Origin of the sequence: Brevundimonas sp. (genome assembly GCF_044336875.1) — a bacterium.
GTDB lineage: Bacteria > Pseudomonadota > Alphaproteobacteria > Caulobacterales > Caulobacteraceae > Brevundimonas.
In genome coordinates this window covers 331436-676149 of the sequence record NZ_JBIIOP010000001.1, presented here as the reverse complement: position 1 = coordinate 676149, position 344714 = coordinate 331436, and the positions used below count along the sequence as shown (strand labels likewise).

Below are 344714 nucleotides of genomic sequence, written 5' to 3'. Positions count from 1 at the left end.
GTTGCGGATGATCCAGTCGCGGATGTTGTGGATGTTGCGGCCGGTCGACAGGTCCATGACGTTGTCGGCGCCCCAGCGGGTGGCCCAGACCAGTTTGTCCACTTCATCGTCCACGGAGGAGAGGACGGCGGAATTGCCGATGTTGGCGTTGATCTTCACCAGGAAGTTGCGGCCGATGATCATCGGCTCGACCTCGGGGTGGTTGATGTTGTGCGGGATGATGGCGCGGCCGCGCGCGATCTCCTGACGGACGAACTCGGGGGTGACGAAGTCGGGGATGCTGGCGCCGAAGGATTCGCCGTCGCGCTCGGGGGCGTGGGGATTGGGGTTCGGGGTGTGGGGGAGGGGGACCGTGGAGCCGTCGGCGAAAGTGACGTGCTGAGCGACGCCCCACGCCCCATCCCCCACGCCCCCATTCCCCTGCGACCGCCGCAGGTTCTCGCGGATGGCGACATATTCCATCTCGGGCGTGATGATCCCGGCCCGGGCGTATTCGTACTGGGTGACCGGGCGGCCGGGGACGCCCTTGAACACCTGGTGGTTCGAGGTGTCGAAGCGCGGGGCCAGGTGTTTGCCGCTGGCGTGGCCGTTGTCCTCGGGCTTGACCTCGCGGGGCTCGGCGACGGGGGCGATGTCGCCGCGGTCCCGCTGCCAGGCGGATTTGACCTTGGGCAGGCCCTTGTGGATGTCGATGGTCACCGTCGGGTCGGTGTAGGGGCCGGAGCTGTCGTACATCGTCACCGGCGGCTCGTTGGCGCTGGGGTGGACGGCGACCTCGCGGAAGGGGACGCGGATCTCGGGATAGAGTTCGCCCTGGACATAGACCTTCACGCCGCCGGCGCGCGGGCCGGTGGGGATGCGGCCGGTTTCCGCCTCGACCTGCTTGCGCGCATCGGCGAGGGGGAGCTCGATATTGGGCTCTTCCGGCAGGGCGGGGGGCGTGACTTGGATGTTCATTTGGCGGCCTCAAGACGTTTGAGGTCCGCCGACGTCGGGCGTGTCGGTCCCGTGGCGTGAAGCGCGGGCCTAAAGCGTACTCATCCCTTCGCCGGCATGACCCGGATCAGGTTCGACGGGTCAGGCGGCTACGCCAATCTCAGCCGCTCGATCGCGACCCCCCGGAGAACAGGATCAGGGTGACGCCGGCCGGGGCCGGCGTCAAGCGGCGGCGTCAGTCGTCGGCCGCCGTCACCTGGTCGTTGACGATGATCGGATCGCCATAGCCCAGGGCGGTCAGGCGCGGGGCCTGGGTCGCGGCGTCGCCGACGACGACATAGATCATGGCGTCGGTGTCGATCCAGCGGGCGGCCAGGGCCTGGATCTGTTCGACCGTCAGATGGTCGATGACCTGGGCCTCGGCGGTCAGATAGTCGGCGGGCAGGCCGAAGTCGCCGATGGCCTCCAGCACGCCCAGCTTGGCCTGTGCCGTCTCGAAGGCGCGGGCGCGGCTCTTGCCCAGGGCCGAACGGGTGACGTCCAGATCCTCGGCGGTGAAGGTGGCGCCATAGTCGCGCAGGATGTCGCGGGCCAGGGTCGCGGCCTCAAGCGTCACGTTCGACCGGACCGGGCTGTAGAGGTTGAAGTCGCCGATCTGACGCCCGCCGGTGAAGTCGGTGCCGACGCCGTAGGTGTAGCCCTTGCCCTCGCGCAGCTCCTGGGTCAGGCGCGAGGCGAAGCCGCCGCCGCCGAGGCGATAGTTCAGGGTCTCGGCCGGATAGAAGTCGGCGTCGGCGCGGCGCAGGGCCGGATAGCCGAAGCTGAGCACCGACTGTTTGGCGCCGGGCACGTCGTAGAAATAGACCGTCGAACGGGTCGGGCGGGCCGGCATCGGATAGGACGGGACGGGCGTCGACGGGGTGGTCCAGCGGGCGGCGAGATCGGCGACGGCGGCCTGGGCCTGGGCCTGATCGACGTCGCCGACGATGCGCAGCCGGGCGTGGTCGGGCGACAGGCGGGCCAGATAGGCTTTCAGGTCGTCCATGGTCAGGGCGGCGACCGAGGACTGCGACCCCTGGGCGTTGCGCGACAGCACATGATCGGGGCCGTAGAGGATCAGGTCCATGGTCCGCTGGGCGATCCGGTTCGGGTCGGAGCGGGCGTCCTGCAGGTCCGACAGGGTCGCGGCGCGGGCCAGGGTCAGTTCCTCGGCGTCCCAGCGCGGGGCGACCAGCATTTCGGTGACCAGGTCCAGGGTCGGCTTCAGATTGCGGGCCAGGGTCTGGCCCGTGATGACGAAGCGTTCGGGGCCGGCGCTGACGCTGACCGTGGCGCCCAGGGCCTTGAAGGCGTTCTCAAGCTCGGCCGGGGTGCGGGTCGCCGTGCCGCGATCCAGCAGGCGCGCGGTCAGGGCGGCGGCGCCGGGTTTGGCCGGGTCGTCCAGCAGGCGGCCGCCGTCGATCGACAGCTGGAAACTGGCCAGGGGCAGTTCGGCGTTTTCGATGCCCGACACCTTCAGGCCGTTGGGCTGGGATGCGGTCCAGAGGGTCGGCGGGGTCACGACCGGGGCGGGGCCGGACGGGGGCTCGACCGTGCGGTCGAAGCTGGACGGGGTGCGGGCGACTTCGGTGCGGCCGGCGTTCTGATCGACCGGGGCCTCGGCCCCCTCGACGATCGGCTCCTCGACCACGGCGGCGACGGTGGAGCCTTCCAGCGCCAGTTCGGGATGGCCCTTGGGCACGAAACTGGTGGCGACATGGGGGCGGCCGGCGACATACTGGCGATAGACGCGCATGACGTCCTCGGCCGTGACGGCGCGCAGACGGGCCAGATTGGTTTCGAGGAAGACCGGATCGCCCGAGGTGGCGTCGCTGCGGGCCAGCATCCGGCCCTTGCCCAGAACGCTGCCGAGCGAGCGGTAGAAGCCGGCCTCCTGCATGGTCTTGACCCGCTGCAGGGCCTCGGGATCGACGCCGTCGGCCTCGAATTTGGCGAAGGCCTCGTCCAGGGCGGCCTGGACCTGATCCAGATCCTTGCCGTCGAAGGCGCGGACCGACAGCATGAAGGCGCCGGCGATCTGTTCGGCGTCCAGATAGGCGGAGACGCCGGACGTCAGCTGCTTCTGGTCGATCAGGACGGCGTTCAGCGGGGCTTCCTTGCCGTCGGTCAGATACTGGGCCAGGACCTGAAGCGCGGCGGCGTCGGGATGGGCCTGGTCCACGGCCGGGAAGGCCAGGGTCAGTTCGGGCAGGGTGGCGAAATTGTCCTCGTGCACCAGGCGCACGTCGGCGGTCAGGGGCGCGGGACGGGGAAGGGCGCGTTCGGCCTCGGGGCCGCGCGGGATCTCGCCGAAATATTTCTCGATCCAGGCGCGGGCCTGGACCGGATCGAAGTCGCCGGCGATGACCAGGGTGGCGTTGTTGGGCGTGTACCAGCGGCGATAGAAGGCGCGCACATCATCCAGGGTGGCGGCGTCCAGATCGGCCAGGGAGCCGATGACCGACCAGTTGTAGGGGTGATCCTTCGGATACAGGGCGTTCAGGATGACGCTGTCGGTGTGACCATAGGGGCGGTTGTCGTTGGACTGGCGCTTCTCGTTCTTGACGACCTCCTTCTCCTTGGCGAGCACGGGGTCGGTGACGGTGTTGATGAAATAGCCCAGCTTGTCCGCCTCGGCCCAGATCATCTTCTCCAGGGCGTCGTTGGGGACGGTCTGCAGATAGTCGGTGGCGTCGTGGCTGGTCGAGCCGTTGGCGCCGTTGCCGCCGACGCGGGCGCTGAGCCGGTCCAGACCGCCGGGGCCGAGGTTCTCCGAATTCAGGAAGAACAGGTGTTCGAACATATGGGCGAAGCCGGTGCGGCCCGGGGTCTCGCGCGCCGAGCCGACATGGGCGGCCAGGACGACGGCGGTGACGGGATCGGACCGGTCGATGTGGAAGACGACGCGCAGGCCGTTCGCCAAGGTGAAGGTCTGGACCGGGATCAGGTCGCCGCGCGTCTGGACGTCCGGGGCGAAGGCGGCAGCCGGGGCGACGCCGGTCTGGGCCAGGGCCGGAGCGGCGGTCGTCAGGGCGCCGACGGCGACGCCGGCCAGAAGTAGGCGGCCGAAGCCCCGCGATTTCCGTGTCATGGCGTATCCCCCCTGTCAGCCTTGCCGCACGACGATACGTGATCTGTCCCGACGAGGCAAAGGCCGGTCCTCGCCGCTCCGCTTCACGGCGGCGTGAGCGATCGTGAACGGCTCAGGTTTGCCCTCGGTCCATATTATGACTAAACGGTGTTCATGTTCGTGACGCGCCCGTTCCTGCGGGCGACCCTGCCGGGGGTCAGCGAGACGGACCTTTTTCCCAGGCGCGCGGTTTCCGGCCGGTCGATCGCGCGGCGCAACAAAACGAATGAATGACTGAAGTCGCGAGCGCTCCCCCGCCCGCGCGCGAAGCCTTTTTGCGCGATCCCTCCCTCCCTATCGCCCCGGACGCCGTCCTGCCCGGCGGCGCCCCCAACACCCCGATCATCCCCGAAGCCGCCAAAAGCCAGCACGGCTGGAAGCATTTCGCCGGGATGTTCGGCGGCGAACATATCGCCGCCACCGAATTCGTCATCGGCGCGGCCTTCGTGGCCATGGGCGTCTCGACCCGCGACCTGCTGCTGGGCCTGGTCATCGGCAACGGCATGGCCGTGCTGGCCTGGGCCCTGCTGACCGCCCCGATCGCGGTCAAGACCCGGCTGTCGCTGTACGCCTATCTTGAAAAGATCGCCGGACCCGGCATCACCAAACTGTTCAACCTGGCCAATATGGTCGTCTATGGCGCCATCGCGGCGGCCATGATCAATGTCTCGGCGACCGCCGTGCGCTTCCTGCTGGATATTCCGGTGCAGCTGCAGTGGTATCCCGAAAGCCTGGCCTTCGTGGCCGTGGTGATCGTTCTGGGCGTCGTGGTGGTGGCGGTTGCGGCCTTCGGCTTCGACATACTGGCGCGGTTCTCGGGCGCCTGCGCGCCCTGGATGCTGGCCGCCTTCGTCTGCGGCGGCCTGACCCTGATGCCGGCCCTGGCCCAGTCCGTGACGGGATCGCCCCATATCGGCGCCCTGTCCGAATTGGGAACCATCGCCAACGGCGCGATCTGGACCGGGCGGACGCCCGACGGCGATCCCGGCGTGGGCATGTGGGCCGTGGCGGGTTACGCCTTCGGCGCCATCGCCGCCCTGAACCTGGGTCTGGTCGACATGGCCCTGTTCCGCTTCGCCAAGAAGGCCTCGTACGGCTATCTGTCGTCGGTGGGGATGTTCCTGGGCCATGTGATCGGCTGGCTGGCCGCCGGCGTCATGGGGGCGGGCGCGGCCCTGCTGGCCGGCGAGAGCCTGGCGCGTCTGGACACGGGCGACGTCGCCCACGCCGCCCTGGGCCTGACCGGCATACTGGTGGTCATCGCCGCCGGCTGGACTACGGCCAACGCCAGCCTGTACCGGGCCGGTCTGGCCGCCTCGAACCTGGCGCCGAAGCTGAGCCGCAAGGCGGCGACCCTGGGACTGGGCGTCTTCATCGTCGCCCTGGCCTGTTTCCCGGCCGTCTATCGCGCCGCCCTGCCGATCCTGGTCTATTCGGGCGTGGTGCTGTCGCCGGTCGGGGCCATCGTCATGGCCGAACACTATCTGTTCCCGCGCATGGGCCTGACCCGTTACTGGGTGCAGCACCGGGGGCTGAGCCTGAGCTGGCCGGCGGTGGCGACCTGGGGCGCGACCCTGGCCCTGGCGGCCGGCCTGATCGTGAGCGGCTGGGTCAGCTACTACTGGGTGTTCGCCGTCGACTATGTCTTCGCCCTGGTCCTCTATACGGTCCTGGCCGCCGTCGCCGGCGCCCGCGAGCGGTTCCCGCGCCGCGAAGCCCGCGAGGTCGCCCGCGAGGAGGCCCTGGCCGAGTTCGAACAGGAGCGGGCCGAGGTCGAGGCGAAGACGGTGCAGACGTCGCGTCTCGGCGGGATTCTGGGCTGGCTGGCCTGGGCGCCGCTGCTGGTCATGGTCTTCGCCGCCTGGCGCGTGGCCGACGCCGACACCTCGACGCTCTACGAGACCATGAGGGGCGTGTTCGGGGTGACGGCCCTGGTCGCCACAGGGGTCTATTTCGCCCTGGCGATTTCGGCCCAGGTGCTGACCGAAAGGGCGGCCCTGGCCTCCAGGCCGGCCTGACCGGAAAAGACGTCTCGCGTGCGGGGCGGGGTTTGCGACCCCGCCCCGTCGCATTATGGACGGGGCGTGAGTATCCAGTCCCTACCCCCCGTTTCGTCCCTGATCATCGATTGCGACCCCGGCGTCGATGACGCCGTCGCCCTGATGCTGGCCTTCGCCGCGCCAGAGCTGGAGCTGCTGGCCGTCACCACGGTCGGGGGCAATGTCCCGGCCCACACGACCCAGCGCAATGCGCGGATCCTGCGCCAGATCGCCGGACGCGAGGACGTGCCGGTCCACGGCGGGGCGGAACGGCCGCTGAAACGGCCGCCGGCGGGGGCGGGCGAGTTCCACGGGCCGGAAGGCCTGGGCGATCTGGAGCCGTTCGAGCCGACCGGGATCATCGGCGACGGGCCGGCGGTCAACGCCATCGTCGATCTGGTGATGAAACGCCCGGCGGGATCGACGGCGATCGCCGTCCTGGGGCCGATGACCAATCTGGCCCTGGCGATGAAGCGCGAGCGGCGCCTGGCCGAACATCTGGGCCCGGTCGTGGTCATGGGCGGGGCGCGCAGCGAGGGCGGCAATATCACCGCCTCGGCCGAGTTCAACATCTGGGCCGACCCGGATGCGGCGGCGGTGGTGCTGGGATCGGGGTGCGAGGTGATCGCCTTCAGCCTGGACGTCACCCATCAGGTGCGGGCGACCGAGGAGCGGATCCGCGCCGTCGAGAAGATCAAGACCCCGTCGGCCAAGACGGTCGCCTCGATGCTGCGGTTCTCGCAGCGGATCGAACGGCGGATCGTGGGCTGGCCCACGCCTGACTGGGGGGCGCCCCTGCATGATCCCTGTCCGGTGGCCTGGCTGATCCAGCCGGCCCTGTTCGAACTGCGGCCCTGCCGGATCGAGGTGGAGACCGTGTCCGACCTGACGCGCGGCCATACGGCGGTGGAGTTCCGGGTCGATCCGACGACGGCGCGGCACCGCTGGGCGGTTGCGGCGGACGCGCAAGGGGTGTTCGATCTGATCGTGGACAAGCTGAAGGCGCCCGAATGAGAATCACCGTCGTCGGCTCGATCAACCTGGACCTGACAGCCACGGCGCCCAGCCTGCCGGCGGCGGGCGAGACGGTGACGGGGGCGAGCCTGGCCCGCCATCCCGGCGGCAAGGGCGCCAACCAGGCGCTGGCGGCGGAGAAGCTGGGGGCGGAAGTCTGTCTGATCGGCCGGGTCGGGGACGACGCCATGGCCGGCGAGGCCCTGGCCCTGATGGAGGATCTGGGCGTGGATCTGGCCGGGGTCGAGGTGGATCTGGCGGCGCCGACCGGCGTGGCCCTGATCGCCGTCGATCCGTCGGGCGAGAACCAGATCGTGGTCGCGGCGGGGGCCAATCACATGGTCACGCCGGAGCAGTTGCCGCAGCGGATCGAGGGGGCGCTGATCGTCCAGCTGGAGCTGCCGCTGGATACGGTCGAGGCGGCGGTGGGCCGGGCGACCGGCTTCGTCTGCGCCAATCTGGCCCCGGCGGCGCCGGTGTCGGAGCGCTTGTTGCGCCGCGCCGACCTGATCGTCGTCAACGAGACCGAGGCCGCCTATTACGGCGACGGCCTGCACCGGGGCGGCGGCCGGGTGGTGGTGACCAAGGGCGCCCGGGGCGCCGCCATGTACCAGCGCGGGGTCGAAATGGCCTGGGCGACCCCGCCCCAGGTCGAGGCGGTCGATGCGACCGGGGCGGGCGACGTCTTCGTGGGAGCCATCGTCGTGGCCCTGCTGGAAGGGATGGAGCCGGCCGAGGCGTTACGCTTCGCCTGCGCCGCCGGAGCCGTGGCCGCGACCCGGCCGGGGGCGCAGCCGTCAGCGCCGGAACGGCATGAGGTCGAGGCCCTGCTGGCGGGGTGACGGCTTCGCCATACTTCCGCCGGATCGCGCCTGTGGGTTGTGCGTGAGCGGAGGGGAAGATGCTGACGAGACGGTTTATGGGCCTGTCGCTGATGGCGACGGCGGCTATGGCGGGGCGGCGGGCCGAGGCTCAAGAGGCCCTGACGGAGGAAGACCGGTTCTACGTCGAGGGACGGTACCTGCCGCGGTATCTGGACCTGAAGGCGAAGGTCGAGGCCGGTGACGAGAGCGCAAGATATCATCTGCCCTGGTTCGCGGCCTTCGTCGGTGACGAAGCGACCGCCGTCGGGTTCGAGGAAAGAGCGCGCCGCGCCGACGCGCCCATGCCCGATCTGGCCGGGGCCGAGGCCGAGGATGCGCTGGAGGCCATCGTCCGGGCGGCGGCGGACAAACAGGTCGTCATCCTGAGCGAGGCGCACAATATCTCGGGCCATCGCGGTTTCGCGGCCCAGGTAATGCGGGCGCTGAGGCCGCTGGGTTTCGACACCTTTGCGGCCGAGACCTTCGAAGGAGTGAGCGGTTATAGCGCCGGGACGCCCTTCCACCGGGGTCTGGGCTATTACACCGCCGATCCCGTCTACGCCGAGACGGTGCGCGAGGCGGCGAGCCTCGGCTATGTCTTCGCCGACTATGAGCAGAGGGCGGATCAGAGGGCGCCGGCCGACGCCGACATGGACGCGCAGACGACGGCGCGGGAGATCGCCCAAGCGCAGAACCTGATCGACAACGTGCTGAAGTCGCGTCCCGACGCGCGGATTTTCGTCCAGTGCGGCTATATGCACGCCACCGAGGCGGACGGCCTCGGCGGGCTGTGGTTCGCCGGGCAGTTGAAGGCGGCGACGGGGATCGACCCTCTGACCATCGACCAGTCGAGCAATTGGCCGGCCACCCGAGCCGAAGCCGATACGCCGGAGGTGGCGGCCGTGCTGGACCGGTTCGCCCCGACGCGACCGATCGCGGTATCGCGGGACGGGCGGGCCTTGGCCAATCGCTTCTTCGACGGCCGGGTCGACCTGAGCGTCTTTCATCCGCGCCTGCCCAAGGTGTCGGGCCGTCCCGGCTGGCTGGCGGCCGATCCGGCGCGCAAGCCGGTCGAGGTGGCGGTCCCGGCCTTCGAGGGACCGGCTCTGTTGCAGGCTCTGCATATGGGCGAGGGAATGGTGATCCCGGCCGATCATCTGTTGCTGGAGCCGGGGCAGGCGTGGGCGACCCTGATGCTTAGGCCCGGCCCCTATTTCCTGCGGCTGGAGACGGTTCGGGGAATCGAGCCGGCCTTCGGGACGGTGACGGCCTGAGATCGAGGGCAGGGTTTCATCCCCTCCGCTCATCCCCGCGAAAGCGGGGACCCAGTTCTGTTGCTGGGCAGTGCGCTGGATCGGCGTCGCATCATCTTCCGCCAGAGTGTTCGCCCAAAGCTCTGGGTCCCCGCTTTCGCGGGGATGAGCGGGAAAAATGAGTTCAGCGAGTTTCGAGTCGCTGAGGCCTGACCACCAGCCGCACCACCTCGCCCGCGTGGAGGCGGTCGAAGCCGGCGTTGATGTCGTCGAGCGGGATGACGCCGCTCATCAGCCGGTCCACCGGCAGGCGGCCCTGGCGGTAGAGGGCGACGTAGCGGGGGATGTCGCGGCTGGGGACGCAGGTGCCGATATAAGAGCCCTTCAGGGTGCGCTCCTCACCGACCAGGGAGACCACGTTGACCGCCAGGGCGGCCTCGGGCGGGGGCAGGCCGGCGGTGACGGTGGTTCCGCCGCGCCGGGTCATCTTCCAGGCGTTGTCGAGGGCGCGGACCGAGCCGGCCATCTCGAAGGCGAAGTCGGCGCCGCCGTTCGTCAGGGCGCGGACCTGATCGACCGCATCGGGATCGGCGCCGTTGACGGTGACGACCGGACCGAGGGTGCGGGCGAGGGCCAGTTTTTCCTCAGACAGGTCGACGGCGATGACGGGGGAGGCGCCGGAGGCCAGGGCGCCGAGGACGCTGGACAGACCGACGCCGCCCAGGCCGATGACGACGACGCTCTGGCCCGCGCGGACCTGGGCGGTGTTCACCACGGCGCCGACGCCGGTCAGGACGGCGCAGCCGAACAGGGCCGCCTCCTCGAACGACAGGGCCGGGTCGATCTTCACCAGGGAGCGGCGCGAGACCACGGCGTGGCCGGCGAAGGCGGAACAGCCGAGGTGGTGGTTGACCGGTTCGCCCTCGCGGAAGATGCGGCGGGCGCCGGTCAGCAGCTCGCCCCGGCCGTTGGCGGCGGCGCCGGGCTCGCACAGGGCGGGACGGCCCCCGGCGCAGGGGGCGCAATGGCCGCACGAGGGCATGAAGACCATGACGACATGGTCGCCTATGGCCAGGTCGGTGACGCCTTCTCCGAGGGCCTCGACGACGCCGGCGGCCTCGTGGCCCAGGGCCATGGGCAGGGGGCGGGGGCGGTCGCCGTTGATGACCGACAGGTCCGAGTGGCACAGGCCGGCGGCCTTGATCGCGACCAGGACCTCGCCAGGGCCGGGCGGGTCGAGGGTGACGGTCTCGACCGACAGGGGGCGGCTGTCGGCATAGGGGTGGGATGCGCCCATGGTCGAAAGAACGGCGGCGCGAGTCTGGGTGCTCATCGGTCAAGCTCATCCTTGCGCTATCGCCGCCGACGCGGTCGTCGGCGGCTTGAGCGCCTTGTGATCTGTGGCCACCGATAGGCGCTTGACGCAACGTCGTCCAAGCTAGAGCGTCGTTACCAGAGCGACGCGGACTGTCGCCGAGGAGGAAGACGACAATGCCCAAGCGGGATCTGGGGCCTCTGGCCGAACGCGCGACCTACAAGGCCTTTCACATGGTCTCGACGCGCTGGGCCGACAATGATCAGTACGGCCATATCAACAACGCCAAATTCTACGAGTTCGTGGACTCGGCGGTGAATGCGCACCTGATGATCGCCAACGCCCTGGACGAGTCCATCGGCCTGGTGGTGGACAGCGGCTGCCAATACACATCGGCGCTGAAATTCCCCGACGTGATCGAGGTCGGGATCAAGGTGGACCGGGTCGGGACGTCCAGCGTCAGCTATGGGTTCGCGGTGTTCAAGCGCGGCGTCGACACGCCCGCCGCCATCGGCCATTTCGTCCACGTCTATGTCGACGCCGAGACCCGCCGGCCCAAGCCCCTGCCGGCGAAGCTGAAGGCGGTGGTGGATAATCTGAAGGCGGGGTGAGGGGGAGCGGCTTGGCGTCATGGCCATGCGCTTCTCCAAAAAGCGAGACAGGAAGCGTGCGGCCCTCGGCGTCGGCGGCGCGGTCATCGCCGGTCTGTTTTTGCTGGGATTGACGACGACGGCGCCGCCCAGTTCCGTCCTGGCGGACGAGGTTGATCGGGCGCTTCAGCAAGACCCCTGCGTCGGCCCGGTGGATCGATGGTCTGCGCGATACTACGGCTGGAAAAGAGCCGCGTGGGTCAACTCCACCGGGACGTATCTGCTGTGGTTTGCGGTCGGGCCATGGGTGGGGTCGGACACGTCCAAGGTCGAGGTTCAGTTCTATCAGGGCGCTTCGGAATTGGACTACCCGCCGGGCCGCCATAGGCTGCGCGCCGATCAGGTTGAGGCGTTTCTGGACAGCTCGAATTTTCGCTACGCCAGCGGGACTTACGATGTCGGCAGTAGAAAACTGATCGATGGCGTGTGCGGTTCGAGTGCAGGCGCAGAACCGCTTTCGATCCTGGGCCGATAGAGATGGGGCGCGCCGCCGCGATTGAGGTGATGGACAGTCTGAAGGTGGGGTGAGGGTTCAAAGACCCTCTCCCGCGAAGCGGGGGAGGTGTCGCGTCGATCGCGAAGCGATCCAGCGACGGAGGGGGAGGTTTCGCGAGACTTCCCCCATCGTCAGGCGTGTCGCTGCGCGCCACGGCCTGACACTTCCCCCGCAAGCGGGGGAAGGTCTTGATCGCTCGCCCTAGCCATTCCGCGGTTCTCGTGAGAACGTTCCCAAAAGAGAGCGTGGAGGAACGCCATGAGGACGGGTCTGATCGCGGCGCTGGCCGCGACGGCGATGCTGTGCGCGCCGGGAGCGAGCGCGGCCCAGAGCGCGGCGCAGAGCGGGGGCTTCCTGCGGGCCGAGGGGACGCGGATCGTCGACGAGACGGGGCGACCGGTCATATTGCGCGGCATGGGGCTGGGCGGCTGGGTGCTGCAGGAAGGCTATATGCTGCAGCTGGGCGCGCTGGGGCAGCAGCACGTCATCCGGGCGCGGATCACGGACCTGATCGGGCCGGAGAAGACGGAAGGCTTCTACGCCGCCTGGCGGGCCAATCACACGACCAAGGCCGATATCGACGCCATGGGGCGGTGGGGCTTCAACTCGGTGCGGCTGCCGATGCATTACGACCGGCTGACCCTGCCGGTGGAGCAGGAGCCGATACCAGGGCGCGACACCTGGAACGAGGCGGGGTTCGCCGAGATCGACGCCCTGCTGGCCTGGGTCAAGGCCAACGGAATGTATCTGATCCTGGACCTGCACGCGGCGCCGGGCGGGCAGGGGAGCGACCTGGCCATATCGGACCGGGATCCGTCGAAGCCGTCGCTGTGGGACAGCGCCGAGAACCGCAGGAAGACGGTCGCCCTGTGGCGGCGGCTGGCCGAACGCTATGCCGACGAGCCGGCGATCGGCGCCTATGACCTGATCAACGAGCCCAACTGGGACTTCGAGAAGCCCGGCGGCGGGCATGGCTGCGAGGAGACGACCAACGCGCCGCTGCGGTCGCTGATGATGGAGATCACGGCGGCGATCCGCGAGGTCGACCGGCGGCACATGATCGTCATCGAGGGCAATTGCTGGGGCAATAATTATCGCGGGGTCACGCCCCTGTGGGACGACAATACGACGATCAGTTTCCACAAATACTGGAACGCCACGGACCGGGCCTCGATCGCCGAGGTGCTGAGGCTGAGGGAGGAGACGGGGGCGCCGGTCTGGCTGGGGGAGTCGGGCGAGAATTCCAACACCTGGTTCACCGAGACCGTGGCCCTGGTCGAGGGCGAGGGGATCGGCTGGGCCTTCTGGCCGCTGAAGAAGATCGGCTTCAACCAGCCGCTGGAGATCAGGCCCAATCCCGGCTGGGCGCGGCTGGTCGCCTATCTGACGGGGAAGGGGGAGCGGCCGTCGGCCGAGGCGGCGGAGGCGACCCTGATGCGGCTGGCGACCCACGACATCCGGTTCGAGAACGTCGTCCAGCATCGCGACGTGGTGGACGCCCTGCTGCGCCAGCCGCATTCGGATGCGGCGGTTCCCTTCGTCCCGCACCGGATCGGGGCGGCGGGGCTGACCATCCGGGCGGCGGACTATGACCTGGGCCGGTCGGGCGTAGCCTGGAAGGACGTCTATGATGCCGACACCGACGGGCCGGGCGAGCGCGTGCCCTGGTGGAATACGGGGCGGACCTGGCGCAACGACGGGGTGGACATCGGTCTGGAGGACGGCCCGAACGGAGGGGCGCCCGTGGTGGTCGAGTTCGAGACGGGGGAGTGGCTGCGCTACACCGTCGAGGCGGAGACGGCCGGGACGCGGACGGCGACGGTGGTCGGGAGCGGAGGGCGGGTGTCGGTCGCGCTGAACGGCGGGGCGGCGGCGGTCGTGGATCTGACGGCGGGCGAGGCGGTGGCTCTGCCCCTTATGGCGGGGACCAACACCCTGATCCTGAAGGCCGAGGACTGCGTCGCCTGCAGGATAAAGGCGCTTCGAGTCGCGCCGGGCCTATGATAGCCAAGCCTTGATCGACGACGCGATCCGAAGGGGATGTGATGCTTCTTGCGCTGCTGATGGCGACGGCTTTGCAGGCCGACGCCGCCGATGATTTCCCTAAGAAGGCTTATGTCGTGCTGCAATGTATCGCCGGACCGAACGAGACGGTCAGCGACTGTCGCGTGGTGGAAGTGAGCCACCCTGGCCAAGGTCTGGAAGGCGCAGCCATTTCCAGGATGCGGCTTGGACACATCGGCCAGCGCAACGGCGTGGGCGAAGGCCAGACTTTCCGGATCAGGGTCGCCTTCCGCCTGGCTGACGAAAACGATGACCTGACTCGGCCCCAATCGACCGAAGGCGTCGCGCCCGCCAATCCGAACTGATCGGGTGACTGCACCGGACCTGCCCATCGAAAGCGGTCCACCGGTTGCGATGTGGTCCTCGCCGGATCTCAGTCGTCCAGCCGGCCCAGCAGGAAGAGGGCGCCGACGGCGGTCAGGGCGCCCAGGGTGAAGGCGGTCAGGATCGAGCCGGTGGCGACGGCGGTGGAGACGGTGACGGGGCGGGCCTCGTACCATTCGACGATGTCGGCCTCGTGCAGGTCGTCGTCGGCGTGGCCCTCGGCTTGGTAGATGTCGGCGGTGTTCATCGGGGGCTCCATAATGGCTTGCGGGATCAATACGCCCAAACGGTCGAGGTTCCACCCTTCAGTCAGTCGTGACAGGATGCCGCTCATCGGCTAGGAGGCGCGGCTCAAGGTTTCAGACTCTCGAAGACGATCTCATGGCCGGCCACTCGAAATTCAAGAACATCATGCACCGCAAGGGGCGCGCGGATGCGCAGCGCTCCAAGCTGTTCTCCAAACTGTCGCGCGACATCACGGTGGCGGCCAAGTCGGGCCTGCCCGATCCGGCGGCCAATCCGCGCCTGCGTCTGGCGGTCAACAACGCCAAGGCCGAAAGCCTGCCCAAGGACGTGATCCAGCGGGCCATCAACAAGGCCGCCGGCGGCGACGTCGATACGATGGAAGAGGTCCGCTACGAGGGCCGGGGCCCGGGCGGCGTGGGCATCATCGTCGAGGCCCTGACCGACAACCGCAACCGCGCGGCGTCGAACATCGGCGCGGCCTTCAAGAAGAACGGCGGCGCCCTGAGCGAGATGAACTCGGTCGCCTTCATGTGGGATAAGGTCGGCCAGATCATCTACAAGGCCGAGGCCGGCACGGAAGACGAAGTGATGGAGGCCGCCATCGAGGCCGGCGCCTCGGACGTCGAGAGCGATCTGGTCAAGCCGGACATCTACGAGGACGCGCCGGGCCACACCATCTGGACCGCCTTCGAGGACCTGAACGAGGTGGCGGAAGCCATGTCCAAGGTGCTGGGCGATCCCAAGTCCACCGCCATCGTCTGGAAGCCCCAGTCGGAAGTGCCGGTCACCGGCGAGGCCGTCGGCACGCTGATGAAGCTGCTGGACGCCCTGGACGCCGAGGACGACGTGTCGTCGGTCTATTCGAACGAGGACATCTCGGACGAGGACGCGGCCAAGTACGCGGGCTGATTTCGGGCCTCTGATTTCCGGCGTGCGGGGGCTGTGATACGGTCCCCGCATGACCGTGCACGTGACCATCGCCCTGGATGAGGCCGTGAAGGCCAGGCTGGACGCCCTGGCGGAGGCGCGGCAGGCGCCGATCGACGACATCGTCGCCATGGCGGTGTGGGACATGGCGGTCGAGGAGGAGGCTTTTTTCAGGCGTAGCGCCGAGAAAGAAGCGGCCTTTCTGGCGGCTGTGGACGAGGGCGTCAGGTCGCTGGAAGCCGAAGGCGGGATTCCTCACGAGACGGTGGTCGCGGAGTTGCGCGCGCAGCAGGCGGCGCGCGCGCGTCGATGAAAATCCTCTGGTCGCCGGCAGCCCGGGCGGACCTTGCGGATATCTGGCGGTATGTCGCCGCCGACAGCATCGGAATGGCGACCGTGGTCGAAAACCGACTCATCGACGCCGTGGAGGGCTTGAGCGTCTTTCCTGAAAAAGGACGGCCTTGCCGAGGTGGGTGCAGGGAACTTGTCGTCGCCAAGACGAGCCACATGATCGTTTACCGGGTGAAGCCCGATCGCATCGAAATCTTGCGGCTGTGGCACGGCGCGCGGGGAGAGTTCGGCTGAGGACCAGGCGTCCGGTGCGATCGGCGACAAGGTCGCGGGTCGCGGTTCGGCGAGCGCGGGTCTCGACAGCGTCCTAACGCCTCGTTAACCTTCTTTGCAGTGAGCGGGGGCTGCTCGATTCGCCTTGGGGCGGGGTCGGAACGGTTCGTCGCAGGCTGAGAGCGGATGCGGGGGCGTGACCATGAAACTGACCAGAATCGACAGGGTCCTGTCGCGGACCGGCAAGGGCGAGCAGGCGGCCGAGGTCGCCCTGAAACCGGATCGCGCCTCCGAACACGAGGTCGCCGGCCTGATCGGCGAGCGGTTCGAGACGATCCAGGACAGTCTGGACCAGCTGACCGAAATGGCCGAGCGGTTCGGCACGTTCGAGGCCCTGCTGGGCCAGCTGCGCGATCCGCTGGAGGCCGAGTTCCGGTCGCGGCGCGACAATCACGTCGAACTGGTCAATCTGCGCAACGCCAACGGCGAGGCGATGAAACAGGTCAGCCTGCTGACCGCCGAGACGCGCAAGCTATCGGACGCTCTGGCCGAGGCCGAGGCCAAGGCCGACGACCTGGCGGCGCGCGGCGGCGAGACCTCGGTCAATCTGCAGGAGGCGCGGGTCGAGATCGGCCGGCTGCGCAGCGAGATCGCCCAGGCCGCCACGCGGATCGAGGGTTTCGAGACGGTCGACCGGGCGTCGGCCCAACGCATCCGGGAACTGGAGCAGGACCACGAGTCGCTGCGCAACCAGATGCGGCAGGCCGAGGCCGGCCGGTCCGAGGCGGAAACGACCCGCGGCCAGATCCAGCGCGACCACGCCCTGGTGCTGGAGGAGAATACGGTCCTGCGTCGTCGCGTCGACGAGGTCGGGACCGAGGTGGCGGGCCTGGCCCGCGCCGCCGCGGCCGGCGAGGGCCATCTGGCGACCGAGCGCGCCCGCGCCGCCTCCGAACAGGCCGAGGCCGCCCGCGCCATCCGCACCCTGGAGAGCCAGGTCGAATCGACCCGGGCCGAGATCGCCGCCCTGACCGCCCGGCTGGACACGGCCACGGCGCGCGCCAACGGGCTGGAGGTGCTGAACACCGAACTGGCCTCGCGCCTGCACGAGCTGCAGAGCGGCGGCCACGCCGTCGAACGCCGCGCCGACACCCTGCAGATCAATCTGGACCGGGCGCTGGAACGGGTGCGCGCCCTGGAGATCGACGCCGAGGAATCGCGTCAGCGCCAGGCGGCCATGGAGGTGGCGCGCGTCGCCGCCGTCGACCGCGCCGAGGCCCTGACCAAGGCGGCCACGGCCCACGACAAGGCCATCGCCCGCGCCGAGGAGCGGATGACCAAGATCCAGGCCAAGATGGCGGCGGCCCAGGACGAGCACGAGGCGCGGGTCAAGGCCCTGGGCCAGCAGGTCAGCGCCCTGCGCGAGGATCTGGAGACGGCCCGCGCCGAGGGGGCCATGTCGGCCGCGGCGCTGGACGCCGCGCGGCGCGGCCGGGGCGGGCGTCCGACCATAGCCGAGGCGGCGGCGCAGCTGCAGGCCATCGTCGGCTGATCACCGGCGAGTCGTTCGCAGGGAACCGAGGCGGTCGGCGGGCGTAACGGGGCTTCACCGTTACGCCTGGAGGCCCCCATGGACATCACCCAGCTGATCCTCGACGACCATGCCGAGCAGCGCCGGCTGTTCGCCATCATCGAACAGATCGATCCCAAGGATAAGGCGGCGCTGACGGCGGTCTGGGGGCGGCTGTCGGCCTTTCTGGACGTTCACGCCGAGGCCGAGGAGCGGTTCTTCTATCCCGACCTGATGAAGGTGGGGGAGGCCGCCAACGACGCCGAGGGCGACGACGCCGGCCCCGAGACCGAGGACGCCATCGAGGACCACAACAAGCTGCGCGACGCCGTGAAGGCGGTCGAGAAGCACACCGTCGGGACCAAGGCCTGGTTCGCGGCCGTGGGCGAGGCCAATGTGGTCAACTCCAAACATATGGGCGAGGAGGAGCGGCAGGGTCTGACCGATTTCCGCCTGAACGCCGACGTCGAGACGCGCCACGCCCTGGCGGTCAAGTTCGCCGCCTTCGAGGCCGCGCACATCACCGGGATAAAGCCGGTGAACAAGGATCCCGAGGCCTATGTGGAGAAGCACGCCTGACGGGGTGACGCTCCCTTTAATCCGTCACCCTCGGGCTTGTCCCGAGGGCCTAAGGCGAGGGCCGCATTGGTGTGGACGGGGCGCACGGCGCTTGTCCGAGGGACATGAGACCGAACGCTGGAAAAGTGAGCCCTCGCGACAAGCCCTGAAACGACGAGGATAGACCGTAGCGGGAGAAGTTCGGGACCAGCACCGACAGCGGACGTGCCGAATGTCTGTTGGGGGTGGGAAGCGGACCTTAGGATGCTGATCGACTAGCTTGGAGAGCGATAATGATTCCGTAGAACGCTGCGAATGCCAAGTTGAACGCTCCACCCACGAAGGACGCCCCGAACGGAGCGGGCAAGTATGATGCGGTGGACAATAAGAGGTAGATTGCTCCGGGATTCACTGCTGCAAACCAAATTGGCCAATCAGTCCGACCAAGCGCGATGGATCCAGCCAGCAGGAAAGACACTGGGATACCGACGACGACGCCGATGGCAAAGTGCAGAGCAAGATAATTGGCTATCAACGTGGGGGCAGGCGCACCGCTGACTACCGTGAGGGCAAAGCTCCCCCAAACCGCATGAGTAGCCGTAGCGATTACAGCGGTGGCCAAAAGGCCAGCCGTGACGCTCAGCCGCAACCATGATGGTCGTTCAGCCAGCCGTCCGTAAACGTGAAGTGCGCCCAAAGAATATCCAAGGCCACCGATGATCGACATCAGTCCGCCAACGACAAGCTGTTGAGGGTCTCTCCTCTCGACTGCGTCGTACGTCCCGGACAGCGCGTCCGCCCCGCTCCCCCACTGGCCATAGAACAGCATGTCACCCGCGAACATGGCGCACGCTCCCAAAAGCCCCGCGTAGCCGCAAAGTCGCATCAGTGATGGGTTCATTCGGGCCTCCGCCGACAGTTTAGCTGCTTACCTCAGCAGGACAATCGGACAACCGAGCTCAACGTCCGCAACGGGTCGATTTGCGAAATAGACTCTTGGCTTGAAAGCGGGCTCCACACCCGTCGATCATCGGAACCCCCTAAGCGGATGCTGGGAATGTCTGAGAGGGGTGGGAAGCGGACATTATCGCTGGCCCGGCAGGCCGGAAAACTTCGCATCCATGGTGGGACGGTCGTAATCGAGCAGCCACGCGCTGAACTGATTGTAGAGCGACGCCAGTGCTGGGCCGTCTGGTCCCACCACATCCATGCCTCGGTCATCATACGCGGTCAGAGCAAGCCGGTTTCTGAAGTCTACGATATGTATCGTATCGATCCATCGCGGCGAGGGGTGGATGTCCATTTCGCGTGACACGCTTGCCCACAACAACGCGGATACCGACGCATTGTCGTTCTTGAATGGTGCGGCATACCAATAGCGAAAGAGGTCGCTCCCGAACTCCCCGATATATTCTTGGTCATTCTGAGCAATCTTTTCCGCAACTCCAAATGAGTGATCGAATCCAATACCCCGAAGTTTCTGAAAGGCGTAGTAATGGCGGCTGGTGTTGCGCTGCTCGCCATACATAGTGACGACGGCGTGAAGCGTTTCTGAGGTAGAAAACAACACTTTTGATATGGCACGCGCTCGATCTAGCGCCTGCATGAACCGCAGTGGGCCCATTCCAATCTCGCCGCCCAAATCGAACCTCAGGCTATAATCTGCCTCGTAGAACATGGCGTGCGGAAAGCCTCGCCAGCCGAACGCTGCTTTTATTTGGGGGAGCACATTCGCCGTCATAACCTTAGAGTATCGGACACTTTGAACGGATGCTACGGGTGGAAAGCAGACCCTGACGGACGGTGATTACAACTCCCAGAGCGCGGTGCTATCTCTCACGACCTAAAATGGGGTGCGAAGAATGCGGCAATTGGTGAAGGTCGCTTGTTTGGCGATCGTAGTGTTTGGGATCGTGGTCTTCACGCTGATAATGAGCAACCTAATAGAGCTAGCACCTTGGACGGGCGCGGCGGTTACCGCTGTTTTACCTGCATTAATTTTGGCCGGAATACTTATGGGAAATGACATGCTGCGTCGTCATGGATTCTCAGAAGCTCAAATCCCAACGACCAAAGAAAACCTTGCTCGTTCCATGGTCAAAACCTTCGTATTTGGGTTGGCTGCGGGCAGTTTAGGGATCGTCGCTATCTACTTTCTATGGAAGTGAGTGCCTGACTAGGGGCGATTTGCGAAATAGACTCTTGGCCTGAAAGCGGGCTCCACACCCGTCGATCATCGGAGCCCCCTAAGCGGATGCTGGGAATGTCTGAGAGGGGTGGGAAGCGGACATCAATTCCAAACGACTATAGTCTCGGGCCCCGTAAGCAGCATTGCTTCCGGTTCTCGGTAAGCGTCATCCCTCATATCAACCGTGACGATTATGCCATTGTCGAAGGCGAGGAATTCGGTCGTTCCTCGCTCTTCAAATGTTAGCAGCGCAGCACCGACCAGCGTGTCTGCACTTTCCGAAATAAGGCTGAAAGGATTGAGCACAACGATGTGCCAATCGTCCCCCAAGCCCAGATGCAATTCATCATTTTGGATCGAGGCGACCTTTACAGTCTTTCCGATCACGAGGTGTCGTTGGTTGCCCGAGGTCATGCCTGATTATCGCAGTCAGTGGCTAATGTCCGCAACGGGTCGGGTTGCGAAATAGGCGACCGACCGGAAAGCGGTCCCCACACCCTCAAATGCCTGTGGGGTGTCGTGCGCTGACCCTGCCTACATCGAGGCGATTGCCCTGCCGCGCTTCATGAGGAACTCTTCTGAGTTGACCAGCAGTTCGTAAACCTCACGGATGGTCGTCGTCTTGTCCTGCTCTTCGAACAGCGCCCATTCAGTGTCATTTGGCTGCCTGCCCAGAACCGCCCGTGTCGCGCCTCTGTAGATGCTGGCGTCGCAGGGCTTGTCCAGCAGGTGGTCGGCGATCTTGTCGGTATAGGCGGCCACGATCACGTCGTTGCTGACCGCCTTCAAAGCGCAGATCAATCTGTGCGACAGACCGATCGCCCAACGATGCTCGGGATGTACCGAGTTGGACAGCGGCGATCCGATCTGATCGTAGCGTCTGAAGTTATCGACCGCGCTGACCGGCGGCCGCAAAAGTTCGGCATAGTCGTTACGGCTATCGCAGCAGTACCAGCGATTGACTCCATCGTGCACGACATAGCGATAGCTCTGGTCCGTAATCAGCTTCTCCCATTTCGGCACCGCTGCCTGCCCTTCTACGACGATGACGGACGGCCTGAATTGCGAGAAGTCCGCGCCGCGCAGGACTCCTTCTTCCGCGCCTTCGACGTCAATCTTGAGCAGGGGGTAGGTCCGCAGCTCGGGGGCGAACTGTCGAGACACGTTGGTAAGGGTATCGACCGGCGTCGGAAACATCCAGACGTCCGGAGAGGCCTCACGCATCGACTCCCCGACTGCTTGGACGATGGTCGACGTGCCGCCTCGTCCCAGAGAGCGGTACAGGTTCGTGACGCCGGGCTCGTCGGACAGCGCTATGTTCAGATTGACGTCCCCGGGCCGCAACTGGTCCAGTTCCTGGCATCGGTCCGGCAGGGGGTCGATCGAGATTCCTCGCCAGCCCTGGAGATAGAGGGCGTAGGTGACCGAATGCCGGGTGGGCTCGGACGCTCCCACATCAATGAAGAACCCCTCGGACTGGCCGGCGAAACACCGGTTAAGCCGAACATCCTCGGCGTTCTGCGCATAGCTCTCGAACATGGCTTCACCCTACAGCGCTTAGGCAGGCCCAAGCCAGACCAACCGGATATGACACCGCCTCCGTCAGGACCAACCCCGCGCCTGAGCCATCGCTAGGAAGTCCATCCAAGACAGAAGGCCCAGAAGCGCGAAGCCGTAATCAGAGCGGTCAGAGCTGCGTCCACATCGGAAATGAATGTCTTGGCGGGACAAGGTCTGCAATGGGTCGATTTGCGAAATAGACTCTTGGCTTGAAAGCGGGCTCCACACCCGTCGATCATCGGAATCCCCTAAGCGGATGCTGGGAATGTCTGAGAGGGGCGGGGAGCGGACATAGCTTCTAGAGGAAGGAGATGCCGCCCGGCCCGTCCTTCCATCGTTCCGCTCGTTCCGCCGCTGCTTCAGCATCTTCTGCGGGAACGCGTCGCATCAGTGGCCCGACGTAGGGATCCAGAGGATCGCCTCTCGTAGAAAAGTGCCAATCAACTCGGCAGGCACGACAACTTCTCTTGTCTACTAAGACCGAGGGTGCGTGGTTGAGGCTTGGTTCGCCTGGTGGAGTGAACTGCTGAACAAGAACCGCAGACCCTTGGTCGAAAATTTCAAAGCCGAGGTCGGTTTGGAAGCGGTGGTGCCCTGAGCCGGCAACCGCAACCCTTGCGCTCGCCACATAGTCGCATCGCTCAACCACTGGGCCGGTGCAGCCGGGCGAGGCAAGATTTGCCCCGGCGAGCAGTGCCAGTCCTGCAAGCATGGCAAAAATCGAAAACGCTCCAAAACCCCACGGGAGCATGTCGCCAGTTTTCAGCATCGAGGATCTCCGATCCGCCCGACCATGAAGCGGCAAGGCAAGGTCCGCAATGGGTCGCAACCGGAATTTGGCGACCTGTCCGAAATCGGGCCTTCGGATCGTAACCGCTCGCCTTTGCCGGTCTCGGGCCGCATCCGCCTGAGGGTGGCGGGAGTTTGGAACCAAATCTCTAGCTGCAGAAGGCGACGGCGGCGTCCAGCCAGACGGCGAGGCCGACGCGGGACCACAGCCAGATCCCGAGGCCGACCAGGACCAGGACGGCGCTGACGAATGCGAGGGGGAGCGGGCGGAGCCTCATTCGGCGGGCAGGGCGCTGCGGACCAGGGGCGCCTCCTTGATCGGCAGATTGGCGACGGCGGCGGTCAGGGCCAGGGCGATGGAGACGATCCACATCAGCATGTAGGAGCCGGTGGCGTCGAAGGTCAGGCCCGCCAGCCAGGCGCCGAGGAAGGCGCCGACCTGGTGGCTGAGGAAGACGATCCCCGCCAGGGCCGACAGGTGACGCAGACCGTAGATCTGGGCCACCAGGCCGTTGGTCAGGGGCAGGGTGCCCAGCCACAGGAAGCCGGAGACGGCGGCGAAGACCAAGGCGCTGGCCGGCGACAGCGGAACCAGGATGAAGACGATCATGCTGAGGCCGCGCAGGGCGTAGAGCAGAGCCAGCAGGCCCTTCTTCGAACGTTTCGAACCCCAGGCGCCCCACAGCCAGGATCCGGCGATGTTGAACAGGCCGATCAGGGCCAGGGCCGTGGCGCCGACCGAGGGGGACAGGCCGCCGTCGCGCAGATAGGCGGGCAGGTGGAAGCCGACGAAGGCCAGCTGGAAGCCGCAGACGAAGAAGCCGAAGTTGAGCATCCAGAAGCTGGGATGGGCGAAGGCCTCGGCCAGGGCGGGTTTCAGGGCCGGGCCGTCCGTGTGGTTCGCAGCCGGCGGCTTGCCGGCGACGCCCAGGGCCAGAGGGATGACCAGGGCGACCAGGGCGGCGAGGACGAACAGGGTGACGCGCCAGTCGAAGGCGTCGATCAGGCCCTGGGCCAGGGGCACGATCAGGAACTGGCCCAGGGAGCCGCCGGCCGTGACCAGGCCGAAGGCCAGGGTGCGCTTGTGCGCGGGGACCACCTTGCCGACCGCGCCCAGCACCACGACGAAGGCGGCGCCCGACATGGCCGCCCCGGTCAGGACGCCGAGGCCGAGCCCCAGGCCCAGGGCGTTGGACGCCAGGCCCGCGACAACGAGGCCGAGGGCGTAGATCAGGGCGCCGGCGACGGCGATGGTCCCGGCGCCGCGCCGGTCCGCCAGGGCGCCGACGAAGGGCTGGGCCAGGCCGAACAGCAGGTTCTGTATGGCGACGACCAGGCCGAAGGTCTGGCGGTCTATGCCCATGTCCAGGGCCAGGGGGGCGAGGAACAGGCCGAAGGCCTGACGGATGCCCATCGACAGGGTGACGATGGCGGCGGCCGCCCCGATCATGATCCAGACGCGGCGGGACAGGTGTGGGGCGGAGGGGGCGTCAGACATGGGTCTCGACCTCGTGCAACAGGGCGATCAGGGCGGCCTCGCGCGGGCCGAGGGTCTGGCTGACGGTGGCCTGGGCGGCCTGCCACAGGGGGCGGGCCAGTTCGAGCCGTTCGCGGCCGAGGCCGGTCAGGACGAATTTCTGGACGCGGCCGGGCTCGGCGGCGACCCAGGCCTGGCGGATCAGGGGCTGGAGGGTGCGCCACAGGGCGCTCTTCTCGTGGGCGGTGCGGTCGGACAGTTCGACCAGGGTCGGGCGGTCCATCTGGGACAGGGTCCGCAGCACCGAGAACTGGGTGATGGTCAGGCCGACCGGCGCCAGGGCCTCGTCATAGTGACGGGTCAGGGCGCGCGAGGCGCGGCGCAGGCGGCCGCAGATACAGGGGGTCTGATCGCTCTCGGTCTGGCTCATTGCATATGCAAAGCATGGACTGGTTGCATATGCAATGGCGATTGGGGGCCGGCTGGTCATTGTCTGCTAACCCTCTTTGCGGCATGAGGGGAACGGATGGCGAACGAACCTGTCAGAATCCTCGGGCTGGACCCGGGTCTTAGACGCACCGGCTGGGGGGTGATCGTCTCGGACGGCGCGCGCCTGAGGTGGGTGGCGCACGGGGTCGTGGCCCCGCCGGAGGCCGCGCCGTTCAGCGAGCGGCTGCTGCACCTGTTCGAGGCCCTGGGCGTGATCTGCGCCGACCACGGCTGCGAGGAGGCGGCGGTGGAGGAGGTGTTCGTCAATGTGAACCCGTCCTCGACCCTGAAGCTGGGCCATGCGCGGGCGGCGGTCATGCTGGCGCCGGCCAAATGCGGCCTGCCGGTCGCGGAATATTCGCCGAACCTGATCAAGAAGGCGGTGGTGGGGGCGGGCCATGCGGACAAGAGCCAGATCGCCTTCATGGTGAAACGGCTGCTGCCGACTGCGGGGGATGTGAAGGCGGATGCGGCGGATGCGCTGGCCGTGGCCATCACCCATGCGCAGTTGAGGAAGCGGTCGCTGCTGGAAGCCATGACGCGGGGCGCGGCGTGAGGGCGGCGACGAAAATCCTCCCCCGTGGGGGGGGGGGCACGGCGCTTCGCGTGGTGGGGGGCGCCGGACCGGGCGCGGTCGCTCGATGCTCCACATCGCGCGCGCCCTTGCCCCCTGCACCGCTTCGCGGTCCCCCTCCCCCTGTGGTGGAGGATTGGTCATGATCGGACGTTTGCGGGGCGTGCTGGCCGAGGTCGGGGAGGCGGAATGCCTGATCGACTGCGCCGGGGTGGGCTATGTGGCGGCGTGCGGGGCGCGGACGCTCGGCCGGTTGCCGGCGCCGGGCGACGAGGCCACCCTGCATATTCATTCGCAATGGAGCGAGGACGCGGGGCCGCGTCTGTACGGGTTTCTGACGCGGGACGAACGGCGGGCCTTTACGACCCTGCTGGCCATTCAGGGGGTCGGGCCGAAGGCGGCTCTGGCCGTTCTGGACGTGCTGCCGCCGGGCGAGCTGGCGGGGGCCGTGGCGCGCGAGGACAAGGCGGCGGTGGCGCGGGCCAATGGCGTCGGGCCGAAATTGGCGCTGCGGATCGTCACCGAACTGAAGGGCAAGGCGCTAAGCAGTTTTGGGGGCGAGGTCAGTTTCGCCCCGACCGCGCCGGGCGTCCATGTCGAGATCGCGCCGCCGCCGCCGTCGACCACGGGCGAGGCGGTGTCGGCCCTGCTGAGCCTGGGCGTGGTCGAGGTGAATGCGCGCCGCGCCGTGGATCAGGCCCTGATCCGGCTGGGCGAGGACGCGGATCTGTCGGCGGTCATCCGCGCGGCCCTGCAGGAGCTGGGGCGGTGAGGTGTGAGGTTCGCCGGGTGAAGAGTGCTAGTACTGGTGAAGAGAAAAGGGACTTGGCGTGGGCCAAAGCCGCCCGTCACCACTCACCAGCACTAGCACTCTTCACCTCCTCCAAGACCGCGTCATGACCCGCATCATCTCCCCCGAGGCCGAAACCGGCGAGGCCTATGACCGCGCGCTGCGGCCGCAGACCCTGTCGGAATTCGTCGGCCAGTCGCAGGCCAAGGGCAATCTGAAGGTCTTCATCGACGCGGCGCGTGGGCGTGGCGAGGCGCTGGACCATGTGCTGCTGTTCGGCCCGCCCGGCCTGGGCAAGACGACCCTGGCCCAGATCGTGTCGCGCGAACTGGGGGTGGGGTTCCGGGCGACCTCGGGGCCGATCCTGGCCAAGGCGGGGGATCTGGCGGCCATCCTGACCAATCTGGAGCCGCGCGACGTCCTGTTCATCGACGAGATCCACCGGCTGAGCCCGAATGTCGAGGAGATCCTGTATCCGGCCATGGAGGACCATGTGCTGGACCTGATCATCGGCGAGGGGCCGTCGGCGCGGTCGGTGCGGATCGATCTGGCGCCCTTTACCCTGGTGGGGGCGACGACGCGGGCGGGCCTGCTGGCCACGCCGTTGCGCGACCGGTTCGGCATTCCGCTGCGGCTGGAGTTCTATACGCCCGACGAACTGACGGCGGTGGTGCGGGGCACGGCGCGCAAGATGGGCGCGGGCATCGACGAAGAGGGGGCGCGCGAGATCGCCTCGCGGGCGCGGGGCACGCCCCGGATCGCCGGGCGTCTGCTGCGCCGGGTGCGGGACTTCGCCTCGGCCGAGGGGGCGGAGACGATCACCAGACTGGTGGCGGCGCGGGCCCTGGCGCGGCTGGAGGTGGACGAGTCCGGGCTGGACAGTCTGGACCGGCGCTTCCTGAAGGCCCTGATCGAGAACTACGGCGGCGGGCCGGTGGGGATGGACACCCTGGCCGCCGCGATCGCCGAGGCGCGCGACGCGGTCGAGGACGTGATCGAACCCTATCTGCTGCAGCAGGGCTTCATCATGCGCACGCCGCGCGGGCGGATGGCCTGCGCCAAGGCCTATGCCCATCTGGGGCTGAGCGAGCCGCCGAAGCCGGCGGGCGGGCCATTGCCGGGCGACCTGTTCGAGTGAGGATCGCCTTCGATCCGGGCAAGGATGCGAGCAATCGCGCCAAGCACGGATTGTCGTTGGGTGATGCGGATCAGGGCGACTGGTCGGCGGCCTTTTCCGCCCTGGACGACCGTCGCGACTACGGCGAGCTTCGGTGGTATGCTTATGTCCCGATCCGTGGTCGGGTTCATGTCGCCATATATACCGAGAGAGGCGACGTGGTCTGGATGATCAGTCTCAGGCGGGCCAACCCCCGCGAGGTCAGGAAGTATGACGAACTCCGCGCCGGTTGATCCGGTGGACGACGACAATCCCGAACTGACCGACGCCGACATCGCGCGGATGCGTCCGGCGCGCGAGGTGATGTCGCCGGCCGTCTATGCAAGGCTGACGGGGGCAAGCGAGGTGGCGCTGGTCTTGTCTGCCGAGACGATCCAGGCCTTCGCCGACGAGGGCGAGGACTGGCGCGAGCGGATGGCCGAGACCCTGACCGAGGCGGCGCGCAAGAAGCACGCGGCCTGATCCCCTTCGAATAGACGTTGCCAAGGCGCGGCGGATCGGCGTTTCTGACGGCTTGTCGGAGCGCCCCATGATCACCCGTTCTCTCGCCGCATTGTTTCTGGGCCTCGGCCTGTGGGGCGGCGGGGCCGCCGTCGCGCCCGCCCGCGCGGCCGAGCCGGTCTTTGCCGACAGCCCGTGCCCGACGGACTGGCCGAGCGGCGTGCGCGAGGTGCGGTGCGGCCGTCTGGTGGTGGATGAGGCGCGGGGCGGGGCCAGCGACCGACGCATCCAGGTCGCCGTGGTCGTCCTGAAGGCCAGCCAACCGTTCAAGGACGCCTCGGGACAGGCTCTGCCGCCGGTCTTCATGTTCCATGGCGGGCCGGGCGGGGCGCTGACCCCGGCGGCGGGCGGGATATTGAACGCCCTGAAGCAGCGGCCCGACCTGATGGCGGTGGATCAGGACCTGGTCCTGTTCGACCAGAGGGGCGGGGGGCAGGGCGAGCCGTCGCTGGACTGTCCGGGCGTGCAGCTGACCGATGCGGGGCCGCCGTCCGATGCGGATCGCGACGGGCTGATCGCCTGTCTGAAAACCTATCAGGCCCAGGGCGTGGACCTGAACCAGTACAACGCCGCCGTCATCGCCGACGATGTGAAGGACCTGGCCCAGGTGCTGGGCTATGCGAAGATCGACCTGTGGGGCGGATCCTACGGGCCGCGCATCGAGGCGGCGGTCATCACCCATCAGCCGCAGATCGTGCGCGCGGCGGTGATGGACAGCCCCTGGCCGCCCGAGGGCAACTGGGCCGTGGGCACGCCGGAACAGGTGTCGGCGGCGGTGAAGCTCATCCTGGGCAAGTGCGCCGCCCAGGCCGACTGCAGGGCGCGCCACCCGGACCTGCAGACGCGGTTCGAGGCCGAGGCGCGCAAATGGCTGGCGGGGCCGGTGGTCGGCCAGGTCGGGGGCAAGGACGGGGCGCGGTTCACCGTGGACGACCTGTCGGCCTTCCTGATGGAGACGACCTATGATCATGACGGGGTGCGGCGCCTGCCCGCAGACATCGAGAAGATCATCGCCGGCGATCTGTCGCCCATAGCCGAGGTGGCGGCGGAGCGGACCTATTACACCGAGGGCCAGCACATGGCCCATCTGTGCAAGGAGGAACTGCCGTTCGAGTCGAAGGCGCGTCTGGTCGCGGGGGCGGCGGGGGATCCGGTGGCCGAGGTGCTGGTTCCGTCGCTGTCGCGCCTGTTCGACGTCTGCGACGCCGTGGGCGAGAGCCCGGCCGATCCGATCGAGAACGCCCCGGTCACGACGAACGTCCCGACCCTGTTCGTCGCCGCCGAGATCGATCCCGGCTGCCCGCCGCCCCTGACCGAGGCGGCGGCCAAGGGCTATGCGAACAGCCAGGTGGTGATCGTGACCAACGCCACCCACGGCGTCATCAACGGCAGCCTCTGCACCCGGCGGATGGCGAGGGAGTTCCTGCGCGATCCGTCGAAGCCGGTGGACCGCAGCTGTCTGCCGTCGGCCGATACGCCGCTGGACTTCATCGAGGACGAGGCGGCGGGCTGACGCATGGGGCGGCGGATGGTCTTGCAGGATCGGCGGCTGGCGGCGGGGGTGGTGTTCGCCCTGGTCCTGGCCGCCCTGGGCCTCTGGGCCATGACGCACGGGTCGCGCATCGCCGCCCCCGAGCCGCCGTCGCAGCGGGCGACGCGCCAGATCCGCGAGCAGCTGGGGAGCGGCGCCGAGCTGCGCTATTCGGAGGCGGGGCAGAAGCGGGCCGTGTGCGGCTATGTCGGTCGGGCGCGGGGCGGCCAGGCCGTGGGCTTCATCTCCGTGCCCAATCGCATCCTGTTCAGCGACGATCCGCTGCCGACCGAGTTCCGCGAGATGCGTGAACGCTATTGCCCCGGCTTCCTGACCACGCCGCCGACGCGCTAGACTGTCCGCATGAGCGATCTTCCCACCGCCGGCCGTTTCGACGGACGCGACCACCTGTTGCCGGTGCGCGTCTATTACGAGGACACCGATTTCACGGGCCTGGTCTATCACGCCAACTATGTCCGCTATTTCGAGCGGGGGCGGTCGGACTTCCTGCGCGCCATCGGGGTGGGCCACGCCGACCTGCTGGAGGAGGCCGAGCCCCTGGCCTTCGTCGTGTCCGAACTGAACATCCGGTATGTGAAGCCCGCGCGGATCGACGACGCCCTGGTGGTGCGGACGATCTACGAGGCGGTGAAGGGGGTGCGGCTGATCATCCGCCAGACGGTGGAGCGGGCAGGCGAAGTGCTGTGCCGGGCCGAGGTGACGGCGGTCTGCATCCATCTGGACGGCCGCCCGCGCCGCCCGACCAAGGCCCTGGTCGAGAAGGTTACGCCCTGGCTGGCGGGCGCCGAGTAAGGCTTCCTTAACCACAATGACGCGCCTGTCAGATGACGGGGGCGAGCGGTCGAGCTAGAGCCCTCGCCACACAATGGTCACCTCGCCTCGGTGGAAGGGGGTGTGCCCAATCCCGATTCCTGCCGGAGCGCCTGAATGACCACGCCCGTCGACGCCTCGATGCTCAATCCCGTCGAGCTGTTCATGACCGCCGACTGGGTGGTGAAGACGGTCATGATCGGCCTGGCGGCGGCGTCGCTGTGGTCGTGGACCATCATCATCGACAAGGCCTTCCGCTTCACCGCCCTGAACCGTCAGGCCGACGCCTTCGAGAAGGCGGTCCAGTCGGGCCGGTCGCTGGAGGATGTGGCGGCCCAGGCCGGGCCCCAGCCGGACCACGCCCTGCCGCGGATGCTGGTCATCGCCCTGTCCGACTGGCGCGAGGCGCGTCAGCGCGGGGCGCTGAACGAACACCAGGGCGACCTGCTGATGACCCGGATCGACCGGGCGCTGAACAGCCTGATCGCGCGCGAGGGGCAGAGGGTCGAGAACGGTCTGGGCGTGCTGTCGGTGGTGGCCACCGCCTCGCCCTTCATCGGCCTGTTCGGCACCGTCTGGGGCATCATGAACGCCTTCGGCCGCATCGCCGCGGCGGGCAACACCAATCTGACCACGGTGGCGCCGGCCATCGCCGAGGCCCTGTTCGCCACGGCCATCGGCCTGGCGGCGGCCATCCCGGCCTATATCGCTTACAACAAGTTCTCGATCGACGCGGGCAAGTTCTCGGGCCGGCTGGAGGCTTTCGCCGACGATCTGCAGGCCGCCGTGGCGCGCCGTCTGGGCAGCCCCTCGACGCCGCCGGCGCCTGCGCCGGCCCCCTCGTCGGGCATCAGCCTGAACCGGGGCGTCTGAGCCATGGCCCTGGGCGGTGGTGCGAGCGGCGGCGGCGGGCGTCGCGGACGCAGGGGGCGCAAGGGCCCCCTGACCGAGATCAATGTCACGCCCCTGGTGGACGTGATGCTGGTGCTGCTGATCATCTTCATGATCTCGGCGCCCCTGTTGACCGTGGGGGTTCCGGTCGAACTGCCCAAGACCGAGGCCAGCGCGGTCGAAACCAACAACGAACCCCTGTCGGTCAGTATCGACCAGCAGGGCGCCATCTATATCGGCGAGAGCGAGACGGCGTTCGACGACCTGTCGGTGCGTCTGCTGACCGAGGCGGGCGGATCGGACAAGGCGGGCGAGCGGCCCATCTTCGTCAAGGCGGACGGCCGGGCGCCCTATCAGGCGGTGGCGCGGGTGATGGCGCGGCTGTCGGCCTCGGGCTTCACCAAGCTGAACCTGATCACCGACACGGCGCCGGAGGCCTGAGCCCTTGGCCCTGATCCGGATCTCCAGACCTGTGAAGCTGCTGCTGATCGGCGCGGCCGGCGTGGTGCTGGTCGCCGGTCTGGCGTTCGGTCTGATGATCGCGGCCCCCTTGGCGACGGCGACCGTGGCGGTCGACCTGCCCCAAACGGAGGCTGCGCCGCAGCGCGCGGCGCTGGGCGTCCATGTCCGGGCCGACGGAACGGTCTCGGTCGAGGGACAGACGGTGGAGCTGAGCGGTCTGGTCGAACGGCTGGTCGCCGTGGGCGGCGAGGATGCGCGCGAGAGGATAGTCCAGGTCTCGGCCGACAGCGGCGTGGCCTATGAGGCGGTGATGCGGGTGATGCGGACCCTGGGCGAGGCGGGCTTCCGCAAGGTCGGCCTGAGCGCCGAGACGGGGGCCTGACGCCATGCGCCGTCCCAATTCTCAGGGGCCAAGCCCCGCCATCGTCGGTTCGATCCTGTTGCACGCGGGCGTGGTCGCGCTCGCCTTCGTGTCGTGGCCGGACAAGACCGAGGAGCCCAAGCCGCTGGTGAACTCGGTGCCGGTCTCCATCGTCTCGGAAGAGACGATCGCCGCCGCGCCCGCCGACAATCCGCAGCCGGAACCCTCGCCCGACGATGCGGCGACGGCGCCGGTCAGCGCGCCGCCAGAGCCGACCCCGCCGGTCCCCGAACCGACCCCGCCGCGTCCGGCGCCCACGCCTCCGCCGCCGCGTCCGACCCCGACCCCGCGCCCCACCCCGCCGCGTCCGCAGCCCACGCCGCCCCGGCCCACGCCCCCGACGCCGCCCAAGACCCAGCCCACGCCGCCGCGTCCGACCCCGCCGGTCACGCCGCGCCCGGCGCCGAAGCGCGACGAGCCGAGCCTGGATCTGGACGCCCTGGCCGGGCCGACCCGCAACACCAACCAGCGCGGCCGTCCGGCGACGGGCCAGCAGGGCGCGGGGACGGCGTCACAGGCGACGGGGCCGCAGATCACGGCCATCTTCAATCAGGTCTACAACAACTGGAGCCTGTCGGTGGCCTGCAACATGCCGGGTGGCGACGCCCTGCGGATCCAGGTGGACCTGACCCTGTCGGCAGACGGACGGATCACGCGCGGCCCGACCCTGGTCAATCCGCAGTCCAGTTCGGTCTATCGCGCCGCAGCCGACGACGCCCTGCGCGCCCTGCGCCAGACCGCGCCCTTCAATGTGCCGGATGGTTTCCCCGGCGGGGCCTATCGCCCGACCTTCAACACCGAACGGGCGTGCCGGAACCGGTAGGGCTCAGCCGGTGATGAGGTGGAGGGCGGCGCGACCGCCCTGGACCGCATCGGTGGACAGGCGTCGGTCGAAGGTGGCCAGTCGACCGCCATTGGCGACGGCCAAGGCCAGCAAGTAGGCATCCGTGATTTGTTCGGGCGTGGTTAGGGCGTTGGCGTCGAACAGGTCTGTGTCCGACAGGCTTATGGCATCAGGCCAGAAGACGTGCCCGGACATGTTGCGCAACAGGTCGAGGATTCTGACGATTTCGGACGGCGGGCCTACGGGGTTGGGGTAACGGTTGCTGCCGACAATGCGGACGAGACCGTTTTCGGTGATCGGACACGTGGCCCAAGCCTTGATCGCGTCAGTCTGAAACCAGTCGTTGGCGGCGTCGTGGAAGACATGGCGCGGATCAACAAGGGCGATCAACGCATTGACGTCCAGCAAATAGGTCAAGGCAGCTCGTCGCGAAGCGCATTGATGAGTTCAGTCGTGACCACCGCTCCGGGGCGATCGGGCAGCAAGGGTACGCCGTTACGAAAACGCACTGTGGTCGGGCGCTTCTCCAGCGACTGTCGCGCCAGATCGGACATGACCTGGCCCACCGTGCGGTCCTGATGAACCGCAATGGCCCGCGCCGCGTTCAGCACGTCGTCGTCGATGGCGAGGGTAGTGCGCATGGCTTCAAGATAGTGCATCACGCATCACGCATCAACGTTAACCCCTCTGTCCTGAAAGTCGCCCCATTCGCCGTGAAGCTGGCGAATGTCATACGACCCGGCGATAAGGGTCGGCGATCCTTTGACTTGCGGGAGCCCCTGATGCGTCTGAAACCCCTTCTGGCCTCCGTCGCCGCCCTGGCGATGGCCGTTCCGCTGATGGGACAGGCGCAGGCGCCGCAGCAGCAAGGCCAACCGGTCGAGGTCGAGATCGACCAGGGCGTGCTGAAGCCGCTGCAGATCGCCGTCGTGCCCTTCACCGGCGATCACGGATCGGACATCGCCAGCGTGGTCAGCGGCAATCTGCGCCGCTCCGGCTTCTTCGAGCCGCTGAACCCGGCCAGTTTCATCGAGACCGGCCTGACCCTGGCCAACGCCCCCAATTTCCCGCAGTGGACCCAGATCGGCGCCCAGGCTGTGCTGTACGGATCGGTGACGCCGCGCGCCGACAACCGGGTGGACGTGGGCTTCCGCCTGTATGATCCCTACCGCCAGTGTCAGCTGGTCAGCTATCAGTTCACCGCGACCTCGGAACAGTGGCGCCGGATCGCGCACAAGATCTCGGACGTCATCTATCAGCGCATGACCGGCGAGGCCGGCTTCTTCGATTCCCGCGTGATCTTCGTGTCCGAAGAGGGCACGCAGCTGAACCGGATCAACCGTCTGACCATCGCCGACCAGGACGGGTTCAACCCCGTCTATCTGACGCAGGGCGACGAGGTGATCATGTCGCCGCGCTTCTCGACCTCGCAGCCGGACGAGATCACCTATGTGGCCTTGGGCAAGGACTACAGCCGGATCTACCTGTATAATCTGACCACCGGCCGGCGCGAGAGCCTGGGCGAGTTCGACGGTCAGGTGCTGGCGCCGCGCTTCTCGAACGACGGCAACAAGATCGCCTTCTCGATCATCCGCAACGGCAATACCGACGTCTATGTGATGGATCTGCGCAGCCGGCAGCTGTCGCGCCTGACCTCGGATCCCGGCATCGACACCTCGCCGTCGTTCAGCCCGGACGGCAGCCAGATCGTGTTCAACTCGGACCGGTCGGGCTCGGCGCGCCTGTATGTGATGCGGGCCGACGGCTCGGGCCAGCGGCCGATCTCGCGCGGCGGCGGCAGCTATACCGCCCCGGCCTGGAGCCCGACCGGCAATCTGATCGCCTTCACCAAGTCGGGCGGCGGGCGGTTCTCGACCGGGGTGATGAACGCCGACGGCTCGGGCGAGCGGATCCTGTCGTCCAGCTATTTCGAGGAAGGCCCCAACTGGGCGCCGAACGGCCGCTACGTCATGTTCGCGCGCCAGACGCGCGGCGGCGACACTCGTCTGTGGACCGTGGACCTGTCGGGGCGGGTTGTGTCCCAGGCGGGCTATAACGGACGGGGCACGGACCCGGCCTGGTCGCCGCTGCTGGACAAGCCGCCGGTGAATCTGGGCTTCGGCCAGGGCGCGGACAGCTGCCCAGCCTAATGCCGTTCGATCACGGACGGAGCCATCGGCCTCAACAGTGCGTTACCCGGTCTGGCGCCTAAAAACCGCCCCGGGCAGAACCTAAGGCCAAGCTTGAGGCCGCCGTCCTCAAAAAAAGAGAGTGTCAGGAGACGACCCCATGAAGAAATCCCGCATCATCACCGTCGCCATGGTCGGCTGCGCCGTCGCCGCCATGGCCGCCTGCGCCCGCAAGCCGGTCGAGGGCGCCGTCCCGACCGGTCCGGACACGACCGCCCCCACCGGCCCCGCCTATCCGACCGCCCCGACCGGCCCCGTGACCGGCGGCAATATGGGCGCCGCCATGCCCGGCTCGGAACAGGACTTCGTCGTCAATGTCGGCGACCGCATCTATTTCGACCTGGACAGCATCGAGGTTCGCCCCGAGGCCATGCCGCGCCTGGACGCCCAGGCCCAGTGGCTGCAGCGCTATCCGCAGGTCACCATCCGCATCGAAGGCAACGCCGACGAACGCGGCACCCGCGAATACAACCTGGCCCTGGGCGCCCGCCGCGCCGAGGCCGTGCGCAACTATCTGATCAACCGCGGCATCCCGGCCGGCCGGATCGACACCATCAGCTTCGGCAAGGAACGTCCGATCGCCGAGGGTTCGAGCGAGGACAGCTGGGCCCGCAACCGCAACGCCCACACGGCCATCGTCTCGGGCGCGCCGCGCTGAAGCGAACGGTCCGCGGACTGAAATGACGAGAGGCGTCGGCGAGGGCCGGCGCCTCTTTTCTTTTGCCGTTTGTATCCTGTAGGTGGAGGCCAGTGCAGCCGGGGGGATCAGCGCGTGGATATCGAAGGGGCCGGTGGCGTCATCACCGGGGGACTGATCGCGGGGGCGGTCGAGAGGCCGACGGGCAAGGCCGGCGATGATCATCAGGGCGCCTGCAGCGACTGCGGCGCGCCGACCAGCGGAAACTTCTGCTCGAACTGCGGCCAGCCGACCCATTCGCACCGGACCCTGCTGCATCTGGGCGAGGAGCTGCTGCACGGCGTCATGCATTTCGACGGCCGCATCTGGCGCACCCTGCCGCTGCTGATCCTCAATCCGGGACGGCTGACCCGCGACTGGGTCGGAGGCAAGCGGACCCGCTATGTCTCGCCCCTGGCCATCTTCCTGTTCACCCTGTTCGTCATGTTCTTCGCCCTGAGCTTCATGCCCCATCCGGGTGGGCACGAGGACGAGGAAGGGCGGCTGCGCCATCTGCGGGAAGAGGTGGTCGAACAGCGCGCGGCCGTGGCCGAGGCCGAGAAGACGGTGGCCGAGCTGCGCGTCGAACTGGCGGCGCAGAACAATCCGATCACCCAGCGCGCCCTGACCAGCGCACAGCAGATGGTCGACAATCGCCGCGACAATCTGGCCCAGCTGGAGACCGACCTGCGCGACGGCCGCAGCGATGGCCTGGGCGTCGGCACCTGGCAGGCCCAGCTGAAGGACATGGCCGCCGACGGCGACATCAAGGGCAAGGGGATGGGCGGGGTTCTGGTCAAGAAGCTGCAGAACCCGGACCTGGCGCTCTACAAGCTGCAGCAGACGATGTACAAGTTCGCCTTCCTGCTGGTGCCCTTCTCGATCCCGTTCGTGGCCCTGCTGTTCCTGTGGAAGCGGGGCTTCACCCTGTACGACCACGGGGTCTTCGTCCTCTACAGCCTGACCTTCATGGCCCTGCTGCTGATGCTGATGGTGATGGCGGGGACGATCAACGGAGCGCTGGGCGGGATCGTGGCCACGGTCGGCCTGCTGGCCATACCGGTGCATATGTTCGCCCAGCTGAAGGGGGCCTACAGTCTGTCGATCTTCTCGGCCCTGTGGCGGACGGTCTTCCTGCTGTTCTTCTGCAACATCGTGATCGGCCTGTTCGTCACGGCCATCGTCTATCTGGGGCTGGGGCACTGAGCGCAGCCACGGCGCCTTGCGGCGGCCCCAAATCGGTGGAACCTAGAAACCCATGACGCTCAAGCTCTCCTTCACGCGCAGCCGCGCCTTCGCCGCAACCGCCATCGGGGTCGTCCTGGTCGCCGGGGCCGCCGTCGCCCAGCAGGCGCCCCAGATCATGGAGCGGACCGAATGGGACAACCGCCGTCTGGAGCAGCTGGACCGCAATGTCCGGCGTCTGGAGCGCGCCCTGACCCAGAGGAACGCGGCCGGTCAGCCGGTGCTGGTCGAACCGGATCCCGAGGTGGTGACCCTGCAGAGCCAGTTCGGCCTGATGAACCAGCGGCTGGGCGATCTGGAATCCACGGTGCGCCGGATCAACGCCGACAACGAGCGGCTGACCTTCCAGCTGGACGAGGCCCAGCGCGACAACGCCGCCCTGCGCACCCGTCTGGTCGACGCCGAGGGCCGGATCGAGAAACAGGAGACGGCGGCCGAGCTGAACGCCCCCATCGTCGCCAATTCGCCGACCGGCGGCGCGGTCCAGGATTTAGCCGCCGCCGTGCGGCTGATGGGCAGCGACCGGCCGCGCGGCGAGCGGGCGCTGGAAACCGTGGCCGTCACCTGGCCCGACACCCCCCAGGCGCGCGAGGCCAATTCGCGCCTGGGCGACATTCGCGTCGCCGCCAACGACAAGGGCGGGGCCGTGCCCTTCTACGCCGCCGCCCTGAAGGACTGGCCGCGCATCGGCTGGGCCGCCGACACCACGCTGAAACTGGCCGACGCCCTGTTCGCCACCGAGCGCAAGACGCAGGGCTGCGGCGCCCTGGGCGAGTTCACGCGCCGCTATGCGCCCACCGCCACCGACGCCCAGAAGGCGCGCGCGACCCAGTTGCGCACCACGGGCGGGTGCAGCTGACGCCCGACAGCGGGGGGGCGCTTCAGGCCCGGCTGTTCGGCCGGTTGAACCGGCGGCTGACGCCCGGCGACGCCCGGCCCGTTGTCTTGGCCCTGTCCGGCGGAGGGGATTCCATCGCCCTGCTGCGGCTGGCGGCCGAGTGGGCGCAGGCGCAGGGGCGGCCCCTGCTGGCCCTGACGGTCGATCATCGCCTCAATCCCGACAGTGTGGACTGGACCCGGTTCGCGGGCGAGGCGGCGCGGGCGGCGGGCGCCGACTGGCGCGCCCTGGCCTGGGGCGGCGACAAGCCGACGACCGGGCTGACGGCGGCGGCGCGGACGGCGCGGCACCGGCTGATCGCCGGGGCGGCGCGGGCGGCGGGGGCGCGGGTCGTCCTGTTCGCCCATACGGCCGACGATGTGGCCGAGGCCGACCTGATGCGGGCCGGAGGCTCGACCCTGGGGCGGGTGCGGGAATGGTCGCCGTCGCCGGTCTGGCCCGAGGGACGGGGGCTGATGCTGCTGCGGCCCCTGCTGGACGAGCGGCGCGAGACCCTGCGGATCTGGCTGACCGGGCAGGGGGCGGACTGGATCGAGGATCCGGCCAACGCCGACCCCCGGTTCGGCCGCAGCCGGGCGCGGCAGGCTCTGGCCGGGGCGGCCGGGGCGGCGGCGACGCGGCCGGTCGAGGCGGCCGTGGCCGGGGTCGAGGCCTTTGAAGACGGTCTGGTCGCGGTCCCGCGCGATGTGCGGTCACGGGTTCTGGCGGCGGCTCTGGTCTGCAGCGGGGGCGGGGAGACGCCGCCGCGCGGGGACCGGCTGGCGCGGCTGGTCGAGCGGCTGCGGGCGGGCGAGGATTTCGCCGCCACCCTGTGCGGGGCGCGGCTGGAGGCGGCGGGCGAGGCCGTCACCCTCATGCGCGAGGCAGGCGAGCTGGCGCGACGGCCGCCGGCGCCGCTGATGCTGGGGCCCGGCGTGGAGGCGGTCTGGGACGGGCGTTTCGCCTTTCGGGCCGACGAGGCCGGATGGACCCTGGTGGCGGCGAGGGGGCGGCTGTCGAGCCTGTCGGCGCGGGATCGGGCGGCGATCGCCCGGCTGCCGGCGGCGACGCGGGGCGCGTTTCCCGTCCTTGTCCGGGACGGCGAAATGGCGCCGGTTCTTGCAGCGCAGGGCGTCGAACGGCGCGGGCTTGTCGCGGAACGGCTCAGGCTGGCGCTGGACGAAACGACGCATGAAGACGATCTGATTCATCCGCCCAATGGCGCAAAGCCACGGAAGCTCCTATTTTCCGTGACAGACAATCCAGACCGTGGGCTCAATCCGGGCGAACGGACGACCGAGGACCTCAATGAACCTGCGTAATATGGCGATCATCGGCGTTATCATCCTGGCCCTTCTGGCCGGCTACGCCGCCGTGTCGCAAGGCGGAGCCATGACAGGCATGGCCGCCCAGGGGGCCGGGGCCGGCCGCCCCGAGCAAATCACCTATTCCCAGCTGGTGCAGCGGGTAGAGGCCGGAGACATCAAGGACGCCACCGTGCGCGGCGACCAGGTGACCGGCGTCTACAAGAACAACGGCCGCTTCACCGCCACCACCCCCTATCCGAACGAACAGCTGGTCAATTCCATGCTGGCGGCCAACGTCAACGTCGACGCCAAGACGACGCGCCAATCGATCTGGATGAGCCTGCTGATGGGGATTCTGCCCATCGCGCTTCTGGTCGGGGTGTGGATCTTCTTCATGCGCCAGATGCAGGGCGGGGCGCGCGGGGCCATGGGCTTCGGCAAGTCCAAGGCCAAGCTGCTGACCGAGCACAAGGGCCGCAAGACCTTCGACGACGTCGCCGGGGTGGACGAGGCCAAGGACGAACTTCAGGAGGTCGTCGACTTCCTGAAGGATCCGGGCAAGTTCCAGCGTCTGGGCGGCAAGATCCCCAAGGGCGCCCTGCTGGTCGGCCCTCCCGGCACCGGCAAGACCCTGCTGGCCCGCGCCGTCGCGGGTGAGGCGGGCGTGCCCTTCTTCTCGATCTCGGGTTCGGACTTCGTCGAGATGTTCGTCGGCGTCGGCGCCAGCCGCGTGCGCGACATGTTCGAACAGGCCAAGAAGAACGCCCCCTGCATCATCTTCATCGATGAAATCGACGCCGTCGGTCGCCATCGCGGCGCCGGCCTGGGCGGCGGCAATGACGAGCGCGAACAGACGCTGAACCAGTTGCTGGTCGAGATGGACGGCTTTGAGGCGTCCGAGAACATCATCCTGATCGCCGCCACCAACCGTCCCGACGTGCTGGACCCGGCCCTGCTGCGTCCCGGCCGGTTCGACCGTCAGGTGGTGGTGCCCAACCCCGACGTCTCGGGCCGCGAGCGCATCCTGCGCGTCCACATGAAGGACGTGCCCCTGGCCGCCGACGTGAATGTGAAGACCATCGCGCGAGGCACGCCCGGCTTCTCGGGCGCCGATCTGGCCAATCTGGTCAATGAGGCGGCCCTGACGGCGGCCCGCAAGGACCGTCGCATGGTCACCCATCGCGACTTCGAGGACGCCAAGGACAAGGTGCTGATGGGCTCGGAACGTCGCTCGATGGCGATGAACGAGGAAGAGAAGCGCCTGACCGCCTATCACGAGGCCGGCCACGCCATCGTCGCCATGAACGTCAAGATGGCCGACCCCGTCCACAAGGCGACCATCGTGCCGCGCGGTCGTGCGCTGGGCATGGTGATGCAGCTGCCGGAAGGCGACCGCTATTCGATGAAGTATCAGCAGATGATCGACCGGATCGCCATCATGGCCGGCGGTCGGGTCGCCGAGGAGCTGGTGTTCGGCAAGGAGAACATCACCTCGGGCGCCTCGTCCGACATCGAACAGGCGACCAAGCTGGCCCGCGCCATGGTCACCCGCTGGGGCTTCTCCGAGAAGCTGGGCACGGTGGCCTATGGCGAGAACCAGGAAGAGGTCTTCCTGGGTCACTCGGTGGCGCGCAGCCAGAACACCTCGGAAGAGACGGCCCGCGTCATCGACGCCGAGGTCCGCCGCCTGGTCACCGAAGGCTGGGACGAGGCGCGCAAGATCCTGACCACCAAGGCCGACGACCACGAGAAACTGTCCCAGGCCCTGCTGGAGTACGAGACCCTGTCGGGCGAGGAGATCAAGGACATGCTGGAGAAGGGCGTCGCGCCGAACCGCGACGAGAACAACTTCCCCAACGCCGGGCCTTCGGTCTCGGTGCCGGTGACGCCGGTGTCCGACGGGACCACGGTCGAGGTTCCGGCCGCGCCTGCCGCGACCAGCGTGCCGACGGTGCATTGAGTTAAGACCTTCCCCCGCTTGCGGGGGAAGTGTCAGCTCGGCGAGCGTAGCGAGGCGGCTGACGATGGGGGGAGTTTCAAGGAGACTTCCCTCTCCGACCCTGGTCCGGCTGCGCCGGACGCCGGGCCACCTCTCCCGCAAGCGGGAGAGGGTCTGAACACGAAGCCCGCCGGGGAAACCCCGGCGGGCTTTTTCGTGGGTGGTCGATTCTGATGAACTAGTTTGCAATTCAAACAAGTCTGTGAGATATCGCCGTCATCGCGATTTGGGAGGGTTCAATGACGACGACCGATATCGAGCGGAGCGAGCGGCTGCACGGGCTGGACGCCCTGCGGGGCGGGGCTCTGCTGCTGGGGGTGGTGCTGCACGGCGCCATGTCCTTCTTTCCGACCCAGATCTGGATCGTCGCCGACGACCAGAGGTCGGCCTGGGCCAGCGGCCTGTTCTTCGCCATCCATCTGTTTCGGATGGCCAGTTTCTTCCTGATCGCCGGCCTGTTCGCGCACATGATGCTGGGGCGGCGGGGCGTGTGGGGTTTCGTGAAGAACCGCCTGGTCCGCATCGCGACGCCGCTGAGCGTCTTCTGGGGGCTGGTCATGGCGGCCATCGTCGCCGTGTTGATCTGGAACGCGAGCCTGCAGGGGCTGACGGCCGCCGATGCGCCGCCGCCGCCGACCTATGACTGGACCAATGTGCCGCTGACCCATCTGTGGTTCCTGTGGGTGCTGTCGATCTTCTATGCGGGCCTGCTGATCCTGCGCGCGCCCTTCGCCGCCCTGGACCGGAGCGGCGCCTGGGGGCGGACCGTGGATCGGGCGACGGCGAGGCTGATCGGGCCATGGGGGCCGTTCGTGCTGGGTGCGCCCCTGGCCCTGGCCCTGTGGCTGCATCCGAACTGGATCGCCTTCTTCGGCGTGCCGACGCCGGATGCGGGCCTGATCCCCAATACGCCGGCCCTGGTCGGCTTCGGTCTGGCCTTCGGTTTGGGCGCCCTGCTGGACCGCCGCCGCGACCTGCTGGGGCGGATCGAGGCCGGGTGGGCGATCTATCTGGGTCTGGCGGTCGGGGCGGGGACGACGGCCCTGATGCTGGCGGGCGGGCCGGATCCGGTGCTGGTTCCGATGACCGATCCGGCGACCAAGGCGATGACGGCGGCGGCCTTCGGGGTGGGCACCTTCGCCTCGGTCTTCGCGGCCGTGGGCCTGGCCCTGCGCTTCTGCTCGGGCCACAGCGCCGTGCGCCGCTATGTCGCCGACGCCGCCTACTGGATCTATATCGTCCATCTGCCGCTGGTCATGGCCGCCCAGGTTCTGGTGCAGGACTGGCCCCTGTTCTGGGGGCTGAAACTGGCCGTGGCGGTCGGGGGCGTGCTGGCGGTTTCCTTCGCCAGCTACGAACTGCTGGTCCGCCACAGCTTCATGGGGCGGTGGCTGAACGGGCGGCGCACGCCGTGGCGCCGGCCGACGACGCCCGCTCTGGTCCCCGCCGAATAGCTTGCCAACCCCGGCCGGGGCGTCCACTCGGAGAGACGCCCCGGCCGCAAAGGAATCACCGATGCCCGATCCGTCCAAAAGCTCGCCGGAAGCCGATCTGGCCTTTCTGCGCTCCATCGTCCGGGGCGAGAACACCGGCCGGGCCACCCTGACCCTGGGCGTCGCCTATCTGGCGGGCGGCGGCTTCTACGGGCTTCAGTGCCTGTTCCATATCGGCCAGATGGTCGGGCTGATCCGCTGGCCGGACCTGGCCAATATGGCCTTCCTGATCGGGGTGTCGGTCGGCTTCCTGATCGTCCTGACCTGGGCCATTCTGGAGGACCGCAAGGTCGGAAGCGCGGGGCCGATCATGACCCGCACCCTGAATGCGGCCTTCAGCGGATCGGGCATGGCCAATCTGGCCATCATCATCGTCTTCGGCGTCGGCGCGGCGCGGGACGGGGATTTCGCCATCTGGCTCTATTATCCGGCCATGATCTTCGCCCTGCAGGCGGCGGCCTGGTATGTGGCCTGGAGCCTGCGCCGCAAGGCCTGGATGCTGGCGACCTCGATCGGCGGCTGGCTGACGGCGGTGGCCCTGGGCGTGCTGGTGCGCGATCCGCCCGTCTATCTGCTGGTCTGCACCGTGGCCCTGTTCGCCCTGTTCGCCGCCCCCGGCTGGATCATGACCCGCGCCGCCCTGAAGGCGCGCGACGCCGTTCTGGACGCCGACTGATCGCGATGGCGCTGCACGATCTCGGCAAGATCGACGAGGTGATCCACGGCCGGCTGCGGCTGGGGATCATGGTCTATCTGGCGGACGCCGAGGCCGCCGACTTCACCGAGCTGAAGACGGTGCTGGAGGCGACGCAAGGGAACCTGTCGGTCCATCTGAAGAAGCTGGAAGAGGCGGGCTATGTCGCCATCGCCAAGAGTTTCGTCAACAACAAGCCCCTGACCCGCGTCTCCATCACGCCTGCGGGGCGCAAGGCCTTCGCCGCCTATCTGGAGGCCCTGGGCGGGTTGATCGGGAGGCCCGGCTGATGGCGCCGATGACGGTTGATCCGGACAAGGTCCGGTCCTTCGAGACCAAGGACGACTTCTACGCCTGGCTGGGCGCGAACCACGACCGGGAGACCGAACTGTGGATCCGGGTCTTCAAGGTGAAGTCGGGCGTGGCCTCGGTGACGGTGCCAGAGACCATAGACGTGGTCCTGTGCTGGGGCTGGATCGACGGGATCAAGAAGTCGCTGGACGAGGTCAGCTTCCTGCAGCGCTACACCCCGCGCGGCAAGAAGAGCGTCTGGAGCCAGATCAATGTCGCCAATGTCGCCCGGCTGATCGACGAGGGGCGGATGACCGAGCACGGTCTGAAGCACGTCGAAGCCGCCAAGAGCGACGGCCGCTGGGACGCCGCCTATCGGATCAAGGGGGCGACCGTGCCGGACGACCTGATGGCGGCGATCGACGCGGAGCCGCAGGCGCGGGCCCTGTTCGACGTGTTGAGCGCGCAGAACCGGTTCGCCCTGATCTATCGCACCGAGGGGCCGAAGACCCCGAAGGGACGGGCGAGCGCCATCGCGCGCCTGGTCGAGATGCTGAAGCGCGGCGAGACCCCGCACCCGCAGAAGAGAGGCTGAACGTGCCGTCCATTCCTCTCGTCATGGGCATCGTCAATGTGACGCCCGACAGTTTCTCGGACGGCGGGCGCTGGGTCTCGACCGAGGGGGCGGTCGATCAGGCGATGCGGCTGGTCGCGGACGGGGCGGAAGTGCTGGACATCGGCGGCGAGAGCACAAGGCCGGGTGCGGATCCGGTCGGCGAGGCCGAGGAGATCGATCGGGTCGCCCCGGTCATCGCCGCGATCCGGGCGCGCTGGGACGGGGCGATCAGCGTCGACACGATGAAGCCCGCCGTGGCCCGCGCCGCCGTCGCCGCCGGGGCGACCATGTGGAACGATGTGGCGGCCCTGACCCATGAGGCGGGGGCCGAGGCGGTCGCCGCCGAACTGGGCTGCGACGTCGTGCTGATGCACATGAAGGGCGAGCCGCGCACCATGCAGGCGGCGCCGCACTATGACGACGTGGTGGGCGAGGTCGTGGGGTATTTAGCCGCGCGGGCCGAGGCGGCGATGGCGGCGGGGGTGGCGCGCGAGAAGATCTGGCTGGATCCCGGCATAGGCTTCGGCAAGGCGCTGGCGCACAATCTGGCCCTGACGGCGCGGCTGGACGCCCTGGTCGAGCTGGGCTTTCCGGTCCTCTATGCGGCCAGCCGGAAACGGACGATCCAGGCGGTCGATCCGACGGCGGTCGCGGCGACCGACCGGCTGGGCGGGTCGCTGGCCCTGGCGCTGGAGGGGGCGCGGCGCGGCGCCCGGATGGTGCGGGTCCACGACGTGCGTGAGACGGTCCAGGCGCTGAAGGTGCAGGCGGCGGTGACGAACGCCTAGATCCCACCCTCCGTCACCCTCGGGCTTGTCCCGAGGGCCTGCTTTTCCGCGAGACGCCGCCGGATGATGCGGGCGGCGGTGTGAAGGCGGGGGCGGATCGTCGCGACCCCGCCGTGGGCCCTCGGGACAAGCCCGAGGGTGACGGGGTTTATGGTTGGGCCTAGGCCGCGTTGATCTGCCACGACACGCCGAACCGGTCCTGCACCCAGGCGAACCGGGGCGAGAAGCCGTAGTCGCCGGGCGGCATCATCGTCTTGCCGCCCTCGCCCAGGGCCGAGGCCAGGGCGTCGACTTCCTCGACCGTGTCGACGGTCAGGAAGGTGGATGTGGACGGGGTGAAGTCGAAATCGTGCACCGGCGGGGAGTCGTTGGCCAGGATCTCCAGCCCGGCGATCGCCAGCCGCGCCATGGCCACCGTGCCGTCCGGCTTCTTCTCCAGAGACACGATCCGGGCGCCGGGTATGACCTGGACGTAGAGGGTCAGGGCGGCCTCGCAGGCGCCCTGGAACATCAGGAAGGGGGCGGCGGTCACGATCATGGCTCAGGCCTTTCGGCGGTGGTCGGTGAGGGTGAAGTCGCGCTCAGGCGCGCCGGCGTAGAGCGCCGGGGGGACTCCGTCATGCGGCCTCCCTCGCCTCGATCTGGGCGGCGTAGGCGTCGCGCAGGGCGAACCAGCGCTCCCAGTCCCACGGATGGGGGATCCCCTGGGCCGCGTCGTCCAGTCCCTCCATATGGTGATGCCAGCCGCTGAGGACATTGCGACGCGAGTCCTTCCACGAGGCGGGCACGCGGTGGACCAGGGTCAGGTGCGTGCCGTCGCCGTCGGGCGCCAGACGCCAGGAGACGACCGACGCGGGATTGCTCCCGAAGGTGTGGTCGAACCGGGTGAAGGGTTGGACCAGCAGGACTTCGTTGGCCTGGGTGCGGACCTCGGGGCGGTCGGGCATGAAGTCGTGATCGGGCTGGCGAAAATTCAGATTCATCCGCCCGCCGGGCGCCAGGTCGATCACGGCCTCGGCCAGCCAGCATTTCAGGCCTTCCGGCGTGGTCAGGGCCTTCCAGACCCGCTCGGGCGAATGGCGCAGTCGGCGTTCGAAACTCAGCTCCCAGCCGCCGTCGATCTCGGTCAGTTCGCCCCGGTCGGCGCGGTCCATCAGGTCGGTCATTGAGGAAACTCCTTGTCGAGGTGGGCCTCGAGTGCGTCGAGGCGGTCGGTCCAGAAACGGCGATAAGGGGTCAGCCAGGCGTCGATCTCGGCCAGAGGCGCCGGGTTCAGCGCATAGAGGCGGCGATTGGCGTCCTTGCGCACCGAGACAAGGCCGGCCTCGCGCAGGATCGACAGGTGTTTGGACACGGTCGGCTGACTGATCGGCAGGGCGTCGACGAAGTCGCCGGCCGGGCGTTCGCCGGACGCCAGCATGGAGACGATGGACATCCGGTGCGGCTCGGACAGGGCTTGAAGGGCGGCGTGCATATGCATCGTGTAATGGCTATATAGTCATATGGCAATATTAAATCTGGACGGGGGCGTGGCGGGACACCGCGCGCTAGGCTGGGGCGCACACCGAGTCGGACCCATGATCCTGAACCCCTATCTGACGCCGATCCTGCTGCTGGTGGGGTCGAACCTGTTCATGACCTATGCCTGGTACGGGCATCTGAAGGGGGATCCGAAGCCGCTGTGGTTCGCGGTCCTGGCCAGCTGGGGCGTGGCCTTCTTCGAATACTGGCTGGCGGTGCCGGCCAACCGGATCGGGCATCAGGTCTATTCCGCGGCCGAGCTGAAGACGATGCAGGAGGTGATCACCCTGGCGGTCTTCGCCGGTTTCTCGGTCCTGTATCTGGGCGAGAAGCTGACGCTGAACCACGGGGTGGGGTTCGCCTTCATCGCCCTGGGCGCCTTCTTCATCTTCAAGGGGCCGATCCCCTGAACTTGCTCAAACCGGCGGCTTGGCCCATCTGGCGGGCCAGACTGTTATCGGGAGCTCGGACATGAGCGCGCTTCATCGGGGCCGGGTGCTGATCCTGGCCGGTTCGGATTCCGGCGGCGGGGCGGGGATCCAGGCCGACATCAAGGCCGTGACCATGATGGGCGGGTTCGCCGCGACGGCCATCACCGCCATCACCGTGCAGAACACCCTGGGGGTCCATGGCGTCCACCCCCTGCCGCTGGACCTGATCGCGGCCCAGGCGCGAGCGGTGCTGGAGGATATTGGAACCGACGCGGTCAAGACGGGGATGCTGGGCTCGGTCGAGGTGGTCGAGACCGTCGCCGCCCTGCTGGACGAGGCGAACGCCCCCGCCGTGGTCGATCCGGTCATGGTGGCCAAGGGCGGCCATCCCCTGCTGCCCGATGCGGCGGTCGAGGCGGTCAAGCGGCTGATGATCCCGCGCGCCGCGCTTCTGACCCCCAATGCGCCTGAGGCCGAGGCCCTGACCGGGCTGACGGTGACGGACCCGGACGGTCAGCGCCGCGCCGGCGAGGCCCTGCTGGCCATGGGGGCGAAGGCGGTGCTGATGAAGGGCGGCCATGTCGCCGGGCCGACGGTGATCGATCTGCTGATGACGCCGGACGGCGAGACGGTGCTGGAGGCCGAACGGGTCGACACCCGACACACCCACGGCACCGGCTGCACCCTGGCCAGCGCCTGCGCCGCCGGTCTGGCCCAGGGGCGGCCGCTGGAGGTCGCGGTGGCCGAGGCCTGGGCCTATGTCGGCGAGGCCATTCGCCGGGCGCCGGGTCTGGGCGGCGGGCATGGGCCGCTGGATCATGGCTGGCCGGTGCGGGGGTAGGCTAAACGCGCGCAATGCGGTTACGTACCGACAATCCGTGGCTTCAGGCGGTGCTGCTCGGCGTCGGCCTGTTCGTCGTGTCTTTGTTGCTCAGGGCTGTGGCGAATACGGTCGTCGGCGTGACGACGGCCGGTCCCGGCGTGCCCGATCAGGTCGCCGAAGCGCGCGACGCCCTGTCCCGGTTCGGCTATGGCCTTCTCTGGGGTGTTGTTTTGCCCGCCGTCGTTGAGACCCCGTTTGTCGTCTGGTGTGTCCGGCGGGTCCGGAGGGATGAGCGCAGCATTGCGCTGTGGGTGATGATCGGGAGCCTGTCAGCCCTGGTCTGGCTGCTGCACGGGGCCAGCCCCGGATCTCTCGGCCAGGCCGCCGCCTTCGCGCTGATGAGCTACGCGGCCTGGGGCTGGGCGCGGAGGCTGGACCGGTTGCACGCCTATGTCCTGCCGACCCTGTCCCATGCCGTCTGGAACGGCATAGGTCTGGCCCTCTTCATGATCCGGGATTGAAGCCGTCCCTGCTAAGGGCGTCATCCTCGCCCTTGTGGCGAGGATCCATACGCCCGCTGTTTCTGCAGAGCGCGCCGTTGTCGAAACCGGGAGTATGGATCCTAGGGACAAGCCCTAGGATGACGGAAAAGAGGAGGGGGGCTATTCCGCGTCCGCCGCCTTCTCCAGCGCCGCGATATCCAGCTTCTTCATCTCCATCATGGCCGCCATGGCCCGCGCGGCCTTCGCCCGGTCCGGATCGGCCAGCAGCTCGGTCATCCGTTTCGGCACGATCTGCCAGGACAGGCCGTAGCGGTCCTTGACCCAGCCGCATTGTTCCGCCTCGGGATGGGCCGACAGGGCGTCCCAGTAGCGGTCGACCTCGGCCTGGTCGGCGCATTCGATCTGGAGGGATATGGCCTCGTTATAGGTGAAGTGCGGACCGCCGTTCAGGCCGACGAAGGTGCGGCCGGCCAGTTCGAACTCGACCGTCAGGACGTCGCCGGACTTTCCGGCCGGATAGTCGCCCGGCGCGCGCACGATCTCGACGATGCGGCTGTCGGGGATCAGGCCGGTGTAGAATTCGGCCATCTCTTCGGCCGTGCCGTCGCACCACAGCCAGGTGGAAACCTTGTCCATCGTCGTCTCCCTGTCTGCGCCGCATCTGGGGATGAAGGCGGGCGGCGTCTCCCGCTGAACGGTCGGGGCGGCTAAGGGATGCGGATGAGCGAAGACCTGACCCTGAAACTGATCGAGATCGTTCGCGCCGATCCGGCGCTGATGCATGTGCTGCGGACCGTGCGGGGGCTGGACCTGCCCGACTGGCGGCTGGTGTCGGGCGCCGTCTATCAGGCGGTGTGGAACGCCCGGACAGGGCGGTCGGCGGGGTATGGGATCAAGGACTACGACCTGGCCTATTTCGACGGTTCGGACCTGTCCTACGAGGCCGAGGACGTCGTCATCAAACGGGTCGCCGCCGCCTTCGACGAGCCGGTCCGCAGCCAGGTCGAGGTGCGCAATCAGGCGCGGGTGCACCTGTGGTTCCAGAACCGGTTCGGCGAACCCTATGAGCCGCTGCACTCGACCGACGAGGCCCTGGGCCGGTTCGTGGCGCCGACCTTCGCCGTCGGGGTGCGGCTGGAGGCGGACGATGGTATCAGCGTCGCCGCGCCGTTCGGGCTGGAGGATGTGTTCGCGATGACCATCCGCCCCAATCCGAACCGGCCGCTGGCCAGGGGCTGGGCCAAGACCATCGACAATGCGCGCGGGCGGTGGCCGGAACTGACCGTCGTTCAGGTCTGATTGCGGACAGCCAGATAGGCGTCCTGCTCGGCGAGTTGGGTCTCTGTGAAGGGGCGGTCCGTAACGCCTGGAACCGGCGTGTAGGGCCCCCAGCCGTTGCGCTGATAGCGATAGTTCATCGCCTCCTCGTGAGTGGAGGCATAGAAGGCTTCGACGAACCGAGCCTCCGTTTCGCGAAGACGGTCGTGGTTCTCGCTGGCGACGCTGCACTCCTGCGAGAGAGGCGTTTCCCAGATTTCAAATCTCAGCCGGACCATCGTTCAGTCGCCCCTGCGAACACACGGCTTGAGTATAGCGAGCGAAGTAAAGCGGATACATCAGGAAGACAGCGCCGACCTAACGCCGGGATCCGTCGGGCGAGGCCGGGCGTATCTGTGGCATGACTGAGATCGCCGTCCTGCTGGGGCTGAACCTGGCCCTGATCCTCGCCGTGATGCTGGGGCTCTGGCTACTGGCGCTGAAGCTGGGCGACGTCAGTTTCGTCGACGCGGTCTGGCCGATGGGGATGCTGCTGCTGGCCCTGGCCAGCCTGCCGCGCACCGAGGGGGATGGGACGCGCAAGGCGCTGCTGGTCGGACTGTGCGCTGTCTGGGCGGTGCGGCTGGGGCTGCATCTGTTCCGGCGCTGGCGGGCCAGCGGGGCGGACGGGCGCTATGTGCAGATCGTCGAGGATCAGGAGAAGTCGCACGGCTGGAGCTTCGGCAAGACGGCCCTGTTGTTCGTCTTCCTGCCCCAGGCGGCGCTGGCCTGGCTGACGTCCCTGCCCGTGCAGTTGGGCCAGGTCGCAGCCCAGCCGGGCGTCGGGGTTCTGGCGGGGGTCGGGGCGGTGCTGGCGGTGGTCGGGATCGTGTTCGAAAGCGTCGGCGACGCCCAGTTGAAGGCGTTCAAGGCTGATCCGACCAACAAGGGGCGGGTGCTGGACACCGGCCTGTGGCGCTATACGCGGCACCCGAACTATTTCGGCGACGCCTGCGTCTGGTGGGGGCTGTGGCTGATCGCGGCCGAGACGGGGCCGGGCCTGTGGTCGGCGGCGGGGCCGATCTTCCTGACCTTCACCCTGACGCGCTGGTCCGGCATCGGCATCACCGAAAAGGCGATCAACAGGTCCCGGCCAGGCTATGCGGACTATGTGAAGCGGACCAGCGCCTTTATTCCCTGGCCGCCCAAACGGGTCTGAGGCGCGAAAAAGCCCCCGCCGCGAAGACGGGGGCCAGTTCTCCGCCTGTCCGTCCTCCTCGGGCTCCCGAGGAGGACGGCGGGGGCGTGGGTCAGTGGGTCGAAGGCGTGTTGCTGGTGGTCATGCCGCCGTCGGCGTTGCCGCCATGCTGCTCGATCTGATCGGCGCGGCGGTCGGCGTTTTCCTCGACCTGGTCGGCCTGGTTGTTGAGGGCCTTCTCCTGGGCCTCGTTCGGAGTCGCGGCGGCCTGGGCTTCCAGCTGGTCGGCGCGGGCTTCGCCCGTGGCCTCTACGGCGTCGGCCTGTTTCTCGGCGGCCTTGTCGGCGGCGCTTTCACCGCAGGCGGCGACGCCCGACAGGACGAACAGCGAGGCGGCGGCGATGGCGAACTTTTTCATTGTTGTTTCCTCTCCTTGTTGGAGAGGGACAAACGTCACGGCGGCGGATCGGTTCACGCCGCCGTGAGATTTGCGTGAACCGTCAGTTCCCGGATTCGGCGAAGGCGACCCGCGCGGCGCCCAGAAGGGCGGCGTGTTTGTGCATGATCACCTTGGTCGGAATCTCGGACATATAGTCCTTGAACCGGCCCTTGCGCTCGAACCTCTGGCGGAAGGGGCTGGCCTTGATGAAGGGCAGGATGCGCGGGACGATGCCGCCGGCGATATAGACGCCGCCGCGCGCCCCGGTGGTCAGGGCGATGTCGCCGGCCACCGCGCCCAGGACGGCGCAGAACCGGGCCAGGGTGGCGCCGCACGGGCTGTTCGGATCGGCCAGGGCCGTCTCGGTGATCTGGGCCGGATCCTCGATATGGGTTTCGCGGCCGTCGATCTCGGCCAGGGCGCGGTGCATGTTCAGCAGGCCGGGGCCGCAGATCAGGCGCTCGATCGAGACGCGGTCATAGCGGCGGCGCAGTATGCGGAGGATTTCGTCCTCGACCGGATCGCCGGGGGGGAAACAGGCATGGCCGCCTTCCGACGGCATGGCCATTTCCTTGCCGTGGGCGTCGCGCACCAGGGCCGATACGCCGAAGCCGGTGCCGGGGCCGAGCACGGCGACCGTGGCGTGCGGATCGCCGTCGACCGGGCCGCCCAGGCTTTCCAGCTGGTCTTCCGGCACCACGGGGGCGCCCCAGGCCAGGGCCTCGAAATCATTGATCAGCTTGACCGGCTTCAGGCCCAGGGTCTGCAGCTCGGCCTCGGACACGCGCCAGGGCGAGTTGGTCAGGTCGATCTCGCCGTCCGTGACCGGACCGGCCACGGCGATGACGCCGCCGGTCGGCTTGACCTCGCAGCCGTCGAGAAAGGCGGCGACGCCTTCCAGGAAGGTCGGATAGGTCTCGGCCGGGAAGCTCTCGTGGTGGTCCAGAACGGGCTTTCCGTCGACCATGCGGGCCACGGCGAAACGGGCGTTGGTGCCGCCGACATCGCCGACGAGGAGGGTCTTGTCAGTCATCTATGGTTCCTCAGGCGTCCACGGTCCGGTCGACGAAATTGGGATCGGGCACGATGTCGTCCTGGCCGCCCGCCCCATTGGGTAGGGCGAAACAGACGGTGGCGCCATTCTCGGCGGTGGTGACAACATGGCGGAAGGCGCCGAACAGCTCGCGGCCATAGCCCCAGGAGGCGGCGTCGGCGTGGGCCTTGGAGCGGATCGCGGCGGGGCGGGCGGTCAGGGCCTCGACGCCGACCGTGGTCAGCACCCCGGCCTCGGCGTCCAGGCGGATGACATCCCCGTCCTTCACATGGGCCAGGGGGCCGCCGGCCAGGGCCTCGGGGCTGACGTGGATGGCGGCGGGGGTCTTGCCGCTGGCGCCCGACATGCGGCCGTCGGTGACGAAGGCGACCTTGAACCCCTTGTCCTGGATGACCGACAGGGCCGGCGACAGGCTGTGCAGTTCCGGCATGCCGTTGGCCTTGGGCCCCTGGAAGCGCAGGACCACGACCACGTCGCGGAACAGTTTGCCGTCCTTGAAGGCCTGGAGGGCGTCTTCCTGGGTTTCGAAGACGGCGGCGGGGGCCTCGACGATGCGGTTCTCGGGCTTGACCGCCGAGACCTTGATGACGGCGCGGCCCAGGTCGCCCTGGACCAGGCGCAGACCGCCCTCCTTGTCGAACGGGTTGGAGGCGGGGCGCAGGATGTCGAGGTCCAGGCTTTCCTTGACCCCGTCGCGCCAGACCAGCTGGCCGTCCACCATCGACGGCTCCTGGAAATAGGGTTCGATCCCCTTGCCCATGATGGTCGTGACGTCGGTGTGGATATGGCCCGCCATCGCCAGTTCGCGGGCGATGAAGGCCACGCCGCCGGCGGCCTGGAAGGCGTTCACATCGGCCGAACCGTTGGGATAGACGCGGGCCAGCAGCGGCGTGACCGAGGACAGCTCGTCCATGTCGGTCCAGTCGATCAGCACGCCCGCCGCCCGCGCCATGGCGACCAGGTGGATGGCGTGGTTGGTCGAGCCGCCGGTGGCCAGCAGGGCGACGATGGCGTTGACGATGGACTTCTCGTCGATGACGTCGGCCATGCGGCTCTCGCCGGTCCGGGCCAGTTCGACGGCGCGCTTGGCGGCGGCCTCGGTCAGGGCGTCGCGCAGGCCGGTGTCCGGATGGACGAAGGCGGTCGAGGGCATGTGCAGCCCCGCCAGCTCCATCATCATCTGGTTGGAGTTGGCCGTGCCGTAGAAGGTGCAGGTGCCCGGCGAGTGGTAGGAGCCGATCTCGCTTTCCAGCAGGGTCTGACGGTCGACCTTGTTCTGGGCGTATTCGGCGCGGACGCGGGCTTTCTCCGCGTTCGGAATGCCGGACGGCATGGGGCCGGCGGGGGCGAAGACGACGGGCAGGTGGCCGAAGGCCAGGGCGCCCATGAACAGGCCGGGCACGATCTTGTCGCAGACGCCCAGCATCAGGGCGGCGTCGAAAGCGTCGTGGGTCAGGGCCACGCCGGTCGACATGGCGATGACGTCGCGGCTGAACAGCGACAGCTCCATGCCGGGACGGCCCTGGGTGACGCCGTCGCACATGGCGGGGGTGCCGCCGGCGACCTGGGCCGTGGCGCCGACCTCGCGCACGGCCTTGCGGACCACGTCGGGGAAGCGTTCGAACGGCTGGTGGGCCGACAGCATGTCGTTATAGGCGGTGACGATGCCCAGGTTGGGCTTGGACCCGTCCATCGAGGTCAGTTTGTCGGCGATGGTCTGGCCGGCGAAGGCGTGGGCCCAGTTGGCGCAGCTCAGCTTGGCGCGGCCGGTCCCGCTGTCGCGGGCGGCGTCCATGCGGCGGATATAGTCGGCGCGCGTGGCCCGGCTCTTTTCGACGATGCGGGCGGTGACCGCGGCGACCGTGGGATGAAGCGCCATCAGCCTTCCTCCGTCCACAGAACTTCAAGGGGAACATCGGCGGCGATCAGGGCGGCGATGGGCTGGATCTTCGGATCGCCCTGGGCCTGTTCCTCGAAGACGCGGCGTTTGGCGGCGCCCTTCAGGCCCAGGATCACCCGGCCGGCGGACATGATGTAGGGCAGGTTGATCGACAGCCGCTCGAGGGTCGGGGCCATGCCGTCGCGGCCGTGGGGCACGCCCAGGACGGTCGGTTTCAGCGTCGGGGTCAGCAGGGTCTTCAGCGTCGGGCTTTCAGGGAACATGGAGCAGATATGGCCATCCTCCCCCATGCCGAGAAGGACCGCGTCGAAACGTCCGCCGACTTCCGCCAGCGCCTTGGCGGCGACGATGGCGGCGCGGTCGACGGTGACCTCGGGGGTGTAGAGGGGGATGAAACGTCCGGCGGCGGCCTTGTCCTGCAGCAGGACGTCGCGGATCAGCCGGGCGTTGGATTCCGGCGAGGTCTCGGGGACGTAGCGTTCGTCCACCAGGGTCACGGCGATGTCCGACCAGCCCAGGTCCATGGCCGCCAGCTGGCGATAGACGGGAGCCGGGGTCGAGCCGCCGGGACCGGCGAAGACGGCGCTGCCGTTGTCGCGGACGGCGGCGGCCAGGGTCTCGCCCAGCCGGGCGGCGATGGCCTCGGCCCAGGTCGAGACGGTGGGGAAGGATTCGATCACGGGCGCCTCAGACATTCGTCGTGTTCCAGTCGCGGCCGGTGCGCATCATCAGCATGTCGGCGCTGTCGGGGCCCCAGGTTCCGGCGACATATTCGTCGGGCTTCTGACCGGATTCGGCCCAGGCCTCGGCGACCTCGTCGACCCATTTCCAGGCCTGTTCCGCCTCGTCGCGACGGACGAACAGGGTCGAGTCCCCGGCCATGGCGTCCAGCAACAGACGCTCGTAGGCGATGCGGCGGCGCGGCGGGGCGGCGGACTTGCCGTCGACACCCCACGACAGGCTCATGGTGATGGGCTGGAGCTGCATCCGCTTGTCCAGGCCGGGGCGCTTGTTCATCACCGTCAGCGAGATGTCTTCCTCGGGCTGCAGTTCGATGATCATGCGGTTGGCCGGCGCCTCGCCCTCGTCATTGTCGAAGATCGAGTGGGGGACGGGCTTGAACTGGATGACGATCTCGGTGCGCTTCTCGGGCAGGCGTTTGCCGGTGCGCATGAAGAAGGGCACCCCGGCCCAGCGCCAGTTGTCGATGTCGGCGCGGATGGCGACGAAGGTCTCGGTGTCCGAATCCTCGCCGCGCTCCTCGTCATAGCCCTTGGCCGGCTTGCCCTCGGAAACCCCCGCGACGTACTGGCCGCGCACGGTGACGCGTTCGGCCTCTTCCGGGGTGATGGGGCGGAGCGACCGGAGAACCTTGACCTTCTCGTTGCGCAGGGACTCCGGATCCAGGTCCGACGGCGGCTCCATGGCCACCAGGCAGAGCAGCTGGAGCATGTGGTTCTGGAGCATGTCGCGCAATGCGCCGTACTCGTCGTAATAGGGCCAGCGGTCGCCGACCCCGACCGTCTCGCCGATGGTGATCTGGACGTGGTCGATCGTCAGATTGTTCCACAGCGGCTCGAAGATGGTGTTGCCGAAGCGCAGGGCCGTCAGGTTCTGGACCGTCTCCTTGCCCAGATAGTGGTCGATGCGGAACACCTGGTCCTCGCGGAAGGCGTGGGCCACGGCGTCGTCGATCTCGAGGAAGGACTTCAGATCGCGGCCGACTGGCTTCTCCAGCACGATGCGGCAGTTGCGCTCGGCGAGGCCCGCCGTCTTCATCGCCGTGACGATCCGGCCGTAGAGGGAGGGGGAGACGGCCAGGAAGGAGGTGACCTCGCCGTCGCCGACGCGGTCCTTCAGCCCCTTCAGGCTGGCGGGATCGGTGGCGTCCACGGGCAGATAGTCCAAGCGGGCCTTCATCCGCGCCCAGGAGTGGTCGTCCCAGGCCTTGTCGGCCTCGGCCTTGGCCTTCACGGCGTCATGGACCTTGGCGATATATTCTTCGGCGGTTTCCTCGGAGCGGGCGGCGCCGATGATCTTCAGGTCTTCGGGCAGAAGACCGTCGTGCTCGAGGAAATAGAGCGAGGGCAGCAGCATCCGCATCGCCAGATCGCCGCCGCCGCCGAACAGAATGAGAGCCGCCATCGAATTTCCCTCGATTATCCCATTTGTCGGGACGCACGCCTTTACGGTCTAGCCGCCGCCTTTGCCCGCTTCCGCGCGCGAGGCCAACACGTCCAGCACGTCCTGAAACACCATGTTACGGGCATGGAGAAGAACAAGCAGGTGATACACCAAATCCGCGGCCTCGCTGGCGAGTTCCTCGTCCGGGCCCGCGACGCCGGCCAGGGCGGTCTCCACGCCCTCCTCGCCGACCTTCTGGGCGATGCGTTTCGGACCCTGGGCGATCAGTTTGGCGGTCCAGCTCTCGGACGGATCGGCGGCGGCGCGTTCGTGGATCGTCTTCTCCAGCCGGGCGATCCGGCCCAGGCCGGGCGCGTCGGCCTCGCCGAAACAGCTGGTGCGGTTCAGGTGGCAGGCGTTGCCGACCGGCTTGACCGACAGGACCAGGGCGTCGTTGTCGCAGTCGGGGGTGATGCCGACGACGTGCAGCCGGTCGCCGGAGGTCTCGCCCTTCCTCCAGCGTCCGCCGCGCGAGCGGGAGAAGAAGGTGGCTTCGCCGGAGCCGATGGTCTCGTCCAGGGCGGCGCGGTCCATATAGGCCAGGGTCAGAACCTGCAGGGTGGCGGCGTCCTGCACCACCACGGGGACCAGGCCGCCGCCTTTTGCGAAGTCGATGGTGTTGGGGTCGATCATGTCATCCTCCCCAATCGGGGGAGGGGGACCGCCCGAAGGGTGGTGGAGGGGGCGAACGTCCCTCCGGTGTTGAATGTCTGGCGGCGGGGGCGCGGCTGGCCCCCTCCACCGCTGCGCGGTCCCCCTCCCCCAAGGGGGGAGGATTTCCGGTTCGAGGTCACAACCGCATCTCCAGGCCCTGGTCGGACAGGTATCGCTTGAGGTCGGGAATGGCGATGGCGCCGGTGTGGAAGACGCTGGCGGCCAGGGCGCCGGAGACGTCGGCCTGTGTGAACACATCCCTGAAATGTTCGGGCGCGCCGGCGCCGCCCGAGGCGATCAAGGGGATGGTCAGGCGCGCGCGGGCGGCGGACAACTGTTCGATGTCGTAGCCGCGCCGGACCCCGTCCTGATCGATGCAGTTCAGCACGATCTCGCCGGCGCCCAGGGCCTGGGCCTGGTCCAGCCAGTCCAGGGTGCGCTTGCCGGCGAGACGGCGGGCGGATGCGTCGCCGGTGTATTTGTGGACCACCCAGTCGCCATCCTCGAACCGGCTGTCGACGCCGACGACGACGCACTGGCTGCCCAGGCGCTCGGCCATTTCGGCGATCAGTTCGGGCCGTTCCAGGGCGGGGGAGTTGATCGACACCTTGTCCGCCCCGTGGTCGAGGCAGCGGGCCGCCTGTTCGACGCTGCGGATGCCGCCGGCGACGCAGAAGGGAATGTCCAGCAGACGGGCGATGTCCCGGATCCAGCCATAGTCCAGCGTCCGGCCCTCGGGGCTGGCGGTGATGTCGTAGAAGACCAGTTCGTCGGCGCCCGCGTCGCGATAGCGGGCGGCGAGTTCGGAGGCGTCGCCCATGTCGGTGTGGCCGACGAATTTCACGCCCTTGACCACCCGGCCGTCCTTGACGTCCAGACAGGGGACGATGCGTCGGGCGGTCAATTCACCGCCCTCTTGCCTGAAGAAACGGCGGTCATGTGCGGGCGGCCGCGGCGATGGCCTCGGGCAGGGTGAAGCGGTTCTCGTACAGGGCGCGGCCGACGATGGCGCCGTTGCAGCCCAGGGCCTTGACCGCCGCGATGTCGTCCAGCGACGAGACGCCGCCGGAGGCCTGCAGCACCAGGTCGGGGCGGCGCAGGCGGATCTCGGACAGCAGTTCCAGATTGGGGCCGGTCAGGGCGCCGTCGCGGCCCACGTCGGTGACCAGCAGGTGTTTGGCCACGCCCTTGGGATAGTGGTCCAGCGCCTGCCACAGGGTCACGCCCGACGACTGGGTCCAGCCCTTCAGGGCGGGTACGGGCACGCCGTCCTCGATCTTGACGTCCAGGGCCAGGGTGATGCGTTCGGCGCCGAAGTCCTTCAGCCAGGCGACCACATCGTCCGGCTGGGTCACCGCCAGCGAGCCGACCACCACGCGCGAGACGCCGGCGTCCAGCAGGGCGGCGACATCATTGGCGCCGCGCACCCCGCCGCCGGACTGGATCTTCACGTCTATGGCCTTGGTCAGTTCGCCGATCAGACCGTGCTGCATGGCCCGGCCGGCCTCGGCGCCGTCCAGATCGACGACGTGGATCCATTCGGCGCCCTCGGCCGCGAAGGCGGTCAGGCGGGCGGCGGGCTGTTCGTCGTACCGGGTCACCTGGTCGAACTTGCCGTGCATCAGGCGCACGCAGACGCCGTCCTTCAGGTCGATGGCGGGGTAGATCAGCATGACAGGCCCAGGAAGTTCTTGAGGATGGTGGCCCCGGCCTCGGCCGAGCGTTCGGGGTGGAACTGGCAGCCCCAGCGGTTGGCGGAGCGGACCATGGCCGGGACGACGCCGCCATAGTCGGCGCGGGCCAGGGTGGCGGGGCCGTCGGGGCAGACGAAGCCGTGGACGAAATAGGCGTAGGCGCCGTCGGCCACCCCCTCCAGCAACGGGTCGTCGTGGTCGCGGGTCAGGCGGCTCCAGCCCATGTGCGGCACGGGCAAAGGTTCGGTCGGCTCCAGCCGTGTCACCGTGCCGGGGATCAGGCCCAGCAGATCGACGCCCTCGCCCTCCTCGCTGGCGCCGAACAGCAGCTGCTGACCCAGGCAGACGCCTAGCAGGGGGCGGGGGAAGGCGCGGATCGGCTCGACCAGACCCAGTTCGGACAGGCGGCTCATGGCGTAGCCGGCGGCGCCGACGCCGGGCAGGACGACCCGTTCGGCCTCGGCGATCACGGCTGGATCGTCGGTCAGGCGCACGGTCGCGCCCAGACGCTCCAGCGCGAACTGGACCGAGGCGATATTGCCCGCGCCATAGGCGATGACGGCGACTTCGGTCATTTGGGTGTGGCCGGGGTGAAGAGCGCCAGTGCCAGTGAGGTAGAGCAGCATCGAGCGAGCCGTCGCTCACTAGCACCAGCACTTTTCACTGAACCGCTCACGACGTCGAGAACGCTCCCCATCACAACACCCCTTTGGTCGACGGCACCGCGTCGCCCTCGATGCGGATGGCCTGACGCAGGGCGCGGCCGAAGGCCTTGTAGACGGCCTCGGTCTTGTGGTGGTCGTCCTGGCCGGTGACCGAGATATGGACGGCGGCGCCCATGGCCTCGGCCAGCGAGCGGAAGACGTGGGCGGTCAGGTCGGTGCGATAGTCGCCGATGAAGGGGGTTTCGAACGTGCCTTCGAACAGGGGATAGGGGCGGCCGGACAGGTCGATGGAGACGGTCGCATTGGCTTCGTCCATCGGCAGGACGAAGCCGTAGCGGGCGATGCCCTTCCTCTCGCCCAGGGCCTGTTTCAGCGCCTGGCCCAGGGCGATGGCGCTGTCCTCGATCGTGTGGTGCGGATCGGTGTGCAGGTCGCCTTCGCACTGGAGCCGCAGGGAGAAGCCGCCGTGGGCCGCGATCTGCTCCAGCATGTGGTCGAAGAAGCCGACGCCGGTCTCGATCTTCACCGGACCGGGGGCGTCCAGATCGACGGCGCAGACGATGCGGGTCTCTTTCGTGTCGCGCACGGCCTGGCCGACGCGGGGGGCGCGGCGCTTGGCGGGCGTCAGGCCGAAGCCGGCCAGCAGCCGGTCGTTGACCTCGGGCTTCAGCGAGATCGGCAGACGCAGCCGCTCGCCGGACAGGTCGGCCTCGACGCCATAGGCCTTGAGACCGGCGAGGGCGGCGGCGGGGTCTTCGGGGCGGGCCATCAGGATCGGGCCGACGCCGGGTTCGACCGGCATCTGGCGGCCCAGTTCGCGGGCGATCCGCTCGCGCTCGCGCCGGACCGAGGCGATCCGTTCGGCGGTCTCGATCATCCGCGACGGATCCAGCGCCTGTTGCGCCAGACGCACCAGGGGCTCGGGCAGGGCGTAGGGTTCGAGGACGGAGGCCAGGCGGGCCAGGGTCTGGCCTTGCGCGACCGCGGCGCCGACGCGGGCGCCGGCCAGGCCATAGGCCAGGGACAGGCTGCGCAGGACGACCAGGTTGGGCTGGTCGGCGACGACGGTGACGGCCGAGGCGGCGTCGGAGAACTCGATCAGGCCCTCGTCCACCACCAGCAGGGCGGGGGCGACGCGGGCGGCCATTTCGGCGACGGCCTCGGGCGAGCCGAGGGCGCGGATGACGACGACCGCAGGTTCGCCCTTCGCCGGATAGATGGCGGCGAGACTGTCATAGGGTTCGGCCTTCGGCGCCTCGACCGAACCGCCGTCGCGGGCGGCGAGGCGATACGCCAGCTCCAGCCCGTGGGTCAGGCCGCGCACCGGCAGGACCTGTTCGGCGGGGACGCCGTAGATCGCGGCCATGCGGGCGGCCAGGGCCGGGGCGTCGCCGGGATAGCGGTCCAGGCCCTCGCCGCCGGAGACCAGCGGGGGATAGGGGGCGGGCAGGGTCATCGGCGACCTCTGGTGCGGAGGGCGGGGGTGATGAGTGCTCGTGCTAGTGAGCTGGGACCGGCTCGATCCCGCATCCGCTCACCAGCACTAGCACTTTTCACTGGAACACCTTGGGTGAACCTCATGCGTCTGCCCTCAGATCCGCTGCGCGGGCGTGGGCTTCGAGGCCCTCCATCCGGGCCAGGCGGGCGGCGATGGGGGCAAGCGCGCGGGCGCCGGCCTCGGTCACCAGCTGCACCGACATGGTGGTCATGAAGCTGGCGGTGGTGACGCCGCCCAGGGTGCGGGCGCCGCCGTCGGTCGGCAGGACGTGGCTGGGGCCGGCGGCGTAGTCGCCCAGGGTCTCGGCGGCGAACCGGCCGACGAAGACGGCGCCGGCGGCCCTGATCGAATCGACCAGGGGCTCGGGGTCGTCGACCTGAAGCGCCAGGTGTTCGGGGCCGTAGAGGTTGGCCACCTCGCAGGCGGCGTCCAGATCGCGGACCAGGATGGCGCGGGCTTCCTGCAACGAGGCGCGGGCGATGGCTTCGCGGGGCAGGGTCGCGACCTGAACCTCCACCTCCGACAGGATGTAGTCGATGGTGGCGCGGCTGGTGGAGACCAGGATGACCTGGGCGTCCGCATCGTGTTCGGCCTGGCTCAGCAGGTCGGCGGCGGCGATCTCGGGGGCGGCGTCGCGGTCGACGATGACCATCAGTTCGGACGGGCCGGCGGGCATGTCGACGGCGGGGCCGCCGGGCAGGGCGGAGGCCTGTTTCTTGGCCTCGGCCACATAGGCGTTGCCGGGGCCGAACAGCTTGTCGCAGGCGGGAATGGTCCCGTCCTCCAGCTCGACGCCGAAGGTCAGGGCGGCGATGGCCTGGGCCCCGCCCATCAGCCAGATCGCGTCCAGCCCCGCCTCGGCGGCGGCCAGGATCATGGCGGGGTGGACGCCGCCCTCCTTGTTCGGCGGGGTGACGGCGATCCGTTCGCCCACGCCCGCGACCTCGGCCGGAATGGCCAGCATCAGCAGGGAGGAGAACAGGGGCGCGGTGCCGCCGGGGATGTAGAGGCCGGCCGAGGCGATCGGACGCCAGGCCAGTTTCGAGCGGACGCCGGGCGTGGTCTCGACGAAGGGGCTGTCTTCCGGCCGGGTGGCCTGGTGGAAGACGCGGACGTTCTCGGCGGCCATGCGCAGGGCGCGGGCGTCGCCGGGGGGCAGGGCGTTGCGGGCCTCGGCGACCGCGCCGGGGGTGATGGCGATGCGGCGGGGGGGCGCCTTGTCCAGCTTCAGGCACCAGTCGGTCACGGCCGCGCCGCCACGTGCGCGCACGTCGTCGAGGATGGTGCGGACCACCTCGGTCACGTCGCCGGCCGTGCGCTGGGCCGGGCGGGCCAGGGCGGCCCTTTTCCCGGCGGCGTCGAGGGACGACCAGTCGATGCGTTTGAAGGCGGTGGTCATCACATCATCTTCTCGATGGGCAGGACCAGGATGGCCGAGGCGCCGGCGGCCTTCAGCTTCTCCAGGGTCTCCCAGAAGACGGCCTCCTGGCAGACGGCGTGGACGGCGACCGCGTCGTCGCGACCCATCAGGGGCATGACGGTCGGCGAGCCGGCGCCGGGCAGGATGGCGGTGATCTGGTCCAGGGCCGAACGCGGGGCGTTCAGCATGACGTATTTGGCGCCCTGCGAGGAGACCACGCCGGACATGCGCTCGATGATGCTGTCCAGCAGGTGTTGCAGGCCGGGTTCGGGCGCGACCGGGGACTGGATCAGGACGGCCTGGCTTTCCAGCACCGTGTCCTTGGCGCCCAGGCCGTTGGCCTCCAGCGTCGCGCCGGTCGAGACCAGGTCGCAGATGGCGGCGGCCAGCTTCAGCCGGGGGGCGACCTCGACGGCGCCGCGCATGACGACGATGTCGGCCTTGACCCCGTTGTCGTCGAGGAAGCGGCGCAGGATCTTGGGATAGGAGGTGGCGATCCGCAGACCGTCCAGCGAGGCCGGGCCCTCATAGGCCAGGGTCGGGGGGGTGGCGATCTTCAGGGTGCAGCGGCCGAAGCCCAGGGGCATGATCACCGAGGCGTTGGGACCGCCGTTGCGGCCCTCCTCCAGCACGTTCTCGCCGACGATGCCCAGGTCGCAGACGCCGTCCGCGACGAAGGTCGGGATGTCGTCGTCGCGGACGCGCAGCAGGTCGATCGGATAGTTTTCGACCCGGTACAGCAGGTCGTTGTGGCCCTTGACCCATTTCAGACCCGCGTCGCGGATCAGGTCGAGGCTGCGGTCGGCCAGACGGCCGGATTTCTGGACGGCGATGCGAAGCCGGCCCTGGACGGTGCTCATGTTCGGATACTCAGTTCTTGTTCTTCAGGCGGTCCAGCACGAGCCGGTAGCCGTTGTTGTCCATGTCTTTCAGGAACCGCGCGACGCGGACGACGGTGGTCGGGCTGGCCCCGGCCTCCTGCGCGATCTCGCGATAGGACTGCAGGCGTTGATCCAGCAGCCGGGCGACGGCCCAACGCTCGGCGAAGGCGCGTAGTTCGGCGGGAGTGCAGAGATCGGCCAGAAAGGCGTCGACCTCCTCGCGCGTCTCCAGCGCCAGCACCGCGTCATACAGCGCGAGCCGGTCGTCGGCGGCCTTGTTCACGGCCTTGCGGGAGATGGGGTCGGTCATGGCGCGTTCCACTATGCTGTAACGATGGAACGGTCAAGGGGCAGTTCAGTGGCGAGTGATGAGTGGCGAGGGAATTTGAGCATCCGTCTCGTGCTCGCCACTCGCCACTCGCCACTCGCCGCTCGCCGCTCTAAATCACCCCCATGACCAAGGTTCTCATCATCGGCGCCGGCCACGCCGGCGGCTCCGTCGCGGCCTTTCTGCGGCAGTATGGGCATGAAGGCCCTGTCGTGCTGGCGGGCGAGGAGGATGCGCCGCCCTATCAGCGGCCGCCCCTGTCCAAGGCTTGGTTGAAGGGCGAGGCGGATCTGGACGGGCTGCTGCTGCGGCCGTTGAGCTTCTATCAGGAACAGGGGATCGACTTCCGGCCGTCGACCGTCGCCGTGTCGGTGGACCCGGAGGCGAAGACGGTCGCCTTCCACGACGGATCGTCCGAAACCTATGACGTTCTGGTGCTGGCGACCGGATCGACGGCGCGGAAACTGCCCGTGCCGGGCGGCGATCATCCCGACCTGCTGGAACTGCGGACGCTGAAGGACGCCGAGCGGTTGAAGGCCGTATTGGGGCCCGGCAAGCGGCTGGCGGTTGTCGGCGGCGGCTATGTGGGGCTGGAGGCGGCGGCGTCCGCGCGGGCCCTGGGCGCAGAGGCGGTGGTGATCGAACGGGCGCCGCGCGTGCTGGCGCGGGTGGCGTCGGAGACCTTGTCGGCCTTCTTCACGGCCCAGCACAGGGCGCGCGGGGTCGAGATCCTGACCGGGGCCGAGGTGGTCGCGGTCGCGCCGGACGGCGTGACCCTGGCGGACGGATCGGTGGTCCGTGCCGATGCGGTTCTGGTCGGGGTCGGCGCCCTGGCCTGCGAGGGGCTGGCGCGGTCGGCGGGCCTGCGCTGCGACGACGGGGTGGTGGTGGACGATCAGGCGCGGACCAGCGATCCGGCCATCTTCGCCGTCGGCGACATGACGCGGCGGCCGATACCGGTCCACGGCGGCGTGCATCACCGGCTGGAGAGCGTGCCCAATGCGCTGGAACAGGCGAAACAGGCCGCCGCCGCCATCGTCGGTCGGGCGGGGCCGGCGCCCGAGGCGCCGTGGTTCTGGTCGGACCAGTACGAGTACAAGCTGCAGATCGCGGGCCTGCCGTTCGGCGCCGACCGTCAGGTGGTGCGCGGCGATCCGGAGACCGGGGGCTTTGCGGTCTTCCATCTGAACGGCGACCGGGTGGTCTGTGTCGAGGCGGTCAATGCACCGCCGGAGTTCATGGGCGGCAAACAGCTGATCGCCAGGGCGACGCCGGTGGATGCGGCCAAGCTGGCGGATACCACCGTGTCGATGAAGGCTGTCGCGGCGGGGTGATGCCTGCCTTTTCCCTCCCCGTTCGGGGAGGGTGGTCGCGCAGCGACCGGGTGGGGGCGGCCGGCAAGGCCGCATCTGCCTGACGTGAGACATATCGCCTTGCCGCCCCCACCCGGCTTCGCCTGCGGCTCAGCCACCCTCCCCCCACAGGGGGAGGGAGAAGCGTCGCGCGAACCTTGTCGCCGCAGTGCAACAAAACTGTTGCGCTTTCCGTTGTGACGACCTCACTCTGTGGTTTCTCTTCGCGGCGGGGGCGGATGACGAAGGCTTTCGATGAAATGTCGGGCGGCGGGTCAGGAACGATCCGCGACAGCTACAGGACGCTGGCGGCGTGGCTGGAAAACGCCCCGCCCGACCTGTTGCAGGCGCGGTCGCGTCAGGCCGAGCTGTTCTTCCGCCGCATGGGGGTGACCTTCGCCGTCTATGGCGACGAGGAATCCAACGAACGCCTGATCCCCTTCGACGTGGTGCCGCGCATCATCGGCGCGAACGAATGGTCCGGACTGGAGCGGGGACTGAAGCAGCGGGTCACCGCCATCAACGCCTTCCTGAAGGACATCTACGGCCCGCAGCACTGTATCAAGGCCGGGATCGTGCCGGCCGACCTGATCCTGACCAATCCGCACTATCGGCCCGAGATGCAGGGGCGTCGGCCGCCGGGCGACGTCTGGTGCCATATCGCCGGGGTCGACCTGGTCCGCACGGGCGAGGACGGCTTCTATGTGCTGGAGGACAATGTCCGCACCCCGTCGGGGGTCTCCTATATGCTGGAGAACCGCGAGATGATGATGCGGCTGTTCCCCGACCTGTTCGCGGAACATGCCGTGCGGCCGGTCGAGATCTATACCGACATGCTGCTGCGCTCGCTGCAGGCCTCGGCGCCCTCGGGGGCGGGCGAAGACCCGACCATCGTGGTGCTGACGCCCGGTCCGTTCAACTCGGCCTATTACGAGCACAGTTTCCTGGCCGACAAGCTGGGGGTCGAACTGGTCGAGGGGGGCGATCTCTTCGTCAATGACGACACCGTCTATATGCGCACGACTGAGGGGCCGAAGCGCGTCGACGTCATCTATCGCCGCATCGACGACGACTTCATCGACCCCCTGACCTTCATGCCGGATTCGGCGGTCGGGGTGCCGGGGCTGATGTCGGCCTATTTCGCCGGGCGGGTGACCCTGGCCAATGCGGTCGGGACGGGGGTGGCCGACGACAAGGCCGTCTATACCTATATGCCCGAGATCATCCGCTTCTTCACCGGCGAGGACGCCATTCTGAAGAATGTGCCTACCTGGCGCTGTCGCGAGGCCGACGCCCTGAAGGAGGTTCTGGACAAGCTGCCGGAACTGGTCGTCAAGGAGGTCGGGGGATCCGGCGGCTATGGGATGCTGGTCGGGCCGACCTCGACCAAGGCCGAGATCGAGGCCTTCCGCGCCAAGCTGATCGCCGATCCCGACGACTTCATCGCCCAGCCGACGCTGAGCCTGTCGACCGCCCCGACCCTGAACGCCGGCGACCTGTCGCCGCGTCACGTCGATCTGCGGCCCTTCGTCCTGTCCAGTCCGGCGGGAGTGCGGGTCGCGCCCGGCGGCCTGACGCGGGTGGCGCTGAAGGAGGGCTCGCTGGTGGTCAACTCCAGCCAGGGCGGCGGAACCAAGGATACCTGGGTGCTGGATGTTTGATCTGACGAAAATCCTCCCCCGTCGGGGGAGGGGGGCCGCGAAGCGGTGGAGGGGGCTGGCCCCGGACACCCTGTGTGCGTTCAGCCCCCTCCACCCTGCGGGCGGTCCCCCTCCCCCGATGGGGGAGGAATAATGCTCTCGCGCACAGCAGACAGCCTCTACTGGACCGGCCGCTACATGGAGCGGGCGGACTTCCTCGCGCGGATTCTCGAGGCGGCCATCCGTCTCGCCGCCTTGCCGGCCAAGGACCAAGCCGCCGTCACCGCCTGGGCGGGGGCCATCGCCTCGTCGGGGGTCAAGGGCGCCTTCGACGCCTCGGGCCGGACCCCGTCCGAGAAGTCGGTGCGCGAGTATCTGGCCTTCGGGCCGGACAATTCGACCTCGATCAAGGCCTGTATCACCAAGGCGCGGACCAACGCCCGCTCGGTGCGGACCGCCCTGACCATCGAGTTGTGGGAGGCGATCAACGGCGCCTGGAACGGCTTGAACGAACTGGGCGAGCCGACCAGGCGGGATGATTTCACCAACTTCCTCGACTTCGTGAAATCGACGTCCCTGGCGGTGGAGGGCGCCTCGTCGCGGACCATGCTACGTAACGACGCCTACTGGTTCCTGCGGCTGGGGATGGCGATCGAACGGGCCGACAACACCGCCCGCCTGCTGGACGTCAAATATCACCTGCTGCTGCCGCCCGGTGAACGGGTGGGGGGGCAGCTGGACTATTTCCAGTGGACGACCCTGTTGCGCGAGGTCTCGGCCCTGACCGCCTATCGCTGGGTCTATCGCGAGTCCGTGCGGCCCTGGCTGGTGGCGGACCTGCTGGTGCTGAACCGGCAGATGCCGCGCTCCCTGGCCTCGTGCCAGGGGATGATCGTCTCCTATCTGGAGAAGCTGGCCGCCGACTATGGCCGGCGCGGTCCGGCCCAGCGGCTGGCGTCCAATCGCCTGACCCAGTTCAACGCGGCCAAGATCGAGGACATCTTCCAGTCCGGCCTGCATGAATACATCCAGGGCTTCCTGAACGAGAACAACGCCCTGGCCGGCGCCATCCACGAACAGTATCTGGTCTGAACCATGCGGATCCGGATCGACCACTCCACCCGTTACGCCTACGCCCGCCCGGCGCGCTTCATCGTGCAGATGCTGCGGCTGACGCCCCAGTCGTGCGAGAGCCAGCAGGTGCGCGAATGGCGGATCGAGACCGATGTCGACGCGCGGCTGCGGCGCGGCGAGGACGCCTTCGGCAATATCGTCCACAGCCTCTATACCGAACGGCCGACCGACGCCCTGACCATCCGGGTGACCGGCGAGGTCACGACGGTCGACACCGGCGGGGTGATCCGGGGACAGGCTGAGCGGCTGCAGCCCGGCGTCTATCTGCGCGAGACGCGGCTGACCCAGGCCGATCCGGCCCTGGTCGCGTTCGCCGGCCGGGCGGGCGAGGGCGGCGACCTGGAGCGGATGCACCGGCTGATGGGGGCGATCCACGGCGACGTGGCCTTCGAGGTCGGGGCCACCTCCGCCACCCATACGGCGGCCGAGGCCTTCGCCATCCGGCGCGGCGTCTGTCAGGACCACGCCCAGATCTTCATCGCCTGCGCGCGCAAGGCGGGCGTGCCGGCCCGCTACGTCTCGGGCCATCTGAGCCGGTCGGACGGCCAGCACGACCAGGACGCCGCCCACGCCTGGGCCGAGGCCTGGATCGAGGGGCTGGGCTGGGTCGGGTTCGATGCGGCCAACGGCATCTCCCCGACCGAGAACTATGTGCGGGTGGCGGTGGGTCTGGACGCCCTGGGCGCCACGCCGATCCGGGGCACAAGCTATGGTGGCGGTATGGAGAGCCTGACGGTCTCCCTGCATGTGCGGCCGGTGCAACAGAGCCAGCAGCAACACCAAACCAAGGGATGGTCCTGATCGCCATGACGCAGGAATCTGCTAGCGTCAGTCGATTCGCAACGCGAGGAGCGGTTAGAGCGACGTGACCTATTGCGTAGGCATGCTGGTGGACGAGGGGTTGGCGATGATCGCCGACACCCGCACCAATGCGGGCGTGGACAACATCTCGTCCTACCGCAAGCTGCACATCTTCAAGACGGCGGGCGAGCGGGTCCTGGCGGTGGCGACGGCGGGGAACCTGTCGGTGACCCAGACGGCCCTGGCCATGGTGGCCGAAGGGGTCAAGCTGCCGGACTCGACCGGGCCCGAGACGCTGGAGACCGCGCCGACCCTGTTCCGCGCCGCCCAGATCCTGGGTCACGCCATGGCCATGGTGCGGGCGACCATCAACACCCCGGCCTCGCCGACCGCAGACGCCCTGAACGTCAACGCCTCCATGCTGCTGGGCGGCCAGATCGGCGGCGGGAAACTGGGCCTGTACCTGGTCTACGGTCAGGGCAATTTCATCGAATGCGGGCCGGACACCCCCTATCTGCAGATCGGCGAGCTGAAATACGGCAAACCGATCCTGGACCGGGCGCTGCACACCTCGACGCCCCTGTCCGAGGCGGTGAAGCTGGGGCTGATCTCGTTCGACTCGACCATTCGATCGAATATCGCGGTCGGGCCGCCGCTGGACCTGATCGTCATTCCGCGTGACGGGTTGACCGGGATGGAGCGCCGCATCGACGCCGACGATCCCTATTTCCGCGACCTGGGTCGTCAATGGTCCGAGGCCCTGGCCGCCGCACACAAGGCCATGCCCGATCCGACCTGGCTGGACCTGAACCCGGCGCCGGCTGCGCGGACGATGAGCGTCGTGGGCTGACGACGTCGGCGGTTGCGCCGCCAAGCCTTCAATCCCGCGTCCGTTCGTCGCGCCCGCCGCGACGGGCGTCCCTTCAGGGCTGGATTTAGGCAATTGTTGCGACTTGGTCGCAATTTCGCTTGTGCGACAAAGTGAAGCTGTTTATTGCGAGCGCATCGCAAAATCAGGCCAAAAGGTCGCATTAAAATGTCCGAATCCCGCGCCGCCGCGCTCCGTTCGCTTCTGTTCGCCTCCAGCGCCGCCGGTATGCTGGTCGCCGCCCCGGCCTTCGCCGCCGATGACGGTGTGATCGCCACCGCGCCGCAGGATTCGCAGGCGGCCAACCTGGGCACGATCGACGTCAACGGGCAGGTTCGAAAAGCCCAGCCGGCCAGTCCCGAGTTCGTCGCGCCGCTGGTCGACACGCCGCGCGCGGTTACGGTTATTCCGCAACGGATCATCGAACAGACCTCGGCCTCGTCGCTGCAGGATCTGCTGATGAATTCGCCGGGCATCACCTTCGGCGCCGGCGAGGGCGGCCAGCCCCTGGCCGACCGTCCGTTCATTCGCGGTCAGTCGTCGGGCAACAACGTCTTCGTCGACGGCGTGCGCGACACCGGCGGCCAGCAGCGCGAGGTCTTCAACCTGGAACAGGTCGAGGTCATCAAGGGACCGGACGCCGTCTATTCCGGCCGCGGCTCGGGCGGCGGCAGCATCAATCTGGGCTCCAAACAGCCGCAACTGCGCCAGTTCACCAATGTCGGCGCCGGCGTCGGCACCGACGGCTATCTGCGCGGCACGATCGACTCGAACATGCCGCTGGGCGGCACGGCCGGTCTGCGGATCAACCTGATGGGCGCCCAGGGCGACGTGCCGGGTCGCGACGCGGTGGATTACGACAAATGGGGCGCGGCGATCAGCCTGGGCGCCGGTCTGGGAACGCCCTCGTCGATGGTATTCAGCTACTACCATCTGACCAGCGACCAGATGCCGGATTACGGCATTCCGCTGTTCACCAAGCTGGTCCCGGCGACCACCTCGACCGCTCCGGTCCGTCCGCGCACGGAGAGCGGGATTCTGGACGTGCCCTACGACAGCTTCTACGGGCTGAAGGATCGCGACTATCTGACCAACGAGGTGGACGCCTTCACCTTCAAGGCCGAGCACCGGCTCAGCGCCGCCGCGACCATCCGCAACGTCAGCCGCTACTCCGAGACGCTGAACGACTATATCGTCACCAATCCTGGCGACGGCGGCTATGTCGGTCTGGCGGCCGACGGAACCTACTGGATGAAGCGCGGCACCAAGACGCGCTGGAACCCGGTCACGACCCTGGCGAACGTCACCGACCTGTACGGTCAGTTCGCCACGGGATCGATCAAGCACAGCTATGACGTCGGCGTGGAATTGACGCGAGAGCGGAACCGCAACGCGACCTATTCGACCTACACCACGTCCGGCTCGGAGTGCCCCACGGGCCTGACGACCGTGAACGGATCTCGCCCGACGGCGACGGGCGCGCTCGGCGCCGGCGACTGCACCCAAGTGTTCAATCCGGATCCGGACGACGCCTGGACCGGGGTGATCAATCGCGGCCCCGCCAGCTCGAACACGACCGAGACCATCGGCGTCTACGCCAACGACAGCATCACCCTGACCGAACGTCTGATCCTGAATCTGGGCGTGCGCTGGGACCAGTATTCGGTCGAAGGCCTGAACGTGACCGCCACTCAGTTGAACGGCGTGTGGACGATCAATCCGCAGACGGCCACGACGCCGGGTTATGTCGTCGTGCCGAAGCGGACCTGGGAGTTCACCAACTATCAGGTCGGTCTGGTGTTCAAGCCGACGGCGAACAGCAGCATCTACGCCTCATGGGCCACGTCCTCGACGCCGCCGACCATCGCGGCGGGCGACCAGAACGCCTCGGGCGGAACGGGTACCGGCTCGCTGAATGGCCAGGTTCTGGAGCCGGAAGACACCGAGAGCTTCGAACTGGGCGCCAAGGCCAACGTCTTCCACGACAGACTGGCTCTTTCGGCGGCCCTGTTCCAGACCACGCGCAAGAATGCGGCGGTCCTGGTCGCGGCGCCGGATGTGTATGAGCAGGTCGGCGAAGTCGAAGTGAAGGGGCTCGAACTGGGCGTCTCAGGCAATATCACTCCGGCCTGGACGATTTTCGGCGGCTACACCTACATGGACTCCGAACTGGTCAAGGGCGCCTACAACAGCGTCAATGTCGGCGACCCTCTGGCCAATACGCCGGAAAACACCGTCAGCCTGTTCAGCACCTATCGGGTCACGCGCAAACTGACCCTGGGCGGCGGCGTCTATTATGTCTCCGACAGCTTCGGCGGAAACCAGGGCGGCGCCGGCGGCGGCGGCAACCGAGTTTATTCGCCGGAATGGACTCGTGTGGACGCCTTCGCCTCTTACGAGCTGACCGACCGCGCCAGCCTGCAGCTGAATGTGAAGAACCTGGCGGACGAGGAATACATCATCCGCACCAACGGGGTTCACCACGCCGACGTCGCTCCGGCGCGTCAGGCCATCCTGGCGCTGAACATGCGCTTCTAAAGGCCCCTGATCCCGGCCTATTCTGGCGGCCCCGTCCTTCCGGCGGGGCCGTCTTTGTTTTGAGCGAGTCCCGCCGTGCTGCTGCAGATCCCCGAAGTCTTCTCCAAGGCCGAAGTGAAGGCCCTGCGCGAACGGCTGGACGCCGGTCCCTGGACCGACGGCAATGTCACCTCGGGCCACCAGTCGGCGACCGCCAAGCGGAACCTGCAACTGCCCGAGGACTCGGACGTGGCGAAGGAGGTCTCGGCCCTGGTGGTCCAGGCGCTGAACGCCAACCCGATGTTCGTCGCCGCCGCCCTGCCGCACACGATCTTTCCGCCTCTTTTCAACCGCTACGAGGGAGGAGGGGAGTTCGGTCTGCACGTCGATAACGCCATACGCCAACAGCGTGGGGGTGGATCGATCCGTATACGGAGCGACCTCTCCGCGACTCTGTTCCTGGCGGAGCCGGACGAATACGACGGCGGCGAACTGATCATTGAGGAGATGTACGGCCCCCAGTCGGTCAAGCTGCCGGCCGGGGATCTCGTCCTGTACCCGTCCAAGAGCCTGCACAGCGTGACCCCGGTGACACGCGGGGCGCGGGTGTCGTCCTTCATGTGGATGCAGAGCCTGATCCGCGACGACGGCGACCGCGAGATGCTGTTCCGCCTCGACGTGGCGACGCAGCGGGTAGCGCGCGAGAAGGGGGCGAAGGATCAGGCGGTGATCGAACTGACCGGCGTCTATCACAACCTGCTGCGGCGCTGGTCGGAAGTGTGACCTGGGGATCACCATCGGTCTTTTAACGCCCAGGGGGTGAACCCGACGGCTTCGCTTCCTATTGTAACGCTCGATGTTGCAAGACGCCCTTCCCCCCGCTCCGCCCGCTCAGTTGTCCGACGTCGTGGTCACGGCCGCCCGTCTGCCGCCCGCCGCTGCGGACGCCGCCTTCTCGGTGGTGCGGCTCGACCAGCAGGTGCTGGAGCGGTCCACCCGCCTGGACGAGGCCCTGCGGACCGTGCCGGCTGTGTCCCTGTTCCGGCGCACCTCCAGTCTGGCGGCCAATCCGACGACCCAGGGCATCTCGCTGCGGGCCATCGCGCCGTCGGGCGCGGGGCGGGCCCTGGTGACCTTGGACGGCGTGCCGCTGAACGATCCGTTCGGGGGCTGGGTGATCTGGTCCCAGGCGACGACCGAGAGCCTGGAAGGCGTCGACATCATTCGCGGCGCCGGGGCGGGGCCTTACGGCGCCGGCGCCCTGACCGGGACGATCCAGCTGCGCGAGCGGGCGTCGGGCGGGGTGCTGGACGCCTCGGTCGCTGAACGGGGCGGGGCGCGGATCGCCGGTTCGGCCTCGACCCTGGTCGGGCCGGTGCGGCTGACCGCCTCGGGCCTGTACGAGGTCAGCGACGGCTATACGCCGGTGCGCGGCGCCGCAGCCGGTGCGGCCGATACGCCGCTGGACCTGGATACGCGCGCCGCCGCCCTGCGGGCCGATGCGCCGATCGGGGATGCGACCCTGTCGCTGCGCGCCTCGACCTGGGAAGAGGATCGAGGGTCGGGCCTGGCCCAGACCCGCGCCAACGCCAGCGGCCATGCGCTGAGCGCCACCCTGGCCAAGGCGCCGGTCGACGGCGGTTACGGCTGGCGGCTGCAGGCCTGGCGGATCGACAGCAATCTGGCCAATAGTTCGGCCTCGGTCCAGGACGGGCGGGTCGGCACGACCCTGGTCAATAACCAGTACCGCACCCCGGCGACGGGCTGGGGTCTGAACGCGGCCCTGCGGCGGGGCGCCCAGGACATCGGCGGCGGCCGCCTGCAGTGGGAGATCGGCGCCGACGGCCGCTTCAACGAGGGCGAGACCAACGAATTCTTCGGCCTGGCCTTCACGCCGCGCGGTCGCGAGGCCGGCGGCGAGACGGCGGTCTATGGCGCCTATGTCGACGCCTCCTGGACCCAGGGGCCGTGGCTGGTCGCGGGCGGCCTGCGCACCGACCACTGGAGCAACGAGGCGGGCTTCCGTCGTGAACATACGCTGGCGACCGGCGTGGTGACGCTGGACGAGACCGATCCCGACCGGTCGGGCGACGTGGTCAGCGCGCGCCTGGCGGTCCGTCGCGACCTGGGGTCGCTGCTGGGCGAGGGCTACGCCTGGCGGGCCGCGGCCTATTCCGGCTTCCGGCCGGCGACCCTGAACGAACTGCACCGGCCCTTCCGGGTCGGGGACGACATCACCGAGGCCAATGCGGCCCTGGAGCCCGAGACCCTGCGCGGGATCGAGACCGGCCTGGCCTTCGACCGGGACGGGATCGCCTGGGGCGCGACCGTCTTCTGGAACGAGATCGAGGACGCCATCGTCAATGTCACGATCGGCGAGGGGCCGGCGACCTTCCCCCGCGCGGGCTTCGTGCCGGCCGGGGGCGTGCTGCGCCAGCGCCAGAACGCCGGGACCATCGAGGCCTGGGGCGTGGAGCTGAACGGCTCGGTCCAGGCGACCGAGGCCCTGTCGCTGAACGCCGCCCTGTCCTGGACCGACGCCGAGGTGGACGGCGGCACGGCCGCGCCGCAACTGACCGGCCTGCGTCCGGCCCAGGCGCCGGAATGGAGCGCGACGGCCGGCGTGGACTGGCGGGCGACCGACCGGCTGACCCTGGGCGTGGCGGCGCGCTATGAATCGGCGCGGTTCGACGATGATCTGAACAGCCGCTCGCTGGACGCCGCCGTGACCCTGGACGCCCGCGCCGAATGGGCGGCGCGTCAGGGGGTGATGCTGTACGCCGCAGTGGACAACGCCTTCGACGAAGAGGTCGAGGTGTCCGAGACCGGACTGGGCGTCGCCGGCTACGGCCCGCCGCGCACCCTGCGCGCCGGCCTGCGATTCAGCTACTGAGGCCCGGCCCGCCGGCGTCTGGGCGAGGGCGGCGGTCGCGGGATCGTGACCGCCGTTCGGTGATGCGGCGATTTCGTCGCACAGGCTGCTATTGAAAACGGTTCGCAACAGTGGCACAGCCACGCCGTGACCGAACTCGCCGCACAGCGCCAGGCCGAAACCGCCGCCAAGGGAGCGAAGAAGCCCAAGGCGGCGCTGAACGGCGCGCGCTCCTTCTGGCTGAAACAACTCCACTCGTGGCACTGGATCTCGGCGGCGGTCAGCCTGGTCGGGATGATCCTGTTCGCGGTGACCGGGATCACCCTGAACCACGCAGCCTCGATCCCGGCCGAGCCGGTGACGGTCGAACAGACGGCGACCCTGCCGGCGCCCCTGCTGGCGCGGCTGGCCGCCTTTCCCGAGGAGACGACGGATCCGGTTCCGGACGCCGTGGCGCGCTGGTCGGCCGAGGCGCTGAAGGCCGAGATCGCCGGCAAGCCCACCGAGACCACGGCCGATGAAATCTACGTCGCCCTGGCCACGCCCGGCGGCGACGGATGGGTGACCATCGACCGTTCAACGGGGGAAACCCTGCACGAGAAGACGACGCGTGGCTGGATCGCCTACCTCAACGACCTGCACAAGGGCCGCAACGCCGGCAAGGTCTGGTTCTGGTTCATCGACGTCTTCGCCGTGGCCTGCACCATCTTCGCCCTGACGGGGCTGGGCCTGATGTGGCTGCACGCCAAGGGCCGGCCCTCGACCTGGCCGCTGGCCGCCCTGGGCCTGCTGATCCCCGTCGTCATCGCCCTGATCTTCATTCACTGACCCGAACCCACGAGAGCTGCCGGATGCGCCTTCTTCCCATCGTCGTCACCACGGTCGGCCTCGCGGCCGCCGCCCCGGCCATGGCCGCCGACCTGACCGTCTCGGTCGATCTGCCGCGCCTGAACACCGCCTCCTATCACCGGCCCTATGTCGCCGTGTGGATCGAGCAGCCCGACCAGACGGCGGTCCAGACCCTGGCGGTCTGGTATCAGCAGACCCGCAACAACGAGGGTGACGGCAAGGACTGGCTGAAGGATCTGCGCACCTGGTGGCGCAAGGGCGGCCGGGCCATGAGCCTGCCGGCCGACGGCGTCTCCGGCGCCACCCGCGCGCCGGGGCGTCAGACGATCACCATCCCCGCCGCCCGCCTGCGCGGCCTGCAGCCGGGACAGTACAATATCGTCGTCGAGGCGGCCCGCGAACTGGGCGGTCGCGAGACGGTGCGCGTGCCCTTCCGCTGGGGCGCGGCCAACACCGGCGCCGGAACCGGCTCCACCGAACTGGGCGCCGTGCGCGTCGCCGTCTCTCGCTAAGGAACAGACCCATGAAGAAGCTCGCCGCCCTGCTGACCCTGACCGCTGCTCTCGCCGCGCCGATGGCCGCCCAGGCCCACCGCGCCTGGATGGCGCCGACCGCCACCACCCTGTCGGGCACGGACGCCTGGGTCGGCTTCGACGCCGGCATGTCGAACCAGGTCTTCAACCCCGACCACGCCGCCATGCGGATGACGGGTCTGACCATCACGGCGCCGGACGGTTCGGCCGTTCAGCCCGAGCACGCCATGCAGGGCCAGTACCGCTCGACCTTTGACGCCCACCTGACGCAGAACGGCACCTACAAGGTCGCCAATGTCATGGGCGGCTTCATGGCCAGCTACACCCTGAACGGCGAACAGAAGCGCTGGCGCGGCGCGGCGGCGGACTTCCCGTCGGCCATTCCGGCGGGCGCGACCGACGTGCGGGCGACCAAGACCGCCAGCCGGATCGAGACCTTCGTCACCCTGAACAACCCGACCGACACCGTCTTCGCCCCGACCAACGAAGGTCTGGAGCTGGTGCCGGTGACCCACCCGAACGATCTGGTGGCGGGCGAGGCGGCCAGCTTCAAACTGCTGAAGGACGGCCAGCCGGCGGCGGATCTGGAGGTCACCGTCGCGCGCGGCGGCCTGCGCTATCGCGACAATCCCGAGGAATCGACGGTCAAGACCGGCGCCGACGGCGTCTTCTCGGTCACCTGGCCGGAAGCCGGCATGTACTGGCTGAACGCCTCGGTGCGCGCCGACGCCCAGGGCGATCAGCCGGCGTCGAACGCCTCCTATGTGGCGGTCGTGGAAGTCCTGCCCTAAGCGAAGGGCATGTCTGACACGCCCTTCTCGCGCGGATCCCGCGCCGCCCCGCCCACGGTCAATTTCGGCGACCCGGTCCCGCTTGCGGACCGGGCCGATAACCGGGTGCTGATCCCGGCCATGGAGGGCGCGCCGCCGCGTCCGCCCAGCGGTGTGATCTGGTCGCTGGGCGGCGAGACCATGGGCACGACCTGGAGCGCGCGGGTGATCGGCCCGCGCGGTCTGGAGGAATCTGCGGTCCAGGCGGCCATCGAGCAGGAGCTGGCGGCCGTGGTCGCCGTGTTCAGCCCGTGGACGCCGTCCAGCGAGATCAGCCGCTTCAACGCCGCGCCCGAGGGGATGTGGGCGGTGTCGCAGCCCTTCTGGGATCTGCTGGACGCCGCCATGGACCTGGGCGACGAGACGAACGGGGCGGTCGATCCGACCCTGGGCGCCCTGGTCGACCTGTGGGGCTTCGGTCCGCCGGGACCGCGCCCGGCCCTGCTGCCCGTGCCGTCGCAGGACGAGATCGAGGCGGCGCTGAAGGTGTCGGGCTGGCGGAAGCTGCGGATGAATCGCGAGGCGCGTGGCCTGATGCAGATGGGCGGCATGAGGCTGGACTTCTCCGGCATCGCCAAGGGTCATGCGGTGGACCGGGTGTCGGACCGGCTGACGGCCCTGGGCGCGACCTCGCACCTGATCGAGATCGGCGGCGAGCTGAAGGGGCGCGGCGTCAAGCCGGACGCCCAGCCCTGGTGGGTCGAGATCGAACGGATCGAGGGCAGTCCCGCGCCGCGCACCGTGGCGGCCCTGTTCGATCTGGCCGTGGCCACCAGCGGCGATTACCGCCGCGCCTTCGAACACAAGGGGCGGCTCTATCCGCATACGCTGGACGGCTCGACCGGCGCGCCCGTGGCCAACGCCCTGGCCTCGGTGACGGTGCTGCACGCCTCGGCCATGAAGGCCGACGCCTACGCCACCGCCCTGACGATCATGGGGCCGTTCGAGGGGCCGGACTACGCCGAGGCCATGGGGTTGGCGGCCCATTTCGTCGAGCGCACCGAACGCGGACCGGTCGAGCGGATGACCCCGGCCTTCACGGCCATGATGGATGAGGCCCCAACCGAGGGGAGCGAGTGACAGGCGATCCGACGCGTTGGCTGTGGGCCGCGGGGGCGGTCGCCCTGTGGCTGGTCCTGGTCGGCGTCATCGTCTGGCGCGGGCGTCGGGCGAAGGCGGCGGCGCGGGCGCGGTCCGACGCATTGGCCGGGGAGGGGGAGGCCATTCTGGTCGCCTACGCCAGCCAGACGGGCTTCGCCGAGGAACTGGCCTGGATGACGGCCAAAGCTCTTGGTGACGGCGGTGTCGGTGCGCGGGTCCTGTCCTTCGCCGATCTGGATGTGGCGACATTGAAGGCGGCGGGCCGGGCCCTGCTGATCGTCTCGACGACCGGCGAAGGCGATCCGCCCGACGGCGCAGCGCGCTTCGTGCGCAAGCTCATGGGCGAGGCGGCGGATCTGTCGACCCTGCGCTTCGGCCTGCTGGCCCTGGGCGACCGCAGCTACGACCAGTTCTGCGGCTTCGGCCATGCGGTCGACGGCTGGCTGAGGCGGTCGGGCGCCGAGCCCCTGTTCGACACGGTCGAGGTCGACGACGGCGAGGCCGGGACCGTCCGCCACTGGCAGCATCAGCTGAACCAGATCACCGGCAGCGTCTCCGCCCCCGACTGGACCCCGCCGGCCTATGAGCCCTGGCGGCTGGTCGAGCGGACCCTGGTCAATCCGGGCAGTCCCGGCGGCGAGGCCTGGCATCTGGCGTTCCAGCCGGTCGGGCACGTCTCCGACTGGTCGGCGGGCGACATCGCCGAGGTCGGCCTGCCCGAACGCGACGGCGTCACGCCGGGCGCGCGGGAGTATTCCATCGCCTCCCTGCCGTCGGACGGGCGGGTCGAGTTCCTGATCCGTCTGATGCGCCACGCCGACGGCTCGCCGGGCCTGGCCTCGGGCTGGCTGACGCAAGACCTGGAGATCGGCGGCGAGATCGGGATGCGGGTCCGGACGAACCGCAGCTTCCACGGTCCAGCGGACGAGACGCCGATGATCCTGATCGGCAACGGCACGGGGATCGCCGGCCTGCGCGCTCATCTGAAGGCGCGGACGGCGACAGGCGGCGGGGCCTGGCTGCTGTTCGGCGAACGGACCCGCGCCCACGACGCCTTCTTCGATACGGAGCTTCAGGCCGGGCTGGCGACGGGCGTGCTGAAACGTCTGGACCGGTCGTTCTCGCGTGATCCGGGCGACGGCCGCTATGTGCAGGATCTGGTCGCCGGGGCGAGCGACGAGCTGCGGGACTGGATCGACCGCGGCGCGACCCTCCATGTCTGCGGCAGTCTGGAGGGCATGGCCTCGGGCGTTCATGCGGCGCTGGAGGCGGCTCTGGGCGCCGAGCGCGTGCTGGAGATGCTCGAGGACGGCCGGTATCGGCGCGACGTCTATTAGGGCGTCGGCTCGGTCGGCGAAAAGCGCGAGACGGAATCCCTGAACGTCTGCACGGCCTTGTTGAGCTGGACGAGGTTTTCGACGCTCATTCCGGCCGCTTCGAACAGACGTTGTCCCAGACAGGCGCTGCGTGTCTTCATGGCCGCGCCGTCGGCCGTCAGACTGACCACCACCTGACGCTCGTCCGACGGATTGCGCTGCCGGACGACCAGGCCGGCGCCCTCCATGCGTTTGACCAGGGGGGTGACGTTGCTGGAATCGAGCCCCAGCCGCTCCGCGATCGCGCCGACGCTCAGGTCGTCATACTCCCACAGGGCGCTCAGCACCAGATATTGCGGATAGGTGATGCCGAGCCTGTCGAGCAGCGGCTTGTAGGCCCGGTTGATCGCCATGCTGGCGCCGTAGAGCGAGAAGCAGAGCTGGTCGTCCAGGGTCGGGACATAGGCGGCGGCGGGAGACGTCAAGATCGGTGTCCGGAAAGGGTGACGGTCGGACATTCTATGTCACGACAGATATTTCTGGCAAACGCGCCGGCCATCGTCTACCAAATAGATGTCGCGACATATAATGTCGCATCATATATAAGGATCGATCATGTCTTCCGCCTCCTCCGTCATCGATGCGCGCAATCCGAACGCCGCGCTTCGGAACTATTATTTCCTGAGAGCGGCCGTCGCCTTCGTCTGGGTCGCCGCCGCCTTCACCGCGGGAGCGTCCAATCCGCTGATCGGGGCCGTGCTGCTGGTCGTCTATCCGGCCTGGGACGCGCTGGCGAACCTGCTCGACGCCAGGGCCAACGGCGGATACCGCGCCAATCGCACCCAGACGGTGAATGCGGCGGTCAGCGTCGCCACGGCGCTGGGCATGCTCGGCGGCCTGGCCGTCAGCGTCAATGCGGCGATCGGCGTCTTCGGCGTCTGGGCGGTTCTGGCCGGCCTGCTGCAGCTTCTGACCGGCGTGCGGCGGTGGCGGACCTATGGGGCGCAATGGGCCATGGTGCTGAGCGGCGGCCAGTCGGTTCTGGCCGGGGTCTTCTTCGTCCTGATGGCGACCAAGCCTATGCCGCTGTCGATCACCTCCGTCGCGGGCTACGCGGGCTTCGGCGCCTTCTACTTCCTGGTTTCGGGCCTGTGGCTGACCTTCAGGACGCCGTCGCGTCGGGCCTGACCCGAAAGACGAAACGGCCGCCGCTCTTGCGAACGGCGGCCGTCGTCGGGGCGAGCCGAGATCAGATCCGGTTGTCCCAGGCCGTGATCTGGTGCGCCTTCAGCATGTCCTCGGTCGCCTGGGGCACCACGTTGCGGAACTTGCCGGTGTCGGCGGGGACGATCTCGATCATCCGGTCGATCATTTCCTGGGCGTCCAGATGGCCGTCCGGGGCCGACAGGAAGCCGTCGAACTCGGCGCGCAGGGCGGCGCGCTGGGTGATGTTCTTCGTATCGTCCAGCCAGCGGAACGGCGTGTCGGCCATGGTCTCGTTATAGCCGGTGTAGAAGGCGCCGGGGTTGATGGTCTGGACCTTGATGCCGTGGGCGGCCAGTTCCAGTTGCATGGCCTCGGCCACCGATTCCAGCGCGTGCTTCGTCGAGACATAGACGCCCCAGTTGGCCGGGGTGAACAGGCCGCCCATCGAGGAGGTGAAGACCACCTTGCCCTTCACCCCGGCGTCGATCCATTTGCGGACCACCTTCTGGGTCAGGTCCAGCGGCAGGAAGACATTGACCTCGTAGTTGCGGCGAACCAGGTCCAGCGGGATTTCGAACACCGGGCCGGCCTCGCCGACGCCGGCGTTGTTCCAGAGGATGTCGAAGTCCCAGGTCAGGGCGTAGGCGACGTCGTGGGCGTCGAACAGGTCCAGCTTCTCGACCCGCAGGTTCGGCAGGCCCAGGGCCTTGGCCTTTTCACGCAGGGGGGTGACGTGGGGCGAGAACTGCACGGTGGCGATGACGTCGTGGCCGGCCTGGGCCATGCCGATGGCGGCGGCCTCGGCGAAGCCGGAACCGGCGCCGGTGATCAGGATGGTCTTCTTTGCGGTGGTCATGGTCTTGGTCCTTTGGGTTGGGTTGGGTTGGGTTGGTGGTGGTGGTTGGAAGTCAGTGGGCGAGGGCGGCGGCGGCGGCCGCGGCGATCCGGGCGTCCTGAGCCGGGCTGCCGCCGGACACGCCGACCGCGCCGATCAGCGCTCCGTCGAGGGTCAGGGGCGCGCCGCCGGGGAAGGTCATCAGCCCGCCATTGCTCAGCTCCAGGCCGGGGGCCGGGGCGCCGGGCTTGCAGTAGTCCCAGACGGCCTCGCTGGTGATGCCGAACAGGACCGAGGTCCGGGCCTTGCCCAGGGCCACGTCGATCGAGCCGAGCACGGCGCCGTCCATGCCGATGAAGCCCTTGAGATGGGCGCCGGCGTCCAGCACGGCGATCTGGGCCTGGACGCCGATTTCGGTCGCCTTGGCCTCGGCTGCGGCGAGGATCGTCTGGGCCTGGGGTAGTGTGATCATGGTCCTTCTCCTGTCTGATCCGGCGAGGGGCCGCTCGGCTTCGAGAGGAGGTTTGCGCTTTTCGAGCGATAAGGATTAGATCAGGAATATTCCGATCAATGCTGAGTCAGATTTATCAATGCGCACGACGGACCTGTCTGAACTGGCGGCCTTCGATGCCGTGGCCCGGCACAGGAGTTTTCGGCGCGCGGGCGAGGAGAGGGGCGTCACCGCCTCGGCTGTCAGCCACGCCGTCAGCAATCTGGAGGCGCGGGTCGGCATCCGATTGCTGAACCGGACGACGCGCAGCGTGTCCCTGACCGACGCCGGGGCCATGCTGCTGGCGCGGGTGTCGCCGGCCTTCGGCGATATCGGCCTGGCCATGGACGGCCTGAACCAGTTTCGCGACACCCCCTTCGGCAAGGTGCGGATCAATGCGCCCAGCTCCATCGCCCCCTTCGTGCTGGGGCCGTTCCTGGGCGCGGTGATCAAGGCCAATCCCCGTCTGGAGCTGGAGATCGTCACCACGGACCGGCTGGTGGACATAGTGGAAGAGGGGTTCGACGCGGGCATTCGTCTGGGCGAGAGCCTGCGCGACGGCATGACGGCGGTGAAGATCAATCCTCGGCTGAGGTTCGCCGTGGTCGGGGCGCCCGCCTATTTCACCCGCCGGCCCATTCCGCGAATCCCCGCCGATCTGCAGGGCCATGTCTGTCTGCAGAACCTCTACCCCTCGGGCGTGCGCTATCCGTGGGAGTTCACCAAGGACGGGCGGACGGTGGAGTTCCAGCCGACGGGGCCGGTGTCGTCGGACGACCACGACCTGCTGCTGCGCGCTGCGCTGGACGGCGTCGGTCTGGCCTATGTCTGGGAAGACCGGGCCGAGGCCCATGTCCGGGACGGCCGGTTGATCCGTTGTCTGGACAGCTGGTGCGCGCCCGAGGACTGGCTCTACCTCTATTATCCGACCCGGAAATACATCTCGGCCGGGCTGCGCGCGGTGATAGAGGCGATGCGGGCCTAGCGCGCCGCCAGCCGTTCCAGCAACTCCGCCGCGAAGCTGGACAGGGTGTCGTCGCGGGCGCCCATGACGATGATCCGGTCGCCGGGCCGGGCGATCTCGACGATCCGGTCGCCGCAGTCGGCGCGGGTGGGCAGGGCCTCGGCCGTGCGACCGGCGGCGCGGACGCCCGAGGCGATGTCCTCGGAGCCGACGCTGCGGTCGGTGGTGCCGCCGTAATAGACGGGCTCGGGCATCAGCAGGACGTCGTTCTCGCGCATCAGGCCGGCGAAACCCTGAATGAATTCGGACTTCATCAGCTTGAGGGGGCCGAAGCCGTGCGGCTGGAACAGGATCAGCAGCCGGCCGTCGAAGGCGTGCAGGGTCTTCAGCGTCGCGGCGATCTTGTCCGGGTTATGGGCGAAGTCGTCGATGACCGTGATACCGTTCGCGGTCCCGACCACCTCCATCCGGCGGCGGATGCCGGCGAAGCCTTCCAGCGCCCTGACCGCCTCAGCCGTAGGCACGCCCAGGACCTTGACCGCGCCGAGCGCCGCCAGGGCGTTGGCGACATTGTGGGCGCCGGGCACGTTCAGCACGGCGTCGTATTCGGTCCAGCCGTCGATCAGGCGGAACTTCATCCCGGTCGGCAGGGGCTGCAGATCGTGGGCGGACAGGTCGGCCTTTTCCTCGCCCAGGGCGAAGGTGATGGCTTTTCCTGCGGGCAGGGTCTGGGCCAGCGCCGCCGTCTCGGGATTGTCGAGGTTCAGGATGGCCGTCGTGGCGCGGGCGGTGAAGCCGCCGAACAGGTCGCGCAGTTCCTCCATCGACTTGTGGTCCAGCGAGATGTTGGAGACCACGGCGACGGTCGGGTCATAGCGGGCGATGGAGCCGTCGCTCTCGTCCACCTCGGCCACGAACAGGTCGGGGCCGCCGATCAGGGCGCTGGCGAAGGGGTGGTCGGCGTCGGCGAAATTCTTCATCACGGCGCCGTTCATGACGGTGGGCGCGCGGCCTGTCTGGTGCAGGATCCAGGCGATCATGCCGGTGATGGTGGACTTGCCGCTGGTGCCGGCGACGCCGACCGAGGTCGGGGCGGCGTTGAAGATCTCGCTGAGCAGTTGGGGCCGGGTCTTGATGGTCGCCCCGACGCGTTTGGCTGCGCCGATGTCCGGCACCGTGTCCTCGACGGCGCCGGTGGCGATCACCGTCTGGTCGGCGCGGGTGACGCCCGAGCCGTCCTGGGGGTGCAGGGTCACGCCGTGAGCGCGCAGCCAGTCGAACTTCTCGGGCGTGCGGCCCTGGTCCAGGGCGCGGTCCGAGCCCTCGATGGCGACGCCGCGCGCCTGGACGATCATGGCCAGGGGCAGCATGCCGGATCCGCCGATGCCGCAGAAGAAGTAGGAGGCGCTGTCGGTCATGGTGCGATAGGAAGGGCCGTCGCGCCCGACGGCGGCGCGCGTTGGTGCAAATTGATTCCGTCAGGAGACGTCGTGGCCCTGGAACTCGATCCCCGCAAGACCGCATTGGTGATGATCGACCTGCAGAAGGGGATACTGTCGGCCGACCGTTTCCCTCACGCCGTCGAGGATGTGGTCGAACGCAACCTGGCCCTGGCCCGCGCCCTGAAGGCCAAGGGCGGGCGGATCGTGCCGGTGCGGGTCGATTTCGGGCCGAACGGCGAACTGGCGCCCAAGGGGGCGATCGACGCGGCGCACCTGGGCGAACTGCCCGCCGATTTCGCCGAGCTGCGGCCCGAGGTTCTGGCGCTGGAGCCGGACCTGATCGTGACCAAGCACCAGTGGGGCGCCTTCCATGGCACAGACCTGGACCTGTATCTGCGCCGGCTGGGGATCGAGACCGTTCTCGTCGCCGGGGTGGCGACCAATATGGGCGTTGAATCGACGGTCCGCGAAGGCTGGTCGCTGGGCTACGGCATGGTGGTGGTTGAAAACGCCTGCAGCACCTTCTCGGCCGAGTGGCACGAATTCTCGATCACCCAGATCCTGCCGCGCATCTCGCGCGTCCGTTCGACGGCCGAGGTGCTGGCGGCGCTGGAGGCGGCGTGAAGAACGGGTTCAAGATCGGAATCGTCTGCGCCAGCTCGCGCTTCTCGAAGGAGCGGGCGGATCAGGTCAATGACTGGATGGCGCAGCACCATCCGGACGGCGATGTGGCGGTGGTCTTCCATCCCGCCTGTTTTCTGAAACACGGTCATTTCGCCGGCGACGACCGGGCCCGCGCCGACGCCTTCGTCGAGTTCGCCAATGATCCGAGGCTGGACGCCATCTGGTTCGCGCGCGGCGGTTACGGTTCGTGCCGGATCGCCGAGTCGGTCATTCCCCGGCTGGACGCCGTGGCGCGCAAGAAACGCTATATGGGCTATTCCGACGCGGGCAGCCTGCTGGCCGGGATGTACAGGGCCGGGTTCGAGCATCTGGCGCACGGGCCGATGGCGTCGGATTCGGTGCGACACGACGAGACGGCCAAGGGGGCTTTGTCCTGGCTGACGACCGGGCGCACCGACTGGATCGAACCGTCCCTGGCCGAAGACCCGCGCCCGGCCGCCGCCTTCAATCTGACCATCATCGACCAGCTGGTCGGCACGGTGCTGGAGCCCGATCTGAGCGGCCATGTCCTGATGCTGGAAGAGGTGTCCGAGGCCGCCTACCGCGTGGACCGGATGATGTTTCATTTGACAGGTCAGGAATCCATTCGACGTGTGGCTGGTATTCGCCTGGGGCGTGTTTCCGATGTCACGCCAAACGATCCCGATTTCGGCCAGAGTCCGGAGGAGATCGTTCGCTACTGGTGCCTGAGGTCGGGCATACCCTACCTCGGAACCGCCGATATCGGGCATGACGGCGCCAACAAGGTGGTGCCCTTCGGTCGTCGGTGATCGGATCGTTGCGCGGCGAAAAGGACACAGTCTCGCCTTGATCAGCAGCGGCGCCGCATCCGGCCTATCGACAGCACAACCATCTGGACGTCAGATGCAGGTCCGCGAGGCGTTAGGACTTCGTTAAGCCAAGGCGTTGGGGGACGCTGCGGTTTACGCCTCAAGCGATGCGGCGGTTCGTTCGGACCTCGGGGGATGCCCGAGCGAACCGCCTGATCCTTCTCCACCGATCATCGACGTGACGGGCCGCAGGGCTTAAGGATCGCCGGGTGCGTTTCGACGAAAGATTCATCGATGAACTGAAGGCCCGCCTTCGCCCGTCCGACGTGATCGGGCGGACGGTGAAGCTCAAGCGTCAGGGCCGGGAATATGTCGGCCTGTCGCCCTTCTCGAAGGAGAAGTCGCCGTCCTTCTTCGTCAACGACGACAAGGGTTTCTTCCACGACTTCTCGTCCGGGAAACACGGGGACATCATCTCCTTCCTGCAGGAGACCGAGCGGCTCAGCTTCGTCGAGGCGGTGCAGAGGCTCGCCGGCGAGGCCGGGATGCAACTGCCGGCCGAGGATCCCAAGGAGGCCGAACGCGAGCAGAAACGGCTGGGTCTGTCGGAATGGATGGACCTGGCCCAGAAATGGTTCGCCGCCAATCTGCGCCGCACGCCCGGCAAGGCGGCCCGAGAATATCTGGAAAAGCGCGGTCTGCCCGAGGATCAGTGGGAGCGGTTCGGCCTGGGCTATGCGCCGAACGACCGCGAGGGGCTGAAACAGGCCCTGATCCAGCGCGGGGCGCGGCCGGCCGATCTGGTCGACGCCGGACTGCTGATCTCGCCGGAGAGCGGCGGCCAGCCCTACGACCGGTTCCGCGACCGGCTGATGTTCCCGATCCTGGATGCGCGGGGGCGGATCGTCAGCTTCGGCGGCCGGGCCATGAACCCCGACGACAGGGCCAAATATCTGAACGGGCCGGAGAGCCCGCTCTTCCACAAGGGCGCGACCCTCTACGGCCTGCCCGAGGCGCGGCGGATCCTGGGGGCGGAATCCAAGAACGACCAGGCCATCATCGTGGTCGAAGGCTATATGGACGTCATCGCCTGCCAGCGCGCGGGCCTGCCGGCCGTGGCGCCGATGGGCACGGCCCTGACCGAGGAACAGATGGAACGGCTGTGGCGGATCTCGTCCGAGCCGGTGCTCTGTTTCGACGGGGACGCGGCCGGGCTGCGCGCCGCCTATCGCGCCATCGAACGGTCCCTGCCCCTGCTGAAGGCCGGTCGGTCGTTCCGGTTCAGCCTGCTCAGCGGCGGGCAGGACCCCGACGACATCCTGCGCGACAAGGGGGCGCCGGCCCTGCGCCAGGCCCTGGCCGACACCCACGGCTTCGCCGAGGTTCTGTTCCGCCGCGAACAGGACGCCGAGCCGCTGGACACGCCCGAGCGCAAGGCCGGATTCAAGGCGCGGCTGCGCAACACCGCCTCGGCCATCCAGGACAAGGATCTGGCGGAACAGTATCGCCGCGACCTGTTCGAGCGGTTCGACGCCCTGTTCCCCCGTGCGCCCGCGCGGGCGCCGTGGCAGCCGGGGCAGGGCGGGCGGGGCCGTTTCGGCCCGCCGCCGAAACTGGGCCAGACGGTCGAGGGGGCGCAGGCCATGCAGTCCCTGTCGCGCGCCGTCAGCCCGGTCGCCGCCGCCCTGGCCTACGCCGCCATCGACGACATCGAACGGCTGGACGACCATCTGGAAGAGGTCAGCGTCCAGGGCTTCGGCGACGCCGCCCTGGAGGGGTTGGCCCAGGAGCTGGTGCGGCTGCGGCTGTCGGGTCAGCCGTCCGACGCGGCGGTGGTGCGCCATCGTCTGCGCGATTCCGGCTTCGATCCCCTGTTGAAGGAGATCGAGAAGGCCGCCTCCAAGTCCGGCGCCAGCTTCCTGTCGGCCGAACTGCCCATAGCCGAGGCGCGGGCCCACTGGCTGAAGGTGTTCGGCCTGATGACCCATCTCGCGGCCCTGTCCCGCGCCATGGAGAGCGCCAAACAGGACCTGAGCCAGGGCACGGGGATCGAGGCCCTGGTGCGGCTGAAGGCCGAACGCGACGCCATCACCCGCTCCTTCGCCGCGCCCGATTTCTGGACGACCCTGGGTTAAGGCGCGCCGACTGGCGGTCTGCGCGATCTGGAGTAATCTCGGATCATGGACGGTTCCCAGCCTGTCAGGATCACGCGCGACGGCGACCATCAGGTCATCCACCTGCCGAGCGGCGTCTCCGCTCCGGCCGGCGCGGTGGTGCGTCAGGAAGGCGGGCGGCTGATCATTGAGGCGGCCGGGCCGCAGATGGGATCGGTCGAACGGCTTCTAGCCGTGTTGGCGACGATGGAGCCTATCGACGAAGAGATCGGCGAGATTGACGATCCTCTTCCCGAGCCGGTCGATCTTTAAACAGTAGATGCTGATCGTAGGTTCGCGAGTTCTCGCGCGTGCCGGGTCAGCGCGTCGAAAACTGGTTGCGCGGCGATTGATGCGACCACGCCTTGACTCTGCCGCGTAGCGACGCCATCTGGCCTGATCGGATCATGACGCCTTAGCGCGCGAGGTCGAGAAGGCGGCGGCAAAGCCCGGCTCGCCATTCCTGGTCGCAAATGCGCCCCTCGCCGCGGCAAGGGTCCGATGGTCGCAGGCGCTTCGTGCGCCCGGCAAGACGAAGGGTTCCGCCGACTTAACTGTCGCGCGGGCGATGTTTCGTCATGCGACCGACGCTGGAAAGATTTGGGAAGACAGAGCGAGCGCGTAACCTTACGGCTCGACAGGCATTATATTTTCGCCGGGGCGGATTGATCACCCCCTCCGGATGGAGACTGACTGACTATGAATGCACAGACCGAAACGCAGGACGCCGAGGTTTCGACCGACGGGCCCCTGCTCGATCTGACCGACGCCGGCGTCAAGAAGTTCATCAAGCAGGCGAAAGCCCGCGGCTATGTGACGATGGAGGAACTGAACAAGGTCCTGCCGTCGGAAGAGGTGACCCCCGACGCGATCGAGGACACCCTGGCCATGCTGTCGGAGATGGGCGTCAATGTCGTCGAGGCCGAGGAGGACGCGCAGGAGCAGCAGTCCACCGACGTCGCCGCCGCCGCCTCCACCGGCGTGGCCGAGGCGCCCGCCAAGGCCGCCTATGACCGCACCGACGACCCCGTGCGGATGTATCTGCGCGAGATGGGCTCGGTCGAGCTGCTGAGCCGCGAGGGCGAAATCGCCATCGCCAAGCGGATCGAGGCCGGCCGCGACGCCATGATCTCGGGTCTGTGCGAAAGCGCCCTGACCTTCGAGGCCATCATGGTGTGGCGTGACGAGCTGGAGAACAACCGCATCCTGCTGCGCGAGGTCATCGACCTCGACGCCACCTATGGCGTTCTGAACCCCTCCTCCCTGCCGGGCGCCGCCCAGCCGGAGAGCGAAGAGGAAGAAGAGGCCGAGGAAAAGCCGGCCGCCGAAGACAAGCCCGAGTCGGACGATGACGACGAGGACGACTTCGACGACGGCGGCGGCATGTCGATCTCGGCGCTGGAAGCCGAGCTGCGCGACGGGGTGATGGAGGTGCTGAACCTCATCGCCGCCGATTTCGGCGAGTTCCGCGGCCTGCAGGACAAGCTGGTGCAGACCCGCCTGAAGGGCGAGGTTCTGAGCGCCAAGGACGAGAAGGCCTATCGCACCCTGACGACGGCTATTTCGGACCGTCTGAAGACGATGAAGCTGAACAACAACCGTATCGAGGCCCTGGTCGAGCAGCTGTATGCGATCAACAAGCGGCTGATCGGTCTGGAAGGCCGTCTGCTGCGCCTGGCGGACAGCTACGGCATCTCGCGTCCCGAATTCCTCAAGGCCTATTTCGGCGCCGAGCTGGATCCGACCTGGACCGACCGGATCAAGGAACAGGGCGTGCGCTGGACCAAGTTCAGCGACAACGAAGCCAGCCAGATCGCCACCATCCGCGCCGACGTCGCGGCCGTGGCCCTGGAGGCCGGCCTGCCGATCGACGACTATCGCCGCATCGTCCAGACCGTGCAGAAGGGCGAGCGCGAGGCCCGTCAGGCCAAGAAGGAAATGGTCGAGGCTAACCTGCGCCTCGTGATCTCCATCGCCAAGAAATACACCAACCGCGGCCTGCAGTTCCTGGACCTGATCCAGGAGGGCAACATCGGCCTGATGAAGGCGGTCGACAAGTTCGAGTACCGTCGCGGCTACAAGTTCTCGACCTACGCCACCTGGTGGATCCGTCAGGCGATCACCCGTTCGATCGCCGACCAGGCGCGCACCATCCGCATCCCGGTGCACATGATCGAGACGATCAACAAGATCGTCCGCACATCGCGCCAGATGCTGCACGAGATCGGCCGCGAGCCGACTCCGGAAGAACTGGCCGAGAAACTGGCCATGCCGCTGGAGAAGGTGCGCAAGGTCCTGAAGATCGCCAAGGAGCCGATCTCGCTGGAAACCCCGATCGGGGACGAGGAAGACAGCCACCTGGGCGACTTCATCGAGGACAAGAACGCCGTCCTGCCCATCGACGCCGCCATCCAGTCGAACCTGCGCGAGACCACGACCCGCGTGCTGGCCTCGCTGACGCCGCGCGAGGAGCGGGTTCTGCGGATGCGCTTCGGCATCGGCATGAACACCGACCACACCCTGGAAGAGGTCGGCCAGCAGTTCTCGGTGACGCGCGAGCGGATCCGTCAGATCGAGGCCAAGGCGCTGCGCAAGCTGAAACACCCGTCGCGGTCGCGGAAGCTGCGGTCCTTCCTGGACAGCTGAGATCGAACGAAGGGCGGCTCGCAGGAGCCGCCCTTTTTCGTTGCGCGCTCGCCGTCTCGTGATGCGGCGACAGGGCGAATTCGACTAGCGTCCCGGCGATGCGTGTCTCCGTTCGTACGTCCCTGATCGTCGTGTCCCTGTTGCTGGCCGGCTGCGGCCGGATGTTGCCGGACTTCGCGCCGCCGCCGTCGACGACCTATCCCTATCCGACCTCCCGACCCGAAGCGCCCCTGGTGGGGGCGTTGATCGACCTGCCGATCAATGGCGGGACCCGGGCGGCGGTGGTGCGCGAGGGGGCGGACCTGGGCCAGTGCATGGCGCAACTGACGGCGGCGCGGGTGCGCTTCAGTCCGGTGCCGGATCGACAGAACACGGCGACCTGCGGTCTTAGCCGGGGCGGGGCCCTGGGGGCGGACCTGGGCACGGTGGCGCGGCTGGCGCCGGGCGATGTCGAGATGACCTGTCAGACGGCCCTGGCCCTGAGCATCTGGCGGCGGCAGTCGCTGGAGCCGGCGGCGCGCGAGATCCTGGGCTCGGACGTGGTCCAGATCGACCACATGGGCGCCTACGCCTGTCGCAATGTGAACAACGGCGTCGGCTCGAACCGGATCAGCGCCCATTCGCAGGCGGCGGCCCTAGACTTCGCCGGGGTGCGGCTGAGGGACGGGCGGCGCATCAGCGTGACCGCCGACTGGTCCGGCGATGCGCCCGAGGCCCGTTTCCTGCGCCGTATCCGCGACGACGCCTGCCGGGTGTTCGGCACGGTGCTGAGCCCCGACTACAACGCCGTCCACCACGACCACCTGCACCTCGAGGCGACCGATACGCGGTTCTGCCGGTAGAGGGCGCCCTCACGCCACGGCGCGTTCGTCCTCGACGGCGTCGCGACGGCCGGCGGTCTCCAGGGCCGAGATCAGGGCGCGGATATCGATGGGCTTGGCCACGACGGCGTCCATGCCGCTGGCCAGGCATTCGTCGCGCTGGTGCGGCATGGCGTTGGCGGTCAAGGCGATGATGGGGATGGGGGGCAGGCCCTGGGCCGCCTCGCGTTCGCGGATGGCGCGGGTGGCCCCGAAACCGTCCAGGACGGGCATCTGCATATCCATCAGGATCACGTCCCAGGCGCCGTTCAGCCAGGCCTCGACCGCCTGGGCGCCGTTCTCGACGATGGTCGGTTCGATGCCGAACTGGCCCAGCAGGGTGGCCAGGACCAAACGGTTGATGGCGTTGTCCTCGGCGGCCAGGACGCGCAGGGCGGCGCCGGTCTCGACGGCGTCCGACGGCGCGGGGCCGTCGCTCTCGACGGCGTCGCCGAGCCAGGGCAGGGGCAGGGACAGGGTGAAGCGCGAGCCTTCGCCCGGGCGGCTGTCGACGACGATCCGGCCCTGCATAAGTTCGACCAGCTCGTGGACGATCGACAGGCCCAGGCCCGTGCCGCCGAACTGGCGGGTGGTCGAGGCGTCGGCCTGGGCGAAGGGGCGGAAGATCCGGGCCATCACCTCGGGCGTCATGCCGGATCCTGTGTCGGAGACCGACAGGATCAGGGCGTCGCCGTCGCGTCGCGCGGCGATGTCGATGCGGCCGGACGGCGTGAACTTCAGGCTGTTCGACACCAGATTGCCCAGGATCTGGCGCAGCCGGGTCGGGTCGCCGCGATACAGACCGGCGGCCTGGTCGACGTCGGCGGTCAGGGCCAGGCCGTTGTCCTCGGCCACATGGGCGTAGGTGGCCTGGATGCTGTCCAGCAAGGCGGCCAGATCGAAGGGAACGCTCTCCATCTCCATCTTGCCGGCCTCGACCTTGGACAGGTCGAGAATGTCGTTGAGGATGGTCAGCAGGGCCGCGCCGGATTCCGCGATGACGTTCAGCCGCTCGCGCTGGGCGTCGGGCAGGGGGTCGGCCTGCATGGCCTGGGTCATGCCCAGGATGCCGTTCATCGGGGTGCGGATCTCGTGGCTCATCACCGCGAGGAACTGGGACTTGGCCTGGTTGGCGGCCTCGGCCCGTTCGGCGAGGCGGCGCATTTCGGTGACGTCCCAATTGGCGCCGACCAGGCGGTCCGCCGCGCCGTTCACGCCGCGCTGCAGACTGCCGAAACCCTTGATGTGACGGATCTCGCCGTCCGAACGGCGGATGCGGAATTCGGTGTCGAGATGGGCGCCGTTCAGGGCGGCGGCGATGTTCTGGCCCAGGGCCGCGCGATCCTCTTCCAGGATGAAGTCATGGAAGAAGGCGAAGTCCAGACGCTCGGGTTCCGGCGTCAGGAACAGGTCGTACATCTCCGGCGACCAGGACAGGGCGTCGGTCGCCTGGTCCCATTCCCATATGCCGATCTGGGCGGCGCGTGTCGCCAGGGTGGCGCGTTCGGCCAGTTTCAGCCGCTCGGCCTCGGCGGCCTTGCGGGCGGCGATGTCCTGGACGTGCGAGATGAAATAGGCGGGTTCGCCGTCAGCGTCGCGCACGAGTGAGACGGTGCGTTTGGCCCAGGCGACGCCGCCGTCCTTGCGGAGGTAGCGTTTCTCGATCTCGTAGGAGGGGATATGGCCTGACCTCAGCTGGTCGAACAGGGCCAGGTCCGCATCCAGATCCTCGGGATGGGTCACGTCGCGAAAATTGACGGCCGCCAGTTCGTCCCGGCGATAGCCGAGGAAGCGGCGCAGCGCCGCGTTTCCGTCCACCCAGACGCCGTCCGGCCTGAACACCGCAGTGCCGATGGGCGAATGTTCCAGCGCGCGGCAGAACTGCGCCGGGTCAAAGGGCGCGAGGTCTGTCGTCTGAAACGCCGGCATGTCTGGTCTCGCCCAAATGGAGAACCAGCGTTACCGTATCGAGTCTTGAAGCGGGGTGAACGGAATGAATCGCAGCTAAGCAGTTTGCCGTCCATTCCCGCCGGGTCAGATCTGGTAGAGGGTCTCGAAGCCGCCGACGATCATCCGCTTTCCGTCGAACGGCATCCCCAGGGCCTCGAAGCGCGGATCCTCCATCATCGCCTTTTCGGCCGCATCGGCGGTCGGGCGGTCCGGCCAGAGGATCCAGGAGAAGACGACCGTCTCGCCCGGCTCCAGCTTCACCGCCATCTTGAAATCGGTCAGCTTGCCGTCACGGACGTCGGCGCCCCAGTTCTCGAACACCGCAACGGCGCCCAGTTCCTTGAACAGGGGACCGGCCGCCTGGGCCGACTTCAGATAGGCGTCCTTGTCCGCGTCCTTCACCGGGATCACGAAACCGCTCACATAGGTCATGGTCGTCTCCTCTTCGGGTCGGACGGCTCAGGCGGCCGCGGTCTTGGGGTTGGTGTTGATCATCCAGGGCGTGCCGAAGCGGTCGATCGTCATGCCGAAGGCCGGGGACCAGAAGGTCGGGCCGAAGGGCGCCTTGATCTTTCCACCCTCGGCCAGGGCTTCGAAGACCCGCTGGGCCTCGGCCGGATCGTCGGTGTGGAAGCCGACGCTGAAGCCGCCGACGGGCTCCAGATATTCAGGCGGGCAGTCGCTGCCCATCAGGGCCTGATCGCCGATCTGCAGCCAGGCGTGGACGATCTTGTCAGGCCGTTCGGCGGCCCAGGCGTTCTGGGCCTCCGGCGGCATGTCGGCGTTGGACATCATGGCCGTGATCTCGCCGCCGAAGATACGGGCGTAGGTCTCGAAGGCCTCGCGGCAATCGCCGTCGAACACCAGGCAGTTGGTCAGCTGCACGGCCGTCCTCCTCAGCTGTTCTCGGCCAGTTCGGCCAGCTGGTCGGCGACGGCGCCCCAGCCCTGTTCGAAGCCCATCGCCTTGTGGCTTTCGACGGCCTTGGCGTCCCAGTGGCGGGCGATGGCGGTGTAACGCGTGCCGTCGCCCTCGGGTTCGAACAGGTCGATGCGGACGAAGTTCATGTCGCCGGCCTGGGGGATCCAGCCCTCGGTCAGGGCGCCGGTGGAGACCAGTCGGCGGCCCGGTTCGACATCCAGGAAGACGCCCGCGTAGGGGAAGCGTTCGCCCTCGGGCGACTGCATCTCGACATTCGCCCGGCCGCCGACCTTCAGCTCCCAGTCAACGACGGGCGTGGTCCAGGGACGGGGGCAGAACCATTCGCCGGTTCGTTCGACATAGACCTTCCAGACGGTGTCGGGGGACGCCTTGATCAGGCGGCTGACGCTCAGTTCGTGAAGTGCGGACATGATCGGACTCCGTCTCAGGCCGGGGTCATTTCGTTGGCGGCGAAGGCTTCCGGGCCGGCGGCGACGGCGGCCGGGTCCATCCACATGACTTCCCAGATATGGCCGTCCGGATCCTCGTAGCCGCGGCAGTACATGAAGCCGTGGTCCTGGATCGGATTGGGATCGATGACGACGCCCATGGCCCCGGCCTTGGCCGTCACGGCGTCGACGGCGGCGCGGCTGTCCTGCGACAGGCACAGGGCGAACTGGGCCGAGACCCGGGCGTCGGGGATCTGGCGGTCGGTGAAGGTTCGCCACTTGTCGTGGGTCAGCAGCATGACGTGGATCACGTCCGAGATCACCATACAGGCGGCGGTCTCGTCGCTGAACACGGGGTTTTGCGCCGCGCCGACGGCTTCATAGAAGGCGATGGAACGGTCGAGGTCGGCGACGGGCAGATTGATGAAGATCAGCTGGCTCATGGGTGTTTTCCTCTCCTCTTGTTTGCCAACCGTGCCTCGAGTGATTATGATAGTCAACCATGAAGTTAGAAAAAGTAACTGACCGGTCTGGGCGCAAATATCATGACGCCTGCGGGGCGGCGCACGGGCTGGATCTGGTCGGCGAACGCTGGGCCCTGCTGGTCATTCGCGAACTGATGATGGGGCCACGCCGGTTCGGCGACCTGAGGAAGGACCTGTGCGGCCTGTCGGCCAATGTCCTGACCCAGAGGCTGGAGGGTCTGGAGGCGTCGGGCATAGTGCGGCGTCGCAAACTGCCGCCGCCGGCGTCGGTCCAGGTCTATGAGTTGACCGACTGGGGCTATGAGATCGAGCCGGTCTTCATTCTTCTGGGCGGGTGGGCGGCGCGGTCGCCGGCGCATGACCCGACCCTGCCGATCAGCGCGGTGTCGATCATGCTGTCGTTCAAGACCATGTTCGACGCGCGCCGGGCTGGGGATGCGGCCATGACCCTGGGCTTCGTCTTCGGCGAGGACGTGTTCCGGGTGTCGATCGCGGGCGGGCGGCTGGAGCCGCGACGCGGCGGGATCGAGGATGTCGACGTAACCGTGGTCACTCAACCCCCGCTGGTGGCGGCGGCGGTCTATGGCAAGGTCCCGCCACAGGCTCTGGCGGCGGACGGCGGGATGGAGGTTCGAGGCGACGCGGGGGTTTTCGCCCGTTTCATCGACTTCTTTGATCTGCCTCAAAAGGCGTCGATGGAAGCTTGACCTTAGAGGCTTGGTAACAACTGTGGCTTAGCACCCCGATCGTTAGTTGCGTTGGGGAACGATCTTGCTCAAGTCGGTGTCCATTTCCATCAAGCTCATGATCGCCCTCGGGGCCATGATGAGCGCCTGCGGCGTGGCGACCATGGTCGTCCTGTTCAGTCTCGTCAGTCTGCAGCGCGCCGACGGCGACGAGCGGGAGGCGCGCCAGATCAGCTATGCGGCGGACCACGCCCTGGCGGCGGCGGTCGAACAGCAGAACGCCCTGCGTGGTTTCGTGGCGACCGGTTCGGACGAGTTCCTCGGCAAGTACGAGGCGCCGCGCGCCGCCTATGGCGAGGCGGTCGAGGCGCTGGACGCCCATGATGTCGATGGCCGCTACGGCGCGCAGCAGCAGGCGCTGGAAGCAGCGGGCGCGGCCTTCCACCAGCAGGCCCAGGGGCTGATCGCGCTGGCCCGCGATCCGGCTACGCGGCCGCAGGCCCAGGCGCAACTGGCCCTGACCGCGCGCCTGGCAGACATCCGGCAGGCCGTGAAAAGCGTGGACGATGCGGCCAACCTCGTGTCGGTCGACAAGAATGCGGCCAAGGGTTCGGCCTTCCAATGGGGCTATGCGGCCCTGGTGATCGGCGGCGTCCTGGCCCTGCTGGTGGCCGCCGCGATGACGGTCTGGATGGTGCGGGCGCTGAGTCTGCCCATCGTCGCCATGACCAAGGCCATGGACCGGCTGGCGGCCGGCGACCTGAAGATCTCCGTGCCCGCCCAAGGGCGCGGCGACGAGATCGGCCGCATGGCCCAGGCCCTGGGCGCCTTCCGCGACAATGCGGTGGAGAAGGTGCGGCTTGAGGCCGAGGGCGCGGCCCAGCGCGAGGCGGCGGAGGTCGAACATCGCGCCAACGAGGCCGAGAAGGCGCGTATCGCCGAAGAGGATCGCGTGGCGGTGGCCGCCCTGGCCGAGGGCCTGTCAGCCATGTCGAACGGCGATCTGACCCACCGGTTCACCGCCGAGGTCGCGCCGCGCGCCGAGCAGCTGAAGACTGACTTCAACACCGCCATAACCCAGCTGCAGCAGGCGGTGTCGGTGGTGGTCGGCAATGTCTCGGGCATTCTGTCGGGCGCCGGCGAGATCAGCCAGGCCGCCGACGACCTGTCGCGCCGCACCGAACAACAGGCCGCCAGCCTGGAAGAGACCGCCGCCGCCCTGGATCAGATCACCGCCACGGTGAACAAGACCGCCTCGGGCGCGCGTCAGGCCTCGGACGTGGTCCAGTTCGCCAAGGGGGATGCGGAAACCTCGGGCGTGGTCGTGCGCGATGCGGTCCAGGCCATGCGCGCCATCGAGCAGTCGTCGACCCAGATCAACCAGATCATCGGCGTCATCGACGAGATCGCCTTCCAGACCAATCTGCTGGCCCTGAACGCCGGCGTCGAGGCCGCCCGGGCGGGCGAGGCCGGCCGCGGCTTTGCCGTGGTCGCCTCCGAGGTGCGGGCCCTGGCCCAGCGGTCGGCGGGCGCCGCAAAGGAGATCAAGACCCTGATCTCGGCCTCGACCACCCAGGTCGGCTCGGGCGTGAAACTGGTCGGCGAGACCGGCGAGGCCCTGCAGCGGATCGTGGACCGGGTGGCGGAGATCGACGGCCTGGTCAGCGAGATCGCCGCCTCCGCCCAGGAACAGGCGATCGGCCTGGCCGAGGTCAATACGGCGGTGAACCAGATGGATCAGGTCACGCAACAGAATGCTGCGATGGTCGAACAGTCGACCGCCGCCAGCCACTCCCTGGCCCAGGAGGCCGACGCGCTTCAGGCCTCGGTGGCGCGGTTCCGCGTCGGCGAGATCAGGTCGGCCCAGCCCGTTCCGGCTCCCGAGGGGCGGCCCGCGCCGAGCCCGGCGCCCCATATGGCGGCGGCGCTGAAGAGCATCGGTCGCGGCGGCGCCGCGCCCCGGATCGAGAGCCTGTCGGAAGGCTGGGAAGAATTCTGAGGCGGCTGCGGACGCGCGACCGCTAGGCCAGCATGTCCAGCAGGGCGCCGGTCATCTCGTCGGCGGTCCGCACCACGGCGGCGTTGGCGCTGAAGGCGGTCCTGGCCTGGAGCCGCTCCACCGTTTCCTCGGCGAGAGTGTCGAGCGGCGCGGTCGCGGTGCGGCGGGCGCTGGTCTCGAAGCGCGACTGGGCGCTCATCATTCCGGCGGCGCCGATGGACAGGGCCTGCATCCTGCTACTCCCGAGGGGACATTCGCTGTCCGCCCAAGTGAAGCCTGCGGCGTCAACGCGGGTGAAACAAACAGGGTGAACGATGAAATGTGCTCATGCGGGTTACATATCCGCCCGCTCGAGCCATATCCGGTCCACGCCCATTCGTAGAAGGAGACCGGCGCATGTCACTCAAGGATCAGGCCATCATCGTCACCGGTGGAGCCAGCGGGATCGGTCATGCGGCGGCGCTGGAACTGGCGCGACAGGGGGCGAACCTGATTGTCGCCGACTTCGACATCGACGGCGCCCAGAAGGCGGCGGCCGAGGCCGAGGCGCTCGGGGTCAAGGCCTTCGCCTTCAAGGTCGACGTGTCCGATCCGGCGGCGGTCGAGGCCATGGTCGATTTCGCGGTCGAGAAGCTGGGAACCCTGACGGGCGTGTTCAACAACGCCGGCATCTCCAAGGTCCAGTCCCTGCTGGAGATGGATCCCGCCTCCTATCGTCGGGTGATCGAGGTCGACCAGTTCAGCGTCTATTACGGCCTCTATTACGGCGCGCGGAAGATGGTCGAACTGGGCGTGAAGGGGGTGATCGTCAACACCGCCTCCATCTACGGCTCGGTCGCGGCCAAGGGCAGTTTCAACTATAACGCCGCCAAGGCCGCCGTCATCGCCATGACCCGCTCTGGCGCGCTGGAACTGGCGGAGCACGGCATCCGCGTCGCGGCCGTGGCCCCGGGCTTCATCGACACTCCGATGATGAAGAATGTGCCGGACGAGGCGCGCGCCGCCCTAGCCGCACAGCACGTCACCAACAAGCTGATCGCGCCCGAGAAGGTGGCCAGCGTCGTCGCCTTCCTGTTCAGCGACGCAGCTGACGCCGTGAACGGGTCCACGGTCGCCGCAGACGACGGTTTCCTAGCCTTCAAGGTTTGATCGGGTAAGAACCGATCGGCAAGGTTTGATCGGGTAAAAACCGATCGGCAAGGTCTGATCGGGTAAGAACCGATCGGGCGAGGGCCTGACCCGAGGTCGTTTTTGCGGGGCGGACGCGCGGTAACGACGTTTTCCGCCCCACGCGCGCCTTTATCCGTGTATAGAGCGGCCATCATTCGCCCGGCCTGAGGTCTGTCCTCGGCCGGGCGCGGTCGTTTCGGCGACCGCCCTTGTCCGTTTGCCCAGGTAGCCGATGCCCTTTCCCGCCGTCCATCCCGCGCTCGACCGCGCCCTGATCAACAAGGGCTATGCCGAACCCACCCCGGTTCAGGCCGCCGTCCTGGAAGGCGAGCACGCGGATCGCGACCTGCTGGTCTCGGCCCAGACCGGTTCGGGCAAGACCGTCGCCTTCGGCCTGGCCGCCGCTCCGACCCTGCTGGGCGACAAGCCGATCTTCGGCCCCGGCGCCGCGCCCCTGTGCCTGGCCATCGCCCCGACGCGGGAACTGGCCATGCAGGTCGCGGCCGAGCTGGCCTGGCTTTACGCCGACTCCGGCGCCAAGATCGCCACCTGCGTCGGCGGCATGGACGCACGTCGTGAAGCGCGCGCCCTGAGCTTCGGCGTCCATATCGTCGTCGGCACGCCCGGCCGCCTGAAGGACCATATCGACCGGGGCAACCTGGACCTGTCCGCCCTGAAGGTCGCTGTCCTCGACGAGGCCGACGAGATGCTGGACATGGGCTTCCGCGAGGACCTGGAGTTCATCCTGGACCAGGCGCCGGCCGACCGTCGCACCCTGCTGTTCTCGGCCACCATCGCGCGCGAGATCGCGACCCTGGCCAAGCGCTACCAGAAGGATGCGGTGCGTATCGACGCCACCGACAAGACGCGCCAGCACGCCGATATCGAATACCGCGCCTATCGCATCGCCCCGAACGAGATCGAACACGCGGTGGTCAACACCCTGCGCTGGTACGAGGCGCCGCGCGCCATGGTCTTCTGCTCGACGCGCGACAGCGTGCGTCACCTGCAGTCGTCGCTGCTGGAACGCGGCTTCTCGACCGTCAGCCTGTCGGGCGAAATGGGTCAGCGCGAGCGGACCGACGCGCTTCAGTCGCTGCGTGACGGCCGCGCCCGCGTCTGCGTCGCCACCGACGTCGCCGCGCGCGGTCTGGACCTGCCCGACCTGGGTCTGGTCATCCACGCCGAACTGCCGATGAACCGCGCCGGCCTGCTGCACCGTTCGGGCCGGACCGGCCGGGCCGGCAAGAAGGGCGTCTCCGTCATGCTGGTGCCGCACTCGCGCCGCCGCAAGGCCGAGCGGCTGATGGACGAGGCCGGCGTCGACGCCGTCTGGTCCGGCGCCCCGACCTTCGACGAGATCCGCAAGGCCGACGACGGCCGTCTGCTGTCGCCGGAATTCTTCGAGGCCGACGTGTCCGACGAGGACATGATCGTCGCCAAGCGGATGATCGCCGAACGCACCCCGGACGAGATCGCCGCCGCCCTGGTGCGTCTGCTCCGCAAGGAACAGCCGGCGCCGGAAGAACTGTCCGATCCGGGCGCCGACCGTGGCCCCGCCAAGCGCGATCGCCTGGTTCGCAACGACGACGGCACCGCCGCCCAGCCGTGGCCGGGCGAGCGCCTGGGCGCCGACGACGTGGTCTGGTTCCGCCTGGACGTGGGCCGCAACAAGAACGCCGATCCCAAGTGGCTGATCCCGCTGATCTGCCGCATCGGCGGCATCACCAAGCCCCAGATCGGCGCCATCCGCACCTTCCCGGACGAGACCCGGTTCGAAATCGCCAAGACCCATGAGAAGGCCTTCCGCGAGGCCGTCGCCGCCTCCAAGGACGAGGTGAAGATCACCCCGTCGGAAGCCCCGACGCCGGGCTCGATGAAGGCCGGCCGTTTCGCCGGCAAGCCGAACCGCGAAGAGGGCGGCGAGCGTCCGTTCAAGAAGACCCCCTACAAGCGCGCCGACGGCGGCGAGGGCGACGCCCGTCCGCCGTTCAAGAAGAAGCCCTGGGCCCCGAAGGCCGACGGCGGCGCTCCGCGCTCGAACGCGGCGGGCGACAAGCCCTTCGCCAAGAAGCCGTTCAAGGCCAAGCCGGGCTTCAAGAAGGACGGCTTCAAGGGCAAGCCGAAGGGCTGAGACTTCAATAGACGTTCGTCATCCTCGCCCTTGTGGCGAGGATCCATACTCCCGGTGCTGGTCGTAGTGCGGGCCTTCGAGACCGAGCGTATGGATCCTAGGCGCAAGGCCTAGGATGACGAGGATAGGGGCGGGCGGATCGCATGACTTGCCACCCTTGAAATCCGGGCGCACGCTGCGTCCATGAACACGCCGTCCACGCCCGAGGGACGATACGCCTCGTTCGAGGCCTTCTATCCCTATTACATCCACGAGCATTCGAACCGGACCTGTCGCCGGATCCACGTCGTGGGCACCGGCCTGGTGATCCTGGCCTTTGTCGCCTTCCTGCTGACGCTGAACCCCTGGTGGCTGTTGGCCATGCCGCTGATCGGCTACGGCTTCGCCTGGGTCGGGCATTTCTTCTTCGAGAAGAACCGGCCCGCGACCTTCAAATATCCGCTGTGGAGCCTGATGGGCGATTTCCGTCTGTTCTTCGAGACGGCGACCGGCAAGCGACGCTTCTGAAATTCGTCGTGATTTGAAGCTGCACGGGTCATGCGAAGCGGATATGGTCGAGGCTGCGGCGGGAGGCCGCACCCCTTGGGAAGGACGTCGAACATGAAGATCATCGCCGTCGCGGCGAGCGCCGCGCTGCTGCTGGCCCCGACCGCCAGCCTGGCGCAGAAGAGCGGTTCCAGACCCGATTTCACCCTCGAGCCCAACTATGGCTCGGTGCGGCTGGAGAGCGGCTTCACCCCCGACCCCTGGACCAAGTCGATCCTGGCCGGCGGCTCGGTTCCGGCCTCGGCGGCCAAGTCGGGCTGCGAGGGCTCGGTCAGCGCCGCACCGGACCTGCAGCTGAATTTCACCGCGGGCGAGCTGGACCTGACGGTCAAGGCGACGGCGTCGGAGGACGTCACCCTGCTGATCAATACGCCCAGCGGCGTCTGGTATTGCGATGACGACGGCGGCGGCGATCTGAACCCGATGGTGACCATCCCCAATCCGGAAGACGGGCGCTACGACATCTGGGTCGGCACCTATGACGACGCCATGGTCCAGTCGACGCTTCAGATCAGCGAGCTGGGCGGCTCGGACGAGACCGGCGGCGGCGCACCGGACACGGCGCTGGAGCCCAACTATGGTTCGGTGACCCTGCGCACCGGCTTCACCCCCGACCCGCACGAGAAGTCGATCCTGGCCGGGGGTTCGATCCCGGCCTCGGCCGCCAAGTCGGGCTGCGAAGGCAAGGTCTCGGCGGCGGCCGATTATCAGGTCCAGTTCGAGGCGGGCGACATGGACCTGACCTTCCTGGTCGAGTCGTCCGACGATACGACCCTGCTGATCAATACGCCGAACGGCCGCTGGTACTGCGACGATGACAGCGGCGGCGGTATGAACCCCAAGGTGCAGATCACCAATCCCCAGAGCGGCCGTTACGACGTCTGGGTCGGCACCTATGGCGACGACATGGTGCAGTCGACGCTGAAGGTCAGCGAACTGGACTAGACCCCTGCCGGAAGGCGGACATGAAGACGCCGGCGACCGCGAGGTTCGCCGGCGTTTTTCGTATCGGCAGCAGGCTTAGTTGGAGGCGGTCTGCCAGGCCGGGGGGCAGCCGTCGAAATCGCCGGCGTCGACGATGGTCAGGGTCTGCATGTTCAGGCGGCGGGCCTGGGCCATCGAGCCGCGTCCGTTGCCGGTATAGAGGTCGATCTTCTGACCCTTGATCGCGCCGCCGGTGTCCGAGGCGTACCAGTAGCCGTCGTGGACCGAGCCGTCGGCCAGACGAAGGCCCACCGTCTCGCGGATGAACAGCTTGGTGCGGCGGGGAATGACGCGCGGATCGACCGCGACGGTGCGCATGGCGATCGGGCGGCAACCGAGCGAATCGTTGCCCGTCGCGCCGCCGCCGCCTGCGTGATAGAGGCGGGCCGAGGCGCGCCAGTCCGGATCGCCGGCCATCAGTTCGACCTGGTCGGCGCTGAGTTCCAGAGCCGTTTCGGAAAGAGTGTCGGTGGAACCGATCTCGGCCGCCGGGGTTTCAACCCTGGCTTCATCCGCCGCGACAGCGACATTGTAAGGGACCGGTCCGCTCGTAAGCGAGGACATGGCAGCCCAAAGCATGGCGAAGGCAGCGGAGGCGCCGATCATCCGGTTTGCTCATGAAAGCACCGGCTCCCAACGCCGCCGGCGCCGGATGTGTCGCGTCAATTTGGGGCGAGAAAGCGGCGCATCGGGCCGCGCCCGGGCCGCAATCCGCCGCTCAGCTTTCTAACGCATGGACGACAAAGAGGTTTCGCCGCGCACCTTTTCGCGCGCGGCTGCGACCTCGCATCGATCAGAAGCGATAATTCAGACCGATCTGGACGACGGGCAGGACCTTGTAGTCGTCGGCCTGGTCCTGAATGTCCTGCTCTTCCTGGGTCAGAAGTTCCTGAAACAGCGCCTCGTTCGACAGGGTGCCGCCGGACGCGTTCAGATCGACCTGGGGCGCGTCGCCGAACGCTGCGCCGGCCAGGACCCGGAAGCCCAGGCGGCCGCCCCGGGTGAAGGTGTTGTCATAGCCGAGGCCGATGAAGGGGGCCGTGCTCTCCAGGTCGATGCGGCCGGTCAGGGCGCCGACCTGTTCGGGGGTGAAGCTGACGCCGCCGATGTTGACGTTCTCGGTGGGATTCGATTTCAGATCGACGCCACGATCGCCGAAATAGACGCCGCCCGACACGAAGAAGCCGTTACGGAAGGGGTGCAGATCGACGAAGGCCCCCGGGGACTGGAAGTCGATATCGGCCTCGTAGTCGATGCTGTTGTAGGTGTCGTCCCTCTCCCATTGCAGCACGTCATAGCCGCCACGCAGGACGAGATAGTCGTTGACCGAATACAGGGCCTGGACCCCTGCGCCGGGGGTGCCGACCTGGGCGCCGAGGGCGAAGCGGCTGCGCTCGCCGTCCTGGGCCGAGGCCTCCGGCGCGAAAAATGCAGCGGACAGGGCCGCGAGGGCGGCGGTCAGGGCGAGGATTTTCATGCGGTCGGCTCCGGGGAAGGGCGGGGTCTCCTCCCAGAAATCGCCACAAATGGATTGAGGTTCCGTTGCGGTCCCGTTCAGGCCGCTTCCTCGCGACGTGCCTCGGCCTCGCGCACGGCGTCTGCGGCGGCGTCCAGCACCTCCAGTCCCGCGCCCGGTCGGATCGCCTCGACCGTCAGGATGCGGCGGAAGGCCCGGGCGCCGGGGCGGCCGTGCATCAGGCCCAGCATGTGGCGGGTGATGGCGGGCAGGCGCACCCCCTCTTCCAGGCGCGCCGCCACATAGGGACGGTAAAGATCCAGGGCGGCGAAGGCGTCCACATCAGGCGTGTCCGCCCCGTACAGGCGACGGTCGGCCTGACCCAGGATGGCCGGCTCGTGATAGGCGGCGCGGCCCAGCATGACGCCGTCCAGCCGCACGCCGTCGCTCTCGTCCAGCAGGGCTTCGGCCTGGTCAAGATCGGCGATCCCGCCGTTGATGGAGATGTTCAGGTGCGGCCGTTCGCGCTTCAGCCGGCGCACCAGACCGTAGTCCAGCGGCGGCACGTCGCGGTTCTCCTTGGGCGACAGGCCTTGAAGCCAGGCCTTGCGGGCGTGAACGACGAAGACTTCGATCCCGACCGCCGCGCAGGCGTCCACCGTGGCGAACAGGCTGATCTGCGGATCCTGATCGTCGACGCCGATACGGCATTTGACGGTCGCGGGCACGGTCACGGCGGCCTTGATCGCCGCCATGCAGTCGGCCACCAGTTCAGGCTCGCGCATCAGGCAGGCGCCGAACTTGCCCGACTGGACCCGGTCGGACGGGCAGCCGACGTTCAGATTGATCTCGTCATAGCCGTACGCCTCGCCGACCTTCGCCGCCTCGGCCAACTGGGCCGGATCCGAGCCCCCGAGCTGCAGGGCGACCGGATGTTCGACCGGGTCGAACCCCAGCAGATAGTCGCGGTCGCCATGCAGGACGGCGGGCGCGGTGACCATCTCGGTGTAGAGCAGGGCGCGGGCCGTCAGGACGCGATGGAAGGCCCGGCAATGCCGGTCGGTCCAGTCCATCATGGGCGCCACGGACAGTCTACGAGATTGATTTATCGACATTTTTCGAGTAGTATCAAAACGTTGGTTGGTGACGTGTGCACTCGATTTTACGCCGTGTTGCGACGTTTTTTCCGGCTTTTCGACATCTCAGTGCACACAGAGCGCACACGAAAATGGCGACGTATTCGAAACTCCCCTCCGGAACATGGAGGGTCCAAGTCAGGAGGAAGGGCCGCTATATAAGCGAGACCTTCCTCAAACGCGATGATGCGCGACGCTGGGCTGTCGAGAACGAGGCTCGTATCGATCGCGGCGAGACGCCGACGCCACAGCGCGCGGCGCGCTTGCGCACCTTCGGGGAACTGATCGATCTCCACATCGCCGACATGAAGGAAGTCGGAAAGGCGCCGCGTCGCTCCAAAGCGGCGACGCTGAAGATGCTCAAGGCGAGATTGGGCCCGAAGAAACTGGCTCAGCTTGATCGCCAGTTGTTCATCGACTTCGGCAAGGAGCGCGCGAAGGAAGGGGCGGGGCCGATGACGCTGAGCATCGATATAGGCGCCATTAAACTGGTCATCACCCATGCGATCGCCGTGCATGGGCTGACGATCTCGGCCGAGCCGCTGAACATGGCGCGGTTGGCGTTGAAGCGACTAGGGCTCGTGGGAAAGGGGCTTGAGCGCGACCGCCGCCCGACGGAGGAGGAATTGGATCGGCTGATCGGCTATTTCGAATCCAACCCGCGCCAGATCATTCCTATGGGGCGGGTTATCCGCTTCGCGATTGCTACTGCGATGCGCCAGGAAGAGATATTCCGCGTCGTCTGGCCGGACTATGTTCCGCGCACCAAAATGCTGACGATCAGGGATCGCAAAGACCCTCGCGAGAAGGCTGGCAACGACCAGCGCATCCCGCTGCTGAAGGTGTCGGGTTATGATCCTATAGCGCTGATCGAGGAGCAGGGGCCGCCGCAATCCAATCGAGACCCGCGTATCTTCCCGTTCAATCATCGGTCAGCGGGCACAGCATTTACGCGGGCGTGCAAAGAGCTTGAGATTGTGGATCTGCACTTCCATGATCTGAGGCACGAAGGGACGAGCCGTCTATTCGAGGCGGGATTTCAGATTCCTCAGGTGGCGCTGGTCACCGGTCACAAAGACTGGAAGATGCTGCGGCGATACACCCACCTTCGACCGGAGGCATTGCACGCCGTTGCGGACGCGATCGCGGCGTGATGTCGGAAAGTGACTCATTGCGGACGTCCGACGCGTCCGTTTCCGAGGAGGGCGTCGAAACGCTCCCGCATGATCCGATCCCGATGCTCGCCTGGTCGTTGCTCGTGGGTGTCATTTGCCCAGGCGTCTGGAGGTCTGTCATGGAGGTGACGGCCGTTCACCGCACCGGATCGTCCCGCAGGCAGTGGAGTGCATCGTGCTCATCAACCGGGAATCGGACGACCGGCGGGTTGGAAGGTAGTGTTTGTGGTCGGCTTGGACGGTGATCGCCTTAGAGCTGGGCGGCTCGCGTAGTGGGCAGATGACAACCCGTCGAGCTGTTCCGAGATCCCGCGACAGTCGGCTAGGGCGACCTTAGGCACATGCGCGGGTTTGACTGAACTCCCGACCGTCGCCGCTTGAACCGAAATGGACGGTGTGAGCAAGTGGCGCGACTGGGTCGGGAGCGTGCGACGCTTGCCCGTCCCGTCGTATCCATTGCCGCCTAGATGCGGAATTCCGCCGGGGATCAAGTCGGGAATGAGCCATGACAGCGTCGTCCAGAAAATCTGGGGCCTCTGCCACATCCTTCGAGGCGACGGCGTAAGTTACCACGAGTACATCTCGGAGCTGACTTATCTCTTGTTCCTGAAGATGGCCGAAGAGACCGGTACGGAGAATCTTCTCCCCATCGGCTATCGTTGGAACGATCTTGCAGCGTTTGACGGCGATGATCTGCTCAGTTTCTACAGAGAGATGCTTACCTTCCTTGGTGGGCACGCCAACAGTGAGGTCGTTCGCCGGATATACGCATTTCCGACTACGGTGTTCTCGCATTCTGAAAACCTGAAGGCCGTCATCGACGGAATCTCGAAAATCGAGTGGCATTCGGTAAGCGCAGATGAAATGGGCCGCCTTTACGAGGGGCTGCTTGCCAAGAATTCGCAAGATTCACGCTCAGGTGCGGGTCAATATTTTACACCGCGGGCGCTTGTCGACTGCATTGTGGAATTGGTGCAGCCGACTTTGGGTGAGGTTGTCCAGGATCCGGCCGCTGGAAGCGGCGGTTTTCTGATCTCAGCCGACCATTACGTCAGATCTCGCAACTCCGTTGAGGGCTACGACGCCGACCCGCCTCTCTATGAAGGGGTTGAGATCGAGAAGAGCACCTACCGCATCTGTCTGATGAATGCATTCCTGCATCGCTTGCGTTCCAAGATCATCCTCGGTGACGCCCTGACGGCCGATGCGTTGGAGCTGAGCCCACCTGACGTCGTTCTTGCCAATCCGCCATTCGGCGCGAAAGCGGGGAGCGCCCGCAAACTTCGCGATGACATCTCGTCCACGACGAACAAGCAGCTGGCATTTCTTCAACACATCTACCTGTCGATGAAGGCTGGAGGGCGGGCGGCCGTCGTTCTTCCAGACAACGTCCTTTTTGAGGAAGGGATCGGTCGCAAGATTCGGCAGGACTTGATGGAGCGGTGCGACCTTCATACGATTCTGCGTTTGCCGACGGGCATCTTCTACAGCCCAGGGGTCAAAACGAACGTATTGTTCTTCAGCACTCGTGAGAACGATGAGGACGATGTGCGGACGGATGGCGCGACAAAGCGCGTCTGGGTCTATGACATGCGCCATGACGTTGCGAAGTATGGAAAAAAGCGCACGCTGACGCGGAGCGATTTCGAACACTTCATCGCAGCATACGGCGAGGACCCTCAAGGGCAATCGGAGAGGACAGACACTGGGCCTTTGGGGCGATGGCGTATGTTTAGTCGAGAGACGATCGCTGAGCGAGGCGACAATCTGGATCTGACATGGTTTGCGGACCGGAACGGCGATGACCAGGCGGCGGATGAGCCGGAGGATATTCTAGCCGATCTCCTGCATCATCTGCATATGGCGACGGAAGAGATCAAAGCCGTTTTGCAGGACCTCAGTGCCGACGCGGGCCCGCCCACGGAGTTAGCCGCCGACCTATCGCCAAGCCATGAGTAAGTTGCCCAACAGCTGGACCGAAGCGTTCGTCTCGGACATCTGCGAAGTCGTGATGGGTCAAGCACCCCCTGGCGCTTCAACAAACTACGAACGTAAGGGCACGCCCTTTGTGAAAGCTGGCGAGTTTCGTTCCGAGCGGCCAGTTATTCGCGAATGGACTACGCAGCCGCTCAAATTGGCGAAACGGGGAGACGTGCTGGTGTGTGTGGTCGGCGCGACCGCCGGCAAGGTGAACTTGGGGGTGGATTGCGCGATCGGTCGCAGCGTCGCTGCCCTCAGGCCCCGACCAGGCGTCGATCAACGCTACTTGTACGCCTTCATGCAAACCCGCGTCGCAGCGCTTCGTAGAGGCGCAACGGGCACTGCTCAGAGCGTTATTTCCGCAGCCATGCTCGGTAGTCTAAGGATTCCACTCCCTCCCGAGGCGGAGCAGAAACGTATTGTCGATCGCCTGGGGCGTCTGACCGGACAGACCAACGTCGCACGCCAAATGCTTGCGGTGGTCCCATCTCAAATCGCCCGATATCGTTCGGCTGTATTACATCGTGCATTCTCAGGCGAACTGACATCCGATCTTCGTCCTGAGGGGCACAGGGGGGTGCCTGAGGGATGGCGAACCACAACGCTAGGCGAAGTGGCCGATATCCAGGGCGGGATCCAGGTCGGCCGCAAACGCAAGGACGATGAGAAACTGGTCGAAGTCCCATATTTGCGGGTCGCGAACGTTCAGCGTGGATGGTTGAATCTCGCGGAGGTCAAGACGATCAGTGTAACGCTGCAGGAGAGAGATCGCCTTGCCTTGAGAGTAGGGGATGTCCTCATGAACGAGGGTGGAGACCGCGACAAGCTCGGGAGGGGATGGGTATGGAACGGACAGATCCCGGTCTGCATCCACCAAAACCACGTATTCCGAGTACGAATGAAGCCGGGCGTTTCGCCCGCTGAATATGTGTCTCATTTCGCCAACGAAATGGGACAATCCTACTTCCTGGACCAAGGCACGCAGACGACGAACCTAGCGTCCATCAGCAAGCGCAAAGTCGCGGCCCTTCCTATCGTTTTGCCGCCGTTCGATGAGGCGGTCGAAATCGCAAAGCGTATAAGAGAAGCGTTCGCTTCGGCCGATCGGGTCGCCGATGAGACAAGCGCTGCGGTTGCGCTTCTGGATCGATTGGACGCAGCCTTGGTCGCGAGAGCCCTTCGGGGGGAACTGGAGCCTCAAGACATTGACGAAGAGCCAGCACAAACCCTGCTGGAGAGAATAAGGTTAGAGAGCGCGCGGGCCGCCGTTCAGCCAAAGTCCAAAGAGCGCAAGAGCATTCGCCGGGAGGCCGTGATGGCATCAAGTACGACCTTGGAGTCGGCGCTGGCAAGCGCCGTCGATTGGCTTACCGCCGATGAGGCGTTTCGCCTCTGCGGCGCTGTTGATGGGGCCGAAACCGAAACTGTCGAGCGTCTGTATGAGGAGCTCAGGCAACTTGATAAGGCAGGTCGGCTTCAGGTCCAGAAGGTCGCGGATAGCGAGGGTCGAAAGCTGCACGACCTAATCCGCTTGAAGGCGGCGTAGGTCCTATGCGGCTGGACAGTCTGACGATCGGCAGCGCCAAAGCAAGCCCGACCCACCAGTTCAAAAACTTGAAAAACGTTTCGATCGACTTCGATCAAGATCACTGGATTACGGTGATCATCGGATGGAACGGCACGGGGAAATCCAATGTCATTGAGGCGCTAGCCACAATCTTTCGCGATCTCATTCGCGGGGAGCGCCGACCCGCATTCGCATATCGGCTACGCTATACTATCGGCCACGACTCCGAAGACTATCATGTGGAAGTCGATGCTGATCCGGACCGGACGCGAGATCTGTTGTCCGTAAAGGTCACCCCTGCACCTTCGGCTGCCGGCGTGGGCGCAGCCGAGTCTGAGAAATTGGCTCTTAAGGCTTTCCTCTCTCCCGAGAGCCCGTATCTGCCCCGCAACGTCTTCGCTTATTATTCTGGCGAGAGCGAGCGCCTATATCAGGTGTTCCGGCCCTATCTGGAGGAGTTCGACAAACGACTTCGACGAGGCGAGAACCCCGGGCTCAAGCGTCTGTTCTATGCCATGCCGGTTCACAGCCAGTTTGTTCTCCTAGCCTTTCTAATTCAGCAGTCCGACGAGGTCAGGGTGTTTCTCGCGGATCATCTCGGCATTGATCCAGACGAGGGCATCGAGTCCGTACTTTTCGTTCTGCGCGAGCCGCCCTGGAAATCTAACGACGGCGATCCACGGTTCTGGATGGCGAAAGGCGTTGTTGCGTCTTTCCTCGATCGGCTGCAGGAGATCGCCTTGGCGCCGTTCTCCATCAACAGGCGTGTTTCGATCTCGTTGTGGAACGAGAAAACCCTCCAGTTCAAATACCTGTACATCAAGGACATAGAGTCGCTCCGACGACTCGTTGGAGATCAGCGTCCGGCAGAGTTCTTTCGGGACCTGGAGAGCACGCATGTCTCTCAGCTGATTGACGAAGTTCGCATCCGCGTCAGGCTCACCAAAAACGACGGCTCGGTTACATTCCGGGAGTTGAGCGAGGGCGAACAGCAACTGCTTACGGTGCTCGGACTTCTTCGCTTCACATCGGGAAGCGAAAGCCTATTCTTACTCGATGAGCCCGACACGCATCTGAACCCTCGCTGGGCAGTGGATTACATCTCCTACCTTCGCAAGTTCGCCGGCGACGCGGGGGAACGCGAAAACAGTCACATTCTGCTGACCACTCACAATCCGCTCGCTATCGCTGAACTCTCGCGCGAGCAGGTCCAGATCCTGCAGTTGGCGACAAATGGCGATGCACGAGGCATCATCGCCGTACATCCCGATCTCGATCCCAGAGGACAAGGCTACGCTGCTATCGTCACCAGCGAGATGTTCGGCATCTCTAGCACACTGGATCAACCGACCCATCTGCTTCTTGAGCGCCAGAGAGCTTACGCGGGCACGCCTCACCTGTCACCCGATGAACTTCGAGAGCTGACCGACATCAACGCGCAGCTCGCTCGTCTAGGTTTCCGGTTTTTCCACCCCGACGAAGAATACTCACGCTACCTTCGGCTGAGAAATGACGCGATGCACTTGGCATTGGGTGCTTCGGATCCCGAGGCCTTGGCTCGCGCGTCGGCCGAAATGTCATCGGACGAACGGGAGGAGTTGGGCGCGCGTCTGATCGGTGAGCTGCTCAGCGAACAAGAGAGTGGGCCGCCGAGCCAGCTGTGAGATATATTGACAAAACAAGGCTGAGGATGCCGGACGGATGGCTCGCTAGGGCAGCCGCAGCCGCTGCCGCTGTCGCTGCGGGTGGTGATCCGAACGACCACGCCGCAGTTTGGCGTGAACTGAAAGACGGATTGGCCGAGTTGTTCAATGACAAATGCTGGTACTGCGAGGTGCCGGTGCCAAGATCTGACAACGCCGTTGACCACTTTCGACCGAAAGGGCGAGTTAGCGACGCGGCCATGGAGCACCAAGGATACCGGTGGCTGGCGTTTGACCCCGCCAACTTTCGGTATGCCTGCACCTACTGTAACTCCAAACGCAAGGATTTGGAGGGCGGAACGATCGGCGGCAAAGCTGATCGGTTCCCGTTAGTCGACGAGAACGCGCGTCTGTACGACGCAGGCGAGCCGGACCGTGAACGGCCTATCCTTCTTGATCCCTGCGACATTGAAGACTGGAGGCTGCTCGGCTGCCGTAGAGAGAACGGCAAGCCCTGCGCCTCCACGAACGCACCGGGCGAAGTCGCGCGCGCTGATGCGTCTATCGAAATCTATCACCTACATCACGAGCCCACCTGCAAACTTCGCCATGGAGAAGCCGTGAGGCTCATGGGGGATATCGAGGAGGCCAAATCCTATTTCGCACTCGCGGAGACCAACGCGGATCACGCACGGTCCTTCAAGGTCGCCGCGCAAAGAATTCTGAAGGCGATCCACATCAACAGCGCGTTCAGCGGCGACATGCGCTTCCTTTTGGGCGGCGAGCGGAGCGCGGAACATCCGTGGATCCAGACGCTGCTTGAAACTTGAGTGGCATCGACTTCCAACGCGGCGGCGGTGATCTCGGTGACGGGGCCACCTCGACTGCGCGTCGTCCAAGGGTCAGCCAGGGTCCGCAATCCGCACCGGAGTCTATGACCGCTGTTGGCGCATTGGCGACCTTGTTGGCCGTGCAGCTCTCCCGCAGTGCGCTCAGACGGGACCGGTGGTGTCGCTGTCAGGGGCGGGAGACAGCAATGATATCGCTGACACTTGCAAGATTGACGCGATATTCTCGACTACGTTCAGCGTTGGGTTTCGAAGGCCTCGCTCGAGTTGGCCGAGGTAGCTGTAAGCAAGTCCAACGTCATGAGCGAGAGCCTCCAAGGTGATACCCTTGGCCCGACGAACACGGCGTAAATTTCGCCCGAAGTCAGTGGCTAGCCCCATGCCGCTAGCGCACTCAAACCATCACTTTGAGCCAGTTACTATAGTGACTAAGTGGCCGGGAGGTTCGCTGGGCTACCGATGGCGAGCGGCCGGAAGTTCTGTGTTCAACGGTCCGAGCAGAATGTGCGGGGGCACATCAAGGCTTCTGGCTAAAGCCTCAACGACACTCAGCGTCGGGTTGCGGATGCCGCGCTCAATCTCACCGACGTAGCTGTAAGATCTGTCCGCAGCCAGTGCCAATGCCTCGATCGAGAGCCCGCGATCAAGCCGCGCTCGCCGGACATTTCGGCCGAAGATCTCCCGCAGTTCCATGACGACAGGCGCATGGAAATGGCGATTTCGAGCCAGTCACTATAGTAACCATTCGACGTTCGGCTACGTTCGAGGTTGCTGGAGATCGTTCCGGCCGCAGGAAGCAGGGGCCCCTCGTGTCTCACGGAGCTGAGAAGTTCCATGATGAGGAACGAAAAACCGTAGCAGAGCTTTACCGCCGCTACGCAGCGTGGCTGCGTGCTCGCCTGACGCACCGCTACGGCGCAGATCTTGCGGACGATTTGGTCCAGGAAGCATATTTGCGGATTGCTCCTTACCAAGCGCAGGGCATCCGCTCACCGCAGTCGTTGCTCCTACGTATTGCATCGAATCTGGCCCTGGACGGATTTGCCCGAGACGCCGTTCGCATCAGGCATCGCCAATCCGCGCTGGACAGCGCCGAAGCATTCGGCGACACCCACGACACCCTGCTGCTGAAGCAAATCGTCCGCTCCATGCCCGAAAAGGATCGAGACGTATTTGTGCTTTCTCGCTTTGGGGGTTTGACTCACGCCCAGATCGCTGCGCGACTAGAGGTTGCGGTCAAAACCGTCGAGTGGCGCATGGGACGAGCCCTGAAACACTGCGACGACTATCTGCGCCGCTGATCGAAGAGGGCCCGCGATGAGCGCGAGTCAGAAGCCGGCGACGGCGGCCGACCGAGAGGCGGCGGACTGGTTTGCACGCCTGGGATCGACCTCGGTGTCGACCGAGACGATTCACGCCTTCTTCGAATGGCGCAAGTCGCCGGAGAACGCCGCCGCCTACAAGCGCCAGGAAGAGAACTGGAAGAAGATGGGCAGCCTGCAAGGCGACCCTGAAATGACGGCCTTCGTCGCGAACGCCGGCCGATCCTCTCGGTCCAAGCCTTCCCCGACCGGATGGCTGGTCTCGGGCGTCGTCGCCCTGCTAGTGGCGGGCGTCGGCGTCGGCCTCTATCTGAAGTCCGCACCGCCGACCTATCATACCGACGTCGGCGAGCAGCGCTCCATTCAACTGGCTGACGGATCCTTCGTCCGGCTCGACACGGACAGTCGCATCCGCGTGATCTTGTCGAGCGGCGCGCGCCGGGTCGAGTTGCTGGAAGGTCAGGCCCTCTTCGAGGTGGCGCATGACTCCGGCCGTCCCTTCACGGTCTCCGCAGGGCCTCTGTCGGTGACGGCGTTGGGCACTGTGTTCGACGTGCGTCGCACCGGCGCCGACGCCAGGGTCGTGCTGGTCGAGGGGCGGGTGAAGGTCGAGGCGGCCGGCGGACCTGACCAGGTGCTCCAGCCGAACCAGACGGCGATGACGACGCGGCAAGGCGCCAAGGCTGCAACCATCAACGCCGCCGAGGCTACGAGTTGGGCCGATGGCCGTCTGACCTTCTCTCGCACACCGCTTCGGGAGGCGGTGTCGGAGGTCAATCGCTACCTGACGAACAAGATCGAGCTCCAGGCGCCGATGGTCGAGAATACGACGATCAGCGGCGCCTTCCGCGCTGGCGATCGCAGCGCTTTCGTTTCGGCAGCAGCGGACACCTTCGATCTTGTCGCCGAGCCTCAGCCGGGAGGCGCGATCAAACTCGTCCCGCGTCGGACAAAAAATCCCTGACCCCCGCCAGGGTATAACGGGGTCTGACCCGTCCTTGGCCCGACGCACTCTCGCGTCGTCGGGGAGGACTCCATGAACAACAGCCGCAACTGGCTCGGCGCGACCGCAATCGCCGCCTGTATTTCTTTCGCCGCGCCCGCCAGCGCCCAGGACGAACGCACCTTCGACATCGCGCCCGGACCGCTCGAGACGGCGCTCGCGCAGTTCGCCGCGCAATCCGATCACCAGCTTCTATTCGCCGACGATCTCGTGGCGAACCGGCGAAGCGAAGGCGTCTCCGGACGACTGAAGGTCACCGAGGCGCTCGACAGACTTCTGGCCGGGACCGGCCTGTCGTGGCGGCAGAGCCGAGCAGGGGTCTTCACCCTGCGACGGGCTGCGGCGACGCCCCGCGTCGAGGTCATTGTGCCGCCGGCCGCCCTCGACGACATCATCGTCACAGGCAGTTTGCTGCGCCAGTCCGGTGAACTGGCTTCTCCGGTGCATGTCGTGGACCGAGGCGCGCTGGATCGCAGCGGGCGGGCGACCGTCGCCGAGCTTATCGCTGAACTGCCCCAGAATTACGCCGGCGCAGGTACCCCGAGTGCGCTCCTCGCGGGCGCCGACAACGCCGGCTCCAACGCGAGCGTCGCCACGGGCGTCAATCTCAGGGGGCTGGGACCGGACTCCACCTTGGTCCTCGTCGATGGTCGGCGTCTGGCGGGCACCGGTTATCGCGGGGACTTCGCCGACCTGTCCGCGCTGCCGTCAGCGGCGGTCGAGCGCGTGGACGTGTTGCTCGACGGCGCCTCGGCTCTTTACGGCTCACGCTGCGCTGCTCAGAGCGAATGTCTGTTTTCGCACACAAGGATCGAATCAAGTCTTTGTAAACTCAAGCTGAAACCGGGGTGTTGGTTGTGAGTTGTTCTCGGCGTGAGCCAGGAGGACGACCATGCCGCGCGGCGACAAATCCGCCTACACCGACAAGCAGGAACTCAAGGCCGACCATATAGCGGCCGGCTATGAGCAGCGTGGCGTTCCCGAGAAGGAGGCCGAGCGCCGGGCCTGGGCGACCGTCAACAAGGACGACGGCGGCGGCAAGAAGAGCGGGTCCGGACGCGGCAAACATACGGGGCATCCCGCTGCGCACAAGGGCGGTCGCAAGGGTGGCGCGGCGGCTGCCGCCCGTCCGAAGGCCGACCGCTCCGCCGCCGCGAAAAAGGGTTGGGAGACCCGGCGTCGCAACAAGACGCATTAGCCACGAGAGGAGCGCGAGATGGACCGCGAGCAGACCAAGGGACGGGAAAAGAACGGCGCCATGCCGGGCGGTCGGCCGGACGAGACCACGCCGGACGAAGACATCATCCGCACTGGCCGTCGGGCGGCGCAGGCCGCCGGGCCGGACGGACCGGACGCCGGCGTGATCGGCGAGACCTTCAAGTCCTCGCCGGGCGACCGAAAGACGCCCGAGTGACGTCGGACGAAAAGCCGACGACCAGTTCCGCCGCCGGCCTGGCGCAAGGCGGTCTGGGCGGACCGGAAGACGAGATTCTCGAGGCGGGCCAGGAAGAGGTCTTCTCGCGGGTCGAGGTCGAAAGCGGCCGTATCGAACACAAGACCGACACCCGGACCGTCCCGTCTCCGACGGAGGTCCAGGCTTCATCCCCCAACGCAGCAGATCAAGGAGATCGTCATGGCTGAGAAGACCCTCGACAACCTGTTCTACGACACGCTCAAGGACATCTATTACGCCGAGCGCAAAATCCTGAAGGGCCTGAAGAAAATGTCCAAGGGGGCGCAGGCGCCCGAGCTCAAGGCCGCCTTCGACAAGCACTACGAAGAGACGGAAGGCCAGATCGAACGCCTGCAGCAGGTGTTCGAAATCATCGGCAAGCGCGCCCAGGGCAAGACCTGCGACGCCATTGAGGGCATCCTGGCCGAAGGCGAGGAAATCCTCGAGGAGTACGCGGGCACGGATGCGCTGGACGCCGGTCTGATCTCGGCGGCCCAGGCGGTCGAACACTATGAGATCACCCGCTACGGCACCCTGAAACGCTGGGCGACCCTACTGGGCTATGACGACGCCGCGCGCCTGCTGGACGAGACCCTGCAGGAGGAGTCCAAGACGGACGAGAGCTTGACGGCCCTGGCCGACGCCAAGGCCAACGCCAAGGCGCAAGGCGCCGCCGCCTGACATGGCCGACGGTCTCGGCGACGCCATTCCCCCGACCGCCGTGCACCTCTGTGTCGATATGCAGAGGATGTTCGTCGAGGATACGGAATGGCGCGCGCCCTGGGCGGAGCGGGTGATGCCGGTCATCGTCGGCCTGTGCGAGCAGGCCGGCGAGCGGACCTGTTTCACCCGCTTTATCCCTGCGGACCGACCAGGCGAAGGCCGCGGCCAGTGGTCGGCCTATTGGACCCGTTGGGCCGCCATGACCCGCGAACGTCTCGGCGACGAGATGATCGACCTGGCCAGACCTCTGCAAAGATTCGTGCCGCCCGGATGGGTGCTGAACAAGCGGGTCTATTCGCCCTGGATCGGAACGGATCTCGACGCCATCCTCAGGCGCAGCGGGGCCGATACGCTGATCGTCACCGGCGCGGAGACCGATGTCTGTGTTCTCGCCACAGTGCTCGGCGGGGTGGATCTCGGCTATCGGATGATCGTCGTCACCGACGGCATCTGCAGTTCGGCCGACGGTCCTCATGACGCCCTGCTCGACCTCTACCACGACCGGTTCGCGCTGCAGGTCGAGACGGCCCAAAGCGAAGAAATTCTTGCGGCTTGGCGCTGATGCCCCGCCTGGAGTTCAGAATGACGACCATCCTCTGATCGACACGGGCGTCGTATTCGGGTCGATTGATGGGGAAACGACGCATCTGACGGGCGGCTCAGCGCGTATTTTCGGCGGGAATGATTGGGAGGTCTCATGAACCGGCCGCTGATGGGCGCCTCGTTATCGATCTTGGCTCTGGGCGTGGCGGCCTGCGCGACTGCGCCAGCGCCCGAGTCGGGGTATCTGACCAGCTACGAAGGCTTGTCGCTGCGCGAGGACACGGTCCGTGCGTCCGTCGCGCAGCGCCGCGACGACGCAGCCGCGCGGTCCATCACCGCCGTCGTCCTGGAACGCGCGGAGCTGATGCCGGACGCGGCTGCGGCCCTGACGCCGGAGGAGTGGGGACTGGTGCTCGGGGAGATCGATCGTCAGGTTTGCTACGAGGTGAGCGAGCGGTTCGGGATCGTGGAGGAGGGCGGGGCGGGTGTCGGGCGGATCCGGATCGCCGCCACGCGGGTGTCTGCGACCCACCCGGTGGGATCTGTAGCCTCGGCCGCAGCCAACTGGTTCATTCCTGGACCTATCGGCGTGCGCGTCCCTGGCACGACCGGGGGGCTGGCCGCAGAAGCGGAGATGCTCGACATCGACGGCCGCCAGGTCGCCGCCATCGTCTGGGCGCGCAACGCGACAGTCGTCGGCACCGATGATCCGTCATTGTCGCGGGTCGGAGACGCGCACCAACTCGCGGAGGCCTTCGGCGACATGGTCGCGGACGCCTTCGCCCCGCCGGAGCGCAAGGCCGGACCGGTCGGCTCGCCCGACCCTTGCGCTCGCTATGGGCCGAGGAACCGCGTCGAGGGTTTCGTCACGCGGGCCGTGACCGGCCTCTATGCGCCCGAAGCCAGTGGGGCGCGCCGCCCCCCGACGCCGGTGGAGCGCCAGACCTCTCAACCCGAACCTCAGACACCCTGAGGCCGCGTCCTCCCGGCAGCGCGACCGGAAACCGCCCGTGTCAGTTGGAAAAAGAACGGCTGGGAGGTTCGGCGGAAGTCCATCATGCCCAAGAGCCGGTGATCGTCCACGCGTCTGAAATGATCGATGATGGGCAGATCATCGTAAATCATGGCCGCAGAGATAACGCCATTCCACTCTAAACGCCGCAGGCGCGCCTTGGGCTGGGACGTCGCCAAAAGAGGCAGAAACAGACGAAACAGGTCGGCGGCCGCAGCGGTCCGCATGACATGCGGAAAGGCGACCGCCAACGACAAGGGTAGCCGGCCGGGGTTCACGGAGACGAGGTCGCCGCGTCCTTCGAAGATCAGCGGATCGACCTCATCCGCCGTTTCGAAGCGTTTTCCCCACCAGCCGTAGGCGGCCAGGAGGCCGTCCAAGGGATGGCGTGTCGGAAGCTCGCTTCCCCGCCACGCGCCAATTATTTCGCTCGGATCGATGGGGGAAAGGGTGGCGAAGGCGGCTTGAGCTTCCTGGGAGGATCGACCGTCTCTCGCCCATTCGCTCAACCAGGCCATGGCTAGTACTCCATCTGAATGAGGCGGGCGTATGAGCGCGGCATCCCGGTCCAGGTGTCAATCCATCCGGTCGCCCGACACCGGATCGCTGCGCGTGGAAATCCCTGCGACGCTTTTGTCGAGAAATGCATCCTGGTGTTCCGACACTCGCTGTTGGCGGGCGGCTCGAGGGGGGGGCGAGCTGGCCCCGAGCGCGCGAGCGTCGGCAATTGGGAGACCGGTCTCGGCCGCCGGGGGCTAAAGGATCTTGGCGGTGGTGGTGATGGAGAAGATGGTCGCGCCCGTCTCGTCGCGGACATTGACCCGAAGATCGCCGCCGCCCTGCAGGTCCGCGCCCCGGTCCCTCAGAGCCGCAGCCGAGATCTCCAGGGCGGCGAGGCGGGCGGCGGAAGCGTCCTGAAACGCCTCGCCGTCCTGGTCGCGGTGGGTGTCGCCGTCCGTCACATCAAAGTAGAATCTGCCCATGTCCATCCTCCTAGACGCCGTTCGCAGCCGCAGTCCCCACCTTTAGCCGTGCGGCTTGAGGATGACCTTGGTCCACTCGTTCTGGTTTTCCTTGAAGTTCTTGTAGCCCTCGGGCGCCTGTTCCAGCGGCAGCCGGTGACTGATCAGGTCGGTCGTATCGATCTTTCCGTCCAGGATCAGTTGGAGGAGGTCGGGCAGATAGCGCTGCACATGGGTCTGGCCCGTCTTCAGGGTCAGCCCTTTCTCCATGAAGGCGCCGACCGGCCATTTGTCCGCCATGCCGCCATAGACGCCCGGCACCGAAACCGTGCCGCCCTTGCGCACCGCCATGATGGTCTCGCGCAGCACATGGGTCCGGTCGGTGCCCAGCTTGGTCGTGGTCTTGATGGCGTCGACGATATTGTCGGGGGAGAAGCCGTGGCTCTCCATGCCCACGGCGTCGATACAGCTGTCAGGCCCGAGGCCGGCCGTCATCTCCAGGAGGGCCTCGCGAACCTTGACCTCGTGATAGTTCAGAACCTCGGCCCCGTTCGCCTTGGCCAAGGCCAGACGATTGGGATGATGATCGATGGCGATGACCCGCCCGGCGCCCTGAAGGATCGCGCTCTTTATCGCGAACAGGCCGACGGGGCCGCACCCCCAGACCGCGACCGTGTCGCCGGGTTCGATCGCGCAGTTCTCGGCTGCCATCCAGCCCGTCGGATAGATGTCGGACAGGAACAGCACCCTCTCGTCCTCGATGCCGTCGGGGATCTTGATCGGGCCGTAGTCGGAATAGGGGACGCGTGCATATTCCGCCTGGCCGCCGGCATAGCCGCCGGTCAGATGGGAGTAGCCGAAGGCCCCGGTCATGGACTGGCCGTAGAGAATCTCCGAGGCATCGGCCTTGTCGGCGGGATTGGAATTGTCGCAAGCGGCCGGCATCGACTTCTCGCAGAAAAAGCATTGGCCGCAGGCGATGACGAAGGGCACCACGACCCGGTCGCCCTTCTTCAGGCTGGTGTTGCCGCGTCCGACCTCGACCACCTCGCCCATGAACTCGTGACCCAGAATGTCGCCGTTGGACATGCCGGGGATGTAGCTGTCGTAGAGGTGCAGGTCCGAGCCGCAGATGGCGGTCGCCGTGATCTTGATGATGGCGTCGCGCGGATTGACGATCTGCGGATCGGGGACGGTGTCGACTTGGACGTTGTGCTTGCCGTGCCAGGTGAGGGCGCGCATGGGCGTCTCCTAAAGGGGCGTTGAGGTCAGAAGTGACGTTCGGCGCGGGGGGCGGCGTCGGGCGCCTTGGATGTAGAGACCTCCCCCGTCTCCATCAGCTGTTTGAAGCGGCGCAGTTCGCGGCGTGCCTGGATGCGCGGTTCGCGCTGCATCACCTTGGCGACCACCTTGCCGACGAGGCCGGCGGGCGGGTCGTAGCTGATGAAGACTCGCACCTCCGTGCCGCGGCCGAAGGGATTGTCGCGGAATTCGATCCAGCCGTGATGATCGATGTCGGACTCTTCTGTCGACATCCAGGCGATCCGTTCTCCGGGGACGTCCTCGGTGATTTCGCTGGTCAGTTCGATGTCCCGGTCGCCGGGGCCGGCGACGATCCAATAGGAACGCGTGGCGTCCAGAACCTCGACCGATTTCACATTCTCCGAGAAGCTCGGCAGGTTCGAGAGGTCTCGCCAGTAGGTGTAGAGTTGGTCCCTCGGACGGTTGATCAGGACGGCGCGCAGGCTCGAGGCCTCATGCTCGCCCTCGCGCAAATCCTTGTCGACAAAGGCCGTTGATCCGACCTCCGCGTCGGTGGAAACTTCACTATAAGACATGGGGTTAGCTCCAGTCGTTTGCCTTGTCTCAACCGTCGCGAGCAGTCTTCGTTCCGTTTCGATTCCGGACGGAACAGGCGCTTATTGGAGGAGTTGGCTAGCGGTCGCAGATCGGAGTTTCAAAAATGACCGACGCCCTCAATCAGACCGCCGCCGAAACCCATCGCCCGCTCGCCGTCGTCACCGGCGCCTCGTCGGGCATCGGCTACGAGCTGGCCAAACTGTTCGCCGAAGACGGCTATGATCTGGTCATTGCGGCCGACACCTCCCTGGCCGAGGCGTCGCAGGTGCTGACCGGTCTCGGCGCCCAGGTCGCCGCCGTCCAGGCCGATCTCGCCACAGAAGACGGGGTGCAGTCCCTCTATGCGGCGCTCGGCGGCCGGCCCGTGGACGCCCTGGCCGCCAACGCCGGCCACGGATTGGGCAAGGGGTTTCTCGACCAGTCGTTCGACGACATCGTCCATGTGATCAACACCAATATCACCGGCACGGTGCGATTGGCCTGGCTGATCGGCCGGGATATGCGCGCGCGGGGACGCGGGCGGATTCTCTTCACCGGCTCGATCGCCGGTCTGATGCCGGGCAGTTTCCAGGCCGTCTACAATGCGTCGAAGGCCTTCGTGGACAGTTTCTCCTTCGCGCTGCGCAACGAGCTCAAGGACGATGGCGTCTCGGTGACGGTGCTCATGCCGGGCCCCGTCGACACGCAGTTCTTCGCGCGCGCCGATATGACCGACACCAAGGTCGGCCAGGATGACGGCAAGGCGGATCCCGCCGATGTCGCTCGCACCGGCTACGAGGCCATGAAGCGCGGAGACGGCGATGTTGTCGCCGGTTTCGGCAATAAGCTGCAGGCGGCCATGGCCGCCGTCACGCCGCAGACGGTCCTCGCCGAACAGCATCGCAAAATGGCCGAACCTGGATCCGGCGGCTGACGGGTAGGCGCGTCGACGCCCGTCAGGAGGAGGTCGGCTGACGAATCGTCGAGGCGCCGTCCTCGAGCGACCGTCCCTGCGCGCCTCGGAACGGAAGGCCAGGTTCGGCCTGGGGGCGGTTTATTCGCCGTCTCTCGGTGAACAGCAGCGCCCGCATGTGCGCGGGATCCGGTCGATAGGGACTGAGGCCATCGGCGTAGGCGGCGAGGGCCAACAGCAGCATGCGGCTGGGCTGAACCCGTCCTTGCTCCAGGGCGCCAAGGGTCGTGCGCGACACGCCGATCTGGCGGGCGAAGTCCTCCTGGGGGAGGCGTCGACTGTGGCGGAGCGCGCGAATCTCGGTGGGGGTCATTGGCCTTGCGCCGGGAGGGAGGCGATCAGATTGTCGCCGTGATAAACCCGAGCTGCGGCCTGGCTTCGGTGCTCGGCAAGCAGCACCTGAGCCTCTTCGATCGCCTCATCGCGCGTGTCCGCGTCTAACGGCTGCATATAGGTCGAGGTCGCATCGACGGAATCTAGGAAACAGAAATAGGTCACGACCCACTCCTCTGCCTTTGGGGTGGAAGTATGCATCGTGCGTCACCGATCTCTTCCAGCCGCGAACGCCCCGGAAACAGTTCGCGATAAAGATTATGCAACGCTGCCTCAGGCGGAATTGCAACCTGAACAATACCGGGGTTTGCCGAGCGCTCTTTCCACGGCGTTTTCTCCGAGATCCCGTGCGCCCGACACGGGGCTCTTGATCAATGCCGAGCGGCCCCTGGAGGTTTTCAAGTGCAGACCCGCAGCGGCTGCGGTCCGCGCGCTGCCGGGGGGCTGCGCACGCTATGTCGTGCCGCAATCGTGAGATCGAGGCGTGAACGGCTTGGGCGGTGCGTCGTTCTGTCCGGACCGCGAACGCAAACGGAGACCCATCATGGCGTCTGAGACCGATGCGACCTTGCTTCTCCCGTCCGAACCTTTCGTCCGCGATCTCAGCGACGCGGACCGGATCACGTCCGCCTCGCGCGAACGCGACAAGGTCGCAGCGCGGCGGCGGGGACGGCGCATCTGGAGCGACCAGCGCGATCGAATTCTCTCGGCGTGAGGAAGTCGACGAGCGGCGGCCGAGGGCGGAGGTAGGGGAAATGCGGCTCGGTCGAGGGTGAGATCGTTGTGACCGGGCCGCTTGCGCCTCCGGGGGGGTATGGAGACGCTTTTGCCAAGCGCACCGTCCGGGAGATCGTTCCGTGCCCGAGGCCTCGAAGCGCCTGTCGCCCGGACAGGGTTCGCGCGGTCATGCGACCTCATGGAAATTCGCGTTCGAATGGACCGGCGAAGCTGAAACCATTGTCTTTACCGGGCTTTCAGGCAGGCATGAGATCGACCGAAGAGATGCGCCGCCAGATCGCCGATCTGATCGCCGAAGCCGTGCCGGAGGTCGACGAGGGTCGAAGGACCGCGCTTCTGGTCATGGCCGATCATTGGTCGGCCCTCATCCGGCGGCGTCATGAAGCCGCCCAGCCTCGACCCGCAGCCTGAACCCTGCAGCCTAGGCCCCCGCCCCAGACCTCCGCCCCACATCCCCGCTCTAGACCAAGGGAATGACATGGGCGTGTTCGTAGGGTCCGTCGCGCCGGGCCGGGAGGATCACGAATGTATCGATCGGCGCGTTCATGGCCTCACGGATCAGGTCTCCTAAATCGGCTTCGCGGCCCACTACGGGATGGACCAGAAAGCCCTCGTCGATCAGCTCCACCGTGTGGATGGCGGAGCGATGGCGAAGGCGGTCGAACAGGGCGGTCATCGTCAATCTCCGCTTTGTCTGGAAAAGATCGGGGCGGCCAAGCCGCCGCCGCTGGCCTTCCGGAAAGGTCGCGGCCCCGTCGAGCCGCGACCCCCGCGTCCGGAGACAGACGGATCACGCGCATGAACCGTCGTTGAATCAATGGCCTGGATGCCGAGCCGTTCCGCATCTTTTTGAATGGCGCACCTGACTTCGCCCGTCGCCTTGTGGGGATGCGGCGTCCCGTCGGCGGCCTCAAGATTGCGCTTCTCTCTGGACAGCCTGGGTCGGTACGCGAAACAACTCAGGTAGAGGCGAACGTCTGAGCGAGAAGGCCGAGACTGAACCGTGTGCAATCTCTACACCCAGACTGCGGGCCCGCAGGCGATTATCGCGGCGGCCAAGGCGATGCGTTCGTCGGTGGGCAATCTCGCCCCCGGCGACGTCTATCCGGACTATTCGGCGCCGATCGTCCGCACCGGCGCGGACGGGGTGCGCGAACTCGTCCTGGCCCGATGGGGGCTCCCCTCGCCGTCAAAGCTTCTCCATGAGGCCGCGACCAAAAGGAGGCTGCGCCTGGAGGCCAAGGGCGCGGCTTTCGATTTCGCGGAACTGTTGAAGATGGAGCCGGATCGCGGCGTCACCAATGTGCGCAACACAGCTTCGCCCCACTGGAGGCGGTTGCTCGATCCGGCCTATCGTTGTCTTGTGCCGTTCACCGCCTTCAGCGAGCCCGGCCAGAACGCGCGCGGAGAGCCGCGGCCGGTGTGGTTCGAGAGACGAACCGACGGCGCGCCCCTGGGATTTTTCGCAGGGATACAGACGCCCGGTTGGCAAGGGGTGCGCAAGATCAAGACCGGTTGGGAGATCCTGGACCTGTTCGGCTTCCTCACCACCGAACCGAGCGAGCCGGTCCGGTCGGTCCATCCGAAGGCCATGCCGGCGATCCTGACCGAGCCCGACGAGATCGAGGCCTGGATGACCGAACCCTGGCCGCAGGCGCGAGCCCTCCAGCGGGCGCTCCCTGCCGACGCCCTGCGTATCCGAGCCGCCGAGGGCTGATCGGGTCTTGTCGGATCAGGCCGCGCGGCGGCCGGGCTGCGGCTCGGGCCAGTTGAGGCCGTCCAGTTCGACCTGAAGACTGAAGATCGAGCCCTGCCCGGGCGTCGAAACGACCGAGACCTCGCTCCCCATCAAGTCGGCCAGCCTCTTGCAGAGATTCAGCCCCAGCCCTGTCCCGCCGAAGTTTCGGGTCGAAGAATCATCGATCTGGCTGAAGGGCTGGAACAGGCGGTCCTGCTGGTCCCGGGCGATGCCGATGCCCGTGTCCTCGACCTCGAGACGCAGCGCCAGCCGATCATTTTCGCTGCGGGCGCCGACGAGACGCAGGCGCACCCATCCGGTCGGCGTAAACTTGATCGCATTGGCCAGGAGATTGTGGCTGATCTGGGAGAGGCGCAGGATATCGGCGCGCATGACCGCCGGCCAGTCGCCCGCGACCTCCGTGTGGAAGCCCAATCCCTTGGCCTCGGCCTGGGCCGCGAAGGGTCCGGTCAGGCGTCCGGCCAGGCCGGCCGTATCTGAGAGGGTCGGGGCGAGGGTCATCTTTCCGGCCTCGATCTTGGTCATGTCGAGAATGTCGTTGAGCAGGGCCAGGAGGTTCTGCCCCGAGCCGGTGATCAGATCGACGAACTGAGATTGGCGCGCGTCCAGGCTCGAGAGCTTGAGTAACTCGGCGGCGCCCAGGACCCCGTTCATCGGGGTGCGCAGTTCGTGAGAGATGACGCCCAGGAAGCGGGACTTGGCGGCGTTGGCGGCGTCGGCCTTGTCGCGAGCGGCCTCGAGTTCGACGATCAGGGCGGCCTGGCGCCGGTTCACTTCACCCAGTTCCGCATCCTTCATCTGGGTGATGACGACCTTGATCAGGAGGGCGAGCCCGAGGACCGGAATGACGGCGAGGATGACCCAGAAGCCCGGCGATCCCCAGAAGGTCACGATGAGGAGCAGAACGACGATCGAGTAGGGGGTGGAGACGATCAGCGCCTCTTGGGGCGCGGCGCGCATCTGGGTGAAGACCAGAACATAGCCCGCCGTCAGAAGGGCCATACCGAGCGCGACGCCGTAAAGGCTCCCCTGAGTGAAGGACAACCAGGGCGCCGCCGCCCAGACGGCGCAGGACGCGGTGGCGATCATGAGTTTGAGGCGGGTCGGTCCGGCCGCGCGCGGTCCGGCGCGACCTTCGACGAAGGTGCGGACCAGACCGAAGGCGGTCGCGACCGCGAACCAGATCGAGGCGGTCTTCCAATCGGTGGTCGTCAGGAGGGCGAGCGCCCAACTGGCGATGATCCAGTAGCGGAGATGACCGGCGGCGATGAGGCGATGCAGGCGAGGGCGATCGTCGTGTAGAGGCATGTTGATCCCGGAGTGCAGGTCGAACCATTATCCGAGAGAGATAAGAGACTATGAAGACTGACTTTTTTCGTATTTTTGGGTACGGTTTCGCACCCAAGTCACCGGTTTCGTCAGGCCGGGTCATTCGCCTCTTCGGAAGGATCCATCAAGGCCACTGAAATCTCGCCGAGGTCCGCGAGGCGCTCCGCAGCCGCCTCCAAAGCGGCGAGGGTTTGAAATCGCGCGGCGTCGCGCCGGGAAACGGTCCAGAGCCCCTCAGGGGTCCAGTACTGAACGGGCGCGGCGCCGCGCGTGACGATGAAGGCTTTGGGCATAAGAGTTCCGGGGAGGATCCCGGACTATGGCGCCGCTTGATGTCGAGGTCATGATCCCTGGCGTCGAACGCCTAACGAAAGTCCCGCGTCTTCGGTCGGATCGTGTCCAGATGCAGGTCTGGAATATAGATGTCTCGCGCCGCCGTGCCGCGCGGCGCCGCATCTCGTGCATCCGGGCTGGAGCCACGATGAAACTCGTCGCCGCGTCCGTGCGGCAGAGGGAAGGGCGCGTCGCGTCCGCCGACCCCGGCCAACAGGGCCGACAGGTCGAACAGGCGGTAGGCCACCAGATGGACCACCTCGCCTTCGCGCTGAATCCGGCCGTGCACGCCCAGCATCGAGGCGGACAGGATGGTTCGCCGACTTTCCTCATAGAGTTTGGGCCAGATCACCAGATTGGATACGCCGGTCTCGTCTTCCAGGGTGATGAACATCACCCCCTTGGCCGAGCCCGGCTTTTGTCGGACGAGGACCAGGCCGGCGGTGCGGGCGAACTTCATGTCGGAATAGGCGCCGACCTCGGCGCAAGGCCGATAGCGGTCGCGCCCGAGATCCTCGCGCAGAAAGGCGAGCGGGTGATCGCGCAACGTCAGGCCCAGATGGCCGTAGTCCTCGACCACCTCACGGCCCACCGTCATGGGCTTGAGCTCGACCTCGGGCTCGTTCGTCTCCGGCACGATCGCCTGCTCGCGCGCCGAGGCGGCCGCGAACAGGGGCAGGGGCTCGTCCCTCAGTCCCTTGATCGCCCATAGAGCTTCGCGGCGGGCCAGGCCCAAGGCCGGACGGAAGCCGTCGGCTTCAGCGATCCGGACGAGGGCGGCGGCAGGCGCGCCGGCGCGCCGCCGCAGGTCGTCGACCGAGCCATAGGGCCGATCGGCGCGCGCGCCGACGATCCGGGCGCCGTCGGCATTGGCCAGGCCGTGCACCATCCTGAGGCCGAGTCGGACGGCGAACCGGTCCGGATCGGCGGTTGGCTCCAGGCTGCAGTCCCAGCGCGAGGCGTTGACGCAGGGCGGACGGATCTCGACGCCGTGCTCGCGCGCGTCGCGCACGATCTGGGCGGGGGCGTAGAAGCCCATCGGCTGGGCGTTCAGAAGGGCGGCGCAGAAGACGTCCGGGTGCCAGCATTTCAGCCAGGAGGAGGCATAGGCGATCAGGGCGAAGGACGCCGCATGGCTTTCCGGAAATCCGTAGGAGCCGAAGCCTTCGAGCTGGCTGAAGGTGCGTTCGGCGAAGTCCTGATCATAGCCGCGCTCGACCATGCCGCCCACCAGCTTGTCCCGGAAATGAGTGACGCCGCCGGTGAATTTGAAGGTGGCCATGGCGCGCCGAAGTTGGTCGGCTTCGGACGGGGTGAAGCCGGCGCATTCGATGGCGACCCGCATGGCCTGTTCCTGAAACAGCGGAACGCCCAGGGTCTTGCCGAGGACGGCTTCCAGTTCCGGCTTGGGATAGTCGACCGGCTCCTTGCCTTCGCGCCGGCGTAAGTAAGGATGGACCATGTCGCCCTGGATCGGGCCGGGGCGGACGATGGCGGCCTCGATGACCAGATCATAGAAGGTGCGCGGCTTGATCCGGGGCAGCATGGCCATCTGCGCGCGGCTCTCGATTTGGAAGACGCCCAGGGTGTCGGCTCTGCGGATCATCGCATAGGTGCGCGGATCTTCGGCCGGGATGGTCGCCAGATCGAGATCGATCCCCTTGTGCGCACGCAGCAGGTCCAGGCCCCGTTTCATGCAACTCATCATGCCCAGCGCCAGGCAGTCGACCTTCATGAATTTCAGGACGTCGATGTCGTCCTTATCCCATTCGATCACCTGACGATCCTTCATCGCCGCCGGTTCGATCGGGACGAGATCGTCGAGCCGATCGCGGGTCAGGACGAAACCGCCCGGATGCTGTGACAGGTGACGCGGCGCGCCCATCAACTGGCGGGCCAGATCGAGGGTCAGGCGCAAGCGCCGATCCGACAGATTGAGGTTCAGTTCGGCCACGTGTTTGGGATCCACCCCCTCGGACCATCCCCAGGTCTGGGACGACAGGGCCTTGGTCATGTCCTCGGGAAGCCCCAGCGCCTTGCCGACGTCGCGGATGGCGCCCTTGGCGCGGTAGCGGATCACGGTCGAACAGAGGGCGGCGTGATCGCGCCCATAGGTGTCGAACACCCACTGCATGACGATCTCGCGCCGTTCGTGTTCGAAATCGACGTCGATATCGGGCGGTTCGCGCCTTTCCTCGGAGACGAAACGCTCGAACAGCAGGTCGTTGCGTTCGGGGTCGATGGCGGTGACGCCCAGCACATAGCAGACGGCGGAATTGGCGGCCGAACCGCGCCCCTGACACAGGATGTCCCGGCTGCGGGCGAAGCGGACGATGGAGTGGACCGTCAGGAAATAGGGGGCGTAGTCGAGCCGACCGATCAGGTCGAGCTCATGACGCAGGACCGCACGCACCTTGTCGGGCAGGCCTTCCGGATAGCGCTCGGCAGCCCCGGCCCAGGTCAACTGTTCCAGGGTCTGCTGCGGCGTCATGCCGGGCGTGGAGACTTCGTCCGGGTACTGATAGGCCAGTTCGTCGAGCGAAAAGCGACAGCGATCGGCGATCTCGACGGAGCGGGACACGGCCTCGGGATAGGATTTGAACAGCCGGTGGATTTCGGCGGGCGGTTTTAGATAGCGGTCGGCGTGGCGTTCGCGCCGGAACCCCAGTTCGTCGATGGTGCAGTTGTGGCGGATGCAGGTGACGACGTCCTGAAGCAGCCGCTGCTCGGGATGGTGGAAGAGGACGTCGTTGGTCACGACGGTCGGCACGCCCGCCTGAGCGGCCAGCCCGGACAGATCATGCAGGCGCAGGGCGTCGCCCGGTCGTCGTCTCAGGGTCAGGGCCAGATAGGCGCCGCTCGCAAAGGTCGCCTTCAGCCGGCGCAGATTGGCGGCGCAGACCGCGTCGGCCTCGTCGGGCGCGAGCACGGCGATCAGGCCTTGCGACCAGTCGATCAGGTCGTTCCAGTCGATATGGCACCGACCCTTGCCGGCGCGTCCCTTGCCCAGCGACAGCAAACGGGTCAGCCGGCCGTAGGCGGCCCGGTCGGTCGGATAGACCAGGAGGCCCGTCCCGTCGGCGAGATCGAGGCGGCAGCCGACGATCAGCCGCACGCCCGAGGCCTTGGCCGCCTCATGGGCGCGGACGATCCCGGCGACGGAGTTGCGGTCGACGATCGCCAAAGCCTCCAGTCCGCACAAGCGCGCCTGTTCGAACAGCAGTTCGCAGGAACTGGCGCCCCTCAGGAAGGAGAAGTGGGAGGTGCACTGGAGTTCGATATAGCGCATAAGTGTTCATGAAATGTTCTTTTCGTCCATGCGCCATCCTCCCTTCCGCCTGCAAGCGGAGCCGTTGAAGACTCCTGGCGTCAGGTCGCAGAGGGGCGCGGTTGTCGGACGGCTTCGGCCTGTTTTTCGGGCCGGATATAGATGGACGTCAGCTGCGGATGGGCGGCCTTCAACTCGGTCTCGATCGTCTCGATCAGGGTTTCGGCCGCGCCCAGGGTCAGGGCGTCGTCGAAGTCGGCGCTGACGGCGACGAAGACGGCGTCGGGGGCGGTGTGGATGGTGCGGACATGGTTCACCGCCGTGATCTGGGGACGTGCGGCCACCCGATCCCAGATGTCGGCGATCAGGACGGGATCGGCGCTCTCGCCGATCAGCAGTCCCTTGGCCTCACGCGCAAGCAGGAGGGCGACGACGCCGAGGATCAGGCCGATGACGATCGAGGCGAGACCGTCGATGCGCGGATCGCCCAGGGCGTGGCTGGCGAAGACGCCGACGCCGGCCACCGCGAGACCGAGGAGGGCGGCGCTGTCCTCGAACAGGACGATGAAGCCGGCGGGATCCTTCGAGCGGCGCAGGGCCCGCCACCAGCTCGCGCCCTGGCGCTTGGCGTCGAACTCGCGCACGGCGATGACCCAGGAGGTTCCTTCCAGCAGGGCGGCGATCGCCAGAACCACATAGTTGAGGGTCGGGTCGCGCAAGGGTTCGGGATCGCGCAGATGCAGCCAGCCCTCATAGACCGACACCCCGGCGCCGACGGCGAAGATCAGAATGGCGACGACGAAGGCCCAGAAATAGAGCTCTCTCCCATAGCCGAAGGGGTGCAGGGCGTCGGCCGGTCGCTTGGCGCGATGCTGGCCGTAGAGCAGCAGGATCTGATTGCCGCTGTCGACCAGCGAGTGGACCCCTTCGGTCAGCATCGACGACGATCCGGTGATCGCGGCGGCGACGAATTTGGCGACCGCTATGCCCAGATTGGCGAACAGGGCTGCGAACAGGACCAGATTGGCGCGGATCGGCGACGGGCGGGCGGCGACCGGTTCGGTCATGGGCGATATCCGGGAGAGGAACGACAAGCGCCGCCGGATTAGGTCCGGCGGCGCAAGCAGGCAGGCTGGTCGGCTGGGATCAAGTGACCTTCTTGGCGACGGTCACGCCCAGCACGGCGAAGATCGCAAAGACGATCAGGGCCAGGACGGCGAGGAATTTGGCGATCCCGGCGGCGGCGCCGGCGATCCCGCCGAAGCCGAGCACCCCGGCGATGATGGCGATCACGGCGAAAATCAGGGCCCACTTCAACATCTGGTCTCTCCTTTGTGTCGGCGTAACGGCCCCTCGCCCGGCCAGTTCCCATGACCTCTTCTCAGGGCGCCTGACGGGGCAGGCGTGCTGGACTTTAGCTTCCCTCTGCCCGATCGAGCTGGCCGTGTTCCCAATTTGTTCCAAGGGTGCTAGGAGGCGGGCATGCCAGACCGGCCTGTTCGTAAGATCATCCATGTCGACATGGACGCCTTCTTCGCCTCGGTGGAGCAGAGGGACGATCCTGGCCTGAGAGGCAAGCCGGTCGCCGTCGGTCATGCGGCGGCGCGCGGCGTGGTCGCCGCCGCCAGTTACGAGGCCCGCCGTTTCGGCGTGCGGTCCGCCATGCCGTCGACGACGGCGCAGCGCAAATGCCCCGACCTGATCTTCGTCCCGCCTCGGTTCGAGGTCTATCGGTCGGTGTCGGCTCAGATCCATGCCATCTTCGCGGACTATACCGATCTCATCGAACCCCTGTCGCTGGACGAGGCCTATCTCGACGTCACCGAGGATCGGCGAGGCCTGGGGACGGCGTCCCAGACTGCGCAGGAAATCCGCGCGCGCATTCTGGAGGCGACGGGACTGACGGCCTCGGCGGGGATTTCCTACAACAAGTTTCTCGCCAAACTGGCCTCCGACCAACGCAAGCCGAACGGCCAGTTCGTCGTGGCGCCGGGACGGGGCGAGGCCTTTGTCGAGGGATTGCCGGTGCAGCGGTTTCACGGGGTGGGGCCTGTGACGGCGGCCAAGATGGAGAGGCTGGGCCTGCAGACCGGCGCCGATCTGCGTCGCCAGAGCCTGGAGTTCCTGCAGCATCATTTCGGGCGATCCGGCCCCTGGTATCACGCCATCGCGCGCGGCGAGGACGATCGTCCCGTCGATCCCGTCCGGACGCGCAAGTCGAGCGGGTCCGAGACCACCTTCGCGTCGGATCTGACCGACCCCGAGGCGATCGAAGCGGGGGTCGCGGAGATGGCCGACGAGGTCTGGGACTGGTGCGAGACATCGGGGAGCCGGGGCCGGACCGTCACCGTCAAGGTCAAATGGGCGGACTTCCGCCAGGCGACCCGCAGCCGATCGTTTTCCGAGCCTGTCGCCTCGCGCGAGCGGCTGCGTGAGATCAGCCGGGTGCTGGTCCGCGCCCATTATCCGCCGACCAGGGGCGTGCGTCTGGTCGGTGTCAGTCTCTCCAATCTGGAGACGGCGGGGGCGGCGTCCCCGGCTCTGGCCCTGTCTTGAGCGCCGCCTACGCCCTCGATCAGCCCGACCTGTTCGGCGCGCCGGAGCCGACCGCGCCAGTGGTCGCGGGTTTCGACTATTGGCTGGATGTCCTGTCGCCGGGCGATCAGGCTGCGCTCGTCGCCGATCTGCAGGCGCTCGCCTTCCGGCCCTATGAGCACCGGGGTTATGTCGCACATCGCCAGGTGGCGGCCTTCGACAGGCCGGCGGCGACCGATCCGGCGGGGACGGCGGACAACGGCTGGCCGCCGTTTCTCGAACGTCTGATCTCACGTCTGGGCGACCGCCTCGGGCTGGAGGCGGAGCGTTTCGTCCAGGTTCTGATCAACGCCTATGCGCCGGGCGCCGGCATCGGCTGGCATCGGGACCGGCCGATCTATGGCGAGGTTCTGGGCGTCTCGCTTCTTGCGCCCTGCGTGATGCGACTGCGTCGTCGCCAAGGCGAGGGTTTCGAGCGCCGCAATGCGCCGCTTGCGCCGGGTTCGGTCTATCGATTGAGCGGCGAAGCCCGCTCAGCCTGGGAACATTCCATCGTCCCCCTGACCGCCATGCGTTATTCGGTGACCTTCCGAACCCTGGTTTGAGCGGGACGCCTTCAGACAGGCCGGCGCATGGCTTTCGCCACCTGCAGGATCGCCTCGCGCTGGGTGTCGTCCTCGATCGCGTTCCAGGCCTTCAGCAGGGCGGCAGCGCCGGGAAGGTCATTCCCGGTTCGCTCGCCGAGAAGTTCGCCGGCGGAGCTGTCCAGAACCGCGGCGATATCCACGAGCCGCGAGGCGGCGACGCGATTGACGCCCTTTTCGTATTTCTGGATCTGCTGGAAGGTGACGCCGATGCGATCCGCCAACTGGGCCTGGGTGATGTTCAGGTGTTCGCGACGGGTGCGGATCGTCGCGCCCAGACGGACGTCGAAGGGGTTGAACTCGGTCATGGGCTCATCATAGCCAAGCTGGACCGAACAGGCCAAGCTCCGCGTCCGACGCGGCGCGCCATGCGGCGGGTGTCAGCCGAACAGGCCGTGCAGCCACCAGCTCAAGTCGCCGGTCGCGGCCTGTTCGCCGTCTCCGCGCCGATAAACCCAGAAACGGGCCCCGGCTTCGTCCTCGAGCTGAAAATAGTCCCGCACGGCGTCGATCTCGCCGTCGCGTCTCCACCATTCGCCGAAGATCCGTTCGGGACCGTCGGCGCGCCTCACCCGGTGACGGACACCGCGCCAACTGAAGGCGACCGGGGGCTGATCGGGCAACAGGGCGACGGCCTCGATCGCCTCCGGGCGGGCCAGCAGCCGGGACGGCCGCGGCCAACGCCTGGCCCAGGTCTCGGCCACGGGCGGCGCGGTGGGGGCGAGCTTGCGGATCGAACGCTCGGGCACGTCGCTCTGGGCCGGCGCCAGTCGATAGAGGCGCGATCGGCCCAGGCGATTGGTCAGTTGATCGACGAGATCGGCCACGTCCCGTTCGGCCGGCGCGGTCAGATCGCCGGGCCTGGAGCTCCAGTCCAGCGGTTGGACCACAGGCGCGGACAGGACCATGACCTCGACGCCGAGCCCAGGATCGACGGTTTCGATCTTGTCGCACAACAGCCGGGTCAGGCGGCCGATGTCGCGGACCGGCCGGGCCGTGCCGACGCGGACGGCCTCGATGCGATTGTCGACCCGTTCGAAGCGCAGGTCGACGCGCGTGGCTCCCAGCGCCCTGGCCTCGAGTTCGGCGCACAGGGTCTCGACCAGTTTCAGGGTGTAGCGGGCGAGGGTTTCGGGCGCGCCTATGGGTTCGGCGAAGACCCGGTGCGCCTTGATCAGCTCGGGAGCGTCCACAGGCGTGATGGGCTCTGGCGTGCGTCCATAGGCCTGGTCGAGGCGTCGGGTCAGTTCGGGGCCGAAGCGCAGGGCGAGGGGGGCGCGCGGCTTGGCCTCGATCTCTCCGACGGTGTCGATGCCGAGGCGGGCGAGGGCCTCGACCATATCGGACGGCAGACGCAGGGCGCCGGTCGGCAGAGACGCCAGGGCGCGTTCGCCGGGGCCGCAAAGAATGGAGGGACGCGCCCTGTGGCGGGCCAAGGCGTGGGCGGCGCCCCAGGTGTCGGCCATGGCGACGCGCGCATCGAGGCCGACCTCGGCGGTGCGGGCGATCAGGTCCGACAAAAGCCCGGCGTCGCCGCCGTATCTGTGGGTCGCGCCGGTTACGTCGAGGACCAGGCCGTCCGGAGGATCGGCCGCCACCACCGGCGCATAGCGACGCAAGGCCCACAGGGCCAACTGTTCCAAGGCCAGGGCGTCCGCGACCGGATCGAGGTCCTGGACGATCAGATCCTCGACGAGGGCGCGGGCCTGGGTGGCGGCCATGCCCGGATAGAGGCGACGCTCGAGCGCGGCCTGATCCGCCGCGAGCACGAGGCGGCGGCGACCCTGACGGCCGACCAGGATCAGCGGCGTCTCAGGCGACGGCGCGTCCGGCCCAAGCCGGCGTCTCAAACGATCGGTCGGCCAGGTGGGCAGGTAGAGCGAGACGACCCGTCTCATCGCAGGCTTCCAGTTCGAAATCCGCGCAGTCTCCGGCGCGGCAGCGGATCAGTTCGACGAACCAGCGCGCACGGCCGACGCCGGCGACGGGCAGGGGGGCGGAGGGCAGGGCCGTGACCCGCCAGCGGGTCGAGGCGGCGGTCGGCTGGCCGAAGTCCGCCGCCTCCGCCTGTCGTCGCCATCGGCGGACGGCCAGACCGATGCAGCCGGAGTCCTCGGCCACCAGCTGCAGGCGACGCGAAGCGGTCATCGACAGCCGGGACAGTTCGCCTACGACTGCGCCGAAGCCGCCGTGGCGCAGACCGTCTTCGAAGGCCGCCAGCAGTCCGGCTTCGTCGCCGGCCTCGACATAGATGACGCGGTTCGAGGACAGTCCGGCCTGTTCGAGCGCGGGCGCGAACAGATCCGGTCGGGTGACGCACCAGAGCACCGGACCCTGGGTTCGCGCGGCGATCCCGGCGGCGAACAGGGCCGCCGCCGCACCGTTCACCGCGCCGTCGCCGCCGCCCGCCACCTCGTGCAGGGCCCCGAGCGCCAGCCCGCCGGACGGAAGCCTGGCGTCGAGTGCGGCCACGTCGAACGGCAGAACCCCGCTGGGCGTGCGCCGGCCGGCCTCGATCCGGGCGATCTCGGTGCGCAGGGCCTGAAAGGCGGACGGGGCGAGGGGCATGATCTCCGAAAGCGTCGATTGGGGATTAAATGTTCCGCATTTGTTCTTATTGAACGCCGTGGGAGTCAAGCGGCGTGAACGGCGTGTCTGTGGACCGGTCTGTGGGCGGTGCGCTCGGGCGGTCCGTGCGTTCGGATGAGATGGCGTCTTCTTCCCCTCCCGTCACGCCCGACGGTCGCTATTTCGTGGTTCGCGGACGCCTTTGGCGCTGCGCCGATCCTCGCCTGTCCTCAGAGACGCGCGCCCGCCTGGTCAGTGAGCTGATGGCCGCCCGGCGGGCGGTGCGCGCCGCCCTGGCCGGGAAGGATGAGGTGGCGTTGAAGGCCGCGCGCGCGGCCGTCGACGTGGCCAAAATCGGTCTGGGCGAGCGAGGGCCGGTGTGGTGGGAGGATGGCGCGCCGGACGACAACCGACGTATGGTGAAGAACACAGCCTATGCGGACTGGTTCGCAGGCCTCCCCAAGGAGACAGGATGACCGCCGGTCTCGACCGCTTCGTAGCCGCCCAGGCGCCTTTCTTCGAAACGGCGATGGCCGAACTGGCCGCTGGCCGCAAGGCGAGCCACTGGATGTGGTTCGTATTTCCGCAAGCCCGGTCCTTGGGCCGTTCGCCGACGGCGGAATTCTATGGGATCGGCTCGCTCGCCGAGGCGAAGGCCTATCTCTCCCATCCGGTTCTGGGCGAGCGTCTGCGTCGCAGCGCACGAACGGCGACCGCCTCGCCAGCCTCCTCGCTGCACGCTCTCTTCGGATCGCCGGACGATCTGAAATTCCGCTCGTCCATGACCCTGTTCGCCGCCGTCGCGCCGGACGCCCCGGTGTTCGACGCGGCGCTTGCCCGCTGGACCCTGTCGCCCGACGGCCTGACTCTGGATCTGATCAAGGCGGCTCAGGCAGGGCCCGACCGCCTCTGACCGATCAGAGCGGGCGCAGGTTGATCGCCGAGGTCTTTCCGTTGCGAGACGGCTCCAGGTCATAGGCGAGTGCCTGGCCTTCGCTCAAAGCCGAGAGGCCGGCGCGCTCGACCGCGGATACATGGACGAAAAGGTCGGTCCCGCCTTCGCTCGGGGTAATGAAGCCGAAGCCCTTGGTCGGGTTGAACCATTTGACCACGCCTTGGCCGCTGCCGACCGGCGGGCCGCCGAATCCAGCCGTGCGCGGCGCGCGGTCGAAACGGGGCGGCGCAGGACGGCGGGCGGCTTCGGCGTCATGTCCCAGGAAGACGAGATCGACGGCGGACGTCCTGCCGGAGCGACGATCCTGCTCCAGTTCGTATTCAAGCTGATCGCCTTCGTCGATCCCAGCCAGACCGGCCTGCTGCACGGCCGAGACATGGACGAAGACGTCCTGTCCGCCGTCGTCCGGCGAAATGAAGCCGAACCCCTTTGCGGAGTTGAAGAATTTTAGCGTGCCGCGCGCCATTGCAGACGTTCCCATCAGACGGTGAAGCCTGTTGGATTAACTCACGCCCTGGCAGGACGCCAGCGTGACGCAAGCCCCTGGCTCCCCACTAGGTCGTTAAAGCCGGAGCTATTTTCAAAGATCAGTTTTCGTGAGGTGGATCGGCGAATCGAAGCCTTCCGCGTCGGATTGAGGAAGCTATACGTCTCGAGCTTCGTCCCTCGATCTAGCGTCGATGGTGGAGCGAACGCTCGGAGCTGTCACCGCTTGACCTAACGCGCAGCAAACCGACTTCCGCCACCTACTCGTTCTTTCAATCGGAGTGGGACAGGGCGTAGAGGCGGCAGTGTTCGAGATAAGCCGCTTCGTGTAGGCCCAGGAGCTCGACGACGCTTGACCAAAGCCACGACGGGGCGCCGAGTTCAGACGAACGGGGCTGTTTAATCGTTTCGGACCATGAGGCGCGAGTCGCCGGATCAAGCTGCCGCCCGTGGGCCCGTCCCACGACGGTTCCCAAATAGCCTGCCAAGGCGATGGCGCGGGAGGGTTTGGTGCGCGTCATTTCCAATCTTGAGGTCCTGTGGCGCCAGTTCGCGCAGCACCACCGCGCGGCCAGATTGCGGCTCGAACGCTGCAGGAGCCGCTGCTGAAGATGTGCCTCCAGCGCTTGCGGAGGAACGCCGCCGCGCCGCCAACGTGCTGATCGCGCACGCACCCCGACACGCCCTCCTGGCTTAGGAGGCGGAGGGGGCCAAACTGTTGGGCATTTCGACCAGAACGACGTCACCGTCCCGCATCGGCAACGCCAGCATCCCGCGGCCATCGCGCCCGATGTCGATGGGCGTGCTTTGCACCGGATCGGAGGACAGGGTCTGCAGGGCTTCGATCTGGTCCGGTGTCAGGCGCTGAGGTCGGCCCATCTCCAGATAGGCGGTGTAGGCGTCATTGTTGCGGAAGCCGACGCGGCGAATATTCACCGTCCGTCGACCCGGCGCAAGACCGGTGAAGGCGATCTGGATCGGAGCCGCCTCCGCCGCCGGCCGGACGCGGCGATAAAAGGGGCGGTTGCTCTCGTCCTGTTCCGGCGGGCCGGTGAAGGTCCAGGCCAGAACCTGCAGGGTCTTCCCATCCGCCGCGACGATCGCCTGAGCGTCGTTGCTCGCCCATTCCCGCTCGCCCAAGGTGTTGAGGTATTTGAAGGCGAACCAGGACGGTTTACGGATGCCGTTTGGGGTCATAAGGCCAAATCCGCCTTCGAAAGCCCACTGCTGGGGACCTGGTTCTTCAAAAAGGTCGGAGTAGGTCCAGTAGCTCATGCCCTGAGCCACGCCTTCAACCTGGTGCAGCTTCTCGACGATGTAGGCGGCGCTGATGTAGTCGTCATGGACGGCGTCGCGCGGACTATAGCTCACACTCCATTCGGTAAAGAACAGGGGCAGTCCCGGTCGGCTCGACCCCTCAATCTCGGCGCGGAGCCGCCGCACATCCGCGACGATCGCCTGGTCGGTGCGCAGAACCTTGGTGTCTCCCTCGCCCGTTTCGTCCAGGAATCCGCCTTCGACCCCGTAGGTATGCGCCGAGATGAAGTCTATCGGCAGAGCGCGCGAGTCCGCATAGGCGATGAACTCCGGCACCCAGGCGGCGCCGGCGGTGGCGGGGCCGCCGACACGCAACTGGCTGTCGATGCTTTTGATGATCCGCGCCGAGCGACCATAGAGGTCGAAGTAGGCTGATTGATCCGCGCCTTCCCAGAAGTCCTTCAGGTTCGGCTCGTTCCAGACCTCGAAGTACCACGTCCTTACTTCTTCGACCCCGTAGCGGTCGATCAGATGGCGCACGAAGGCGTCCACCAGCCCGTCCCATTTGGCGGGGTGCGGGTGAGAGGTGTTCCCCTTCCAGTAGAAGAGCGTCTGGTTCGACGTCTTCATTGCGTCTGGCGTGAAGCCCAGTTCGACGAACGGCTTCAGGCCTAGGCTGAGCAAATGACCGTAGAGCTGATCGATGCGGGAGAAGTCGTAGACCGGCGTGCCGTCGACTTCACTATAGACCCCCATGCCGTCATGGAAGACGCCGTGGAAACGTATGTATCGAAAGCCCAACTCGCTCTGGGCGACACGAAGTTGGGCGAGACTTTCATTCCGAAGCAAGGTGCCGGGATAGTCCGATCCGATGGAGAAGTCCGCCAGCCGGTCGCGCGGCGTCCAAGGTGCTCCGATATCTACGGTGATGACCCGTGGGGCGGCTTGGGCGTGAGCCGTTGCCGGTGCGCCAAGGAGGCATGACATGAAAAGGAGGAAGGTGCCCAATCGTTGGCGCATGTCGTCAGCCCGAAGATATTCCCATAGATGACGCGCAAGCTATGCCAGCCATCGCAATAGAGATAGCGCTAACATGGCGTCGCTTGCGCCCCAAGGGGCATCTAGCGGCAAGGATTGAACGCCCATTTCGGACAACCCCTTGCGCCGGCTCCTCGAGCGCAACCTCATATCCGCAGCCGCCCATCTGCCGCCGCCGGACGCGACGTCCGAGGCGTTGAAAACAATCGCCGCCAATCAACAAAACCTGGTCCTCTTTCGGTCCCTGATGTTCAGCCTGGTTCCGCTTGTCGCGGCGGCCAGCCTGGTCCGGCGGCAAGGCAAGAAACTCAGCCGCCAGACGTTGCGCGCTCCCTTCTATGCCCAGTGTTACCTGGCCGCGCTTTGCGCGGCGTCGCTCGCGGCAGGAGAGATTTTCCTCCAGCGCTCGGACCTGAACAACGCAATCGGGTGGGCCATTATCGGGGTCGGCCTGGTTTGGTTCCTGAACGTTCAATCCGCCTGGTTCGCCAGGAAGCTCAGCATCAGCCGATGGCGTGGCGCCCTGATCGCGTTCTGGGCGACTGCGCGAGCGTTCGTCTATCTGGTGCTGGTGATGATTCCGATCGCCTATATCTGACAGCCGATGACGGTGAGGATCGGGCTGTGAGGATGAAATCCTCCCTTGCCTGACTTCGGCGGCGCTGGAAGCTCGGCCGCTCATGCTTAAAGGCTTTGGCCTCGGCCTCATTCACATCAGACAAACCTCATCTGGTCGTTCGCCTGGTGTTCAGGTTTCGCTATTGCAATCGACGGTCGGTCGGCTGGTCTTTGTTGCGGGCGAGTGAACCTAATCCGCTGCGGCGCCTTTTGGCCGGGATGAAACCTCCCAAGACGATTGAAGAGATCCGAAAGCAACTTGCTGATCTGATCCTAGAGGCTGTACCTGAGCCGGATCCTATGCGGCGCCAGGCGCTGCTCGTAATGGCGGATCACTGGTCCGATATCCTCCGCCGGAGGCGCGCGGAAATGAACAAGCGCCCTTGAACTTCTGGTTTGTAGAGAGGTTCGTCGGGCGCCCGCAGGCCGGTTGAATGCGCGCGCAACCCACTGGTCGCCGGGGTCCGGCGCCACCTCGAGCACCATCCGTTAGGCTGGCGACTTGGGATGGCTCGCGGTCTCAGTGGTGCGCCGTCCATCGAACGGGTGCGGGCGAGCGGATAGATGGCTTCTTGCGAACGATTGTCCCCGGCGACGAACAGGGTATGCGGAGCGAGCTAAGCCATTCGCAAGATTACTCTATCGTACAATCAGGCACATCTCTTGATGCTGTTGTGGTTAAGCTGCTAACCGGCGGAAGTCCTTCGTCTGGCGAAGACACTTCTTTGCGGGTCGGCGCCCGCTCGACAATCGGAGCCCGTGGACGTGCCTGAAGAGAACGCCAAGGTCGATCTGACCAACTGCGATCAAGAACCAATCCATATCCTCGGCGCCATCCAGCCCATTGGATTTCTCCTTGCTCTGACGGCCGACTGGGTCATTGCTCGCGCGTCTGAAAACGTCAGCGACTACCTCGGCGAACCGCCTGAAGCCCTCTTCGGTCGGCCGCTGCAGGATGTATTCACGCCAAGGGCCGTGCACGACCTTCGAAATCGGTCGGCCATTTTGCGAGGGTCTGATTCAGTCGAGCGCCTGTTCGAGGTCGCCTTGACCGAAGACGGCCGGCTATTTGACGTGGCCATCCACGTGTCCGACCGCCAAATGGTGATCGAGGCGGAGCCGGCTTCCGGCGAACATGGCGATGCGACCGGCATGGTTCGCTCGATGATCGCCAGACTGGATCAAACAAGCGATTTTCCAAGCTTCTTCAAGGAAGGCGCCCGCCAGGTTCGCGCCCTGACCGGTTTTGATCGGGTCATGGTCTACCGCTTCGCGCCGGATGGCTCGGGAGAGGTCGTCGCCGAAGCCGTACGCGCGGGTATCGGTCGGTTCATAGGATTGCGTTATCCCGCTTCCGATATTCCGGCTCAGGCGCGTGAACTCTACCGCCGCAATCTGCTGCGCATCATCGCTGACGTGAACGCCACGCCCATCGCGATTATTCCGCAGCGCGACGAGACAGGAAAGCCGCTGGATCTGTCCCTTGCGGTGCTGCGGTCAGTGTCGCCCATACATATCGAATATCTCAAGAACATGGGCGTGGAAGCGTCGATGTCGATTTCGATCATTGTCGAGGGCAGGCTGTGGGGGCTGTTCGCGTGTCACCATTACGCGCCTAAATGTCCGAGCTTCGAACGCCGCTCGGTCAGCGAACTGTTTGCTCAGATGTTCGCGATGCGGCTGGAGAGCCGCGAGCGGCAGGAAGTGGTTGAATACGAGCGGCGCGCCCGCGACATTTCGGACCAGCTTCTCGGAGCGGTGGCTTCGGACGAGACGCTTCTGAAAGACCCGGATTGGCTTGGAGACATCCTGACCAACGCCATTCCGGCGGACGGCGTCGGTGTCTGGCTGGGCGGAAATTTCGCCTTCTCAGGCACGGTGCCGCCGCCGCAAGACTTCCGAAAGATCATTCGCGCGCTCAACGGAACGGCAGCGGCTAAGGTGTTCGCCACCGACCACATCGGCTCAATCGTGAAAGGCGCCGAGGGGTTCGCCTCCGATGCTGCAGGCATGCTGGCCATTCCGATTTCCAGGGCGCCGCGCGATTATGTGGTTCTGTTCCGCAAGGAGCTCATCCATTCGGTGCGCTGGGGCGGCGACCCGCACAAGCCCGTCGAATATGGACCAAATGGACCTCGCCTGACCCCTCGGCAGAGCTTCGAGGAATGGAAAGAACTGGTCGAGGGCAAGTCGCAGCCCTTCACCGGGTCTGAAGTCCGTGTCGCCGAAACCCTGCGCGCGACCTTGATCGAAGTGGTCTTACGTCTCGCGGACGAAGCTTCGGCCGAGCGCCAGCAAGCCAGCGCCAGGCAGGAGCTTCTGATCGCCGAGTTGAATCACCGCGTCCGCAATATCCTCGGCCTCATCCGCGGCCTGATCCGCCAATCCCAACCGACGGGCGAACACGACTCTGAGTTCGTGAAGATCGTCGACGGGCGGATTCATGCCCTGGCGCGCGCCCACAACCAGATCACGGACGATCACTGGGGACCGGCGCCTCTATCGGCCTTGATCGACGCCGAGGCGGCGGCATTCGTCGGCGATCACGAGCGGGTCATCACGGATGGCGAGGCGGTCTATCTCAACCCGCAGGCCTATACGACAATGGCCTTGGTCATCCACGAACTGGTCACCAACTCGAACAAATACGGAAGTTTGTCCGTCAAGTCGGGGACCGTCACCATCAGCTGGCGCCGCAACCCCGCCGGCGATCTGACGTTGTCGTGGGCCGAAACAAACGGGCCGGAGGTCAAAGCCCCGACCCGCAAGGGGTTCGGAACCACCATCATTGATCGCTCGGTGCCGTATGACCTGGGAGGGGACGCGACCATATCGTACGACCCTGACGGCGTGCGCGCAGAGTTCCGCATCCCCGCTCGCCACCTTTCCGAGCCGAGGACCCCGCCCTCCGGTCAGCCCATCAAGTTCCCGCGTTCAGCAATGGGGCACCCGCAGGCGACCCCGAACACGCTGCTGAAAGGCCATGACATTCTTCTTGTCGAAGACAGTCTGATCATCGCCCTGGACGCGGAAGACATAGCCACTCGCCTCGGCGCCGAGAATGTGACGACCGCTGCGACCGTCGACGGCGCCCTGGACAATATCGAAGCCAGCCGTCCGTCCATAGCGGTGCTCGACATCAACCTCGGCGACCGAACCAGCTATCCGATCGCGGATCGGCTGGCGGAACTGAACATACCATTCCTGTTCGCGACCGGTTACGGCGAACAAGCCAATTTCCCGATGGCGCACCGAGGTCGGCCGGTCATCCAGAAACCCTATACACTCGAGAATATGGCCCGCGCCCTGGATCATCTGCTCGGGGCTTCACCCGCGTAAGTCGTCGCTGGGTTCAGCCGTCTTCTCGTCGGGATGTTCGGAGCGGATTTACACGCTGCCTGCGCCTCCGCGCTGATATTGGGCCCCGCCCAGCTGCGTATCATCGATCAAACGCGCTGCTTCAAAGCCTGACCTCTTCGTGCGGCGACAGTCCAAGACTGGCTGCGCTGAGCCCTGAGCTCGATAGCCCAAGCGAGGGAGGATGGTCATCGACCTCAGCGCTCACGAGACCATGGGACTGCGCGCCGCCCTGCAGGACCAGCCCGAGCTTGACTTGACGGCGGTGATTTACGCCCTGGCCCTGTCGGTCTTCTATCCTTCCTATGATCCGCCGACGCCCCGGCAACTGCGGCTGTCCCGGATGGGGCTCGAACGCGCCGTGCCCGGCGTCGAGGAAGCTCCGGCCGGACGGCGCATCGCCAAGCGCGGCGAGATGTGGGCGGTGCGGTCGCCGGACAAGGCGGCGGACCTCTGGGCCGCCGTAACCGCGATGCCGCAGACGGACCGGCTGGCGCTTCTGGCCTATTGCGCCTTGCTGAGCGTTCACGCGGTGCGCGATCCTCATGACCGCCATCCGGCGGCGTGGGCGCAGGCCAAGGTGATGGCGACCGCGAGCGGTCTCGATATGACGGGGACGTGGAAGGCGACGGCGGCCTGCTGTTTCGGGCGGGTGGCGAAGGCGCGGTGCTTGAGGCGGTCGGCGAAGCGGTCGATCCGGCTCAGGCCACGCATTTGGCAGGAATGCAAAAGGCGGACATGGGGGAGGCCGCCGAAGGTTTGGCGGCGGGAATCGGCTGGCTGCCGGTTCGGCTGCGAACGTCGCCGGTGGCGGCGGCTGACGAGGAGGGCCGTCATGGGCGGTCGAAGACGGCGAAGCGGAAGGCAAGGCGGGCGCCGTCAACCCGGACGCCTAATCCTTCGCAGCGGAATTGCCGTCTTTAACAATGGCAGGCCGGGGCTGCTTATGGGGTCCCGGCCTTACGGTGAGGGCGTCGGGCGCTCGCGTCGCGGGCGACGCTCGCGTGAAACGAGTGTGACGCCGTCATCGCCTCCTGCGGCGACCCTCGCCATCGGGGAGACTCCGACCATGACCTCCAGTCTCGATCATCTTCCGCCGTTGAAGCGGGCGGAACTGCTCAGCGTGGTCGAGGCCTGAAATCCTCGTGTGCAGAGGCGATCTCGACGCGCAATGCGGATCGGTTGAAGAACGGACCGATTCTCAAGATCATCTACGATGGATCCTACGCGCGCAGCGGCAAGGCCCATGATCCAGTGGGGCGGTATTTCTCGGACTTCGACATAAGGGAGCCGGCGGGACGTTCGGCTATAGAAAACGCCGACGTCGGGTCAGCCGCTTCAGAAGGCTGTCCAGCCCGATCATGATGTTGGCGAGGAGAGTCATCGAGGACCCATATTAGAGGCTTCCTAGTGGCTCGCCAATAAACAGCGCGCGGTACCGGCAACCCAGGGTCGCCGGCGGCGTTCAGCAGATTGGTGATCGGCTCGGGCTTGGGAGAGGACCGACTGATCAGAGCGTCGAGCACCGCCAAGCGCTCCGCTGCAGAGAGGTCGCTCCGGGAGACCGGAGCGGCCTTTTCTTTAAGCCGCTGCGGGCGTCAGATCCCTATGGGGCGCTCCACCTTCGCCCACCTCGGCGGGTCAGAATCTTGGTCGCGTTGCGCGATCCGACTGCGACCTTGATGTTCCGGATGCGGATGTCGTCGAGGATGGTTTTGGGCATGGACTTCTGCGCGGCCGAGAGGCTGTCGATCCAGACGGAGGTCTCGACGGTGATCAGGCCGGGCTTCTGGTCGGAGGCGTCGGCCGCGGCCTCCATCGCGTCCAGGGCGTCGTTCACTTGAACAGGCGTCATTGACGCGGCCTATAGGCTGAATCGCCTCAGGCCTCGCCCTCGGCCGCGCGCGCCACGCGGGCCTGTTCTAGCAGTATTGCGCCGAGCGCCTCGGCCATCGCCGGCGTCATTACCAGCTGTGTCGCCGACAGCGCCATCTGACCCGTCAGCTGCTCCTGGACCTCGGCGAACTCGACGCGCAGGGCTGGTTCGCTATCCCCGCCGTTCGGCCTTCAGGGCCATGACCGAGGATCCAGAATATCAGGTGGCGTTCCGGGTCGGTCAGGCCGAGATCGCGGACATCATTCTGCAGCCGCGAAGCCTCGAGAAGCTGGGGCCTGACTGAACCGATCCAGGCCCAAGCTTCAGCCTAGCGGAACCGTGAGTACGAGCCGTGCCCCGACACCTTGCGCTGTATCCGTCAGGGCTCCGCCGACTTGGCGGACAAGGCTGTCGACGACACGCATGCCGAGGCTTCGATGGCTCCGGGCGGCGTCAAGGTCGAACCCTCGGCCCCGGTCTTCGACAACGACAACAAGCTGTCCCGCGTCGATCCGGCCCGCGACCTGGATTTCGCCGCCCTCGACGCCATAAGCATATTTGATGGCGTTGGTGACGAGTTCGTTGACGATCAGGCCGAGGGGGATGGCGATGTCGGCGGCCACGGGCGCCGCCTGCGCCTGGCAGTTGACGACATGGGTTTCGCTGCCGGTGTCGATCGCGGCGCAAAGCTGACACAGGAAGTCCGACAGGATGACGGTCTGGACATCGGCTCCGCGCCACAACTGGTCATGCACCTCGCTGATGGCTTGAATCCGCGCTCCGGCGTTCGCCAAGGCCGCCTTGACGTCCTCCGAGCCGGAACTTCTGGCCTGCATCGTCAGAAGGCTTGAGACAAGCGCCAGGCTGTTTTTCACGCGATGGCTGACCTCTCGGGTCAACAGCGCCTGATGTTCGATCGCCGCCACAAGCCGCAGCTCCGTGCTTTGTCGGGAGATGGCGGCGCCGACCACGGCGGCGAAGGCGTCCAGGAACAGAGCGTCGCGAGCGTCGAACTGGCCCTCGTCAGGGCTGTCCACTTCCAGCACGCCCCAAGGCGTCCCATCGATGTCTGGACGGATCAAGACATTGATGGCCCGACGGATATGGTGTTCCGCCAGAAGACGCGGCGTCGAGAAGCGCTCCTCGTTTTCGAGATGATTGGAGACGAGGGGTTTTCCAGTCTGAAAGGCGTATCCAGCCGGCGAGTCCAGATCGACACTGAGCGAGGTCACGCCCTCGACCACGTTTCGCCAACCGACCCCGGCGACGAGCGCCAGACGTCCACGATCCGCGTCGAGAGTCAGGGCCTTGGCGTACCGCGTGTCCAAACCTTCAGCACAGAGGATGCAGGCGGCCTCGAGCAAGGCGTGACGATCCCTCTCGCGAAGGGCGATCTCGCCGAAGCGGGCCAACAGGGACTGCTGGCCTAGCCGATAGGTCAGCTCATCCTCGACTGACCGGAATCCGGCGGCAGTTGCAGGTGATGTCTCGACACGGGGGGGTGTCGGCTTGTCCATCTGGGTGCGGGTTTCATCCGCAGCATCCGCGCGAACTTCAGCGATCAGGTCGGCGATTTCGGCTGTAAGCCCGGATCCAGCTGGCGAAATAGAATCGGACAAACTTCGAGAACCTGTTGGGTGGCGCAGACGATGATCGGACAAAGGCAGCGATCGGCCTGCAGTCTACCGGCCGACGCGCGAGGACGCGAGTCTCCGATCAGACGGCTGCAGCCTCTAGCCCTGAAGGGATGGGAGCGCACGGGCTTGTCCATCGCCTTCGCCATCTGGGTCGCCCGCCTCTCGTCTATGGGCGACCGCGCCGGATCAGTCGGTTCTAACCCGTCGAAAGGCAAGGGATGAGAAACCAATGCATTAGGGTCGCCGACTTATGGCTTGCCGGCAGGGCTGGCGGCCGACAGCTCCGGATAATCGGGCAGGGATGGCAGATCGTCCCCCGGTCCGGAGAAGCGCTCGGTCACCAACCGGACGCCAGGTGCGGTGATGAGTTTGAGTATCGCGTGCTGGAAGCCGATCCCAAAGCGGGTTTGAGGCTGCAGCGCCTTTGGCCCCCAACGCGGCACGTCTTGGGCGATATCGGCAAATGGCCGCATTATCTGATCGTAGGTTTTCAGGGCGGCGACGACGTCATTCCGCCGCGCCAGTTCCCCGGCGAGCACATAGGGCCCGATCAAGGCCAGGGTCGTGCCTCGGCCCATCACAGCCCAGGCGGCATCCCCCGTGAGCGCGACACGGCCTTTTGAGAAATGCTCCAGCTTCAACTGAGCGATTGAGTGAAAATAGAAGTCGTCGGTGTGCTTCAAACCCTCCAGAATTCGGGCCGTCTCCCAACCGGCGTCGGAAAAGTGTTCGGTGAGCACCTGTTTCTGATCCGCAGACGAAAGATCGTCCCAGCCTTTTGGATCCTGCTGGACGGACATGACGACACGGGTCGTGCCCTGCGGGTCCGGCCGCAAAAAGAGGCTGCGCCCGCCAGGCGCGTTGAACCAGCGCGCATCTTCTCCGTCGCCTACGCCTTTCGGAATAGTGAAATAGGCGGTGTCCAGACCCCAGGGTTCGATCCTTGCAGCATCGCCGAAGAGGAGGCTGCGTGTCGAGGATCCGACGCCTTCCGCAGCGACGACCAGATCGAAGCGTTCTGGAGCGGCCTTGTCGAAACCGACTGTGACCGCGTCGCCGTCGTCCTGCAGGCTTGTGATATGGTCGCCGAAACGGCGCTCGATGTCGCCGCTGGCGCGATCGAGGATCCGCGCCAAATCGCCGCGCAGAATTTCGAGTTCCGCTGTCGGACCGTCGCCGCCGAAATCGTCCTTGCCGAAGCGGGCGACCGTCGCATTATCCGCATCGACAAAAGTCCATGCCTGCTCGGTCGTGTTGCCAGCCTTGACCACGTCCAGCAGCCCCATGCGCTCGAGCGCATCACGGCCTGGTCCGCGCACATCGATGTTCTGCCCGCCGTCCCTGAACGCCGGTGCGCGCTCAAGCAGGACGACCTGCCAGCCGAGACGCCGCATCCAGAAGGCAAGGGCGGGACCGGCGATACTGGCGCCGGAGATCAAGATACGATGAGACATGGACGATCCTCCTCGGCCAAAACATCACGTGTGATGTTTTGTTCCGTCCGCGGCTTCGAGTGACACGATCAGACGCTGAAGAAGGGAAACAAGCTGAGCCGCATCGGCTTCTGAAAATCCCTTCAGTCCGACTATATTGGCTTGGATCAGGGCGTTTCCGCCGGCCTCGGCCAAGAGTTCGCCTTGAGACGTAAGCGACACCACGGCCGCGCGCCGGTCGGTCTCAGTAGTCGAGCGTTGGATCAGATTCATCCCTTCGAGTTTGCGCAGCACAGCCACCATCGCCGGCTGTTTGACTGCGGAGTCGCGCACCAGGTCCCGCTGAAGCATCGGGCCTTTCCAGGATAGCAGCATGATCGGGCCGAGCAGGGACAGCGAAACGCCATGCGGCCTCAAGGCGGTGTCGACCAGACGATTGAAGGCGCGCGCCGCGTGATTGGTCAGATAGCCCGGCGCGATGGCGGCCTGGGGATGGATGTGGTCGTCGCCTGTCATGTGGCCCTGTGATCCATCGTCGTCGTCTGTGCGATCATCTCGAAGCTGTCTTTTTGGCGATAAGGCCTGTGTTTGCGGATTTGGAGATCGCAGGGATCGCCGGATCGGCAGGCGAACCTTAGGCCGAGTCTTGGCTGGCGTGGATCAAACACTCGCGGCTTGAAGCGGTTCGGATCGAGGTCCGGCGCGGCTCAAATCGCGACAGAACGGTTTGCGCCATGTCGCGAGGGGGCGTTACGCGCGGATTACCGCATCCTGCCCTTCCCCGAGCCGGGTCATCACGACGTCGAGCACACGTAAGGTTACGCTCAGATCCGCATCGCTTACGCCATCGAACAGCCGTGCGCGCAGAGCGGAGGCATGCACATCGAAGGCCTCGATCGCGGCGTGACCGGATGGTTCCACCATGATCAGTCGCGCACGCGCATCGCCGACGAGTTTGCGTCGGCTGACCATTCCGTCGCGCTCCAGACGCGACACCAGACGCGCCAGGGTTCCGCGCGCCGCCTCCATCCGAACGGCGAGTTCGGCCAGCGTCAGCCCCTTGGGCGCCTGAGCCAAATAATAAAGGACGATGATCGGCGAGCCCCGATGTCCCGCCTCCCGAAACAAGCGCGCGACCCGCAGTTTCCAGCGGCGGGCGGTGGTCATCACGCGCATCGAGCAAAGGAGCTCAGCGGCGTTTCGGGAAGGGGTCGTCAAAGTTCACCAATATCGATTGAAGCTTCACCGCAAGCAGGCGACTTTTGGTGAAAGCCTTTGGCGCGTTCCGGTTGCTTGCGACGCTTGCGTCACACCAGCGTACGCCCGGTCAATCATTCCCGGTCAGGATCGAGAAGTCGCCAAAGACCAAAATGGGCCGATCGGACAGTGTCCGCCGGTCACGATGATTCCTCCAGCGGCAGTCGATGAGGGATGAGACTGAAGCCTCGCCTCGTCGACTTTTTGAGCCGCCAGAAGAGGGAAGCCGGTTGAGCGACGACGACAGAGTGGCCGTGTTAGAACGGCGCGTGGATTTCATGAACGGGCAGATCCAGGCCCTGGCCGCCTTGCTGGCGCTGCGGGTCGGGAGCCACAAACTTACCGATGAAACGGGCGGCGCGGAGGGCGGTCAAGTTCTCGCCGCCTGGGAGCTGGTCGTGGGGCTGCACCAACTCGAAGGACTGCGGGCTTTTGTCGACGCCAACCGACACACGGACTTGAATGAGGGCTTGAAAGGCGTTCTCGCCCTGCTTGAGGTGTCCGTCCAAGAGGCGCTCGACCAGACCAAGCTCGACGATGAACCGGGCGCTGGAGCGCCGTCGATGTCCTGACGCCGAGCTGCTGGCGGCTTTTGGCATCGATCGAAGCTCAAACCTGTCGCTTCTGATGTACACCATGATCTCGTGTCCGCCCGCAGCCGGCGACGTTTCCGCTATCGGGACCAGCCTAGGAGAAGGGCATTGGAACTCCCCGAGAGTGTCGGCGTCGGACAGCAGAGATGACTGTCCGGTTGCGAGCATCCCGGTCAGCGGCATCCCTTGGCGGGGCCCGCCGAAAGTTCGAGCCCGGCGCCCCATCGGCTTCGTAAGCGCTGCGTAACATCGTGTCTAAGGCGATGCGCCCACCACCTGCTTCTCCTGCTCGCTCTGGCAGCTCCAATCTCTGCAGAGGCCGTTCGATGCAGCCGTTGCGGCCTGAAAGTCTTTCGTCGAGACGATCTGCCTGACCCGAGGCCGAGGTCTCCGTTCTGGGAGAGGGCGATGGATCTAAGAAAGGCGGTGGCGAGGCGTTGAGACGATTCCTGGCGCGCCGGATCAACTCTCTGGGGTCTGCATCGCGCCAGCCGGCGCGGCCTCTCAAGGGGCGGATCTGACCGAAGCCCGGTCGGCTGGCGCAACCGCCCCCCCGAGGTTCTTGCCCGGCCTGGGGCCTCATCGCGCAGAAGGAAAGACGCGGTTGCGGTCTTCGCGGTGCTGCGGGGAGCGAGAGGAGGTCAGAGGGAATACGAAAGTTCCTTCCGGACCGAGGGTTGGGTATAAGCGACGCCTGTCCACGGCGTGTTGAAAATCAGTGTCTGACAAGCCTCTCGTACAAAACGCGTATGCTCTCGATCCACGCGAGGAGAGAGACCTTGAGGCGCAGCTTGCGCGAGCCGTGTCCGGTCGCCTTCAGGCAGAGACGTCTCTGGCGGCAGTCGAGGCGCGCTATCGACTGGCCGCGCGGGCGACCAACGATGCGATCTGGGATTGGGACTTCGCCACCAACCACGTGATCTGGAACGCCGCCCTTGAGGACAGCTACGGTCACGTCGTCGCCGATATCGAGTCTACGGGGGAGTGGCGGATCGCCCACATCCATCCTCAGGACCGCGATCGCATTGACGCCAGCATCCATGCGGCCATCGATAGCGACGCCGAAAGTTGGACAGACGAATATCGGTTTCGACGCGCTGACGGGACCTATGCGGCCATCCTGGATCGCGGCCATCTAATCCGAGACGCCGATGGTCGAGCGACGCGCATGATCGGTGCGATGTTGGATATGACCGAACTGCAGGCGACCCGGGTAGCGTTGGCTGTGAACGAACAGAGACTGAGGCTAGCCACTGAAGCGGCCGAGGTGGGGTTTTGGGACGTCGATCTGGTCGACGACATCCTGATTTGGCCGCCGATCGTGAAGGGCATGTTCGGCGTCTCGCCTGAGGCGCCCGTATCCATGTCGGACTTCTACGACGGCCTGCATCCTGAGGATCGCAATCCGGCGTCTGCCGCCTTCCGGGCCGCCTGCGATCCGGTCGAGCGCGCGGTTTACGATGTCGAATATCGTACCATTGGCAAGGAGGACGGCGTCGTCAGGTGGGTCGCCGCAAAGGGACGGGGCATCTTCGATGACACCGGCGCCTGCGTCCGTGTCGTGGGGACGGCGATTGATATCACCAAAAGAAAGCAAGCCGAGGAGGAGGTCCGTCGCAGTGAAGCCCGCTTGCGATTCCTGCGGACGCTGGACGAGGTTCTCCAGGCTGCGGACGATGCTCCTTCAGCCATGATTTCGGCCGCCGCCCTTCTAGGGCGCCATTTGGGAGCCGCGCGGTGCGCCTTTGCGGATGTGGACGCCGACAGCGACCGCTTCTTCATCCGAGGAGATTACACGGCCCCCGGAGTCGACAGTTCGATCGGCGATTACAGCCTTGACCTTTTCGGATCCCGCGCCGCCGCGGATATGCGGGCCGGAAGGACTCTGGTGGTCGAAGACGTCTCTCGTGAGTTGAGCGAGGCGGACGGTCAGGCGATGTTCCGGTCGATCGGAATCGACGCCATCGTCTGCTGCCCTCTGGTGAAGGACGGCGGTCTAGTGGCCATGATGGCCGTTCATCAGGACCGACCGAGGCGGTGGGGCGACGAGGCGATCGGCCTGGTCGAAGCCGTGGTGGAACGGTGCTGGGCGCATGTGCAGCGGGTCGGGGCCGAGGCGCGTCTGCGCGAAAGCGAAGTCAGATACCGGACTTTGTTCGAGGCTGTGGATGTGGGGTTCTGCGTCATCGAAGTGAAGTTCGACGGCACGCGCGCGGTCGACTACCGGTTCGTCGAAGCCAATCCCGCCTTCGAACGACAGACGGGGTTGGTCGATGCCGTAGGGCACTGGGCCGCGACGCTTGTACCTGGGCTCGAGCGCCACTGGTTCGACCTCTACGGCCGCGTCGCTTCAACCGGGGAAGCCCTGCGGTTCGAGAACGGATCCGAGGCTATGGGAAGATGGTTCGACGTGCACGCCTTACCAGTCGGCCCGGCGGGGCAGAATCGGGTGGCTCTGCTGTTTAACGATATCAGCGATCGAAAGGCGGCGGAGATTCGTCTTCGGGAGCTCAACGAGACCCTCGAGAAACAGGTCTCCGAGCGCACAGTGGAGCTGCGCCAGTATCATGACATTGTTGAAGCCACCGCATCACCGATCTGCGCTTTCGATACAGACTACCGTCTGATCGCATTCAACAGGGCGCATAATGACGAGTTCAGGCGAGTAAACGGATTCGACACGGAACTGGGGCAGGTCTTCCCGGACCTGTTCATTCCGGAACAGGCCAAGTTGATGCGCGCCCTGATGGACCGGGCCCTGGCGGGCGAGAGCTTCACTGTAACGGAGGTCTTCGGCAGGCCGGAGTTCGGACAGCCGGTCTGGGAGATCAGCTACACGCCTCTGCGTGACCTGGACGGGGCGATCGTCGGCGCCTTCCACCTGGCCACGGACATTTCCGATCGGCTAAGCGCCGAGGCGGAACTCCTCACCGCCCAGGAGGCGCTACGGCAGAGCCAGAAGATGGAGGCGATGGGCAGTCTGACCGGCGGCGTCGCGCACGACTTCAACAATCTGCTTACCCCCATCGTCGGTAGTCTCGATCTGTTGCAGCGTCAGAACTTCGGGGGCGCCAGAGAGAAGCGCCTCATCGCCGGCGCGATCCAGTCGGCCGAACGAGCGCGCGTCCTGGTGCAGCGGCTGCTGGCCTTTGCTCGGCGCCAACCTCTCCAGGCCCGGCCGATCGACGTGGGGGCGCTTGTGGCTGGAATGGCTGAACTGGTCGCCAGCACGTCGGGACCGCATATTCAAATCGAGCTGAAGGTCGAAGCTGATTTGCCGTCGGCGGTCGCGGACGAAAATCAGATCGAAATGGCCGTCCTTAATCTCAGCGTGAACGCGCGGGACGCCATGCCGCAAGGCGGTCGCCTGACGCTCGCAGCGGAAGCCGTGGACGTGGCGCGCGACGAGGTCTCGGGGCTGAATCCGGGGCGCTACGTCCGTTTGTCTGTTGCAGACACCGGCGTCGGCATGGATGAGGAGACTGTCCAGCGTTCCGTCGAACCCTTCTTTTCCACCAAGGGAATCGGCAAGGGGACGGGACTGGGGCTGTCGATGGCGCATGGGCTCGCCGCACAACTCGGCGGCGTTCTAACCATCGACAGCAGGCCAGGGGAGGGGACGAGCGTGCGACTCTGGCTGCCGGCGACGGATCTTGCGGCTGTGTCCACGGCGCGCACCGACGACTTAGAGGCGAGCCCCCAGACCGGCATGGTGCTCCTCGTCGATGACGAAGCGCCGGTGCGAGAGAGCACGGCGGAAATGTTGAGGGTTTTGGGCTACACCGTGGTGGAGTCAGGCTCGGCGGAAGACGCGCTCGCGCGCCTTGATGGAGGCCTGGAACCCGATCTGCTGATTACGGATCATCTGATGCCCGGTCAGAACGGAACCGAACTCTGCCGTCTCTTCCAGCAGCGTTTTCCCGGCCGGCGGGCCCTGATCGTCTCAGGCTATGCCGAAGTTGAGGGCATCGCGCCCGATCTCGAGCGGCTTCTCAAACCCTTCCGTCTTCCCGATTTGGCCGCCAAGTTGGTGAACTAGGCGGCGTACGGTTTGCCGCGTCGAACATCTCGCAGACCGTGGGGCCGTGGAGGGCGGCGGCAAGCCCACTGCCCGGTCAGGATCGCCTGCTTTCAAATCTCTGTCCCAGCACTGCGCCATTGCGCGTCCGGCGACCTGGGCCCTGCCGCTCGAGGTTTGCGAGGTGATCGAGCTTGGCTGGTGCTAACCCCAGCGTCGCCCAAAGCTTGGAACGCGCTCAGTGCGTCGGCCGAGCCCGGATCGAACCGAGAGGTATGCAGCGCGTTGTAAAATCATGTCACCGCCCGAGCCCGCCCAATGCCGCCGCGCTCTTCAGGAAATCGGAGAGGTCGCAGCCGTGGCCATGCTTCAGGACAGCCAGATGACCGATCAAGAGGCGCTGCAGATCATTGCTGCAATAGCGACTTGGGTCTGGAGAGATGGAAAAGGAGATCGCGCCAACTGTGGCGATGTGATCCAAAGCCTTCATAAGGTCACCGCTAATGTATCGTTCGACGCCCTGAACGACCGTCAGGCTCTCGACCTGTTCGCTCGAGTCATAGACGTGCTCCAGATTTCCGAAACCGCCCATCCGCAGCTCCGGACTTGAGGGTGCGAGGCCAGGGTAATCGCGTGAACCTCTCAAACTAAGATCCGGGAATCGGGCGAAAAGGGTGTGACGCGACCCCTCGCGAAGAGGCTGACCGGGCCTGACAGCAGCCATATCCGACCGAACCGGGCTTAGACGCCGCCCGTCTTCTTAAAGGTATCACTGATCGCGGTGGCGTCGGGGCCATCCGGACCTGCGCTCTTCGTCTCGGCCTTGCCGACCTTTCGAACCGCTGCGTCTGAGGTCAAAGGATCGGGCTTTCCACCGGGTTCCGCCCCATTATTTTCACGGCCCTTGGATTGTTCGCGCGACATAGTCGTCTCCTCTCGCCTTTCGACAAGGTCTGACCGGCGCAGATGTTCCTGAGGCGTGTTCGATCTTGACGGTCGTCGTATGGACACGAGTGAGGCCTACAGGTCTCGTGTCGATCCGACAGGCCTATAAGCAATCGATCTCCATGAGCGATATCTCGCGCCCTGGGAGCCACTATCCCACCACGACCGCCCGGCTTGCCGACCTCATCGTTCATCTGATCGGACTGGGCCTGTCGCTGTTCGGCGGCGGCATTTTGCTGGGACTCTCCGTCTCACGCGGCGACGTTGGCCTGATCGCCGCCGTCTGCGTCTATGCCGTGGGTCTTATCGCCATGCTCGTATTCTCGACAGCCTATAATTTCGCCCGTCCATCCTGGCAGCCTCGGCTTCGCAGGCTCGATCACGCCGGCATTTTTTTGATGATCGCCGCCTCCTACACGCCGTTCACGACCCACACCCTGACCGGGGTCTGGGCTGTAGCCATGACGACGACGATATGGACGCTCGCGAGCCTCGGGGCGCTGGGCAAGCTGTTCCTGCCCGGACTGAGCAAGGGCTTTTGGGTGGGCTTGTACATCGCGCTGAGTTGGCTGGTGCTGATCGCATTCAAGCCCATGCTCGCGCACGGGTCGTGGGTGGCCTTGATGCTGCTCGGCATAGGCGGGCTCGTCTACATGTCCGGCGTGCTGTTTTATGTGCGCAAACGTCTGCGGTATTTCCGGGCGATCTGGCATGGCCACGTAGTCGCCGCAGCCAGCGTACACTGGGCTGCCGTCCTCGTTGGGGTCGTGCTTCTGACCGGCCGAACGACCTGACCGCGGACGAGGTCAGATTTCCTGCCAAGGGCCGAAGTCGATCCAGCTGAGGGAATACAGCCCGACGCGTCGATTGTGGGCTGACCTCGCTGCAGAGGGGAGCCGGCGCGTTTGCGTTCGGCGGTGGACAGAGGAAACCTAGTGGGCGCTATGGCTTTTCGAGATGAGGGCGGAGACGACCGTCCGGAGATCAGTCATGAGCGCCTCGACGTCAAAGTCCGACTTGCACCAGCAAATGGATTCGTCGCGCGGCCTCGCGCAAGGCGGACTTGGCGGTGAAAGCGACCAGCTGCTCGAAGACGGGCAGCAAGAGGTCTTCGCTCGCGATGAGGTCGAACGCGGCGTGATTGAACACCACGCCCAAACTACGGTGTCGCCGTCCAACCCGTGATCAGAGCGCGCCGGGCCGCCTCTTGGCTAAGCATTGGGGCGACAAGGCATGGTTATGCCGCGTCCAGAGACGAGACCGCGCCTATTTGGGCGACTGAGATCGACATGGCTTCTCACGCCCCCTGTCGACCGACGCGAGGGTCGGCGCGCACGCATCTACTGAAAAGAACCGAAGTTCCCCACCCTCGAGCGCTTGGTGCTGCCGCTTGGGGTCGATCAGGTGCGATTGACGGCAGATGGGCGAAAGGTCGTATTACGTTCCGATCGGATCAGACCGACCGGACAGGGCGCATTCAGCCCGCCAACGCCGGTTTGATCTGCGCCTCGGCAAATTGGCGGAAGGTGGTCGGCGCCCTCAAATCGGCCCGGCGCTTGGCGAGGTTGTCGATCCCATCGTTCTTGGCGCGATACATGTCGACATAGGCTTGCGCAAAGGATTCGGTCGCGCCGCGATCGAGAAACTGCTGCTTGAACTGGCCCCAGCCGATCTGCTGGTAGCGGATTTCGCGCCCTGTCACCTCCGAGATAATCGCGGCTTGATCGTTGAACGACAGATCTTCGGGGCCGAGGAGCGCCAACTCTTCCTGCCCCGTCCAGCGATCGTCGAGCAGCACGCGCGCGGCCGCAGCCCCCATGTCGCGCGTCGCGGTGATGGGCAGGTTTTTGTCTGGGTCGATCGGACCGAAGAACAGGCCCTTGTCCTTCATCACGCCGATCTGCCTCGCAGTATTTTCCATGAACGACGGCATGGCGAGCCCGCGTAGCGCCGCTCCGCTGGACATCAGCAGGTCCACCATCCCGACTGATGCGCTGACGAGCCCGGCCATGTCCTGCCATCGCGTCCCACGCCCCAGCGCCGTGATGGTGACGACGCGACGGACGCCATGTTGGCGGATCGCGTCGACTGCGGGACGCGTGAAGTCGAGATAGGTCTCCTCAAGTGTCTGACTCGTGTCGGGCGGCGTGACCCAGAACATTGCGTCGGCTCCGTCCAGCGCCCGCGCCAGCACAGGAGCGTCGCCGTGCGACCCGGTTATGACGTCGACGGCCGCGCGAACATCTTCGGGCAACTTGTCGCCATCCCGCACGATCACCCGGACATCGGCATTGGCGGCGAGCAGGTCCGACACGACCTTCGATCCGATCTGGCCGGTGGGCGTGGTCACTACGATCATTTCTTGTCTCCAGCGCTGCGAGACCGGTCGTCGAGAACCGGGATGGCGGAGATATGAACGCGAGCCGGCACGTACTATCGTTTTCCGTCCCGAAAATCTTCGTGATCGTCCGTGAGGAAGAAGATGGATCCGCTGTCCGACGTGCTCTCTCTTTTGCGACCGTGTAGCCACATCACAGCCGGGCTGGATGCGGGAGGAGCCTGGGCGATCCGCTTCCAGGAGATGGGCGGCCGCATCAAATGCTATGTTGTGACGAACGGCGAATGCTGGTTGCGGGTCGATGGCGCAGGCGACGCCGTTCGCCTCGCCACCGGAGACTGTTTTGTTCTGGCGAGCGGCCGCCCGTTCACCCTCGCCGGCGACCTGGGCGCACCTGCTGCAACCCCGCAGGAGGTGTTTGGCGACACGGCAAGACACGGCGGGATCGCCATCTGGAATGGGGGCGGTGACGTGTTCCTGACGGGCAGTCGCTTCACCGTCGAGGGTCGCCATGCCGCGATGGTCCTGAGTGCGCTGCCGCCGGTCATCCACCTTCATGCGGCAAGCGATCGCACGGCGATGCGCTGGTCTATCGAGCGGATGACGGAGGAGTTGCGCGATGCCCGACCGGGCGCGACGATGATGGCGGAGCACCTGTCCCACATGATGCTGCTCCAGGCGCTTCGGCTTCAGCTGACACATGAGGGAGATCGGCCTGCCGGTTGGTTCGCCGGTCTGGCTGATCCCCAGATCGCCATGGCGCTCAGCGCGGTCCATGCCGCGCCGGCCAAGCGCTGGACGTTGGCGGCAGTGGCTTCGGAGGCCGGCATGTCCCGGTCGGTCTTTGCGAAAAGGTTTCGCGATCAGGTTGGCGAAGCACCGATCGCGTACCTGACCCGTTGGCGCATGCTTGTAGCGGGCGATCGGCTGACGCGGACCAGCGACACGCTTGCTCAGATCGCTCGCGGCCTGGGGTACGAATCCGAAAACGCCTTCAACACGGCCTTCAAGCGGACTATGGGGGTATCACCGCGCCGCTATGCAAAGGTCGGACCCGCCACATCGCATCGGTGAGAGCCGTCCCGTCAGGTGTCCTCGGCGGTTCATGGAGGAGGGCTCGCCCTGACTTCGGTCCAGACCAATGTGCGCCTCTATTTGTCGCAACTGCCGCAGATGATCCTTGAATGCCGGTTCGGCGCTGCCGATTTGATCAGCCGTCGGTCGCCTCTGCAGCGGGCGGCCGAAGACCACAACGACCTCCATGAGGAACGGGTGGTCACGGTTTGCCGGTCGCGATCCAGGGCGGTTTGTCGTCGACCGTTTCACGAACGCGGTGGAGGGCGCGTGGGAAGCGGTCAGGTGCGACGCGAGGCGCCAGCGGACCGTCGCGAAGGGGAGGAGACGGCCGGCTTTTTGCCGTGGCCTGTCTCAAGCTCGATCCATGCCGGGGCATGGTCGCTGGCGCCGTCAGCGCCGCGCACGTCGCGGCTCACGCCTGCGGCGACAAGGCGTGGCGCCAGATCCGGGCTGACCAGCAGATGGTCCAGACGCATTCCCTTGTCATTGGGCCAGCGGTGACGAAGATAACCCCAAAAGGTCCACAGCGGCCCATCCGGGTGGTGATGGCGAAGCCCATCGGTCCAGCCCTGGTCGAGCAGATGCTGAAACGCCGCGCGGGCCTCCGGCTGGAGCAGGGCGTTGTCCTGTTCGTGATGCCCCGGCCAGATGTCGGCCTCGGTCGGCGCCACATTAAAGTCGCCGGCGAGGACAGCGGGCACGCCCGCCTTCCGCAGTACAGCGGCGTGAGCAATCAGCCGCTCGAACCAGGCGAGCTTGTAATCGAACTTCGGACCCGGCCTCGGATTGCCGTTCGGCAAATAGAGGCTGGCGATCAGAACGCCCCGAACCGCCGCCTCGATGTAGCGGGACTGATCGTCGGAGGGGTCGCCCGGCAAGCGTCGCCGGGTGACGATCGGGGTCGAGCCCTTTGCCAGTATGGCGACGCCGTTCCAAGTCTTCTGACCCCGCCAGACGGCCCCGTACCCGGCGGCCTCGATCGCGGCGAGCGGGAAGGCGCGATCCTCTGCCTTGAGCTCCTGTAGACATACGATGTCCGGCTCAGCAATGCGGAGCCAGTCCAGCAGATTGGGCAGGCGGCGGTTGATGTTGTTGATGTTGAAGGTGGCGATACGCACCGGGCGCGACCCCTAGGCCTTGCCGAGGCGGGTGATCGCTCTGGTCAGGCGCCGCTCGCTATCGCAATAATCCTCCCAGGCGACGAGGTCCTCGATAAGCGCTGGCGTGGTGCGGACGGTAAATCGCGCGGGATCCAAACCTTTGCGAACCTGAGTCCACGTCAAAGGCATCGACACCGTCGCGCCAGGCCTTCCGCGCGGAGAGAGCGGCGCGACCGCCGTCGCCTTCCGGTCGTTGCGCAGATAATCGAGAAAAATTCGACCGTCGCGGTCCTTCTTGGCCATTGAGATCAGGTAGCGGTCTGGAGCCGCCTCGGCCATGCGCTTGCAGACGTCGCGGGCGAAGGCCTTGGCCGTCGGCCAATCGACGGTCTCCGATTTAAGGGGGGTGACGACGTGTAGCCCCTTGCCGCCGGTGGTCTTGCAGAAACTGACCAGGCCGAGCGTTTCGAGAAGGTCGCGGATCTCGCGCGCGCCCTCGACCACTCGGTCGAATTCGACGTCCGGCGCGGGATCTAGATCGAACACGAGACGGCCCGGCGTGTCCGGCGAGAATGGCTGGCAGTTCCAGGGATGAAGTTCGAGGGCCCCGGTCTGGGCGGCGGCGATCAGGGCCTCTGGCCTATCGAATTGGAGATAGGGTTTTCGGTCGCCGGAGACGTCGACCTCGGTGATCAGATTGGATTGGCCCTTGGACCCGTGTCGCTGGAAAAACTTCTGGTCGCCCGTTATGCCGTCCGGCATGCGGATCATCGAGCAGGGGCGTCCTTTGAGGTGTCGGAGCAGCCACGGCCCAACCGCCTCGTAGTATTGCGCGAGGTCACGCTTGCTCACAGGTCGATCATCCCCCGCGTCCGGCCAGAGCGCCTTATCGGCATGACTCAAGGTGACGCCCATGACGACCGCCGAACTTCGCGCGGGGACGGTATTCGCCTTCACCCTGACCGTGCCGGGGACGGCGCGGACGTGATCGGCCTGATCAGGCGCAGCGACGGCGGTGTCTGCTGGCGCAGGCGTGTCGGCCTCGACCTCGCGAGCAGGCTTGTCTTCTCGAAGGCCCTTGAACGAGGCTTGACGGATGGCGCCGTCGCCCGTGAACCCGGCGTACTGGATTTCCGCTACAAGTTCTGGCCGCACCCAATGTACGCCGGTGGCCTTGCGTGGGGCGCCCTTGTGTTTGAACGGACTGTCGTCCGTCTCGAGCGCGCGCAATCGCGGTATGATCCGCGCCACCACGTCGCGGCCGAACCCGGTGCCGATCCGGCCGACGTGAACGAGCTCTCCTTCGCGATAGACCCCCGCGATCAATGATCGGAAGGCGTCTCCGGTGGTCGTCCAGCCCGCGATCACCACCTCATGGCCCTGGCGGCATTTGGCCTTGGTCCAAGTTTCGCTTCGTCCTGAACGATAAGGCGCGTCCAGCCGCTTGGAGACAATGCCCTCCAGGTCCATGCGGCAGGCCGACAGCAGGACCGCGTCGCCGGCTGAAACGAAATGATCGACGTAGCGCAGGTTCGCGGGCGCAGGTTCGAGATGGGTTTGCAACCGCGTCTTGCGCTCGGCGAGGGGGAATGAACGCAGATCAGCGCGGCCCTCGAACATCTGGTCGAAGGCGAAATAGACCAGATCCTTCGTCGTGCCGTCCGAGATTGCGGCTTGCAGCGCTGCAAAGTTCGGGGCGCCCGTTGCATCAAGGGCGACTACTTCGCCGTCGATGATTCCATCGGCCAGACGAGCGCCGGCGGCGACGATCTCCGGAAACTTTGATGACCAGTCGAGGCCTTTGCGCGTGAGCAACTTGGCGTCTCCCGCTTGCACGCGTAGCTGCATGCGGTAGCCGTCGAACTTGATCTCGTGGGCCCACTCTTCGCCCGACGGCGGCTTGTCGACAGACTTCGTCAGCTGCGGCTCCACGAAGCGCGGCAGCGGGGAAGACGTCAGTCGAGGCCTTGACCTGGGGGGCGAACGCAAAGGCGTGTTGGCGGGGGCGGCTCGCCCGGTTCCGCTCTTGATGCTTGAGGGTGGCGTGGGATCGACGGTTTTGCTGCGCAACGCGAATTTGGGTCTGGTCGATTTTGTTGTCATGAAGGGCTTGGGAGGCTTTCCCATGCCCGCAGCGATCTCGGCCATGGTTCTCCCTGAGGCCACGGAGCGGTCCGCCTCGGTCGGCCCTTCGGCCTCGTCTAGTGCGCCTTCGTCGCGATGCTTGATCAGAAGCCAGGCGTTCTTCGGCTTTCCTGGCTTGGCCTTCAGGCGCACGATCACCCACGAGCCGTGCATCCGCTCGCCTTCCATCACGAACTTCAGTTCCCCCTTCGCCAGCGCCTGACCGATGTTTTCGAACCCCTTCTCGGGCGCCCAGTAGCCGCGGTCCCACAGCATCACGGTCCCGCCGCCGTATTGACCTTTTGGGATAGTCCCCTCGAAATCCCCATAGTCGAGCGGATGGTCCTCGACCTCCATCGCCATGCGGCGATCCTTCGGGTCGAGCGAGGGGCCTTTGGGCACGGCCCACGACCTGAACGTTCCCGCATACTCGAGCCGCAGGTCGAAATGAAGGTGGCTGGCGGCGTGCTTCTGGATGACGAAACGCAGCGCTTCAGATGGAACGATATTGGCCTTCTGGCCCGACGGTTCGGCCGTCTGGCTGAAATCCCGCATCTGCTGATATTTGGCGAGCTTTGGATCGGCCATCGACGTCTCCGCTATCGGTCCGAGATCAACGGCCATTCGCCCATCGCGATCCAGTTGCCGCAGGCGAGAATGAATCCTTTCTTCTTGCACGGCGTTCAGACGGTAGGAGAACCGCCATGACCGACACGACTGCCCCCGCTCGTCAGTTCAGCGTCCATGCCCGCGCGGTGGACCATCACCACGCCCGTCTCATTGAGGAAGCCTCGTTCGAGGCTGCGGCCGTCGCCTATGTGGAGGATTTCCATCCGCCCCTCGGCGACAGCGACGAAATCAGTGTGATCGTGCGCGAGCTGGGAACGGGGCACGAGCACTGTTTCATGATCGATCTTAGATCCGGCGACGCCGCGCCCTGCGCTTGACACGAACGAATCGGACCGAGGTTCGTTGAGTCGGCACAGGCGCTCGGAGCGGCGCCGCAGAGGAACCGACATGGCGTATCGTCCCAGCTGGCAAGGTCATCTGAAGCTCTCGCTCGTGACCTGCCCTGTCTCCCTGTTCACGGCGACAAATTCCGGCGGAGACGTTCATTTCAACCTGATCAATCCCGAGACCAATAATCGTATCAAGATGATCACCACCGACCCGGATACGGGGCCGGTGGAGCGGTCGTCTTTGGTGAAGGGGTACGAAGTGTCCAAGGGCGAGTACATTTTGCTTACCGACGAGGAGATTAAATCGGTTCGGCTTGAGAGCACCAAGACGATCGAGATCGAGCGGTTCGTTCCGGGCGACGAGATCGATCGGCTATACTGGGACAACCCCTATTATCTCGCGCCAGACGGCAAGATGGCGCAGGAGGCGTTCGGCGTCATCCGCACGGCGCTGGAGAAGTCCGGCCAGATCGCATTGGGCCGTGTAGTGATGGCGACGCGCGAGCGCATCCTCGCCTTGGAGCCGCGCGGAAAGGGCATCCTTGCCTACACGATCCGCTCGGACGCGGAAGTTCGCCAGCCCGACGAAATCTTCGCCGGGATAAGCGATGCGGAGGCGGACCCGGCGATGATTTCGATCGCCGAGCGGATCATCGAGCAGCAGGAGGGGCCGTTCGAGCCCAGCCAGTTCGTGGATCGGTATGAGGAGGCGCTGAAGGCCCTGATCGAAGACAAGAAGAAGGGACACAAGCCCGCTCGGGTGGAAGAACCTGACGACTCCAATGTCATCGACCTGATGGCGGCCCTACGCGCCAGCCTGAACGCCAAGGGCAAGGCCGGGGCGGCGCCCGCCAAGTCGTCAGGCAAGACGACCGCCAAGGGCAAGTCAGGGGCGAAGGGCAAGGGAGACGCTTCAACCCAGACCCGCAAGCCGACGAGAAGCCGCGTCAAGAAGGCGGGCTGACACCGCGTCGGGGCGCTCCCAACCGGTTATCGTACATGGCCTTAGGTCTGCGCGGGACAGATCACGACCGTCGATCAAATCCAACAACCCAAGGGTTCACGTCCGCACTATCGCCGACGAGCTTCATGCGCTTTTCAGTCGCAGCGAGGGCCCGGTGTTTTGGGTGAAACGGACAGCTTCACCGAAACCCCCTGCGTCTCTCGGCGGGGCTGTCGCGCTCGCCGAAGCAGCGACGCTTCATCTGGCCGTCGCGGCGGTCTGTGCGCTAGGCGCGTTGAGAACGAACCAAATCCAACATGGCTTGCGCCGCCTTGTCTGGGTCGCCCGGCGCGGCTCGGATCACTTCGTTCATCTGCGCCTCCTGATCCGGAGAGATCCGCGCGGCGACCATAGCCCAGTCTCCAAAACGTCGGATCCTGATCGGATGACGGCTTAGTATCCTCAACGCGCGGTGGCGCGGATCGGCCTCCAGGCGGTGCAAGGTACGATCCAGATCCTGGGCGGCGCCTTCGAGGACCTGAAGATAATGTCCGCTGCTGACCAGCAAGGCGCCGGTCAACCCGTCACGACGATTGTTGCGGTCGGACGCCGCGAGGATTTCGGCCAAGGTCAGAAGCGTGGGATCGGGTCGGACGGACTCGCTGACGTAAAGAATACTCTCGAGGTCCAGGCGCATGACGACTCCAATCCAAGGGTAAGCGTCAGCGTGCAAAGAAGATCCGGGTTCCCTTCGAGCCTTCAGTGACCGCCAACCAAGGGGGCAAAACCGTGATCGACCCGCCGCCTGTCCTGATCTGCCGTTTAGGTTGATGCGCCAGCGGGGCGGGAGGGGGCGGCGAAACCATAAGTCGGCCGGAGCGGCCGGTTCAGCTGCGTCAGCTAGCGGAAAACGCCGGCGAGAAGAAGCAGCACCACACCGCCTGCTGAAAGAAGCGCAACATCCTGCGCCAGCTGAGAGAGAAGCCTATGCAGACGCGACGGCCGCAGCGGCGACTTGGGTTCGCCCCAGTCCGTCGTCTCCGGTGATTTCCACATGGCTCACCCTCCGCCCTCGCATCAACGCTGAGGATAAGTTCACGGTTCCGACTGGCTTATGTTGTCCGAGCGTCGCCTCGTCCCGACACGCTCTGGTGCGCCGAGACCGGTGGATGGGTTCTTTCAGAGGCTGCCGTGTACTGGGGCGGAACAGAAGATGAGACCGATGGACGGCGCCTGGCCGCCAACGCTTACGAAGCGGTCGGACCACTCTCGCTTGATCTCAGCACCGGAGCCGGCCGGCGCGACAGGGCATGGATGGCGGCAACGGCGCCTCCGAGGGCGGCGACGCCTGTGGCGCCGGTCAGCAGCAGGATCAGGCCGGTCCAGTCGAAGCTCCAGGTCGCCTTGAAGACCAGGGTCACAATCGGCCAGGCGCCGGCCGCTCCGAGCAGCAGGCCGGCCATGCCGGCGATGGCGCCTACCAGACTGTATTCGACCAGATAGGCGCACAGGATCTGACGGTGGGATCCACCCAGGACCTTCAGGATCGCGGCCTCTCGGGCTCGCTCGCGCACGCCGGCGGCGATGGCGCCGACCAGGACCAAAAGACCCGCCAGCCCAGCGACAGCGGCGGCGCCTCTGATGGCTAAGGCCAGGCGATCAAAAAGGGTGGCCGCCGCTTCCAGCTGTTCGCGCACGCTGATGATGTTCACCTCGCGGAAGCCAGCGCCGAGGGTTTGGGTCAAGACGCGCTCCTCGGCGGGGGTCGCGCGGGCGATGGCGACGCTTCGCGGATTGGCGCCTTCGATGGCGGCGGCGTTGAGAACGATCAAGAAATTCGTGCCGAATCCCCCCGGTTCGGTCTTGCGCACGGCCGCGACGGCGACGTCCATCTCTCGCCCCAAGATCTGCAACGTCAGACTGTCTCCAACTCTCAAACCTGCGGCCTCGGCCAGGGTACGGGACACGGCGGCCTGCGGCGGGCCGGCGTAGTCTGAGGACCACCATCGGCCGGAAACAATGTTTGCATCGTCGGGCGCCCCGGCGAGCGCCGATAGAAGAATGTCCTGATCAAAGGCCCAGCGCTCGCCTCGGGGCAGGGCTTCCAGGTCCACGGGCTCGCCCTTGAGCCGGATGATCCGCCCGGTCAGGAGCGGCGCGCGTCTGTAGCGGTCCGGACCTGGCGCACCCATGATCCGCGCGACGGCTGCGTCGAAGCCTGAGCCGCGGTCTGCCGGAATTTCGGTGAAAACGACCGACGGGGCCGAGCGGGGTGCGACCTCGGTGATTTGACCCAGAAGGCTGGACTGGACCAGTACGACCAACGCCAGCAAGGCGACGCCCAGGCCGATGGCGGGAGAGGCTGACCGTGCGGCCGAGCGCGGCCCAGCGAGATTGGCCAACCCGAGACGAGCGGCCCCCCGGACATGGCGTCTCAAGCGTCCGGCCAGGGCGGCGGCGAGCCGTCCGAGGGCCCATAGCAGGCCGAAGGCGATCACGGTTCCGACAATCAGTCCGCCCGCCGCAGGCTTCGACGGCGCGGTCCAAATCGCCAGGCCGGCCAAGGCGGCCGCAGCCAGTATGGCGAAGGCCAGTTCGACGCCCCAGGCGGGGCGGTCGCTGAGCTGGCGGCGGAAGAGAGAGGAGGGCGGGGTTGCACGTGCGCGCGCCAAGGGCGCTAATGCGAAGGCGGCGGCGGCGAGAAGGCCGAACGCGCCAGCCTTCATCAGCGGGCTCGGGTAGACGGCGAACAATGCCGGCACGGGCAGGCTGTCCTTGGCGATCAGCCCGATAATGAGCGGCGTGACAGCGCCGATCGCCAAGCCGATGCAGACTCCGGCTATGGCCAGGGCGCCGATCTGGATCAGATAGATGTCGCGGATCAAGTTGGCTTCAGCGCCCATGGCCTTCAGGGTGGCGATGGAGGGCTTACGGCCTTCCAGATAGGCCGAGACGGCGCCGCCGACGCCGAGCCCGCCTGCGACGAGTGACGCCAGGCCAATGAAGCCGAGGAAATAGTCCAGCTGATCAATCAGCCGGCTGGCGCCGGCGGCCGCCTCTGACCGGTCTCGGGCTTCCAGCCGTGCTTGCGGAAACCGTTTTTCGATCCCTGCGATGGCCGATTTTGGATCCGACGGAGACTCGAGCGTGATACGGACGGCCTCGCCGAACAGGCCGCCGGGCTCAAGCAGACCGGCTTGTTCGACGGCGGCGACCGAAGTGATCACCCTCGGTCCGAGGGCGAATCCCCGGCCCAGACGGTCCGGCTCGCTAACCAGGATGGCGCGAATGACCAGTTGGGCTGAACCGACGGTGAAGACGTCGCCGATCTTGAGATTCAATCGGTCCATCAAGGTCCGCTCGACGGCTGCGCCGAACAGGCCGTTGTCGATACTCATCGCAATCTCGAGGTTGGACGCGCCCGACAGTTCGACTGCACCCACCAACGGATAGGCGGCGTCGACGCCGCGCATGTCCACCAGACGGCGCTGACCGGTTCGGGTCTCGGCCATGCCGTTAGCGCGAACCGTATAGGACGCGGCTCCAAGATCGCCGAAGGCGGCCCGCTGCTCGGGGCTGAACCGGGCTTGATCTAGGCTGAACACGACGTCGCCGCCCAAGATCTCGCGCGCCTGACTCGCCAGACCCTGGCGGAAGGCTTCAGCGGTCGAGCCGGAGGCCGCTATGGCGGCGACGCCAAGCGCCAGACACGCCAGGAAGATGCGGAAGCCGGCGACACCCGATTTCAGCTCCCGACCGGCGAAACGCAGTGCGAGTTTCATGCGACGGCCTGCGGAGCGTCGACGACCCGGCCATCTCGCATCGTCACGATACGGTCGGCGCGCGCGGCCAGTCGATCATCGTGGGTGACAAGGACCAGAGCCGCACCACTGTCCCGCACGAGATCAAACAGCAGATCGGCGACCAGGGCGCCATTGGCGCTGTCCAGATTCCCCGTGGGTTCATCGGCGAACAGAAGTTCGGGTCCGATGGCGAGGGCGCGGGCCAGAGCCACGCGCTGTTGTTCGCCTCCCGACATCTGGTGCGGATAATGCGATCGACGCGGCCCCAGACCGACCCGATCGAGCCAGACCCGCGCCTCGGCAAGGGCGCCTGGGCGGCAAGCCAACTCCATAGGGGCGCAAACATTCTCCTCTGCGGTCATATTGGGCAGCAGGTGAAAGCTCTGAAACACAAGGGCCGCGCGCCCGCGGCGCAGTCGGGCGCGGCCGTCCTCTCCCAAGGTCGCCAGATCCCGGCCGAAGAGGATTGCGCGCCCACCGGTCGGGGTTTCAAGACCTGCGGCGATCGAGATGAGCGATGATTTGCCCGAGCCGGAAGGGCCCGCAATGGCGATCGTCTCTCCAGGCGCGACCGTCAGATCCACGCATTTCAGAATTTCGACCGGTCCCGCTGAAGACGGCAGGGTGAGAACGACGCCTTCGAGGATAAGCGGGGCGGCTGGGGCCATCGTTATTTCGCTCGCTGGATTGGGAGGAGGGGACGAGGCTCCTATATGGGCCTGAACGCCATGACGCCAAAACCAAGCTCTTCCCTGATCGACCTTCGTCGCCGCGCTGTCCTGACTGGCGGGGTCGGGTTCGTGCTGGCGAGTTGCAGTCCGTCGGACAACGAACCGGCAGACAATAAGTCGAGCGCGCCCGGTGATCCTCAGGCGTCGGCCTCGCCGGAGAGGATCGTCACCTTGCTGGGCGATTCCATCACCGCAGGATACGGGCTGCCGTCGTCTCAGGCTTTGCCGGTGAAGCTGGAAGAGGCGCTGGAAGCCGCCGGTCTGGCCGTTCGTGTTCGGGGCGCGGGCGTGTCAGGCGACACGACCGGCGGCGGGCTCGCCCGTCTGGACCATAGCGTTCAGGACGACACCGACCTCTGCATCGTCGCTCTCGGTGGAAATGACATGCTGCAGGGTGTCGAACCAGCGGTCGTGCGCGCCAATCTTCAAGCCATTATTTCGGGATTGAAGGCGCGCGGTATTCCGGTTCTGCTCGCTGGAATGAGGGCGCCCGCGCAGTACGGCTCCTACGCCGCCGAGTTTGATCGCGTCTTCACTGATCTGGCGCGCCAGGATGACATTCCCGCCTATCCCTTCCTGCTTGAAGGCGTGGCTCTGGATCGACGCTACAATCAGCCTGACGGCATTCATCCCAATGCCGAGGGGGTGCGGATCATCGCCGCCGGCCTCGCGCCAGTGGTGGCCGAGGCCTTATCCACAACGAAGCCGGGTTGAACCGCTGGCGGCGAGCGAGCGCCTGCGGAGAGACTCGTTCGACATCGGGCCGGCGTCCGGTTCGCTGATTGCTGTGGCTCGCCGTTCGCCTTCTACGGAGAGCGTCGACGACCCGTCAGACCGCAACCGGTCGTGTCGGGATTGGGGCGTCTGGGTTTCCCGATCCTGCCGGGTGCGTGATCACGCTGGTATTTTCAAACCTAGGGATCAAACCGCGCCCACTCTTGTTTTACCGCTCCCGGGAGGACGAGATGGCCGCGGACGAGAAAGACAAGCTTCCTGACGACGGCGGGCTGGCGCCTGGTCCGCTGCCATCGCCGACAGACCGCGATGACCGCTTGCCCGCATCCGCGTTCGCCTATGAACTGTTGGGGCGCGCGCCGGACGCCCCCCTTATTCTAGCCGTCGCCGCCGGCGAGCGGAGGGCCGAAGAAACGGCGCGCGCGCTGCGCGCTTTGGCAGGCGAGACGGCCGAGGTTCTGCATCTTCCCGCTTGGGACAGTCTGCCCTATGATCGAGCGCCGCCGTCACGCGAGCGTATGGGGCAGCGCATGGCGGTGCTGCAGTCGCTGTCGAGGCCTGTCAAAACGCCTCGGATCATCGTCGCGTCTCCAGCGGCGATTGCTCAAAGGGTATCCGCGACCCCGCCATCCGGGCCGCTCGTGATTACGGTTGGGCAAAAAATCGATCGCGACGAGTTCCGACTGGATTGCATCGCGATCGGCTATGTCGAAGACGAACGGGTCGATGAGCCCGGGGAGGTCTCTATACTGGGCGAGGTTGTGGATGTGTTTCCGGCCGCCGCCGCCTTTCCTGTCAGGCTCGATCTCGACGACAAGGACCGGGTCCTCTCTATCCGGGCCTATGATCCGGCGACCCAGAGAAGCCTCGCCCCTGTCGAGGCCGTTGAGATCGGCGCGGCGGTCGAGCATCTGGAGAGGGTGGAACAGGCCGACGGAGGGGCAGACGCCACACGCTTCTGGCCGACCGACGATACGCCCCTCCAGACCCTGTTTGCGATCTGTAGCCGCGCGCGCGTGTTAATTGAGGCGGACGTTGCTGGACGATGCAGCGATTTCTTGGAACTCGTGGCGGACGCCGCTCAGGCGACCCGCCACTTCCGCGACGGCGACCGACCCGCGGTGGACCGACTGTATCTGACGCCCGTCGAGCTCGATGCGGCCTTTGCGTCGGCTGAAACCCTGGAAACCAGGCTCCAGCCCGTCCCAAGCTTCGCCTCTGATGCTCGTCCGGCGACGGCGCTGCGGGACTTTGTCGAGGCGAAGCGGGAGACGGGCGCCCGGATCGTTATCGCTGGCCTCGACCACGAACTAAAACTGCTCCGCCGTCGGCTGAGGTCCGCTTTAGGAGACGTCTACCTATCTCTCGACAGTCTGAGCCGTCCGCCGACCGAGCCGGGAGCCTATTGCCTCCTCGGGGATCTCGATGGGGGATTTCGGGATCTGGAGAGCGGACTCATAGTTCTGACCCCGACGGACGTCGTTGGTGGGCGGATCGCCGAGGGGACAGCGTCGACGCTCGATCTGCTCGGCGATGACGCGGCCCGGATCGGCGACGTCGTCATCCACGAGGATCATGGCCTCGGCGTCGTTGAGGCGCTGGAGACGGTTTCCACGGACGGACAGGACCGCGATGTGCTGAAATTGCGCTATCACGGTGACGCCACGCTGATGGCGCCTGTCGAGGACCTGCCTCGGATCTGGCGGTATGGTTCGGAACCCCAAGGCGTGACATTGGACAGGCTGAACGGGACGACCTGGCCGCGCCGACGCGCCGAAGTCAGCGCCGAAATCGACGCCGCAGCAAAACGCCTCGCCGCTGACGCCCTTGCCCGAGCGGCGCGCCGCACCGACCCGCTTGTGGCGCCCGCAGCGGCGTTCAAACGGATCGCGGCGCGTTTTCCCTATCCCGAAACCCGCGATCAGATCGCGGCGATCGAGGCTGTTCTCGCCGATCTGAAATCCGGGCGCCCGATGAACCGGCTGGTCTGCGGCGATGTCGGCTTCGGTAAGACGGAAGTCGCCCTGCGCGCCGCGGCGGCGGTCGCGCTCTGCGAACGACAGGTTTTGGTCATCGCCCCGACGACCGTGCTGGCCCGACAGCATTACGAGAGCTTCCGTCGCCGGTGCGAGGGCTCGCCGATTTCCGTCGCTCATCTCTCGCGTCTGGTCGACAGCGGGGAAGCTCGATCGGTGAGGGAAGGGCTGGCTGAGCGGGTGATCGACATCGTTGTCGGAACCCAGGCTCTGGCCCAAGACCTGACTCTTGCCGCCCCGGGTCTCGTCATAATCGACGAAGAGCACAGATTCGGCGCATCGCTGAAGGAAAGCCTTGGGCAGGCGGCGCCCCACGTCCTCTCGTTGACGGCGACGCCCATCCCCCGAACCCTGCAGAGCGCCATGGTGGGGCTGCAGGACGTCAGCGTGATTGCGACGCCGCCGGCTCGGCGGCGGCCCATCCGTACGGTGATCGCGCCGTTCGACGCCGCAGCCGTCAGGGCGGCGCTTTTGCGGGAGAAGGCGCGTGGCGGGCAGAGCTTCCTGGTGGTTCCCCGCATCAGCGATATTGCGCCGATGGAGCAGGCTCTTGCAGAGATCGCGCCAGAGTTGACTACGGTGGTGGTTCACGGACGGAGGTCCGCCGAGCAGGTGGACGATGCTGTGGTCGCCTTCGCCGAAGGGATCGGCGACGTGATGTTGGCCACCAATATCATCGAAAACGGCCTGGATGTCCCCCGCGCAAACACTATGCTGATCTACCGTCCCGATCGGTTCGGTCTGGCTCAACTTCACCAGCTGCGAGGCCGCGTCGGCCGCGGGCGGCGCCAGGGCGTCGCCCACCTTCTGACCGAACCAGACGACGGGATCGCGGAGGACACGCTCGCGCGGTTGCGAGCGCTCGAGCAATTTGATCGACTGGGCGCAGGCTTCGCCTTGAGCGTGCGCGATCTCGATCTGCGCGGGGGGGGCGACCTTATCGGCGAGGCCCAGGCGGGACATGTGAAGTTGATTGGCGCTGGGCTTTATCAAACCGTACTGGCGCGCGCCTTAGGGGCGGCGCGCGGAGATGTGGCCGAGAGGGGCCCGCCTGAACTCAGTCTTCCAGGGGGCGCGATCCCGCCCGACTATGTGACCGATGCCAACGCACGCATCAGTCTCTATACCCGGTTTTTCCGAGCCGAAGACATTGAGACCGTGGAGCGCCTCGCGCAGGAGATGGAAGATCGGTTTGGCTCCCCGCCTCCGCAAGTGCTCCGAATGTGCGCTCACGCGAGGCTGCGAGTTCTTGCGGCCTGGTTGGGGGTTCGACAGATCGTCGCTGGGCCCAAGGCGACCGCCCTGACCTTCGGTGAGGTTGATCTGCCGGCTATCGACCCGGCTCGCGTGAACGGCCGTTGGTCGGAGGGGCGACTGATCGTCGATTGCGACCAAGAACCCCATGAGCTGGCCCAGATCGAAACCATGGTCGAGACGCTCGGGGCCTAGGCAGGCGCTAGCCTCTGCAACATCGCGGGATGCGAGCGCCTTCTCCAGGGGGCCTGCGACAACCACCGACGAGACGGCGTCAAAGCTTCCGTTCGTCCTTCAGGGCGTGAACTGAATCGTCCGCGCGAACTGGATGTCAGCGGCGCCCGGCGCGACGGTCGACTCTTCCATCAAAGCGATGGCCGCCTCAGCGAAACCGAGGCCGGGATGGGTTTCCCCGAGGACCTTGCAACTATCGATCTGACCATCCGCGCGCGCCGTGCACTCGAGCGTCACGGCGACGCTCGTTAAAGCGTGAGTCGGCGCCTGGGGGGCGATCAGGTGAGCCGGACCGGCCTTGACCTCCGCCGCCCTTACTGGCGCGACGAAAAGCAGTGCAACTGCGATGAAAGTGGTCAGCATGGAAGAACCCTGTTTTCTCCACAATGAATGATTTGGAGGAGAGTTCCTATTCCATTGGAGCGCTGGACGGCTGCGCAGGCGAGGCCGGTGTTCATGCCTGATGAGATTGCTTGTTGGGTTCGGCCCGGCGGGCGCCGCGCACCATCTCGCTGACCCAGGTCACCAGAAGATCGTGATAGCTCTTGCGTACGGCTTCGTCGCGCAGGGCGTGATCTCCGCCTTTGATGATCCGATAGCTCAACGAATTCGCCGATGTGAAGGCAGCGATGAAGGAGGCGATCGTAGGATGGGGGACGACCGTGTCGTATTCGCTTTCGACAATCAGGACGTCGCCCTTGAACTTGGCGCAGGCCTCGAGCGAGCGGTTCTTGCGGAAGCCTCGAAACCGGTTGCGAAACTGGGCGATCTTCTTTCGGTCCAGCAAGGCTTTCGGCGTCTTCCACTCGGTATCGGGGTAGAGCGCTGGCACCCGCAGGGCAAGCCAGTGAACCGGTCGTTGCGCAGTCAGAAGCGTCGCTAGATAGCCGCCGTAACTGGCGCCGACGACGGCGATGGCGTTCTTGTCGACCATGGGTTGGCTCGCCAGGAAATCATAGGCGGCCAAAACATCGGCCAGCCCGTCATCCCGGGCGACCGCCATCCGCTGCGGTTCCGTCTTCGCATGCCCCCGGAGATCGAAAGTGAAGCAGACGCAGCCCATCTGGGCGATGTCTTCGGCACGCCGCATGTCCTGTTCCTGAGAACCGCCCCAGCCATGAACGAACAGGACGCCCGGGATGAGGCGCGCCGGGGTCAGAATCGTGCCCTCGAGGATGGCGTCGCCAACCTCGAGGTTCAGTCGATTGGATGCCGTCACGGTCTCAGGTCCGCATATTTGGTGAGCGGGCCGGCGACCGGGTCGACGCCCTGGAAGTAGAGGGTCGCTCCCTCGGGCACAGGGAAGCCTTCATCCGGGACCTCCATGGTGAAACTCCGCACAATTCTGGGCCGCCGTCTCGACGAAAGGCCTCGAGCGCAGCGATCTCGGCCCCGCTCGCCCCGCCAACACGCCAGGATTGCTCCAGGACCCCCGCGCGCCTGTGGCCCCGCGCGTCTGTTCCGACGATGACGTCGTAGTTTCGCCGCGACGCAAATAGCCCCGGATAGGCCGCAAAGGTCGCGGCGTCGTATCGGCGGGCCATTTCGATCGCCGCTCTCGCCTTGGGCGGAAGATCAAACGCGAGAAGGGCGTCGTAATCACCCTGCGCCACCTCGAGGTCGGAACCCGCGTAAGCCTCCCCGCCGTTGGGCGCTTGCACGAAACGCTGAAGACCCCAGTAGGCGATCCTGTGTGGACCCAAGACTGTTGTTCCAACGCTGAAGGTTTCAACCTCGCTCAGATTTTCTTCCAGAACCACGCCGTGAGATGAAATCTCATCGGCATCGTGCGCATCCAAGGCGCTTTGGAGCGCTGCATAATCGGAAGCCACCGTCTGTCCACGCCCGCCAGTGGCGCGCACGGTCTTGACACGGACGGGACCCGTCTCGAGCTAGCTCGATCCGGCTTCGCGAGCGTCGCTGGCGCTGAAGGCGGAAAATCCTCCCAAAACCGCATCGCCCAAGGTCCGGGCCAATCTGCGGTTCCAACCGTCTGGCGCGATCGCGTCGTCAACCACCAGGCCATGAGAGATCGCCTTGGTTGCGACGTGGGGGAGGGGAGCTGCGCCCCCCCAAAAGTCATCTTCTCCATGGATGCCGAGGGCAGAGGCGTCTTCCGCCGAAAGCGTATCGGCGGGCACCAGAAAAAGCGGATCAGTGTGACTGGGGGCAGCAGCTCCAATGAACGGCAGGTCAAGCAAGTCCGCGACGCCTCGCGCCAGACGGTCGCGCGTTTCGCGATCATGGAGATTGGAAAGGAGGTCGCCGCCGCCAAGATAGGTGGCGACGGCATGAGGGCGAACCGAGGAGCTTTGCATCTTGGGCTCGGGCTGCGCGGCGTGGCCGCTAAGTCTCATTTGCCAATCCTCGAGCTTAAAAAAAGGCTGCAAGGCTCCGTCAGCGCGAGTTCTCGTGCTTACGAGTTAATCGCCACGCCTTCCGGGCGGGGGCGATGGTCGGCTCAGGGTGAAGCGCCTGCGGCCGTCATAGTGTTTTACCTGCGTATGAGAATGGACCGTGGCCCCCAGGTCGATGCTCGAGCCTGCGCTCTCCTGTCTGGCCCTCGGGGCTGATCGTGTCGGGATTTCAATCTTTTGCCTGATGACGGCGACCTCGCGATCAGGAACCGAACGAGGGCCCGTCCTTTGGATAGGTGACACCGAGGAGAGACGTTTGAAAACTGCAGTCATTACCGGCGCCAGCGCCGGCATCGGCCTGGCCACAGCCGACCGGTTCGCCCGGGAGGGTTGGCAGGTCGCGATCCTGGCGCGTGATCCCGAGAGATTGGAGGCGGCGCGATCTCAGATCGCGCGTCATGGCGGGGAGGTTCTGGCCGTGCCGACGGACGTCTCAGATGCGGAGGCGGTCGATGACGCCGCCGACAAGATCTTCGCGCAATTCGGCGCAATCGATGTCTGGGTCAATAACGCGATGTCGACGGTGGTGGGTGATGCACTTCAAATCACGCCGCAAGAATACGAGCGGGTCACCGCCAGCACCTATCTTTCGACGGTGTACGGCACGCGGGCGGCCTTGCGCCATATGCGCGGACAAGGGCGAGGCGCCGTCGTTCAGATATCGTCCATGCTCGCAATCCAGCCGGCGCCTCTGCAGGCCGCCTACTGCGGCGCAAAGTCTGCGGTCGGTGGTTTCACGCGTTCGGTGCGCGGGGAGCTGACGGCGGAGAAGTCGCCGATCACCCTCAGCCTGGTCTATCTGCCGGGCGTCGATACGCCCCAGTCCGGCTGGTCACGCAATCATACGGGTCGCGCGCAAATCATCCCCGATCCCCTATTCCACCCCGATCTCTGCGCTAAGGCGGTGTTTTCGGCGGTCGCCAACCGGCATCCCGAGGTCTGGGTGGGGCGTTCGACCATTTTGATGGCCCTGGTGCATGCGATCGCACCGTGGCTGACTGCGCGCCTCTCCGCTGATCCCGAGCAGCAGCTGGGCGGTCCCGAACCGCGACGCCTCGGCAATCTGGAGCAACCAGCCCCCGGTCCTGCGCGCGTCCAAGGCGACGGTGCAGATCGCGTCGTGAAAACCGGTCGCGAGTTCATGTCCACACGACAGAGGCGTCTTATCGAAACAGCCTCGGTCGTCGGCCTGACGGGCTTGAGCGCATTCTTGGGCTACGCCCTGGCGCGCCGTCGCAACTGACAATCGCGACTAAACGGCCGGGCCTGACGGTTGGTGGTGGAGGTGGTCGATGGAAAGTCTCGCAGGCTGGTTGGCGCCCGTCGCAACGGCGATCGCCGCCGTCATGACTGCGTCCAATCTAGGGCCGCGAATGACGGGCTGGGGGTTTGTCGTGTTCGTCTTCGGATCGATCAGCTGGTGTGCGGTCGCCCTCGCCACGGATCAATCGAACCTCCTCTGGGCCAATGGTTTCCTGACCCTGGTCAATCTCATAGGCGTCTGGAGGTGGTTGGGGCGGCAGGCGCGCTATGCGCGAGGCGGAGCCCTGGCTCGTGCGCGGAGCGCCGACGCGGCCACGCCAACCCTCGCGCCCCTCAGCGGTCTGGTGGGCGCGGCCGTCGTTGGGTCGGATGGGAAGGCGTTTGGCCAGGTCGTCGAAGCCATGGTGAGATGCGATACATTGCAGCCGGACTATCTGGTGGTGAGCATCGGCGGCGTGGCCGGTGTCGGCGAGACTCTCCACGCCTTGGGCGACGCCGAGTTCGACTATGCGCAAGGCCAGGTGCGATCCCGTCTGTCCCGCGTTGCACTGGAGCGGCGGCGAGCCCTTACTGCGGGCGATTGGCCGATGCAGCTGCGCGATGCGCTCGGCGAATCCCCCCAATCTCGGTCTCTGCGATTCGATCGCCGTCTTCGCGCCCCATGAGGCGATCCGCGTCGGGCCCGGAACATCTCGCCAAGGGGCGACTTTTCAGAGTCAGACGACAGCAGGTCGGAAATAGACGATGGGTGAGACGGTAACGGCGGCCTCCAAGACGCGACGGGACGATTAATTGGCGGTCGCGCGGCTTGTCCAGGAACATGGACAGGAGCGAACCCACATTCTCGTGGCGCCCCAAGGTCGCGAGAAATCAGCCGGCGTCGCGTGGGCGGGGGAAAATCTGCAAGTCAGGAGCCCTCTCGCCCGAAGCGCGAGACGGATGTCCGATAAGCTACACCTCGCCTGACGCGCCGGCGGCTCAAACTGAGGGGGGCTTTCCGGACGACCTGGCTTTGGCTCGGGTGTCGCGATAGAGGGCGGCGTATCGGCGGGCCGATGCGGTCCAAGACACATCCGTGTTCATGCCGTTGCGCTGCAACGCCGACCAGATTGATTTGTCTCGATAGAGCCGAATAGTGCGCCGTAGAGCTTCGTCGAAAGACACTTGGTCGATCGGGGCGAACTGCACCCCTGTCGCCACCCCGGACGCGATCGCCATCGGATTGGCGTCAATCACCGTGTCCGCCAAACCGCCGGTGCGGGCCACAACGGGGACCGCGCCATAGCGTAACGCGCTGAGTTGGGTGAGCCCGCAGGGCTCGAAGCGCGAGGGGACGAGCAGGGCGTCGGCGCCAGCCTGGATCTGGTGGCCGAGAACCTCGTCATAGCCGATCACGCAGCCGATGCGGCTGGGCGCCACGCCGGAGGTCGCCGCGAAGCCGGCCTCAAGCTGGGCGTCGCCGGAGCCGACAAGCACCAACTGCGCGCCCATTTCCAGCAGCATCGGCAAGGCGGCCAGCAGGAGATCGAGGCCCTTTTGTCCCGTGAGCCGACTGACGACGCCGAAAAGGGGAGCGTCGGGTTTGATCTCAAGCCCGAAGCGGGCCTGGAGCGCGGCCTTGTTCGCGGCGCGTCCCGACAATCTTCCCGCCGAGTAGGGTTTGGTGATCAAGGGGTCGCTGAGCGGGTCCCATACGGTCGTGTCCAGCCCGTTGAGAATGCCGACCAAAGCCTCTCCGCGCGCCTTGAGCAGTCCGCCCAAACCCATGCCGCCCGCGTCGCTAGCGATTTCCGCGGCGTAGGTGGGAGAGACGGTCGTGACGCGGTCGGCCATGAGTATGCCGGCTTTCAGCATGCCGATGTCGCCGAAATATTCGACACCGTCGATCGTAAAGGCATGATCCGGGAGGCCCATGGCGCTCAGCTGCTCGCGCGGGAAACGACCCTGGAAGGCGAGGTTGTGGATTGTCAGGACAAAGGGCGGTCCGGAGGCGTCGTCGTAACGAAGATAGGCCGGAACCAGCCCCGCCTGCCAATCATGGCCATGGATCAGGCTGGGCTTGTAGCCCCGCACCTTGCCCAGGCCGATGTCTGCTGCGGCGCGCGCCAAGGCGGCGAAGCGAAGCCCGTTGTCGGGCCAGTCGACGCCGGCGGCGTTTAGATAGGGGTTGCCCTCGCGATCGTAGAGGTGCGAAGCCTCGAGGGCGAACACGTCGAGTCCCCCGGCTCGGCCGGACAGAAGGCGCGCGGGTCCGCCCATCAAGTCGCCGTAGGTGAGAGCTTCGACAGCGTCTTCGAGCGCCGCCAACACCCCAGGATAACCTGGGACCAGTGTGCGCATCTCAATCTTCTCTGCGACGAGAGCGGCAGGCAGGGCGCCGGCGACATCGGCGAGACCGCCCGTCTTCACGAGCGGGAACACCTCGGCGGTGACGGAAAGGACTTTCATCGCGTCATACCCAGAGCGTCGATCATAGGTTGGGTGATCAGGCAGACGCCTTCTTCCGACCGGCGGAAACGGCGGCTGTCCTCTGCAATGTTCTCGCCGACGATCAGTCCCTCGGGAATACGCACGCCGCGATCGATGACGACATTGGTGAGCCGGGCGTTACGACCAATCTCGACCCGCGGCAGGATCACGGCGTTGCTGATCGCGGAGTAGCTGTTGATCCGCACGCCCGTGAACAGCAGGGAGCGGTACAGTTCCGCGCCCGAGATCACGCAATCGCCTGACACGAGAGATGAGACCGCCATACCGCGGCGACCGTCGCGGTCGTGGACGAATTTGGCGGGCGCAGTCATCTCCGTATAGGTCCAGATCGGCCACTCCCGATCGTAGAGGTCCAGGTCTGGCGTGGTGCGGGTGAGGTCCAGGTTGGCCTCGAAATAGGCGTCGAGCGTGCCGACATCCCGCCAATAGGGTTCGCCCTGTTCGCCGGAGCGCACAGCCGAGCGGCTGAAATGGTGGGCGTAGGCCCGACCCTGCGAAACGAGCTTGGGAATGATGTCCTTGCCGAAGTCATGTGAGGACAAGGGATCGGCGGCGTCTTCGATGAGCCGCTCGAACAGAAACTCGGTGTTGAAGATATAGATGCCCATGCTCACCAGGGCGACGTCGGGCTTGCCGGGCATGGCAGGCGGATCCGCAGGCTTTTCGAGGAAGTCCACGATCCGGTCTGCGTCGTCGATATGCATGACGCCGAAGGCCGAGGCCTCGCTGCGCGGCGCCTCGACGCAGCCGACGGTAACGTCCGCGCCATTATCGCAATGCTCCTCGAGCATCACGGCGTAGTCCTGTTTGTAGACGTGGTCTCCCGCCAGGATGATGATGTATTTTGGGGCGTAGCTGCGGATGATGTGGATGTTCTGGAACACGGCGTCCGCCGTGCCCTGATACCAGTTGGCCTCGGACACGCGTTGGCTCGCCGGCAGGATGTCGAGACTTTCGTTGCGTTCAGGCCGAAAGAAGGTCCAGCCATACTGCAGATGTTTGATCAGGCTATGCGCCTTATACTGTGTCGCGACCCCGATCCGGCGGATGCCCGAGTTCACAGCGTTCGACATAGCGAAATCGATGATCCGGGTCTTGCCGCCGAAGAAGACCGCCGGTTTGGCGCGTCGATCGGTCAACTCCAGCAAACGGCTGCCGCGTCCCCCCGCCAGGACAAAGGCCATGGCCTGACGCGTGATCAGGCCGCGGAGGGTGGCGCTGGGTGCCATGTCGATTGAGTTCTCCCTGAGGCTCGGAAAACCGTCGATTCCGGCTAAGGTTCCCTAGAACCGGAACCGCTCGCGAAGATTGTTGTTGTTGCGTCTCAGGGGGAAGGGAACGCCGTGCATTCAACAGTTTCGCCGGAGTGGTTGGGCGATCCGTTTTCGGTCCTCGGGCCGCATGACGGGGTCGTCCGCACGCTGCAGCCGGGAGCGCTCGCCGTTGCGGCGGTTGATGGCGAAGGACGCGAGATTGCACGGTTCTTAGAAACCGGACCCGGGCTGTTCGAGGCGGAGCTTGACCCGCATGAGCCGACGTCCGCCTATCGTCTGAAGGTCGAATGGCCGGGTGCGGTCGAGATCTTGGCCGATCCGTATCGCTTCGGGCCGGTGCTCGGCGACTTGGATCTGCATCTCTTCAACGAAGGACGCCATCATCAGCCGGCGCAACGCCTCGGCGCCGTGCCAATGAACCACGAGGGCGAGACTGGAACCGCCTTTTCGGTCTGGGCGCCGAATGCGCGCCAGGTCTCGGTCATCGGGGACTTCAACGGCTGGAGCCGCCTGCGCCATCCTATGCGCCTGCGCCACGGCGCCGGAATATGGGAGATTTTTCTGCCCGGCGTTCAGCCCGGCGCACTGTACAAGTTCGCCGTGCTGGGCGCCGATGGCGCGCTGCGCGAGAAGGCCGATCCCTTGGCGCGGTCGACTGAACTTCCGCCTGCCACCGCTTCGGTCGTGGCGCCGGCGGACGACCACGCCTGGGGCGACGCGGACTGGATGGCCGCACGCGCGGACCGGCAGCATGCAGGCGCGCCGATCACCATCTATGAGGTGCATGCGGCGTCGTGGAAGCAGCCTTGGCGGGACTGGCCGCAGGCCCACTCCTGGGATGAACTCTCTGATCAGCTCCTGCCCTATGTGGCTGAAATGGGATTCACCCATGTCGAGCTCATGCCGATCATGGAACATCCGTTCGGCGGGTCCTGGGGCTACCAGCCGCTGTCCCAATTTGCGCCGTCGGCCCGTTTTGGCCCGCCCGACGGGTTCGCGAGGTTTGTCGACCGGGCCCACCAGGCCGGCATAGGCGTGATCCTGGACTGGGTGCCTGCGCATTTCCCGGAGGACGCCCACGGTCTGGCGCGGTTCGACGGGACGGCCCTTTATGAGCACGGCGATCCGAAAGAAGGCTGGCATCCCGACTGGAAGACGCTGATCTACAACCTCGGCCGCACGGAGGTGCGCGGCTTCCTGATCGCGTCTGCGGTCTATTGGTTGGAGACTTTCCACGTCGACGGTCTGCGCGTCGATGCGGTCGCGTCCATGCTCTACCGCGACTACAGCCGCCCCGCCGGGGCCTGGACGCCGAACCGGCACGGCGGGCGGGAGAATCTGGAATCCGTCGCCTTTCTGAAGGACTTGAACCGGGTCGTGGCGGAGCGAGCGCCCGGGGCCATCACCATCGCTGAAGAGTCGACCGCCTGGCCTGGCGTCAGCGCATCGGTGGAGGCCGGGGGGCTGGGCTTCGACTACAAGTGGAACATGGGGTGGATGAATGACACCCTGCGCTATTTCGAACGTGATCCCATCCACCGCGGGTGGCATGGCGGCGACCTGGGCTTCGGGCTCGTCTATGCCTTCAGCGAACGCTTCGTCCTGCCCCTGAGCCACGACGAAGTGGTCCACGGCAAACGGAGCCTGATCAACAAGATGCCGGGTGATCGTTGGCGTCGCTTCGCCAATCTGCGCGCCTATCTCGGGTTCATGTGGGGCCACCCCGGCAAGAAGCTGCTCTTCATGGGCGGTGAGTTCGCTCAGGAGCGGGAGTGGAGCCACGATCGACAGCTCGATTGGGAACTGTTGAAGGACCCTGCCCACGACGGGATGCGCCGCCTTGTCGGCGACCTGAACAGACTCTACCGCGAACAGGGCGCGCTCCATCACACGGACGCCGACCCGCGCGGTTTCCAGTGGGTCGCGGAAAACGCGGGCGGCGACAGCGTCTTCGCCTTTTTGCGACGTTCGTTCCACGGCGCGGCTCCGCTTCTTGTGGTCTGTAATTTGACCCCGGAGGTGCGCCGGAATTATCGGCTCGGCGCGCCGCATGCCGGCGTCTGGCGCGAAATTCTCAATACCGACGCTGCCGTCTATGGCGGCGGGAACATTGGGGCGGGCGACGCCGTTCGATCGGTTCCTACCCCTTGGAACGGCTGGCCATGCGCACTGGATCTGACGATCCCGCCGCTCGGCGTCGTCTTCCTCCGTTACGAAGGACCCGCCGTTGAACCGACTGCCTGACCGGCTTTTGCCCGGCTCGCCCTATCCGCTCGGCGCCACCTTCGATGGTTTGGGCGTCAATTTTGCAGTCTTCTCCGCTCACGCCGAACAGATCGACCTGTGCGTCTTCGATCCGTCAGGCAAGCGAGAGGTCGCGCGGCTGCCGCTTCCGGAATGGACGGACGAGGTCTGGCACGGCTATCTCCCCGACGCCCGGCCTGGACTCCTCTATGGTCTGCGGGCGCATGGCCCCTACGCCCCCGAGGAGGGCCATAGGTTCAACCCCAACAAGCTTCTGATCGATCCCTATGCGCGCAAGCTCCACGGAACTGTGCGGTGGACCGACGCCCTGCACGGCTATCGGGTCGGCTCCAGCAAGGCCGATCTTAGCTTTGATCGGCGCGACAGCGCGCCTGCCGTCCCTAAGTCCGTGGTCACTTCAGACGCCTTCGACTGGACCGGAGACGTCCGTCCCAACACACCCTGGTCGAAAACGGTCATCTACGAGGCGCACGTCAAGGGGCTCACCAAGCTGCTGGAGGAGGTCAGCCCGCCGGAGCGGGGGACGTTTGCGGCCTTGTCCCACCCCCGTGTCATTGAGCATTTGCAGAAGCTGGGCGTGACGGCCCTCGAGCTCCTGCCGATCCACGCCTTCGTACAGGATCGCTTCCTCCAGGAACGCGGTCTGTCCAACTACTGGGGCTACAATACCCTCGCCTTCTTCGCGCCGGAAGCGCGCTACATGGCCACCGGCAGCGCCGATGAACTGCGGTTGGCCATCCGCCGCCTGCACGCCGCCGGCATCGAGGTGATCCTCGATGTGGTCTACAATCATACCGCCGAGGGCTCAGAGATGGGCCAGACGATGAGCCTGCGCGGTCTGGACAACGCGACCTACTACCGACTTCAGGACGACAATCCGCGCTATTGCGTCAACGACACCGGCACCGGCAACTGCCTCAATATGTCAAAGGCGCGGGTGGTGCAGATGGTCGCCGACAGTCTGCGGTATTGGGCTGAATCCTTCCGCGTCGACGGCTTTCGCTTCGATCTCGGCGTAACCCTGGGCCGGGAAGGCAACAAGGGCTTTGATCCCGGCGCCGGCTTCTTCGACGTCCTGCGTCAGGACCCGGTGCTGCAACGGGTCAAGCTGATCTCCGAACCGTGGGACGTCGGTCCGGGCGGCTATCAGCTCGGTCAGCACCCGCCGGGATTCGCGGAATGGAACGACAAGTACCGCGACACCGTGAGGCGTTATTGGCGTCGAGACAGCGATCAACGCCCCGAGCTCGCCGCCCGCCTGTCCGGGTCAGGCGATATCTTCGACCGCCGGGCTCGCCGGTCCTGGGCAAGCGTCAACTTCCTCGCGGCCCATGACGGCCTGACCCTCAATGACGTCGTGACCTATGAGGGCAAGCACAACGAAGCCAACGGTGAAGACAATCGCGACGGCCATAGCGAGAACCTGTCGCGGAACTGGGGCGCAGAGGGTCCGACCGAAGATCCGGAGATCCTCGCCTACCGAGAGCGGCTGAAGCGATCAATGCTGCTTACCCTGTTCGGCTCGCTCGGCACGCCGATGCTGCTGGGCGGGGACGAGTTCGGCCGCACCCAGGACGGCAACAACAACGCCTATTGTCAGGATAACGCTCTGAGCTGGTTCGACTGGGGGCGGATCGACTCTGAGGCGGGGCAGGCGCTGATCGACTTCACCGCCCGCGTAGTCGGCGTGCGCAGCCGGATGCCGCCTGTCCGCGCCGGCCGCTTCCTCTACGGCGAGGCGGTCCGCGACGGGATTTCGGACATCGACTGGTTCGACGAGCGCAGCGAGCGACTGTCCGAAGAGGACTGGCGCAATGTCGAAGGACGGGCGCTCGTCATGCGGTTGGCGCGGATCGATGACGAGGGGCGGCTACAGACCGTCAGCCTGATGATCAACAGCTCCGGCGAGGATCTCGACTTCATCTTCCCCGGCCCGGCCCTGATACAAACCGTGCTCGTCGACAGCGCGGATCCGGAGATCGCCGATCTCCAACTGGACGGCGATCGCTACCGGGTGCTGAGCGGCGCGGCGGTATGGATGGCGGGACGCGAGTCGTGACGGCCCGACCCGAGCCGGCGGGGCCGCAGATCGTCGAAGGGGGCGTGCGGTTCCGCATCTGGGCGCCCCAGGCGACTGGCGTGACCTTGGAGCTGGAGACAGGCCCGGTCTTCGACATGGCCGATGCGGGCGACGGGTGGCGCGAGGTCGAGGCCCCGACAAGCCCCGGCGCCGCCTACCGGTTTCGCCTGGAGGATGGAGCCACGGTTCCCGATCCGGCCTCGCGCCGGCAGCGGGAAGATGTGCACGGCTGGAGCGTGGTGACGGATCCCGACGCCTACGTTTGGCGCACGCCCTGGGGGGGGCGTCCGTGGCGCGAAGCGGTGATCTATGAGGCGCACGTCGGCGTCTTGGGGGGCTTTGTCGGTGTCGACGCGCGGCTGGCGGACATCGCGGCCCTTGGGTTCACCGCCCTGCAACTGATGCCGGTCGCCGCCGTCAGCGGACATCGCAACTGGGGTTACGACGGTGTGCTGCCCTATGCGCCTACGGCGGCCTACGGCTCCCCCGAAGACCTGAAACGCCTGATCGACGCCGCCCATGCACTCGACCTGATGGTGTTTCTCGACGTGGTCTACAATCACTTCGGGCCGGACGGAAACCACCTCGGCCGTTACGCGGCGGACTTCTTCCATGAAAGCCGCCAGACCCCGTGGGGCGGCGCAATCGCCTTCGATCGCGCGCCCGTCGCGCGCTTCTTCATCGACAACGCCCGGTACTGGATCGAGGAGTTTCGGTTCGACGGCCTGCGTTTCGACGCGGTCCACGCCATCGGCGACAACAAGTTTCTTGATCGACTGGCGGCCGAGGTTCGGGCGGCGGTCGCCGATCGTCCTGTCCATCTGATCCTCGAGAATGAAAACAACGATCCGGACAGGCTGGCTCCGGGACGGTTCGACGCTCAGTGGAACGACGACTTCCATAATGTTCTCCATGTCCTGCTGACCGGCGAGACCGACGCCTATTACGCCGCATTCGCCGACCACCCCACCGACCGACTGGCCCGCTGCCTGGCGGAGGGCTTCGTTTTTCAGGGCGAGGATGGGACGAGAGGCGCGTCCAGCGGCCATCTTCCCGCCAGCGCCTTCGTCAGTTTTCTGCAGAACCACGACCAGGTCGGCAACCGCGCCCTGGGCGAGCGGTTGATCAGTCTCGTTACGGCCGATCGGATGCGGGCAGCAGTGGCGTTGCATCTCCTGTGCCCGCAGATCCCGCTGGTCTTCATGGGCGAGGAGGAGGGCTCGACCACGCCCTTCCTCTTCTTCACGGATTTCCACGACGACCTGGCGGACGCGGTGCGTGAAGGTCGACGGCGCGAGTTCGCCAAATTCGCCGCCTTCTCCGATCCGGAGGCCCGCGCCCGTATCCCCGATCCCAATGCGCCGGACACCTTCCAGCGGTCCCGCCCCGAACCCGGCGCCGACTCGCAGGCATGGCGCGCCTTCTACACCCGACTTCTGAATTTGAGGCGGGTTCACGTCGCGCCGCACACTTGGGCGCGAGCCACGGGCGCGACAGTGATCGGCGAGGGCGCCGTCGTCGCCGGTTGGGACCTGGGCGGCGCGCGACTGACCTTCGCGATTAATCTCGGGGATGCTGTCGCGCCCTGTCCGCCGACCGCGGGCGAAATCCTTTTCGAGGTCGGCGCGGGTCTGGACACGGCCGGTCTCGCGCCCGCCAGCTTCGTCGCCTGGCGCGAGGATACGGCGTGACGGGCCTGCACGCCGTCGCCGCGGCGGCCGGGTTGGTGGTCGATTGGGAGGATGCTCAGGGACGACCACAAACGGTCTGTGATGACGCCCTGACAACGATCCTCGAAGCCTTGGGATACGCCTGCGCCACCGAAGCCGACCGACGCCTGAGCCTGGAGCAAATCAAAGCCGCGGTCTCGCCCCTGATCGTCGTCACCGCCGGCGACGCCTGTGTGGCGCCGCTCCCGGCCGGTCCCGCCCAACTTGTTCTTGAAGACGGGACGTCTCGGGACGTCCGCCTTTCGCATGGTCCGACGGGCGTGATCTTCGTCGCCGACGCCCCGATCGGCTATCATCGGCTGGAAGCGGCCGGTGCGGCGATCGAGATCGCCATATGTCCGCCGCAGGCTCTGAGCGTGCATGATCTCCTGGGCCGCAGGGCGTGGGGTGCGACGGCTCAAGTCTATAGTTTGCGCGATGAGACACCTCGTGGCTTTGGCGATTTCGGGGCCGTGCGCGATCTTGCCAAGGTCTTGGGCGACGCCGGCGCCGACGCCCTCGCCATAAGCCCTGTCCATTCCCTATTCCTCGCGCGGCCCGATCGCTACAGTCCCTATTCGCCGTCGTCGCGCGATCATCTGAACCCTCTCTTTGCGGACCTGGAGGCGATTGTCGCGGGCGCGAGCAACGACCTCATCGACTGGCCTTCCGCCTCGGCAGCCAAGGTGGCGGCGCTGCGACGCGCCTACAGGCGGTTTGAAGGCGATCCAGCCTTCGACGCCTTTGTAACCGAAGGCGGGGAGGACCTTCGCCGACATGCGGTCTTCGAGGCCCTGGACGAGCGGTATAAGGCGCAGACCGGCGCGAGCGATTGGCGCGCCTGGCCCAAGCCGTTCCAGCGTGCCAACGGCGACGCCGTCGCCGCCTGGACAGTGCAGAACGCCGACGCCGTGCGCTTCCACCTGTTTTGCCAATGGCGTGCGGATCGCGACCTCGCCACGGCCCAGTCCGCAGCCCTATCTGCGGGCATGGGCTTGGGGCTGATCACGGATCTGGCGGTCGGGCTCGATCCGGGCGGGAGCCACGCCTGGAGCCGGCCCGAGGACCTTCTGTCGGGTCTGACAATCGGCGCCCCGCCCGATGCGTTTCAGGCGGCGGGGCAGGGCTGGGGCATCACCAGTTTCGCGCCGGACGCCCTGCGCCGATCGGGTTTCGCACCCTTCCTGCAAACAATCCGCGCCGCCCTGCGTCACGCGGGCGGTCTGCGCATCGACCACGCGCTCGGTCTCAATCGACTGTGGGTGCTTCCAGAAGGCGCGCGACCTCTGGAGGGCGCTTACCTGCGCAATCCATTCAACGAAATGTTGTCCCTAGCCGCCTTAGAGTCCTGGCGGAGTCGCGCTGTCCTGATCGGCGAAGATCTCGGCATCGTCCCCGAGGGGCTGCGCGCCAAGCTGGAAGCGCGCGGCCTGGCGGGAATGCGCGTGCTTCCATTCGAGCGCGATTCACAGGGCCGGTTCACCGCACCCGGCGCCTGGGACGTCCGCGCCGCAGCCATGACCACCACCCATGACCTCGCGCCGATCGCCGGATGGTGGCGGGGGTGCGACATCGCGTGGCGCGAGCGGCTCGGCGCCATCGGCGACCGTGCGGTGGAACGGGCTGAGCGCAGTCTTGACCGGACTGATCTCTGGCGCGCCGCCGTGTCGGCTGGCGCCGCGACGGGGCCTGCGCCGGCGCCGGAACACCCGAAGGCGGCCGTCGATGCAGCGGTTGGAATGGCGGCCATGAGCGCCTGCGAACTCGCCCTGATCCCGATGGAGGATCTCCTCGGTCTGGACCAGGCGGTCAATTTGCCGGGCGTGGTCGACGTCCACCCCAACTGGCGTCGGAGGCTGCCCTCCGTCGCTCAGGCCTTATCGGCCGACGACGGGCTGCAAGGCCGGATCGCCGTCTTGAAAGCGGAGCGACCGCAATGACGCCCAGAGCCACCTACCGGCTGCAGTTTCATGCCGGCTTCACCTTCGCAGACGGGGCGGCCCTGGCGCCCTATCTCGCCGAGCTCGGGATCAGCCATGTCTACGCCTCGCCGATTGCGACGGCGCGGACGGGATCGATCCACGGTTATGACGTGGTGGATCCCACCGCCATTAATCCGGCGCTCGGCGGCGAGACGGGTTTTCGGACGATGGCTGCGACCCTGCGTGCCCAGGGCTTGGGTCTGATCCTCGACATCGTACCCAACCATGTGGCCGTCGGCGGCGCGGACAACGCTTGGTGGCTCGACGTTTTGGAACGCGGGCCCGGCAGTCCGTATGCAGCGTTTTTCGACATCGACTGGTCGAATGACGACCCGGCGTTGGACGGACGATTGCTGGCCCCCTTTCTGGGCGCGCCTTACGGCCAAGCTCTGGCCTCGGGCGATCTGGTGCTCGAGCAAGACGAGGACACCCACTGCCTTTCGGTGATGGCCTATGGCACCCATCGGTTTCCGATCCGCAGCGAAGACTACCCGCAGGTCCTGGCGGAAGTCGGCGCCAAGGACCTGTGGGATGTCCGCCTGAACGGTTTGCAGGTCCGGTTCGACGGACGAGATCCGCAAGGGCGCGCAAGGCTTCACGCACTTCTGGAGCGGCAGTACTACCGCCTGGCTTGGTGGCGCACGGCCGGCGACCAGATCAACTGGCGGCGCTTCTTCGACATTTCCGAACTGGCAGGGCTGCGCATCGAGGCGCCGGCGGTCTTCGACGCTGTCCACGCCCTTCCGCTGCGGCTTTACGCCGAAGGCCTGATCGACGGCTTGCGGGTCGACCATGTCGACGGTCTGGCTGACCCTGCCGCCTATACGCGCAAACTCCGCGCGGCCCTGGAGAGCGCCGCGCCGGCCCGTCCCTCCGGTCTAGATCGCGACGCCTATCTCATCGTCGAGAAAATTCTCGGGCCCCATGAGAGGCTTGATCCCGACTGGGCCACGGACGGTACGACCGGCTATGACTTCATGAACGCCGCGGCCAAGGCCTTGCATGATCCTTCGGGCGCCGACCCGCTCGGCGACCTCTGGGCCGAAATCAGCGGGCGTTCGGCCTGTTTCGAGGACGAGGAGGGTCCCGCGCGCGCGGAAATCCTCTCCCGTAGTTTCGCCGCGCAAGCACAGGCCGCCGCCGCCGCTTTCGAGAGACTGGCTCGCTCTGACCTGCGCACACGCGATTTGACTGCACGGTCCTTCAGTCGGGCGATCTCGTCGGCGATCCAAGTCTTCCCGACCTATCGCACCTATGGGACCGGCGAGGATGCGCCCGCCTCGGACAGCCCGGTCCGCGAAGGCGTCCAGGCCGCCGCAAAAGCGCGGCTCGGCGCGGCCGATCATGCCGCCCTCGACTTTGTGATGTCTGCTCTGGCCGGCGAGCACGAAGCGCAGCCGAGCCTGACGCGAGACGCTGTGCGACGGTTTCAGCAACTCAGCGCTCCGGTTTCCGCCAAGGCCGTCGAGGATACGGCCTTCTATCGTTACGGGCGGCTCCTATCCCGCAACGACGTCGGGTTCGATCCGCAGCGCTTGGGGGAGGGGCCGGAAGGGCTTCACGGCTGGGTCGCCGCCTCCGGTCGGCATCCCCAGACCCTTCTCGCCACCGCAACCCATGACCACAAACGCGGCGAGGACGGGCGTATGCGCCTTGCCGTCCTGTCCGAAATCCCGGACCTGTGGCGGACCGAAGTGGTGTCCTGGATCGACGCCGTGGAGAGCCGGAGCGGGTTGACGCAGGGCGACGTCTATCAGCTTTGCCAAGCGCTCGTCGGCGCTTGGCCTGTGGACGGACTTCCGTCGAGCGAGGCGCGGACAGATTTCGCGGAGCGGATCGGGACCTGGATGATCAAGGCGTTGCGCGAGGCCAAACTGCGCTCGAGCTGGGTCGCGCCCGATCTCGCCTACGAGGATCAGGCTCGACGCCTGATTGACGAGGTTCTGGGCGACGAGACGCTCTCCGGTCGCATAGACGCTTTTGTGACTCAGATCGCCCCTGCGGCGGTCCGCAAATCTCTGGTGCAGACCGGGCTTAAACTGACTTTGCCAGGGGTTCCGGACTTTTATCAGGGGGCGGAGCTTTGGGATTATAGCCTCGTCGACCCGGACAACCGGCGACCCGTCGATTTCGATCGGCGGGCGACGCTGTTGGCGCAAGCTCCGGATCTGGAGAACTGGCGGGATGGGTCGGCCAAGTTGATGCTGATACGCGACCTGCTGATGCTTCGGCGAGATAGACCGTATCTGTTCAGCGGCAGTGTATACCGGCCAGCGATCGTTGAGGGGCGGAGCGCAGACGAGGTGGTCGCCTTTGAACGGATCGCCGAGACAGGGGGGCGGCTGGTTGTCTGGGCAGACCTGCGCGGGTCTCGCAGCGCTATTGCGCGTGGCGCGGCGGATGAAGCCGAACAATGGCGCCACTGTTTTATCGTGCTTGAGGATGGAACGCGATTGCCGGGTGCTGATCACTCAGGGGCGTCGGCCTTTGCGTGGACCTATTTGCCTGGGGCGTCGCCGACCGGCATTTGACGCAGTTTCGGGTGCGCCGCTGCAACGCCGCTCGTAGCCTCTACCCGGCCAGGAGCGGCACCGTAATCCCCATCGCGCCTATTTCAGGTCGGCGGTCGGCTGAGCGTTGTTTGATTTCAGCCGGTCCATGACCTGACGGTGCAGCCAGATGTTCATCGCCGCGCTGTCCGACTTGTCGCCCGAATAGCCGAGCTCGTCAGCAAGTTCGCGCCGTTCTTCCAGCGAACTGTCCAGTCCGACCAGCTTCATCAGATCGACGATCGAGGTCTGCCAGTTCAGGCGTTCCGACCGTTGGGCGTTCATACCATCCAGCGTCTCGATGAGTTCGGCCTCGGACAGGGTCGGCCATGGACTGGTCGACCAGTCTGACGCCGTGGGCGAAGCTTGGGCGGCCGGGGGCGCAACGGGCGCGGTGGTCGTTTGGGGAAGGGGGGAGGGCGCGGGCGCAGGAGCGGGCGCCGACCTAGAATGTCCGCCAGGACCGGCCTTGGCGCGATCCCAGACCGTGGAGAAGATTTTTCCGAGAATGCTCATCTCAATCCTATGGTTGATTTGATCCGTCTAGCGGACGGCCTTCGCCGTTAAGGGCCTCACCAGCGCCCGGTCGGCGCAGCGCCTTCCCGCCCTCGTTGACAACCCGCCCGTCGCCGACCCGTTCCGGGGCCGCAGAGCGCGCCGGCAGGGATCCGGTCGGACAGTTCGGACCAGCGACGGCTTGGTGACAGACATCACTCTCAATGCCTGAAATCGGACAGAGGAACGATGACGGGTTGTGTCGGTTAGGGATCGGCAATCTTGCGAATAGGCGTGGGACGATCCTGGATCGCAGCGCGGTGAAGGGGGGCTACTTGCGTATAGGCGTCATCGCTCACCTCAAGCATCCGATCGGGGAGCCGTTCGCCGGCGGGCTCGAGATGCACACCCACCTTTTGTGCCGGCTGTTGCGGGCTGGGGGGCACGATGTCACCTTGTTCGCCTCGACACGGTCCGATCCGGCCTTGGGCGTGGAGGCCATCTGCGAAGAGACTGCCGTTCTGGAGGTGGGGACGGCGGAGGCGACTGATGTCGCCTTCTTCCGCGAGCATCATGCCTATCTGTCGTTGATGACACGGCTGCGGCGCAGCGATTTCGACATCATTCACAACAACAGTCTTCACTATCTGCCGGTGTCGATGGCGGATACTCTGCCGATGCCGATGGTAACCACCTTGCACACGCCGCCCTTCTGCTGGCTGGAGAGCGGCGTGCGAGAGTGCGGCGCGGGCGCCCGCTTTGTCGGGGTGTCGCAGTCCATCCGCGCCGGCTGGACTCGTGTGCGAGAGATCGATGCGGTGATCCCCAATGGGATTGATCTTCAGCGCTTTCAATATCGGCCGGTGGCGGCCACGGCGCCCCATCTCATCTGGTACGGCCGCATCGTTCCCGAGAAAGGCCTGCACCACGCCATCGATGCGGCGCGCGTCGCCGGGATGCCTTTACGGATTGCTGGACCGATCTCGGATCAAGCCTATTTCGCCGAACGGATTGCGCCGCGGTTGGGCGAAGAGACCCGGTATCTCGGTCATCTCGATCATGAGCATCTTGCGATCGAGATCGGCGCGGCCTCGGCCTTCTTGTGCACGCCCTGCTGGGACGAGCCCTACGGCCTGGTCGTGGCTGAGGCCTTGGCGTGCGGTACGCCTGTCGCCGCGTTTGCACGGGGCGCCATTCCTGAAATTCTGACCCCCGACTGCGGCGTGCTGGCCGCACCCGATGACGTCGCGGATCTGGCGCGGGCTGTGCAAGCGGCGTCAGGATTGTCGCGCAAGGCGTGCCGCCAGCGGGCTGAAACGGCCTGCGACGCCCAGGTGATGGCGGACGCCTACGCACGTCTCTACACAAACCTGATCGGTCAGCGGCCGGGGCTCCCGATCGCTAACGATCGCGTTGAGGACCGGCTCAGCGCATGATCGCTAATCCAGCATATTGCGTGTGTGCGCCCGCGCGGAATGAAGCCGTGCGCCTGCCCGTGCTGATCGACGCCCTTGCGTCGCAGGATGTCTCGGGCGTGGTGCCGGTCGCAATCTTCGTCAATAACTCCGACGACGGCTCGGCAGATGTTGCGCGGCAAGCGGCGGCGAGATGGGGCGAGCGATTGAAGCTGCGTGTGGTCGAGGCGGACTTCGCACCGGCGCTGGCGCATGCCGGAAGCGCGCGTCGCGCAGCGATGAACCTGGGGCTTGAGGTCGTCGGCCATCGCGATGAGGCGTTGCTGATTTCGACCGATGCGGACGCCAGACCACCGAACCAGTGGATCTCGGCCAACCTCGCGGCCGCTGCGCAGGCTGATCTCGTGGGAGGAGCGCTCCGTTTGGATGAATCCGAGCCCATTGCAGCCGACCTCCTTGGGCTGCGGCGCCAGTGGGATCTCTATTGGTCGATGGTGCGCGAAATCGAGGATGAGATCGACCCGTGCCCGTGGGATCCTGCTCCCCGGCATGGCGACCATACCGGCGCTAGTCTGGCGATCACGGTTGCGGCCTATCGGGCGGCGGGTGGTTCGCCCGTCATTCCGAGCGGCGAAGATCGTGCGCTTGTGGCTTTCGCTCAGGCGACCGGAGCCCGTCTTGTCCATCCCGTCTCGGTGTGGACGCGGGTGTCGGCGCGCCTTGACGGGCGCGCCGCTGGGGGCATGGCGGAGGAGATGGCGCGTCTTTCGTTGCAGGCCGGAGGGCGCGCGCCGGTGCTTGCGCCGAACTTGGATCACTGGCGGGCGCGGGCGCGATGGCGCGCCGATCTTAGGCGGCGACCCGACGGAGCCGCTCTCATAGCGCAGCACGAGCCATCCCTTGCCGCCATGCCCCATGACGCTGAGCTTAGCGACCTGTGTACAGCGCGCTCGCGCAGGCCGGACGTCGCCGCATGACCGGGCTCATCGGCTATTACGTTCATCATCAGGGCGAAGGTCATTATCAGCGGGCCTCGAAAATCGCCGCCGTCGCGCCGAAACGGTTCGTCTTGCTCGGCACGGGTCTAACTGGCCGGGCTCAGGGGCTTTGCGAGGTTCCGCTCGAGGATGACCGCCGGACAGGCGATGCGGGTTTCGCCGGCGACGATGGCGTCGAAGACCGTCCTCAGGCCTTGCACTACGCCCCTTATGGCGTCGCAGGACTACGACGCCGGGTCGCGGCGATGGCGGCGTGGATCGCCGAGGCGGAGCCGGCTCTTATGGTTGTTGATGTCTCCGTCGAGGCCGCCATGCTCGCGCGGCTCTCCTCGACGCCGGTCGTCTATGTCCGGCTGTCCGGCGATCGCCGCGATCCCGCTCATCTCGACGCCTTCCGGGGTGCGAAGGCGCTGATGGCGCCCTGGCACAAGGCCTTGGAACCGACGAGCGCCCCGTCCTGGATACGGGACAAAACCCGTTATGTCGCGCCAGAAGCCCGGGCGGCGCCCGCAGCGGCGCCGCAAACGGTTCTCGTTGTCCATGGGCGCGGCGGGCGTCCCCTGGACGGCGCCGCCTTGGCGGCCAGTGCAGCGGCGACACCCGCCTACCGGTGGACTTGTGTCGGCCCTGTCGACGACCTCGATCGCGCTCCGCCTAATCTGACACACCTCGGCTGGGTGGACGACGTCGCCGCTGAGGTGGACCGACACTCTATCATCGTCGGCGGCGCCGGCGACGGACTGGTCAATACCGTGCTCGAGGCCGGTCGCGCCTTCGTCTGCGTGCCGGAGGCGCGCGCCTACGCCGAACAAGCGGACAAGGCCGCGCGTCTTGCCCATCTCCAGGCAGCGATCGTCTCGACCCATTGGCCGGAGCCGTCGGCCTGGGCCGACCTTCTGTTCGCCGCTGAAACCCTCCCTACCGCCGGGCGCCGACGGCTGCTTGGAGACGGATACGCCGGCGCGGGCCGATGGCTTCTTGACTGCGCCGAGGGGCGCTGGAGTAACTGAATGGCTTTAGTTCCGCTCTCCCAAGATCCAGACGCCGTCCACGAGCTGGACGCCGAGCTGGTACGGCTGGGCGCAAGCCATGACGCGTCGCCCCGTTTTCCGTCGAACAGCCTGGACCTGCTGGCGGCGAGCGGATTGCATCGTCGTTTCGCACCCATACAAAGCGGAGGGGAAGAGTTCGCAACGCTAGAAGATCGGATGCATGCGCTGTTCGACGACTTGAGACGAGTCGGTCGCGCCGATTTGAGCGTAGGACGCCTGTTCGAGGGGCACGTGAATGCGCTCGCCCTGTTCGATTGGTATGGTTCGCCGGACCAAAAAGCCTGGCTGGGCGCTGTACTCGATCGCGGCGGCTGGTTCGGCGTCTGGGCGACCGAGGCTCAGCCTGGGGTTCGTATCCTCGGCGATCGACTGACCGGTGCGAAGATGTTTGCTACGGGCGCCGGCGGCCTGGACTTCGCCATCGTTACGGCCCAGCCCGACGAGGGCGCGCGCCGTTTGGTTGTTGTGCCGGCCGATGATCCTGCTCGCGCCGACCTGACGGGATGGCGCGTTCGCGGCATGCGCGCGACGGTCAGCGGGCGCTACGATCTGGATGGGCTCGCCGCCGATAGCGCCCGCTGCGTCGGGGCGCCCGGGGATTATGATCGAGAGCCTCGATTCACGGCCGGCGCCTGGCGATTCCTGGCCGTCCAACTGGGCGGGATCGAAGGGCTCGTCTTGGCGCTGCGGGACGCCCTCTCCGAGACCGCGCGTGCAGATCCACTGCAGCGCGCCAAGTTCGCGCAAAGCGCGATAGCCGCGCGCACCGCTTTTCTCTGGGTCCGGGAGGCAGCAGACCGCGCTACGCGCGAAGCGCCGGACGCCGCTGACGTCGCGCGGGCGGCGCGGGGCGTGGTTGAGCGATGTGCGCTGGATGCGATGGAGCTGGCGGCGCGCGCGGTCGGCACGCGAAGCGCCTTCGACGGCGAAAGACTGGACAAGATTATCCGTGACCTCAGCCTGTATCTTCGTCAGGCGGCTCCCGACCATGCGCGTGATGTCGCCGCTGTATCCTGGCTAGATCGAGACATCTGGGGCGGGGATGACGCCCTATGGTGACAACGAAGCCCGGAATGATCGGAGCGCTGGCCCTGTCGAGCACGCCATGGGCGGCGGCGAGGTGGCTGGTGATCGCGCCGCATGCCGATGATGAAACCCTCGGCGCCGCCGCCTTGATCAGGACGACAGCACGAGAGCATCGTCTCGCCGGCGTGGCCTTTCTCACCGATGGAGCGGGATCTCATCCGCACAAAGACGCCCGGTCACGCGCGCGTCTGATCGCCCAGCGTCAGTCCGAAGCCCGCACGGCGCTGCGGCGTCTGGCGGGCGATCGCGGTGGAGCGCCTGTGTTTCTTGGCTGGCCGGATGCGGAACCGGCCGCGCCGGGTGAGCCTCGGTTCGAGGCGGCCGCGCGACGTCTGGCGTGGTTTTGTCGCCAGCGTATGGTCGACGCCATAGCGGTCACCGCTCTCAATGAGCCGCATTGCGATCATGCCGCAGCGGCGAAGCTCGCTCGGGCTGTCGTTCAAAGGGCGATCCGGCGTGTGCACCTGTTTGAGTATGTCGTCTGGGGCGCTGCGCCGCAGGCGGCGCAGCTGAGGCTCTCGACACCGATGCTGAAGGGGGGGGCACGGGCGCACGCCCTTTCCGCACATCGCAGCCAGAGAACTCCGCTGTTCGGCGCAGGGTTCAGGCTGGAGGGAGGGGGGGACAATCGCGACAGCGCCGACCAGCTTTATCGGGTGAGAGTATGATCAGAGGCCAGACCACGCTCGGCGCCGACTATTTCGAAGGCATCTTCGCCGGCGACGATGATCCCTGGGGCTTGGAGACGCGCGCCTATGAATCCAAAAAACGCGAACGTACGCTCGCCATTCTGGGCGGGGAGCGGTTTGAGGCTGGACTGGAGATTGGCTGTGCAGCGGGCGTCCTGACCGCGCAACTCGCCCCTTATTGTAAGACCTTGCTCGCGATCGACGTCAGCGAAACGGCGCTGAAGCGCGCCCGTCGCCGCCTCTCCGACTACCCCCAGGTGCGGTTCCAATGCGCGGCCTTTCCGGAGGAGCGGCCCGACCTGGACCGGCCCGACCTGATGGTGTTGTCCGAAGTCGCCTATTACTGGAGCGACGCCGATCTGATCCGAGCGGGGCGATATATCGAGGACGCCCTGCAGCCGGGGGGTGTCATCGTCCTGGTCCACTGGTTGGGCGAGACCGACTATCCGCAGACGGGAGACGGCGCGGTCGCGGCGCTCGCGCGAACCCTGGACAGACATGTCGAGGTAGAGATCGCCGAGCGTCATTCCGAGTATCGGCTTGATCTATGGCGTCGCCGATGACCAGCCTGAGTGTTCTGACTTTGGTGAGAAATCGCCAAGCGCATCTTGACCAATTGATCGAGGGATTGCGCCGCAGCCGATCAGCCCCGGCGGAGCTTGTGATCGTTGATATGGGGGATGCGCCGGTTCAGGCGTCAGCCGTTCCCTGTCCTGTGCGCATCGCGCGCATAGACGGCGCTTCGCTCCCTTTAGCCGCAGCGCGCAATCGCGCCGCCGCTCTGGCGTCCGGGGACCATCTGCTGTTCCTTGACGTCGATTGTATTCCGTCTGCGGACCTGTGCGGGCGTATGAACGCGCTCCTCGACGCCCACGACGCGGTGGTTTGTCCAGAGGTGCTCTATCTGAATCCAGAGGCTGCGCGCGGTGGCTGGACGGAAATCGACTTACGAAAGACCGGATCTTCCCATCCCGTCAGAGTCTTCCCGGCGTCCGGCGTGCGGACGGAGACGAATCCAGGCCTTTTCTGGTCACTCGCCTTCGGCGTGAGGTCTGAAACCTTTAAGCGAATTGGCGGCTTTGACGAATCTTACACGGGCTACGGCGCGGAAGACACCGACTTGGGCTTCCGGATTGCGGCCGCGGAGCTGCCTCTGATTTTCGCGGGAGAAGCGCCCGCGTTCCATCAACACCATGAAGGCTATGAGCCGCCGCTCCAGCATTTTCGACCGCTTGTCGCCAACGCCGTTCGATTCCATGCCCGCTGGGGCGTGTGGCCGATGGACGGATGGCTCTCAGCCATGGCCGATCTCGGTCTGATCGATTGGAGGCCGGACGAGATCCGCGTCCTTAGAGACCCGACGCCACAGGAGCGCTCCGCCGCCAGGAAACCGCTCACCGTGCCTTACTGACGGGAAGACTGCGTGTCCGCCTCTCTGTGCCACAGTCGAGGCGACGAGAGCTCCGCATGCGGCGGAGCCCTCGGGAATCCATCAGCTGGTCTTTTCGGTCCAGCGCGCCTTGGCTTCGTCTTTGGTCAGGGAGAGGTGAACATGTTTGTCGTCAACGCGCGCCACCCAAGCCGTCGGGATCAGGTGGTGCTTGAAGCCGCCGCCGAGATCGAGTTTCGCGAGTTCGATCTGGTCGCCAAGAACGTGATCGACACGTCCGACATGACCACCGTCCGAACCGACGACTTCGAGATGTTCCGTAATCAGAGCGGTATCCACCATGGTGATTTCCTTCGCTTGTTGGGGGAGCCCAAATAACGAAACCGACGGCGACGGGTTGCAGCCGCCCGCGCCGTCGCGTCCCGGTAAAATTTTCCCTTCGACCGCTCGGCGGTGCGAGGCGGCCCAATCAACCGGCGGTCTGCCTGTCCAACCAAACCCGCAAACGTGAGAGAAGCGTTGCTGTCTGATCTGTCCACCCGCTCATCTGCAACACGCCGTGCAGGGCCCCGGGGTAATGATCTATGGAAGTCGCCACACCCGCGTCCCGAAGGCGCAGTGCATAGGCCGTGCCCTCATCGCAAAGAGGGTCCAAGCCGCAGGTCACAACAAGCGCCGGTACCCCGCCTTCAAGACTCGGAGCCAGAAATGGCGAGGCGCGAGGGTCGTCGCGGGACGTGGCTCCTAGATAGAGGCGGATTTGGCGTTCGAGGTCATTCAAGGCGATGATTTTGCCATCATGACTTCGGCGGCTGGACCATGTCGCGTCGGCGCGGAGGTCGGTGTTTGGATAGAGCAGGACCTGACCGGATAGCTTCAGAAAGGCCGTCGTCGCCGTCTGGGCGAGCGCGGCGGCAAGCGCGCCTCCGATACTGTCCCCGGAAACAAAAACGGGTTCTGCCACCGTCACCCAGGGTCTGGCGGCGGACTGGTCCTGAAGCCAACGAAGGGCGGCGAGCCCGTCGTCCAGCTGGGCCGGAAAAGGCGCGTCCGGCGCCAGGCGATAGTCCGGCGCGACAACAACGCGCTCCGTCGCTGCAGCGAGGCCGCGCAGGGCTGCGTCGTGTCCGTCGAGGGTTCCTGCGATCCCGCCTCCACCACGCATGTGCAGCAGGACGCCCGGCCTTCGTCTCGTCGGTTCGAAGAGACGCAGGAGCAGGCCGTCCGGAAGCGCAATGTGGCGCACGTGTATGGTTTCGTCCGGCGGCTCCGATAGGCCGGCCAAGGCGGCTGTCTGGGCGCGAAAATCTGCGAGCCAGATGCGGTCCGACGAAGGCTCGGCGGCGGTCGGCTTGAGGGCGGCAAGGCGATCGAGGACCGCGCGGGCTTGGGCTGGGACGGGTGGGGCCATGAATGTCCAAGACGCCCTGAAGCGATCCGTTCCGGGGAACCCTCAGAGCGGACACGGCTTGATTGAGCACCTCCAAACGGAAAGGCCTTCCATGAACCTGGACATCTCAGATCGGATTGCGCTCGTGACAGGCGCAGACAGCGGCATCGGCAAAGAGACGGCGCGTCGACTGCTTGAGGCTGGGGTCCGGGTGGCGATCAGCGACAAGGCCGGCGGCGAGCTTGATCGTACGGTCGCCGAGCTGTCGGCGTTGGGGGAGGTGGTGGGCGTTGAAGCGGATGTGACGGATGGCGTTTCTGTAACGGCCCTGTTCTCGGCTGTGCGCGACCAAGTGGGCGACCCGGATATTCTCGTCAACTGCGCGGGGGTCACCGGAGCCACCGGCGACTTCCTCGAGGTCGACGACAAAGGCTGGCTCGAGACGCTCGACATCAATCTGATGGGCGCGGTGCGCACGGCGCGAGCGGCGATCCCCGCGATGCGCGCCAAGGGTTGGGGCCGCGTAGTCCTGATCGGCTCAGAGGACGGGGTGCAGCCCTATGTCGACGAGCTTGCCTATTGTGCGTCGAAGGCCGGGATCATCAACCTCGCCAAGGGACTTTCCAAGGCGTACGGCCCGGACAATATCCTGGTGAACACGGTTTCACCGGCCTTCATCGCCACGCCGATGACGGACAAGATGATGGCCAAGCGGGCCGAAGAGCGGGGTGTTGACGTCGAGCGGGCCATCGAGAGCTTTCTCGAAGAGGAGCGACCGGGCATGGCGTTGAAACGCCGTGGACGCGCTGAAGAAGTGGCGGACATGATTGTCTTCCTCTGTTCTGAACGCGCGAGCTTCATCAACGGCGCGAATATGCGCGTCGACAGTGGATCGGTGATGACGATTTAGCGGACGCCCAGATACAGCCATTTCAAGCAGGCAGGGGCGAGGCGCCGCACGCGAGCTTCATAAACTCGATGCCGTGTCGGGCGAGGGAACGGTTTGAAGTCCAGCAGTTTGTCTTAGAGTAACCCCAGGAGACCGCGATGACCGATCCTTCGAAGACGCCCAAGGCCGACGAGGTCCTGTTCGATCCGAAACCCCAACCCGACGAGCATCCCGAACAGCGCGCCATTCTCAATGCCGCTGCGCAGACCGGCGCCGAAGCGGGCCCTACGCCGGGCGGTCCGGCCGAGGGCGAGGACAGTCTGCAGGATCATGCGCGCCGGGAACACGAGGACGAGGACCGCCAGGAGCGGCTCCTCGACGAGGGGGTTGAGGAGACCTTTCCCGCCAGCGATCCAGTATCGGTCAAGCGGGTCGATTGACGGCTCGACACACATCGTCGGCCAGGAACCGGTGCGCGCAAGGGTGTTCGCATAGCGACCCTCAAGGAGACGACAGATGCCATGTTCGATGGCGCGATTGGCTTCGACCTCGTCAATCTCGAAGGTCGGGCAAGCGTGCCGCCTCACACAGTCGACCATGAAAACACAACCCGGCGAGGCTCGCTTCGTCGCCAAGCTCCTATGCGAGGCGTCGGGTAAGCCCTGTGCGGCACTCGCTTGGCAACGTCCGTACGTTCACGGCGTTGTTCCCCTGATTGGTTAGAGGAGATCGCCATGAAAGAACCGCAAGACGATAATCCCGCTCCGCCCCAGGAGGTGCGCGATCGGATCTGGGAACTCGCAGAGAAGATTGACATCTGCATGTTCACCACGTGGGACGGCGACGAGCAGCACAGCCGGCCGCTGTCGGCACGGGTCCGCAAGGACGAGCACAGCCTGTATTTCCTGGTCGACGAGGCGGGCGAAAAGAACGGCCAGGTCGATCAGTTTCCCAAGGTGTCCTGCGCATGGGCGGACAACGGGAACTACAAATATGTCCTGATCAGCGGCACGGCGTCGCTGAGCAACGACCGCATCAAGATTTCGGAACTCTGGACCAAGTCGGACGAAGCTTGGTGGGAAGACGCGAACGATCCGACGATCCGTCTGCTGACGGTCACGCCTGAGCGTGGCGAGTTGTGGGACAGCCCCGGCAAGGCGGTCGCCCTGGTCAAGATGGCCAAGGCGTTGCTGACCGGCGGCGCGCCCGAGATGGGCGATAACGCCAAGGTCGGTCTCTAGGGGGCTACGCCCTTCCAATCAGCGACGTATGCAGCCCCGTCTTAGCGGGGGGTTGTTTCGCGTTACCGCACGAGAATCCGGCGTAATAGGCCAGGCCGTAAAGGAGGGGCAGGCCGGCGAGGACAAAGGTCAGCAGTCGCCAGCGCTCCATCATCACGCTCTGTTCCCCCATTTCCATGGTCATCAGGAGAGGGATGCTGACGACAAGGGCGGCCCGCGAAGGCGCGGCCCAGATCTCGCCCGTAGGCGCGCTCGCGGCGAAGACGGGAATGGGCGAAAGCGCTCATCGGCACGCCAACGCTCGGTCTGGCGGTTTGGCTCCGCAGCCCGCTCCGACGCCGTGCGACGGGATCTCCTCGGGTCCGACGCAAAAGGGGGGAACGGCTCCCAACAGGTCGAGTTGTCTAGGGACACCCCCGAGCAAGAGGAGACGTCATGGCCGACCGCCTGACCCTGCAAGATCCCCGCGAACAATATCCGAAGCCGCCATTTCCCAAGCAGCCGCAACCAGTTCCTGGCCTGGCGGCGAAGATGGATCCCGAGCCGGATCACGGCGAGACCAGCTACACGGGGTCCGGCAAGCTGACGGGGCGCAAGGCTCTGATCACCGGGGCAGACTCCGGCATCGGCCGGGCCGCCGCCATCGCCTATGCCCGCGAAGGCGCCGATGTGGCCCTCTCCTATCTGCCGTCAGAGGAAAAGGACGCTGCCGAGGTCATCGCCCTAATCGAGGCCGAGGGGCGCAAGGCCGTGGCCCTGCCGGGCGATGTGACCGATGAAGCCTGGTCGCGCGAACTGGTCGAGAAGGCCGTCGCTGAACTGGGCGGTCTGGACATCCTGGTCGTCAACGCCGGACGCCAGCAGTATCGCGACACGATCGCCGAGGTCTCCAGCGAGGATTTTGACAAGACGCTGAAGACCAATCTCTACGCCCTGCACTGGATCGCCCAGGCGGCGGTTCCGCACCTGCCGGCCGGCGCCTCGGTGATCACCACGGCCTCGATCCAGGCCTATGATCCGTCCGCCATCCTGCTGGACTACGCCACCACCAAGGCGGGCATCGTGGCCTATACCAAGGCCCTGTCCAAACAGCTGATCGAGAAGGGCGTTCGCGCCAATGTCGTGGTGCCGGGTCCGTTCTGGACCGTGCTGCAGTCGTCCGGCGGACAGCCCGACGACAAGGTGACCAAGTTCGGCGAGCAGAGCGCCTTCGGGCGCCCCGGCCAGCCGGTCGAGATCGCGCCGGTCTATGTTCTTCTGGCCTCTCAGGAGGGCAGCTACATCACCGGCGAAGTCTTCGGCGTCACCGGCGGCGCGGGCGTCGCCTGAACGATGAAGGGGTCGGTCGTTCGACCGGCCCCTGATCTCATGCCTCGGCGAGCGCGGCGATACAGTGGACGATGGCCAGATGGGTCAGGCCCTGAGGCAGATTGCCGAGCCACTCGCCGGTATCGGGGTCGATCATCTCCGGATAGACGCCTTCGCGGTCCAGAGAGGTGATCAGGGCGCGGAAATCGGCCTCGGCCCGGGCGCGCTGACCCAGGTGGACGCGGGCCTCGACCATCCAGAAGCTGCAGGCCAGGAAACATCCTTCTTCATCGCGCGTGATCGTCAGTCGATAGTGATAGGGACCGGCGCCCAGGGCCTTGTCGATGGCGTCCAAGGTCGCGCGCTGACGCGCGGGCGGTCCGTAGCCGAACCGAACGCCCAGGGCGAGCGAGGCGTCGATTTCGGTAGAGCCGGGCCAGGCGACGTAGGTCTGAAGCGCGTCCGACCAGCATTCCGCCTCGACCCAGTCGGCGACACGCTGCGCCTCGCGCGCCCACCGGTCCCGACAGGTAGTCGGGATATGGCCGGCGTCCGCCAGTCGCACCGCGCGGTCCAGCGCCTGCCAGCAACTGATCTTGGACATGGTGTAGTGGCGGGTCTCGGGCAGTTCCCAGATGCCGGCGTCGGGCCTGCGCCAGCCGTCGGCGCAGTCGTCGGCGAGGCGTGAGAGAACGTCCGCCGTCCGGTCGTCCAGAATATTGCCCTTGTCGACGAACCGCCAGGCGACCTCGAACAGGTCGCCATAGACCCCGTGCTGATGCTGGGCTGCGGCGTCATTGCCGACACGGACCGGGCGCGAGCCGCGATAACCGGGCACGTCGATCTCGCGGACCGGCTCGACCACATCGCCGTCCAGGGTGAACAGAACCCGGCAACCGTGTTCGGCGACACGGCCGACCAGCCAGGTAAAGGCGGCCTTTGCCTCCGCCTGGGCGCCGATGGCGAGGAAGGCCTTGATCGTATAGCCGGCGTCTCGAACCCAGGCGTAGCGGTAGTCCCAGTTCTTGTCGCCGCCGATCCGCTCGGGGAGGGAGGTGGTCGGGGCGGCGACGATCGCGCCCGACGGCGAATACAGCAGGATCTTGAGCGCCAGGGCGCTGCGGATGAGCGTCTCTGGGTGTGGCCCGGCCCAGGCCACCCGGTCGCTCCAGGTGCGCCATTCCGCGTCCGAGACGTCGATCCGGTTGTCGATCTCCGCGATGGCCGGGCAGACGAGGGGTTCGTCGGCGCCGGCGATGATTGCGAGCACCTCGCGCTCGCCTGCGCAGACGACCACGCGACCGGCGACCCTGCGATCATCCTTCGTCTCGATCGTCACGCCGTCGCTCAGCCGGATCAGACCGAGCACGGGGCCGGCGTGAAAAACCGTGGCGTTGGCGTTGTCGGCCAGAAAGGGGCTGATCGTCCCGGCGCGGTCGCCAAACATGATCTCGACGCGAAACTCGACCCGTCCTTCGAGGCCTTCGAGCCGGCGCGCCAGCTCCTCCCACGGCAGCCGCCCGGCCGGACCGCTGTTCAGGGATTCCGTCAGGCGGGCGCGGCCTGACACGGTGGTGAAGACCGTTTCGTGGACGTTCGATCCGGGCCGGTAGGCGCATTCGACGGTGAAGGGTTCGACCGGCGTGATCGAGAACCGCCCCCCGTCCTGGGGACTGAGCAACCGGTCGAACAAGGGGGGCGAGTCCATATTGGGCACGCACCACCAGTCGAGGGAGCCGTCGGCCCCGGAGAGGGCGACCGCGCGGCCGTCGCCGAGGGCGGTATAGGCGTCGAGGGGAAGGAAACCGTCGCGTCGGGTCGTATCAGGCATTCAGGCTCTCGAATGAGCCCGGAATACGCGCTCGTCATCGTCTGTGAGCTGGGCCAACGCGCCGTGATCGATTGGGTTCTGAACGGAACGCCCGGCGGGACCTGGCATTGTTGAGGCGCTCAAGCCACGGATACGGACCCATCCCATGACCGTAGGACGACATCTCTGGGCCATCGCCGAGGGCTATATTCCCGGCGCGAGCACCGGGCCTGAACCGGCCATGCTCCTCCACGAGACCGCCTGCCTTCTCAGTCCCGGCGATATCCCGGCTCGTGTCGAGATCACCGTCTATTTCACCGACCGAGAGCCGGCAGGCCTCTATGTGGTCGAGGTCGGCGCCCGCCGGACCCGTCATGTCCGTTTCAATGATCTGACGGATTCGGAGCCGGTGCCGCGCCACACCGACTACGCCAGTTTGATCCGCTCCGACCAGCCCATCGTCGTCCAGCACCGTCGACTGGATTCCCGCCAGGCCGAGAACGCCCTGATGACCACGGTCGCCTACAGCCAATGACGGGTGCGGGAGGCGATCATGCTGAACCTCTTGAATGCGACGTCGCCGTCATCGGGGCGGGCACGGCCGGTCTGGCCGCCGAAGGTTATGGACGCGCGGTCCTGACCCATCTGGATGGCGTGGCGATCCGCCAGCAACTGAGGCTGCGGATTGCGGCCCGCTGCGCCGCGGCCTGAGCCAGGCGTCTGACTGCATCCATCAGGATGCGGATCAGAGCGAGAGAGGAAGGCGCAATGTGAAGCGACTGCCCAGATTGGGGCCGTCGCTGTGCACGGCGATAGTGCCGTGGTGCAACTCGACCAACTGACGCACCAAGGCCAAGCCGATGCCGAGGCCTTCGGCGGACCGGGAGTCGGGGCCCGGCAGCTGGGTGTAGAGGTCGAAGATGCTGGCCTGTGACTCCAGGGGGATGCCCACTCCATTGTCGCTGACCACGATCTCGGCGACGTCCGGTGAGAGGTGGACGCTCAATCCGATCTCACCGCCGGGAGGCGTATATTTGGCGGCGTTCGTCAGCAGATTGCTGACCACCTGAGACAGACGCGTAAAGTCTGCAGACACCCAGGCCGGGGTCTGGGGCAGGTCCAGGGTCAGGCTGTGCTGCGCCGCCTCGATCCTCGGTCTGCTGGTGTCCAGGGCGGAGTCCAGAATGGCGCCGAGCGAGACCCGCTCAAGACGAAGGGCGATCTTGCCCTGATCGATGCGCGAGACGTCGAGCAGATCCTCGATCAGGCGCGACAGGTGCAGGACCTGGGTGGCCATGCGCTCGCGGATAAGGCCGGCGCGATCGGCGTCGGCCTCGCGGTCGAGAAGCTGAAGGCCTGCACGAAACGCCATGATCGGATTGCGCAACTCGTGGCCGAGAACGGCGAGAAACTCGTTCTTGCGTCTATCCGACGCCATCAGGGTCGCGGCGTAGGCTTCCAGAGCGTCGCGCTGGGCCTGGATCTGCAGCCGCTGCCGATAGAGATCGACGAAGACCTCGGTCTTGCCGCGCAGGACATCGGCCTCGATCGGCTTCTGGATGAAGTCCACGGCTCCGGCCTCGTAGCCGCGGAAGCGGCGTTGGCGGTCTGCGCTTCCCGCAGTGACGAAGACGATGGGCACATGACGGGTGCGCGAACTGCCGCGCATGAACTCGGCGAGCTGAAACCCGTCCATGCCCGGCATCTGCACGTCCAGCAGGGCCAGGGCGACGTCATGCTCCAGAAGCAGTTCGAGGGCCTCGTCGCCCGAGCGCGCCTTGAGGAAGGTCAGCCCCTCCGCTCGCAGAAGGGCTTCAAGCGCCAGAAGGTTCTCGTCCAGATCGTCAACCAGGAGAATGGGGGTAGGGGTGTCGTTCGGGATCAACGGGCCCGCTCCTGAAGATGTTGGGCGATCCCGACGAGGTCCAGGACGGCGGCTTGGGGGCAGGCGGCTAGAGCGGCCTCGGGCATGGTCCGGGCGTAGGCCGACACCGGAGCCTCGACGAGGGCCTCGCCGCCGGCGCGGACTATGGCGGCCAGTCCGGCGGCGCCGTCCTCGTTGGCCCCGGTGAGGATGATGCCGGTGAGGCTTGGAGCGCCAGCGTCGGCGGCGCTGTCGAACAGCACGTCGATGGCGGGGCGGGCGTAGTTGACCAGTTCGTCGGACGACAGGGCGAGATGCCCGTCCTGTTCGACGAGAAGATGGTAATCCGAGGGGGCGAAATAGACGACGCCGGGGCGGATCGCCTCCTTGTCCTCAGCTTCCTTGACCGGCAGGGCGCACCGGGCGGCCAGAAGAGGGACGAGGGAATTGCTTCGGTCCGGCGGCACATGGACGGTGATGAGGACGGCGAAACGCTCCGTCGGGGGCAGGGGCTCCAGGAGGGTCAGCAAGGCCTGAACGGCGCCGGCCGATGCGCCGATCACCACGAGCGGTGGGAGGGCGTCGGTCATGCGGTCCGCTTGCGATAGATCTTGTCCTGCCTGACGTATTCGTCGAAGGCGGAGACGTGGGTGGAAAAGCGTAGGCTCTCCTTGGCGCCGAGGCCGAGGAAGCCGCCGCGCGGCAAGGCGTCGGCGAAGAGGCCGATCGCGCGGTCCTGTAGGTCGCGGTCGAAATAGATCATCACATTGCGGCACGAGACCAACTGCATCTCGGCGAAGACGGCGTCCGTCACCAGACTGTGGTCGGAGAAGACGATCCGGCTGCGCAGCGATTGATCGAAGACGGCGCGGCCGTAGTCGGCTCTGTAATAGTCGGACAGGGAGGATCGGCCGCCGGAGCGCTGATGGTTCTCGGTGAATTGGCGGATCCGGTCGAGCGGATAGACGCCCGCCTCGGCGGCCCTGAGCGCGTCAGGATTGATGTCGGTGGCGTAGAAGAGGGTGCGGTCGTAGAGGCCTTCCTCCTTGAACAGGATGGCCATCGAATAGACCTCCTCGCCGTGGCTGCAGCCGGCGATCCACACCTTCAGCGACGGCCAGGTCCGCAGGTGAGGCAGGACGGTTTCGCGCAGGGCTCGAAAATAGCTCGGGTCCCGAAACATCTCGCTGACCTGAACCGTCAGATAGCCGAGTAGGCGTGGCAGCATCTCGGGATCATGCAGGACAGCGGCCTGCAGGGCGGACAGGTTTGAATAGCCCAGCTGATCGCGCGCCTGGATGAGGCGACGCTTGATCGACGCCCGCGCGTAGTGGCGGAAGTCGTAGTGGTAATGCTGGAACAAGGCCTCCAGCAGAAGCTGGATTTCCAGATCCTCGACGCTGTCCGGCATTAACGCGGCATCCAGACCCGTACGAGCGACAGGAGCTTGTCGACGTCTATGGGCTTGGCCATGTAGTCGTTAGCGCCGGCCTCGAGACAGCGTTCCTGATCATCCGGCATGGCCTTCGCCGTCAGCATGACGATCGGCAGCTTGGCCCATCGGTCCTCCTTGCGGATGGTCGAGACGGCCGTCAGCCCATCCATCACCGGCATCATCACATCCATCAAAACGAGATCGATCGCGCGGGCAGGATCCTGGGCGGAGGCGGCCAGGGCGTCGATCGCCTCCTGCCCGTTGCGGGCGATTTCGACGAGGGCGCCGCGCGGCTCGAGCACATGGGTCAGGGAGTAGACGTTGCGCACGTCGTCCTCGACGATGAGGATGCGCCGGCCTTCGAGCGCGGCGTCGCGGTTGCGGGCCTTGCGGATCAGCTTCTGCTGCTCCGGGGGCAGGTCCGACACCACCTGGTGCAGGAAGAGGGAGACTTCGTCGAGCAGCCGCTCGGGCGACTTGGCGCCCTTGATGATGATCGAGCTGGAGTGGCGGCGAAGCTGCTGTTCCTGATCCGGGGTCAGGTCCTTGCCGGTATAGACGATGACCGGCGGGAAACTGTGGGCCCCGTCGCGGCTGAGTGTGTCGAGGAGGGCGAAGCCGGAGGCGTCGGGCAGGGCGAGATCCAGGACCATGCAGTCGTAGGTCTCCGCTTTCAGAGCCTCGAGACAGTCGGCGGCGGTGCCGACGCCCGTGATCTCGACCTGGGGCGAGGCGAGCAGGGCCTCGACGGCTTCGCGCTGAACCAGATCGTCCTCGACCACCAGGACCCGCCGCAGGGTCCGGTCCAGAGCCGCTTCCAGCCCGTGCAGGACCTCAGCCAGCTCCTCGCGCTTGACCGGCTTCATGGTGTAGCCGAGCGCGCCGAGGGCGAGCGCCGTCTGGGCATGATCTTCGCCCGAGACGATATGGATGGGAATGTGGCGGGTTGCGTCGTCGTGTTTGAGCCGATCGAGCACGGCGAGGCCGGATTGATCGGGAAGACCGACGTCGAGGACGATGGCGCTCGGCCGATGTCGGGCCGCCAGATCGAGCGCCTCTTCGGCGGTGGTCGCCACCAGGCTCTGGAACCCCATCTCGCGCGAAAGATCGCGGATGATGCCGGCGAAGCGATCATCATCCTCGATGACGAGCAGCACGCGCCTCGCCTCCGCCAGCCGGTCGCGATCGTCCTCAACGGCGCGCAGGCGCGTCGAGGGCGCGGCCGGCGCGGGAACGGCGTTCGGACGAGCCTGCGTGTGGGCGGGGGCCGCGACAGCCGCCGGCCGCGCCGCGACATCGGCCGGATCGAAGACCAAAGGCAGGGTCAGGGTGAAGGTGCTGCCCTTGCCCGGCTGGCTATCGAGGCCGAGGCCGCCGGCGAGCAGTCGGGTCAGCTCGCGCGAGATCGACAGGCCCAGTCCGGTCCCGCCATAGCGTCGGCTGATCGCCCCGTCGGCCTGCTGGAAGGCTTCGAAAATGGCGGACTGATGCTCGGGAGAAATGCCGATCCCGGTGTCCTTGACGGCGAAGGCGAGACCGCCGCCGTCCGGACGGATCGTCAGGCGCACTTCGCCGCTTTCCGTGAACTTGATGGCGTTCGAGAGCAGGTTTTTGAGGATCTGTTCGAGGCGTTGGCGGTCGGTCTCGAGCAGCTCCGGCGTCTCCGCATCGATCTCCACGGCGAAGGCGAGGCCGCGATCAGCCGCGACAGGCTCGAAGGTCCGGCGCAGATCGGCCGCGAGGCGCGCCACCACCACGTCTTCGGCCCGCACCTGGACATGGCCGGCCTCGATCTTGGACAGGTCGAGGATGTCGTTGATCAGGTTCAGCAGGTCCTCGCCCGAGGAATGGATGGTCCGGGCGTAATGAACCTGCTCCTCGCTGAGCCGGTCGTCCGCATCATCGCCGAGCAGCTTCGACAGGATCAGCATCGAGTTCAGCGGCGTGCGCAGTTCGTGAGACATGTTGGCCAGGAAGTCGGACTTGTACTGGCTGGCCTGTTCCAGATCCTGGGCCTTGCGCTCGAGAGCGGCGCCGGCCCGCTCGAGGTCGTCGCGATGTGTCTCCAGCATCTGAGCCTGTTCTTCAAGCTGGCTGTTTGTCTGTTCCAGCTCGACCTGCTGCTGCTCCAGCCGGACCTGGGATTCCCTGAGCGCCCGGCTCTGCTCCTCCAGCTCTTCGTTGGAGACCCGCAATTCCTCGCTCTGCACCTGCAGTTCTTCGGCCTGGCGCTGGGTCTCCTCCAGGGCGTCCTGCAACTGGACCCGGTAGCGGGCCGACCGCAGCGCAACGCCGATTCCGGCGGAAGCCTCGTCGATCAGGACGAGCAGGTCGGGGGTGGGCGGATGGAGGAAGCCGAGTTCGATCACCCCGTTTACGTCCGCATCGGCGCGGGCTGGGGCGATGAGCAGGTGGCGTGGACGTCCCCGGACCAGCGCCGAGCCAATGGTCAGATAATCCTCGGGCACGTCGGTGAGCACCTGCGCCCGGCCTTCGGCCGCCACCTGACCGAGGAGGCCTTCCTTGAGACGGAAGCTCGCCGGCGTAGGGGCGTCGTCCGGAACGCCCAAGGTCGCGGCGCGCCGGAACCGTCCAGCCTCGCCCTTGTATAGGACCCCGGCCTGAGCGCCCACATAGGTCGCCAGGAAGCCCAGGACGCTGTCCGCCAGTTCCTCCACCGTCTTGTCGCCGCTCATGGCGTCGGCGAGGCCGACCTGGCCCGCCTGCAGCCATTCCTGGCGGGCGCGGGCGCGGGCGCTGCGTTGGATCAGCAGGAAGACCGCGACAGTGAGGACGGCGCCGAGCAGGGCGGTGAGGACGCCTCCGACCGTGGCTGTCCGGTAGGCCGCGTCCATTTCGACGAGACGGGCTTCACGCTGGCGAACCCCTTCGGCGCGAATGGCTGCGGCCTGGGCGCGGATATTGTCCATGGCCAGCTTGCCGCGGTCGGTCTCGACGACGGCGATGGCGGCTTCGCGGCCGCGGTCGCGCCGAAGCGCGATCGTCTCCTCGAGCTCGCTCATCTTCTCGGCCGCATGGCGTCGGAGGCGGAGCATGGCGGCCTGCTGCACCGGGTCGCCCTCGACCAGGGCGGCGAGCTCGTCGAGCCGGGCGTCAAGAGTGTCGCGCGCGGCGGCGTAGGGTTCGAGATAGGCGTCGGCGCCGGTCAGCAGATAGCCGCGTTGGCCGGTCTCGGCGTCACGCGCGGCGGCGGTCACGGCGTCGGACGCGACGAGCAGCGTATGGGTCTGGCGCACCCGGGCGCTGTTCTCCTTCAGCGCCTGGATATTGGCGAAGGCGACGACGCCGCTGACCAGGAAGAAGAGCAGCACGGCCGCCAGGCCGACGGCGGCCCATGCCTCCACCCGGGAACGCGGAGCGGGGGAGCGGGCTTGGGACGAAGTCATGCGTGTGCTCGGGCGACCAGAGGAGGTCGTCTTGCCTAGCGACTACGGGATATTACGCAAGGGCGAGGGCGGACGAGGCCGGCTAAGTCGCGAAGTTTCTGCGACTTCGTGTGTCAATCCAAGGCTGAGCGCGCCGCTAAGCCGTGAAGCCGATACCTATCCGAACGGCGGCGACGGCTAGAGCGAAGACGCCGGCGCCGGCCATAACCTTGACGATGAACCGCATGTGGGAGGTGCGCCGGCGAATGGGCTTGGGCGAGCCCCAGAGAGGGCTTCCGGAATCGTGTCTCATCGGCATGGTCAGGCTAGAGCACAGGCTGCGGCCTCCCGTCAAAACTCAGGGGCAAGAAGGCGAAGCGCTCCTCTCGGGCCGCTCGTCAGGGAGAGGCGCGACGGGGCTGCGGTTACGGATCGTTTTTCCGGTCCACCGTGAACAGCAAGATGTCCGATGCGGTGACCGAGATCCGGTCGAAGGCCGGATGCTTGGCGCGCAAGCTTTCGACCAAGGGCAGGACCTCGTTCGCGTGGATGGCGCGAGCGACCTCCAAGGGTTTGGTCTCTCCGTCACGAAGGACAGAGATCTCATAGGACGGCATCATCAAACTCTTGGGTGCTCTTGCGCAGAGCCTCAACCGCGTGTGATCAGCGATGTTCCCCACGAATGTCCGATAGTGGACATATGTGGCGCGGCCGGCACGCAAGATGCGAACCTGAGCCACACCGTCACCATCTCCAGTCTCGGCGCCGGTATTCCGAATCATCCCGCCGGAGTCAGGGTTTCTGCGTCGAGACCACGCAGATAATTATGCGCACGGGTGGCGGCGAGAGCGCCGTGTCCGAAGGCGACGCTGATCTGATCGAGTCCCTCGACGACATCGCCAGCGACGAAGATCCCGGGGCGTGGCCCCCCGAGGGGTGCGCCCGCCTCGACCTTGCCGGCGACCCCGTCGGGCACGCCCAGCGACAGCGGCAAGACGCTCCGCGGTTTGGACCCAAGTGCGGGATACAGAACATCGAACGTCAGACGCCGACCGTCCTGTAGTCCGACGACTACATCCACTGCGCCGGGCGCAATCTCCCGCGCCGGGGAAGGCTCGATCAGGATCCCCGCTGCATCCAACTGTTCTATAACTCCGGGTCCGAACGCTGGCGTTTCGAGCGCGAGCAGGGTCACAGCGTCGGAATAGCGGCGCACGAACAGGGCTTCGGCCGCCCCATGATCGTCGCCGCCCAGCACGGCGATGGCGCGGCCGACAGCCTCACGGCCGTCGCAGATCGGACAATAGCGAAGCACCCCGTTTCGCAACGCCTCGTCTTCGACCGTTCTGGACAGGCCCGGCCCGACATCCTCGACGCCGGTGGCGAAGATCAACGCCCGTGCGCTCCACTCGTCGCCTTGGGCATCACTGAGTACGAAACCGCCCTCTGTCAATCGAGCGGTCGCGATATGGCGATCCAGGATCTCGGCTCCGGCCTGGCGCGCCTGCACGGCTAGGCGCCCGATCAGTTCCTCGCCGGAGATTCCCTCCGGGAAACCTGGGGTGTTGTGCGAGCGGGGAATGCGGAGCGCCCGGCTGGTCCCATCATGAAGCACCAGGCACTGGCGACGGTAACGCGCCAGATACAGGGCCGCCGTGAGGCCGGCGGGGCCGGCGCCGACCACGATCACTTCCGCGGTGGGATCAGACATGAGGTCTCCGTCGATGAGGCGGCCGAACTAGGGACGGGATCAGCGAAGCGGGAGATACTCGCACGCGAAGGGCGCGTCCTGAGCTTCGATGATCGGCGTCAGGTGGATATGCAGGGCCTGGAGCTTTGCGGCCTCAGCCAGACTGAAGGCCTGCTCGGCCTCGTAGATCTCGTCTCTATGGGGCGCGATCCAATCCTTGGCCCGCCGGATCGCGCGGGTCTTGGCTCGCGTCAGGCTGTCGGCGACGACGAAGACGTTGCGGTGCTTCTCGGCGAAGTCCACGCCGTCGTAGCCGCCGAGATTGACGTAGAAGAGCTTCTCTTCGCCGCCAAAGGGCTCGGGGCGAAGCGTCACCGCATAGCCGTCGGCGTGGCTGATCTCGGACCAGCAGTCGACGTGCAGACTGCCGGGGCGTCCCCACCACTGGCGCTTCAGCTCCGCATAGGTGTCCTGCAGGCTCGGGGCGGCGATGAAGCGCATGTCGTGCACCTCGATATTGGCGCCAGGGTGCTCGCCGCCAATGTAGATCGCGAACAGCTTCATGGTCAGGCCGCCTCCGCCGTCGGTCGTGTCCCTGCCGGGTGATCGACCGCCCTGCCGACCGCCTGCGCCAGGGCGGCGCCGACGATCGCGCCGCGGTCATGCGAACTGGTGATGCCCTGGACGAAGGGGTGGCGCCCCATCAGGAAGGGCAGGCTCAGGCAGAACAGCCGGTCGGCGGGGACATGGTCCGCGACGGGATGGAATTCGTCATCGAGGGCTACGCCGCGCACCGCCGTGGACGCGTCCCCGGGCGCGGCGTCGGTGATGACGCCCTGCGCCAGAAGAGACGGGAATGGGAAGGCGCTCGCGGACAGGGGCTTCTGGCCCGTGGCCTCGATGAAGACGGGGAAATGACGGCGCACGCCTTCGCGTACGACGGCGCCGCCGCAGCCTTCGGCGGGCTGGGTGTCGAGCCGGTAGTCGTCGCCCAGGGCCAGGACCTGCAGCTTGCCGGCGCGGTGGAGCGCCAGCAGACGGGCGATCGAGGCGTGCGGCACGGCGCCGTAGTCGTCGACGAACACCGGCTTGAGATGGCGCTCGAACCGGTCGAACTGCGCGGCGTCCAGATGCGGCGCGATCGCGCCGATGACCTCGTGCATCCTGAGGATGGCGTATCGCCACGGCACGGTGATCTCGGCGGCGTGATTGCGGCGCGCCTCCTCGAGATTGGCCTGGGCCCAGTCGAAAGGATCGGCGGCGGCCCGGTCGGCGAAATAGGTCTCGCCGAAGGACTCCACCGTAGCCTCGGCCAGAGAGACGGCGCGGGCATAGGCTGGGTCCGCCAGGATCAGCTCTCCTCGAAACAGGTCGAAGGCGGCGTCGAGCAGAGCGTCGCCGCCCGACTCGACGAGGCCCGCGACGGCCTCGCTCGTGCAGATCGACAGCGGCGTGTACGGCAGGGGAAAGTAGAAGTCGGCCTCGGGAAGGAGCCCCTTGCGCGACATCATGGTCAGGTCGAACGCCTCGGTCCCGGGGTGAGGGACATAGGTCAGGTCGCCATCCTCGCCTGCGACGAAGTCGCCGTGGCGGATGGCCAGGGCGACGGCGGCGTCGATGGCGGTCAGGGACGAGCCCCGGATCCCGACCGGGGTCGGGGGCAGGGCGGACAGGTTGGAGGCGGGCCAGGGCGTCAGAAAATAGCCGGGCCGAACTTCCGGCTCGGACGGCCACTGATGGCCGGTCGCCAGCACGACATGGTCGAAGGTCTCGTCGGTGACGAAACCGAGGTGCGGGGCGATCGTCAGACGAACCCCGGCGTCGAGATTGACGGCGTCGATCACGCGGCAGGCCGTGCGCACCTCGAGGTCGACGCCGGCCGTTCGCGCCTCGGCGACGAGGACGTCGAACTGTTCGGCGAAATACCGCCCCAGGGTGACGCGGGGCAGAAAGGCCCGGTCGTTCACCTCTTCGGGCGCGACGCCCAGAGCCGCCCGCTCGGACGGAGATTTACGCTCCAGCCAATCCGCCAGGGTCTCGTTCAGCGGCGGTATCTCGAAGCTGGCGATGTTGGCCAGCATGGCGGGGTCGTTCCAGCCCGGCCGATAGGGCGTGCCGAGGCCGGCGGTGCGCTGTTGTTCGAAGATGGTGACGGCGACCTCGCGCCGGCCTTCGGCGAGAAAGGCCGCCAGGGTGTAGAGGGTCGTCGGTCCGGCTCCGACGAAGGCGATGGATGGCGTCATTCAGCCTGAATGCCCAAGGGCTTGAATGGCGCCATCGCCGTCTGATCTTTCTTACCGGAGGGGCTTGTCTCCGCCGTCACGGCAGCGCTGGTCATTCCGGCGACGCGCCTATCTCTCCGGCATGAAACTGTTCACGATCGGCTATGAAGGCGCGCCCCAGGCCGAGGTCATCGCGCAGCTCCAGGCGGCGGGCGTGCGTCGTCTGATTGATGTCCGCGCCGTCGCCGCCTCGCGCCGTGCGGGCTTCTCCAAGACCATCTTGGCGTCGTCCCTCGCCGAGGCCGGGATAGACTATGTTCACCTCCGGGCCCTTGGCACGCCGAAAGCCGGGCGAGACGCCGCGCGCAAGGGTCGGCTCGAGGACATGCGCGCGATCTTCGCCGAGCATCTCGACGGCCCCGAGGCGATCTCGGCATTTGAGCGCCTGCGCGCGCTCGTGAAATCGGCGCCGAGCGCGCTTCTGTGTTTCGAGGCCGATCCCGGCGGATGTCACCGGGCCGTTCTGGCTGAACGTCTGGCGGCGGAGACGGGCGCCGAGATCGTCAATCTGGCGCCCTGTTCGGCCGCCGGGGATCAGGCGAGCAGGCGCACCTTGGGTTCACGGTCCCACTGACGGGTGCGGGCCGGCTCGACGAAACCCGCCGCGCCCTTCTTTAGGGCCACGACGCCGTCGTCCGTCTCGACGCCGGCCTTGTCCAGCAGGGGCTGGGCTTCGGCGGTGTGTCCGATCGCCTTGAGATGGCCGAAGGCGTCCTTGACGAAGTCCACCACCGCGCTCTCCTTGAGCAGCAGGGCGCAGCCGTCTTCGGACAGGACGATGGCGATTGCGTCGAACAATACCGAAGGGCTTCCCGCCAGCTGGCCGTCGGCGGCGAGGACGGAGCCGTCGGCCAGGGTCGCGCCGCCGATCTTCGGGGCCACGACGAAGACCGAACCCCCGTCCGCCTCGACCGCTTTGCGCACGCCGGCGACGAGGGCGCCGTCCGACCCGTCGGCGACGAGCACGCCGACCTTCCGACCCTGCAGCGTCTCGGGATATTTGCCGACGATGCGCAGGGCCGGCGAAGGCGCGAGATCGATCGGCTTGACGGCCGGCCTTGAGGCCTTGGGCAGAGGCAGATTCAGACCTTCGGCGACGCGCTTGGCCAGGCTGTCGTCGACATTGCGCAGGTTGGAGAGGATCCGGTCGCGGACGTGCGGCAGCGAGACCTTGGACAGTTCGAAGACGATGGCGCTGGCCAGGTGGGCCTGCTCGATCTCGGTCTGCGACCGGTAGAAGAGCCGCGCCTGACTGTAGTGGTCGGCGAAGGTCTCGGCGCGTAGCCGGACCTTCTCGCCGTCCTGCGGCACGGGCGCCGAGCGGAATCCGCCCTTGGGATCCTCGCGTGGGCCGCCGTCCTCGCCCGCCTCGGCCAGGCTGTTGGGTTCGTAGTTGGCGCGCCCCTTGAAGACCTGGGTCTGCATATGGCCGTCACGCTGGAAGTTCTGGAAGGGGCAGCCCTTGGCCTGGTTGATCGGAATCTGGTGGAAGTTCACCGTGCCCAGCCGCGACAGCTGGGTGTCCTGGTAGGAGAACAGCCGGCCCTGCAGGAGGGGATCCTCGGAGAAGTCGATGCCGGGGACGATGTTGGTCGGCAGGAAGGCCGCCTGTTCGGTCTCGGCGAAGAAATTGTCCGGGTTACGATCCAGCACCATCCGGCCGATGACGCGGATCGGATAGTCTTCCTCGGGCACGAGCTTGGTGGCGTCGAGGATGTCGAAGGGCAGGGCGTCGGCCTCGGCCTGGGTGAAGAGCTGCACACCGAACTCCCACTCGGGGAAATCGCCCTGGGCGATGGCTTCGTACAGGTCGCGGCGATGATAGTCGGGATCGGCGCCGGCGATCTTGACCGCCTCGTCCCAGCAGGTCGACTGGGTTCCCAGCTTCGGCCGCCAGTGGAACTTGACCAGGGTGGCCTCGCCTTTCGCGTTCAGCAAGCGGAAGGTGTTGACCCCGAACCCCTCCATCATGCGCAGCGACCGGGGAATGGCCCGATCCGACATGGCCCACATGATCATGTGGGTGGATTCCGGCATCAGGCCGATGAAGTCCCAGAAGGTGTCGTGGGCGCTGGCGGCCTGCGGATAGCCCTTGTCCGCCTCCATCTTCACCGCATGGATCAGGTCCGGGAATTTGATCGCGTCCTGGATGAAGAAGACCGGGATATTGTTGCCGACGAGGTCCCAGTTGCCCTCGACAGTGTAGAATTTGACGGCGAAGCCTCGGACGTCGCGGGGCGTATCGACCGATCCCGCGCCGCCGGCGACCGTCGAGAAACGGGTGAAGAGTTCGGTCTTCTTGCCGACCTCGGTCAGGATCTTGGCGGTGGTGAACTCGGCCAGGCTGTCGGTCAGTTCGAAGAAGCCGTGCGCCGCGGACCCTCGCGCATGGACGATCCGTTCCGGGATCCGCTCATGGTCGAAATGCTGGATCTTCTCGCGGAGAATGAAGTCCTCCAGCAGGGTCGAGCCACGCGGTCCCGCCTTGAGGGAGTTCTGATTGTCGCTGATCGGCGCGCCGTGGTTGGTGGTCGCCCGCGCCTCGGCAGACGAGGCGGTCTGGTGCAGTTCGGCGGTGTCGCCGCGCTCGGTCTCGGCGGACGGTGCGGGAGTCTTGGCCATGTGTGTGATCCTGCCTGCGCCTCGCGCCGGGTGGATCCCCGCGCCTCGGCGCATCGGCAACGCGGTGGCCCTGATAATGTTCTGCGCGAAACCGGGCTTAAGCTATGGATCGGCTCTCACCGACATCAGCAGAATGCTATCATCCGTCGGCAATGCGGGGCTGCTGCCATATGTCCTTAGCACCGTGTTAGGGTCGGGTAGGTGGAAGACGAGGCAGAACCGGACCTTAGCGTTAAGCCGAGAAATCGGTCCTGACGGCCCCGCATTACTCGGTTCGTCTCTGATGCGACCGCCAACTGCGAGGGATGTCCTTATATCTCATGGGTAATTGTATGGTTACAGCGCACCAGAAGTCGTCGCCGGTGCGTCGTGTCGGCGCAGAGCGCGATTGAGCGCTTTTGCGCCAATTCCAGCCGCGTGAATGGCTTTGGCACGACCGAGCCCTGGTCCGCTTCGAACAGGGCGTCGGCGTCGGCGTAGCCCGTCACAAAGATGATCGGCACGCTGATGCGAATCTTGCGCAGTTCGCGCGCCACCTCGTTTCCGTCCGGAAAGTGCCCGGATGCCAGGGACGCAAACCGACCCGTTGCGGACCTAGCTTGCAGAGCTAAAGTGGCGGCATGGTTGAAGCAGTTTTGGAGATTTGTCCCGATTGCGGTGTGGCATTGCCGGCGCATCCCGGCGAGGCACACCCTTATTTCGGTGCGTCCGCATCATGCTGGGCCATGTACGGCCACGTTCTCGCTCGCGAATACGCCAGCCCTGCGCTGATGAAAGTCCACCGGCTCACGGTCGATGCCTACGCCGCCCAACATCCCGGCAAGCCCGAACGGCGAACGATTCAGTCGGTCTGGGTGCATCTGGCAGGTCTTTATCTAACCCTCGAACGCGATCTTTCCCACGACTTCGCGCGTAGCGTCATCGGAAAGTTGACGCGCTCCTCGGCTCTTCTGGATTGGCTTGAGCCCCCGGACCATCTTGGCGCCATCACGGTCGCACATGTCTATCAGGCCAGCGACGCCGAAAAGCATAGCGCCGCGATACGGGGCTGGGCGGAAACCGTTTGGGCCGCCTGGCGCCAGCATCACGAGGCGATCATTTTGATCGCAGATCGTGCTGCGTCGGAGCTTTGAAATCCAGCAACTCGGCTCCGGTGTGGTTTCGACCGCAAACCCGTCGGTCCGCTTCCCACCGCCAAGCGACAGTCGGCTTCCGACCCTTAGCTGAAGTTGCCGGTGCCCGCTCTCACGTCGTTTGGCGAAGCAAGGTGCGCGGATGAAATCGACTTCATGACACAAGCTTAAGCTTAGATTCTTTGTCGGTCGTGCGACATGGGTGGCGGGGCGGCGCTAAGGTCGCCCCTTCGGAAAGCGCCTCATGAAGTTCCTCGCCCTCGCCGCCCTCGCCGTTTTGTCGCCCGCTGCAGCCAGCGTACAGACCCCGGTTCACGAGGTCTCCATCCCCTCAGGATCCGAGACGCTCTCGGCGCGCGTGCTCGACGGCGTCGGCGATGGCTCCCGGCCTGTGATCGTCCTCTTCACCGGTTTCCCGGCCGGACCAAACATCCCCCGCGTCGCCAGTGAGCTTCAGGCCAGCGGCTACACCGTGGTCGTGCCGCAGTACCGGGGAACGGGCGCCTCGGCCGGCGCGATCAGCGTCGATGGGTCGCGAACGGACGGAGCGACGGTTGTCTCCTGGCTGAAGGCCGGATCCCTGCCTAACGCGGACCCGGCGAAGATCGGCGTGCTCGGCGTGAGCTACGGGGGGTGGGTCGCCTTACAGACTGCCGCCGCCAATCAGACCGTCCGGTGCGTTGCCGCACTCGTGCCGGCAGACATGGGCGTCATCGCCGCACGCTGGTCGACAGATGCGGAGTACCGGTCCGCGTGGAAGGCGGATCTTGAAAGCTTCGCTTCGGACCCGACCCTAGCCCGATTTGGTCCGTCTGGTGTTGAGGGCTTCATGTCGAGCGCGGTCGGCTCGGCAGGCGACAATCTATTGGCGACACGGGCTGGCGACCTGGCCACCCGCCCGGTCTTCATAGCTGGCGGTCGCCAGGATCCCGCTGCCCCGTTCCAAGACCACTATGTTCCGATCGTGAACGCCCTGCGTTCGGCAGGAGCGCCGTTCGTGGCTTTGGAATTTGAAGGCGGTCATAACCCGTCCGACGCGCAGGCGGCCGCTCGAAGCTTCATCGAACGAAAGTGCTTCCCGGACTGACGCATCTTCTCGCTGGGCCAGAAGCACGGCATTTGCACCGCCGACTTTTGGCCCTTAGCTGGTTCGCTCCGCTAACCAGCAATGTCCACCACCCACCCCTAGCTGAACTTCAGCGCGTCCGCTGATCGGTCGAACCGGCCAACGTCCGGTGTCGGCGCAGGTGCATATTTCGCCAAACGACCCAATGTGGACTCTGATCAGCTTGCCACTGCGGGTCGTCCGTTTTGCCTTATGATCTTCGCGAACGCCCATCGACTCACGTCTGCAGGAGGGTCGGAGTAGCATGTCGTTTGACGAAAATAGTTGGATCGTGCGGGCGCCGGGTGATTTGGAGCGGTTTGAAGCGTCCCTCAACGGGGCTGCCTACGGTCCACACCGGCACGACACATACGCCATCGCCATAACCGTCGCGGGGGTGCAAAGCTTCTCCTACCGCGGATCACGGCGCCTTTCGCTGCCAGGTCAGATCGTCGTTCTCCATCCGGATGAGCTTCATGACGGCCACGCCGGGGACGGGCGACACTTCCGGTACCGGAGCGCCAGCGTCGCACCATCCGCGCTTCAGGAGGCTCTCGGCGGGCGCGCCCTTCCGTTCCTTGCCGAGGGCGTATCTGACGACGCGCGGCTGCACGCGGCCGCCACGGCCCTTATTGGTGATCTCAACCAAGAGCTCTGTGGCCTGGAGTATGATCAGGCCATGCTCGACCTCGCGGAGGCACTGTCAGAGCTTGGGAGTGATCAGACGTATCACCGGCGCGCGGATCTCCAAGCGGTGTCGCTGGCGCGCGCGTTCATAGACGCCCACCCGGACAGCAATGTCCGACTTGATGATCTCGAACGCGTCAGCGGGCAGGATCGTTGGCAGCTCTCGCGCGGATTCCGGGCGCTGCTGGGCGTCAGTCCATATCGCTATCTGATCTTCCGCCGCCTCGACACAGCGCGAGCCATGATGAACGGCAGGACCCCGCTTGCAGAAATCGCCGCTGCCAGCGGATTCTCTGACCAGAGCCACCTGACGCGACATTTTCGGAGCGCCTACGGCCTGACGCCGGCGCAATGGCAACGGCTCAATCGTCCTAGACCTGTCAGAGGCGCGCCCAACAGCGGCGACCCCGAAACCGCCGCCCTGCGTCAGTGGGAGTGAACGCACACGATCGTTCTATAACTGGACCGCGACCCGCTTCAGTCTGCGGGTATGAACCTCAGAACCATTTACAGCACATCACCGGCGCGCGGCTGGCTTCCATGGGCGCTTCTCGCTCCCGTCATCTGCATCGCCCTCGCGATCGCCACCGAGATTCCGTCCACTCTTTTTCTTGAGCGGTTCGGCTTTGTGGATGCACAAGGCGAGTTCGTCGGCGCCCAGGGCCTCACGGCGATGCTGGTTGTATCTTTCATCACCTGGCTGCTCGCCGTTGCCGCATGGATAGCCGTCGTCGAGCGGCGGAATGCCGGCACAATCGGTCTTACGAGAGACGGTGCGGCGCAAGGATTCTATGGCGGCCTGATTGGTGGTGTCGTCATGCCGTCGGCAATGATAGCCTGTATCTGGTTGGCGGGCGCCTACGAACCTGGCGCACTGTTTCCGGCCGCTCAGTCCTCTGGCGCAATCATCGCAATGGCTGGCCTCTTCGTAGGCTTCCTCGTTCAAGCCAGCATCGAAGAAATCATTTTTCGTGGATGGCTCACCTCAGTCCTCACACGCCGCACGAACCTCGTCGTTGCCGTCCTGTTATCGTCACTTACCTTTACGCTGCTCCATTTCTCCCGGGGTCAGCCCTGGCTCGTCACCGGCAATATTCTACTTTTCGCTCTCTTCGCGAGCGCGTGGTCAATCTCGTCTAACAACATCTGGGGTGTGATGGGGTGGCACGTGGGATGGAACTGGATAATAGCCACCGGCTTCGACGTGCCGGTCACCGGCCTCGACGCGGGCGTGCCCGCGCTCATCGTCTCGCTGGCCCCGGCCGGAACGGACTTTCTCACCGGTGGCGCGGACGGCCCGGAGGGAAGCATCTTCTGCACGCTGTTCTTGGTCTGCGGCATCATCTTCTTTATGTGGCGCATCGCACGACAAGGCAGAGACGTCGGACCGGATCACAACAAACCTGCGGGCGCGTAGATTTGACGATGCGGCCGAGCGCATTCCCGACACTCGCTCCCGCCCCATGATCCTCGATTAGAATATGCCTCGCCTTCAGGGGTTCGGCGCTCTCCAGCACTGCCCTTGCCCGTGACGGTGCTGACAACTCGCTATTAGGTCAGCCACGTTCAGGAGGCGATCAAACTGGGCGCGAAAGACCTGTTCGCGAGGCCCTCAAAGACAATCAGCGGTTAATGAGGGTAGAGCGGCTGCTTGGCTCGACGGCGCGACCAGCGGCCCAAATCGCTTTCATCTAGCGCCAGAGTTCCGTGGAAACGCTGGGCGTCAACAAGTCCAGCGTCCGCTTTCCACCCCTTAGAGACCATGCGGAAGTTCGGTTTTAAGACGCGAAGTCGGCCGGCGGAATCGCGCCGTAGGGTGTCATTGCGGGCTCTAGCGTAGGTGCGCCGCCGTGGATGATCCTGAGAACTATTCAGCTATCATCAGTTGGGCCGCGTAGGGGAGAAAGGCGTCATTCTCGGGCACAAGGCCATCTCACATTCAAGCGGCGGGCTGCCCCCATGTGGCGAATGAATCGGACGGCCCAAAGGCTGTTATGGCAGACGGCGAACTCTATCCGTCAAGACCATCAGGGTCCGGCTCGCCGTGGTCTTGAACCAGAAGGGAAGCACCGCATGGATCAGACAGGCCAGCCCCGCTAAAACCATGGGGCCGCCAACTGAGGCTGCGACCTTGAAATGCGCCCCATAGGTCTCTCCTTGCTCTGCAGGATGACGTCGAAAGAGCGAGAGCGGGCCCCGCATCACAGCTCATCCACGACCAGGGCGTCGGCCTGGGCCTCGGCGCGAAGCCAGGCGACGAAAGCTTGGGCCTCGGCGCGAAGCACGCCGCGTCGCGTGACCAGCCGATAGGCCATGTCCGTCGCCAAATAGCCGTCGGCGAAAGGCGCTACGAGACGACCGGACGCCAAGTCCTCGGCGACGAAGGCGCGGGGCGCCAGGGCCAGGCCCCGACCGCGCGCGGCGTCCTCGATGGCGAAGGCGGTCTGATCGAACCGGGGCCCGGCCGCAGCATCGATCCGGTCCAGCCGCCGCGACTTCAGCCAGGCCGCCCAGTCCGGCCGCGGCTCTTCCAGCGTGCTCCGCCCGACGTGGATCAACGTATGGTTCGCCAGATCGGCGGGACTGCGCAGGGTCTCCAACAGGGCCGGGCTACAGACCGGTATCACCCCGGCCTCGATCAGGATCTCGCTGCGCACGCCCGGATAGTCGCCGGGTCCATAGCGCACGGCGACGTCCGCGCGACCGCCGGCGATGTCGGCCAGCTTCATGTCCGCAGAGATCCAGACCTCGATCTCGGGATGTTTGGCCGAGAACCGGGTCATGCGCGGCACCAGCCAGCGCACGGCGAAGGATGGCGGAACGCTGACCGACAGCGACTGCCGCTGCGCCGGCCCATAGACGATGTCCGCCGCCCGCTTCAGATGTTCGAAGGCGTCGCGCAGCACCGGCAGCAGCCGCTCGCCCAGATCGGTCAGGGCCAGACCGCCGGTCTCGCGCCGCACCAGGGGCGCGCCCGCGTGATCCTCAAGCAGACGCACCTGCTGGCTGACGGCGCCTGGCGTGACCCCCAACTCCTGGGCGGCCAGCGACACGCTGGACAGGCGGGCCACGGCCTCGAAGGCTTTCAACGCGTTCAACGGCGGCAGACGCCGGGGGTCGGACGCCGGTGTCATGCCGCGCTCCAGGATGCTGGGGCGGCGTCGGTCTGGAGGAAAAAAGGGGATTCGGTCGCCATGGGCGAACCTGTAGAAAAACTACGAAATGATGAGAAGCAGATTAGGCCACTCGGCACTCACAAAACCTCGAGTGAAGAATATCTATCAATCAAGGATGCCAGAATGCAAAAAGGCCGCGTCCGGGGATAATGGACGCGGCCTAGTTGCGAGAATGAGCGGTTGCGAGGCGCCCATACCCCTTCCTAGCGCCCAACGGCCAGACCTTCACCGCAGAAGGATTGCCGCGCGTCTCAGGATTTCTGTTCAGAGCAGAGCCCGTCGCGCGCGCCCCAATCGTTCGGAGGCTTCGTCCAGCACGGCGTCGCTTTTGGCGAAACACAGGCGCGCCACAGTCCGGGTCACGGGGTCATGCTCAAAGGCGGACAGGGGGATGGCCGCGACGCCGAACGCCTCGACGATCCGGCGGCAGAAGCTCGTGTCGTCGAGTTCCAGGCCCGACGCCGCCAGGTCCAGACACAGGAAATAGGTCCCTTCGCCCGGCGTGACGACATAGCCTTCGGCCGTCAGGGCCGCCGCCAACCGGTCGCGCGAACGGCCCAGATCGGACCGCATCTGGTCGAACCAGTCGACCGGCCAGGCCAGCCCGGCCGCCACGGCGGTCTGCAGATTGGGCGGGGTGGAGAAGGTCAGGAACTGGTGCGCCTTGGCCAGGGGCGCGATCAGATCCGGCGAACCGCAGGCGAAGCCGACCTTCCATCCGGTCAGACCGAACATCTTCCCGGCCGAGCCGATCTTGACGACCCGGTCCGCCATGCCGGGCGCCGCCAGCAGCGTCCGATGCATACGACCGTCGAAGACGACATGTTCCCACACCTCGTCCCTGACGACGATCAGGTCATGGCGGATGCAGATGCGGGCCAGGGCCGCGATCTCCTCGGCGTCGAAGACCCGCGCGGCCGGGTTCAGCGGGTTGTTGACCAGCACCATCCGCGTCCGGGGGCCTACCGCCGCCTCCAGCGCGGCCTCGGTCAGTCGCCACGCCGACGCCTGCAGCGTTACGGCCCGCACCACCCCGCCCGCGCGTTCGATCAACGGGCGATAGGCGTCATAGGCGGGTTCAAAGATGACGACCTCGTCGCCGGGCCGGACGTGGGCCAGCAGAGCTGCCGCGATGGCCTCGGTGGCGCCCGAGGTCACCACAACCCCGTCGAACGACAGGTCCACGCCCTGCAGGCGGCTATAGTGTTCGACTACCGCCTCGCGCAGGACCGGATCGCCGCGCGAAGGCGGATACTGGTTCGACCCGTTCAGCACCGCCTCGGCCGCCAACCGCCGCAAGACCTCTGGGCCGGGCGCGTCGGGAAACCCCTGCCCCAGATTGATCGCCCCGTGCCGGCGGGCGAGCCCCGACATGGTTTCGAAGACGGTGACCGGCATGTCGGCGAAGACGGGATGGGCGCTCATCCCCACACCCAATCCGCTTGGAACCCGGCTGGCAAGTGCGGCCGGACGAGGCGAGGCGGCGCTTTAGGTTTCCTGCCCTTCGCCTCAGCCGATCTCGATTGCGAGGCGACCGCAGCACGCGCCTGATGCAGGGGTGAACAGATCACTGGAGCCCCTCATGTCCGCCAAGCCCTTCGGCCCGTCCCCTCGCGCCAGCGGCCCCGTGTCGTTCGACCGGGTGCGCGTCGCCGTGGCCTGTGCGCCGCACGGCGGCTGGACGATCCATATGCCCAGGCGCGTCGAGACGACGGCTCGCCCGGACCGTTAGCCGGTCCGGGCGGCGCCCCCTCACCGTCGTTCTGCGGGGGTCAGATAGTTGGACAGGAACAGGGCGTTGATCAGCAGCCGCTCGGTCCCCAGCCAGTATTTGCGGTGGGCCGGATCGTCGGCGAACAGCACGACATTGCCCCGCCCCGTCCGCACCGTCTGGGCCCAGACCGATCCGGCCGCCGCCTTGCGCAGATCCTCGGCCAGATAGCCGTTCACGCGCGGCCGGTCCTCAATGCGGACGACATTGGCGAACGGGTCCTCGACCGGTCTCAGAACGACGCCCGTCTCCTTGTTCACCACCAGCGACCGGCCCGTCAGGCCGAAGGCGAGCGGATGGGTCACGTCCACATCGGCCGACAGGGCGTTGCCCGAGGTCCGCTGCTCCGACAGATAGTCGCGCCGGTCCGCAAAGTCCCGACGCCCGGCCGACGTTGTCTCGGCCTCGCCGTCCGCTTCGGGTTTGGCCCCGGACTTCACCAGCCCCTTGTCGATGGCCCAGGCCGAGGCCGTGCCGTAGGTCACCAGCGAACCGCCGCCCTCGACCCAGGATTTCAGCGCGGCGATGCGCCGGTCGCTCCAGTCGTCATAGGACCCGCCGGCCAGAACGATGCTGGTGTAGCCGTCCAGCGAGACCCCGCCGATCTGCGACGGATCCAGTCGCGTCGCCGGCCAGGCCAGGCGTTCGCTGAGCGCGAACCAGGTCGAGCCGATCTCGGTGGCGTTGACGCCCTGGCCCATGATCAAGGCGATCTTGGGCACCCGGATGCGGCGCACGCTGTCGCTGCCCAGATCGACGCCCGACGCGCTCTGACCGGTGGCCAGACCCCAGGCATCGACTCCGGCCTGACGCGCCGCCGTGTCGACCAGAGTTCGGAGGGTCGCGGCGTCCTTGTCCTGTCCCGCCGCAGTCACCACCAGACTGCCGCGTTCGAACGTCGTCTCGCCCTCGGCCGTCCGTGCGGTGAAGGGCTGGAAGGCGGCGCGCACCGCAACCCCCTCCTTCAGCAGGGCCGACAGGACGGCGGGCGCATTCAGATCGCGCCAGTCGATGGCGTAGGCATAGACCGTTTCCGCCCCCTTCACGCCGCCGAGGTGACGCGGAACCGAGGCGATCTGCTCGCCCAGGGCCGGCGTCCGGCGCGCCCGTCCGACCGCCAGACCATAGGCGTCGGCGATGCCGTAGGAGGTGCTGCCATAGACGCTGCCCTTCACCTCGGGCGTCGGTTCGAAGATCGAATGGATCAGGCGGAACTGCGGCTGGGCCGAGGGCACGACATAGGCGCTGTCCGGCTGGAAGGTGCGGCCATCGATGGTCACCGCCGAGCCCAGGCGATGGACGCGGATCCGGTGCCGCTGCAGCAGTTCGAGCGTCTGGGCGGTCAGGCCCGGATTGGCGGGATCGCCGAAGACGAAGGCCGCGTGTTCGTGCCTGCGCCCCTGCTCCACCGCCGATCTGAAGAAGTCGCGTTGCAGGTTGCGCAGATAGTCGCGCTGCTCGACCGCCCCGCGAATGGTGGCCAGACCGACGGCGGTCTGGTTGCGGATGGTGAAGCGGAACTCAAGAGGCCCGTTGTCGGTGTCCTGCACCAGCCCGCGCGAACTGGCCTGTTCGACCGTGACCCCGACCCCGCCGTGGAAGTCGGGATAGGTCGAGCCGTACACCGGCGAGAAGTTGTCGAAATTCTCCTTGGTGTAATAGAGCGACCCCAGCCCATCCAGCGCCTGGGCGTGATAGCGGGCCAGCACCACATTGGCCTCATACGAGGCGCGGGGCAGAAGCGGGCTTTCCATGCTCGCCGGCGAGGGCTCGAAATAATAGGTGCTGCCGGCGCCCATCTCGTGGAAGTCGATCTGAATGTTCGGCCGCCACTGGTGGAACACCTCCAGCTTGGCCGCCGTCTCGCGCTGGGTGATCGCCAGCCAGTCGCGATTCAGGTCTGTGAAATAGTGGTTGGTCCGGCCGGCCGGGAAGGGCTCGACGTGCTCCTTGTCGGCAGGGTCGCTGACCGGCGGATTGCTGGCCCAGGCGTTGTGCCAGTTGGCGGCGCGGTCTCGACCATCGGGATTCTGCACCGGGTCGATCAGGATGACGGCTTTGTCGAGCCAGTCCCGCGTCTCCGCCCCCTGTCCCGCCACCAGATAATAGGCGGTCAGCAGGGCCGCCTCGCCGCTGGAGGTCTCGTTGCCGTGGACGCCGTAGTAGAGGCCGACCACCACGGGCGCGCCCGGCTCGTCCGCCGCCGACGGATCGGACGCGCGGGCGTGCGCCGCCTTCAGCGCCTCGATCCGCCCCTGATTTGCTTCCGAGGTGACGATGACCTCGAGCAGGGGTCGATCCTCGTAGGACCGGCCGATCTCACGCACCGTGATCCGGTCCGACAGCCGGTCCAGTTCGCGCAGATATTCCACCACCCGGTCGTGCCGCGTGTAACGCGAGCCGATCGGATAGCCGAGAAACTGTTCCGGGCTTGGGATGGCGGGGTTCAGATCTCCGGCGGCGATCTGAGGGAAATAATAGGCGGTCTGGGCATGCGCCGGCGCCGGGGTGGCGGACAGGACGACGCCGACCAGGGCCACGGCGGCGACGCCGCCCATCAGGGCTTTCAACATGAGAGCTTATCCAGGGAACAGGGAAAGACGATCAGAACCGGTAGTCGAAGCCGATGCGGAACTGGCGTCCGCGCAGGTCGTACTGGCTGAAGTCGTAGGGCGCGCGAATGCCGGGGAAGGAGCCGTCATAGGGCGGCTGTTCGTCGGCGATGTTCTCGACCTTGACGTAGACCTTGGCGTTCTCCAGCCCGGACCAGCCGAGATAGAGGTCGACCTGGTTGTAGGCGTCGACGCTGGACTGGCCGGCGACGGCCGTCGTCAGGTCATAGCCGCTGGTGTAGTACCAGGTCAGGTCCGCCTCCAGATCGCCCTTCGACCAACCCGCGCGGGTCGTGGCCTTGTCCGCCGGCAGACTGCCGCTCCGGTTCGTGCCTGCATAGTCGATCAGCGGCCCGCCGACCGTGACCGGACGGCGATAATCGATGACATGGGTGTAGGCGGTCTGCAGGGCGAAGTCCCCCCAGCGGTCGGTCTTCCAGCGCTGGCTCAGTTCCACGTCCACGCCCGAGGTCTTCAGTTCGCTCAGGTTCTGATAGCGGTTGTAGACGGCGACCAGCTTGCCGCGTTCGTCGCGGATCACGTCGGCGGGATTGTTGGCCTGGACGATGGTCGTGGTGTTGTTGGTCCCGACCAGATTGTCGAGTTCGACCCTATACCAGTCGATGCTTAGGATCGTGCTGCGCAGCGGCGTGAAGACCAGACCGAAATTGTAGGACTTGGTGTTTTCCGGCTCCAGATCGGTGTTGCCGACGGTGAAGAAGGTCGGGCTCTGGCGCGAACCGGGGATGTCGGGATCATAGGGGTCGACGACCGAACCGTACGAGATATTGGTCGAGGCCGAGTTCTCCGACAGCGACGGCGCGCGGAAGCCGCGCGAGGCCGAGGCGCGCACCAGCACCGCCTCGTGAGGCCGCCACCGCACCCCGACCTTGGGCGAGAAGGCCTCGCCGAAGTCGCTGTAATAGTCGCCGCGTCCGGCGATCTGGACGTCCAGGTTCGACAGGATGGGAATATTGGCCTCGGCGTAGATCGCCCCGACGTCGCGCTTGCCGTCCACCGCCGCGATGGCCGGCCTCACCTGCAGACCGGCGTCGATCTCGGCCGGATTGCGGGATTCAAGCGCCTCGTGCCGGTACTCGATCCCCGCCGCATAGCCGATGGGGCCGGCCGGCAGTTCGACCAACTCGCCCGAGATCTTGAAGTCCGCCCCATACAGCGACGAATCCGCCGGACGCAGGGTGCTCAGCCGGATGCCGTCCAGCACCGCCTGCGGGGTGGCGCCCGGCTCCCACAGGTTCAGCGTCCCGTCCGCCAAGGCGTCGGCCAGGGTCCAGCGGTTGGCGAAGCCGGCGGCGACCCGCTCACGCTCGCGGCTGGCGCTGGCGAAGACGGCGACTTCCCAGTCGAACCGCTCGCCGGTCCCGCGCAAGCCGCTCAGGGCGCGATAGGCCTGGGAGGTGTTGGTCTTCAGCGACTGTCCCAGATCGAAGAAGGTGTATTCGATCGGTACGGCCGTCCCGTAGGGATTATAGGGATTGTTCGCCGGCAGCAGGTTCGACACCGGCTCGGCCAGACCCGTCTGGGCGTTCAGGGCGAACCGCCCGCCCTCCAGGGTGAAATAGGGGCTGGAGCCGAAGATCGAGGCCCCCTCGATATGGCTGTAGAGCAGTTCCCCGAAGGCCTCGATCCCCGGCGCGACACGGGCCGTCGCATGGACGTAGGCCTGATAGCGGTCGGTCGACGGGATCAGGGTCGTATAGGGCGCCAGATTGATGGCGCAGGTGTCCCCCGCCAGACCGTCGATCGGCGCGCTGGCGGTCAGCACCATGCCCTGCGGGCAGTTGCCCTGGGCGTCGACGAAGGGAACCGAGGCGCCGTTGATCAGGAACCGCGCGCCCTTGGCGCTCCAGCCGTTCCAGCGACCGCCCGGCCCTGAGTAAATGCCCGACCTGGTCAGATCCCGCTCGTCCTGATCCAGACGTTCGCGCGTATAGGCTTCCAGACTGACCAGCACATTGAAGCCGTCGTCTTCCAGGCTGCCGTAACCGCCGACGATCTTGCCCTGCCGGGTGTCCAGCCCGCCTGCATCCGAGGTGCCGTAGCTGCCGCCGACTTCCAGACCTTCAAAGTCCTGGCGCGTGATGATGTTGACCACGCCCGCCACCGCATCCGACCCATAGACCGCCGAGGCACCGTCTTTCAGCACCTCCAGCCTCTGGGTGGCGACCATCGGCAGGGCGTTCAGATTGACGAAAGTGTCCGACAGACCGCCCGAGGGGAAGCCGTAGTTGGCCACGCGCCGGCCGTTCAGCAGCACCAGGGTGTTCTTCTGCGACAGGCCGCGCAGACCGATGCCCGCCGAACCCGAGGCCCAGCCGCTGTTGCTGGTCTCGTTCGAGGAGTTGCCGGTGTTGGCCGAGATCGAGCGCAGCAGGTCCGCGACCGTGACCTTGCCGGAGTTTTCCAACTCTTCCTTGGCGATCACCTGGACCGGATTGAAGCCCTCGGCGGCGGCGCGGCGGATGTTCGAGCCGGTGACGACCACATCCGCGACCGTTGAGCTCTCGACGGATGCCGGCACGTCTTCAGGAGACGTGCGTGACTGGGCCTGAGCCAGGGCGGGCAAGGTCAGGAGAGCGACGCCGGAGAGAAGCGCCGTGGTGTATTTCGACATGGATGTGCTGCGTTGCGAGGCTGTGGGAGGACGGCGACCTAAGCCGCATTCTCGCCACAAGCCTCGTCAGTTCGACTCCGCCGAAGTGAGAAAATCTAAACGAGCTGGTGAGGCGACACGGTGGAGTGCCGTCGCAGATGCGAACGGTCGCTCCCTGCAAGCTCAGAGCTTAGCGACAAGCAGACATTCCGGATTGCCGCTCTGAGTCAGATATGCGCATTCGGTGGTTGACCGAGGCCCTGCCCGAACTCGGATATCGCCGATGACCGAGTTAAGTCGATCCGGCCGATAAGATCGCACGTTGGCGCACCTCAGCGAGTTCGAGCGTAGGTGCGCCGCCGTGGACGATCCTGAGAACTATTCCGCACTTGTCGCCTGGGCAGCTTGAACGTCCGGAATGTGCCCCGAGGCCAGAGTCGCAAACCGACCCATTGCAGACATGAGCCTCGCGGGCGAGATGTTGCGTATGGACCGTTACCTAGAACCCGGCACGCCCGTTCGACTGACCAATCACGCCGACGGAAGTTGGGAAGATGGCGTCGTCGTACACTGTTGGCTGAGCGAGGAGATGGCCGTCCATGATTGCTACGTCGCGTTCTTCGGTCAGGCGATCCCGGAAGGACAGCCAGCGGTGAAGCCTTACATCCTCCGATACGCCTCCACTTCACTGGCCCTGCTCTAGAGAAGTCAACTATTCACACTTGAGCTACCGTCCGCTCCCGACCCGTTGCGGAAGTTCCCCGCCGCAGATCGTTCTGTTACACCGGAAGCGCCAACGTGACGGAATAGGTAGACGTATCGCTACAGCGGTCCCTTGGGTGCAGGTTCAAATCCTGTCGTTGGCAACTTCCGCTTCCCACTCCAAACCTACTTTCGGAGCGTCTGCTGACGGCGCGTGTCCGCGAAGGTCCGGCATCGGTGCGGAAGCTCATTTCGCAAATCGACCCGTTGCGGACGTTCAGCCCGCGTTGGGTAGTTCAGCGATGAACTGGTCGGAGAAGGTGTCTCCGTCCGAATGAGGCTCATACCAAATGTCGGTCCTGCCATCGAAGAACCGAGAAACTTCGTAGTGGTCTTCGAAGACCTCGATCTGGAGGTTCTTCGCTTCCTCGGCATCCCACTCCACAAGGAAGGTAGGCCAATAGCCCGGCAAGATGGACGGAGCAGGTCGATTGGACTTCTGAATGTGGGCCAGCAGATCGTCGAGATTACGGACGACCGAAGCCGCATACTCGTCCGGACGAGCAGCCACCACTTCAGCAACAGCCCGCTGCACTTCAGCCCAGTCCTCGATGTCCGTGCTCATGACGACATCTTCGCGCGGCCACGTCAGGCACGCAATGTCCGCTTCCCACCCTCAACTGAACTTCAGAATGGCCGCTGTTTGGCCTGTCGGCGAGCGTCCGGTTTAGCGCGGTGACCAATATCGCGAACCGACCCTATGTGGACCTTGGATTCGGCAATGCGCTCGCGATAGGCTGATCCGCTATGAAAAATATCCAAGTCATCGATGACGCGATTAACGCCAGCTACTCGATCTTCGCGGCCACAGATGAAGAGTTTGCGGCGATTTTTCCTCGCAAGGGCCAGGATATCGAGTTCTCGGAGGATTTCTTCCGTAGAGCAAAAGCGGAAGCGGCAACCGCCATCATGAATCGTATCTGGGAAAGGCGGGTCGACAAAAAGGAGGTCGTGGGCATCCACGGAACTCTCTTTTACGGTCTTCCCGAGAAGAAGAAATTTTACGAACGGAAGCGCGAGCCGGTCATAGACTGGCGCTTCGTCCCCTAGCTGACCCGCAGAGAGTCCACTGTAGGGGCAAGCCAACGAATGCCTAGCATCGATGCCGAAGCCAACTTCACAAACCGACCCGTGCCGGACATTACTGCGTCGCCGTCCCCGTGTAGTGGTCAGTGACGCTAGCTAAAGGTCAGCTATGCCGAAGTATCGAATCGAATGGGACTTTGGAGGCAGGAGAATCCAACTGGGCACACTCGTTTTCAATGACGACGACGCGGCCATTTCGGAAATCACTGGGCTGTGCGAACGTCACGGTTTGGGCGCGGTGATCACACGGCCTGACCGGAAACTCACGGTCGCAAGCATTGCCCGACCAAACGTCTCCTAGCCACCCCTCCCGGACTTCCGGAACGTCCGCTCCCGGGCGTGGAACTGGCAACTAAAACGAATGTCAGCGCGCGACTTCGTAGCGACGGCGGCGGTGCGCCCGGAGCGATTCGAACGCCGTTGAACCGCGTCGCGACGTCTACAATTTACCATTCCAAATTGCGGCCAACTGTACCGGCCTCTCATGGTCATCGCGGGGCCAGAATAAGCCAGCGTCAAACGGCGCAAAATCGAGCGCAATATCCCGCAGAAACGATGATTACGAAGTGGCTCAAATGGAAAGAACCGTGAACCTGCGTGTGCAGATTTTGCACACGGCAGGCGTTAAGTTATTGAAAGATTGATGCGATCTTCCCAGTCCATCATCGGGGCGATGGCGAGTTTGCGCGCCTGATTTATAGACATTTTTCCAGAGGTTCAGGCGGGTGACTGACGGTGTGCGTCGGGGGTTTTACCCGGTTTTCCGACGATTTTCGCCCCTGTGAGAATTCTTTCTGCACCCGCCTTTCACCCGGATCATGGCCTGAACCCCCAAGCAGGAATCAGGTCGACGGCGCGTCCCGGTGCGGCGCGGGAGCGGCGGACGCCCTATGCTAGAAGGTGAACTGCGAGCGTCCGAGCACCGTCACGCCGTCGTCGGCGCCCGAAAAGGCGCCGCTTCGGTTGTCGATGCGCCAGAAGGTCGTGTCGAGCATGAACCGTAGCTGGTTTGACCAGTACCAGTTGAGGCCGAGCGTCACGGCTGATGCTTCGCCGCCCTGGTCGAAGTCTGTGAAATCATAGGCGTCGTATCGGCCCGCGATTTCCCAGGCGCCGGCGCCGCCGTCCAGCACCGGATGTTCGATCTTCGGGCGGGCCAAGGTTCCGGTCCGGGCGGCATAGCCCGGCCGTTCGCCGGTCAGGAACAGGCCGGCGGCGACGGACCAGGCGTTCTGGTCGATATCGCCGGTCGCGCTGGAGATGCCGGACACCGTGCGCTCGCCGGCTTCGGCATAGACCCAGCCGTGTTCGCCGAACAGGCCGGCCTCCAGGCCCAGGCCGACGCCATGGGAGGGAGCGGCGAGGGCGCCCGTCGTGACACGCACCTGGTCGTTGAAATGTCCCGCGACATAGAGGCTGCGCGAGATGGAGGCCGTGTCCTCGGGGAAGGTCTCGTGGAAGGCCCAGCCGCCCAGATGGACGGTCGCGGCGTCGGATCGCAGCGGGTTCCAGTGTGCGCGCGTCATCCAGGTCAGGATGTCGTCGTTGTCGCCGACGCCGGACAGATCCTCGCCGGTCAGCGACAGGCTGGCGTGCCAGCCCGGGCCCGCGAGCCGACCGGTGACGCCCAGACCGAACGAGCCGCGTTGCGGGGCGATCGCCGCCCCCACGGCGTTGCGCTCCACGAACGGCAGGGAGACGAGGCCGGTCGAGCCGTCCATCCCTCGGTCGTTCAGGCGCTGGCCCAGGGTCAGGCTGGCGTCGAGCCCGCGCAGTCTGCGGCTCAGTTCGATGTTGGCCGAACGTACGCCGACCGTATTGTCCGAGAAATCGGCCTCGACGACATAGGTCAGCTGATCGCCCGCCTGGCCCTCGAACCCCAGGCGGGCCGCCCGCATTTCCGTGCCGGCGATATTGCGGTCGTCATGACGCGAGCCCCAGGTGGAGGAGGCGTCGGTCAGGATGCGGCCGCGCGGCTTGAACCGAAGGTCGCCGAAGCCGAACACCGGCGCGCCGCCGCTCCAGTCCAGAGCCGACACAGCGGTCTGCTCGACGGGCTGGGCGGGACCGGACGCCGGGCGCGGCGCGGCAGCAGGGGGGGCGACCGCGGCGTGCCCAGGGTCAACCTCCGTCGATGCGCGTGCGCCCAGGGCGCCCTCGACCACCGCCAGCCTGGCTTCGAGACGCCGGATGGTCTCGGCCTGGGCCTGAACCAGGGCGACGAGCTCGGGATCGGATTCGGCGATGGCCGGCGTCGGCATCAGCGCCGTCAGGGCCAGGCCAGTCGTGAGAGGAATGAGACGGGACATGGGCGTAATGCGAGGGGCGAGGCGGGGCGACGGTTCGTCCCGCACGACCGTCAGCCCGCCTTCTTCCTGGCCATGCGGCCCATGATCACGATGGTGATCGAACCGCACAGGGTGAGCACCGCCAGCGGGGTCAGCGCCAGGGCGAAGCTGGGGGTCTGGTCGCGGATGACCCCGACCATGGAGTTGGCGACGCCGGTGCCCAGGTGCGCAATCGTATTGACGGCGGCCACCCCCGCCGCCGCCATTCTCGGCGGCAGGGTCTCGGTGGAGAAGGCCCAGAACGGTCCCTTGATGGCGTAGTTGCCGATCAGGACCAGGCTGAGCAGGACCAGGGTGACGCTCAGCGAACTGGTCAGATTGGTCGCGAACAGCGACATTGAGGTCAGGAGCAGCGGCAGGGCCACCGACCAGATCCGCTCGCCGGAGCGGTCGGCGAAGCGACCCCACAGGACCATGAAGACCGAGGCGATGCCGAACGGGATCATGTTGAACATCCCGGTTTCCCAGGTCGTCAGGCCGAACGACTGCAGGATCTGCGGCTGCCAGATGGACAGGGCGTTCGAGGTCGCCGAACTGCCGGCGTAGATCAGGGCCAGGGCCCAGACGCGGCCGTGGATCAGGGTCTTCCACACCGAGCCGTGCTTTGCGGAACCGGCCTCGGCCTTTTCGTTCTGCAGGGTTTCGGTCAGCCACTGCTGTTGCTCGGCCGTCAGCCATCCGGCGTCGGTCGGCTTGTTCTTCAGCACGGTGAGGGCCACGAAACCGAGGGCGATGGCCGGCACGGATTCCATGATGAACAGCCATTGCCAGCCGCGCAGGTTCAGCAGGCCGTCCATCGAGAGCAGCAGGGCCGCCAGGGGCGAGCCGAAGAAGTTGGACAGGGGAATGGCGACCATGAAGGTCGCCACGATCCGGGCGCGGTAGGTCTTGGGGAACCACTGGGACAGATAGAGGATGGCGCCGGGGAAGAAGCCCGCCTCGGCCGCGCCCAGCAGGAAACGCAGGATGTAGAAGCCATAGGGGCCGGTGATGAAGGCCATGCCCATCCCGACCATGCCCCAGGTGATCATGATCCGGGCGATCCAGATGCGCGGGCCGACCTTCTCCTGCGCCAGATTGCTGGGCACTTCGAACAGGATGTAGGCGATGAAGAACAGACTGCCGCCCAGGCCGAAGGCGGTGGCGGACAGGCCGATGTCGGCGTTCATCGTCAGGGCGGCGAAGCCGATGTTCGACCGGTCGATATAGGCGACGAAATAACAGAGGACCAGGAAGGGCACGAGGCGCCAACTGACCTTGCGCATGGTCTCCTTCTCGATGGCGGAGACAGGGGCGCGAACCTTGCCGGGACTTGAACTGGGCATCTGGACTTCCTTCGGGAACAGGGCGAGGGGCCGCAGGGGCCCGTCTCGTCAGATCGTCAGTGGGCGTGTTTGAGGAGTGAGGGGGCTGCGGCGACCGGTCGGTCGTAGAAGCCGAACAGAGCGACCGGCGTGTCGACGAGGATCTGCCGGCGCATGTCCGGGGACGGCGCCCAGCGCGACAGGGCGGCGAAAGCCGCAGCGTACGAGGCTGCGGCTTCGAACTGGGTGTGGGGCCAGTCGCTGCCCCAGACCAGGCGCGACGGGCCGAAGGCGTCGAGCAACCGCGCAGCCGCCTGGGCGGCGAGCGTGGCGCCGATGCGGTATTCGCCCGAGAGCTTGACCCAGATCCGCCCCGTCTCGGCTTGCGCCAGCAGATACCGGAAGCCGGGGTCGTCCACGCCGATATCCGGATCGGGACGACCGAGATGGTCCAGGACGATCTTCACGCCGGCGCCGGCCAGTTGCGGCAGCAGGCCCGGAAGGCGCTGCGCCTCGCACTGTATCTCCACCTGCCAGTCCAGGTTCGCCAGCGCGGCCAGGTGAGAGCGCCAGGCGGGACTGGCCAGGTCGGGGTCGGGGCGACCGATCAGGTTGAGGCGCACGCCCACGACGCCGAGGCCGGCCATGGCGTCGAGTCGTTCCTGGCCGATGGTTTCGGGCACGACCACGACGCCCCGGAACCGGTCGGGATGGGCGACGAGAGTGTCCAGCAGATACCGGTTGTCGGCGCCCAGGAAACTGGGTTGCACGATAACGCCGCGGCTTAGGCCCCGGGCTTCGAGCAGGTCCAGGAAGGCGCGGGGCGTGGCGTCGTAATCGACCGTGTAGCGGCTGCCAGGCGCGGTGGGCAGGTCGCGGGTGAAGACATGCGCATGGGCGTCGACGCCGCCCGTGATCGCCGGAGTTTGCGCCGGAGTCTGTGTCTGAGCCTGTGCCTGAGCCTGGGCGACGACAGCGGGCGCCGCGGCCGCCCCCATCATCAGGCCCAGAGAGGTGCGCCGCGACATCATGGCGCGACCATCTCAAGACTGCGGGTCTCGGGCAGACGCTGCGCCACCAGGGCGGCGCCGCCGTAACAGATCAGGGCCGTCATGCCGATCAACACCCCGAGCGGCGCCAAGCCCATGGCCCAACCGATCAGGCCCGGCAGGGCGGCGGATCCGATCCGGCCGGCGTTATAGGCGAAACCGACGCCCAGCCCGCGAACAGGTGCAGGGAAGAGTTCGGCGAACCAGCAGCCGAGAATCGCCGGCACGCCCCCGGCGGCGAAGCCGAGCGGCACGGCTGCGGCGACGGCCGTGACGGGCGTGAGCGGCAGCAGGGTCGTCGTGAAGGCCGTCGTGGCGGAAAGGGCGGCGAACAGCGACAGGATCGTGCGTCGGCCAAAGCGGTCCGAGGCGACGCCGGCCGCGATACAGCCCAGGCCGAAGGCGGCCGTCATGGTCAGCAGGATGAGGGTGGATTGCCCGACGGAGAAGCCGCGTTCCGTCCGCAGCAGCGTCGGCACCCAGGTGAAGAGGCTGTGAAACCCGCCGTGCGCCGCCAGGCCGAGCAGGGCGGACGGCAGGACGCGGCGCTTCATTGCGGCCCAGTCCTGGGGCGCTAGCCGGGAGGGCCGAGCCTTCCGGGGCTGCTCCTGCCGCGGCTGGAGGCGAAGCCAGAGCACCAGGCCGACGGGGGCGACCCCGGCCGCGAACATGATCCGCCAGGCGACGGCGGGGTCGAACAGGCTCGACGCGACATAGGCGGTCAGGACGGCGGCGCCCCAGCCGATCGCCCAGGCGCTCTGCATCAGGCCGAGATAGCGGCCGCGACGACCGGCCGAGGCGCGCTCGGCGATCAGGACGGCGCCGACCGACCATTCCGCCCCGAACGCCAGGCCCTGGATGGCCTTGAGAACGACGAACTGCCAGGGAGCGACGGCGACCGCGAAGCCCAGGGTCGCCAGGGCGGTGACCATGATCGCGCCCTGCAGGACGCTCAGGCGGCCGATGCGGTCCGACAGGGCTCCGCCCGCCGACCCGCCGATCGCGGCGGCGACCAGGCCGCCGGTGACGGCCAGACCGGCCATCGCCGGCGTCAGACTTTGCGTGGCGAGGATGAGGGGCAGGGCGAGCGCGAACAACTGGAAGTCGAAGGCTTCGCCGGCCCACCCTCCATAGCTCGAAATGAAATTGGCCTTAAACGACCCAAGCACATCCAGACCCTATTAGTTTTATAGTTATGTATATGAGTTGGCAGGGCTGGCGTTACCTGTCAACTTGGACGCGTCACGTCACGTCGATTTCATAAGCAAACCCGTCCGCCGATCCATGAGATATCCGCCATTCCAATGGGTTACCCGCGTGATCGAACGCCAGTCTCTCGATGCGGATCACGATGGCGCCGGGGGTGACGGACAGGGCCTGAGCGACGACGGCGTTGGCGCTGGCGACGGACAACCGCTCCTTGGCGCGGGCCACGACCCGTCCGAACAGCCGTTCGTAGGCGGGATAGAGAAGCGGCAGCAGCTCCGAGATTTCGATATCGACGATCGCGCCGAACGCCTTGGCCGACAGCCATATTTCTTCATGCAGAAGCACGCGGTCGCCGCTTTCGCGTGTTCGCACCATCCGGATCGCACCCTCTCCCGAGCGCAGCGACAGATGGGCCTTCACGTCGTCGGTCGGCTCGACCCGTTCGCGCGACAGGATGCGGCTGGTCGGGGTCAGCGGCTGCCCATTCTCCGTCGACAGGCGAAAGAAGCGAAACAGCGAGTTGGCGAAATCCGCACGGCGCACGAACATGCCCCGGCCCTGGACCCGTTCGATCAGGCCTTCGTCCCCCAGCAGATCCGTGGCGCGACGTATCGTGCCCACTGCAACGCCATAGGTCTCGGCCAACTGACTTTCGGACGCGATACAGTCGCCGGCGCCCCACTCCCCGTCCGCGATTCGCGCGGCGATGCTGTCGCGGATTTGGTGGTAGAGCGGCAGGCGTCGGTCGGCGGCGGGGTTCTTCATTCCGCCATATAAGCACCAATCGCGCCGCTCGCACCGCCCTTGCGGCTCGCCCACAGCCGGGTGTCCGCCGTTTCCGAAGGAACGGGCTGCGCCGCGCGGTCTTGATCCCTTGAACCTACCGACGTGCAGCCGAGAGACCGCAAGATGACCCACCCCGACGCCCTTCGCACCGCCCTCGCGCCATTCGGCGCCCTGCGCGTCACTATCAACTACGGCAATCCGATCCTGGCGCATCGAGACGCCGAGACGGGAGAACTGAGCGGCGTCTCGGTCGATCTGGCTCGGGCTCTGGCGGAACGGCTCGATCTGCCGTTGACGCTCGTGCCGTTCGAATCCGCGGGCAAGGCGGTCGCCGCCCTGAACGCCAGCGAGGCGGATGTGGGATTCTTCGCGCGCGATCCGGCGCGCGCCGAGGAAATCGCCTTCACTGCCCCCTATGTGTTGATCGAGGGCAGCTATCTGGTGAAGGCGGACTCGCCCATTCGCGCCAACGAAGAGGTCGACAGGACGGGCGTTCGGGTCACCGTCGGCAAGGGCAGCGCCTATGACCTGTTCCTGACCCGCGCCCTGAAGCATGCCGCCATCGAGCGCGCGCCGACCTCGCCGGCGGTGGTCCAGGTTTTTCTGGACACCCAGGCCGATGTCGCAGCGGGCGTGCGTCGGCAACTGGAACAACTGATCGCGCATCGCGATGACCTGCGTCTGCTGGACGGACGTTTCATGGTGATCGAGCAGGCCATGGGGGTCAGGCGCGCCTTCGGCGACGCTGCGGCCCAGGCGCTTGCGGTCTTTGTCGAGGACGCCAAACGCGACGGCTGGATCGCCGACGCCCTCGCGCGGCACGGGGTGTCAGGTGCGACAGTGGCGCCGCCCGCCGACCCGGCCGCCTGAGGCCCGACCGAGCCGGCGGACAGGCGAGGCGTCACGCCTCTCGGCGAAGAACGGAGGCCGGATCGCTTGCAGGGAAGCTTTCGTCCAAGGCTTCGTCGAGCAGAGCGTCCAACGTCTCCTCCTCCGACAGGTCTTCACCGGGGTCGGCCGGGGGTGCTGGATCCATCATGATGTCCTCCTTCAAGCGCTGACCAAGTGATCTGGAGACTCATCGCCACCCCCAGCCGGCGGCGGCCTGGTCTGGTCCCAGGCGATGCAGGCCTGAGCGACCGCCTCCCAGCCGGGCTCGGCGATCAGCAGGTGGGAGCGGCCCGGAAAGTCGAGATAGTCGGTCGGGGCCGGAGATCGTCGCTGAATGCGCCAGGCGGATCGCGACAGATAGGGGGTGACCAGCCGGTCCTGGTCCGCGCCGGTGATCAGCAGGGGCTGGCGGCGACGGCGGGCGTCGATCCGCGTGCCGCGCCAGAAGGCCGCCTGATGGATGATCCGACCCGAAGTGGGCACGACGTAGCGCGCCCAGGTCTCGTCCCGCAGCGCCACCGGCGCGGCGTTGGCGTATCGGTCGGCCCACAGGCGCGGCGTCAGGGCGTAGGGGCGACGCCCGCCGTCGGGACGCAGAATGGCGGGCGCGGCGGCGCGCAAGGTGCGCCAGCCTGGAACCAGGCCGGCGATCGGGGCGGGATTGATCGCCACGCCCGCCCGTCCCAGCCCGCGATCCAGCAGCAGTTGAACGAACAGACCGCCGAAGGAGTGACCGACCAGCAGGGGCGGCCGATCCAGCGCGCGAATATGGTCAGCCATGGCGTCGACGACGGCTTCTATCGTCAGGAGCCCCAGTTCAGGCGGCGGATCCTGGCGTAACGCCTCGACCTCCCGGCCGGCCAGCACCGGCCATTCCGGCGTATGGACTTCGTATCCGGCCGCGCGCCAGGGCTGGACGAAGGGGCTCCAGGAGGCGGCCGTCACCCACAGACCGTGGACGAAGACCGCCGGGCCGCGTGACGGATGGACCATGGCCGCCCTCCGTTCCCGGCCCGTTCAGCGCGACGCGAAGCCGGCGGGCCGGGCGTTGGCGACGGCCCAGTCGGTCGCGTAGTCGGCGACCGCCTCCCAGCCTGCATCGATACAGGTCCAATGGGAGCGTCCTTCGAAGATCTTCAGATCGGTGCGGGACGGGGCGCGCTTCTGCTTGCGATGAATGGCGCGCGTCATCGACGCGTCGGCGATCAGGTCCAGCTCGCCGCCGATCAGCAACAGGGGCGCCCGATCGGGATTGCTCCATTTGATCGGAGCGACCGCGCCCGTGATCCCGTCCCAATACATGCGTCCCGCCGTCGGCACGATATAGTGGTCATACAGTTCGCCGACGCGATCCCTGGGCGCCGTCTGGGCGAAACGGGTCTCGAAATAGCGGCGCGACATGGTCTTGATCTTCTTCCAGCTGAACAGGTCGGAAAAGATCGGCAGGGCCGAGACGATGGCGTGCGGCCCCAGAGGAACGCCAGGCGTCGGCGCCGGATCGATGGCGACCCCGACCGCGCCCAGGCCCCGGTCCAGCAGGTGCTGGACGAAGACGCCGCCCAGCGAATGTCCGATCAGGATCGGCGGTTCGGGCAGCGCGCGGATGAGGCCGTCCAGATAGTCGACGACCGCCCTCTGGCCGCTCCTGGCCAGGCGCGGATCCGGGCTGTGGCGCAGCTCCGCCGGTGACTGGTCGTCATAGGGCCAGTCGGGCGTGAGGACCTCGAACCCTTTGGCTTCGTAGCGGGCCTTGAAGCCTTCCCAACTGTGCGAGTTCAGCCAGGCGCCATGGATGAGGACGATGGTGCGGGACATGGGAGCGACCTCGTTCGGACGGCGTCGGCGACGCCCACGATGGACCGACCATGAGGGCCAAGCCGGGCCTCGCGCCATTCTCCATGAGGCTGGACCGTTCCACTCTTGGTATGAGCGGCCTCAACCGGACAGGGCCGTCTCTATGCAGCGCACCAGGTCCGCTTCCTGGAAAGGCTTGTGAAGCACGCAGACCGCGCCGCTGGCCCAGGCCCGCTCGTGCAGGGCCGCCTCTGTCCGCGCCGTGACCATGATCACCGGCGTAGAGACGCCCGACAGCTCCAGACGCCGCTTCAGCTCTATGCCGCTCAAACCCGACATCTGGATGTCTGTGATGATGCAGTCCGAAGCCTGGGGCGCTCCGTGCGAGAGGAAGGCTTCGGCCGACTCATAGGCCTTCACCCGATAGCCGAGGGCGTCGAGCAGGCCGATGAGGGCGACCCTGAGGGGGGCGTCGTCCTCGACAACATGAATGACGGGCTGGGACACGCACGACCTCCGTTCGGAGGTTGGCACGGGGGCGTGACGACAGCCATTCCTCCAAAAGGATGAAAGGCCTCTCTTCTATCGCGCGGCGAACACCTGTCTGTAGCGGCCTGGGCTGACGCCCGTCGCCCGGGTGAAGGCGCGGGTGAAATTGGCCTGATTGGAAAAACCGCAGGCCAGCGCCACCTGGGCCAGGCTGCTCCCGTCCCAGGCCAGCATCCGGCGCGACAGATCCAGGCGGCGGCGGCTGAGATAGGCGTGGGGCGACAGGCCGATGGTCAGGCTGAAGGCGCGCGAGAAGTGAAACAGGCTGACGCAGGCGACCTCGGCCAGGTCGAGGACCGAAATGTCCCGATCCAGATTGTCGTTGATGAAGGACAGGACCCGATCCAGCCGACGCCGGTCCAGCAGGCCTGGCGCGCCGGCGCCCACGTCCTCCCGAGGCGTCTCCGCATGATCGGCCGCAAGGGTGGCGATCAGATCGACGGCCAGCAGATCCATCTTCAGGCCGGCGGCGGAGGTCTCTTCCCGGAGCTCATGCTTCATCCGCTCCAGCAGTTCGCCGACCCTGGGGTTCTGGACCTGGGCCTGATAGCGCAGGTCCTGGGCGCGGAAATCGAGGCTGGCCAGCTCGCCTTCGAGGAAGCTGTGCGGCGCGATATAGACGTGCAGCACCTCCGGCATGTCGGCCGACAGGCGGGTCGCCTCCTCGCGTATGCCGGCCGGGCACAGCCAGATGGTGCCCGGTCGGGCGGCGACCTCCTGCCTGACGCCGCCGGACGATCGGGTGGACATGGCCTCGGGGGCGCCGCGGATGATCTGGGTGATCTCGGCGTTGTGCGGCGTGAAGGCGCTGATCTCGCCCGGTCCGTGCCTGCGGATCTCGGCGGCCAGCAACGACCAGGGCCGATTGGCGGAGGTCGCCAACAGGTCGGCGTCGCGGAACTTCTCCAGACCGTGCCCGTCCACACCCCACCTCCCAAACCCAGGTTACGCGAGGCTTTCCCCAGTGACAAATTCCGCAGCGCAACAGGTCAGCAAATCAGGAAAAGACCGAATGCCCGTCAGGGTATAGGGTGTTGCAAGCATCTTTCCTGCGGACGCCGGTCGCCCATGACGCCCCTGATCCACATCGTCGACGACGACAGCCAGCTGCGCGAAGCGCTGCGCGGGCTGTTCCGCTCGATGGACTACGAGACCATGGAGCACGCCTCGATCGGAACCTTCCTGAAGGCGGAAAAGCCCGACCGGCCCGGCTGCGTTCTGGTCGATGTCAGACTGCCCGACGGCAACGGACTGGATCTGCATTCACGCATGGCCGGCCACGGAATCCGCCAGCCGGTCATCATCATGACGGGCTATGGCGACATCCCCATGAGCGTGCGGGCGATGAAGGCGGGCGCCGTCGATTTTCTGACCAAGCCGGTCAATGACCAGCAATTGTTCGATGCGGTCGTCGCCGCCGTCGCCCGCGACCGGCGCCGCCTCGCCGAGACCGAGGATCTGGCGGCGCTCGGCCGCCGCTTCGCCAGCCTGTCGCCACGCGAGCGTCAGGTGATGGCGCTGGTGACCGCCGGTCGTCTCAACAAGCAGGTGGCCGCCGAACTCTCGCTGAGCGAGGCCACCATCAAGACCCACCGCAAATCCGCCATGACCAAGATGAAGGCGCGCACTTTGGCGGACTGGGTGCTGATCGCGGATCGGCTGCATCGGCTGTCGGACGCCAGTCTGGTCGCGTGAGCGACCTCAGTCCTCGATCGCGGGCAGGCTGATACGGAAGGTCGCGCCCGGCCCGTCGTTATCGTCCAGCCAGATCCGCCCCTCCCAGGACTCGACGCAACTGCGGCAGATGGCCAGCCCCATGCCCATGCCGCCCTTGCCGGTCGAGAAGAAGGGATCGAACAGCCTGCCGCGATCCTCGACGGCGACGCCGGGGCCGCAATCGCTGACCGAGATATGGAGCATGGCCTCGTCCCTCCAGATCTTCACGCTCAGATCCCTCGGCGCGGGCCGGCCCGCCATCGCCTGAACCCCGTTGATCAGCAGATTGACCAGGACCTGCTGCATCTGGACCGGATCGGCCAGCACGCGCGTCAGTCCGGGCGAGGCGTCCAGATGGACCGAGACGTCGTGACGCCTCAGCTCGCCGTCGATCAGGGTCGTGGCGATCCGCGCCGTCTCCGCCAGGTCGACCGGTTGCAGGCTGGGGGTGGCGCCGCTGAGAAAGTCCCGCGTTCGGGCGACGATCTCGTGGGTGCGGGTCGCATCGGCCACCGCGCGCTCGATGGCCCGCTCCGCCTCGTCGAGGTTCGGCGCCGGGCGTCTCAGCCAGCGCAAACTGGCCTGGGCGTTGGCCAGGATGGAGGCCAGGGGCGTGTTGACCTCATGGGCGATGGAGGCGCTGAGGGCGCCCAGGGTCGAGATCCGCAGCGCCCGCGCGGCGTCGGTCTCGGCCGAGATCAGTCGGGCCTGCAACGCCTTGTAGTCGGTGATGTCCAGGGCCGTGACCAGTATGTCCCGAAACCCCGCGCGATCCGTCGGCAGGGCCGCCGTGAACAGACAGTCCAGATGCGTGCCGTCCGGGCGGACGATATGGGTCTCGGAGCGATAGAAGGCGTCGCCCCGCCCGAAGGCGATCAGCCATTGCGCAAAGGTCTGGTCGCTGTCCGGCAGGATGCGATCCAGCGAGCCGACGAAGTCCGCCTTGGATCGACCGCCCATCATCTCGACCGTGAAGCTGTTGACGTCCTTGACCTGAACCTGTCTGCGCAGCGCCCTGGCCGCTTCCGGACGAGCGGCGAAATAGGCCTCGATATCGTGAACCCCGTCGCGTTTCAGCGCCAGTATGGCCTGGCCGACCGCCGACCAGTCCTCGCGCCAGAGCGAGATCCCGGACCGTTCGAACAGGGCGTCGCGCCAGGCGGCCTCGCCTCTGTCGCGGGCATGGGCGCGCCACCTTCCCACAAGAAGCGTCACGGACAGACCCGCCAAGGCCAGCCATAGCCAGACGGTCGGGTCGTCATGCAGGATCGCGGCGATCAATCCGGCCGCGACGGTCGCCATGGCGGCGACCCCGATCACCTGACCGCCGCCCAGTCGAGGCCAAAGCGAGACGGCGCGTACTTCTTCGTGCGCCCAGCCGGGCAGGGCTGACGCCGCCACGCGCTTCACGCTGGCCGGCGCGGGCCAGCGTGAAAAGACGCTCTTCTCAAATCCGGAAGGGTTCAGGTCCGTCCCGTCATCCATCCGACGCCCCCCGCCTAGAGTCGGCTCCCTCTTCGCCGCCTGATCATCAGACTACGCCCTGGACGGGATGGCGATACTACGAAAGGAGGAGCCGGGCGCCCGCAATTGCCTGACCTGCGCGGGATTGCCTTGTGCCGGGCGCGCGGCCATTGATCCGGTGTGAAGCAAGAGACGATCACAGAGCGGAACCGGCGCGAAATCATCGCGGTCGCAACGGCGCATTTCGCCGACAAGGGGTTCGCGGGCGCGCGCGTCGACGAGATCGCCGCCGAGACGGCGACGTCGAAGCGGATGATCTACTACAATTTCGGCAGCAAGGACGGGCTCTACCGCGCCGTCCTGACCGAGGCCTATCGCGGAATCCGTTCGGCCGAGCTGGACGCGGGGCTCGGAAACCTGCCGCCGCTCGCGGCGCTGCAAAGGCTGACGGCCCTGACCTTCGACTATCATTTCCAGCATCCGGAACTGGTCCGGCTGGTGATGGACGAGAACATGCGCCACGGACCGCACGTCGGTTCGGTGGTCGAAGCATACAATGAAATGGTCCTGCCCAAGACCCAGGCCCTGATCGATCGCGGCGTCGCCGACGGCAGTTTCCGGCCCGGCCTGAAGGCGGTCGATCTGCACATGACCATCAGCGCTTTGGCCTTCTATTTCGTGGCCAACCGCTACACCTTCGGCGCCCTGTTCGGGGCTGACGTGCGCAGCGCGGCGGCGGCGGCGCGGCGCGAGGAGGTGGTCGAAATCGTCACCCGCTATTGCCGCGTGGACCCGCCGCCGCTCTGAGCCGCAGGCCTCAGAACTGCGCCTTCAGCTGGGCGCCCAGGGCCAGGGCGTTGCGGGTCGAGCGGAAGCCGAAGGCGCCGGGATCGACGATATACTGCAGGTCGGGCCGGAGGCTGAGCCAGGGGCGGATCCGGGCGCCGTAGCTGAGTTCTATCGCCGTCTCGCCCGCCGGAAGGGAGGCGTAGCCGCCTGGCAGGGCGCCGGTCTCGACCTGGGCGGCGCGCAGCCGGGGATTGACCTCGGCATGGGTGACGCCGAGCGCGACGGTGTCTGCGCCGCGACCGGGCAGGGGGGCCGTCATCACGACTCCGGCGGCGTACCATCGGGTGATCTGGGCGGCCTGCGGCGGGTTGGCCGTGAACTGGCCGAAGACCGACAGGCCCCGGCCGCCGGCGTCGCGCAGGATCATCTGGTCCGCGAGCAGATAGACGCCGCGTCGGCCGCGCAGCGCGCCCCCGCCGTCCAGCCGCGCGGCGCGCGAGGTGTCGTAGTAGACGCCGAGCTTGTAGTGGCCGGGAAGGCTCGGGCTGTCCGCGGTCAGGCCGGGATCATATTCGATCTCGAACGGCAGGACGACGCCGGCGGTGCGCCCCGCGAAGGGTTTGAAGGCATTGCCTTCCAGCCCCAGGCTGGTGTTCACCTGATAGACGCCGGTGCGCAGCGCCAGGTCCGGACGGGGACGATAGCGGACCGCCGCGCCCCAGCGGGCGTTGGGATAGTTGTACCACCCGCTGTCGCCCGACAGGGACAGGGGGTGGGCGCAGAAGGCCGCGTTGACGAAATTGCAGCCCAGCGCCATCCCGCCCAGGTCATTGCCCATGGCGAAATAGCCGAGCCGAAGATTGAGCCGTCCCTCGGCCAGGTTCTGCTCATAGCTGAGCTCGCTCAGTCGGGTGTACTGGCCGCCATAGGCTTCCTGAATCGGCAACCGGTTGCCGACATAGTCGGACGACAGGCCGGCGCCGCGTCGATCGTTCAGCGTCAGGTGCAGGGCGGCGCCGGTCCAGCCGGCGATCGTCTGCATGTCGAAATCCGCTCCGGCGCGTATCTGCTGCGTATAGGCGGAGCCGCGTTTCAGGCCGCCGCTGACGGCCGAAAAGGTCTCCGAGACATAGTCGGCGCGTAGGGTCACCCCGGAATCCCCGAGCCGGGCGCGCAGCCCGTCCTGGTCTCCGCTCAGGGTGTCGGCCGCCTGCGGCGGCCGGGCGGGGCGGGCCTCGTCCGCGCGTGCCTGGGCGGCGGCGATCAAGGCGGCCGCCGACAGGGCGCAGCCCGCCCAGCGCAGCGATTTCCGGGTGAATTGGGTCATGAATTCCTCGCGACCCCGCCGAACAGGGGCGGAGGGAGCAGTCGGGCAGGGAAGGCGCGGGGCGGGCCGTGGGCCTCGCCCCGCGAGACGACGTCGGGTCAGGGCAGGGCGTAGGCCATCACATAGTCGCCGCGGTCGGGCGACTGGCGCGCGCCGCCGGCGGTGATCACCACATATTGCTTGCCTGTCCGCGGCGACCTGTAGCTCATCGGTCCGCCTTGGCTGCCGACGGGCAGACGCGCCTTCCAGACTTCCTTGCCGGTCGCGGCGTTGAAGGCGCGCAGATAGAAGTCCTGGGTGCCGGCGATGAAGACCAGGCCGCCCTGGGTCGTCAGCGTGCCGCCCAGCGTCGGCATGCCGATCGGAATGGGCAGGCCCATGCGAATGCCCAGCGGTCCGGTGTCCTGGACCGTGCCGACCGGGACCTGCCACTTGATCTGGCGGGTCGTCATGTCGATCGCCGTCAGGGAGCCGTAGGGCGGCGCCTGGCACGGAATCCCCAGGGCCGACAGGAACCGGTTCTTGTTCACGGCGTAGGGGGTGCCCTTCATCGGCACGCTGCCCATGCCGGTGTTGATCGCCTCGCCGCCGCTGCTGGCGACGGCCTGAGCCTCGTGGGTCTGGGGGATCATCTGCTGCCAGAGACCGAGCCGCATGTCGTTGGCGTAGATGGTCTTGGTCGTCGGATCGATCGACAGGCCGCCCCAGTTCATGCCGCCCAGGGAGCCGGGGAAGCTCAGCGACATGTCCGTGCCCGGCGCTGTGTACAGACCTTCGTAGCGCATGCCCTTGAAGGCGATGCGGCACAACAGCTGGTCGAAGGGGGTGGCGCCCCACATGTCGGCCTCGGTCAGGGTCGCATTGCCGATCTGCGGCATGCCCACCGATCGGGGCTGGGTCAGGGAATAGGGCTCGCCCGGAATGTTCGACGGCTTGACGGCGACATTGTCGACCTGGGTCAGGGGGCGGCCGGTGGCGCGGTCCAGGACATAGAACTGACCGGCCTTGGTGCCGAAGACGAGGGCCGGAACGGTGCGTCCGCCGGCGACCGGGAAGTCGATGAGGCTGGGCTGCATCGGCACGTCGAAGTCCCACAGGTCATTGTGGACAGTCTGGTAATGCCATTTCTCGCGCCCGGTCGTCGCGTCGAGCGCCAGCATCGAGGCGCCGTACCTGTGGTCGAGCGCGGTCCGCGTCACGCCATAGATGTCGACCGAGGCGCTGCCGACCGGCATGAAGACGGTGTTGGACGCCGGGTCATAGGACATGGCGGCCCAGACATTGGGCGTCGACCGCGCATAGGTCTGGCTCGCCGGCGGTGCGCCGGTGATCGCCGGATTGCCCGGATCAAAGGCCCAGCGCAGCGCGCCGGTGACGACGTCGAAGCCGCGCACGACCCCGCCCGGCATGTCGACCTGGACATTGTCGGCGACACGGCCGCCCACCACCACGGTGGTGCCCGCAAGGGTCGGCGCCGAGGTCAGCTGGTACTGTGGATCCGGCGCGTCGCCGAGCCCGGCCTTCAGGTCGACCCGTCCGTTGACGCCGAATCCGGCGCAGAACCGGCCTGTGTCGGCGTCTAGGGCGATCAGTTCGGCGTTGATCGTGTTCATCAGGATGCGGCGTTCGCACGGCGCGCCCTTAGGAAGCACGGCGGGAAGAACGGGCGTCGCCGCCGGCAGGCGAGGCTGTTGCAGCGGTGCGCGGGCGTCGAAATAGGCCAGGCCGCGGCACCGCATCCACACCGAGGCCTTGGCGTTGACGAGGGTCTTCCACTTCTCGCGCCCGGTGTCGGCGTCCAGGGCGATGACATTGTTGTGCGGCGTGCAGACATAGACGGTGTCGCCGATCTGCAGCGGCGTGGTCTGGTCTTCGGCCCCGTTGCCGTCGCTCTCGGCGATGTCGCCGGTGCGATAGGTCCAGGCGAGCTTCAGCTTTTTCACATTGTCGCGGGTGATCTGGTCCAGGGCGACGAAACGGCTGCCGCCGCTGGTGTTGCCGTAGGCTTCCCAGTTCGTCTGCTCCTGGGCGGGATCAACCGGGGTCAGCGCGGCTTCCTCGCCGGCGAAGGCGACCGGGGCATGGGGGACGAACATGCCGGCCACGCCGCCCGCCGAGGCCAGGGCCAGCACCGCCGCGACGACCAGCGAAGGCTTCCAGGCAGGGGCAAGGCCGCGCGCGCGGCGCAGCAGCGGATAGGACAGGGCGACCACGGTCGCGCCGACGCCCATGGCCAGCAGTCGGGACACCAGCGGCCAGAAGACGAGGCCGGCTTCCAGCAGCGCCCAGACAATCGTCACCGCGAAGGTCGCGCCGAAAACCAGGGCGCCCGCCGGGCGACGGCGGGCGATGAGCAGACCGGATGCGACAAGCGCGAGACCGGCGAGGATGAAATAGAGACTGCCGCCCAGGCTGGCGAGCTTGGCGCCGCCGATCGTGAAGAAGAGGCCGGCGGCCAGGATCACGACCCCGAGCAGGATCAGCCAGCCCTTCGACAGGGGCCCAATATCGTCGTTCGTGCGCGGCATGCGGCGCTTCTTCCTGTCTTCTGATGCGCGGGAGCTTGCCGGATGCGTGGGGCGGCAGGACGTGACCTGCAGCGCGAAGACCGGACGGCGGCTGCGCCGTGGTAAGGTGTGAACCAGTTAGTACACAGGACCGCGTTCGACAAGGGCGGGTGTGAACATCGTGTTTCAGGCGCACACGCGTGCGGCGTCGACCGGCCAGGCGCGGCACCGACGCCGCCCTCGCCGGTCGAAGTTCTGACGCCGAAGCGGTCGACGCGAGCCGTCGCCTATCGAGAGAGGGCCAGGCTGTTGTTGTCGCGGTGCGCGTCGGGCAGCCGTCGGTCCGGATCGATCTCGGCGGAGACGACCGGGCCGTGGTCCGTGAAGGCGAAGCGATGGGTCGCGTTCTGCAGCCAGGTCTCGACAGGCACGCGTCGATCCTGGCGGCTTCCGTCGGCGAAGGTCACGCGCAGTATGGCGGGCAGGACCAGCCGGTCGCGATTTTCCACCACCACTTCGGCGCCCCTGGCCGGGTCGCCGTCGATCGGAGTGACCGCTGTGACCGCCAGATCATGGCGCCAGTTGTTCAGGTACCAACCGCGCCAGAACCAGGAGAGGTCCTCGCCGCCCGCGCTCTCCATCGCCCTGAAGAAGTCGCTCGGCTTGGGGTGTCTGTAGGCCCAGTCGCGGATGAATTTCCGGAAGGCCGGGTCGAACCTGTCCGGGCCGAGAATATCCTCGCGCAGCAGGGTCAGGCCGAAGGCGGATTTGAAATAGGTCACCGGGTGGCGATAGGTCTCGCGGATGGCGTCGGCGCGGGTCAGGATGGCGGGCGCCGAGCGGTCGTCCAGAAGGGCGGCGATCTGTTCGGCGGGCGTGCCCTGGCCCGGCGCATATTCGCCGTCGCGCTTGGGCCCATAGACGCCGTTCTCGAAGGCGTCGGACTCATAGACGTCTATGAAGGTGTTGAAGCCTTCGTCCATCCAGGCGTCGCGGCGCTCGTCGAAACCGACGATCATCGGGAACCAGGAATGGCCGATCTCGTGGGCGGTGATCCAGAACAGGGTCTTGCCCTTGTCCTCGACCCCGTCGAACACGATGCCCGGATATTCCATGCCCGCCGCCGGACCGGCGACGTTGATCGCATTGGGCCAGGGGTAGGGATACCAGGCGGAAAAGGTCTCGACCGCGTGTTTCAGATATTCGGTCGATCGGCTCCAGGCGTCCTGGCCCACGCTTTCGACCGGATAGACGGACTGGGCCAGGGCCGTCCCGCCGTCCGGCAGGTCGATGCGGGCGGCGTCCCAGACGAAGGCGCGCGAGGCGCTGAAGGCCACGTCGCGGGTGTGGTCCATATGGAAACGCCAGGTCCGCGTCTCGCCGTCACGGGGGTGCGCCGACACCACCTCGTCGGGGGTGCGGATCATCACGGTGCGGTCGCTGGCGCGCGCCTCGGCCAGCCGGCGACGCTGGTCGGAATCCAGAACCTGGGCCGCGTTGGTCAGCTCGCCCGAGCCCGCCACGATCATGTCGGCGGGCACGGTCACGGCGTAGTCGAAGTCGCCGTACTCGAGATAGAATTCGTTGGCGAGGTAGGGGAGGGTGTCCCAGCCGCGCAGGTCGTCATAGACCGCCATGCGGGGGTACCATTGGGCGATGCTGTAGATGTCGCCGTTGTCGCTGGGCATCCAGCCGGTGCGGCCCCCGAAGTCGTCCGACGGCACGACATAGGCGTAGGCGATCCGAACCTGGACCTTTCCTCCCTTGGGCGCGAGCGGCGTCGGCAGGGTGATGCGCATGCGGGTGTCGTCGATCAGCGGCGCGACCGAGACCCAGTCCCGGCCCTGCCGCACCTCGACCCGCGCGACCCGGTAGCCGTCCGTGGCGCCGCGTCGGGTTCGACTGGAAAAGGCGGCGGCGCGCGCGTCGGTCCGATAGAGGTTCTGATCCAACTGGAGCCAGAGAATGTCCAGAACGTCCGGGCTGTTGTTGACATAGGCGATCGTCGCCTCGCCGGTCAGGGTCCTGGCCACGGGGTCGAGCGTCGCCGCGATCGAATAGTCGGCCCGGTTCTGCCAGTAGGCGGGCCCCGGCGTTCCCGCGCCCGAACGGACGGCGGTCGCGGGTTCGGGCAGGGTCAGGGGGGCGAAGGTCTCGAGCGGATCAAAGGTCGAGCCGGGCGCCGCCTGGGATGTCGCCCCGGGGGGCGTGGGCGGTGTCGTGGGGGGCGTCTGCCCGGCGACCGGGCTCGCCCCCACGAGCAAAGACATCGAAACCCAGGTCCAGAACATCCGCATCCGGCGACTCCATGGAAGATGTGACCTTCTGACGCATCGGCCAGGTCTTGGCCACCGTCGTCCGGTCTTCAGGCGCCGGGTGCGCCGTGGCCCGCGCCGGCCTTCATCGCCAGGGATATGAAGGCCGAGACCGCCGGGGAACGGTCGTCGCGACGGCTGGCCAGCGCCAGAGGGGCGAAGGGCGCCGGGGCCAGCAGATCCAGATAGACGACGCCCGTGCTCAGGGCGTCGCGCATAGAGGCGGGGGTGAGGGCCACGCCGAATTCGGCCGAGACCAGGGCCAGGACCGAGGCGATCTGCGGCGCCGACTGGCCCTGGATCGGCTCGAACCCGGCCGCGCGGCAGGCGTCCACCGTCAGGTCGAACAGGCTGGGGCCCAGGACGCGGGGCGTCAGGATGAAGGCGTCCTCGGCCAGATCCGCCAGGTGAATGGGCTTGCGTTCGCCCCCGGGGCCGATCTGCGCCAGCGGATGGCTGGCCGGGACGGCCGCCACCATGGGTTCGCGCGCCATGGTGCGGAACCTCAGGCCCTCCTCGCTGACCGCGCCGGGACGAAGGAAGGCCACGTCCATCGTGCCCGCCCGCAGCGCGGCCACCAGGCCGTTGGAGTTGGTCTCCTCCAGCGTCAGGTCCACGCCCGGCGCCGCCCGGCGGTAGTCCCGGATGATGTGCGGCACCAGGGCGTTGAACGCCCCCGAACCGGTGAAGCCGATGCGCAACGAGCCGATCTCGCCGCGCGCCGTCCTCCGCGCCGCCTCCGCCGCGCCCCGGGCCTGGTCGGGCATGTCGCGCACGCCCTCCAGAAAGGCCTCGCCTGCCGCCGTCAGCTCCGCCCCGCGCGGGATGCGGTGAAACAGGGCCGTGCCGACCTCGGCCTCCAGATCCTTGATCTGCTGGCTGAGGGGCGGCTGGCCGATGCCCAGGCGCGCGGCGGCCCGGGTGAAATTGCCCTCCTCGGCGACGGCCAAGAAGTATCGGATATGACGTAGCTCCATATCCATCTCCAAAACATATCGATAACGCCAGTATGCTGTATTGGACTTTCGGGCCGTCGAGAAGGAGATTTCAGTCCTCGAACGGATTGAAAATCATGCCCTCCCCGGCGCTCCAGACTGCTTCAGACGCCCTTCCTCCGCGCTATGTCCACCGGCCCGCGCCGGATGTGGCGCGGTTGTCGCCCCTGGTGCTCCTGCCGGGGCTGCTGTGTGACCAGTCGCTGTGGCGGCCGCAGATCGACGCCCTGGCGGATCGGGTGGCGCCCATGGTCGCGGACCTGACCCTGGACGACAATGTCGCCGACATGGCGCGCCGGGTCCTGGCGGCCGCCCCGCCCCGCTTCGACCTCGCGGCCCTGTCCATGGGGGGCTATGTGGCGCTGGAGATCATGCGTCAGGCGCCGGATCGGGTGCGCCGTCTGGCCCTGATCGACACCAGCGCGCGGCCCGACACCGCAGCGCGGGCGGACCGTCGTCGCGCCGGCATCGCCTCGCTGCAGCACGGGACCTTCCGGGGGGTGACCCAGCCGCTGATGGCGGAACTGGTCCACGCCTCCAAGACCGAAGGCCCGGTCGCGGACTCGCTGAAGGCCATGGCGGCGCGCGTCGGCGGCCCCGCCTTCGTGCGCCAGCAGACGGCCATACTGACCCGGCCGGACGGCCGGCCCTTCCTGTCCGAAATCCATGTCCCGACCCTGATCGCCGTCGGGGACGAGGACCGGATCACGCCGCCCGAGGTCGCGCGCGAGATGCGCGACGCCATTCCCGGCGCCCGGCTGCACGTCTTCGACCGCTGTGGTCACCTGCCGGCGCTGGAACAGCCCGAGGAGACCAGCCTGGTTCTGCGTCGGTGGCTGGCCGATGCCTGAGGCCCGCGCTGCTGACCTTCGCCCGTTGCGCGGCCGCCCGCGCGGCTTCAACCGCGAGACGGTGCTGGCCCAGGCCGCCGATCTGTTCGCGCGGGACGGCTATGAAGGCATATCGGTCGCGGACCTGGCGGCGGAACTGGGCCTGAACCATCCCAGCCTGTATGCGGCCTTCGGTCCCAAGTCGGCCCTGTACCGGGAGGCCCTGGACTGGGCCGAGAAGCGGTGGGCCGACCAGGCGCGTCAGGCCCTGTCCGCCCCCTTCCTGATGCAGGCGATGTCGGATCTGCTGGATCAGCAGGTCGCCGTCTTCGCCGACAGGCGGCATCAGGGCTGCATGCTCACCAGCGCGCTCCAGACCCATGCGCGCGACCATGCGCTGGAGGCGAAACACGCCCGACGCCTGCGCGCGGCCATGATCGGGGTGGTGCGCGAGCGGTTGGACCGGGCGACGCGGGACGGCGAACTGGACCGGTCGCGCGACGGCGCGCTGCTGGCGACCTTCATCGTCGGCCAGATCCACGGCCTGTCGACGCTGGCGCGGGACGGCGCGACGCCCGAGATGCTGCGCGCCGTCGCCGGAATCGCCCTTCAGGGCTTCGGCCAGGCCGCCAGAATCGAGGCGCGGCCGATGCTGAGCCAGGTCCAGAACGTGCGGCCCGACATTCTGGCGGCCTGACGTCGATCCGGCCCGTCGCCGGCTCAAACTTCGCGAAACCGACACCGATCTGTTGCGCGGCCCGCCTAGAGGGGCCGCTTTCGGCGGGGGTGGCATGGACGGGAAGGACAAGGGACGGGCTGCGTTCGACCTTCACTGGCGCGCCCTGGCGCAGAAGGTCTCCAGGGCGACCTATCGCGGCGACGCCGAAGATCTGCTCCATTCCGCCTTCGTCCGTCTAAGGAGTGCACGGACGGCCCAGCCGGTCACGAACACCGACGGCTTCCTGATGCGTACGGCCATCAATCTGGGGATCGATCGCCACAGGGAGGAAAGGCGCAAGGCGCTGGACGCCGAGCCTATCGACTGGGATGCGATCCGCGACACCGCTCCCCTGCAGGACGAGGTGCTGGCGGCGCGGCAGAAGCTGGCCCTGATCGACGCGGTGCTGTCGGGCCTGGGCGGGCGGACGCGCACCATCTTCCTGATGCATCGGCTGGACGGAATCAAACACAGGGATATCGCCGCGCGCCTCGGCATCAGCCAGGGGACGGTCGAGAAACATATCGCGCGCGCCGTGCTGGCGCTGGCGCGTGCGGTGGACCCGTCATGAGGCAGGATCGCGCACTGCGCGAGGCGTCCGCCTGGGTCGCCCGAATGCAGAACCATGAGCGGAGCGACGCCGACGAAGCAGGGTTCCAGGCCTGGCTGAAGGCGGACCCCGGCAATCGCGAAGCCTTCGATCATGTCACCCATGTCTGGGATCTGGCCGGGGGCGCCACCGGTCGACGGACGGCGCTCAGCCCGTCGCGACGTCGCCTGATCGCGGGTCTCGGCGGGGCTGCGGCGGCCGGCGTCGGCGTCGTCGGCTGGAGTGTCGCGGCGGCGCAGACCGTGCGCACCTCCGTCGGCGAGCAGCGGCGAATGACGACGCCCGACGGCACGCGGGTCGTTGTGGATACGGACAGCATCCTGGTCGTGGACAGGCGTCCCGGCCGGGATCGACGCGCCACCCTCAAGCGGGGGCGGGCAGCGTTCAACATCCTGGATGATGACGGGCGGATGTTCGTCGTCGCGACCGGCGGCTGGAAGCTGGCGACCCTGGCGGGGGACTTCGATGTCTGCGCCGAGGACGTGGGCGCCGCCGTCGTCGTCAGTCGCGGCAGCCTGATCGCCGAGCGTGACGGGGCGACGCGAATCCGGGTGGAGCAGGGCTGCCGTCTCGACCTTTCCGCCGCGTCCGTCGCGCCCAGGACGGTGGACGTGGAGACGGCGCGCGCCTGGCGGAGCGGACAGATCGTACTGGAGAACACGCCCCTGGCGGACGCCGTGACCGCGCTCAACCGCTATGCGCGCAAGCCCATCGTGGTGGGGCCCGCGCTCGCCGACTTCCGCGTCAGCGGGGTCTATCGGACCGGCGCCCCGCTGGACTTCGCCGAATCCGTCGCGGTGCTGGCGGACGCCGAGGTGAAAGTGTTCAGCGATCGGATCGAAGTCTCGGCGAAAGACCGCGCGTCATAAAAACTTGAGAAAAAACGGCGGAGGAAAATCCACTCCCCAATCGTCACCTGATCGGCGTCAAGGACGGCGCAAATCATACTGATTACCGGGGGTTCTATGTTCTACAACCATTCGCGACGTCTTCGCGATGTTCTGGCGTCCAGCGCCGCCTTCGCCGCCATCGCCTGCTCCGGACTGGCCCAGGCCCAGGAATCCGGCCGCGCCCGGGTCGAGGTCCAGGCCCAGTCGCTTTCCAGCGCCCTGCGCGAGATCGCGCGTCAGACCCATCGCGACATCCTGTTCTCTGCCGAGGCCGTCAACAATCGCCGCAACGTCGCGGTCAGCGGCCAGATGACGGCGCGCGAGGCGGTGGAGCGGGCCATCGCCGGCCAGGGCCTCGAACTGGTCGAGCAGGCCAACGGCGATCTGGTGGTGCGGGCGCGTTCGGCGGAGTCCTTTCGATCGCAGGCCGCCCCGGACCAGGCCGTCTCGGCCCTAGACGACATTGTCGTCACCGCGCCGATCCGCGACAGCGTGGCGCGCGCCCTGCTGGTTCAGCGCAATTCCGACAATGTCGTCAGCGTCATCGCCGCCGACACGATCGGCCGCTTTCCCGACCAGACCGCCGCAGCGGCGCTTGCGCGTCTTCCGGGCGTCGGCGTCCAGCGCGATCAGGGGCAGGAACGCTATATCCAGGTGCGCGGCGCCCCGACCCGCTGGACCACGACGGCCTTCAACGGCGTCAACGTCCTGGGGGGCGACGACCGCATCTTCCGCTTCGACTCCGTGCCTTCGACGCTGATCGAGGAGGTGGTGCTGAACAAGACCCTGACGCCGTCGATGTCGGCGGAATCCCTGGCGGGACAGGTGGACATCCATACGGTCCAGCCGCTGCGCCGCCAGGGCCTGCACGGCGCCCTGGAGGGCGGTCTGGGTCAACTCGACATGGGCGACGGCGACCAGGTTCTGTACGGCGGGCGCGTGGGGTGGTCGAACGACCGGCTTGGCTTCGTCGTCTCGGGTTCGCACTACGAGTTCCAGCAGGAGGCCGACAATGCCGAGCCCCGTTATGACGCCACCGGCGTGTCCCAACTGCGGGTGGCCAAATATATCACCCTGCGCGAGACCAGCGCCCTGTCCGGCACGGTGGCCTTCCGCCCGGCAGAAGGCCACACCCTGTCGCTGACCAGCCTCTACACCGAGTTCAACGACCACGAGCAACGCAACCAGTACACCTTCTATCCGAGCGGCGGGACGGGCACGCGCGACTTCCAGACGGGCGAACTGGCTTCTGTCGAGGTGCGCGGCCTGTTCAACGACGGCGGCGCCCTGAACTCGACCTTCTACAATGTGCTGCACGGCGATCATCAGATCGGCGCCTGGAACGCGACCTGGGATCTGGCCTACACCAGGAGCGAGGTCACCAGCGGCAGCCCGTTGATCGAGCAGCGCCAGAGCCCCGGCCTGCGCTCGTCGATGACCTATGTGATGGGCGAGGGAGGCATTCCCTTCGTCACCCTGTACGACACCGACCGCACCGGCGCGACGCCGACCCTGGGCGCGCGCAGGACCAACCTGGATCAACTGGCCTTCGACCAGGAAACCATCACCTGGTCGGGGTCCGAGCGGACGACCACAGACTATGCGCTGAAGGCGGACGTGCGGCGGGACTGGTCGGGTTTCGGCGGCTTCTCGACCTTCGCCGCCGGGCTGCAGTTCAATGACCGCGAATATGTCGATGTCGGTTCATACGCCAACGTCACCCCTTCGGGCGCGGTCGGCGCAACCATTTCGGCGCGATCGCTCGCGGCGGCGTTGGGCGTGGAATGGACGCCGCTGGATCTGGTCCTGAACCGCGCCGTCGACGAAAGGTTCGATCGGGGCTTCACCTTCAACTATGTCGACAATCACGCGATGCGGGCCCAGGCCGAGGCCCTGCTCGACGCGGCGCGTGCGGCCAATGCGGCGGGCGCCGACTACGCCGTGCCGGCGTTGATCCCGTCGCAGACCTTCTCGGTCAAGGAACGGCTGACGGCGGCCTATATCCAGAACACCTGGCGTCGCGGGCCGCACACCATTCTGGCCGGTCTTCGCGCCGAGAACGTCGAGGTGGAGTCCAGCGGTTTCGCCACGGTGAACGGGACGACGACCCCCCTGTCCCTGTCCAGCGACGACCTGAAACTGTTCCCCAGCCTGCACTGGAACATGGATGCGACGGACGAATTGAAGATCCGCGCCGCCTTCGTGACGGGCTCCGCCCGCCCGAATTTCAGCCAGCAGAGCGCGAACACGACGATCAGCGACCTGAACCAGACCGTCTCGGGCGGCAATCCGTCGCTGAAGTCTGAATCGGCCATGGGCTTCGACGGTTCGGTGGAGTGGTATTTCGCGCCTTCGGCCCTGTTGTCGGCGGGGGTCTTCTATCGCGACGTGAAGGATGTGCTGTTCTCCTCGACCCGCGTGGTCGGCGACGACCGGTACGATCTCGCCGGGATCGACCGGTCGGGCTACGACTATTCGACGACGGTCAACGGCGACGACGGCGAGCTCTACGGGCTGGAGCTGACCTATCTCCAACCCTTCACCTTCCTGCCGGGGCCCCTGTCGGGGCTGGGCGTGGAGGCCAGCCTGACCCTGCTCGACGGCGAGTTCACCACGCCGGGCGTCGACGGGGCAGCCGGCCGGGTCGTCGGTTTTCCGGGCACGTCCGACCGGTTGAGCAGCCTGTCGGTCTTCTTCGAGAAATACGGCCTGTCGGCTCGCGTCAGCTACCAGCACCGCACCGGCTGGCTGGACGAGGTCGGCGCGACCCCGGCCAGCGACATGTACTGGGACGACAGCGAACGGGTCGATCTGTCGCTGCGCTATCAGGCGACCCAGACCGTCACCCTGTTCGTCGACGCCAACAATCTGAGCGACCAACGCGGCCGCCGCTACCAGGGCAGCAGCGACCGGACCTATGAACTCGAAGGTTTCGGCCGTCGCTTCATGGCCGGGCTGCGGGCCACCTTCTGATACGAAGAATGGGAGAGCGCCCGGCGCTCTCCCATTCATAACTTCATGATTTTATTTTGATTTTGGTCAGACGTCGACGGCGGCGTCCAGGGCGTTTTCCTGGATGAACTCGCGGCGCGGTTCGACCACGTCGCCCATCAGCTTGGCGAACAGGTCGTTGGCGTCTTCCTCGTGCTCGACCGAGACCTGCAGCAGGGTGCGGGCGTTGACGTCCAGGGTCGTCTCCCACAGCTGCTCGGGGTTCATCTCGCCCAGACCCTTGTAGCGCTGGATCGACAGCCCCTTCTTGCCGGCGTCCAGCACCGCGTTCAGCAGGTCCAGCGGGCCGCGGATGGTGGTGGACTTGTCCTTGCGGCGATAGGTGGCGGGGGCGGCGAAGACGCCGTCGAAGGCGCCGGCGCGTTCGGCCAGACGGCGGGCGTCCAGCGAGCGGATCAGGGTTTCTTCCAGCACAATGGTCTCGACCACGGCGCGGCGCGTGCGGCTGAAGACCACGGCGCCCTGTTCGCCCGGCGCGCCGGTCCATTCGCCGTCGCCTTCTTCGGCGTACAGGTTCAGGCGCGCGGCGGCCGCGGCCGAGGCGGCGGCCATGTCGGCGTTGTCGACGAACAGGCCGGCCAGGGCCGACTGTTCGATGGCGAAGGCCGGGGCGCGCTGGCTCAGCCGGTCGACGCCGGCGTTGAAGGCCTTGGCCTCGCGCACCAGGGACTGCAGGTCCAGGCCCAGGCGGCGCTCGCCCGTCGACAGGTCCAGCTCGGCCTCGGATGAGCCCTCCTCGATCAGATAGGCGTCCATCTCGGACTGGTCCTTGAGGTAGCGGCTCTGCTTGCCCTTGGCGACCTTATAGAGGGGCGGCTGGGCGATATAGACGTGGCCGCGCGTGATCAGCTCCGGCATCTGACGATAGAAGAAGGTCAGCAGCAGGGTGCGGATGTGGGCGCCGTCGACGTCGGCGTCCGCCATCAGAATGATCTTGTGATAGCGCAACTTGTCGGCGTTGAAATCATCGCGGCCGATGCCGGTGCCCAGGGCCAGGATCAGGGTGCCGATCAGTTCGGACGACAGCATCCGGTCGAAACGGGCGCGCTCGACGTTCAGGATCTTGCCGCGCAGGGGCAGGACGGCCTGGTTCTCGCGGTTGCGCGCCTGTTTGGCCGAGCCGCCAGCGGAATCGCCCTCGACGATGAACAGTTCGGACTTGGCGGGATCCCGTTCCTGGCAGTCGGCCAGCTTGCCGGGCAGGCTCGAGATTTCCAGCGCCGACTTGCGGCGGGTCAGGTCGCGGGCCTTGCGCGCGGCTTCACGGGCGGAGGCGGCCTCGATGATCTTGGCCACGATCTGCTTGGCCTCGACCGGGTGTTCCTCGAACCATTCGGCCAGGCCTTCGGAGCACAGGGCCTCGACGGCGGGGCGTACCTCGGACGAGACCAGCTTGTCCTTGGTCTGGCTGGAGAATTTCGGGTCCGGCACCTTGACCGACAGGACGCAGGTCAGGCCCTCGCGGGCGTCTTCGCCGGTGACGGAGACCTTCTCCTTCTTGCCGGCGCCCGAGCTCTCGATATAGCCGCCCATGACGCGCGTCAGGCTGGCGCGGAAGGCCGAGAGGTGGGTGCCCCCGTCCCGCTGCGGGATGTTGTTGGTGAAGCACAGCATGGTCTCGTGGTAGGAGTCGTTCCACCACAGGGCCAGATCCAGCTCGATCCCTTCCTTCTTGCCGCGAATGACGATGACGTCCTTCAGGATCGGGGTCTTGGACTTGTCGAGGTGGCGCACGAAGGCTTCGACCCCGCCCTCGTAGTGCAGGATCATCTCGATCGGCTCGGCGCCGCGCTGGTCGGCCAGCTTGATGACCACGCCCGAGTTCAGGAAGGCCAGTTCGCGCAGCCGGTGTTCCAGCGTCTTCAGGTCGAAGTCGATGTGGCTGAAGGTGGTGACCGACGGGAAGAAGGTGACCTCGGTGCCGCTCAGCGGCTTGCCGGTGTCCTCGCGGATCGGGGCCTCCCCGGTGACTTCCAGCGACTTGACCGTGTCGCCGCGCTCGAACCGCATCTCGTGCGACTTGCCGTTGCGATAGATCTTCAGCTGCAGCCAGTCGGACAGGGCGTTGACGACGGACACGCCCACGCCGTGCAGACCGCCCGAGACCTTGTAGGAGTTCTGGTCGAACTTACCGCCGGCGTGCAGCTGGGTCATGATGACCTCGGCCGCCGATACGCCTTCCTCGGCGTGGATGTCGGTGGGAATGCCGCGTCCGTTGTCGGTCACGGTGACCGAACCGTCGGTGTTCAGGATGACCTGGACCAGATCGGCGTGGCCGGCCAGGGCCTCGTCGATGGCGTTATCGACGACTTCGTAGACCATGTGGTGCAGGCCGGAACCGTCGTCCGTATCGCCGATATACATGCCGGGGCGTTTGCGCACGGCGTCCAGGCCTTTGAGAACCTTGATGGAATCGGCGCCGTATTCGGGCTGGTCGGCAATCGGATCGGTCATGAAATCGTCGGCTCGAAGTCCCGGGTGGGACGGGGGACGCGAACGGCCCTCGGAGGACGTTCGAATCGGCGCGGGAAGCCCCGCGCCGAAGCCGACAACATATAGGAATTCCGGACGGAAAATCCAGTTTTCCGCATTGGCGGAGCGGCCCGAAGGGACCGCTCCGCGCGGGGGCTTTTAGAGGCCGAACTTCTTGGTGAACCGCACGCCGAATTTGCGCGGCGGCAGGACGTTGGTGAAGAAGTTGCGAGCGTAGACCGGATCGCCGTTCTCGTCGGCCAGCACCTGGTTCGCCAGCGGGGTCGAGCGGGCGCCTGTCTCCGCATATTCGTCCCAGACGTTGTCGACATAGGCGGTGACGGCCCAGTCGGCCCCCGGCTGGCTCAGCCGGACCGAGGCGTTGTGGATCTGATAGGCGGGCAGGGTGACCCCGCCGCCGCGTCCGCCCGTTCTGGTCAGCACGTCGCCGGAGAAGGTCATGCCGTAAGAGAAGTCCAGGTCGAGCCCGTTCGACATCGGCCAATTGTATTCGCCGTAAAGGCTGGCCTGATACTCGGGCGAGCCGGGCAGACGGTCGCCCGCCTGGCCATCGACATAGGCGGTGCCGAAGCCGGGGGGCTCGATCGTGGTGATCAGTCGCTCCGCCAGATCGGTCAGTTCGGCCTGGGCGTAGGAGTAGCTGCCGCGCAGGCTGAAGGCTTCGGTGACCTGGGCGTTGAAGCTGACTTCGAAGCCCTTGGACTCGGCGCCCTTGCCGTTCTTGGTGATCGGCGACAGGCCGACCAGAGTGGCGCTGGAAACCTGCGGATCCTTCCAGTCGATGTAGAACAGGGCGCCGTTCAGGGTCAGGCGATCATCCCAGAGTTGGCTCTTGACCCCGATCTCGTAGTTGCGGGTCTTTTCGGACGTGAAGGCCATTTCGTCCGACTGGGCGCAAACCGACTGTTGGTCGTTCGGATCGGTCGAGCAGAGAAGCAGATTGTTGTTGCCCCCGGCCCGGAAGCCGTCGCTGATCGTGCCGTAAAGCAAGACGTCCGGCGTCAGCTCGTAGGAGGTGTTCAGCTTGTAGAGCCAGCCGTCCTCGCTGTCGCTGCTGGACTCGTAGTCCATGACGATGGAGGTCGGATCCCTGCCGCCGAAGACGGTTTCCGCCAGCGGGAAGTCGGTCGCACTGCTTGTGTCCAGCTCGTAGGTGTAGCGACGTACGCCGCCGGTGATCTGCCAGCCCGGCAGGATTTGGTAAGTCAGCTCGCCGAACAGGGCGGTTTCGGTGATCTGGCCGTAGCTGACCGAATAATATTCCAGATTGTCCGGACGCGAGCCGCCCAGATATTCGGCATAGCCCGGCGTATATTCGGCCGAGGAGTTCCAGTAGTCCTCCTTGCTGTAATAGCCGCCGACGATCCAGCTCAGAGCGCTGCTGCCCGGCTTGGAGGTCAGGCGCAGTTCCTGGGTGAAGGTGTCGTTATCCTCCAGTTCTTGCGTATAGGCGGTGAAGGCCGGGAAGGCTTCGTAGCTGTAGCCCAGGCTGATCAGCAGATCGGTCTGGTCGCGCTTCCCGTCCTCCTTGAAGGTCTGATAGCCGGTGGCGCTGGTCAGGTCGGCCCAGCCCAGGTCGATCTTGGCTTCCAGGGCCCAGAGGTCGCTGGTGCGTTCGTTCGGCTCCTCGACGCGCTGGATGGCTTCATATTCGCCGACCGGGACGGGGAAGCTGTCGACGCGACGACCCGACACCTGGCGACCGCCGACGTCGGACTTCTGATAATTGTAGGACAGGGTGGCGTCGAACCATTCAGCCGGCTGCCAGCGCAGGGCGACGCGGCCGGACAGAACGTCTTCGGTGTTGACGTCTTCCTTGCCGTACATGTTGGCGGCGATGGCTTCGGGGCTGGAGAAGTCATTGGCGAGCGACCCGCCAATCTCGCGCACCAGATAGGGCTGGTCGATGAAGCCCTTGTCGTTCAACTGGTCCAGGTTGGCGCGCAAGGCCAGGGTGTCGCTGATCGGCAGGTTGGCGGTGAAGCCGAAATCGGTCGAGACGCCCGAGCCTTCCGAATAGCCGTAGGCGTCGCCGCGGACGTCGACGAAGGCGTCGCTGAAGCTGGGTGCGTTGGGGATGTAGCGGACGGCGCCGCCCAGGGTGCCGGCGCCGTACAGGGTGCCTTGCGGGCCGAGCAGGAATTCGACGCGCTCGACGTCGTTCAGCTTCAGGTCGATGGCGATCGGCACTTCGCCCAGATAGGTGGCGACCGTGCCGCCAGCGCCCTGACCGACAGACTCGCCCAGCGGGTCGATGTTCAGGCCGCGCACCACGATGCGGTTGGCGTTGCGCGGACCCTGATCGACCACATACAGGCCCGGCACATAGCGCGAGATCTGGGCCAGATCGGTCACGCCCAGTTGTTCGATCTGCAGGCTGCCGATGGCGGAAATATTGATCGGCGCCGTCTGCACCGTCGAGGCGCCGCGCAGGGTTCCGGTGACGATGATGTCGTCAACGGTGGTCGGCGCAGACTCTTGCGCCGTCGCCGCTCCCGCCGTCAGCGTGAGAGCGCTGACCGAGGCCAGAAGCCCCCATTTCATCCGGTTCGATACACTCATGCGGAATCCCCTCTCGCATTGACTAAGCGGCGATGCTGCGATGCGGTAAAACGAGGCGTCAAGCGAGTGCGGCGCCACCTCGGTCGATCTGTGGTCTGGATGACGTATTTCCGAATGTTTTACCGGCGACTGTGCGATTAATGAAACGGATGGCTGATCTGGCGATTGAAAACGTGACCCTGCGGCGAGCGGCGACCCTTATCGCCGGGGGGGAGCACCGCGGCGCTCACGCCCTGTGTCTCGCCGCACTGCAAAAGGGCGAGGCGCCAGCCCAGGCCCTGTTCCTGCTGGCCCTGATCGCGGCGGAGCATCGCAATCCGTCCAAGGTGCTGGAGCTGACGGACAAGGCGCTGCAGATCGAATCCGGCCATCTCGGCGCTCGCGCCCAACGCGCCCGGGCTCTATTGGCCTTGCATCGGCAGGCCGAGGCGCGGGCCGAGGCGGAAGCCGCCGCCGCCCTCGATCCACGCGACGGCCATGTGCTGGACACCCTGGGCGTGGTGCTGAGCCGGACCGGCGCCTATCAGGCGGCGGCGGCCCTGTTCCGTCGGGCGACGGCGCGGCGTCCCGACCATGCGGACTGGCAGTATAACCTGGGCTCGGCCCTGCAGTTCACCGGCGACCTTGCGGGGGCGCGCACGGCCTATGAGGCGGCGCTGAAGGCCCGACCCGATCATCACCGCGCCCTGTCCTCGCTGGTCTCTCTGTCGCGCCAGACCGAGGCGGACAATCAGGTCGCGGCGCTGGAGGCGTTGTTCGACGACGCCGATCCCGATCCCGATCCCGATCCGGCCCGCCAGCAGCATCTGGGTCACGCCCTGGCCAAGTCGTTCGAGGACATGGGCGATCATCCGACGGCTCTGTCCTGGCTGGAACGAGCCAAGGCCGGGCGTCGTCGTGCGGCGCCCTATGCGATCGACCGCGACAAGGCCCTGTTCGAGGCGGCCGCCGCGACGGCCAAACCGGCGACCGGCGGATACGACGACCCGGCGCCGATCTTTATCGTCGGCCTTCCTCGCACCGGCACCACCCTGCTGGACCGGGTGTTGTCCAGCCATCCGGTCATCGTCTCGGCCGGGGAACTGGGCGACTTCTCCCTGTTGGTGAAGCGGATGACGGGCACGCCGTCGTCGCTGGTGCTGGACGTGGAGACTTTCGCCGCTGCGGACCGTCTGGATTTCGCGGCGCTCGGCCGGACCTATGTCGAACGCGCCCGCGCGGCGGTTGAGGACGGAGCCGGAGCCACGGCGGCGCGGGTCATCGACAAGATGCCGCTGAACGTTCTCAATGTCGGCCTGATCCATCGCGCCTTGCCCAATGCGCGGATCCTGTGCCTGCGCCGCCATCCGGTGGACAGCGCCCTGTCCAACTATCGCCAGCTGTTTGCGACCGACTTTCCCTATTACGACTACGCCTTCGATCTGGCCGACGCGGGCCGCTACTATGCCCTGTTCGACCGGCTGGTCGCCCATTGGCGCGCAATCCTGCCGCCGGACCGGTTCGCCGAGGTGGCCTATGAGGACATGGTGGCCGATCTGGAAGGGCAGACGCGGCGGGTGTTGGACCTTGTCGGTCTGCCGTTCGATCCGGCCTGTCTGGCCTTCCACGAGAACACTTCGGCGGTCTCGACCGCCAGTTCGGTCCAGGTGCGTTCGCCGCTCTATTCGACCTCGGTCGGGCGATGGAAACGCTACGGCGACGGGCTCCAACCCCTTCTCGACGCCCTGCGCGCCGAGGGGATCGACATTCCCGACTAGGCGTCGCTCTCCAGCGCTCCGCCGGCGACGCGGACGAACTGGGCGCGGCCTTCCAGACCGGAGAACAGGTCGCGCTCGGTGCCGGTCATGAAGGCCTGCAGGTTGAGGGCGACGATCTCGTCGAACAGGGCGGCGCGGCGGCCTTCGTCCAGGTGAGCCGGGGCCTCGTCCAGCAGCAGGACGGGCTGGGCCGCGCCTTCGGACAGGCGGGTGATCTGGGCCAGGATCAGGTTCAGCACCAGGGCCTTCTGTTCGCCGGACGACCCCTCTGCGGCGGGGCGCATCTTCTCGCGATGAATGGCGGTCAGGTCGGTGCGGTGCGGCCCGAACAGCGAGCGCCCGGCGGCGCCGTCGCGGGGGCGGGCGCGGGCCAGGCCCTGGCGGATGAAGGCGGCGATCTCGTCCTCCTCCGATCCTGCTTCGGCCATCCGTTCGGCCTCGCCGTCCAGACCCAGGTCGGCCTGGGGGAAGGGGCGGTCGTTGCGGGCGTCGATGGCGGCCTGAAGCGCGTGCAGGGCGGCGACGCGGGCGACGGCGGCGCGGGCCCCGGCCTCGCCCAGCCGCATCTCCAGGGCGTCGAGCCAGACCGGATCGGCCTCGCGTCCGTCGGCCGCATCGTTCAGCAGCCGCAGCCGTTCGCGCAGGGCCTTGTCATAGGCCGAGACGCTGGCGGCGTGGTCAGGATCGGCGGCGAAGACCAGGCGGTCGAAGAATTTCAGCCGCTCGGCCCGGGCATCGGAGAACAGACGGTCCTGTTCCGGCGTGGCCCAGACGGGGCGCAGATAGTCCAGCAGCCGGCCGGGCTGGGCCGTCTCGCCGTCGATGCGGACGATACGGCGGGCGGCGCCGGCGGTCTGGACCCCCGTGCCCAGCCGGGTCTCGTCGTCCAGTTCGACCATGACGGCCCAGGCGCGCCCGGTCGCTTCCCCCGGTTCACGCCGGCCCATCTCGGCGGCGGTCGCCCCGCGCAGCCCCTTGCCGGGGGTCAGCAGACTGACGGCTTCCAGCAGATTGGTCTTGCCCGCCCCGTTCGGCCCATGCAGCACCACGGGGCCGGAGGTCATCTCCAGCCGCGCGCCCGCATAGGAGCGAAAGTCGGTGAGGGCGAGGGAGGTGATCAAGAGGTGCTAGTGAAAAGTGCTAGTGAGCGCAGCGCCAAGGCTCACCAGCACTAGCACTCTTCACCCTGAAGGTGATCAGACGCGCAGCGGCATCAGCACATATTGCACGCCCGGATCGCCCGGATCGAGCACAAGCGTCGGAGAGGCCGGGTCGGCGAAGCGGAAGGCGGCGTTCTCGCCGGTGATTTGGCCGGCGACGTCCAGCAGATAGCGGGCGTTGAAGCCGATCTCGAACGGCTCGTCGGAATAGCCGATCTCGACCTCTTCCTCGGCCTGGCCGGCTTCCATGTTGCGGACGGTCAGTTTCACCCGGTCGTTGTCGAAGGCCAGTTTCACCGAACGGCTCTTCTCGGCCGAGATGGTGGCCACCCGGTCGACGGCCTTGGCGAACAGGGCGTTGTCGATGTCGGCCTGTTTGTCGTTGCCCTTGGGGATGACGCGCAGATAGTCGGGGAAGGCGCCGTCGATGACCTTCGAGGTCAGCGAGGCCTCGCCCATCTGGAAGCGGATCTTCTGGGCCGAGACCGTGACCTCGACCGCGCCGCCGGCGTCGTCCAGCAGGCGGCGGACCTGATCCACCGTCTTGCGCGGCACGATCACGCCGGGACCGCCGGCCGCGCCTTCGGGCGCCGGGGTCTCGGCCAGGGCCAGGCGGTGGCCGTCGGTGGCCACGGCGCGCAGCAAGGGCACGCCGGCCTCGGCGACCGTGTGCAGATACAGGCCGTTCAGATAGTAGCGGGTTTCCTCGGTCGAGACCGCGAACCGGGTCTTGTCGATCAGGCGCGCCAGGTCTTCCTTGGGCATGACATAGGAGGCGCCGGCGCTGTCGGTCGACATGACCGGGAAGTCGCCCGCCGGCAGGACCGGCAGGTTGAAGCGCGACCGGCCGGCCGAGACCACCAGGCGGGGATCGTCGCCCGAATAGAGCAGCGAGACCTCGGCGCCTTCCGGCAGCTTGCGGACGATCTCGTACAGGGTGTGGGCGGGGGCGGTGATCTGGCCCTCGACGTTCACCGTCGCCTCGGCCTCGTCCACCATCTCCATGTCGAGATCAGTGGCCGCGAAGGCCAGACGGTCGCGGCCCGCGCTGAGCAGGACGTTGGACAGGATCGGGATGGTGTTGCGACGTTCGACGACGCTCTGCACGTGGCCTAGGGCCTTCAGGAGCGCGGATCGTTCGATGGTCAGTTGCATGTCGTCTCGCCCGGGTGTGACGACTCGACCTGAGCGTCACGATTGAGGGCCTTCGACACTAGCGGATTGGGCGCGGGCTGCAAGGAAGGCGGCGAAAGCCGTTCACAGTTTTCTCCCTCCCCGGAACGGGGAGGGTGGCTGAGCGCAGCGAGGTCGGGTGGGGAGGGCAAGGCAAAGCACCCACGAACCGGCCTCGCATCACACAAATGCGGCCCTGCCCGGCCGCCCCCACCCCGTCGCTGGCGCGACGACCCTCCCCGGAACGGGGAGGGAGAGGCTGGTGTGATCTCAGCCCCGCAGCTTGCGGGTCAGGGCCTCGACGTCGCGGGCGATCTGGTCGTCCTGAGCCATCAGTTCCTCGATCTTGCGCACGCCGTGCAGGACCGTGGTGTGGTCGCGACCGCCGAAGCGACGGCCGATGTCGGGATAGGAGCGCGTCGTGTGCTGCTTGCACAGATACATGGCGATCTGGCGCGGACGGGCGACCGAACGGGTGCGGCGCTCCGACAGCAGGTCGGCCTGTTTCAGGGTGAAGTGGTCGGCGACCGTCTTCTGGATTTCGTCCACGGTGATGCGGCGCTCCGGCCCGCCGCGCAGGGCGACGCCCAGCAGAGCCGAGGCCTCGTCGACCGAAACGGCCGACAGACGCGATCCGGCGGCGGCGGCCAGGGTGTTCACGGCGCCCTCCAGCTCGCGCATCGAGCCGGGGGTGCGGTCGACCAGCTGGGCCAGGACTTCCGGGGCGGCTTCGCCCTGGACGACGCCGAGGGCCGACAGGGCCTTCAGGCGGTTGTTGGCCACGGCGATCTTCAGTTCGCGGTCGCCCGCCTCGACCGGGCAGGTCAGGCCGGCGGCCAGGTGGCTGCGCAAGCGGGGCTCGACCTCGGTCAGGGCCATCGGCGCGCGGTCGGCCGAGAAGACGATCCGTTTGCCGTCCTCGATCAGGGCGGTCAGGGTCGACAGCAGTTCTTCCTGGGTCGAGGCCTTGCCGCCGACGAACTGGACATCGTCCAGCAGCAGCATGTCGGCCGAACGCAGGCTCTCCTTGAAGGCGGCGGTCGAGCGGTCCTGCATCGCCTTGACGAAGGTCGACAGGAAGCGTTCGGCGGTCAGATAGACGACCTTGGCCTCGGGCCGCAGGCGCTGGGCCTCCCAGGCGATGGCGTTCAGCAGGTGGGTCTTGCCGTAGCCGTAGGGGCCGCAGAAGAAGACCGGGTTGAAATGGCCGTCGGCCCAGCTGGCCACCTGTTTGGCGATGGCGAGGGCGAAGGCGTTGCCCTGGCCTTCCACGAAGCTGTCGAAGGTCAGGCGGTCCTGCAGGCCGGCGGCGCGCACGGCGCGGGCGCCGTCGGCGATCGGGGCGATGGTCGGGGTGGCGAGGGCGGCGAGGCGCGGCACGGCGTCCACGACATTGCTCGAGCCGGAGCCCGACATCACGGCCGAGGCCGGCGGGGCGGAACCCACTTCGGCGCGGCAGCGGACGTCCAGACGGCGGTTCAGGCCGTCCAGGCCCAGCCACAGCTCGTTCATCCGGCGCAGGGCGTTCTTGCGGACCCAGTCGCGGGCGTAGGCGGTGGGGGTGACCAGGATCAGCTGGCCGGCCGAGTCCACGCGGACTGCGGAAGGGGCGATGTAGGACGAGAAGGGACCGTCGCCGATTTCAGCGCGCAGCCGCACCGAGGCCTCGTTCCAGATGCGGTCCGGATCCGTCATGTTCGATCCGTTAATGCCGCCCGCCATCGCCGTCGCACCCCCAACCATCGTTCAGCCACCCGCTTCAAAAAACCATTCCGACCTTCCGCACTCCAGGGCGATGGTTCAGGGACGACTTCTCCTGCGCCGAAAAGCGATGCTTTCCGGACGGGGCCGAGCTCCTGGACAGACATCTCCCGCCAACGCGAAACTGATGTTCCGCGCCGTCTTCATCCGTGTTGGGATGGAAGTGCGTTAGAGGCCAAAACTTACGCCCCGGGCCGGTCGGGTCAACGCTGATTCGTTGGTCGATTCGCAGTTAAATTGTTTGACTCCGTCAAACGCTAATCCTGCTTGGGAAATTCGCCGTTTCGCCTGCCTGGAGTCCGTATTCGTGCGTAAAGAGAGTTAACGGCCGAACGCGAAACGGCGAAGGAGCTTGCGCGCCTTCGCCGTTGAAATATCAGTAAAATCCCGTAACGGAACAGCTACAGCCGCTCCGTATGCGGGGAATCCCTGAGGGATTTAGGCGGCCGACAGCTTCTTCAGCTGGGCGGCCAGACGCGACACCTTGCGCGAGCCGGTGTTCTTGTGAACGACGCCCTTGGAGACGGCGCGCATCAGCTCGGATTGGGCTTCCACGAAAGCGGTCTTGGCGACGGCGGCATCGCCGCCGGCCAGGGCTTCCTGGAACTTGCGCAGATAGGTGCGGACGCGCGAGCGGCGCGCCTTGTTCACTTCGGTCCGCGCTTCGATCTTGCGGATCGCCTTGCGGGCGCCGGGGTTGTTGGCCATGTCAAACCTTCGAACGGAAAACGCCGCGGAGCACACGTCCACGGCGCGAAAATCTCAAGAGGGCGGGCGTATAGCGGAAAGGCCCGGGGTGGTCAACGCGGAGTCTGACGAAGGCCCTCATAGGGGTTGGCGCCGACGCCGTTGATAAAGCTTATGCAACCAAAGTCATGCCAGGGTCCGATGGAATCGGAAGCCGCATGTCCAGATTAACAGTTCCCGTTGTCTTCGCCCTCGTCCTGACGGCGGTGTTCGCCCAGGGCGCGTCGGCGCAGCCGCCGGGCGTGGTGCGCTCTCCGCTCGAACTGGCGAAGGCCGTCGAGCGTCGGGCGGGCGCCACCGACTTCATGGCCCTGGAGACCTTCGGCCGAGACGCGATGCGTCGCAACGACCGCGAAGGTCTGCAGCGTCTCTATCATGTCGCCTGGATCTTCCTGAACCAGGGCGAGTTCGACAAGGCCAAGGCCTGGAACGACCGTCTGGCCGAGGCGGCGCGGCATCAGGGCGATTCCCGCTATATCCAGATCGCCCGCCTGAACGCCCTGACGCTGCGCTACGACCAGGGCGAGACGTCCGCGGCAGACGAAATGCGTCGGATCGCGACGACGGAGGCCGACTGGTTCGCGCGGGCCCACGCCACCCGCATATGGGCCCTGGCGCTGATGGATCAGGACAGGATCGGCGAGGGGCTGAAGCTGTTGGCCGACGCCGACGCCTTCATCCCCGAGAACCAGCCCTATGCGAACATCGCTCGCGCCGGTCTGTGGGAAATGACCGGCATCGGCCTGATGAAGCTGAACGACATCGACGGCGCGACCGCCGCCTTCGGGCGCTTCGAGATCGACTTCGCCAACCCGGTCTATCCGCGACCGGATTTCGACGCCATCTACAACCTGTCGCGACTGTCGACCCAGTTGGGCGACGCGGACCAGGCCCAACATCTCTACATGGCGCACCATCGCCTGACGCAGCGCGCCGGCCTGCCCAGTCTTGCGGTCTATGACGCCAGGCTGTGCGCCATGACGGCCCGGGGGCGTCATGCGCCGCGCGACGTGCTGCAATGCCTCGAACCCTATGGCGAGGATCTTGGCGAGGCGTCCTTTCTGGCCGCGCAACTGTTGCCGGCGCGCGCGATCGCCCGCGCGCAGACGGGGCAGCTGGCCGCCGCGAGGCGCGATCTGAACCAGATCCGCGCCCTGGCCGCCGCAGATCGTTTCCGCGAGGAGGGGCGATCAGAGATCGCCCACGTCGAAGCCGAGATCCTGTTCGCCGAAGGCCGTCCGCAGGAAGCCTATCTGAAGCTTCGCGAGCATGCCCAGGATGACAAGGTCGCCGACGCCCAGCGCTTCAGCGCCGGCATCCGGCAGGTCACCGGCGACATGCAGCAGCAATTGGCCGAACGTCGCGCCCAGCTGGAGACGGCGCGCGCCAATACGGATCTGCAGGGCGATGTCATCGCCACGCAGAAATGGACGGTGGGCATATCGGTCGTCTTCGTCCTGTCGGCCGTGGCGGCTCTGCTGTGGCTGTGGAGCCAGGCCAAAGATCTGCGCGTCGCCCGTCGTCGCGCCGAAGAGGCCAATCGGTCCAAGTCCGAATTCCTGGCCAATATGAGCCACGAGATCCGCACGCCCCTGAACGGGGTCGTGGCCATGGCCGACGCCCTGTCGCGCGCCCGGCTGGAACCCCGCGAACGCGAGATGGCCGAAGTCATCCGTTCTTCCGGCGTGACGCTGGAACGGTTGCTGTCCGACATCCTGGACTCCGCCAAGATCGAGGCGGGCGAGATCGCGCTGGAGCGTTCGACCTTCGATCTGGGCGACACGGTGCGCGGCGCGGCCGCCCTCTATCGGCCGCGCGCCGACGAAAAGGGCGTGATGCTGAGCGTGGTGATCGAGCCGACCGCCGAAGGGTCGGTCGAGGGCGATGTGGTGCGCGTGCGTCAGGTCCTGTCGAACCTGATTTCCAACGCCCTGAAGTTCACGGCGGATGGGGCGGTCTCGATCGCCGTGGCCGCGGCGGGCGAGGACCGGGTGCGGTTCACGGTGTCCGACACCGGCTGCGGCTTCGACGACGCGCAGAAGTCACGCCTCTTCGCGCGCTTCCAGCAGGCGGACGGCTCCATTACCCGCCGCTTCGGCGGCACGGGGCTGGGGCTGGCCATTTCCCAGGATCTGGTGGCCCTGATGGGCGGCGTGCTGGATTGCGAGGGCCGGCCGGGCGAGGGCGCGACCTTCTGGTTCGAAATCGCCCTGCCTCGCGCGGTCGAGATCGCGGCGGCCAATGTCGACGAGCCGGACGAGGCGAAGGAGATGATCTTCCCCGCCCGGATCCTGCTGGCGGACGACCATCCTGCGAACCGCAAGGTCATCGAGATCATGCTGGCCGGTCTCTCCGCCGAACTCGTCGCGGTCGAGGACGGGCTTCAGGCCCTGGCCGCCTTCCGGGAAGGCGCGTTCGACCTGGTGCTGATGGACATGCAGATGCCGGTGATGGACGGGTTGACCGCCACGGCCGCGATCCGCGCCCTGGAGGCGGAAGAGCAGCGGGTGCGCACGCCGCTCATCATGCTGACCGCCAACGCCCTGCCGGAGCATGTCGAGGCGGGCCGGGCCGCAGGGGCGGACGGCCATCTGTGCAAGCCGATCACCCTGACCAGCCTGTTCGACGGCGTCGCCGCCGCCCTGGAAACGGCCGAACGGATGAGGCGTCCCGTCGCCGCCTGACGGTCAGTCCCGGAAGTCGGCGGGCTTCAGCCCGTGGCGCTGCAGCTTGTCGTACAGGGTCTTGCGGGGGATGCGCATCTCCTCCAGCACCGCGACGATATCGCCGCGATAGGTCTGCAACGCCCCGCGCAGCAGTTCGCCCTCGAACCGGTGCAGCCGGTCCGGTAGGCTGAGATCGTCCTGGGCGGCCGTCCTGTCGTCGTCGAGGCCCAGCACGACCCTTTCGGCGAAATGGGCCAGTTCGCGGATATTGCCGGGCCAGTCGGCCTCCAGCAGGGATCGCCGCACGCCGTCGTCGATGGCCGGCGGTTCGATGCCGTGGCGATCGGCGGCGCGACGCAGGAAGTGGGCGAACAACAGGGGAATGTCCTCGCGCCGTTCCCGCAGCGGCGGCACGCGCAGCCGCACCACGTTCAGGCGGTAAAAGAGGTCCTCTCGGAAGGCGCCGCGCCGGGCCGCCTCGCCCAGGTCGACCTTCGCCGAGGCGAGGATGCGCAGGTCCAGAACGCGGGGTTCGTTGGCCCCGATGGGGTGAATTTCACGCTCTTCCAGCACGCGCAGCATCTTCACCTGCACGGCCAGGGGCATGCTCTCGACCTCGTCGAGGAACAGCGAGCCCTTGTCGGCGCGTTCGACGTGGCCGACGCGGCGTCGCAGGGCCCCGGCGAAGGCGCCCAGTTCGTGGCCGAACAACTCGCTCTCGATCAGGCCGTCGGGCAGGGCGCCGCAGTTGACGGCGACGAAGGGCGCAAGCCGGCGACGGCCGCCGTTGTGCAGGGCGCGCGCCACCGCCTCCTTGCCTACCCCGGTCTCGCCCTCGATCAGCACATCCATGCGGGCGTCGGCGATCTGGGCGATGGTGGCGCGTAGCGCCGTGATGGCGCGCGACGAACCGGCCAGGGGCAGCTCCTGTCCGCCCTCGGCGGCCATGGCGACCAGTCGGCGGTTTTCCAGCACCAGGCCGCGCTTCTCCAGCGCGCGGTTCAGGCTGTCCTGCAGTCGTTCGAACGGGAAGGGCTTGGCCACGAAATCATAGGCGCCGTCGTGCATGGCGGCGACCGCGTCGCCGATGTCGCCGTGGCCCGTGATCATGATGACCGGCAGGGCCGTGTCCAGCGCCTGCAGTCGTGACAGCAACTGGCGACCGTCCATGCCCGGCATCCGCAGATCGGTGACGACCACGCCGGCGAAGTCGGCGTCGACGGCCTTCAGCGCCGGCTCGGCCGCCGCGAAGGCGCGAACCTCGAACCCCTCCAGCATCAGGCGTTCGACCAGGGCCTGGCGGAAGTCGGCGTCGTCCTCGACCAGGACCACGGTCAGCGGGGCGGCGAACTGCATCAGACGGCTCTCAGGGTGGCGACGAAGGTGGCGCCCTGGGCGCTGGGGACCAGATCGAGCTCGCCGCCAAAACTGGCGATGATGTCGCGGCAGATCACCAGCCCCAGGCCCAGGCCGTTGGCGCGCGTGGTGACGAAGGGCGTGAACAGCTGGCGGACCACCTCGGGCGGCAGGCCCGGCCCGTTGTCGGAGAAGATCAGGCGCACCTGATCACCGTCGCGCTCCACCGCCAGGATCAGCAGGGAACCGTCGCGATCCTCCATGGCCTCGGCCGCGTTCTTGATCAGATTGACGATCACCTGTTCCAGGCGAAACCGGTCGGCGCGCACTGTGACCTCGGCGTCGCCGCGCCGTTCCAGCGCGACGCGGCGTTCATCCAGTCGTCCGCGCGTCAGCAGCAGGGCGCCGTGGATGGCGTCCTCCAGCCGAACCCCGTCGATGGCGGGCGTGGCCTTGCGCGAGAAGATCCGCAGATCCTGGGTGATGGCGCCGATGCGCTGGGTCAGGTCGGAAATCCGGTCCAGGGCGGTGCGGGCCTTGTCGGGCTGGTTGCGCGCCAGCAGCACACCGACGGTCTCGGCCTGGGTCTGGATGGCGGCGACCGGCTGGTTGATCTCGTGCGCCACACTGGCGACGATCTGGCCCAGGGCCGCCAGCTTGCTGGCCTGCATCAGTTCGTCGCGCATCAGTTCGCGCGCCGCCTCGGCGCGTCGGCGTTCCTCGATCTGACGGTTCAGGGCGGCGTTGGCGGTGCTCAGTTCGCGGGTGCGTTCGGCGATGCGCCGCTCCAGTTCCTGCCGGTCCTGCTCCTTGACCTGGGCGTTGGCGCGGGCCTGCTGACGACGGCGCAACAGGACGGCGCCCACGCCGGCCAGCAGGGTGACGATCAGGGCCGCCAGGGCCCGCGCGCCTGCGACTGCGGCGTCCACCGCCCCGCGTCCCGGCGACAGCAGGTGCAGGGTCCAGCCCGGAGTCGAGGCGTCGACCTGGGCGTGCATCCAGGTCTGCTCGATTCCATCCACCTTGGCGCGGACCAGACGGGGGCGGTCGCCGTCGGGCGTCGGGAAGGGCAGGGGCTTCAGATCCGCCGGGGTCAGGGTATGGTCCGTCAATGTCAGGCGGCGGCGCTGTTCGGTCATCTTCGCCGTGGTGCTGAACCGCCATTGGGGAACGCTGGTGACCAGGACGACGCCGCCGGGGTCGACGACATAGGCGGGCTCGCCGGACGCGCGCCAGTCAGCCTCCAGGGCGCCGAACTCGACCTTCACCACAACGACGCCCAGGGGGTCGCCGGCGGCGTCGTCCACCCGTCGGGACAGATACAGGCCGGGGCGGCCGCTGACCGTGCCCAAGGCGAAGAATTCGCCGCCGCCGTTTTTCATCGCGTTCAGGAAATAGGGGCGGAAGGCGTAGCTGGTGCCGACGAAACTGGTCGGTTGGTTCCAGTTGCTGGCCGCCAAGGTCAGGCCGCGCGCGTCCAGCACATAGATGACGGCCGCCCGCGTCTGGGCGACCAGTCGTTCCAGCTTGCGATCGACCCGATCGGCGTCGGTTCGGGTCGGGGCGGACAACAGGGCTCCGACGTCCGGGTCGCTGGCCAGGATGAAGGGCGCCGAGCGTTGCTTCTCCAGTTCCGCGCGCAGCACCGCTGCATGAAGGGCGGCCGACGCCGAGGCCTTGCGTTCCAGTTCCTGCGTGGCGTCCTGACGAACCGCCTCGCCCGCCAGACCGGCCACGATCAGGATGGCTGCGAGCCATCCCGCCAGCAAGAATATCCAGGAGGTGCTGAATATCGACGCTTCTTCGAGAATCTTGACGTGCGGCCGGGGCTTCATGTCGCCCTTTGTGCGGTATTTCGCACAAACATGCCATGGCGATGTGCGGACAATCACATCATGGCCGGATCACGACCGAGCGATTGTCGATCAATTTCCTTATGTATCAATATCTTGATTGCAATCTCGAATGAGTTTTGAGCTGCGGCTTGCGTGAGGGACATTAGCTTCGGAGCTTCGACACAGATCGAGGCCCTCGAGGAGACCGCGGGATGTTCCCGCTGTAACAGGAGCCTTCCGTGATCGCGCTTCCTTCAGCCCCCGATGGGGGCGCCGCAGAACCGGCCGTTCGCCGGCCCTTCTACCGGCATCTGTATTTTCAGGTCCTGACCGCCATCGTGGCCGGCGCCGTGATCGGCCATTTCTGGCCGACCTTCGGCGAGAGCCTCAAGCCGCTGGGCGACGCCTTCATCAAGCTGGTGAAGATGGTCATCGCCCCGGTCATCTTCCTGACCATCGTCACCGGCATCGCCGGCATGAGCGACATCGGCCGGGTCGGCCGGGTCGCCGCCAAGGCCTTCGCCTACTTCCTGACCTTCTCGACCCTGGCCCTGATCGTCGGTCTGGTCATCGCCAATATCGTCCAGCCCGGGCGGGGCCTGAACATCGACCCGGCCTCGCTGGATGTCGGCGCGGTCGCCAAATATTCGGAACAGGCGCACGAGACGACCATCGTCGGCTTCCTGACCGCCATCATTCCCGACACGGTGGTCTCGGCCTTCGCGGACGGCAACATCCTGCAGGTCCTGTTCGTCTCGGTCCTGTTCGGCCTCGCCCTCGCTTCGGTCGGCCCGGTCGGCAAGCCGGTCCTGACCTTCCTGGAATCGATCAGCCACGCCTTCTTCAAGCTGGTCGCCATCCTGATGAAGGCCGCGCCCATCGGCGCCTTCGGCGCCTTCGCCTTCACCATCGGCAAGTACGGCATCGGCTCCATCGCCAATCTGGCCGCCCTGGTCGCCACCTTCTACATCACGGCCATCGTCTTCGTGGTGGGCATCCTGGGTCTGGTCGCCTGGGCCAACGGCTTCAACATCCTGAAGCTGATCCGCTACCTGAAGGAAGAACTGCTGCTGGTCCTGGGCACCTCCTCGTCGGAAGCCGCCCTGCCGTCGCTGCTGAACAAGATGGAACGCGCCGGCGCGTCCAAGTCGGTCGTCGGCCTGGTCGTTCCCACCGGCTATTCGTTCAATCTGGACGGCACCAACATCTATATGACCATGGCGGCCCTGTTCATCGCCCAGGCCATGAACATCAACCTGACGCTGGAACAGCAGATCCTGCTGCTGGCGGTGGCCATGCTGTCGTCCAAGGGCGCGGCCGGCATCACCGGCGCCGGCTTCATCACCCTGGCGGCGACCCTGTCGGTGGTGCCCACCGTGCCGGTCGCCGGCATGGCCCTGATCCTCGGCGTCGACCGCTTCATGAGCGAGTGCCGCGCGCTGACCAACTTCATCGGCAATGCGGTGGCGACCATCGTCGTCGCCCGCTGGGAAGGCGAACTGGACCGTGACGCGCTGAGCAAGGCGCTGAACGGCGCACCTCAGCCGATCGCGGCCCTGCCGGACCCGGCGGCCGGGCCCGGTGACAAGGACCTTGTCACCGCCGACTGATTTCCTCCCCGGAAAACAGGCGTCGTTCCGAAAGGGGCGGCGCCTGTACTGCATCTGGCCCCCGGTCACGCCGGGTGAGGCCTGCGAAGATTACGCAGTTCTGCGTACGCCCGTTTGGGGCTTCCTTAACAGTCACGCTTTACAGGTGTTTCTCATGATCCTCCCCCGCTCCCTCGCGGCGGGTGTCGGCCTCGCCGCGCTCGCCACTTCCGCCTTCGCCCAGTCATCGACGCCGTCCGCGGAAGAAATCGCCACCCTGCGCGCCCAAGTGCAGGCCCTGTCAGCCCGCCTCGAACAACTCGAGGCCCAATCGCATGCTCCCGTCGCGACGGCGGCCGCCGGAACCCCGGCCCCGGTCGCCGCGCCGGCGCCGCGCCCGACGGCGATCGCCGCCGCGCCTGCGCCCTCGACCGTGGACTGGTCCACCGGCCTGCCCGAACTGCGCAGCCCGGACGGCGCCTTCACCTTCAAGCCGCGCATGCGGGTGACGACCGACCTGTCGACCACCTTCGGTTCGGACTTCGACAATCGCAACCTGACCGGCACCGAACTGCGCGGCATCCGCATCGGCGGCCAAGGCAAAATTCCCGGCGGCTTCAGCTACTGGGTCGAGGCCGACTTCGCCGACAACGCCACCAATGTGAACAACGCCTTCCTGTCCTATTCGACCAAGCTGGCCGGTCGTGACCTGGAGGTCTCCGTCGGTCAGCGCCTGAACGACCGCGGCGTCGAAGGCGGCACCGCCGAAGACCAGGTTCCCTTCCTCGAGCGCAGCCTCATGGTCTCGACCGTCGGCCCGGAACGCGGCGCCTATGGCGTCGGCGTCAGCTCGAAACTGACGGGCAGCGTCTGGCACGCCTCGCTGTCGGTCACCGGCGACGCCATCAGCGACGGCACGAACAACGACTCCGTGACCCTCATGGGCCGCACCCACTGGTCGCCGCTGAAGACCGAGGACGGCTTCCTGCACCTCGGCGGCTGGGCCTTCGTCGAAGACCTGACGCCCTCGGCGACCATCTCTTCGCGCAGCCTGATCGTGTCGTCGCGCTACAACGACAATCTGCGCCTGTCGGGCGGTGCCTACGCCAATCCCAAGGGCAGCAAGGGCCTGGGTCTGGAACTGGGCGGCGTGCGTGGTCCGGGCTGGCTGATGGCCGAGGGCGGCAAGCGCGTCGTCGAGACGGCCGCGCGCGATTTCGATCAGGACGCCTACGCCATCTCGGCCGGCTTCTTCATCACCGGCGAAACCCCGCCTCTTTCGTCCCGCACCGGCACCTGGGCGCGTCCCAAGGTGCTGAACCCGCTGGGAACCGACGGCTATGGCGCGGTCGAGATCGTCGGCCGCTACGACAACGCGGACTACAGCGACAATCCCACGGGCGGCGAGGGCGACACCTGGCTGCTGGGCGTCAACTGGTATCCGACGAACAACACCCGCGTCTCCGCCCACTGGACGGCCTGGTCGGTCGAAAACCGCACCGGCGCCTTCATTGGCGACGACAGCGGCAACACGGCCACCATTCGCGTCCAGGCCGGCTTCTGAAACTGACTTCCCGCCCGGAACGGTCCGCCGTTCCGGGTTTCCTTCTCAAATGACTCCCCGCATTTCAGAGATGACCGCATGAACCCCAAGAACATCCCGATGCAGCGGAAGTTGGCCATCGCCTTCGCCCTGCTGCTGACCGTCGCCGCCGCCATGATCGGCGCGGTCTTCTTCCAGCTGTCCGCGATGAAGACGGCCGCAGAGCTGAACGCCGAAAGCAAGGGGATCATCGACGAAACCCATCTCGCCGAAAAAGGCATGCTGCGCGTGAACTCGCAGATGCGCGGCGTCCTGCTGTCGGGCGATTCCGACTACATGGTCACCTATCGCGAGGGCATCAAGCAGTTCCAGGACGCGATGGCGACCCTGAACGCCGCTCCGCTGACCGAAGACGAGAAGGCCCAGTTGAACAAGGCCGCCGCCGACGCCGAGATCTGGCGTTCGACGGTGGGCACGCCGATGACCGAGGCCGCCCTTGATGCGACCCGGGCGCAGGGGGCGCGCGACTATGTCGTGCAGAACTCCGACAAGGTTCGTGTCACCCATATCACCAAGTCGATCACCAACGTCCGCAACATCGAGACGGAACGGATGGCCCAACGCGACGCCCAGCAGGCGTCGGCGATCATGTCCTCCTTCATCGCCCTGGCCGTCGGGGGGCTGATCCTGGTCTCCGCCGCCGTCTTCCTGGGCGTGCAACTGTCGATCCTGATGGTGGCCCCGGTCCGGCGCATGACCGACGTCATGTCGATCATGGCCAACGGCAAGCTGGACGTGACCATTCCCGACACGGACCGCAAGGACGAAGTCGGCGCCATGGCCCAGGCCATGCAGATCTTCCGCGACAACGGCCTGCGCGCCAAGGCGCTGGAAGCGGAAACCGAATCCATGCGCGACCAGTCCGAGGTCGAGCGCCGCCGCACCGAGGCCCTGAAGGCCCAGGAAGCGGCTGAGAACGCCGTCGTCATCGAAAGCCTGGGCAAGGGTCTGTCGGCCCTGGCCGAAGGTGATCTGGTCTATCGCATCAACGCGGCCTTCCCGGAACGCAGCGAGATCCTGAAGACCGACTTCAACCGTTCGATCTCGCGTCTGGAAGAAACCGTCACCGGCGTGCTGGGCTCGGTCGCCGGCATCGACTCCGGCGCCGGCGAGATCAGCCAGGCCTCGGACGACCTGTCGCGTCGCACCGAACAACAGGCCGCCAGCCTGGAAGAGACCGCCGCCGCCCTGGACCAGATCACTGTCACGGTCCGCAAGACCGCCGACGGCGCCAGCCAGGCCGCCAATGTCACCAGCGGCGCCCGCCAGAGCGCCGAAGCCTCGGGCGCGGTCGTCATGAACGCCGTCGAGGCCATGCAGAAGATCGAGGACGGCTCGCGTCAGATCGGCCAGATCGTCGGCGTGATCGACGAGATCGCCTTCCAGACCAACCTGCTGGCCCTGAACGCCGGCGTGGAAGCGGCGCGCGCCGGTGAATCGGGTCGCGGTTTCGCGGTCGTCGCCTCGGAAGTGCGGGCCCTGGCCCAGCGCTCGGCCGATGCGGCCAAGGAGATCAAGGCCCTGATCAACAGCTCGGGCGCCGAGGTGGAGAACGGCGTGCGTCTGGTCAGCGAGGCCGGTTCTGCCCTGAAGACCATCGCGTCCCAGGTCAACGACATCAACGCCTTGGTGGTCGAGATCGCCGCCTCCGCCAAGGAACAGGCGACCGGTCTGCACGAGATCAACGTCGCCGTGAACCAGATGGACCAGGTCACCCAGCAGAACGCCGCGATGGTGGAACAGGCCACGGCCGCCAGCACCTCGTTGCGTCAGGAGACGGCGGACCTGTCGTCCCAGGTCGCCTTCTTCCAGGTGTCGAACGGCGCCCGGCGTTCCGGCCCCGTGGCGGTCGCGCCTGCAGCCCGTCCTGCGGCGCCGCGTCCCGCCCCGCGTGCCGAACAGCGGGTGGTCAAGGTCGCCAACGGTCGTGACATTCCGATCTCGTCCAGTTCGGATGGCTGGGAAGAGTTCTGATCTCAGGTTAAAGGAAGCGGGTCGGGAAACCGGCCCGCTTTCGTAATTGCGCTGCGCTAGAGTCGTGGCTCAAACTCTGTTCAACGCGCCAAATAATGTTTTCCGTCGCAACTGTTTCGCCTGTGTTGGATACGCGCAACGCTTTCTAAAACGTCACGAATTGCGCCGCTTTCCGGCCATGATTGTCGCGTCCCAAGGGGCTTAATTTCTTCCTCCCGGAACGCCGTTTCATGACCCCGACCGCGCTTATGCTGCTCGCGCTGGCCCCGACCGCCACCGTCGAAATTCAACAGACGTCGCAGGACGAGACGACCGTCGTCCTGCCCGATGTCGAGGTGACTGCGGCCAAACGCGGCGTCGCCCTGGGCGGGCAGGAGCCGATCGTCTCCTACGACGCCGCCCAGATCCAGGCCTTCGGCGCGACCAACATCGGCGAACTGGTCACCCTGCTGGAGGCCCAGACCCGCAGCGCGCGCGGCGGCTCGCCGGTTTTCCTGGTCAACGGCCGGCGCATCTCGGGCTTCCGCGAGATCCGCGGCATCCCGCCCGAGGCCATCGAACGGTTCGACGTTCTGCCGGAAGAGACGGCCCTGTCCTACGGCTACAGCGCCAACCAGCGCGTCGTGAACATCGTGCTGAAGGCGAACTTCCGCTCCCTGACCACATCGCTCAACGTCAGCCGTCCCGAGCAGGGCGGCCGCACCACGACGGAGAGCGAGAACAACATCCTGAAGATCGCCGGCGCCGACCGCTGGTCGTTCGACATCGAGGGCACGACCAGCAACGCTCTGTTCGAGAGCGAACGCAACATCGACCGCAGCGACACGGGCGTCCTGTTCGACCGGATCGGCAATGTCGCCGGACTGAACGGCGGCGCGCTCGATCCGAGCCTGGCGGCCACGGTGGCCGGCGTGCCGGCGACGGCGGCGAACGGCGCGCCCAGCCTGGCCGACTTCGCCTCCACGGCGGGCGTGGCGCGCAACGGCGATCTGAACGCCTATCGCACCCTGCTGCCGCGTTCGGCGGACGCCTCCCTTTCGGGAACCTACAAGCACGACCTGAACGACAAGGTCGGCATGACCCTGAGCGGCAGTCTGGAGGACGCCTCCAGCCGCAGCTATCTGGGCCTGCCGGGCGTGACCCTGACCCTGCCGAGCGACAGTCCCTGGTCGCCGTTCGGCAACGACGTGCTGCTGTATCGCTATGTCGACCGCCCCGACGCCCTGACGCGCCAGACCAATACCCGCACCGCTGAATTGGGCACGGTGTTCGACGGCTATATCGGCGACTGGCGCTGGACCGCGACGGGCGAATACAGCCGCGTCGAGACGGACACCGCCACGGGCAGAGGCGTGGACGCGACCGCGCTTCAGGCCGCAATCACCGCAGGCGATCCGACCCTGAACCCCTTCGGCGACCTGGGCGGCGCGATCTCCCTGGCGTCGCGGGACACCGCGCGATCCATCGCCCAGACCGCCGAGGCCGAGATGGTGCTGAACGGCACGGCCTGGGAACTGCCCGCCGGCGACGCGACCACCACCTTCAAGGTCGGGGCGCGCCACCAGTCGCTCGATTCCGAAAGCGTCCGCTCCGGCGACTTCAGCGAACGGTCGCAGTCACGCGACCTGGGCAGTCTGCAGGCCAATGTCGACCTGCCGATCTCCAACCGCGACCGGGGCGTCCTGCCCGGGATCGGCGACCTGTCGGCCAATATGAACCTGGCCTATCAGGAATTGTCCGACTTCGGCGGGGTGTCCAGCCTGGGCGCCGGCCTGAACTGGTCGCCGATCGAGCGTCTGTCCCTGTCCGCCAACTATTCCAGCGAAGGCAAGGCGCCGACGATCCAGCAACTGAACGACCCGACGGTGAGCACGCCCAATACGCCGGTCTATGATTTCCGGAACAACGAGACGGTCGAGATCGTCCAGATCACCGGCGGCGATCCGAACCTGAAGGCCGAGGATCGGCGTATCCTCAAGCTGGGCGTCAACTGGCAGCCTTTCTCGGAAAAGGATCTGCGCCTGAACCTGGCCTATACCCGGACGCGGGCCGAGAACGAGATCTCCAGCTTCCCGACCATCACACCGGATCTGGAGGCGGCCCTGCCCGAGCGGTTCACGCGCGATCCGATCGACGGCACGCTGCAGTCCATCGACGCCCGCCCGCTGAACTTCTCCAGCCGCGAACAGCAGGACGTCCAGTGGGGCTTCAACCTCTCGCGCGCCTTCGGCAAGCCGAACCCTGCGGCGGCCCAGGGCGCACGCGGACCTGGCGGTCCCGGCGGCGGTCCCCGGATGATGATGGGCGGACCCGGCGGACCCGGCGGCCCGGGCGGCGGCCCCCGCGGCGGTCGCGGCGGGGCGGGGATGCAGCCCGGTCAGGGCATGTTCAACCTCTCCGTGACCCACACCTGGCGGGTTCAGGACGAGGTGGTGATCCGCGACGGCCTGGCGCCGCTGGACCTGTTGGGCGGCGACTCCATCTCGGGCTCGGGCGGCCAGTCGCGCCATGAGGTCCAGGTGCAGACCGGCGTGTTCAAGAACGGCTTCGGCAGTTTCATCAACGCCAACTGGAAGTCGGGCACGACCGTCAATGGCGACGCCACCGATCTGAACTTCTCGGATCGGATGACGGTGAACCTGTTCGCCTTCGCCGACCTGACCCAGCGCACGTCCTGGGTCGAGCGTTTCCCGATCCTGAAGGGGGCGCGCATCGGCGTCGGGGTTCAGAACATCTTCGACGACCGCGTCTCGGTGACCAGCAGCGACGGCGTGACCCCGGTCAATTATCAGCGCGACTATCTGGATCCGCAGGGCCGGGTGTTCCGGATCAACCTGCGCAAGATCCTCTACTGATCGACGGCGGGCGGCGCTTCGGCGTCGCCCGTGTCGTCAGGGCCAGACGACGGCCAGGGCGACCAGGGCGACGACGGCGGCCAGGGCCAGCGGGAAGAACAGACGGTCCGACATCCGGTCAGGGTAACGGCCGGTTCCCCCGGCGACAAGGCGGGCGCCTGTGTGCGACGCAGCATCCCGTCAGTTGGGACATCTTGACCGCTTCATGACGGCGGCTTACCCGGACTGACTGTTTGCCGAAGGACCGACCGAATGCCGCGCCTGATCCTGCTCCGCCACGGCCAGAGCCAGTGGAACCTCGAGAACCGCTTCACCGGCTGGGTCGACGTCGATCTGACGGCGGAGGGCGAGGCCCAGGCCCGTCGCGGCGGCGAGCTGATCGCCGAGGCCGGCTTCACGCCCGCCGTCATGTTCACCTCGGTCCTGACCCGCGCCAAGCGCACCGGCGCCCTGGCCCTGCAGTCGGCGGGCCTGAAGGACGTGCCGGTGATCGAGGACTGGCGCCTGAACGAGCGCCACTACGGCGGCCTGACCGGGCTCAACAAGGCCGAGACGGCCGAAAAGCACGGCGAGGATCAGGTCAAGGTCTGGCGCCGCAGCTATGACGTCCCGCCGCCGCCCCTGGCGCCGGGCGGCGAGTTCGATTTCAACGCCGACCCTCGCTACGCCGGCAAGTCGATCCCGGACACCGAGAGCCTGAAGACCACGCTCGATCGGGTCGAACCCTACTGGGACGCCGAGATCGCCCCGCGCCTGAAGGCCGGCGAGGACGTGCTGATCGCCGCCCACGGCAACTCCTTGCGCGCCATCGTCAAGCTTCTGTTCGCCGTGCCGGACGATAAGATCGTCGGCGTGGAGATCCCCACCGGCAATCCGCTGGAGATCGATCTGGACGCCGATCTGAAACCGACCGCCGCCCGCTATCTCGACGCCAGCCGCGCCGAAGAGCTGCCGGCGATCGCATGAGCTGGACCGACGCCGACCGGGCCTTCATGGCCCAGGCCATAGAGCTGGCGACCGGTCGCATGGGCGAGACCTGGCCCAACCCGGCCGTGGGCTGCGTCATCGTCAAGGACGGCCGGGTGATCGCCCAGGCCGCCACCGCGCCGGGCGGCCGACCCCATGCCGAGGAACAGGCCGTGCCCGCCGCCGGGGCCGAGGTCGCCGGCGCGACCGTCTATGTGACGCTGGAGCCGTGCGGGGCCCGGTCGTCGGGTCGCCAGTCCTGCGCCCATTTCCTGACCGAGGCGGGCGTGGAACGGGTCGTGGTCGCCTGCCTGGACCCATCGCCCTTTGCGGCGGGACGGGGCACGGAGCGGCTGCGCGCCAAGGGGCTGACGGTCGAGACCGGTCTGATGTGCGAGGAGGGCGCCGCCCTGTGCGAGGGCTTCCTGCATCGCCTGGAAACAGGCCGCCCGATGGTGCGGGTCAGCAAGGACGGCGCGGGGTTCGACGGCCGTTTCGCCGCCTCCGCCAAATCCGATCTGGTGACCGAACTGAAGCGCCTGGGCGAGGCCGGCTACACCCGCCTGTGGACCTCCCCGGGCGAGCTGGCGGACGCCCTTCGCGAGCAAGGACTGCTGACCGAGTGACAACCGACTGTTGCGCAAGGGTTTCTTAAGTCGCCCGGGCGCATGTTGGTTCAATGGGCCAGGCTGCTGAACCTATTGTACGCAAGCGCCTGACACAGGCGGAACTGGACGTCGTCTGCGCCCGGCACGATCGGCTGTTCCAGGCCCGTCCCGGCGGCGCCCGCGCGGTCTTCGCCTGGATGGACCTGTCGGGGCTGAGCCTGAAGGGGCGAAATCTCGCCGACGCCGACTTCGCGGCCGCCTGTCTCGAAGGTTGCGACCTGACCGGCGCCAAGCTCGACAACGCCAATTTCTTCGGCGCGGACATGCAGGACGCGACCCTGGCCGACGCCAGCCTGCGGCGTGCCGACCTGCGCGGGGCCTGTCTTCGGGGCGCCGACCTGTCCGGAGCGGACCTGTTCGAGGCGGACCTGCGCGAAGGCACCATCGCCGCCGCCGACGCCAAGCTGGGCTTCAAGGTCATAGAGCCCCGCCAGCGGGAAGAGACCGAGGCGGTCGGGGCCAATCTGTCCGGCGCCAATCTTCAGCGTTCGCGCATGTCCGGCGTCATCGCCATCAAGGCCGACTTCTCCGGCGCGGTGATGAAGGACTGCAAGATGGTCCGCGCCAATCTCAAACAGGCTGACTTCCGCGGCGCCGACCTGGCGGGGGCGGACCTGTCGGGCGCGGACCTGTCGGGGGCCGACATGCGCGACGCCATCCTGGTGGGCTGCAAGATGACCATGTGGCGCGCCGACGGCGCCAATATGGAAGGGGCGCTGACGGACAAGAGCACGGTCGGGGAATCCGTCGACCGGATGCCGGCGGCCGAAATGCTGCGCGAACACGCCAGGTGGTGCGAGACGGGCGGCGGCGAGGGGCAGCCGTCGGTGTTCGACGGGGTCGACCTGCGTCCGCTGAAATCCATCACGGGCCTGAACCTGACGGCCCTGTCGGCCAAGGGCGCGGTCTTCTACGGCCTGGACATGGAGGGGGTGCAGCTTCAGGGCGCGCACCTCGAGAACGCCGACCTGCGCTCGGCCAAGCTCTATCGGGCGGACCTGCGGGGGGCGCGTCTGAAGAACGCCAGACTGAATGGGGCGGATATGCGCGGCGCGCAGCTGGGTCCGCTGCTGATCGCCGCAGACCGACTTCTACCCGCGGATTTGAGTGGGGCGGTGTTGCGGGGCGCGGACCTGTCCGGCGCGGACCTGCGCCGCGCCGTCATGGTCGGCGCCGATCTTGGGCGTGCGACCCTGCACGGCGCCCAGACCCGTCAGATCGACCTCACCGATGCGAACCTGACGGGCGTTCACGGCCTGGTCGTCGACGACCAGGCCGCTTGATCCCGGCCTAGGCCAGCGCCTTGAGCTGATCGACCAGGTCGGTCTTCTCCCAGCTGAAACCGCCCTCGGCGTCCGGCTCGCGGCCGAAGTGGCCATAGGCCGTGGTGCGGGCGTAGATCGGCTTGTTCAGTTGCAGGTGCTGACGGATGGCGCGGGGGGTGGCGCCGCCGATCAGGTCCAGGATCTTGTCTTCCAGAACCGCTTCCGAGATCGTGCCCGTGCCGTGCAGGTCGACGTGGATCGACTGGGGCTTGGCCACGCCGATGGCGTAGGAGATCTGGATGGTGCAGCGGTCGGCCAGGCCGGCGGCGACCACGTTCTTGGCCAGGTAGCGGCAGGCGTAGGCGGCCGAACGGTCCACCTTGGTCGGATCCTTGCCCGAGAAGGCGCCGCCGCCGTGCGGGGCTGCGCCGCCGTAGGTGTCGACGATGATCTTGCGCCCGGTCAGGCCGGCGTCGCCGTCCGGGCCGCCGATCTCGAAGATGCCGGTCGGGTTGATGTGCCAGACGGTCTCCTCGTCGGTGAAGCCTTCCGGCAGGACTTCCAGGATGTAGGGCTTCACGATCTCGGCGACCTGGGCCGAGCTCAGCCCCTTGGCGTGCTGGGTCGACAGGACGATCGAGGTGGCGCGGACCGGCTTGCCGTCCAGGTATTCAATCGTGACCTGGCTCTTGGCGTCGGGCTCCAGCTGCGAGCCGCCGGCGTGGCGGACTTCGGCCAGACGTTTCAGGATGTTGTGGCTGTATTGCAGGGTCGCCGGCATCAGTTCCGGCGTCTCGTTCGAGGCGTAGCCGAACATGATGCCCTGGTCGCCCGCGCCCTCGTCCTTCTCATTGGTCGAGTCGACGCCGACGGCGATGTCGGCCGACTGGGCGTGCAGATAGCAGGCGTATTCGGCCGTTTCCCAGTGGAAGCCGTCCTGTTCGTAACCGATGTCCTTGACCGCGGCGCGGACCAGCGGCTCCAGGCTGTCGATGATCGACTGGGTGAAGGCCTCGTTCTCTTCCTTGGTGTTGCCCGGCTGAGTGGCGCGGACCTCGCCGGCGAGCACGATGCGCTGGGTGGTCACCAGGGTCTCGCAGGCGACCCGCGCCTCGGGATCCTTCGACAGGAAGGCGTCGACGACAGTGTCCGAGATGCGGTCGGCGACCTTGTCGGGGTGGCCCTCGGAGACGCTTTCCGAGGTGAAGAAGAAGGAGGAACGAGCGGCCAAGAGAGGCTCCTGTCAGTGTCAGGCCGTCAGACATATAAAGATATGCTTATATGTTCAAGCGATCTCGGGCGCTTTGGCGACGAGTGGGGAAGACTCCGTATGTGGTCGTGTCGTTAAATTCGGCTATGACGACGGGGGGAGTGCGTGAATGTCTGAAAGCCTGTCGCCACGAGAGATCGAATGCGTGCGCCTTGCCGGATTGGGTCTGGAGGACAAGGAGATCGCCGCTCGCCTCGGCATTTCCCCCCGCACCGTCGGCAATCACCTGCATCGCGCCTATGCCAAGCTGGGCGTTTCCGACCGCAAACTGGCTGCGCGCCGGCTGAGTAGCGACTACTCAGGGCAGACGATACTCATTTCCGAACCGGCCCGGGCCGGGCTTGTTGATCCCACGTCGGCCGGACAGTCGGACGACGACGGTTCTCTCGCTTCGACGTCCTGGTACCTGCCGGCTCCGCCTCGCGGCGTCGGCGCCAGACTGACGGTCATAGCTGCGGGGGCCGTTGTCGCCCTGCTGCTCGCCATCGGGATCGTGACGGCGGGGATGGTGCTTCCCTCCCTGTTCGACCGGATCGCTCCCGCTTGGTCCCGCTGACGCGAAGCGTCATTCTTGGAGGACAACAGATGAGAAACATGCACGTCGGGGTTAAGGTGGCGCGTCAGGTCAGGACCGCCGAACACGCGATCGATCAGGCCATGATCGAGGTCTGCAGGCTGATCCAGGCCTCGCTCGAGGGACGGGTCGAGGCGCGACTGGCGGCCGAGGTCGGTCAGTCGGCGCTGGAGAATATCGTCGTCGGTCTCAATCAACTCGCTGCGGTCCGCGCCGCGGTCGCCGCCGGTCATGCCGGTCTCTCGGTCGTGGCCGACGAGCACCAGATCGGCTGGCGCATGGATGGTATGGGCGAAGACAAGTCCAGGCCTCCGGTCCTGGCGTCGGCCGACATGCTGAAGCTGGCGGCCTGACCGGTCGGAACGGAATGCCTTCACCTCTCTGGATTTTCGGCACCGTCCTGACCTTTACGGCGCTGGGACTGTTGATCTGGAAGGGCGGAAGGCCCGAGCGCCAGGCGGGAGCTGCGTTCCTTTTCACGCAACTGGCTTCAGGTTGGGTCGATCATCTGGTCATCGGTCAGTTCCGATGGGCGGTGGCCCTGATCTCCGTCAGCCTTCTGGCCCTGCTTGTCCGGCTCAGCCTTCGTTACGATCGCTGGTGGCTCCTGTTCGCCGCCGGCGCCCAGATGCTCGCGTTGGGCACCCATGTCTCTTCCCTGGTGGGGCCTGACGCCCTGACCTGGTCGATCGTGACCACGCGGATGGTGGTCTGGGTCGAGATCATGGCCCTGGCCATCCTCGGCGTCTGGGAGGCGACGGCTGCGCCCTATGCACGATCAGAAATCAAACCGCGCGCAGAGCCGCGCACCCTATAGATTGACAAGGATATTCACCGTGAACGCTCAAGCCCTCACGAATTTCATGCCGCTGTTCCGGTCGTGGTTCGAGACCGCGACCATGGCGGCCAAGGTCGGCGCCTCGGGTCTGACCGCCTGCGGCGACAACCTGTTGGCCGAACTGGATCTCGGGCCGATGGTCGACGCCGAGACGCAGTTGCTGAACCATGCCCCGGCCAGCGCGACCGAGGCGGCGTGCCTGCTGGAGATCGTGCGGCAGAACATCGCCGACTCCGGTCGATCGGACAGTCTCGATGTCCGCGCGCTGGAGGCGGTGCAGACGTGGCTGGCCGATCTGACGGTCGGCGGCGGTGCGGGCCAGGCGGTCGACAGACTGCTGCAGGCGCGCGCCTGATCTCAGCCGCGCAGGCCCTTGGCCACCGTCAGCAGGGCGTCGCGCTTTTCGGCGTCGCGGATGCTGCGGAAGGCGGAGAGCAGTTCGGCCACGCCCGGCGCGGCCAGAACCAGTTCGTCGCCTTCTGCGGTCTCCAGCTCGCCCAGCAGGGCGGCGCCGGTGGACTTCAGCACGGCGGCGATCTGCAGCAGACGAGCGGCCGAGACGCGGTTCACGCCGCGCTCGTACTTCTGAATCTGCTGGAAAGTCACGCCAGCGCCGGCGGCCAGTTGGGCCTGGGTTATGCGGAGCTCTTCGCGGCGGGTGCGGATACGAGCGCCGATCGCGATATCAACGGGGTCTACTGCGTCGTTCATCTTGGCCTTCGGGGGAGACGAGAATGGCGTCGTCAGGCCTGAAATCCGTCAAGCCGTCAAGCCAAAGCGCTACTTTAGCGGAATGCTACGTATCCGGAATATCCTTAACTTCAACTGTCGGGCGAAGTGTGGAGGGCGTTATTTCATATTCGACATCGTCGTTTCAGAAAATGGCGCGGGTTCGAATGTGGGGTTTGAGGTTAGCTTATGAGAACGACCCGCATGATCACGAATGCCGCCGCCCGGTTGGTGGACGATTATCCTGCAAGGTGATCGCTGATAATACTTATACTTTCGCTCGATAAACGATGATTGACAGATGTGGGTCGGTTGCGGCCGGCGCACATCGGCGTCCAGCCAAGATGGTTGGACGTGTACCGATCGAATTTACTAGGAAAAGTGGTGCCGCTTAGGTGACTCGAACACCTGACCCCATCATTACGAATGATGTGCTCTACCGGCTGAGCTAAAGCGGCCCGGTCGCGATGGGCGAAGCCGCCCGCGCGAGAGGGGCTCTTTATACGGCCGTATCGCGCTTGCCAAGCGTCGCTTTCAAGGTCGTGAGCAATATCGTTTCGTCGGGCGTCGGCGACACGGCCGGCGTCAGGCCCTGGGCGATCAGGGGGGCGGCGGCGGCGGGCGAGATGCAGACGATGGCAGCCGACGACAGCAGGGCCGCGTCCAGGGCGGCCAGCGCCTGGCCGGCGCGCGGGGAGTGGATCAGGACGGCGTCGAAGACGGGCGGCGCGACGGTCGGGGCCGGGGTGGTGCGATAAACGGCCAGGGCCTGAACGACGACGTCGCGGGCGCCGGCCCGGGCCAGGGCGGCGGCGAAGTCGTCGGCGGGGGCTTCAGCCTGCGGCGCCAGCAGGGCGGCGTCGGTGAGCTCGGCGGCGATCAGCCGGGCGAGGTCGTTCAGGTCGCCGGCGGCGGAGCGGACGGCGGCGAAGCCGGCCTGGCGCGCCGCCTGGGCCGTGGCGTCGCCGACTGCGAAGACCGGACGGTCTCGGCGCGACGTCAGGCCGGCGAAGGCGGCGACGCCGTTGGCGCTGGTGAAGGCCAGGGCGGCGAACCGGTCCAGGTCGGGCAGGGGCTGAGGCAGCGGCTTCACGACCAGCAGGGGCAGGACCACGGGCTCGAACCCCAGATCGCGCAGCCGGTCGGCGGTGCGGGAGGCGCCCGGCTCGGCGCGGGTAACCCAGACGCGGGTCTCTGTGGATTTGGGGCGGGACGGGCTCATCCGTCCAGGGTCGCTGGGTCGACCTCCTGGTCGCCGGCCGAGGCGTGGACCTCTGCGCCCAGCCGTCGACCCAGGGCGCGAGCATCGGTCTCGGTCAGCTGGGACAGTTCGCCGACACGGCGCCAGCGGGCCGAGCCGTCGGGGCTCAGCATTTCGGTGGTCAGGCGCAGGCTTCCGTTCTCGACAAGGGCGTAGGCGCCGACGGCCGTGCGGCACGAGCCTTCCAGCGCCGTCATGGCCCCACGCTCGGCGGCGACGCAGACGGCGGTCTCGGCATGGTTCAGGGCGGCGGCCCAGGGCGCGTCCAGATCGGCGGCGCGGGTCTGCAGGGCCAGGGCGCCCTGACCCGGCGCGGGCAGGAAATCGTCCAGCGACAGTTTCTCGCGGATATGTTCGGTCACCCCCAGCCGGGTCATGCCCGAGACGGCCAGCAGAATGGCGTCGAACTCGCCGTCGGCGGCGCGGCGCAGCCGGGTGTCGATGTTTCCGCGCAGCATCTCGATCTTCAGATCGGGCCGCAGGGCCAGGGCCTGGGCCTGACGCCGCAGGCTGGCGGTGCCCAGGCGGGCGCCGAAGGGCAGGGCGTCGAAACTGTCGAAGTCGCGGCTGATGAAGGCGTCGCGGGCGTCCTCGCGCTCCGGGATGGCGGCGATGCACAGGCCTTCGGGCTGTTCGGCCGGGACGTCCTTCATCGAATGGATCGCCACGTCGATCCGGCCGTCCAGCAAGGCCTCCTCGATCTCCTTGGTGAACAGGGCCTTGCCGCCGATCTCCAGCAGGCGGCGGTCCTGAACCCGATCGCCGGTGGTGACGATCTCGACCAGGGGGACGGCGCTCTCGATCTCGGCCTCGGGCACGCCCAGGGCGCGGCCGATGGCGCGCTGCATCATGCCCGACTGGGCCAGGGCCAGCTTCGAACGCCGGGTGCCGATGCGGAGAGGAAGGGTCATGAACATTGCGTACCGGGCGCCGGGTCGCTACCTCGACCCGGATGGAGATTTCCGCCGACTATAGCAGCGGCCCGGCAGCGGCAACTGGACCGTCTGTCCGACCCCTGATTGTCCTGGGCCTCGAAACCAGTTGCGACGAGACCGCCGCCTCGGTGGTGCGCCTGTATCCTTCCGATCTGACCGGCGGCCGGGCCGAGGTCCTGTCCTCGGTGGTCCACAGCCAGATCGACGACCATGCGGCCTATGGCGGCGTGGTGCCCGAGATCGCCGCCCGCAGCCATGTCGAAATGATCGCCGAGGTCACCCGCCGCGCCATGGCGGAGGCCGAGATGGGCTACGACGGTCTGGACGGGATCGCCGCCACCGCCGGGCCGGGCCTTGTCGGCGGGGTCATGGTGGGCCTCAGCTTCGGCAAGGCGGCGGCCCTGGCGCGCGGCCTGCCGCTGGTGGCGGTCAATCATCTGGAGGGGCACGCGGTCTCGGCCCGTCTGGGGGCGGAGGTGACCTATCCCTTCCTGCTGCTGCTGGTCTCGGGCGGGCATTGCCAGATACTTGAGGTGCGCGGCATAGGCGACATGAGTCGGATCGGCGCCACCATCGACGACGCGGCCGGCGAGGCCTTCGACAAGATCGCCAAGGCCCTGGGCCTGGGCTATCCCGGCGGTCCGGCGATGGAAAAGCTGGCGGTCAGCGGCGATCCCACCCGCTACGAACTGCCGCGCGCCTTGCTGGGCCGCAAGGACTGCGACTTCTCCTTCTCGGGCCTGAAGACCGCCGCCTTCCGCATCGCCCAGACCTGCGAGACCGAACAGGACAAGGCCGACCTCGCCGCCGCCGTCCAGGCCGCCATCGCCCGCCAGCTGTCGGAGCGGTCGGAGCGGGCGATGAGGGATTACGCCGAGACCCGCGACCATAGGCTTTTCGTCGTCGCGGGCGGCGTCGCGGCCAACAGGACCATCCGCGCCACGCTGCAGGCGACGGCGGCCAAGCATGGCTTCGACTTCCTGGCCCCGCCGATGGCCTATTGCACCGACAACGCCGCCATGATCGCCCTGGCGGGGGCCGAGCGCCTGGCCCTGGGCCTGACCAGCGATATCGACGTCGTCGCCCGGCCGCGATGGCCGCTGGACGAAGCGCGCGCCCTGGCCGATCCTTCGCACAGGCCGGGCCGTAAAGGCGCCAAGGCATGACTAACAAAGCCTCGGGAGGGCGCATGGAATTCCGCACGGCAGGGGTTATCGGCGCGGGCGCCTGGGGCACGGCCCTGGCCCAGGTCTGCGTCCGGGCCGGTCTGGACACGACGCTTCAGGCGCGCGAGCCGAAACTGGTCGAGACCCTGCGCGCGACCCGCGCCAACGACTTCTATCTGCCGGGCGTGCCCCTGGCGCCCGAGCTGAAATTCACCTCGGACCTGGCGGATCTGGGCGCCTGCGACCTGATCCTGGCCGTACCCCCGGCCCAGCATATGCGCGCCACCCTGACGGCCTTCGCTCCCCATCACCGGGCGGGCGTGCCGGTGGTGCTGTGCTCCAAGGGGGTCGAGCGCGGCACGATGAAGCTGATGACCGACGTCCTGGCCGAGACCTTGCCGGACGCCCCGGCCGCCGTCCTGTCCGGCCCCAGTTTCGCGGGCGAGGTCGCGCGCGGCCTGCCCACCGCCGTCACCCTGGCCTGTGCCGACGAGACCCTGGGCGAGGCCCTGCTGAACACCCTGTCGGCGCCGGGCTTCCGCCCCTATCTGGCGACGGATCTGGTGGGCGCCGAGGCGGGCGGGGCGCTGAAGAACGTCCTGGCCATCGCCTGCGGCATCTCCGAGGGGCGCCAGTTGGGCCGCAGCGCCCACGCCGCCCTGATCACCCGGGGCTTCGCCGAAATGACCCGGCTGGCCGTGGCCATGGGCGGTCAGGCCGAGACGGTGGCGGGCCTGTGCGGCCTGGGCGACCTGGTCCTGACCTGCTCCAGCCCCCAGTCGCGCAACATGAGCCTGGGCCTCGCGCTCGGCCAGGGCCAGACGGTCGAACAGGCTCTGGCCGGCAAACGGTCGGTGGCCGAGGGCTACGAGAGCGCGCCCGCCGTGCGTGAACTGGCCGCCCGCCTGGGCGTGGAGATCCCGATTTCCGAGGGCGTCGCCGCCCTGCTGGCGGGCGAGATCACCGTCGACGGCCTGATCGACGGCCTGCTGTCGCGCCCGCTGAAGGCCGAGCGTGTCTGAAGACGCCGCCGCGCCGACCGAGCGCAAACGGGTCTGGAAGACGCCGCCGAACGTCGCCCTGTGCGCCGAGACCGACATCGCCGACCCCGGCTCGCGCGGTTTCGTGCTGCAGATCGGCGAGGCCTTCTTCCACGGCTTCGTGGTGCGGAAGGACGGCGAGGTCGCCGGCTGGATCGACCGCTGCCCCCATGCGGGCTTTCCCATCGCCATGGAGATCGACCGCTATCTGACGCCGGACGGGTCGCTGATCCTGTGCGGCTGGCACGGGGCGGTGTTCGAGCCCCTGACCGGGGAATGCAAGGGCGGCCCCTGCGCCGGCGGACGCCTGACGCCCTGGCCGGTCGCGGCCAGCGGCGGGATCATTAGGACGGCTTAAGCGTCGCTCGTCTCCTCCCCGCTTCGCGGGGAGGTGGCGCGGCGCTTCTTCAGCGCCGTGACGGAGGGGTTCTTCATCCGCGAAGAACGAAAGCCGGTGGGACTTCAAGAGCCCCTCCACCGCTTCGCGGTCCCCCTCCCCGCGAAGCGGGGAGGAGACGGCAGGGCTCAATCCAGCGGTTGCGGCCGGGTCACGACCGGGGCGTTCGGATCGGTCTCGGCCGGGCGGGCGGCGGTCGGCGCGGGCGTCGGCGCCGGCGGCACGATCACCAAGGGCGCGGTCTGGACGGCGGGCGCGGCCGGCTGCGGCGTCGTAGCCGCCGGAGCCTGGGCCGTGGGACGCGTCGCGGGCTGAGATGAGGGCTGGGACGCAGCAGGCGTTTGCGCCCGGGGCGGCGTCGCGGCTTCGCGCGCAGGCGTGGCGGCGGCGGGAGTGGTCGTCTCGGCGGGCGCGGTTTCAGCCGGGGCAGGTTCCGCCTCGGCGGCAACGGGCGCGGCCGGGGTCTCGACGGGCGTCGCCGGGACGGTGGCGGGCGTCAGGGTCTGTTCGACCGGAACGGCGGGCGCCGGCGTCGGAGCCGGGCGCAGGGCGAACCACAGGCCGCCGCCGATGACCAGGGCGGCCAGAATCCCGCCGCCGACATAGAGCGGCAGGCGCGAAGGGCGTTTCGCAGAGGCGCGGGCGTAGACCGGCGCGACCGGCTCGGCCGCAGGCGTCTCCACCACGGCGGGCGCGATCACGGCGGTCGGGGTTTCGGCGACGGGGATCGGCAGAGCCGGTTCGGGCGCGACCGGCGTCTCGACCACAGGCGTCGCTGCAGGTTCCGGCGCGTCGGGCAGGGGGCGGACGGTCAGATCGGCGGCGGGCGTCGGCTGCGGCGCAGCCTGGGGAGTCGGCAGCGGACCGGGGGCGGGGCGCGCCTGCGGGATCAGCGACCCGCCCAGGATGCTGCCGCCCGGACGCGGCGCGGGCGTCGCGCGACGGGGTTGAAGACTGCCCTCCAGCGGGTTCGGGCGCGGCGCCTGTCCCTGAGCCGAAACCTGTCCCTGAGCCTGCCCCTGCGGCGCCTTGCGCGGCGGATTGGGGATACGGTCCAGCGGATTGCGCGCCAACGGCACAGGCCCGACGTGGAAGGTGGTTGCGGGCATCCGGCCCCAGGTCACCTGTTTCCGGGCGAAGGGTTCGGCTTGCGCGCCTTGGGATGCGGCCGGTTCGGCGGTCTTCTTGTCGTCGGACATGATACTCTAATCGCTGGCGATCTGGCCGGTTTCGTGACGACTCAGTTCTTGAGCCGGTAGCCCGTCTTGAACATCCACATGACCACGGCCAGACAGACGACGAAGAAGCCGGCCGTGGCGGCCACGCTGACGCCGATGGGCACGTCGCCCTGGCCGTAGAAGGTCCAGCGGAAGCCCGAGATCAGATAGACCACCGGATTGAAGTGGGCCACCGTGCGCCAGACGTCGGGCAGCATGTTGATCGAATAGAAGGAGCCGCCCAGGAAGGTCAGGGGCGTCACCACCAGCATGGGGATGAAGTTCAGCTGTTCGAAACTGCCGGCCCAGATGCCGATGATGAAGCCGAACAGGCTGAAGGTCACCGAGATCAGGATCAGCATGGCCAGCATGGCGACCGGATGCAGCACCTGCAGCGGTACGAACAGGGTCGAGGTGGCCAGGATGATCAGGCCCAGCACCGCAGACTTGGTCGCCGCCGCCCCGACATAGGCGATCACCACCTCCAGCGACGACACGGGCGCCGACAGGATCTCGTAGATGGTCCCCGTGAATTTCGGGAAATAGATGCCGAAGGAGGCGTTGAAGATCGACTGGGTGAACAGGCTCAGCATGATCAGGCCCGGCACGATGAAGGCGCCATAGGCCACGCCGTCGACCGCCTGCATCCGGCTGCCGATCGCGCCGCCGAAGACGATGAAATACAGGGCCGTGGTGATCACCGGGGTGACGATGCTCTGCCACACGGTGCGCAGGGCGCGCGCCATCTCGAACTTGTAGATGGCCCAGACGCCATATCCGTTGAAGCTCATCAGACGGTCTCCCCATCACGGTGGACCAGGCTGACGAAGATGTCTTCCAGCGAGCTCTGGCGGGTGTTCAGGTCCTTGAAGGCGATGTCCAGCCGTTCCAGACGGCGGATCAGCGAAGGCACGCCCGTGTCCTCGGCGTTGGCGTCGAAACTGTATTCCAGCTCGCCCCCTTCGGCTTTCAGCGTCAGATCCCAATCGGACAGGTCGGCCGGCAGGGCGACCAGCGGCTCGATCAGGTTCAGGGTCAGGGTCTTCTTGCCCAGCTTCTTCATCAGGGCGGTCTTTTCCTCGACCAGGATCAGTTCGCCCTTCAGGATCACCCCCACCCGGTCGGCCATCTCCTCGGCCTCCTCGATATAGTGGGTGGTCAGGATGATGGTGACGCCGCGTTCGCGCAGCTTGCGGACCATGGCCCACATGTCGCGGCGCAGCTCCACGTCGACGCCCGCCGTCGGCTCGTCCAGGAACAGGATGTCCGGCTCGTGGCTCAGGGCCTTGGCGATCATCACCCGGCGCTTCATCCCGCCCGACAGGGTCATGATCTTGGCGTCGCGCTTGTCCCACAGCGACAGGTCTTTCAGGATCTGTTCGATCAGGGCCGGGTTTGGCGCCTTGCCGAACAGGCCCCGGCTGAAGCTGACCGTGGCCAGCACCGTCTCGAAGGCGTCGGTGGTCAGCTCCTGCGGCACCAGGCCGATCTTGGTCCGGGCCGGGCGGAAGTCCTTGCGGATGTCGTGCCCGTCCGCGATCACCGCCCCGGTCGTGGCGGTGACGATGCCGCAGACGATGGAGATCAGGGTGGTCTTGCCCGCTCCGTTCGGCCCCAGAAGGGCGAAGATCTCGCCCTTCTCGATGGTCAGGTCGACGCGTTTCAGCGCCTGGTGCCCCGACTTGTAGGTCTTGGTTAGACCTTCGATCTCGATAACCGGCATCGGCGCTCCCTCATCCCGGAGGCGGATGCGCCCGGCGTCGTCGTGGCGGGAATATGGCGCGCCTGGCGCGGGGCTCAAGGGGGAAGTCGTTGTTAACCCGAATGATGCACGGTGGCGCTTTCGTCACGCCGCTGACGGGAGTGTTTTGTGTCCTCGCTGTCTGCCGCCCATCGCGCCGCCCTGGAGGCCATTGTCCAGGCCAGCCCCGACGCGGCCCTGGCGCAACTGGGTGCGGCCGTGACGGCGTTTCGCGGCGACAAGGCGGCGGAACTGGCGACCCTGGTGACGCAAGAGGCGCGGGATCGCGCCCGCCGCGACACCGCCTTCGGCCCCCTGTTGCCCCTGTTCCGGCCCCGCGTCGACGGCGCCCCGGCTCTGACCTTTCCGCCCGCCGTCCTGGCCCGCGTCTGGCGTGAGGCCAGAAAGGGCGAGGAGGCCTTCCTGGGATTGCTGGACGGAGCGGTCACGACCGACGGCGAATGGACCCTGGCCGCGGACCGGCTTTGCGCGCGGGCGGCGGCGGTCCTGCGCGATCGCCCGCGTGACGTCTGGCCCGACCATGTGAAGCCCGAGGAGGGGGCGCCGCCCGTCGCCCCTGCGGAACTGGCCGGCTGTTTCGACCTGATCCCCCTGGCGCGGACCGCCGTGCCGCGACTGCCCGTCTGGCTTGAGCGGCCGGACGACAATCAGCTGGCGGGCTTGCGGCTGCTGATTCAGGACTGCCTGGAGCTGTCGCCCGACGGCGGACGGCGAATGGTCGATATCCTGTTCGCCCATGTGGCCGACGCTGACCGGATGCTGCGCGTGGTGACCCGCACCAGCCGCCTGGCCGACACCGAGGTGATCCTGAGTCATTCCGAGATGGGGATCTTCGTCGAACGGCTTCTGGCCTCGGTGCAGACGCGGGTGCAGCGGATCGCGGCGGCGCGGCCGAGCCAGAACGAGGCCGCCATGACCGGCGTCGTGGAGGATGTGACCTGGTGCGCCGGGGTGCTGGCCGAGATGGACATGAGCCTGCAGGTGCGGCCGGATTCCCCGTGGGGCCGATCGGCGCGGATGGCGCGGGTTCAGGTCGCGGGCCAGATGTCGGGTCTGATGAAATCCACCTCGGTCGCGGTCCACGCCGCCCTGCCGATGAAGCGCCAGGTCATCGCCGGGCGCATGACCCGCCTGTCGCCCTGGCTCGAGGCGCCCGGCCAGGGCGAACCGATCGAGGCCGCCGCCGCCCTGCTGGCGGCGGTCGCGGCCCTGCGTGGCGCGGCGACCGTGTTCGGCTGCGAGGCGGATCGGATGGCGCTGAAGACCGAACTGACCGACTATCTCTCGACCTGGGCCAACGAGGCGCTGGACAGTGTCGCGGACGGCGACGTGGCCGATCCGGATCCGGTGCTGCGGCTGGTCGGGGTGGCGGCGCGCTTCCTGACCCTGATCGAGGCGCTGGAGGCGGCGCGGGCGGTGCGACGACGCGCCGCCTCCGCCGAGACGGCGCGGGCGACCAATTCCGGCGCCTGGGGGGCCTCGCCCGTCGACGCCTGATGCGTTAGACGCGACGGATGATCGCCTTCTGGATAATGACCGGCCTCGCGGCGGCCTTGGCCGCCCTGCTGGTGCTGGCCGGGGCGCGCAGGGGCGCCGACCCGGGTGCGGACGTCGCCGATGCGGATGTCGGCGCACACGAACTGGACGAACTGGACCGGCTGAAGGCGCGCGGCTTGATGGATGAGGCCGCCCATGCCGCCGCACGGGCCGAGGCCGGGCGACGACTGCTGTCGGGCCGGGCGACGGCGGCCGCGCCGGTCATCGGACGACGCGACCGGATCTGGGTGCTGGGCGCGATCGCGGCGACGGTGGCGGCCGCGCTGGGCCTCTACGCCCTGACCGGATCTCCGGGTCTGCCGGACCAGGCCTATGAGCGGCGGGTCGACGACTGGGCCGCCAATCTGGACCTGCTGGAACCGGCGCAATTGGCGGCCGTGACCGCGCGGGTGGTTCGCGAGAGGCCCGGCGACCGCCAGGCCCTGGCCATGCTGGGCGCAGCGCGGTTCGCGGCCGAGGATCCGCTGGGCGCCGCCTCCGCCTTCCGCAAGCTGATCGAACAGGACCCCGCCGACGCCCAGGCCTGGGCGCGGCTGGGCGAGAGCCTGGTGCGGGCCAACGACGGCCAGATCGGCGCCGACGCCGAGGCCGCCTTCCGCGAGGCGGTGAAACATGATCCCGCGCAGCTGGGCGCCCGCTTTTTCCTGGGCGAGGCGGCCTTGCGGCGCGGCGACGCGGCGACGACGCGAACCATGTGGACGCCGCTGATCGCCGCGCTCGACCCGACGGATCCGCGTCGGCTTGATCTTGAACGCCGCCTGCCGGGGGCGGAATGACACGTTGGCGCGCGGCTCCGGCCTCTGTAGACGGAAAGAAAACACCGTCGGGGAGCGGGATGTTCAGGCCATGAGCTGGCTGCCGAAATCACCGAAGGCGCGGCGTCGCCTGTGGGTCGTCGCGGCCGTGGCTCCGATCCTGGCCCTGGCGGTCGGCCTGTCGCTATGGGCCATGCAGGACAGCGTGACCTTCTTCTATTCCCCGTCCGAAGCCACGGCCGACAAGGCGCCGGAAGGCCGCAACATCCGTCTGGGCGGTCTGGTCGAGACCGGCAGCGTGCAGAAGGGCGGAGACGGCACGGTGGTCTTTCTGGTGACGGACAATCTCGCCACGACCCGGGTCGCCTATCACGGCGACCTGCCCGACCTGTTCCGCGAAGGGCAGGGGATAGTGGCGCAGGGGGCGTTCGGCCCCGACCGCACCTTCCACGCCAGCCAGGTCCTGGCCAAGCACGACGAGAACTATATGCCGCGCGAGGTCGCCGACCGGATCAAGGCCAAGGGCGAGTGGCGGCCTGAGGCGGGCGAAACGCGCTCAACTAGGCCGCAGGCCGGTAGCGCAACGGAAAGCCTGTGATCGCTGAACTCGGCGCCTTCGCTCTTTCCCTCGCCCTGGCCCTGTCGATCCTGCAGACGGGCCTGTCGGCGGCGGGACGCTGGCGGCGCAGCCCGGTGCTGGCCGGCGCGGCGCAAGGGGCGGCCCTCGGCGCGGCGGTCGCCGTGGCCCTGGCCTTCGCCGCCCTGATCCACGCCTTTGTCGTCTCGGACTTCTCGGTCGCCAACGTCGCGGCCAACAGCCACACCGACAAGCCGATGCTCTACAAGGTCGCCGGCGCCTGGGGCAGCCACGAGGGCTCGCTGCTGCTGTGGTGCCTGGTCCTGACCGTCTTCGGCGGAGCCCTGGCCCGCGCGCGCGGCCTGCCGTTCGGGCTGAAGGCCTCGGCTGTGGCGACGCAGGGGGCGCTGGGCTCGCTGTTCCTGGCCTTCGCCGTCTTCACCTCCAGCCCCTTCACGCGGCTGGACCCGGCCCCCTTCCAGGGCGCGTCGCTGAACCCCCTGCTGCAGGACCCGGCGCTCGCGGTCCATCCGCCCCTGCTCTACGCCGGCTATGTCGGCTTCTCGGTCTGTTTCTCCCTGGCCGTCGCCGCCCTGATCGAGGGCCGGGCCCAGACCGGCTTCTGGCCCGCCTGGGGCCGCTGGGTCCGGCCCTGGGCCCTGGCCAGTTGGGCCTTCCTGACGGTGGGCATCGCCCTGGGTTCCTTCTGGGCCTATTACGAGCTGGGCTGGGGCGGCTGGTGGTTCTGGGATCCGGTCGAGAACGCCAGCTTCATGCCGTGGCTGGCCGGCGCCGCCCTGCTGCACAGCGCCGTGGTCACCGAGCGACGCGGCGCCCTGGCCGGCTGGACCGTCTTCCTGGCCCTGCTGGCCTTCAGCTTCTCGATGCTGGGCGCCTTCCTGGTCCGCTCCGGCGTCCTGACCAGCGTCCACGCCTTCGCCGTCGATCCCCAGCGCGGCCTGATGCTGCTGGCCATCCTCGGGATCACGGCCGGCGCCGCCTTCGCCCTGTTCGCCTGGCGCGCCCCCCAGCTGAAGGGTGGCGGCCTGTTCGCCCCCGTCAGCCGCGAGGGGGCTCTGGTGCTGAACAACCTGTTCCTGACGGCGGCGGCCGCCACCGTCCTGCTGGGCACCCTCTATCCGCTGATCCTCGAGGCCGCCTCCGGCGCGACCATCTCGGTCGGCCCGCCCTATTTCGCCGCCACCTTCGTGCCCCTGATGAGCGTGGCCTTCGTCATCCTGCCTGCCGGACCGCTGCTGGCCTGGAAACGCGGCGATCTGACCGGCGCCATGCAGCGTCTCGCCGTCGCGGCGGGCCTGGGCATTCTCGCGGCCCTGGCCGCCTACGCCCTGTTCGAACCGCGAAAGGCCCTCGCCGCCGCCGGTCTGGGCCTCGGCGCCTGGCTGATCCTGGGCTCTCTGGCCGAGGTCGCCGAGCGCGTCCGTCTGTTCCGCGCCCCGCCGCCCGAGACCCTGCGTCGTCTCAAGGGCCTGCCTCTGGGCGCCTGGGGCATGAGCCTGGCCCACCTGGGTCTGGGCGTCTTCATCCTGGGGGCGGTGGTCGAGACCGGCTTCAAGGCCGAGGCCGCCCGCGCCCTGACCCTCGGCCAGACCCTGTCCGCCGGTCCCTGGACCGCCACCCTGGATCAGGTCCGGGTGGTCGAAGGCCCCAACTATCTGGCCGAACAGGGCCGGCTGACGGTTCGTCGCGCCGACGATCGGGGCCGGGCGAGCACGGTCACGGCCGAGCGCCGCTTCTTCCCTGCCGGGGGGCAGACCACGACCGAGGTCGGACTGGATTTCCGGGGTCTGGACGACGTCTATGTGGTGATCGGCGAACGCGCCGGAACGCCCGCCGAACCGGCCTGGGCGGTGCGTCTCTACTGGAACCCCTGGGCGCGGCTGATCTTCCTCGGCCCGGCGATCATGGCCCTGGGCGGCCTGCTGTCTCTGATGGACCGCCGCCTGCGTCTCGGCGTCGGCGCGCGGCGAAGGAAGCCGGCATGAGACGGCTCGCCACCCTGATCGCCGCCCCCCTGCTGGCCGTCCTGCTGACGGCGGCCGAACCCGCCGCCGCGCCCGATCGCCCCCTGTCCGATCCGGCCCAGGAGGCCCGCGCCCAGGCCCTGTTCGAGGACGTCCGCTGCGTCGTCTGTCAGCACGAGGCCATCGCCGACAGTCCGGCGGGCGTGGCCGGCGACATGCGTCGCCTGATCCGCGAGCAGATCGCCTCGGGCGCGACCGACCAGGCCGTGCGCGACGACCTGGTGCGCCGTTTCGGCGACTATGTCCTGTTCACCCCGCCGGTGCGTTCCGGCACCTGGCTGCTGTGGTTCGGCCCCTTCGCCCTGGTCGGGCTGGCGGGGGCGGCCCTGATCCTGCGCGCACGCCGCCGCCCGGTGGAGGTCGCGCCCCTTTCCCCCGACGAGGAACATCAGCTGGCGGAAGTTCTCCGAAATGAGAAGCTTCGCCGCTATCCTGACGCAACCTCGCCTCACGACGGGCGCTAGTCAGGACCAACCATCGAGGGCCGGAATTGGCGAAACGCCGGTTCGGCCTATATCAAACGCGAAGACGGGGCGTGTGCCGCCCCGACAGAGGATCGCAAGGACCACGATGCTGAAGCGCAAAGAGTTCATTCTGGGGGCCGCGGCCGGCCTGACCCTGGCGGCCGCCGCGACCGCCGGCGGCGTCATCACCTGGCCGGGCGCCCACGCCGAGCCTCAGGCCGTCAACCGGATCACGCCGGTCCCGGCCAACGGCGACAGCTTCACGCCCCCGCCCGGCGCGCCCAACAGCTTCGCGACCATCTTCGACCAGGTGTCGCCGGCCGTCGTCCAGATCGACGTGACGGTCAAGGTCGACCAGCCCCAGGGCGCCCTCACCATTCCGGGCCTGCCCTTCCAGTTCGTGCCGCCGAACGGTCGCGGCGGTCAGGGCGAGGACGCCGAACCCCAGACGACCCAGGGCGCCGGTTCGGGCTTCTTCATCTCCCAGGACGGCTTCATCGTCACCAACAACCACGTCGTCGCCGACGCCACCGAGATCAAGGTCAAGATGTCGGACGGGCGCGAACTGCCGGCCCGTCTCATCGGCCGTGACGCGGGCACCGACCTGGCGGTGATCAAGGTCGAGGGCAACGACTTCAAATACGTCAGCTTCGAAGAGACGGCCGAGCCGCGCGTCGGCGACTGGGTCATCGCCATCGGCAACCCCTTCGGCCTGGGCGGCACCGCCACGGCGGGCATCGTCTCGGCCAAGGCGCGCGACATCGATCCGTCGGGCTACAACGACTACATCCAGATCGACGCCGCCATCAACCGGGGCAACTCGGGCGGTCCGACCTTCGACATCCACGGCCGGGTCATCGGCGTGAACTCGGCCATCTATTCGCCCACCGGCGGTTCTGTCGGCATCGGCTTCGCCATCCCGGCTGAAACCGCCAAGTCGATCACCGAACGCCTGATGCGCGGCCAGTCGATCGAGCGGGGCTATGTCGGCCTGGGTCTGCGCACCTTGACCGAGGACGGCTGGGAAGCCCTGGGCCAGCCCAAGGACTTCAAGGGCGCCCTGATCGAATCCGTCACCGAGGGCGGCCCCGCCGCCCGCGCCGGCGTCCGCGTCGGCGACCTGCTGGTCGGCGTCAACGGCCAGGCCACGGCCAACAGCCAGGAGGCCACCCGCCGCGTGGGCTCCGCCAAGCCGGGCGACACCATCCGTCTGGAGGTCATCCGCGACGGTCGTCGTCAGACGCTGAACGTCCGTTCCGGCACCCGTCCCTCGGAAGAGGAGCTGAACGCCAGCGAAGACGGCGGTTCCACCTCGCCCGGCCAGGCCCAGCCGAGCCAGAGCGAAACCATCGAGGGGCTGGGCGTCACCGCCATCACCCCCGCCGCCCGCTCGCGCTTCAGCATACCCGACAGCGTGAACGGCGTGGTCATCACCAATGTCGCCCAGGGCTCGCAGGCGGCGCGTATCGGCTTCCAGCCGGGCTTCGTCATCACTCGCGCTAATGACCGCAACATCGCTTCTGCGGCGGATCTGCGCGCGGCGGTGGCGGCCGCCAAACAGGCCGGTCGTCCCAGCATTCTGCTGTTCGTCCGCACGCCGCAAGGCACCAGCCCGGTGCCGCTGCGCTTCGCCGCCGAAGAATGATCTTCATTCTGACCAAGGCTTAACTCGTCAATCGCCGCCGATGCGCTACCATCGGCGGCGATTTTGATTCCGGGAGGGGTTTCATGCGGATTCTGGTGGTCGAGGATGACGCCGAGGCGGCGACCGCCATGGTGCGGGGCCTGTCCGAAGCCGGACACGAGGTGACCCATGCCGTGGACGGCGCCTTTGGTCTCCTGGAGGCGCAGAAGGGCGGCTACGACGTCTATGTGGTCGACCGGATGATGCCGCGCCTCGACGGCGTCGGCATGGTCGAGACGGTCCGCAAGGGCGGCGACCAGACCCCGGTCCTTTTCCTGTCGGCCCTTGGCGAGGTCGAGGACCGCGTCACCGGCCTGAAGGCCGGCGCCGACGACTATCTGGTCAAGCCCTACGCCTTCGCCGAACTGATCGCCCGCGTCGAGGCCCTGGCCCGCCGTCGCGAGACCGGCGGCGTCCAGACCGTGCTCAAGGTCGGGGATCTGGAGATGAATCTGATCGGCCGCACCGTCCATCGCGGCGCGACCGAGATCGATCTGCAGCCGCGCGAGTTCCAGCTGCTGGAGTTCCTGATGCGCCACGCCGGCCAGTCGGTGACGCGCACCATGCTGCTGGAGAAGGTCTGGGAATATCATTTCGACCCCCAGACCAATGTCATCGACGTTCACATCAGCCGCCTGCGCTCCAAGATCGACAAGGGCTTCGACAAGGCCATGCTCCAGACTGTACGCGGGGCGGGGTATCGGCTGGAGGCGTGAGCGGCGAGGGGTGAAAAGTGCTAGTGCTGGTGAACGGGAGGTGAGTTGCAGCGCGCCACGCGTTCGGACCGGCTCACCCGCACTAGCACTAGCACCCCTCACTGAACCTACACCGCCGCCCGCCAGCCTCTAATCCCATGCGCCTTCCCTCCCTCCTTCGCCGCACGCCCTTCCGGCTGACGCTGCTGTTTCTGGCGCTGTTCGTGGCGGCGGCGGGGGCGATCCTGGCCTATGTCTATTTCGCTTCGGCGTCCGAGGCCCAGGCGCGGGCCCAGGCGGATGTGGAGACCGAACTGTCGGCCCTGACCGCCATTCACCGCACGCGCGGCGTCGACGCCCTGAACCAGGCGCTGGTCGAACGCACCATCCGGGGCGGACCCTACCTCTATCTGCTGACCGGACCGGACGGAAAGATCGTCACCGGCAATCTGTCGGTCATGCCCTTCGACCTGAAGGAAGCGCCGCTGCCCGGTCGCGGCGAGTGGAGCACCTTCCGCCTGACCGACACCGACCCGGACGGGCGGGTGCAGAACCGCCGCTCGATCGGGGTCATCATGCCCCTGACCGGCGGCGACACCCTGTTCGTCGGCGAGGACATCGGCGGGATCGAGGAATATCTGTCGCGCCTGACCCAGGCCCTGTGGGGCGCCATGGGTCTGGTCATGCTGCTGGGCCTGGCGGGCGGCCTCTACATCAGCCGGCGGGTGGAACAGTCGATGGCTGGGCTGAACCGGGTCGTCGCCGCCGTGCAGGAGGGCGACCTGAAGGTCCGTGCGCCGGTTCGCCATTCCGGCGACGAACTGGACGAACTGGGCCAGGGGCTGAACACCATGCTGGACCGGCTGGAGGCCTCGATGGCCTCGATCCGTCACGCCGGGGACGCCATCGCCCACGATCTGCGCTCGCCCCTGACCCGGATGCGGGCCAAGCTGGAGGTGGCCCTGATCGACGCCGAGGCGGGCAAGATCGACGGGGTCGACGCCCTGGGCATCGCCCTGGACGAGGCCGACCACCTGCTGAAGACCTTCAACACCGTCCTGGCCATCGCCCGGCTCCAGGCGGGCGGAGCGCCGGACCCCAGGCTGATGGACGCCGCCGACCTGGCCGCCGACATGGCCGAACTGTACGAACCGGCGGCCGAGGACAAGGACATCGACTTCTCGGCGGAGGTCGAGAAGGGACTGATGATCGAGGGCAACCAGCCCTTCCTGGCCCAGGCCCTGGCCAATCTGATCGACAACGCCATCAAATACACCCCGGCCGGCGGGGCGGTGAAGCTGCGCGCGCGCAGGCGATCATCGGGCGAGATCGAATATTCGGTCACCGACACCGGCCCCGGCGTGCCGGAGGAGGACCGCGAACGGGTGGTCCAGCGTTTCGTCCGCCTGGACAACAGCCGCACCGAGCCCGGCTCCGGCCTGGGCCTGTCCCTGGTCACCGCCGTCGCCGAGGCCCACGGCGGCCGCGTGGTGCTGGACGAGGGGCCGGGCGCCTATGGCGATTTCGGGCCGGGTCTGCGGGTGGCCCTGGTGCTGCCGCCGGCGGTCCAGACCTAGAGATTTCCGCTCATCCCCGCGAAAGCGGGGATCCAGTTCTTTGGGCGTTCAGGCTTGTGAGCGCATCTCGGATCGTGGTCCAACGCTGTGCCGAGCGACAGCACGGGGGCCCCGCTTTCGCGGGGATGAGCGGAAGATTTGATGTCCGAGACCAAAAACTCAGTTCCGTTGGCGCATAGCCTCGCCCCCGCCGGCCCGGTCGCCAATCCCGCCGCCGCCGACCGCCTGCACGAGACCCTGATGGAGGCCGCCGCTGCCGATGGCTGGACCGACACCCTGGCCGCCGCCTGGCCCGCCCTGGCCCCGGTCGCCGGCGCCTCCCCCTATCTGACTGGCCTGATGCGCCGCCGTCCCGCCCATCTGCGCCGTCTGCTGGAACAGGACCCCGCCGCCGGCCTGGCGCGCATCCTCAAGGACACCGACGCCCTCGACGGCGAACCCGACGACGTCCGCGCGCCACTTCGCGTGCTGAAGGCCGACCTGCACCTGCTGACCGCCCTGGCCGACCTGGGCGGGGTCTGGAACCTGGACCAGGTGACCGCCGCCCTGTCGAAATTCGCCGACGCCTCGTGCCGCGCCGCCCTGCGCGCCGTCGCCGCCGAACAGCGGGCGCGCGGCCGGCTGATTTCGCCCCCCGGCGATCCGCGCGGTCCCGTTCCCGGCCTGTTCGGCCTGGCCATGGGCAAGCACGGCGCGAACGAGCTGAACTATTCCTCAGACATCGACATCTCCCTCTTCTTCGAGCCGCGTCTGATGGGGCTGGCCCTGCGCGAGGGGGAGGAGATGCAGGACTTCGCCAATCGCGTCGGCAAGGGGATCGCCACCCTGCTGACCGAGCGCACGGCCGACGGCTATGTCTTCCGTGTCGATCTGCGGTTACGGCCGGATCCGTCCTCGACCCCGCCGGTGGTCGCCGCGCCGATGGCCCTGGCCTATTACGAGAGCGTCGGCCAGAACTGGGAAAGGGCGGCCTTCATCAAGGCCCGGCCGGTGCTGGGCGACCTGCGCGCCGCCGGCCGGTTCGTGAAGGCCCTGCGCCCCTTCATCTGGCGCCGCAGCCTGGACTACGCCGCCGTCCTCGACATCCAGGCCATCAAGCGCCAGATCCACGTCCACAAGACCGGCGAGGGCCTGCACGCCGCCGGCGCCAATCTGAAACTGGGCCGGGGCGGCATCCGCGAGATCGAATTCTACGCCCAGACCCAGCAGTTGATCCTGGGCGGGCGTGATCCGGATCTGAGGAAACAGCGCACTCTCGAGGCCCTGTACGCCCTGGCCGGCGCCGGTCACATCCCCCAGGCCGTCGCCGACGAACTGTCGGCCGCCTATGTCGAACTGCGCGGCCTGGAACACCGGGTTCAGATGCTCGACGACGAGCAGACCCACCGCCTGCCCGAGGACGCCGAACGCCGCGCCGCCGTCGCCGCCCTGGTCGGGCAGGGCGACCTGCCCGCCTTCGACGCGGGCGTCGAGGCCCTGCTGGTTCGGGTCAACGCCCGCTACGGCGAACTGTTCGAGGGCGGGGAGGAGCTGGATTCCAGCTACGGCAGCCTGGTCTTCACCGGGGTCGAGAACGACCCGGAGACGCTGGAGACCCTGGGCCGGATGGGCTTCACCCAGGCGGCCTCGGTGGCCGACACCATCCGTTCCTGGCACCACGGCCGCATCCCGGCGACCCGGACCGAGCGGGGGCGCGAACTGTTCACCCGCCTGGCGCCCCAACTGCTGGAGGCCCTGGCCCGGTCCGGCGCCCCGGACGAGGCCTTCCGCCGCTTCGCCGTCTTCTTCTCGGGCCTGGCCGCGGGCGTCCAGGTCCAGGCCCTGTTCCTGAACCAGCCGAAACTGTTCGAGATGGTCGTCGGCGTCATGGCCTTCGCCCCGCGTTTGGCCCGCACCCTCGGCCGCCAGCCGGCCGCCCTGGACGGCATTCTGGACGCGCGCTTCCTGGAGGCGCTGTCCGAAGAGACGGGCCTGACCGAACAGATCCTGCGCGAGGCCGGCGAGACCGAGGATTTCGAGGGGGCCATGAACGCCGTGCGCCGCCTGCACCGCGAACAGATGTTCCGCATCGGCATCCACGCCCTGACCGGCCGCGCCGGGCCCGAGGCCGCCGGCCGCGCCTACGCCGCCCTGGCCGACGCCGCCATGCGCACCCTGTCCCCGGCCGCCCTGACCGAGACCGAGCGTCTGGGCGGCGCCTTCCCCGGCGCGGTCGCCGTGGTGGCCCTGGGCAAGGCGGGGTCGCGCGAGATGACGGCCGGGTCGGACCTGGACCTGATGACCCTGTACGCCGCGCCGCCCGAGGCCGTTTCCGAGATCAAGGGCTGGACCGCGGACGTCTTCTTCGCCCGCTTCACCCAGCGGCTGATCGCGGCCCTGTCGGCCCATACGGCCGAGGGCGGCCTGTACGAGGTGGACATGCGGCTGCGGCCCACCGGCTCCAAGGGGCCGGTCTCGGTGCGGCTGTCGGCCTTCGACGACTATTACGCTCGCGAGGCCGAGACCTGGGAGTTCATGGTCCTGACCCGCGCCCGCGTCGTCTGGGCCAGCGACGCCCGGTTCGGCGCACAGGTCTCGGCGGCCATCGAGGCGGCCCTGCGTCGGCCCCGGCCCGGCGTCGACATCGCCGCCGACGTCCGCAAGATGCGCGCCCTGATGGACCGCGAACGCCGGCCCCACGGCTTCTGGGATCTGAAACTGTCGCCCGGCGGCCAGGTCGACGCCGAGTTCGCGGCCCAGTTCCGCCAGCTCCAGGCCGCCGCCATCGGCGAACCCCTGACCCTGTCGACGCTGGAGGCCCTGCACGACGACCCGGTCCTGGCCGAGGCCTGGCGGGTGCAGCAGCGGCTGGCCCATCTGCTGGCCGCCGCCTTCGAGGGCCGTGTCGATCCCGAGGCCGAGCCCTCGGTCTTCCAACTGCGCCTGGCCGAGGCGGCGGGGGCGCCCGACTTCGAAACCCTGAAGACCGAGCTGACCGACCTGCGCCTGCGCGCCCGCAAGGCCTTCGAACGGGCGGTTCCAGCGGGGCGCGACGGAGAACCGTCCTAGCCGCGTTCAATCTCCTGACAGGGCAATGTCAAAGGGCCGCGAACAACGGCCCGTGGAGATTATCGAGATGAAGAAGACCTTCCTGACCGGCCTGAGCGCCGTCGCACTGGCCGCCGCTTTCGGTGCGGGAGCCGGCGCCGCCACGGCGCAGACCGCTCCGGCCCCGGCTGCGCCTGCGCCGCATCACCAGCGCGGCGATGCGAACCGCCAGATCACTCGCGCCGAATTCGTCGATGGGCGCGTCGCCCGCCTGACCGCGCTCGACGCGAACCGCGACGGCACGGTCAGCGTCGAGGAACGCCAGGCCGCCTTTGAGGTCAAACGCGCCGAACGCGCCAATGAACGTTTCGCCAAGCTGGACGCCAACGGCGACGGCTCCATCACCCGCGCCGAATATGACGTCGCGCGCTCGGCCCGCCCCGAACGCGCCGGTCGTCACGAGGGACGCGGCGGTCCCCGCCACGCCATGCGTGGTCACGGCCGTCACGGCGGCATGGGCGAGGGGCGCGGCCCCGGTCGCGACGGCCCGGTGGTGATTTCCGAGGTCGCCGCCAAACTGGGCGAACGCTTCGACAAGATGGACGCGAACCGCGACGGCGTGATCTCGGCCGACGAGCGTCGCGCCGCCATGACCGCCCAGCGCGCCGAGCGTCAGGCCCAACGTGCGGAACGCCGCGCGCAACGTCAGGCGCAACAACCGGCTTCCCCGGCTTCGGCTTCGGAGTAAGAACGGTGTCGGGGTCGGCCGTCATGGACGAATCGGTCCCTTTCGTCAGCAGCGGAAGAGGCGGGTTTGGTCGCGATCGTCGACCCCGACGAGGATCTGGTGCGCCGTGTGGGTCAGGGCGACCCCGCGGCGTCGCAGGCGCTCGTCGCGCGCAAGCTGCCGCGCATCCTGGCCCTGGCCCAGCGGATGCTGGGCGACCCGGCCGAGGCCGAGGACGTGGCCCAGGAGGCGATGCTCAAGGCCTGGCGACAGGCGCCCAAATGGGTTTCCGGCAAGGCCCGGTTCGACACCTGGCTGCACCGGGTGGCGCTGAACCTCTGCTACGATCGGCTGCGGCGACGGCGCGAGATCCCCACGGACACGCCGCCGGATCGCCCGGACGAGGGGCCTGCGCCGGACCGGGGCCTGATGGCCGCCGAGACCGGGCTGCGGGTCGATGCGGCGCTGAAACGCCTGCCGGATCGCCAGCGCGAAGCCATCGTCCTGTGTCATTATCAGGAGCTGTCCAATATCGAGGCGGCCGCCCTGATGGAGGTCAGCGTCGAGGCGCTGGAAAGTTTGTTGTCGCGCGGTCGCCGCGCATTGCGTCAGGCCCTGGCCGATATTGCGCCTGGGGCTGCTGAAGGAGACGGACGATGAAGGCGGAACGGTTGCACCAACTGGCGGACGCCTATGGCGCCGACCTGCGTCGGTGGCCCGCGTCCGAGCGCGCCTTCGCCGAAAGCCTGATCGCGGCCGATCCCTCGCTGCGGATGGTGATGGACGAGGCCGCGGCGCTCGACGCCCTGCTGGGCGCCGCGCCTGCGCCGGTCCCGTCCGCCGATCTGGCCGCCCGCATCCTGGCCGCCGCGCCCAAGCCCAAAGCGCGCCGCTTCCATCTGGATCGCCTGGCCTGGTTCCTGGGCGCGGGCTGGGCGGCGGCGGCCTGCGCCGGCGTGGTCGCGGGCGTCGGCCTGACCGGCCATATCACCGCCGATGCGCGGGCGGACGCGGTGCTCTACCAGTCCTCCCTGACCGGTGTGGACGACACGGAGGTGCTGGGATGAGCGCGAAGACCCTGAAGATCGCCCTGGCCGTGTCGGTGGCCGTGAACCTGTTCGCGGTCGCGGGCGGGGTCGCCTATGTCGTCAGCCACGACCGGATCGAGCGCAAGATCGAAGATCAGAAACGAGGCGGCCGTGACGGCCCCCTGGGCGAGGTGCTGGCCGGGCTGGCGCCCGAAACCCGTGAAAAGGTCCGTACGGCCCTGCGTGAGGCCGCCCTGGCGTCCCGTCCGGACTTCGAGGCGGCGCGGGCGGCGCGGCGCGAGGCCATCGCCGTCGCGGGGCAGTCCAGTCTTGACGCAGCGCGCGTCCGCACCCTGCTGGATCAGTCGCGCGCCGCCGAACTGCGCGGTCGTGCGCGCCTGGAGGACAGCGCCGTCGCCGTGCTCGGCACGCTCAGTCCCCAGGATCGCAAGGCCCTGACGCCGATCCTCCAGCGCAAGGGCGACGCCCGGCGCGCGGTCGTCCGGCATGATCGCAACGAGGACGGTCGGCGGGGCGAAAGCCCGCCCCGCTGACGGTTCGAGCCGGAATCAGCCCTTCTTCGACGCCCGGAAGGCGGCCACGGCGTCCACCGTCGCGCGCACCTTGGCCTCGATGGCGGCCCAGTCGCCGGCCTTGACGGCCTCGTCGGTCACCAGTTTCGACCCCATGCCCGCCGCCACGATGCCGGCGCCGAACCATTTGGCGATGGAGGCCTCGTCCGGGTCGACCCCGCCGGTCGGCATGATCTTGACCCAGGGCATCGGCCCCTTGACCGCCTTGACGAAGTCCGGGCCGCCGACCGACGAGCCGGGGAACAGTTTGACGATGTCGCAACCCAGTTCGTGCGCCTCGCCGATGTCGGTCACCGACCCGCAGCCGGGGAAATAGGCGACCATGCGCCGGTTGCAGACCTTGGCCACATCGGGGATCAGGCAGGGGCTGACCACGAAGCGCGCGCCCCGGTTCAGATAAAGCGACGCCGTGCCGCTATCGACCACCGAGCCGATGCCCAGCACCACGTCCGGGTCGGTCCTGATCAGTTCGCGATTGACCTCGCCGAACAGGTCGCAGGCGAAGTCGCCGCGATTGGTGAACTCCACCACCGGCGCCCCGCCGCGCGCGCAGGCGCGGATGACGTTCAGGCTGACCTCGGGATCGGGATGATAGAAGACCGGGCACACCCCCTGGGTTTCCAGCGCCTGAAGCACGCTGACGCGATCATGGGCCATGTCTGTCTCCTGTCCCGCCGCGCGGGTCCCGTTCCGTCGTTGGTTCCTGCTTATCCCAGCCCGCGCGCAATGCGAAAGCGCCGCGCGCTGGCTTTCGGGCGTGGGAGGTGGAACTTATTGTTTCACCGGTGTCAGGCGGGGAGGGACGGTCCGGACTTAGGAGGGCGAACACGCCGTTCGCGTCATCTCGTAGGCCGCAAACCTGTTCTCCGCGCCCGCCGAGTCCTTCGCGACGATGGTCCAGGTCAGCCTCGCCGTCGTCAGCGCCCAGCGATTGACGAACCGGGCGTCCGGATAGGCGTAGCTGACCTCGAACCCGTCCTCGCGCGGCGCCCCGGCGCCGACGGCGGTATAGTCGCCGCCGAAACTGTCGGCCCAGAAGGCGGAGATGGTCTCAGAGCCGCCGTTGCTCGGCGTCCTGCCGCCGAAGATCAGATGGGCGGCGTATCGATCCGCCGGGTCGGCCGTCGCCTCGCTCTCGGTCTCGATCAGGAACAGGGCGTTTTCGGCGACGGGTCGGGCGGTCAGTTCGATCGTCACCGGCTTGCCCAGCACCGCTCCGGTCCCGGTCCAGCAGCCCGCCAGGGCCGTGACGGCGGACGGCACGGCGGCCGCGCCCGGCTCCTGCACGGCCGAGACGGCGGTCAGGCCGGCGACGACCACGGCGACAAGGACGGACATCGGACTTCACCCCACAGACGCCGGACAAGCGTCGCCATAAGCCTATGGCGCAACTCCGGATCCTCTTCCAGCCGTCAGGCGGCGGCCTTGCGGAAATGTCCGGCCCGCCAGGCCAGGACCATCACCGCCACGCCGACGGCGGTGCAGACGACCAGGGCGGGCAGGGAGGCCTCGGGGCCGAAGGCGCCGCCGGTCAGCCATTCGGCAAAGCCCGGACGCGCCGTGCTGCTGGCGAGGGCCGGGCCGAAGTCGCCGCCCGACACCGCCGCCCCGAACAGATAGCCCTGGGTGAAATTCCAGGCCGCATGGACCCCGATCGACACCCAGATCCGCCCGGTCAGGGCATAGAAGGCCCCCAGCATGATCCCGGCCTCCAGGGCGATGCAGATCGCCGCGAACACGGTGGCGTTGGGATTGGCGATATGGCCGAAACCGAACAGGGCGGCCGAGACGGCGAAGGCGATCCACGGTCCGAAGGCGCGCCACACCAGACGCAGCAGTATGGCGCGGATCATGATCTCCTCGACCACGCCAGACTGGACGGCGCGCCCGGCGGCGGTCCAGACCGGGGCGGCGCCCAGGCTCCGGATCTCGTAGAGGCCGAACCCGGCCATGATCCCCATCACGGCCGCGAACATGGCCGTCCCGATCAGCAGGCCGACCGCCAGTTCCGGCGTCAGGGGCTTCAGCGCGATCTCGGACGGCCAGCGCCCTTCGGCCAGCCACACCGCCAGGGCGTAGATCGCCAGGGCCGCCAGCGCGCCGCCCAGACTGGCCGCGAACTGCGCCGGACCGACAGCCGGCAGCCAATGCCCCAGAACCTCCGCCGTCGGCAGGGCGGCGAAGGCGACCAGGAAGAACAGGGCCACGGCCCAGCCCAGGGCGCGCAGCCAGCGCAGCGGCCCCGGATGCAGGAAGCGCTGCCCGCCCAGTTCAAGGGGGCGGATCCCCTGACCGGCCGTCAGGAAGCGCGCCGCAGCGGCGGCGAGGGACGAGTTGGTGCTCATGGAAGGTTCCGGGAAGGAGGTGTTCAGGATGGGTCGGAAAGGTCGCGGCTCGCCTCGGCGATCCGGGCGCCGAAGGAGCGACGGCGCAGGGCCGCGATGGCCTCGTGCAGCACCTCGGTCAGAGGCGCCGAAAGCTCGGCGTCCAGTTCGGCGGCGGCGGCGTTGGTCGCCGCCTGCTGGCGCTGCAGAGCGGGGATCATGGCCTCGGTCACGGGCGTCAGCACCACGATCCGCTCGCGCGCGTCGGCGCCGGGCGTCAGGGCGACCAGGCCTTCGCGGTTCATCTGCGACACGGTCTGGCTGGCGGCCGAATGACTGACCCCGACCTCGCGGGCGATCCGCTTGATCGAGGTCGGCCCCAGCTTGGTCAGGGCGCGCAGCACCGGCGTATAGCGCGGCCGCCAGGCCAGGCCCGCTGCCGCATAGGCGGCCTCCACCTCGCCGTCCAGCAGGTCGATCAGGCTGCGCATCAGCGTGCCGAGGGTGGGGGAAGGCGTGGTCATGAGGAGTATGTATAAGCGCTGTTATATCTCGTCAACCGCCGTTGCTGCGACCGATCGTGACGCAGGCGTCTGCTAGATCCTGAACGACTGAACGGGCGAGGAGAGGAGGCGAAAGTGCACGGAGTACACCAAGTACACCCTGTTTTTTCGACGCAGGCCTCGAAACCCGCTAGGAAGCCGCCGAACCACAGGAGCCCCCGCCATGATGACCGCCATCTTCGTCTTCATCAAAACCGAGCTGGGCTACGCCAACGACGTGGCGGCGGACATCGTCGACAATGTCGAGAACGTCTCCGAGGTCTATTCCACCTCGGGCCAGCACGATCTGCTGGCCAAGTTCAATCTGCCGCGCGACGCCGACATCGGCGCCTTCGTGACGAAACATGTGCAGACGCGGCCGCACGTCCGCGACACCTTCACCGTCATCACCTTCTCGCCCTTCCTGCCGACGAAGGCTTAGGCGCCGGCCTTTCGCTTGGCCTTGTCCTTGCGGTCCTCGGCCTCGTCGTCGCCGCCGACCTTCTCTTCGACGGTGGCCGAGAAGCGCTGATAGGCGCCCAGGCCCACCAGGACCAGGACCGAGGCGATCAGCAGGGCGGTGGGATAGATCAGCAGGGCCACGTCCTCGCGCGCCGTCTTGAACACCACCACCAGGGCCTCCAGGAACAGGGCGATGACGATGGTGGACAGGAATTTGGTCAGGCTGCGTCGGGCCTCGGCGGCGCTGCGCTTCTCGTTGCCGCGCCGCACCTCGTCCTCGAAGATGTATTTGGCCACGTCGAAGACGGCGATGGCGACGATGACATAGCCCAGCACGTCCAGCACGGCGTCGGCGCCCGACTGGTCCGGGGCGCGCATGGCCTCCAGCGCGTCCTTCACCCCGAACCCGATCAGGGCCACGGCCGCCAGCAGAAGCAGCAGGCTGGCGCCGGCGAAGACGGCGCGTGTCAGATAGGTCATGCAAAGCCCCTCGTTAGGGCCGTTCAACGCATGAACGGCCAAGCTGTTGCCTTCCCTTACGTGACCGTAGCCAAGCGAAACGGGTCTGCTAACGTGCCGGGGAGAAGACGCCTCAAGGCGCTCCACCAAGGGCAGGATACGGCATGACGGACCTCGACACCTTCCGCGCGGAAACCCGCGCCTGGCTGGAAGACAACTGCCCGCCCGAGGTGCGCGGGCCGATGGCTTCGGAAGCCGACATGATCTGGGGCGGGCGCGATGCGGTCTTCGCCACGCCGGGTCACAGACTGTGGCTGGAGCGGATGGGGGCGCGCGGCTGGACCGCGCCGGAATGGCCGACCGAATACGGCGGCGGCGGGCTGAGCCGCGAACAGGCCAAGGTGCTGGCCTCGGAACTGCGCCGCATCAAGGCCCAGCCGGCCCTGGCCAGTTTCGGCGTCTGGATGCTGGGCCCGGCGCTTCTGGCCTTCGGCAGCGAGGAACAGAAGAAGCGCTTCCTGCCCCAGATCGTGCGCGGCGAGATCCGCTGGTGCCAGGGCTATTCCGAACCCGGCGCCGGCTCCGATCTGGCCGCCATCCAGACCCGGGCCGAGGATCGGGGCGACCACTGGATCGTCAACGGCCAGAAGATCTGGACCTCCTACGCCGACAAGGCCGACTGGATCTTCTGCCTGGTCCGCACCGATCCCGAGGCGCCGAAACATCTGGGCATCAGCTTCGTCCTGTTCGACATGAGAACGCCCGGCGTCACCACCCGCCCCATCACCCTGATCAGCGGCAAGTCGCCCTTCTGCGAGACCTTCTTCGACGACGTCCGGGTCGAGAAGGAAAACCTGGTCGGAACCCTGAACCGGGGCTGGGACGTGGCCAAACACCTGCTGGCCCACGAACGGACCATGATCGGCGCCATGGGCGAGGTGGGCGCCGGTCGGCCTCTGGGACAGGTGGCGGTCGACGCCCTGGGCGCGGCCGAGGACGGGCGGCTGGACGAGCCTATGCTGCGCGCCCGCATCGCCGAACTGGAGATAGACGCCGCCGCCTTCCGTCTGGCCATGGAGCGGGTCGGGGATCAGGTGAAGGCGAAACAGGCCCATCCGGCCATAGCCTCCATGCTGAAATATTACGGCTCGGAGCTGAACAAGCGCCGCCACGAACTGCTGATGGCGGCGGGCGGGGCGGAGGCGCTGGAATGGGAGAGCGAGCGGTCGCACGGCGGCGCGGCCGCCCGCGACTGGCTGCGGACCAAGGCCAATTCCATCGAGGGCGGGACCAGCGAGGTCCAGCTGAACATCATCGCCAAACACCTGCTTCAGCTGCCGGGAGCCTGAGCCCATGCCCCTGATCCTGACCGAAGAACAGACGATGCTGCAGGCGGCCGCCGACGGTTTCCTGACCGAGAACGCCCCCATCGCCCACCTGCGCAAATTGCGTGACGACGCCGACCCCGACGGCGTCTCGCGCGACCTGTGGCGGGCCTTCGGCGAGATGGGTTTCGCCGGCGTCCTGATCCCCGAGGCCCACGGCGGGCTGGGTCTGGGCGCGGTGGAGGCCGGGGTGATCGCCGAAAGCCTGGGCCGCACCCTGACCCCGTCGCCCTTCATGGGTTCGGCCGTCCTGTCGGCGCGGATCCTGACCGACGCCGGCTCCGAGGCCCAGCAGGCCTGGTTGCCTCGGATCGCGGCGGGCGAGGCCATTCTGGCCCTGGCGGCGGACGAGGGCGCCAAACACGCGCCGGCCCGGATCGCCGCGACCGCCGAACGGTCCGGCAACGGCTTCCGTCTGAACGGCGCCAAGGGTTTCGTGCTGGACGGCCACATCGCCGACGCCCTGATCGTCGTCGCGAAAGCCGAGGAGGGGACCACCCTCTTCCTGGTCGATCCGCAGACGCCGGGGGTCGAGATCGAACGCACCCTGATGGTCGACGCCCACAACGCCGCCCGCGTCGTCCTGACCGATGTGGCGGTCGACGCCGATGCGGTGATCGGCGCGGTCGGCGGCGGCGAGGTCGTGCTGGAGGCCGCCCTGACCCTGGGCCGGGCCTGCGCCGCCTCGACCCTGACCGGGGCCGGGGATCAGGCGTTCAAGGTCACGCTGGAGTATCTGCGGACCCGCAAACAGTTCGGCAAGCTGATCGGCGAGTTTCAGGCCCTGCAGCACCGGGCGGCCCATCTGTTCACCGAGCTGGAACTGGCGAGGGCGGCGACCCTGGGCGCGCTTCAGGCCATAGACGCGGGGCGCGAGGACGCCGGGCTGGCGGCCTCGGTGGCCAAGGCCAAGGCCGGGCGCGTGGCCGAACTGGCGGTGCAGGAGGCGGTGCAGATGCACGGCGGCGTCGGCATGACCGACGAGTTCGACGTGGGCCTGTTCATGAAGCGGGTCCGGGTGCTGAACGAACTGCTGGGCGACGCGGGCTTCCATGCGGAGCGGGTGGCGAGGAGCGGGGGGTATTGAGGACCACTTCCTTCTCCCGTTGGGAGAAGGTGGCCCGAAGGGCCGGATGAGGGTTCCGCCGATGGGCTAACTCGCACGCCCGAACCCTCACCCTTTCGCGCAAGACCGATCGCTGACGCTCTCGGGCGCTCAAGCCCTCTCCCAGCGGGAGAGGGGGGAGATGACGTTTCGGTTCGGACCGCCTACACCTCCCGCCAAGGGAGAACGCACATGACGACGCGAACCAACGCGCCCGCCTACCTCACCGGCTTCGGCAATCATTTCGCCACCGAGGCCGCGCCCGGCGCCCTGCCTCAGGGGCAGAATTCGCCGCAGAAGACGCCGATGGGCCTCTATGCCGAACAGCTGTCGGGCACGGCCTTCACCGCCCCGCGCGCCGAGAACCGCCGCAGCTGGCTGTACCGGCTGCGCCCCTCGGCCCAGCACGGCCCCTATGTGGCCTTCGACCAGGGCCGGGTCCGCTCGGGCCCGTTCGACGAGACCCCGCCCAACCCCAACCGGATGCGCTGGGATCCCCTGCCGATCCCCGAGACCCCGACCGACTGGGTCGAGGGCCTGGTCACCTACGGCGGAAACGGCGAGCCCGACGCCGGTGCAGGGGCGGGCATCCACCTCTATGTCGCCAACCGGTCGATGACCGACCGGGTCTTCTACGACGCCGACGGCGAGCTGCTGATCGTGCCGCAGCAGGGGGCGCACCGGTTCGTCACCGAGATGGGCGTCATCGAGGCCGAGCCCGGCCATGTCGTCCTGATCCCGCGCGGCGTCCGTTTCCGCGTCGAGATCGAAGGCCCGGTCCGGGGCTATGTCTGCGAGAACTACGGCAGCCCCTTCCGCCTGCCCGATCTCGGCCCCATCGGCGCCAACGGCCTGGCCAATCCGCGCGACTTCGAGACCCCCGTCGCCGCCTATGAGGACGCCGACCGCCCGACCCAGTGCGTGCAGAAATACGGCGGCCGCCTGTGGGTCACCACCTTCGATCACAGCCCGCTGGACGTGGTCGCCTGGCACGGCAATCTGGCGCCCTGCCGCTACGACACGGCGCGGTTCAACACGATCAACACCGTCAGCTACGACCACCCGGATCCGTCGATCTTCACCGTCCTGACCAGCCCGTCCGAGACGCCGGGCACGGCCAATATCGACTTCGTCATCTTCCCGCCGCGCTGGATGGTGGCCGAACACACCTTCCGCCCGCCCTGGTTCCACCGCAACGTCATGAGCGAATTCATGGGGCTGGTGACCGGCGCCTATGACGCCAAGGTCGGCGGCTTCGCCCCCGGCGGCGCCAGCCTGCACAACCGGATGAGCGGACACGGCCCCGACCAGGCCAGCTACGAGGGCGCGATCAAGGCGGAACTGAAGCCGCACAAGATCGATAACACCCTGGCCTTCATGTTCGAGACCCGGGCTCCGATCCGCGTCACGAAATGGGCGTCAGAATCACCGCAGATGCAGCTCGACTACGACGACGTCTGGTCGGGCTTCACCAAAGGACAGGTATCATGATCCGCATCACCCTTCTCGCCGCCGCTGCATTGCTCGCCGCCGCCTGCACGCCCCAGACGACGACCGGCGCCGGATCGGACGCCCCGATGCAGAGCGCCGAGGCCTCGGCCTGCGCCACGCGCGGCGGCACGCTGAAACAGGTCGGCCGGATGCAGTCCTGGCAGTGTGTGATCAGCTACGCCGACGCCGGCAAACGCTGCACCGACGGTGATCAGTGTCAGGGCGACTGCCGCGTCGAGGGCAATACCGGCATCGCCCCGGGCGCCGCCACGGCCGGCGTCTGCCAGCCCACCAGCGACCGCTTCGGGTGCAACACGACGGTCGAGGACGGCAAGGCCGGCGCGACCCTCTGCATCGACTGACACCGTCCATCTTACGTCCGTCATCCTCGCCCTTGTGGCGAGGATCCAGACTCCCGGTGTTTGAGGGCGGTGCACGCTGCGGACGCACCGGGCGTATGGATCCTAGGGACAAGCCCTAGGATGACGGGGAGAGAGAAGAGGGGGCTTTATCAGTCCCCGTGCTTGCCGATGCTGGAAAACTCCGGCGGGGCGGCCTTGTGTATGAACTGTTCGGCCACCAGCCAGGCCTTGAACGGCCGCAGACAGCCCAGGCACATCCCCGCCAGCACCGGCATGGTCACGACGAAATGGACCCAGATCGGCGGCTTGACGGTGAATTCGAACACCATCAGCAGGATCATCCCCACCACCCCGACCGCCGACATGACGAAGAAGGCCGGGCCGTCCGCCGGGTCGGCGAAGGCGTAGCTCAGCCCGCACTTCGGACAGGCCTCGCGCAGGGTCAGATAGCCCCTGAACAACGGCCCCTCGCCGCAGCGGGGGCAACGGCAGGCCAGGCCGGTCTTCAGCGTGCTCAGGCGAGGATAGTCGGTCATGTCGACAAGATGGGGGTTCGCGGGCCGCTTGTCGCGTGGGCGAACCGTCCTATGCGAAGGCGCACAGTGAACACCGGTTAACCGCGATGAAAGAGCTTGTGGGGCAAGGCTCGCGGGATATGTCCGGCGTCCCGCACTCGAAGCGCATCCTGAAGTCGACCGTGGCCGCCGCCGCGGCCGGCGCGGTCGTGTTCGCGCCGCTCGCGCCCCTGGCCCAGGAGGCCGGCCGCTCGCGCGATCCGCTGTCGATCAGCGTCGGGGTCTCCAGCGCTTTCACCCGCGTCGAATTCGGCGGCATCATCGGCGTCCGCAGCCAGGTCCGGCGCGAGGCCGACAAGGTCATCGTCCGCATGGGCGTCTCGGCCGCGCCCGACGTCTCGCGCCTGCGCGTCGATCCGCCCGAGGGGGTCAAGGCCGTCGAGACGCGCATGGCGCGCGGCGGCGCCACCGACCTGATCATCACCCTGGCCGAGGGCGCCGACGCCCGCTCCGGCGTCGCCGACAGCGCGGTCTGGCTGAACCTCTATGCGCCGGGCAAGGCGCCGGAGCCGACGCAGGAAGACCGGGCGGCGGCCACCAATTCCGTCGTGCCGGTCCGCGCCGTCTCGACGCCCGAAAAGACCGTCCTGACCTTCCAGTGGGGCGCGCCGGTCGGCGCCGCCGTCTTCCGCCGGGGCGAGGCGGTCTGGGTCGTGTTCGACACCGCCGCCAAGATGGACCTGACCGGGGCCAAGGCGCTGGGCCCCGCCAAGGACGCTCGCTGGGGCGCCGGCCCCGACTATACCGCCGTCCGCATCGCCGCCCCGGACGGTCTGCCCGTCGCCGCCCTGGGCCAGGGCGGGACCTGGACCGTGACCATCGGCGGTCCGCCCGCCGGCGCTACGGGCGTCGAGGTCGACCGCTCCGACGACGGTTCGGCCACCCTGGTCGCGCGCATGGCCGGGGCGACCAAGACCGTCTGGCTGACCGACCCCCTGGTCGGCGACCGGTTCGCCGCCGTCACGGCCCTGGCGCCCGGCAAGGGTTTCTCGGGCACGCGCAGCACGGTCGATCTGACCCTGATCCCCACGGCCCAGGGCCTGGCGGTCGAGACCCCGACCGACGACCTCAAGATCGACGCCGCCGGCGACCTGGTCACCCTCAGCCGCCCGGACGGCCTGACCCTGTCGCCCCCGTCCGCGACCCTGGACGCCGGCGACCACGAAAACGACGCGCCCAAACGCGCCGCCCATCCCGGTTTGATCCTGGAGGACTGGGCCACCCTCGGCGAGGCGGGCTTTTCCGATCGCTACCGTCGTCTGCAGGACGCGGCGGGGCTGGAGACCATCGCCGCCGCCGACAATCCCCGTGCGCCCATCGAGGCGCGGCTGGCCCTGGCCCGTTTCCTGGTCGGTTCGGGCCTGAATTACGAGGCGATCGGCGTGCTGAACGCCCTGGTCGCCAAGGCCCCCAACATGCAGGGCGAGCCCGAGGTGCGCGGCCTGCGCGGCGCCGCCCGCGTCGGCGTCGGCCGGCTGGAGGAGGCCCAGGCCGATTTCGCCGGTTCGGCCCTGTCCAACGATCCGGCCTCCAAGGTCTGGCAGGGCTATATCGCCGCCGAACAGGGCGACTGGGAGGGGGCGCGCCGCGCCTTCGCCGCCGGCGCCTCGGTCATCGACGACTTCCCCAAGGAATGGCGCGCCCGCTTCGGCGCCGCCCACGCCATGGCCGCCATCGAACTGAACGACCTGCCCGCCGCCCGCCAGCTGCTGGATTATGTCTTCAGCCAGAACGCCTCGGCCGTCGACCAGTTGACCGCCCGTCTGGTCCAGGCGCGGATGTTCGATCTGACCGGCGACAAGGAGCGGGCGCTGAAGGTCTACAAGGCCGTGGCCCGCGCCCCGCTGGACGGCATCGCCACCCCCGCCAAACTGGGCGCCATAAGCCTGGAGCTGGACAAGGGCGTCCTGACGCCGGACCAGGCGGCGGGCCAGCTTGAGCTGCTGAAATGGCGCTGGCGCGGGGACGCCACCGAACTGGCCGTGATCCGCAAACTGTCGAGCCTGTATCTGCAACAGGGCCGCTACCGCGAGGCGCTGGACGCCCTGCGCAGCGCCGGCAAGCGGATGGCCGGCGTGCCCGGCGCGGCCGAGATTCAGGCCGATCAGTCCAACGCCTTCCGCGCCCTGTTCCTGGAGGGCGCCGCCGACGGTCTGCAGCCGGTCCAGGCCCTGGCCCTCTTCTACGACTTCCGCGAACTGACCCCCATCGGCGCCGACGGCGACGAGATGGTGCGCCGCCTGTCGCGCCGCCTGATCGACGTCGACCTGCTGGACCAGGCCGCCGAACTGCTGAAACACCAGGTGGACGAGCGTCTGGACGGGGTGGCCAAGGCCCAGGTCGCCACCAATCTGGCCACCGTCTATCTGATGGACCGTCAGCCCGAGAAGGCGCTGCAGGCCATCTGGGGCTCGCGCACCACGCTTCTGCCCAACGCGATGAACAGCGAGCGTCGGGCGCTGGAGGCCCGCGCCCTGATGGACCTGGGCCGCTACGACCATGCGCTGGAGGTGCTGGATCGCGATGCGTCCGCCCCGGCGCGCGAGGTCCGGGCCGACATCTTCTGGAAACAGCAGAAATGGGCTGAGGCCGCCCCGATCTACGAGGCCCGTCTGGGCGACCGCTACAAGACGACCGGCGCGCCTCTGACGCCGTCCGAGGAAAGCTGGCTGATCCGCGCCGGCGTCGGCTATTCGCTGGCCGGCAATCGCGCGGGCCTGGACCGTCTGCACGGCCAGTATTCGCCCTTCATCGCCAAGGCCCGATCGGCCAACGCCATTCGCGTGGCCCTGGACGACAGCCTGTCGGGCGTGGCGGGCGTGGGCGACTACGCCAATCTGTCGGCCAACGCCGACACCTTCGTCGGCTGGGTCAACGCCGCGAAACAGGACTTCAGAAACGAAACGGGCGGAAGCCGCCCTGCGACTCCCGCCCGTTAGATCAGCTTGTGATCCTCCCCGCAGGCGGGGGAGGATCTTAAGGCTTAGCCGTTGACGGCGTCCTTCAGCGGCTTCGAGACGCGGAAGCGGACGGCCTTCGAGGCGGCGATCTTGATGGTCGCGCCCGTGGCGGGGTTGCGGCCTTCGCGCTCGGCGCGGGCGGCGGTGTCGAAGACGCCCAGGTTCGAGATGCGCACGTCGCCGCCGGCCTTCAGGCTGGCGTGGATGTTTTCGACGATGGCGGTCAGGACCTTGCCGGCGTCGGCCTGCGAAACACCAGCGTCCTTGGCGACGGCGGCGATCAGTTCGGCTTGAGTGGTCATAAGAAGCGTTTCCAGTGTTAGTCGCCCGATTCAGGGCGAGGACTGGGGGATCAACACGGATTTCGATCCGTATTGCAAGCGCCGAAAGGCCGCAAAGCCTTACAGGGCGGGGGATTATCCGGTTCCGGACGCCCTCTGGAAGCTCTCGACCAGGCTCCCGGCGACCAGTCTCCAGCCGTCCACCAGCACGAAGAAGATCAGCTTGAACGGGAGGGAAACCACCACCGGCGGCAGCATCATCATACCCATGGACATCAGCACGCTGGCGACCACCAGATCGATCACAAGGAACGGAACGAAAAGGAGAAATCCGATTTCGAACGCCTTCTTCAATTCGCTGATCATGAAGGCCGGCGTGACCACGCGCAGGGGCAGGTCCTGCAGGTTGGTCGGGGCCTCCACACGGCTCAACCGGGTGAACAGCGCCAGGTCCCCGCGGTCCACCTGGGCCAGCATGAAGGTTTTCACAGGTTCCGACGCCGCATCGAAGGCCTGGGGCAGTTCCATCTGCTGATCCAGCAGCGGACGGACCCCCGAATCATAGGCGTCCTGCCAGGTCGGGGCCATGACGATGGCGCTCAGAAACAGGGCCAGGGACACCAGGACGGCGTTCGGCGGCGACTGCTGCATCCCCAATGCGGTGCGCAGCAGTGACAGGACCACGACGATCCGCACGAAGCTGGTGGTCATGATGACGATCGACGGCGCCAGCGACAGGACGGTCATCAGGCCGACCAGCTGCACTACCCGCTGGGTCAGGCCCGCGCCGCTGCCCAGGTCGATATTGATCGCCGATCCGCCCTGAGCGGCGTCCTGGGCGAAGGCCGCCAGGGGCCAGGCCAGGCAGACCAGGGTGGTGAACAGCGACAGCAGGGCGGCGCGTTTCAGCTCCACGCCCGTAGGAACGGAGAAGATCTTCTCCCTCGACCTAGCGGGCCGTTTCACTTGAAGATCCCCGGCTGACGCGGCTCGATCAGTTCGCGGCCCTCGCCCAGCAGGATCAACCGCTCCTCCTCGTCGATCCGCACCAGGACCAGACGGCGGGCGGGATCCAGCACCAGGGTTTCGACCACCTGCATCCGCCGCTCGCCGCGCTGGGCGTTCAGCTTGGCCAGCAGCTGCGGCGCATAGCGGCGCGCGGCATAGGCCGCCAGGCCGATCAGGCCCAGGGTGAAGGCCAGGCCGAAGACGGCACGGGCGAGATCGAGGAAATTCATAAGCTTAAGACCCCGCGCGGGCGACGCACTAAGGGCAAGTCTTAACCACCACGGTTAACGACCGGTTTAGATAACGGCCTGTTAACCATGCACCCTGCATTTTCTGCCCATCGCGCGCATCCGCGTCGCACGGGAGACCGCCATGGGCGTCGCCGACATTCCGCTGATGGGGCAGATCAAGGGCCGGCTGGGCTGGCTGGACGAGCGTCAGCGCGTCATCGCCGAGAACGTCGCCAACGCCGACACGCCCGGCTTCGTCGGGCGCGATCTGAAACAGCCCACCGATTTCGCCGCCGCCATGCGCGCGGGCGGGGTGCTGCAGATGGTCCGCACCAACCCCGCCCATATCGCCCCGCCCGGCAGTCCTGTGCGGTTCGACCCGACCAAGGCGCCCGATTCCGAGACCACGCTGGACGGCAACTCCGTCGTGGTCGAGGAGCAGATGCTGAAGATGGCCGAGAGCCGCATGGCCTATGACGCCGCCATCGGCTTCTACCAGAAATCCATGTCCATGATCCGCATGGCCGCGCGCAAGCCCGGCGCGGGTTGAGAGAGGACTGACCCATGCCCGATCCCATCCCCCCGTCGAACAGCGCCATGGCCGTCGCCGCCTCGGCCCTCAAGGCCCAGCAGTCGCGGATGCGCGTCATCGCCGAGAACATCGCCAACGCCCAGTCGACGGCGCGCACGCCGGGCGGCGAACCCTATCGCCGGCAGATCCCCGTCTTCCAGGCGCGCGAGGTCGACGGCGCGACCGGGGTGACCCTGGCCGAGGTCCGGCCCGACGACAGCGACTTCAAGATGGACTACGACCCGTCTCACCCCGCGGCCAACGCCCAGGGCTATGTGATGCGGCCGAACGTCGACACCCTGGTCGAGGCCATGGACATGCGCGAGGCGCAGCGCGCCTACGAAGCCAATCTGAACGTCATCGAGACGGCGCGGTCGATGGACAGCCGCACCCTCGACATCATCAAGCGCTGAGGACTAGGCCATGAACCCGATGATGGCCGCCCGCGCCTATGCCGCCGTCCAGGGCGGCGCCATGCCCACGGCGGCCCAACCGCCGGCCTCCGGCGACAACGGCTTCGCCGATCTGGTCAAGTCGGCCATGACCGACATGACCCAACAGTCGCGCGCCGCCGAGACCCAGATGACCCAGTCGGTCCAGGGCCAGGGCAATCTGATCGACGTGGTCACGGCGCTCAGCTCGGCCGAGGCGTCTTTGGAGACCGTGATCTCCGTCCGCGACCAGGTGATTTCCGCCTACAAGGAAATCATGGCCATGCCGATCTGACGGCGGGTCCAGGAACCTTATCGCCGATCCCTTCGCTGCCTCCTCGACGCAGAGGAGAACCGCCATGTTGGGCGACCACGATTCATCCGCCATCGTCGCCGTGCGCGACATCGACCGGGCCCGCGCCTTCTATCGCGATGTCCTGGGCCTGACGCTGGAGGACGAAGGGGAGGGGCGGGCCCTGACCTTTCGCACCGGCGCGACACGGCTGATCGTCTATCCGTCCGACCATGCCGGGACCAACCAGGCCAACGCCGTGGTCTTCACCATGAAGGGGGATCTGGCGGAGACCGTTCAAACCCTGAAAACCAGGGGCGTCGCCTTCGAACACTACGACCTGCCGGGCCTGACCCTGAACGGCGACATGCATGAGGCCGGTCCGGTCAAGCTGGTCTGGTTCAAGGATCCAGACGGCAATCTGATCCACCTGCTGGAGGGGATGTAGGCCGGCTCAGAGCGAGCGGCGACTCAGGCTGACCTGACCGGCGGCGGACGCCGTCTGCATCAGCTGACGATCCTCGCCCTCCAGCCGAAGGGCGGTCAGAACGCCGGTCGCATAGGCGCCGGTGTCCAGGCCGATGCGACGGTCGTCCGCATGGACCGCCTCTGTCGGCGTGTGGCCGTGGATGACGACGCGATCGAACGGATCGGGGTGGTTCAGGAAGGCCTGACGCACCCACATCAGTTGTTGGGGATCCTGCGCGTCCAGCGCCACGCCCGGCTTGGCGCCGGCATGAGCGAAGAAATAGTCGCCCAGCGAGAAACTGTATTCCTGGGCGGCCAGGAAGGCGCGCTGGTGATCGTCGACCGCCGCGTTGAACGCCTGGCAGGCCGCCGCCCAGCCGGCGGCGTCGGTCTTGTCGAACGGCGGATTGACGCCGTACGACTGCAGCGCCTCGCGACCGCCGTAGTCGCACCAGCCCGGACCCAGTTCCGGATCGGTCAGGAAGGCTTCCATCCGGTCTTCGTGATTGCCGCGCAGGAAGTGAAGCTCGAACATGCCGCGCGTGCGCAGGCCCGCCAGCAGGTCGATGACCCCCTTCGAATCCGGTCCCCGGTCGATGTAGTCGCCCAGGAAGATCAGCACCTTGCGGCGCGCAGTCGAGGCCTGAAGATCCGCGATCATGGCGTCGGCCAGCGGCGCCAGAAGATCGATCCGTCCGTGGATGTCGCCGACCGCCCACGCCACCGTATCTTCGGGCGTCGAGGCCCTGCGGCGCATGCGGGCCACGGGACGGCGGGTGAACAATTTGGCGAACATCCGTTCTAGATCAGGGGTCGGACGGTCATTGGCAAGCGAATAGGCTCAGAAGAAGCGTTCGCCGATACGAATGGTGTCGCCGGGCGCGACCTGGGTGGCCGTGGTCAGGGGATAGGCCTGCTCGCTGTCGCCGTCCGCGCGCTTGATATAGACCTGACGCGTATTGGCCCGATAGGTGAAGCCCTCGGCGGTCGCGACGGCGTTCAGGACGCTCAGATTGTTGGTGTAGGGATATTCGCCCGGCTTCTTGACCTCGCCCAGGATGTAGAAGGGCCGGTAGTTCAGGACCTCGGCGGAGACGCGCGGCTCGTTGATATAACCCTTCTGCAGGGCTGCGGCGATCTCGGCCTGGAACTCGGTGATGGTCAGGCCCGACGCCTGGACCTCGCCGATCAGGGGCATGGAGATGCGGCCGCTGCCGCCGACGATGAACTCGCCGGTCAGGGCTTCCTCGCCGAACACATTGACACGCACCTTGTCAGCCGTGCCGAGGCGATACTCGGGCACGGTTCGGACGACCGTGGGGTCGATCTCCGGCCCCGTCAGGCCTGCCGCAGCCAGGGGGCTGGTCCCGCAGGCGGCGACGCCGAACATCAAGGTCAGGCCCAGCAGGCCCGCGCGCAACCAATTCAGCATGATCATTTCCCTCGCTCTCGTTACAGCATAGCCCAAGGCGAACAGTGTTTCCAAGGCGATGCGTTTCGCAACGCAGCAAAGATCGCGCCAGTGGCGAAAATGCGTTTAACGGCGTCGAAACCATTCTTCTACAGCCCCTCTAAACCCTACTTCTAAGGCTCATATTGAGGCGGCGTCGGCATGTTGGTCCCATGGAACAGGGGTCGCCCATGTCGATTGCTCGCTCGAACCGCCGGCTTCGCGTCGTCGGGGTCGCCGTCTTCGCCGCCGTCGCCGCCTTCTCGGGCGCGGCCTTCGCCGGTCCCCAGGCCTCCGGTCCCGCCCGCATGCCGATCGGCGCGGCCGCCGCGCCGCCCACCGGCTTCCTCGACTTCTGCGAGCGGTCGCCGCGCGATTGCGTGGCGCCGAACGAGCGGGTCAATATCGCCGAGATCCGCGCCCGTGCGAACTCGCTCTACTGGGCAGGGCTCTTCGGGCGTTCGGAGCGGACGGTCGTCAGCCGACCCGCCGCGACCGCTCCGTCCGGAAGCTTCGACTGGAGCCGCGTCTTCCCGCAGCGCGCGGCGGTCGCAGCTCGCCCCGTCGCCGATCCCATGCGCGACGGCGCCGCCGTCGCCATGGAGGATGTGGCCACGCCCGCCGTCGAAATCGCCGCCGGGTCCAGCATCGACGCCCCTTCCGCCGAGGATTTCGGTCGCGACGTCTCCGCCCGCGTGCGTGACATCGGCCGCTCCTGGGCGCGTCCCCTGGTCCGCCCCGTCGCCAAGGCGCCGCCGCCGGTGATCGCCATGTCGGACAGCGACTGGAAGACGCTGGCCGACGTCAACCGGCAGGTCAATCGCGAGATCCGCAGCGGTTCGGACGCCCGCGTCTACGGCATGGTCGACTATTGGGCCGTGCCCGACGGCGCGCGGGCGCGCGGCGACTGCGAGGACTTCGTCCTGGCCAAGCGTCGCGCCCTCGTCCGGGCCGGCTATCCGGTCGGCGCCCTGTCGATCGCCGTGGTCGAGACCCGCTGGGGCGAGGTTCACGCCGTCCTTCTGGTCGCCACCGACCAGGGCGACTTTGTTCTCGACAACCTGACCAGCCGCGTCTCGCGCTGGGATCAGGTCAGCTATCGCTGGCGTGAACGCCAGGCCCCGGGCAAGACGTTCGAATGGGTGCGCATGGCGGGCTAGGCCCGTTTGCGGGAGATTTCCGGCTCCCGCCCTGATACAGCGACGGCACGCCCTGGGTCGTAATGGCACAGGGCGACGTAGCGTCCCCCGATTTCACCTTCCAGGCGGCGGCGCCATCGCGGCGCCGCACTTGCTGTGTCGGTTCGGCCCTGGCCGTTCCGCGCGGCCGAACCCTGCCGGAGCCAGAATGACCATCGACCGCGACACGCCGCCCACTCCGACTCCCTTCGCGGGGCCGGACGCGCTGCGTGGTCCGCAGGGTCGTCCGCGCCGGCCGTTCGGGCGGGTTCACATGATCGGGTCGGCGGCGGTCCTGCTGCTGGCGCTCGGCTTCATCGGCGGATTGCTGCTGTTCAGTCCCCAGGACGGAAACGCGCGGCAGGCGCCCGAGGCTGTGCGGCCGACGGGCCTGCCCAACTCGGCCCCGGCGGCGATGCAGCAGATGCTGGACACCACCCTGTCGCCGGACGAGGTCCGCCCGATCACGCCGGACGAGGCGCGCGCCGTCAATGCGGCCCTGCCGTTCTCGGGCCTGCCCATCCTGGCGGCCAAGCCCTTCATCATGCCGGCCGACAGGCTGGAGGACTACGCCCGCGCGGCCGACTGCCTGACCGCCGCCGTCTATTACGAAGCGGGCAACGAGACCCCTGCGGGCCAGGCGGCCGTCGCTCAGGTGGTGGTCAATCGGATGCGCCACCCGGCCTACCCGAAGACCATCTGCGGCGTCGTCTTCCAGGGCTCGGAACGCAAGACCGGCTGCCAGTTCAGCTTTACCTGCGACGGCGCCATGGGACGCAAACCCTCGGTCGAAGGCTGGGCCCGCGCCCGCCTGGCCGCCACGGCCGCCCTGAACGGCTATGTCGCCACAGGCGTCGGCATGGCGACCCACTACCACACCGACTGGGTCGCGCCCTACTGGGCCGAGCGGCTGGTCAAGATGCGCCAGATCGGCACGCACATCTTCTATCGCTGGGGCGGCGGCTGGGGCCTGCCGCCCGCCTTCACCGGCCGTCACGCCGATGTCGAGCCCGTGGTCGACAAGATGGCCCTGGTGGCGACGCCGCTGGAGCCGCTGGATATGGAGGATCCCTTGCTGCTCCCGCCGCCGCCGGTGCTGGTGTCGGTCGCGCCGCTGTCCGCGCCCGTCACCGCGCCCGCAGGCCCGCCGGCGGTTCAGGTTCCGCCCGCTCCGCGTCCAGCATCGACGCCGGCCCCGATCGTCGCGCCAGCAGCCCCGCCGCCGACGCGCGCCGCCATCAACAATCCTCTGACGACCGATCCCGAGGAAGCGCCCCAGCGTCGCCGATCCCGGATCGCGGCCCCCTCCTAGCCGGGGCTGCGGGCCAGAAGCGTCGCGGCCAGATCACGGGCCTGACCGCGCAGGTCGGGCACGGCGGTCATTTCCCAGAAGGCGCCGCGCGTCAGCGGGCCTATGGCGTGAAGCCCTGTCGTCGGCGCGCCCGCAGCGCCGATCAGCGTCCCGGTCTGGTCCACCTCCAGGCCCAGACCCAGCGGGTCGGGGCGTCCGTGGCCCTGGCTCAGCAGGTCGCGGATCACCGGCTCGGCGCTGTGCTGGATCGAGCCCAGCGGGCCGGTGCAGTTGATCACCAGGTCGAACCGGTCGCGGATGGGGCGGCGTCGGTGGCGGGGCCGCCAGGCGACCGCCACCACTCCGTCGTCCAGCACGGCGTCGGTCAGCTTGCCCGCCAGCACCGTCAGATCGCCCGAGGCCAGCATCGAGCCGACCTCGCGCGCCGTGCCGGGTGACAATCTATGCCGGTGCACGTCCCACAGCGGCCGGAGATGGCGCAGGAAGCGTTTCCTCTGGTCGGGCGTCCAGTCGCGCCAGATCGGTCGGGCAGAGCGCCTCAGCCGGTCGAACACGGCGCGCCAGTCGTGGGTCAGGCTGGCGCGCCGCACCTGGGCGACCAGATCCGCCGGCCCGCCAGAGAATTCGCCCTCGAACGGCGTCGGCGGCACGGTTGCGTGGCCGCGCGGCAGCAGGCCGTGGCGCGACAGGGCGGTGAAGCGCCGGCCCGGTTTCTGAAGCGTCAGGGCCGCGTCCACCATGGTCAGGCCCGAGCCGATCAGCAGGATGCTGCGCGCCTCGCTCGCCGCGGTCGGGTCGATCCGCCACGGGTTCTCGACATAGGCGGCCGACGCGCGCACTGCAGCGTCGATCCCGGGCGGGGAGGCGGGCTCCAGATTGCCCAGGGCCAGGACCACCGCGTCGGCGCTCACCACCGTCTCGCCGGCCCTGACGCGCCAGCCGTCATTGACGCGCGTCAGGGATTTCGCCTCGCCCGCGACCAGGGTCAATCGTTCCGGCGCCCCGTCCAGGGCCTCGTCCAGCAGATGGCGCAGATACTCGCCGTACATGCCCCGGGTGATGAAGCCGTCCTGCGCCCGCCACGACGGCTGTTCCGCCAGCCAGTCGGCCAGATGCCCCGGCTGGTCCGGGAAGGCGCTCATATTGTCCAGTCGGACGTTCAGCAGATGGCCGGGATTGCCGGTGTCATAGGCCACGCCCGGGCCGAAGGCGTCGCGCCTTTCGATCAGGGTCACGCAGGTCCGCGCACATTGCCGCAGCAACTGGATCGCGGTCAGCAGGCCGCTGAAACCGGCGCCGATGATCACGACATGCGGTCCGTGCTGCAGCGGCATCGACGCTCCCGTTTCGGCCCAGTTCCGTTGACCCTAACGCGGGGCGCGGCGGAACGGTCCGATCATGGCGATAAATATCTATCTGCCAAGTAGGAAATGGATGTCAGGTGCCGCGCGGGAAGTTCTTCGCCGGCGGCGCGCCGAAATCCTCGGTGCGTTTCGGCTGTTTGCCGACCATGCGACGACGCGCGGCCCGCAGGTCGCTGACGGCCAGGGGGACCAGGGTCCAGGGCTCGACGCAATAGCGGCGGAACAGGCGGCGCGGATCCTGCACCAGGCGATAGGCCCATTCGACGCCGGCGCGGCCCATCCAGCGCGGCGCCGGCCTCTGGGTGCCCGCCTCGTAGTCGAAGGCGGCGCCGACCGAAAAGATGACGCAGTCGGGCAGGTCGTCGAAGACGGCCAGGGTCCACAGCTCCTGACGCGGCATGCCCATGCCCACGAAGAGGATGTGCGGCTGGAAAGCCTGAATCTCGGCGACGATCTCGGCGTTGTCGGCCGACCCCTTGCGGGCGTCGAAGAAGCCATGGCGCACGCGGATGTCGGCGCCGGGATAGCGTTCGCCCAGACGGCGCGCGGCCTCGTCGCCGACGCCGGGCTCGCCGCCGACCGACATGACGCGCCAGTTCTTGCGATCCGCCACGCTCCAGAAATGGTCGCGCCAGTCCAGATAGGTGCAGCGGTGGAAGCCCCGGCTGTGCAGGCCCAGGGCCCGCGAGAACCAGATCATCGGCGTCGAATCGACCTCGATCATCTCGGCCTTCTCGTAGAAGGGCAGCATCTCGGGATGCTTCTGGATCAGATAGAGGCTGTGCAGATTGTGGTTGGCGACCAGGCTCTTGCGGCCCTCGGCCACGGCGTCCTGGACGTGGTGCAGCACTTCCTCGGGCTTAACCAGATCGACCAGCTGGCCGAACATGTGCACGCGCTCACGCCGGCGCCGGCGCTTGCGGAAAGCCGCGCGAGGCGCTGTGCGACGCTCATGCATCGGGGTTGTGAAGGACGAATCCGCCATCCCCCGGAGATAGGGCCGCAGCCCTCAAGGGGCGGTAAGCGAAGAGGCTTAACGGGCGTCAAGAAGTTCCGGTCGGACCCGGTCGACGGCCAGCCGCGCCGCCGACGCCAGTCCCACCCCGACACAGTCCGCCAGCAGGTCGAACGGGTTGGCCGAGCGCCCGCTGAAGCCCTGGATCACCTCCACCCCCGCGCCCAGGGCGATGGCCAGGAGGGCGGTGCGCAGCACGCCCAGGCCGGGCGCGATCAGGGTCAGGCTGCAGGTGATGATGAAGAAGCCGATGGCATGGGCCGGCTTGTCGCTCAGCCCGACGCCCTCCTCGGCCCCCTGGAAGGGGCCGAGCATGGCGACGAACAGGATCAGCAGCGCCAGCACGGCGCCGCCGCGAAGGACGGTCAAGATCATGGCGCACCGATCAAGGGGAGGAGAAGGCGCGGAAAATTCTCCCTTAACCTAGCCCGGACCGGGCTGAATGGCCACCCGGCGGGGCTCGCCGCCACGCTTGGGAAATAAAACCGACGTCCGACGAAAAAAGTCTGTTGACCGGACCCGGAGCCTCCCTTAGAGGTCCGCGCCTTCCCGATGGAAACGCCGCAAGGCGCTGCCGACGGGGCCCAGATGGCGGAATTGGTAGACGCGCTGGCTTCAGGTGCCAGTGGCTTAACGGCCGTGGAGGTTCGAGTCCTCTTCTGGGCACCATATTATAAGCGGCGTCGTGTTTTCGGACACGACGCCGTTTGCTTTTGCGGCCTATCGCATCGCGCGCGGCGCTCTGCTGCTTGAGGCCGCTTTTGACCTTGGCCCTGCGCGTGTAAGAACCTGCCCATGACCGTTTACCTGCACGAGGGCGACCTGCCCGACGACCTGGACCTGGGACCGGACGTCGCCATCGATTCCGAGACCATGGGCCTGCGCTTCCGCCGCGACCCCCTGTGCGTGGTCCAGCTGTCGTCCGGCGATGGAAACGCCCATGTCGTGCGGCTGAACCGCCCGGCCTACGACTGCCCCAATCTGAAGCGTCTGCTGACCGATCCGGCGGTGACCAAGATCTTCCACTTCGGCCGGTTCGACATCGGCATGTTCCTGCTGCACCTGGGGGTCGAGACCCGCCCGGTCTATTGCACCAAGATCGCCTCGAAACTGGCCCGCACCTACACCGACCGCCACGGCCTGAAGGACGTGGTGCGCGAGACGGTCGGGGTCGATCTGTCCAAGGCCCAGCAGTCGTCGGACTGGGGGGCGGATCAACTGACCCAGGCCCAGCTGGACTACGCCGCCTCCGACGTCCTGTATCTGCACGCCGCGCGGGCCAAGCTGGACATGATGCTGGCGCGCGAGGGCCGAACCGAACTGGCGGCCGCGTGTTTCGACTTCCTGCCGAACCGTTCGGCGCTCGATCTCGCCGGCTGGGACGAGACCGACATCTTCGCCCACAGCTGAGGCGCGCTTGACCGAACCCGGCGAACAGTCCCGCATAGAGGCCGACGAGGCCCGGGTCGCCCTGGCCGGCGAGCGCTGGCGCGCGCGCTCGCGCCGGGTGAAACTGTATCGTCGCATCCTGCCGATCATCATCCTGGTGCTGGCGGGCGGGGCCCTGACCTGGACCGTGTTCCGCACCGTCATGTCGGGCGTCGAGCGAAAGGCCAGCCAGAATCAGGAAGTCCGGCTCGACAAGCCCCTGTTCCACGGCCAGGACGCCCAGGGGCGGGCCTTCACCGTCGGCGCACAGGGCGCGATCCGCGATCCCGCCACCGGTCATTTCCGTCTGGTCGGCCCGGCGCTGAAACTGAACCTGGGCGGCCGCAAGGTCACCGAAATGACCGCCGACGGCGGCACATATAATGAGCAGGCCCGCACCGTGACCATCGGTCCGAACGTGCGGATTTCCGACGGCGGCTCCGGTTTCGTCCTGACCACGCCCGAGGCGGTGGTCGACACCAACACCGGAATCGTCACCGGTTCAAAGGGCGTTCAGGGAGCCGGCCCTATTGGAACCATCAACGCTTCGTCCTATGCGATCTATGATCAGGGCCAGCGGGTGGTTTTCAACGGCTCTGGCGACACCAAGATAAGCGGGACCATCACACCCGCGGGATCAGGCGAATGACGGCGATGACATCGAAACTCCTGGGCGCAAGGACTTTGGGCGCCTTGGCCGCGCTGACGGTCGTGGCTCTGCCGGCCGTAGGCGATGCGCAGAGCGCGCGCAGCAGCTCGAACCAGCCCATCGCCTTCGGGGCCGATTCCGGCGAACAGGCTGCCGACCGCATCAGCCTGCGCGGCCGGGCCGAGGTCACCCAGGGGCAGAACCGCCTGCGCGCCGACGCCATCACCCTGTACCGCAACGCCGCCGGCGATCCGGAACGGGTCGAGGCCACGGGCACGGTCTATTTCGTCACCCCGACCCAGTCGATGCGCGGCGACCGCGCCGTCTACAGCCTGTCGAACGGCGAACTGGTGGTGACCGGCAACGTCATCCTGAACCAGGGCCAGAACGTCCTGACCGGCGGCCGCCTGTCCTACAACGTCAACACCGACGCGGCGACCATGTCCGGCGCCCCGCGCGGCGGCGCGGCCGGCAGCCGGGTCCAGGGCGTCTTCTATCCCAACGGGACCAACTGAGGCCGTTCGGCCCCGGGATCTGAGCATTTGGCGCGCAAGGAACTCTCCGCCCTGAACCTGGACGACCGGCCGGCGACGACGCCGGAACCGGCTGTCTCGCCGTCCGAAAAGGGGCTGCGGGTGCGCAATATCGCCCGCGCCTTCGGTCAGCGCCAGGTCGTGCGCGACGTCTCCCTGACGGTCCAGCGCGGCGAGGTGGCGGGCCTGCTCGGTCCCAACGGCGCCGGCAAGACCACCTGTTTCTACATGATCACCGGCCTGATCCCGCCGGACGCCGGTTCGATCTGGCTGGACGGCGAGGACATCACCGCCCAGCCCATGTATCAGCGCAGCCGGATGGGCCTGGGCTATCTGGCCCAGGAGGCCTCGATCTTCCGCGGCATGACGGTCGAGCAGAACATCAAGGCGGTGGTCGAGCTCAACTATCCGCGCGACCAGATCCAGGCCGAGACCGAACGCCTGCTGAACGAACTGCATATCGACCACCTGCGCCACGCCCCCGCTACCGGCCTGTCCGGCGGCGAGCGTCGTCGCGTCGAGATCGCCCGCGCCCTGGCCGGCCGCCCCTCCTTCATCCTGCTGGACGAACCCTTCGCCGGCATCGATCCCCTGGCCATCGCCGACATCCGTTCGGTCATCCGCTACCTGGCCAGCCAGGGCATCGGCGTCCTGATCACGGACCACAATGTCCGCGAGACCCTGGACATCACCGATCGTGTCTCGATCATCTCGGGCGGGGCAGTCCTGTTCGAGGGCACCGCCGACGAGGCGGTGAACGACGCCGAGGTCCGCCGGGTGTATCTGGGCGAGAATTACGTCTGAGTCCCCTTTCCCTCTCCCGCTTGCGGGGGAGGTGGCCCGGCGTTCGCGAAGCGAACCAGGGTCGGAGGGGGAAGTCTTCTTTCTGAAGGAAGGAAGCTGAACTCCGCCCATCGTCAGGCGTGTCGCTGCGCGCCACGACCTGACACTTCCCCCGCAAGCGGGAGAAGGCCTGCGCCTGTTTGTCGGGCGTTAACCGTTTGGGCGACATTCTGCACAGCAAGTTCCGGGCCAGTTTCGCGCCCCGGCAGGAAACCGCACGTGATCGGGCAGAGGTTAGAGGTCAGGCAGGGGCAGGGGCTGGTCATCACGCCCCAGCTGCAGCAGGCGATCAAGCTGCTGCAACTGTCCAACCTCGAGCTGGAGGATTTCGTCGAGGCCGAGCTGGAACGCAATCCGCTGCTGCAGCGCGACGAACCCGAAAGCGACGGCCCCGATGCGCCTGAAAAGGCCGCCGAGACCGCCTCTGACGGGGAAATGAGCTTCGGCGACGGCGTGGGCCAGGATTCGGTCGCCTCGATGGACGCCGGCTCCGACGACGTCTATGGCGACGCCGCCCCGGGCGAACGCACCAGCGACCGGATGACCGACGAGGCCCAGCCGGGCCTGTCCGACTGGTCCAGCGCCGGCAAGGGCGGCTCGGTGTTCGAGGGCGACGGCGAACGGCCCGACACCCATGAACCCACCCTGTGGGAACATCTGCAGGCCCAGGCCTCGTCCGCAGGCTTCTCGCCCGCCGACCACGGCATCGCCCTGACCCTGATCGACGCCACAGACGAGGGCGGCTATCTGCGCGGCGAAATGGCCGAGTTCGCGGATCGCCTCGGCGTGCCGCTGGAGCGGATCGAGGCCGTCGTCGCCGTCTGCCACGGCTTCGAGCCGACCGGGATCATGGCCCGCTCCGTGCCCGAATGCCTGAAGCTGCAGCTGATCGAGCGCAACCGGTTCGATCCCGCCATGGGCGCCCTGCTGGATCACCTGGACCTGCTGGCCCGTCGCGATCTGGCCGGGCTGAAAAAGATCTGCGGCGTCGACGGCGAGGATCTGGCCGAAATGATCGCGGAGCTGAAGGCCCTGACCCCGCGTCCGGGCGCCGGGTTCGGCGGCGAGCCGGCCCAGACCGTGGTGCCCGATGTCCATGTCCGCGCCGACCCGGCCGGCGGATGGCGGGTCGAGCTGAACGCCGACACCCTGCCGCGCCTGCTGGTCGACAAGCGGTACCACGGCCTGGTCCAGGCCGGCGCCCGGTCCGACACCGAGAAGACCTTCGTCGCCGACTGCGCCGCCCAGGCCAACTGGCTGGTCAAGTCGCTGGATCAGAGGGCCAAGACCATCCTGAAGGTCGCCTCGGAGATCGTGCGCCAGCAGGACGCCTTTCTGGCCTTCGGCGTCGAATTCCTGCGGCCGCTGAATCTGAAGACGGTCGCCGACGCCATCGGCATGCACGAATCCACGGTCAGCCGCGTCACCTCGAACAAATATGTCTCGACCCCGCGCGGCGTCTTCGAGCTGAAATTCTTCTTCACCGCGGCCATCCAGTCGGTCGACGGCGCCTCGACCCATTCGGCTGAGGCGGTCCGCCATCGGATAAAAACCATGATCGATGGAGAAGGCGTCGACGGCGACGTTTTGTCCGACGACCGGATCGTCGAAATCCTGAAGGAAACCGGCATAGACATCGCCCGCCGGACCGTGGCCAAGTATCGGGAAGCCTTGAGAATTCCGTCCTCGGTCGAACGTCGCCGGATGCTGAAGTCGGCCTGACAGGCTTGACCACAAATCGGTGATCCCGATTGACACCAAATCCGGTCAGGCGCGTTCTATCCGCATGCAAGTCCAAGTCAGCGGCAAGCAAGTGGATGTCGGCGAAGCGTTAGGCTCGCGCATCTCCCAGGAACTCGAAGACGGAGTTGGAAAATACTTCGCGCGTGGCGGTGAGGACGCCGAAGTCGTGGTGTCCAAGGACGGCCACAACTTCAAGGTGGACTGTTGGGTCCGCCTCGCCTCGGGCCAGACCCTGGTGACGACCGGCTTCGGCGGCGACGCCCATTCGGCCTTCACCGAGTCGCTGGATCGGCTCGAGACGCGGGTCCGTCGCTACAAGCGTCGTCTCAAGGATCACCACATCGGCCCCAAGGGCCTGTCGCCTGAAAAGACCGAAGACGCCGCCCGCGAAGTCGCGCGCAGCATCGTGCTGCGCGATCCCGACAGTGTCGAGGATGACGTCTTCGGGAATGCGAACGAGAATGACGGCCCGCCGCCGGTGGGCATGGTCATCGCCGAGACCGAGCACGAGATCCGCACCATTACGGTCGGTCGCGCGGTCTTGGAACTGGACATGACGGGCTATCCTGTCGTGCTGTTCCGCAACGCGGCGCATGGCGGCCTGTCGGTCGTCTATCGTCGTCCGGACGGCAATGTCGGCTGGATCGATCCTGAGCGAACCAAAAAGACCAATGGTCATTAAGATTAACTGCTTAGTTTGACTTTGTTGCGGGAGCCTCTATTGGGGCGCCCGCAACCGCCAGTCGCTTGTCTAAAAGTCGGGGCTATCATGGATATCGCAGATTTGCTCGCGCCGAACGGCGTGGTGCTGCGCGGCGGTGCGTCGTCCAAGCGCCAGGCTCTGCATGCCGTGGCCGAAGCCGCGGCCCAGGCCCTGGGTGTCGACGAGGGGCGCATCTTCGAAGCTCTGCTGGAACGCGAGGCCCTCGGTTCGACCGGCCTGGGCTCGGGCGTCGCCGTGCCCCACGCGCGCCTGAAGGAGGTCGATCGGGTCACGGCCGTCTTCGTGCGTCTGGATTCGCCGGTGGCCTATGAGTCGGTGGACGACCGTCCCGTCGATCTGATGCTGGCCCTCTTCGCCCCGCCGAAGGACGGCGCCGAACATCTGCGAGCCCTGGCGGCGGTGTCGCGCGCCCTGCGCTCGCCGGAACTGCGCGAACAACTGCGCCAGGCCCGCACGGTCGACGCGATCAAGGCCCTGTTCGTCAAGGACGACGCGCCCGCCACGGCGGCGTAAGCATCCACCCAACAACACCCGTCACCCTCGGGCTTGTCCCGAGGGCCCACGCGGATGGCGTTTGGGGTGTTCGGCGCTGGAGCTCCGGCGTGCGTCCAGTCGTCCTTCCGAGATGCGGAGAGGTGGGCCCTCGGGACAAGCCCGAGGGTGACGGCGTGCGGGTGCGTGTGGGGTTCAGTGAACCGACACCGGCTCCAGCTCGTGGGCCACGGCGGCGGCGAAGGCGGTGTCGCGGTCCAGCATCACGGCCAGACGTTCGCCGTCGGCGCTGTGCACCGCATACAGGGACTGGTCGGGGTCGAAGGCCATGTCCTTCATCTCGACCGCCTCCTCGAGCAGGTCGGACGCCTTCACCTCGCGCACATAGACGAGGTCCGGAGCGCCCAGGCCCGCGAAATCTTCCTTGGTCATAGTCATCGGCGTCATTAGGACCGCCTCCTTCATTTTGACAACGCCCGGATCGCCGGGCGGTTCGAACAGCCGCTGTTTCAGCCGGCCGTGATGGGAATGCGCCGGACCGCGCGTTCGGCCTCGGGACGGATCAGGTCGACATGCAGCAGGCCGTGCTCCAGCCGGGCGCCTTCGACTTCCAGCCCGTCCGCCAGGACGAAGTTGCGCACGAAACCGCGCGCCGCGATGCCTCTGTGCAGGAAGGCCTGTTCCCCCTTGCCGGCCTCGTCGCGCTTGCCGGCGATGGTCAGTTGGCGGCCTTCCAGGGTGATGGCCAACTCGTCGGGAGCGAAGCCCGCCACGGCCAGACTGATGCGCACCCCGGCCTCGCCGATCTGTTCGACATTATAAGGGGGGTAGCTCTCGGCCGCGGCCTTGGCGGCGCGGTCGATCAGGGCGCGGGTGTGGTCGAAGCCCAGCAGGAAGGGGCTGTCGAACAGGATGGTGCGCGTCGTCGTCATCTGGGTCCTCGCGAAAAGCGACCGACCGGCGCGCCCCCCGCAATCGGCAGGGCCTCCGGTCACAGATGTAGATGGGGGGCGGCGGGGGCGGGATCAACCGCCCCTGCCTGTGGGCTCAGTGGATGGCTTCGCCGTGCTGGGTATAGTCCAGCCCCTCGACCTCTTCGTCCTTGGTGACGCGCAGGCCGGTGGTGAATTTGCAGATCATCAGGACGACGAAGGTGCCGACCGCGCTCCAGGCGATGGCGCCGCCCAGGCCGATGGCCTGTTTCCACACGGTCGCGCCTTCCGAGAGGGCGTTGACGCTGGTGGTGGCGAAGACGCCGGTCAGCAGGGCGCCGACGATGCCGCCGATCCCGTGCACGCCGAAGGCGTCCAGGGTGTCGTCGTATTTCAGCGCGTGCTTCAGCCAGACGGCGCCGGCGTAGCAGGCCGGGCCGGCGATCAGGCCGATGAAGAAGGCGCCCTTGGGGTCGACGAAGCCGGCGGCGGGGGTGATGGCGACCAGACCGCCGACGATGCCCGACAGCAGGCCCAGCAGGGTCGGGCGCTTGCGGTCGAACCATTCCACGACCATCCAGCCTATCGCGGCGGCGGCCGCCGCGAGGATGGTGTTGAAGGCGGCGGTGGCGGCCAGGGCGTCGGCGGCGCCGGCCGAACCGGCGTTGAAGCCCAGCCAGCCGACCAGCAGCAGGCCGGTGCCGATGGCGCTATAGGCCAGGTTGGCCGGGGCCATGTTGTCGCGACCGAAGCCGTGCCTCGGCCCCAGCACCAGGGCGCAGACCAGACCGGCGACGCCCGCATTGACGTGGACCACGGCCCCGCCGGCGAAGTCGAGCACGCCCAGGCCGCCCAGATAGCCGCCGCCCCAGACCTGATGGCAGATCGGCGCATAGACGATCAGGTGCCACAGGGCGAAGAACAGGATGCTGGCCGAGAATTTCATCCGCTCGGCGAAGGCCCCGGCGATCAGGGCCGGGGTGATGATGGCGAAGGTCATCTGGAAGCTGACGAACAGAAGCTCCGGCAGGCCGGGCAGCAGGCTGTGCGCCGTCTCCATCGTCACCCCGTTCAGGAAGGCCGCCTGCAGCCCGCCGATGAAGCCGTTGGTCGCAGGAGAACCGCCGCCGAACGACAGGGAATAGCCGACCAGGAACCACAGGACCGAGACCACGGCGAAGGCGGCGGCGGACTGGGCGATGACGCTGATGATGTTCTTCTTGCGCACCATGCCGGCGTAGAACAGGGCCAGACCCGGCAGGGTCATCAGCAGCACCAGGGCCGTGGACGTCAGGATCCAGGCTGTGGCGGCGTTGTCGATGTCCAGCGGAACCTGATGGGCCAGCAGGGCAGGCGAAGCCAAGGCCGGCGAGGCCATGCCCACGGCGAGGAGGCACGCCGCCCCCGCGGCGAGTGTGGCGGCGAGGACGACGGGTCTGGTCATAGGCGATGGGTCTCGGGGAGGAGAGAGTGAACAGCTAGGCCGAAGTCTTAAGCCGTTCCGCCTTCCTGACAATGTCCGTGAGCGGCACGATACGAACGAAACGGTCCAGCGTGTTGTCCCAGTCGCCCAGCAGACGACGGGCCAGCGGCGATCCGGTCGCGGCGAAATGCGCCTCGATCAGGGTCTTCACCCGTTCGGCCGCCGCCTCGTCCATGTCCGACACCCCGGCCAGGTCTCCGTTCAGGGCGCGTTCGGCGAAGCCCGGCTGATCCAGCACGAACAGCTCGCCGCCGCTCATGCCCGCCGCCAGATTCCAGCCGACCGAGCCCAGCACGACCACCCGGCCGCCGGTCATATATTCGCAGCCGTGGGCGCCCAGTCCCTCGACCACCGCCTCGGCGCCCGAGTTGCGGACGGCGAACCGCTCGCCTGCCGCCCCGGCCACGAACAGCCGACCCGAGGTCGCGCCGTACATGGTGGTGTTGCCGCAGATCAGCTGGTCCTCGCGCCATTCCGGGGTGCGGATCGAGATTTCGGCGCCCGACAGGCCCTTGCCGACATAGTCGTTGGCCTCGCCGGTCAGGTGCAGTTCCAGACCCTTGGCGGCGAAGGCGCCGAAGCTCTGGCCGGCGATGCCTTCCAGGCGCAGCTTCAGACGCCCGGCCGGACCCTGGGCTCCGAAACGCCGCACGATGGCGGACGAGACGGCGGCGCCGACGGTGCGCTGGGTGTTGTTCAGCGGATAGGACAGTTCCAGCGTCTGGCCGCGATCCAGGAAGCGGACCGCGTCCTTCAGCACCCGGGCGTCCAGGCTTTCGGCGATGGGCTTGCGGGCCGTCTTGTCGGCCCATTTGCCGGCCGCGCCCTCGTCCACCTGAACCAGAAGGGGGTTCAGGTCCAGGTCGTCCAGATGCGAGCCGCC

Annotated in this window: 334 protein-coding genes, 3 tRNA genes, 3 pseudogenes and 1 riboswitch (1 of these 341 cut by a window edge); of the genes and pseudogenes, 187 read left to right on the top strand and 153 right to left on the bottom strand. The window is 67.1% G+C overall.

The features are described from left to right. Together ACIQ1T_RS03320 and ACIQ1T_RS03315 are read right to left on the bottom strand one after the other, a co-directional pair. On the bottom strand, positions 1 to 957 hold a 957-nt coding region (locus ACIQ1T_RS03320), incomplete at its 3' end, for a phosphomethylpyrimidine synthase ThiC (RefSeq protein ID WP_395943094.1). Between the two features lie 65 nt (positions 958 to 1022). Further along, a riboswitch (TPP riboswitch) is annotated at positions 1023 to 1131 on the bottom strand. Positions 1132 to 1171: 40 nt separating this feature from the next. Continuing rightward, positions 1172 to 4066 (bottom strand): M16 family metallopeptidase, encoded by a 2895-nt coding sequence (locus ACIQ1T_RS03315; RefSeq protein WP_395943093.1) that lies wholly within the window; start codon positions 4064 to 4066, stop codon positions 1172 to 1174. Between the two features lie 269 nt (positions 4067 to 4335). On the opposite strand from ACIQ1T_RS03315, the gene ACIQ1T_RS03310 reads away from it, so the two are divergent. The 4 genes from ACIQ1T_RS03310 (at position 4336) to ACIQ1T_RS03295 (ending at position 9295) form a co-directional block, all read left to right on the top strand. After that, positions 4336 to 6123 (top strand): hypothetical protein, encoded by a 1788-nt coding sequence (locus ACIQ1T_RS03310; RefSeq protein WP_395943092.1) that lies wholly within the window; start codon positions 4336 to 4338, stop codon positions 6121 to 6123. A 66-nt stretch (positions 6124 to 6189) separates the two neighbouring features. Then, entirely contained in the window at positions 6190 to 7158 is a 969-nt protein-coding gene (locus ACIQ1T_RS03305) for a nucleoside hydrolase (protein WP_395943091.1), read from the top strand. Beyond that, entirely contained in the window at positions 7155 to 8000 is an 846-nt protein-coding gene (locus ACIQ1T_RS03300) for a ribokinase (protein ID WP_395943090.1), read from the top strand. The genes ACIQ1T_RS03305 and ACIQ1T_RS03300 overlap by 4 nt, the downstream gene beginning before the upstream one ends. Before the next feature lie 59 nt (positions 8001 to 8059). Continuing rightward, the gene (locus ACIQ1T_RS03295; RefSeq protein ID WP_395943089.1) at positions 8060 to 9295 is read left to right on the top strand and encodes a hypothetical protein; all 1236 of its coding nucleotides are present in this window, start codon (positions 8060 to 8062) and stop codon (positions 9293 to 9295) included. A 163-nt stretch (positions 9296 to 9458) separates the two neighbouring features. Here ACIQ1T_RS03295 and ACIQ1T_RS03290 read toward each other — a convergent pair whose 3' ends face one another. Beyond that, positions 9459 to 10607 carry a zinc-dependent alcohol dehydrogenase family protein gene (locus tag ACIQ1T_RS03290; protein WP_395943088.1) on the bottom strand — a complete coding sequence of 383 codons (1149 nt, stop codon included), beginning with the start codon at positions 10605 to 10607 and terminating at the stop codon, positions 9459 to 9461. A 158-nt stretch (positions 10608 to 10765) separates the two neighbouring features. Between ACIQ1T_RS03290 and ACIQ1T_RS03285 the strand changes: the two genes are divergently transcribed. The 4 genes from ACIQ1T_RS03285 (at position 10766) to ACIQ1T_RS03270 (ending at position 14104) form a co-directional block, all read left to right on the top strand. Beyond that, positions 10766 to 11200: an acyl-CoA thioesterase gene (locus ACIQ1T_RS03285; protein ID WP_395943087.1), complete on the top strand. Its 435-nt coding sequence runs from the start codon at positions 10766 to 10768 to the stop codon at positions 11198 to 11200. Between the two features lie 19 nt (positions 11201 to 11219). Continuing rightward, a complete protein-coding gene (locus tag ACIQ1T_RS03280; RefSeq protein ID WP_395943086.1) occupies positions 11220 to 11714 on the top strand; it encodes a hypothetical protein in 495 nt (164 codons plus the stop codon). Positions 11715 to 11993: 279 nt separating this feature from the next. Next, positions 11994 to 13739, top strand: coding sequence for a cellulase family glycosylhydrolase (locus ACIQ1T_RS03275; RefSeq protein WP_395943085.1), 1746 nt, complete (start codon positions 11994 to 11996; stop codon positions 13737 to 13739). 41 nt (positions 13740 to 13780) lie between these two features. Continuing rightward, the gene (locus tag ACIQ1T_RS03270; protein WP_395943084.1) at positions 13781 to 14104 is read left to right on the top strand and encodes an energy transducer TonB; all 324 of its coding nucleotides are present in this window, start codon (positions 13781 to 13783) and stop codon (positions 14102 to 14104) included. A gap of 68 nt (positions 14105 to 14172) precedes the next feature. Here ACIQ1T_RS03270 and ACIQ1T_RS03265 read toward each other — a convergent pair whose 3' ends face one another. Beyond that, on the bottom strand, positions 14173 to 14370 hold the full coding sequence (locus tag ACIQ1T_RS03265; protein WP_395943083.1) for a hypothetical protein: 198 nt from the start codon (positions 14368 to 14370) through the stop codon (positions 14173 to 14175). 134 nt (positions 14371 to 14504) lie between these two features. On the opposite strand from ACIQ1T_RS03265, the gene ACIQ1T_RS03260 reads away from it, so the two are divergent. The 5 genes from ACIQ1T_RS03260 (at position 14505) to ACIQ1T_RS03240 (ending at position 18009) form a co-directional block, all read left to right on the top strand. After that, complete coding sequence (locus ACIQ1T_RS03260; RefSeq protein WP_395943082.1) at positions 14505 to 15278, top strand: YebC/PmpR family DNA-binding transcriptional regulator; 774 nt, start codon at positions 14505 to 14507, stop codon at positions 15276 to 15278. 61 nt (positions 15279 to 15339) lie between these two features. Continuing rightward, complete coding sequence (locus tag ACIQ1T_RS03255; protein WP_395943081.1) at positions 15340 to 15609, top strand: hypothetical protein; 270 nt, start codon at positions 15340 to 15342, stop codon at positions 15607 to 15609. Then, complete coding sequence (locus tag ACIQ1T_RS03250; protein ID WP_395943080.1) at positions 15606 to 15881, top strand: type II toxin-antitoxin system RelE/ParE family toxin; 276 nt, start codon at positions 15606 to 15608, stop codon at positions 15879 to 15881. Before ACIQ1T_RS03255 ends, ACIQ1T_RS03250 begins: the two co-directional genes overlap by 4 nt. Positions 15882 to 16062: 181 nt before the next feature. After that, the gene (locus tag ACIQ1T_RS03245; protein ID WP_395943079.1) at positions 16063 to 17412 is read left to right on the top strand and encodes a hypothetical protein; all 1350 of its coding nucleotides are present in this window, start codon (positions 16063 to 16065) and stop codon (positions 17410 to 17412) included. A gap of 78 nt (positions 17413 to 17490) precedes the next feature. Next, complete coding sequence (locus ACIQ1T_RS03240; protein ID WP_395943078.1) at positions 17491 to 18009, top strand: hemerythrin domain-containing protein; 519 nt, start codon at positions 17491 to 17493, stop codon at positions 18007 to 18009. Between the two features lie 238 nt (positions 18010 to 18247). Here the strand turns inward: ACIQ1T_RS03240 and ACIQ1T_RS03235 are convergent, their stop codons facing one another. Both ACIQ1T_RS03235 and ACIQ1T_RS03230 read right to left on the bottom strand, forming a co-directional pair. Further along, positions 18248 to 18889, bottom strand: a complete 642-nt coding sequence (locus ACIQ1T_RS03235; RefSeq protein WP_395943077.1) for a DUF6796 family protein — start codon at positions 18887 to 18889, stop codon at positions 18248 to 18250. A 183-nt stretch (positions 18890 to 19072) separates the two neighbouring features. Further along, positions 19073 to 19666: a DUF3885 domain-containing protein gene (locus tag ACIQ1T_RS03230; protein WP_395943076.1), complete on the bottom strand. Its 594-nt coding sequence runs from the start codon at positions 19664 to 19666 to the stop codon at positions 19073 to 19075. Between the two features lie 193 nt (positions 19667 to 19859). Between ACIQ1T_RS03230 and ACIQ1T_RS03225 the strand changes: the two genes are divergently transcribed. Beyond that, complete coding sequence (locus ACIQ1T_RS03225; protein ID WP_395943075.1) at positions 19860 to 20156, top strand: hypothetical protein; 297 nt, start codon at positions 19860 to 19862, stop codon at positions 20154 to 20156. 122 nt (positions 20157 to 20278) lie between these two features. Here ACIQ1T_RS03225 and ACIQ1T_RS03220 read toward each other — a convergent pair whose 3' ends face one another. From ACIQ1T_RS03220 to ACIQ1T_RS03195, 6 genes are all read right to left on the bottom strand, one after another. Next, positions 20279 to 20590, bottom strand: a complete 312-nt coding sequence (locus tag ACIQ1T_RS03220) for a hypothetical protein (RefSeq protein ID WP_395943074.1) — start codon at positions 20588 to 20590, stop codon at positions 20279 to 20281. A 120-nt stretch (positions 20591 to 20710) separates the two neighbouring features. Further along, on the bottom strand, positions 20711 to 21715 hold the full coding sequence (locus tag ACIQ1T_RS03215; RefSeq protein ID WP_395943073.1) for an FkbM family methyltransferase: 1005 nt from the start codon (positions 21713 to 21715) through the stop codon (positions 20711 to 20713). 319 nt (positions 21716 to 22034) lie between these two features. Beyond that, on the bottom strand, positions 22035 to 22505 hold the full coding sequence (locus ACIQ1T_RS03210; protein ID WP_395943072.1) for a hypothetical protein: 471 nt from the start codon (positions 22503 to 22505) through the stop codon (positions 22035 to 22037). A 169-nt stretch (positions 22506 to 22674) separates the two neighbouring features. Beyond that, on the bottom strand, positions 22675 to 22803 hold the full coding sequence (locus ACIQ1T_RS03205) for a hypothetical protein (protein WP_395943071.1): 129 nt from the start codon (positions 22801 to 22803) through the stop codon (positions 22675 to 22677). Then, positions 22800 to 24023: an MFS transporter gene (locus tag ACIQ1T_RS03200; protein ID WP_395943070.1), complete on the bottom strand. Its 1224-nt coding sequence runs from the start codon at positions 24021 to 24023 to the stop codon at positions 22800 to 22802. Before ACIQ1T_RS03200 ends, ACIQ1T_RS03205 begins: the two co-directional genes overlap by 4 nt. Beyond that, entirely contained in the window at positions 24016 to 24432 is a 417-nt protein-coding gene (locus ACIQ1T_RS03195) for a MarR family winged helix-turn-helix transcriptional regulator (RefSeq protein WP_395943069.1), read from the bottom strand. Before ACIQ1T_RS03195 ends, ACIQ1T_RS03200 begins: the two co-directional genes overlap by 8 nt. 96 nt (positions 24433 to 24528) lie before the next feature. Between ACIQ1T_RS03195 and ruvC the strand changes: the two genes are divergently transcribed. From ruvC to ACIQ1T_RS03135, 12 genes are all read left to right on the top strand, one after another. Beyond that, positions 24529 to 25047 (top strand): crossover junction endodeoxyribonuclease RuvC, encoded by a 519-nt coding sequence (gene ruvC / locus ACIQ1T_RS03190; protein WP_395943068.1) that lies wholly within the window; start codon positions 24529 to 24531, stop codon positions 25045 to 25047. A gap of 160 nt (positions 25048 to 25207) precedes the next feature. Continuing rightward, complete coding sequence (gene ruvA, locus ACIQ1T_RS03185; RefSeq protein WP_395943067.1) at positions 25208 to 25837, top strand: Holliday junction branch migration protein RuvA; 630 nt, start codon at positions 25208 to 25210, stop codon at positions 25835 to 25837. A gap of 124 nt (positions 25838 to 25961) precedes the next feature. Then, the gene (gene ruvB, locus ACIQ1T_RS03180) at positions 25962 to 26993 is read left to right on the top strand and encodes a Holliday junction branch migration DNA helicase RuvB (RefSeq protein WP_395943066.1); all 1032 of its coding nucleotides are present in this window, start codon (positions 25962 to 25964) and stop codon (positions 26991 to 26993) included. Next, positions 26990 to 27265, top strand: coding sequence for a BrnT family toxin (locus ACIQ1T_RS03175; protein WP_395943065.1), 276 nt, complete (start codon positions 26990 to 26992; stop codon positions 27263 to 27265). Before ruvB ends, ACIQ1T_RS03175 begins: the two co-directional genes overlap by 4 nt. Then, on the top strand, positions 27243 to 27494 hold the full coding sequence (locus ACIQ1T_RS03170; RefSeq protein ID WP_395943064.1) for a BrnA antitoxin family protein: 252 nt from the start codon (positions 27243 to 27245) through the stop codon (positions 27492 to 27494). The genes ACIQ1T_RS03175 and ACIQ1T_RS03170 overlap by 23 nt, the downstream gene beginning before the upstream one ends. Before the next feature lie 67 nt (positions 27495 to 27561). Beyond that, positions 27562 to 29046, top strand: coding sequence for an alpha/beta hydrolase (locus ACIQ1T_RS03165; RefSeq protein WP_395943063.1), 1485 nt, complete (start codon positions 27562 to 27564; stop codon positions 29044 to 29046). A 15-nt stretch (positions 29047 to 29061) separates the two neighbouring features. Further along, a complete protein-coding gene (locus ACIQ1T_RS03160; protein WP_395943062.1) occupies positions 29062 to 29418 on the top strand; it encodes a hypothetical protein in 357 nt (118 codons plus the stop codon). 9 nt (positions 29419 to 29427) lie between these two features. Then, positions 29428 to 29877: a tol-pal system-associated acyl-CoA thioesterase gene (gene ybgC, locus ACIQ1T_RS03155; protein WP_395943061.1), complete on the top strand. Its 450-nt coding sequence runs from the start codon at positions 29428 to 29430 to the stop codon at positions 29875 to 29877. A gap of 135 nt (positions 29878 to 30012) precedes the next feature. Beyond that, on the top strand, positions 30013 to 30768 hold the full coding sequence (gene tolQ, locus ACIQ1T_RS03150) for a protein TolQ (RefSeq protein ID WP_395943060.1): 756 nt from the start codon (positions 30013 to 30015) through the stop codon (positions 30766 to 30768). A 3-nt stretch (positions 30769 to 30771) separates the two neighbouring features. Beyond that, positions 30772 to 31227 carry an ExbD/TolR family protein gene (locus tag ACIQ1T_RS03145; protein WP_395943059.1) on the top strand — a complete coding sequence of 152 codons (456 nt, stop codon included), beginning with the start codon at positions 30772 to 30774 and terminating at the stop codon, positions 31225 to 31227. Positions 31228 to 31231: 4 nt separating this feature from the next. After that, on the top strand, positions 31232 to 31630 hold the full coding sequence (locus ACIQ1T_RS03140) for an ExbD/TolR family protein (RefSeq protein ID WP_395943058.1): 399 nt from the start codon (positions 31232 to 31234) through the stop codon (positions 31628 to 31630). A 4-nt stretch (positions 31631 to 31634) separates the two neighbouring features. After that, a complete protein-coding gene (locus ACIQ1T_RS03135; protein WP_395943057.1) occupies positions 31635 to 32492 on the top strand; it encodes a hypothetical protein in 858 nt (285 codons plus the stop codon). A 3-nt stretch (positions 32493 to 32495) separates the two neighbouring features. Here ACIQ1T_RS03135 and ACIQ1T_RS03130 read toward each other — a convergent pair whose 3' ends face one another. Both ACIQ1T_RS03130 and ACIQ1T_RS03125 read right to left on the bottom strand, forming a co-directional pair. Then, on the bottom strand, positions 32496 to 32930 hold the full coding sequence (locus ACIQ1T_RS03130; protein WP_395943056.1) for a TA system VapC family ribonuclease toxin: 435 nt from the start codon (positions 32928 to 32930) through the stop codon (positions 32496 to 32498). Further along, entirely contained in the window at positions 32927 to 33172 is a 246-nt protein-coding gene (locus ACIQ1T_RS03125) for a CopG family transcriptional regulator (RefSeq protein WP_395943055.1), read from the bottom strand. The genes ACIQ1T_RS03130 and ACIQ1T_RS03125 overlap by 4 nt, the downstream gene beginning before the upstream one ends. 123 nt (positions 33173 to 33295) lie before the next feature. Between ACIQ1T_RS03125 and tolB the strand changes: the two genes are divergently transcribed. The 11 genes from tolB (at position 33296) to folP (ending at position 44688) form a co-directional block, all read left to right on the top strand. Next, on the top strand, positions 33296 to 34663 hold the full coding sequence (gene tolB, locus ACIQ1T_RS03120) for a Tol-Pal system beta propeller repeat protein TolB (protein ID WP_395943054.1): 1368 nt from the start codon (positions 33296 to 33298) through the stop codon (positions 34661 to 34663). Between the two features lie 139 nt (positions 34664 to 34802). Next, complete coding sequence (pal, locus tag ACIQ1T_RS03115) at positions 34803 to 35360, top strand: peptidoglycan-associated lipoprotein Pal (protein WP_395943053.1); 558 nt, start codon at positions 34803 to 34805, stop codon at positions 35358 to 35360. A gap of 114 nt (positions 35361 to 35474) precedes the next feature. Further along, positions 35475 to 36584 (top strand): DUF3667 domain-containing protein, encoded by a 1110-nt coding sequence (locus ACIQ1T_RS03110; RefSeq protein WP_395943052.1) that lies wholly within the window; start codon positions 35475 to 35477, stop codon positions 36582 to 36584. Between the two features lie 52 nt (positions 36585 to 36636). After that, positions 36637 to 37482, top strand: coding sequence for a tol-pal system protein (locus ACIQ1T_RS03105; protein ID WP_395943051.1), 846 nt, complete (start codon positions 36637 to 36639; stop codon positions 37480 to 37482). Beyond that, a complete protein-coding gene (gene tilS, locus ACIQ1T_RS03100; RefSeq protein ID WP_395943050.1) occupies positions 37473 to 38822 on the top strand; it encodes a tRNA lysidine(34) synthetase TilS in 1350 nt (449 codons plus the stop codon). Before ACIQ1T_RS03105 ends, tilS begins: the two co-directional genes overlap by 10 nt. Next, positions 38809 to 40767, top strand: coding sequence for an ATP-dependent zinc metalloprotease FtsH (gene ftsH, locus ACIQ1T_RS03095; protein WP_395943049.1), 1959 nt, complete (start codon positions 38809 to 38811; stop codon positions 40765 to 40767). Before tilS ends, ftsH begins: the two co-directional genes overlap by 14 nt. 278 nt (positions 40768 to 41045) lie before the next feature. Beyond that, positions 41046 to 42260: an acyltransferase family protein gene (locus tag ACIQ1T_RS03090; protein WP_395943048.1), complete on the top strand. Its 1215-nt coding sequence runs from the start codon at positions 41046 to 41048 to the stop codon at positions 42258 to 42260. A 61-nt stretch (positions 42261 to 42321) separates the two neighbouring features. Next, positions 42322 to 42975 (top strand): hypothetical protein, encoded by a 654-nt coding sequence (locus ACIQ1T_RS03085; RefSeq protein ID WP_395943047.1) that lies wholly within the window; start codon positions 42322 to 42324, stop codon positions 42973 to 42975. A 5-nt stretch (positions 42976 to 42980) separates the two neighbouring features. Further along, positions 42981 to 43283: a winged helix-turn-helix domain-containing protein gene (locus ACIQ1T_RS03080; protein ID WP_395943046.1), complete on the top strand. Its 303-nt coding sequence runs from the start codon at positions 42981 to 42983 to the stop codon at positions 43281 to 43283. Continuing rightward, the gene (locus ACIQ1T_RS03075; protein ID WP_395943045.1) at positions 43283 to 43879 is read left to right on the top strand and encodes a YdeI family protein; all 597 of its coding nucleotides are present in this window, start codon (positions 43283 to 43285) and stop codon (positions 43877 to 43879) included. Before ACIQ1T_RS03080 ends, ACIQ1T_RS03075 begins: the two co-directional genes overlap by 1 nt. A gap of 23 nt (positions 43880 to 43902) precedes the next feature. After that, the gene (gene folP / locus ACIQ1T_RS03070) at positions 43903 to 44688 is read left to right on the top strand and encodes a dihydropteroate synthase (protein WP_395943113.1); all 786 of its coding nucleotides are present in this window, start codon (positions 43903 to 43905) and stop codon (positions 44686 to 44688) included. Between the two features lie 160 nt (positions 44689 to 44848). On the opposite strand, the gene ACIQ1T_RS03065 is transcribed toward folP, so the two are convergent. From ACIQ1T_RS03065 to ACIQ1T_RS03055, 3 genes are all read right to left on the bottom strand, one after another. After that, positions 44849 to 45226 (bottom strand): VOC family protein, encoded by a 378-nt coding sequence (locus ACIQ1T_RS03065; RefSeq protein ID WP_395943044.1) that lies wholly within the window; start codon positions 45224 to 45226, stop codon positions 44849 to 44851. A 79-nt stretch (positions 45227 to 45305) separates the two neighbouring features. Beyond that, on the bottom strand, positions 45306 to 45854 hold the full coding sequence (locus ACIQ1T_RS03060; protein ID WP_395943043.1) for an SRPBCC family protein: 549 nt from the start codon (positions 45852 to 45854) through the stop codon (positions 45306 to 45308). Continuing rightward, positions 45851 to 46162 (bottom strand): ArsR/SmtB family transcription factor, encoded by a 312-nt coding sequence (locus tag ACIQ1T_RS03055; RefSeq protein ID WP_395943041.1) that lies wholly within the window; start codon positions 46160 to 46162, stop codon positions 45851 to 45853. The genes ACIQ1T_RS03060 and ACIQ1T_RS03055 overlap by 4 nt, the downstream gene beginning before the upstream one ends. 103 nt (positions 46163 to 46265) lie before the next feature. Between ACIQ1T_RS03055 and ACIQ1T_RS03050 the strand changes: the two genes are divergently transcribed. The 3 genes from ACIQ1T_RS03050 to ACIQ1T_RS03040 all read left to right on the top strand — a co-directional run bounded on the left by ACIQ1T_RS03050 (position 46266) and on the right by ACIQ1T_RS03040 (position 47984). Continuing rightward, positions 46266 to 46619, top strand: coding sequence for a DMT family protein (locus tag ACIQ1T_RS03050; RefSeq protein WP_395943040.1), 354 nt, complete (start codon positions 46266 to 46268; stop codon positions 46617 to 46619). A 61-nt stretch (positions 46620 to 46680) separates the two neighbouring features. Then, entirely contained in the window at positions 46681 to 47481 is an 801-nt protein-coding gene (gene thiD / locus ACIQ1T_RS03045; RefSeq protein WP_395943038.1) for a bifunctional hydroxymethylpyrimidine kinase/phosphomethylpyrimidine kinase, read from the top strand. Positions 47482 to 47495: 14 nt separating this feature from the next. Further along, positions 47496 to 47984 carry a hypothetical protein gene (locus tag ACIQ1T_RS03040; protein WP_395943037.1) on the top strand — a complete coding sequence of 163 codons (489 nt, stop codon included), beginning with the start codon at positions 47496 to 47498 and terminating at the stop codon, positions 47982 to 47984. 141 nt (positions 47985 to 48125) lie between these two features. Here the strand turns inward: ACIQ1T_RS03040 and ACIQ1T_RS03035 are convergent, their stop codons facing one another. Beyond that, complete coding sequence (locus ACIQ1T_RS03035; RefSeq protein ID WP_395943036.1) at positions 48126 to 48602, bottom strand: VOC family protein; 477 nt, start codon at positions 48600 to 48602, stop codon at positions 48126 to 48128. Positions 48603 to 48686: 84 nt separating this feature from the next. On the opposite strand from ACIQ1T_RS03035, the gene ACIQ1T_RS03030 reads away from it, so the two are divergent. Beyond that, entirely contained in the window at positions 48687 to 49265 is a 579-nt protein-coding gene (locus ACIQ1T_RS03030) for a nucleotidyltransferase family protein (RefSeq protein WP_395943035.1), read from the top strand. On the opposite strand, the gene ACIQ1T_RS03025 is transcribed toward ACIQ1T_RS03030, so the two are convergent. Then, positions 49256 to 49522, bottom strand: coding sequence for a hypothetical protein (locus ACIQ1T_RS03025; RefSeq protein WP_395943033.1), 267 nt, complete (start codon positions 49520 to 49522; stop codon positions 49256 to 49258). The genes ACIQ1T_RS03030 and ACIQ1T_RS03025 overlap by 10 nt on opposite strands. A gap of 122 nt (positions 49523 to 49644) precedes the next feature. Between ACIQ1T_RS03025 and ACIQ1T_RS03020 the strand changes: the two genes are divergently transcribed. After that, the gene (locus tag ACIQ1T_RS03020) at positions 49645 to 50442 is read left to right on the top strand and encodes a DUF1295 domain-containing protein (protein WP_395943031.1); all 798 of its coding nucleotides are present in this window, start codon (positions 49645 to 49647) and stop codon (positions 50440 to 50442) included. Positions 50443 to 50533: 91 nt separating this feature from the next. Here ACIQ1T_RS03020 and ACIQ1T_RS03015 read toward each other — a convergent pair whose 3' ends face one another. The 13 genes from ACIQ1T_RS03015 to ACIQ1T_RS02955 form a co-directional block, all read right to left on the bottom strand. Next, positions 50534 to 50839 carry a hypothetical protein gene (locus ACIQ1T_RS03015; protein WP_395943030.1) on the bottom strand — a complete coding sequence of 102 codons (306 nt, stop codon included), beginning with the start codon at positions 50837 to 50839 and terminating at the stop codon, positions 50534 to 50536. A gap of 82 nt (positions 50840 to 50921) precedes the next feature. Then, positions 50922 to 51893 carry a glucokinase gene (gene glk / locus ACIQ1T_RS03010; RefSeq protein ID WP_395943028.1) on the bottom strand — a complete coding sequence of 324 codons (972 nt, stop codon included), beginning with the start codon at positions 51891 to 51893 and terminating at the stop codon, positions 50922 to 50924. Between the two features lie 10 nt (positions 51894 to 51903). Further along, a complete protein-coding gene (edd, locus tag ACIQ1T_RS03005; RefSeq protein WP_395943026.1) occupies positions 51904 to 53793 on the bottom strand; it encodes a phosphogluconate dehydratase in 1890 nt (629 codons plus the stop codon). Continuing rightward, entirely contained in the window at positions 53793 to 54509 is a 717-nt protein-coding gene (gene pgl / locus ACIQ1T_RS03000; RefSeq protein WP_395943025.1) for a 6-phosphogluconolactonase, read from the bottom strand. Before pgl ends, edd begins: the two co-directional genes overlap by 1 nt. Beyond that, positions 54502 to 55959 carry a glucose-6-phosphate dehydrogenase gene (gene zwf / locus ACIQ1T_RS02995; protein ID WP_395943024.1) on the bottom strand — a complete coding sequence of 486 codons (1458 nt, stop codon included), beginning with the start codon at positions 55957 to 55959 and terminating at the stop codon, positions 54502 to 54504. The genes pgl and zwf overlap by 8 nt, the downstream gene beginning before the upstream one ends. Positions 55960 to 56007: 48 nt before the next feature. Beyond that, positions 56008 to 56631, bottom strand: coding sequence for a bifunctional phosphoribosyl-AMP cyclohydrolase/phosphoribosyl-ATP diphosphatase HisIE (gene hisIE, locus ACIQ1T_RS02990; protein WP_395943022.1), 624 nt, complete (start codon positions 56629 to 56631; stop codon positions 56008 to 56010). A 157-nt stretch (positions 56632 to 56788) separates the two neighbouring features. Next, on the bottom strand, positions 56789 to 57556 hold the full coding sequence (gene hisF / locus ACIQ1T_RS02985) for an imidazole glycerol phosphate synthase subunit HisF (protein WP_395943021.1): 768 nt from the start codon (positions 57554 to 57556) through the stop codon (positions 56789 to 56791). Between the two features lie 31 nt (positions 57557 to 57587). Next, entirely contained in the window at positions 57588 to 58325 is a 738-nt protein-coding gene (hisA, locus tag ACIQ1T_RS02980) for a 1-(5-phosphoribosyl)-5-[(5-phosphoribosylamino)methylideneamino]imidazole-4-carboxamide isomerase (protein WP_395943020.1), read from the bottom strand. Next, positions 58319 to 58921: an imidazole glycerol phosphate synthase subunit HisH gene (gene hisH, locus ACIQ1T_RS02975; protein WP_395943018.1), complete on the bottom strand. Its 603-nt coding sequence runs from the start codon at positions 58919 to 58921 to the stop codon at positions 58319 to 58321. Before hisH ends, hisA begins: the two co-directional genes overlap by 7 nt. A 121-nt stretch (positions 58922 to 59042) precedes the next feature. Further along, entirely contained in the window at positions 59043 to 60467 is a 1425-nt protein-coding gene (gene hisB / locus ACIQ1T_RS02970) for an imidazoleglycerol-phosphate dehydratase HisB (RefSeq protein WP_395943016.1), read from the bottom strand. 121 nt (positions 60468 to 60588) lie between these two features. Further along, positions 60589 to 61908: a histidinol dehydrogenase gene (gene hisD / locus ACIQ1T_RS02965; RefSeq protein WP_395943014.1), complete on the bottom strand. Its 1320-nt coding sequence runs from the start codon at positions 61906 to 61908 to the stop codon at positions 60589 to 60591. Beyond that, entirely contained in the window at positions 61908 to 62789 is an 882-nt protein-coding gene (gene hisG / locus ACIQ1T_RS02960) for an ATP phosphoribosyltransferase (RefSeq protein WP_395943012.1), read from the bottom strand. The genes hisD and hisG overlap by 1 nt, the downstream gene beginning before the upstream one ends. A gap of 10 nt (positions 62790 to 62799) precedes the next feature. Further along, positions 62800 to 63120, bottom strand: a complete 321-nt coding sequence (locus ACIQ1T_RS02955; protein ID WP_395943011.1) for a YerC/YecD family TrpR-related protein — start codon at positions 63118 to 63120, stop codon at positions 62800 to 62802. Positions 63121 to 63263: 143 nt separating this feature from the next. Here ACIQ1T_RS02955 and ACIQ1T_RS02950 point away from each other — a divergent pair, with 143 nt between their 5' ends. From ACIQ1T_RS02950 to ACIQ1T_RS02890, 13 genes are all read left to right on the top strand, one after another. Beyond that, on the top strand, positions 63264 to 64472 hold the full coding sequence (locus tag ACIQ1T_RS02950; protein WP_395943009.1) for an NAD(P)/FAD-dependent oxidoreductase: 1209 nt from the start codon (positions 63264 to 63266) through the stop codon (positions 64470 to 64472). 257 nt (positions 64473 to 64729) lie between these two features. Then, positions 64730 to 66151 (top strand): circularly permuted type 2 ATP-grasp protein, encoded by a 1422-nt coding sequence (locus ACIQ1T_RS02945; protein WP_395943007.1) that lies wholly within the window; start codon positions 64730 to 64732, stop codon positions 66149 to 66151. Positions 66152 to 66283: 132 nt separating this feature from the next. Continuing rightward, on the top strand, positions 66284 to 67222 hold the full coding sequence (locus ACIQ1T_RS02940; protein WP_395943005.1) for an alpha-E domain-containing protein: 939 nt from the start codon (positions 66284 to 66286) through the stop codon (positions 67220 to 67222). Positions 67223 to 67225: 3 nt separating this feature from the next. Continuing rightward, entirely contained in the window at positions 67226 to 68065 is an 840-nt protein-coding gene (locus ACIQ1T_RS02935; protein WP_395943003.1) for a transglutaminase N-terminal domain-containing protein, read from the top strand. Between the two features lie 64 nt (positions 68066 to 68129). Then, positions 68130 to 68915 (top strand): peptidase, encoded by a 786-nt coding sequence (locus ACIQ1T_RS02930; RefSeq protein WP_395943001.1) that lies wholly within the window; start codon positions 68130 to 68132, stop codon positions 68913 to 68915. Between the two features lie 186 nt (positions 68916 to 69101). Further along, positions 69102 to 71471 carry a TonB-dependent receptor gene (locus ACIQ1T_RS02925; RefSeq protein ID WP_395942999.1) on the top strand — a complete coding sequence of 790 codons (2370 nt, stop codon included), beginning with the start codon at positions 69102 to 69104 and terminating at the stop codon, positions 71469 to 71471. A gap of 75 nt (positions 71472 to 71546) precedes the next feature. Beyond that, on the top strand, positions 71547 to 72233 hold the full coding sequence (locus ACIQ1T_RS02920) for a Fe2+-dependent dioxygenase (protein ID WP_395942998.1): 687 nt from the start codon (positions 71547 to 71549) through the stop codon (positions 72231 to 72233). A gap of 73 nt (positions 72234 to 72306) precedes the next feature. Beyond that, positions 72307 to 74343 carry a TonB-dependent receptor gene (locus tag ACIQ1T_RS02915; RefSeq protein ID WP_395942996.1) on the top strand — a complete coding sequence of 679 codons (2037 nt, stop codon included), beginning with the start codon at positions 72307 to 72309 and terminating at the stop codon, positions 74341 to 74343. 126 nt (positions 74344 to 74469) lie between these two features. Further along, complete coding sequence (locus tag ACIQ1T_RS02910) at positions 74470 to 75150, top strand: PepSY-associated TM helix domain-containing protein (protein WP_395942995.1); 681 nt, start codon at positions 74470 to 74472, stop codon at positions 75148 to 75150. Between the two features lie 23 nt (positions 75151 to 75173). Then, entirely contained in the window at positions 75174 to 75683 is a 510-nt protein-coding gene (locus ACIQ1T_RS02905; RefSeq protein WP_395942993.1) for a DUF2271 domain-containing protein, read from the top strand. 11 nt (positions 75684 to 75694) lie between these two features. Further along, a complete protein-coding gene (locus tag ACIQ1T_RS02900; RefSeq protein ID WP_395942991.1) occupies positions 75695 to 76495 on the top strand; it encodes a DUF4198 domain-containing protein in 801 nt (266 codons plus the stop codon). A gap of 9 nt (positions 76496 to 76504) precedes the next feature. Beyond that, the gene (locus tag ACIQ1T_RS02895; RefSeq protein ID WP_395942990.1) at positions 76505 to 77614 is read left to right on the top strand and encodes an FAD:protein FMN transferase; all 1110 of its coding nucleotides are present in this window, start codon (positions 76505 to 76507) and stop codon (positions 77612 to 77614) included. After that, positions 77611 to 78972, top strand: a complete 1362-nt coding sequence (locus tag ACIQ1T_RS02890) for a sulfite reductase subunit alpha (protein WP_395942989.1) — start codon at positions 77611 to 77613, stop codon at positions 78970 to 78972. The genes ACIQ1T_RS02895 and ACIQ1T_RS02890 overlap by 4 nt, the downstream gene beginning before the upstream one ends. Here ACIQ1T_RS02890 and ACIQ1T_RS02885 read toward each other — a convergent pair. Further along, a complete protein-coding gene (locus ACIQ1T_RS02885; protein WP_395943112.1) occupies positions 78969 to 79364 on the bottom strand; it encodes a MarR family winged helix-turn-helix transcriptional regulator in 396 nt (131 codons plus the stop codon). The two genes, ACIQ1T_RS02890 and ACIQ1T_RS02885, sit on opposite strands and share 4 nt — an antisense overlap. A 202-nt stretch (positions 79365 to 79566) precedes the next feature. On the opposite strand from ACIQ1T_RS02885, the gene ACIQ1T_RS02880 reads away from it, so the two are divergent. Beyond that, positions 79567 to 80139, top strand: a complete 573-nt coding sequence (locus ACIQ1T_RS02880; protein WP_395942988.1) for a DUF308 domain-containing protein — start codon at positions 79567 to 79569, stop codon at positions 80137 to 80139. 61 nt (positions 80140 to 80200) lie between these two features. Here ACIQ1T_RS02880 and ACIQ1T_RS02875 read toward each other — a convergent pair whose 3' ends face one another. Then, the gene (locus ACIQ1T_RS02875) at positions 80201 to 81013 is read right to left on the bottom strand and encodes an SDR family oxidoreductase (RefSeq protein WP_395942987.1); all 813 of its coding nucleotides are present in this window, start codon (positions 81011 to 81013) and stop codon (positions 80201 to 80203) included. Positions 81014 to 81065: 52 nt separating this feature from the next. After that, a complete protein-coding gene (locus ACIQ1T_RS02870) occupies positions 81066 to 81464 on the bottom strand; it encodes a heme-binding protein (protein ID WP_395942986.1) in 399 nt (132 codons plus the stop codon). A 118-nt stretch (positions 81465 to 81582) separates the two neighbouring features. Here ACIQ1T_RS02870 and ACIQ1T_RS02865 point away from each other — a divergent pair, with 118 nt between their 5' ends. Continuing rightward, on the top strand, positions 81583 to 82467 hold the full coding sequence (locus tag ACIQ1T_RS02865) for a LysR family transcriptional regulator (RefSeq protein ID WP_395942985.1): 885 nt from the start codon (positions 81583 to 81585) through the stop codon (positions 82465 to 82467). Here the strand turns inward: ACIQ1T_RS02865 and murC are convergent. Continuing rightward, the gene (gene murC / locus ACIQ1T_RS02860; protein WP_395942983.1) at positions 82464 to 83864 is read right to left on the bottom strand and encodes a UDP-N-acetylmuramate--L-alanine ligase; all 1401 of its coding nucleotides are present in this window, start codon (positions 83862 to 83864) and stop codon (positions 82464 to 82466) included. The genes ACIQ1T_RS02865 and murC overlap by 4 nt on opposite strands. Before the next feature lie 72 nt (positions 83865 to 83936). Here murC and ACIQ1T_RS02855 point away from each other — a divergent pair, with 72 nt between their 5' ends. The 6 genes from ACIQ1T_RS02855 (at position 83937) to ACIQ1T_RS02830 (ending at position 90983) form a co-directional block, all read left to right on the top strand. After that, positions 83937 to 84512 carry an isochorismatase family protein gene (locus ACIQ1T_RS02855; protein WP_395942982.1) on the top strand — a complete coding sequence of 192 codons (576 nt, stop codon included), beginning with the start codon at positions 83937 to 83939 and terminating at the stop codon, positions 84510 to 84512. After that, positions 84509 to 85342, top strand: a complete 834-nt coding sequence (locus tag ACIQ1T_RS02850) for an LD-carboxypeptidase (RefSeq protein WP_395942980.1) — start codon at positions 84509 to 84511, stop codon at positions 85340 to 85342. Before ACIQ1T_RS02855 ends, ACIQ1T_RS02850 begins: the two co-directional genes overlap by 4 nt. 269 nt (positions 85343 to 85611) lie before the next feature. Then, a complete protein-coding gene (gene dnaG, locus ACIQ1T_RS02845; RefSeq protein WP_395942979.1) occupies positions 85612 to 87477 on the top strand; it encodes a DNA primase in 1866 nt (621 codons plus the stop codon). A gap of 45 nt (positions 87478 to 87522) precedes the next feature. Beyond that, positions 87523 to 87768: a hypothetical protein gene (locus tag ACIQ1T_RS02840; RefSeq protein WP_395942978.1), complete on the top strand. Its 246-nt coding sequence runs from the start codon at positions 87523 to 87525 to the stop codon at positions 87766 to 87768. A 426-nt stretch (positions 87769 to 88194) separates the two neighbouring features. Continuing rightward, the gene (gene rpoD, locus ACIQ1T_RS02835) at positions 88195 to 90141 is read left to right on the top strand and encodes an RNA polymerase sigma factor RpoD (protein ID WP_395942976.1); all 1947 of its coding nucleotides are present in this window, start codon (positions 88195 to 88197) and stop codon (positions 90139 to 90141) included. A 98-nt stretch (positions 90142 to 90239) separates the two neighbouring features. Then, positions 90240 to 90983, top strand: coding sequence for an extensin family protein (locus ACIQ1T_RS02830; protein WP_395942974.1), 744 nt, complete (start codon positions 90240 to 90242; stop codon positions 90981 to 90983). Between the two features lie 9 nt (positions 90984 to 90992). Here ACIQ1T_RS02830 and ACIQ1T_RS02825 read toward each other — a convergent pair whose 3' ends face one another. The 5 genes from ACIQ1T_RS02825 to ACIQ1T_RS02805 all read right to left on the bottom strand — a co-directional run bounded on the left by ACIQ1T_RS02825 (position 90993) and on the right by ACIQ1T_RS02805 (position 94764). Further along, positions 90993 to 92930 carry an ATP-binding protein gene (locus ACIQ1T_RS02825; RefSeq protein ID WP_395942973.1) on the bottom strand — a complete coding sequence of 646 codons (1938 nt, stop codon included), beginning with the start codon at positions 92928 to 92930 and terminating at the stop codon, positions 90993 to 90995. A 105-nt stretch (positions 92931 to 93035) separates the two neighbouring features. Beyond that, positions 93036 to 93383: a DUF1428 domain-containing protein gene (locus tag ACIQ1T_RS02820; protein ID WP_395942971.1), complete on the bottom strand. Its 348-nt coding sequence runs from the start codon at positions 93381 to 93383 to the stop codon at positions 93036 to 93038. A 27-nt stretch (positions 93384 to 93410) separates the two neighbouring features. Beyond that, the gene (locus ACIQ1T_RS02815; RefSeq protein ID WP_395942970.1) at positions 93411 to 93836 is read right to left on the bottom strand and encodes a VOC family protein; all 426 of its coding nucleotides are present in this window, start codon (positions 93834 to 93836) and stop codon (positions 93411 to 93413) included. Between the two features lie 11 nt (positions 93837 to 93847). Further along, a complete protein-coding gene (locus ACIQ1T_RS02810; protein WP_395942968.1) occupies positions 93848 to 94303 on the bottom strand; it encodes an SRPBCC family protein in 456 nt (151 codons plus the stop codon). Between the two features lie 14 nt (positions 94304 to 94317). Continuing rightward, positions 94318 to 94764, bottom strand: a complete 447-nt coding sequence (locus tag ACIQ1T_RS02805) for a VOC family protein (RefSeq protein WP_395942966.1) — start codon at positions 94762 to 94764, stop codon at positions 94318 to 94320. 59 nt (positions 94765 to 94823) lie between these two features. Here ACIQ1T_RS02805 and ACIQ1T_RS02800 point away from each other — a divergent pair, with 59 nt between their 5' ends. Both ACIQ1T_RS02800 and ACIQ1T_RS02795 read left to right on the top strand, forming a co-directional pair. Further along, on the top strand, positions 94824 to 95513 hold the full coding sequence (locus tag ACIQ1T_RS02800; RefSeq protein ID WP_395942965.1) for a winged helix-turn-helix transcriptional regulator: 690 nt from the start codon (positions 94824 to 94826) through the stop codon (positions 95511 to 95513). A gap of 97 nt (positions 95514 to 95610) precedes the next feature. Continuing rightward, positions 95611 to 97491 carry a methyl-accepting chemotaxis protein gene (locus ACIQ1T_RS02795; RefSeq protein WP_395943111.1) on the top strand — a complete coding sequence of 627 codons (1881 nt, stop codon included), beginning with the start codon at positions 95611 to 95613 and terminating at the stop codon, positions 97489 to 97491. 22 nt (positions 97492 to 97513) lie between these two features. On the opposite strand, the gene ACIQ1T_RS02790 is transcribed toward ACIQ1T_RS02795, so the two are convergent. After that, a complete protein-coding gene (locus ACIQ1T_RS02790) occupies positions 97514 to 97723 on the bottom strand; it encodes a flagellar basal body rod C-terminal domain-containing protein (RefSeq protein WP_395942964.1) in 210 nt (69 codons plus the stop codon). 164 nt (positions 97724 to 97887) lie between these two features. Here ACIQ1T_RS02790 and ACIQ1T_RS02785 point away from each other — a divergent pair, with 164 nt between their 5' ends. The 4 genes from ACIQ1T_RS02785 to ACIQ1T_RS02770 all read left to right on the top strand — a co-directional run bounded on the left by ACIQ1T_RS02785 (position 97888) and on the right by ACIQ1T_RS02770 (position 102286). Next, the gene (locus tag ACIQ1T_RS02785) at positions 97888 to 98640 is read left to right on the top strand and encodes an SDR family NAD(P)-dependent oxidoreductase (RefSeq protein ID WP_395942963.1); all 753 of its coding nucleotides are present in this window, start codon (positions 97888 to 97890) and stop codon (positions 98638 to 98640) included. A 253-nt stretch (positions 98641 to 98893) separates the two neighbouring features. Further along, the gene (locus ACIQ1T_RS02780; protein ID WP_395942962.1) at positions 98894 to 100795 is read left to right on the top strand and encodes a DEAD/DEAH box helicase; all 1902 of its coding nucleotides are present in this window, start codon (positions 98894 to 98896) and stop codon (positions 100793 to 100795) included. Between the two features lie 183 nt (positions 100796 to 100978). Next, complete coding sequence (locus ACIQ1T_RS02775; RefSeq protein WP_395942961.1) at positions 100979 to 101302, top strand: Mpo1-like protein; 324 nt, start codon at positions 100979 to 100981, stop codon at positions 101300 to 101302. A 93-nt stretch (positions 101303 to 101395) separates the two neighbouring features. Next, positions 101396 to 102286, top strand: a complete 891-nt coding sequence (locus tag ACIQ1T_RS02770) for a hypothetical protein (RefSeq protein ID WP_395942960.1) — start codon at positions 101396 to 101398, stop codon at positions 102284 to 102286. A 75-nt stretch (positions 102287 to 102361) separates the two neighbouring features. Here the strand turns inward: ACIQ1T_RS02770 and ACIQ1T_RS02765 are convergent, their stop codons facing one another. The 3 genes from ACIQ1T_RS02765 to dusA form a co-directional block, all read right to left on the bottom strand. Then, positions 102362 to 102931, bottom strand: a complete 570-nt coding sequence (locus ACIQ1T_RS02765) for a 3D domain-containing protein (protein ID WP_395942959.1) — start codon at positions 102929 to 102931, stop codon at positions 102362 to 102364. A 187-nt stretch (positions 102932 to 103118) separates the two neighbouring features. After that, positions 103119 to 103802, bottom strand: a complete 684-nt coding sequence (locus tag ACIQ1T_RS02760) for a hypothetical protein (protein WP_395942958.1) — start codon at positions 103800 to 103802, stop codon at positions 103119 to 103121. A 77-nt stretch (positions 103803 to 103879) separates the two neighbouring features. Continuing rightward, positions 103880 to 104896, bottom strand: coding sequence for a tRNA dihydrouridine(20/20a) synthase DusA (gene dusA / locus ACIQ1T_RS02755; protein WP_395942957.1), 1017 nt, complete (start codon positions 104894 to 104896; stop codon positions 103880 to 103882). 113 nt (positions 104897 to 105009) lie between these two features. On the opposite strand from dusA, the gene ACIQ1T_RS02750 reads away from it, so the two are divergent. The 5 genes from ACIQ1T_RS02750 to ACIQ1T_RS02730 all read left to right on the top strand — a co-directional run bounded on the left by ACIQ1T_RS02750 (position 105010) and on the right by ACIQ1T_RS02730 (position 112112). Further along, positions 105010 to 106071 carry a tyrosine-type recombinase/integrase gene (locus ACIQ1T_RS02750; protein ID WP_395942956.1) on the top strand — a complete coding sequence of 354 codons (1062 nt, stop codon included), beginning with the start codon at positions 105010 to 105012 and terminating at the stop codon, positions 106069 to 106071. Between the two features lie 519 nt (positions 106072 to 106590). Beyond that, complete coding sequence (locus ACIQ1T_RS02745) at positions 106591 to 108051, top strand: N-6 DNA methylase (RefSeq protein WP_395942955.1); 1461 nt, start codon at positions 106591 to 106593, stop codon at positions 108049 to 108051. Then, positions 108044 to 109618, top strand: coding sequence for a restriction endonuclease subunit S (locus ACIQ1T_RS02740; protein WP_395942954.1), 1575 nt, complete (start codon positions 108044 to 108046; stop codon positions 109616 to 109618). The genes ACIQ1T_RS02745 and ACIQ1T_RS02740 overlap by 8 nt, the downstream gene beginning before the upstream one ends. 5 nt (positions 109619 to 109623) lie before the next feature. After that, positions 109624 to 111303 (top strand): AAA family ATPase, encoded by a 1680-nt coding sequence (locus ACIQ1T_RS02735; RefSeq protein ID WP_395942953.1) that lies wholly within the window; start codon positions 109624 to 109626, stop codon positions 111301 to 111303. A gap of 26 nt (positions 111304 to 111329) precedes the next feature. Further along, a complete protein-coding gene (locus tag ACIQ1T_RS02730) occupies positions 111330 to 112112 on the top strand; it encodes a hypothetical protein (protein ID WP_395942952.1) in 783 nt (260 codons plus the stop codon). 162 nt (positions 112113 to 112274) lie between these two features. Here ACIQ1T_RS02730 and ACIQ1T_RS02725 read toward each other — a convergent pair whose 3' ends face one another. Then, a complete protein-coding gene (locus tag ACIQ1T_RS02725; protein WP_395942951.1) occupies positions 112275 to 112511 on the bottom strand; it encodes a helix-turn-helix domain-containing protein in 237 nt (78 codons plus the stop codon). Between the two features lie 72 nt (positions 112512 to 112583). After that, positions 112584 to 112823 (bottom strand): helix-turn-helix domain-containing protein, encoded by a 240-nt coding sequence (locus tag ACIQ1T_RS02720; protein ID WP_395942950.1) that lies wholly within the window; start codon positions 112821 to 112823, stop codon positions 112584 to 112586. A gap of 116 nt (positions 112824 to 112939) precedes the next feature. On the opposite strand from ACIQ1T_RS02720, the gene ACIQ1T_RS02715 reads away from it, so the two are divergent. From ACIQ1T_RS02715 to ACIQ1T_RS02675, 9 genes are all read left to right on the top strand, one after another. Further along, a complete protein-coding gene (locus ACIQ1T_RS02715; RefSeq protein WP_395942949.1) occupies positions 112940 to 113431 on the top strand; it encodes an RNA polymerase sigma factor in 492 nt (163 codons plus the stop codon). Between the two features lie 16 nt (positions 113432 to 113447). Further along, complete coding sequence (locus tag ACIQ1T_RS02710) at positions 113448 to 114416, top strand: FecR family protein (RefSeq protein WP_395942948.1); 969 nt, start codon at positions 113448 to 113450, stop codon at positions 114414 to 114416. A 72-nt stretch (positions 114417 to 114488) separates the two neighbouring features. Beyond that, positions 114489 to 115316 carry a TonB-dependent receptor plug domain-containing protein gene (locus ACIQ1T_RS02705; protein ID WP_395942947.1) on the top strand — a complete coding sequence of 276 codons (828 nt, stop codon included), beginning with the start codon at positions 114489 to 114491 and terminating at the stop codon, positions 115314 to 115316. A gap of 31 nt (positions 115317 to 115347) precedes the next feature. After that, positions 115348 to 115653 (top strand): plasmid stabilization protein, encoded by a 306-nt coding sequence (locus ACIQ1T_RS02700; protein ID WP_395942946.1) that lies wholly within the window; start codon positions 115348 to 115350, stop codon positions 115651 to 115653. Between the two features lie 18 nt (positions 115654 to 115671). Next, positions 115672 to 115869, top strand: a complete 198-nt coding sequence (locus ACIQ1T_RS02695; protein WP_395942945.1) for a hypothetical protein — start codon at positions 115672 to 115674, stop codon at positions 115867 to 115869. After that, entirely contained in the window at positions 115866 to 116096 is a 231-nt protein-coding gene (locus ACIQ1T_RS02690) for a hypothetical protein (protein ID WP_395942944.1), read from the top strand. The genes ACIQ1T_RS02695 and ACIQ1T_RS02690 overlap by 4 nt, the downstream gene beginning before the upstream one ends. Continuing rightward, entirely contained in the window at positions 116089 to 116589 is a 501-nt protein-coding gene (locus ACIQ1T_RS02685) for a ferritin-like domain-containing protein (RefSeq protein WP_395942943.1), read from the top strand. The genes ACIQ1T_RS02690 and ACIQ1T_RS02685 overlap by 8 nt, the downstream gene beginning before the upstream one ends. Position 116590: 1 nt before the next feature. Further along, positions 116591 to 117193, top strand: coding sequence for a cysteine hydrolase family protein (locus ACIQ1T_RS02680; protein WP_395942942.1), 603 nt, complete (start codon positions 116591 to 116593; stop codon positions 117191 to 117193). Between the two features lie 135 nt (positions 117194 to 117328). Continuing rightward, a complete protein-coding gene (locus ACIQ1T_RS02675; protein ID WP_395942941.1) occupies positions 117329 to 118147 on the top strand; it encodes a DUF3313 domain-containing protein in 819 nt (272 codons plus the stop codon). On the opposite strand, the gene ACIQ1T_RS02670 is transcribed toward ACIQ1T_RS02675, so the two are convergent. The 4 genes from ACIQ1T_RS02670 to ACIQ1T_RS02655 all read right to left on the bottom strand — a co-directional run bounded on the left by ACIQ1T_RS02670 (position 118135) and on the right by ACIQ1T_RS02655 (position 120986). Then, the gene (locus tag ACIQ1T_RS02670; RefSeq protein ID WP_395942940.1) at positions 118135 to 118704 is read right to left on the bottom strand and encodes a DUF4334 domain-containing protein; all 570 of its coding nucleotides are present in this window, start codon (positions 118702 to 118704) and stop codon (positions 118135 to 118137) included. The genes ACIQ1T_RS02675 and ACIQ1T_RS02670 overlap by 13 nt on opposite strands. A gap of 237 nt (positions 118705 to 118941) precedes the next feature. Continuing rightward, entirely contained in the window at positions 118942 to 119169 is a 228-nt protein-coding gene (locus ACIQ1T_RS02665; RefSeq protein WP_395942939.1) for a DUF6894 family protein, read from the bottom strand. A 42-nt stretch (positions 119170 to 119211) separates the two neighbouring features. Continuing rightward, the gene (locus ACIQ1T_RS02660) at positions 119212 to 120390 is read right to left on the bottom strand and encodes a zinc-dependent alcohol dehydrogenase (protein WP_395942938.1); all 1179 of its coding nucleotides are present in this window, start codon (positions 120388 to 120390) and stop codon (positions 119212 to 119214) included. 26 nt (positions 120391 to 120416) lie between these two features. After that, positions 120417 to 120986: an SRPBCC family protein gene (locus ACIQ1T_RS02655; RefSeq protein ID WP_395942937.1), complete on the bottom strand. Its 570-nt coding sequence runs from the start codon at positions 120984 to 120986 to the stop codon at positions 120417 to 120419. A gap of 125 nt (positions 120987 to 121111) precedes the next feature. On the opposite strand from ACIQ1T_RS02655, the gene ACIQ1T_RS02650 reads away from it, so the two are divergent. Further along, positions 121112 to 121921: an SDR family NAD(P)-dependent oxidoreductase gene (locus ACIQ1T_RS02650; RefSeq protein ID WP_395942936.1), complete on the top strand. Its 810-nt coding sequence runs from the start codon at positions 121112 to 121114 to the stop codon at positions 121919 to 121921. A gap of 22 nt (positions 121922 to 121943) precedes the next feature. Here ACIQ1T_RS02650 and ACIQ1T_RS02645 read toward each other — a convergent pair whose 3' ends face one another. Beyond that, entirely contained in the window at positions 121944 to 122273 is a 330-nt protein-coding gene (locus ACIQ1T_RS02645) for a helix-turn-helix transcriptional regulator (protein WP_395942935.1), read from the bottom strand. Next, entirely contained in the window at positions 122270 to 122458 is a 189-nt protein-coding gene (locus ACIQ1T_RS02640) for a hypothetical protein (protein WP_395942934.1), read from the bottom strand. The genes ACIQ1T_RS02645 and ACIQ1T_RS02640 overlap by 4 nt, the downstream gene beginning before the upstream one ends. A gap of 819 nt (positions 122459 to 123277) precedes the next feature. Between ACIQ1T_RS02640 and ACIQ1T_RS02635 the strand changes: the two genes are divergently transcribed. Continuing rightward, positions 123278 to 123442 carry a hypothetical protein gene (locus ACIQ1T_RS02635; protein ID WP_395942933.1) on the top strand — a complete coding sequence of 55 codons (165 nt, stop codon included), beginning with the start codon at positions 123278 to 123280 and terminating at the stop codon, positions 123440 to 123442. 49 nt (positions 123443 to 123491) lie between these two features. Here the strand turns inward: ACIQ1T_RS02635 and ACIQ1T_RS02630 are convergent, their stop codons facing one another. Further along, positions 123492 to 123707 (bottom strand): hypothetical protein, encoded by a 216-nt coding sequence (locus ACIQ1T_RS02630; RefSeq protein ID WP_395942932.1) that lies wholly within the window; start codon positions 123705 to 123707, stop codon positions 123492 to 123494. 327 nt (positions 123708 to 124034) lie between these two features. On the opposite strand from ACIQ1T_RS02630, the gene ACIQ1T_RS02625 reads away from it, so the two are divergent. Next, positions 124035 to 124748, top strand: coding sequence for an SOS response-associated peptidase (locus tag ACIQ1T_RS02625; protein ID WP_395942931.1), 714 nt, complete (start codon positions 124035 to 124037; stop codon positions 124746 to 124748). Positions 124749 to 124763: 15 nt separating this feature from the next. Here the strand turns inward: ACIQ1T_RS02625 and ACIQ1T_RS02620 are convergent, their stop codons facing one another. The 5 genes from ACIQ1T_RS02620 to ACIQ1T_RS02600 form a co-directional block, all read right to left on the bottom strand. Beyond that, entirely contained in the window at positions 124764 to 126098 is a 1335-nt protein-coding gene (locus ACIQ1T_RS02620) for an ATP-binding protein (protein ID WP_395942930.1), read from the bottom strand. A 110-nt stretch (positions 126099 to 126208) separates the two neighbouring features. Further along, positions 126209 to 126412 (bottom strand): hypothetical protein, encoded by a 204-nt coding sequence (locus tag ACIQ1T_RS02615; protein WP_395942929.1) that lies wholly within the window; start codon positions 126410 to 126412, stop codon positions 126209 to 126211. 71 nt (positions 126413 to 126483) lie between these two features. Then, a complete protein-coding gene (locus tag ACIQ1T_RS02610; RefSeq protein ID WP_395942928.1) occupies positions 126484 to 129741 on the bottom strand; it encodes an error-prone DNA polymerase in 3258 nt (1085 codons plus the stop codon). 80 nt (positions 129742 to 129821) lie between these two features. Continuing rightward, a complete protein-coding gene (locus ACIQ1T_RS02605; RefSeq protein WP_395942927.1) occupies positions 129822 to 130787 on the bottom strand; it encodes a cation diffusion facilitator family transporter in 966 nt (321 codons plus the stop codon). A gap of 79 nt (positions 130788 to 130866) precedes the next feature. Next, positions 130867 to 131040, bottom strand: coding sequence for a DUF1328 family protein (locus ACIQ1T_RS02600; protein WP_395942926.1), 174 nt, complete (start codon positions 131038 to 131040; stop codon positions 130867 to 130869). A 162-nt stretch (positions 131041 to 131202) separates the two neighbouring features. Between ACIQ1T_RS02600 and dinB the strand changes: the two genes are divergently transcribed. Both dinB and ACIQ1T_RS02590 read left to right on the top strand, forming a co-directional pair. After that, positions 131203 to 132276, top strand: a complete 1074-nt coding sequence (dinB, locus tag ACIQ1T_RS02595; RefSeq protein ID WP_395942925.1) for a DNA polymerase IV — start codon at positions 131203 to 131205, stop codon at positions 132274 to 132276. Then, entirely contained in the window at positions 132273 to 132860 is a 588-nt protein-coding gene (locus ACIQ1T_RS02590) for an alpha-ketoglutarate-dependent dioxygenase AlkB (protein WP_395942924.1), read from the top strand. The genes dinB and ACIQ1T_RS02590 overlap by 4 nt, the downstream gene beginning before the upstream one ends. Before the next feature lie 11 nt (positions 132861 to 132871). Here ACIQ1T_RS02590 and ACIQ1T_RS02585 read toward each other — a convergent pair whose 3' ends face one another. The 3 genes from ACIQ1T_RS02585 to ACIQ1T_RS02575 form a co-directional block, all read right to left on the bottom strand. Next, positions 132872 to 133207 (bottom strand): helix-turn-helix domain-containing protein, encoded by a 336-nt coding sequence (locus ACIQ1T_RS02585; RefSeq protein ID WP_395942923.1) that lies wholly within the window; start codon positions 133205 to 133207, stop codon positions 132872 to 132874. A 72-nt stretch (positions 133208 to 133279) separates the two neighbouring features. Beyond that, entirely contained in the window at positions 133280 to 134797 is a 1518-nt protein-coding gene (locus ACIQ1T_RS02580; RefSeq protein ID WP_395942922.1) for a Y-family DNA polymerase, read from the bottom strand. Continuing rightward, positions 134712 to 135467 carry an ImuA family protein gene (locus tag ACIQ1T_RS02575; RefSeq protein WP_395942921.1) on the bottom strand — a complete coding sequence of 252 codons (756 nt, stop codon included), beginning with the start codon at positions 135465 to 135467 and terminating at the stop codon, positions 134712 to 134714. Before ACIQ1T_RS02575 ends, ACIQ1T_RS02580 begins: the two co-directional genes overlap by 86 nt. A gap of 140 nt (positions 135468 to 135607) precedes the next feature. Here ACIQ1T_RS02575 and ACIQ1T_RS02570 point away from each other — a divergent pair, with 140 nt between their 5' ends. Continuing rightward, complete coding sequence (locus ACIQ1T_RS02570) at positions 135608 to 135943, top strand: hypothetical protein (protein ID WP_395942920.1); 336 nt, start codon at positions 135608 to 135610, stop codon at positions 135941 to 135943. Beyond that, positions 135940 to 136380, top strand: a complete 441-nt coding sequence (locus tag ACIQ1T_RS02565; RefSeq protein WP_395942919.1) for a DUF1810 domain-containing protein — start codon at positions 135940 to 135942, stop codon at positions 136378 to 136380. Before ACIQ1T_RS02570 ends, ACIQ1T_RS02565 begins: the two co-directional genes overlap by 4 nt. Before the next feature lie 4 nt (positions 136381 to 136384). On the opposite strand, the pseudogene ACIQ1T_RS02560 reads toward ACIQ1T_RS02565, so the two are convergent. The 3 genes and pseudogenes from ACIQ1T_RS02560 to ACIQ1T_RS02550 form a co-directional block, all read right to left on the bottom strand. Beyond that, positions 136385 to 136573: pseudogene (locus ACIQ1T_RS02560) on the bottom strand (cold-shock protein); the annotation flags it as partial. A gap of 114 nt (positions 136574 to 136687) precedes the next feature. After that, positions 136688 to 136888 (bottom strand): annotated as a pseudogene (locus tag ACIQ1T_RS02555) (cold-shock protein); the annotation flags it as partial. A 713-nt stretch (positions 136889 to 137601) separates the two neighbouring features. Beyond that, positions 137602 to 139173 carry a beta-xylosidase gene (locus tag ACIQ1T_RS02550; RefSeq protein WP_395942918.1) on the bottom strand — a complete coding sequence of 524 codons (1572 nt, stop codon included), beginning with the start codon at positions 139171 to 139173 and terminating at the stop codon, positions 137602 to 137604. A 151-nt stretch (positions 139174 to 139324) separates the two neighbouring features. On the opposite strand from ACIQ1T_RS02550, the gene ACIQ1T_RS02545 reads away from it, so the two are divergent. The 3 genes from ACIQ1T_RS02545 to ACIQ1T_RS02535 all read left to right on the top strand — a co-directional run bounded on the left by ACIQ1T_RS02545 (position 139325) and on the right by ACIQ1T_RS02535 (position 144316). Continuing rightward, the gene (locus tag ACIQ1T_RS02545; RefSeq protein WP_395942917.1) at positions 139325 to 139801 is read left to right on the top strand and encodes a hypothetical protein; all 477 of its coding nucleotides are present in this window, start codon (positions 139325 to 139327) and stop codon (positions 139799 to 139801) included. A 785-nt stretch (positions 139802 to 140586) separates the two neighbouring features. Next, entirely contained in the window at positions 140587 to 143160 is a 2574-nt protein-coding gene (locus tag ACIQ1T_RS02540) for an HWE histidine kinase domain-containing protein (protein ID WP_395942916.1), read from the top strand. A gap of 202 nt (positions 143161 to 143362) precedes the next feature. Next, positions 143363 to 144316 (top strand): hypothetical protein, encoded by a 954-nt coding sequence (locus ACIQ1T_RS02535; RefSeq protein WP_395942915.1) that lies wholly within the window; start codon positions 143363 to 143365, stop codon positions 144314 to 144316. Positions 144317 to 144784: 468 nt separating this feature from the next. Here ACIQ1T_RS02535 and ACIQ1T_RS02530 read toward each other — a convergent pair whose 3' ends face one another. The 5 genes from ACIQ1T_RS02530 to ACIQ1T_RS02510 form a co-directional block, all read right to left on the bottom strand. After that, positions 144785 to 145018, bottom strand: coding sequence for a hypothetical protein (locus tag ACIQ1T_RS02530; protein ID WP_395942914.1), 234 nt, complete (start codon positions 145016 to 145018; stop codon positions 144785 to 144787). Between the two features lie 359 nt (positions 145019 to 145377). Then, positions 145378 to 146715, bottom strand: coding sequence for a sensor histidine kinase (locus tag ACIQ1T_RS02525; RefSeq protein ID WP_395942913.1), 1338 nt, complete (start codon positions 146713 to 146715; stop codon positions 145378 to 145380). Between the two features lie 224 nt (positions 146716 to 146939). After that, on the bottom strand, positions 146940 to 148145 hold the full coding sequence (locus tag ACIQ1T_RS02520) for an FAD-dependent monooxygenase (RefSeq protein WP_395942912.1): 1206 nt from the start codon (positions 148143 to 148145) through the stop codon (positions 146940 to 146942). A gap of 24 nt (positions 148146 to 148169) precedes the next feature. After that, positions 148170 to 148640, bottom strand: coding sequence for a MarR family winged helix-turn-helix transcriptional regulator (locus ACIQ1T_RS02515; protein ID WP_395942911.1), 471 nt, complete (start codon positions 148638 to 148640; stop codon positions 148170 to 148172). A gap of 234 nt (positions 148641 to 148874) precedes the next feature. Continuing rightward, positions 148875 to 149291 carry a MarR family winged helix-turn-helix transcriptional regulator gene (locus ACIQ1T_RS02510; RefSeq protein ID WP_395942910.1) on the bottom strand — a complete coding sequence of 139 codons (417 nt, stop codon included), beginning with the start codon at positions 149289 to 149291 and terminating at the stop codon, positions 148875 to 148877. A 320-nt stretch (positions 149292 to 149611) separates the two neighbouring features. Between ACIQ1T_RS02510 and ACIQ1T_RS02505 the strand changes: the two genes are divergently transcribed. Together ACIQ1T_RS02505 and ACIQ1T_RS02500 are read left to right on the top strand one after the other, a co-directional pair. Beyond that, on the top strand, positions 149612 to 149953 hold the full coding sequence (locus tag ACIQ1T_RS02505; protein WP_395942909.1) for a hypothetical protein: 342 nt from the start codon (positions 149612 to 149614) through the stop codon (positions 149951 to 149953). A gap of 739 nt (positions 149954 to 150692) precedes the next feature. Further along, entirely contained in the window at positions 150693 to 154013 is a 3321-nt protein-coding gene (locus ACIQ1T_RS02500; RefSeq protein WP_395942908.1) for a PAS domain S-box protein, read from the top strand. A 277-nt stretch (positions 154014 to 154290) separates the two neighbouring features. Here ACIQ1T_RS02500 and ACIQ1T_RS02495 read toward each other — a convergent pair whose 3' ends face one another. Both ACIQ1T_RS02495 and ACIQ1T_RS02490 read right to left on the bottom strand, forming a co-directional pair. Further along, positions 154291 to 154584 (bottom strand): hypothetical protein, encoded by a 294-nt coding sequence (locus ACIQ1T_RS02495; RefSeq protein WP_395942907.1) that lies wholly within the window; start codon positions 154582 to 154584, stop codon positions 154291 to 154293. A gap of 149 nt (positions 154585 to 154733) precedes the next feature. Further along, the gene (locus tag ACIQ1T_RS02490; RefSeq protein ID WP_395942906.1) at positions 154734 to 154916 is read right to left on the bottom strand and encodes a hypothetical protein; all 183 of its coding nucleotides are present in this window, start codon (positions 154914 to 154916) and stop codon (positions 154734 to 154736) included. A gap of 143 nt (positions 154917 to 155059) precedes the next feature. Here ACIQ1T_RS02490 and ACIQ1T_RS02485 point away from each other — a divergent pair, with 143 nt between their 5' ends. Then, positions 155060 to 155731: a hemolysin III family protein gene (locus ACIQ1T_RS02485; RefSeq protein ID WP_395942905.1), complete on the top strand. Its 672-nt coding sequence runs from the start codon at positions 155060 to 155062 to the stop codon at positions 155729 to 155731. A 196-nt stretch (positions 155732 to 155927) separates the two neighbouring features. Next, positions 155928 to 156122, top strand: a complete 195-nt coding sequence (locus ACIQ1T_RS02480; RefSeq protein WP_395942904.1) for a hypothetical protein — start codon at positions 155928 to 155930, stop codon at positions 156120 to 156122. 292 nt (positions 156123 to 156414) lie between these two features. Here the strand turns inward: ACIQ1T_RS02480 and ACIQ1T_RS02475 are convergent, their stop codons facing one another. Beyond that, positions 156415 to 157296 carry an NmrA family NAD(P)-binding protein gene (locus ACIQ1T_RS02475; protein WP_395942903.1) on the bottom strand — a complete coding sequence of 294 codons (882 nt, stop codon included), beginning with the start codon at positions 157294 to 157296 and terminating at the stop codon, positions 156415 to 156417. Between the two features lie 123 nt (positions 157297 to 157419). Here ACIQ1T_RS02475 and ACIQ1T_RS02470 point away from each other — a divergent pair, with 123 nt between their 5' ends. Further along, complete coding sequence (locus tag ACIQ1T_RS02470; protein WP_395942902.1) at positions 157420 to 158349, top strand: AraC family transcriptional regulator; 930 nt, start codon at positions 157420 to 157422, stop codon at positions 158347 to 158349. 281 nt (positions 158350 to 158630) lie between these two features. Here the strand turns inward: ACIQ1T_RS02470 and ACIQ1T_RS02465 are convergent, their stop codons facing one another. Together ACIQ1T_RS02465 and ligD are read right to left on the bottom strand one after the other, a co-directional pair. Continuing rightward, the gene (locus tag ACIQ1T_RS02465; protein ID WP_395942901.1) at positions 158631 to 159470 is read right to left on the bottom strand and encodes an exodeoxyribonuclease III; all 840 of its coding nucleotides are present in this window, start codon (positions 159468 to 159470) and stop codon (positions 158631 to 158633) included. 12 nt (positions 159471 to 159482) lie between these two features. Continuing rightward, positions 159483 to 162164 carry a DNA ligase D gene (ligD, locus tag ACIQ1T_RS02460; protein WP_395942900.1) on the bottom strand — a complete coding sequence of 894 codons (2682 nt, stop codon included), beginning with the start codon at positions 162162 to 162164 and terminating at the stop codon, positions 159483 to 159485. Between the two features lie 116 nt (positions 162165 to 162280). Between ligD and ACIQ1T_RS02455 the strand changes: the two genes are divergently transcribed. After that, the gene (locus tag ACIQ1T_RS02455; protein ID WP_395942899.1) at positions 162281 to 162523 is read left to right on the top strand and encodes a DUF5961 family protein; all 243 of its coding nucleotides are present in this window, start codon (positions 162281 to 162283) and stop codon (positions 162521 to 162523) included. Positions 162524 to 162593: 70 nt separating this feature from the next. Next, the gene (locus ACIQ1T_RS02450; RefSeq protein WP_395942898.1) at positions 162594 to 163499 is read left to right on the top strand and encodes a Ku protein; all 906 of its coding nucleotides are present in this window, start codon (positions 162594 to 162596) and stop codon (positions 163497 to 163499) included. A 265-nt stretch (positions 163500 to 163764) separates the two neighbouring features. On the opposite strand, the gene ACIQ1T_RS02445 is transcribed toward ACIQ1T_RS02450, so the two are convergent. The 3 genes from ACIQ1T_RS02445 to ACIQ1T_RS02435 all read right to left on the bottom strand — a co-directional run bounded on the left by ACIQ1T_RS02445 (position 163765) and on the right by ACIQ1T_RS02435 (position 167949). Continuing rightward, positions 163765 to 164175 carry a BLUF domain-containing protein gene (locus ACIQ1T_RS02445; RefSeq protein WP_395942897.1) on the bottom strand — a complete coding sequence of 137 codons (411 nt, stop codon included), beginning with the start codon at positions 164173 to 164175 and terminating at the stop codon, positions 163765 to 163767. A 550-nt stretch (positions 164176 to 164725) separates the two neighbouring features. After that, on the bottom strand, positions 164726 to 167260 hold the full coding sequence (locus ACIQ1T_RS02440) for an ABC transporter permease (protein WP_395942896.1): 2535 nt from the start codon (positions 167258 to 167260) through the stop codon (positions 164726 to 164728). Further along, positions 167257 to 167949: an ABC transporter ATP-binding protein gene (locus ACIQ1T_RS02435; RefSeq protein ID WP_395942895.1), complete on the bottom strand. Its 693-nt coding sequence runs from the start codon at positions 167947 to 167949 to the stop codon at positions 167257 to 167259. Before ACIQ1T_RS02435 ends, ACIQ1T_RS02440 begins: the two co-directional genes overlap by 4 nt. Before the next feature lie 45 nt (positions 167950 to 167994). On the opposite strand from ACIQ1T_RS02435, the gene ACIQ1T_RS02430 reads away from it, so the two are divergent. Then, entirely contained in the window at positions 167995 to 168726 is a 732-nt protein-coding gene (locus tag ACIQ1T_RS02430) for an arylesterase (protein ID WP_395942894.1), read from the top strand. A gap of 251 nt (positions 168727 to 168977) precedes the next feature. Continuing rightward, a complete protein-coding gene (locus tag ACIQ1T_RS02425; RefSeq protein WP_395942893.1) occupies positions 168978 to 172232 on the top strand; it encodes a DEAD/DEAH box helicase in 3255 nt (1084 codons plus the stop codon). A 99-nt stretch (positions 172233 to 172331) separates the two neighbouring features. On the opposite strand, the gene ACIQ1T_RS02420 is transcribed toward ACIQ1T_RS02425, so the two are convergent. The 3 genes and pseudogenes from ACIQ1T_RS02420 to ACIQ1T_RS02410 form a co-directional block, all read right to left on the bottom strand. Further along, the gene (locus ACIQ1T_RS02420; RefSeq protein ID WP_395942892.1) at positions 172332 to 172634 is read right to left on the bottom strand and encodes a hypothetical protein; all 303 of its coding nucleotides are present in this window, start codon (positions 172632 to 172634) and stop codon (positions 172332 to 172334) included. A gap of 91 nt (positions 172635 to 172725) precedes the next feature. Then, positions 172726 to 173490: an alpha/beta hydrolase family protein gene (locus tag ACIQ1T_RS02415; protein WP_395942891.1), complete on the bottom strand. Its 765-nt coding sequence runs from the start codon at positions 173488 to 173490 to the stop codon at positions 172726 to 172728. Between the two features lie 142 nt (positions 173491 to 173632). Further along, a pseudogene (locus ACIQ1T_RS02410) lies at positions 173633 to 174589 on the bottom strand (DUF3182 family protein); the annotation flags it as partial. A 355-nt stretch (positions 174590 to 174944) separates the two neighbouring features. Between ACIQ1T_RS02410 and ACIQ1T_RS02405 the strand changes: the two are divergent. Then, positions 174945 to 175931 (top strand): SDR family oxidoreductase, encoded by a 987-nt coding sequence (locus ACIQ1T_RS02405; protein ID WP_395942890.1) that lies wholly within the window; start codon positions 174945 to 174947, stop codon positions 175929 to 175931. Positions 175932 to 175980: 49 nt separating this feature from the next. After that, positions 175981 to 176616: a PRC-barrel domain containing protein gene (locus ACIQ1T_RS02400; protein WP_395942889.1), complete on the top strand. Its 636-nt coding sequence runs from the start codon at positions 175981 to 175983 to the stop codon at positions 176614 to 176616. A 313-nt stretch (positions 176617 to 176929) separates the two neighbouring features. On the opposite strand, the gene glgA is transcribed toward ACIQ1T_RS02400, so the two are convergent. Both glgA and glgC read right to left on the bottom strand, forming a co-directional pair. Continuing rightward, on the bottom strand, positions 176930 to 178399 hold the full coding sequence (gene glgA, locus ACIQ1T_RS02395) for a glycogen synthase GlgA (protein WP_395942888.1): 1470 nt from the start codon (positions 178397 to 178399) through the stop codon (positions 176930 to 176932). Then, positions 178396 to 179670: a glucose-1-phosphate adenylyltransferase gene (glgC, locus tag ACIQ1T_RS02390; RefSeq protein WP_395942887.1), complete on the bottom strand. Its 1275-nt coding sequence runs from the start codon at positions 179668 to 179670 to the stop codon at positions 178396 to 178398. The genes glgA and glgC overlap by 4 nt, the downstream gene beginning before the upstream one ends. A gap of 114 nt (positions 179671 to 179784) precedes the next feature. On the opposite strand from glgC, the gene glgB reads away from it, so the two are divergent. From glgB to treY, 5 genes are read left to right on the top strand one after another with little or no spacing between them, the layout of a single operon-like run. Beyond that, the gene (gene glgB / locus ACIQ1T_RS02385) at positions 179785 to 181959 is read left to right on the top strand and encodes a 1,4-alpha-glucan branching protein GlgB (RefSeq protein ID WP_395942886.1); all 2175 of its coding nucleotides are present in this window, start codon (positions 179785 to 179787) and stop codon (positions 181957 to 181959) included. After that, positions 181943 to 184039, top strand: a complete 2097-nt coding sequence (gene glgX / locus ACIQ1T_RS02380; protein ID WP_395942885.1) for a glycogen debranching protein GlgX — start codon at positions 181943 to 181945, stop codon at positions 184037 to 184039. Before glgB ends, glgX begins: the two co-directional genes overlap by 17 nt. Continuing rightward, a complete protein-coding gene (gene treZ, locus ACIQ1T_RS02375) occupies positions 184036 to 185751 on the top strand; it encodes a malto-oligosyltrehalose trehalohydrolase (protein ID WP_395942884.1) in 1716 nt (571 codons plus the stop codon). The genes glgX and treZ overlap by 4 nt, the downstream gene beginning before the upstream one ends. Then, on the top strand, positions 185748 to 187709 hold the full coding sequence (gene malQ / locus ACIQ1T_RS02370) for a 4-alpha-glucanotransferase (RefSeq protein WP_395942883.1): 1962 nt from the start codon (positions 185748 to 185750) through the stop codon (positions 187707 to 187709). The genes treZ and malQ overlap by 4 nt, the downstream gene beginning before the upstream one ends. Beyond that, positions 187706 to 190282, top strand: a complete 2577-nt coding sequence (treY, locus tag ACIQ1T_RS02365) for a malto-oligosyltrehalose synthase (protein ID WP_395942882.1) — start codon at positions 187706 to 187708, stop codon at positions 190280 to 190282. The genes malQ and treY overlap by 4 nt, the downstream gene beginning before the upstream one ends. 78 nt (positions 190283 to 190360) lie before the next feature. Here treY and ACIQ1T_RS02360 read toward each other — a convergent pair whose 3' ends face one another. Continuing rightward, positions 190361 to 190816, bottom strand: coding sequence for a DUF3597 domain-containing protein (locus tag ACIQ1T_RS02360; protein ID WP_395942881.1), 456 nt, complete (start codon positions 190814 to 190816; stop codon positions 190361 to 190363). Between the two features lie 203 nt (positions 190817 to 191019). On the opposite strand from ACIQ1T_RS02360, the gene ACIQ1T_RS02355 reads away from it, so the two are divergent. From ACIQ1T_RS02355 to ACIQ1T_RS02325, 7 genes are read left to right on the top strand one after another with little or no spacing between them, the layout of a single operon-like run. Beyond that, positions 191020 to 192231 (top strand): glycosyltransferase family 4 protein, encoded by a 1212-nt coding sequence (locus tag ACIQ1T_RS02355; protein ID WP_395942880.1) that lies wholly within the window; start codon positions 191020 to 191022, stop codon positions 192229 to 192231. Between the two features lie 47 nt (positions 192232 to 192278). Next, positions 192279 to 193187, top strand: coding sequence for a glycosyltransferase family 2 protein (locus tag ACIQ1T_RS02350; protein ID WP_395942879.1), 909 nt, complete (start codon positions 192279 to 192281; stop codon positions 193185 to 193187). Further along, positions 193184 to 194218 (top strand): glycosyltransferase, encoded by a 1035-nt coding sequence (locus tag ACIQ1T_RS02345; RefSeq protein WP_395942878.1) that lies wholly within the window; start codon positions 193184 to 193186, stop codon positions 194216 to 194218. The genes ACIQ1T_RS02350 and ACIQ1T_RS02345 overlap by 4 nt, the downstream gene beginning before the upstream one ends. Further along, a complete protein-coding gene (locus tag ACIQ1T_RS02340) occupies positions 194219 to 195319 on the top strand; it encodes an acyl-CoA dehydrogenase (protein WP_395942877.1) in 1101 nt (366 codons plus the stop codon). It begins immediately after the preceding gene. A 14-nt stretch (positions 195320 to 195333) separates the two neighbouring features. After that, complete coding sequence (locus tag ACIQ1T_RS02335) at positions 195334 to 196014, top strand: PIG-L deacetylase family protein (RefSeq protein ID WP_395942876.1); 681 nt, start codon at positions 195334 to 195336, stop codon at positions 196012 to 196014. Continuing rightward, positions 196011 to 196598 carry an SAM-dependent methyltransferase gene (locus ACIQ1T_RS02330; RefSeq protein ID WP_395942875.1) on the top strand — a complete coding sequence of 196 codons (588 nt, stop codon included), beginning with the start codon at positions 196011 to 196013 and terminating at the stop codon, positions 196596 to 196598. Before ACIQ1T_RS02335 ends, ACIQ1T_RS02330 begins: the two co-directional genes overlap by 4 nt. Next, complete coding sequence (locus ACIQ1T_RS02325; RefSeq protein WP_395942874.1) at positions 196595 to 197446, top strand: glycosyltransferase family 2 protein; 852 nt, start codon at positions 196595 to 196597, stop codon at positions 197444 to 197446. The genes ACIQ1T_RS02330 and ACIQ1T_RS02325 overlap by 4 nt, the downstream gene beginning before the upstream one ends. An 81-nt stretch (positions 197447 to 197527) precedes the next feature. On the opposite strand, the gene ACIQ1T_RS02320 is transcribed toward ACIQ1T_RS02325, so the two are convergent. Further along, a complete protein-coding gene (locus tag ACIQ1T_RS02320; protein WP_395942873.1) occupies positions 197528 to 197767 on the bottom strand; it encodes a DUF2171 domain-containing protein in 240 nt (79 codons plus the stop codon). 127 nt (positions 197768 to 197894) lie between these two features. Beyond that, positions 197895 to 198836 (bottom strand): alpha/beta hydrolase, encoded by a 942-nt coding sequence (locus tag ACIQ1T_RS02315; protein ID WP_395942872.1) that lies wholly within the window; start codon positions 198834 to 198836, stop codon positions 197895 to 197897. A 91-nt stretch (positions 198837 to 198927) separates the two neighbouring features. Here ACIQ1T_RS02315 and ACIQ1T_RS02310 point away from each other — a divergent pair, with 91 nt between their 5' ends. From ACIQ1T_RS02310 to ACIQ1T_RS02300, 3 genes are all read left to right on the top strand, one after another. Then, a complete protein-coding gene (locus ACIQ1T_RS02310; protein WP_395942871.1) occupies positions 198928 to 199725 on the top strand; it encodes an SDR family NAD(P)-dependent oxidoreductase in 798 nt (265 codons plus the stop codon). A gap of 137 nt (positions 199726 to 199862) precedes the next feature. Next, on the top strand, positions 199863 to 200144 hold the full coding sequence (locus ACIQ1T_RS02305; protein WP_395942870.1) for a hypothetical protein: 282 nt from the start codon (positions 199863 to 199865) through the stop codon (positions 200142 to 200144). A gap of 294 nt (positions 200145 to 200438) precedes the next feature. Continuing rightward, positions 200439 to 200945 (top strand): pyridoxamine 5'-phosphate oxidase family protein, encoded by a 507-nt coding sequence (locus ACIQ1T_RS02300; RefSeq protein ID WP_395942869.1) that lies wholly within the window; start codon positions 200439 to 200441, stop codon positions 200943 to 200945. A gap of 4 nt (positions 200946 to 200949) precedes the next feature. Here ACIQ1T_RS02300 and ACIQ1T_RS02295 read toward each other — a convergent pair whose 3' ends face one another. Further along, positions 200950 to 201099: a hypothetical protein gene (locus ACIQ1T_RS02295; protein WP_395943110.1), complete on the bottom strand. Its 150-nt coding sequence runs from the start codon at positions 201097 to 201099 to the stop codon at positions 200950 to 200952. A 281-nt stretch (positions 201100 to 201380) separates the two neighbouring features. Here ACIQ1T_RS02295 and ACIQ1T_RS02290 point away from each other — a divergent pair, with 281 nt between their 5' ends. Then, entirely contained in the window at positions 201381 to 202274 is an 894-nt protein-coding gene (locus ACIQ1T_RS02290; RefSeq protein ID WP_395942868.1) for an SDR family oxidoreductase, read from the top strand. 37 nt (positions 202275 to 202311) lie between these two features. Here ACIQ1T_RS02290 and ACIQ1T_RS02285 read toward each other — a convergent pair whose 3' ends face one another. Then, complete coding sequence (locus ACIQ1T_RS02285) at positions 202312 to 204084, bottom strand: glycoside hydrolase family 15 protein (protein ID WP_395942867.1); 1773 nt, start codon at positions 204082 to 204084, stop codon at positions 202312 to 202314. A 145-nt stretch (positions 204085 to 204229) separates the two neighbouring features. Between ACIQ1T_RS02285 and ACIQ1T_RS02280 the strand changes: the two genes are divergently transcribed. After that, on the top strand, positions 204230 to 204598 hold the full coding sequence (locus tag ACIQ1T_RS02280) for a sensory rhodopsin transducer (protein WP_395942866.1): 369 nt from the start codon (positions 204230 to 204232) through the stop codon (positions 204596 to 204598). Then, positions 204595 to 204774, top strand: a complete 180-nt coding sequence (locus tag ACIQ1T_RS02275; protein WP_395942865.1) for a hypothetical protein — start codon at positions 204595 to 204597, stop codon at positions 204772 to 204774. Before ACIQ1T_RS02280 ends, ACIQ1T_RS02275 begins: the two co-directional genes overlap by 4 nt. 34 nt (positions 204775 to 204808) lie before the next feature. On the opposite strand, the gene ACIQ1T_RS02270 is transcribed toward ACIQ1T_RS02275, so the two are convergent. The 8 genes from ACIQ1T_RS02270 to ACIQ1T_RS02235 all read right to left on the bottom strand — a co-directional run bounded on the left by ACIQ1T_RS02270 (position 204809) and on the right by ACIQ1T_RS02235 (position 214681). Further along, positions 204809 to 205948 carry an ATP-binding protein gene (locus tag ACIQ1T_RS02270; RefSeq protein ID WP_395942864.1) on the bottom strand — a complete coding sequence of 380 codons (1140 nt, stop codon included), beginning with the start codon at positions 205946 to 205948 and terminating at the stop codon, positions 204809 to 204811. Then, on the bottom strand, positions 205945 to 206517 hold the full coding sequence (locus tag ACIQ1T_RS02265; protein WP_395942863.1) for a chemotaxis protein CheB: 573 nt from the start codon (positions 206515 to 206517) through the stop codon (positions 205945 to 205947). The genes ACIQ1T_RS02270 and ACIQ1T_RS02265 overlap by 4 nt, the downstream gene beginning before the upstream one ends. Continuing rightward, positions 206514 to 207338: a CheR family methyltransferase gene (locus tag ACIQ1T_RS02260; protein WP_395942862.1), complete on the bottom strand. Its 825-nt coding sequence runs from the start codon at positions 207336 to 207338 to the stop codon at positions 206514 to 206516. Before ACIQ1T_RS02260 ends, ACIQ1T_RS02265 begins: the two co-directional genes overlap by 4 nt. Continuing rightward, positions 207338 to 210769: a response regulator gene (locus ACIQ1T_RS02255; RefSeq protein ID WP_395942861.1), complete on the bottom strand. Its 3432-nt coding sequence runs from the start codon at positions 210767 to 210769 to the stop codon at positions 207338 to 207340. Before ACIQ1T_RS02255 ends, ACIQ1T_RS02260 begins: the two co-directional genes overlap by 1 nt. A 404-nt stretch (positions 210770 to 211173) precedes the next feature. Beyond that, positions 211174 to 211371 (bottom strand): hypothetical protein, encoded by a 198-nt coding sequence (locus tag ACIQ1T_RS02250; RefSeq protein ID WP_395942860.1) that lies wholly within the window; start codon positions 211369 to 211371, stop codon positions 211174 to 211176. A gap of 155 nt (positions 211372 to 211526) precedes the next feature. Continuing rightward, entirely contained in the window at positions 211527 to 212459 is a 933-nt protein-coding gene (locus ACIQ1T_RS02245) for an NAD(P)/FAD-dependent oxidoreductase (RefSeq protein WP_395942859.1), read from the bottom strand. A 39-nt stretch (positions 212460 to 212498) separates the two neighbouring features. Further along, positions 212499 to 213002: a DUF1543 domain-containing protein gene (locus tag ACIQ1T_RS02240; RefSeq protein ID WP_395942858.1), complete on the bottom strand. Its 504-nt coding sequence runs from the start codon at positions 213000 to 213002 to the stop codon at positions 212499 to 212501. A gap of 2 nt (positions 213003 to 213004) precedes the next feature. Beyond that, positions 213005 to 214681 (bottom strand): FAD/NAD(P)-binding protein, encoded by a 1677-nt coding sequence (locus ACIQ1T_RS02235; RefSeq protein ID WP_395942857.1) that lies wholly within the window; start codon positions 214679 to 214681, stop codon positions 213005 to 213007. Between the two features lie 25 nt (positions 214682 to 214706). On the opposite strand from ACIQ1T_RS02235, the gene ACIQ1T_RS02230 reads away from it, so the two are divergent. Next, positions 214707 to 215294: a DUF488 family protein gene (locus tag ACIQ1T_RS02230; RefSeq protein ID WP_395942856.1), complete on the top strand. Its 588-nt coding sequence runs from the start codon at positions 214707 to 214709 to the stop codon at positions 215292 to 215294. Here ACIQ1T_RS02230 and ACIQ1T_RS02225 read toward each other — a convergent pair. Both ACIQ1T_RS02225 and ACIQ1T_RS02220 read right to left on the bottom strand, forming a co-directional pair. Continuing rightward, on the bottom strand, positions 215255 to 217342 hold the full coding sequence (locus ACIQ1T_RS02225) for a catalase (RefSeq protein WP_395942855.1): 2088 nt from the start codon (positions 217340 to 217342) through the stop codon (positions 215255 to 215257). The genes ACIQ1T_RS02230 and ACIQ1T_RS02225 overlap by 40 nt on opposite strands. Positions 217343 to 217653: 311 nt before the next feature. Then, a complete protein-coding gene (locus tag ACIQ1T_RS02220) occupies positions 217654 to 217878 on the bottom strand; it encodes a hypothetical protein (protein WP_395942854.1) in 225 nt (74 codons plus the stop codon). A gap of 84 nt (positions 217879 to 217962) precedes the next feature. Between ACIQ1T_RS02220 and ACIQ1T_RS02215 the strand changes: the two genes are divergently transcribed. From ACIQ1T_RS02215 to ACIQ1T_RS02200, 4 genes are all read left to right on the top strand, one after another. Next, on the top strand, positions 217963 to 218475 hold the full coding sequence (locus tag ACIQ1T_RS02215; protein ID WP_395942853.1) for a DUF5946 family protein: 513 nt from the start codon (positions 217963 to 217965) through the stop codon (positions 218473 to 218475). 244 nt (positions 218476 to 218719) lie between these two features. After that, complete coding sequence (locus ACIQ1T_RS02210; protein WP_395942852.1) at positions 218720 to 219562, top strand: alpha/beta hydrolase family protein; 843 nt, start codon at positions 218720 to 218722, stop codon at positions 219560 to 219562. A gap of 283 nt (positions 219563 to 219845) precedes the next feature. Then, on the top strand, positions 219846 to 220706 hold the full coding sequence (locus tag ACIQ1T_RS02205; RefSeq protein WP_395942851.1) for a helix-turn-helix domain-containing protein: 861 nt from the start codon (positions 219846 to 219848) through the stop codon (positions 220704 to 220706). Positions 220707 to 220757: 51 nt separating this feature from the next. Then, positions 220758 to 221684, top strand: coding sequence for a CPBP family intramembrane glutamic endopeptidase (locus tag ACIQ1T_RS02200; protein WP_395942850.1), 927 nt, complete (start codon positions 220758 to 220760; stop codon positions 221682 to 221684). 575 nt (positions 221685 to 222259) lie between these two features. Here ACIQ1T_RS02200 and ACIQ1T_RS02195 read toward each other — a convergent pair. The 3 genes from ACIQ1T_RS02195 to ACIQ1T_RS02185 all read right to left on the bottom strand — a co-directional run bounded on the left by ACIQ1T_RS02195 (position 222260) and on the right by ACIQ1T_RS02185 (position 224868). Next, positions 222260 to 222469: a DUF6356 family protein gene (locus ACIQ1T_RS02195; protein WP_395942849.1), complete on the bottom strand. Its 210-nt coding sequence runs from the start codon at positions 222467 to 222469 to the stop codon at positions 222260 to 222262. Then, the gene (locus ACIQ1T_RS02190) at positions 222469 to 223401 is read right to left on the bottom strand and encodes a LysR substrate-binding domain-containing protein (protein WP_395942848.1); all 933 of its coding nucleotides are present in this window, start codon (positions 223399 to 223401) and stop codon (positions 222469 to 222471) included. The genes ACIQ1T_RS02195 and ACIQ1T_RS02190 overlap by 1 nt, the downstream gene beginning before the upstream one ends. 306 nt (positions 223402 to 223707) lie before the next feature. Further along, positions 223708 to 224868, bottom strand: coding sequence for an aminotransferase (locus ACIQ1T_RS02185; protein WP_395942847.1), 1161 nt, complete (start codon positions 224866 to 224868; stop codon positions 223708 to 223710). Between the two features lie 157 nt (positions 224869 to 225025). On the opposite strand from ACIQ1T_RS02185, the gene ACIQ1T_RS02180 reads away from it, so the two are divergent. Then, complete coding sequence (locus ACIQ1T_RS02180; RefSeq protein WP_395942846.1) at positions 225026 to 225175, top strand: hypothetical protein; 150 nt, start codon at positions 225026 to 225028, stop codon at positions 225173 to 225175. Between the two features lie 20 nt (positions 225176 to 225195). Here ACIQ1T_RS02180 and ACIQ1T_RS02175 read toward each other — a convergent pair whose 3' ends face one another. Beyond that, positions 225196 to 227787 carry a M14 family zinc carboxypeptidase gene (locus tag ACIQ1T_RS02175; protein ID WP_395942845.1) on the bottom strand — a complete coding sequence of 864 codons (2592 nt, stop codon included), beginning with the start codon at positions 227785 to 227787 and terminating at the stop codon, positions 225196 to 225198. Positions 227788 to 227818: 31 nt separating this feature from the next. Then, positions 227819 to 230461: a TonB-dependent receptor plug domain-containing protein gene (locus ACIQ1T_RS02170; protein ID WP_395942844.1), complete on the bottom strand. Its 2643-nt coding sequence runs from the start codon at positions 230459 to 230461 to the stop codon at positions 227819 to 227821. Between the two features lie 771 nt (positions 230462 to 231232). Here ACIQ1T_RS02170 and ACIQ1T_RS02165 point away from each other — a divergent pair. Further along, a tRNA-OTHER gene (locus ACIQ1T_RS02165) sits at positions 231233 to 231306 on the top strand. Positions 231307 to 231419: 113 nt separating this feature from the next. Here ACIQ1T_RS02165 and ACIQ1T_RS02160 read toward each other — a convergent pair. Then, positions 231420 to 231767: a hypothetical protein gene (locus ACIQ1T_RS02160; RefSeq protein ID WP_395942843.1), complete on the bottom strand. Its 348-nt coding sequence runs from the start codon at positions 231765 to 231767 to the stop codon at positions 231420 to 231422. A gap of 182 nt (positions 231768 to 231949) precedes the next feature. Here ACIQ1T_RS02160 and ACIQ1T_RS02155 point away from each other — a divergent pair, with 182 nt between their 5' ends. Further along, positions 231950 to 232252 carry a hypothetical protein gene (locus ACIQ1T_RS02155; RefSeq protein WP_395942842.1) on the top strand — a complete coding sequence of 101 codons (303 nt, stop codon included), beginning with the start codon at positions 231950 to 231952 and terminating at the stop codon, positions 232250 to 232252. A 929-nt stretch (positions 232253 to 233181) separates the two neighbouring features. Here ACIQ1T_RS02155 and ACIQ1T_RS02150 read toward each other — a convergent pair. The 5 genes from ACIQ1T_RS02150 to ACIQ1T_RS02130 all read right to left on the bottom strand — a co-directional run bounded on the left by ACIQ1T_RS02150 (position 233182) and on the right by ACIQ1T_RS02130 (position 238963). After that, complete coding sequence (locus ACIQ1T_RS02150; protein WP_395942841.1) at positions 233182 to 234597, bottom strand: OprO/OprP family phosphate-selective porin; 1416 nt, start codon at positions 234595 to 234597, stop codon at positions 233182 to 233184. A 50-nt stretch (positions 234598 to 234647) separates the two neighbouring features. Further along, positions 234648 to 235961 (bottom strand): MFS transporter, encoded by a 1314-nt coding sequence (locus ACIQ1T_RS02145; RefSeq protein ID WP_395942840.1) that lies wholly within the window; start codon positions 235959 to 235961, stop codon positions 234648 to 234650. A 56-nt stretch (positions 235962 to 236017) separates the two neighbouring features. Next, a complete protein-coding gene (locus ACIQ1T_RS02140; protein ID WP_395942839.1) occupies positions 236018 to 236971 on the bottom strand; it encodes an amidohydrolase family protein in 954 nt (317 codons plus the stop codon). Beyond that, positions 236968 to 238158 carry an MFS transporter gene (locus ACIQ1T_RS02135; RefSeq protein ID WP_395942838.1) on the bottom strand — a complete coding sequence of 397 codons (1191 nt, stop codon included), beginning with the start codon at positions 238156 to 238158 and terminating at the stop codon, positions 236968 to 236970. The genes ACIQ1T_RS02140 and ACIQ1T_RS02135 overlap by 4 nt, the downstream gene beginning before the upstream one ends. A 73-nt stretch (positions 238159 to 238231) precedes the next feature. After that, positions 238232 to 238963: a GntR family transcriptional regulator gene (locus tag ACIQ1T_RS02130; RefSeq protein ID WP_395942837.1), complete on the bottom strand. Its 732-nt coding sequence runs from the start codon at positions 238961 to 238963 to the stop codon at positions 238232 to 238234. 144 nt (positions 238964 to 239107) lie between these two features. Here ACIQ1T_RS02130 and ACIQ1T_RS02125 point away from each other — a divergent pair, with 144 nt between their 5' ends. Continuing rightward, on the top strand, positions 239108 to 239854 hold the full coding sequence (locus ACIQ1T_RS02125) for a transporter substrate-binding domain-containing protein (RefSeq protein WP_395942836.1): 747 nt from the start codon (positions 239108 to 239110) through the stop codon (positions 239852 to 239854). A gap of 31 nt (positions 239855 to 239885) precedes the next feature. Here ACIQ1T_RS02125 and ACIQ1T_RS02120 read toward each other — a convergent pair whose 3' ends face one another. From ACIQ1T_RS02120 to ACIQ1T_RS02100, 5 genes are all read right to left on the bottom strand, one after another. Further along, positions 239886 to 240023, bottom strand: a complete 138-nt coding sequence (locus tag ACIQ1T_RS02120) for a hypothetical protein (RefSeq protein WP_395942835.1) — start codon at positions 240021 to 240023, stop codon at positions 239886 to 239888. Positions 240024 to 240034: 11 nt separating this feature from the next. Continuing rightward, complete coding sequence (locus ACIQ1T_RS02115) at positions 240035 to 240868, bottom strand: alpha/beta hydrolase (protein WP_395942834.1); 834 nt, start codon at positions 240866 to 240868, stop codon at positions 240035 to 240037. Positions 240869 to 240892: 24 nt separating this feature from the next. Next, a complete protein-coding gene (locus ACIQ1T_RS02110) occupies positions 240893 to 241690 on the bottom strand; it encodes an alpha/beta hydrolase (RefSeq protein ID WP_395942833.1) in 798 nt (265 codons plus the stop codon). Between the two features lie 120 nt (positions 241691 to 241810). Further along, positions 241811 to 242176: a response regulator transcription factor gene (locus ACIQ1T_RS02105; protein ID WP_395942832.1), complete on the bottom strand. Its 366-nt coding sequence runs from the start codon at positions 242174 to 242176 to the stop codon at positions 241811 to 241813. A gap of 75 nt (positions 242177 to 242251) precedes the next feature. Continuing rightward, positions 242252 to 243142: a helix-turn-helix domain-containing protein gene (locus ACIQ1T_RS02100; protein WP_395942831.1), complete on the bottom strand. Its 891-nt coding sequence runs from the start codon at positions 243140 to 243142 to the stop codon at positions 242252 to 242254. A 144-nt stretch (positions 243143 to 243286) separates the two neighbouring features. Between ACIQ1T_RS02100 and ACIQ1T_RS02095 the strand changes: the two genes are divergently transcribed. Continuing rightward, a complete protein-coding gene (locus ACIQ1T_RS02095; RefSeq protein ID WP_395942830.1) occupies positions 243287 to 243913 on the top strand; it encodes a response regulator transcription factor in 627 nt (208 codons plus the stop codon). A gap of 6 nt (positions 243914 to 243919) precedes the next feature. On the opposite strand, the gene ACIQ1T_RS02090 is transcribed toward ACIQ1T_RS02095, so the two are convergent. Then, the gene (locus tag ACIQ1T_RS02090) at positions 243920 to 245419 is read right to left on the bottom strand and encodes a sensor histidine kinase (RefSeq protein WP_395942829.1); all 1500 of its coding nucleotides are present in this window, start codon (positions 245417 to 245419) and stop codon (positions 243920 to 243922) included. A 159-nt stretch (positions 245420 to 245578) separates the two neighbouring features. On the opposite strand from ACIQ1T_RS02090, the gene ACIQ1T_RS02085 reads away from it, so the two are divergent. After that, a complete protein-coding gene (locus ACIQ1T_RS02085) occupies positions 245579 to 246205 on the top strand; it encodes a TetR/AcrR family transcriptional regulator (RefSeq protein ID WP_395942828.1) in 627 nt (208 codons plus the stop codon). A gap of 10 nt (positions 246206 to 246215) precedes the next feature. Here the strand turns inward: ACIQ1T_RS02085 and ACIQ1T_RS02080 are convergent, their stop codons facing one another. The 4 genes from ACIQ1T_RS02080 to ACIQ1T_RS02065 form a co-directional block, all read right to left on the bottom strand. Then, positions 246216 to 247514, bottom strand: a complete 1299-nt coding sequence (locus ACIQ1T_RS02080) for a carbohydrate porin (protein WP_395942827.1) — start codon at positions 247512 to 247514, stop codon at positions 246216 to 246218. A 98-nt stretch (positions 247515 to 247612) separates the two neighbouring features. Then, positions 247613 to 250042: a glucose/quinate/shikimate family membrane-bound PQQ-dependent dehydrogenase gene (locus ACIQ1T_RS02075; protein ID WP_395942826.1), complete on the bottom strand. Its 2430-nt coding sequence runs from the start codon at positions 250040 to 250042 to the stop codon at positions 247613 to 247615. Positions 250043 to 250308: 266 nt separating this feature from the next. Beyond that, positions 250309 to 252291, bottom strand: a complete 1983-nt coding sequence (locus ACIQ1T_RS02070; RefSeq protein ID WP_395942825.1) for a M1 family metallopeptidase — start codon at positions 252289 to 252291, stop codon at positions 250309 to 250311. Between the two features lie 95 nt (positions 252292 to 252386). After that, entirely contained in the window at positions 252387 to 253313 is a 927-nt protein-coding gene (locus ACIQ1T_RS02065; protein WP_395942824.1) for a LysR family transcriptional regulator, read from the bottom strand. A 95-nt stretch (positions 253314 to 253408) separates the two neighbouring features. Here ACIQ1T_RS02065 and ACIQ1T_RS02060 point away from each other — a divergent pair, with 95 nt between their 5' ends. From ACIQ1T_RS02060 to ACIQ1T_RS02040, 5 genes are all read left to right on the top strand, one after another. Next, the gene (locus ACIQ1T_RS02060; RefSeq protein WP_395942823.1) at positions 253409 to 254182 is read left to right on the top strand and encodes an alpha/beta fold hydrolase; all 774 of its coding nucleotides are present in this window, start codon (positions 253409 to 253411) and stop codon (positions 254180 to 254182) included. After that, complete coding sequence (locus tag ACIQ1T_RS02055; protein WP_395942822.1) at positions 254175 to 254858, top strand: TetR/AcrR family transcriptional regulator; 684 nt, start codon at positions 254175 to 254177, stop codon at positions 254856 to 254858. The genes ACIQ1T_RS02060 and ACIQ1T_RS02055 overlap by 8 nt, the downstream gene beginning before the upstream one ends. Positions 254859 to 254952: 94 nt before the next feature. Next, positions 254953 to 255450, top strand: coding sequence for a sigma-70 family RNA polymerase sigma factor (locus ACIQ1T_RS02050; protein ID WP_395942821.1), 498 nt, complete (start codon positions 254953 to 254955; stop codon positions 255448 to 255450). Continuing rightward, positions 255447 to 256358: a FecR family protein gene (locus ACIQ1T_RS02045; RefSeq protein ID WP_395942820.1), complete on the top strand. Its 912-nt coding sequence runs from the start codon at positions 255447 to 255449 to the stop codon at positions 256356 to 256358. Before ACIQ1T_RS02050 ends, ACIQ1T_RS02045 begins: the two co-directional genes overlap by 4 nt. A gap of 96 nt (positions 256359 to 256454) precedes the next feature. Beyond that, positions 256455 to 259352 (top strand): TonB-dependent receptor, encoded by a 2898-nt coding sequence (locus ACIQ1T_RS02040; RefSeq protein WP_395942819.1) that lies wholly within the window; start codon positions 256455 to 256457, stop codon positions 259350 to 259352. A gap of 66 nt (positions 259353 to 259418) precedes the next feature. Here the strand turns inward: ACIQ1T_RS02040 and gyrB are convergent, their stop codons facing one another. Together gyrB and ACIQ1T_RS02030 are read right to left on the bottom strand one after the other, a co-directional pair. Continuing rightward, positions 259419 to 261845 carry a DNA topoisomerase (ATP-hydrolyzing) subunit B gene (gene gyrB, locus ACIQ1T_RS02035; protein ID WP_395942818.1) on the bottom strand — a complete coding sequence of 809 codons (2427 nt, stop codon included), beginning with the start codon at positions 261843 to 261845 and terminating at the stop codon, positions 259419 to 259421. Between the two features lie 177 nt (positions 261846 to 262022). Next, complete coding sequence (locus tag ACIQ1T_RS02030) at positions 262023 to 264446, bottom strand: TonB-dependent receptor (protein ID WP_395942817.1); 2424 nt, start codon at positions 264444 to 264446, stop codon at positions 262023 to 262025. Positions 264447 to 264595: 149 nt separating this feature from the next. Here ACIQ1T_RS02030 and ACIQ1T_RS02025 point away from each other — a divergent pair, with 149 nt between their 5' ends. Continuing rightward, on the top strand, positions 264596 to 266203 hold the full coding sequence (locus ACIQ1T_RS02025) for a sulfotransferase (protein WP_395942816.1): 1608 nt from the start codon (positions 264596 to 264598) through the stop codon (positions 266201 to 266203). On the opposite strand, the gene recF is transcribed toward ACIQ1T_RS02025, so the two are convergent. The 4 genes from recF to rpsT form a co-directional block, all read right to left on the bottom strand. Then, positions 266200 to 267324 (bottom strand): DNA replication/repair protein RecF, encoded by a 1125-nt coding sequence (recF, locus tag ACIQ1T_RS02020; protein WP_395942815.1) that lies wholly within the window; start codon positions 267322 to 267324, stop codon positions 266200 to 266202. The genes ACIQ1T_RS02025 and recF overlap by 4 nt on opposite strands. A gap of 75 nt (positions 267325 to 267399) precedes the next feature. Continuing rightward, positions 267400 to 268518: a DNA polymerase III subunit beta gene (gene dnaN, locus ACIQ1T_RS02015; protein WP_395942814.1), complete on the bottom strand. Its 1119-nt coding sequence runs from the start codon at positions 268516 to 268518 to the stop codon at positions 267400 to 267402. A 288-nt stretch (positions 268519 to 268806) separates the two neighbouring features. Next, on the bottom strand, positions 268807 to 270258 hold the full coding sequence (gene dnaA / locus ACIQ1T_RS02010) for a chromosomal replication initiator protein DnaA (RefSeq protein WP_395942813.1): 1452 nt from the start codon (positions 270256 to 270258) through the stop codon (positions 268807 to 268809). Positions 270259 to 270735: 477 nt separating this feature from the next. After that, positions 270736 to 271005, bottom strand: coding sequence for a 30S ribosomal protein S20 (gene rpsT / locus ACIQ1T_RS02005; protein ID WP_135194610.1), 270 nt, complete (start codon positions 271003 to 271005; stop codon positions 270736 to 270738). A gap of 197 nt (positions 271006 to 271202) precedes the next feature. Between rpsT and ACIQ1T_RS02000 the strand changes: the two genes are divergently transcribed. Continuing rightward, on the top strand, positions 271203 to 273728 hold the full coding sequence (locus ACIQ1T_RS02000; protein ID WP_395942812.1) for an ATP-binding protein: 2526 nt from the start codon (positions 271203 to 271205) through the stop codon (positions 273726 to 273728). A 3-nt stretch (positions 273729 to 273731) separates the two neighbouring features. On the opposite strand, the gene ACIQ1T_RS01995 is transcribed toward ACIQ1T_RS02000, so the two are convergent. After that, positions 273732 to 275066 (bottom strand): sigma-54-dependent transcriptional regulator, encoded by a 1335-nt coding sequence (locus ACIQ1T_RS01995; RefSeq protein ID WP_395942811.1) that lies wholly within the window; start codon positions 275064 to 275066, stop codon positions 273732 to 273734. Further along, complete coding sequence (locus ACIQ1T_RS01990; protein WP_395942810.1) at positions 275066 to 276901, bottom strand: ATP-binding protein; 1836 nt, start codon at positions 276899 to 276901, stop codon at positions 275066 to 275068. The genes ACIQ1T_RS01995 and ACIQ1T_RS01990 overlap by 1 nt, the downstream gene beginning before the upstream one ends. A 242-nt stretch (positions 276902 to 277143) precedes the next feature. On the opposite strand from ACIQ1T_RS01990, the gene ACIQ1T_RS01985 reads away from it, so the two are divergent. From ACIQ1T_RS01985 to ACIQ1T_RS01955, 7 genes are all read left to right on the top strand, one after another. Beyond that, positions 277144 to 278511 (top strand): dicarboxylate/amino acid:cation symporter, encoded by a 1368-nt coding sequence (locus tag ACIQ1T_RS01985; RefSeq protein ID WP_395943109.1) that lies wholly within the window; start codon positions 277144 to 277146, stop codon positions 278509 to 278511. Between the two features lie 154 nt (positions 278512 to 278665). Continuing rightward, positions 278666 to 280054: an OprO/OprP family phosphate-selective porin gene (locus ACIQ1T_RS01980; RefSeq protein ID WP_395942809.1), complete on the top strand. Its 1389-nt coding sequence runs from the start codon at positions 278666 to 278668 to the stop codon at positions 280052 to 280054. Between the two features lie 78 nt (positions 280055 to 280132). Then, positions 280133 to 282067 carry a methyl-accepting chemotaxis protein gene (locus tag ACIQ1T_RS01975; RefSeq protein WP_395942808.1) on the top strand — a complete coding sequence of 645 codons (1935 nt, stop codon included), beginning with the start codon at positions 280133 to 280135 and terminating at the stop codon, positions 282065 to 282067. 230 nt (positions 282068 to 282297) lie between these two features. Continuing rightward, a complete protein-coding gene (locus tag ACIQ1T_RS01970; RefSeq protein WP_395942807.1) occupies positions 282298 to 284922 on the top strand; it encodes a TonB-dependent receptor domain-containing protein in 2625 nt (874 codons plus the stop codon). 252 nt (positions 284923 to 285174) lie between these two features. Next, complete coding sequence (gene gpmA, locus ACIQ1T_RS01965; protein ID WP_395942806.1) at positions 285175 to 285888, top strand: 2,3-diphosphoglycerate-dependent phosphoglycerate mutase; 714 nt, start codon at positions 285175 to 285177, stop codon at positions 285886 to 285888. After that, positions 285885 to 286514: a bifunctional diaminohydroxyphosphoribosylaminopyrimidine deaminase/5-amino-6-(5-phosphoribosylamino)uracil reductase RibD gene (locus ACIQ1T_RS01960; RefSeq protein ID WP_395942805.1), complete on the top strand. Its 630-nt coding sequence runs from the start codon at positions 285885 to 285887 to the stop codon at positions 286512 to 286514. Before gpmA ends, ACIQ1T_RS01960 begins: the two co-directional genes overlap by 4 nt. 53 nt (positions 286515 to 286567) lie before the next feature. After that, on the top strand, positions 286568 to 287839 hold the full coding sequence (locus ACIQ1T_RS01955; RefSeq protein WP_395942804.1) for a pentapeptide repeat-containing protein: 1272 nt from the start codon (positions 286568 to 286570) through the stop codon (positions 287837 to 287839). A gap of 7 nt (positions 287840 to 287846) precedes the next feature. On the opposite strand, the gene metK is transcribed toward ACIQ1T_RS01955, so the two are convergent. Continuing rightward, complete coding sequence (metK, locus tag ACIQ1T_RS01950; protein WP_395942803.1) at positions 287847 to 289052, bottom strand: methionine adenosyltransferase; 1206 nt, start codon at positions 289050 to 289052, stop codon at positions 287847 to 287849. A 148-nt stretch (positions 289053 to 289200) separates the two neighbouring features. Here metK and ACIQ1T_RS01945 point away from each other — a divergent pair, with 148 nt between their 5' ends. The 4 genes from ACIQ1T_RS01945 to ACIQ1T_RS01930 are packed head-to-tail and all read left to right on the top strand — an operon-like array spanning position 289201 to position 290858. Further along, complete coding sequence (locus tag ACIQ1T_RS01945) at positions 289201 to 289647, top strand: helix-turn-helix transcriptional regulator (RefSeq protein WP_395942802.1); 447 nt, start codon at positions 289201 to 289203, stop codon at positions 289645 to 289647. 29 nt (positions 289648 to 289676) lie between these two features. Next, entirely contained in the window at positions 289677 to 290018 is a 342-nt protein-coding gene (locus ACIQ1T_RS01940) for a hypothetical protein (RefSeq protein ID WP_395942801.1), read from the top strand. Between the two features lie 14 nt (positions 290019 to 290032). Then, positions 290033 to 290482 (top strand): hypothetical protein, encoded by a 450-nt coding sequence (locus ACIQ1T_RS01935; protein WP_395942800.1) that lies wholly within the window; start codon positions 290033 to 290035, stop codon positions 290480 to 290482. 19 nt (positions 290483 to 290501) lie between these two features. Then, a complete protein-coding gene (locus tag ACIQ1T_RS01930) occupies positions 290502 to 290858 on the top strand; it encodes a hypothetical protein (RefSeq protein ID WP_395942799.1) in 357 nt (118 codons plus the stop codon). 2 nt (positions 290859 to 290860) lie between these two features. Here the strand turns inward: ACIQ1T_RS01930 and ACIQ1T_RS01925 are convergent, their stop codons facing one another. The 4 genes from ACIQ1T_RS01925 to hemC form a co-directional block, all read right to left on the bottom strand. Further along, positions 290861 to 291214 carry a helix-turn-helix domain-containing protein gene (locus tag ACIQ1T_RS01925; RefSeq protein WP_395942798.1) on the bottom strand — a complete coding sequence of 118 codons (354 nt, stop codon included), beginning with the start codon at positions 291212 to 291214 and terminating at the stop codon, positions 290861 to 290863. Positions 291215 to 291614: 400 nt separating this feature from the next. Then, positions 291615 to 291690: transfer RNA gene (locus tag ACIQ1T_RS01920), tRNA-Thr, on the bottom strand. A gap of 41 nt (positions 291691 to 291731) precedes the next feature. Next, the gene (locus ACIQ1T_RS01915; protein WP_395942797.1) at positions 291732 to 292454 is read right to left on the bottom strand and encodes a uroporphyrinogen-III synthase; all 723 of its coding nucleotides are present in this window, start codon (positions 292452 to 292454) and stop codon (positions 291732 to 291734) included. Continuing rightward, positions 292451 to 293404 (bottom strand): hydroxymethylbilane synthase, encoded by a 954-nt coding sequence (gene hemC / locus ACIQ1T_RS01910; RefSeq protein WP_395942796.1) that lies wholly within the window; start codon positions 293402 to 293404, stop codon positions 292451 to 292453. The genes ACIQ1T_RS01915 and hemC overlap by 4 nt, the downstream gene beginning before the upstream one ends. Before the next feature lie 41 nt (positions 293405 to 293445). Here hemC and tsaD point away from each other — a divergent pair, with 41 nt between their 5' ends. From tsaD to ACIQ1T_RS01895, 3 genes are read left to right on the top strand one after another with little or no spacing between them, the layout of a single operon-like run. Beyond that, positions 293446 to 294594, top strand: coding sequence for a tRNA (adenosine(37)-N6)-threonylcarbamoyltransferase complex transferase subunit TsaD (gene tsaD, locus ACIQ1T_RS01905; protein WP_395943108.1), 1149 nt, complete (start codon positions 293446 to 293448; stop codon positions 294592 to 294594). A gap of 23 nt (positions 294595 to 294617) precedes the next feature. Further along, a complete protein-coding gene (locus ACIQ1T_RS01900; protein WP_395942795.1) occupies positions 294618 to 295616 on the top strand; it encodes an NAD(P)H-dependent glycerol-3-phosphate dehydrogenase in 999 nt (332 codons plus the stop codon). Next, entirely contained in the window at positions 295609 to 295992 is a 384-nt protein-coding gene (locus ACIQ1T_RS01895) for a Rieske (2Fe-2S) protein (protein ID WP_395942794.1), read from the top strand. Before ACIQ1T_RS01900 ends, ACIQ1T_RS01895 begins: the two co-directional genes overlap by 8 nt. A 167-nt stretch (positions 295993 to 296159) precedes the next feature. Here ACIQ1T_RS01895 and ACIQ1T_RS01890 read toward each other — a convergent pair whose 3' ends face one another. Genes ACIQ1T_RS01890 through ACIQ1T_RS01880 form a run of 3 tightly spaced genes read right to left on the bottom strand, consistent with a single transcriptional unit; the run spans position 296160 to position 298971 of the window. After that, positions 296160 to 297230 (bottom strand): hypothetical protein, encoded by a 1071-nt coding sequence (locus ACIQ1T_RS01890; protein ID WP_395942793.1) that lies wholly within the window; start codon positions 297228 to 297230, stop codon positions 296160 to 296162. 41 nt (positions 297231 to 297271) lie between these two features. Continuing rightward, positions 297272 to 298039: an ABC transporter permease gene (locus tag ACIQ1T_RS01885; RefSeq protein ID WP_395942792.1), complete on the bottom strand. Its 768-nt coding sequence runs from the start codon at positions 298037 to 298039 to the stop codon at positions 297272 to 297274. Then, a complete protein-coding gene (locus ACIQ1T_RS01880) occupies positions 298039 to 298971 on the bottom strand; it encodes an ABC transporter ATP-binding protein (RefSeq protein WP_395942791.1) in 933 nt (310 codons plus the stop codon). The genes ACIQ1T_RS01885 and ACIQ1T_RS01880 overlap by 1 nt, the downstream gene beginning before the upstream one ends. Before the next feature lie 147 nt (positions 298972 to 299118). Here ACIQ1T_RS01880 and ACIQ1T_RS01875 point away from each other — a divergent pair, with 147 nt between their 5' ends. The 13 genes from ACIQ1T_RS01875 (at position 299119) to ACIQ1T_RS01815 (ending at position 313700) form a co-directional block, all read left to right on the top strand. Beyond that, positions 299119 to 300507, top strand: a complete 1389-nt coding sequence (locus tag ACIQ1T_RS01875; RefSeq protein WP_395942790.1) for a hypothetical protein — start codon at positions 299119 to 299121, stop codon at positions 300505 to 300507. 17 nt (positions 300508 to 300524) lie between these two features. Continuing rightward, entirely contained in the window at positions 300525 to 301343 is an 819-nt protein-coding gene (gene ccmI / locus ACIQ1T_RS01870) for a c-type cytochrome biogenesis protein CcmI (RefSeq protein WP_395942789.1), read from the top strand. A 70-nt stretch (positions 301344 to 301413) separates the two neighbouring features. Next, positions 301414 to 301920, top strand: a complete 507-nt coding sequence (gene ccmE, locus ACIQ1T_RS01865; protein ID WP_395942788.1) for a cytochrome c maturation protein CcmE — start codon at positions 301414 to 301416, stop codon at positions 301918 to 301920. Then, positions 301917 to 303905, top strand: coding sequence for a heme lyase CcmF/NrfE family subunit (locus ACIQ1T_RS01860; protein ID WP_395942787.1), 1989 nt, complete (start codon positions 301917 to 301919; stop codon positions 303903 to 303905). The genes ccmE and ACIQ1T_RS01860 overlap by 4 nt, the downstream gene beginning before the upstream one ends. Next, entirely contained in the window at positions 303902 to 304408 is a 507-nt protein-coding gene (locus tag ACIQ1T_RS01855) for a cytochrome c-type biogenesis protein CcmH (RefSeq protein WP_395942786.1), read from the top strand. Before ACIQ1T_RS01860 ends, ACIQ1T_RS01855 begins: the two co-directional genes overlap by 4 nt. A gap of 106 nt (positions 304409 to 304514) precedes the next feature. Next, positions 304515 to 306053 carry a Do family serine endopeptidase gene (locus ACIQ1T_RS01850; RefSeq protein WP_395942785.1) on the top strand — a complete coding sequence of 513 codons (1539 nt, stop codon included), beginning with the start codon at positions 304515 to 304517 and terminating at the stop codon, positions 306051 to 306053. An 83-nt stretch (positions 306054 to 306136) separates the two neighbouring features. After that, a complete protein-coding gene (locus ACIQ1T_RS01845) occupies positions 306137 to 306808 on the top strand; it encodes a response regulator transcription factor (RefSeq protein ID WP_395942784.1) in 672 nt (223 codons plus the stop codon). Positions 306809 to 306945: 137 nt separating this feature from the next. Beyond that, positions 306946 to 308364 (top strand): ATP-binding protein, encoded by a 1419-nt coding sequence (locus ACIQ1T_RS01840; protein WP_395942783.1) that lies wholly within the window; start codon positions 306946 to 306948, stop codon positions 308362 to 308364. 141 nt (positions 308365 to 308505) lie between these two features. Further along, positions 308506 to 311412 carry a bifunctional [glutamine synthetase] adenylyltransferase/[glutamine synthetase]-adenylyl-L-tyrosine phosphorylase gene (locus ACIQ1T_RS01835; protein WP_395942782.1) on the top strand — a complete coding sequence of 969 codons (2907 nt, stop codon included), beginning with the start codon at positions 308506 to 308508 and terminating at the stop codon, positions 311410 to 311412. 67 nt (positions 311413 to 311479) lie between these two features. Beyond that, positions 311480 to 312139, top strand: coding sequence for an EF-hand domain-containing protein (locus ACIQ1T_RS01830; protein ID WP_395942781.1), 660 nt, complete (start codon positions 311480 to 311482; stop codon positions 312137 to 312139). 66 nt (positions 312140 to 312205) lie between these two features. Continuing rightward, complete coding sequence (locus ACIQ1T_RS01825; RefSeq protein ID WP_395942780.1) at positions 312206 to 312778, top strand: RNA polymerase sigma factor; 573 nt, start codon at positions 312206 to 312208, stop codon at positions 312776 to 312778. Continuing rightward, positions 312775 to 313185, top strand: coding sequence for a hypothetical protein (locus ACIQ1T_RS01820; protein ID WP_395942779.1), 411 nt, complete (start codon positions 312775 to 312777; stop codon positions 313183 to 313185). Before ACIQ1T_RS01825 ends, ACIQ1T_RS01820 begins: the two co-directional genes overlap by 4 nt. Continuing rightward, on the top strand, positions 313182 to 313700 hold the full coding sequence (locus ACIQ1T_RS01815) for a periplasmic heavy metal sensor (RefSeq protein WP_395942778.1): 519 nt from the start codon (positions 313182 to 313184) through the stop codon (positions 313698 to 313700). The genes ACIQ1T_RS01820 and ACIQ1T_RS01815 overlap by 4 nt, the downstream gene beginning before the upstream one ends. Positions 313701 to 313715: 15 nt before the next feature. Here ACIQ1T_RS01815 and ACIQ1T_RS01810 read toward each other — a convergent pair whose 3' ends face one another. The 4 genes from ACIQ1T_RS01810 to ACIQ1T_RS01795 form a co-directional block, all read right to left on the bottom strand. Beyond that, positions 313716 to 314396, bottom strand: a complete 681-nt coding sequence (locus ACIQ1T_RS01810; RefSeq protein WP_395942777.1) for a bifunctional 4-hydroxy-2-oxoglutarate aldolase/2-dehydro-3-deoxy-phosphogluconate aldolase — start codon at positions 314394 to 314396, stop codon at positions 313716 to 313718. A 156-nt stretch (positions 314397 to 314552) separates the two neighbouring features. Next, a complete protein-coding gene (locus ACIQ1T_RS01805) occupies positions 314553 to 315077 on the bottom strand; it encodes a hypothetical protein (protein ID WP_395942776.1) in 525 nt (174 codons plus the stop codon). Between the two features lie 74 nt (positions 315078 to 315151). Next, entirely contained in the window at positions 315152 to 316084 is a 933-nt protein-coding gene (locus ACIQ1T_RS01800) for a lysostaphin resistance A-like protein (protein WP_395942775.1), read from the bottom strand. A gap of 23 nt (positions 316085 to 316107) precedes the next feature. After that, positions 316108 to 316587, bottom strand: coding sequence for a MarR family transcriptional regulator (locus tag ACIQ1T_RS01795; protein WP_395942774.1), 480 nt, complete (start codon positions 316585 to 316587; stop codon positions 316108 to 316110). A 202-nt stretch (positions 316588 to 316789) separates the two neighbouring features. On the opposite strand from ACIQ1T_RS01795, the gene ACIQ1T_RS01790 reads away from it, so the two are divergent. Further along, positions 316790 to 317047, top strand: a complete 258-nt coding sequence (locus ACIQ1T_RS01790; protein ID WP_395942773.1) for an Lrp/AsnC ligand binding domain-containing protein — start codon at positions 316790 to 316792, stop codon at positions 317045 to 317047. On the opposite strand, the gene ACIQ1T_RS01785 is transcribed toward ACIQ1T_RS01790, so the two are convergent. Beyond that, positions 317044 to 317547, bottom strand: a complete 504-nt coding sequence (locus ACIQ1T_RS01785) for a GNAT family acetyltransferase (protein ID WP_395942772.1) — start codon at positions 317545 to 317547, stop codon at positions 317044 to 317046. The two genes, ACIQ1T_RS01790 and ACIQ1T_RS01785, sit on opposite strands and share 4 nt — an antisense overlap. Before the next feature lie 143 nt (positions 317548 to 317690). On the opposite strand from ACIQ1T_RS01785, the gene ACIQ1T_RS01780 reads away from it, so the two are divergent. The 4 genes from ACIQ1T_RS01780 to ACIQ1T_RS01765 all read left to right on the top strand — a co-directional run bounded on the left by ACIQ1T_RS01780 (position 317691) and on the right by ACIQ1T_RS01765 (position 321869). Next, positions 317691 to 318875 (top strand): acyl-CoA dehydrogenase family protein, encoded by a 1185-nt coding sequence (locus ACIQ1T_RS01780; RefSeq protein WP_395942771.1) that lies wholly within the window; start codon positions 317691 to 317693, stop codon positions 318873 to 318875. A 4-nt stretch (positions 318876 to 318879) separates the two neighbouring features. Continuing rightward, positions 318880 to 319998: an acyl-CoA dehydrogenase family protein gene (locus ACIQ1T_RS01775; RefSeq protein ID WP_395942770.1), complete on the top strand. Its 1119-nt coding sequence runs from the start codon at positions 318880 to 318882 to the stop codon at positions 319996 to 319998. A gap of 210 nt (positions 319999 to 320208) precedes the next feature. Continuing rightward, positions 320209 to 321507, top strand: coding sequence for a homogentisate 1,2-dioxygenase (hmgA, locus tag ACIQ1T_RS01770; RefSeq protein ID WP_395942769.1), 1299 nt, complete (start codon positions 320209 to 320211; stop codon positions 321505 to 321507). Next, positions 321504 to 321869 (top strand): hypothetical protein, encoded by a 366-nt coding sequence (locus ACIQ1T_RS01765; protein WP_395942768.1) that lies wholly within the window; start codon positions 321504 to 321506, stop codon positions 321867 to 321869. Before hmgA ends, ACIQ1T_RS01765 begins: the two co-directional genes overlap by 4 nt. Before the next feature lie 149 nt (positions 321870 to 322018). On the opposite strand, the gene ACIQ1T_RS01760 is transcribed toward ACIQ1T_RS01765, so the two are convergent. Continuing rightward, on the bottom strand, positions 322019 to 322405 hold the full coding sequence (locus tag ACIQ1T_RS01760) for a DUF983 domain-containing protein (protein WP_395942767.1): 387 nt from the start codon (positions 322403 to 322405) through the stop codon (positions 322019 to 322021). Positions 322406 to 322524: 119 nt separating this feature from the next. Here ACIQ1T_RS01760 and ACIQ1T_RS01755 point away from each other — a divergent pair, with 119 nt between their 5' ends. Then, complete coding sequence (locus tag ACIQ1T_RS01755; protein WP_395942766.1) at positions 322525 to 325383, top strand: tetratricopeptide repeat protein; 2859 nt, start codon at positions 322525 to 322527, stop codon at positions 325381 to 325383. Positions 325384 to 325427: 44 nt separating this feature from the next. On the opposite strand, the gene ACIQ1T_RS01750 is transcribed toward ACIQ1T_RS01755, so the two are convergent. The 3 genes from ACIQ1T_RS01750 to ACIQ1T_RS01740 form a co-directional block, all read right to left on the bottom strand. After that, positions 325428 to 325706: an HU family DNA-binding protein gene (locus tag ACIQ1T_RS01750; protein WP_008263548.1), complete on the bottom strand. Its 279-nt coding sequence runs from the start codon at positions 325704 to 325706 to the stop codon at positions 325428 to 325430. Between the two features lie 114 nt (positions 325707 to 325820). After that, entirely contained in the window at positions 325821 to 326621 is an 801-nt protein-coding gene (gene fliP / locus ACIQ1T_RS01745) for a flagellar type III secretion system pore protein FliP (protein ID WP_395943107.1), read from the bottom strand. A 26-nt stretch (positions 326622 to 326647) separates the two neighbouring features. After that, entirely contained in the window at positions 326648 to 326923 is a 276-nt protein-coding gene (locus ACIQ1T_RS01740; protein ID WP_395942765.1) for a flagellar biosynthetic protein FliO, read from the bottom strand. A 142-nt stretch (positions 326924 to 327065) separates the two neighbouring features. Here ACIQ1T_RS01740 and flgB point away from each other — a divergent pair, with 142 nt between their 5' ends. From flgB to ACIQ1T_RS01720, 4 genes are all read left to right on the top strand, one after another. Next, positions 327066 to 327473, top strand: a complete 408-nt coding sequence (gene flgB / locus ACIQ1T_RS01735) for a flagellar basal body rod protein FlgB (RefSeq protein WP_395942764.1) — start codon at positions 327066 to 327068, stop codon at positions 327471 to 327473. Between the two features lie 14 nt (positions 327474 to 327487). Then, positions 327488 to 327907, top strand: a complete 420-nt coding sequence (gene flgC / locus ACIQ1T_RS01730) for a flagellar basal body rod protein FlgC (RefSeq protein ID WP_395942763.1) — start codon at positions 327488 to 327490, stop codon at positions 327905 to 327907. A 10-nt stretch (positions 327908 to 327917) separates the two neighbouring features. After that, the gene (gene fliE / locus ACIQ1T_RS01725) at positions 327918 to 328220 is read left to right on the top strand and encodes a flagellar hook-basal body complex protein FliE (protein WP_395942762.1); all 303 of its coding nucleotides are present in this window, start codon (positions 327918 to 327920) and stop codon (positions 328218 to 328220) included. Between the two features lie 64 nt (positions 328221 to 328284). After that, positions 328285 to 328665, top strand: coding sequence for a VOC family protein (locus tag ACIQ1T_RS01720; RefSeq protein WP_395942761.1), 381 nt, complete (start codon positions 328285 to 328287; stop codon positions 328663 to 328665). 6 nt (positions 328666 to 328671) lie between these two features. On the opposite strand, the gene ACIQ1T_RS01715 is transcribed toward ACIQ1T_RS01720, so the two are convergent. Continuing rightward, on the bottom strand, positions 328672 to 329481 hold the full coding sequence (locus tag ACIQ1T_RS01715) for a metallophosphoesterase family protein (protein ID WP_395942760.1): 810 nt from the start codon (positions 329479 to 329481) through the stop codon (positions 328672 to 328674). Positions 329482 to 329526: 45 nt separating this feature from the next. Continuing rightward, on the bottom strand, positions 329527 to 330117 hold the full coding sequence (locus ACIQ1T_RS01710) for a polysaccharide biosynthesis/export family protein (protein WP_395942759.1): 591 nt from the start codon (positions 330115 to 330117) through the stop codon (positions 329527 to 329529). Between the two features lie 209 nt (positions 330118 to 330326). Here ACIQ1T_RS01710 and ACIQ1T_RS01705 point away from each other — a divergent pair, with 209 nt between their 5' ends. Beyond that, positions 330327 to 331295 (top strand): transglutaminase-like cysteine peptidase, encoded by a 969-nt coding sequence (locus ACIQ1T_RS01705; protein ID WP_395942758.1) that lies wholly within the window; start codon positions 330327 to 330329, stop codon positions 331293 to 331295. A 187-nt stretch (positions 331296 to 331482) separates the two neighbouring features. Beyond that, positions 331483 to 332625 carry a cell wall hydrolase gene (locus ACIQ1T_RS01700; protein ID WP_395942757.1) on the top strand — a complete coding sequence of 381 codons (1143 nt, stop codon included), beginning with the start codon at positions 331483 to 331485 and terminating at the stop codon, positions 332623 to 332625. Here ACIQ1T_RS01700 and ACIQ1T_RS01695 read toward each other — a convergent pair. The 3 genes from ACIQ1T_RS01695 to ACIQ1T_RS01685 all read right to left on the bottom strand — a co-directional run bounded on the left by ACIQ1T_RS01695 (position 332622) and on the right by ACIQ1T_RS01685 (position 335379). Next, complete coding sequence (locus ACIQ1T_RS01695) at positions 332622 to 333959, bottom strand: FAD/NAD(P)-binding protein (RefSeq protein WP_395942756.1); 1338 nt, start codon at positions 333957 to 333959, stop codon at positions 332622 to 332624. The two genes, ACIQ1T_RS01700 and ACIQ1T_RS01695, sit on opposite strands and share 4 nt — an antisense overlap. A gap of 103 nt (positions 333960 to 334062) precedes the next feature. Continuing rightward, positions 334063 to 334878, bottom strand: coding sequence for a WecB/TagA/CpsF family glycosyltransferase (locus ACIQ1T_RS01690; protein WP_395942755.1), 816 nt, complete (start codon positions 334876 to 334878; stop codon positions 334063 to 334065). A 144-nt stretch (positions 334879 to 335022) separates the two neighbouring features. Further along, positions 335023 to 335379, bottom strand: a complete 357-nt coding sequence (locus ACIQ1T_RS01685) for a hypothetical protein (RefSeq protein WP_395942754.1) — start codon at positions 335377 to 335379, stop codon at positions 335023 to 335025. A gap of 207 nt (positions 335380 to 335586) precedes the next feature. Between ACIQ1T_RS01685 and ACIQ1T_RS01680 the strand changes: the two genes are divergently transcribed. The 8 genes from ACIQ1T_RS01680 to ptsN all read left to right on the top strand — a co-directional run bounded on the left by ACIQ1T_RS01680 (position 335587) and on the right by ptsN (position 341437). Then, positions 335587 to 335673 (top strand) — tRNA-Leu (locus ACIQ1T_RS01680). Between the two features lie 126 nt (positions 335674 to 335799). Further along, a complete protein-coding gene (locus ACIQ1T_RS01675; protein WP_395942753.1) occupies positions 335800 to 336414 on the top strand; it encodes a ribonuclease D in 615 nt (204 codons plus the stop codon). Positions 336415 to 336421: 7 nt separating this feature from the next. After that, on the top strand, positions 336422 to 337081 hold the full coding sequence (gene lptC, locus ACIQ1T_RS01670) for an LPS export ABC transporter periplasmic protein LptC (protein WP_395942752.1): 660 nt from the start codon (positions 336422 to 336424) through the stop codon (positions 337079 to 337081). 5 nt (positions 337082 to 337086) lie between these two features. Further along, positions 337087 to 337596: an LptA/OstA family protein gene (locus ACIQ1T_RS01665; protein ID WP_395942751.1), complete on the top strand. Its 510-nt coding sequence runs from the start codon at positions 337087 to 337089 to the stop codon at positions 337594 to 337596. A gap of 27 nt (positions 337597 to 337623) precedes the next feature. Next, positions 337624 to 338418, top strand: a complete 795-nt coding sequence (gene lptB, locus ACIQ1T_RS01660; RefSeq protein WP_395942750.1) for an LPS export ABC transporter ATP-binding protein — start codon at positions 337624 to 337626, stop codon at positions 338416 to 338418. Positions 338419 to 338676: 258 nt separating this feature from the next. Further along, the gene (gene rpoN / locus ACIQ1T_RS01655) at positions 338677 to 340179 is read left to right on the top strand and encodes an RNA polymerase factor sigma-54 (RefSeq protein WP_395942749.1); all 1503 of its coding nucleotides are present in this window, start codon (positions 338677 to 338679) and stop codon (positions 340177 to 340179) included. A 64-nt stretch (positions 340180 to 340243) separates the two neighbouring features. Continuing rightward, positions 340244 to 340882, top strand: a complete 639-nt coding sequence (hpf, locus tag ACIQ1T_RS01650; RefSeq protein ID WP_395942748.1) for a ribosome hibernation-promoting factor, HPF/YfiA family — start codon at positions 340244 to 340246, stop codon at positions 340880 to 340882. A gap of 87 nt (positions 340883 to 340969) precedes the next feature. Next, positions 340970 to 341437 (top strand): PTS IIA-like nitrogen regulatory protein PtsN, encoded by a 468-nt coding sequence (ptsN, locus tag ACIQ1T_RS01645; RefSeq protein ID WP_395942747.1) that lies wholly within the window; start codon positions 340970 to 340972, stop codon positions 341435 to 341437. 174 nt (positions 341438 to 341611) lie between these two features. On the opposite strand, the gene ACIQ1T_RS01640 is transcribed toward ptsN, so the two are convergent. From ACIQ1T_RS01640 to gltB, 4 genes are all read right to left on the bottom strand, one after another. After that, positions 341612 to 341863: a DUF1150 family protein gene (locus ACIQ1T_RS01640; RefSeq protein WP_395942746.1), complete on the bottom strand. Its 252-nt coding sequence runs from the start codon at positions 341861 to 341863 to the stop codon at positions 341612 to 341614. A 62-nt stretch (positions 341864 to 341925) separates the two neighbouring features. After that, positions 341926 to 342348: an Hsp20 family protein gene (locus ACIQ1T_RS01635; protein ID WP_395942745.1), complete on the bottom strand. Its 423-nt coding sequence runs from the start codon at positions 342346 to 342348 to the stop codon at positions 341926 to 341928. A 115-nt stretch (positions 342349 to 342463) separates the two neighbouring features. Further along, positions 342464 to 343792, bottom strand: a complete 1329-nt coding sequence (locus tag ACIQ1T_RS01630) for an ammonium transporter (RefSeq protein WP_395942744.1) — start codon at positions 343790 to 343792, stop codon at positions 342464 to 342466. 34 nt (positions 343793 to 343826) lie between these two features. Beyond that, positions 343827 to 344714: the 3' portion of a glutamate synthase large subunit gene (gene gltB / locus ACIQ1T_RS01625; protein WP_395942743.1), read on the bottom strand. 3624 nt of this gene lie beyond the right edge of the window; the window shows 888 of its 4512 coding nt (coding positions 3625-4512); its start codon lies off the right edge, out of view — the gene reads right to left on this strand; the stop codon is at positions 343827 to 343829.

Coding starts and splice junctions, on each gene's coding strand:
- ACIQ1T_RS02205 (WP_395942851.1), top strand. CDS start 219,846: ATGTCGTTTGACGAAAATAGTTGGATCGTGCGGGCGCCGGGTGATTTG.
- ACIQ1T_RS03170 (WP_395943064.1), top strand. CDS start 27,243: ATGACGAACTCCGCGCCGGTTGATCCGGTGGACGACGACAATCCCGAA.
- ACIQ1T_RS03040 (WP_395943037.1), top strand. CDS start 47,496: ATGCGGTTACGTACCGACAATCCGTGGCTTCAGGCGGTGCTGCTCGGC.
- ACIQ1T_RS02175 (WP_395942845.1), bottom strand. CDS start 227,787: ATGTTGAAAGCCCTGATGGGCGGCGTCGCCGCCGTGGCCCTGGTCGGC.
- ACIQ1T_RS02865 (WP_395942985.1), top strand. CDS start 81,583: ATGCGCACGACGGACCTGTCTGAACTGGCGGCCTTCGATGCCGTGGCC.
- ACIQ1T_RS01925 (WP_395942798.1), bottom strand. CDS start 291,214: ATGAACGACGCAGTAGACCCCGTTGATATCGCGATCGGCGCTCGTATC.
- ACIQ1T_RS02400 (WP_395942889.1), top strand. CDS start 175,981: ATGGAAAGTCTCGCAGGCTGGTTGGCGCCCGTCGCAACGGCGATCGCC.
- ACIQ1T_RS02425 (WP_395942893.1), top strand. CDS start 168,978: ATGGCCGCGGACGAGAAAGACAAGCTTCCTGACGACGGCGGGCTGGCG.
- ACIQ1T_RS01665 (WP_395942751.1), top strand. CDS start 337,087: ATGACATCGAAACTCCTGGGCGCAAGGACTTTGGGCGCCTTGGCCGCG.
- ACIQ1T_RS02585 (WP_395942923.1), bottom strand. CDS start 133,207: ATGACCGAGTTCAACCCCTTCGACGTCCGTCTGGGCGCGACGATCCGC.
- ACIQ1T_RS03245 (WP_395943079.1), top strand. CDS start 16,063: ATGAAACTGACCAGAATCGACAGGGTCCTGTCGCGGACCGGCAAGGGC.
- ACIQ1T_RS02070 (WP_395942825.1), bottom strand. CDS start 252,291: ATGTCTTTGCTCGTGGGGGCGAGCCCGGTCGCCGGGCAGACGCCCCCC.
- ACIQ1T_RS03075 (WP_395943045.1), top strand. CDS start 43,283: ATGGCGCCGATGACGGTTGATCCGGACAAGGTCCGGTCCTTCGAGACC.
- ACIQ1T_RS01890 (WP_395942793.1), bottom strand. CDS start 297,230: ATGTCCGACGACAAGAAGACCGCCGAACCGGCCGCATCCCAAGGCGCG.
- ACIQ1T_RS02155 (WP_395942842.1), top strand. CDS start 231,950: ATGAAAAATATCCAAGTCATCGATGACGCGATTAACGCCAGCTACTCG.
- ACIQ1T_RS03020 (WP_395943031.1), top strand. CDS start 49,645: ATGACTGAGATCGCCGTCCTGCTGGGGCTGAACCTGGCCCTGATCCTC.
- ACIQ1T_RS01795 (WP_395942774.1), bottom strand. CDS start 316,587: ATGACCACGCCTTCCCCCACCCTCGGCACGCTGATGCGCAGCCTGATC.
- ACIQ1T_RS01855 (WP_395942786.1), top strand. CDS start 303,902: ATGAGACGGCTCGCCACCCTGATCGCCGCCCCCCTGCTGGCCGTCCTG.
- ACIQ1T_RS03215 (WP_395943073.1), bottom strand. CDS start 21,715: ATGTTCGAGAGCTATGCGCAGAACGCCGAGGATGTTCGGCTTAACCGG.
- ACIQ1T_RS02255 (WP_395942861.1), bottom strand. CDS start 210,769: ATGACTTCGTCCCAAGCCCGCTCCCCCGCTCCGCGTTCCCGGGTGGAG.
- ACIQ1T_RS01700 (WP_395942757.1), top strand. CDS start 331,483: ATGACCATCGACCGCGACACGCCGCCCACTCCGACTCCCTTCGCGGGG.
- ACIQ1T_RS01955 (WP_395942804.1), top strand. CDS start 286,568: ATGGGCCAGGCTGCTGAACCTATTGTACGCAAGCGCCTGACACAGGCG.
- ACIQ1T_RS02945 (WP_395943007.1), top strand. CDS start 64,730: ATGACGAAGGCTTTCGATGAAATGTCGGGCGGCGGGTCAGGAACGATC.
- glgA (WP_395942888.1), bottom strand. CDS start 178,399: ATGAAAGTCCTTTCCGTCACCGCCGAGGTGTTCCCGCTCGTGAAGACG.
- flgC (WP_395942763.1), top strand. CDS start 327,488: ATGCCCGATCCCATCCCCCCGTCGAACAGCGCCATGGCCGTCGCCGCC.
- ACIQ1T_RS02480 (WP_395942904.1), top strand. CDS start 155,928: ATGAGCGCCTCGACGTCAAAGTCCGACTTGCACCAGCAAATGGATTCG.
- ACIQ1T_RS03035 (WP_395943036.1), bottom strand. CDS start 48,602: ATGGACAAGGTTTCCACCTGGCTGTGGTGCGACGGCACGGCCGAAGAG.
- ACIQ1T_RS02305 (WP_395942870.1), top strand. CDS start 199,863: ATGACCGATCCTTCGAAGACGCCCAAGGCCGACGAGGTCCTGTTCGAT.
- ACIQ1T_RS02750 (WP_395942956.1), top strand. CDS start 105,010: ATGGCGACGTATTCGAAACTCCCCTCCGGAACATGGAGGGTCCAAGTC.
- ACIQ1T_RS01980 (WP_395942809.1), top strand. CDS start 278,666: ATGATCCTCCCCCGCTCCCTCGCGGCGGGTGTCGGCCTCGCCGCGCTC.
- ACIQ1T_RS02515 (WP_395942911.1), bottom strand. CDS start 148,640: ATGACAGGCGACGACCACATCCATCCCCAGGCCGCCATCGCGCCGGGC.
- ACIQ1T_RS02840 (WP_395942978.1), top strand. CDS start 87,523: ATGGACGGTTCCCAGCCTGTCAGGATCACGCGCGACGGCGACCATCAG.
- ACIQ1T_RS02125 (WP_395942836.1), top strand. CDS start 239,108: ATGACCCACCCCGACGCCCTTCGCACCGCCCTCGCGCCATTCGGCGCC.
- ACIQ1T_RS02025 (WP_395942816.1), top strand. CDS start 264,596: ATGGCTGATCTGGCGATTGAAAACGTGACCCTGCGGCGAGCGGCGACC.
- ACIQ1T_RS03280 (WP_395943086.1), top strand. CDS start 11,220: ATGGCCATGCGCTTCTCCAAAAAGCGAGACAGGAAGCGTGCGGCCCTC.
- ACIQ1T_RS02470 (WP_395942902.1), top strand. CDS start 157,420: ATGGATCCGCTGTCCGACGTGCTCTCTCTTTTGCGACCGTGTAGCCAC.
- ACIQ1T_RS01635 (WP_395942745.1), bottom strand. CDS start 342,348: ATGACGACGACGCGCACCATCCTGTTCGACAGCCCCTTCCTGCTGGGC.
- ligD (WP_395942900.1), bottom strand. CDS start 162,164: ATGGCCGATCCAAAGCTCGCCAAATATCAGCAGATGCGGGATTTCAGC.
- hisB (WP_395943016.1), bottom strand. CDS start 60,467: ATGACCCTGCCCGCCCCCTATCCCCCGCTGGTCTCCGGCGGCGAGGGC.
- ACIQ1T_RS02030 (WP_395942817.1), bottom strand. CDS start 264,446: ATGAGTGTATCGAACCGGATGAAATGGGGGCTTCTGGCCTCGGTCAGC.
- flgB (WP_395942764.1), top strand. CDS start 327,066: ATGGGCGTCGCCGACATTCCGCTGATGGGGCAGATCAAGGGCCGGCTG.
- ACIQ1T_RS02435 (WP_395942895.1), bottom strand. CDS start 167,949: ATGGCCCCAGCCGCCCCGCTTATCCTCGAAGGCGTCGTTCTCACCCTG.
- ACIQ1T_RS01675 (WP_395942753.1), top strand. CDS start 335,800: ATGACCGTTTACCTGCACGAGGGCGACCTGCCCGACGACCTGGACCTG.
- ACIQ1T_RS02785 (WP_395942963.1), top strand. CDS start 97,888: ATGTCACTCAAGGATCAGGCCATCATCGTCACCGGTGGAGCCAGCGGG.
- ACIQ1T_RS02000 (WP_395942812.1), top strand. CDS start 271,203: ATGTCCAGATTAACAGTTCCCGTTGTCTTCGCCCTCGTCCTGACGGCG.
- ACIQ1T_RS03235 (WP_395943077.1), bottom strand. CDS start 18,889: ATGAACCCATCACTGATGCGACTTTGCGGCTACGCGGGGCTTTTGGGA.
- ACIQ1T_RS01915 (WP_395942797.1), bottom strand. CDS start 292,454: ATGAGCCCGTCCCGCCCCAAATCCACAGAGACCCGCGTCTGGGTTACC.
- ACIQ1T_RS02285 (WP_395942867.1), bottom strand. CDS start 204,084: ATGCCTGATACGACCCGACGCGACGGTTTCCTTCCCCTCGACGCCTAT.
- rpoD (WP_395942976.1), top strand. CDS start 88,195: ATGAATGCACAGACCGAAACGCAGGACGCCGAGGTTTCGACCGACGGG.
- ACIQ1T_RS01785 (WP_395942772.1), bottom strand. CDS start 317,547: ATGACCTATCTGACACGCGCCGTCTTCGCCGGCGCCAGCCTGCTGCTT.
- ccmI (WP_395942789.1), top strand. CDS start 300,525: ATGATCGCCTTCTGGATAATGACCGGCCTCGCGGCGGCCTTGGCCGCC.
- ACIQ1T_RS02650 (WP_395942936.1), top strand. CDS start 121,112: ATGACCGACGCCCTCAATCAGACCGCCGCCGAAACCCATCGCCCGCTC.
- ACIQ1T_RS02195 (WP_395942849.1), bottom strand. CDS start 222,469: ATGCGGGGCCCGCTCTCGCTCTTTCGACGTCATCCTGCAGAGCAAGGA.
- ACIQ1T_RS02150 (WP_395942841.1), bottom strand. CDS start 234,597: ATGTCCCGTCTCATTCCTCTCACGACTGGCCTGGCCCTGACGGCGCTG.
- ACIQ1T_RS02760 (WP_395942958.1), bottom strand. CDS start 103,802: ATGAAAATCCTCGCCCTGACCGCCGCCCTCGCGGCCCTGTCCGCTGCA.
- ACIQ1T_RS02790 (WP_395942964.1), bottom strand. CDS start 97,723: ATGCAGGCCCTGTCCATCGGCGCCGCCGGAATGATGAGCGCCCAGTCG.
- ACIQ1T_RS02080 (WP_395942827.1), bottom strand. CDS start 247,514: ATGACCCAATTCACCCGGAAATCGCTGCGCTGGGCGGGCTGCGCCCTG.
- ACIQ1T_RS02455 (WP_395942899.1), top strand. CDS start 162,281: ATGACCGACACGACTGCCCCCGCTCGTCAGTTCAGCGTCCATGCCCGC.
- ACIQ1T_RS03030 (WP_395943035.1), top strand. CDS start 48,687: ATGAGCGAAGACCTGACCCTGAAACTGATCGAGATCGTTCGCGCCGAT.
- ACIQ1T_RS02055 (WP_395942822.1), top strand. CDS start 254,175: ATGCCTGAGGCCCGCGCTGCTGACCTTCGCCCGTTGCGCGGCCGCCCG.
- ACIQ1T_RS02510 (WP_395942910.1), bottom strand. CDS start 149,291: ATGACCACCGCCCGCCGCTGGAAACTGCGGGTCGCGCGCTTGTTTCGG.
- ACIQ1T_RS02115 (WP_395942834.1), bottom strand. CDS start 240,868: ATGGTCCATCCGTCACGCGGCCCGGCGGTCTTCGTCCACGGTCTGTGG.
- ACIQ1T_RS02065 (WP_395942824.1), bottom strand. CDS start 253,313: ATGGAGCTACGTCATATCCGATACTTCTTGGCCGTCGCCGAGGAGGGC.
- ACIQ1T_RS01695 (WP_395942756.1), bottom strand. CDS start 333,959: ATGCCGCTGCAGCACGGACCGCATGTCGTGATCATCGGCGCCGGTTTC.
- hpf (WP_395942748.1), top strand. CDS start 340,244: ATGCAAGTCCAAGTCAGCGGCAAGCAAGTGGATGTCGGCGAAGCGTTA.
- ACIQ1T_RS02225 (WP_395942855.1), bottom strand. CDS start 217,342: ATGGCCAAGACTCCCGCACCGTCCGCCGAGACCGAGCGCGGCGACACC.
- ACIQ1T_RS03145 (WP_395943059.1), top strand. CDS start 30,772: ATGGCCCTGGGCGGTGGTGCGAGCGGCGGCGGCGGGCGTCGCGGACGC.
- ACIQ1T_RS02905 (WP_395942993.1), top strand. CDS start 75,174: ATGCGCCTTCTTCCCATCGTCGTCACCACGGTCGGCCTCGCGGCCGCC.
- ruvB (WP_395943066.1), top strand. CDS start 25,962: ATGACCCGCATCATCTCCCCCGAGGCCGAAACCGGCGAGGCCTATGAC.
- treY (WP_395942882.1), top strand. CDS start 187,706: ATGACGCCCAGAGCCACCTACCGGCTGCAGTTTCATGCCGGCTTCACC.
- ACIQ1T_RS03025 (WP_395943033.1), bottom strand. CDS start 49,522: ATGGTCCGGCTGAGATTTGAAATCTGGGAAACGCCTCTCTCGCAGGAG.
- ACIQ1T_RS02295 (WP_395943110.1), bottom strand. CDS start 201,099: ATGATGGAGCGCTGGCGACTGCTGACCTTTGTCCTCGCCGGCCTGCCC.
- ACIQ1T_RS02745 (WP_395942955.1), top strand. CDS start 106,591: ATGAGCCATGACAGCGTCGTCCAGAAAATCTGGGGCCTCTGCCACATC.
- ACIQ1T_RS02870 (WP_395942986.1), bottom strand. CDS start 81,464: ATGATCACACTACCCCAGGCCCAGACGATCCTCGCCGCAGCCGAGGCC.
- ACIQ1T_RS02200 (WP_395942850.1), top strand. CDS start 220,758: ATGAACCTCAGAACCATTTACAGCACATCACCGGCGCGCGGCTGGCTT.
- ACIQ1T_RS02900 (WP_395942991.1), top strand. CDS start 75,695: ATGAAGAAGCTCGCCGCCCTGCTGACCCTGACCGCTGCTCTCGCCGCG.
- ACIQ1T_RS03015 (WP_395943030.1), bottom strand. CDS start 50,839: ATGAAAAAGTTCGCCATCGCCGCCGCCTCGCTGTTCGTCCTGTCGGGC.
- gpmA (WP_395942806.1), top strand. CDS start 285,175: ATGCCGCGCCTGATCCTGCTCCGCCACGGCCAGAGCCAGTGGAACCTC.
- hemC (WP_395942796.1), bottom strand. CDS start 293,404: ATGACCCTTCCTCTCCGCATCGGCACCCGGCGTTCGAAGCTGGCCCTG.
- ACIQ1T_RS02275 (WP_395942865.1), top strand. CDS start 204,595: ATGACGGGTGCGGGAGGCGATCATGCTGAACCTCTTGAATGCGACGTC.
- ACIQ1T_RS02360 (WP_395942881.1), bottom strand. CDS start 190,816: ATGAGCATTCTCGGAAAAATCTTCTCCACGGTCTGGGATCGCGCCAAG.
- ACIQ1T_RS02290 (WP_395942868.1), top strand. CDS start 201,381: ATGGCCGACCGCCTGACCCTGCAAGATCCCCGCGAACAATATCCGAAG.
- ACIQ1T_RS02130 (WP_395942837.1), bottom strand. CDS start 238,963: ATGAAGAACCCCGCCGCCGACCGACGCCTGCCGCTCTACCACCAAATC.
- dnaN (WP_395942814.1), bottom strand. CDS start 268,518: ATGCAACTGACCATCGAACGATCCGCGCTCCTGAAGGCCCTAGGCCAC.
- ACIQ1T_RS02185 (WP_395942847.1), bottom strand. CDS start 224,868: ATGAGCGCCCATCCCGTCTTCGCCGACATGCCGGTCACCGTCTTCGAA.
- ACIQ1T_RS02685 (WP_395942943.1), top strand. CDS start 116,089: ATGGCTGAGAAGACCCTCGACAACCTGTTCTACGACACGCTCAAGGAC.
- ACIQ1T_RS03250 (WP_395943080.1), top strand. CDS start 15,606: ATGAAAATCCTCTGGTCGCCGGCAGCCCGGGCGGACCTTGCGGATATC.
- ACIQ1T_RS02145 (WP_395942840.1), bottom strand. CDS start 235,961: ATGCCCAGTTCAAGTCCCGGCAAGGTTCGCGCCCCTGTCTCCGCCATC.
- ACIQ1T_RS02215 (WP_395942853.1), top strand. CDS start 217,963: ATGGTTGAAGCAGTTTTGGAGATTTGTCCCGATTGCGGTGTGGCATTG.
- tolB (WP_395943054.1), top strand. CDS start 33,296: ATGCGTCTGAAACCCCTTCTGGCCTCCGTCGCCGCCCTGGCGATGGCC.
- ACIQ1T_RS02655 (WP_395942937.1), bottom strand. CDS start 120,986: ATGTCTTATAGTGAAGTTTCCACCGACGCGGAGGTCGGATCAACGGCC.
- ACIQ1T_RS02605 (WP_395942927.1), bottom strand. CDS start 130,787: ATGACCGAACCGGTCGCCGCCCGCCCGTCGCCGATCCGCGCCAATCTG.
- ACIQ1T_RS03050 (WP_395943040.1), top strand. CDS start 46,266: ATGATCCTGAACCCCTATCTGACGCCGATCCTGCTGCTGGTGGGGTCG.
- ACIQ1T_RS03240 (WP_395943078.1), top strand. CDS start 17,491: ATGGACATCACCCAGCTGATCCTCGACGACCATGCCGAGCAGCGCCGG.
- ACIQ1T_RS02570 (WP_395942920.1), top strand. CDS start 135,608: ATGGCGTCTTCTTCCCCTCCCGTCACGCCCGACGGTCGCTATTTCGTG.
- ACIQ1T_RS03105 (WP_395943051.1), top strand. CDS start 36,637: ATGACGCTCAAGCTCTCCTTCACGCGCAGCCGCGCCTTCGCCGCAACC.
- dnaA (WP_395942813.1), bottom strand. CDS start 270,258: ATGGCGGGCGGCATTAACGGATCGAACATGACGGATCCGGACCGCATC.
- ACIQ1T_RS02565 (WP_395942919.1), top strand. CDS start 135,940: ATGACCGCCGGTCTCGACCGCTTCGTAGCCGCCCAGGCGCCTTTCTTC.
- ACIQ1T_RS02660 (WP_395942938.1), bottom strand. CDS start 120,390: ATGCGCGCCCTCACCTGGCACGGCAAGCACAACGTCCAAGTCGACACC.
- ACIQ1T_RS02735 (WP_395942953.1), top strand. CDS start 109,624: ATGCGGCTGGACAGTCTGACGATCGGCAGCGCCAAAGCAAGCCCGACC.
- hisIE (WP_395943022.1), bottom strand. CDS start 56,631: ATGATCGACCCCAACACCATCGACTTCGCAAAAGGCGGCGGCCTGGTC.
- ACIQ1T_RS01775 (WP_395942770.1), top strand. CDS start 318,880: ATGCCCCTGATCCTGACCGAAGAACAGACGATGCTGCAGGCGGCCGCC.
- fliE (WP_395942762.1), top strand. CDS start 327,918: ATGAACCCGATGATGGCCGCCCGCGCCTATGCCGCCGTCCAGGGCGGC.
- zwf (WP_395943024.1), bottom strand. CDS start 55,959: ATGGCGGCTCTCATTCTGTTCGGCGGCGGCGGCGATCTGGCGATGCGG.
- ACIQ1T_RS01940 (WP_395942801.1), top strand. CDS start 289,677: ATGAGAAACATGCACGTCGGGGTTAAGGTGGCGCGTCAGGTCAGGACC.
- ACIQ1T_RS01750 (WP_008263548.1), bottom strand. CDS start 325,706: ATGACCACTCAAGCCGAACTGATCGCCGCCGTCGCCAAGGACGCTGGT.
- ACIQ1T_RS03060 (WP_395943043.1), bottom strand. CDS start 45,854: ATGACCGACCTGATGGACCGCGCCGACCGGGGCGAACTGACCGAGATC.
- ACIQ1T_RS01740 (WP_395942765.1), bottom strand. CDS start 326,923: ATGAATTTCCTCGATCTCGCCCGTGCCGTCTTCGGCCTGGCCTTCACC.
- ACIQ1T_RS01705 (WP_395942758.1), top strand. CDS start 330,327: ATGTCGATTGCTCGCTCGAACCGCCGGCTTCGCGTCGTCGGGGTCGCC.
- ACIQ1T_RS02620 (WP_395942930.1), bottom strand. CDS start 126,098: ATGCCTCTACACGACGATCGCCCTCGCCTGCATCGCCTCATCGCCGCC.
- ACIQ1T_RS01900 (WP_395942795.1), top strand. CDS start 294,618: ATGGAATTCCGCACGGCAGGGGTTATCGGCGCGGGCGCCTGGGGCACG.
- ACIQ1T_RS02765 (WP_395942959.1), bottom strand. CDS start 102,931: ATGATCGGCGCCTCCGCTGCCTTCGCCATGCTTTGGGCTGCCATGTCC.
- edd (WP_395943026.1), bottom strand. CDS start 53,793: ATGGCGCTTCATCCCACGGTCGCCGCGGTCACCGCCCGCATCGTCGAA.
- ACIQ1T_RS02805 (WP_395942966.1), bottom strand. CDS start 94,764: ATGAGCCAGCTGATCTTCATCAATCTGCCCGTCGCCGACCTCGACCGT.
- ACIQ1T_RS03055 (WP_395943041.1), bottom strand. CDS start 46,162: ATGCACGCCGCCCTTCAAGCCCTGTCCGAGCCGCACCGGATGTCCATC.
- ACIQ1T_RS02880 (WP_395942988.1), top strand. CDS start 79,567: ATGTCTTCCGCCTCCTCCGTCATCGATGCGCGCAATCCGAACGCCGCG.
- ACIQ1T_RS02095 (WP_395942830.1), top strand. CDS start 243,287: ATGACGCCCCTGATCCACATCGTCGACGACGACAGCCAGCTGCGCGAA.
- ACIQ1T_RS01765 (WP_395942768.1), top strand. CDS start 321,504: ATGATCCGCATCACCCTTCTCGCCGCCGCTGCATTGCTCGCCGCCGCC.
- ACIQ1T_RS02700 (WP_395942946.1), top strand. CDS start 115,348: ATGCCGCGCGGCGACAAATCCGCCTACACCGACAAGCAGGAACTCAAG.
- glgC (WP_395942887.1), bottom strand. CDS start 179,670: ATGGCACCCAGCGCCACCCTCCGCGGCCTGATCACGCGTCAGGCCATG.
- ACIQ1T_RS02235 (WP_395942857.1), bottom strand. CDS start 214,681: ATGACGCCATCCATCGCCTTCGTCGGAGCCGGACCGACGACCCTCTAC.
- ACIQ1T_RS01710 (WP_395942759.1), bottom strand. CDS start 330,117: ATGCTGAATTGGTTGCGCGCGGGCCTGCTGGGCCTGACCTTGATGTTC.
- hisG (WP_395943012.1), bottom strand. CDS start 62,789: ATGAGCACCGTCCAGGGCCGGCTTCGCATCGCCGTCCAGAAATCCGGC.
- ACIQ1T_RS01830 (WP_395942781.1), top strand. CDS start 311,480: ATGAAGAAGACCTTCCTGACCGGCCTGAGCGCCGTCGCACTGGCCGCC.
- ACIQ1T_RS02810 (WP_395942968.1), bottom strand. CDS start 94,303: ATGTCCGCACTTCACGAACTGAGCGTCAGCCGCCTGATCAAGGCGTCC.
- ACIQ1T_RS02780 (WP_395942962.1), top strand. CDS start 98,894: ATGCCCTTTCCCGCCGTCCATCCCGCGCTCGACCGCGCCCTGATCAAC.
- ACIQ1T_RS03295 (WP_395943089.1), top strand. CDS start 8,060: ATGCTGACGAGACGGTTTATGGGCCTGTCGCTGATGGCGACGGCGGCT.
- ACIQ1T_RS01850 (WP_395942785.1), top strand. CDS start 304,515: ATGCTGAAGCGCAAAGAGTTCATTCTGGGGGCCGCGGCCGGCCTGACC.
- ACIQ1T_RS03125 (WP_395943055.1), bottom strand. CDS start 33,172: ATGCACTATCTTGAAGCCATGCGCACTACCCTCGCCATCGACGACGAC.
- ACIQ1T_RS02325 (WP_395942874.1), top strand. CDS start 196,595: ATGACCAGCCTGAGTGTTCTGACTTTGGTGAGAAATCGCCAAGCGCAT.
- ACIQ1T_RS02770 (WP_395942960.1), top strand. CDS start 101,396: ATGAAGATCATCGCCGTCGCGGCGAGCGCCGCGCTGCTGCTGGCCCCG.
- ACIQ1T_RS02060 (WP_395942823.1), top strand. CDS start 253,409: ATGCCCTCCCCGGCGCTCCAGACTGCTTCAGACGCCCTTCCTCCGCGC.
- ACIQ1T_RS02670 (WP_395942940.1), bottom strand. CDS start 118,704: ATGGCCTGGTTGAGCGAATGGGCGAGAGACGGTCGATCCTCCCAGGAA.
- ACIQ1T_RS02140 (WP_395942839.1), bottom strand. CDS start 236,971: ATGATGTCGCGGCGCACCTCTCTGGGCCTGATGATGGGGGCGGCCGCG.
- ACIQ1T_RS03290 (WP_395943088.1), bottom strand. CDS start 10,607: ATGAGCACCCAGACTCGCGCCGCCGTTCTTTCGACCATGGGCGCATCC.
- ACIQ1T_RS02170 (WP_395942844.1), bottom strand. CDS start 230,461: ATGTCGAAATACACCACGGCGCTTCTCTCCGGCGTCGCTCTCCTGACC.
- ACIQ1T_RS02725 (WP_395942951.1), bottom strand. CDS start 112,511: ATGGGGCTAGCCACTGACTTCGGGCGAAATTTACGCCGTGTTCGTCGG.
- ACIQ1T_RS02355 (WP_395942880.1), top strand. CDS start 191,020: ATGCCTGAAATCGGACAGAGGAACGATGACGGGTTGTGTCGGTTAGGG.
- ACIQ1T_RS02830 (WP_395942974.1), top strand. CDS start 90,240: ATGCGTGTCTCCGTTCGTACGTCCCTGATCGTCGTGTCCCTGTTGCTG.
- ACIQ1T_RS01800 (WP_395942775.1), bottom strand. CDS start 316,084: ATGAGCACCAACTCGTCCCTCGCCGCCGCTGCGGCGCGCTTCCTGACG.
- ACIQ1T_RS02875 (WP_395942987.1), bottom strand. CDS start 81,013: ATGACCACCGCAAAGAAGACCATCCTGATCACCGGCGCCGGTTCCGGC.
- ACIQ1T_RS02240 (WP_395942858.1), bottom strand. CDS start 213,002: ATGAAGCTGTTCGCGATCTACATTGGCGGCGAGCACCCTGGCGCCAAT.
- ACIQ1T_RS02110 (WP_395942833.1), bottom strand. CDS start 241,690: ATGTCCCGCACCATCGTCCTCATCCATGGCGCCTGGCTGAACTCGCAC.
- ACIQ1T_RS03195 (WP_395943069.1), bottom strand. CDS start 24,432: ATGAGCCAGACCGAGAGCGATCAGACCCCCTGTATCTGCGGCCGCCTG.
- ACIQ1T_RS01630 (WP_395942744.1), bottom strand. CDS start 343,792: ATGACCAGACCCGTCGTCCTCGCCGCCACACTCGCCGCGGGGGCGGCG.
- ybgC (WP_395943061.1), top strand. CDS start 29,428: ATGAGCGATCTTCCCACCGCCGGCCGTTTCGACGGACGCGACCACCTG.
- ACIQ1T_RS03200 (WP_395943070.1), bottom strand. CDS start 24,023: ATGTCTGACGCCCCCTCCGCCCCACACCTGTCCCGCCGCGTCTGGATC.
- ACIQ1T_RS03090 (WP_395943048.1), top strand. CDS start 41,046: ATGACGACGACCGATATCGAGCGGAGCGAGCGGCTGCACGGGCTGGAC.
- ACIQ1T_RS03220 (WP_395943074.1), bottom strand. CDS start 20,590: ATGACCTCGGGCAACCAACGACACCTCGTGATCGGAAAGACTGTAAAG.
- ACIQ1T_RS02245 (WP_395942859.1), bottom strand. CDS start 212,459: ATGTCTGATCCCACCGCGGAAGTGATCGTGGTCGGCGCCGGCCCCGCC.
- ACIQ1T_RS02535 (WP_395942915.1), top strand. CDS start 143,363: ATGGTCATCGACCTCAGCGCTCACGAGACCATGGGACTGCGCGCCGCC.
- ACIQ1T_RS02075 (WP_395942826.1), bottom strand. CDS start 250,042: ATGCCGCGCACGAACGACGATATTGGGCCCCTGTCGAAGGGCTGGCTG.
- ACIQ1T_RS03065 (WP_395943044.1), bottom strand. CDS start 45,226: ATGATCGTGACCGCCGCCCCCTTCCTGATGTTCCAGGGCGCCTGCGAG.
- ACIQ1T_RS03270 (WP_395943084.1), top strand. CDS start 13,781: ATGCTTCTTGCGCTGCTGATGGCGACGGCTTTGCAGGCCGACGCCGCC.
- ACIQ1T_RS01780 (WP_395942771.1), top strand. CDS start 317,691: ATGACGGACCTCGACACCTTCCGCGCGGAAACCCGCGCCTGGCTGGAA.
- thiD (WP_395943038.1), top strand. CDS start 46,681: ATGAGCGCGCTTCATCGGGGCCGGGTGCTGATCCTGGCCGGTTCGGAT.
- ACIQ1T_RS02260 (WP_395942862.1), bottom strand. CDS start 207,338: ATGCCGGACAGCGTCGAGGATCTGGAAATCCAGCTTCTGCTGGAGGCC.
- hisD (WP_395943014.1), bottom strand. CDS start 61,908: ATGACCACCGCCTTCAAACGCATCGACTGGTCGTCCCTCGACGCCGCC.
- ACIQ1T_RS01935 (WP_395942800.1), top strand. CDS start 290,033: ATGCCTTCACCTCTCTGGATTTTCGGCACCGTCCTGACCTTTACGGCG.
- ACIQ1T_RS01995 (WP_395942811.1), bottom strand. CDS start 275,066: ATGCAGTTCGCCGCCCCGCTGACCGTGGTCCTGGTCGAGGACGACGCC.
- murC (WP_395942983.1), bottom strand. CDS start 83,864: ATGACCGACAGCGCCTCCTACTTCTTCTGCGGCATCGGCGGATCCGGC.
- ACIQ1T_RS03265 (WP_395943083.1), bottom strand. CDS start 14,370: ATGAACACCGCCGACATCTACCAAGCCGAGGGCCACGCCGACGACGAC.
- ACIQ1T_RS02720 (WP_395942950.1), bottom strand. CDS start 112,823: ATGGAACTGCGGGAGATCTTCGGCCGAAATGTCCGGCGAGCGCGGCTT.
- ACIQ1T_RS02440 (WP_395942896.1), bottom strand. CDS start 167,260: ATGAAACTCGCACTGCGTTTCGCCGGTCGGGAGCTGAAATCGGGTGTC.
- ACIQ1T_RS02645 (WP_395942935.1), bottom strand. CDS start 122,273: ATGACCCCCACCGAGATTCGCGCGCTCCGCCACAGTCGACGCCTCCCC.
- ACIQ1T_RS01880 (WP_395942791.1), bottom strand. CDS start 298,971: ATGCCGGTTATCGAGATCGAAGGTCTAACCAAGACCTACAAGTCGGGG.
- ftsH (WP_395943049.1), top strand. CDS start 38,809: ATGAACCTGCGTAATATGGCGATCATCGGCGTTATCATCCTGGCCCTT.
- ACIQ1T_RS02885 (WP_395943112.1), bottom strand. CDS start 79,364: ATGGCGATCAACCGGGCCTACAAGCCGCTGCTCGACAGGCTCGGCATC.
- ACIQ1T_RS02710 (WP_395942948.1), top strand. CDS start 113,448: ATGAGCGCGAGTCAGAAGCCGGCGACGGCGGCCGACCGAGAGGCGGCG.
- ACIQ1T_RS02950 (WP_395943009.1), top strand. CDS start 63,264: ATGACCAAGGTTCTCATCATCGGCGCCGGCCACGCCGGCGGCTCCGTC.
- ACIQ1T_RS02490 (WP_395942906.1), bottom strand. CDS start 154,916: ATGTCGCGCGAACAATCCAAGGGCCGTGAAAATAATGGGGCGGAACCC.
- ACIQ1T_RS01835 (WP_395942782.1), top strand. CDS start 308,506: ATGTCCGAGACCAAAAACTCAGTTCCGTTGGCGCATAGCCTCGCCCCC.
- ACIQ1T_RS01715 (WP_395942760.1), bottom strand. CDS start 329,481: ATGTTCGCCAAATTGTTCACCCGCCGTCCCGTGGCCCGCATGCGCCGC.
- ACIQ1T_RS03080 (WP_395943046.1), top strand. CDS start 42,981: ATGGCGCTGCACGATCTCGGCAAGATCGACGAGGTGATCCACGGCCGG.
- ruvA (WP_395943067.1), top strand. CDS start 25,208: ATGATCGGACGTTTGCGGGGCGTGCTGGCCGAGGTCGGGGAGGCGGAA.
- ACIQ1T_RS01845 (WP_395942784.1), top strand. CDS start 306,137: ATGCGGATTCTGGTGGTCGAGGATGACGCCGAGGCGGCGACCGCCATG.
- tsaD (WP_395943108.1), top strand. CDS start 293,446: ATGGAGATTTCCGCCGACTATAGCAGCGGCCCGGCAGCGGCAACTGGA.
- ACIQ1T_RS02485 (WP_395942905.1), top strand. CDS start 155,060: ATGAGCGATATCTCGCGCCCTGGGAGCCACTATCCCACCACGACCGCC.
- ACIQ1T_RS02330 (WP_395942875.1), top strand. CDS start 196,011: ATGATCAGAGGCCAGACCACGCTCGGCGCCGACTATTTCGAAGGCATC.
- ACIQ1T_RS02955 (WP_395943011.1), bottom strand. CDS start 63,120: ATGACCGACCCCATCTCCCGCAAGGCCGTGAACAAGGCCGCCGACGAC.
- ACIQ1T_RS01755 (WP_395942766.1), top strand. CDS start 322,525: ATGTCCGGCGTCCCGCACTCGAAGCGCATCCTGAAGTCGACCGTGGCC.
- ACIQ1T_RS02795 (WP_395943111.1), top strand. CDS start 95,611: ATGATCGCCCTCGGGGCCATGATGAGCGCCTGCGGCGTGGCGACCATG.
- ACIQ1T_RS03205 (WP_395943071.1), bottom strand. CDS start 22,803: ATGAGGCTCCGCCCGCTCCCCCTCGCATTCGTCAGCGCCGTCCTGGTC.
- ACIQ1T_RS02575 (WP_395942921.1), bottom strand. CDS start 135,467: ATGCCCCTCGCCCCGTCCGCCTTTCAGGCCCTGCGCACCGAGATCGCC.
- hisH (WP_395943018.1), bottom strand. CDS start 58,921: ATGACCGAAGTCGCCGTCATCGCCTATGGCGCGGGCAATATCGCCTCG.
- ACIQ1T_RS02630 (WP_395942932.1), bottom strand. CDS start 123,707: ATGACCGCCCTGTTCGACCGCCTTCGCCATCGCTCCGCCATCCACACG.
- ACIQ1T_RS02820 (WP_395942971.1), bottom strand. CDS start 93,383: ATGACCTATGTGAGCGGTTTCGTGATCCCGGTGAAGGACGCGGACAAG.
- ACIQ1T_RS01990 (WP_395942810.1), bottom strand. CDS start 276,901: ATGAAGCCCCGGCCGCACGTCAAGATTCTCGAAGAAGCGTCGATATTC.
- ACIQ1T_RS03310 (WP_395943092.1), top strand. CDS start 4,336: ATGACTGAAGTCGCGAGCGCTCCCCCGCCCGCGCGCGAAGCCTTTTTG.
- ACIQ1T_RS01970 (WP_395942807.1), top strand. CDS start 282,298: ATGACCCCGACCGCGCTTATGCTGCTCGCGCTGGCCCCGACCGCCACC.
- ACIQ1T_RS03160 (WP_395943062.1), top strand. CDS start 29,062: ATGGTCTTGCAGGATCGGCGGCTGGCGGCGGGGGTGGTGTTCGCCCTG.
- ACIQ1T_RS02050 (WP_395942821.1), top strand. CDS start 254,953: ATGGACGGGAAGGACAAGGGACGGGCTGCGTTCGACCTTCACTGGCGC.
- rpsT (WP_135194610.1), bottom strand. CDS start 271,005: ATGGCCAACAACCCCGGCGCCCGCAAGGCGATCCGCAAGATCGAAGCG.
- ACIQ1T_RS01945 (WP_395942802.1), top strand. CDS start 289,201: ATGTCTGAAAGCCTGTCGCCACGAGAGATCGAATGCGTGCGCCTTGCC.
- glk (WP_395943028.1), bottom strand. CDS start 51,893: ATGACTGACAAGACCCTCCTCGTCGGCGATGTCGGCGGCACCAACGCC.
- ACIQ1T_RS01810 (WP_395942777.1), bottom strand. CDS start 314,396: ATGGCCCATGATCGCGTCAGCGTGCTTCAGGCGCTGGAAACCCAGGGG.
- ruvC (WP_395943068.1), top strand. CDS start 24,529: ATGGCGAACGAACCTGTCAGAATCCTCGGGCTGGACCCGGGTCTTAGA.
- ACIQ1T_RS02665 (WP_395942939.1), bottom strand. CDS start 119,169: ATGGGCAGATTCTACTTTGATGTGACGGACGGCGACACCCACCGCGAC.
- ACIQ1T_RS03260 (WP_395943082.1), top strand. CDS start 14,505: ATGGCCGGCCACTCGAAATTCAAGAACATCATGCACCGCAAGGGGCGC.
- ACIQ1T_RS02180 (WP_395942846.1), top strand. CDS start 225,026: ATGTCCGCCAAGCCCTTCGGCCCGTCCCCTCGCGCCAGCGGCCCCGTG.
- ACIQ1T_RS02800 (WP_395942965.1), top strand. CDS start 94,824: ATGAAGTTAGAAAAAGTAACTGACCGGTCTGGGCGCAAATATCATGAC.
- ACIQ1T_RS02730 (WP_395942952.1), top strand. CDS start 111,330: ATGCCGGACGGATGGCTCGCTAGGGCAGCCGCAGCCGCTGCCGCTGTC.
- ptsN (WP_395942747.1), top strand. CDS start 340,970: ATGGATATCGCAGATTTGCTCGCGCCGAACGGCGTGGTGCTGCGCGGC.
- tolQ (WP_395943060.1), top strand. CDS start 30,013: ATGACCACGCCCGTCGACGCCTCGATGCTCAATCCCGTCGAGCTGTTC.
- ACIQ1T_RS02705 (WP_395942947.1), top strand. CDS start 114,489: ATGAACAACAGCCGCAACTGGCTCGGCGCGACCGCAATCGCCGCCTGT.
- ACIQ1T_RS03085 (WP_395943047.1), top strand. CDS start 42,322: ATGCCCGATCCGTCCAAAAGCTCGCCGGAAGCCGATCTGGCCTTTCTG.
- ACIQ1T_RS01960 (WP_395942805.1), top strand. CDS start 285,885: ATGAGCTGGACCGACGCCGACCGGGCCTTCATGGCCCAGGCCATAGAG.
- dinB (WP_395942925.1), top strand. CDS start 131,203: ATGCCAGACCGGCCTGTTCGTAAGATCATCCATGTCGACATGGACGCC.
- ACIQ1T_RS02345 (WP_395942878.1), top strand. CDS start 193,184: ATGACCGGGCTCATCGGCTATTACGTTCATCATCAGGGCGAAGGTCAT.
- ACIQ1T_RS02190 (WP_395942848.1), bottom strand. CDS start 223,401: ATGACACCGGCGTCCGACCCCCGGCGTCTGCCGCCGTTGAACGCGTTG.
- ACIQ1T_RS02695 (WP_395942945.1), top strand. CDS start 115,672: ATGGACCGCGAGCAGACCAAGGGACGGGAAAAGAACGGCGCCATGCCG.
- ACIQ1T_RS02935 (WP_395943003.1), top strand. CDS start 67,226: ATGCGGATCCGGATCGACCACTCCACCCGTTACGCCTACGCCCGCCCG.
- ACIQ1T_RS02675 (WP_395942941.1), top strand. CDS start 117,329: ATGAACCGGCCGCTGATGGGCGCCTCGTTATCGATCTTGGCTCTGGGC.
- ACIQ1T_RS02580 (WP_395942922.1), bottom strand. CDS start 134,797: ATGAGACGGGTCGTCTCGCTCTACCTGCCCACCTGGCCGACCGATCGT.
- ACIQ1T_RS02775 (WP_395942961.1), top strand. CDS start 100,979: ATGAACACGCCGTCCACGCCCGAGGGACGATACGCCTCGTTCGAGGCC.
- ACIQ1T_RS02915 (WP_395942996.1), top strand. CDS start 72,307: ATGTTGCAAGACGCCCTTCCCCCCGCTCCGCCCGCTCAGTTGTCCGAC.
- ACIQ1T_RS03285 (WP_395943087.1), top strand. CDS start 10,766: ATGCCCAAGCGGGATCTGGGGCCTCTGGCCGAACGCGCGACCTACAAG.
- ACIQ1T_RS02680 (WP_395942942.1), top strand. CDS start 116,591: ATGGCCGACGGTCTCGGCGACGCCATTCCCCCGACCGCCGTGCACCTC.
- ACIQ1T_RS01885 (WP_395942792.1), bottom strand. CDS start 298,039: ATGAGCTTCAACGGATATGGCGTCTGGGCCATCTACAAGTTCGAGATG.
- ACIQ1T_RS02740 (WP_395942954.1), top strand. CDS start 108,044: ATGAGTAAGTTGCCCAACAGCTGGACCGAAGCGTTCGTCTCGGACATC.
- ACIQ1T_RS02310 (WP_395942871.1), top strand. CDS start 198,928: ATGAACCTGGACATCTCAGATCGGATTGCGCTCGTGACAGGCGCAGAC.
- ACIQ1T_RS03135 (WP_395943057.1), top strand. CDS start 31,635: ATGCGCCGTCCCAATTCTCAGGGGCCAAGCCCCGCCATCGTCGGTTCG.
- pal (WP_395943053.1), top strand. CDS start 34,803: ATGAAGAAATCCCGCATCATCACCGTCGCCATGGTCGGCTGCGCCGTC.
- ACIQ1T_RS01685 (WP_395942754.1), bottom strand. CDS start 335,379: ATGATCTTGACCGTCCTTCGCGGCGGCGCCGTGCTGGCGCTGCTGATC.
- ACIQ1T_RS02430 (WP_395942894.1), top strand. CDS start 167,995: ATGGGCCTGAACGCCATGACGCCAAAACCAAGCTCTTCCCTGATCGAC.
- ACIQ1T_RS02635 (WP_395942933.1), top strand. CDS start 123,278: ATGAGATCGACCGAAGAGATGCGCCGCCAGATCGCCGATCTGATCGCC.
- ACIQ1T_RS02320 (WP_395942873.1), bottom strand. CDS start 197,767: ATGGTGGATACCGCTCTGATTACGGAACATCTCGAAGTCGTCGGTTCG.
- pgl (WP_395943025.1), bottom strand. CDS start 54,509: ATGTCTGAGGCGCCCGTGATCGAATCCTTCCCCACCGTCTCGACCTGG.
- ACIQ1T_RS02160 (WP_395942843.1), bottom strand. CDS start 231,767: ATGAGCACGGACATCGAGGACTGGGCTGAAGTGCAGCGGGCTGTTGCT.
- ACIQ1T_RS02335 (WP_395942876.1), top strand. CDS start 195,334: ATGATCGGAGCGCTGGCCCTGTCGAGCACGCCATGGGCGGCGGCGAGG.
- ACIQ1T_RS02040 (WP_395942819.1), top strand. CDS start 256,455: ATGTTCTACAACCATTCGCGACGTCTTCGCGATGTTCTGGCGTCCAGC.
- ACIQ1T_RS01975 (WP_395942808.1), top strand. CDS start 280,133: ATGAACCCCAAGAACATCCCGATGCAGCGGAAGTTGGCCATCGCCTTC.
- ACIQ1T_RS02120 (WP_395942835.1), bottom strand. CDS start 240,023: ATGATGGATCCAGCACCCCCGGCCGACCCCGGTGAAGACCTGTCGGAG.
- ACIQ1T_RS01690 (WP_395942755.1), bottom strand. CDS start 334,878: ATGTTCGGCCAGCTGGTCGATCTGGTTAAGCCCGAGGAAGTGCTGCAC.
- ACIQ1T_RS02495 (WP_395942907.1), bottom strand. CDS start 154,584: ATGGGCGGTTTCGGAAATCTGGAGCACGTCTATGACTCGAGCGAACAG.
- ACIQ1T_RS03315 (WP_395943093.1), bottom strand. CDS start 4,066: ATGACACGGAAATCGCGGGGCTTCGGCCGCCTACTTCTGGCCGGCGTC.
- ACIQ1T_RS01720 (WP_395942761.1), top strand. CDS start 328,285: ATGTTGGGCGACCACGATTCATCCGCCATCGTCGCCGTGCGCGACATC.
- ACIQ1T_RS01760 (WP_395942767.1), bottom strand. CDS start 322,405: ATGACCGACTATCCTCGCCTGAGCACGCTGAAGACCGGCCTGGCCTGC.
- ACIQ1T_RS01840 (WP_395942783.1), top strand. CDS start 306,946: ATGCGCCTTCCCTCCCTCCTTCGCCGCACGCCCTTCCGGCTGACGCTG.
- ACIQ1T_RS02280 (WP_395942866.1), top strand. CDS start 204,230: ATGACCGTAGGACGACATCTCTGGGCCATCGCCGAGGGCTATATTCCC.
- ACIQ1T_RS02925 (WP_395942999.1), top strand. CDS start 69,102: ATGTCCGAATCCCGCGCCGCCGCGCTCCGTTCGCTTCTGTTCGCCTCC.
- ACIQ1T_RS02610 (WP_395942928.1), bottom strand. CDS start 129,741: ATGCGCTATATCGAACTCCAGTGCACCTCCCACTTCTCCTTCCTGAGG.
- ACIQ1T_RS02520 (WP_395942912.1), bottom strand. CDS start 148,145: ATGTCTCATCGTATCTTGATCTCCGGCGCCAGTATCGCCGGTCCCGCC.
- ACIQ1T_RS02090 (WP_395942829.1), bottom strand. CDS start 245,419: ATGGATGACGGGACGGACCTGAACCCTTCCGGATTTGAGAAGAGCGTC.
- ACIQ1T_RS01820 (WP_395942779.1), top strand. CDS start 312,775: ATGAAGGCGGAACGGTTGCACCAACTGGCGGACGCCTATGGCGCCGAC.
- ACIQ1T_RS02210 (WP_395942852.1), top strand. CDS start 218,720: ATGAAGTTCCTCGCCCTCGCCGCCCTCGCCGTTTTGTCGCCCGCTGCA.
- ACIQ1T_RS02940 (WP_395943005.1), top strand. CDS start 66,284: ATGCTCTCGCGCACAGCAGACAGCCTCTACTGGACCGGCCGCTACATG.
- ACIQ1T_RS02615 (WP_395942929.1), bottom strand. CDS start 126,412: ATGCCCAAAGCCTTCATCGTCACGCGCGGCGCCGCGCCCGTTCAGTAC.
- ACIQ1T_RS02445 (WP_395942897.1), bottom strand. CDS start 164,175: ATGCGCCTGGACCTCGAGAGTATTCTTTACGTCAGCGAGTCCGTCCGA.
- dusA (WP_395942957.1), bottom strand. CDS start 104,896: ATGTCGATAAATCAATCTCGTAGACTGTCCGTGGCGCCCATGATGGAC.
- hisA (WP_395943020.1), bottom strand. CDS start 58,325: ATGCTGATCTACCCCGCCATCGACCTGAAGGACGGCGTCTGCGTGCGC.
- ACIQ1T_RS02825 (WP_395942973.1), bottom strand. CDS start 92,930: ATGCCGGCGTTTCAGACGACAGACCTCGCGCCCTTTGACCCGGCGCAG.
- ACIQ1T_RS03210 (WP_395943072.1), bottom strand. CDS start 22,505: ATGCTGAAAACTGGCGACATGCTCCCGTGGGGTTTTGGAGCGTTTTCG.
- ccmE (WP_395942788.1), top strand. CDS start 301,414: ATGAGCTGGCTGCCGAAATCACCGAAGGCGCGGCGTCGCCTGTGGGTC.
- ACIQ1T_RS02895 (WP_395942990.1), top strand. CDS start 76,505: ATGTCTGACACGCCCTTCTCGCGCGGATCCCGCGCCGCCCCGCCCACG.
- ACIQ1T_RS01815 (WP_395942778.1), top strand. CDS start 313,182: ATGAGCGCGAAGACCCTGAAGATCGCCCTGGCCGTGTCGGTGGCCGTG.
- ACIQ1T_RS03300 (WP_395943090.1), top strand. CDS start 7,155: ATGAGAATCACCGTCGTCGGCTCGATCAACCTGGACCTGACAGCCACG.
- ACIQ1T_RS02045 (WP_395942820.1), top strand. CDS start 255,447: ATGAGGCAGGATCGCGCACTGCGCGAGGCGTCCGCCTGGGTCGCCCGA.
- ACIQ1T_RS01805 (WP_395942776.1), bottom strand. CDS start 315,077: ATGTCCGTCCTTGTCGCCGTGGTCGTCGCCGGCCTGACCGCCGTCTCG.
- ACIQ1T_RS02600 (WP_395942926.1), bottom strand. CDS start 131,040: ATGTTGAAGTGGGCCCTGATTTTCGCCGTGATCGCCATCATCGCCGGG.
- ACIQ1T_RS02475 (WP_395942903.1), bottom strand. CDS start 157,296: ATGATCGTAGTGACCACGCCCACCGGCCAGATCGGATCGAAGGTCGTG.
- ACIQ1T_RS02420 (WP_395942892.1), bottom strand. CDS start 172,634: ATGCTGACCACTTTCATCGCAGTTGCACTGCTTTTCGTCGCGCCAGTA.
- ACIQ1T_RS02315 (WP_395942872.1), bottom strand. CDS start 198,836: ATGGCCCCACCCGTCCCAGCCCAAGCCCGCGCGGTCCTCGATCGCCTT.
- gyrB (WP_395942818.1), bottom strand. CDS start 261,845: ATGACCGATCCGATTGCCGACCAGCCCGAATACGGCGCCGATTCCATC.
- ACIQ1T_RS01790 (WP_395942773.1), top strand. CDS start 316,790: ATGATGACCGCCATCTTCGTCTTCATCAAAACCGAGCTGGGCTACGCC.
- ACIQ1T_RS02265 (WP_395942863.1), bottom strand. CDS start 206,517: ATGACCGACGCCCTCCCACCGCTCGTGGTGATCGGCGCATCGGCCGGC.
- ACIQ1T_RS01640 (WP_395942746.1), bottom strand. CDS start 341,863: ATGACGCCGATGACTATGACCAAGGAAGATTTCGCGGGCCTGGGCGCT.
- ACIQ1T_RS03165 (WP_395943063.1), top strand. CDS start 27,562: ATGATCACCCGTTCTCTCGCCGCATTGTTTCTGGGCCTCGGCCTGTGG.
- ACIQ1T_RS03230 (WP_395943076.1), bottom strand. CDS start 19,666: ATGTTCTACGAGGCAGATTATAGCCTGAGGTTCGATTTGGGCGGCGAG.
- ACIQ1T_RS03275 (WP_395943085.1), top strand. CDS start 11,994: ATGAGGACGGGTCTGATCGCGGCGCTGGCCGCGACGGCGATGCTGTGC.
- hmgA (WP_395942769.1), top strand. CDS start 320,209: ATGACGACGCGAACCAACGCGCCCGCCTACCTCACCGGCTTCGGCAAT.
- ACIQ1T_RS02230 (WP_395942856.1), top strand. CDS start 214,707: ATGGCGCCATCGCCGTCTGATCTTTCTTACCGGAGGGGCTTGTCTCCG.
- ACIQ1T_RS02450 (WP_395942898.1), top strand. CDS start 162,594: ATGGCGTATCGTCCCAGCTGGCAAGGTCATCTGAAGCTCTCGCTCGTG.
- ACIQ1T_RS02340 (WP_395942877.1), top strand. CDS start 194,219: ATGGCTTTAGTTCCGCTCTCCCAAGATCCAGACGCCGTCCACGAGCTG.
- folP (WP_395943113.1), top strand. CDS start 43,903: ATGGGCATCGTCAATGTGACGCCCGACAGTTTCTCGGACGGCGGGCGC.
- ACIQ1T_RS02300 (WP_395942869.1), top strand. CDS start 200,439: ATGAAAGAACCGCAAGACGATAATCCCGCTCCGCCCCAGGAGGTGCGC.